Source organism: Pedobacter frigiditerrae (assembly GCF_032678705.1).
Lineage (GTDB): Bacteria > Bacteroidota > Bacteroidia > Sphingobacteriales > Sphingobacteriaceae > Pedobacter > Pedobacter frigiditerrae_A.
The window spans coordinates 519045-980417 of the sequence record NZ_JAVTSS010000001.1 but is presented as its reverse complement, the minus strand read 5'-3'; the positions used below and the strand labels follow the sequence as shown (position 1 = coordinate 980417).

The window sequence follows — 461373 nt, the reverse complement described above, 5'->3', positions numbered from 1 at the left end:
TGTGGCATAATTATTAATATTTGCCCCAACACCAACCCTTGGCTGTGTAGCCATTCCAGCAGTTTGGGGAGTCCAACGCCCTAAGTTTTGCTCCCAAGCCTGTCCAAAACCATTATTCTGAAATGCCCATTCGGTATTTCCACTTAAATAAACTGTACGATTCATAGCCCCTTGTATCAGTGCGCTAAAATCAAACCCTTTAAAGTTGAAGCCTAGGTTAAATCCATAATAAAGCAATGGCTTAGTATTCCCAATTACGGTTTGATCTAATTGATTAATAATTCCATCGCCATTTAAATCTTTATACTTTATATCCCCTGGTTGGGCAGTATAACCCTCTACTTTAGCACTTGCATTAATTTCTGCCTGACTTTGAAATAAACCTTGATCGATATAACCAAAACGCTGACCAACCGCTTGTCCAGTACTTTTCATCCAAGTATAAGGTTGTATAACCTCATCTTGATAAAGCACTTCAGATTTTTGCAAACCGCCAGTTGCTCCAATAAAGTAGCTAAATTTGTTGATGGTTTGTTGATAGTTTAATTTAAAATCCCATCCAGTATATCTGCTCTGCCCGATATTCTCTATTGGATAATTTTGACCAATTAATGCTGAATTTTTTCCTCTTCGCATTAACAAATCGTAATATTTATCGCTGTAACGTTCTACAGAGAAACCAATTTTATTATTGAAAAGTGTTCCTTGTAAACCAATATTTAATTTATTGGCTTTCTCCCAAGTGATGTTTGGATTTGCTAAAGGTTGTTCGAAAATACTGGTTTGTGCACCAGCAGTTGCTCCGAAATAAGCCGATGTTCCATCAAAATATCTTTGGATGTAAACAAAATAACCTGGGTTATCATTGCCTGTTTTGCCAAAAGTTCCAAATAGTTTTAAACCATTTAACCATTTTACATCTTTCAAGAAATTCTCTTTTTCCATGTTCCAGGCTAAGCCCATCGCTGGAAAAAATCCGTATTTAAAATCGCCGGCTGGCGGATAATAATTTGATCCATTATAACCAAAAGCCAAATCAACTACATATTTCTGATCGAAATTATAAGATGCCTTACCCGATATACCTCTTAAAGTATAAGGTAAATCAGAACCACTATAAGCATTGTCGTTGTTAGCTAATAATAATGCACTAACACCATGTTTACCAAAATTACGATCATAACCAAGTGCCAATTCTTCGTAGTCTGAACGACCTTGTTGTGTAACCGCTGTATTATTACTTTGTGTGCCATTAGTACCATATTGCGTATATGCACTTGTTGTTGGGTTAAAAGCAAAAGTTGCAAAACTCTTCGTTCTTATGGTATTTTCTGCTAACGTGGCATAAATTGAAGCTTTAACTCTTAACCATAAACCTTCTGTTATCTCATTAAAAGTACGTTTCAAAAACAAATCGGCTAATACATCACGTTTGTAAGTTCCAATGTATCCAGAACTTACTGCTTGTGCATAAATATTGTTCTGGTAATTTGACGTTGTGGCATAACTGCCATTAGGATTGTAAATTGGATAAGCATTAGCTGGAGTTGCATAAATTTGATTTAATATAGATCCCGAACCAAAACCTGGATCATTCATATTGATCAATCTACCCATCAAATTAATGCCTGCAGATAGTTTTTTGTTGATTTGTAAATCTACATTAGAACGAACCGTAAAGTTTTTGAAAGTATTATCTGTTTCATAAGTATTTGCATCTGAAGACCTAAAAAGGCCTGTTTGGTCAACATGTTCTACTGCGACAAAATATTTACCAAAATCATTACCACCAGAAACGTTTAAAGTATAATGATTAAAACGTGATTGAGGTTTAGTTACCACATCTTCCCAATTTACATCAGGATGCCCGATTGGGTCACTCCCTGTTTGATAAGCTTGCAAATCAGCATTGGTGTAAACTGGCGTTAAGCCATCGTTTACCCTAGCCTCATTGTATAACGATGCATATTGAAATGCATTTAATGCATTAGGTGTTTTTAAGGACTTTTGAAAAGCAGTTTGCGCAGTAAAAGAAATTGTCTGTTTACCTTTTGCTCCTCTTTTTGTGGTAATTAATATAACACCATTTGCACCTTTACCACCTAACATCGCAGTAGAAACTGCATCTTTTAGCACAGTGATGGATTCGATTTCTTCCAGATTGAAAATAGTCATTGGTCTAGGAACTCCATCAATAATAACCGTTGGTGATTGGCCTCTTAATGACAATTGAACGGCATCTGAACCTAAGCTACCTGAAGATAATAAGGCATATAGTCCATCCGTTCTTGATTCAGACCCTAATCTCCCTGAGTTCTGTTCTACATAAGCACCTGCCAATCGTCCGGTAATTGCAGACTTTACAGAAGTAACCGTTGCCTTTGTTAAATCTGCAGTATAAACGGCATCTGTTGAGGTGGTGGTTAATTTTGGATTTACAGTTTGATCATACAATAACCGAATAGGTTTAAGTGCTGCTATCGCAGGATTTTTACCACTTACTGTGATGGAGTTGTGCTTCCCTTTAGAAACTTCTGTAGTAAGCAACAATGTATTGCCTGCATAAACCTCAATCCTATCACTAGAAGTGAAATCAATTATGGCAACACCATTTTGATCTGTAATTGCTGTTGCTTTAGTTTTTAAGTTGATTAATTTTATCCCTACTAGGTAATGTTGATTTTCATCGACAACTAATATGGAAGATTTCGACCCCAGTGTATCGGTTTGCAATGCTAAGTTTAAATTGCCATAAGCTATTGTAGCCTGAGCAGCATTAAACTTTAAGAGCAGCAATAACACAACTGAAAGTATCAGTAGTACACGTTTTTGCATAGTTAATATTTGGTTAGTTTTAAATTCGATTTTTTGGTTAGATAGACAATTAAACATTATTTGCTAAATTCTCTTGTCATTTAATTTTCGGACTCTTGGATCTCCCCGATAATCACTTCTTTTTAAGTTGTTCATCATTTGATTTTAAATTTGGTTTAAACAAATAACCATTAAAATCAGCAAATTAGTGAGGGATAATACGGTATAAAATAGGGGTGAAATTGTTATTTTATTGCAAAAAACAGTCAATAAGCCAATTTTGAGAATTAATTGAGTATTTGTGGCTCATTTAATTTTTTATCGAAAAAGCCAACCATAAGGCAATTCATTATCAACTCATTAAAAATGATTTTGGCATAAGCTTAATAAGGGCAAACAGCATATTTAGCTCGAGCAATAATCACGAACCGGTGTACCATTATATCAAGAAAAGGATTAGCTTATTTACTTTGATTTAAAAACACTCAGGTCCCATTGGTCCATATAAGTTATTTTAAGTTTGTCGTTTTCAAACAAGATTGGCAGCCATAAATACCTACCGTCTATGGCATTTTTAGGTCTCCAAATATCAGCTATGAAAATGAACTCTCCTTTTTTGTTTGGTGCTGGCAAAACATAAGTGCTTTGTCCACCAAAAGTTGTTTCTGCCCCTGCGCCAATGCAAGGATTCCCCATGAATGTCCATGGACCCCATAAAGATTTCGCTGTAAACCAACGAGCAGGATTTGGTGCCCACCCAGTACAGCCAGAACCAATCATGTAATAAATACCATTTTTCTTAAATAAAGCTGGTGCTTCAGTTTGCTCGCCAATATAAATCCTTGTGAATTTGCCCGTATGTCCTAAATAATCGGAAGTCAACTCGGCCATGTGTAAGGTAAAATTCTCTTCAGAAGAAAAAATATGATAAGCTTTTCCATCGTCATCAACAAAAACAGTCATGTCACGAGCCATTTGACCACCAGGTAAATCGCGACAAAAGAAACCATCGCTTTTATTTGCAGGCGTTGCACAATTCAGCTTTTCACTTTCTGGGGTGTTTGGTAAATAAATGGGCATTTGACCAGCATTTGGCCTATAACTTTTTACAAAAACATAAGGACCAGTTACTTTATCAGCAATAGCTACACCAGCTCTTGCAGCTGCATAACCTTTGCCTTTAAGTTCCAGATGAAACCACATTACATATTTTTTTGTCTTTTTATTATAAACAACCTTAGGCCTTTCTATTACACTTCCCTTTACAATATCACTTTGTGGATCATCGCTAACAGCTAGAGAAATGCCCTCATCTTTCCAGTTGTATAAATCTTTTGATGAATAACAATGAACACCCACTTGAGCCGTATTGCCAATGCCGCCCGCTACTTTATGCTCTCCAAACCAATAATAAATGCCTTTATCTACCAGCATTCCTCCACCATGTGCATTAATATGAACACCTTTATCATCATTCCAGATTTTACCAGGTGTAAATGATGTTAGTTTAGTTTGCTGTGCAACACTGTTAACTGTATTGCCAAAAAGCAATGCAATCACCATCAAACAGAAAATTAAAGGCTTGTAAAATAGGTGTTTCATGAGCTAAGTTTATATTGGTCTTATTAAACGTTAAATTAACATTTATCAATTATAAAAATAGGAATAATGGATGGTGTTTTTTAGAATATTTTGCTAATTAGTTAGCGGATTTTAACAATATCCTATGCTAATTTTCACCAAAATAACATTTTAAAAGATTTGAAAAGAAAGTTCCTGCTACTATTATCGGTAGTCCTTCTTTCCGCTTCCTGCCTGCCGCAGGCAGGAATCTTTTATAAGCTGCGCAAATAAAAGGATATCGCTTCAATAAGGTTTAGAGAAATAAGGTTCTTGCAAATATTAACGATGTTGTAAAGGGCATAAAGAAGCAATGCTTGTTGACCTATCAAACATTTTAGACAATTGCGTTCTGTGTGCCACAGACCACGGGATGGAAGTCAGGAATGACAAACTAAGTGTGCTAGGAAAATCGCAACCCTTCAAAACCCCAAATCCCTTTCCGAAGTACGAAGACTGGCCTTATTCCGATAGCTATCGGAAGCAATAGAAAGGAGAAGTAGTTAATTGTTTAATGCAATGATTTCTCTCTAGCAGTAAATCAGCAAGGTGGAGAAGTGAGACTTTTTCAGTCGAACGACTCAGCTTGCGGCTCGGAAACAATTGACGTACTTATCCGACTAGGCATTTACAGCCTTGATTTTTTGTTTCTTTTGTATCAAGACAAAAGAAAGAGCCATTCGGTGGCTAACCGAGGCAAGCCCGAGCGTGGGAATAAAGGATATCGATTGATTAAAGATCGATTCTCGTAAAGACGAATTCTCTTTTCTATTCCGTCGTAGTCGTTGCCCCAAATGAAAATAAATGAAAGGGTCTTCGACTACGCTCAGACTGACAAAACTAATTAACAAAAAAACCTACCTCTTCCAAGTAAGCACTTGAACTTTAGTAGGTTTTGCATTTGCCTTTCCCTCTCCATCAACCTGTTCTACTTTTTGAACAAATAAATCTAATCTTTTTTTTGTGAGCCATAATTCTGTATCAAAAGTAGGTTCCCACTCACCTACACTCATCTCAGAAAGATCTTTACATTCCCAATCGCTTTTTGTAATGTCATTGCCAATGGCGATTGAAACCTTATTCCCTCTTTCAATGTCTCTAAAAATTAACGCACAAGAAATTGTATTTTTCTCCGACCAACTGATTAATTGCGGTCTTGATATCGGGATTTTTTTAGTGCCACCACCACTCAAGCTAAAAGGTGTTTTTCTAAAGTTTAACTTGTTTACTCCCCAATTCTTACCAGTTTTATAAACAATGTGATATTGTGGTACCGTTTCACCAGCATCTCTCCAATAAGTTGCAATAAATGGATTTCCATTTTCATCAGCAAACATAGAAGTCTGATTTATCAACTCGCTGTTTTGTGGAATTTTTAAAGCATATTCTGCATTTGTTGCATTAATGGGCAATTGATATTTTGTACCATCTGATTTTTCCCAAGTCAACCCACCATCGGTAGATTTTGCATAACATAAATCATGGTTACTGGCCACATCAGGGCTTTCCCGCCAAACCCATGATAAATGGATAGTTCCTTTAGCATCAATCGCGGTTTGTATGTAGGCATTTCTTTTACCCTGCCCATCAATTAAATTATCCTGAATTCTTGTCCAAGCCTTTGTTTTTAAATCATACTGATTGATCATCAAATTCCCATTTCCAGAACCACCATCTCTATAAAAGAAAAGTAAATTGCCATTAGCCAGCTTATAAAACTCCGGATAACTCACTTTATTTTCCTTTAAACCAAGCATAGCCAGTTTTTGACCTAATAAAAGGCTTTCTGGTTTTATAGATTTTGCATAGTTGAGGTTATTGTTGTGCTGCCCCCATCCAATGTGTAAATAACCGCTTCCATCAACCATGATACTAATAGATTTATGGGCATCAGTTGCATCACCTTTGTATTGCGTTTTAACAACTTCCCATGTTTGCGCATTGAGCTTCCGCTTTGCTAAAACCACAAACTGATCTACATCATAATAAGCGACATATTGGTTATTTTTAAAGGTTGTTAAGGCATTTTTCCTAAAAATAACCGTGTTAACGGAATTATTTGCCCAGCCATTTTCGGCAATGGTACTCAATGAAGTATTTTCTTGACTTTTAACAGAAAAGCTAAACCCAACAAACAACAAACAAATACAGAAAATTTTATACATCTATCTTAAATCTACACTGTGGTCATTTGGAAAATCTTCTCCGCTCCATATTTTTTGAGCACTCCACTTAACAGGTGGATTTGCCCAAAAAGCATCAGTTTCTGGCAAACCTAAGGGTAAAAAGATGCTGGTACAGAGATAAGGACTGCCTTGGTTATTGTAAGAATCGGCAATATTAGGCTGATCACCATATAAACCAATCGATAACCATCCATTTTTATAAGTTGTTGGGCTTTCTAATGTCTTTTTTATCACTGCAGTTAAGGCACAACGCACTTGCGCTGGAGCTAACTGTTTTGGTAATAATTTTTTAAAAGCCATGTCTGCTAAGTGATGAAATGCGCCGCCCTTATAAATAATTGACCTACCAGTAGCTGGATAAGTTCCATCTGAATTAATTAATCGTTCTTGGATAACGGCATAACGCTCATTACGTTTTTTAACCTTCTCGAACATTGCATTATAAGCATTTGTTTTTTTGCCAATAATATCCACCAATGTGCCTAAATATGGATGAATTACAAAACTGTTGTAATAATCGAAAGCATAAGTACTACCATCTTTATACATGCCATCGCCAACATACCATTGTTCCATTTGTTGTAAGGCGTAATCTACTCGCATCACATCCCACTCATAACCAAACTTTGCCATAAAAGCTTCGTTAACTGCAGAAAAAAGCAACCAATTTGAAAAGCCTGGTTTAAATTTCCTTGTAGTGGCAATGGATTTCATCATCAGGTTTTGGTTCTTTTTGTCTAAATTTTCCCAAAGCCAAGGTGCACGGATAAAAGCAAGTGCCACAAAAGAAGCATCAACTAATTGTTGCCCAGCAATATCATAGTTCATGAAATCTTTTGCATTAGAATCTAACGAGTTCTTAATGCCTTTAATTACCCATTCACGATATTGTTTGCGCAGGGCGATTTCAGCTTCCGAACCACCCTCTAATTGCAACCAAGGCGCTATTCCACTCAAAACCCTACCCAAAATTTCAACATATTGTACTTTAATCCTACTTTCTTTGTTATCTGAACGAATTGAAACCTCCTTTGGCATTACAATACGTAAACTGTCTTTTGCTAAACTGTAAATGACAGGCCTTACCATTTTATCCATTTCCTGTAACCAAACTTGTCTATCAGTTAATGGAACAGCTTTTACATTTTTACTCTTCTTTTGTGCAGCTACCTTTCCTACCCCTAAAAAAAGGATTAAAAAGACTATAACAATATTTTTTAATGATGATTCCATGTCTATTTTTTGTTCGTTAAAAACCTATACATTTCGCAATTGGCTAATAAAAATGCACCTACCCCAAAATTAGCAGTAGAATTAGCATCTACAACTTGTCCTGGAATTGCCTTTTCTCCAATTGGTTGTACATAACCCACTTTTCCGCTTTCCTGCAATGCAGTTTTAGTTAGGTAATTATATGCTTTTTTTGCTGCCGGAAGATACTTACTTTCTTTAAGCAAACCATTATTAATGCCCCATAACAAGCCGTAAGTAAAAAAAGCTGTGCCGCTAGTTTCAGGTCCTGGCGCATGTTGTGGATCTAATAAACTTCTTGTCCAATAACCCTCAGCCTGTTGACATTTCACAATTGCCTTCGCCATGTTTTTGTACTTGGTTAAATACTCATCACGGTGTGGATCATTTTTAGGCAAATCTTTTAAAACCTTTGCCAATCCTGCGAAAACCCATCCATCGCCCCTAGCCCAAAAATCTTTTTTGCCATTTGCACTTTTATGTTTTGGATAAACATACTTCGCATCTCGGTAATAAAGTTTCTCTTTTTTATCGTACATGATACTATTGGCATACATGAAATACTCGTAAAGTTTATCAGCATATTGCTGATTGCCCGTTAGCTTATACAATTTTGTCATTACAGGCATTACCATGTACAAACCATCTGCCCACCACCAATAATCGTTTGCTGTTGTAGACATCTCATACTCCATGACCTCTTTGGCACGAGCAATTTTGTGCGGTTCTGGGTTAAGGTTATACAGGTCTATATAAGTTTGAAAGCAGATTTGCCAATCTCCAAACAGTACAAATTCATCAGTTTCGCCATACTTATATTTCCACTTGCTTTTATCTGTGCTTTTTGCACCCATCCATTTGTTATGGTTGGCCCAAGTTTCTGAATAAGTTTTGTACGCTTCGTTTTTGGTAATTTCGTAAGCCTCCATGTTACCAGTATGATAAGCGGCATGATCCCAAAATGCCCTCACTTCGGGTTTGTTATTAGTTTGCCAATAAGTATTTGCTTTATTTATAGTGGCAATTACTTCTTGTGTAGAAGGAAGTGTTTGTGCGGCAGCAATTTTGCTGACCAGTAACAATGCGATAAGCCAATTGTATTTTTTCATTCTAGAACGAGTATTCGATTTATGATTTGGTAAATCTAAGTACATTAAATTTATTGTTTTTGTTGGGGGTGTTAATGATAATTTAAGGGGGATTATTTAACCTAAATGTTACTTATCAGCCAAATTAGTGTTAATGCTATACTGTTTATGGAAAATTTTACGGTGTTTTTTAATAAATGCCGAAGGGGTAAGCTTAAATTGATTTTGAAATTGAACCCTAAAATATTTGATATCATTAATCCCTACCCTAAAAGCTACCTCATTGATATTTAAACCGGTATTGATCAATAGCTCGGCCGCTTTACGCAACCTAATGAAACGCACAAAACTATTAATAGACAAGCCCGAGGTTGCCTTTATTCTTTTATAAAGGTTAGAATGACTCATGCTTAACTGAGATGCCAATATTTTGACGTTAAAGTTGGTCTCCATCAAGTTATCTTCTATAATGGTGATGGTTTTTTGAATAAAGCTTTTATCTTCTTGAGAGATTTTATTGCGCTCTGACTTTAAAGTTACCTCATTATAAAAGTACGACTGTAAGTTGCTTCTATTTTTGATGACCCCATTAATTTTTGCAGTAAATAATTCCTTGTCAAAAGGTTTACTGATAAAATCATAAGCGCCAACCTCTATGCCTTGCAACCGCAACTCTGGACTTGGGTCTGCAGTTAACAAAATCACAGGGATATGGCTCATTGTGGGGTCTGCTTTTATTTCCCTGCATAACTCAATCCCATCTAGGCCATCCATGTTCACATCAGAAATAATAATATCTGGCAAGTGTTCTCTAGCAGCTGCTAAACCCTCCAAACCGTTATTGGCTTTGTAAACTTTAAACTTCTGATGAAATATTTGATGGATATAATCTATAATTTGCTCATTATCATCTACCACCAAAATAGCATGCAAATCTGAAATGAGTAACTCAAGGTTAGGGATTTGTTCATCACCTAATTCATCTTCTTCTGTGATAAGTTCGTTAACGTAATTAAGCTCTTCCTTATCCTCTAAAATAATTAACTGTTCTTCAACGATATCACCTTTTGGTAAGGCAATAAAAAACGTTGTTCCTTCTCCAAGTGTAGAAGTGTAAGAGATTTTCCCTTGGTGTAGTTCTACAAAATTTTTAACCAGATAAAGCCCGATACCAAAACCAACCTTAATTGAACTGTTGTTGATGACCTTGTAAAATTTATCAAACAGCTTATCGCCAACTTCTATAGGTATACCAGGACCAGTGTCAGCTACCCTAATTTGTATCATTTCATTAACTAAAGCAATATTTAACACTACTTTACCACCTTTGGGCGTAAATTTTAAGGCATTAGAAAGCAAGTTAAAAAGGATGATTTCTAACTTATCGCGGTCTGCGTAAATGTAGATTTGCTCATCTTCACACTCAAATTTATAACTAATGTTATTGTTATTGGCCAAGTAATTGAAACATACAAATATCTCATGGGCAAACTTAAAAAGGTTGATTTTAACCAATTTTAAAGCCTCATTTTCGTTTTCTGTTTTCCTAAAAAGCAACAATTGATCAACCAAACTCAACAAGCGCCTCGAATTTCTATAAACCACATTTAAGTCGTTTTTCTCTTGACCGTTTTCCTTTGTGCTTAAAATATCCTTTATTGGGTTTACAATTAAAGTAAGGGGTGTTCTGAGTTCATGAGAGATATTGGTAAAAAAGTTCAATTTTTTCTCATTCAGTTCCTTCTCTCTTTCCCTGTTTAAGTTGGCTAGCTCAACCTCATGTTTTAAACGGTATTGCCTTCTTCTGTATTTAACAAATACGGCATATAATGAAATCATCAATGCTAAATACAATGAATAAGCCCACCATGTACGGTACCAAGGCGGCAAAACTTTAATGATGATGATTTTTTCATTTGCTGCCCAAGCACCTTCAGTATCCGTGCTTTTTAAGTGTAGCTTATAAGTACCCTCATTTAAACGAGAATAATAAGCAAAGTTTAGTTTATCAATATAATTCCAATCCCTATCCCATCCTTCTAGGTAATAGGCATACTTGATTTGATCTTGGAAAGAAAATTCGATGGCCGAAAAGTTAACTGATATAACCGCAGCATTAAAGGGCATGGAAATTTTATCTAGCCCTACCACAGAAATCTCGTCTTGGTATGCAGGATCTTCATCAATAGGAATATTGTTTACCCTAAAATCTGTAATTACAATTTTTGGTATTCGTTTATTGATTTTAATGCTATCTGGAAAAAACTTGTTAAACCCATTTATCCCACCAAATAACAATTCGCCATTGCTTAACCTTAAAGCGGCATTGTAATTAAACTGATTACTTTGTAAACCATCTGTAGCATAATAGTTTTTAAACTTGGCAGTTTTGATATTGAACCTAGAGAGTCCATTATAAGTACTACACCATAAATTTCCCTTGTTGTCTTCTAAAATATTAAGGACAGAATTACTCGGTAAGCCATCAGCCTGAATGTAACGTTTCAGCTTTTTGGTATTCCTATCCAACTTCAGCAGACCACCACCTTCAGTCCCAATCCACAATTGCTTGTAGCTATCTTCGTAAATGGCTCTTATGGCAATGCCCACAGGAATATATTGGTGTTTTTTACGAATAGGATCTATCTGTATAAGATGGGTATAGTTTCCTCCCCAAAGGATGCCTTGTGCGTCTTGATAAAGTGTATGGATGTCTTTCAGCCTTGCATCAAAAAGCTCGAACTTATCTAGGCTACTATTATACAGATATAATGCCCCACCCTTTGTTGTACCTGCCCAGAGCCTGTTACTTTTATCTTGAAATATCTTCCAAACATTAATTTCTTCTATTTTTTTTACCGTATTAAAACAGGTGTAATGTTTAAAGCTATTGGTCTGTTTATTAAAACGATCTATACCACCATTAAAGGTAGTTACCCAAATGTTTTGCTGCTTATCATTTAAAATACTGGTTATAAAATTACTAGATAAGGAAGTTGGATCATTTTGATGATGCACAAAGTTGGTATAACGGTTTGTGATAGGGTTCCATAAGCTTAATCCTCCGCCATCTGTACCAATCCAGATGTTTTTATTTTCATCTTCGCAAAACGACAATATAAAATTGTTTACTAAAGTATTTTCCCGAAAAGGGTCTTTTTTAATGGTTCTAAACTGCGCCTGTACATTGTCTATAATGTTAACACCGCCCCTTAAGGTGGCAATCCATTTTCTAGCCTCCCTATCTTCATAAACAGCGCCTATGGAATTGCTACTCAGCATCCCTTTTTCTTTGGAGGCATTCAAAAAGCTTGATTTTTTTGTGGCCAAATCAATAATGGTAATACCACCGCCATCTGTAGCAATCCATAATTTCTTTTGCAAATCAATGCTTAAGCTCATGATGTTATTATCGCTCAGTTGAGCGGGAATGCGTTCTAATTTTCCAGTAGCTTTATGGTAAGAAAACAGCCCCTTTTCTGTACCAATGAACAGCTCATCCTTAGTGTAGTTGATAATTGAAGTAACCGAATGGATAGGTGATTTGGTTAAGCCAATTTTACCTAAAGCTACATGGTAAGTGCATAATCCCACATCCTTTACAAACACCCAAAGGTTATTTTGTTCATCTATGGCCAGTCCTCGTGCTGTATAATTAACATGATTTGAAACAGGAATTCGCTGGGCGATGTTTGACCCTTTCTGAATAACAAACAAACCCTTTTCGTCTGTTGCAATATAGGTAGTACCATTTTTAGCAACAGCAATGGAAGTAATTGGCGCTGTAATTTTTACGTTTCGGCCTTTATCAATATAAAAAACCGGATGGATTTTAGAATTGGCATAATCAAAAAAAGAAACACCCTTTTGGGTGCCAATCCATATCCTATTTACATCATCACCGTTAAGTGCAGTAATGTGGTTATTGATTAAGGAATTTTCATCTCCCCATTTGTTCCTGAATATCTTAAAGCTGTAACCGTCATAACGATTTAATCCATCATAAGTACCCATCCACATGAAACCAAACCGATCTTGGTAAAGTGAATTTACAACGTTATTGGAAAGACCATCTTCAACACCCAAATGCTTAATAGACTTACCATTTAATTGCGCTGAACAGTTAATGAGCGTAAAAAAAAGATAAACAAACCCTATAATCGACTTAAGAGAGTAGATTTTTGCCATTGAATAAATTAGGTACTGCTATTTGGTTTCCCTAAAGATAGGCAATTAATAAACGTTACAAAGACATTTTTAAATTAAGGAAATAGACTATTGTTTATCAAGCAGTTAAAAGATATGATTTGAATATATTTTTCTAATTATCATTTGGCTATTTCACATCCAACTTCGGCCTGTTCCGATTTTATATCGGAGAGGAATCCATAAATCAAATCTTTTTCCGCCCAGCTCGTCATTCCGACTTCGGAGGAATTTATGAATCAAATCCATCTTAAATCACATAGTCATTGCCATTCTCTGGTTTCATAGCGCAGCCTCCTTTGCTAACCGTCATTTCGACAGAGCGCAGCGACGAGATATCTGTGCTTTATTAGTATTGGCATTACCCATATCTTAATCTTTCCACCTATAAAAACTCATAAACAACCTTATGCCCTTGGGAGCCACATATAGCTGACTTTTTAGCTACAGGCATAGTAATCCTGATTTGCAAATTCACAGCTATTATTTATCCTTATTAAAAAAGTTTTTAGGAAAAGCTAAACTGACATTTACACCAAAAACAAAGTTATTCTTCCATAGCTTAGTAACCTTGTTGTTCAGCTCCTTAAATCGAATTAGGGGTTCAATCATTAATTGGCTATCACTATCGGGATTAATTGGTATAAGCAGTCCCAATCTTACCGAAACCAAGTCATCATCAGGATCATCCCAACCCCCTTTAAAGCCTACCTCAAAACCCATGTGTTTTTTTACATTGTAATAAACAAAAGGAACATCAAAATAAATGGTGTTTAAATATGATGGAACTTTTTCGTAAAAAGTAACAGCCGTAATGTTTTGTACTGTTGTAGATCCAATAACTTTAGGAGCCTCTACTTGGGTAGTAATTTCATCGTCCTTAACAAAATCCTTAGGGTTACTATAATTTATGGTTGGCGAAAAATAAATTCTATTTCCATTCTTGGTAGTCCTCATTAGGGTTAGAGCAAAATTCGCTGATGGGTATCGTTCTAAATAGTCTCTGGTAAGCGTAGTTGATGTTGGGTCGAATATTTTTCGTTCTTCTTTATTATGTTTAATTCCTCCGCTTACGTACTTTATGGTACTGGAATTAAAAGGAGCATTCAATTGCAGTTTATCCATTTTATCTAAATGATTAGCAAGAACAATAGCATTTATACGATCCTCTATATTTAAGGTCTCTATCATACTAGCCTGGTCAGCAATCTTTAGGCTTAAAAAACTCTTTGGCAATAATCCTGCACCTATTAAAGTATCAGCAGCCTTTTTATAAACTGCAAGTGTTTCTGTCATTATCAGATTGTTACCAACAATCACATCTCCTGCATATTGATCTAACATCGGTCTGGTAAGCTTGCCATCATATAGTTTCTTCAATTCAGCAACTCTTGTTGATAGATAGAGTTTTTCTGCTGGCTCTTTAAACATATCAAATTTGCTATGTTTATCCCTAATGTCATTGTGTAACTTATATTTATCTATTTTCCAGTACTTAGAGCTATTTTTAGCGATTAATTGGGTGAAATTAAGTCCATAAGTTATGGTTTTATTCCGTTTCCCTTCAGAAAACAAATCTACCAACCCATTGTCTGATTTACCTGAAATGGTGGGCTGAATATAAAACTCCCTGTCTTTAGATGGTTTAATAGAGAAATTTAAGGTTACACTTTTTTCATCTACTGCTGCAGAAGAACCGACAAATTTTCCGTTCTTAATCTCTGTTCCACTTAAACCTCTAAACTTTGCAGAAATGAATTCATCATAATTTCTAGCGGTAATTATATTAGTAGTAATTTTTGTGTTTTTCAACAATAACTCTAATGAATCTCTTCTCTCTTGTAGTTCGTCATATTCTTCTAATCGCTTTACTTCCTCTCTCACATATTCCATATACCTAAAGCCCGCTGTGCTTAGGTTCTTTTTCATTGCAATTCCTCCTGCTTCTTGGGGAGTTGGAGGGGTAGAAGCTTTATTTAGTTCCTTTATTTTTTTGACAGTAATTTTTTGAGCTTGAACACTTGTTGCAAAACAAGAGCAGATAAGTAAACTTATCCAGAATTGGTTGAAATTCGATTTCATGGGATGGCTTTGAGATGGTTAAGGTATGGTGTAAAAATAATAGAATAACCAAACAGTACCTATACCTAATTTTAGGTAATTATAGCACCTAATGTAAAGATTATGAACATTTTAGCGCCTAAACTAAAGAAATAGTCAATAATTCATAAAACATATTTAATATACCACATTTTAGGTATTGCGAAAATTATATAAATGCAATAGTTTTAATTATGAAAATTAAATTAATCCTCCTTGCATCACTAACCATCTTTGTATCAACTGTTTTCGCACAAAAGTTAACAAGACAAGAAACCATAAATTACATTAATGAAAAATTGAATGAAGCAGAAGCTTTAAGATGGAAGAATGAAGGCGTTTACGGCAAAACAACTTTAACCACTAATGATTTCCAAACTGACTCGAACAGGTTAAACCATGTAGTTTATTTCAACAACATGATTATTCAGGACAGGGAATCGTATTCTTCTTTTAAGGTTCAAAGTTTTTTCAATCCCTCAAAAATTTCCAGAATTGTGATTGATTCAACCAAAACTACAACCGATGTGGGGTCCTTTTATATTTATTTTAACGATAAAAATCCACTCATTATTTCAAATAATAGCAGTACGAACAGCTCAAACAAGCAGCGAAGCGATTATATCACTGTTTATTATAAACAAAGTGATAAATTAATGTATGAAAGACTCAGCAAGGCATTTCTTTACCTAAAAGATTTGGCAAAAGCTGCTGAAAAACCAGACCCATTTGCCAATTAGACCATTTGAAAATCGTATTAGTGCTTAGGTTTGGTAAAAGAGGCGAATAAAACCTCTAACATACTTACAATGATTGCACCTAATAAATCTTCCATATATGCTTTGATGAACACTGGTTGGGAATGTTACGATTACAAGCTTTAAGCGCTATATAATCTTTCTTCAAAGGGAGATTTAGGCAATGAATAGTTAGCTAGACCATAAAAAATAGACATTGAACGAATACGACAAATCAATACTATTTTATGTTTTGCAACAGAGATTTAAAGTATTTCCTTCTATTAGCTCCAAAAAAAGTTTTGTAATCATCCTTACTACATGTATAACTTTTGTCATTGTTGCAATAGTAACAAGATAAAACACAATTATCTTTTACATAAGTGTCATCATTCTTATCTATTTCCAGAACTGGTCCCCGACGACCTTCACCTCTAACTGCCCTAGTTTTTTAAATATCTGTATCAATTAGCTTGTTGATTTCGAAAATTGATGTACCACAATAATAGCAACAAAAATTTTGTGCTATTAATTTATCTTCAAACCATTCCCATAAACCCTTATTTGAAAGAAAACTGATTTTATGTTTACTAGCTGAGTACAAACTAAGTACTCTAACTTTCTCCTTTTCTAAAAACTCTTTAATAATTAAGTCTTCCATTACCTCCCCACATTAACCATCCTCTTCATCGTGTCAAAAAATGCTTGATGAAAGGCATCATCTTTGGCATACAAACGATATAAGTCTAATTCGTTTTTTCGTTGTTGAGCCATCACATCATCTAAAATCTTTCTTAGTGCCAAATCTTGGTTTTGCGTATCCATATTATCTTTAACCTTCATTTCGAAGTCTGGGTGTGCCATGATATTCTTACTTAAATTTACGAACTTAATCCGCTGATCTTCTGGTGTTGCATCCCAACCTTGATACCATTTTTCATTGAAGCTTTGAATGATTAAATCTAGAGGATCGCTTTCTTCATCTTTTGTATGCGCACCACGAGGGTTAGGATTTTGCGGGTCTAACTCTGTTGTGCTTTCATCCAAGCCTATTGATTGATTCAACTTCACTCTTTCTAAACCATAAGTTGATAAATCGACAGAGTTTAGCAGCTCATCATATGCATCTCTGTCGGGATCAAGAATAATCAACTTTGGTATCAAGAATTTCAAAAACCAAAATAGCTTTTCCCATTTAATAACTTCATAAGGAAGGATAGCGGCCATTTGGCCATAAATTTTCACGAACTGTTTTGCTTTAATTTTGAAGTCAGCTTTTGCATCTTCTTCTAATTCCAACGCATTGTTGAAACGTTCTGCAGCAAAATCAATAATTGGACTTAGCAACTCAGCATTTACTCCTTTAAAATATTTCTCTACAAAATCCTCAACCTCAAGCCATTCATAAACACCAACTTCATCTAGATTGCCTTTTATTTCGTGTAAAACATTAATGTCCGTCGCTTTACTTAAAGTTGTAGCAGTATAAAATGGATCAAATGCGTCCTTAATTTCATCTACAGAATTAAAGAAATCCAGCACAAACAAATCTTCTGTTTTCTTTCCTAATTTATCCGCAGCTCTATTTAACCTGGATAATGCTTGAACAGCTAAAACACCCTGTAGCTTCTTATCAACATACATTGCTGTTAACTTAGGCTGATCAAAACCAGTTAAATATTTATTGGCTACAACCAATATTTTATATTCTTCCTCGTCAAATTTATCTCTAGTATCTTTTTCAGAGAAGCCATTTAGGCCATCTTCCGAATACTCTATGCCATCGACAGTTTTCTTACCTGAGAAAGCAATGGCTATCTTGAAAGGATTACCCTTTGTAGCTAACAATTTTTTCAATGCTTGGTAATAACGAATGGCAGATTCGATACTTTGAGTAACCACCATGGACTTAGCTTTACCTTTCAGCTTCTTTTTGTTCACTATATTGCTTACAAAGTGCTCTAGCATTATCTCTGCCTTTACCTCTACGGTTTGCTGATGTCGCTCTACATAAGCCTTTAATTTTTTTTGTGCTTTTGCGGTGTCAAATAAGGGGTTATCTTCTATTGATTTCTCAATTTCGTAATAGCTTTTGTAAGTGGTGTAATTAGCTAAAACATCTAAAATAAAACCTTCCTCTATAGCTTGTTTCATCGAATAAAGATGCAAAGGTTTAAAATTTCCATCTTCTTGTTTTACACCGAACTTTTCTAACGTATTATTTTTTGGTGTTGCCGTAAAAGCTAGGTATGAAGCATTGCCTCTCATTTTACGAGAACGCATTACTTCTTCTAAAATCTTATCTTGCACATCTTCATATTCTTCTTCTTTATTATTGCCCATCGCTTGGTTCATGTTATCTGCCGCCGAACCACTTTGACTGCTATGTGCTTCATCAATAATGACTGCAAAACGTTTATCGCTTAAATCTGCAATACCTTTTACAATAAAAGGAAATTTTTGAATGGTAGTAATAATGATCTTTTTACCTTGCTCCAAGCTTTCTTTCAATTCTTTTGATGAATAAGCAGGTGCAACTATGTTTTTAACTTCAGAAAATTCTTTAATGTTTTCCCTTAGTTGTTTATCTAACAATCGTCTATCAGTAACTACAATTACTGAATCAAATAGCGGATTAGAAATACCTTTACCACCAGGCAATCCTTCTATTTCTGGATAAGCTTCTATCAATTGGTATGCTACCCAAGTAATGGAATTGGATTTACCAGAACCTGCCGAATGCTGAATGAGATAAGTTTGCCCCACGCCTTTTTTACTAGCATCTGCCAAAATATCTCTTACCACTTTCATTTGGTGGTAACGAGGAAAGAACAAAGTTTTTTTATTTAATGGGTCGGTTTCTTTGCCATCAAAACGAACAAAGTGTTGTAAAATATTAGCCACACTTTGTCTCGTTAAAACCTCATCCCATAAATAAGATGTTTTATGTCCAAAGGGATTTGGCGGATTACCCTTGCCGAAGTTATTACCTAAATTAAATGGCAAAAAGAAGGTATTCGCTCCATCTAATTTCGTAGTCATGTAAACTTCATCTGTATCAACCACAAAATGCACCACACACCTACCGAAGTTTAACAATGGCTGTGTAATATCTCTTTTAAATTTATACTGATTTTGCCCATGTACTTTAGCATTTTGCCCTGTCCAATGGTTTTTTAATTCCATGGTAGAGAATGGGAGACCATTTACAAAAAGTACCATGTCAATCTCTTCTTTGGTGTTAGTTAGCGAATAACGGATTTGCCTTGTTACACTAAACTCGTTACTCTCGAAATTGTCTTTAATGATTTTGCTGCTACTTGCCAATGGCAATACATAAAACAGCGTAAAATGTGCATCATCTACTTCTAAACCTTTACGCAGCAAACGTAAAACACCATACTTTTTAATTAACCTATCTAAGCGTTCTAATATCTTGAGTTTCCAATCGCTTTGTTTTTGCAATTTGGCTAACTCTTCTTTTTGGGTAGTTTCTAAAAAATGCCAAAAACGATTTTCATCTATTGCAAACTTTGGGTTGAAATCTGAAGCCTGCCCAATGTAATAACCATTGCCAGTTCTGTACAATTCTTTAGGCTCACTCATTGTTTTGAGTTCTTCTAGATTTGTGCCAGCTAATCTTTTTTCGATGGATGCTTCTAGCGCTTGTTCGTTAGTTTGTGAGGGCATAAGTTAATATTTAATCAGTGGTTAAAGGCTCGGTTGCCCAAGCTAAAAGTTTTTTTACAGCTAATTTGTCTTTTAATGAATGTGTACCTAAAATTTTAAATTGATTTTCTCTAAAAGCAGAATCATAACCCTGATAGATAATCCCATTTTTAAAAATTGTATGAAAGCCTGAATATCCAGGCCATTTTCCAAAATTAAAATAATTGTAATTCCAACCTATTTTAACACTATAAATATCATTTGTGGCTAAGATATAATAGATAAATAATTGATTGCCGGCAGAATCTTCTTCAATAATTTCTTGTTCTGTTTCATAACCCGCAATAAAAATCTTCTGTTGCTGTACTAAAAAATCATTAAAATTTATCTGGTTGTTTTCTATCCTATTAACTAATAGGTTCATTAAAGCACTTTTTTTGTACCAATCTTTGTCGCAATATATTCTATCATATTGATCGTTATAAAAATCTGTATGCATTAAATTAAATGTTACAGCATCCTCGTTATCTAACAATTCTTGGTAACATAAAACAACCTTTTCAAAATATTCAATATTAAATACTCCTTTATGCTCAATTGTTAAAGTTATTAAGTGAAGTATCTCGGCCTCTAAGAGTTCTTCTGCATACCAAAATAAATCTTCTAGTCTTTCTCTTTCTGAGGAAGAATTTAACAGAGAAAGTTTCATATTCAACTCTTCGTTCAGAATCGTGGTTGAAATCTTTTGGTTATTGGCTAAATCAACCAAATCCATATTAAAAGCTAACTCATCAGTAAAAAACAATGCATTAGCAACTTGTTGCCTAACTGCTTTACCAATTGTTACATCTCTACTTAAGAACCTCAAACATCTTATTAATCGATAGAGTGTGATGTTTTTTATTTCCTTATCAGTTACAATATGTTTTTTGATATAAGCCAAAACAGGCAGCAATTGGAAGAGGTCAATTAATCCTAATACTCTTCCTTCATTAGCAATCCATTTTTTAGGAATTAAACCACCTATAAAGCTTTTAGGATATATATTTTTTAGATTTATATTATCACTTTCAAAAGTTCCATATAAATATTTTAAACTTTCGAAAGCTTGGTCTATATCTATTAAAGAAAAATATTCACTTTCGAGTTTTGTTTCTGTACCCCATTGTAAAGCTTTTTCAAATTTGTTTCTTAAATCATCAGTAATTGGGACTTGTTGATTATTGTTTTCATACATTTTAAGCAACTGTACCCACCTTAAGAATTCATTAAATCCATCATCAGCAGAGCTGTTCGGTCTCGTTTTATCTCTATTTTTCCAGAAAAAATCTTGCCATTGTTCCCATTTTTCGCTCCAGAACAAAGAGTTGTTTTTGATTAATTCATCATCAAATAATTTTGCTCTTATATTTTCATTATCAGCAAGTTGTTGCCCTCTAGAATTCATAGTGATGTATAATTCTTCTCCCTGAGTGGTTTCTTCAGCTTTAAAATGCCAAAACTTAATCCCAGTTTTCACAAAATCATAGTACTTTGAAATGTCGTTTTGAAAAAAATTATGAAGCAAATAAAAAACACCTGTATTTTCATTGATCCCAGCAATAGATTTTACAGTTGTATCATTAGCATAACTAGATAAAAACCAATTCTTATTTCTAATCTCTAATAAATCATTAATTGTAGTACATTTCTCTATCAATTCAATAAAAAATTGATGCGTAATTGATCTTACTCTATAATCAAATGCTATTTTTTCTTTGGCAGCATCAAACTTGAATAAAGAAATAAAGTCAGCCTTTTTATCTTCTTTAATTGCAAAATAAAATAATATTAAAACTAATGTGGTGAACCTTTGCTGGCCATCGATTAAATAAAGATCTTCTTCTCTATCATTTCCTATATAATATCCAGGCTTATATGAATAAAGAAAGCCGATATTCATTGCAGCAATAGGTTTAACTAATTTATCTAATATTTCTCTAAGTGCCTTTTTTGTTTGTTCATCGATTGCTGGATTTAAAATAGCATCTTTCAAAGTTCTTTCTTCGTCAGTTTCATCTGCTACATTAGTTAACCCTTCTTGAATATCATCTAAAAATGTATGAAACACGCCGTATTGATTTTGGCCCCAAACATATTCACGTTGTATCTCTGGTACTATTAAATTGTAAGTTTCAAGAATCTGTTTAACAGAAACTTCCTTTAAAAGTTTATTTTCGCTCATTTTGATTTGGGTGTAAAGAATTTATTAATTTCAGAATCTATATAAACACCATTTCTCAATATGTCGTCATTTACCCAATATTCGAAATCCCTATTTTTTTGATTTGGATCATTAAAATCTCTTGTGAAAACCTTAAATGTGTGAGGTTGTATAAAGTGACCTAAACTATAATATTCAATTATCCTGGATCTTTTTTCTGAATAAATTGAGTTACTTATACTTCTGTTTAAACTATTGTACAATAACACCAAATTTCCAATAGCATTTATTTTATATTCAGCAATGGTTCTATCTATATGATTTTCTAATTGTAATTGATACTTCTCACTTTGAATTAGCTTATCATAATTTTTTAGGTTAAAATGCTTTGTTTGATCCTTTTCAAACTTGTTTAGAAAGTCAATATATGCTTTTTTGTTTTTGAGCTCTTTTGGTTTTTTTGGAAAGATGTGTTCAATATCATTTTTGTCTTTGTGAAAGAAATTAAACGGCAGGTTTGGTTGATTTTCTTTTATACTCTGAATGACATCCATCAAAACCAAACTCATCACCAATTCATTTTCTTTATCCTCATACCAATTGGTATTATGGTCCTTAAAGTCAATTAATTCTTCGTCATTCCCCAAAAAGCATTTTTTCATACTACTTTTTAAGTATTCAATAAATTCATCTCTGCTTGCAACCGTTTGCCAATTAATCCATATCTCTCTAAAATTTGCTTTATTCTTCCCCCTAACATTGAAAAGAAAACCTAAATAATGATAGATCTCCTTGTTGCTATACCAATCTTGTAAAGTATAATGTAATTTTAAAATCTCTTTATATAATGCAATTGCACTGTTGGTATGTTGCTCAATAAGATCAAGCGTAAGTTTATTTTTACCTTTAGTCTCTGCATATAAGAGATACAAATAATTAATTGGATAATGTTCTTCATTAAAAAGTTTTTTATCTCCACCTATTAGTTCAGATTTTACGCTAACAAACTTTGAGAAATATCCCTTTATATTTTCAGAACCCCACCAATTGTTAATTTGGTCAAGTTCCCAACCAAGCTTAACTCTCCTTTCATTTACATAAATGATATTTTTTAAATCAGTTTCTTTTCTTGCTTCTTCTCTGGCTACCCTTGTAATTAAAATTGCCCTTATTAAATCAGAGCCATCAAGAGGAATCCGTTTGGAGTTTAAATTCCCAAAAACTTTTTCTTCACTTGTTTGACCATCTACTTCATTCACAATTATTTTTACATCATGTAAAAGTTTATTCAAGAATTTATCAATTGCAAATATTTGGTTTTCTTTATTTTTAGCTTCGAACCATCCTTCTATTGCACGATACACATTGAACATGTGTCCAATATCCTGTAAATCATATTCAGGAAATTTTTCAACATAATCTTCCCAAGTTACAGCTGGAAATTCTAGATCCTTTCTTGTTACTATCTCATTTAGAAATTGATTTGAATATTTTCTGATGGAATTTTGTGGAAACCTAACTTTTTTATTAACCAATAACTTTTCGCCCAAATAGGATAGTATTATTGTGAGCGTTGTTAAGCGTTGTTGCCCATCAATAACGTTAAACACATTATTATTAGCAACAATAGTTATGTTTTGCAAACAATAAAATTTACCATCTCCAGCAATAAAATTATCAATATCTGTTAATAATTTATTCACATTATTTGGTTCCCACTTATAACCTCTTTGGTAGTGGGGAATATTAAAATATTCTTTGTTTTTTTCTGATAAATAACCATTATCATTAAATATTTCGCTTATTGTGTATAATAGTTTTCCTGTTTTATCTTTCGTTTCCATAATCCTTAACTCACCCTCACCTTACCCGTTACCACACTATTTATTAAACTTGCCTTATATTCCTTTAACTTCTCAATTTCTTTCTCTTTTAAGGAAATGGCAGTTGCAATTTTATTCATTGCATTATCCACATATTCTGCAATTTTTTCCTGCTCTACCAATGGTGGTATTGGGATATAAATATTCCTTAATTTTGACCCATAAGTGTGCACAATAATTTCACCTTTGGAATATCTAGCTTTCTCATATTTTGCACCCTCAGTGTTTAACACATAACTTAAAAATAGATTGTTGTTTCCAAATTGCTCAAAAATGATAACATCACCACCTGCAACAGTTTTTTCATCACTAGAAAAAACCACACATTTACCGATATCCTCCATTGTTTCACCAGAACCCGTAAATAGAATATCTCCTTTTTTAATTGATATCGATTTTTTTGCAGTTTCATTTGAAATAAACCTTACTCCTTTGGTTATTTCAATATCGTACTTTGTATAAATATCTCCATATAAAATAGCAGAAACTCCATCTTCAGTTAAATCAGCTTTTGAAAAACCACCACCTTTCGAAAATTTACCAAATGACGCTAGTCTCTTAACCTCCCAATGTTCAGGTATTTCTCCAATCCATTCTACCCCGCTATCTTTTAATTTTACATTTGAGTTAATACCTTGCGTAACCGCTTTATGTATTAAAATTTGCCTGCGTTCTTTTAATAAATCAATTTGTTTTTGTTTAATAGAAATGGCATGGTCTATTTTGGCTGTTTTATCATCCAAAAATTTGGCAATTTCGGTTTGTTCTTCTAATGGAGGTATAAATGTTTTAAATGAAAAGAAATTTTCTTTAGAAATTGTATTCCTTAACCCAGTATAAAGTGGCTTCATCCGTTTTGTAGAATCCAAATTCAAATAGAAATAGTATAGAAAAATTCTGTCAAAATCATCCTGCGGTTGCATAATTGTATATGCTCCAGTTATCATCCCATCGAAACTCGAAAGCCCAACTGTCCTTGGAGTTTCTTCTACATCGAATAAGCAAAAAATAAAATCACCCTTTTTCACTTCCTGATAAGTATCAAATTCAGCTGGAAATTTACCTTGCGGGTTTTCCATATCTCTTTTTATAACACCATTTAAGGTTAAAGAGAGTAAATCATAGTCACTAGATTTTTTGCCAACTTGAATTTTCTTTAGTTTGAATATAAATTTATTAGAAAGTGCTTCCCAACTCTCAGGAATCTTTCCCAACCATTTCACACCAGAATCCTTATATACATTATATTTTGCTAGCTTAATTTCCATCATTCTTATTTTTAAGCTGTTTAGTGGTTTGTTCTAAATGTTGCACAAAGTCTTGTTCTACTTTAGAGAGTTCGTTTTTTAAGCTTTCCTTATAACTATTATAGTGTTGTTTAGCTTTAGACAAAGCTTGTTCGTGGCTAACAGTTCCGGAGTGTGTTAAAATATCATTACCCGTCATTTTCAAAAAGTCGTCAACACGTTGCAGCCAATCTTGCATGTGCATAGGTTTGCGGTTTAAGGCTTGTAATTCTGCTACCTCTAAATAAGCCGTTACCATGCGGTTAAGCACATTTAATTCTTGCTCGTTTAAATAATTTTTGGCTACAGCAATTTCTTGTTGAGTTGGTTGCAAACCTTTAAAATTGGTTAAGCCTAGAAAAGGTTTTGCGGCATCTATACGGCTATACACTACTTCTGCAGCGGTTTGTCCGTGTGCAGCCCAATGCATTTTGTTTTGTATGGTCTTAAAAAAGGTTTGCGAGGTTTCGGTATTTGGATCGTAATCTATGCTGGTTGCATAAACATCTAATACTTTGCGCCAAAATACTTTTTCAGACGAACGAATGTCTCTAATACGAGCTAATAACTCGTCAAAGTAATCGCCACCACCTGCTTGTTTCAGCAGTTCATCGTTCATAGTAAAACCCTTCACCAAATATTCCCGTAGCCTGGCTGTTGCCCATTGCCTAAACTTGGTTCCCTGCAAGCTTTTTACCCGATAGCCAACAGAGATAATCACATCGAGGTTATAATAAGTTGTTTCAACTTCTTGGGTTTTTTCTGCAATTGCACCATGTAGAGTGGTATGTCGGAATTTCCGACATACCACTTCTTTATCTAATTCCCCTTCTTTAAAAACATTATTAATGTGCTCAGTGATAGTAGTTCTACCCTTGCCAAACAATTCTGCCATTTGTGCTTGAGTAAGCCAAACGGTTTCATCCTCTAAACGGGTTTGTATTTTGGTTTGCCCATCATCAGATTGGTATAAAATTAATTCTGAATTCATACTAGGCTAGGTTTAAAATTTCACGAATTAAACCATCACTCTCATTTTCTAAAGCTAAAATATCAGCTGTTACTTCTTCAATACTGCGTAAAGGTTTATGGCGATAGAAATACTTGTTAAAGCTAATTTCGTAACCAATCTTAGTAGCATCAAGGTTAATCCACGCTTCGGCAACGTGAGGTTTAACTTCTCTTAAAAAGTAGCTATTGATGTTTTCTTTTAATGGTACGTTTTCTGTATCGCGTAAATCGCTTTCTGTTTCATAGGTTTGATACTCACCTTTATTATCGGTTAAGTAATAACCATAATCTCCCAATTGATCGGCTTTGCAACCTAAACGACTTAACAAATCACTCAATTTTTCTCCACTCAGTTTTACAATGCTTTTCTTTACTTTCTCTGCTTCTTCATCGTACCAGCTTACTGCATTTAAAATGGCATTTTTCTCACTTGCAGAAAGTTTAATTTTTTCGGCTTTTAAAACATCGTCAACTTCGTTTACAAATACATCAAAATCGCTGTAAGTTTTATCTCCGAAAGCTTTTAATAAAACTTCAGCTGTTTTTAAGATGGCTAATTGTTTTTGCCAAGTGGCTACATTAACCAATGTTTTTTCTTGTTTGGCATTTAAGTTTAATTCTTGCTTTTCTGCCCATTCCTTAATGTCCTTTTCGTGTTTACTCAAGTCTTGGTAAACTTCTTCGCCATAAGTTTCATATACATGAACCATCGCATCGTTCAAGTTTTTATCAAATCTTAAACTGGCAATCCGCTCTGCGGTAAATTGAGCATTTAAACGTTTTGGTCTTTCGATGGTTACTTTATGAAATCCGAAATCGCTATTATCAAAAACTTGAGCGGCAATTCCTTTGTCATCCGTTTTTTCAATGACTTGCATTTCGGTATAAATCTTTACAATTTCATTGATGTGTGCTGGTGCAAACTCACAGTTTTTTTGCCCAAGGTTTTTACGCAATTTTTGATAAAGCTGACCAGCATCAATGAGTTGAACCTTTCCTTTTCGATGAGCTGCTTTATTATTGCTTAAAATCCAGATGTAAGTGGTAATCCCTGTATTGTAGAATAAGTTATTTGGCATTTGCACAATGGCTTCTAACCAATCATTTTCAATAATATATCTCCTGATATTACTTTCTCCGCCACCTGCATCGCCTGTAAACAAACTACTTCCATTGTGTACAGATGCAATACGAGTTCCGAATTTACTGCTGGCTAAGGGTTTCATTTTGCTAACCATTTCCATCAAGAAAAGTAATTGACCATCAGATGAACGAGGAATAGCATCGGCATCTTCTTCTTCGCCCCAATAGTTTTTTAATTTGATCTGAAAACGTGAATCAATTACATCCTTTCCATCTTTTATATATTTCTGCTCACTTGCCCAGGATTTACCATAAGGTGGGTTAGAAAGCATAAAATCGAAAGTAGTACCCGCAAATTCATCAGTTGAAAGGGTCGAGCCTACTCGGATATTTTCAGGGTTGTTGCCCTTAATCATCATATCTGATTTGCAGATGGCATAAGTTTCATCGTTGATCTCTTTTCCGTACAAATAAACATCGCCTTTGGCTTTAATCTCTCCATCTTCATCTTTAATAAAGTTTTGAGATTCTGTCAACATCCCTCCAGAACCACAGGCCGGATCGTAAATGGTCATTACCGGTGGCAGGTTATTTTTTATGGGGTCGAAAATAATGTGCGTCATTAAATCAATTACTTCACGAGGGGTAAAGTGTTCCCCTGCTTCCTCATTGTTTTCTTCGTTGAATTTTCTAATTAATTCTTCGAAAACATAACCCATACCCAAGTTAGAAAGTGGTGGTAATTTTCTACCATCAGGATCTAATTTTTGAAATGGGGTTAGGTTAATGTATGATGAGGTAAATTTCTCTAAGACATCTAGCAATACATCTTTAGTTGCCATGTGGCGCACCTGACTTTTTAGCTTGAATTTTTCAATAATTTCTTTGACGTTATCGCTAAAGCCATTTAAATAATCTTCGAAATTTGCTTGTAATATCTGCTGACTATTGGTTGCTGTATCGTGCAAACGCTGTAAAGTCCACTCACTTGTATTGTAAAAAACATAACCTGATGCTTGTTTCAAACCACCCTCATCCCATTCAGTAAACTTAGCTTCGTCTCTTTGGAAGGTTAATTCTTCTAAAACTGCTTCTTTGGTTGGTTCTAGTAATGCATCTAATCTCCTTAGCACTACCATTGGCAAAATCACATCACGGTATTTACCACGAACGTAAACATCTCGTAAGCAGTCATCTGCAATAGACCAAATAAAGGAAACTAATTTATTGTGTACAGCTGTATTCATTTATAATTTTTGGAAGTTGTTTATTTCAAACTTATCGCCCTAAAATAGGAAATATTTACTGTACAAGGGTATTTGTAAAAATTATGAACATTTGAGTTAAAAGGTTGAGTTGTGGAGTTGATAAGAAGAACGTTTTCCTGGAGTTTGTTCGCCTTCTTTACTAGTTGTTTGTTTCTTGAACCTACTCCATTTTACATCTTACATTTTCCTTTTTCCATTTAAGCTGTCTTCTCCCACATTCCTCCCAGATTCCTTCGAGGAATCGGCCTTTAAAGCAACGTTTCTCGAACAAGTCTCGAACAAGTCTCGAACAAACCTACATTTAAATCGTTCAAAACAGGTCAAAACTGTTCAAATGCGGTCACGCCGTTTCCCAATGCTACAGGCTATGGATTTTCATTTTACATTCGTTTCAACGTTATTCGTTCTTTGATTTATTATATTGATTTCCCGATTATCGGGACCGTTTGCTTTAGCTGACGGAATGAGATGGTTTTCTATTCGTTAACATTAAAAGCCATTATTCATTTAAGCAATAGTTCGGAAAATCCGAACAGTTGCAAATTGATAGCGTCGACTGGGTTTGCTCAACATTGTATCATTGCCGTTTGCTTTAGCTGATTGAACTAGCTGAATTTCTATTCGTTAACATTAAGGGATTAAGGTAATTAAGTGCAGGAGGCCGAACTTTTCATTTTTCAAACTTGTTGTTAATCAATTTATTAAAAAACAAAAACCTCCCCTCCGATATAAAATCGGAGCAGGCACTTACCCTCTCCTTGAGGGGGATAACATTTTCCCTACCTTGCAATTGCAAGATCCTCTTTAAAGATTTTGTATTTAGCTCTTGATCTTTCGAACCTCTTCTATTTTCCCTCTTCCATTTTACATTTCACATCCACTTATCTTTCGGATTTCTTACAACTTCCCTCCATTTCCCATTCACTTTATCCCCCTCACTTTACTTCTTGTCCGTTTTTATCGATATAAAATTTCCTACCATTTACTTCTACCGCTGCTTTTCCCTTGAAAAACCCATTGGCCTTATCGTAGTTAAAGTTAAGCACTGTCTTTCCTGTCGTATCAATAAAGCCATATTTTCCACCTTGTGGTAAGCCAGAAAAAGCAGGACTTGCACCAATGTTTACCGCAGCAAGGCCTTTCCGAAAGCTATTGGCATAATCGTACTTCATCGGAATAACCAACTTCCCTTGAGTATTAATGAAGCCATATTTGTCGTTGTTCATCACTACAGCTAATCCCTGATAAAAATCTTGTGCTTTTTGGTAGGCTGTATAAGGAATAACCAGATTTCCAGTTTTATCAATATAGCCCCATTTAGAATCTCCATAAACACTTGCCAAGCCTTCACTAAATAACCCAACAAACTCAAACTTAGCTGGGATTACAAAACTTCCGGTTTTGTCAATAAAGCCATATCGTTTTACCGTACTATACCCTTGTGGTACCTCAACAGCTACACGTGCCAAACCTCCGTTAAAATTAGAAGCATCTACGAAATTCATTGGTATTACAATTTTACCAGTTTGATCTATAAATCCATCTTTATAGTTGGAAGTCCTTAATACCGCTAATCCTTCACTAAAATCTCCTATGAACTTATAATTAATTGCCAAAATTTCTTTACCTGTAGCATCTATTAAGCCAGATTTGTAGTTTAATTGAACCACGTACAGGTTCACATTTTCTTTCCAATTAATAGCATCGTATTTTGCTGGCACAACTACTTTGTTATCCTTGTCTTTTAATCCGTATTTAGACACGGTGTTATCCCAATATTATGTTAAACTTTGAGCATAGGTGGTTTCCCACGCTAAGGTGCATAGGAAAATGGCGAATAAAAACCTTTTCATTTTATTAAATTTTATTAAACTTTTTAGACCACAAATTTATATGAGCAGAACAAAATTGTCAATACTAATTTTTAGGTAGATAAATTTTTTCTCTCAGAATTTCCTGTTGTATACTTTTCTCAAAGGGATGCCAACAGCATAAACATTTTCCCTTTTCCATTTCACATCTTCCATCTTACCTCAATTAGAAATACCCACTTCTAGGTATTTTTTCATTCCTTATTTAAAAGTAATTTTAGCTATTCATTAACATTAGTGGATTTTAAAACTTCGATATGAAACTCAAATTAACGTTCAGTTTACTTATCCTTTTATTTGCTGTTGCAACAGTTAATGCTCAAAAAAAACATGCGCTAATTTTTGCCATAGGCGATTATCCTGAAGCAGGTGGTTGGAGCAAAATTTCTAGTGCTCAAGATGTGGGCTACATTAAAAACACTTTAGCCAAACAAGGTTTCCCTGCAAATAATGTTAAAGTAGTTGCAGATTCTGTAGCAACAAAAGAAGGCATTAAAGCTGCTTTTGAAAATTTGATCAGTAGCGTTGGCAAAAAAGATGTGGTTGTGATACATGTGTCTTCTCATGGGGAACAGGTTGCAGATGACAATGACGATGAAGCTGATGGTTATGATGAAACTATAGTTTCTTACAATGCTACCCTTGCTATGGGAGCCGATAAGACCGCTATTGCAAGAGGTACTTTAAGCAAAGCTGAATATGAAAAACTACAGGTCAATTATTTTAGAGATGATGAATTTGGCGCTTATATTCAGCGTCTAAGAGCCGCCTTAGGTAATGAAGGTGATGTAGTGGTATTCATGGACAACTGTCATTCTGGATCAGGAACTCGTGGTTCTGCGCAAACAAGAGGAGGAAAACCAGCACTGGTGTATAGTGGCTTTGATCGAAAATTTAGAAAAGAAGCTGGTGAAGAGGTTTTTAAGGAAAGTACGGCATCTCGTGGTAATGATAAAGATTTAGCAACTTATGTGGTTGTTTCTGCAGCCTTGGCATCTGAATTAAATTTTGAAACCACCGGTGATGATAATGTAGGTATGGGTTCATTAACTTATGCCATTAGCAAAGTATTCGAAAATCTAAAACCAGGTACAACCTACCGCACTTTGTTTGCTAACATACAAGCCATCATGAACGAGAAAGTACCAGGTCAGCATCCTGTACTGGAAGGTAATGGCCTAGATAGAACATTATTTGGTGGTGCTTTTGTAGATCAAAAACCTTTTATCGAGGTAGAAAAAATTAACAACCCATTAGAGATTTTAGTGAGGGCGGGATCATTTGCAGGTTTAAGCGTTGGAGCAAAGGTTAATATTTATCCATCAGGAACAATTGACCCAAGTAAATCAGTGGCTTTGGCAAAAGGGGTTGTAATTAAATCAACCAATTACAAGGCAACCATCAAGCTAGATAAAATTACAAAGCTTACACAGCCAAGTCAAATGTATGTGTTTATCTCAGAGCCATTGTTTACTACCAAGCCAATTGTAGTGGGTTTTTCTCCAAAATCTAGAGGCAGTCTTGCTTACACAGCAGAAGAAACAGCCAGAATAACTGCGGCGCTTAAAAAATTGCCCTTAGTAAGTCTGGTAGGTGAACCAGAGTTATTAATTGTAAAAGGACAAGGTAGCGACACCATCAGCATTGCTGCTAATGGTTATCGTTTCACTGATATCCCAACAGCAACAGATACTATTGCTTTAAAAGGAGCTATTAATAGATATGCTCAATATAAGCTATTAGAGAAATTGGTATTAAAAGACTCAACTATCATGGCTCAAGTAAAATTAATTCCAGTGGTAGATGGAAAACCAGATGAGGCTGCAATGAAAGCTAAATTTGATGATCGAACTTATAACTTCGTAGATGGGGACAAGGTGATGTTGTGGATAAAAAATACTGGTAAAAAAGCGGTATACGTGAATATCCTAGATTTACAACCCAATGGAATTATCAATACATTTTTACCTAATAAAGAGCAAGAGATTTATCCTGGAGATTTAAGAATAGAACCTGGGCAAACCAGAATTTTTGACAAGTATGAAATAGAACTAGGCGAACCTTTTGGCACCGAAGTTTTAAAGGTATTTGTAACCTCAAAAGAAATTAACCTTGAGGGATTAGCCACACCAAGAGCAGCTAGAGGTGATACCGGTAAAAAAGGAGTTTTAAGTATGTTGGAAGGATTGGTAGATCAATCGAGTACCTCAGCTACCAGAGGACCAAAAGTAGTTTCAGTTAAGGAAGCCGAAGGCAGTGTTTACAATATCATATACACACTAAAAGAAAAACAATAAACCAAACAATAAGAAAATTAGTTTTAGGGGAAGAAGGAAGGCTGCATCGAAAGGTGCGGTCTTTTTTATGCAAACACCTTACCTAAGTATTACCATAACTACAGATAAAAAATATTATTTTTGCGCTTTAATTTTGAGCTTTGGCCTTTGCGTTAGACTAACCCCAAACGCTAACCCCTAACCCCTAACCCCTAACCCATCAATGTACAATCAAGATACCATCATCGCTTTATCAACTCCACCAGGCAGCGGCGCCATTGGCGTAATCCGTTTATCTGGGCCAGATGCCATAAAACTAACCAATGAAGTTTTTGCCGGTAAGGACTTGACAAAGCAGGCATCGCACACTTTACATTTCGGATTGATTAAAGATCAAGAAATCATAGTTGATGAAGTAGTAGCAGGTTTGTATGTGGCACCCAGATCTTACACCAAGGAAAACGTGGTAGAAATCTCTTGTCACGGTTCTAACTATATCATTCAGCAAATTTTAAACCTGTTGATTAAAAAAGGTGCAAGAGCAGCCAAACCAGGCGAATTTACCTTAAGGGCTTTTTTAAATGGGGCGTTCGATTTAAGTCAGGCAGAAGCCGTAGCCGATTTAATTGCATCAGATAGCAAGGCATCCCACGATGTGGCCTTACAGCAAATGCGTGGAGGATTTTCTAGCGAACTAAAAGAGCTTCGTGAGCAATTGATTCACTTTGCCTCTATGATTGAATTGGAGTTAGACTTTGCAGAAGAAGATGTAGAGTTTGCCAATCGCGACCAGTTAAAAGCATTGATTTTACGTCTCATATCTCACATCTCAATACTTATATCTTCTTTTGAGCTAGGTAACGTACTTAAAAATGGTGTTCCCATTGTTATTGCTGGTAAGCCCAATGTAGGTAAATCAACTTTGTTAAATGCCCTATTAAATGAAGACAGAGCAATTGTTTCTGATATTGCAGGTACTACAAGAGATACCATTGAAGATGAATTGAACATCAATGGCATTATATTTAGGTTTATAGATACCGCAGGTATTCGCGATACCGCTGATATTATTGAAGCAAAGGGTGTAGAGCGTACGTTAGAGCGCATGAAACAAGCTAAACTGATACTTTACATGGCAGATGCTTTACAAACGCCCAATGAACTGGAAGAACAATTAACCGACTTAAAGAAAATAGATATCCCCTATTTAGCTATCGTTAACAAAGCTGATTTATTTACTGATCAACAAAAAGCTGCTTTTGAAAAACAACAAGTTTTATTCCTGTCGGCTAAAGAAGGCATTGGTGTAGAAGAATTAAAGACCAGTTTATTGGAAAAGGTAAACCTACACTCCATCAATACCAGCGAAACGTTAGTGACCAATATTCGCCACGTAGAAGCTTTAAAAAACACAGAAAAGGCATTGGCCAATGTGCTTAACAACATTGATAATCCAGTTACTTCAGATTTTTTAGCAATGGATATCAAACAAGCACTTCATTACTTGGGAGAGATTACGGGTATGGTAACTACCGATGATTTACTGGAGAATATCTTTAGTAAGTTCTGCATCGGGAAGTAAAGTCCGAAAGTTGATCGGCCGAAAGTCCGAAAGATAATGTACGTCGATCAATTAAAGGTTGATAAAAATTAATTTTTAAACCTTATTAAAAAAGAAAGTCCAGAAGTTTTAACTCCCAGACTTTCTCTTTCAGTCTATAGACCATGGACTATCGACGCTCTTAATAATTCCCAGTCACCCCTACTTCCAAACCTCTCAGTTCGGCTAAACCACGTAAGCGGCCTATGGCAGAATAACCTGGATTAGTTACTTTATTTAAATCATCTAACATTTGGTGACCATGATCTGGTCTAAATGGCATTGGCGTATCTCTTTTTGCATTTTCAGCAGTGATGGCCTTCATGACTTCATACATGTTCACATCGCCACCTAAGTGGTCTGCTTCATAGAAATTACCTTCTTCATCTTTGGCTACATTACGCAAGTGCAAGAAATACACACGTTCTTTAACCGCTTCGAAGATATCAACCAGATCATTATTCATACCAGCACCTAACGAACCAGTGCAATAACAAATGCCATTAAAAGGTTGATCAACGCGTTTTAAAATATCTAATAAATCTTCTTTGTTACTTGCAATACGAGGTAATCCTAAAATTGAATAAGGAGGATCATCTGGGTGGATGGTCATCTTGATTCCGTTTGAAGTACAGGTTTCAGCTATTTCTGATAGGAACCAAGCTAAATTCTCCCTCAAGCCATCCATACCAATGGTTTTATAGGTGCCAATGCTTTCACGTAACGCTTCCATTTCAATTTCCTTTTCATTCGGAATACCCATCAAAACGTTTATACGTAATTCATTAAGTTCTTCTTTGGTCATTGATTCGAACCTAGTTTTAGCTTTCTCCAAAATATTAGCTGGATAATCGTTTTCAGCTCCTTCTCTTTTGAAAAGATACAAATCAAAAACTGCTAAGTCTGTCCAATTGAAATATAATGCTTTAGAACCATCTGCCATGGTTAAGTCAAGCTGAGTTCTAGTCCAATCTAACACTGGCATAAAATTATAACACACGGTTTTAATGCCGCAAGCTGCCAAATTTTTCAAAGAGGTTTTATAATTCTCAATGTATTTTCCTGCATTAGCATTGCGTGTTTTAATCGCTTCATGCACAGGCACGCTTTCTACCACTGCCCATGTTAAACCTGCGGCTTCAATAATTGCTTTTCTCTCTTTAATGTCTTCTAAAGGCCAAATATCGCCATGCGGAACATGATGTAAAGCGGTTACAATGCCTGTTGCTCCTGCTTGTTTAACATCTTGTAATGAAACTGGATCTACCGGACCATACCAGCGCCAAGTTTGTTGTAGTTTATGATTAGCCATTTTCGTATTGAGATTTGCGTATTGCGTATTGCGTATGGAGATCAATTGCAAAACACATAACGATAGTTAACATTTAATTTGACGACCAATATAACTCAAAAATAAAATTAGTACCACCTTATCATTGATAAAAATTTACGGAAACGTTAGCGTAATATGAGATTGGGGTGGTGAGATTGGAGATTGGAAACCTTAATAGTTTGTGAGAGCCTTCTCACAATTGTTGAATTGTTGTATTGCTAAATTGTTTACCTAGCATCTCCAAAGTCTAAGCCCTAAACTCTAAACCCTAAACTCTAAACTCCCAACTCCAAACTCATTTCATTTCAAAACTCGACTCTAACTTAATCCCATCTGACGAACCGCCAACCATTACTTTAAAATCTCCTGCTTCTGTAACCCAACCTAATTTCTCCTTAAAGAATTTCAATTTATCTGGTGTTAAGGTAAAAGTGATTGTTTTGCTTTCTCCAGGATTTAATTTCACTTTGGCGAAATCTTTTAATTCTTTAACTGGTCTTACTAATGAGGCAAACCTATCTTGAATGTAGAGTTGTGCTACCTCTTCTCCAGCAACTTTACCACTGTTAGTTAAAGTGAAACTTACGTTAACTGTTTCATTTTTCAATGGAACTGCTTTGTCTAATTTTAAATTACTATAGGTGAAGTTGGTATAACTTAAGCCATAACCAAAAGCAAATTTAGGATCGTTAGGTGAATCGATATAAGCAGATTTATAAACAATATCTGTTGGTTTGGTAACTGGTCTTCCAGTATTATAATGATTATAGAAAATTGGGATTTGTCCTACACTTCTAGGAAAGCTCATTGGTAATTTACCAGATGGATTATAATCGCCACTCAATACATTCGCAATAGCATTACCACCTTGATCTCCTAAAAACCAAGCATAAACCACTGCATCGGCTTTATCAGCTATGCTATTGAATACCAATGGTCGCCCAGCCATGATGACCACAATTACTGGTTTACCTGTTGCTTTAATGGCATTAAATAGTTCTTCCTGTTTGCCAGGCAAGCTGATGTCTGCACGAGACTTAGCTTCTCCACTCATGTCCCAAGTCTCTCCTAAGACCATTACCACTGCATCAGCATTTTTTGCAGTCTCTACCGCAGCTGCAAAACCATCCATTTTGGCGCCTTGAACTGCTGTACCCTCAGCATAAGTAAATTTAGTGTTCGTAAATTTGGCTTTCATACCTTCATGCACACTTACAATGTTTGCCGTATCAGCATAAACTACCCAACTACCAGCTTGGTCTCTTTTGGCATTAACTAGCGGACCAATTAAGGCAATGTTCTTAATGCTTTTTTGCAAAGGAAGAACAGCATTATTGTTTTTCAACAACACGATAGATTTTTGAGCTGCAGCTAAAGCAATTTCTTTATGCTTAGGATCATTCATTACTTTCGCCTCACGTTTTTCATCAGAGAATTTGTAAGGATTATCAAATAAGCCTAATTCGAATTTTTTATAAAGTATACGTCTTACTGCATCATCAACAAACTTCACATCAACCTTGCCACTTGTTACTAACTTCTCTAACTCCTTTTTGTAGGCTTCGCTTTCCATGTCCATGTCACTACCAGCCACAATTGCCTTCTGAGCCGCCTCACTCATATTTTTAGCGAAACCCCAAGGAATCATTTCTTTAATTGAACCCCAATCGCTTACCACAAAACCCTTATATTTCCATTCGCCCTTTAAAATATCACGTTGCAAATAAGAATTTCCAGTAGCTGGAACACCGTTGATGGTATTAAATGAATTCATAAAAGTAGCCACCCCAGCATCGGCCGCGGCTTTAAATGGAGGTAAATAAATCTCATTTAATAATTGCTCACTCATGTCTACTGGGTTATAATCTCTTCCCGCGATTGCGGCACCATAGGCGGCAAAATGTTTAGCACAAGCCATAATCGCATCAACACCACCAAGTTTGCTTCCCTGAAAGCCTAAAACCCTTGCTCTAGCAATTGCTGAACCTAGGTAAGTATCTTCTCCTGCGCCTTCCATTACTCTGCCCCAACGTGGATCACGAGCAATATCTACCATAGGTGCAAATGTCCAATGGATACCTGATGAGGCTGCCTCTTCTGCTGCTACGTGAGCAGTTTCTCTAATTGCGGCCATATCCCATGATGCAGATTCTGCTAATGGAATTGGAAAAACAGTTTTATATCCATGAATAACATCCAAGCTAAACAACAAAGGAATTTTTAAGCGAGATTGTAAGGCAACAGCCTGAATTTCCTTTGTATCCTTAACACCTTTTACATTTAACATTGAACCTACCATTCCAGATTTAATGTCATTTAGTAGGTAACTCTTTCTATCACTAGTTGGTCCCGTAACCTCTTTACCAGAATATTGGTTTAATTGACCAACTTTTTCTTTTAAAGTCATCAATTTCATCAAAGAATCAACACGTTGATCTATCGATTTCTTTTGGGCATAAATTTTTGGGGTTAAACCGATAATGAGTAGTAGTAGGGTAAGGCGTGAAATTTTATTCATCTTCTATTTTAATTTGTTTTCTATTTTTTACTAAAGTAGCCGTATAGCTTTTGTTTATGGTTTTTATAACCCCATCAAAACCACAACAACTGTTAATTATTTTACGCCATCCAGTATTCCTTGATAGGCGGGTTTTCGTTTGTATTGGGCATCAAAAGGAAGGGGCCAATCTGGTCTATTGTATGTGCTCGGTATCCAACTATCACCATCAGTTACATTCCAAGTTGTAATTCCAAATTGTTGTGCTTTAGGAATTGCGTAATAGGTTTTAACGATGAATTTATACTTGGCTGCTTGCTGTTCTGCCAAAGTTGCAGTGTAGGTTAAATTTTTATCACTGTTAGGATTTACAGTCATATCTAACTCAGAAATATGTACCAGTAATCCAGTTGCAGCAGCTGAAGTAATTGCTGAAGTAATATCAGCATCAGGTTGATTATAACGTGTATGCATTTGTAAACCTATACCGTGAATAGGGATACCTCTTTGCTTAAGGTCATTCACCAAATTTAATATGGCAGTCCTTTTTACAGGGCTATAATCGTGTCCGTAATCGTTATAGAACAACAATAAGCTAGGGTCCGCCTCATGTGCATATTGAAATGCCTTTGCTATATACGCTGTGCCTAATTTCTGTAACCAAATGGTATTTCTATAACCACCATTTTCATCTATGGCTTCATTAACTACATCCCATGATGAAACCTTTCCTTTGAAATGAGTAACCACAGTTTGGATATGTGTTTTCAACAGATTCTCCCAAGCTTGGGTATCGCCAGAAAAATTAGTTACCCAACCTGGCACTTCCTGCCAAATTAAAGTATGGCCATGCATTCGTTTACCATTTGCTTGCGCTAAGGCAACTATTTCATCAGCATCTTTCCAATTGTAAGTATCTTCTAAAGGATGTAATGCCCAAAATTTCATTGCATTTTCTGCTGTTAAGCTACTATACTCTTTAATAACCAAGGCTTTGTAATTGGAATTTGACCTTAAAAGTTCGGCACTAACAGAAGCTCCAAACTTAAAAGGCATGTCTTTTAAAGTGCTTTTTGGTGATTGAAGGGGCAGATCCCTTAAAATGCCATTTACTGGGTTTAAAATTGGATCAAGCATTGCAGTCCTTTTAGAACAACTGAATAAAACAAAAGCGAGTAATGGAAAAATTGAAAAGTGCTTCATGATGTATAATTTTAAGGTGATTTCTTCTTTTGGTCAAAGAAATCAATTAATTGATACATTTGATAGTTCAATTCGTTCATTTTTTCCATTAAGGGTTTGTAGACTTGGTAATTATTATCAACAATGCCCTTATTCGCATTTGTATTCGATGGTTCTGCGCCTTTTTGCAATGGATCATTATCCATGTATTTGAACCAATGCCAGCCAACACAGTTTTTAGATTCAATTAAACCTAAAGTAAAGTTCTGATAGAATAAACCTCTATCATTTTGTGTTTTAACCACCCACCCAGCTCCTGCTGTATTGCCCAAAGCTGAGTCGTCTGCTTTTACATACCATTCAGTAATGATGAATGGTTTGCCTGACCAATTTGCCCAATTAGCCATTAAGACTTGATCAGGTGTCCAAGCATTGTAATAGTTCATGGATATGGCATCGATATATTTACCAGCAGCTTTCCACAACTCAGCAATGTTGCCCTGATTGCCATGAAACCTACAACCTAGGTACATGTGATTAGGATCGTATTTTTTAATGGCTTTTGATACGATAGAAAAGTATTTATCGGCAACAATAGATAAAAATTCACGACGATCTACATCCGTTATTTTATCTGCTGCAACTCCCCTATCATCAATAAACTTTTTAGCAACCAAATAACCTGGATCTTGTTGATCTTTAAGTGTAAGATAACCATCCAAGTTTTTGATCCCCAAAGGCATTTCGTTATCAGAGAAGTAACCGAATAAGTTTTCGTCAGTAGAATTGGCCACCAGTTTTTTAGCTGCTTGATCACAAAACGCCTCGAATGCCGCATCGAAAACGAAAATCACATTATTAGGATAACCTTTATGTCCTGGCACGATATAAGTACCACCTCTTTTATCGCCATAGGCACTCATGAAATCAAGGTTAATGGTATAGGCCAACGGCTTTGTTTGTTGCAATGGAGATTTTTGTATGGCTTTTGTATTAGACCAAGCGCCAGTCCCATTAAAACCATTATCGATCAAAAACTCTTGCGTTTTAACCATCCAATTATTTTCATCGCCATAAAGTTTACCAAAGGCTTCTTTATTTCTGTCTGATGTACCTATGCTTACTGCATTTAAAGCATTATGAATAAATAGATAACCTTGAGGATCAATTACCCACCAACGATTACCTATCTTTTTGGTGTAATAAAAGCCTGTAGCTTTCTCTTTCCTATCCATTCTACCACCATATTTATCAGTTCTTATCTTTTTAGATTTAAATTGAGATAAACTTGATAATGTTCTTGTTCTAAATTCTTTATAAGCAGTAAATGAAGCTTTTTCGCTCGAATTGTTCAATACCTTTCTAACCTCAACTTTTTGGTTAAAATCTAAACTATCTTGAGCCATTACTTCAAAAGCAATGACCACCAATCCTAATAAAACAGCTACAAATTTTCTCATAATGTTATTCCTTTGCTTCTTAACAAGGCTTCTAAGTAATAGTAATCTGCATAATTAATTGGCACATCAATTTCAGACTTTGCAGGACGGTGACCAGTGCTGTGTTCTAAAATAAAACCATAATTCGCCCCTGGCTTGCTTACGTATTTTGAGCTTAAAGAAGCTAATATCTTATCGGCAGCGGCTTTATATTTTTTACTTTCCTTGCTGTATTTTGCTAATTCATATAAGGCGGAAGCAGTAATGGCAGCAGCTGAAGCGTCTCTTGACACATTAGGAATTTGTGGATCATTGTAATCCCAATAAGGAATACCATCAGCCGGCGTAATTTTACTACTTAATATAAAGTTGGCAATATGATCTGCCTGCGCTAAATAAGCATTGTTTTTTGTATAACGATAGCACAAGGTATAACCATAAAGACCCCAAGCTTGTCCGCGAGCCCAAGCAGACTCGTTTGAATATCCCTGTGCGGTTAGTTTATTTCTCACGTTTCCAGAAACTGTATCGTAATCAATTACGTGCCAAGAGCTATAATCTGGTCTGTAATGGTTTTTCATGGTTACATCTGCATGAGAGACTGCAATCTTGTAAAACGATGAATCTCCAGTGAATTTAGTCGCTTCAAAAAGCAATTCTAAATTCATCATGTTATCAATAATAACAGGATATTTCCATTTATCGCCATTGTGGTCCCAAGATTTGATAACGCCAGCTTTGGCATTAAACCTAGTCGACAAAGACTTTGCGGCCTGGATAATTACCGATTTGTACTCAGGGTCCTTAGTTATCTTGTAACCATTGCCAAAAGGACAATAGATCATGAAACCTAAATCGTGTGTGCCTTTATTAAATTGTTCTTTTTTAATATCCTCAGTGTATTTTTTTGCTAAATCAAGCCATTTTTTATCTTTCGTAAAAGCATAGAAATACCAAAGTTCGGCAGGGAAAAATCCGCTGGTCCAATCTCTAGAAACTACCATTTTAAATTGGCCATTTTCTACTGTCCTGGGCGAAACCAGTGTTGGCTTTATCAATCTAGCCGAATCAACGTTTTTTACCAAAACATCAGTCTGCTTGGCAGCACTAGCAAATGCCTTTTTCACATCTACTTTTTGGGCTTTAACAGCGCCAAAACTTAAGGCTAACCCTACAATTAAATTAACTTTCAAATTCATACTTATCTGTTTTTATTTTCTTCTACTTGTTTTAAATACAATGATGAAGGATTTAAACCCGATTGATTTTGACCTTCCCAAACTCCATCTGGTCTGCCTTTTAACCTTCCTTCATATTTTTGAGCTTTTAAGCCAATAGCATAGTTTTTACCACTTACGTAAGGATTTTGAACAGCAGCTTTTGCGGCAGTACAATTCCATAATACTTGATTTACGCCAGCCCAACCATGTCCAGTTCCCCAATCTCCCCTATCTTGAATATTAATTTCTCCGTCGGTTACAATGTTATCATAAAGCGTTCCTGTTGCCCAACGGTGATGTGGACCTATATCTGCTTTTGCATTAACTGATGTACAATTGTAAAACACATTTGGTCCGCGAACCTTTGCACCAGTTACATAATCGTGCCTACCTTCTGAAGCGAAACAATTCATGAACAAGTTTAACTGCCCGTCATTATTGAAAGAATATCTTCTACCACCAATAATTTGAGATTTGGGAGCTAGCGACTTGCAGTCTTTAACAGTGATTTGTTTACTAGCGTTGCTAAGGTTTACGCAAGAATAACCGAAATAACGACTGGTAACCCCACTTATCCAGCTGTTTTCTACTTTGCCGAAAGAGATGGCATCCCACCCATGTTCTTCATCAATATCACTTTCAAACTCAGATTCGAGCAACATATTTTCAACGCCAACTTCAGCTATCCTGCCATCAAAATTGTATTTATAAACTTCACCACCTCCATATTGTTCTTCCATTGCCATCACAATTGGATTATCTAAAAAGATGGTATTGCCATTAATTGCTGTAATTACACGTTCAAAATCTAAATCATAACTCTCGGCTTTCCATTGCACCAAACCTTCCTTTTCTGCTATTTGGTCCATCTTTAAATCGTGAATCCACTTCGCATTTCCAGGCCTAAAAACAATGATTTTATCACCAACTTTAAAACCTGAAGCATTGGTTAATTGAAGACTTTTAGCGCCAACAGGTACATACTTAGCCGATATTTTAACTCTTGTATTTGGCATTTCTTTTAAGTTACCATTTCCACTAACCTTAATCGTTGTTCTTTTTCCTCTGCCAGTGGCGATTAGTTTTGTATCATCACCTTCACCACGTAAAACGATTCCGCTTGTTGAAATATTGATACTTCCAGGGATTTTGTATTCGCCTTTCTTTAACAGGATGGCACCACGAATTCCGTTTGCATCAGTAGGTTTTTTTGAAAGTTCATCAATTGCATTTTGTATTTTTTGTTGGTCATCAACCCCTGTTGCAGCTATAGTAACCACTACCTTAACGTTTGGAATTTGTTTAGCATTTTGATGATAACCCACTTTACTAAAGTCTGGAATCACATTTCCTTGCTCATCTGGAACATATTGTAGCCTTCCATCCTTTTTAAGTTTGATAAACTTTGATTCCCATTTTTGCTGGGCATAACCAGCATTGGCAAAAAACATTAATAAAAGCACAAAAAAGCGCTTACAACCAATATTAATTGCCTTTGCGATTTTGAAAAATTTATAGTTATTAATTTCTATTTCCATCTTACATTTTACATTTTACATCCATATTAAAGGATGTCTTATCGGCAAGTTCCTTATCACTTCTTCATTTATTGGTTTCAAATCCAGCTTCTTCCAAGTAGTATACCAATCGTAATTATTAAATTGACTAGCTCCAAAAATCAAGAATGGTTGTGCAACTGGCCAATTGTTCCAGAACATGACATCTGGCTTTAATGTCCATTTACTTTTATCGGCAACAAATGGGTACAAATAAGTAATCCCTTTTTGAATTGACTTGCCGTCAGCTGTTTCATACTTCCATAAATTGTCTTTTGGCGTAGATAATATCTGGCAAATCATTGTAAATGCATCCAAGTTAAAAATAGAGTAGCCATAAGGTTTGGTTCGTGCCAACTCTAAAGGAAAACTACCATCAGTTGCCATTTGATTGGGCAACTGTACATTTTTGTACATCCATCTTAATGAATCAAGCATTGCTTCATCCTTAACTAATTTAGCAAAAGAAGCTACTTGCATGACCCAGCAAGCGCTATGGTTATTTTTAGCAGCCTTTTCCGCTACGCCATTTTTACTCGTATTTAGCCATAATATATAGTCAGCAAACCATTTTTTGATTTTCGATAAATCATTTTTATTTAATGATTTAGCTTTCTCCATCACTACTATCCCTTGAGCTACTTCCATTAAATGAATGGTATCAATAATTCCCCAACTCCTACCCGTTGAAGAACCAATAACTGCTTGAGAAAAAGCCAAATTTGGATTCATCAAGGTTTCAGTATTAACAAACCAAGCCTTTAAATGTATCACCGCTTGTTTAACATACTTTTCATTACTTGTAAGCTGATAAGCTGATGCGAGAGCGCCAATTATCGTACTGAACCTAATCATCGCTTTACGGTGCGCTATAAAGTTTGCTGGATTGGTTTCTCCATCGCGATTAATATATGGTCCGCTAGGATTAGCTGGATTTGGCCAAAAGTAATCTGCCTGAGAAAAGAAATCATGTTTACCACCCGTACTTAAAGGCGAGCTTTCTGCAGTAACAGTTACTGGACTTTGTTTCATCGCCCATTCTGCTTCAGCTAACACTTGTTTTCTCAATACATTTTGAGCCTGCAGCTTAATGGTTACCTGTGCAAAACTGGTAATCGATAATAAGGTGAGTAAGTAAAAAAGACCTGATCTCTTCATCTTTCTATTGGTTTAAAAATATTGTTGGAATACCTTTCGATTGAACTGAAACAATGCTTTTGGCATTATTTGTTTTCATCCTTATAATTGCTCTACCATTATACAATTGAACTTTAGCCGAACCGGTTGATGTTCCTTGATCTCTGATTAATTCCCCATCTCCTATTAAGTTAAACGACACTAAGTTGATGGCATCTAAACATAAAACGCCTTTGTCATCAAACATTTTAACTTCTAATGTAGCAATACCATCTTTTTCCTCAATCTTATTTAAGGTCATTTTTGCAGGTTTAGCCCACTTATCAGTTTGGTATTCTTGTGTAATTTCATCGGTAACTGTTATTTTTCCTTTTTTGGCAACCACTTTAAAAGTGTATTTTCCCTTTTTCATCGGCACTTGCCAACGCAAACCTGCAGCAGGGAAATTCTGACTATCTCTTTTTCTTACCCCAAAGCTTTTACCATTTACAAATAGTTCGGCTTCCTCACAGTTAGAATAAACCTTTACCATCTTTTCCTCACCTTCTTCTCCCCAACGTACTGGCCACGAGTGACCATATAAGTGTACCATTGGTGTGTTTGTCCAATAAGATTGGAAAATATAAAACGCTTCTTTTTTAGTGAAATCTCTTTCTATAACCCCCTTCTGGTTAACGTAAGGAACAGGATTTTCTGGTCTAATCGGAGTAGAGAAATCCTTAAATGGCCAATAAGCTGTTCCGCTTAACCAAGGCATGGTTTCTTGTTCTTTTAAATGCCAGTCGATCAAGTTGGCGATGTAACTCTCACTCCAATCGCCATCTTTACTAACCCTTGCAGCACCACCATATAACGAAGCATCTCCTGCTCTTTCATCGGCACCGCCACCTTTTTTAATCTTGCTTAAGGCGTTATCAGGATTTTCTGAATGCCTGCGAGCGTGACTATCGCCACCCCATTCTACGTGTAAAAAGCGCTCAGACTTATTAAACTCTGCTAAGGAAACGTCTTTGTATTCGGTGTAGTCTCCACGATACCAACCAGCCCAAATTGAAGGTGAATAAACATCGACAATGTCTCTACAGAAATCGCATCTTCTTATGGCAGTGCTTCGCGAAGGATCTAATTTGTGAGATAAGTCATTCAGTTCTTTCATAAAAGTCCTGATTTTCTCTTGATCGAATGTGGTAAAATCTCCTGGCCAATCGTTTTCATTACCCAAACCCCATATAATGATGGATGGGTGATTGTAATGTTGCTCAATCATATTGGTTAACATTCTTTTGGCTTGTGCCTGATAAGTTGCACCACCTAAACCACCTCTGCACCAAGGAATTTCTTCCCAAACCAAAATACCTAGGCTATCACATAAATCGAGTACAATTCTTGATTGCTGATAATGACCTAAACGGATGAAATTAACGCCCATTTCTTTCATCATTTTCATTTCAGTGATAATCATTTCCTCTGTCATTGCAGCCCCTACACCTGCGTGGTCTTCATGACGATGCGTACCTCTAAGCAACAATGGCTTGACGTTAAGCTTAAATGGTCCCTTTTTAACAAACTCAAATTTTCTGAAGCCAACTTTCTGAGAAATGGTAGATTTTTGTCCGTCTGCAATAATATCCATCGTTACAGTATATTGTTGTGGCAAATCTGTAGACCATAATTTAGGTGCTCTTAAACTCCAATCCCAAAGCAATAAATCGCCTTTAAAAGTTTTGATGTCTTTTGTAAAATCTGCTATACTTAAGCCATTTGGATCTTTAATGTAAATTTTTACTTGAGCATTTTTTGTATCGGTTAAATGATTTAATCGAGCGCTTACAGTTAGTTTCCCATAACCACCAGCTTCTGCAATTGATGCTTTTGCAAATAATTTATCCACTGAAACCTGTGGATTATAAACCAGATTTAAGTAACGATAAATACCACCATAAACGTTAAAATCCGACAAACTTGAAGGAATCATTTCTAAATCCCTCGAATTATCACAACGAATAACTACAGGGATTTTGCCTTTAAACTGTGCTTGGTAAACTGGGTTTTTCTTAAACTCAGCAATTGCATCTGTAACGTCTGCAGTCCATTCATCATAGCCACCAACGTGTTCTGCTACTTTGATATTATAGATGTAAACAGCTGTTTTCTGCCCTGCTCCTTCAAAGTGTAAAAGTGTTCTGCCTTGTTTGTAAGGATTTTCTACTTCAATATTTGTTCTATACCATCCCGGACCTTGGTAATAATTTACATCAGGGTCTACTGCATCCGTTGCATTAAAACAATGCGGTAAACTTACTTTTTGCCAAAATGGAAGCTCCTCTGGGTTGCCTGCTTTAACAGGTCTAACGGCTTCCCAGGCACCTCCTAAATCTCCTTTAACAAACTCCCAATTATTAACTAAGCGCTTTGAAGTTTGTGCTTGCAAAGCCAAATTGCTAGTTAATAAACTGATTAATAAAATAAGTGTAATCTTCTTTAACATAATTAATTTAAATGTTTAATTAAAACTTTTAGTTATCTGATCTAACAAATAACCTTTTTTGTCTGAACTGTATTCCCAGAACATTACACCTCCTAATTTATTTTTGAGCACATACTCACATTTGTTAGCAACAGACCATTCGTCATCATAGGAGATGTATTGTTTGGTTTCTACATTAAACAAATATGGCGCTTTTGCATCCTCATCTTTATAAGCAATAAACCCTTTTTTATCAACTAAACTATCCTTTAAAAAGGTATAACCCTTGCCATAATTATTCGCAGCTGATAAAATGGCATCTCCCAAACCTTTGGTTGAGTTGGGGTTTAACTTTAAATTCCTACCATAAAAAGCAATACCCATCACAATTTTAGCAGCAGGAACACCCGCATTGAGGTAAGCCTGAATTGCTTTATCAGCAGAATTTTCTGATGGATAAGTTTTAGAATCATACAAATTAGTATGATGTCCTGCTCTTTTCCATGAGTAGTAATCATAGGTCATTAGGTTAATGTAATCTAAAAACTGAGCTGCTTTTCCCATCTCCGTTTTAGTTAAAAAGGAAGGAAATCCACCTGTTGCAGTCGTTAACAATTTCTTTTTACCTGTTTCTTTTTCTAATATGTTGAGTTCTTTTCTAATGCTTTCAAACATTAAAGTAAAGTTTTCCTTGTCCTCAGGGCGATAAACATTGCCTTCTTCTCCTTGCATTCCTGGGTATTCCCAATCTATATCAACTCCATCTAAATTGTTTTTACGGATGATATCCACTGCACTCTTAGCAAATCCTTTTCTCAGTGAATCGGTTAAAACTGCATTCGAGAAATTTTCGCTCCAAGACCAACCCCCTATTGAAATTAAGATTTGAAGGTTTGGATTTCTAGCTTTTAAGGTATTTAATCGCTTAAAATTTTCGACATCTCTTTTTTCATTGTCCAAATAGGCTTGGTTGTTTTTTACATTCACAAAGGCATAATTAATGTGTGTTAATTGTTCCACAGCAATTTGCTCCGTATTAATTAAACCACTATACCCAGTTACATAGCCAATAACCACAGGTTTTTTATCTGCAGTTTTCATGGCAGATAATACCGCAATGATGAGCAGTAATAGGAATATCCAGTTTATTCTATTATTTATAAATGCAATCATATTTTTTCTTTCTTTTGATGTCAGTCTGAGCGTAGTCGAAGACATTTCCCCAATTATTTAACTCAAAAAAGATTTACTTCACTTCGGCTCCGCTCAGAGCAAGCTCGCTTAGGATGACAATCTTTTTATTTAAACCTTTAAACGTAAACTCCTTTTCTCTAAAAACGCAACAATCCTTATCACCACAAATGCTATAAATAACGACCTAATTATCCCTCCAATCCCGTAATTGAAATAATTGGGGTAATTAAAATCTATTAAACTAAATAGCGAATACAATAAATAAGGAATTAAATAACAGGTTAATGTGCTCGTTCCAGCAGGGCTGATTATGCTAAACCAGTTCTTTTTACCCTTAAAATCTACAATGTAAATCAGTAATTCGAACACCAAAATGGTAATGCCCATGCAAATAAAAACCCAAGCTGGTGTAGAATATATTTTAGAAATCCCTCCTGCATAAGGACGAATGATAAACCCAAACAATATGGATGAAATACCAGCAATGGTTAACAATATCCAAAGATTTTGGTCTTTCCCCTTTCCTATAAACATGGTGTACAAAGTGGAGATTACCGCACCACCAAGCATTAAAGTAATCGAGGAAGCATCGCCAATCATCCATAAATCTACGTGTAGTAAATCCATGTGATTGATTATATTAATTAAAGCAAAAACGATAAAGGCTGGAAATAGAAAGGCAAATCGCCCTTTGGCTAGTAAGTATGTTATAGCTGCAAATAAATAAGCCCAACCAATAATCCCTAAAATACCCCACCATTGTGGCTCCAAACCTTTGGGATGTTCTGCATTGCCACCTTTAAATAAGTAAGCCATTGTAGCAACAGTGATTATTCCTAAAGTAATTAACGCATATCTTAAATACTTTGATAGCTTCTTCGGATAATCTAACCAAATTAGAAAAAATCCAATAGTCAGTATAATCATAAAAACAGGATAGCTTAAAACCGCTTGATCGTAATTATAGTTTTCCATATTTACGTGGAAAAAACCCATTACAATTAATGCCAATGCTCGTAAAACGATATAAAAAAAGATGGAGATAAATGAATCTCCTTTTTTAATTCTACCTTGAATGGCAAATGGTAACGACAAGCCAACAATAAAAAGGAAAGCAGGAAAAATTAGGTCTGAGAAACCCATACCATCGAAATTGGCTTCTGTATGTTCTAACCAAACAGGAATTTTATCGACGCCAGCAACGTCATTCACGAAAATCATCAAAAACATGGTGATTGCTCTCAAAACGTCTATAGATGAAATTCTCTTAGGCAGTTGTTTCATTTCAAGCTTTGTTTTTGATTACTAATGTTCACTTCCATCTTACCTCTTACATTTTCCATTATTTTCTAGTTGCCCAAAATATGGCGTTTTTAAATATCAGTTTGTAATCGGCATTCTCAAATAAATCTGCCCCGTGACCCATAAAAACGTATACGTTTTTGGCTTTCATTTTTGGGTTTGACCAGATTACTGGATGGTCGCCCATTTTAACTTTTGTATCTGGCTCATAACTCGATTCGTCTACACTTGCAATTACTTCTAAATTTGATCGAGGATTTTTATCGTAGGTATACCACTCTTCTTTCTGAATGATAAATGGATTTGTTACGCCTCTCATAATTGGATGTTTTGGCAATTCTATGTTCACTTTTCCCGAAGCAAAAGCAGGTATATAACTTTTAAAAGTAATACCACCCATAAAATCCGAAAACCAATTCCAAAGTTTGTAGCCATCAAAATCGCCCAATAAGGTAGCGTGATGAAACCCTATCCAGCTTGCTCCTTTTTTTTGCATCATGTATTTTTCAAAAGCAGCTTTAGCAACATCAGTCCACGCATAAGGCGGATAATCTAATTGGATAAAAAGCTGATATTGCTTTAAAAAATCTTCGTTTATTTTTTCTGTGTTTTTGATATAGTCTACAGTGAAATTGCTATCTAATGCCAGCTGATTTAACCATTCTACAGCTTTTGCTGAATATTTAGTATGATTGCCTCCATTTTCATATAATGCCACCACCTTAAACCTACTCTTCTTTTGAGCATGCGAAAGCATTGGGATTATACATAAAATGAAGATTAAAATACGATAGAATATTTTCATCAGCTTTGCGTATTAGTTAATTCGTTTTACTTGTAAAGCATTTAAAACAGGCTTGCCTTTTATGCCTTTAAGCATTAATCTAATTCCTTTATCATCTGCCACAATAAACTCAAACTTCTTTTGAACTGCATTTGCAGCACCATAATTAGCCGCCAAATTGATGTTCTTTATTATTTGTTTATCGTTTAAGTAAACATCAAAAATTCGTTGTTCTGGAATTTCTTTATTGCTGGCTATCAAACTATCTAAATTATAAGGAAGTGTTGATGCTCCTGTACCGGCTAACTCGGCAAAATGCAAAGTGATTTCGTATTTACCTCTTGGTACATCTAATTGATAACCTTCTAATCCGATTAGCTGCGTTTGGTAAATTGGATCGTTTAGTGTTCCTATGATGTTTTTATCGCTACCATAACTTTGTCTGCTGGTATTTTTGGGTTTAAATGCCTCACCACCAATGCTGCCCCAAGAACCTTCTTTGTAAACTTGATTAGGCAACCAAACTTCTTGATTTTGTTCATCAACAAATTGCCTTTGCGAACCTAAAAGCACATTCATTGACTTAAATGGAATGGTCAGGTTATTAAAAACTTCAGGTTTTAGATTGAAAGTAATGTTAGTTAAATCTTCAATTTTATTGCCCTTAACAAAGGAAACAGCTTTGATATCGTTCTTTCCATTTTTAAACGGTACATCCCAATTGGTTAATCTATCAACTACATTTTTTTTGCCTAAGTTTTTGCCATTCACAAAAAGCTCCACTGTATCGGTATTGCTAATTACCTGTAAATGCTGAGTGCTTATGTTCGATTCAGACACACCTCCCCTTAAATTCCAATTTCCGTTACCAATTTTGAGAAATGGTTTAGGATTTAAATAAGCTTTGTACAGATAAAAAGTATTTTTTGGTTTTCTATCCAAGGTCATTAAACCTTTATTGTTTACATGTGGCATTGTTTCTTCACGCGTTTCTGAACCGAAATCTGCTAAATTCCATACCGCAGCGCCAACCACAAAAGGTCTTTTTAAAATGTCTTTAATATAAATTTGATGGTACAACATTCCGTATTCTAAACTCTTATCGAACTTGATCGGTGTAAAAGCATGAATTCTTGGGTCTACATCTGCACCAAATTCTGTTACCAAAAGTGGCTTATCTGGAACTTGCTGATGAATTTTATCCAGATTTGGTCCAAAATCTTCTGACTTACCTCCATACCAACCTTGATATAAATTCCAGCCCACCAACATTGGTATTTTAACCAAGCCAGCTTTGATATAACCATTCACATCTCCATGATTACTCATCATCGTGTATCTGGTTGGGTCAGTTTTTCTGGTTAAGTCTTCTAGGCTTTGGGCTAATTTTTCTATGTTAGCAATATACTTTAGCTTTCTTTCTGGCTCGTTTCCGAATTTCATCCTTAACAAAACTTCGTTCATGTAAGCCCATATAATGATGCTTGGGTGATTGTAATTTTGCTTAATCATTTCCAACTGCATTGTTTTGCAATTGTTATAAAAGGCTTCAGTTTCTGTAATTTCATTTACGATTGGTATTTCTACTGAGGCTAAAATCCCCAAACTGTCGCAAGCATTTAAAACAGATTGGTCTTGAGGATAATGGGCTACACGCAAAAAATTGCCACCCATTTCTTTAAGCAGCTCAATATCTTTTATTTGCAGAGCTTTAGGAACAGCATTTCCCATTTTGGCAAAATCTTGATGCCGACTAGCTCCTATCAATTTATAAGGAGAACCGTTAAGGAAAAAGCCCTTCTCAACGTCAAAACTGAAAAATCTTAGTCCAACAGGTGTTGTAACCTCATCTAAAACCTTACCTTTTTTATCTAACAACTGCGTTGTAGCTTGGTATAAGTATGGCTTTTCTGGCGACCATAATTGAGGATTCGAAACCAGTATTTTTGGCAGTTGAAAACCAATAACCTTATTTGTACCAGCTGAAGTTGAGAACTTTACTTCGTTTATCTTTTTTCCTGCCGCATCGGTTAAAATGCTACGAATTGTTAAATCAGCATTGGCTGATGAATTGATTAAATTGCCGTTCACTATCACTTCTGCGTTTGCTTTGGTCACATTATTCGCGTGAACAAATACTCCTTTTGAAGCGTATTGATTATCCACAAAATGAATTGGCTCCTTAACTTCTAAGTAAACACTGCGATACATACCACCGAAAAAAGTAAAATCGGCTGTTAGTGGGGCGATATTTTCATTGTAACTATTATCAACTTTTACTGAAACCTCATCAGTTCCATTAAACTTTAAGTTTACTAAAGGAACTCGAAAAGCAGTATACCCACCGATGTGGCTACCTATTTTTTTACCATTTAAATAAACTTCGGTTTCTTGATTGGCACCTTCAAAGTATAAAAAGAGCTTTTTGGTTTTCCATTCGGGTTTTAAAATGAGTTTCTTCTTATAAGTCCCTATTCCCCTGTAATAACCAGGCACATCATCCATGGTATCAAAAGCGTTCCACGTATGTGGGATGTTAACCATCGAAGCAGAAGAAGTATTCCCTTTTTGAAAACTCCAGTTTGCGTTAAGGTTGATGACACTTTTGCCAGTTTTTTGCCCAAAACAGTTAACCGTTATTAAAACGATTAATACCAATAGAACAAGTTTTTGTTGATATGTTTTGATTTTTTTTAGGCGCAACATTACTTACAATAGCGTAGAACAGGTTAGATTATTTGGTTATTTATATTTGATTTGCATCTGGTTATAAAAGTCCTTCAGCACAAAAAATGCTTTTTTCTTTTTACCAGTTTCAGAAATTAGTCCTTTACGGTTCCAGAAATTTTGATAAACTGGATGTTGCCTTCTTGGCGATCTAAAATCTGTTAAAATCCAAGGTGTCATTCCTCTTAGCGCAGTAATTTGACTAAGCATTATAATTTGGTTTTTATACAATGCTTCTTGATATTCTTCACTCCATCTTGTGTTTTCATCTGCATGGAAACCACCCAATGCATCGCCACCAAACTCTGTAATTACAACAGGTTTATTGTATTTGATATCGAATTTGTAACTGGTAATTTCGCTTGGTGTTCCACCCCAATACCAACCAGCATATTCATTAAAACTTACTAAATCTATTTTTTCGCCTAAGGGATCATTTAAAATAACTGTTTTTCCATCTCTGTGTACTTCTAAAGCTGCAGCCACTAATCTTGTGTCATCAAGCGATCTTGCTGTTTCTGCTAAATTACCCATGAACTGATGACGAGGTTCGCTTAAAGGTGTTTCATTACCGATAGACCAAACAATTACACTTGCACGATTTTTATCTCGAACAATTAAATCTGTTAATTGCTGTTTTGCATTGGCATAAGTTGCTGGATTGGTCCAAGAGATAGTCCAATAAACTGGTACTTCTGCCCATACCAATAAGCCCATTTCATCTGCCAAACGCACCATTTCTTCGTTATGAGGATAATGAGCCAAACGTACATAGTTACAGTTCATGTCTTTTGCCCACTGCAACATCATTCTCATGTCACCTTCAGACCTTAACCTTCCAGCTACCAATGGGTTTTCATCGTGAATAGAAATCCCTCTTAAAAAAACAGATTTACCATTTAATAAAATATCTGTGCCTTGAACAGCAATGGTTCTAAAACCTATTTTATCTTGAATATTTTCGGTTGTAGATTTAATAGTTACTGCATATAATTTCGGATTTTCTGGAGACCACAAACTGATCTTGTTCCATATAAATTGCTGATTAATTGCTCCTTCGGCATCTGTGGTAAATGTTTTTTCGAGTTTTAATTCAGGAATAGAAACCGTTATGTTTTGTCCTGCTGTTGCATCTGCTAATTTTGCAGAGAAACTTAAGGTATTAGTGCTTCCTTTTATTAATTGAAGCTTATAGTCATTGATGTAATGTTGAGGCATTTCTGCTAAGAAAACATCACGAGTAATTCCTCCGTAGTTCCACCAATCTGTATTGATGGTTGGTATTTCATCAGGTTTCCTGGTGTTATCTGCTTTAACCACCAAGGTATTTTCGCCTGCTTTCAATTTTCCTGTAACTTCAAACTGAAATGGGGTAAATCCGCCTTTGTGAATACCTAGTTTTTTTCCATTTAAGTAAACGTGAGCTTCATAATTTACTGCACCAAAATAAACGAAATACCTTTTGTCTGTTGCTGGTTGCGCACTAAACTTACGTCTTAACCAAACTGTACCTTCATACAATTCTAGTTTTTCTGATTGAGAGTTCCAGTCGCCCGGAACATTCATTTGAGGAGAGAGATCGAAATTATATTCAATTAACTCTGTTTTATCTTTTTGAACTTTATCATCGTAAAAACCACCCGAACCAGATTTAGATTGGTCAAATGGTTCATGACGGTAATCATAAAATCCATTCTCATAAGGATCTACAATGTAGTTCCATTTGCCATTAAGGCTAAGGATTTTACGAGATTGGATATTTTGTATAGAACTAACCTGTGCGTAAGTGCTAACTGAAAATAAGGAGAGGCAAATTAATATTAGTCTATATTTTAACTTTAACATGGTTGAGGTTTTTGTGTGTGTTTTTAGGCTAAATGATTTAAAAACACAATAATAGTCGGCATTTATACCGACCATTATTGTGATAAGTTTTAGATTTAATACCCAGCGTTTTGACCAAGCTTAGTTGCTCTATTTAACTCGTTTTGAGAAATTGGATATAAATAGTTTCTAGCAACAAAAGACCTATTTTCTACAGTAAACCTGGTATAAGTAAACGTTGTTGCAGAAGTTGGAACAATTCTCATTCCACTTACTGGACCATTAAAAGTTGTTTCACCTTCTTTCCAACGGCGAACATCAAAGAAACGGTGTTCTTCAAATGCTAGCTCTACCCTACGCTCGTTGCGAATACGTTTACGAATTTCGACCTTGTCTAAAGGAACGTAACCATTGGCCGTTGGATTAGTAGTTTGCAAAGCTGGCATCGCTACCCCAGACCTAGCACGAACCCTGTTTACCTCTGCTAACACTAATGCACTTGCTGCAGTACCTTGCGCTTCATTTAATGCTTCTGCATAGTTTAACAATACTTCTGCATATCTAAAATAAATCCAAGGGCGACGAATAGTTGTTGTTGTACCAGCCCATGATGCACTTTCGCTTAAAAACTTACGCATATAATAGCCCGTTTTAGTAGCATTAACGTTTAAGCCTAAACCATCTCTACCACCTACAAAGGTTTCTACATCTCTACTTTTAAATCTGTTTGCAGCAACAACTGGTTGTACAGATGCTGTATTAAACAATACTGAAAATCCAAATCTAGGGTCTCTATTAGTATAAGGCGTATTTGCATTGTAACCAGAAGTTGCATCAGTAATTGGTTTACCGGTTGTTCTCATTTCGTAGGCATCAACCATTTCTTGCGTTGGGTTAGTACGCCCATTTGCCGCATCATAACTTACAGGTGCATTGTTTTGCTCAATCGCCACTGTAGCAGTAGCTGATGTTGCAAAAATAACCTCCGTGTTAAATGCACCAGCGGTGTTCCACAACCAAATGTTAGGGTAAGATGTATAAATAGCATGTTTGCCAGTATCCATTATTCTTTTAGCTGCATCAGCCGCTGCTTGCCATTTAGTTACATCACCAGTTGGGTTATATTGTGGACTAGCCGCATACAATAACATTCTTGCTTTTAATGCCATTGCTGCTGTACCAGTTGCTCTACCTCTATTGGTTGCATTCCACTCAGAAGGCGATAAAGGTAATCTCGATATTGCTTCTTCGCAGTCTTTAGAAATTTGAGCAACACATTCATCGAATGTATTACGAGGCACATCTAATTCATCATCAACGGTTAAAGTTTTATTTACAATTACAAAACTGCCATAACGTTTTAACAATTCGAATTCATAAAATGCCTTTAAAAAGTAAGCTTGACCAACTAAACGAGCCAATTGTAACTCGTAAGTTTGGTTTGCTGCAACGTTTGCAGGCAATAACTCATCTAAAACTATAAAAGGACTTGTTGGTGCTTTTTCGATAAATGTATTTGCTTTACGAATACCTGCATACATATTGGCGTACACATCGTCAAATGTTCTTACTGCAGCCCAAGTGCCGTTATTAAGCGTGTTTATACCTCCGTTTGCGTTTGAGTTTACTGCTTCATCAGAAGCAGATGCTAGTATGCCGCCATCGCCATCTAAATTGTATCTTTCTTGCAGTGTCGCGTAAACATTGTTTAAAAAGTTTCTAGCATAATCTGGGTTAGCCCAAAGTTGAGCTTCGGTAACATCATTACCACCGCTAAACGAGCCATCTTGAAGAAAGCTATCCTTTTCACATCCTTGAGCGATCAACATCACGGCAAGGAAGATATAGCATATATTTTTTTTCATCTTCATCATAATTAAAATTTCAAGTTAACACCGAATGAATAGATCTTCATATACGGATATGAGGAGTTAAAGCCAGATTCTGGCAACTCTGGATCAATATTTAAATCGTTTAATTTACTAAACGTTAATAGGTTTAAACCACTTACATAAAACCTCAATTGCGATAATTTCAGTCTTTTAACAAACCTATCGTTTAATGAATAACCCAACTCTAAGTTCTTTAATCTCACATAATCGCTAGAGCGAATCCAGAAATCAGAGTTTGCAGTATTGTTACCACGATCAGCAATTAATAATCTTGGATATGGTGCTGAGGTATTTTGTGGTGTCCATCTATCTACACTAAACTGATTTAAGAAACCATTATTTGTATTACCAGCGTTAACCAACTGGTTGATGATCACCGAGCTACCAACCGTTCCTTGAAACAAGAAGTTTAAATCGAAACCTTTAACAGCAACCGAAGCACCTAGCCCAAAAACGTGGTTAGGTACAAAGTTGTAATCGGTTTTTACAATATCTAAACCATTGATGATACCATCGCCGTTTTGATCTACATACCTAATGTCTCCAGGTTTTACATCTCTCGATAATAATTGTTTTGGAGCTGCATCTATTTCTGCTTGTGACTGGAAAAGCCCCATAGATTTGTACATGCTACTGATATAACCTGCGCCAGTATTTGCTGTGGCAGCAGGGCTGATTACACTTGTAATTGGATGACCAACTGATTTTTGGTAAGCTGGTAAGTTAGCAGCTTCGTTAATTTTTAAGATTTTACTCACCTGATAAGTGTAGTTACCGAAAACGTTTAAGTTAACTCCACCTATTATTTTATTGTAATTAATACCAGTTTCAAATCCTTTATAAGAAGCCTCACCCTCGTTTACATAGACCAAAGATTGACCTAATGTACTTGGCAATTGAGAACCAGTGGCTATATCTTTTCTAATTTCATAGAAATAATCAGCACTGATAGATAATGATTGTTTTAACATCTTAGCATCAAAACCAACACTTGTTTTATAAGCTTTTTCCCATGTTAAATAAGGATTACCTAAAGCCAATTGAGCTGTACCTGTTGTGCCCGTATAACCAGTTCCAAAAGTATAACCCGTTGTACTTCTTGAGAAGAAATCGTTAAATGCAAACCTTCTGGCACTGCCAATGGCATCATTACCAACTAGTCCATAAGAACCTCTCAATTTTAACAAATCAAGAAATGAGCTTGTACCTTTCATGAAGTTTTCATCAGAAATGATCCATCCGGCAGACATTGCAGGGAAAAACCCAAATCTTTGTCCAACCGCAAAGTTTTCTGAACCAGAATAACCAGCTGTTAAATCTATAAAGTATCTCTTTTTAAAGCCATAAGTTAAACGGTTTGAAATACCCTCACGTTTAGTATCAAGGTTACCAAAAACAGAATAAATTTGTCTAGAAACCCTTGAACTGAATTTAACATCATGATCCCCAAAAGTTCTATCATAATCTAAACCAGCCCAAAACTCACTTTTCTTAATGTTTCCTGAGAATGAATTCCCTAAATAATCTACTTTAGTTGCTGTGCCATAAGTTTGGTATAAACCTGTTGGCAGCAATTCTGATGTAGCATAAGTTTGCGTAAAACCAGAACGATATAAACCAGCAATATCATAAGCATAAAATACTTCAGCAGAGAGGCCTTTCAAAATGCCATCCATTTTTTGTTTTGCACTGATGGTTGCAATCATGTTACGTAATAAATCTGTACTCGCTCCCCTTGCCTCTAACATAGCAAGTGGGTTACTTGTAGGGAAAATTGATGTTCCGCCATAAGATCCATTTGGATTAAGTACTGGAAAAGCATTTGCAGGTGTAGAATAAACTGCGTTCAGAAATGCTGCTGTACCTTGGTTAGGGAAAGTTAAATTGGTTATCCTTCCGCCAATGTCTAAAGCCACATCTAAATTTTTATTAACATGTAAATCGATGTTTGTTCTTAAATTATACCTTGTAAAGTTTGTATTGGCATCATAAGTTTCGTTATGACCACCTTTATAAAAACCACCTTGTTGATAAGCACTTAACAAAGTATAAAACCTCAAATAAGCATTACCACCAGTTACTGTGGCTACATAACGTTGTGTTGGTGCTACACTTTTGGTAAAATCCTTAACAAAATTATTGTTTGGGTATTTAATCGGATCAGAACCATCCTGGTAAGCTTGTAATGCTGCTGGACCATAAATTGCTGCTCCTCCACTGTTTACTGAAGCTTCATTATATAAAGTGGCATAGGTATAAGAGTCTAATGGACGAGCGATTTGCAATGGTGCTTGTAAACCTGCCTGTGCATCAAACGTAACCTTGGTAGAAGTAGCACTTCCCCTTCTGGTTTTCACATAGATTACACCATTAGCTGCGTACATGCCATACCAAGCCAAAGTTGCTGCATCTTTTAATACACTTACGCTTTCAATCTCACTTAAATCCATTGATGCGAAATTTCGCTCAATTCCATCTACTAAAATTAAAGGCTCTTGGTTACTGTTATAAGATGAACGACCACGAACTAAAAAACTAGATGCATCATAACCTGGTTGCTGCGAACCACTTGGATAAATTGCTAATCCTGGTAATCTACCTGTAAACACATTAGTTAATGATGAAGAAGGTATTTGAGGCAAGTTAGTTGCAGAGATTGTGCTAATTGTGGCTGTTACTTCTCTTTTCTTTCTTACTCCAAAGGGGATGTACACCAAATCATCATCACCAGCATCTACTAGCGATTTGGTTAAGACAACATCATTACTATTTACTTCTCCTGCAGGTTTTAATATGGTACCAAAACCTACCATTTTAAAAACCAATACATCACTTGTGGTAGCTTCAATGGTAAAATTACCATTGCCATCAGTATTAAATGTTTTGTTCTTTTTATCTTCCTGTATGGAGATAGCAACTCCAGGCAAAGGTTTTTTGTCTTGATCTACAACCCTGCCTTTTACAGTTAACTGTTCATCAGGCTTTTGCCCATAAACGTTTAGTATTGTCGTCCATAAAAACAGCAGACAAACTATATATTTTGATTTTGATAATTTCATAATTGAATAAAATCTTAGCGTTATAAATTAAAGATTACTCCCAGCCTGGATTTTGGGTTAACACTCCTTTACTTTTGTAAATCTCTGTTCTAGGGATTGGGTAAAGGTTTTGTCTTTCATTCCACACTTTTTGGAAGCCAGATCCTAAAGTGATCACATTGTAAGTGAAAGTGCCATTTGCATTTCTAAATACATCTATACCTTTCATTGGCACACCAATAGTAGTTGCCCCAATTTTCCAGCGCATGATGTCATACCAGCGATGATCCTCAAAAGAAAGCTCGATGGCACGTTCATGTCTAATCACTTCACGCATTTCTGCAGTAGTCATGTTATCCTTTAAACCGTAACCGTAAACGCCTGCCCCTTTTGTAATCCCTGCTCTTGCACGAATAGCAACCAATGCATTATAAACACTAGCATCTGGTGTACCTAAAAATTCATTTTGCGCTTCTGCATAGTTTAATAATATTTCTGCATAGCGGAAATAGATATAATTAAGCAGAGTTGTACTACCACCTACAGTTCTATAAACCTCTGGCCAATACTTTTTGCAATAATAACGGGTTGCTGTATAAGTAATGTTACCTGGGTTCCAATCTAAACCATAAGTTGTTGTTGGCACTCCATTTACATTGGTGATGGTAGAATAAACTTGTATTCTTCTACCCTGCCAAGGTAAATCGTTATAAATAATATTGTTATAGAAACGAGGCTCTCTGCCTACGTAAGGTGTAGCTGGATTATAGCCAGAAGTTGGATCTGTAATCGCTTTTCCATTTGCCATTTCATACATATCAACATGGTTCTGAGTTGGGTTCATCTGACCTTGTGCACCACCAGAACCTGGAGACATAGAAAAATCTTGCATCATTTCTCCAGCTAAAGGTGTATTACCTTTAATACGGATCATGATATATTCTGGAGAGTTAGGTAGATTTAATACATCTGCATAACTTGCTTGCAAGGCATAAGTCTGACGAGCAAGACCAGCGTCACCTTTCATTACTTCAGCAGCTGCATCTGCTGCTAATTTCCATTTAGCTATATCATTTGTTGGATTATTTAATGGACTTGCTGCGTATAACAACACACGAGCCTTCAAAGCTAAAGCAGCTCCAATTGTAGGTCTGCCATAGTTAGAAGTACCATATTCTGTATCTGTACCTAATTTGGTAATGGCAATATCTAAATCATCTAAGATGTATTTGGTTACTTGAGCATAAGTACTGCGAGGCAAATTAAGTTCATCAAGTGGCCCATAAACTTTGTCGATGATTGGCACGCCACCAAATCTCTTTGTTAATTCAAAATAAGATAAGGCACGTAAAAATCTCATTTCACCTTCAACTCGTTTATGATCGAAAATTGGAACCGTAGCATTTGGAGATGGCGGTACTTCGGCAATTCTCGATAACATTTTAACGTGAATAGCAATTCCCCTGTACATTAATCTCCATACATCTCCAATCTCATTTAAAGATGCTTGGGTAGAATGTTCGTGATACAAACCACGATTTAAGGAAGTAACAGTTCCTTCAGAGTTTCCTGATACAGCCTCATCAGATGCCTGAGAAACAGTACCTCGGTGATCGTTTAAACGAACATATTTTGTAATTAAATAATTGTAGGCATTATCTGCAAATCGAGCTGCTTGCGCAGGATCTGCAAAAATTTCATCTTCAGTTAAAGCAACTCCAGGTGTTCTTTCCAAGAAATCTTTCTTGCAAGAAATAAAACAGAGCGTTAACAAGAAAACAACTGTATATTTTATATAATTTCTCATCATCTTAAAAATTAATGTTTAAACCAAAGTTGTAAATTTTGGATGTTGGGTAAAGCGCTTGCAATGGAAATGTCTGATTTACAACATTTAAGTTTTCTGGATCGACATACATTTTAAACTTAGTCCAAGTGTATAAGTTCTGTCCATTTAAGAATACCCTGATGTTGCTCAATTTTAAAGCGCTTGACCATGTTTTAGGCAAAGTGTAAGCTAATTCAACGTTTCTTATTTTTAAGTAAGCACCATTTTGTAAGGTAAAATCATTTAATGCATAATTTAATGATGCAGTTCCCCTAGAGTGCAAAGCTGGCCAAGTAGCTGTTGCTGCATTTGCAGGAGTCCACGCATCTAACATGAATGGATACATTTGTTGACCGTTATTTTGCTCACTTAAAATTACGTTAGAACTTACATTTGCAACTCCTTGGAACATTACAGAAAGTGTTATTCCGTTGTAAGAAATACGAGGAGTAAAACTGTAAACGTATTCAGGATTACTGGTGTAACCGATAGAAGTTTGATCAAGCGTCGTAATTAAACCATCACCATCTAAATCTTTAAACTTTAAATCTCCAGGAATTGGGCTAAACCCTTGTTGTTTTGGAGATGCGGCTATATCTGCTGCTGAAGTATAGAAACCATCGTTAACATAACCTATAAACTGACCCACACTTTTGCCTTTTCTAGCTTGGTAATCTGGGGTGCCATCTGGTTCATCATTTTCTACAATTCTGTTTTTGGCATAACCAACCTGAGCATTTAAACCGAATGATACTTTACCTATTTGGTTCTGATAATCTATCTCCACCTCATAGCCTTTGTTGTAAACTTCTCCTCTATTCAATTGAGGATAGTTACGACCAAAAAGTAATGAACCACTTAAAGATGATGTTAAAATGTCTTTACGAGTCTCATCAAAAACATCGATGTTTAATTTTAGCTTTTCTTTTAAAAACCTAGTTTCTAAGCCGATGTTTCTTTTGTAACCAGTTTCCCAAGTAACTTCTGGATTTCCCAAGGCATTATCACCAATAAATAAAGTTGGGAATGTTGTAATTGACAAAGGATTTCCGAATGGAACGCCAGTGTTTCCTGAAAAAGTAGTCAAGTATAAGAAACGGTTATCCGATACTCTATCGTTACCTACCAAACCATAACTACCTCTTAACTTTAAATAGGTTAAGACATTATTCTTTTTCCAGAAAGGTTCATTTGTCAATGTCCATCCCGCAGAAACTGATGGAAAGAAACCATATCTTAAACCAGGTGCAAAGTTTTCAGAACCATTATAAGTTCCATTAACCTCAACCGTATATCTTTCATCGTAGCTGTAAAACAAACGACCAGCTAAACCTTGCGCAGCCCTAGGCGGAGCAGTAAATGCCGTGGTACCTGTTGTACGAATCAATTGACGAGTTCCTAATAATGTACCTGTTACTCTGTTCTTACCAAACTCACGTTCGTAATAAAACCCCGTTTGTAAGTTCATATTTGTACTACCAGAAGTTACACCACCGTCCTGTACTGCGCCTAGTGGCTCATCACGGTTACGTGTATCTGTAGAAAGAGTAGCTTCTTTTGTTATAGGATTATATACATAGGCAGCCCAATTTGCATTTCTTCTCTCAACATTGTTATAATAAGAATCATAACCAAAATTTCCTTTAAACGTTAAGCCTTTAGTTATAAAATCTAGTTTATAATCTACATTAAACGTACTTTCAATAGTATTGATATCATCATTACGCGTTCCGTAACGGGTTAAAATTGCATAAGGGTTCCAAATATTGGTACCAACGTTAGGATTTGCAGTTATTCTTCCGTCAGGTAAGGTAACAGGATAAGCATAAGCAGGCACTTGTAAAATACGAGAAATCATCCCTTCAATGGTATCATAAGAGAAAGCAGAAGATGATAATAAACCCGATGGTTGGTAACGAGTTGCGAAACGACCGCCCAACTTAATGCCAACCGTTAAATCTTTATTTAAGGTTAAGTCTACGTTTGAACGGAAATTGTATCTATTATAATTGGGTACAGTGTTAATGCCATAAGGCGATGGGAATTTTTTGAAAATACCATCTTGGAACGAATAACCCGCTGATACAAAGTACTTGGCTATTTTAGTACCACCATTGATATTAATGTTATGTTGTGTTTGAGAATAAAACTTTTTGGTTAAATAATCAAACCACTGCACATCAGGATAACCAATTGGATCAGATTTATCTGCAAATTTTTGAATGGCATCATCAGAAAATGGTGCTGGCTTACTGTCATTTAAATAAGATTGATTTAAAAGCTGAGCGTTTTCTAATGCTGGCAAGCCAACGGCTAAACCAGTATAAGTTTGCGCAGCATAATTACCAGTATAGGTAACTTTAGGTTTACCAATCTTACCAACTTTAGTTGTAATTACAATTACACCATTTGCACCTTTTAAACCATAAATTGCAGTAGAAGCCGCATCTTTTAATATAGATACTGTTTCAATTTCATTTGGGTCTACATCGGCAAAACTTGGTCTTTCGATACCATCTACTACAACAATTGCAGAAGCACTTGCAGAGTTTAATGTAGCAATACCACGAATTCTTATGGTTGCTGCATCTGCACCAGGCTGACCGCTTGTTTGTACAGCAATTAAACCAGGTAACCTTCCAATTAAACTATTGGTTGGATTTGGCGTTGGCGATTTCATGATTTCCTCGGCACCAATCTGAGAAATTGCAGCAGTTACACTCGCCTTCTTTTGTGTACCGTAACCCACAACAATTACTTCATTAAGCCCTTGAGCGTCTTCTTCCATGGTGATGTTGAGTACTGTTTTACCATTTAAAGAAACTTCTTGATTTTTGTAGCCTATGCTAGAAAAAACAAGAACGGCATCACTCGGTACATTCTTTAGCGAAAATTTACCATCTCCATCTGTTGAAGAGGCATTATTTGTTCCTTTCACTTTTACGCCTACACCTGGAAGTGGTCCACTTGCATCTTTCACAATACCTGTCACATCAACCCAACGGCTTTTTGTATTTCCAGGACTTGTTTTTAATGAAGCACTTTTTAATGTAGTAAGATAATTTAGCTTGATACTGCGCTTTGCAGAATTAGCTGAAGCATTAATTTGCAGGAACAAACACCAGAGTAGTGTTATAGAAATGTTCCGCAAAATTCTTTTTAATAGAATTTTCCTCATACAGTTTAAATTGGTTTGTTTATTATCCAAAATATTTGGTGAGGTAAATATATGTGATTAGCCTTTACAATTGCAAATAAAAATATTTCATAAAACACTGATTTTTAGTAAGTTATATTGATTTTGATACGCTTTATGCGCATACACATAATTACTTAACAAACTGATAATTTGATATATACACAAAATGAAATTTAAAACGATTATACGCTTTAATCGCAATAAAAAAAACCTAAGAAAACTTAAAGAATTTATCAACATGAGAGTAAAAATACTGCGACACTTGCTTTAATGGCAATTTATTTATCGAGTACGAGTTTTCTCCAACCTGATTTCCCTACTCCCTTCAAGTCTTTCTTGCGCTCTTCCATTACCTTTTTTATTTTAGAAGCATATGTCCAGCAGGTGCTTTGTCTAATGCCTAATTTTTCAGATAATTTATGAGAAGAGATTGCGCCTTTGTGGTTATACATTAAATAAACAAGGTAGAAGGCTTTATTAATTGGTATTCTATTATTTTCGAAAATGGTTTGATGTAAAACCGATTCTTCATAAGCGCATTTTGTGCATCTTCTATTAAAAGGAACTTTACCATTACAATAAGAGGTATTACCACACTTGATGCAAGCATAGCCGTTTTCCCATTTTAATTCTGCCAAAAACTTATAACAGGTATCTCTATCAGGATATTTTAAACTAAACTCATCAAAATCTAACTCTGTTGCATTAACACGAGCATCAGTTACTTTTTCTATATTGGTTTTAAGGGTAATGTTGTCTTTTTCTAGTAGAATGTTCATTCTAGAAATCTCTTCGGCCTGTTGCTCTAGCAATGAATTAATAGCCAACAACTCCTCATTTTGGTCTTCAATAGTGATATTTTTCTGTTGTAACTCTTTAGATTTTTGTTGTACTTCTTTTGTACGCTCTTCTACCTTAATTTCTAGCTCCTTATTGATGCTATCCTTAAGGTCTGCATTAACCTGCATTTGTTTGATGATCTGTTTACGGGCATTTTCCTTCTTTCGTTTTAAAATCCTAACCTGATCACCAATGGCAAAAGATAAAAACACCATCTCCAGTAAAAAGCCAAAACTTAAGCTATAGTAACCTATCACATTGCCAATAAATAGTCTAGACCAACCTAGTATATGTACAATTTTTATGATAAAGCCCATAAACAGGAAAAAATAACCTAACACAAAAAAACGTGCAGGTCCGTATTGTTTTTTCCACCAGATATAAATACCTGTAAAGAAACATAGTGATAGTGGAATAGCTTCAATGAATTTGTATTTAAACAAATCATTATCATAAAACAAACAAACTAAAAAGAATAGAAAACGAATGCCTAACAATACGTTAATTGCCTTATTAAGTGTAGGTGCTTTTATTTTAACGTGTAATAGTTCTTTTGTAAAAATAAGTCCGAATGTGCTTAAAAAGAATAAGGCGACACCATAGGCATATTCATTCCAAACAGGGTGATTTGGCCACAAATATTGAAAAGCAATACCATCTGTAGACATTTCATACATACCCACACTTAATATGTATAAGATGTAGAAAAAGTATTGTCTTCTTTTCACAGCCAAAAACATCAATAAATTATGGAAGCTGAAAATTACGATCATCCCGTAAAAGAAACCGAACATGATATATTCAGAAAGCGCATAACCAATAAATCGTTCTACGGTTCTATAAACAATAATTACGTTAACCTGATCTTTAGATTTTACCCTGAAGTAATAATAATATTCTCCCTTTTTTGTGGTGTTAATTAGAAATTCGAAATTTTTATGGTGATAGGATCTTTCTGAAAAATTTAAATCCGCTCCTGCAACGCTCTTTATATATTTCCTATTAGTATCTGGTAGATACGACTCAATGTGGTCTGTTATTTGATCAAAAAATTCAATTATTGCATTTTGTTTTACATCTTCCTTAAATCTAACTTTTATTCGATACCAATAGGCTGATGATCGGTTATAGTTTTTTGGATAGAAGTTTACATTACGAATAAATTTATTTTGGTAAGTAGCACTGCTGATGGTTTCTATGGTTAGCTTGTTGCTTGTATCTTCTAAGCAAACAACTTCATCAGCCTTAAATATATATTCCTTCAATTTAGAATCTACATTAACTGCTCGTTGCGCATAAGACAGATTGAAACTTAAGGTGACGATTACAAAAGCGAGGGCTGATGCGATTTTCTTGAACATAAATTAACTAATTTGAAACATTATTAGTTTCCATATCATAATTTTATGATATTACTTTGTCTTAAGATTTGGATTGCTTGATATATTTGATGCTTTAAATATATTAACAATTAATTAATATTCCATGTCATAATTTTCTAGAAATCTAATGAAAAAAATTATTCTTTATTTGTTATTGCTTTGCGCCACTCCACAAGTAATTTTAGCTAAATCTTACCAAATCAAATCTGAAAAAGAGTTTAAGGATATCCTATCAAAATTAGTAGCTGGTGATGAAGTTATCATCGCCAATGGCAATTATACAAATTGGAACATAGAAATACCTAATAAAGGTACTTCAGCCAAACCAATATTTATAAAAGCACAAGAAATTAGCAAGGTTACTTTTTCTGGTGATATCAATCAAACCTTATTTAAACTGGCTGGCGATTATATTATTTTAAGTGGAATAACTTTTAAAAAATGTACACTATTAAAAGGTGGTGGTTTAATAGAACTTAAAAATTCGGTAAATTGTCAAATTACCAATTGCCTGTTTTTAGAAAACACAGTGAAGACACAATTTACACCATTAGTAATAGTTTCTGGAAACGGGAAAAACAATAAAATTGACAATTGCACCTTTACTGCTAATGTAGACAATCAAGATTTACAAGTTAAAATAACTAAGGAAAGTTGCCCGCAAAACACTTTAATTGAAAAAAATATTTTCACCAATAAACAAAAAGTAAGTTGGAAAAACGGCAATGGAGGCGAATGTGTTCAAATTGGTCAAGACCCAGTTTTATTAGGCTTACAAGAAGCAAAAACTATCGTCAGGGAAAACAAATTCATCAATTGCAACGGAGAAAGTGAAGTAATCAGCAACAAAAGTAGTGGCAACAGTTACCTAAAAAATTACTTCGAAAATAATGATGGAGAACTGGTGATGCGTGGTGGTCACGATTGCATTATTGATGGTAATACTTTTAAAGGTGGTACCGGCGGAATTAGAATAAATGGTTCAGGACATACCATTACGAACAATAAAATAACCAACATTAAAACTGCTATTAGACTGATGTATGGAATGGGAAAGGGTAAACAAGAAATTGGTTTTTATATTGTAGCGAGTAATTGTGTGATTAGCAATAATCAAATATCAAATGCCACAACCGGCATTTTAGTTGGCGACAGTAAGGAAGTAGATTGGACGGGCAAATTCGATACAGTAAGATATCCTTCACCTGTTATGCAAAGCATTGCCCCTTTTGATAATAAAATATCGGGCAATACTTTTTTAAATACAAAGACAGAACAGGTAAACCAATAATTAATTATTAGTTAAAGTGATATAAGAACATTACATCACCCGTATAAGCAGGTTTGGGTTGATCTTTAATGATTAATACAGCTTGAATTACAACCTTCGTAATACCTCTTAAATTAGTTATAGATTGAAGTTTTGCTTTTAATTGAACTTCGCTATTTACAACAACTGCTTGTCCGAATTTAAAGCTTTCTATACCATAGTTAATTTCCATTTTAATATTGCGAATATCTGCAATCTGTTTCCATAAATACGGGATTAACGACAAGGTTAAATAACCGTGAGCAATAGTAGCTTTAAATGGACCTTCATTTTTGGCTTTTTCCTCATCAGTGTGTATCCATTGATGATCAAGGGTTGCATCTGCAAATTTATTGATCTGATCTTGATCAATGGTATGCCATTGAGAAATACCAATTTCTTTACCTAAATGCGCTTCAAATTCTTCGTAACTATTTACTACTACCATATTTTTTTTCTTCTAATAATGCTAAAATTAACATTATTGTTTTAACAATCCCTTTAAATCTGCCGGAGAATAATTAATAGACTTTAAAGTCTTATGGTCTCCATCCCTGTAAACTAAAAACAAGCCATCTATTTCTTTGAAATAAGCATTGGTATTGCCATTGTTTTTATAGTGCGTAATGGTATCATTTGCTTCTTCTACAGTTTTACAGGCCTTGCTCATGTTAGACCTGTGCACTTCATCAAAAAGTGTTTTAAAGTTACTGGCTAAGCCGAATTCTAAAACCGCACCAGCTAAAACATATTGCAAATCGCATAATGCATCAGCTATTTCTACCATGTTATTATCATTAACCGCTTCTTGAAGTTCTTTTAATTCTTCAGCAATTAAATCAATCCTTAATTGGCTTCTTTCTCTTGTAGGAATGGTTGCCTTATCAACTATAGGATGTTTAAAGGTTTTGTGAAATTCTGCAACTTGGCTTAACGCTTTTAAATCTTCCATTTTATGTTTTACTTATTTGCACGAAGGTTATATTATTTATAATGAAGGGCAAATTTTCTTTTCAACAAATTATTGATGTTAACAAATAAGTACTGTTAAAAACTGGACCACCTTATTTTCAGGATTTTAATTCTCAATAAAATTTTAAAAGACTTATCTTGTATTAAATTAAGTCAAATAAAAATGAAAAAATACATAGCCACCTTAGCTCTTTTAACTAGCATTTATTTTGTTAAAGGTCAAGAAAATAGAGTTTCGCAATATATTTTACCAGATTTTGAAAGTGGCAGAATTAAGTTTAAAGTTGGATCAGATGTAGAGGCCAAACTAAACTACAACACTTTAAGAGAAGAAATGCTCTTTATGAAGGATGATACTGTACTTGTTATGGCAGAAGTAGATAAAATAGATGCCATTTATATTAAAGGGTTAAAATTTATCCCAAATGGAAATATGTTTTATGAGGAAATTCCTTTCAAAAACAATTCGCTTTATGTTAGGCACACAGCAACATTAATAGCACCAGCAGTTGATACAGGTTTAGGCAAAACTGAAAACTCGGCTCAAACAAGTATCTCAACAGTTAAATGGCAATTTGGCGTTTATAATTTTATACTGCCAGAATATAATATTAAAAGAAAAAACGAATTCTATTTAAAGAAAAACGACCAATACATTCACATTAAAGGTGTTAGTTCTTTAGCTCAGTTTTTCCCTGACCAATTTAAGGAAGTAAAAGATTACATCGCTACTCATAAAATTGATTTAAGAAATAGCGATGAATTTGGGCAAGTGTTAGCTAAATTTTCTAAATAGATTAACCGTTTAAAATATTTTCTATTCCATTTAATTCTTCTTTACTAAAACTGATGTTAGCTAAACATTCAATAGCATCTGTTACCTGAGCTGGTTTACTTGCACCAATTAACACAGAAGTCACTCTTTCATCTTTTAATAGCCAAGCCAGTGCCATGTGCACCAATTTCTGACCACGGTTTTGAGCAATCTCATTTAGCTTTTTCACTTTTTCTATTTTTTCTGGTGTAATGCTATTTTGATTAAGGAACACGCCGCTTGTTGCCACTCTTGAATCAGCTGGAATACCATCTAAATATTTATCGGTCAATAACCCTTGTGCCAAAGGCGAAAAAGGAATACAGCCTACCCCTTTATCTCCTAAAACGTCCATTAAGCCATCTTCTACCCAACGCTCAAACATAGAATATTTAGGTTGATGAATTAAACAAGGCGTACCTAGTTTTTGCAAAATATCAATTGCTTTTTCAGCCTCTTCTGCCTTATAATTAGAAATACCTACGTACAATGCCTTACCCTGACGAACAATTAAATCTAATGCTGCCATTGTTTCTTCCAATGGTGTTTCGGGATCTGGTCTGTGGTGATAAAATATATCTACATAATCCAGTTGCATACGTTTCAAACTTTGGTCGAGGCTAGAAACCAAATATTTCTTAGAGCCAAAATCGCCATAAGGGCCATCCCACATGGTATAACCTGCTTTTGTAGAAATAATCATTTCATCTCTGTAATTAGAAAAATCTGATTTGAGTATTTTACCAAAAACCTCTTCGGCAGAGCCAGGAGGTGGGCCATAATTATTAGCCAAATCGAAATGCGTAATGCCGTTGTCAAATGCAGTATGAAGAATATTCCTACTATTTTCAATTTGGTTGACAAAACCGAAATTATGCCATAAACCTAGGGAAAGGGCAGATAATTTTAATCCGCTATTACCGCAACGGCGATATTGCATAGCTTGATAACGATTTTTTTGAGGTTGATAAGGCATTTTGATTGTTTTTGGCTAATTCTAAATAATTGCCAATAATAAAATATTAATCTGAAAACACCATTTAAAATTTAGATTACCCTAAGATTTTACCTTTTTCGCTGATTGACGCTGATTTATTCCGCAGAAAAAGCGCTGACAAACTTTATATAACCATAATGCCATTAGTCTGCGCCTTATCTGCGGTTCTTTAAATCTGCGATTTTCTGCGATAAACCTATGAATTACGTGAAAACGTTTGCGTAAATAATTCGATATACAGAATAATAACAATGTAACCGAATATGTCATTTTTAATATAATGAGTTCACATTTTCTAATTTTACTCTTGTTTAATTCAGCACAGTGCAGGATGCATGAGCATAACAGTGCGAGTATCTTAGCATAAAACCAAATGATACCCGTATGAAACTCAGATTACAACTGCTATTTTGCCTTATCGTTATTGCAAGTCAAATCAGCTTTGCTCAAAACCAAAGAACTACTTACAATTTTAATCCAGGTTGGAAACTATATGTTGGCGATGTAAAAGACGCAGAGCAAACAACATTCGACGATAAAAGTTGGAAAACCATCACCCTACCCTACGCATGGAATGAAGATGAGGCTTTTAAAAAATCTATTGAAGATTTATCAACTGGAATTGCTTGGTACAGGAAACATTTTATTCTTCCAGCAGGTGCTGAAGCAAAAAAAATATTTTTAGAGTTTGAAGGCATTAGACAAGGTGGAGAATTTTATTTAAACGGCAAATTTATTGGCAGACACGAAAACGGCATCACATCTTTTGGTTTCGATATCAGTAGTTTAATAGAAAAAGATAAGGACAATGTGCTAGCTGTAAGGATTGACAACTCATGGACCTACAGAGAGAAAGAAAGAAACTCTACCTATCAATGGAACGATAAGAACTTCAATGCCAACTATGGTGGCATTTCTAAAAATGTTCGTTTGCATATTACAGGTAAACTTTATCAAACATTACCACTTAACTCTACCTTAAAAACTACAGGTAATTACATTTACGCCAAAGATTTTAATATCACAGGGAAAAATGCTGTAATTGTATCAGAATCTCAAGTTAAAAATGAAACTGCTGATGCTCAAAACGTTCAATATGAAGTAGAAATTAAAGATGCAGAAGGCAAAATTATTAAAACTTATAGTTCTTCTGCTCAAAACATCGCCCCTGGCAACACTGTAATATTAAAAGCCGAATCTCTAGTTAATGGATTAAACTTTTGGAGTTGGGGATACGGTTATTTATATACGGTAACTTCTCGTTTAAAGGTAAATGGTGCTACGGTTGATGAATTAAACACCAAAACAGGTTTCAGAAAGGCAGAATTTAAAAACGGAATGGTTTATTTAAACGACCGTGTTTTAATGATGAAAGGTTATGCCCAACGTACCAGTAACGAGTGGCCAGCAGTGGGTTTATCGGTACCAGCTTGGCTTAGCGATTATAGTAATCAATTAATGGTTGAAAGCAATGCCAATTTGGTTAGATGGATGCACATTACACCTTGGAAACAAGATATTGAATCTTGCGATAGAGTGGGTTTAATTCAGGCCATGCCAGCTGGCGATTCTGAAAAGGATGTAACGGGTACCAGATGGGACCAACGCAAGGAAGTAATGACAGATGCCATTATTTACAATAGAAACAATCCCAGTATCATATTCTACGAATGCGGTAACGAATCTATCAGTGCAGAACACATGGTAGAAATGAAGGCTATCAGAAATCAATACGACCCAAATGGCGGCAGAGCAATTGGTTCTAGGGAAATGCTTAACATTGATGAGGCCGAATATGGTGGTGAAATGTTATACATCAACAAAAGCGCAACTAAACCTGTTTGGTCTATGGAATATTCTAGAGATGAGGGTTTAAGGAAATATTGGGATGAGTTCTCTCCTCCATTCCACATTGATGGTGCTGGTCCGAAATATAAAGATGCCGATGCAAGCGATTATAACAGAAACCAAGATTCTCACGCCATTGAAAATGTAAAAAGATGGAATGAATATTATCAAGAAAGACCAGGTACCGGAACAAGAGTAAGTTCTGGTGGTGTAAATATCATTTTCTCTGATTCAAACACACACCACAGAGGTGAAGAAAATTACCGTAGAAGTGGTGAAGTTGATGCCATGCGTATTCCGAAAGATGGCTTTTATGCGCACAAAGTGATGTGGGACGGTTGGGTTGATGCAAAAAAAACAGGCATTCATTTAGTTGGACATTGGAATTATAAGGCAGGTACCAAAAAGAGTGTTTATGTAATTTCAGCAGGCGATAAAGCGGAACTCTTCTTAAACGGTAAATCACTAGGTTTCGGAGAAAAAAGCAATGGCTTCTTGTATACTTTCAAAAATGTAGCTTACCAAGCTGGAACCTTAAAAGCTATTTCTTACGACAATAAAGGCTTAAAATTATCTGAAACTCAATTGAAAACTGCTGGTGAGCCAGTAGCCATTAAATTAACTAAAATGCAAAACCCAACTGGCTTTAAAGCAGATGGTGCAGATTTAGCTTTGGTACAAGTTGAAGTAGTTGATGCCGTGGGTAATCGTTGCCCAATTGCTTTAAACATGATTAAATTCGATGTAACTGGTCCGGCAGAATGGCGTGGTGGTATTGCCCAAGGTCCAGACAATTATATTTTATCTAAACAATTACCGGTTGAAGGTGGTGTAAATAGAATTTTGGTTAGGTCTACTACTACTGCTGGCAAAATAAATATCACGGCAACTGCTGATGGTTTAAAATCAACTTCAATTGCATTAGAGACTTTGCCTGTAGTAGTTAAAAATGGTTTGTCAAGTCAATTTCCTGCTGATGGATTAAAATCTAACCTAAAAAGAGGTGCAACTCCTGTGGCACAAACTTATCAAGCAAGCAGAAAAGCCATTAAAATTGTTGGTGCAACTGCTGGTGCGAATAGCGATAAAGCTAAATTGAGTTACGATGATAACGAATTGAGTGATTGGGTTAACGATGGTACTTTAAATACAGCTTGGATAAAATATGATTTGGAAAAGGAAAGCACAATTAGTCAAGTTGAGTTAAAGGTAAACGGCTTTAGAACTAAAGCCTACCCTATTCGTATTTTGGTTGATGGGAAAGAAGTTTTTAAAGGAAATACAGTACCAAGCTTGGGTTATTTTACTGCAGTTTTTAAAGCAACCAAAGGTAAATCGGTTACCATACAATTAATGGGTTCTGGCAAGGAATCAGCTGATAATTCTAAAATTGGTGTAGAAGTAAATGGTAAAAAATTAGATGATGGAATTGATAGAGTTGAAACCAAATCTAAAGGTGGATTGAGTATTATTGAGACTGAAATTTACGAAGCTAAATAATCATAATTAAAACCAGATGAGATTATTAAACAAAACAAGCCTTATCATTTTATTGATTTTGGCATCAACTCAAATAAGCAATGCGCAAAACAAGGCTAATATTGAGGTTAACTTCGATAAAAAAATCGAAGAGATGAAACCCATCTGGGCGTGGTTTGGTTATGATGAGCCTAATTATACTTACATGAAAGATGGTCAGAAATTACTGACTGATATTTCAAAATTTAGTCCGGTTCCTGTTTATGTAAGAGCACATAATTTATTAACCACTGGAGATGGAACACCTGCTTTAAAATGGGGCTCGACCAATGCTTACACTGAAGATGCAAACGGCAATCCTGTTTATAATTGGAAAATAGTTGATCAAATATTCGATACTTATGTAAAAAGAGGGATGAAACCTTTGGCGCAAATTGGTTTTATGCCCGAAGCCTTGTCTATTAAACCAAATCCTTACCAACATAAATGGAAACCTGGTGTAAAATACGATGAGATTCTTACCGGTTGGGCTTATCCACCTAAGGATTATAAAAAATGGGGCAATTTAGTTTACGAATGGGTTAAACATTGTGTAGAAAGATATGGCCAAAAGGAAGTAGAGAGTTGGTATTGGGAAGTTTGGAATGAACCAGACGGTGCTTATTGGAAAAGTACACAAAAAGATTTCTTTAAACTATACGATTATGCCGCTGATGGACTAAAAAGAGCTTTACCGACTGCAAAAATTGGTGGAGCCAACGTAACTGGTGGCGGAAGTAAATATTTGGATGCCTTTATCAAACATTGTTTAAAAGACACGAACTATGTTACTGGTAAAATCGGTTCGCCGTTAGATGCAGTGTTATTTCACGCTAAAGGCTCACCAAGGGTAGTTAATGGCACAGTGGTGATGAATATTAGAACCGAGCTTAGAAATGTAAACGACAACTATAAAGTCATCAGTAAATATCCAGAGCTTAAGAACATTCCAGTAATTATTGGCGAGTTTGACCCAGAGGGATGTGCTGCTTGCGGGATGTCTACCAATCCAGAAAATGCTTACAGAAATGGAACGATGTATTCCAGTTACACCGCAGCATCTTTTGCAAGGTTATATGAATTAACCACGCAATATAAAATTAACCTTTTAGGTGCTGTAAGTTGGTCATTCGAGTTTGAAAATCAACCTTGGTTTGCTGGTTTTAGGGATTTAGCTACTAATGGTGTAAACAAACCTGTATTAAATGTTTTCAGAATGTTTGCCATGATGAAAGGCGATAGAGTTGATGTAAAAAGCGACCAAATGTATAATCTCAAACTTGTTTTAGATTCGAGTATTAGAAAGCCTGTACCAGACATTGGGGTTTTGGCAGCAAAGGCTGAAAATTCTGCAACGGTAATGATTTGGAATTACCACGACGAAGATAAAAAAGGAGCTAATGACATGGTCTCAGTTTCTTTAAATGGTTTAAACAAAAAAGTGGTTACCATTACTCAATATCGTATTGATGATCTAAATAGCAACTCTTACGAAGAATGGAAAAAGATGGGTTCTCCTCCAAGTCCAACTACAGCACAGATTGCAACATTAGAAAAGGCAAGTTTGTTAAAGACAATTGGCAAACCCATTAAATTCGATACTAAATCTGGTCCTTTTAAATTTGAATTAGGCAGACAAGGTATTTCCTTATTAAAGATAGATTGATGAAGATAGATTAGCACTTTGGAGAGGACGGTAAGCTTAGATTTTTTTTGCATAGGTCGCCAAAAGCCTTTATATGTTTAAAATTAACACACATGCATAGAGTTGATATAGAAAAAATGATAAGGTCAAAATCAAACGGAGCTTTCAATTTTCCCAAAGAGCCTGCCCCGAAATTTCGGGGGATAAAATATCTATAGGGAAATTACAAAGCATACATTCGACCCCAGCTGGGGTCGCACACTATCATTGCATAATAACTATAGATATAAGACCTCTCTGAGGTCTGAAAATAAGTTCTAATAATTTTTACTTCCTTAACAATGTTGGCGTCCCCTAGCGCATAAAATTTTGGGATCAGAATACTAAATCATATGAAAAGGTTAAAAAATTATTCAGTAATAGTTGCATTATTTTTATTGATTAGTGCAATTACTAAAGCCCAAACAAATAACATCAAAAACGATGTCTTTTGGAAAACCAAAGATGGCAAACCAATAAATAGTCAAGGTGGTGGGATATTTAAATTTGTCGACCCAAAAACAGGCATAAAAAAATATTACTGGTATGGCGTTAACTACGCAGAGGCGGATAAATATCGAATCGACCCTTCTATCACACAACCAAAAGCTACATTCGAATCTGTTACTTGTTATACTTCTACAGATTTAGTGAACTGGACTTTTGAAAATGATGTTTTAACAAAGGCCGAAACAAATAAGACCAGTAAAACTTGGGTTGGTCGTTTAGGTGTTGCCTATATTAAACAATTGAAAAAGTATGCCATGTTTGTTCAGCATGGCGGAAAAGTCTTGATAACAGTTTCTGATACACCAGCTGGCGAATTTACTTGGCATCAAGAAATTAGTATGCTGGAGATGATTGGAACCACCAATACGGGCGACCAAACCGTATTTACAGATGAAGATACTGGAAAATCTTACCTCGTTTATTCTTATGGCAGGGGCCGAAATAAAATCTATGTTTCTGAAATAGGTGTAAAAGATGGAAAAGTTAACTTGTTAGATTGCACACAAATATTCAAGGGCGAAAGTCGTGAGGGTAATTGTATGTTTAAATACAACGGCAAGTATTACATGTTTGCTTCAAATATCTACGGATGGGACGGTTCTCTTGCCTATTATCTGGTTTCTGATAACATTAGAGGGCCTTACACACCAACCAACAATATGTTAGTGATGAAAGGTAGTGAGGCAGATTACGCACATATAACACAAACCGGTTTTTTTGTAAATGTAAAAGGTAGCGAACAAGAAACTGTTATTTATTGTGGCGACCGTTGGGCAGATTTTGCAGGTAACGGTTTAGGTTATAATCAATGGTTTCCAATTTCATTTGATGGTAAAACACCCTATTTTAACTCACTTAATTCTTGGAATTTAGATGCTAAAACAGGCAAATGGAATGTGGCCAAAGATAATGATTACGTGAGAAACGGAAGTTTTGAAGCCGATAGAAAACGTATTCCGAGTGTTGTTAAACCTGTACAAACACAATTAACAGGATGGACAACACAAATTATTGAAGGCAATAAAATTAGTCTGGATAGCGCTAACTCGCCAGACTTAAATTATTTTAATACAGAAGCCGACAGGAAAGTGGTGATAGGCGAAAAAAGTCTATACATCAACGATAAAGTAAACTTTAAACGTAAGGTATTTCAAATTATAACTTCAACGCCTTATGTAAAATTACCAGATGGAACTTATACGTTAACTGCTAAAGTAAAAAACAACAATGGTTTTAATAAGCTTGAGGTATATGCTTTAAGCAATGGCAAAACCTTTAATTATCTTGTTAAGGAAGAAAATGCAAACTGGAAAACCATAACCATAAAAAACGTTGCCATAAAAGCTGGTAAAGTAGAAATTGGATTTTTAGCTGAAGGAAAAGCAAATGCTTTTTGTCGTGTTGATGATGTGTCGCTAATTAAAGTTCAGTAGGTTTTTACTACCAAGGCACGAAGAACACAAAGTATAAGAACAACTCTTTGTGCATTTGGAGTTCTTTGGGGCTTAATTATTTCAACATTAAGGAATTAAGAAAAATGAAGGTGGCAGTATGCAAATTTCGTGTTTTGCACTGCATTAAATTTTCTAAACCCGTCCCGATAGCTATCGGGAGCAGTGAAAATACTTTTTGTCATCCTGAGCGTAGTCGAAGGGCAAAAAGATTGAAACGTAAAGTGGGATTTACTCTCAAAAAAGCTACTGCCTTTGCTTTTTTAAAAACAAAGTTGATTTTTTTACCGCAAAGATGCAAAGTACGCAAAGCTTAATTCTTAGCGCTTTTCGTCTCTTTGCGGTTTATAAAACACCCTGTCCGCTATGCGTGCACCCCTATAAAAGAGGGGAATTGATTTACTTAATCTTAACTGACTTTACTTTTTCAAAAACATTAACAGGTAAAATATTCCCCTTATCGTCAAATCTCAAAGGTGAAATTGCGGTTTCACGGTTGTAACCATTACCACCTGGAATTTTAAAGCGATGGTAAGCAATATAAAATTCATCTTTGCCTGGAACCTGCATAATAGAATGGTGACCAGCGCCTTTTACAACACCTTTACCTTTTAAAATTGGGTTTTGTTCTGCTTTAACAAATGGTCCCATTGGCGAATCTGAAACGGCATAAGCTACAGAATATCTTGGGTCGCGGGTATCAAATTCAGACCAGCTTAAATAATATTTTCCGTTTCTTTTAAACACAAAAGAACCTTCGTTATATCCTTTTGGTTTAATTGATATGATTTTAGTTGCATCATAAGAAATCATGTCATCGTTCAATTTTACAATGTTACAGTTCCCTTGTCCGAAGTATAAATAAGCAGTGCCATCATCATCTACAAAAACCATTGGATCTATCATTTGGCCTTTTAAAGCTCCTTTTTTTACAAGAGGTTTTCCCAATGCGTCCTTAAACGGCCCAGTTGGTTTATCAGCCACTGCGACACCAATATTTACATCGGCAGAGAAGTAGTAATAGTATTTACCATTTTTATAAGCAATGGCAGGTGCCCAAGCTCGCTCTTTTGCCCAACTAATGTCTCTTGGTAAATCTAATATCACTTTTTCAGACTTCCATTTAACCAAATCTTTAGAAGACCAAGCTGTAAAACTTGTTGCCTTCCATCCTTCTGAACCATCGGTAGTTGGATAGATGTAAAACTTTTTACCAAAAGCAGCAATATGAGGATCTGCATACACACCAGGCAAAACTGTAGCAGGTGCATTTAAAGTATCTGTTTGCGCATCAGCTGTTGAGATAAACAGGAAAAGACTCAATGTTGCTAATAATGTATTTTTCATATGCTAGTTTTTCAATAATATTTCGGGAACCCCTCCCCACTTTTCATTCAATCGTTTTGCTTCTTCTTTGGTAATACCAATTATACTGCCATGGCGTGGAAAAAAGTTTTTGGTAAATGATTCAGGTGTTTGTGTAAACTGATATAAATCTTTGCTACGCTGAAATTCATAGCGTTTATTGGTGTACAAATCGTACATCAATATGTATGTATCTGAATTATTTAACTTGAATACACTTGAACCTTCTACCACAATTTTTTTGGCAGAATAGGCATCTAAATAATTAAAATCTTCTACCCAAGGCCCCTGTAAGCTTTTACCAATGGCTTGTCTAATTCCATTTTTATATTCCTTGCCATTTTCGTCTTTGGTGTTTCCCTTAATAAAAAAATGATATGTACCATCTTTGTAAATAATATCGCCATCTATAGCACCATATTTCGGACTAAACATCAGTTTCGGCTCATTTTCAAAAGCATTAAAATCTGCATTGGCATAAGCTGAATAAAAATCTAGCTTCAAATCATCCTTAAATTTAACTGTAAAATAAACTAAATATTTCCCTGCAGCTGGGTCGTAAATAGTTTGTGGTGCCCAAACCCATTGGATGTTTTTAAACTTGGTAGGATAGACTTTTTCTAAATCTATAAAACCGTGTTTCCAATCGATTAAGTTTCCAGATTTTAGCATTACAATCCCTGGATTATGTCCCCAACCATTTTTTGCAGTGCTCATATCGGTAGCTACCATATAAAAGCTTTTTTCATCCTCGCCTCTTAAAATATGTGGGTCTCTCACTCCCCCCGTTCCAGAGATAAGCTCCGAAGGAATAATCGGCTGATTTTTATTTAAGGCAGACCAGGTAACAGCATCGGCACTTACACCAAACCTAATTTGTTCATCTTTATCTCTTGGACCAGAACCTTCGAAATAGCTAAACAAATAACCTTGTAAAGGCATTTCTTGATAAGCTACAGTGACATCAAACGACTTTTTAACCTGTATATTCCCAGAAGTTATTAATGCTGTCATCTTCAACTTTTTCTTAATCGTATTTCTAGGCGAAAGGTTAAGCAGTTTTCCTTTGTCTGAAACATACGCTGGATTGCTCGATTTCCAAGTGATTATCGAGCCATTTTTACCTATAGAATCTAAGGGTAAATCCCAATGGAGATTGTTTGCATAGCCTGTTGGTATATTTAAAGCAGCAGCATCTATCTTAGCCTTGTTTTGAGCTTGTGAATTCTCGCCGATAGTAACCAACAAAACAACAGTTAACAAGTATTTTAAAATATATTTCTCCATTTTCATAAATTAAATTTGTCTCGTCATACTCAAAATATTAAGCATCATAGTGGCAGTTAAAAGCTTTGCAGGCGCATTACGATTCCCGCTTTTGCGGGAATGACGCAATACTTATATCATTATTTTGCTACGATTGTAAATTGTTCTTTGGAAACATAAAAATTGAAATCTTTAATTTTCCCTTTTGTTTTTTGTGTGCCTGCAAGGTATTTGAAACCAGAGATATTGGTTACTTTTCCTAAATCTATAACTACACGATGTGGATGAGCTACTTTTTTATAGCCCCATTGTGTTTGCCAAGAAGTTGTAGGCTGATTATCCATCATTAAGGTTGCCAAGCCATTTTCTCTTTCAAATTCTTCGCTATCGGCATAAACAATGGTGCATTCTTCTCTCGGTACTTCTTGTCCATTTGCGTCTAAAATTCTTAATTCTGCTATGGCGGCAACGGCCGAATTTTCATAACTAGAAGTACTTTCTAAACAGATATAACGTCCAGAAGCAGTTTTATCAAAAGAGATATTTTGCCAGCCATCCTTATCTTCTAGCACTCCGGTTTTTACCAACTGATTAGCATTTAAAGTTAATTTAGAACCAACTTTTGAATGCAATAATGTAGAATCCAATTGTGTAGACCAAATTTGCTCCTTAATGCCCTTTATTGATTTATCTTTAGGACTACCCAACTCTAGTACCGTAATCTGATTAACCCCTTTTTTAATCCAACAACCTGGAATATATAAGGTTTGTTGAGGCCCAATACCCCAATACCTACCAATTAATTTACCATTTAGCCAAAGCAAGCCATGGTCTAAATTACGGGTATCCAGATAAGTATCTCCTATTTCATTTACGGTAAAACTTCCTTTTAAAAACTCAGGATATCCACCTTTTGAAGAGGAGGTTTTAACACTTTCTATTTTATCCAATGGAAATTGATAATGTTGCCATCCTTTTAGGGCTTTTCCATTTAAATAAACACCTTCGGTAATGCCTTTGCGTTCGCTGTCTATCGCCGTACCAAAATTTACTCTTCCTAAAGGTTCTACCAATATTTCTAGCCTATGTTTTCCTGTCGGGAAGTTAACTTGTATCGCAGTCTGATTAAGCCTTCTATCCAATACACCAATTTTCTTGCCATCGAGATAAATCATTGCCCTATCCATTACACGAGTAATTTTCAATTCACCTTTTAACTCGCCAGTAAAATCGTGAGCATATAAAATCAAACCATAAGCCTGGTCTAATGCCTCTATATTTTGTGGTGTTTCAAAAACTTTCGGAGTTGGCAAATTATTAACCAAAGAGGCAAAATGCGTCAATTTAAACTCAGGGATAACAATCTTTTTAATTGGCGTAGGTAAAGCAGGTAATTTTAAATCTGGATATTTCTTTAAAATCACATCTCTAAAGGCATAGAACTTATCATTTGGTTCACCATCTTCATTTAAAGGCGCATCATAATCATAACTGGTGGTGTAAGGCGTATAATAAGTATTACTGCCATTTGCCCCAGGAAAAAAGCCATTAGTTGTACCTCCATGGAACATATATAGATTAACAGAAACACCATTATCTATCATCCATTTAAAATCTTCCAATTTCTCTTTTACTGAATGTACCTCATGCTTACCGCCCCAGTAATCGAACCAACCCGTCCAAAACTCAGAGTTAAACCTTGGTCCTTCTGGCACATATTGTGCAAAAGTCTCAAATCCTTTTTGTGCCTTACTACCAAAATTAATGGTTGGTATTACACCTTCAACATGTCCTTTATCGTAGTAATTTTTCCCTGGCCAATCGCAATGAAACAAGGGCACATCCACTCCTGCTTTTAACAAAGTATTTTTGATGGCTTCTAAATAAACCTTATCAGACTTATAAACACCATACTCATTCTCTACCTGCACCATTAACACATTGCCGCCTTTTGTAATTTGAGCATTTTTAAATGCTTGTACTGCCCTATTCAAAAATGTTAAGGTTTGAGGCATATAATCGCTATCCGAGGTACGTAAGACGATGTTTTTATTCTTCAATAAATAAGATGGCAGTCCGCCTAAATCCCATTCTGCACAAGTATAAGGTCCTGGACGAATAATTACCCACAATCCCTCTTCCGCTGCAATTTTGCAAAATTCAGCTATATCTAGGTTGTCTTTAAAATCATACGTTCCCTTTACAGGTTCATGGGCATTCCAAAACATATAGGTACAAATGGTATTTAAACCCATCGACCTTGCCTTTTTTAACCTATCTCTCCAATATGCCCTAGGTACTCGAGCATAGTGCATCTCGCCAGATATGATATGGAAAGGCTTGCCATCTAAAAAGAAATCGTTTTTATTGATAGCGAAAGTATGTTTCTGCTGTGCTGCTAATTGTGCTATGCTGAAAAATAGAAATACAACAAGTAGAAAATATTTCTTATTTAAGTTGAAGTTCATTGATGCCATTTAGTTTGATTAACCAAAAATAAAAGAATAAACGTCAAAAAAACGTTTATTTCATCAATCTTTTATTAATGTTATTTAAAAAACACCAAATCAATTACTTGTAAATGATTTAACATGATTGTGAATACTAACTTTATCTGTTACTATTGTTGCTTTCACATTCTTTAGTACAACATTTTCAATTGGCAATGACTGCTCTCCAAGTAAATGAGATACAAATTTCACATTACTTGCAGTGATATTTTCTAGGTAAATGTTTTTAATAGGTGTTAATTTTTTAATCACTGTAGGTACTAGTGTTTTCCATTGATACAGTACATTAGTTTCAATCCCTAAGATGCCTTGATTTATTTTACCAGCAGTTATATTTTTAGCGTAGATATTTTTAACATATCCGCCCATTCTTTCGTTTGTTTTGATAAAAATCAGGTGATCAAGCTTTGCCCCATCAATTACTTTGCAGTTTTCGATTAAAACATTTTCAATTCCACCAGAAAGTTCACTTCCTATTGCTACCAATTGATGTCCATTTTTAACTGTATTATTGCGGATAATAATATTTTTAGAAGGAGTTTTTAACCGCCATCCTTCTGGGTTACGACCAGACTTAATTGCAATCGCATCATCACCTTGATCAAAAGTGCAATTCTCAATTAATACATTCTGACTCATTTCAGGGTCAACTCCATCATTATTATGACCGTGAGCATAAACTTTCACATTTCTGATTACAACATTTTTTGATAGATAAGGATGAATTGTCCAAAATGGACTATTTGTAATTTTTATACCTTCAATAAGGACATTTTCACTACGGTTAAACTGTATAAATTGCGGTCTGAGGTGAGCAGTATCATTTACCATTTGTCGATCTGTTACCGGACTGTAAGCCATTGCTAAATTATAAAGCCGCTTAATACTTTCCATATGACCTTTTGGACGGGAGAACCACTTTTCCCATACATCCATTTGCGCTTTAATCTCTCCCTCGCCAGTAATTGCAACATTTTTACATTGATAAGCATAAATTAAAGGTGAATAATTGTAGCATTCCATACCCTCCCAACTGCTGTGTACAGTAGGCAAATAGTCGGCTGGATTTGCCGAAAAAAGCAATAAAGCACCCTTGCTTAAGTATAAATTAACATTACTTTTTAAATGAATTTTTCCAGTTAACCATTCTCCTTCAGGTATAACAACCACTCCACCGTTCTGCTTATTTGCTGCTGCTATTGCCAATGCAATGGCTTTTGTAGTTTTATCTTTATTACCCTTTTCTGCTCCAAAATCAGTGATTAAAAGTCTTTTGCAATTTGAAAAATCAGGAACTTTAATAGCGTTCATTTTAAACGGTGCAGTTATATTTATTTCTTTAATTATAACAGCAGAATCCTTTCTTGCGAAAGAAAGGCATATGATTGCACAGAAAAATAGGATTTGCGTTTTGATATTCATAATAAGGGAAATATTTGGCTGTTTAGACGTAAGGTAAAGGTGGATAAAGATATCATGATATGCAACCTGTTCCATCCTGTATAACAGCAATTTTTTTAGCATTATAGCAACAGTACAGGATGCCAAGAAAGTTATAATGATTTATATTTGGTCTAACCAAATTTTAAACATGTTCAGCCAAAATCCAATCAGGTTTATAAGCGCATTTTTATTTATCCTTAGCTCTATCCTTAATTTACCTTTATTTGCGCAACAAGCAGGTAAAACCGATGCTATTTATTCTGGATTGCCTTGGTACGACCAAAATGGGAAAATTGTAAGTGCACATGGAGCCAACATTATTAAAGACAAAGACAAATATTATCTCTTCGGCGAGGCACATAGTGATACCAGTAATGCTTTTGTCGGCTTCAACTGTTATTCTTCAAAAGACTTATACAACTGGAAATTCGAGAGTATTGCCTTACCTGTTCAAGCGGCTGGCAAATTAGGTCCAAATCGAGTTGGAGAGCGTGTTAAGGTAATGAAGAACCCAAAATCTGGTGAGTATTTCATATATATGCATGTTGATACTTTAGGTTATAAAGACCAGTTTGTGGGTTACGCTACTGCAAAAAACATCACTGGCCCTTATGTATTTAAAGGCCCAATATTATTCAATGGCAAACCCATCAAAAAATGGGACATGGGAACTTTTCAAGATAAAGACGGAACAGGATATATCCTCACCCATGGTGGTGTGATACACCAATTGGCAGCTGATTATAAATCTATAATTGCCGAAACCAACAAACAAATCTCTACCGGATTTGAATCTCCAACCCTATTTAGAAAAGGCAATACTTATTATTTCATTGGTTCGAACCTCACCAGTTGGGAAAAGAATGATAACTATTATTATACCTCAACCTCTTTAAGCGGACCTTGGACAGCTAAAGGTTTATTAGCACCAAAAGATAAACTCACTTGGAACTCCCAATCTACTTTTGTTTTAGCCATTGAAGGTTCAAAAGACACTACTTATATGTACATGGGTGATAGATGGTCGTTCCCTTTTCAACTTTCTGCCGCTACCTATGTTTGGCAACCCATTACGTTTTCAGCTGATGGCATTTCTATTCCTAACTATGTTCAATCTTGGACAGTTAACACGAGTACAGGAGTACATGCAATCAAAAAATCAGATTTCAATACTATAGAAAATACCAACAAACTGATTATTTATCAAGGTAATTGGAAACATCTATCAGATTCTATATCAGTAAGTAGGTCAGCTACCAAAGGCGATGCTTTTTCTTTTACTTTTAAAGGTACGCAGATAGGATTATACGCCATGTCGTCATCAGATAATGGTTATGCTTCAATTATTCTAACTAATAAAAAAGGAAAGGTATTGGTTAAAAACCTGGTAGATACTTATACCAAATCGCCAACAAGTACAATGGTTTTTCTATCGCCAATCTTACCAAAAGATGAATATACTTTAACTGTTACTGTATCGGGATTAAAACCAAATTGGTCTGATAAAAAGAAAACTAATTATGGCAGTACCGATTATAATATTTCATTGGATAAATTAATCATTAAGGAATAAATCATTATATGAAAACATACTTTTTCTGCTTCCTACTTTGTTTAACAAGCATTTTAAAAGTTAATGCTGCTAATCCAGGCTCTCCTACTAACCTTAGAACTTCTGATAAAATAAACACAATTGGAACCAACGACCATCCATTTTTTGGCTGGTATGTAAATGATATCGATGAAAATGAAATTCAATCTGCTTATCAGATTTTAGTAGCTTCTACCGCAGAAAAATTAGCCAAAGGCGATGCTGATATTTGGGATAGTGGCAAAACTAAATCGAGGTCGCAGAATTATATTGATTTCAATGGAAAAACCCTTAGCCCTGCCACTCGTTATTATTGGAAAGTACGCACTTGGGATAAAGATGGTAATGTAAGTCCGTATGCTGCATTTACCTATTTTGACACTGGTTTATTTAAAGCTGCTGACTGGAATGGCGCTTTTTGGATTAGACGTGAAAGCAAAGATGTGAACGACTATACTTATTTCAGAAAGGAAGTATCACTTGTTAATAAAACCGTTAAAAAAGCCATTGTTTATCTTTCTGCTTATCACAATTATGAGCTTTATATCAATGGAGATATCATTGGCAAAGGATTAGCGCATCATTATCCTCAATATGCTTATTACAATGCTTACGATGTAACTGGCAAGCTAAAAAGCATAAATACTCTTGCTGCAATGACGCATTGGTATGGTGGCGGACAAGGCAGGCCAAAAGGCGATAGCCGGTTTATATTGAAATTAATTGTTACTTATAATGATGGCACAAAAGCAGAATTTGGAACAGATAAAAGCTGGAAGCAAATTCCGGTTGCAGCATTTAATCCGGCCACTGCAAAAAGAGGTGGCGAAGGAATTGGTTTTGTTGATGTAATAGATAGTCGCAAGGCTTTAACCGATTGGAACAAACCTGGCTTTAATGATGCTGATTGGCAACAGAGCAAAGAAATAGGTGCCCATCCTTCTGCTCCTTTTACGGGCGAGCTGCAACCAGATTTAACGAGACGAATAGAAAAAACCATTAAACCTGTTGCTGTTAAAAACCTAGGCAATGGTCGTTATGTCATCGACCTAGGCAAAATCTATGCAGGTGTACCAGATATTAGCTTTGCTGGTGGAAAAGCAGGTGATACGGTAAAAATGTTAGGTGGTTTTGTGTTAAAGGAAGATGGTACAGTTTCTGAAAAAATAAATCAAAGCACAAACTTGGCTTATTCCTTTGTATTAAATGGCAATACAGCTCAATTTAAACCCATAGTTTATTTGGGTTATCAATATTTGCAGGTAAACAACTCGCCGATTGTACTTACAACAGAGAACGTAAATTTTATAGTAAGGTATTACGAACTAGAACCAGAACGTGCCAATTTCAATTCATCTAACCCGATGTTAGATAAGGTTTGGGAATTGATGACACATTCTGTAACACTAGGCGCACAGGAAGATTTTGTAGATACCCCTACACGGGAAAAAGGAGGCTTTTTATCTGATGGCTGGAGCCAAGCGGTAAGTGCAATGATTACCATGGGTGAAAGAGCGATGAATCATAGGGTACTACTTCAGTTTTTGGATTCCCAAGACCAATATTGGCCAGATGGGCGATTAAATGCAGTTTACCCCAATGCCGATGGAAAAAGAGACATTCCAGATTTTACCCAACAATACCTTTTATGGGTGTGGGATTATTATTTGCAGACGGGCAATACTGAATTTTTAAAAACAAACTATACCAGAATTAAAAAGGTAGCAGCATATGTAAGCGCTTATAGCAATCCAAAAACTGGATTGATAGAGAAACTTGCAGGCGGTAGTGGTCCTTATGCTTATGGAATTATTGACTGGCCAAATAACATGCGTTATGGTTACGACATGGAAAGCACAAGTAGAACGGTAATTAGTGCTTATGCTTATGCAGATTTTGATATCATTGCTAAAATTGCAACAATCATTGGGCAATCTGCTGATGCAGATTTATATCGTGCTAAAGCAGTTGCAATAAGTAAGGCAATTAACAAAGAATTGATTAATAAAGATGGTGTTTATATTGATGGATTACTTAGCGATGGAACTCAAAGTAAACACGTTTCCCAACACGCTAATATGTTTCCTTTAGCATTGGGCATAGTACCCGCCGCGAATAAAAAAGCGGTAATTAATGCGATAAAAGAACGAAACATGAGTGTTGGAATGGTAACCTTGCGTTTTTTACCACAAGCCTTAGGCCTTGCAGAAGAAGCCTCACAATTGCTAAAACTTTATACCAATACCCAATGGGATGGCTGGGCAAAAAACATCGCTCAAGGTGCTACTGCTACTTGGGAATCATGGAATGCGCTAGAAAGAAACGATAGCATGTGCCATCCATGGGGAACCAGCGGATTGGATGGCATGCAACAATATTTTTTAGGTGTAAGGTCTATTAAACCACAACATGAATTGGTAGAAATTAAACCACTCGATTTTAAAGGCGAATTGAAAAATGTAAGTGGAAGCGTTCCTACAGATAAAGGCGACATTAAAGTTGCTTGGGAAAGAGATTTGAAAACTTACCAATTAACCTTACAAAGTCCAGCAAATGTTATGGCTAATGTTTACATACCAAAAGGAACCAACTCATCACTAATAGTAAGTGTTAATGGGAAACCTGTTAATGGTAAAATCAGTGGCAATTACATTCTGCTTTCTGGTATTGGTTCTGGTAAACATACTTTTAAACGAAGTCTCTAGTCTTATTTAACCATAAAGAATCTAGTCGTCATTGCCAGCTCGATTGGCAATCTTAATGCGATGGAAGAATGAATAGATGTTTAACCCTTTAAGATTCCCGTCTGCACGGGAATGACGGTATGCTGCCCTATCGAAATGGTGTCTCACCTGCCGAAACTTTCTTTATTTCATTAACTCACAAAACAGTTTCCTCAATCGCGAAAAGCTCATTTCGAAATGACGGCAACACGATAAAAATAAAGTCTACAAAAATAGTAGTCTTTATATAAAATATTTATACTTTTGGAAAGTTTTGAATTTAAAGCCGTCAATAACCATCTAATACTAGTTGATGATGAAGCAATCAGAAGTACCAAATAGTTCCTTAGTTAATATCCTTAGCCAAAACAAAAAATGATTAACATTAATTATTTGGCATTTGCTATTCCAGCTTTTTTCATTTTTTTATACATGGAGTACGCTATTGCGGTACATTTAAAAAAAGCACACCTGTTTAAATATGAGAGCTCGGTTTCCAATGTAAGTATTGGTATTGCAGAGCGATTACTCAACTTATTTATTGCTGCTAGCTTTTACGATTTATTCTTTTTTGTCTATAAAAACTATGCAGTTTTCAATATCCCAAACGTATGGTGGGTTTGGGTCTTGCTTATTCTAGCTACAGATTTTGTTTGGTATTGGTATCATAGACTTGGGCATCAAATTAATTTCTTATGGGCAGCGCATATTGTACACCATCAAAGTGAGGAGTTTAATTTAAGCGTATCGGCCAGAATTACCACTTTTCAGGCCTTAATTAGAAATGTATTTTGGTGCGCCTTGCCTTTTATTGGCTTTCATCCAGCCATGGTCATTACCATATTGGCTGTACATGGTGGCTATTCTTTCTTTACACATACCCAGTTAATAGGCAAATTGGGATGGCTTGAAAACATATTAATCACTCCATCATTACATGGCATTCACCATGCTAGCGACGAGAAATACCTCGATAAAAATTACGGTGATGTATTTGTGTTTTGGGATAAGCTATTTGGCACCTTTCAAAAGGAAGAAGAAGCACCAAAATATGGTTTAACACATCCCATTAAAAGTTATAGTTTTTTATGGCAACACTTCCATTATTATTTTGAACTGGCAGAGGCTTGCAAAAGAGAAGTGGGAATTAAGAATAAACTAAAGATAGTTTTTGGTAATCCAGCTACCCTAGATCAAGACATTAGACCCATATTAGAAAAACGTTTTTTACAACACAAATCTCCAGAACGGTATCGATTTAAGTTCAAGAAATACCTTAATTTTCAATTGATAGTTTGCGTAACGCTATTGACATTTATCACAGCTTTTTTCAATACCTTACAACTACACGATAAGGTTTTTATTACATTATTTCTATTAATTACCTTAATTAATTGTGGGGCATTGTTAGAACAACGTAAGTGGATTTACTACTTAGAGTGTTTAAGGTTAATCTTGGTTTTTGCTTATGTCTTTTTTAAGTTCGACTTATTGGGTTTGATATTTTTACCAACTCTTTCCTTAATCATTCTAGAAAGGACATTTGCGTTGAGCCAAGTTTATAGAGTTTACGTGCTACAGTACGAGAAGATAGAAAATTAAGAAACTAACATCCACCTATGAAACAAAAAAAGAGCTATCCATCCAGAGCGCTCTTTTTATATATTACCAAATATAACTGTTTCTTATCCTATATGATTAGTACTAAAACAATAATCAAATTTAAATAGTTAAAATAACAAAAGTGTCCTGTACTATGCTGATTTTGAGCATAATTATTGAAAATAATATGAGATTTTTTGTATAAACCTTAAAAAAGACCAAATAATGTAGAATTATTTATTGGAAAACAATTGCTGGTACCTCTTGGTAACCGAAGCCCCCCATCGTTTTCTGCCTACTGCAGGCACAATGTCCTTAAGTTAATAATTTGAAGCGGTCGTCATTGCGAGGGAAGCGTAGCGACGAAGCAATCTTTCAGGAATGTTGGAGCCAAATGAAATCCTAAAAAGAGGAAAGATTGCTTCGCTTTGCAATGACGCTCAGGGTGTAGAACCAAACAAGCTGAACTTAATGACATTGACCTTAGGCAGGAAATCTTTTTATAATTTCGTCATTTCGACTACAAGGAGAAATCTGAAAGATAGCAGCATTATAGTAACAGCTATCTCAATCATTCCTCATTTCAACGGTAGGCAAAAATAAAAAGGATTTCCACTTAGTCAGGTTTAAAAACCATGGCTCATATTACCAAACAGCGCAAACAACTATATATCTAGCTAAAAAAAAAGTTGTTATATAAAAAACAGCTATCTTACACTATGAAAAAGAAACTAAGTATATCACATAAACTCAAATCAACTATCATCGTGATAGAAATTCTATATTTGGTAGTTATGTTTATAGCTATTTGTCTTTAAGCCATCAAACAAATTACTGAACGATGCGATAATTTATCTAAGCCTTCTTTTTAAGCCCTTTTTTCACAACTAAACTAACATTGTCTTTTTTAATAACACTAACATCCCTACACTGATCCTTATAATTATAGGCGGTCATTACACATAAAATAGCACTTACCAAACAAGTCACTATTCTTATTTTAAATTCGGTTTTGTTCATAACGTACAGTACTAAAGCCTATAGGGCTGGCTTGTTTGAAATTTATATTTGGTTACTTGGCTCAATTTAAAAAAAAAGCTTGATCAAATATAATAATGTGAAAATAAATATCATCCTGTGCTATCCTGCTCTAATTAATTATAAGTATTGGTTATTCAAAAATTGGATTACAATTATAATTTTATGGATAATTTGCAGGAGCTTTACTTTCACCAAGAACCACTGCCTTTGTTAAATAAACCTGTCCAGATAGCTATCGGGAGAAATGTATGCCGACCGATTTTTATCGGCTCGGCAGCAATGGAAAGCAGGGCTTCAACCGCCAAGAATTACTACCTTTCATTTCCCATTTCTAATTTTAATTTTTAGGCTAAAATCTAAGCTACAGGATAGAACAGGATGAAAATTTGCTTGTCATTATCGATATTAGTAATTACCAAATACATGAACGATAAAAAACCCTTCCTTATGAGCGACAATGCTCCAGTAAAAACAAAAAAAAACAGCCTAAGCAAATTCATACTTTTTGCAATTATTGGAACTATCTTACCTTTTTACGCATCTGCGGATTTTATTTTTCGTAGCAAGGCAAACTTAACTGTATCAATTAGTAGCAAAGAAGCTGAAGTGGTAAATACAGCTTTAGAAATGTTCGGCAAAGATTATAATGCTGTATTTAGTGGGCAAATTGTAAAAAGCGCCAATGCCCAAATTTACATTGGTACTTTGGGAAATGGTACCGAGGCCGAAAAGTTTATTGATAAAAAGTTTATTGATGATTTAAAAAACAACAAGGAAGCTTATGCGATCCAAGTTAAAAACGATAAAATATACATTTTAGGCAGCGATAAACGAGGAACAGCTTATGGCATTCTGGAAATTTCGAGACGTATTGGCGTATCTCCTTGGGAATGGTGGGCAGATTCGCACATCGCTAAAAAGAGCACAGTGATGCTAAAAAACGGATTTAGTTTGTTCGAACATCCATCAGTAGTGCACCGAGGCATTTTCTTAAATGATGAAGATTTTGGCATTAATCCTTGGAGTTATTTAACCTATGAACCTTCAAAAATAAAAGGGCAAATGGGCCCAAAAACTCACACCCGTATTTTCGAACTATTGCTTCGCCTACGTGCCAATACTTTTTGGCCTGCCATGCATGAGGTTACAGAAGCTTTTTATCAAACACCAGGCAATAAGGAAATAGCAGATAAGTACGGCATTGTAATGGGAACTTCACACTGTGAACCAATGATGCGCAATGCCAATACAGAATGGAAAATTGACGGAAAAGGAAATTACGATTATGTAAATAATAGGGCTAGCGTGTTAAAGTTTTGGGAAGACCGAGTAAAACAATTGAAGAATTCAGACAACATTTATACACTCGGGATACGTGGGGTACATGATGGCAAAATGCAGGGTGCAAATACCTTACAAGAGCAAAAAGATGCCATAACTGCGATATTTAAAGACCAGCGTGACATGATAAAAACCTTTTTGAACCCTGATGTTGAAAAAGTGCCACAGGTTTTTATCCCTTATAAAGAAGTTCTTGATGTGTATAACATGGGCTTAGAAGTACCTGATGACGTTACGTTAATGTGGACTGATGACAACTATGGCTACATCCGTCATTTCCCGAATGAAAAGGAACGTGCTCGCAAAGGTGGAAACGGAGTGTATTATCATATTTCTTACTGGGGTCGACCACACGATTACCTTTGGTTAAGTACTAATCACCCCGCACAGCTTTACACGCAAATGAAAATGGCCTATGACAAGGGCGCTAAAGACATTTGGATTTTAAACGTGGGTGACATTAAACCAGGAGAATATCTAACAGAACTTTTCTTAGACATGGCTTGGAACATCAATGCCATAGCGGATAGTAAAGCAGGCTTAGATAAACATTCACAAGCTTGGTTAGCTCGAGAATTTGGTCAGCAAAATTCTACAGCGCTGAGTGCCGTGATGAATGAGTACTATCGTTTGGCATACATCCGCAAGCCAGAATTCATGGGTAATACTCGAACGGAAGAAACTAATCCTAAGTATAAAGAGCTCGCCGATTTACCTTGGAGTGAGCAAGAGATTAAAAAACGCATTGCTCATTATGATAAAATAGCAAAAAAGGTAATTGAGCTTTCAAAAACAATAGCTCCAGAAAAGCAAGATGCTTGGTTCCAGTTGGTGGAATATCCTGTTCGTGGTGCTGCCGAAATGAACAAAAAACATCTCTATGGCCAATTAGCAAGACATAGCTTGGCACAATGGACACAGAGTGATGCCGCTTTTGATGCGATTCAAACACTTACCCAGCGTTATAATTCGTTAGCAGGAGGCAAATGGAAAAATATGATGAATGCTAGTCCTCGCAACCTTGCTGATTTTCTGAAAGTTCCACATGTAAAAGCTGAGAAACCATTAACCCAGCTCCGAAAACCGTTAGCAATGTTTAATGGAACTCAATATTCGAAATTCTCTGGGGCTAAACCCATTACATATGGATTAGGTTATGAACAAGGGGCGATAAGCTTGAAAAAGGGCGAAACAGTTGAGTATTTGTTTAATAATTTAACTACAGATTCTGTATCAATTGAAGTAAACTTAGCCCCTAATCATCCGGTAGAAGGAAAATTAATTCGTTATGAAATTTTTGTAGATGGGCAATCTTTAAAGGTTGTCGACTATCATACCTCCGACAGAAATGAAGAATGGAAAGTGAATGTATTAACCAATCAGGCTAAACGCATTACCAAAACCAAGTTAAAAAGTAAAGCTGGACAACATATTGTTGCTATTAAAGCGATAGATGAAGGTGTGGTTTTGGATCAGATTAAGGTTTGGTAAATTAATAGCGTCATCTCGACAGAGCATAGCGACGAGAGATCCATTAGTTGAAACAGATCTCTCCTATCGTCGAGAAGACGGCCACAACATATCGTCATCTCGAAAGAGCGTAGCGATGAGAGATCTAATAGTTGAAACAGATCTCTCCTATCGTCGAGATGACGTAACGTTTAAACCTTCACCATCCGAAATTCAATTTCCTTTTTAAAGCGTAATAACCAACTCCTTATCAAACTCCATCAACCTTAAATGACTTATCGCCCCAAAATGCATGGCATCTTCTGCTAAGATTTTATCAAATAAAGATATCGCTTCTTCTTTTTTACCCAAGCCCATCAATCCAAGCGCTGTCATGTAAAAACAGTGTAATTGATTGCGCAAATCCATATCATCATCAAACACCAATAAATTAGGTAGCGATACTGCAAAATAATCTAATACAACTTTATCATTCTGATGAGCTGTTCCATAAGCAATTAAATTATCGAAAATAGCTTTTGCTTTAACATGCTGGCCTAATTTAAGCCAAGCCAAACCTTGATAAAATATCTTATCTGGTTGCTGGTCGTTATAAAACATGGCAGCACCCAACTCAGCACTGCCAGCTGTAGCTTTTATAAAATAACGTTTAGCTTCATCATCATTACTTAAACCTTTATGAGCTACACCTAACCAATAAAAGATATCATTTTCTGCAGCACCATATAATTTCCCTTCTCCTAGGTTATGAGGATAAGTTTGTGCTTCAGTTAATAGTCCAATGGCCAGTTCAAAGTTGCCTGCTTCAATTTCCTGTTTAGCCCATTCTACCTGAGCAAACAAATACTGACCAGATACTTTTCCTTCGCCACCTTCCCAAGGATGAAATTGTCTTTCCATTAATAAATCATAAGCCAGCTTATGGTCGCCACCAAAATTATAAAGCGACAATCTTTCCAAATAAAGGTCATCACGTTGTACAACGGTTTTTAAATGAAGTTCCAAAAACTTCAATCTTTCTGCTACTGGTCTATTGATACGTTTGTAAAGCTGGTCTAATTCCATCAATACCCTTGCATCTTTTTTGTCTAACGAAAATGCTGTTTCAAATGCAGTAATTGCTCCATTTTTATCTAGCGACTTGTTAAAATAAGCAATTCCTAAGTTACGATGTGCGGTAGGGAAACTCTTTTTAACCGAAATAGATTGCTCCCAACAAGCGATTGCTTCGTTATATTGCCTTTTATCGTACCAAAGGTTGCCTAGGTAATAAGGTGCTTTCGAATCTGTCGGATTATTTGCAATGGCAAATTTCAATACTGAAATATCTGCTAAACGATTTGGAAAACAAAGATATGACGCTGCTTTTGATGCTTTAGTAAGCCATTTTTTAACCTGAACTGGCTCATTTAATTGAGCCGCAAAAAATGCTAGGTAATAGTAAACCATAGGCGATGTTTCTTCGCTAATCGCATGATTCAAAAGCGTACTTGCCTCCACATAAAGTCCAGCCGTTGCATAATCCAATGCGTATTCCATTATATTTTGCGCATTCCCATTATTCAGCACAAGCATTTCTTTCAAATATTTGTCTGCTTGCTCCTGCTGACCAATCGCTTCGTAAATCAGGATGCGTTCTTGCATTACACCTAGGTTAAATCGATCTCTTTCTAATGCCTTGCTACAAACATGCAATGCTTGTCCCCATTCCTTTGCAAAACGCAATAACGTAGCTTTTAAAACCCAAGCTTTGCTATTGCCCATGTTTCTATCCAAGGCTTGGTTAATATGCCCCAGTGCTTGTTCGTAATCGCCTCGCGAAATATCAATTTGTGCCACTGCAAAAAATGCAGCATCTTGCCAAGCCTTACTCCAAGTTGCTTTATAAAAAGCAGTATAAGCCTCATCCAACTCACCTTGATATTGCAGGCATAAACCTAAATTGTAATAAGGTTCGCTATCGTAAGGGTTTGGATTTCTACTAATAGTCCCCGCAACAGCTTTTCTAAAATAAGGTACTGCCAATTCAAACTGACCGCGTCTTAAATACCAAGCACCTAATGCATTGTTGCTACGAATATCTTTTTCGTCTCTTTTTAAAGCCTCTTCATAATAAGGTACCGGACTAAAAGTAGCATGGCGATACTGCTCCAAATGCTGGCCTATTAAAAAAAGCTGTTCGTTATTTTCAACCTCTTTTGGTGGCAAAGCTGGTTTAGCTGCATCTGGCATTTCATTCTGCTTGTTTTTTGAAGGCTGATATTTAATCAACTCTTTTCCTTTGGCATCAAACACTTCTAAAAGGAAAGCATTTTCATCAATCGATGAAGAAACTGGAATGGATTGCTCAAAAATCTCTTCGGGAAGCAACTCCCCTGCTACTTCAAATAATATTTCTTGGTCTATAGAAAACTTAACCTTACAATTAGGCTGAACAGAAGTAACCATGATTTTAACGATAGCTTCATCAGCTAAACGCTCAATAGTAATTAATACATCTTTTGTGGCGTTTTTAACCTGTCCTAATTCTCGATAAGGCAAAAAATACTGCGTAAAAGTCTTTTCTTCATAAGGCATTAACCAAGAGAAATCAGGCTGATTATCGGTAAACACACCTGTCATCAATTCAATATATGGCCCATCTTCATCAGTTAAGTTTCTATCCCATGCTTGCCCAAAATCACTATGCCCCCAAGTCCATTGTTTTTTACCTGGCGAAACATGGTGACTAGCCACATGTAATAATCCTCCTTTGCTATCGTGCTCATAACCACCCATAAAATCATATTCTGAATTGATGGCCATGTATGAAGTTGGCACTGGTATATTTTTATATCTTGAAATATCAGTTCCTGGCGAATAATCTACTTTATAATAAGTACCAGTGGCTATAGGAAATGAGGATACATCTCTTTTACCATGGTCAAATACAGCATTCACATCTGGTGGAAAAATTGATTGATAATGATCGTTAACCTTTACTGCCGGATTTGCCCACCATAAAAATGTTTGTGGCAACGAAGTTCTATTGTATAATTTTGCCTTAATCTCAATATAGGCCTTATCAGGATGTAAGGTAAAACCAACCATCCCTTTAGTCCCAAACATTCTTTCAATTTCATTAACCCAAACTGTTCTACTCCCATCACTGTTCTCGCTGACATCAAAATCTATAGGCTCAAAAGTGCTCGGTCTATGATGTTGTGGCCAGTTAAATTCTATTCCTCCAGATATCCACGGACCAGTTAAACCAACAAGGGCAGGTTTAATCACTTGGTTATAATACACAAAGTGACGGTCTTTTAATTTATCATAAGCCATTTGTATTCTGCCACCTAATTCAGGCAAAATCATCACTTTAAGATATTTGTTCTCTAAAAATAATGCCTGATAAGCCTTATCCTTTTTTTCGTCTTCAATCTTTTCGATAACTGCATTTGGATAAACCACCCCACTACTTCCTTGATAAACACGTTTCTCAAAAAACATAGGGTTTTTATCTGGTTTACCAATACCATAAGTTGGAATCATCACTTCTTCCTGCCAAACTTTCACCAATGAATCGCTCATTATTTACGCTTATTTTAATGTCCTACAAATGTATTTTCTAACTCTTCTAAGGTTTTGCCTTTGGTTTCCTTTACTTTTTTAAGGACGAATAAAAATCCTAAAAAGCAAATACCAGCATACAAATAGAATGGACCATAAGTACCTAATTTTTCTGCTAGAATGGGAAATGTAAATACCAATATAAAATAGGCTCCCCATAAAGAAACAATGGCTACAGATGAGGCTAAGCCTCTAATGTGGTTTGGAAATATCTCAGAAATCAACACCCAAGTTACTGGCGCTAATGAACTTGCGTACATGCTAATAGATAACAAAACGAATATGGAAACAATACCTGCCGCAGCCCCACTTTGCAAAAGATAAGCCAATATGATGTAGGTAACCGATAAACCAATTGAGCCAATTAGCATTAATGGCCTGCGACCCAATTTATCTACTTGCCACATGGCAAATATGGTAAAAATCAGATTTACTAGTCCGATAGCAACGGTTTCAAATAACTGTCTGTCTAAACTTGCCCCTACCGATTCGAAAATGGTTGAGGTATAATTAAATACCACATTAATACCACATAATTGCTGAAAAACTGCTAAAGTAATTCCCACTAAAACAGCAGGGCGAACACCTTTTGCAAATACAGCAGCATAGCTTTGTTTACCAGTATGATCGGCCATAGATTTTTCAATATCACCAACAGTGTTTTTTACAAATTCAGGAGAACCTATCTTGTTTAATATCTTTTTGGCTTGCTCATTTTTGCCCTTTTGCATTAACCACCTCGGACTTTCCGGCAACCAAATCACACCCACTAAAAACAGAATAGATGGAACTACACCTAAGCCAAACATCCATCGCCATGCATCTGGCCCAGAATCTGCCAATTTATAGTTGACTAGATTAGTTATTAAAATCCCAATTACAATGGTTAATTGATTAATGGCTACATTTCTACCACGCACTTTAGCCGGAGAAACTTCTGCAATGTACATAGGGCTTAGCATAGAAGCCATCCCAACGCCAATTCCTGCTGCGAAACGCATCGCCACAAAAATGCTCAGGTTACCAGAAAAAGCCATTCCTATTGAGGAAACAGCAAAAACAAAAGCTGCAATGGCTAAACCTGGTTTTCTGCCGTAACGATCGGCAATTTTACCAGCAGCCAAACAACCAACTATACAGCCCAAGGCTAAAGACCCTGTTAAAAAACCTTCCCACCAGGCATTCAACATGAACTCTGTTCTTAAAAACGGAAGTGCCCCAGATATTACTGCAAAGTCAAACCCAAAAAGGTAGCCTCCTAAGGCCGAAATAAATGATATTCCGATAATGTAACTGCTATTAAATTCAGTTTTGGTAGTTGCCATTTGTATATTATTTAAATTTTAGAGTATAGGTATATTCAGGTACTAAGCTCACACGTTTAATGTCCACTAGCTTTGCGTCTTTAGCGAAAGTTGGTTTGGCTGATGGTAATAAATCAACTAGATAAGTGGCGCTTTTGTAAATAGGCCTAAAGTAAAACTGTAATTCGTTTTGTTTTGAGTTTCCAATAAATTGTTTCAAGCCGATGTTCCAAGGTAAGCCTTTATAAAAATCATCAGCCACCAAATTATTATCCAAATAGGCTAAACCAACATCTCCTAAATAATCAATATTTAAAAACACATCATTTAACCCTTTATCTAATATTGGCAATTTTACCTGTACCTTATCTTCACCAGTTAAGTTGTGCACAAGCTCAGACTTAATTGATGGTAAGGTAATACGATAATTATCCAGTGGCGATGAATCTTTGATTTGCGTAAATCTCGAATCTGCTAGTGGTATAATCGTCGCCTTAGGATAAGTAGAAAAACCAAAATCAGATTTACCTAAAGAAAGAAATTTTAACTCCTCCTTATCTTGTAAGATTAAAGCATCAGAAAAAGCTATAGCTTCTTGTTTGTCTGTAGTAAGGAGATAAGATTTTAAGGCAGTTTCTTTGGTAATTACCAAAACCCTAGTCTTTTTGCCATTTTGTTCCAAACTAAATTCAGCACTAGCTTGAAAATTTGGTATAACTCGCCATTCATTTCCGCTTTGCGTAATGTTACAAGCAGAAAGGTTATTGATTTTTAAGTCAGCCGATTTAGAAAAAACAAAAACAGGCTTTTCTCCATCATTGCTAAAAAATACATATCGTTGGCTTTCTAATGTTCCCACTTTGGTTAACAATTGGGCAGTTGCATATTTTAAATTAATGCCGTTTAAATCTAAGTTAAAAGGATAAATAGCATTCTCTCCACTTTTAATAGCTATTGGAAATGAAATAATTTCAGTTGTAGTTTTCACGTTTATGGTTAAACCAACTTTATCAGTCAACTTCGCATCGTCCTGGAAATTATTGACAAACAAAAATCCACTTTTACCATTAGAGCGAACCGAATAACGTAAAGTCTCTAAATTTTCTGGTTTTATTTTTTCATTTCCTTGAGGCAAGGTAACTACCATTGGTGCTAATACATCACCAAAATCCTTTAAGAAAAAGTGTATCAGTTTTAAGCGATGAAAGGCTGGACGAACTTGTCCATACTCTCCTATTGGTGCCTGAAAATCATAAGATATTTTAGGATATCCATAAGCCTCATCGCTAAAAAAGAAATCGCCTTTGGGTGTAGAACCTCCATGATACATGTAATAGCCCAATCCATTTGCCGCACTGCCCAAACACCTATTAATTAAGGCATCCATACTTTCGGCAGGTACGGTAGGTCTTCTTACATAGGTACTCATGATACCAGAACCTAATTCTGCGGCAAATGCCGGATATTGTTGCGAATCATAACTAATAGGTGCATAATCCGGGTTTTTAGTCATATCCTTAAACTGGTAGAATGGCGAAATATCTGCTTTTTCTGTCCAAGTAGGGTAAGCGTAAGCTGCTGTAACAGGGATACTTTCTTTATCTACAATTGCAGCATTACCCCAACCTGTAGCGGTATATAAAGGTGTAATCATTCCATTTTTTGTGGCAAGGCTTTTTAAAACTTTCATGTGATCCCTACCCAATTCTGCATAAGGGTTTTTCACATCTGATACTGCAACACCTTCATGGGTAACAGCCTTATCTCTTGCTGAAGCCGTCCAATCATAGGGCGCACCAGGATAAGTCATCCCCCATGGCGAGGCAGAGTGTTGGTATTCGTTTTCTATTTGGGTAGCGATAACGGGTCCGCCATCCTTAAAAAACAAGCCTTTCATTTGTTTACCAATCTCTGCATAAAGTTTATCAACTGTTGCTAAATAGCCAGCGTCATTAGACCTTACAGAAAATGGTTTGCTCAATATCCAATCTGGCAATCCGCCATTCCTAATCTCTCCATGACAAAATGGACCTATGCGGATAATTACCTGCATTTCATTATCAGCACATAAAGTCAAAAACTTCCTTAAATTCCTATTGCCACTCCAATTAAATACTCCTTCCTTCTCTTCGTGGATATTCCAAAATACATAAGTAGCTACCATACTGATACCACCAGCTTTCATCTTTTTGATAGATTCGTCCCAATATTTTTCATCATACCTACTGAAATGAAATTCTCCCGTAACTGGTATAATGGCCTTATTGTTATAAGAAATGTAATAGTTATTTACAGCAATCTTGTTGCCTTTTGGGTCAGAGCCACCTAGTTGTAGTTGACCTTCCTTAATTTCCTTGGTAGATTTACTTACATCTATAGTATAGCTTTTTTGTTGGGCAAATGCCGATAACTGAACAACACCTAAAAATAAGAAAATGGAGGTGCGAAAGAAAACGCTAGTTTCTGGCCATGTTTTGAAATTCATACTTTGTATTTGGTAAATCAAAACTATAGTAAAATGACAGCTATACAAATGGACAAAAATTAATAAAATATGGACTTTTAGACTATTTAATTCTGCCAGCCATTTTATCTTCAAGTATTATTTCAACTACCTAATTAATATTTTAAGAACTATAAATTTAAATAACTGATGTTTTTATTTAAGTTTAGGTATAATTTATTTTTCAAATTACAATAATTACATAGACAATTGAACCTTTTTTAATGTATAACGAGGAAACCAAGAAAATAAAAGAAGGATTTGTTGGCCAACAAATGATTGTTCTTCCTCCGAACATTAAAAAATTAGTTGCAAAAAATAACCTAACCCGCCTATTTTATTTAACAGCAATAGGTTATTATCCAAATGCTAACTTCCATCATCGAACTCGTAAAACAGGTAGTGGACAGCACATCTTGCTATATTGCACCAGTGGTCGTGGTCACATTTACTTAAAAGACCAAGAAATTGAACTTACGCCTAATACTTTTTTCGTCATTCCAAAAAACACACCACATCATTATAAAAGTAGCATCATAGAGCCTTGGAGCATTTACTGGGTGCATTTTACTGGTCCTACTGCCGACATTATCTATGAAAGATATGCCGATGTTACTCCCTTATTGCGGCAAATACCTTATAGTGAAAAACGAATAGAAAATTTCGATGCCATATTTAACCTATTGGAAGAAAGTTTTGACGAGCAATCCTTAGAAATTGCCAATCTAAAATTGATGGATTTTGTGAGTTCAATGATTTATATCAAACAATTAAATCCTGCACAACACCAAATGGACCAGATGGATAAGTCTATCTTGTTTATGAAAAATAACATCAACGGCATTTTCACTGCCGAAACTTTTGCTAAACAACAACAACTATCTCTTTCCCATTACTCGAGGTTATTCAGAAGTAAAACAGGGAATTCACCTTTGCATTTTTTCAACCAGCTCAAGGTGCAAAAGGCCTGTCAGTACCTCTATTTTACCGACAGGAATATTAAAGAAATTTGTACTGAACTTGGCTTTGATGATCCTTTTTATTTTTCTAGGCTGTTTAAGAAGTATATGGGTATTTCGCCCAGCCAATACAAGAAAAATTATAGGTCGCAACGTTAAGATAATCAGTCCTTATTTCTCATTCCCTATTTCCAGTTTCCTATTTACTATTTACTATGCCATCTTCCGTTTCCCCTCTTACATCTTCCCTATTAACTTCTCTCAATAAATTAAATATCTTTGTTACAAGAGATGAAAACTAAGTTTGAAAATATTGTAGCCAGTTGTCAGATCCGCTTTAATCGTGGAGAGGCTAGCACATGGAAACACAGTGATTTTTTAGACCTTAGCCGTGAAATACTCAGAGACACTAAAGTATCCATTAGTGCAAATACGCTTAAAAGGATTTTCGGTAAAATTTCAGTTTATCAGTATTACATCCCACAACAAGCCACCATACAAGCCTTAGAGAAATACGGTCAAAATCTTCAGCCAGATATCATTAACGAGCCTAATGATGAGCCTATCACCTCCACAACTCAACAACTTAACAAGTCAACACAGAGCCGTCTCAACCGCTACAAAATTCCTATTACTATTCTTGTGTTTGCAACCCTTGTCATTTTAGCATTTACTTTTTTCTTAAAAGACGATACATTAAAATCCGAACTCAAATTTGTGGGCAAGGAAGGAAATTTACCAGCAACAGCCTTTTTCGAATACACAGTCCCTGAGAGTGAAGACAGCCTTTTTCTAAATTTTGGAGATAAAACAAAGTGGCAATATGTAACAGCCGGAAAAGCCCACAGTGCCCACGCATACCTTTATCCTGGTCTATTTACCATAAGCTTACAAAGCAGAAAAAATACTTTACAATCTACTCGGGTCTATATTCCATCTAACAAATGGATTGGACTTGGTTATAGACAGGGTGAAGAATTACCCAATAATTATTACGAGTTTCTAGCCCGCAAAACCGGAAAAGATAGCCTCTTTCACCTGTCAAATGTTCAATTAAAAACAAAGGGCATTGATACTTCTGGATTGGTGTATACTAGGCTTTGCAATTTTACACCCATAGACAAACAGGTAAAGAACTTTATTTTCGAAGCTAAATTTAAAAATGTGCTAGACGAAAATGGTCTTTACTGTAAAAGTGCTCAGTTTCAAATTACGGGTAACAATAAAAACATTCGTTTCAGAATCACTACTCCAGGTTGTAGCAATAGAATAACTAATTTGCTCAGTGAACAATCCTTTGTAGGCTCTAGGGTCAACTTATCTAAGTTTGCCATGGACCTCAGTAACTGGACAACTATAAAGATGATCAACCACAATAAGAAAGTATCTCTTTATGTGAACAACAAACTGTTATATTCTGGCAATTATCAAGAACCAATTGGCCCCATCAAAGGAATTTTCTTAGAGTTCGAGGGAACTGCATTCGTAAAATCTTGTTCGCTAAAAACGGAAGACGGTAAAATCCTCTATAATTTCTAACAAATATCCCACGGATAAAACAAAACAACAACCTACAAATCAACACCTTAACTTGTCCATATTATGGATAGACTTTGGTTATGCATTTTTATTAATTACTCCTTGATCATATGTAATTTAGCTTATAACCAATTATACTCTTTGTAAGCGATGAACCAACACAAAAGAAAATTAATTTATTTCTTGCCCACTAAGACATTTAATTTACTGATCAGCAAATGGTTTAACCCACTGCTGATGAGTTTCCTTTTAACTTTATTTAGTTCATCTGTTTTTGCTCAAACCAAAAGCCCCATACAAGCTATCAGGAATGAGTTTTCTAATCCCTCTGGCATCGCTCGCACCAAACTTTGGTGGTTTCATGGCGAAACAGAAACAACAAAAGAAGGAATTACTGCAGACCTAAAAGCTTTTAAACGAGAAGGCGTTGGGGGCGTGGTTTATTACGATCAACAGCATGGTAAGGGCGAAAATGCCTTACTTGCATTTTCAAATCAATGGTGGACCATGTTTCGCTTTGCCGCAGCTGAAGCAAAACGTTTAGGTTTAACTTTCGAAACTCACCTCTCTAATGGTTATGTATCAGGTGGCCCATGGATCACCGAAGATTTAAGTATGCAACGCATAGAGGCAACCGACACTTTGGTAAATGGTGGGCAGCAATTTAGTGCCAAATTACCTGTTCCTACTCGTAAGAGTAAGTCTGGTAAGGTAAATGAAATTGCTGTTTTGGCTTTTCCTGTTCCAGAAGGAGATTGGGAAACAAGCCTAACTAAGCAACCCAAAGTATCAAGTAACATCGCACAGTTAAATGCAAAAGCCCTATTTTTTCCAAAGGATAATAAATTGATCAATATTCCTGCACCTAAGCAAGGTGAATCAGTATACATCAACCTACAGTTTAATGATTCTTTTACGGCAAGGAGCATTACCTATAGCATGCGTGCAAAAGGCAAGTCTACAACGGGCATGATGAACATGCCCGGCCCTGTATCCGATAATTTTTATGGTTATGGTTATGTGAAACAACCAGACTTAGGGCAGTTAGAAGTTTCTGAAGATGGCCTTAACTATACCAAGGTTTGCGACCTGAAACACATGTACGAATCCCCGTCTTGGAACCAAAGGACAATTTCTTTTGCACCAGTAAAAGGTAAATATTATCGTTTAAACCTACACGATTGGAGTGGGGCAAAAGACGGACAAGAATTACCACTTAGAAATATCGTAATATCAGCTCAAGCCAAAACAGACCAATGGGAAGATAAAGCCGCTTTTAATTCTGAATTTATTGAGAAAGACCAAACCCCTGATTATGCTGCAAAAGCTGTCATTGATCCCAAAACAATTATCGACCTAACTAATAAGCTTACAAACGGTCAATTAAATTGGGAAGTACCAAAAGGCAAATGGGTAATCATGCGTTTTGTGCGTGTTTCTATTGGTGTAAATACAAAACATGGGCGCCCTAACTTAATCGGTTTAGAAAGCGACAAACTTTCGGCAAATGCCACTAAACTTCAGTACAATAGTTATTTTAAGGTCATGTACGACTCGCTTAAAAAAGTCGGCATTCCTTTAACTGGCTTGCACATGGATAGCCATGAAGCGGGTTCCCAAAATTGGACCATAGGATTTGAAAACAAGTTCAAACAATTACGTGGTTATAACATTCAACCTTATTTGCCAGCACTACTTGGTTATATAGTGGGCACAACAGAAAAAACAAGTGGTTTTTTACATGACATGAGGCTTACCATATCTGATTTGGTAACCAGCGAATATTTTAATGTTTTAGATAGCTTGTGCCGTAAAGATGGTGTAATGTTTACGGCTCAGGCGGTAGGAAATGGAATAACGATAGCGGCAGACAACTTTAAAGCTAAGGGCAAAGTACAAAAACCACAGGGTGAGTTTTGGGCATACCAAACCCATGGCAGTTATGATGTTAAGGAAGCTTCATCAGCTGCACATATTTACGGTAAGCCAATTGCCTCGGCAGAAGCTTTTACTGATTTAAAATTTAGTCAATCCTTAGCCGAGGCAAAAAATGTAGCCGATTACGCTTTTGCTTTTGGCGCTCAGGAATTTGTGGTTTGTGCATCAGCTTATCAGCCTTGGCTTGATAAAATTCCAGGCAGCACAGGTGGTGGCCGCCAATATGTACTTAACAGAAATAATACTTTTTGGAACTACAGTCGCCCATTTTGGGATTACCAAGCAAGGTGCGCTGCCTTAATGCGCAATGGAAAATCAGTAGCCGATATTTGTATTTTTCTAGGCGAAAATGCACCACTAAAATTATTATCAAATCGTTTACCCGAAATTCCTGAAGGTTATGATTTTGATGTAACTACAGAAGATGGCTTACTTAACCGTATGTCTGTAAAAGATGGTCAAATTATCCTACCAGATGGCGTTAAATACCAAATCTTTGTACTAGAAGCCAAAGCTGATATCTCTCTTGAAGCCTTACGTCAAATCGCAAAAATGGTTAATGCAGGTATTGCAGTATATGGTGCCAAACCATCAGGTTCTAAATCTTTAGCCGATGCCCCATCTTCTAAAGAATACCAAACTTTAGTTAATCAACTTTGGGGGCCAGAACAAAGTGGAAGCAAAACTGTAGGCAAAGGAAAGGTATATTGGGGAATAACATTGGCAGCAGCATTGACAAAACACAGAATTAATCCTGATGTAGCTTTCAAAAGCGGAAATATACCTACCGATAAATTATATTTTGCGCATCGCAAATTAGCAGATCAAGAGATATACTTTTTTAATAACCACAGTAAAAACGTTTATAATAGTAACATTCGTTTACGTAAAGCAGCTACTCAAGCAGAATACTGGGACCCAACCACCGGCAAACAATACCTTCTTCCAATTATAGAATCTGGAAAGGATGGATTATTGTTAAACCTGGTTTTGCAACCAAATGAATCTGGATTTATCGTAACTTCTACTCTTCCTGCTCCAACCCTACCTACAAAATTAAAAGGGACTGATGAAAAAATCACTACAATTAACGGAGATTGGAAAGTTACCTTTGATCCAAAATGGGGTGGCCCTGGCGAAGTTATTTTTAACAAGCTAACCGATTGGACTCAAAATGAAGATAAGAGAATTAAATTCTACTCAGGTACAGCAGTTTATCGCAAAACACTGCAATTAGACCAAACACTTCCAGGTGAGCAAATCTTACTTCGTTTTGCACAACTAGGTTCAATAGCTCGTGTATTAGTAAATGGGAAAGAAGTAGCAACCGTTTGGTGCAGTCCTTGGGAAGCAGATTTAACTCAATTTCTTAAAAAAGGCGAAAACACCTTAGAGATTTTTGTGGTTAACGCTTTAACCAATAGAATGATTGGCGATTCAGCTCTTCCTCAATCAGAACGAGTTACTTACGCCTATCCAGAAATAGCTACCCCAAAAGATCGCTTAGTTACCTCAGGAATAATCGATAAGGTTTTTTTAGTAAAACGCTCTAAATAATTGAATTATGAAAAAATACAAAAATACAATACAATGAAAATTATAAGAATTTTATTTCTAATTGTTACTACAGCTTTTTTTACTTCACCTCTTTTTGCTCAAAACAATACGGATCAAATAAGGATAAACCAACTTTTTAATTTCGATTGGAAATTTAAGGCAGGTGATATATCAAACGCTCAAAATATCAATTTCAGCGACAATGATTGGCGCAAACTAGATTTACCGCACGATTTTCAATTTGACCAACCTTGGGACAAAAATGCCAATAAAGGGCGTGGGTTTAAAACACTTGGTGTAGGATGGTACAGAAAAACATTCAAGGCAGATCCAAATTGGAAAGGAAAACAAATTGCTCTCGATTTTGAAGGCATAATGTTATCAGGCGAAGTATGGGTAAATGGAAAGAAAATTGGTGCTACGCCTTATGGCTATTTAGGTTTTGAAGCAGATATTGCTGATGTAATTAAATACGATGCCGATAATGTAGTGGCTGTTCGTTCTACTACCGAAGGTGGTTCCCGTTGGTATACAGGTGGCGGCCTTTTCCGTGATGTTCATTTAGTGGTAAAAGACAAAGTGGCTATCGCTCGCCACGGTATCTTTATCACCACCCCAAAAATCTCTGATCAAAATGCAGAAGTAAATGTACAAGTAGAAGTGGCAGGCATTAAAGGCAAGGAATATGAATTAGAAATCAATACCAAGCTTTTTGCTCCCGATGGAAAAATAGTTGCCGAAACTAAAACAATGGCGCCTAAGAAATCCAATTTAGTTGAAGTAGAAGTTCCTTTGCCAAAGCTGAACATCGCTAAACCACAACTTTGGTCTTGCGAAACGCCAAACCTTTATACCGCAGAAGTGGCCTTAATTTTAAATGGAAAAGTAGTCGATAAGCTGACAAAAAGGTTCGGCATTAGAACGATAGAGTTTTCAAAGGAATTTGGAATGAAGTTAAACGGCAAAAAGGTTTTTCTTAAAGGCATGGCTAATCATGACGACCTAGGTGCTGTAGGCGTAGCTGCTCACAAAACTGCCATTGCCAGAATGATGGATCAAATTAAAGCCTTTGGTTTTAACCACATCAGAACTTCACACAATCCTTACTCAGAGTCGTTTTTTGACCTTGCAGACGAAAAGGGAATTTTAGTGGTAGATGAATTGTACGACAAATGGGGAAGCACGGTTGCTTGGGCTGGAAGCGCCCCATTTAACGACATTTGGTACAGCAACATTAAAGAATGGATCAAACGAGACCGCAATCATCCTTCTGTTATCATGTGGAGCTTTGGTAATGAATTACAATTCCAAGAAGAAAGATGGAATTTCCCTACTAGCGATTGGGGCGTAACCACTTACCGTTTGATGGATGTAGTAGCCAAACGCTACGATCCAACTCGTAAAACTACTGTGGCCATGTACCCTGCCAGAGCTGGTGGAATCATCAGAGCTAACCCAGATTTCCGTATCAAGGAAAATATTCGTCCACCAGAATTATCAACGGTAACCGAAGTGGCGAGTTTCAATTATACTTGGGAAGATTACCAAGAATACCTCAAACATGCTCCAAATATGATTATTTATCAGAGTGAAGCGGTAACAAACGAATTAGCCGCACCATACTTCGGAATGGACAGGGATAAAATGGTGGGATTAGCTTACTGGGGGGGCATAGAATATTGGGGAGAATCTCAAGGGTGGCCTAGAAAAGGATGGAACTATTCTTTCTTTAATCACGCCATGGAGCCATTTCCACAGGCCTGGTTAACCAAGAGCATTTTTACAGATGAGCCTTTAGTACATATTGGAATAGTAGACAGTGAAGGTGAATCGAAAATGTGGAACGATCAAATCGTTGGTCAAAAAGTGATTTCTTCACACTGGAACCGTACAGAAGGGGAAAAATATAATCTTTATACGTATACCAATGCGGATGAGGTAGAATTGTTAATCAATGGAAAATCTATTGGTGTACAAAAGAACAGTTCAGATGTTAGAAAACGCAATACCATTTATTGGAAAGATGTTCCTTACACCACTGGTAAAATTACCGCCATTGCTCGTAATAATGGAAAAGAAGTAGCACGTCATGATTTAGAAACTACCGGAAAAGCTTTTGCTTTAATCATCGAGACTGAAAATACCAATTGGAAAGCCGACAGAATGGACCTTCAATATGTAAAAGTTTATGCGGTTGACAGTAAAGGACGTAAAGTACCAACAGCAACCGGCGATGTAACATTTGACATTAACGGAGTAGCCAGCATAATTGCGGTTGACAATGGAGATCATTTAAGTGATGATTTATTTACAGGCAATAAAAAATCATTATTTAAAGGTTTTGCAATGGCCATTTTACGTTCAACTACAACTGCTGGAACAGTTAAATTAAAAGTAACTGCTCCAGGCCTAAAGGGAGCAGAAAAAACATTCTTAACCAAATAATTTAAGAACATAACTAACATGTCTTTATATAAAATCGCTTTCCCATTTAAATTTCAGGCATTAGCGCTAGGGCTACTGGTGCTTTTATTCACAAGGTCGGTTATTGCACAGGAAACGCCAGTTAAAAATGATGACCAAACTATCGTGAATTCAGTGACTAATGGACTTTTAATTGTAAATGCGAAAGCTACTTATGGAAATTTAACATTGCCAACTAGCATAAATGGGGCAACTGTAAAATGGACTTCCAAAAACGACAAAATAGTAACCTCAACTGGAATTATAACTAGACCAAAAAAAGACACTAAAGTAATTCTCCACGCAACAATTACAAAAGGAACAGCAGTAGCTGATAAAGACATTTCAGTTCAAGTAATTAAGGCCTACAAAAAAGAAGCAAATAAAGCCTATCTTTTCGTTCACTTTACCTTTACAGATGAAAAGATTTATTTCAGTAGCTCTAAAGGTAATTCTGCTTTAGATTGGCGTGAATTAAATAATGGCAAACCAATTTTCAGTTCTACAAATGGAACAACAGGTTTAAGAGATCCCTACATTGTACGTTCACCCAATGGTGATACATTTTATTTAATGGCAACTGACTTAAAGTGGTTTAACGGAACAAAAGGCCCTGATCGTAAACGCTATATCCAAGTTTGGGAATCTCATGATCTAGTCAATTGGTCTGCACAGCGTGATGTGTTAGTGGCCCCACCTAATGTTCAAAATACTTATGCCCCCGAAGCATTTTGGGATAATTCCATAGGTGCTTATATTGTATTCTGGACTTCCAAGATTGGTACAAACAGTTATTATACACCAATGTATGCTACCACACGAGACTTTGTAACTTTTACTGAAGCCCAAATTTGGCAACCAAATGAGTGGAGAATAGATTCAACGGTCGACAAAGTGGGTGAATGGTATTATCGTTTCACTAAATCAATCAACAAAGCCCATAACAACAGCCATGACATTGTAATGGAACGTTCAAAAGACCTTCGTGCTCCTCGCGAACTATGGGAAACTATAGATTACAACATAGGTACAAAAGCAGGAATTAAAGAAACAGAAGCACCACTAACTTTTAAGTCTAATCCTGGCGATATCAATGGCGAATATCATTATTTATGGATTGAGCGATGGATACCTAACAAAACATACGTCGCCCTGCGAACAAAAAGTTTTGAAAATCCAAAATGGGAGGTTGTTCCAATAAATTTTCCAAACCCATTACCTAAACACGGCGTAATCTTACCAATATCAGCAAAAGAAGCGAAAAGATTAGGCAGTGCTTACCCTACTACAACAATCAATACCGGAACAACAACAACAACTAATTAGTAATTAAAACAAAAAGCCTTAGTTTTCACTAAGGCTTTTGTACTTTTCATCATTGTAATTACTAATGCAACTTCAGGCCTTCAATTTTTAGGGTATAGGCATAATCACCAATTTTTTCATCTGGAAAAGTCACTGTAAGTCCATCTGCATCTTGCGTATATTTCAACTCTTTAGCATAACCCAACAAAGAAACCTTGGTAACCTTTCCTTTGCTGAGCGGCAATGAGCGAACAAGTACAGGTGCAGTTGGCCATTTTAAGGAAACAACGAACAAATTATTTCCTTTTGTGGTAAATCTTAGAGATTCCTCGCCGTATTTATCCCATGCTCTGGTTCCATAAATCCCATCGCCATTAACTTTAAGCCATTTGCCAACACCTAATAATATATCTTTTTGCTCTTGTGGAATAGTGCCATCACTTTTAGGTGAAATATTAAGCATCAGGTTTCCATTTCTACTTACATTTTCAACTAATCTTCTTATCACTGTGGCAGCATTAGTCAGTTTCATTCCTTCTACGTAACCAAACTTATCTCCGATAGGGTCATCAACTTGCCATACAAAATCAGTTAACTCTTTTGGTGCTCTTCCCTGGCGTTCAAAATCTTTAATACTTCCTGCTAAATAGGCTTCACTTTTAGTGCTGATAGAAACTGCTTTACCCCATTTATTTGCACTATTGTAATAATAGGCAGCAAACCTCAATTTAACAGAATCTAAACTTCTGCTGTTTACACCATTGTCAAACCAAAACATATCTGGTTTATACTTGTCTACCAACTCTTGGCAGCGAGCTAACCATTCTTCTAAAAAAGCCTGACTTTGAGGTGCTTTATCTTGGTCTTCAATTACCTCTTCTCCATTTACAGCTGGTTTACGAACAGGCGGAAGTTGTGGCGGTCCATAAAAATCTGCATAGGCAGGATCAAACAAATCAGACTTTGTTTTCAGTTGGGGGTACATAAAATCCCAATGTTCCATTCTATGATTAGAAACCCCAAACTTTAATCCATCTTTACGAACCGCAGCAGATAATTCGCCAATAAAATCAATCTTAGGCCCCATATCTTTAGAGTCCCATTTGGTCAACTTACTATCGTACATGGCAAAACCATCATGATGTTCTGCGGTTGGCACTACATATTTAGCTCCCGCTTCTTTAAAAAGATCTGCCCATTCTTGCGCATTAAACTTCTCCATTTTAAATAACGGAATTAAGTCTTTATAACCAATCTTATCCACCGGACCACCGAAATGCTCAACGTGCCATTTTTGCACACCAGAATTAGAGTACATGTGACGTGGATACCATTCACTGGCATAAGCAGCTACCGTATAAACGCCATAGTGAATAAAAATTCCAAACTTTCCATCCAGAAACCATTCTGGGGTTTTATAATTCTCTTTTACCGACTCCCAAGTTGGTTTGTAAGGACCTTTGGGAATTGCCGCCGCTTTTCCATTGGGTAGCTTGATGGTAACTCGTGCCGCTGTAGGATTGTTTGGCTCTTGCGCATAGGTTTGTACACCTTGGGAGGATAATACAAAAGCAATGATTGTAAATACTAGTGTTCTTTTCATTTTGTGTGTTTTTATTTAATCAAATAGTTGAAATAATCTACATCCAAATAACCCGAATCAGACTCATTGTTGTAGGTATAAATACCAATTCTATCTCCACGATAAGCACCCCACATCAACTGATAAGGCTTTCCAAATGGAATGTATTTAACGCCATCAGTGCTGTAGTAAAATTGACTTAAACCGTCTAATCCCCAAGTAGATTTAAGCCACAATTGATTACTAGCAAGCGCATCTCCCAAAACAATACTGCCTTTAGCATTATATTCTATTCTTTTGGTAATGCCATCAGATATAATACCCAAACTTGCATAGTTTGGTGAACCAAAATGCGTTAAACCAGATTTTTGTCCTTTCGTCATTCCTGCTAAATTCACTTTAACAATGACTTCATTAGATGAGGACCTGAAAGAACGTTGTGTAATGGTATTGCCTGCCTTTAATAGGTTATTTGTTTCAATTGGTCTAAAAGCCTTTAACCTTAACCAGCCTTTCTTTTCTGTTAAACTCCATTTTTCTGTTCTAGGTTGGTAATTCCATTCCCATTGTTGTGTCAGTATTTTAGCATTAAAACCATCACTGGTTTGTGGAATGTTTTTCTTTTGGCCTTGAACAGGCTTTGGTCCATTCCAAACCATTGAACCTATTTTATCGGCATCAGGATTGCCCAAAATTGGCCAACCATCTATCCAATTTACAGGCAGCAAACTCATTACCCTACCAGACCAATCTCCAGAAGACCCGTGATGTGTTAAAAAATACCAATCGCCTTTTTGAGTTTGAACAATGCCACCTTGATTGGGTTCGTGATTTTCTTTCTGAGCATAACTTAACTGTTTTGGTCCCTCGTAAGGTCCGTATATATTTTTTGCCCGCTGCATCATAACCGCTCTACCACCCGCTTTCACTTCAGAAAAAAAATGGTAATAAGTATCCTTTACTTTAAAAAGCTTGTTGGCTTCACTTCCCTTAGATTGATAAATTACCTTATCTGATGTAGCAATTAAGGTTTTCCCATCAGCGGTCATTTTAAACAAATGAACTTTATACCCATCTGCGAAATTTGTTCCTACAAAATAACCTTGTCCATCATCATCCCAAAAAGGGCAGCCATCATCCCATCCTTTTGCAGCTAAAACTTGATGAACAGGCGCCCAAGGCCCTTCAATTTTTGTGGCAGTAGTCATAAAATAACCTTTATCAGGGTCGCCAAAGTAAATCCAAAATTTGTTGTTGTGGTATCTAATTGCACCCGCCCAAATTCCCCTGCCATAGGTATTCATTTTATCCCAATTCATTTCTGTCGAGATTTTTGAAATATCCTTAACAGCGTGACTAACGATTTTCCAGTTCACCAAATCCTTTGAATGTAAAATCACAAAGCCTGGAGAATATTGAAATGTAGACGAAACAGCATAATAATCACTGCCCACCCTAATGCAATCTAAATCACTGTAATCTGCTGGAAGTATTGGATTTTGGTAAGTCCCATTATTTTGATCTCCCCAAGTTTGCCAATCTCCCCATTTTACTTTCTGTTGTGAGAAGCAAGGTTCAAACATTAAAAGCAAAAAACACCATAAGAAAATATAGCTTAACCGACAAGTACCTAACATTATCCACATACTATCTTCGAGCAATCTCTTATATAGCAAACGGTATTTTTCTTTTTTAAAAATGGGAGATGGCATTAACTGCTCATTAGAATGATAGATACCCATTACACCTAAAATAGCATACGGGAAACAGGCGAAATAGGTCTTGTTCATCACATACATCATACATAAGCCATCAAGAAATAGGCTTAATGAAAGTAAATATTTGGTTTTTTGGCTTTAAATGGAGCCTATCCAAATATCAATAATGCATTTTTAAATGTCATCCTGTAGTATCCTGCTTTAAAGTTTTCATTATGTAACTATTTGAGTAACAAGTTAAATTACTTTATAAACTATATAACATTATTCACAATCAATCAGTTCAATTCTTATCGCATAATTCTAATTTATTAAGGAGATAGGAATTATCCTGAACCTACAATAATATATTTTTGAGTAGGATTTTTTTTGATTGGTGTCTCTCCAACCGATAGGCAAGGTTTGATAGCGCATTAAGATTTCCACCCATCTCCTATTTTAAATTTCTGGTAATTTTCTTATCTTAGCTTAACATTGCAATTCTAGCAATCCAGCTTTTTCAAAGCATTTCATTTCTCTTAATTTCAATCTATCAAGTCCAAGTCATATCCAACCTTCCGCTATTTCCTATTGCACCACTATCCTAGTCTTACCCTATGATACTTGCTCCCTACTCTATTCTTAGACACTAAAGTATCACTAAGAGATACAAGGATAGGTATGCAAGGGCTATGCAAGTATGGTGCAAGGAACAAGGAATGAGCAATACATAGCCTACGTTGTTAACAGGAGGATTAACGATCATTTACAATTTATCTTACACTCAATCCATCTAACCATATTTTCCTTATAGTTAAATCAATTTTAAACTCATTGTTAAAATATTTTCTTGTAATTATTGTAGTTTAAATCCCCAGATCTGTATAGGTTTTCTCCCACATTCCTCCCAGATTCGTTCGGAGAATCGCGGTTTAAAGCAAGGTTTCTCGAACAACACTGGGAGAAGTCTCGAACAAACGTCCTTGCAAACCGGTCAAATCCAGTCAAATCCAGTCAAATTCGGTCACGTCGTTTCCAAGAGCTCCAAGTTGTGCCTTTAAACGCTATTTTAGTTTAAATAGCTGGATAGCACATCGATAATCGATACAAAAAAAGCCATAAAGCAAAAAAACCAAAAAGTAGGGGTAACAAAACTCAGGGCAAGTTGATATAAACTCAAACAATAATTATTAACCTAAAGAAAAGTTTATTTTAATAACCAACCTTTTTTATCGTATTAAAGTAACTGCCATCAACCCAATAATTACATCATTACACAAGGTTGTTAATTTAAGTTTACGCAAAGTTTTATTGGGATCAAGCTTAAGACCAATTGCAGTAGCTGCACCACCATTAATAAATTTACCATTCCAATTGTTTGCTTCACGCTCAGTAATTATTTTTCCGGTTTTTAAATGAATTCTAATCGGTCGTTGTGCCCCAGTGGTAAAGGCGCCACCATCAATGTACATGTCTTGTTCTATAGGCCACCAGTTTTCTGGATTGCGTAATGCCAATTGCTCGCTGCTACCATCTGTATATTCAACTGTAACCATTCCATTGTCCATCCTGCTTTGCATCGGATTGGTAGATCCAGCCATCAGTAAAAAGGCGGTCTTTGCCTTCCCAGACAAGGGAATTTCAGCGGTTGCAGGGAAGTTATCCCAACGGGAAGTAAATAGAATATTTCTTTTAGCAGGATCACTCGGGGTTTTAAATGGAATACCAGAAGGAAGTGTAAACTGATTTTCATTACCCGCTAGACTTCTCAATCCTACATCATTAATTTCTGCATCTGCCTTTGGATGTGGCCAATCGCCAATACCTTGAACAGGAATTTGCAAAGTTGTTGTTTTTGGCCTTGGAGACAAATACTTATTCTTGAATAGCTGTGTTACTTTATCATTAAAGAGCGCAGAAATATCCTGTGTTTCAAACTTTTGAGTTTTCCATTCTACAGCATCCAGGTTAACCGGTTTTTGTGCAGGCACAATAGCACCCACCTCAAAGCACAAAGGAAACCAATAGCTGAACTTTCCATTTTTAAGCTGCACAAATGTGGTACGGTTTCCAGCCTGTCCTTTAACTAATGCAGTTAGCCTGTTACCAGTAAATTCGCTTTTATCTAAAATCTCTTGTGGGTCGAATATTTTTGTGATGACCGCATTTGGGAAACTAATGTTTAATTGATCACCAGGCTTATAAAATGGCTTAATTACAGGACTTGTCATCTTCTGTCCCGACCACACCATCGCTATCGTATAGTTTTTGGCAGCTGGACTTTCAAATTCAATTTCTGGACTTGATATGGCCGATGCCACATTGTTCCATTTTACTGGTTTACCATTTACGGTTATTGATAATAAATTATTACCTCGAGCCTTTACTCTCATTTTTAAATGGAGTGATTGTTCAAATCTCGAAACTAGCGTATAAACGTCCTTGTTTCCAGTTCTTTTAAAACCAAAGGAGAAATCAGGTATTTTAAGGGAAGCGTGGTCCCACTCAGCAGGTAAGCCCGGTCTAATTAGCAATGTTTTGTGCAGGGCATCTGGCACGAAGCCAAATAAACCTTCTACCAATGCCCTTGAACTCATACCTACAGGATCACCAAAATCCCGATAGGCTTCACGTCTAATGGCATCATAATGAGAAATTTGAACAAAGTTACCCGGACTGCCACCTAGGTACATACTGGCTAAGATTTCACTTTTCCATAGTTTAAAGGCTTCTTCTGTACGCCCAGCTTGCCAATTAGCTAATGCAGTATGCGTTGATTCGGCCAAGGCCACATTGTTTAACGACCATTCATAAGGCATCCAATTGGTAGTAGAAAGTGTATAATATCCTTTATCAGGTAATCCAGTTGCTCGAACTGGAATATGCGGAATTTCAGTATCTACATAACGTAAACTTTGATAGGCTTGAAAAGCATCTGGCACATCAGAATCTACGCTATGGTAAATTGTCCACAATGCCGCAGCTGGATGTAACTGTTTTAAGCCCATGGCATCTTTATATTCAGCATACCAACCTTTTTTAGGCATCCAAAGCTGCGCATTAATCGCCTTCAATATCCTATCTGCTTCAGTTTGATAGATTGATGGATCTTCTTTTAACAAGGTAGCAATTTTTGCAGCCATTGCATTGGCTCTATAGTTATAGGCAGAACTGTGAGTTACAGCTCCAGCATTGTAATACAGTGCATCACTAGCCCATATAACGGCGTAGGCATCGTAAAGTCCATCGCCATCAGGATCATATACTCGTTTTTCCCACTCCAAGTGCCTTTGTATAACTGGCCATATTTCTTTAGCATAAGCCAAATCGCCCGTCCAGTTCAAATGCCATAATAAGGCATCAATATAAACAAGGTTCATGTCATAATGATGCGCACGCAAGGTTTTACCCTCAGGTTCTCTAGAGATATAACCACGAGAGAACATCGCAGTTCCCAATTGCTCTTTTGACCTAGCCAAGTTTAATGCCGTATCTGCTACTACCGGACCATTAGCGGGTTCGAGCACCTGCGACTTAGCATAAGAACTGAAATGCTGACGTGCACGATCATGCCAACCTAAAGGGTCAGCTGTGTAGGGACCACGCCAGCCATTCAAACGCATGCGCCAACCTATGGCGCCATGTAAATAGGAAGGTGCTTCCCAGTTCGCATCTGATGCCACGCTAATGGTTCCTCCTAATGTATTAAAAAAGGGATCTGGCGTATCTACCTGAATTCTGTTGACTAATATTTTTCTGGTATTTTCTGCTTCTTGAAAAGCTACGGCAGCAGCCGTTTTGATGTCGGCACCCTTGGCATCGGGGTTTTGTATCAAGACATAAAAATCTTTTTTGTTTTCCACCTGCAAACGTCCGGTTAACACTGGAGATCTCTGTGCGTTAGAGGTATACATGATGGCAGGAGACTCCTGATTGGAAGCATCTGAAATTTTTAGGTCGCTCGAAGGAAATGAACCCAGCAAGGATTTGCCTTTCCCGTAGGTCAAAGAAAAATGATGGCTGTTAATTTTAAACACATTGTCTAAACAGCTTTCTGGCTTTAGGTAAAATGCAGATTCTGGGTCTGGCCCCATATCCCCTGACCTAGAGAAAGGATTTCCTCCCGCTCCACCAAAAGCCCAAAAAAGCTTAACATCTTGTACAACATTTTCAAATTGAACTTTAACCACCAAACCTTCGCCTTTACTCAATGCCAAGATGCTGAGGTGCATAGTCCCACTACCCAACATCGGATCTTTAATGTCATAAAGCATTGAACCGGGTCTGTACGTAGCTGTGATGCTTGCTGCTGCAGTAAGCCACTTGCTTTGTTTTCCAGAAAGTAAGCCTAATTTTAGATTACCTCCCATTCCTGGCATGAACAAGGCAAATTCAGGTAAATCACCAGCCTCTACCCTAAAAGCCGTATGGGTGCCATATAATGCTCTCGTGAAACGACGATTACCATTATGAATGACAAAATCTTTACCTTTTGGTTGATATCTAAGCGCTCTTTGCTCCTTGTGCCAATTTTCTTTTGACAAAAGTGGTGGGTAAAGTTCTTGTGCAAAGGATAAGTTTATATTTAGGAACAGAAAAAGAATAAGTACGATTAGGTTTTTCATTAGGTTTTTAAATTCAATTTATTTTTTACAAGGATCAGAAATTATTGAGAAATTATCCTAAACCCTCCTCTCTAACCTCTAAACTTCACTATAACTTGGAAGGCAACCTACTTCATGCCTATCGACTGGTATCCCAGGTCTCTAGAACGTCATAACGCAGCGCAGCGAGGAGATATCTGTCAATAAAATCATCTCGAAGATCTCTTACCGATAAATCGGGACAGGCTCTATCGTCGAGATGACGCGAAATAAATCCCCTATTGACTAGTATCCTTACCTACTGTATTTACTTTTTTAACCACCAATGGCGCTCCATTCACCATAACATTTTCAAATTTAACATCATCATATTTGTTCGGTAAAATCCCGTTTTTTGTGGTAACTGTAATATCCTTAAATAAAAAATTACTCACCTGATCTGGTAGATTACCGTTCATTTCACCAAACTTTACGCTTTCTACCTTGATGTTTTTCATCGTTACATTTTTGATGGTACCGAAAGGTTTTACTGTGCTACCTTTTAAATCAAAAAACTGTGTCCAAGGATTTAAATCGATGATAGCACCAGATTTCCCAGTAATGTTTTCGATGGTAATATTTTCAAAAAGCTGAAAAGTATCTCCCCTCATTTTGAACTTTAAGATGGGGCAAGTATTATCAACCACACAATTTCTCATGATGATGTTTTTAGCGTGAATGCTTTCACTACCAAATGTTAAAGTAGAATGAGAATTACCAATGGTACAGTTTTCTATCAGTACATCTTCTACCATTCCGTTTTCAGGTAATTGATGTGCTGTTGGTCCTTTGCCACCCTTAATGCAAATGGCATCATCATTTACAGAGATGTAACAGTTTCTTATGGTTACTTTTTTACAAACATCAATATCTATTCCATCTGTACTAGGTGCTTTTACAGGTTTAAAAGGCGAACGGATATCTGCATTTTCAATTAACACATTATTACATTGGTATAAATGGGTAGTCCAAAAGCCAGCATTACGGAACTTCACATTTTGGATTTTCACATTGTTACTTCCCCAAATGAAAACTAAACGGGGTCTACTTACCTCTAGATTGGTTAATGTCTTTTTTATTTTCGCTACAGAATCTCTGCCTGCCCAAAACTGCTTCCAAAACTTAAGTCCGTTGCCATTAATTTCACCTGGTCCACTGATGCTAAAACCATCTACTTGATAAGCATTAACTAGCGCCGCAAAGTATTTTAGACTTTGTCCTTCCATACGAGATGGAATAAATGGATAGTTCTTAATTTCATCAGAACCTTTTAAAACAGCGCCTTCTTGTAAACGCAATTTCGTCTTTTTCTTAAAAAAAAGTGCCCCACTTAAATAGGTTCCCTTAGGGATAACAATTGTTCCTCCACCCTTGGCAAAGGCTTTATCAATTACTTGCTGGATGGCTTTGGTTTGCAGTAGCGTGCTATCATTTTTAACACCGAATTTGGTGATGATGTATTCTTGGGCAGCTAATTGATTGGCTAGAAAGGCAAAAATTGCCGCGAAGATAATTTTTTTGATGTTCATAAGGATATTTGGTCTTTAATTTAACAAGCTAGCACATAAATGAGGCTAGAAAGAAATTACCGCTTAAATTATCACTTATATTACATTAAATCATCCTGTACCATGCTGTAATTACCAAAATATTTAAATACTCTTATGATTAAAATAAAAGCAAAAAAACCCACCTAAAAAATTTTCTTTTAGGCGGGTGGGGCGTTATTACTTGCTTACTTACGTAAAACTTATCTCGTAATTTGGGGATATAATAGAATATCTGACCATTCAATATAATCATCTTCATTCCAGAACATTACAGATGCGTGCATCCAATAGGCGGTCTCTTCTGTTCCGATTTCGCAAGACCCGCTATAAGAATATGTGGATCCAGTTGGGTATGGACAATAATAAGGGGATGTTGGATCATTCCAGGCTAAAAATTGCGTAGCATATATTGTACCAGGCCCAGTATCTTGTCCAATAGTAGACTGAAATTCGCCTTTCATACCTCCAGTATTTATAGATATATATTTAACCAATATGTCATAATGAATGGTATGTCCATTAGTATCTAAAGAAAATTTGGCATACAACAAATCACTATCATAGGTATAAGTGGTACTGTTAGAAGATACTGAATAAGTACCAGAACTTGGGCCGTAAATAACAGGGTTCCATATCACAGTTTGTGCAGTCCCTACAAATGAGATACAAGCAAGTAAAATCAAAAACAGTAAAGATTTTAAAGATGTTTTTTTCATAACAATAAAATTTTTAGCAAACGCCTACTCTTTGAAGGATTTTCGGCTTACTCCTATATCTTATTCATATTGTTGACGAATGTGATTTATTAAATTTCATTTAAAAAAAAAAGCGAGTTCAAATAAATGAACCCGCTTTGAGATGTTAATCTTATTTACTTCCAATCAAATGGCAAATACCAATTGGCTGGGTTCATTAATTTTGTTCTAGTGGCTGATGCATTCGGGTCTCCAGCCTTTAACAATTTCTGATAGACACGATCAGCTAAAAATGCTGGATTATTTTCCCTTGTTGCGATACGCACTAAATCTGGCCAACGGTTACCTTCAAAGGCGGTTTCTAAAGCAGCTTCGTCAATTAATTTACCTTCCAAACCTAGTAAATCTGTTTGATAGCTGATATCTATTGGAGTTACACCAACTCTACCTCTAACACCAACATTTCTATACCAAGGCCCTCTAAAATCTGTATTACTTGAAGCATCAATAAAATAAGGTGCAGCATAAGGTGATCTCATTGAAGCAATATCATCAAACGAAACTGGAGCCGGTGTACCTGCTGCGGTTCTTGTACCTGTATAGAAGGTATTGATAATTCCATTATTCATAAGTGCCCAACCTAACTTACCTTTACCATCACGATTAGCAGCTTCGGCGTAGCGAAGGTGAAGAAGGGTAGCACGATATAGTGTCCATTTACCTTCCTTATTAAACATAGAAGCTATGAGATTATTATCGGTTAATTTGGTAATCATAGGGCCGGCAGCACTTGTAGAATATGATAATCTACCTCTAGCATCGTACGGTATACCATTACCTTGACGCTGGGCATTCCAATTATCTATAGCAACTTGAGAAGGTTTAATTAGGTATTTACCATATTGTTGAGAACAAAGGTCAAACATCGGATTTCCAGGCTTAAAGCTTGAATTATATGGTATGCCCCATAAAAACTCGCCTAACCATGCTCTATTTGTTGTAGAAATAGAAAACATACTTTTCCAACCGACATCATAAAGCAAAGTATTTTCATCCTGAGATCTTCCATAACGAACTGTTGCATCTGCCCAAGGCCCTGTATCGTATGTTACCTTATACCAACTGAAAGATTTATTAAATTCTGGGTTGGTATTCTCTAAATCAAAAATCTTGATATAGTTTTCAGCTGCTTTGGTATAATTGTTTTTCCACAGGTATAAATCTGCTAGAAAAGCTGGTTTACTAATAAACATTCTTTCAGTCGTATTTCCGTCTACCGTAACTACTAAAGGATTACCAGTAGGATAAGAATAAACTTCTTGATAAGGCAATGCCTGAGTAAAAGCAAGTAATTTATCTAAAAGTTGATCAAAAGTGATACGAGGAAAGTTACTTAAATTTTTTAAATCATCTACATTTTCTACTGGATCGGTAATATAAGGAATACTACCATACTGTATCCCTAATTGCAGGTAAATATAACTACGCAATGCACCAATATCAGAGTAGTGTTTATTGTAATCATCTACACTCATTCTCTTGTCACGCACCATTATGGTAAAATTTTTCAGCGCATCATTACAGTTTAAAATTACTGAATAATATGGGCGTGGATCTATGTAAGGATTATCTTTAGTAGTGGTGTGATTTGATAATTGACGCAGATAAGGGTCGGCGTTAGCAGTTACATCCATTAAATCAGCTCGTAATTCATTTTGTAAAATAAATGATTTATGCAAGCCCAAAAACTGTCCATAGATACCAATCACAGCAGCATCAGCATCTGATGAGTTTCTATAAGCATTACTGATGTCTACCTTATCTTCTGGTGATTCATTATCCTTTTTGCAAGACCATGAACCTGTTGCAAGCAGGGTTACCACTACAATTGCAATAACTTTTCTATTAAAATTCATCATTATCTTTTTATATGTTTTCATTATAATCCAACTCTAACTCCCAACTGAAACGATCTAAATTGTGGTTCAAGCGTTGTATCTACACCTTGGTTAAAGATGCTAGAACCTGCACTAAACTCTGGGTCATAACCTAAATAATTGGTCAAGGTAAATACATTATTAGCCGTACCATATACTTTTACATATTTGATACCTTTTGTTTTCATAGGTATATTGTAGCTCAAGTTGACGGTGCGCAAACGTAAATAAGAACCATCCTCTATCCAACGATCAGAAAATCTTGCATTACCCATTGGGTCACCAAATGATGCTTTAGGAACATTAGTTACCTGACCATTTCCTCTCCATCTATTTCTTAAGGCATCAGTTTGGTTATAATAAGTACTACCAGATTCTAATTGAGCACGAGTATAATTATAAAGATCATTTCCTGTTACAAAAGAAAATAGAATAGACAAATCCCATCTTTTATAATTAAATGAATTATTTATACTACCATAAAGTGCTGGATTTGGATCACCAATAATAGTACGGTCCGCATCATCAACTATTTTATCACCATTGGTATCAACAAATCTCATATCACCTCCTTTAAATGGAACTTTTACACCACCAGCATTTATGATAGACAACCCTGCAGCACTAGCCTCTGCATCGCTCGCATACACACCATTAGTTCTATGTCCATAAAACATATTGGCAGTTTCACCTTTTCTAGTTAAGTAAGTACCGCCTGCATAAGTAGTGATGATATCTGCACTACCAGGAAGATTTCTAATTTCATTTTTATAAGTACCTAGGTTAACGCCAATATCCCATTTTAAGTTATTATTTAAAATCCTGCCATTTAAGCCTAATTCAAAACCTCTCATTCTAGAAGTACCTTGATTATCTATAAAAGTAGTAATACCGCCAACAGAATTAATCGGTACGTAGGTTAACATATTATAAGTAGTATTCTGGAAGTAATCAATGCTTAAACTTAAGCGCTCATTAAATACAGACATATCAGCACCAAAATTAAACTTCAGTATCTCTTCCCATTGGATATTTGGATTGGCAACATTTCCACGTACCAAGCCTTGTAAGCCTAATAAATTTTGCGACACATAATATTGTCTATTATTATAATTGCCAATATCATCATTACCAACATATCCTAAACTAGTTCTTAGTTTTAATAAATCGATGTATTTATAATCACGCATAAAATCTTCAGATGAGATTAACCATGCTGCACTTAGTGCAGGTAATATGGCAGTTTTACCACTTAGGAAACTTTTAGAGATATCTGCTCTACCAAAACGTGAAGACTGATCTACGGCTACTGCAGCACTTACATAATAGGTCTCTTTATAATTATAATCTGCAGTTAAATAGCTATTTAACGAACTCCACCTACCTAAATCCCCACCTAAATAACGTAAAGCAGCATTGGTGTTTCCAATACCAATTAATGCATCCGTTGCAGTATTATAACCAATGGCATTATCTTGTTCACTTTGGCTAGACATGAAACGTGTACCTGCAACTGCATGTATATTATGCGCCTGTCCTATTTTTTTATCGAAGGTTAACCTTAAATCATCAAATACACTAAAATACCTAATCACTTGTGTTCCTGATCTACTATCTCCAAAGGTTGTAGGTAATACATAATTGGCTACTCCTTTACGAGGTACAAAAGTTGTTTCTTGTGTTTTATCATAAGTTACCCCAGTTAAATTAGATATTTTAAAGGATTTGCTAAAAGTGTAGTCGAAATTGATGTTTCCAAAAAAGCGATAAGCTTTTTTCAGGTTCAATCCTTTTTCTATCAAAGCACGAGGATTACTTACCTGTAAAGTATCATAATCTGCCAAGTTAGGCGAAACTGCACCAGTTGAGCTAACTTCATTAACTGCCAAGAAAGGGGCTTTAACTAACGACAAAAATATCGGGTTAGTAATTGGTGCGATGCCTTGATCCTTTAATCTTTGTTCGGTATAGGTAAAGGAAAGATTAGTGTTTGCTTGCAACTTTTTAGTTAAGTTCAAATCACTATTAAAACGCATGTTATATCTATTATTACCAGTAGAATCAATTACTCCCTTATCAGATAAATAACCTACAGATAGCGCATATTTTGCAATATTATCACCACCTGATACTTTCACATAGTAATTTTGATCAAAAGAACTTTTTAATACTTCTTTTTGCCAATTGGTATTATTATGATACATATAATAAGTTGGATTGGCAACTGGATCAGTATTATCATTCATATAAGGTTTGGCAGCAATTTGTGCAGCCGTTAAGCCTTGACTTGACAATACATCGGTTAAATAGATACGGTAATCGGCCGCATCCATTACTGCTAAGTTTTTTGGTTTAAGGTTGATTCCTGCATAGGCCGAAAAATCAATTTGAGTAGCTAAATCTTTTGCACGATTTGTGGTGATAGATAATATACCATTTGCGGCTTTTGTACCATATACGGCTGTTGCAGCAGCATCTTTAATCAAGGTTACACTTTCTATGTCACGCAAATCTATACCTTGTAAAGGATTATTCCTATGACCTAATGTTAGTGAAGCGCCATAACTGTTCACATCATAAATCATTCCATCAACTACATACAAAGGTTGGTTTGTGGCATATAATGAGGAGAAGCCTCTTATAAAAACATCAGCTCCAATGCCTTGTGTTCCAGATTTTCTGATGGCGTTTAAACCAGTCAATTTACCTTGTACATCGCTCATTGGAGTTTCAGAGTTGTTATTCCAAGCCCCTTGAGGTTTAAAAACATCAACCGCTGCAGAGGTACGTGCCAAACTCTGTTTACCCATTGGTAAATCTACTTCTGTAAATACAGAGTTATAAGTATCTGGCCAAATGATAATTGTGGCCAATTTCCCTTTATGAACGGGTACTATTTTGGTATGGTAGCCTACAAAACTTACAGCAATGGTAGAGTTGTAATTGGGCACGGTAATCGCAAACTTTCCTTTATCATCTGTTAATGCTGCAGAAAAATTAGCCACGGTAAGCCTTACTCCTATTAATGGTTTTTTGGTGTTGCCATCTATAACCAATCCGCTTATTTTTTCACCTGTCAACTTAACGTTTTGGATTTTAACGGTAGTGGTATCTGTACTGTATTGGACCGTATCTGTTTGTGCAAAGCTAGACGCTACGCCCAATATGCTGAAAGACAGCAATAAAAGTCCCTTTTTTATAATGGTAAAATTATACATAGTCGTTTTTTTGAGTTGGTTAATTTGAGTTTATGGAAGGATTGGTTCAAATCTCAAATAATCCAAGATGAGCGTATTTACATTTACACTTGAACTTGCGGCCGATTGTAACCTCAATTGAAATAATCCTAATTGCTGGGGAGTATATTCTCCCAGCAATACTTCCCCATAATTTAATGGAGTTACTATTTGTGTGGCAAACAAATCATAAACTAAAGTTGTAGGATTATAGATAAAAAACCTTTGTGTAAAATTGGCCACTTGTGAATCTCCAGCTGCTCCTGAGATTGCCCTAGCATAAACCTTGTATTTAACCACAGGCATTTGAGCATATATATAGTTAATGTAATAATCTGATACACCATGGTTATAAACTTCAATATCATTATATTTTATGCCGTTGTTATCTAATTTCGTTCTATATAATGTATTTCCAGACCTATCTGATCTAAATGAAAAAGGTTTTTCTCCTTCAATTTTAAAAATAGGGACTTTATCCTTTAACCTAAATGGTAAAGCATTTACAACATATACTATACCATTACTGGCACGATATGATTTTTGAATAGTTGTCTTATTGATAGGAATTTTCACCCCTCTGGTGGAAATTAAAGTATCAGGCAATTTATCGATAGTATAAAGGCCCTTAACAGCAAGATCTTTAACCAATGCAGATTGCGTAAAATTTGGGTAATAAGTTGATAGCTTAGCTGCTTCTGCAGTGAAGCCAGCATCTTGTATCATAAAAAAAGTAAATTGCTGGTTTTCAGCACGTAAGTCAGCTGTCGAATTCCAGTAAGTATTTCTACTTACCATTGGAGGATTAGGCGCAAAAATAGGTGTGCCATTGGTATTGTAACCAATAATGGTTGCTTTTGCCGTATCGATTACTAAACCTGTTAGATTACTGATGTAATTGGTTTGCAAAGGAGCATCTCCACTCGTCAGTAAATAATCCCACACATTTAGTTTAGTAGGCACTGCCTTATCAATGATGTACAATGCTCCATTCTTAACAAATTGGCCAGCTCCAACTATAGCCGCTTCTTCAAAGCTGGGACCAACAACCGTTGCAAATTTGCCATTTTGTAAATTAACCTTTATGGTATCTGTTACACCTTTAGAAGCAGCAATAGTAGTTAAGGAAATATGGTTGGCCACAAAATCTTTCAATTTTGTTGGATCGTTAGTTATGGAAACATCTAAGCTAGCCAAAGCTGCATCCGTTGGTGCCCATACCGTGTAAGATTGAGAACCAGCTAAAACTTTATCGTAACCTGTACTTACAAGATAGCTATTGAACTTACTTATGCTAGCTTGTGCACCAATTTTTTCACTTAAGTTAACTGTATTATCTACATTGGTTACTTCCAAATGTTCATCCATCACATTTTTACAGCTTCCTAAAACGATCAGGGTAGCTAGCAATAGGAAAGAATTCAGTATATTTTTCTTCATTATGATATCTTTTATAAAAGTGGAGAATTTGCATACTCCACTTTTTATTAATTTTTAAGCCTTATGGTTTTTGAAATACAACACCTTGTGTAGAAAACCTAGGCCACCCTTGTTCTGCATCTACCGGTATAAAATGAATCATGTCTAACCAAGTTGTACTTGTATTTCCACCACCTGCAAGTAAAGTTAATCTTAGCCAATGCCTATCGGTAGTTTGTACATCAATAACCCCTGCTAAACGACCCACACTTAAATTCCACCCTGTGGTATTAATTTGATTTAGCCCTTTTAATGTCCCCTGTGTATCAGCTGTTGTAGCCATGTATCGTTTAAACCCATTTGTCAGCATTTTAGCATCTGCGTCAGTCGCTGCTGCTGTAGATGAAGTTACACCCGAAGAAGAAAGATCTTGCCTAAAATCCACGGTATTTAACAAGGTTTGTGGATTTTGTCTTCCTATATCAAAGCCTACTTGAAATGCTACAGATGCTGTATTCGCTGCGTAACAAATCCAAACTTTATACTTACCTTTCACCAACATCGGAGTTCTTAATTCAAACCATTGTAACCTAGCAGTGCTTGAACCTACAGACATATTTAGCATATCATTGGAATTGTATTTACGTGATGCATTTGGCACCGTTACGTAATCATAGTTACTCCCTTGGGTTACTTTTGCTAAATCATTATAGATAACACCACTTAATAAGGGTACGTTGTTAGGATATAAGCCAATTGTAGCGGCGGCTGCACCTCTCCATTTCGGATTCGCTCTTAGCTCAGGTTGGTCGGCAACATCCCAATAAACTGGGGCCTGTACACGAACCTTAATGGTAAATGGTTTTTTAACCTCGTGTTGCACTCCATTTGATGCTGTTACATCACTATAAGTTCTATTGATTTCTACACCTGGCTCGATAACACCCGCAAACTCGTCTTCATTTAACAACACGCTTTGTCCAGCAAATTTGGTGGTAATTACCTCTTTAGGTGCTAAGGTGTAAATAGCGGGTGTAGAAATGATATCTGGCACATAAGTAGGCCCAGTAGAAATGTGGTAAGCCATATATAACCATAAACTATCACTATGTAATTTTGGATTACCTGATTTAGAATACCTAGCCTTAAAACTGGCATAAGTGGCAAATCCAGCAGCTTTTAATGCAGAATCTGATTCTAGGATAACCGTTTGAAATCTTCTGGTTGTATCTATAACTGTTGCACCATCTACGTTTAAAGAATCATAAAATCCTGTTTCCTTAAATGCTTGCGTAAAATAGGTATAACGAGGATTAGCCTCTATGCTTTTTGCTAGACTTAAACTAGCTGGAATAAGCACGTGGTCCATAACGTGAACAATACCATTGCCCAAGCGAACATTAGATTGTGTAATTTTCGCTAGTTTATTAACAATATAACTACTCACTCCAGCCTCATTTTTAACACCTGTTTGCAGGTATTGACCATACAAAGTGATTTGAGCCAATTTACCATCAGAAAAGCGATTGGTTGCTACGGTATCAGGTAGCAAATGGTATTTAACCATATTTTTAGCCTCTTCAACAGTTAGTTGATCTACACCAGTTTTGTTATTACTTTTTAACCAAGCAGTGATGGCTTCATTTGTTGGAGTAAACAAGGTAAACTTACCATAAGCTCCTAAATACCCAGCAGTCCCTGATCGTTTAATGATTTGTGTCATTAACGAAAACTGATCTGGATACTTATCCAAATAACCAGTAATATTTACGTCATCCGTTGTACTTTGAGTATACTGCTCTTGTTTACAAGAATTGATAAATAATAGAGTTAAAGTGCAAATTACTGCCACTATGGCAAAATTGCGAACATTGAAATTATTTCTCATGATGATCATTTATTTCGTGTAAAATGGATTTTGAACCAATAATGGGTCTGCAAAAAGTTCTGCATCTGCAATTGGCATATAGTGACTGTTTACATCTCTAAATTTAGTGATGGCAGATTGTTGAATAAGTGGAGATACCGTTCTTGAAACCATATCGAGTAAAACACTTATTCTTCTGTAGTTTTCTCTTTTAGCAACTCGCAACAAATCAAACCAACGTTTACCTTCAAAGGCAAATTCACGAGAACGTTCTGCTAAAATGTAATCTATTATAGCATCTGCATCACCTGGATCTGGTGTTTGCGCGGAAGCTGTTACTGCATTTCTTTTTAATCTAATGTCATTAATAATAGTAATCGCCTCAGCCCCCCCACCTGTCATTGCCAAAGCTTCTGCCTTTAACAACATGATATCAGAAATTCTATAGGCTTGCCAATTTACATAGGATGGGTTTTCTGTACCCCATTTAACTACTGATAAATCGCCACTGTTAAAAAATTCCCCTGCTCTAATGTCAAAAAAACGATCTGGATCAACATCATCTGCAGGAAAAACATCTGTTAAAGTATAATTTGTTGTAGTGAAACGTCTTTTAGACTGAACCAATAGGTTATAAAAGATATTATTTACTGAATTCTTGTTACTTAATTCAAAGATGGTTTCTGTAGAACTACCATTATAAAATACGTTTGTATACCAAGATCCGTTTCCGTTTTGCAAGGCATAAAGTTGAGAATTGATGACTTTATTACAAGCAGCGATACAATCGGTATAATTGTCCATCCATAGGTAAACGTCTGCCAATAAGGCATTAACCGTGTATTTAGTTATCCTACCTTTATCAGACGCCGTATTACCATAAGTATTGACAGCACCAGCTTCTGCTTTTTTCAAATCTGAAACAATTTGTGCCAAAACTATAGCGGCTGTACTTTTTGGTAGGTTTTGTAAATCAGTATCTTTTGCTGTAGAAGTCAGTTTCAAAGGCACATCCCTAAATGTTCTAACCAAATAAAAATACATCATTGCCCTCATGGTTAAAGCCTCTGCAGTATAAGCATTCAATTGCACGTCTGTTAAGGTTGGGTCTGTTGTTTTTACTCCAGGGCCATAATCCAAAACCGTATTACAATAATTAATGGTACGATAAAAAGATGCCCAACTACTCAATGATGTACTGGATACAATATTAACTTCTGCTGCATTACGCTCGTCTTGTGCAGAATTTGTATTGGTTGCAAGCATATCGGCTCTAATCTCCCCATGTATAAACATCCACTCTGTAAGTGCTTTATCACCAACGCCTGGAGGAGGAGCCAATAAAGAAGTATAAATCCCTGCCACAGCAGCTTGAATATCTTCTTTTGTTTTCCAAAATTCTTGACGAGTAATCCCATCACGAGGCTGCAAATCGAGCCATTTATTACACGAAGTGCCTAATACCACTAGGGTAAATAAACTGATGCTATATATTAATTTTTTCATGTCTAATTAAAAATTTGCGGTTAAACCTAAAGTAACTGTTTTGATTGGAGGCGTAGTTGAGTTATCTACCACTGTATTTGAGCCATTCAATGCCACTTTAACCTCAGGATCTTGCCCTGTATACCTAGTAAAGGTGTAGATATTTTCCATCATCAAGTTCACGCTTAGGCTTTTCATCCCTAAACGTTTCATGAAATTTTTACTGAAATCATATTTAGCAGACACGCTCCTAAACCTTAGGTAAGAGCCATCTTCCACATAACGGTCTGAGCCTAAAAAGTTATAACCACCACCGTAAACGGCTCTTGGCATATCGGTTACATCTCCCTCGGCTTTCCATCTACGTAAAACTGCCGTACTTTGGTTCGCAAAACCATACATATTCGTTGTGGTAATTTTTGTTCCATTGATCAAGTCATTGCCTAATCGGTAACTAAAATTGGCACCTAAGGTAATGTTACCAAACAAGGTAAACTTACTACCAAAACCACCGGTATATTTTGGGTTTGAATTACCTATGTATACAATATCCTTATAATCGATGTTACCATCATGGTTAATGTCTTCATATATGGCATCTCCTGGTTGGAAGGTGTAATCAATTGATGGATATGCAAAACGCATGTAAACTTTTTGTCCATTTGGACCAATGATTTGATTACCATTTTCATCTAAAGCGATGGTAGAATTGAGGTCTTTGTAAATTCCTTTGAACTTAAATCCATAGAATGATCCAAAAGGATTATTTTCTTGTACAAATACTTTAAAAACATTATTATCTGTTACTTTACCTTTATTTTCTCGTGGAGCATAAGGTGATAATTCACGAATGATGTTTTCGTTCTGTGAGATATTGAAAAAGGTTTCTACCCTAAAATTCTTCTTTCTAACTGGAATATAACTAGCACTAAACTCCCAACCTTGGTTGTCTAATTTACCAATGTTAAGGTCTACTGCACCATAACCATTATAAGTAGGTATTTGTGTACCGTTAGAGAATAAATCATCAGTTGTTTTTTTATAAATATCAAAATCTAGGTTTAAATTTCCTTTAAGAAAAGAAGCGGTCACGCCCACGTTTCTTTGGGTTACTTTTTCCCATCTTAATTCAGATAATTCTAGATTGTTAGAATACACCCCAGCATTACCTAAATAACTGAAACCGTAATTTTGGTAGGTATTTAAGAAGGTATAATCACGTGTAGGTGGATTACCACTAAATCCATAACTTGCCCTTATACTTAAATCCTCAATAAATTTATTCAGTTTTTTCATAAAAGGTTCGCCAGAAACCCTCCATCGTCCACCTAGAGTTGGAAATACACCATATTTATGGTTGGTCCCAAATCGAGAACTTCCATCTCCACGAACACTGGCATTTATGATATAACGATCTAGCAGTTTATATTGAGCAGAAAAAGATAAACCAACTGATCTAGTTTGTGAATAGCTAGAACCTGCAGAACCCGTACTGTTAGTACGCCCATCAATTGAAGGATCTGAAAGGAATGATGATGCAGTATTAGAAACAAACATATTTTGTCCAGTCCTTCTTGTATCATAACTATCAAAACGGGCAAATAGATTTAAATCATGTTTGTCGCTTTTCAATTTTGGAATCCAGCTCAAGGTCATATTAGATTGCATGGTAAAAGTATCTCCATCACCATCATAAGCCTGGTTTACATAAGTATCTGTAAATGGTTTACCTGTTGCAATTTGCGGTAAAAATGTTTTGGTTTTGCTATTGTCAATTGTAACTTGGAAACTACCTCTAAAAGTAACATTTGGTAAAATCATATATCTTAGTGAGAATGTCGGTATTACTTTTTCTCCCAATTGATGATTTTCGGCAGCGCTTGCCATAGCCAATGGATTATAAGTACCTGGATAAGTTCCTTGAGCAGTTGCTGCTGGACTAAAAAAGTTAGATGTAATATTACCGTATTCATCATATTCAAAAACAGCCTGATTTGGCATTTTCTGGTAGGCAATATTTCTAATTGAACCAGAATATAAATTTTGATTATCAATATGAGTATACACCAAATCGGCACTAAAGGTAATCTTACTAGATACTTGATAATCTAAATTCACCCTTGTACTTAAACGGCCAAGGCTTTGGCCTATAGTAGTACCTGAATTGTTAAAAAAGTTTAATGAGGCACGATATCTTGCTTTTTCTCCACCACCAGAAATAGAAAGGTTATGGTCTTGTAAAAATCCTTTACGAGTTAGGGCATCTAACCAGTTAACGTTATTACTGAAATTATAATAGTTATAAGGATCGTTACGATCATATTGAAATTGCTTAGCAAACTCTGAAGTTGAGAATTGGCGACCAGCATTATAATATTCTTCTAAAATTAAAGTAGAATATTGATTTCCATTTAACATTGGGATTGGTCCAGGTTGATCTGAATAAGATCCCTTAAAATTATAGGTAATTACCGGAGGACCAATTGCCCCCCTTTTTGTGTTAATTACTAAAACTCCATTAGAAGCTCTTGCACCCCACAATGCAGTTGCAGCCGCATCTTTTAATACGCTAATATCTAAAATATCTGATGGTGCAATATTTAATAGCTGTCCATAGTTACTTACGTCTGAAGTGGCAAAGTTAAAGTCTGAGGGTACAGAAATATCATATGGCATTCCATCCACTACAATCAAAGGATCAACTGCTCCATTTATAGAAGAGGTACCACGAATACGGATCTGCATCGGCGCAGCTGGGTCACCACTACCCGTAATGTCAATACCAGATAAACGACCTTGTAAGGCTTGATCAATCGATCCAGCTTGCATATCTTCTAATTCCTTGGCATTAATGGTCGATATAGCTGAAGTTTGATCTCGTTTGTCAATTTGCATTCCACTTCCATTGTTAGATTTAGCACGAGATGTAATTTTTACTTCATCCATCTGTGTGTCATCAGGCTCTAATTGAAAGTTGATGACTGCCTTATCAATAATGATGGGTTTGGTAGATTTATACCCAATAAAGGAAACCCTAATTTTATAAGTTGGATTGGCAACTGGAATCGAATAATTACCATCAATATCCGTAGAAACCCCTCTTACGATACGGTCGTCTTTATCAAGGATTACTACAGAAGCCCCCATTACAGGTTCCTTGTCTTTTTTATCAATAATCTTACCCTTTACGTTAGTAACTTGCGCCTTAGCGATAATAGAGGCTAGCACACAGCAAAGAATTAAACAAAAACTGTATATATATTTTTTAGTCATCGTTGCGTTTAGTTTAGAATTGATATTTTAAATAATTGTTGATCTGATGAATTACCGCTCGATTAGAAAGCACATTACTTCGATCTGATGGGCCCAACAATGCATTTGCTGTTCTATTGGTAACATCGGTAAATATTAATGAACTAGTTGTATTAGTTGTTACCCTTACAAGTGAAGTATTTCCATTATCATCTTTATATAATGTTTCATACGATCCAGTTTTTTGACCATCACTTGCAATAGCTGTTTTATTGATAATATGATATTGAATAAATCTAGAAACCTGGTTAATGCCTATAAAATCAGTTGGATTATATGTTGGAACCCCTGTAGTTGAATTACCAGGAAGTAAACCGTCTTTTACGGCTTGTACAATAGCGGCTTTAGTAGGAATTAAAACCGTATAAAAAACACCATCCGAAACACCGTTAATTGCTCCAGAAGTGGCATTATAAATTTGACTTGTTTTTAAATATTGATAAAAATCATAATAAGGATCCGTAACTAAGGTACCATAACGTTCAATATGCCTAGCAATTTGCAAAGGTGTAGGTGTTAATGCCTCTTTCCCGTAAACAGCTACACCATTAACAGCAGTATTTACAGAATCTACTGGAATAGTTTGTTTAGCCACCAATGTACTATCAGAAGTACCTGATGAACTTAATTTACCATTAGCATATTTAATATATTCTCCATTTGATGTCTCTAAAATCCCTGAGCCAGTAGCAAAATTTGGATTACGATCTCCCAATGGGATAATGTGTGCTTGTAAGATACGTTTAAGCGCTGCATTGTCTCCTCTAATAGGTGCTGATGGAAAGAATGCATCATAATAAAAACCCATTTTCTTTAAGGTGGCATCAGGTATCATAACCACTGCATAATTCAGTGAGGCTGTTTTTATTGGAAAAGTTAATCCGAAAAAATTCAACGCTTGTTTCATGATAAAATAATCAGGATCCAAGTTTACATTACCATAAACGGTAGAGAAAACACTCGCATCTTGTGCCTTATTCACACCATATAAAAATCCATTACTTAAAGCTTGTTTGTCAACTACATTAGTAGGGCTTAACTTGCTTGCATCATTTAAAGCATTCAAAGTTGTATTAAACTTACTTGGCCATACCGTAGTGGTAAATAAATGTGAGTTCACAAAATCCCTAATCAAATCAGGTGCTACCACATATAATTCATTTAAGGTTTTAACCCCTCTTTTTCCCCAGTATTTTAACAGGGTACTTTTTGCATAAGCATTTACAGCCTCATTGGTTGGTGCGAAAATACTATAAGAACCATTTTGTGCATCGTTTGCATCTACACGTAAATAATTTTCATTATTAGGAGAAAATGATAACAAGGTTGCGTAATTTTTAACATATACATTTCCTGGCTTACCAGACAACACTTCATAACGATGAGAAACATCAGTGTTAAGACTATATGTTACAAATCTATCTAATAAACTTTTGAATACGCTGTATTCGCTTTTTGAACCCACATATTGATCAATACTTAAAGGTGGAGTTAACACCCTATCAATTACATGGATTACACCGTTTTCTGCAGAAATATTGTATTGCCCATCAATAATACTTGCAGGGCCAACATTTCTACCAGTATAGGTTGAGCCTGGATAGAAATAATTATAATCTGCAGCAGTTAAACTTGCAAAGGTCATAAATGGTGTTAAATAATAAGGTACATTTTTATTATTAAAGTCTGTATTGATGAAACTTCCATTACGATTTGAAGCAATAGCTTTTATAGGATTCCCATTCGCATCAACTGCATCATAAACAAAATCATAATATACCGTGCGGCGTCTAAAGGCTGTGTTTTTGATGAAACCTTTATTAGAGAAAAAATCACTTAATCTTTCTACTTTCTCACCATCATAAGTCATCGAGTATCTTACAATTGAGGCAGCTAATTCTGGCGTAATTGTAGTAATATTATTATCAGTCATGAATTTTGCAAACGCAGCATCAGTGGGTGCAAAAACTGTCCATGAACCAGATGCACTTAAGGTTTCCTTGTAACCCGATTTATCGATGGCATCTAGAAATTTGGTGAAGTTTCCTTTTTGTTGCAGTTGCTGATAAATTGGATCGCCCAGATTCTCTGGCCTTCCATAAAATTCATCAAATTCTTTCTTCCTGCAACCAGTCAGTAAAAAGATAAATGTCAGAGAGACAATTAGATAATTTAGTACACTTTTACTCATAGCTATTTTATTAAATAAAACGGCTATTACCTAAAGACAAAGAAAAATACAGTCACTCCAATCAATTAGATATGAAAATTACAGATGAATGAAGATGATGAGTAGAATTTATGCCATACTTTAGTAATAACGACGTTAGTTTATATGTTGGTTAATGTGTTTCTTTTTTAGTCTTACTTATTTTCCTTTCAATAAGCGTCGAACTGACGATTAAAAAAAATGAGAAAATTAATCAAAGCAAATCTTTACACCTGAATTGATTTAAATGAAATAAAAACTGAATTTCTTAATCGGCAGATTGTTCATAATTTGATTAAGAATATAGAGTAGGGTTATTTCATACAGTGCGTTAACTTTTGCTAACTATTTATAATTTGGTTAATGGTTATTTGGTTAATATTTTAACTCTCTAAATTTAAAATTTAATAAACAAAATTCTGTCCTGTACTATCCTGTCAATTTATTATAAAATATTATCACAAAAAATAGCATAGCCACTAACGGTGGTATAAATCGATTTAGTTAGCTATTTAACCTTAAAATTTTAGCCCTTTTTATTAAAAAAAATAAAAAATAATTCAAACTTCTATTAGTTGTAGGGTGTTATAACTACCGGTCCTAACAATCCTGAAGGCATTATATCCCATTTAGCAGCATCAAAATCTTTGTAGTTAATGTCTACAAAATTGATTTCATGGTAATTTCTCCATTTGATTTTTTGAATATCCATATCGCGAATGCGGTTTGCCATTAGGTTAACCACCTCTATTTTAATGATATTATTGCCAACTTTTAGATACTTCCCTATCCTTGTTTCGAAAGGAATACTCCATAGGATGCCAACTTCTTGACCATTAATAAATACTCTTGCACTTTCATCAACTTGGTTTAAGCTTAATATATATTCCTTTGCATTTTTTACAGGTAGTTTAAAGGTTGTAGTATATACTCCAGTTCCTGAAAATGATTTTAATCTTTCATCAAGTAGTTCTGTCCAGGAGATTAAATTTTCAAGTTTCTGATCTGCTGGTAAAGCTGGTCCGCCTTGTGAAAAGTGCAAGTTCCATGGTTTGGTGAAAGTAATTGCTGTACCTGGTATTTTTAAGTAACCCCACAAATTTATAGAAGCAGGTTTTGCTTTTGTAATTTTTAAGATGATGCTTTCTCCAGATTTGAGCTGAAACCTCGTTTTAAACTGCCCATCTTCTACCTTAGTGCTAGCTAAACCATAAGCGCCATTTAGAGGATCCATAAATAAGACATGGCCAGCTTCGTTAACTGGCAAATATGCATCAATGGCTTTGGCAGTATGATTTACGATATAATAATATTTTCCACCACTAATATCCCTACGGATAAATTGCAAACCTGAATCTGTTAACTCTTCCCTGTTGATAGCTTTATATTGTAATGCTTTTTCAACATCATTAGCTAAAAGGATTTGACCCTTGCCAGTTTTAAATTCTTTAACTCCGTTTGGTAGGTTAACAAATGCTAATTTTGCCAAAGCAGTTTTTAATTGAATTTGTCTTACGCTTAAATCATTTAACCCCGGAACATCTTTTGGTAATTCTTGAAATATAACTGTAGCGCCTGCATTAGCTAGCGTTATGATTTTATTCAAGGTTTTTAAATCCATCATTTCACATTGTGGAACAATTAATACTTTATAAGGAGATGCGTTTGTCGCTGTTTTAACCAAACCATTTTCTACCGAAGACTGTGACAATAAATTATCTGATGCAAAATCAAAAGAATAACCAGTTTTTGATAGGTTAACAGCTAATTTATAGAATGGAGTTGGGTGCAACCAATCATCAACATCGTGTACTTTTAGGGCGATGTCTAACCCTTTTGCTTGATTCCAAACATCATATACTGGCCAATAAATTAACAATTCGTTATCGGCCTTGCCTGCTTGTAACACAGATTGACAACGAGCGATATAATTATTTAAGCCGTCTATTTGTGGCCACAAACTATTAGTTGGGTTCATTTGAACCGATGCATAAAACAACCAACCTGGCCAAACCGCATCTGAAGGAGAGTTGGTTGTACCGTGATAAAAAATATGGTTCACACCAGAAAGAAACAATTGTTCCGCCTCTGGTTTACACTGAGAAAATGAGGTTTTAAAATGTTCTGTTAACCAAGTGAAGGTTTCTGACGATACGAGTTTTTTACCCGTGGTATGTGCTGCTGATGAAGCAAATTTACTCATCATTGGGTCTGGATTTACATTACGAATGTCCTCTTTATTTCTTCGTAATCCTGGTATAGGAAAATAGCTTGAGCCAAAAGTTTCTGTTTCGGGAATATCTACTGCACTATATAAGTCTAATAAGTTACCTGGTGAGCCATGTGATTGGTTTTTAGTTAAGGATTTATACTGATGTGCCCAATTGGTCCAAGGTTTGGTGAAATTGTTTAGCAATAGGTCGTTCATTGTTTCCCTGTAATCAGATTTTACCCTAGCAATGATTTCTTTATTTCCATTATCACCCACCAATTCCCTCAGATAATTTCTTAAATCGTAGCCCCTATTCTTTTTAAATTCATCAAAAAAAGTTGGTGTCCAATTGGCCCCATAAACTTCATAACTATCATTAAAAAACGACCTAATACCTTGTGATTTATTTCCAAAGGCAGTATTAAATCTATTCAAGTAAACCGCTACTGAAGCTTTATCTAAGTGGTCTAAAGTAAAGCCTTCGCCACCTGGAGCAGCACGTTTAACCATTTGACGTGTTTTACCTGCAAATAAGGCATATAATTCCCAGTCACCTTTTATAGGCGACCAGTTTAAATTACCATTCGGTTCTACTTGGTTTATCAGATTTAAAATTTCACCGTTAGGACCATAAGCAGTTAAAGCTTGCAACTTGGCACTTTCTTGTTTAGTTTCTTTAACTTTTAAAGGCTCATTTAATTTCTCGCCTTCTTTAACTATATATTTTTGAGTGATGAGTTTGGTAGCTGCATTTTCAGGCTTAACTTGTGGTCCACCAAATGGCCAACCCGTACCAGTATTCATATCCACTCCTAAACCCAAACTATTAGATTTATTGACGGTGAACTTCAACATGTCCATCCATTTGGGTGATAGGAAATCTATGTACCGAGCTTCATAACCGACAGCACCATAAATTGGCGTAATTTCTACACCGCCAATTCCTGCTTTTTGGTAGGTCATTAAATTCTGACTCAAGTTTTTTTCATCAACAGCACTGCCCATCCACCACCAGCGTACCCAAGGTTTCATTTGTTTTTCCATCACTGGCCAAACGGTTTTGGTTATTTGTGCAAATGAATAGTTAACAATGGATAAGGTAATAACGAGTATAGAAAAAAATCTTTTCATGGGGTAATATTTATTGTTTGTAGGCATTAAAAAACTTAAAACAAGTTGCCGGCATTAAATTACAGTCTAACCACCCCGCCTTTCAGGCATCCCTCCAAAGGAGGGGAATTGCGATTTACATTCCCCTCTTTTAGAGGGGTGGTCGAATACCGGGGTGTTTCCTTTTAAAAAAGTCTATAGCATAGGATTACCCTCTGCTAGTTAATTCGCCTATCGGCTGGTGTCTCCACCTGCCGAAATTATTGCTTGTTTCGGTCGGTGAGACACCGACCGATAAGATAAGGTGTGTCAGTCCGAGCGTAGTCGAAGACCCATTATAATCAAAAAAGATTCCTTCGACTACGCTCAGGTTGACATCTTTTTTGATTTTATTTGGCTTCTAATCTAAATGAAAAACTTCTAGCAACGGTTTACTTACTGGAGAATTATCTGGGTTGGTATCCATGATATCTGCCATGAATGCCCACCATTTTTGTACTATGGCTGTACTTCCTAAATCTTGTGATGAGGAACCGTTTTGTTGTTGTACAGCGAATAGAATATTAGTTTCTTCATCTAAAAATATGGTATAATCACTTACGCCATTTTCTTTTAGCAAAGCCGATAGTTCTGGCCAAATCTCGTCATGGCGTTTTTTATATTCAGCCGTAAAACCTGGCTTAAGCTTCATTTTAAATGCTGTTTTCATATTAATTATTCTATTTCTTCAACTTATACACTTCAGTTCCAGCTAATAAAAAGCAACCTAAACCATAATCTTCAAAATCTGGCATACTGGTATAACTAACCGGCTGACCATCTTTTGGTTCTTTACCTGTTCCTTGCATGTAACCAATAAAGCCTGTTTTTTGAACCGCTTTTTTAGTCATACCGTTCCAAGCTTTGGCAATAATTGGTTTGTAAACCGCTTTATCTAAAATGCCTTTATTTACACCCCAAGCCATTCCGTACACGAACAATGCAGTGCCAGAAGTTTCTTTACCACCAAAATGAGTTGGATCTACTAAACTTACATTCCAGAAACCATCTTCACGTTGTAAAGGCACTAAAGCCTTGATCATTTCGTGGTAGGTTTTTAAATATTCATCTCTATGAGGCGCATTGGCTGGCATAATTTCTAATACCTTAACTAAAGCTGCCACTACCCAACCATTTCCTCTGCTCCAATAACAATCTTTACCATTGGGTTCTTTGTAAGGTGGCACAAAATCTTTATCTCTCCACCACAAACCATCTTTTGCATTGTATAAACCACCACCTTCTACATTTTTGGTGTGCATGTACATTTTATACATATACTCATAATACGTATCGTCTTTTGTTAAAACACCCAATTTAGCGAACACAGGCATCGCCATTTGTAAGGCATCAATCCAAGTCCAATCGTTAACCTTTCCAGATTTAATCATTAAATCCATAGAAGCTTTAATGTCTTTTATCCTTTCTGGTTTTGGGTCGATGTTATATAAATCAATAAATGTTTGTCCGCAAGCCTGATCATCTCCATTTCTGGTTTGGATGCCATTTCTTAATCCCCATTTATGTTTTTCACCCCATTGAACAGCGTAATCATAATATTCCTTATCAGGATTTATTTGATGTAAAGCCATTAATCCTTCGTAATAAACTGCCCTTGTCCAAATGTTACTTGGCCTTTCTTTATTGGTAAAAATAGATTTCCCAGCATCTGGCCACTTATTCATGAAATAAGCATTGGTTTGTTTTAAAACCTTTAAAACCTTCGACTGAGATGGGATTTTTTGAGCAAAACTTTGTAATGTTAGTGCGAATACTATAAATGAAGTTAGAATTGTTCTTTTCATTAGGATGGATTTATTGAATATCAAATTAATTAGAATTTGGTTTAGGTTTAAGCTCATCAGGACTATCCTTAGTAAAGGTGTCAAATTTTTGCTTAGATGGCGTTTCAAAAATATCTTTTACAACATTGAAATCAACGTTAAATTTCGGATTAAATTGGTCTGAAACCATGTATTTCTGCAAGCTATAATACAATTGTTGGGCGCTTGGCATTCCTTTTAAATCTGATGATAAGTTAGCACTAGAAACGATCAACTTGCCATTACCAACTTTTGCTTCAAAAATCATAGCCAAACGGCGATTTAAAAACCAAGTATCGATAGGCTGAACAATAGGTTTAAATCCTTTCGGGAAATCTTCTAAATTCATGACTTGGGTTCTATTTACAATTTCCCACCATTGCATATCGCTATGATAAGAAGTTGGAAATTCAGCAAATGCTGGATTTTTTGGATCGACTACAAAACCTAAAGTATGTGGAGGACGCATTTTAAACCAAGAGGTATTCCAAAATACCGGTAAAAATGTTTGCACCACTTCTTTTCCTTTAATTACTTTTCCTGCAGCATTTAAAAATACTTTTCCTCCGCTGTTTAATATGGCTCTTGCTTTATCATCTAAATCAGTTGTGTAATAAACGTCGGTTTTAACTTCTGGAAGTGAAGTTGGGTAAAACCAGAAATCCCAATCGTTTGCAAATTCAGTTCCATCGATCGCCACTTCTAATTTTAGTTTTATTGCCTTGGTAATAGGATTTGATGAATATTTAAAAGAGCCAATCTGATTAATTTCACCAACATTCAAAGTTTTTGGTCCGAATTTATAAGCAAAAACTACTTTACCGTTTTCATCGATTAATCTAGCTGTAATTTTTGCATCTATTGGCGCTTTTCCCCAATGAGCAATCTCGATTTTAGGCTCGAAGTTTTCATCGCTCGTATAAACAAATTTAGACACCTCGATTAGCGGAACGGTACTGTTAGAAAATCTTTTAAATTCCTTAGCAGTGATGTATCCTTTTTCGTCCCAAAAGGCATCCAACACACCAATTAAAGCAGTGCCTTGACCAGGATAATCATTTAACGACAATAACTGATAACCACTATAATTGGGTGTTCTTAATGCTTTTTCTATTTCATTTTTATAACACAGCGCTTGTAACTTACCTGAAGCCATTAAAAATGATTCAGCTTGGTCGCCCATGTCATGGTCTTTCAAATCTTCTTGAAACAACTCGAAGTTTTTAGCTTTATAAGCTCCTGTATATTTTTTAATCTCCTTAAAATTAGGGAACACGCAATATTGCCCCATTTCATGAGCAACAAAAGGTACAGTGAATTGTGAAATCTGTTTTGCATAAGTAGAAATGCTTTCAGGTTTCCTGTTCCAATCTAAACCCCTTGCTCCTGCCCTTACCATAAATTCATTATTAGGAATTACTGGCCAACTACCTCCTACCGATGCACCCGTATATAATCTTCTGCTATCTTTTGCTTTCCAATAGTCGTTAAACTTAGTAAGATATTCTACTTGTTTCCCAGCAGGTTCATTGCCATAAGCCATCATACAAAAAGATGCATAATTGCCATAGTTTTTAGTCATTCGATTGGTTTCATCATAAATGAATTGGTCAATTGGACGTCCATTACCAATAGACGTACCATGATTGGCCCAACTAGGACCTTCGGGCTGAATGTAAAAACCAATTAAATCGGCAGCAATAAATGCTGCTTCTGGTGGACACCATGAATGGAAACGCATGTGATTTAATCCGTGTGCTTTTGATATTTTAAAAATCCGAACCCATGATTCTACATCCATTGATGGGTATCCTGTTAGGGGAAACTCGCAGTTATTAGCGGTTCCACGTAAAAAAACTGGTCTACCGTTAATTTCAAAATGTCTTTCTACGGCTTTAAATTCACGCATCCCAAACTGGATTTGTTTTTCGTCTTTTTTACCATCTTTGCTAACTAGTGATGCTTTTAAACGATAAAGCGCTGGGTCAAATTCATCCCACGTTACAATTTTATCGCCCATCGGCAACTCAATTTCTAATGAACCATTTCCGTTTGTGATGGAATACGCTTTAGTTAAGGGCTTAACATTTAAAATTTGTTTGGTGTTAAAACTGGTAGCTGATAAGGTTATATTTCCTGTTGAAGAAACATTTGCATTAGCCTTTAGCTGGATTTTGACTTTGGCAACTTTGTGTTTTAAGTCAGGATAAACCTGCACATCTTCAAAATAGATTGGAGAACCTGCTTGGATAAACATTTTACCTACAACTCCATTCCAGTTTCCTTGGGTATGGTCGGTTAAACTATGCGAATCTTGACCAACATTGATGGCTTTTATTCTGTTATCAATTTGTAAGGTAATGGTATGTTTACCAGTTTTTAAGTTAGCTGGCAATTCGAAGTTTTGTGCTACAACAAAAGTATATTGACTACCGATTTCTACATCATCAATCCACACCCTGGTTTCCGAATGAGGATATTCTAAAGATAAAACCATTCTTTTCCCATTCCAGTCGGCTGGGATTTGAATATCTTTTTGATACCACGCTGCACCAACGTAATGTTTGTTAGGCGTTAACCAAAACGGGATTTTAATATTGTTGGCTTGACGATATTTGGCCAAACTAGGATTATAGAAATACGAACTATCATAAATACTTCCAGTCCACTTTGTTTTAAGGGTGATGTCATCTCCCTTGAAATTTTCATTCATTGAACCAGGGAGATTAATGGTTTCTGGAAGAACAGTTGAAAACCATTTTGCCTTTAAACCTTCATCATTGGCATCAATTTTAAATCGCCATTTACCTTGTATAGAAATTGTTTGGGCTTGTATAGCACTAGAAAGTAAGAATAGAAATAAGGCAGCAAGTAAATGCCATTTTTTTAACTTAAATAGATTTATCAGCATATCAATGTTAAAGTGAATGCTTTTAACATACACTATATTTGGTTAGGAGCTACTATATTAAGCTTTAATAGAGATATGGGCAACCTGTAGTGTCCTGTAATAATAACAAAAAACCCTATTAAAGGCTAATTTAAGCGTTTAACAGGGTTTTTAAAGCGTAACATATTTGTTGAAGTGATAATAGAATGAGTTGTGAGGACACCTGCTGATAGGCAAATGTAGGGGCAGGGTTTACCTCTGCCCTCCATTGTATTTCTTGGGCAACCGCGAGGGTTGCCCCTACATACCCCAACGTCTTACTTCAAATATTTATTTAACTTAGAATTTTTCAATGTTTTTAGACCTGCAACCACTAACGATGCGTTTAGTTTTGCACCTGCTTCATTGGTATGTGTATGGTCTTTTTCGGTGAAGTAAGTTTTAACTAAATCTGCGCTAGCAGCACCATAATTATCTTTTATCAACTGATTTAAAGGAATAAAATCTACATTTTCTGCTTTAGCTACTTCTTCTGCCCACTTTGCATAACTATCATTTGCTAAAACAATTTTTCCATCTTTTACCGGATTACGAGGAATTGGAGAACAAACAATTGGCGTTGCTCCTTTTGCTTTAATATCATTGATAAACTTGCGCAAATACCATCCGTAAGTGAAAACCACTTCTTGTTTTTTCTTGATTGGATTATAGATTTCCTTACTTTCAGTACCAATTCCTTTTATGGTTCCACGAGCACGAGCTGTATCATCTAGCGGACTGCTATCATTATGTCCAAATTGCATCATCACATAATCTCCTTTTTTGATTTTAGCTAAAACTGGTTCCCATAAACCATTGGTTTGGAAAGTACGGCTGCTTGTGCCACCTAATGCATTGTTTTCTACATTAATTTTATTGGTATCAAAAAGCTCTCCGATAAAACTGCCCCAACCCCATAAAGAGCCATCGCCTTTTCCTTTTCCGTTTTTAACCGTAGAATCTCCAATTAAAAATAAGGTAGGTTTTTCATTTTGTTTTAAAACGATGCATGAAGAAAGCACTACAAAGGCGGTGATTAATCCGAGACTTAAATATTTTGTTTTCATTTTATGTGTTTATTTTTTGGTTATTCTTATTGCGACTTGTCATCCTGAGCTTGTCGAAGGATTTAGGAATAGTTAGTCTTCGACAAGCTCAGACTGACATCTATTTTTTTATATACTCTTTCAGTTTACAATCCTTCAATGCTTCAATGCCTTCTATAACAGATTGAGCATTTAATTTAGCTCCCTCTAAGTTGGTATGGGTATGGTCGCCTGGGAAAAAGGCTTTTACTTTTTCTGGTCCCATTGCATCATATTTATCGCCTGTAATTTTATTCAAATCAACAAAAAAGGCATTTTCTTCTTTAGCCACATCCGCAGCCCATTTGCCAAAATTTTGATCAGCTCGTAAAACCTTACCATCTTTAAATTGATTTCTTGGTATCATCGAAACAACAATCGGCACTGCACCTTTTGCCTTAGTCTCACGAACAAATTTTCTGATATACCAACCATAAGTGTGTACAGTTTCTACTTTGCCATCTGGCCAGGTTAATACTTTTGTTTCTTCTCCAGTTCCTCTTAAAACTCCCCTGCGACCAGCTTTTGTAGTATCAGGTGCACTTCCATCGTTATGACCAAACTGCATGGTTACAAAATCTCCTGGTTTTAAGGTTTCTAAAACTTTATCCCATCTACCTTCAGACAAAAAAGTTCGTGTACTTCTACCTGCCATGGCATTATTTTCTACGTGTAATCTAGTAGTATCAAATAGTGCTGCGATTGGTGTTCCCCATCCCCAAGTTTCCTTATTCGAGTTGCGAACCGTAGAATCGCCTATGGTGTGTAGAGCAGGTTTACGTTGAACGATAAATGCTAATGAGGACATCATCATAACGATTCCTGCGATTATAAATAGTTTATTCTTTTTCATTTTTTTTTAAATTTATTACTACGATTTAGCCTTTTTGGTTTTGCGATTAGTGCGTCATTGCGAGGCACGAAGCAATCTTAAAGCGTTTTCATCATTAATTAATCGAAGGAGATTGCTTCGGGCGATGAAAAATCGACCCTCGCAATGACGTATTTTTTTTTAATTAATAGTCTAAATTCGTTTCTCCACGAACCATTTTTTTTATTTTACTTCAATATTTATTGAGCCACTTTCTAAACCTTCTGCTGTTGCTTTGACTGTAATTTTTCCATTTGGTTCATTTGCCTTAACAAAAGCAATGCAAGAACCTCTGTAAGCGTGTCTTTCTTTAGCTTTATACAATTCGTGACTTGCTACGTTTCCATTATCTACTGCGGTTATGTAACCAGCTCCTGAAATTTCAAACTTAACTAATTCATCAGCATTTGGACAAAGATTACCATCTGCATCATAAATTTTTGCAGTTACAAAAGATAAATCATCCCAATTGTTTTTGATTTGAGTTTTATCTATACTTAATACAATTTTAGCAGGTTTTCCAGCGGTTTTCAATTCTTCAGTCACTACAACTTTACCTTTGTTTTTACCAACAGCTTTCAGCGTTCCTTTTTCAAAAGTAACATCCCACAAACGTGGAGAATCATCTGCAGGTTTTGTTTTAGAACCTAAAGATTTATCATTTAAAAATAGTTCTACTTCATCGCAATTGCTATAAACAGCAACTTTAGCATCATCATAAGTATCAAAATCCGTTGGTGTCCAATTGTTTATCCAAGCACCTGCACCAGCATTATCTTCTCTCCTCACGATGTGAACTATTGGTTTCTCTGCCCACCAACTTTGTCTTTGTAAACTTTGGTTTTTCCAGTTGCCAGCCCTATCAAACAAACCTTGGTTATTGGTTACTTCTGGCCAATCCGCCTCTCCCAAATAATCATAGCCAGTCCATAAAAATTGACCTGCCATAAAAGGATTATCTCTTAAAGCCAAGTACTGAATTAAAACGTGCGTGTTTTCTGTGCCAATTACCTTTAAATTTGGTTTTTGTTTATGCAGGGCGACTAATTCATTTTCCCGATAGTTTTGCCCTACAACATCCATTATTTCTGCAAAACCGTTTGTATAAACCTTAGAATTCGCAGGGCGAAATAAAGCCATGGTAACAGGTCGACTTGGGTCTAATTGATGGATTAAATCTTGCTGGTCTGTATATTTTTTAAATCCTGCAGGACTATTTAAATCATCATGTATTTCGTTACCCACACTATAAATTACTATTGATGGGTGATTGCGATCTCTCATCACCATGTCACGAGTATCACGTTCCCACCATTCGGTAAAGAAACGATTGTAACCTTTTTCACCATTATTTTTAGCTGAATTCCAAGTATCAAAAGTTTCATCCATTACCACAAAACCCATTTGATCGCATAAATCTAAAAACTCTGGCGCTACAGGATTATGAGCTGTTCGAATAGCATTTACACCAACTTCTTTCAGTTGTTTTAATCTACTCTCCCAAATTGCCAATGGAACCGCAGCACCAACAGCACCTCCATCATGGTGTAAACAAACACCTTTTAGTTTGAAGTTTTTGCCATTTAACCAGAAACCCGTTGCAGCTTCAAATTTGAAAGCCCTAATGCCGAAAGTATTTATTTGATCGTCAATCACTTTTCCACCAACAATTACTTTGGTTAAGGATTTATAAAGCGATGGACTTTCTAAATTCCACAGTTTTGGATTAGCAACAATGATATCTTGTTTAATTTGAAAAGATTTACCTGCGGCTACACTTTGTTTAGCTTGAGCAGTTTTAACTACTTTTCCATCGGGATCTAAAACTGTAGTCTCTACACTAATTTGGGTAGCTTTCGCAGTTTCATTAATTACGCTAGTTTGCACCTTAACAGTTGCTTTTACAGCAGTTGCATCATCTGTAGTAATATAAACTCCCCAATTTTCGATGTGAATTGGGTCTGTTGCCACTAAACGAACGTGCCTGTAAATACCAGCACCCGTATAATAACGAGATGCAGGCTGGACGGTGTTATCAGCCTTAACTGCAATTACATTTGTTTTTCCCTTCCCAAAGTTGAGATGTTTGCTCAAATCATAAGTAAAACTGATGTAGCCATACGGACGTTTACCCAAATAAAAACCATTGATGTACACATCGCTATTGGCCATTACACCATCAAATTCTATCGTAATTTTCTTTTTGGCCATAGCTTCATCTAATGAAAAACTCTTGCGATACCAACCAATTCCTGAAGGCAAATAACCTCCACCTCTGCCAGTCAAATTTGCTTTATCATAAGCACCTTCGATGCTCCAATCGTGTGGCACATCAAGTTTACGCCATTTCGAATCGTTAAATTCTGGTTTGCTGGCATCACTTACATCTTGTTGAATGAAAGTCCAATTTTTATCAAAATTGTTGATGACCCTAACTTGAGCATTTTGCGCAAATGAAAAGGCACTCAACAAAACAAAACCTACAATCAGGTTAAATATTTTGGATGTATTTTTAATGTTTGTCATTTTATTTTATGTACTTAATTATTCTTAGGTTCAACTAAAACAATGTTAGGCTTTGGTGCTTTTTTCATCCCATAACCAAAATAAAAGCCAGTATGAGGCGGTTGGTTATAGCCGATGTTTTGCCAAGCAATGCTTAAGCGATATTGCGGATCATGCATTAAAGTGTAGTTGCGATGTGTTGTGGGAATTGTTGTGGTAAAAATTCTTAAGCTTTTATTATCGTAAGCACGAAGAATCAGTTCCTCTCTCCAATCGCCAAATAAATCTGCACTTAGAGCAGGAGTAGATTTAGTTCCGTTGTTAGAAACGTATCCATTTGCCGTAAACAATCTTCCTCCATTATACTTATCTATGTGATTTCCATCCAATAATTCACGAGACAAATCACCATCCCAATAAATTAAAAAGTTTGTAGAACGAGGTTGAGCGCCAATGATGTTTCCTTTAATGTCATGTAATCCGTTAGAACCCGACCACCACATTTGTGCACCAACCTTGGTATTGTCTATATTATCTGCAACTCCTCTACCAACATCTTCATCGTCAGAACCACCCCAAAGAATCTCCCCAGTTTTGGCATCATAAACTGCAGCTCCGTAACCTTTTGTGCCCTCCTCAATTTCATGCACACCAAATACTTCTAAACCTGGTCGTTCAGGGTCAAGGTCTGACACATGTAAAGCATCGCCATGTCTTAAGCCAGTGGTAAATAAGCCTTTTCCATTATCATCCACTACCATTGAACCATAAACAATTTCATCTTTGCCATCTCCATCTACATCAGCTACGCTTAAACCGTGATTGCCCATACCAGAATAAGGGTTTTTACCGTCTTTACTATCAAATACCCAACGGGATGTTAACTTTCCGTTTCTCCAATCCCAAGCGGCTAAAACAGTTCTGCCATAATAACCACGGCACATGACCACGCTTGGATGAATGCCATCTAGATAAGCAATACAAGCATTAAAACGGTCAACTCTATTTCCAGTATTGTCGTTTTTACCATTACCACCAACGCCTCCCCATCCACCAAGATCGCCTCTAGCCGGAATGTAATCAGTTGTGGCTAATGCCTCACCAGTTTTACCACTAAAAATGGTAAAGTATTCTGGACCTTCTAAAATTTTACCTAATCGGTTTACCCAATTTTTAGTAGAATCGCCAACTATTTTACCTTTTCCGTCTCTAGTTCCGTCAGCGGTTTTACAAGCAAATTCAGCAATGCCATCGCCATCTAAATCATACACCATAAATTGGGTATAGTGCGCACCTTCTCGGATGTTTTTACCAAGATTTATCTCCCATAAAAATGTGCCATCTAATTTGTATGCTTGGAATATTGGTGGGTCTGTAAATCCATTGGAGGGTGTATCTCTACCACGACCAGTTTGATGCACAATTAATTCGTATTCCCCATCGCCATCTAGATCGCCAACCGTCAAGTCATTTGGAGAATAACCAAGAGGTGTTCTTAAAGGGATATCTAAATATTGCTTTGATGGGGCATTAGCTGACAACAAATAGGCTTTACTTGCTGTTTGTTCAACTCCATGCAGCACCGCTTTAACAAAATAACTATTAGTATTACTGAAATCAACCTTTGTATCCACGTAGTTTGTACTTTGGGTGATAGGCTGTTTATTCAATTTAATAGCTGTTTTTTCTCCCATTTTACGGTAAAGATTAAATGCTATTTCATCAGGCTCTGTACCTAATAAACGCCAGCCAATGTAAACAGAGTCTGTCCCTTGTCTCATGGCGATAAGACCTCTATCTAATTTTTCCATTTGTCGCTGTGCAAGCAAATTGGAGCTACTCATTGCCAAAAAGGCAAATAGCAATAATGATTTTGTTAGCGTTAATTTCGATTTCAATTTGGTTAGTATTTGTGAGTGTTGTAAAATGCAAATAAATTAATGTTTGTCTTTCCTGTACAGTCCTGTATGATTAACTGTCAGTCTGAGCGTAGTCGAAGACCCTAAATTTATCCTTCGACTACGCTCAGGATGACAATTCTCAAAATCCTATTTATTCCCTCAATATCCTTCTCCTTTTTTAGTAGCTAGTTTTTCAAATGAAATTACATCAGATTTTTCTGCCCAATTATTATAAAGCGTAATTAATTCTTGTACTTTTTTAGGTTGAGATTTACTTAAATCGTTCAACTCTGTTCTATCATTTACCATATTAAATAAATGCCATTCGTTATCAGGATAGTTCGAAACCAATTTCCAATCGCCTTGCCTAACTGCACGATTACCTTCATGTTCGAAAAATAACGCATCATGACCAACCCATTTTTGTCCCTTAAATAATGGCACAAGATTTACTCCTGCGGTTTGTTTAATTTGCTGGTCTTTATAAATGGACGGATATTTTGCACCCGCAAGATTTAAACAAGTGGTCATGACATCTATAATGTGCCCAGGTTGATGAGAAGTAATGCCAGGTTTTACAAGGTTTGGTCCATAGGCGATAAATGGAGTTGCCGTACCACCTTCATATTCCCAATGTTTAAACAACCTAAATGGGGTATTGCTCACATTTGCACCTTCAAAACCATAAGCTGTAAAGGAAGTTGGATCACTTGCTAACTTTTTGCTACTTTGAAAAATATCAGGTAAAAAACCATTCGGATTAATGGTTTCGTTACTTGCACCATTGTCAGAAAGGAACATAAACACTGTATTTTTATCCTCTCCAAGGTCTTTTAGTTTTTTTCTAATCCTACCAATATTTTGATCCATACAATCTAGCATTGCTGCATAAACTGCCATCTTATCATCCCAATTGATCTTTTCTTCTTGTGATAGCGAGTTCCATTCTGGCAAATTGCTGTCTCTTGGAGATAATTTGATGTTTTTAGGAATGATGCCCATTTCTTGCATCTTTTTAAAACGAGTTTCACGCAGTTTATCCCAACCCTGCATGTATTTGCCTTTGTATTTGGCAATGTCTTTTGGCAAAGCCTGCAACGGCCAATGTGGCGCTTGGTACGCTAGATATAAAAAGAAAGGTTTTTTAGTTTTACTATTATCATCAATAAATTTCAGTGCATAATCTGTGTAGGCATTAGTAGAGTAATAGTCTTTACCAGGCACATACTCCTTATCATCCAAAGCAATGGTTAATTTTTGTTTTGGGCGATAAGGATAAGGACCGAAATAACTACCTGCGCCATCAATTAAACCAAAATAATGGTCGAAACCTCTTTTAACTGGCCAATTTTCTGGCGCCTGACCAACGTGCCATTTGCCTGCCATTAAAGTAGTATAGCCATAAGGTTTTAATGCTTCGGCTATGGTTACACAATTTTTGTTCAAGTAACCTTGATATGCTGGTTCTTTCCTTGTATTCATCATATCCCCAACTCCAGCTTGATGCTGATAAAGCCCTGTGAGCAAAGATGCCCGTGTGGGGCAACACCTTGAAGCATTGTAAAATTGTGTCATTTTTAATCCCTTGGCGGCCATCTCATCAAGGTTTGGGGTTTTAGTTTCTGAGCCAAAACAGCCAATATCAGCATAACCCATATCATCGGCCAGAATAACAATGATGTTAGGTTTCTTTTTTACTTGTGCATTTAATTGAATTGAAGCAATAAAAAAGGAACTCAAAAATAAGAATGAAAGTATTTTAATATTCATAATTATTGAACCTTATAAGATGATTTACTAGTTATAGCCTCACCCTTTTCCGTAATTCCATCTACCTTAATAACCAAACTGCTTTTATTATCAGAATTATGAAACGACACCGTTGCTTCGCCCTTTTCGTTTGTTTTGAGCAAGGGTGCCCAAAAAACTGTTGTTCTCAAGTCTCTAAAAGTAGACGAATTATTGGAGGTATAATTGGGGGAATAAAATGTTTTAGCTGTGTAATAGCCATTTAGATTAATATTTAAAATATCAAGATTTGGCCCTAATAATGCCTCTGGTTTTAAGTCAAGATACATCACGTAAACATCATCCCCATTATTATTAATTAGTCGCTTAATTACTATTTTAGTAATTTGGTTCATGGTTAGTTCATAATAATCTAACCTATCTTGTATATCTTGTCTATTATTTACAATAATTCTTGGCCTACCTGACCTTGGAAATATCACTCCTGAATTAGCTACACTATCATCTAATGGCGCAGGTCTTGCACCATTTACATTAGTTAATAAATAATGTTCTAAGCTTTTAAAATCATAATCTGCTGCAGTAATATTAAAAACTTGGTCTGGGTAACCAAATGTAGATAGCGTTTCATCGAACAAATAAACTCTTTCCTTCTTTTTCTGAACAATTTTCACCTCATCCAACATAATCGAGTCACCTAATTTGTACTTACGATTGTAGGTTGACCTTTTTACAATTTCATCACTTATAGTAGCTGAAACTGCAAATGGGCTAAAATTTTTGATATTGATAGGAATTGGCTTAAACAGTGAATCAATTTGTAACCATCCTTTTTTTTCATTTTTATTATTCCTCGACGAAAGTTTTATAGCTTTATTTCCATACCAATTTAAACCATCTAAATAATAACGTCCGGCTGCATCTGTTTTTGTGAAGTAGACTTTATCACCCTTAAATTCAGGCGCAAATAGGGTAATGTTCATTTCAGGTAATGGTTTATTACCTAATTTCTCCCTAACGGAACCGTGAATTGTTATACCTGGTTCTGGCATATAACTTATTTTAATACTTGTGTCTGCAAGTTTACGCCATAAATATTCTCTCCAGCCTTGTGTTAATAGCAATAAATCTAACTGTTTAAATCTTGCTGGATTTTGGGTATCGAAGTATTGGGCCGCATTTTTTATATCACCTTTAATTTCAGACTGCAACATTAAATAACTTATAATATTACTTTCATCACTCGGTACAATCCCGTCAACAACTGCAAGTGATAAATTTGCTTTAACAGGCTGACCAATTTGGTTTGTTGCATTTATTTTAAGAGAAACTTTTTCCTTCGGTTTATAAATTGTTTTATCAGGATGAATAGTAAAATTTACCCTATTGGCAGACTGTATGTAAACTAAACGCTCACACTGAGGTCTGCCTAATTGATCAAGTAAAGTTAAAGAAGCAAGTCCTGCTGGTAATTCTTTCGTTGGAATAGTTACTGATACCGTTGGTTTTGTTAAATCAACACTTCCTGTATAAACATTATCTCCAGCATGCTTAATGATTATGGTAATTTGCTTGTTTAACAACTCATTAAATGTTATTTCATTTGTACTAATTGAAGCTTTTAATGCTGCAGAATCTGTTGTTAAGTGGATAGTAAAACCTTTTTTGAGTATCGAAGGTAAAGCTGTAACCAGTTTTTCAGAATTATAAGACCATTCAACTTTATAATTTTCATTAGCCACTGGTGCAAATGCAAAAATTCCCATTCCAGTTTCTGTACTTTGGAAAGTGGTTATTGTATCTCCTTTAGATGATATGATACTTCCTTTCGCTTTTAAGCCCTCTCCAAATTCGTCGTTTGTTTTAAATGCTACTATTGAATTTACACCTTCTACTAAAGAACCTCCTTCGGGGAAAAATGTAATCGTTTTTTTGGGAGAGGTTATATTAACATTTTCTGCTTTCTTAGTAGGTTTTTTGGTGACTTTGACATCCTTATCATTAATAGTATTAGTTATAAATATCTTTTTTTGAAAAACAAAATCGTTACCGAAGTTGTGCATCCAATTAGTATAAGCCCTAATATTGTACCAACCAGATTGAAGTGTATCTTTAAGTTTAAAATCTCCATTACCTAATCCGGCATCCATTCTAATTAATTTTCGCTCTATTAGTTCAGCATTTGGATCAATCAGTTCTACATATAAATTATTACTTGTATTGGTTAAGCTTGTACTTTTTCCATTTACTAAATATGCGCTAAACCAAATATCCTCTCCACTACTGTAATAATTTCTATCTGTATGTAAATAGGTTTTCTCGAAAAACAATTTCATTGTCTTCACATCTGTATTAGCAGGTTCTTTTTTTTGCTGAGCTGAAATCCGCCCAACAAAGAGAGAAAACACAATCAATAGCAATATGTATGGGGTGCATCTATTTTTCATATTATTGAACTTTATAACTTGTTTTATTGGTTATTGGCGATCCTTGTTCGGTTATTCCATTGGTTGTTATATTCATATATCCTTTATTATCTGAATTAAAGAATGATACACTCACTTCACCGTTTGCATTAGTTTTTAGCAATGGCGCCCAAAACACAGTTGTTCTTAAATCTTTTACAGGTGGTGCTTTTGAAACATAATTTGGCGAATAAAATGCTCTGTCATTATAATAACCATTTAAGTTAACATTTAAAAGATCCAAATTAGGCCCACGAAAGGCACTTTCTTTTAAGGTTAAATAAATAAGATACCTATCAGGAAATTTACCTCCTGATGCCTGGCCCAATAGATGTTTAACAACAATTTTATCAATCTGATCCATTGTTAAACTGTAATAGTCCGTGCGATTTTGAAGATCTTCTCTTTGATTAATTATAATACTAGGACTTACTTTTTTTCCAGCAGATAAAAATGCTATACCCTCATTACCTAATGAATCTGTGGCATCAACAGCATAACTACCTTTTGCATAGGTCAATAAATAATGTTCCAAACTTTTATAACTATAATCTGCTGCTGTAATATTAAAAACCTGATCAGGATATCCAAATGTGCTTAGGGTTTCATCGAATAATTGTACGGTTTGCTTTCTACCCGCTACAATTTTCACCTCATCTAACATGATTGAGTCGCCTATTTTAAACTTACGATTGTATGCCATTCTTGTACTAACCTCAGCGTTTAAGTTGGTTGGTATTTCGAATGGATTTAACTTTTTTAGGTTTAAAGGAAATGGTTTAGATACAGAATCTATTTGTAGCCAACCTCCCTTTTTTCCCTTATTATCTTGAGAGGAAAGTTTTATAGCTTGATTTCCCGACCAATTTAAGCCATCGAGAAAATAGCGCCCGTTAGCATCTGTTTTAGTAGTATAAATTTTATTGCCTACAAAACCCGAACCGAACAGCGTAATGTTCATATTAGGCATTGGTTTATTAGCTATTTTTTCTCTAACCGAGCCTCTGATGGTGATACCAGGTTCTGGCATCTCACTTATTTTAATGCTCGAATCTGCTAGTTTACGCCACAAATATTCCCTCCAACCTTGTGTTAACAGTAATAAATCCAATTGCTTAAATCTTCCAGCATTTTGAGGATCAAAATATTGGTCGGCATTTTTAATCTCTCCCTTTAATTCAGATTGAAGTGTTAAATAACTAACAATGTTGTTGGCATCAGGTGGAATGATACCATCCACAACCGCGAGTGAAAGATTTGTTTTTATAGGAGCACCAAGACTATTTGTTGCCTTAACATTCAACGTTACTTTTTCCCTTGCTGCATAATTTGGCTTATCAGGATTAATGGTTAAATTTATTTTATTAGCCGACTGGATATAAACCAAACGTTCACATTGTGGTCTCCCCAAATGGTCTAGCAAAGTTAAAACGGCAATTCCAGTAGGTAAATCCTTGGTTGGAATAGTTACCGACGCACTAGTTTTTGTTAAGGTGATTGAACCAGTATAGATATTATCTCCAGCATGTTTAATTACAATCGAAATAGGTTTACCCTGAAGTTCACTGAAAGATGCTTCATTTGTACTGATTGAAGCCTTTATACTGGCTGAATCTGTAGTTAAATGAATTGAAAATCCTTTCTTAATTGCAACAGGCAAAGCCGATGTGAATTTCTCTGTACCATAGAATCCTTCAACTTTGTATTTTTCATCTGCCATTGGGGTAAAGGCAAAAATCCCCATTCCAGCTTCTGTACTTTGGAAAGTGGTTATTGTATCTCCTTTTGATGAAATTACACTTCCCTTGGCTTTTAAAGCATTACCAATTTCATCATTGGTTTTAAAAGCAACAATCGAGGTTAAGCCTTCCACTAACGAACCTCCTTCTGGAAAAAATGTAATTGTCTTTTTTGAAGTAACTGAAACCAAATTATCTGCTTTTCCAGTTGCTGTTCCTGATGCATTATTTAATTTTACAATCGTTGTATTGTTTACATATATCTTCTTCTGAAACACAAAATCATTCCCAAAGTTGCGCATCCAATTGGTATAGGATCTAATAGTATACCATCCAGTTTGAAGTGTATCTTTTAGTTTAAAATCTCCATTCCCCAAACCTCCATTCATTCTTATCAACTTACTATCAATTAGTTGAGCTTTTGAGTTAATCAATTCAACATACAAATTATTACTGGTACTCGTTAAACTGGTGCTTTTTCCATTTACCAAATAAGCACTAAACCAAACATCTTCTCCACTACTATAATATGCTCTGTCTGTTTGCACATAGGCTTTTTCAAAAAATAGCTTAAAAGAACCCTTATCATCTGCGGCAGCGGTAGTTTTCTGTTGACCTAATATTTGACCCGAAATGAGAGATAGAAAAATGAAAGTAACAGCTCTTAACGTTTTCATAGGGAATGATTTATAGTTTTATGGGTTTAAGCAACTACTTTTTTGGTTGGCTATTTTGACAGGTACGTTTACCAAAAGGTTTAATGCGTCTGTCTTTTGGGCAAAAGCTTTTAGACTGAAACCAGTCAGTATTACACACAACAAAAAGTTACGGGTACGCATAAGGGATAAATTTGGTTAGATATTTCCACTAAGCGGATAAGAGGCACTTAATGACATTGCCAATTTAAATAGTTCGACACTCAATCGCATCCTGTTCCATCCTGTGTTATAATACAATGCATAAGCTGATGGATATTTAGCAGTATCAATTTTGTAATAAGGTTATTACTTTTATTTTAAGGGTACAATTAACACGTTGGCTTTTGTTGGTTTACGCATTCCTTCACCCAAATAGAAACCAGGATGTGGGGGTTGATTATACCCTACGTTTTCTCCAGCAATCGCTGCTCTATACTGTGGGTCTTGCATTAAAGTTGTAAAACGATAATTAGTAGGGATAGTTGTAGAATAAATCCGCAATTCTTTATTATCTGGAGTTCGCCAAATCACTTCTTCACGCCAATCTCCAAACAAATCTGCACTGAGCGCAGGCGTAGCTTTTGTACCATTATTTGAGGTAGCACCTATGGCTGTAAATAGGTTAACAGTTTTTTTATTCTTCCAATCCCACTTATCAATTCTGTTTTTGTCTAAAAGCTCTCTTGTTAAATCTCCATCCCACCAAACTACAAAGTTGGCAGAGTTAGGCGTTTCCTCACTTATGGTTTTTCCATTCAAATCTCTTAACCCACCTGGACCACCCCAATTCTCGAAACCTAAATGTGTAGGGTCAATATCAGCAGCCACACCTCTACCAACATCAATGTTTCGAGCTAAGGTAAAATAAGGTTTGCCTGTTTTGGCACTATACAAAGCTACACCCGGACGAACTGGTGTTTTAAGCGAATCTTCTATTTCATGTACACCAAAAACATAAACATCTTCATGCTCAGGATTCATTTTTGCAACGTGTAAAGCATCACCATGCCCAAAACCTGTAGTAAATAATCCTTTTCCGTCATCATCAACAATCATTGCACCAACGCAGATTTCATCTTTACCATCATTATCTACATCAGCTATGCTGACACTGTGATTTGCCATTCCAGAATATGGGTTTTTTCTATCCTTCGAATCGAAAACCCATTTACTACTTAGCTTCCCATTTTTCCAATCCCAAGCTGCAATTACTGTTCTGCCATACCAGCCACGAACAAAAAATGCACTTGGAGTTTTGCCATCTAAATAAGCTACACCTGCTGTAAATCTATCTGGTCTACCACCCGTATTATCATTACCACCATTACCTCCTGTTCCTCCCCAACCATCTAATGGGTAACGATTTGGAATAAAATCTACCGTGCTTAAAGCAGCACCGCTTTTACCATCAAACACCGTTAAATACTCTGGACCTTCAACAATTTTGCCATAAGTGCCAGATTTCTTATCGTAAGATCTCAAATCTTTGTTTGCATCTCCAATTACCTTACCATCGCCGTCAATTGTACCATCAGCTGTTTTAGTAATCATTTCGGCTTTGCCATCTCCATTAAAATCGTAAACCAAAAATTGGGTATAAGCGGCTCCTGAACGTATGTTTTTACCTAAATCTATTCGCCACAATAACTTACCTGCCAAAGTATAAGCATCTATAATTTGATTGCCTGTAAAACCTGTTTGAGGAGGATTTTTAGCATTTGAAGGTTCCCATTTTAAGATGATTTCATAACTGCCATCACCATCTAAATCTGCAACACTTGCATCGTTGGCACTATAAGTAAATTTAGAACCTTCAATTTCTCCATCAGCGGGAGCTTCAATCGGAATAGAAAAGTAAGGTTTTACATCAGCATTGGCAGCTGTTTTAAAAGTTGCACCTGATTCGTCCGTTTGTTTGGCACTCACTTTAACCATCCAACTATTCGTTAAAGAAAAATTAACAGTGCTATCAATAAAAAATGTGGTTTTAGAAATTGGTTTTTTGTTCAGTTTAATCAAACTCTTACCTAAGCTTTGTCTGTAAATATCAAATGAAACATCCACATTATCATTCACCAATAATCTCCAGCTTAAAAATAAATGGTTTGAATTGTTCTTTATTCCTATTAATCCCCTATCTAAATGCTCAATTTGTTTTTGGGCAAACGAATTGAATATAGAAGTAATAAATAAGGCGGTGAACAAAACAAAATATTTACAATTTATGGCTAAGGAACTAGCTCTTAAAAATCTCATGGCATTTATATTTGGTTGGTAATTTAAATTAACGAACTTAATTACTAATCAAGTTTTTATCGTCCTGCTTCATCCTGTTCTATCATAAAAGTTACAGATTGTATTTTTCGTAAAACCTAGTAATTATGTCCTTAACATCTTTTTCAGCCGCATATTTCCATCAAAAAAATTATTCGAAAATAATAATCGTACAAATGACGTTTATTATCTGAAATATTTTACTTTTACAATTTAGAACCATCCAAATATTAAACTTTATGAAATTAAATCTGCTTAACAAGCGAGTATTATGCTTAATGCTGGCTTATTCCACAATCGGATTAGGGTTTTCCAATCAATCTTTTGCGCAAGTAGCAAAAACCTTTATTGTTAAAACAGATAAATCAATAGCCAAAGTAGAATCTAACATGTGGGGTGTCTTTTTTGAGGACATTAATTTTGGTGCAGACGGAGGAATTTACGCGGAGTTAATTAAAAATAGGTCGTTCGAATTTATTAAACCTTTAATGGGTTGGTCAATTCATAGGAACAGGCAAAAAGAAGGAGAAGTTTTGGTTGTTAATCGCAAGGAAGTAAATGAAGCCAACCCAAGGTATTTACAAGTTCAAAGACAGACAGACGATTTCGAATTAATTAACGAAGGTTTTAAAGGAATTGGTGTAAAAAAAGGCCTGCGTTATGATTTCTCGATGATGTATCGCCAACCAATTCCTGGCGTAAAAATGGTTCTATTGTTAAAAGCCGCAAACAATAAAGTAATAGCACAAACTACCTTAACACCTTTGCAAACAGGCAACAATTGGCAAAAACAATCGGCCAGTATTACAGCAACCGAAACAGACCCAAAAGCGAAGTTCTCTATCATTTTTCAAGGCAAGGGCAATATAGATTTAGATATGATTTCTTTATTTCCTGAAGATACCTGGAAAAATAGGCCACAAGGTTTAAGAGCAGACATGGTTCAAATGTTAGCAGACATGAAACCAGGGTTTATTCGTTTCCCAGGGGGATGTATTGTTGAAGGAACCGACCTAGCCAATAGGTATCAATGGAAAAACACCATCGGTCCTATCGAAAGCCGTAAAATGTTAATGAATAGATGGAATGTAGAGTTTGCTCATCGCCCTGCGCCAGATTACTACCAAAGTTTTGGATTAGGCTTTTTTGAATATTTCCAGTTAGCCGAAGATATTGGCTCGGATGCCTTGCCAATTTTAAACTGCGGAATGGCTTGCCAATTTAACACTGGCGAAGTTGCCGCTTTAGATGAATTAGACCCTTATGTACAAGATGCATTAGATTTAATTGAGTTTGCCAATGGCGATATCAACACCAAATGGGGTAAAAAAAGAGCCGAATTAGGGCATCCTAAACCATTTAATTTAAAAATGTTGGGCATTGGAAATGAAAACTGGGGACCACAATACTTAGAGCGTTTAGCAATTTTCACTAAAGCAATTAAGGCAAAATATCCAGAAATTAAGTTAATCAACAGTTCTGGTACTGGTCCAGAGGGCGATAGATTTGAATTGCTAAACACTGCATTGAGAACTGCAAACGCAGATTTTATTGACGAACATTATTACAAACCTGCAGATTGGTTTTTAAAAAATGCTGGTCGTTATGATAGTTATCCAAGAAATGAATCGAAGGTTTTTGTAGGAGAATACGCGGTACACGCAGATTCAAAAATCATTGGAAGCAATAGAAATAATTGGGAAAGCGCATTGGCGGCAGCAGCTTTAATGACTGGCTTAGAACGCAATGCAGATATAGTTCAAATGGCATCCTATGCCCCTCTTTTTGCTCATGTAGATGCTTGGCAGTGGGCACCTGACATGATTTGGGTTGATAATTTAAAAGTTTACGGCACACCAGATTATTACGTTCAAAAATTATTTTCTACCAATAAAGGAACAGATGTGGTTTCTATTACAAATGATGCAAAAAACATCATCGGACAAGATGGTTTATACGCTTCTGCAGTTACAGATAAAACCACAAATGAGTTGATCATTAAAATTGCAAATACAGCCAATCAAACGCAAACCATTGATTTGGCACTTGATGGCAAGAAGAAAATAAAATCAAAAGGATTTATTGATGAACTGGAAAACAGCAACTTAAACCAATTGAACTCATTTGATGCTCCTCAAGCAGTTGGTCCAAAAAGAATAGATATTTCCTTAAAAGGAAAAAAATTAAACTTGGTTTTAAAGCCATATTCATTTAACGTTATCAGAATACCTTTCAACTCTTAAAAATGAAGAAAACACTTTTCTCTCTTGCAATAATTTGCTGCTCTTTTGTCTTAAAAGCTCAAACAGAAACAATTTTAACCATTAAACCTGCTACTGAACAAGTTATAAGTAAACACATTTACGGTCATTTTTCTGAGCATTTGGGTCGTTGTATTTATGATGGTTTTTGGGTTGATGAAAATTCGACCATCCCAAACAAAGGAAGAATTAGGTTAGACATTGTTGATGCCTTAAAGAAAATCAAAATTCCAAATTTGCGTTGGCCAGGTGGATGTTTTGCAGACGAATACCATTGGCGAGATGGAATTGGGCCAAGAAACTTACGCCCAAAAATGGTTAATACCAATTGGGGTGGCGTTGTAGAAGACAATAGCTTTGGTACACATGAGTTTTTAGAGCTTTGCGAAATGCTCCAAACTGAACCTTACATTGCTGGTAATGTGGGCAGTGGAACAGTAGAGGAAATGGCAAAATGGGTGGAGTATTTGAACTTTGATGGCGTGAGTCCGATGACTGCCATTCGTAAGGAAAATGGTAGAGAAAAACCTTGGAAAGTGGCTTTTTGGGGTGTTGGAAATGAAAGCTGGGGTTGCGGGGGTAACATGACGCCACAATATTATTCAGATTTATACAGAAGATACGCTACCTATGCTCGTGATTACGCTGGTGCACCTTTGAAGAAAATCGCCGCTGGTGCTAATTCTGACGATTACAACTGGACAGAAACCTGTATGAAAAACATAGGTGCCAGAATGTGGGGATTAACACTACATCATTATACATTACCAACAGGAAAATGGAATGCTAAAGGTTCTGCAACTGCGTTTGATGAAAGTCAATATTTTAGCACCATGCAAAACTGCCTAAAAATGGAAGAGCTGGTTACTAAACACTCAGCTGTTATGGATAAATATGACCCGAAGAAAAGGGTAGCATTGGTTGTTGATGAATGGGGAATATGGACAGACGTTGAGCCTGGCACAAACCCTGGTTTTTTATACCAACAGAATAGCTTACGCGATGCCTTAATTGCTGGCACAACGTTGAATATTTTCAATAACCACTCTGATAGGGTTAGAATGGCAAACTTGGCACAAACGGTAAATGTTTTACAAGCTTTGGTTTTAACCGAAAAAAATAAGATGATTTTAACCCCTACTTATCACATTTTCGATTTATATAAAGTTCATCAGGATGCTAAGTATTTACCGATAGATTTTGTAAGTCCTGATTACTTAATGGGTGATAAAAAAATTCCAGCGTTAAATATTTCTGCATCACAGGATGCAACAGGTGCAATTCACATTTCATTGGTTAACCTAAATCCACATCAAAAAATCACTTTAAACACAGCATTAGATGGTTTAAACTGGAAAACCGTAACTGGACAAATATTAACCTCTGCAAAAATTACAGATATCAATACTTTCAATGAGCCTAATAAAATCCACATTGTGAAATTTAATGGTGCAAAGAAAAATGGCAATAAACTTTCTGTAGAATTACCAGCCCAATCTGTTGTTGTTTTAGAGTTAAAAAATTAAATAAATTGTTGGTGGGGACGCCAACAAAGGGAATTTAAACGTTAGCGTCCTCGCCAACGGATTTTAGAATATCATAAAAACATAATGAAAAAACTCACATTTCTAATTCTATTCACACTCTTCATTTCATTCAATGTAAATGCGCAAAAAAATTATCTTTTTGCTTATTTCAATAATAACGGGCAAGACGGATTGCATTTAGCCTACAGCAATGATGGCTTTAAATGGACTGCCTTAAAAAATGATAAATCGTTTTTAACGCCAACGGTTAGTAAGGATAAATTAATGCGTGATCCTTGCATTATTAAAGGTCGTGATGGATTATTTCATATGGTATGGACAGTTAGCTGGAAAGATAAAGGGATAGGTTACGCGAGCTCTAAAGATTTAATCAATTGGAGCGAACAACAATTTATTCCAGTAATGGCTAAAGAAGAAGGTGCCAGAAATACTTGGGCACCAGAAATTACTTATGACAATAAAACAAAAACCTATTTAATTTATTGGGCAACTACAATTATCGGCAAATTTCCAGAAACAGCTTCAAAAGCTGATGATGGCTACAATCACAGGATTTATTACGTAACTACTAAAGATTTCAAGACGTTTTCTGAAACCAAACTTTTATACGACCCAGGTTTTAATGTGATTGATGCCACAATTGTAAAAGACAAAAGGAGATTCATCATGTTTTTAAAAGATGAAACCAGAGAACCTGACCAGAAAAACTTAAAGATTGCCTATAGCGATAATTTAATTGGTCCTTACACTAAGGCAAGCGAAAAAATCACTGGAAATTATTGGGCAGAAGGTCCTACTGTTTTAAAGATTAAAAAAGACTGGCTGGTTTATTTCGATAAGTACAGAGAGCATAAATATGGAGCCATACAATCTTCAGATTTGTTAAACTGGACTGATGTATCTGATCAAATTTCCGTTCCAAAAGGAATAAGACATGGTACTATTTTGCCAATCAAAAAAAGAGAATTAAAAAAACTATTAAAGGTTAATTAAGATGAATTATCACATTAAACTTGTTGGCTTAATTGCCATTGCCCTTAGCACATCGATAGCCAAATCTCAAGAGAAAATAATCGTTTCCACAGGTAATCCAATTATTACCGATAAATATACGGCAGACCCTGCTGCTTATGTCTACAAAGATTCTGTTTATTTATATACTGGCCATGATGTACCAAAAGCACCAAAAAACAGCTATGAAATGCACGAATGGCTAGTTTATTCATCGGCAGATATGGTAACTTGGAAAGAACATAAATCTCCATTAGATACCAAAGCTTTCGCTTGGGCTAAAGACGATGCCTGGGCCAGCCAAGTGATAGAACGCGATGGTAAATTCTATTGGTATGTGGCCATAACTCACGGCACCATACACGGAAAATCTATTGGCATTGCAGTTTCAGATAGTCCGACTGGACCGTTTAAAGATGCATTGGGCAAGGCTTTAATTACTAATGACATGACAACTGATGTAAAAATCAGTTGGGATGACATTGACCCATCCGTAATCATAGATGATGATGGTCAGGCATATTTATTTTGGGGAAATCAGAAATGCCGTTATGTAAAGCTAAAAAAGAACATGATAGAAATGGATGGCCCAATTGTAACCTTAGATTTAAAAGAGTTTACCGAAGCACCGTGGATTCACAAAAGAAAAGACTGGTATTATCTTTCGTATGCTTCTCAATTTCCCGAAAAAATTGTTTATGCCATGAGTAAAAAAGTGACTGGTCCGTGGGAGTATAAAGGCATTTTAAATGAGATTGCTGGCAACTCAAACACCAACCATCAAGCCATCATCAATTTTAAAGGCAAAGATTATTTCGTTTATCACAATGGTGCTATCAACAACGATGGTGGTAGTTACAGAAGGTCTGTTTGTATAGATTATCTCTACTATAACAAAGATGGAACCATGAAACGTGTGGTGATGACAACAGAAGGGATTAAAAAGGCTAATTAGAATTAGTGAGTGGTGGAGTTGGTGAGATGTGAAGCTGTTAAAGATTAGATTTATTTGAAAAGCAAAAACAGTTTTTCATTTCAAAGCTAGTCCCGCTTTCACTTCAAGTCCTCTCCCGAAGAAAAATCGGGATGCGGGCTTTTCGTTCAATCAGGTTTATTTTATGCAGGTTCTAGGAACTATGTACGGTTTCCTTGCTCCAAGGGAGTTCCCATGGAACACTAGCTTAAGTTAAATAGCCCAAATTGAAGCGACATCCTTTTTGGCTGTCATCCTGAGCGTAGTCGAAGGATAGCCAAAAAGATATAGCGGAAAGTTGGACAAACTTTAATCGTTTCACTTCTATTGGGCTTCAAATAAATAATTTTATAATATGACAAAGAAACTTATCATTTGTGCCTTATTATCATTTACTGTAAATTTTGCTTTCGGGCAAGATAAACTGCAAGCCTTTAGCTTAAATGAAGTTCGTTTACTCGACGGACCTTTTAAAGCGGCACAACAAACGGATTTAGCCTATATGTTATCGCTAAACCCAGATCGTTTGTTAGCACCCTATTTAAAAGATGCAGGTTTACCTACAAAAGCAGAACAATATGGCAACTGGGAAAACACAGGTTTAGATGGACACATGGCTGGTCACTATTTATCTGCTTTGTCGTTAATGTATGGTTCTACAGCTGATGTTAAAGTGAAAGAAAAGATAGATTATGTAATCAGTGAACTTGAAAAATGTCAAGTTAAAAATGGCAATGGCTATGTTGGTGGCGTACCGGGTGGTAAAGCAATTTGGGAAGAGATTAAACATGGAAAAATTAGAGCCAACAGCTTTTCGCTGAATGGCAAATGGGTGCCATTGTACAACATTCATAAAATCTATAACGGCTTATATGATGCTTATGCCGTTACAGGCAATTTAAAAGCTAAAAACATCCTCATTAAATTAACAGATTGGTGCATTGACTTGGTGGAAAATTTATCTGATGCTCAAGTTCAGGAAATGCTAAAAAGTGAACACGGCGGTTTAAATGAAATTTTCGCGAATGTTGCAGCCATTACTGGCGATAAAAAGTATTTAGCGCTAGCTAAAAAGTTTTCCGATTTATCAATTCTTAATCCCTTACTCAATCAAAAAGATGCCTTAAACGGGCTACATGCAAATACGCAGATACCAAAAGTAATTGGTTTTGAACAAGTTGCTAAAGTAGCTAACGATGCAACTTGGGCAAATGCAGCATATTTTTTCTGGCAAACTGTGGTAAAAAACAGAACAATTTCCATTGGCGGAAACAGTGTAAGAGAGCACTTTAATCCTATTAATAATTTTTCATCGATGATAGATTCGAGAGAAGGTCCAGAGACTTGTAACTCTTATAACATGCTAAGATTAACCAAGCAGTTATTTTTGGCTAATCCAAGCGCTAATTATGTAGATTATTATGAAAGAACTTTATATAATCACATTTTAAGTTCTCAAAGTAAAACTGGTGGTTTTGTCTATTTTACACCGATTAGACCAGGGCATTATAGGGTTTATTCTAACGCTCAAGAAGGTTTTTGGTGTTGTGTAGGCTCTGGATTAGAAAACCATGCTAAATATGGCGAGCTGATTTATGCCCACAGTAAAACTGATTTATTTGTGAATCTTTATATCCCATCAACCTTAAACTGGAAAGAAAAAGGGTTGAGTATTACACAACAAACTACTTTCCCAAATTCAGAAACTTCAAAGCTTAGTGTAAAGATTAATAAACCAAGTTCGTTTGCCATTAATTTCCGTTACCCTGCTTGGGTTACCAATAACACTTTAACCATCTTTATAAATGGGAAAAAGCAGGTCGTAACAAAAAATGCTGCTGGTTATGCTAGCATTTATCGTTTATGGAAAACTGGAGATGTGGTAAACATCACTTTACCAATGCACACGTCCACTGAATTTTTACCCGACCAATCTAACTGGGTTTCTTTTTTACACGGACCAATTGTACTTGCCTCGGAAATAGATACCTTAAAACCTAAAAAATTAATAGCGGATGGAAGCAGGATGGGACACATAGCTTCAGAAACATTATTTCCAATAGATAAGGCTCCATTAATTGTTGGCTCGAAGGATAATTTGGCTACAAAAATTAAATCTGGCGCTACCAATATGCAGTTTAATGCTAGTAATTTAATCTATCAAGCTCAATATAAAAACCTAAAGCTTGTTCCATTTTATGAGATACAAGGTAGTAGGTATATGCTATATTGGCCATATACAAATGAGGCAGGTTTGCAGGAAAAAGTAGCTTATATCAATAAAATTGAAAAGACAAAAAATGAACTCGATGCACAAACGGTAGATGTGATTAACACAGGCGAGCAGCAACCAGAATCTGATCATAATTTTAAAGGCGAACAAACAGAAAATGGAACTTTCTTGGAAAGGCATTTTAGAAATAGCAAAGATTGGTTTAGCTATGAATTAAATAACCCCAAATTAAATGCAAGCAAGCTTCGCCTAACCTTATATGGCAAAGATAAAAACAAGAACTTTGAGGTTTATATCAACAAAATTATAATGACCACCGTAAACTTAGATGGTAGTAAAGGTGATGGTTTTTACGAAGTTGAATATGAAATCCCTGCCTTTTTAAGGAAGGAAAAAATGGAAGTGAAATTTGTTGCGCAAAATAAATCGCAGGTTGCTAATATTTATGAAGTAAGGTTGATGAAGTAATGGATTGTTAAATTGTAGGATAGCTGAATTGCTATTATTAAAAAAGATTCGTCATTGCGAGGATCGATTTTTCATCGTCCGAAGCAATCTCCTTTCAGATTTTACGCCATTGCAAAGGGGGAGATTGCTTTCCCGAGAAGTCCTATCGTGTGGATACATCTTTTTTGCTCATTGCTTTTTGGACTATGCAAGGTTCCGTTCATAATATTGGTGTCTCTAGCCAAGCACGACCGTCAATCCCCAGTGCCAGCCCAATCAAAAAAACAGTAGCACAATAGAAAAACCAGCACTAACAAACCTCAAACGCAGTGGTTTTGTGCTCATTCTTGTACTGACTTTCATTTATCAGTTACGAACAAAACAAAGTGCCGCTGTTTTTTTGATGAGCAAGGGCCCGTGAAAAGGCACCTAGCGGGATTGACAAGCATTTTTGCATACTTTTGATGCTTCAAAAGTTTGATGCCTGCCGGCATAGAGGCAAAAAAGAAACCAATATTTGTGTCCACACGATAGGAGAAGTCGGGACAGGCAGTGCCTTGCAATGACGCAAACGGTCTAGAGCCGATTGAGCATAACTTTATTGATATTATCAGAGGATTTGTTAGAGTGTTGAACTGGAATTGCCAACTGAAAACTGGAACCAAATCATTTTTGTCATTCAGAACTTGTACCGATTTTACATCGGTAGCGCAGCAGCTTGTCCCGACTTTTCGGGAAAGAATCTATCTAATTCAACTCCTTAAATAGATTCCTCGTTCCTCGGAATGACAAACTATTTAGTTCCCATCAGGTTTAACAATACTACTCTTAGGACTTTCTGGCCATTTCCATTTGTTTACATCATCAGGTTTTGATGGATTAAACGCCGGCAAATCATCTACTAAAAATTTAGCTATACCTAAGTTTTGCTGTTTGATACCCAAAATAATGCATTGCGCAATTTCATAAGCACCATAAGGATTAAAGTGCGTATTATCTGCCAATGCTTTGGTTTGTCCAGGATAACTATTTGCTGGATAATGCACAAAAGCCTTTTTAGAATTTTCCTCACCTAATGCGTTAAAAAGCTCAGTTGTCATCGCATTTAAATCTATCAGCGCTACTTTTTCATCTTCAGCAACCTTACGAGCCGCAGCAGGAAAATCACCAAGAGAGTTAGTTATTTTTCCATCAGCACCGAAAGACCTACGACTTGTTGAAGTAACAATTACAGGAATACCACCTTTCTTTTTTGTTTCACTTACAAAGGTTTTTAAACGTTCTGTATAAGATTTAAAAGCGCCATCGTTAGGTCCTTTATCTTTTTGGTCGTTATGACCGAACTCTATAAAAAGATAATCGCCTGGTTTCATTATGCTTAAAACTTTTGCTAACCTCCTACTACCTAAAAAAGAGCCTAAGGTTAAGCCAGATTCAGCGTGATTGGCGATGGCAACTCCAGGTTTAAAGAAACGCGTCACCATTTGTCCCCAAGATGCCCAAGGTTCATCATCCTGATTAACAACAGTCGAATTTCCTGCCAAGAAAACAGTGATTTGGTCTTCAACTTTTGTAATTTCTAATGAATTCAAATGGGTATTTAAATCAAATTCTAAGGTCAATTTATCATCCCAATCCAACTTGGTTAATTCCCTTGGCTTTAAGCCAACTACTTGTCCACCGGTTATATTTTTATTTTTAACGTTTACAATAAAAGTTTTAGTGGTGTATTGTACTGCAGAAGTCTTCACATTTTCCAACATCAATCTTCTAGATTCTGCTTTAACTGTACTTTCAGATGCTACTTTTAAATCCCCAAAGGTAACCGTGATTTTGTAATTTCCTTCTGGTACTGCCACCGAGAAATAAAATGGCTTATCGCTTTTTATTAAATCTCCTTTTTGGTAAGACTTACCACCCCTATCACCTTCAACTACTTTCGAATCAAAATCAAACCCATAACCTTTCTCTTTGCTGTAGGCATCGCTTGGTAGCACTTTAATGTAACCTTTAGCTTTCTTTCCAGAACCGAAAGCAAATTTGTAATCCGTTTTTGTCTGCGCAAATAAATTATTTGACAGTAGCAGTAAGGCAAAAGTTATTTTATAAATAGTGTTCATAAATGTTTTATATTATATATCAAAATATAGGAACTATTTTAAGTTTAAAATACCACCCGCCTTTCAGGCACCCCTCCAAAGGAGGGGAATGAAGGTTGCAATTCCCCTCTTTTAGAGGGGTGGTCGAAGACCGGGGTGTTTCTTAACTATGATTTTATTTTACTAATAAAATATTTGATTTGACTACAATTTTAATTATTTAGAGTTTAGTGTAATAACAGCGCTTGGCAAACCTTTAGCGCTAACTTGTAAATTGATACTTCCTTTTATTTTTGAGCTTTCTACAATCGCAACTGCCATTCCGCTAAAAGCTTTCATTTCTGGTTGATGAAATAATTGTAAAGAAGTAGCATCGCCATTGCAAGCCGCACGATATTTTCCTACTCCAGTCACTTTAAACATTAAATTATCCGTTGCAGTCGGACAAAGATTCCCATCCTTATCTACCACGCTAATCGTTACAAAAGATAAATCTTTACCATTTGCGCTTAACTGTTTTCGGTCTGCCATTAATTTTAAGTGATGTGGTGCGCCTGCAGTTTTAACTTCTTCAGTAGCCACAGCTTTTCCATTTTCATCATAAGCTACAACTTTTAAACTTCCCTTTTGGTAAACCACATCATTCCACATTAAACGGTAACGAGTTTGGTTATTCAAATTGCTTTTTTTCTGCACACCCATACTTTTTCCATTTACAAATAACTCTGCCGAAGGATAATTAGTATAACAGAAAACTGGAACATTCTGACCTTCTTTACCTTCCCAGTTCCAATGTGGTAATAAATGCAATGTTTTTTCTTCTGGTTTCCATCGGCTTCTATATAAATAAAACCTATCCTTAGGTAAGCCAGCTAAATCGTAAATACCAAAATAAGAACTTCTCGATGGCCAATAATCATCATAGGGCGTAGGTTCTCCTAAATAATCAAAACCTGTCCAAACAAATTCACCAGCAGAATAAGCCGTTGTATCTTGAACCGCCCACTCATCATCTGGAACTTGAGACCAATTACAAAACTCTAAATCGTAAGATGAACTTTGATTATCTGGATGATGAATATCCTTGCCCATCTTTACTGGAAAATGGTAAACGCCTCTTGAACTAACCGTTGATGCAGTTTCTGAGCCATAAAGAAATCCTTGTGGTAATTTTTTATACGCTTCGAAATATTGTTTCGGTTTGTAATTAAATCCAGGAACATCTAAAGTAGCCGCAAAATTGTTTTTTAATGCAGAATTAATACGGTCCATTCCAGCTGTTACCAATCTGGTTGGGTCTGCTTTGTGGCAAATATCTTGAAGATAGGTAATGATTTTATAACCTTCTTTATTGTCTTGGTCAGGCACTTCATTGCCGATACTCCACATGATAATACTTGGATGATTTCGGTCTCTTTCAATCATATTGGTTACGTCCTTCTCCGCCCACTTATCGAAAAAGTTATGATAACCATTTTTCATTTTCCCTCTTTTCCACTCATCAAATGTCTCTTCGATTACTAGAAATCCCATTTCATCGCATAAATCTAAAAACTCAGGTGCTACCGGATTGTGTGAGGTGCGAATCGAATTACAGCCTAAATCTTTTAATAAAATTAATTGTCGGCGCATGGCGGAAACATTTACCGCTGTACCCAGTGGGCCTAAATCATGATGTAAACAAACGCCTTTGAACTTTACATTTTTATCATTTAACCAAAAGCCAGTTTCACGCTTAAACTCAGCTTTTCTAACACCGAACTTGGTTTGTTGTTGATCGGTTAATACATTGTTTAAATATAATTTAGTAACCAAGGTGTAAAGCGTTGGGCTTTCTGGCGACCATAATTTCGGGTTTTTAAGATTTAAATCTATTTCATTTTTATCTACAGCAGAACCACTAATTAACAATGCTCCTTTTGAGCCAAGTACATTATAAACCAATTTAAAACCTTTAACCAAACTATCAGATAACTTCGTTTTCACATATACTTTTGCAGCATTGGCTGATATTTCTGGTGTTGTGACAAATGTACCCCAGGTTTTAAGATTGGTCTTATTTTTAACAATCAAATGTACATTTCTATAAATTCCTGCTCCAGGATACCATCTAGATGACAATGGTTTATTATCAACCCTAACACTTAAAGTATTTGGCTTTCCCTTAATGATGTAAGACGAGATATTAAATTGAAAAGAGCTATATCCATAAGGCCAATTGCCAACTTCCTTACCGTTAACATAGATGGAGGAATTGCTCATTACCCCATCAAACATTAGCGTTACTTCATCATTACTAGATACTGTAGGAACTGTAAATGTGGTACGATACCAGCCAATGCCCATATAAGGTAAAGCACCTGTCCTACCGGTTTTTCTGGTTTCCTTGGTTTCGTTATTTTGAGTAATCTTAGTGATTTGCAAGTCGTTATTTTCATCAAACGGCCCATAAATTGCCCAATCGTGTGGCACAGTTACAGTTTGCCAAGCTTTATCATTAAAATTAATTTGAGCAGCACTAGGAAAATCTCCTTTTGAAAACTTCCATCCATTTTCCAATAAAATAGATTTAGTTAATTGTGCCGAGGATAGTAGAGGAAAAAAGCTTACCGAAATAAATATTACAGCGCTGAAAATTGACTTTTTTAAAGTAATCATTGTAGTCCTTAGGTTATTTGGTTTTGAGCTTAAATCTGACCATTTTATCTAAAAAAACTGTACTGTACTGTTATGAGGAAAATACGTCTAATTTACCATCTAAGAACATCTTAGCAGTTGAAATTTTATTAATTAAGGTGATGATGGCTTGTTTTACATGATAGTTATTTTTCCATTTTCCGTATTAGATTTCCCATCTTACATTCTTTTCTACCACCTTAGAACACAAAGAGCTCCTTAGAATTAACCTTAAAGTAGTTTTTTCATCCTAACCCTGTCGAAGGATTTCTTAATTCAAACAAGAATCGTCATATAACGCAGCCAGCGAGAGCCTGTCCTGATAATAATTGGGCAGATATCATTTAAGATTTAACTATATTTATTCCCAAAGCATTTAAAATCTCATATGAAATCAAGCCACTTCCTTATTGCCATTACCTGCTGTCTTAGCTTTCCCTTTACTTCTTTTGCTCAAGACAATGCCCAAGCAAAACCTGCAAGCTTAAACCATATTGCTTTTTATGTGGCCGACCTCAAAATAGCCTCAACCTTCTATCGTGATTTTTTTGACCTAAAAGAAATACCTAATCCCTTTAACGACCAAAAACATACTTGGTTTAGCCTAGGCCTAAATTCAGCTCTCCACATTATATCAGGCGCCAAAACCAAGGGCAATTATTTCATTGAAGAACATTTATGTTTTAGCACCCCATCCATTGAGATCTTTATCAAAAAGCTGAAAGCGCAAAAGATAACCTATATGAGCTTCAACAAGGTAATTAGTGAAGTTACCCTTCGCCCAGATGGTGTTCACCAACTCTACTTACAAGACCCCGATGGGCATTGGATTGAAGTGAATGATGCGAAGCTGTAGAATATGATAAGCCAATCTAATTTTTCTATTCGCAAAGAGAAATAAATAAAATAGAATTTTTTATTGCATGCTCTCTATGAAACAATCATATGGTGTCGATGACTTTTTATTCCAAATGCCCACCGCTTTACATAATCTTTGAAAATTATAATAATATCTGAATAGGTTACTTCGTCAATTAATATGACAGGTATAGTACTTCTTCTACATAATTCCATAATAAGCCCATATATAGTCCATACTAAGTCCATATATTACAAGTAAAACGTGGACTTTGTACAGATTTTATATATTTCTATAATGAAGGTTAATCGAAGGAGTATTACGAAGAGGTTATATCCTTTTTAGGTTACAATGATTATGACCAGTATTAACAACTTTTGTAACTGAGTAGTTTGGCGTTTTTCGTTTTTTAATTGTTCGTTCGGGATTCAGAGAAACCTCCGCGATGCTCCGGTTTTCCTGCTGGGGGCGGATTTAAACTCAAAGCCTTCGTTTCTCCGTTGTCGAAGCTTGCTTTTTTTTACAGCCTCGCCTTCAAGCAAGCTTGGACTTTGTGTAAATTAAAAAAGCCTTTCTTGCTATGCAAGAAAGGCTTTCATTTGTCGGGATGGCAGGATTCGAACCTACGACCTCCTGCTCCCAAAGCAGGCGCGATACCGGGCTACGCTACATCCCGAACTTGGTATCACCTTTTTGACCCTTTTGTGAAAGTGGAATCTTACTTTTTGTCGGGATGGCAGGATTCGAACCTACGACCTCCTGCTCCCAAAGCAGGCGCGATACCGGGCTACGCTACATCCCGAACTTGGTATCACTTTTTTTAGACCCTTTTGCGAAGGGATTGCAAAGAAACGATTTTTAAATTACAAAAACCACTAATTTGACGTTTAAATTTATGCGGAGGAAGAGGGATTCGAACCCTCGGTACCGTTGCCAGTACGACAGTTTAGCAAACTGTTCCTTTCGGCCACTCAGGCATCCCTCCGATTTTCAAAATATCCGTTTTGAGGTTGCAAATATAGCAATTCATTCATGTTTACAAAAAAAAATTACGTAGTTTGTAAATAATCTATTCGTACATGATAGATGCTCATCAGCATTGTCTTGAATATCAGCTTTATAGTTTCTAAATCTTTTAACGTTAAATCGCAATTATCTAACTGGTCTTGTTCCAATTTGTAGTTAATTATCCTTTCAACCAAGTCATTTATACTTTGAGCGTCTGGATTTTTGAGACTTCTTGATGCTGCTTCAACAGAATCTGCCAACATTAAAACACCAGTTTCCTTAGAAAAAGGAATTGGTCCAGGATAACGGAAAATATTTTCGTCGACGAACTTTTCTGGAGAATTTTTCAAAAATGATTGATAAAAATAATCCACCCTTGTGTTACCATGGTGCGTTCTAATAAAATCAATTACATTTTCTGGCAATTTATGCTTTCTAGTAATTTCTATGCCTTTATGAACGTGTTTAATAATTATCTGTGCACTTTGCTCATACGGCAACTTATCATGTGGACTAACAGCTGTATTTTGATTTTCGATAAAATATTGAGGATTTTCCATTTTACCAATATCATGGTAAAGTGCTCCTGCCCTAACTAGCAAAGAATTTCCTCCTATTTTAAAAATAGCAGCTTCGGCAAGGTTTGCAACTTGCAATGAATGTTGAAACGTTCCAGGAGCTTTAAATGCCAGTTCTCGAAGCAATTTATTATTTGTGTTTGTCAACTCTATTAAAGCTACATCAGAGGTAATTCCAAATACCCTTTCAAAAGCATAAATTAAGGGATATGCCAACAACGAAAGCAATACACTAAAAACAAAAGGTAAAAAATGAATCCATTCTATCTGCTCAAACGAGCCATTTCTTAGCAAAGAAATACCAACAAATGAAACAAAGTATGATGCCAAAATAAATGAAGCAGATATCAGCAGTTGCTCTCTTTTAATTAGATTTTTGATGCTGTAAATTGCCACCATACCAGCAGTAGTTTGATAAAAAACAAACTCAAAACTACTTGGCACAAAAAATCCAGCTATTAAAATAACCAACAGGTGAAGGTTTAAAGCAAGACGAGTATCAAATAATATCCTGATGATGATTGGCACTATACAGAATGGGATGTAATACAAGCTATTTAAATCCAATTTAATGGCCCATGTTAGTGCCAATAACATAGAAGTTATTACCAATAAAAGCAATAAAAGCTGTCTGTTATCTGCAAAAATATCTTTCCTGAAAAGAAAAAGGAAAACCATCAAAAGTGTAATGATAAAACCAACTAAAAAGACTTGCCCAAGGTAAACGAGCTTATTGTCACCTATGGTTTTTGTTTGAGCTTCATAAGCCTCTTTAAATGATAATAGCTTTTGAAATACCTCATCATCTACTGTACTCCCTTTGGCAACAATTAGTTCTCCTTTTTGGACCATCCCTTTGGTGGTAGACAAACTATTTATTGTATTATCCTGAACAACCAAGGTCAAACCTTCATCAAAAATAATATTTGGCTTTAAATGACTTTCAACTAGGTCAATAACAACATCATTAACTCTATCATTAATAGACTTAAAGTTAGATTTGAAAAAATTTAGCGCACTTTCTGTTGTAAAAACATCTTGAGAGTTCGATTTTGTAGAAATATTATTGTCTAACAATGAAAAATCGTAATGTTTCCCATCATTTTGATGTTTTACAGTTAATTCGATAATGCCTCTTTTGTATACTGATTGAAGCATTTTGTATGCATTTTGCTTATTTACTTCTTTTTCGTTTTCTGCAAAAGCATTAGACTTCCACTTTACATCAAACTCATTCAAAAATGCTTCGCCTTGTGCCTTAAACACTTCAACATCATACTTATAAATTGGCAAAACATTATTTAATGCCTCTTTTTTATCTGTAGCTACTTGACTGGTGGTTTTTAAAATTGCAAAACTAAATGGAGATATTAAATCCTTGTTATCCCAAACTTTTCCTTTTTCAAATTCATATCTAAATCGAGGTTGTTTAGGTAAATAAAGCGTGATTACAAAAACACAAACTACCATCATTACATATTTAATGTTTGACGAATATTTGCGGTAAAGAACCTTAGGATTGTTTCTGATTTTAGCCAAAATAGTTCGAATTGATTAACCCAAAATTAAGATTAATTTCTTAATAGCCCATAACATAAATATTTACAACGTTTTATTTGCAAATATGAAATTTTATGTTTCCATTTGTGATATCAAATTAATATCATTATGTATACAGAAAAAATCATCAAACCACCTTCAGGTTATTTAACCTTGGCTTTGTTTTTAGTATTATTGATTGGTGGCATCGTAGCCCTCTCAAACGAGTATTTTTTTACTGGCGCAGCAATCCTGACAGTAAATTTCATTTTGGTGTTACCAGGATTAATTATTGTGAACCCAAATGAATCTAAAGTGCTAACTCTTTTTGGAAAATACATTGGAACCGTTAAATCTGATGGGTTTTTCTGGGTAAATCCATTAACTAGCAAAAAGAAATTATCATTAAGAGCCCGCAACTTAAACGGACAGCAATTAAAGGTAAACGACAAAATGGGTAATCCGATTGAGATTGCTGCTGTAATTGTTTGGCAAGTTAATGAAACCGCTAAAGCAACTTTTGCGGTAGAAAATTATTTACAATACGTTAATATACAGAGTGAAGCAGCAGTTAGGCATTTAGCGAATAGTTTCGCTTATGATAATATGGAAGATGAAAGTGCTGAAATCACCTTGAAAGATGGCGCAGAAAAGGTAAGCATTTTATTAGAGCAAGAATTGAATGAACGCTTATCTAGAGCTGGAATTGATGTAATTGAAGCTCGTATTTCTCACTTGGCTTATGCACAAGAAATTGCTAGCGCCATGTTGCAACGTCAGCAAGCTACTGCGGTTATTGCCGCTAGAAGGTTAATTGTTGAAGGTGCTGTTGGTATGGTAGAAATGGCTTTAGAAAAACTTTCACAAAAAGGAATTGTAGAGCTTGATGAAGAACGCAAAGCTGCAATGGTTAGCAATCTTTTGGTGGTTTTATGTGGAGATAGACACGTTCAACCTGTTGTAAATACTGGCACATTATACAACTAATGGAATTTTTAGAAATACAGAAATTAAAATTATGGTGGCTTTACATCCTTTTGGGTGTAGAAGCCACTATAATTACTGTTATTACTATTTACGACAAAGGCGGTATGAGTTGGCAAGATTTGAAAAATATTTATTTCCTGCCATTTTTTGCAGTATTGATACCTTTTTTCGTTATCTACCTAGTTACCAAAAACAAACTCACGATTAAAATAGACCAGTGTGGAATTAACTATCATTATTGGCCCTTTGCTAATGAAAAATCAATCTCATGGACAAAAATTGATAAAATATACATTAGAAAATATAGTGCGCTTGGAGAATATGGTGGCTGGGGATGGAGAACTAAACTGTGGTTTAAATTTTATGATAAAGCCTATATTTTTAATGACAATAGTATAGGCTTACAACTTGAATTAGGCAATCGCAAAAGATTACTTTTCAGCACAGCCAAAGCTGAAGAACTAGGGCTTTTTTTAATCAACCTAAAAACAAAATACAACATAGGAGCTATAGAAACCGATGTCAGAGAAAGATAAAAAAGCCTTTGTGTTGAGAATAAACCCAGCTTTACTTAAAGAAATAGAGCAATGGGCCGCTAATGAATTCCGTAGTACAAACGGACAGATTGAATATTTATTAAGTGAGGCTATTAAGGCGAAGAAAAAATCAAAATCCAAAAAATCAGATACTGAAGATTAAACATCAGAAAAACAGTGTCAGTATTTCATAGCAATTGAAGCCCTGCCCTTTGCTAATCCCAATGAAAAATTGGGAACCGCTGACGGTCAGGTTTATATAACAATGTCACAGCCATAAGTCAAAATCGAACATTTGTGCAAGAATCTCTCTGCGATTGACTAAATTGCGCCACCAAATATTTTAAAAATATCATATGAGAGAAGTAGTAATTGTTGCTGCCGTAAGAACGCCTGTTGGTAGTTTCGGTGGTTCATTAGCTGGATTTTCGGCTACTCAATTAGGTGGCTTTGCCATCAAAGCAGCTGTAGAAAAAGCAGGTTTAAAACCCGCAGACATACAAGAAGTTTACATGGGCAATGTGCTTTCTGCAAACCTTGGTCAAGCACCAGCAACACAAGCCGCTAAATTTGCAGGCCTACCAGATTTACCAGCAACAACCATCAATAAAGTTTGTGCCTCAGGAACTAAAGCTATCATGTTAGCTGCACAAAGCATCGCCCTTGGCAACAATGAAATAGTAATTGCAGGTGGAATGGAAAGTATGAGCAATGTTCCTTATTATTTAGATAAGGCTAGAAACGGTTATCGTTTAGGTCACGGTCAAATTACTGATGGCTTGGTAAAAGATGGCTTATGGGATGTTTACAACGATTATCACATGGGTTCTGCAGCAGAATTATGTGCTGAAACTTGCAACATTACTCGTGAAGACCAAGATAACTTCGCCATTGAATCTTACAAAAGAGCGCAAGCAGCACAAGCTGGAGGCAAATTTGCGGAAGAAATAGCTCCTATAGAAATAAAAGACAGAAAAGGAGAAATCACTTTATTTAGTAATGATGAAGAACCTGCTGCTGTAAAATTTGATAAAATACCAGGACTTAAACCAGTTTTTAAAAAGGAAGGCACTGTTACAGCCGCCAATGCATCAACCTTAAATGATGGAGCCGCAGCTTTAGTGTTAATGAGTGCAGAAAAAGCAAAAGAAATGGGCATTAAACCACTAGCTAAAATTTTAGCGTATGCCGATGCACAACAAGCTCCAGAATGGTTTACCACAGCTCCATCAAAGGCAATTCCATTAGCTTTAAGTAAAGCGAATTTAAAAACTACAGATGTAGATTTCTTTGAAATAAACGAAGCATTTTCTGTTGTTTCATTGGCAAACAACAAAGAATTAGACTTAAACCCAGCCAAAGTGAATGTAAATGGAGGCGCAGTTGCCATTGGTCATCCACTAGGTGCATCTGGAGCGAGAATTGTTGTCACCTTACTTTCTGTTTTAGCACAAAACAACGGCAAAATTGGTGTTGCCGGAATTTGTAACGGTGGTGGTGGTGCAAGTGCAATAGTTATAGAAAATCTACGTTAATCAACTATGTTTAAACCGTTTAAGTTTTACTTATTCCTTTTCGTTTTATGCTGTTCCCTTACTCAATTAAGTGCGCAGCATACTTTTAATTTAAGCAATACTCCAAAATTAAATAAGATACAAGATTCCCTTGTAATTTTAAGTGAAGAGACTTTTGCGGCCAAAACCAATTTAGAACGTGTTGAGAAAAACTCTCAATTTGTAAAGAAGTTTATTAGCGCTTTGAAAGTAAACGGCTCTTTTAACTTTGCTTTCGACTCTTTAAAACGCATTTCTATTTTAAAATCACCAGACAATTCATTTCGCATCATCACTTGGTTTGTGCCAACAGAAGAAGGTACTTATCGTTATTATGGAACGATACAAATGGGAACATCAGACGGGAGCTTAAAACTTTTTCCATTAACCGACGGTTCAGATAAGCTTACTGATGCTTATTCCTTAACTTCTAATAAAAATTGGTTTGGAGCTAGATATTACGAGATGATACCTGTAATGGTAAATGGAAAACAACCTTATTGGATTTTTTTGGGATGGAAAGGAAACAATGCCACAACCAATAAAAAAGTAATTGAAGTATTATCTTTTGAGAAGGGTGAGCCTGTTTTTGGTAAAAATATTTTCGAAACGGCAAAAAATCAACCTTTAAAAAACAGGGTAATATTCGAATACAATAAGGCAAACACCATGACTTTAACTGTTGAAAGTAAGGTGAATATGATTGTGTTTGATCACTTAGCGCCATACGACCCAAAAATGGCTGGCAAATTTGAATTTTACGTTGGAGACGGTAGCTTTGATGGCTATAAATTAAATTGGGGTAAATTATTATTATCAGAAAACCTAGAACTGAAAAACGATCCTTCGCCTAATGACGATTTTTATGGCAAGCCTGTAAAAGCATCCACTATCATTACTAAAACAAATTAATAAGCATAATTACGTTACATTTTAAAATTTGCTACTGTGCATACATGTGCCTATATTGCATTTTAAAATGACAATATTACACACATATAAAACTGAAATATTAAACTTAACTAACGAATATGGCATCTGAAACTATTAGCCTAAGCCAAGACGAGGCACTCGATTTACACCTAGAGAAAAGTGGCGTAGAAAAACAAAAACTACTCAATCATCCAGTTGGATTATTCGTTCTTTTCCTAACCGAAATGTGGGAAAGATTTAGCTACTATGGAATGAGAGCCCTACTAACACTATTTTTAGTAAGTGAAATTAGTAAAGGCGGATGGCATTGGACAGATGCTGAAGCTTTGAGGCTTTATGGATGGTACACAGGTCTAGTATATTTCACACCAATCATTGGTGGTTTAATTGCTGACCGTTTAACGGGTTATCGCAAAGCTGTAATCATCGGCGGATTAATTATGACATTAGGCCATGCATCTATGGCAATGGAAGGTTTATCTAATATTTTCTTCTACCTCGGACTATTACTTATGATTACTGGAAACGGAATGTTCAAGCCTAATATTTCTTCAATTGTCGGGCAATTATACCCTCCAATTAGCGACAAGAAAGACTCTGCATATGCCATTTTTTATATGGGCATAAATTCTGGTGCTTTCCTTGGAATATTAATGTGTGGATATGTAGGTGAAACACAAGGCTGGCATTGGGGATTTGGTTTAGCTGGAATTTTTATGCTTTTTGGAACCATTCAATTCTATTTTGCTCAAAAAATATTTGGAATACTAGGTCAAAAGATTGATAAAGCTGAAATTGTTGTACCTAAAACTGAAGATCTCCCAAAAGAAGAAGCAGCTGGTATTATTACCAAACAAAGACTTTGGGTAATAGGTGTATTTTCATTGTTCACTATTTTCTTTTGGATGGTTTTCGAACAAGCTGGGGGTTCAATGACCTTATTCGCAAAAAATTATACGCTAAGAGATTTAACAGGATCCGCGGGGACAGCTTTTAGATGGGTCGACTCAATCTTGACAATTTTTCCATTAATTGCGGTGACTGTTGTTCTAGTTGCGCTCGGAAAACGAATATTTAAGAAATATCCAGCGACAATAATTTTCACAGCACTAAGTTTCATAATCATTTGGTGTTTAGGAATTTGGAAAGTACAAAATGTGTTTTCGGCCGAAAAGACGGAAGTACCAGCATCATGGTTCGGAATACTAAACTCTTTCTTTATTGTTTTATTAGCACCATTTTTTTCCAAAATATGGGAAAGTAAATTTAATCCTAGCGGACCTGTAAAGTTTGCAATTGGATTAATCTTCTTGGGAGTTGGTTTTGCAGGACTTGCTTATGGAGGAATGGATATTGCTTCAGGTGCTAAAGTTGCTCAAGTTAGTATGTTTTGGTTAGTCTTCGCTTATTTCTTTCACACTGTTGGCGAATTGTGCGTTTCACCAGTTGGGCTATCTTACGTAAGTAAATTAGCTCCTGCAAAATTGGTTGGTTTAATGTTTGGTGTTTGGTTTGTTTGCACCTTTATCGGGAATTTATTAGCAGGTTTATCAGGTAGTTTAATTACTTCAATTAGCAATACCTATTCTATATCTACTTTCTTTTTAATTTTTACGGCAATTCCTGTTGTAGCAGGTTTAGGTATGCTTGCTCTATCACCAAAATTGCGTAAATGGATGCATGGCGTTCATTAAGCTATTTTTAACATCATTTAACCAAAAGCCCGCAAAGAAATTTCGGGCTTTTGGTTTTTAATAGCTATTTTCGTCTTTCGTTTTGCGTCGATCGTTATTCGCTATGCAAAAACGAAAAACCAATAACGAAAAACGATTAAAAAGTGTCTGATAGCCTAGTCATTATTCCAACTTATAACGAAAAAGAAAACATAGAGAAAATCATTCGAAAAGTGTTTTCGTTAGACTATGCATTTGAGGTTTTAATTATTGATGATGGTTCTCCTGATGGTACAGCAAGTATTGTCAAGAATTTACAATTAGAATTCCCGAAACAATTACATATAGAAGAACGCAAAGGAAAACTTGGTTTAGGCACGGCTTATATACACGGTTTTAAATGGGCATTAGCAAGAAATTACGAATATATTTTCGAAATGGATGCTGACTTTTCACACAACCCAAAAGACTTAATTAAGTTGAGAGATGCATGTGTTAATGGCGCTGATGTTTCAATAGGCTCTAGGTATGTGAAAGGTGTAAATGTAGTAAACTGGCCAATGGGCAGGGTTTTAATGTCTTATTTTGCATCTATGTATGTTCGTATCATCACTAGAATCAATATTCAAGACGCAACTGCAGGATTTAAATGTTATAGAAGAATAGTACTGGAAACCATCCCAATGCATAAAATCAAATTTGTAGGTTATGCCTTTCAAATTGAAATGAAATTTACCGCTATTAAATATGGTTTTAACGTAGTTGAAGTTCCCATCATTTTTACAGATAGAACAGAAGGAACATCTAAAATGAGTACCAGAATATTTAGGGAAGCTTTTTTAGGCGTAATACAGATGAAGGTTAATAGTTGGTTTCGTAACTACAATCGATAATTTAGTTTGGAGTTGGAAGTTTGGAGTAATGTCAACTCCCAACTTATGACTCACAACTCAAGACTTATTAGCCCTTATCATTGCTCCAAAATCTTGTTTATGGTACATTGCATTAACAATCATAACCAATCTTTTTGTGCGAGTAGGTTCAGTTTTAGCTGTATTTAACCAATTGATGAAATAATTTTGATGTGATTTAGGCATTGATAGAAATTGTTCAAGCAATGATTCTTCATCAGCCAAGCAAATCTCTAAATCATCAGGCATTTCAATTTTAAAATCTACATCAAATTCCAGATTCAAGTTAATTACCGCACCTTCTTCTTTTCTTAATGCCTTCCTTAATGGTTTATTTAATGGCAAAATAAAACCTTCATCTTTAACTGGCATTACACTCATCCCTTTCACAGCTACTTGATCTATCAAACCTCTTACCCTAAAACCAATACGTGAATTAGGTTTAATTTGGTCTGCTATATCTTGAGGAATAAAAACATAACTCCAACCCGTTTTTTCACCATTGGTTGAGAACCGTTCTATTTCTGCTTTTAGGTTAACCATTTTCTAAAGATAAAGGAACAAGGATTAAAGAAGAACTATAATGAATTTTAAATTAAAACTTCTCCTCCACTCCTAAGCCAAACAGCGCAAAATCATATTTAACAGGGTCTTTGGGATCAAACTCTTTTAATTTATTGGTTAGCTCAACTGCAGTTAGCCAATCTGTTTGTTTACGATTGATTAACCCTAGTCTCCTACCCACCCTATCCACGTGTACATCACAAGGACAAACTAGTGCTGAAACAGGAATTGTATTCCAAAGTCCAAAATCTACACCACAATCATCCTTCCGAACCATCCACCTCAAAAACATATTTAAACGTTTACATGTAGATTTTTGCAAAGGCGATGAAATGTGTTTAAAAGTTCTTCTGGGAAAATCTGGTAAGCTAAAAAAATAACTCCTAAAATGATTTAATGCTTTCTCGGCCGTAAAATCATCTGCTACAAAGTCATTTAATGAGCAGGGCGAAGAAGCAAGCTCAATATAATTTTCATCATTATATTTTTCAGGTAAATAATCAGGATTAAAAATTTGTTTATGAGGTAAAAAAGCTGTTTCTAGTGTATCAGATTGCAAGTAATGATGTTTGAAAAATGATACAAAATAAAGTAAATCGGTATCATTAAAAGTACGGTGTTTAAAACCTAACAGCCTTTTTAAATCATCATCGCTATGATTGAGCATAAATTCATAAGGCTGGTTATCCATCCTCAAAAAAAGCTCGTTACACTTATTGATAATCGTTTTACGCTGGCCCCAAGCTAAAATTGCCGCAAAAAATGCAGCAATTTCAATGTCTTGTTTTTTAGTGTATTGATGAGGAATACAAATTGGATCATTAGCAATAAAGTTAGGCTGATTATACTGCCTTACTTTAAAATCTAAAAAATCCTTAAGTTCATTAAATTCCATGTTGTTTTTAAATCCCGTCTCAATTCTCACTTCTCAATACTCAATATTCAATACTAAGAAAGAGCTTGCTCCAAATCTGCCAATAAATCATCAATATCTTCTACTCCAACACTTAAACGCAATAGGTTATCAGTTACGCCAACTTTTTCACGTTCTTCTTTTGGAATAGAGCCATGCGTCATCGTTGTTGGGTGATTAATTAAGGACTCTACACCCCCTAAAGATTCTGCCAAGGAGAAAACCTTAAATCTTGATGCAATCCTAAATGTTTCTTGCAAATCAGCGTCTTTCAAAGTAATTGAAACCATTCCACCGAAACCACGCATTTGTTTTTTAGCAATACCATGATTAGGATGGTCTTCAAAACCTGGCCAATAAATTTTATCGATTTTTGGATGTTTTTTTAAATAATGAGCAACTTTCTCTCCGTTTTCGCAATGCGCTTTCATACGCAAATGCAAAGTCTTAATACCTCTTAAAACTAAGAAAGAATCTTGTGGACCAGGTGTTGCCCCACAAGCATTATAAATAAAGAACAAATCTTTATACAATTGCTCATCGTTAACTAAAAGTGCACCCATCACCACATCAGAGTGACCGCCAATATATTTTGTAACCGAATGCATGACAATATCAGCGCCCAAATCTGCTGGGTTTTGTAAATATGGCGATGCGAAAGTATTATCAACCGCTAACAGCAAATTATTTTCTTTTGTTATTTTTGCAACCCCTTCAATATCAATAATTCGCATTGTTGGATTAGTTGGTGTTTCTATCCAAACTAATTTTGTATTTTCATTTACATAGGGAATGATATTTTCAGGTTTAGATAAATCCAAAAAATGAAACTTAATTCCATATTTCTGATAAACTTTAGTGAAAATACGATAAGAACCACCGTATAAATCGTTTCCAGTAATCACTTCATCGCCAGGCTTTAACAACCTCAACACACAATCAGTAGCACCCATTCCACTACTAAAAGCTAAACCAAATTTACAATTCTCCAAGGCTGCCAAACAATCTTCCAAAGCCTTACGAGTTGGATTTGTACCCCTTGAATATTCATACCCCTTGTGTTCTCCAGGTGATTTTTGCCAATAGGTTGAGGTTTGATAAATTGGTGTCATAACAGCACCCGTTGTTGGATCTGGTTCCTGACCAGCGTGTATAGCTTTTGTTGCAAACTTCATATTATGGATTATTTTGCTGTATTTCTGAACTGAATAAATAACCTAAACGTTTACCTGTAGGATAACCGCTAGCAGCTATTAATGATTGTTTTTGATGTAAGGTTACATCTTTTATCTTTGCAAATGGAGAAAGCAATAAGTCTGTGTTTAAGCACAAAAGTATCGACCTTTCTAAAATATCCGTTAAGTTTTCCTCGGTGATCACATTGGCTTCAAAGTCTTCGTATAAAAATCCTAATGAACCATCGCCCTCTACTAGAAAATGTTTTTCCTTGTTAATCAGTATTCTGGCGATTAGTGAACCTTCATCTGCTAACCTATTGTATTTAATGGAATCTGCTAAAAAATTATGAACATAGATTACACCACAATAACTTAGGCTCTGATCTGCTTTCACATAACTAGTCTGAAAAATTGAATGTCCTTCCTCAAAATTAAAAACGTTGCTATGCATTGAAATCATCAGCATATCACCAGAAAATTTCAGTTGTGCCTCGAATAGATTATTTTCCTTATAATTTACCTCAACAGATGGGTCCTTAGTTGTATAGTCGCTATGTAACTTCGCTGCAATTTTAGAAAGAATCGTTTTAGTTAAGCCAAATACTTCAGCCGTGCTGCGATAAATAGCTTGTTTTAAGGAAGCCGTGCTTTCTAATTTACTGAGTATTTCTTTATAGTTATCTTCCATAGTGAGATATGAGATATGAGATGTGAGATGTGAGATATTTTTAGCCTACATTCAGTCTCAAATCTCACATCTCACTACTCAAATCTAATTTAATAAGCCCTTGCAAACAACACTCTTTGCGTAGATGGTTTACCCGTAACAATACAAACACCATCTTCTTGTTTATTGTTTAAAGGAATACATCTAATTGTTGCTTTTGTTTCTTCTTTAATTTGTTTTTCAGTTTCTGCTGTACCATCCCAATGTGCAGAGATAAAGCCAGTTTTGCCGTCTAACAATTCTTTAAATTCATCATAAGAGTTAGCTTCAGTAATGTGCTCTTCCCTAAACTCATGTGCCCTGTTGTAAATATTTTCTTGAATTTCGTTTAATAAGTTAGCAATGTAAATATCTAATGCCTCTTGTGGAACTGTAGCTTTCTCTCTTGTATCTCTACGTGCTAATTCTACTGTACCATTCTCCATGTCTCTACCACCAATAGCTAAACGAACAGGAACTCCTTTTAGCTCATATTCTGCAAATTTAAATCCTGGACGTTGACTATCCCTACTGTCGTATTTCACTGAGATTCCCATTCCTTTTAATTTCAGCATTAATTCATCAACAAAGGTTGAAATTTTAGCTAAATCTTCTTCTCCTCTATAAATTGGAACAATTACAACTTGGATTGGTGCTAATTTTGGAGGCAATACTAAACCTGCATCATCACTATGTGCCATAATTAAAGCCCCCATTAAACGAGTTGAAACTCCCCATGAAGTAGCCCAAACGTGCTCCTGTTTACCTTCTTTACTTGTAAACTTTACATCAAAAGCTTTGGCAAAATTCTGACCTAAAAAGTGTGATGTTCCAGCTTGTAAGGCTTTTCCATCTTGCATTAATGCTTCGATACAATAAGTTTCTAAAGCTCCTGCAAAACGCTCAGTTGGTGTCTTTTTACCTTTTACAACAGGAACCGCCATCCAGTTTTCTGCAAAATCTGCATAAACATCTAACATTCTTTCTGTTTCTTCAACAGCTTCTTGTGAAGTGGCATGAGCAGTATGTCCTTCTTGCCATAAAAACTCAGTTGTACGTAAAAACAAACGAGTTCTCATTTCCCAACGCACTACATTTGCCCATTGGTTAATCAATAAAGGTAGATCGCGATAAGATTCAATCCAACCTCTGTAGGTGTTCCAAATAATAGTTTCTGAAGTTGGACGAACTATTAGTTCTTCTTCTAATTTTGCAGTTTCATCTACTACTATGTTCCCATTTCCATCATTTTTAAGACGGTAATGTGTCACAACAGCACACTCTGTCGCAAAACCTTCTACGTGTGCTGCTTCCTTAGAAAAATATGACTTAGGGATGAACAAAGGAAAATATGCGTTACTGTGACCTGTGTCTTTAAATTTTTGGTCTAAAACAGCCTGAATTTTCTCCCAAATTGAATAACCGTATGGCTTAATTACCATACAACCCTTAACCGATGAATGCTCGGCAAGGTCGGCTTTTATAACAATATCGTTATACCATTGAGAATAATCATCATTTTTACTCGTAATACCTTTGCTCATAACTAATTGGAACGTTTTTTGTGTTAAATTTCTTGTAAAGTAGTTTACAAATCTATAAATTTATAGCTACAATTTTTGTTGAGCACACAAACAAAACACATACAACATGAAACCTAACCATTTATTCACCAGTTTGCTCGCGGTAACTGCCTTGTTGGTTGCCTCTTGCTCTACTCCAAAAATGGCACAAAATGCTGCCATACAGGACGACGTGTACAACACAACTGCACAAGCTAAGGAGTACAAACCTTCGGAGCCAGTTCAAGCTACACAAACAGAAACACAATCTAATGCTGATTATTACGGAAGAACTAATCCGAACTATGATATGGATTATTATTCTCGTATTGATAGATTTTACTATGGAAACCAATATAGAGGTTATTATGATCCATACTATAACTATTACGGTTACAACTCTTACTATAATCCTTATGCTTTTGGTTATGGATTAGGTTATGGCGGATTAGGACTATATTATGGCAGCTATTTTAACAATCCTTTTAATAACTGGGGATTTTATGGTGGATATAACTACAATCCTTATTGGGGAATATATTCGAACTATAATTATTATGGAACTGGATATTATGGCGGCTTTGGTGGCGGGTATTACGGTGGTGGATATTATGCTGGAAGAAATACCTATAATCCTAATTATGGAGCAAGACCAAATAGAGGTGGTGAGAATGGCGTAGGTAGAGGCAACGGCACTACTTATGGTGGTGCAGCGAATGGCATACCTACTAGATCAAACACTGGAGCTGGCTCTGGAAATACAGTTACAAGAAGCAGGGCAGAAATGTATAATCCTGCAGGCCCAAGTGGAACAGCAACTAGACCTAGTTCAACAAGCAATACTTCAGGCTCTTACGACAGACCGAGTAGAACAACTACAACATCAGACTCTAGACCAACTAGGACTAGCGAAGCTCCGTCAAGACCAGCACCAACTTATAGTCCTCCACCAACTCAATCTAGCTCTCCTCCTTCAAGAGCCGAAAGTTCAGGAAGCAGTAGCTCTTCTGGAAGCAGCAGTAGTGGCGGTGGCGGTGGTGGCAGACCAGGCAGAGGTGGTAGATAATCTAAATTAACATTCAACACAGATGAAAAAAATGATATTAATGTTTGTGGTAGCTATAGTAGCTATCACAAGCAATACTTACGCTCAATATTCGAGCGACGCTCTTCGCTTTTCTCAAACAAATTATGGTAGTACCGCTCGTTTTAAAGCAATGGGTAATGCTCAAATTGGAGTTGGGGGGGATATGAGTTCTTTAGGTGGAAACCCTGCTGGACTGGGCTTGTTTACTAAATCAGAGTTCAGTTTAACACCTGAATTTAATAGTAGTGGAGTTAATGCAAACTATCTTAATCAAAATACCAATACAACAAAAGGTCAATTGAATATTAACCAAATTGGTGGCGTATTCTATGTTCCAGTTTATAAACAAAAAGGCCAAGACACTAAAAAAGGATTGATTAGTGGTGTTTTTGGTTTAGGTTATACCAGAAACAATGATTACAGCACTGAGATTAATTATGGAGGATCTAATAATAAAAACTCTATTGCAGACTATTTTGCAGAACTTGCTGGATCAGGTGTTCCTAATAATTTAGCTGAAGGAAGTTTGGAGCGAATGGCTTATGACAATTACTTAATCAGTTATGACAATGTTGCTAATAATTATTTTCCAGAAACTTTTGCAGAAACTGCTAATCCAAACCTACAGCGCAAAAATGAAATAAGATCAGGTTCAGTATCTGAATTTAATTTTTCAGGAGCCGCTAACATCGGCAACAAGGTATATATTGGAGCTAGTATTGGATTAGTTGACCTTAAATACAACACCGACGCACAATATGAAGAAAGTGGAAAAGCTAGAGAATACAACTCAGCTGGAGTTTTAACAGGTGCTAACACACCTTACAAATTACTTTTCAACCAAAACCAGGTAACTAAAGGTTCTGGTGTAAATGGACGTATTGGTATCATTGTTAGACCAGTTGACAACCTAAGATTAGGAGCAACTGTTCAAACCCCTACTTGGTTTGTTATTGACGATAGCTATACTGAAGGTTTAGATAACAGGGGAACGCTAAGAGGCACAACCGACGAGCAAACTTATGATTACACTTATAACTTAAGAACACCATTAAAGGGGTCTTTCGGAGCTAGTTATATCATTGCTGGTCAAGCCATCATCTCTGCTGACATTGATTATATTGATTATGCAAGTATTAAATTTTCAAGTAACAACGGAAGTGGTGCAAGCTCTACAATTACAACCAACAATAAAGCTGTAAGAGATAATTACCAGAGCGCAGTAAACTACAGGGTTGGTGCCGAATATAAAATTAATAACATTAGCTTAAGAGCTGGCTACGGTCTAAACGGAAGCCCATACAAAAGTGATGAAGACAAATTCTTTGACACCAAAATGTATAGTGGAGGCTTAGGCTATAGAGTAAACAACTACTATATAGATTTAGCTTACCAAAGAGTTGAGGCTAACAATACATATAGCCCATATACTTTAAGTAATTTCTCTGAGCCAACAGCTATAGCTAAAAGTACTAAAAACAATGTTTTCTTAACATTAGGATTAAGGTTTTAAGAAAACATAAGTTAAAACAAAAAAGACTTCCCTATTTACGGGGAAGTCTTTTTTGTTTTATCACTCTAGACATTCCTATTAAGGGATTTGCTTAATCAACCAACTTGCAATATCATTGGCCGCTTTATCATTATCATACTTAACAGGCAACCTTCCATTTACATACTCATTGTACAACCATGGGTCTCCTACTGCAAGTACCGTACCTTTACCATACTTTACACTTACCATCACATTTTTCCCGTCAGTTGTTTTTAATACAGGTTTTGCTGAATGATTAATTTTTATGGAAGATGCGTCTTTAATAAAAACGTGCTTTGCTGTTTTAAATATTGGGTTGTTTTCAATACTGATTTCACCATCTGCAAAATGCTGGTCGTCGGTTACATGTAAAATTAAATCTTTATTGAAGGTAAAGCCAAATTTAGAGGTAAGTATATTCAAATGTTCAAGATCTGCATTTACCTCATCGTTGGCCATCAACAACAAAACACCACCTGCTTTTACCCATTTGGCAATTGCTGATGCTTCCGCTTCGTTAACATAGTTGGGCTTTGCATTGTCTTTTAAATTATCTGGATCTACAATGATAAAAATATCGGTACCTTTTAATTTAGCCTCATCTGGAGCGGCACTTAAAGTTTTCAATTCCTTTGCACCATTCTTTTTAAAAGCCTCACCAAAAATTGAAAAGCCAGACATTTCAGTTTCATTCCATTGGTAATGAAAGGTAACCATATTACCCGACTTGTCTTTTTTAGTTTCTTGATTATAATAATTATCTATGATAACAGTTTGCGCATTTATCCTAAACCCAACAAAAGTTATCAGGCAAATCATCAATATGCTTTTAGAAAATTTATTCATTGTATTGTTATTTGAGATTATAAACATAAAGGTAAGTGATTAAAGGCATTACATGCCAGCAAGAGCACAAGAAATCTACCAAATATACTAGCCACCCTGCTGACAATGCTTTACCCTTAAAATTTTAACCTGCTCATTGTAATTTGTTGCTCTTTCAGTTCTATAAAAATTTTAGAAATTAGAAATATAACACATGACCAAATACAAATAGCTAAATCTTTTGCTCTAAACTATGAATACTTGAATAAATGGAAGAGTTTAAGACTGCACAAACGTTTGTTCTTTATTCATTTGATAATAGACATTAACGTATAGTTAATTTATTATTCAATCCCAGTAAATTGCTCCTGCTATTTTTGTTTTAGCTTCACAAGGTGTTTAAAGGGTGATAACACGGTGCAAACAGGGTCATAATAAGGTTATTAACCTAGTTAACTCCTAATTAAACACTTGTGAATTTCGCTTAACTTACAATTAAAGCTATTACAGGATAAAATGAACACTAAACGATAAAGTATCATTTAGATAATAGCGGTATTTAGCCAAAAGGTTGTTATAAAAATATTTCAGGCGAGACATACCTTTTTATCTGGACATTTTTAAACGCAGGTTTGCAAAGAATTTTCCCTATAAAAACCTTGTTAAATTTTACCATTTTGGTAATAATAGGAATTTGCAAAAAATCTAGAAATAGGAAGGAGTAAACGAGTTGACACTTAACAATGATCTAAGCATCGAAGAGATACATTAAAAAAATATCGTCCTTTGTTATATAACCCCACACAAACTACCACCCTTTTCACCCATCCTATCTATCTTCTTTTCAACTGTTGGGTCTTTGATCAGTTCTGGAGCATGATGTGGTTTCTTTCTGGCATCAATAATTAATGGTCCATTGCAACCCCAATGCTTGTTTGTAGTAAAGTCATTAGCACCATCTATATCAGTAGCGGGATTGCTTCTTGTAAAAGTCACCCAAACTAAATTATTAATATTTGCAGCTGTAAACTCCGCATCATCACATACAACAATTAAAGGTAGTGAAGATAAATCTTCGCTTTTTAAATGAGATTTTAAGGATTCTATTTGTGTTTTAGCACTGTCATATTGATAATCATTTCCCTTAATAACTAGCACCCCTGGTATAGCCATTTTTGGCGTATTAAATCCTTCTGGCAAGCTAAAGTTAGCAGGCAATGATGTTATTAAATCTCTTTTCTTTTCTCCTGCTGCTGCAAAAACAACTTTAGAACCAGCATTTAATCCCTCGCCAGAATAATCTAAGGTATCAATTGTAGTATTGGTATGGAAATGCAAATCCTTTTTTAAGTCAATTCTTTCCAGCATGTGATGAAGAAAATGCTCTATGTGATTGGTACTTAAATTTTCATCATCCTCTCTTGCTGCTATAAAAAGATATTTTGCCAAGCTCAATTGATTTTTACCTAAAATATGATTGGCAATGGTTAAAATTTCTTGAGGTTTCCTATCCTTTAAATAAGGTGTATATCTCTCACTACCGATAGCAAACAAAAGTGGATGAACGCCCGCAGCATCAACTGCGTTTACTTCTTTTAAACCCGAGATTTCTTTCGGAATCGCAGAGCCAGTAATTTCGTGAATAAGCGCACCAAAACTCGTGTCTTCCTGTGGTGGTCTACCCACAACCGTGAAAGACCAAACAGCATTTTTTTTATGATAAACGTTATGAACCTTCATCAATGGAAAAGGATGTGTTAAACTATAATAGCCTAGATGATCACCAAATGGCCCTTCAGGTTTATTTTCTTTTGGATAAACCGTTCCCGTAATTACAAAATCAGCATCTGCAGAAATACAGAAACCTTCCTCGTCATAAAAATACCTAAAACGCCTATTGCCCATAGCTCCTGCAAACGTTAATTCTGATAATCCCTCTGGCAATGGCATTACCGCAGCTAGAGGATGTGATGGTGGGCCGCCGACAAAAATACTCACTTTTAAAGGTTGGCCTTTTGCATTTGCCTTCGTTTGGTGCACCCCTATCCCTCTATGAATTTGATAGTGTAACCCTATTTCCTTGTCAGTAATATAATCGTTTCCTGCTAGTTGAATTCTGTACATCCCCAAATTCCCATTCATCACCCCTGGTTTATCTATATCTTCTGTAAAAACTTGGGGCATGGTAATAAATGGTCCACCATCCATTGGCCAATTTACAATTTGTGGTAATGCACTAATGGTGGTTTTTTGGAAAGTACTTTTAAAAAGCGATTGTTTTAAGGGTAATGCCGATAGAGCAGTTAATGCAGAACCTGCATATTTCAAAGGATTTTTTAATGCTTTTATGGGATCTGAACGTAAACCTACCAATTGTTCTACCTTTGGCAAGCTATCGCGAAACATAAATTTCGAACGTTCTAGGGTTCCAAAAAGATTAGAAACAGCGGGGAATTTACTTCCTTTTACGTTTTCAAACAATAAGGCCGGACCTTGTTTTTCATACACCCTTAAATGAATGGCGGCCATTTCTAAATAAGGATCAACCTCTTCTTTTATACGAATTAAATGACCGTTTTTTTCTAGGTCTGCAATGCAGTCGGCTAAATTTTTGTATCCCATCAATGCAAAAATAAGGTTTGATATTGAGAAAACTGAAAATTATAATTCCCTATTTCCGGTTATGGATATTCAGAAAAAAATTGAAAATCAACGTCAGTAATCCTTTTGTTATTTCAGCCCCGCCCTCGCTTCTGCCGAAAAAACGGCATCTCGCTAAGTCGGGTTTATTTAACAGAAAACAGTGGTTCTTTTTAAAGTTTGACCCTTCAATAACTCTATTTCAAAATCTCAAAAACTTAAAAACAACTTCTATTAATGGAAAATATCTTACACAAAAAAGCCGCAGTTAACAGAAAAATCTGCGAATCTACGGCTTAAAAACTAAGTTAGTTTATTTCTTTCCAGCGAAAGAGCGTAACATCCAAGTTGTTTTTTCTTTAAACTGCATAAAACGGTTAACCATATCATTGGTTCCGTCATCACCAGCTATGTCAGATGCTTCTAATAATTCACGTTCTAGTTCAATTAATTTGGCCATATCTTCTAAAACTGCATCAACCATATCTAAATCTTTCATACCAATGGTATCAATTTCTTTAATGGTTGCTTCCTTAATGTAATCTGCAAAACGACTATGAGGTGGTTTTCCCAATGTTAAAACACGCTCAGCAATTTCATCAATTGTTAATTGAGCGTTGGTATATAATTCTTCAAACTTGATGTGTAAGGTGAAAAAATTCTGACCTTTGATGTTCCAATGGCAACCTCTTAGCTTTTGATAATGAATATGGTAATTGGCTAAGTAGTCATTTAACATATCTACTACTGGTTTAACTTTTTTCTCGCTTAAACTAATTTCTTTTGCGTCCATGATAATTTAGATGATTTTAATTTCAATTATAAAACAATCAATATTGAGATTGGTTTGGCTAAAATTAGGAAAAAAGCACAATAGATATGTCATAATAACGTTTTAGCTACATCATTTACCCTAAAAATTATTTTCGTATAATTGTCAACCAAATACTTTCAAGAAAATTAATGCAGAAACTATATATACTCCTCACCTTCCTTACGCTCAGCTCTTCCATTACTTTTGCCAACTATAAGGTTGATTCTATTGGCGTTGAGAATAACAAAGGCAAAAAACTGATTCTTCATAGAGTTGAAGCCAAGGAAACTTATTATTCACTTGCTAAAAAATACAATGTCAATTTTAAAGACATCATGACTTTTAACGACAGCAAGTTTTTACAAATTGGTGTAATTATTAAAGTACCTACAACAATAGATTTTGCACCAGTTAATGTTGCTGCTGCAGCAAAAGATAACAATGCCAATACTGTTGAATATACCATTAAAGCGAAGGATAATTTAAATATGCTTGCTGAAAAGTATGGGACAACCGTTGATGAAATTAAAAGGGTTAATGGATTAAAATCAATCAATTTACAAATTGGCCAAGTTTTAAAAATTCCTAATGCTACCAATGTAAGTGAAACGGTCACACAGCCAGAACCGAAAACTGTTGTTACACCACCTGCCTCAAAAACAGTAGTTGATAATAAAGTTGTAACCAATGAAAACCCCGCAGCAGTTGTAGAACATAGCATAAAAGCAAAAGAAAACCTAAATATGCTTGCTGAAAAGTATGGCACCACAGTTGATGAGATAAAGCGATTGAACGGTCTTTCTTCAAATAATTTGAGGATTGGTCAGATTTTAAAAATTCCTTCGGTGAATGGCACACAAGCTCCAGTAGTTGAAACCGTCACACAAGCCGAGCCAAAAAGCAATGCAAAAAAAGAAGTTGTTACAGCTAAAACCACTTCAGATGCAAGTTTTGAGCATACAGTTGTAGCTGGTGAAACCATTTATTCTATCGCACAAAAATACAGCTTAACCACTTATCAATTAAAGACTTTCAATAATCTTACTTCAACAGATGTTACTGTAGGGCAGAAATTAATTATAAAAGGTGCTAAACCTGCTGCAACAACTGGTGATGATGATGAAGAAAGTACTGGAAGTCCAAATACGATTAAAGACCCAACCTTAAAGTATGCGCCAAGCAAATATGGGTTAACTCAATTTGAAGAAAAAGGAACTGCAGTTTGGATTGCCGACCAAGACTTAGATGCTTCTAAAATGTTGGTTTTACATCGCACTGCGCCAGTAGGAACCGTTATAAAAATTACAAACCCAATGAGCAACCGAACCACCTATGCAAAGGTTGTTGGTAAATTTACAGAGAACGAATCAACAAAAGATGTTATAATTGTAATGACAAAAGCAGTAGCAGATGCTGTTGGTGCTTTAGATAAACGCTTTTTTTGTAATATAACCTACGGCGCTCAAGAGAATGAACAACAAAAATAAACCTTTAATAATTGGTATTGCAGGTGGAAGTGGTTCTGGTAAGACCTTCTTTTTAAATAGTTTTTTACATCATTTTAAAAATGATGAAGTCACATTGCTTTCACAGGATGATTATTACATTCCTGCCGGAGAAATGACCCAAGAGGAAAACAAACTCTATAATTTTGATTTACCATCTACTATTGATGATGAACAATTTTTAATCGACATCAAAAAATTAATTAAAGGAGATGTTGTTTACAAAAAGGAATATAATTTCAACAATCCGCTAGCGGTTGTTAAAATTTTAGAAATAAACCCTGCACCCATTTTAATAGTAGAAGGGTTATTCATTCTTCATTTTACAGAAATTTCTGACTTATTAGACTTACGCATATTTATCGAAGCGGATGAAGATGTAGCTTTACAACGTCGCATTAAACGCGATGGAATGGAAAGAGGCTATCCTGAAGATGATGTGCTTTATAAATGGGATAACCATGTTGTACCAGCGTATAAAGAGTTTTTACTTCCTTACCGTGATGCCTGCAATAAAATTGTAATCAACAATAACGATACCCCAGATGATATCATCAGAATTACTGAAGAGATATCTGATGAGTTGAAGACTAAGTATTGTAAGTAATTTAGTTGATGGTCAATGGTTCATAGTTGATGGTGCAAATAGCCATTAACCCATAGCCATTGACCATAAGCTTAATCCAAAACCATTTCAGGCACATTGTCATCCGCGTAAAGTTTACCTAAGGTAGATTGCTTAATAAAATCAACACTAACACCAGGTGCTCTTTCTAACAATCTAAAGCCTCCTTCTGGTAAAATATCCAATACCGCTAACTCTGTGACCACCTTTTTGATGCACTTAACACCAGTTAAAGGCAAAGTGCAATTAGGTAATAACTTACTTTCTCCTGCCTTGTTAATATGCTGCATGGCAACGATTATATTTTTGGCCGAAGCTACCAAATCCATTGCTCCTCCCATTCCTTTAACCATTTTACCTGGAATTTTCCAGTTGGCAATATCCCCATTTTCGGAGACTTCCATTGCCCCTAAAATGGTTAAATCTATTTTCTGAGCCCTTATCATTCCGAAACTCATTGCCGAATCAAATATAGATGAACCGGCTAAAGTGGTGATGGTTTGTTTACCAGCGTTTATCAAATCAGGGTCTTCCTCTCCCTCAAAAGGAAATGGTCCCATACCCAACAAGCCATTTTCAGATTGTAGTACAACATTAATTCCCTCTGGGATATAATTTGCTACTAACGTTGGGATACCTATCCCCAAATTAACGTAGTAACCATCTTTTATTTCTTTTGCTATACGTTTAGCAATTCCGTTTTTATCAAGCATATTCTATTTTTTGACCACAAAGGCACTAAGTAAATTTGAGATAATGTTTATCCGTTTTTCGTTGGTCGTTTTTCGTTAACCGAAGGACGATAGACTATGAACGAAAGACGTTACTGCTCTTTAATCCTTCTTCCTTACCGTTCTTTGTTCAATTCTTTTTTCGTAATCTTTTCCTTGGAATATGCGATGAACATATACGCCAGGCGTATGAATATGGTCGGGGTCTAATTCTCCAGCCTCTACTAAATGTTCTACTTCGGCAATTGTAATTTTTCCAGCCATGGCCATTACAGGATTAAAGTTTCTACTGGTAGAACGGAAGATTAGATTACCAGCAGTATCACCTTTCCAAGCTTTAACCAAGGCAAAATCTGCATCAAAGGCATATTCCATCAAGTAATCCTTGCCATTAAAATTTCTGATTTCTTTACCTTCTGCTACCTCTGTACCTACACCTGCAGGCGTAAAAATTGCTGGCATTCCGTAACCTGCAGCCATACAACGAGTGGCCAATGTACCTTGCGGAATTAGTTCCACCTCCAGTTCGCCACTTAACAATTGCCTTTCAAACTCGGCATTTTCGCCAACATAAGAGGATATCATTTTTTTAACCTGTCTGGTTTGTAGCATTAGACCAATTCCAAAATCGTCTACACCTGCATTGTTTGCAATACAGGTTAGGTTTTTAACACCTTTTTTAACGAGTGCAGTAATGCAATTTTCAGGAATACCACATAAGCCAAATCCGCCTAACATTAAGGTATCTCCATCTTTTATATCCTTGATAGCATCATCTGCTCCAGATACAACTTTGTTAATCATATATTACGTTTTGTGGCTAAATTAGAATTAATATAGCGCTTTTTAAAATGGGAGTAGATGTAAATTTTACACTAAGCAAAGCTGATAAACCTTGCTAATAGACAAAATAAAGATGTTTTTAATGTGATTAAAAAAATTAGAAAATATTTTAGAAATTTTCTTGTTTATAAGCTAGGCCATTGTTGATAATGACCTTCACATTAAATTTGCCAAAGAGATAATACACCTCTAACAAATGGCATCTCAAAATATCCCAGAGAGCCTGCCCCGAAATTTCGGGGGATAAAACATTTATACTGGTTACATAGAGAAATATTTGACCCCATCTGGGGTCGTACATCATAATACCAATATCTATAAATATATGACCTCTCTGAGGTCTGAATATTGCTAAGAGTAGTAATCAGTTTTAATGAATGCTAAATTGTTTGCGTTAAAATATTATTTCAAGTTAACATAAGTAATCCCATCTCCACCTCTATCAGCGTGTTCATCTTCTAAACTTTTCACTTCTTTATATTTCTTTAAGTGTTCTCTCACTAACTTCCTTAAAATCCCATCACCTTTACCATGAATTAGTTTAATTGATGGAAAGCCAAGCATAATTGCTTTATCCATGTAATTTTCTACCTCCTGAATGGCATTTTCACCACGCATCCCTCGTAAATCTAATTCCGGTCTAAAGTTCATAACAGCTTCAGACATTCTGCCTGAATATGAATTACTTTGAACTACTTTTTTAGCTTGGCGATTGCTAATCTTTTGAACCCTATTGCGTTTAACAACAGAACGTAAATCACCTAATGCCAACACAAAGTTGTCTCTATTAATTTCTAATACTTGCCCACTGGTTTCTGAATTTACCAACTGAACCCAATCCCCTACTTCAATTGCAGAATTATCAATTTTAACAACAGGTTTTTTCTCTTCCTTTACTTCGTTCTTAACTAAACTCTTCTGCAGGTTCTGTCTTAATTCTTTCGTTACAACTTTATCGGCTTGTTTTTCTTTAATTTCTGCAATGGTATTCTCTACCAGTTTGTTGGCATCTCTTATAATATTTTGAGCTTCTAATTTGGCCTCTTTAATTAAAACCTTTTTGTTCTCCTCTAAAAAGAGTTTAAGCTTTTCATTTTCTGCAACTAGGTTTTTAACCTTATTCTGCTGATTGGCGAGGGTGATTTTAGTTTCGTGAATTTGTCGTTTTTCTTTTTCTAAATCGACCAATAAGCTATCTATGCTATTTTGGTTGGTTCCTATTTTTTGTCTTGCTAATTCTAAAACTTCTCTTTGTAAGCCGATATTCTGGGCAATTTCAAAAGCATAAGAACTTCCAGGTTTACCTAGATCTAAAATATATAAAGGCTTCATTTTACTATTATCAAATAACATTGATGCGTTTTCTAAACCATCTGTATTACCTGCAAATAGCTTTAAGTTCGAATAATGAGTTGTAATTACGCCTCTAACTTTTTTCTTGTTTAAAACTTCTAGAACAGCTTCTGCCATTGGCCCACCAAATTGTGGGTCTGTTCCTGTGCCAAACTCATCAATTAAAACCAAGGTTTTTGGAGAAGCATGTTCTACAAAATACCTCATTTTGGTTAAATGCGCACTGTAAGTACTTAAGTCTGATTCAATAGACTGGTCATCGCCAATATCTGCAAAAATCTGGTCGAAGATTCCCATTTCACTACTTTCATCAACAGGAACCAATAAGCCAGTTTGCAACATCATTTGCAACAAACCAACAGTTTTCATACAAACCGATTTTCCTCCAGCATTTGGTCCAGACACTAAAACAATCCTTAAATTCTCATTGATATGAATATTTAAAGGCACAACTGTTTTTTTCTCTGTGGCAAAAGAAAGTAATAATAAAGGGTGACGAGCATTTATCAACTTCGTTTTTGCCTCTTTTAGTAAAACAGGCATATTAGCTTGAATATCTATTGCAAACAACGCCTTAGCTCTAACAAAATCTAGTTTGGTTAAAAACCCGTGATAAGAAAGAAGTAATGGCGTAAACGGTCGTAATTCTGTGGTAATGGCAATTAAAATTTTGATAATCTCTCTTCGTTTATCAAATTCTAAATCCCTTAGTTTGTTGTTTAACGTAAAAACTTCTTCGGGCTCTAAATAAACCGTTTGTCCACTTGCAGACTCATCGTGAATAAAACCCTTCAGTTTTCTTTTATTCTCAGCCAAAATGGGAATACAAATTCTTCCGTCTCTAACGGTTAAACTTCCATCAGCAACCCAGTTTTTGCCAACAGCCATTTTATAGATAGAATCCATTCGTTTACGAACTTCTTGTTCGCCTTTGGCAATGGCCGATGTAATTTCTTGTAGCTCAGCAGAAGCATTTGGTTTTAATTTTCCCTTCGGGTCTAAAACCGTTTCTATCTTTTTAAGGATATTTTTTTCAATGGGTAAATGCTCAAACAGCGCTTCTAAATTTGGATAAATTTCTTTCCTTTCGTCGAAAAATCGAATTACAGAAAAAACCGTTTGTAAGGAAGAATAGATTTGAAATAATTCATCCTCTATTAAATAAGTGCTTTCTACTCTTATTTTATCCGCCAGTATTTTAATGTCAAAAAATGAACTGATTTGTAGCGGCTCTTGATTTTCTAATATATTTTTGAACTCACTCGTTTGACGAAGAAACTTATTAATCTGGTCAAATTTGGTCATCACTTGCATTTTAGCAACTAATGCCTGCCCCATTGTACTTAAACAATGTTGATGAACCATTTGTCGCACCTCATTAAAGCCTAAACGCTCCTGGCAATTTTCGGGATATAACATATTACTGAACGGGGAATTTTGTTTTTTTTGCTGACAAAGTATCTAAAGCAGGTTTTACTTCTGTGGGTACAGGTGTTGGCATTGCAATAGGTGGGGGCATAGATACAGATAGTACATTGCCAAAATTACCATAGCGTTGTTTAATTAAATACCTGTAATTGTATCTTCTATCTAAAGTTGGGTCATATTGAGTGCTGTCTTTTGCACTTGCATCAAAAATACCTTTAAACGAATACTCTAGCGCCAATAAGTCTTCTTTTGTAACCTGTTCTTTTAAAATCGTAAGTTTAACACTAATGCTATCATACATCTTTTTCATAACGTCTGGATGATTGTAATAGTAATCCAAACTTCTATTATACAAGGCAGAATCTATTTCAAACTTCTTGTAAACACCATTATATAAAGGAGCTGCCACTTTCTTAGAAGTATCTTGACTAGGCAAGTTTAAAGTAGATAGATAACCATCAACAATATGAATATCAATTAATACTTTCTCCATTTTATCTGGCTGAATTATATCCTTTGGAACACCTGGTTTACAAGCGTAAATGAATAAACAAAGTATGATAAGGGTAAAAAATCGTTTCATTATTTGTAAAACCTTCTTATTTCTTAGTCAAATTGGACTAAGGATGTTAATTTTACCAAAAATACTGATAAATGAGCATTGCAGATAACTTATTGAAATATAAAAATGAATTAGACTCGGTTGGAGTTAAATTAGTAGCTGTTTCTAAAAACCATCCGGCAGATGCCGCATTAGAAGCTTACAATGCCGGACAAAGAGTTTTTGGGGAGAATTTGGTGCAAGAAATGGTTGAGAAACAAGCTCAACTACCACAAAATATAGAATGGCATTTAATTGGCCATTTACAAACCAACAAGGTAAAATACATTGCACCTTTTGTGAAACTGATAGAATCTGTAGATAGCCTTAAACTATTGAAAGAAATAGATAAACAAGCCGCAAAAAACAACCGCATTATTGATTGCCTTTTACAGATTTACATCGCCGATGAAGACACAAAATTTGGTTTGGGATTTGATGAAGCCATTGAATTATTAAGGTCTGAGGAATTTCAAACCTTTAAAAACGTAAGGATTGTCGGCTTAATGGGAATTGCGACAAACACAGCATTAGAAGGACAGACTAAAGCTGAGTTTCAAGAATTAAAAGTGCTTTTTGACGGCATCAAAGTTAGCTTTTTTAGAAAAGAAGATAGCTTTAAAGAAATTTCTATGGGAATGTCTTCAGACTATAAACTGGCTATTGAACAAGGAAGTACAATGGTTAGAATTGGGAGCAACATTTTTGGCAAAAGAGTAATTAAACATTGGAAAGCTGAGAAAGAATAAAGACTAAAGCTTAAAGACTAAAGAGTAAAAACTAAAATCGGTAAAATCACTTCAATCAGTGTAATCAACCGAAGGAAAAGACAAAAAATGATTATAAACATAAGAGTTGCAGTAAAGGAAGACTGCACAAGGTTATTAGAATTAATTAATGAATTGGCTGTTTACGAAAAGGCACCTGAAGAAGTTACGGTAACTATTGAGGAATTTATTGATGCAGGTTTTGGAGAAAAACCAGTTTGGAAAGCTTATGTAGCAGAAGAGGAGAATGTAATTTTGGGCTTCGCTTTATTTTACACCAGATACTCAACTTGGAAAGGTTGCCGTTTATATTTAGAAGACTTTTTAGTTACTGAAGAAGCACGAGGAAAAGGCATAGGAAAACTGTTATTTGAAACTGTTATTACAGAAGCAAAAAATGGTAATTATAACGGAATGACTTGGCAAGTTTTAGATTGGAATGAACCTGCTATCAACTTTTACAATAAATATAAAGCTCAAATAGAAACTGGCTGGCTAAATGCATCTTTCTCTAAAGCGCAAACTCACAATTCATAATGAAAAAATTAGCATTATTTTTTGTTTTTATTTGCATTCTAGCGGCTTGTCGCAATGATAAAAGTAAAACTGAAACTAGCGAAACAAGAGTAGATTCTCTGACCTACGACTATGATTCTGTAAAGGTTTACAGTAAAAACATCGTTAAGATAGACTCTGTTACTGACACTGCAAAAGCATTGATTCAATATCCGATTTTTAAAAACGAGGAACTGAATAAATATATCCAAAGACAAATACTTAATTATTTCTCAGAAGAAGACAAAGCTGTGATTGCTTATCAGGATATTGCAAAAAGTTTTATTACTGGTTATGATAGCTTTTACAATAAAAATAAAGACACACAACAGGCTTGGTTTTTAAATATAGATGTTCACGTAATTCACCAGACTGCAAATTATATTGCGTTGGAGTATATCCATTCTGATTATTCTGGTGGTGCTCATCCAAACACCAATTTCTCATTTATCAATTACAATCCGAAAACAAATCAGCCTTTAACTTTAGATTCTTTAATAGACAAGGGCAATAAAGCTAAGTTAACCAGCGTAGCTGAAGGTATTTTTAGGAAGGATGAAAAATTATCATCAACTGAACCATTAGCAGGAAAATACTTTTTTAGTGATGGGAAATTCACATTGCCCGATAATTTTTATGTGAGCAATAAAGGATTAGTATTTTTCTATAATCCTTATGAAATTAAAGCCTACGCATTTGGAACAACTGAAATAACCATTCCATTTGCTGCTTTAAAACAAATAGCTAAACCAAATACCATTTTAACCACAACAAATTAATGCAAGTATTTAAATTCGGAGGAGCTTCTGTAAAAGACGCAGAGGGTGTTAAAAATCTGGCTAAAATAGTACAAAGATACCCATCTACTCAATTATTAATCGTTATCTCGGCAATGGGAAAAATGACCAATAAATTGGAAGAATTGACTTGGGCTTATGTTAAGGGAGATGAAAAAGCGCATCAACTATTTGATGAGATTAAAGCTTTCCATTTCGATATGATATCAACTTTGTTTGAAGACACCAAAAACCCTGTTTATGATGATGTAGCAAATACTTTTGTAGAAATTGAATGGCTTTTAGAAGAAGAGGCAAGCGATAGTGCAGATTATTTATATGACCAAATTGTTTCTATTGGCGAAGTGGTTTCTACCAAAATTGTGGCGGCTTATTTAAATTTGGCTGGTACTTTTACCATTTGGACAGATGCGAGAAATTACATCAAAACAGACAATAATTACCGTGAAGCCACTGTAATTTGGGATAAAACCGAGCAAGAAATTCAAAAACATTTACCTACTTTTTTAGATAAAGGAGTTGTAGTTACCCAAGGCTTTATTGGTGCCACTAGTGAAAATTTCACGAGTACTTTGGGCAGAGAAGGTTCTGATTATTCTGCCGCTATATTTTGCGCTTGCTTAAATGCAGAATCGATGACGATTTGGAAGGATGTACCAGGAGTTTTAAACGCCGACCCAAAATGGTTCGATGAAACTGAGAAAATTCCTCAACTCTCCTACCATGATGCAATAGAGCTAACTTATTATGGCGCTACAGTTATTCACCCGAAAACGATAAAACCTATTCAGAATAAAGGAATTCCATTATATGTTCGTTCATTTATTGAACCCGAAGCTGTAGGAACAGCAATTACAGGTTTGGCTTCTCCCCTGCCAGTTGCATCTTTTATATTTAAAGTAAATCAAGTTTTAATCTCTATTTTCCCTAAAGATTTCTCCTTTATTATTGAAGAGAATTTAAGTCAGATTTTTAACATTCTACACAAAAACAAAGTAAAGGTTAACACGATGTTGAACTCTGCTATTAGTTTTTCTGTAAGTGTAGATAATGATGATGTGAAAATCGAGCAATTGATTAAAGACTTATCTGAAACCTTTAAAGTGAAATACAATAAAGGTTTAGAGTTAGTTACCATCCGTTATTACAACCAGCAAACCATTGATAGGGTTATTGTTAACAAAGATGTTTTGCTAGAAGTGAAAAGCAGACATACTTGCCAGATAGTGATGAAAGATAAAGTCACCCCAAACCCCTAAAGGGGCTTCATAATGAACAAGCACATTTTAGATAAGGAAATACAGCAGTTTATTAACTCAAACTTGCTAACAGATGTAAATAAAATTGCATTAGCTAAACCTATGTTTAAAAATGTAAGTTCGGCAGAACTAGCTGGACAAATTGCAGCAAAAAAGAAAGCTAAAAACAAACTTCCTACTTGGTTTAGCACTGCTGATATTTATTACCCTGCTCTATTATCAATTGAACAAACTTCCTCAGAAACTACAGCAGCATATAAAGCTAATTTGGCTATTGGTAAAACGTTATTAGATTTAACGTCTGGTTTCGGCATTGATAGTTATTTTTTCTCGAAGCAACTTGATGAAGTTTTTAGTTGTGAAATCAATCCTGAATTAGCAGAAATTACAGCACATAATGCAAAAATACTTGGCGCAAATAACCTTTCAGTTATCAGTGGTGATGGAGTAGAATTTCTAAAAAAAACTGATAAAGATTTCGACACCATTTATATCGACCCTGCTAGAAGGAGCAATAGTAATAAGGTTTTCAAATTAAAAGATTGCACGCCAGACGTAACTGAAAACTTAGATTTTTTACTTAGTAAATCACAGCGCATCATTATAAAAACTGCGCCTTTATTAGATATTTCGGCTGGTTTAAGTGAATTGAAAAATGTAAGTGAAATTCATATCATTAGCGTAAAAAATGAATGCAAGGAGTTGCTTTGGATAATTGACAGAAACTTTACAAGAGAAACAAAAGTTCTTTGTGTTACCTTAAATGAAAAAGACAAGGTTTTTCAATTTCCAATTAGCGATTTGCAAGTAAAGACAGAAATGGCACAAAGTGAACCAGCAGGCTATTTATACGAACCAGATGTTGCGCTTTTAAAAGGTGGTGCCTTTAACTTAATTGCAGAAAGGTTTGGGTTGAAAAAACTTCATCAGCAAAGTCAATTATATTTTAGTGATGAAATTAAAACAGATTTTCTGGGAAGAATTTTCGAGATTAATTCGTTATTAAGTTTAAATGAATTAAAAAAGGAAAAAGAATTGAAAGGAAATGTTATTGTGAGGAATTTTCCTGAAAAAGCAGAAAACTTAGTTAAAAAGTATAAGATAGAATCAACCCACGATGACTTCCTTATATTTACTCAAAGTAACAAAGGTTATTTAGTCATTAAAGCTAAAATTATTCAGCATTATTAAAAAGACTTCGGTCGGTGAGACACCGACCGATAGACTAAATATAATATAAGTTTAAACCTTTTTAACGCTAACGGCTTGTAAGCCCTTTTTACCTTCAGTAATTTCAAATTCTACTTCATCATTCTCTTTAATGCTATCTATTCCTCCAACAACATCTTTAAAGTGAACAAAAATTTCTTTATTGCCATCATAAACGATAAATCCATAGCCTTTTTGGGTATTAAACCACTTTACTTTTCCAGTATTCATAAAAATTAGATTGTATTGATAAGTTATTTAAGTATTTAAACCTAATTTAGTTACAAAAGTTTCAAAAAGAAATAAATATTGTAAAATTATTTGTTGGGTTGAGGGGTAGTTCTCAAATAAGGCTTAATAACTTGATGTCCTTTAGGGAATTTTGAAGGAATATCCTCAGTTTTAATGCTATTCATTACAATAACATCTTCACCATCTTTCCAATCTGCTGGCGTAGCCACACTATATTGAGCAGTTAGTTGTAAAGAATCGATAACCCTTAAAACTTCTGTGAAATTTCTTCCTGTAGAAGCTGGGTAAGTTATCATCAATTTTACTTTTTTATCAGGAGAAATCACAAATAAAGAACGAACTGTCATTGTCTCAGATGCATTTGGATGAATCATATCATAAGCATCAGCTATTTTTTTGTCTTGGTCTGCAATAATTGGAAACTCCACATTAGTATTTTGAGTTTCGTTAATATCACTTATCCAGCCTTTATGAGATTCTGCCGAATCAACACTTAAAGCCAAAACCTTAACATTTCTTTTCTCGAACTCTGGTTTTAAAGAAGCTGTTCTGCCAAGCTCTGTAGTACAAACAGGTGTGTAATCTGCTGGGTGAGAAAATAAAACTCCCCAACTATCGCCTAAATATTCGTAAAAATCAATTTCACCGATAGATGTTGTTGCTTTAAAATTTGGTGCTGCATCTCCTAGTCTTAAACTCATTGTATTTAATTTAAATTAATAAAATCTTTAATGAGTTGAAGTTACAAAAAGTCTATTAAAGTAGTAGATTACTTTTTGGAATAAAATTTATCCGTGACAAATCGCTACCTAAATGTTTGTTGAACTGCTCAATTGTATAATCTGCAATTAATGGTGTATCGGCTTCATCATGCTGGTGCAAAAAGAAATAAACTTTCTCTAAACCATTATCCAACCAATGTTTAATCCTCACTACCCATTCATCAACCCTAGCCTCATCAGATTTAATAAACTCTCCACCATTACCAACAAATCTTATAAAAGCTTCAGGAGTGGGCAATTCCATGTGTAAACAATCTCTTCGCCCACTAGCATCAGTAATTGCAGCACCTTTTTGCTGTCTAGCCAACATAGCAAACAATTGATTTTTAGCATCCCCAACAAACCAATCTTTATGCCTTACCTCTACAAATACCTTTAAGTCTTTTGGTAATTTTTGTAGGTAATCTTCAAGCACACCAATATTATTTGGACCAAAATTATCACTTACCTGCAAAAAGCAAGGTCCTAAGTATTTGCCAAAGGCAGATATTGCTTTTATATATTCATCTGTTAAAAAATCAGTGTCTTTTAACCTTTTAATATGGGTTATGCTTCTAGAAAATTTCGGACAAAAAATAAAATCTTCATTCGTATTTGCCTTCACCATTTCTGCCCACTTTACAATTTGTTCTTCCTTAGGGATGCTATAGAAAACAGCATTTAATTCAATAGAGTTAAAATGCTTAACATATTCCCCTAAAAAATCCGCTTCTTTGGTTTTCTTTGTATAGATTAAATCTTTCCATTCCTTTCTTCCCCATTTAGCGCAACCCACAAAAAACGCAGGATTAGCGAGTGGCTTATTATCTTTTAAAGTAAGGATGGTTTGTTCTCCGTCTACTGGCAAAGTAAAATCAACATTTAACACTTCTTCTTCTGCAACTCTTCCAAATTCCATAACAAATCATTTATAAAACAAAAACCGTCACGATAAATAATCGTGACGGTTCTCAAAGTTAATATTTTGGGAAATATTAATACACTTTAATCATAAAAACATAATCTTGTATTTTTTGCACTTGCTGATTACGCTTTAAGCCTTGTAATGAACTTCTTTTGCCATAAGCCACTCTTCTACTTAAAGAATCTTGTGGAATTGCATTTAAAGCTTCCATTATATATTTAGATTTTACAGCAAATGCTGCTCCATCAGTCTTTGTTTCTTTTCCATTAATTACGCCTACAACGTTTCCGCTATTATCTAGTAATGGACCACCACTATTACCTGGATTAACAGGAATTGCAACTTGATAAGCAACAGTATCGCCATTTAAACCAGTTCTAGAACTCACATAACCATCACCTAAAACCACATCATCTTTCGGATATCCTAAGGTATAAACAGCATCACCAATACCAGCCGAACCTCTTTTGATACTATAAGGCATAGCTCCTAAGTTTTTAAATGCATCATCTCTAATTTTTAAAATGGCAATATCATTAACCATATCAGTATAAACACGTTCAACTTTAAAAGTTTCACCTTTATTATTTTGAACATATATAGACCCTTTGCCATTTATAACATGGAAACTAGTTAAAATATAACCATTACTTGAAATGGCGAAACCAGTACCACCGAATTTAGCTGGTTGAGTATTAGTTGTTGTTGGCTTGGTTTTATTAATATTTCTAATTAAAATATCTTGAGCGTTTTTAATATCATTAACATCTCTTTTCACCTGTTGCAAACCAACATCTTTTTGGCTTTGTATAGAATACAACATAATCATCGCCAATATTAAAAATGAAGCGGCAACTGCAATTGCAGATTTGTTGTTTCTAAATATTCTTACAATTTTAGATGGATGTGGCGCCACTTTAGCACTAATAGCAGCAACATCAATTTTATCATGGGCAGCATCTAATTGCTGTTTCAATAATAAAACATCAGCATACTGTTTCATCGATTCTAAAAAAACCTTGTGTGCAACAACTTTATGGTCAACAATTGGGTCATTATTTCTCAATTGCTCAAAAGCTTTATGCTCATCAGCTGTTAGCTTACCATTTAAGTAATCTTCAATAATCGCTTCTAATTCTATCTCGTTCCTCATTTTATGATTGAAAAAATAACTTTTTTAACCTTTGTAAACATTTATACTTCTGTGTTTTGGCGTTATCTGTATTGGTATAACCAAACTTCTCACAAATATCCTGCATCGATAAACTATTGATATAAAAATCCTGAATAATCGTTTTGCAAGGTTCGCCTAAACTTTCCAAGGCAACTTTCATCTTATCAAACTGCATGTCTTTTTGTTCATGCTGTTCTACATCTTCATCAACTACTAAAACATCTTCAAAATCGGCTATGTTATTTGTCTTTTTGCTATGCTGTGCTAGTTTCTTTAACCATATTCGGCGACTAACCGAATATATGTACGTCTTTAGCTTACTACTTAGCTCAAAGTTGCCAGTTTTGATTTTGTTATATAAAACAATAATTGCTTCCTGATACACATCTTTCGCATCATCTTCATCGCCATTATTGTTTAAAATAAATTGTAAGACCATCGGATAATACCCTGCATACAACTTATTTAGCGCTTCTTCCGAGTTGTTAAGTATACCTAATACTACCTCTCTATCTGTTGGAACTGAACTATTTAACTTAAAACTCACCAATTAATACATTTAAACGTGAATGGTAACCCAATGATAGACAAAAAAAAATTTTTAATTATAAAATGACAATCCTTAAGCTATTTTTTTGATTAGAAAAGCAAGGACAGTGAATCTTATTAAGGTTAGTCCTGCTGTTCGTTAAATCTCGCTTCGCTTTCAGCTTTGCTCAATATCACTTCCATCAGGTTTATAAAACAATCTTCTGTGCAAAATATCACACGTTAATACCCAAAAATAAACAATGGTAACCCCAAAAAAATAAAAATATATTTCACGTTTTTGCAGGTCACCTTTTAAAAATATTTGCATTAAGGTAAAAACCCAAAAATTTTAACCTTTAAACAAAATTAACAATGAAAAATCTATTCAAATTTGGCTTTTTAGCCTTCGCATTGTCCTTATCCTTAACATCTTGCAGTTGGTTTACAAATTCTTCTGATTCTGCGCCAAAAGATCCAAACAAAACTGACTCTCCTACCGTAGATTCACCAAAAATTGATTCTCCAGCCATAGATTCACCAAAAACAAACCCCGATTCGGAGAAGATTAAGCATTAAATAAAAATAATTTCATTTTTTTTCAGAATTGCGGGTTACCTTTTTAACTTTGCAGTATTAACATGTAAATTAATTAATTATTTAAACAGAATTAAAATGAAAAACTTATTCAAATTTGGCTTTTTAGCTTTAGCATTATCTTTAGGTGTTGCTGCTTGTAACTCTGAGAAAAAAGCAGATGCTACTGATTCACCAGCAGTTGATTCTCCAGTTGTTGATTCACCAGTTGTTGATTCACCAGTTGTTGATTCACCAAAAGTTGATTCTCCAGCTGTAGCTCACTAGTCAATAGTAAAGCTTATAAAAAGGTCTTAACAAAATTTGTTAAGACCTTTTTTGATTCTAGCCCATTTTATCTGTTTGATAAACACCATAAATAAAGATAAATGTTAACTTTGCGGAATTATCAAAATTCTGACGCATAATGACTTTATCTTCGCTTCAAGCTATATCTCCAGTAGATGGCCGTTATAGAAAAACCACCGCAAAACTTGCCGACTATTTTTCTGAATCTGCTTTAATCAAATATCGTGTTTTTGTAGAGATAGAATATTTTATCGCATTAGTTGAAGCTAAAATTCCTGGCCTAGAAAATTTTGACACCTCGCTTTATCCAAAACTAAAAGCTATACATCAAAACTTTAATGATGTAGATGCTCAACAAGTAAAAGATACCGAAAGTATTACCAACCATGATGTAAAAGCTGTTGAGTATTTCATTAAAACTAAGTTTGATGAGCTTAACTTACAACCGTATAAAGAGTTTATCCATTTTGGCTTAACTTCTCAAGACATTAATAATACTGCTATTCCATATACTTTTAAATTAGCATTAGAAGAGTCTTATTATCCAGCTATTGCTGAATTAATTGAGAAAATAATTGCTTTAGCTAAGGAATGGGAAAATGTTCCTTTATTAGCTCATACTCACGGACAACCTGCCTCTCCTACCAAATTAGGTAAAGAGTTTATGGTTTTTGCAGAAAGATTAAACATCCAATTGCAAAACTTAAAGGTAATTCCAAATAGCGCAAAGTTCGGTGGCGCAACAGGAAACTTTAATGCTCATCATATTGCTTATCCAAAAACAAATTGGGTAGACTTTTCTAATAACTTCGTGAATAAAATATTGGGATTAAACAGAGCTCAATACACCACTCAAATAGAACATTACGACCAATTTGCTGCACAATGTGATGCTTTGAAACGCATTAACAATATCATTATCGATTTAGACAGGGACATTTGGGCCTACATTTCTAAAAATTATTTTAAGCAAAAAATTAAGGAGGGAGAAGTTGGTTCATCGGCCATGCCACATAAAGTAAACCCAATCGATTTTGAAAATGCAGAAGGTAACGCTGGTTTAGCTAATGCTTTATTCGAATTTTTTGCAGCAAAACTACCTATCTCTCGTTTACAAAGAGATTTAACCGATTCTACTGTTTTGAGAAACATTGGCGTTCCAATGGCTCACACAATTATTGCCATTAGTTCTACTTTAAAAGGATTGAACAAAATCATCCTTAATAATGATGCAATTGAAGCTGATTTAGAAAATAACTGGGCAGTTGTTGCCGAGGCTATACAAACAGTTTTAAGACGCGAAGCTTATCCAAATCCTTATGAAGCATTAAAGGCTTTAACACGCACTAACCAAAAGATTACCGCTCAAACAATGGCAGTATTTATTGATGAGTTAGATGTAAATGATGTTATCAAAGCTGAATTGAAGTTAATTACGCCATTTAATTATACAGGGATATTCTAGTTGGGAGTTTTGAGTTGAGAGTGAAGAGTTCGGTTATTTCGCTTTAGTCTTTAAGCTTTAGACTTTAAGCTCTCTTAACAAATGACCTAAAATAGACATCAACATCAACTATTTAGAATTAGAATTAATTATTTTTGTAGCATAATATTTAAAGACATGACTATTAACGTATATACAGAGCAAACCCCAAATCCAGCTACAATGAAGTTTATGGTTAATAAACTTTTAATTAACGGTAGCGAAGATTTTGCAACAAAAGAAAGTGCTGAGCATTCTCCTTTTGCTAAAGAATTGTTCAAGTTTAACTTTGTGAGTGGTGTATTTTTTGCAAGTAACTTTGTAACTATCACTAAAACCGAAGACGCTGAATGGGCTGATATCGAAGCTATCTTAAAAGAATTTGTTAAAGGCGCAGTAGAATCAGAACTTAAGATAAAAGAAAACACCGCCGAAGAAGCACCAGCTTTTGAAGGAAGTGAACTAGAAATTAAAATTCAACAAATATTACATGATTACGTTCGTCCGGCTGTAGAGCAAGATGGTGGCGCAATTAGTTATAAATCATTTGATGAAGGCGTTGTTACTGTAGAATTGAGAGGTTCTTGCAGTGGTTGTCCATCATCTACAATTACTTTAAAATCTGGAATCCAGAACTTATTACAGAGAATGGTTCCTGAGGTTAAGGAAGTTGTTTCGATGGCATTATAGGGAATTGGTTCATTAATTCAATGGTTCATTTGATTAAGAGCATATAAAAAGAGTCCAAACTTGAAGTTTGGACTCTTTTTATGATTAAACTGTAGGGGCAACCCTTGCGGTTGCCCATTAGCTAATTAATTTTGTATTGGAGGTTTATTTTTTAAAATGGGCAGGGGCAAGCCCAGCCCCTACAGATTACGCTTAAAAATATTTCTTAATCGTAGCTAAAATCTCTTCCGTTAACAAACCATTAGTAGCTAAAACTTCTCTAGTTTGTAAAAACTCATCTCCACCAGTAAAGTTCATGATTTGACCGCCGGCTTGCTGAACCAGGTAAGCTCCTGCAGCAACATCATAAGAGTTAAGATTATATTCAAAATAAGCATCAAATCTTCCACAGGCAACGTAAGCTAAATCTACAGCTGCAGAACCTATTCTTCTTAAGCCATGGCATTTCTGCATCATATCTGTAAAAAGTTGAATGTATTGTGGTTGCTTGTCAAACTGATAATATGGAAATCCAGTTGCCAATAAACTTTGTGTAAGGTTTTCAGCTTTGGATACTCTTATTTCTTTATTGTTTAATAGGGCTGGTCCGCCTTTATAAGTAGCAAACATTTCACCCCTATTAATTTCATAAACTACACCAATAATAGGTTTATCTTCTTCATAAAGCGCAACACTAACCGAATAAGTAGGAATGCCATGGATGAAGTTAGTTGTTCCATCTAAAGGGTCAATTATCCAAGTAAAAGTTCTGTCGGTTATATTCTCTGTATCTTCTTCAGTTATAAAACCAGAACCTGGCAATATTTTAGATAAATTTTTAACCAGCTGTTTCTCTGCATTTTTATCCACATAAGAAACCATATCGTTTAAGCCTTTATATTCAATCGAATTTGAATCAAAAGCCATAGACTCTTTACGGATAAAATTACCTGTTAATCGCGTTGCAGCGACAACCTTTGAGCATAATAATTCGTAATTCATCATTAATAATTTGCGTTTTTCTCTTTGTTTTTAATGGAATAGATAACTAACAACCAGCCACCGATAAATAGTAAAGCCGCAATTAATTCTGCTTGTGTAAATGAAAATCCAGCAATCGTTCCTAATTTTTTATTTACCCTGATGAGTTCAATGCTAAAGCGCTCGATGCCATTTAAAATCAAATAAATTCCAAACATCATTCCAGGTAATTTAATGCGTTCACGAATTTTCCATAAAATGATGAATAAAATAAAAGCTAAAACAACTTCATAAATTGGAGTTGGATAAACAGGCTGAGCTAATTCATTACAATAATTACCAATACAGCCAGCAATATGATTGCCTTCTCTAGCTACGTTATTTGGGTAAGTGTATGCCCATGCCCAATCAGGCAACCAAGTAAATGGCTTAGGATTTAAGTTTGGAATTCCCCAATCCCCATCTCCTGATAAATGACAGCCAATACGACCAACGCTATAAGCCAACATCATTCCTGGTCCGCCAACATCTAACATGTGTAATGGTTTGATACCATTTTTACGAGCAATGTACAATACTGCGGCACCACCACAAATTAAGCCACCGTAGAAGGTTAAACCTGTAAAAGAGAATAATCCGCCAATTGGGTCTTTAATAAAAGTATCCCAATGTTCTAAATTATCGAAAATCTTTGCGCCTAAAAAACCCCAAACTGCTGCCCAAACTACCATACTGCTCATCACTTCGTGAGGATGCACGGTCACTTCAACTTTTTTTGGTTTAGGCAATTTTGTTTTTTGTTTCTCGCTATAATCCCAGTAGGCAAATACGATGGCTAAAATTATACCCCCAATTATATTTCCTTTGGCTGAAAGTAAAACTCCTTGCTGGTCGTTTACAAATAGTTTATAATTAATGATGGCATAAACAATTTTATAACCAATTAGAAAGCCAAAAAATGCATTCAATAAGATATCTGAGATACTTGCTGGTTCTCCGACAGTAATTATCCTTTTGGTTGGATGAATTAAGCCTAAAGCTTCTTTTCGCTTCAATTCTTTTGTAAATGCCCAATAGCCAGCAACAAATGCCAATGCTACAAAAACGCCGAAAGTGTTAAATGGAAGAGGAATATCCACACCAAAAAGGTAAGATATGAAATGCGAAACGGTTGGAAACATACAAAAATTAGTTTAAGCGAAGATAGCAAAGAAAGCTGAAAGACTAAAGAAAGTCTTGAGTCATTAGTCTAAAGTCTTGAGTAATTTTATTGCTCAATTAAACTCTAGACTAAAGACTTAGGACTCCTTACTCTTTTAACGCCACTCTCCGTACAAAATAAATGCTCCCCAATAAAATGGATGTGCAAATTTTGGATTGTGACTTAAGGTTTCCTGAGCTTTCCTCAATGCTTGCGCTTTTGGCATAGATTTGCCCATGTTTTCGTAAAATGCACTCATTAGCAAACTTGTTGCTTCATCATCTACAGACCAAAGCGATGCTACTACAGATTTTACCCCACTTACTAAAAGTGAATTTGCAGGAGAAACATACCATCCTTTATTCACTGTTTGTGTTACTGCCGTTTCACAAGCTGATAAGGTAACTAAATCACAATCTGAAATTTCGAGCCCTTTAATTTCTTGTATAGTTAATTTACCATCATTATTAGTTGATTTTGCGAACTTTAAAAAGGTTTTAGAAAAATCACTGTAATCTAAAATACCATGGGTAGCAAAATGGATGATTTTTTTTGAGCCAAGGCTTTCTTGAGCCATATCTTCTGTGGCAGAATCGCCAATGTAAACCTTAGCAGTTGTTATGATTTTATTGATTTCCTTAACCTCGTTTTCTGCATTTGGCAAGCTATGGTCAGGATTGCCGTAAGCAACAAAACTCATCCCTTTAATTGAATCAGGTTTTTTCTTTGTAAAGATTGATAAACTGTTAGTGTAAAAAATCGTATAGTCTTCTACCAAATATCTGAAAGTTCCCTTGTCATTTTTCTTACCAATAGCTTGAAATGGAATACTGCTCAATTCGCCATTATTAATAATACAAAGCTGAGTTTTATTAGCAATATCTGCTGTTATTGGGTCGATAAGCGCTTCGTATAAACTAGTTCCAGTTTCTGCAATAGAACGAGATGATTGTGCTGAATTGGTGACTTTAACTCCTCTTAAGTTTAATGGAGCCGCATTTTTATCTTTAAATGGCTGTTTTAAGGCTACGCTAAAATCTTTAACCTGAGCAGAAAAATCTGTTCCATTAATACTCACCACCTTGGCTTTAGTACTTTCGTTTGTTAAGGTAAAAATAATAAGCTGGTCGCCTTGAACTACGTATAGCAATACCGCCATTTCCGGTGGAATAGAAGACTTAAATTCTTTAAGCTGCTCTGGATTAACGCTTTTAGTAAAATTATCATTAAAATCTTTATGCACCTTAACCATACTATCTAAAAAGTTAAGTAATTGCTTCTGGGCAAATTGTTGAACTTTTTGTAGCGAAACGATTTTTTCTTTATTCTGTTCTGCTGCTGGTTTTGCCTTTTCTTTGGCTATGTTTTCTTCTACTGATGCAACAGTATTAGTTAATTGAGTTTGTTGTTTTATGGCAGCAGATTTCTCTGTATTATTACTCATGGCAACAACTCCATTCATCTTCTCTTTAATGGCTTGAATGTTACTTCTACTTGTATACTCCAATGCCTCATCGGTTTTACCAACTTTTATGAGTGTAGAAATTAAATTATTATAAAGACTTACTTTTTTCTCATCAGCAGCAAAGATTTTTTTGGCAGCAGCACCACCAAATATATTTTTGCCAGTACCTTCTACACTAGTTACTGCTCTTTTAAAATATACCGTGGCAGAATCGAGTTTATTCTCATTATAAAACATTAATCCTCGACTGTAAAGTGCTTCCCATAAATTTTTGCTTTCTCCTACCCTAACCGAATTTACAATTGCTTCATCAAAATATTTAGCAGCTTCTGCATCTTTCTTTTGAGCCATTGCAACTTTACCTAAGTATAAAGATGATTCTATCAATTGGCTATTTTCTTTTGTTGATTTTGAGTATTGATAAGTATTCTGCAGATTAATAATAGCGTTAGCATAATCTTTTTTATCATAATACAACTTACCTAAAACCATTGTAGCACTAGATTTTGAACGTACTGCATTCTTCTCGTTGCAAAGCTTTAAAGACAATAACAAAATCTTTTCTGCCTCTATGTAGTTCTTCTGATGATAATAAACCTCGCCCAAATTAGTAGTAACCAACAATGTGTTTTCTGTTACCACAGGTTGAGCTTTTATAATTGCATTTGCTTGATTAAAATAATTTAAGGCTTGTGGATAATCTGCTTGATAAAAATAAATCGTTCCAATATTGTTTAAAGTTGTAAAGCGACTATCTGGCGATTTCTCTACTTTAAAAAGACTATCTGCTGCTGTATAGCTTTTAATGGCATTGATATTATCTGAAATTCTATTGTAATAATTACCAGCAAGAATATGTGTATTAGCAATTTGATAAGCGTTATTCAACTGTTTGTAAATTTTAAAACAACTATCAATCAACACTTTAGATTCTGTGAATTCTCCTTTTAACTGATGTAAATCTGATAATGCTGCGAAGGCATCGGCCTTGCCGGCATAATTATTTGTTGATTTAGATATGTCCAACGCTTGTTGCATTACAGTTTCAGCATTGTTAAACTTACCTAAAGAAACATTAGCGTAACCAATTGATAATAAAACACTAGACTGCTCTGATTTCTCGTCAATCTCTTTAAAAATAGCTAGTGACTGTTCATATTTAGAAATTGCATCCACTAAATTAAGTCTTGTATTTGCGGCATCAGCTAACTTTCTGTATGTTATAGCTTGTTCTCTTTTACCATTAATCTCTTTTGAGATGGCTAATGCCTGAATAAAATACTTTTCTGCACTATCATATTTCTTTTCTCTAGTATCTAAATTCCCAAGATTCAACAAGCAGTATAACATTTGGTCTTTTATACCAATCGCCTTGTACAAATCATAAGATAAGGTATAATATTTACGAGATTGCACCATATCATCCCAATAAGCTGCATCTGCTATATTATACAATTGCTTTGCCATTTCTTGTTTTAGCCCAAGTGCTTTTAAGCTTTCATAAGCTGCTAAATAATGTACAATTGCTTTTGGAATATTTTTATCTTTTATATAGATATCTCCAATAGAGCCATCTATTTCTGCCAATTTATCTTTTAATCCAGCTTTTGTATAGGATATTTTAGCACTATCTAAAGCGGCAATGGCTTTTACTTTATCGCCAATTTCAATATACAGACTACCTAATTTAGAATAGGAATAACCCATCCCTTCAAAATTATTCCCTTTTTTTCTGTATAAAATTGATTGTTTATGTGCTGCAACAGCTTCATTAAATTTACCTAAGCTCCATTGAGATTGACCTATTTGCGAGTAACTATAACCTGCTTTATTCCAATCTTCAGTTTTTAATTGAATCGCTAAAGCTTCATTTGCAAACTCGATGTTTTTATCATATTTGCCCATTTTACTATAAGCATAAGCTTTACTATTTATGGCATACGAGCGTTTATCAGATTGATTTAAAGTCTTGTAAACCACTATTAATGAGTCGTAAACAGAAACAGCTTCTTCGTAATTATTTTGATTCGTTAAAATATCGGCAACATTTTCTCTCGCCAAGGCATTTGCTACTTTACTGGAAAAGTCTTCGAGTTTTTGATATTCATCTGCAGATTTTCCATAATAGATTTTAGCTTCATTTAAATCTCCTTTTCTTTTTAGAGAATAACCATAATAACCATAATGTTGTGCCAATAAACTCGTAAATAGAGTTGGTTCAAGTTGTGTTTTGTAATCTTTAAAATCATTTTCGAGCTCATTGTAAGTTTTTGTTGCAGCTACAAAATCACTAAGCATAACTTCAATGTAAATTCTTTTAAGTTTTAGTTTGATATAATATTCCCAATATTTTGATTGCCTAAAAAACTCAATAGCCTTGTTGGTATGTACAATAGCCTGTAAATATTGTTGCTTATCTTGATAAATTTGAGCCTGTATATAATGATAAAACCCTAACCCTGAAGTATCTTTTAGAAACGTTCCTGCTTTAAGGGTTTCTTTTAATAAGTTATCTGCTTCTAAATTCTTGCCATCATTTGTTTTATCCAATGCTATTACTACCCAAGATTTTAAATATTCGTCTTTAACAATTATACTTCTGTTTGCTACAAGGAACTTTTCATACCTTATTTTATCTGTTGCATAGTGTTTTACAGAATCTAGCACTTCTTGATTATTTAATGGCGCATTATTGATAACCCAAGTGGCAAAAACTTCACCCATTTTCCAGCTAGTTCCAATGTATTTACCAGGATAAGATTTAACAAATTTCAAGAATCCAATGATATCCGTTTTGTTTGTTTTAGCCATAACATCCAAAACTGTTCTCCCTTTATACCTCCCATCTGTCATTTTCACCTTAAGACTCTTATACTTGTCATCATCCTTAACCATATCATAAATTGATTTAATATCAACTATGCTTCTGGTAATGATAGAATCTTCAAGAGGCTTTGAATCTTTTGTAAGGATTTGCTTTAATGAATATAATTTGTCCCTAGAGTTATCTAGAAACGTGATTTGCATTAATGCTAAGTCATAAAATAGACTATTATAATTGTTTTGAGGCAGATTAATATCTAAACTCAAATAATCATTTGCCATTGCTCTTTCATCGGCAATATTGGGCTTATACAGTGTTGTTTTAGCAATTATAGTATCGCCCATTACTTTAACAATTGTACTAAAACCTAGCTCTTTTTGTGAGCGATTTGGTTTAGCAGAAGAATAAGTTCCGAACACTTTACCTTGCTGACCAACCTTTACACCTAATTTACCTCCCTCATAAATAAAAAGGTAAACACTATCGGCCTTGCCGTAATAAACGTAATCTACCTTAAAGTTAAAATTTCTAACAACAGTTTTAGCAACCTGAGCCTTTGTAGAAATAGAAAGAATTATAAGCGTTAAAACTAGAAATCCTTTTATAGCAGAAAACGATAAATTTTTCATAAGGCAATTTTGTGAGCATTACACACACAATATTACAATATAAAAACTAGTGCTATATACCCACAACTGGGTATTTTAAAGAGAAAATTTTAGGGATTTAATGAGCTAAGACTTCCTCTGCTTCAGCTACTTCTACTTCGCCATCTGCTAAAAGCTCTATTAATTTAACGTTTTTAATCTCGTTAACCATTACAGGGTCGTATTTAGCTTTAACCTTTACATAATTTTTAGTAAACCCATGCATAAAACCGTTTTTCTGGTCGTCTTCAAAAAGCACTTGAGCCGTAGAACCGATTTGAGATTGATAGAAAGCTCTTCTTTTTTTATCTGAAAGAATGTGCAACATTTTATTTCTATCAAAACGAGTGCTGCCAGTAACTTTACCTTTCATGGTAGCAGCTTCAGTTTGCTCACGTTCAGAGTAGGTAAATACGTGTAAATATGAAATATCCAATTCATTTAAGAATTGATAAGTGTCTAAAAAATCATAGTGAGTTTCTCCAGGAAAACCAACAATTACATCAACACCAATACAGCAATTTGGCATTACTGCCTTAATTTTCGCTACGCGTTCCGTATATAACTCACGTTGATAACGTCTTTTCATCAAACCTAAAATCTTATTAGAGCCAGATTGTAATGGAATGTGAAAATGAGGAACAAAACGTTTTGAGGTAGCAACAAATTCTATAATCTCATTGCTTAACAAGTTAGGCTCGATTGAAGAAATACGAATACGTTCAATTCCATCAACTTCATCTAATGCTTTAACAAGGTCGAAGAATTTATCTTGTCTTTGTCCATCACGAATACCAAAATCGCCTAAATTTACACCTGTAAGCACGATTTCTTTAACGCCACCGGCCGCAATTTGAGTAGCACGATTAACTACATTTTCAATGGTGTCACTCCTACTTCCACCGCGTGCCAAAGGAATTGTGCAATAAGTACAAGGATAATCGCAACCATCTTGAACTTTTAAAAAAGTACGAGTTCTATCCCCAATTGAATAAGCTGCAATAAAATTATGGTTTACTTTTTCGATGTTTTGCTGATGAACAACTGCCTTAGGATTTTTTGTTAAGTCTGAAATAAATTCTACTATCCTAAATTTTTCAGCAGCTCCTAAAACCATATCAACACCCTCAATTTCGGCAATTTCTGTAGGTTTTAATTGTGCATAACAACCAACAATAGTTACATAAGCATTTGGAGAATACTTTAAAGCTTCCTTTACTACTTTACGACATTTTTTATCGGCGTGTTCAGTAACTGAGCAAGTATTGATTACATATACATCAGCTGCATCAGTAAATTCAACCACAGCATAACCCGCATCAGTAAATAAACGACCAATGGTTGAGGTTTCTGAGAAGTTTAGCTTACAGCCAAGAGTATAAAATGCAACTTTTTTCATTGAGGTTGCAAAGATAATTATTAGTATTGAGATTTGCGTATTGCGTATTGCGACTAGTTGGAAACCTTACAACTACCTAACAATAGGACTACTTTTTTAATAAGTATTTATGATAATAGTTATATTTCTTAATATAAGATTCAATCATTTCATAACTGAAATTCTTTTCAGCAATAAAATCATCCCAAAGTTCTTTGTAATCTCCAATTAGATTGAAAAAATTATTTTTCCTATCCTCCCTAGTCCCTAAAACGTTATTGGTTTTAATTTCCAAGAGTTCTCCGTCATCCTTGCTCGCATACCAAATAGTTTGGCTTGGGGAGCCCCCACCCATATAACCATAGGTTCCAGCTATAAAACGCTCATAAAGTTTTATCTTGCCGTTTTGCAAACGCTCTAAAAATATTGGTTTTTTACCTGTAGGAATAACTTTTAAGACATACGAAGAACTGTCCTTACTTTTGTAATAGGCGGACAAATCGTCGTAATTCAAATCTTCGTATTGCGAATTCCCATCAGGTTTAAATTTAAGACCAGATATTAATTGCTTTTTAAATTGTCCTTTTGTGGTATCACCAGCATTATTTACGATGTAATCTTTCTGAGCAAATGAAAGGGAACTAAAGAAAATTAAACTAAAGAATAAAAAGTATAAAATGAGACGTTGCATCTTGATTAAATTTCCTAAAAATAAAATTAAAATTTCGGCTTTTCTAATCTAGTTATGCATTAATTATCAATGAAATTTAATCCTCATTCCATCTATAACTTTCAGATTCTAACCCAGCTAAATCGATTACGCGGTTAACTACTGTTTGCGCTACATCCTCTATTGTTTTTGGTAAGCTATAAAATGATGGATTAGCAGGGCAAATAATCCCTCCAGCTTCTGTTACGGCTTTTAAATTATTGATGTGGATTAAACTAAACGGAGTATCGCGAACAACTGCAATTAATTTTCTACGTTCTTTTAAAATTACATCAGCGGCACGAGAAATTAAATCGTTAGATATGCCGTGGGCGATACGGCCTAATGTTCCCATTGAGCAAGGAATGATAATCATTGTATCATATTTTGCAGAGCCGGAGGCAAATGGCGCATTAAAATCCATTTTATGATAAAAAGTAAATGGATAATTGTCATAATCTTCATTTCCCAATTCAAAGCGCCACACTTCCTTTGCGTTATCAGACATTACAACGCCTACTTTATCGATTTGAGATGAAAGTTTCATCAAATTATCTAATAATAGCTTTGCATACACAGAACCGCTAGCACCTGTAATGGCAACAATTATTTTTTTCTTTTTGACCATAATCTAAGCAAATATACGATTGTTATAGTTTTTTGGATGGTGAAGAAATAGAGTCAAAAGCTATTATAAACAATAAACCACCCCACCCTTTGGGCACCCCTCCAGTGGAGGGGAATAAAAAAGGGCCTGAAACAAGTTTCAGACCCTACATCTACCTATGAAAAACATACCCCCGAAAGGGTAAGCTCAAATGTAACTAATTTTATAAATAAAAGAAAGTTTAAACACTCTTTTTTTTATTATAGTGTAAATGTGACACAAAATCTCTTTTTTGAAAGCTCTAAAAAAGGTCTCATCGCTTTTAAAACAAGTATTTGGTACTTAAAAAGTTTGAACTATTGCTATCAATAATTTCATTTAATAAGTGTTTATTGTTTTCGTTTAGTTTCGTTGCCACAAGCGACCTAATAGAAAACGAACGCAAAGCATCAACAACCGAAAGTGTACCTTCAGCACTATCTTTTCTACCTGTAAAAGGGAAAACATCTGGTCCACGTTGGCATTGGCAGTTAATATTTACTCTACTAACCTGATTAACCAAAGGATCAATCAAAGCAGCTACTTCTTGCTCATCGTTACTGAAAATACTTACTTGCTGACCGTGGGTAGAATCGATTAGGTATTGAATCGTTTCCTCTAAATCATCAAAAGGCACAACTGGTACAACTGGACCAAATTGTTCTTCTGTATATAATTTCATTTGTGCATTAACTGGATAAACAACAGCTGGAAAAACAAACGACTCATTTGTTGCTCCACCATTTTCATTCATCACTTTTGCTCCTTTTGAAATTGCATCATCTATAACTTCTTTCAAATAAGCGGGTTTATGAGGCTCTGGCAATGGTGTTAAAGAAACGCCATCAACCCAAGGCATACCAAACTTTAATTTATTAACTGACTCTGAAAGTTGTTTCAAAAACTCATCAGCTAAGCTACGGTGAACAAAAATAATCTTCAAGGCAGTACACCTTTGTCCGTTAAATGAAAGCGAACCAAGTACAGTTTCTTGAACAGCAAGTTTTAAATCTGCCTTTGCTGTAATAATAGCTGCATTTTTTGCATCTAAACCCAAAATAGCACGTAAACGATTTACTTTTGGGTGCATCTTTTTCAATTCGTTAGCTACCTTACTAGAGCCAATCAAAGTTAAAACATTGATTTTACCCGACTCCATTAAACCTGGAATGATTTTATTTCCACGACCATAAATCGTGTTAACCACACCTTTAGGAAAACAGTTTTTAAATGCTTCTAATAATGGATAAAATAATAATGTTCCGTGTTTAGGTGGTTTAAATAAAATAGTGTTACCCATTATCAACGCAGGAATTAATGTTGTAAAAGTTTCATTTAATGGATAGTTAAACGGACCCATACATAAAACCACACCCAATGGAGAGCGACGAATTTGAGCTACAATTCCTTGCTCCATTGTGAAGCCAGATGATTGACGGTCTAAATCTTTTAATGCATCAATTGTAGCTTGAATATATTCAATTGTACGGTCAAATTCTTTAGTAGAATCAGCAAATGTTTTACCTATCTCCCACATGATTAACTTTACAACTTCTTGTTTTTTTTCAATAATGGCATGGGTAAATCGCTCTACACATTCTATTCTTTGCGCAACGCCCATTGTTGGCCATTCACCCCTACCATTGTTATAGGCTGCTACTGCTGCATCAAGAGAAGCTGTAGCTTCTGCAGCATCACAAAGTGGATAAGTTCCAATAACCTTTCGCTCTAAACCTTTTTCAGTTTTGATACAAATTGGCGATAACACAGTGTGAACATCACCACTCCAAGGCAACATTTCTCCATTGGATAAATATTCGCGTTGGTTAACTTCTGCTGCCAATTTAAAGGCAGTAGGAATCTGCTCTTCTGTTAAAAAGAGTGAATCCAATTCTTCTTGAAAGTTCATAATTTATAGCGTAATCTTTTTATATTTTGGAACTAATAACTTCATGACAGACCAAGCAATTAAATAAGCGACTGCACAAAAGGCGAACATAATGGTGTAAGCAACAGTCATATTTGATTGAACTAATGGCTTTTGAATTTCTAGCAATTGGGTAAATAGATTTGCATCAACAGCTTTTAATTTATCAGCTACTTCAACTGGTAACTTATTCAATGACATGATATTCAAGTTTACTTTGTCGCCATATTTGCTAGCCAAATCCATAGAAGTAATTTGATTTACGAACGAACTGTTACCCATTTCGTTGAATTTTGCAAATGATTCTGAGATACCTTTATTGGCATAGCTATCGAAAATCCAACCGCCAATTTTAGTTACCAACACACCGCCCATACCACCAGCAAAACCACCAATTCCAACTACCGAACCAATTGCTCTTTTAGGAAACATATCTGAAACCGTTGTGAAAATATTTGCCGACCAAGCTTGGTGAGCAGACGCTCCTACTCCAATTAATATAACTGGAATCCAGAAAGAATAATGACCAAAAGGTTGCGCAAACAAAACAATTAATGGGAAAAGTGCAATAACAAACATTGCTCTCATTCTTCCATCATAAACAGCATAACCTTTATCTGCAAAGTATTTTGGCAACCAACCACCACCAATACTTCCTATCATGGTCATGCTATATAAAACAGCTAATGGCCAACGAATGTCATCACTAGTCATTGCATATTGGTCCTTTAAAAAACCTGGTAACCAAAACAAAAAGAACCACCAAACACCATCAGTCATGAACTTACCAAAAGTGAATGCCCAAGTTTGTCTAAACCCTAACAATTTAAACCACTTAACTTTTTCAACATTTGCTTTATCGGCAACCTCATCTTCATCACTATTGATGTAAGCTAATTCTGCAGCTTTTAAACGTTTTTGCTTTTCTGGAGATTCATAGAAAATTAACCAAAAGAATAACCATAAAAATCCAACGGCACCAACTAACTCAAAAGCTCTTTCCCAACCCCAATGTTTTGCAATCCATGGAACGGTAATTGGTGCTAAAATTGCTCCTACGTTTGCACCAGAATTAAAGATACCTGTTGCAAATGAGCGTTCCTTTTTTGGATGATATTCTGCCGTAGCTTTAATTGCAGCAGGAAAATTCCCTGATTCACCAATTGCCAAGACGGCTCGAGAAAACATAAAACCGAGAATAGACACTGGTAATGCAGCAATACCAAAAGTTGTTAAAATAGATGCAACTCCTGTACCGATTGAAATTGAATAAGCGTGGATGATTGCTCCGATAGACCAAACAATAATAGCGATTCCATATCCCCATTTTGTACCTAATTTATCTACAAAACGACCTGCAAAAAGCATTGCAATTGCATATGTAAATTGGAATACTGCAGCAATATCTGCATAGTCACTGTTAGACCAACCGAATTGTTCTTCCAATGTTGGCTTCAGTAAACTCAGTACCTGTCTATCCAGGTAGTTTACTGTGGTTGCAAAAAACAAAAGGGCGCAAATGGTCCATCTGTAATTGCCGATTTTAGTTTGGTTCATAATTTTTAGTTTAACCCCTACATTCTTTCTCAGAACATTGGAGGATTTAATATTTGGTTAAATTTGTGTTTAAGGTTTTACTTTATTGATGATTTCAAATGCTTTCGTGGTTAAAGTCTGTAATTCATCATAAGCTTTATTTTCTAATATTTTTTTACTTACTAGTTTACTGCCCATTCCAACTGCACAAACGCCGGCTTTAAACCAGTTGTCAATATTGGTTTCATCGATTTCTACTCCGCCAGTTGGCACAAATAATTGACCTTGGAAAAGCTCTTTAATTGATGATAGATATTCTGGCCCTAAAATATTAGCTGGAAACAATTTAATAATTCCTGCTCCAAACTGATGAGCTATATTAATCTCTGTAGGTGTCATACATCCAGGAATCCATAATAAACCAGCATCATGAGTTAATTTACCTACTTCTAAATCTACTACCGGACAAACAATAAAATCTGCTCCAGCTGCTAAAAACTCCTTAACCTCTGTTGTATTTTTAATTGTTCCAATTCCTAAAAATAAATCTTGCATTTCAGTTTTTAAGGCTTCTTTTAAAAACTGAAAATTTTCTAATGCAGCTTTGCCCCTATTTGTATATTCGAAAACACGAACACCGCCTTTATATAAAGCACGAACAATCTCTAAACTTACCTGTGCATCTTCATAATAAAAAAGAGGCAACATTCCCTGAGTTTTAATTGCTGCAATTGTAGTTTCTTTATTCTTAGTCATTTTCTGCTAATGTTTTTTTAACGTCTGCAACTGTTGCTGTTGTTGCATCGCTTGGTATATATAATTTATTATAAGCTGCTGCTGTGGCGAAGTCTAGTGTATCTAAAGGATTATTACCTTGATAAAAACCATAAATTAAACCTGCCATGAAACAGTCGCCACTACCCACTTTATCTAAAATTTTCTCAGAAAGATATTCTTTTGAGACTAATAGTTCGTTAGCTGTATAAAGTGCTGTATAATATCTAATTCCTTGGTTGTAATCGAAGCGGAAAGTATTTGCCACCCACTTACATTTAGGATATTGTTTTATAATTTCTTCCGAAGTCTTTTTTGCTTGCTCAATATAAGTATTTTTATCATCAGCTTCTACAATACCTTCTGGCACAGGGATGTTCAACATCTTTTCAGCTGCCCAAATATTACCCATGATTAAATCGCAATACTGAGCTAATTGAGGCACAATTTCTGAAGGTTGTTTTCCATATTGCCACAATTTAGCACGGAAATTTAAGTCGATAGAAATGGTAATTCCCTTTTCACTTGCTGCTTTTACAGCTTCCAAACAAACATCGGCAGCTGCCTGATTTAAAGCTGGACAAATGGCACTGAAATGAAACCAAGTTACACCATCTAATACTTTATCCCAGTCGATAGCTCCAGTTTGCAACGTTGCAAAAGCAGAATTTGCCCTATCGTAAATTACACCTGCATTTTTTAAGTCTTTTCCTTTTGGCAAATAATATAAACCTATTCTATCGCCTCCGTGATGAATTTTAGAAGTGTCAATATCTCGAGCATCCATATAACTGATGATTTGCTCAGACATAAAATTCTCAGGTAAAGCGGTAAAATATGCTGAAGGGATATCCCACAAAGCCAATGCTGTTGCAACATTTAATTCTGCTCCACCAACATAAAAAGGCAATTTATTTTCCGCTAGCCATTCTCCATCTCCATCTGGACAAATACGCAATAAAAGCTCACCAAAACTTAAAACTTTACCCATAATTAGAAATTGAAATAGGTTTTAGCATTATTAAAACAGATATTCTGGATTACTTTTCCTAACCATTCTTTATCGTAAGGCAATTCTCCGTTTTCTACATCAGTACCGAATAAATCACATAAAATACGTCTAAAATATTCGTGACGAGGGTAAGAAAGGAAACTTCTAGAGTCAGTTAACATCCCCACAAACTGGCTCAATAAACCTAAATTAGATAAGGCATTAATTTGGTTAATCATCCCTTGCTTTTGGTCTAAAAACCACCATCCAGAACCCCATTGTACTTTACCAGCAACGGTACCATCTTGGTAATTACCAATCATTGTTGCAAATAATTCATTATCTGCCGGATTTAAGTTATATAAAATGGTTTTTGCCAATTTATTATCCAAATCCAATTTGTTTAAAAATTTAGATAATGCTTTTCCTTGTGGGAAATCTCCTATAGAATCAAATCCTGTATCTGGGCCTAGAGAAGTTAATAAACGATCGTTATTATTACGAATTGCACCTAAATGAAATTGTTGAACCCATCCTTTTTCGTGGTCCCAAAGTGCAAATTGAAAAAGCATAGCCGATTTGAATTTCAAATTCTCTTCTAAACTTATCGCTTCCTTATTTCTAATCTTTAAGAAAATAGATTTGATTTCTTCATCCGTAAAATCTTCAGCATAAATTTGCTCTAGGCCATGGTCAGAAACTGATGCGCCATTTTCGGCAAAGTAATCGTGACGAGATTTTAACGCTGACAAATAAGTATCATAATCAGCAATTGCTGTTCCCGTTAAGGCAGCCAATTTATCTATGTAAGTATTTAAACCTGCAACATCATCAGCGTTCATTGCTTTGTCTGGCCTAAAGGCTGGCAAAACAACTACATCAGCATTGCTATTTTTTATTTGTTGATGATATTCCAAATTATCCAAAGGGTCATCAGTTGTACATAAAGTTTTCACGTTCATTTTGCGCAATAAACCTTGTACGCTATACTCTTTGGTTTGTAATTTGGCATTACACTCATCGTATATTTTTTTCGCATTGGCGGAAGATAATACTTCGTGAATGCCGAAATAACGTTGCAACTCTAAATGTGTCCAGTGATAAAGTGGATTTCTTAATGTATACGGAACGGTTTCTGCCCATTTTTCAAATTTCTCCCAATCAGAAGCAGCACCAGTGATGTAATATTCATCAACACCGTTAGATCGCATTGCTCTCCATTTGTAATGGTCGCCGTAAAGCCAAACTTGAGTAATGTTCTCAAAGTTTTTGTCTTGCGCAATTTGGTCTGGCATTAAGTGATTATGGTAATCAATAATCGGCATATCCTTTGCAAACTCGTGGTACAACGTTTGTGCTGTTTCTGTTTGCAATAAAAAGTTCTCGTCTAAAAAGTTTTTCACTGGGTGATTATATTTTTTAATTTATGTTCTTTGTTTTTCGAGTTAATAGTTGATGGTTAATAGACATAGCTATTAACCATTGACCATTAGCTTTTTATACCCCACTAAAAATAGAGAAGCCACCATCTACGCAAATCATTGCGCCAGTAACAAACTGAGATGCATCGCTCAATAGCCAAACTAAAGCACCTTTTAATTCATCTGGGTCGCCGAAACGTTTGAAAGGAGTTTGTTTAATTACCGACTGGCCGCGAGGTGTAAAACCACCATCTGGTGTAGTTAATAGATTTCTATTTTGTTCAGTTAAGAAAAAGCCTGGAGCTAAAGCATTCATTCTAATTTTATCGCCATAACGATTTGCCAATTCTACAGCAAACCATTGTGTGTAACAATCAACAGCAGCTTTACCCATGTTATAACCTAATACCTTGGTTACTGCTTTTTTAGAATTCATTGAAGAAATATTTACAATACTTCCTCTTCCAGTTTCTGCAATTGCTTCTCCAAAAATTTGAGTTGGGATAAGTGTTCCCCATAAATTTAGGTCTAACACTTTTTTCATTCCATCCATTTTCATTTTGAAAACGCTTTCTTCTGGTTGTAAAACACCATCTGGCATATTACCACCAGCCGCATTTACTAAACCATCAATTTTACCAAAAGCAGCAATAATTTTTTCTCTGGCAGCAATTAACTGCTCTTCATCCATAGCATCAGCAATTAAAGCGATTGCTTTTCCACCATTTTTGTTAATTGCATCAGCTCTTTCGTTTGCGATATCAGCATTTCTACCTAAAATACCAACTGCACCACCAGCTTCAACAATTGCGTTAACGAAAGAATTACCTAAAATTCCTGTTCCGCCTGTTACTACGATTACTTTTCCTTCTAAAGAAAATGATTGTTCCATTTTTGTTTATTTTTTGGTTCGTGAAGACACAAACCAATGCATCTATTCTATTCTACGCCTTGGTTCGTGTTTCCACGAAACATTATTACTAAATTATCAATTGCCCACCCCTCTAAGCAGATTGCTTCGTCGTGCCTCCTCGCAATGACGCACGTGTTCTATTTAAGTTCTTTTACTCCAAATGTATCCATATCGGCATAGTCAAGGTTTTCTCCTGCCATACCCCAAATAAAGCTGTAATTTTTAGTTCCACTACCTGCGTGAATGCTCCAAGTTGGAGATAAAACCGCTTCGTGATTAGCTACAATGATGTGACGAGTTTCTTGTGGCTCGCCCATGTAATGGAAAACTCTGTGTTCTTCATCAACATCAAAATAGAAATAAACTTCCATTCTACGATCATGAGTATGAGGTGGAATAGTATTCCAAACACTTCCAGTAGAAAGAATGGTTAATCCCATTACTAGTTGGCAACTCTGAATTCCATCTTTGTGAATGTAACGAATAATTCTACGTTCGTTAGCAGTTTCTACACTTCCTAATTGTGCAGAAAAAGCATCAGCATTTTTTAAGAAAGTTGTTGGATAAGTAGCGTGAGCTGGCGCAGATAAAATGTAAAACACAGCAGGTTCATCAGCATTTTTGCTACTGAACTTTACATCTTTTACACCTTTACCCATATATAAACAATCTAGTTTAGCTAAATTGTATGTTGTACCATCTGCTTCAATTGTTCCAGGACCGCCCACATTAATTACGCCCATTTCTCTTCTTTCTAAAAAGAAATCTGCACGTAAAATATCATATGTACCTAAAGGCACTATTTCGGTTGTTGGCGTAATTAAACCAGTAACCATTCTATCGTAATGAGCATAAACAAAATTGGTTTTGTTTTTCTCTTTCAATCCATCTAATAAAAATCTTTCTCTGATTTTATCAGTTCCGTAGGTTTTAAAATCTTCTGAGTGTACGTGTTGTATAATTTTCATTTTGTTTGTATTGCTTTTAGCGGTTATGAAGCTTGCTTCGCAGGTTTCATTCTGTTTTTTATTCGTCATTTCGAACCGATAATTCATCGAGAGAAATCTCTTTTGTTCTGTGCATTGTCAGACCAGATATCTCCTCGCTTCGCTGCGTTCGATATGACGGTTTATGTACTATAAAGAAACCCCTCTTTTCCAAGGAATAAAATCATCTTGATTTAGTAAAACTGATTTAGGGATTACTTCGCCACTGGCAGCTTTAATACAATATTCTAAAATATCTTCGCCCATTTCTTCAATGGTTTTTTCGCCTTCAATTACTGGCCCTGTATTAATATCGATAATATCGCCCATTCTTTTGGTTAAAGCATTATTGGTAGAAACTTTAATTACCGGACAAACTGGGTTTCCTGTTGGCGTTCCCAATCCTGTAGTAAACAAAATTAAAGTTGCACCACTTGCAGCTTTACCCGTAGTAGCTTCTACATCATTACCTGGCGTACAAACTAAATTTAAACCGTGTTTTGTACTTGGTTCAGTATAGTCTAAAACATCTTCTACCGGAGATGTTCCACCTTTTTTTGCTGCACCATTACTTTTTATCGCATCAGTAATTAAACCGTCTTTGATGTTTCCTGGAGATGGGTTCATGTGAAAACCAGAACCAGCATTTTCTGCTGCTTGACTATACGCACCCATCAAACTAATGAATTTCTTCGCAGCAGCTTCATCTTTAGTTCTATCAATTAAGTCTTGCTCTGCACCGCATAATTCTGGAAACTCAGCCAACAAAACTGTTGCACCTAAGCCTACCAATAAATCTGAGCAATAGCCAACTGCTGGATTTGCAGAAATACCACTAAATCCATCGCTACCACCACATTTAACACCAACATTCATTTTGCTCAAAGGAGCAGGTTGACGTTCAATTTTATTAGCTTCTACTAAACCTTCAAAAGTTTTTTTGATGGCCAACGCAATCATATTCTCTTCGCTTTGCGATTGTTGTTGCTCAAATATGAAAAGAGGTTTATCGAAATTTGGATTGCGCTCTTTTAAATCTTTGGTAAAATCTTGAACTTGTAAATTTTGGCAGCCTAAACTTAAAACAGTAACTCCAGCCACATTAGGATGGTCTGCATAAGCTGCTAACAACTTACTTAAAACAGCAGCATCTTGTCTAATGCCGCCACATCCACCTTGATGGTTTAAAAATTTAATCCCATCGATATTTTTAAATGGCCTATTATGTCTTACACCCTCAAAAGATAGTGGAGCATCTAAAGTCGAAATATCAACTCCATTTTGAAAAGCTTCAACTAATTGGTGTGTATAAGATTTGTATTTTTCGGTTACTGCATAACCAAGTTCATTATGTAAAGCTTCACGAATTACATCTAAGTTGCGATTTTCGCAGAATACGGTTGGAATAAATAACCAGTAATTAGCCGTTCCAACTTTGCCATCTGAGCGATGGTAACCATTAAAAGTTCTTCCTTCAAATTTCGAAACATCTGGAGCTTGCCAACTGTAATGATAAGGTCGAAACTCATAAGGAGCAGCGGCGTGTTTTAAATTATCAGTATTCATTACAGAACCAGCTCTTACCGTAAATTGTACTTTACCAACTAAAGTTCCGTACATACTTACTTCATCGCCCGCATTCATATCGGTCATGTAAAACTTATGTTTAGCGTCGATATCATCTACTAAAACATAATCGACTCCTTGGTAGTTTACTGTTTGACCAGCTTTTAAATCGGTTAAAGCGACAAGCACATTATCTTGTGGATGGACTTTTAGAACCTGTTGTTTCATATCTATTCTACTTTCTTTTTTTGAAAGGTTTAAGTTAGTTAAATTAATTAGAAGAGTTTAATTTCACTAGAGCATCTGCAATGCCGATTTTGGCAATTGCTTCGTATTTTTCGCTTACAGCTTGGGTAAAACAAGGCAATGAATTTAAATCTGTTTTCCAGAAATCTACATCGCTTAGCACAGCCGATGGATAATCTGAACTATCTGATGATAAGATATTGTTTAAATAACTTGCACTATCATCAGTAATTAAATAATCGATACCATTATAAGAACCATAATATTTACCATCTTTTTCGTTAGCTACTTTCATAAAAGTTAAGTAGGCTGCAAAGCCAAAGGCGATATTTTCTGGAACATTGTTGAACAATTTATAATGATTAAGCAACAATGGCAAAATGCGGATTTTCATTTTCATTGTATACTGAAAAGTGATATTAATCCACAAATGTTCGATTGAAGGATTGGCGAAACGGTCTTTAACAGTACCTGCAAATGCTGTAGTTTGCTCTTCTGTAACTTGGTAAGGAATAGCCGGACCAATTTCGTTTCTCATTAAAACCTCTATGTAAGTTTTAATTTGCTCATTTGTCATTGCTTTTTTAACAGTATCTATACCTGATAGAAATGCAATTCCTGAACTTAAAGTATGTGTTCCGTTTAATAAGCGAACTTTTAATTCTCTATAAATTTCTATGTCTTCAGCAATAACAACACCACTATCTACTTTAGCAAAAGATAATGCTTCTGCTACTTTAGCACCACCTTCGATTGCCCATAAACTATAAGGCTCGCTCATAGATAATAAATTATCTGTATAGCCCAGTTCATCTTGTAAGTTAGCTAAGGTTGCAGCATCAGGTTTACCCGGTACAATTCTATCAACCAATGAATTACAGAACTTATTTTCATTTTGTAACCATAAAATGAAATCATCCCCTAGATTATTAAATTTAGCTAACTCTAGTACTATTGAACCCAATTTTTTACCGTTATCTGGTATCAACTCTGTTGCAACGATAACTAAGCCACTATTTATCGCACCTAAAGCTTTAAATCTCTCGTGTAAAACAGCCAATACTTTAGCAGGAAAAGAAACAGGCGGATTCTGGTCAATACTTTCGTTTACTAACTGGATACCAACTTCGGTAGTATTTGAAACAATAATCGATAAGTCTTTTGATTTTGCAATTTCAAGAATGGCATTCCAGTCATCGTTAGCAGAAATTACCCTACTTATTGCTGATGAAATGATATTTTGAGAAACTGGTTGACCATTTTCTATACCTCTAACGCAAAGCGTATATAATGAATCTTGTTCATCAAATTCGGTTGTAGCGCCACTTGTTGATTTTACAACAGCAACTCTCCCGTTAAAAACACCTTGTTTATTTGCTTTATCTATAAAATAATCGGGTAAGCCACGTAGTAAAACTCCAGTTCCGAATTGCAATACTTTTTCTGGAAGTTCGAAAATATTTGCAGATGGCACAATCACATCTTCCTTAGTGATAAGGTTAAGATTTGCTTTAGATAGAATCATTATTGTATATCAAATTTCAAATTAAAATTTGCCGACGATAGAAATCAAAGCACATTGTCAGCTTTTGGTTATAGCAATTTTACGTATTTTTAGCTATTAAAAACCCTATTTGAAAGCAAATATTTGCGCAATCGTTCCCGAATTCAGTTCTCAATTTCCAGTTTACAATTGGCAGTTGCCGGACTTGAAAACTGAGAACTGTAAACTGTTTATTGATTATTTTTCTGCCATTTTGGATAATCTTTAAGAATTAGATTATTTGCCCATGTTCCGTACCATCCATATCCGTTTCTACGCTCGAAACTAATATCTGCTACGTTTGATTTAATTGAATTGTCTCTATCTCCAAAAATTGGCTTATTGGTTTGAAAATCATAAAATCTAGCCCAAATTGTAGACGTAGCATCTGGAATTAGCCCTGTATCTTTTCCATCAGGAAATTTAGCAAATTTAAAACCTACAATTTTTGAGGAATCGAACCAAGCCACTGCATTTGAAATGGCATTTTTTGTAGCTGGTGATGGATTTTTTAAGCGCATTAAAAACCTAACTATCCCTACAGATTCTGAAGTACTTAAAGAAGCAGGTTCAAAATTTCTAGCCTTAGCTGGTTTTAAAGTGTTTTGGTCGTATTGTGCTGCCCAAATAGTTAATTTCCCATTTTGGGTAATTTGAGTTTTTAAGATACAATCTAAACCTCTTTTTACAGCATCTTCAGCTTTAGCGATGTACGCTTTATTTACTACTTCAAAATCGTTTGTTTGGGCTGCAATGTTTAACATGATATTTAACACGTTAATCATCGCATCATCATTATAAGTAATTTCTGCTCTGTAGCTACTTTTATCAGGATAATATTGTGGCCAACCTCCATTTGCATATTGCGCTTTAAACAGATAATCTATACCTTTTTCTGCTGCGACTAAATAAGCTTTATTTTGAGTGGTTTTGTAAGCCTTAACTAATGCATTGATTTCTCTACTGGTTGCTTTATTATCAATAGTAGCATGCATATAGTCTGTAGCTTTAATTTTAGCTAATAATGCATCAGTTAATGGCAATTCATATTTAACTACAATACCTCCAACTAATTGCTTTGGCCAAGCTCCATTGCTCAATTGATAAACCAGCATCTTTTCTGCTAATTCGTCGGTTTTTTGAGCCGTTTGTGTGGCTTGTTGAGCAGATGCGCAAGAGTATAAGCTCAAGCAGATAAGCGTGTAAAATATCGTTTTAATTTTTTTCATCTTTTTGTTTATCGCTTTAAGATTGCTTCGTGCCTCGCAATGACGGTTATTTCTTAACTATTTAACCTGCTTTGTTAGCCAATTCACTAAATCATTAGCAGCTTTGAAATTGTCATAAGTAGCTGGTAATTTTCTTGCATCTACATATTCATTGTATAACCAAGGGTCGCCAATTACAAATACTGTTCCTTTTCCATATTTACTTACCGCAATTACATTGTCGCCGTCTATATCTTTTAAGATTGGTCTTGCATTACCAGAAAGCTTTAAACTACTGTATTCTTTAATGAAAAGGTCTTTAACATTTTTGAATATTTCGTTTCCTGCCGGAACAACGACTTTAGCTGTCTCAAAAACACCAGCAACTGGAACTTTACCTTTTGTTTCGCCATTAAAATGGAAGCCAAATTTATTAGCTAGCTTGTTAAAATGCTCTAATTCTACGTTTGGTCCATCGTTACCAAATAATACTAAAACACCACCTGCATTTACCCAATTGGCAATATTGGTAATGTCTTTTTCTTGAATATAGTTCGGTTTTGCAGCTTCTTTTTCACTATCAGGATCTACAATTATATAAATTGAAGTACCTTTTAGATTTTCTACAGTTGGTGCTTGATATAAAGTTTTGTTTTTAAATCCAGATCTTTCAAATATTTCTCCCAACAAAGAGAACCCATTATTATCACGAGCATCCCATTTGTAGTGCCAAATTTGATCGTTGCCACTTTGATCCTTTCTAACCTCGTTGTTAAAATACGAGTCGAGCATTACAGTTTTTCCTAAAGCAGGTTTTGGCAATGCAGCAATTTCCATTTCGTTAGCTGCACATAAAAATGCACCAACACCTTTTGCATCGTTAGTAATTACTTTTTCGCTCATGTAATAAGCATAACTTCCATCACGATATGGTTTTCCACCTAAGCCAGAAACAGCTACGGTTCCTTTAAGATTAACTTTATCAGTGCCTACTTTTTCTATAAATTCTTTTTGAATGCCTTTATAACCCTTATCCGCCACTGCGAAATAAGATTTTGGCAACCAACCCATTCTAACTGCTTTTGCATAGGTATAAACAAACATACTCGAAGCAGATGATTCGAAGTAATTACCCTTGCCTTGTGGTTTATCTAAAATATCGTACCATAAGCCAGATTTAGCATCCTGAACTTTTTGAGTTGCTACCGCAAAGCGATTTAAAATAGCTAACAATGCTGCACGTTTTGGGTGGTTTTGAGGGAAATTGTCTAATACATCAACCAACGCCATTCCGTACCATCCCATTGCTCTTGCCCAAAAATTAGGAGATTTACCAGTGGTTTTATCTGCCCATTTCTCGGTTTTGGACTCATCCCAACCATGGTACAATAAACCAGTTTTTGCATCTCTTGAGTTTTTCTCCATCCAAATAAATTGATTGGCGATATCATCAAAAGCTTTTTCATCTTTAATTAGCGCTGCATATTCAGCATAAAATGGCTCTCCCATATACAATCCATCTAACCACATTTGATTTGGATAGATTTTTTTATGCCAAAAACCGCCTTCTTTAGTTCTAGGTTGCTCTTTTAACTGATTCCATAATATGGTTGCCGCTTTAAAATATTTTGCCTGACCAGTTACTTTGTATAACGTTAATAAAGTACGTCCGTTTTTTACATTGTCTATATTATGGTCTTCTATTTTGTACATCTTAATGTCGCCATCTTTGGTAACATAGGCATCCATACAAGCTTGCATGTATTTAAAATATTCATTGTTAGCCGTTCTTTTCCAAACGCCATCAATGCCTTCTAAAATTACACCTTGATCATAAGACCATTTTACTGGTCTAAAATTATTAGAACTTGCATTAGCAGAATCTTTTGACAAAGCCAATACCTGATCGGCCATTTGTTGAGATAATGGTTTTACTTGGGCACCTACTTTAAAAGTTAAGCTTGTTAAGGCTACAAGTGCAAAATACTTTAGGGATCTGTTCATACTATTTATTAATCTGCAATGTTTTTTCATCAGCTCCAGCTAAAAATTCGGTTTTAGATTTTGCTTTTGTAGCATCTAAGCCAGAAGTTTTAATGGCACTATTTCTATCTCCTGTTATGCGGAAAAGCAATTGAGCTGCATTATAATTTATGTTTTTAAAGTTGATTGTATTTCCGTTTTGTATGTTAATTAATGGATTAGAATTGGCAACAATCAAATTCACATTATTTAAACTTACATTTTTTGCTTCTTGAATATCAACACCTTCATCTGCTTTTATGTTAAGATTATCTAGTGTGATGTTACTGATACTTAATTCCGGTAAACCTCTAATAAATACTGCTTTTGAAGCTCCATCACAAACTACATCCGTAATATGGAAATCTCTAAAAATAGGCGTTTCTTCGGTTACAGGCAATAACTCTACTTTTGGTGCATCTCTTTTTTCGCCTTTTAGGGGAACAGGATCTACCGCAGCATAATACATATCAAATAAGATAGCTTCGCCAACAATATCTTTCATATTGATGTTTTTAACAAAGATTTTCTCTACCACACCACCTCTACCTCGAGTTGTTTTAAAACGAAGACCAATATCCGTTCCAATGAATGAACAATCTGAAACGAAGATATTTTTTGCACCACCAGACATTTCACTGCCAATCACAAATCCACCATGTGCATGATAAACTGTGCTATTGCGAATAATTACATTTTCTGTTGGCATTCCACGTTTTCTACCTGCAGCATCACGACCAGATTTAATACAAATTCCATCATCACCTACATCAAAAGTGCTGCCTTCAATTAATACGTTTTTACAAGATTCTAAATCTATACCATCTCCATTTTGTGCGTACCACGGATTTTTAACGTACACATTTCTTACCGTTAAATCTTCACACATTAGTGGATGTAAATTCCATGCTGGCGAATTTTGAAAAGTAACCCCTTCTAACAAAATCTTCTTACATGAGGTAAAAACCAATAAGTTTGGTCTTAAAAAAGTTTTAATGCTATTATAAAACTCTGGCGTTTTATCTGGAGTAATTTCTCCAGGGTTTTTCATTTTTGAAGCTTTGAAAAATGCCTCAGAAGGATACCAGCTTTTTTTATCATCACTTAACACACCACCAGAAGCCACTAATTTAGACCATTGGCTTTCTGTGAGTTTATCTTTTTTTACCATTCGCCAAACCTCGCCTGCTCCATCTATAATCCCAAAACCTGTTATTGCAATATTGGTTTGGTTTGTAGACCATAAAGGTGATTGATTACGCATTTGAGGTAAGCCTTCCCAATTGCTAGCTACTAATGGGTATTGATTAAAATCTTTAGTGAACTGAATAATTGCATTTTTTTGCAAATGTAAATTCACGTTGCTTTTTAACTCGATTGGTCCAGTTAACCACATTCCTTTTGGAACAAGTACTACGCCCCCACCTTTTTTATTACAAGCTACAATTGCATCATTTATCGCCTTGCTATTTAAAGTAACACCATCGTTTTTAGCACCATACTTAATGATATTGAAAGTATCGGCCTTAAATGAAGTTTTTGCAATTACCGGAAGATTACTAAAAGAATATGGCGCTTTTTGCTTATTTGATTGCGCAAAAGCTGTTAATGAACTAATAAAGAGTGTTGCAGTGAATATAGTTGATACTATTTTTCTCATTCGGGTGTACAGTTTATATTGGTAATAAATTTAGTTATGAGTTTTCGGTTGCGACTTCGAATTACATCTCTACACTTCTCTAAAAACACATATCTAACGACAAGTCTACATAGTTTATCGCATTAATGGAACAAAAAACTATGCAATCGTTATCAGTTAGCAAATTTCAGCATTAAGTATTGTAAGCCTAAGCCCACAACGGTTGATATTATTTCTCTATTCTAAAAAAATCAAAATCTGCATAACCCGCGTCATTTGTTTGTTGTTCTCTAACGCAAAAAAGTCCTACTTTAGCGCCTATCCATTTTCCTGGCTCAGCCTGAAATACATCATTTACATTGGTATATTTATCTCCAGTTAAACTATAACTGAATTGGCATTTAGCACCATCACTTACAGTTACAGCTAGATAAATTGTTGAGGTAGTTAATTTAACAATCACTTCTTCCTTCTCTGCCTTCCCTTTATCTGCCGTTTTACAAGTTGTATAAACTAAGTAATTACCATCTTTTTTGCTCTTAACGGCGATGTTGGCATAACTTAAACCAGCTACAATTAAACCAGCTTTTTCATTTTCTAATTTTGTATTTGGTGTAAAAGTTAGTTTGGTAACCGTTGTAAATTTCTCTGTCGGAAATTTCTGCAACAAGATATTTGGCACATCCCAATAGTTTTTAGCGCTATCTGGCATTTTTGCAGAATACAACCTTAACATTCCTTTGGTTGGATTTAAAAATGACCAAGTAGCTGATGGATTTGCTTGCCATTGCCATTGTAAACCTAAATTCGTTCCATTAAACTCATCGCTTTCTGCAGGGGTTGCAATAGCTACTGGTTTTGCAATTGCAGGTTTTTTATAAACCAAAACTGGCTCACCAATTCCATCACCATCTGAATCTGTTCCAATTACTGGCCAATTATTAACCCATTTCATTGGTTGCAAATGAACTACTCTACCGTAAGCATTCTTATCTTGAAAGTGCAAGAACCAATCTTCGCCCGATGGCGTATTAACCCAAGCACCTTGATGTGGGCCATTTATTGGAGATTTACCCTGATCCATTGCAACTTTACGCTCATAAGGACCATACACATTTTTCGATCTTAAAATAGTTTGCCATCCTGTTGAAACACCGCCACCAGGAGCAAAAATATAATAGTACCCGTTTCTTTTATAGAATTTTGGCCCTTCTATTGTTGGGTCTAACTCGTGACCATCATAAACTAATTTACCTTCATCTAGCACTTTATCACCTGCTGCATTCATTTTTTTAACAACGATGATACTTTTAATTCCAGCTCGGCTACCTGCATAAGCGTGAGCCAAATAAACTTTACCATCTTCATCCCAAAGTGGACAAGGATCAATTAAACCTTTTCCTCCTTCTACTAAAATTGGCTCAGACCAAGGACCAGCAGGATTTTTTGCTTTTGTTAAATAGATACCAAAATCTGGGTCTGGATAATAAATATAAAATTCGCCGTTATGAAAACGAATGGCTGGTGCCCAAACTCCGTTTCCGTGTTGTGTTTTAGAGAAATGGTCAAAAGGTGGTTGTCTTTTTAAGGCATGGCCGATGATTGTCCAATTTACCAAATCTTTTGAATGAAGGATTGGTAAACCAGGAATGGCATCAAAACTAGAAGCTGTTAAATAAAAATCATCTCCAACCCTAACTACATCTGGATCTGAATAATCAGCATCAATAACTGGATTTTTATATTTTCCATTACCTAAATCTGATACCCAAACTTTAGAAATATCTTTTTGGGCAAAGGCTGAAACGGAAAGGAGCGTGAACAATGTAAGAATTGATAATTTCATAATATGAATTTGTGTTTACTCGTTTAGCATTGTCCCAAACCAACAACGGTAAACGCAAGACGATTGATTACTCTTTAGGGTTCCAACCATTTAGAATCATATCTAATGTGTATTCTTTTACAGTTGTTTCATCTAATTGATGCGACCAAGGCACACGAGATTTCGGATTTGCACCGGACCCAGTACTTTTATACTCTGCATAAAATGCTGTTTTTTCGTTGCTTTCTTTGCCCCAGTTATTCCAGCCTTCAGCTTTAATCATTTTGCCTAAATTACAATTGATAAAAACGGCTTTTGCAAAAGGCCGCCAAGGTCTACCTAAGAAAAAAGAGTTATCTGACGCATCACCAGTAACTTTGCTATTGATAAAAACATAGCCGTATTTTGATGTATCTGGAGAGGAAGATGCGGTTACATAGCCTCCTTTTTTGCAGAAAATTTCACATTCTTCGAACACAGCGGTGGATGAACCAAAAATAAAGTCGACAGTTCCTTCTATATAACATTTGTAATAATATTGTCGACTGCCATGACCATACGTATATAAGGTATCTTGAAAACCCAACATTCTGCAATTTGTAAATTTGGCTTTATCGCCAGCTACAAATAAAGCAACCGCCTGGCCAACTGGCCCTGCTGTATTTTGGAATGTAATATTCTCGGCAGAAAATCCATCGCCATAAACATAAAAGCTAGCTGAGCCAGATGTTCCCTTTTCTTCTCCAAAAGAATTTTTTCGTTGAGCCCAATCATCATAGGTCAGAATCGTTTTCTCAACACTTTCCCCAATCATTTTAACCAATTTCTTTGAAGCCGAAAGATTTAATTTTTCCTTATAGGTACCATTTTTAATGAAAATTGTTGTTGGCGTTTTTCTAAAATCTGGAACAGCATTAATTGCTTCTTGAACAGTTTTAAAATTCCCAGTTCCATCGGCAGCTACTGTAAAATCGTATGGAGATTTAAGATGTGAGATGTTAGAGGGGAGACTCGATGCATTGACATCAATGCCATTCAACAATAAAACAATTGAACAATAAAACAATAACTTTTTCATCTTATTTTTTCAAATATTTAGCCAATTTGGTTTTTGTTTCCTTAACTCCCTCAGCCACTAAATCAGCAAAAGCCTTTGCACCTTCCACATTTAAATGAGTATTATCTTTCACTCCCTTTGGATAATTAACATGACCAGAATCTAAGTGAAGGAATAATTTTTTAGATGGCTCATCACCTAAAGCCTTAACCAATTTTTCTGTTTTGCTTTGCATATCAATTAGTGGAATGTGTAATGAATCTGCTAATTCCCTAACCACTTCAGGGTAACCTTTATGCGTATCGGTTAAAACACCATTTATAAAATTTCGACGAACAATTGGTGTCAATAAAATTGGATTTGCTTTTTTAGCTTGGGTTTCTTGAATATATTTTATCAGATTAACTTTAAATTCTTCTAAAGAAGTTCCAACTTTTGGATTTTCAATCTTCTCATCATTATGACCGAACTCAATCATCACAAAATCGCCTTCTTTTAATGTGGTTAATATATTTTCCCACCTTTTTTCATTGATGAAAGATTTAGTGCTTCTTCCATTTAAGGCTCTATTATCAACCTTAACTTCTGTATTAAAGAATGGTTGTAATTCCATTCCCCATCCAGTTTCTGGAAATTTATTCGCTGCTTTATTGGCGGCTGTAGAATCGCCGATAATATAAAGTGTAATGGGATCTCTTTTTATGAAGGTAAATGACATCAGGATAATTCCTAGTCCGATCAAAAGGTTTTTATACATGCTATAATTGGTTTTTTTTAAAAAGTCAAATTAGTTTTTGAGTTTTAGAAAAGCAAATTACTCAACTTTCAGACCATTTATGATAATTAATTGTGCAAACGTTGCCGACCGATACCACAAAAAAAGGGAACAGAATTCTCTGCCCCCTTTATAGTAAACCAAATTTAAATTTTTATCTCCATCGTGGATCGCCTACTCCATTTGTTTTAAGCGTATTCTCACTAATGGTAAAATTACCTGTAGCAACCGATGTAAAACCAGGATTTAAAGAAGTTGAAGTTCCTGTATCATATTTAGCATTAGCTGTAGCACTGCCAGCTAAATACGTTGGTGCATTAAAATAGTTATTGCCTGTAAAATTAGCTGCTACAATAATGGTTGATGCTTGATTTGTTAAGATACCACCAGAATTTGCTACTATATTTTTAGAAAAGAAAATTTGATGATTTGCTAAACGAACGTACAATAATCTATTTGCTGCACCATTACACATTCCGTTTAAAGTATTTGTAGAGATGGTAATAACTGATGTTATGGTAGGGAAGTTAGTTGAACCAGCAGGATCCATTCTAAAAAAATCTCTTGCTAAAGCTGAGTTATAAACTGTATTGTTGGTAAAACTAACAGTTTTAGCTATACCAGCTCTAAAATCAATAAAGTCTCCTCCATTACATTCAATATTGCTAATGATATTACCTTTATATGTAACCGATTCTATAAGAGCCGCAACATTCACATACATTAAACCTTTTACATAATTTTTAATTACACAATTCTCAACGTTTAGGTTGCCATAAGCAGTAGTTAAAGCTTCATCATAAATAATTGCCTGATTACCATTTAAAGCTCCAGTACCATCAATATCTAAATCTTTTAAAGACAAACCAGCATTAGCTTTTAACCTAATGATCATACCTTTAATAATTGGCTTATCAGTTGGCTTAGCTCCTTTTATTGATATTGATTTAGTTGCAGTTATGTCTGCGTTGATATTGTATGTACCAGGGAACAATGCAAATACATCACCTGCATTTGCATTAGCAATTAGAGTGGCCAAGTTATCTGTTGGATAAACCGCAATTGCACCGCCTAAATCAAGCAAAGTTGTGAAGGTAATTGTGCCTCTAACCTTAGTTCCATTAAGTAGTTTTGCTGTATATAGCGTTTCTCCTGTTAAACCTGTCACTATTGCCTCACCTGCTGCTATTTCTGCTGCAGTAACCGTACGTGTAATATTACCAGGTGATAAAGTAATTGTAGTGGCTGTTTGACCAGCAGGCCAGTTTAAAGCCACTGAATTTGCTGTTAACTTAGCTGCATTTATTGCTGAGAAAATCTGTTCAGGATCAGTCTTAGCAGAAGCAGTTACCCATTTAGAATCATCTGTTCCTTCGCCTACACCTTTAACTCTTATCGAATATTGTGTATCACCTGATAGGCCAGTAACTGTATATGGCACTTGTGTAAATGTGATATTTGGTATTGTTTTAACAGCTGTTCCTGAAAAATCTGCATTTTCAAACACTTCAACTGTATAAGTTTTGGCGTTATTTACAGCTTTCCAAGTTAATAGGACATTTGTTTTATTAACTACACTAGCAGTTAAACCAGTTGGTGAAAATGTTCTATCAACATTTAATGTAGTAATTTCTTCCATCATATCATCTTTACAACCTGAAAAACCTATTAAAGTCATCAGGAAAAAAATGCTGATATATATATTATTCTTTTTCATACCCTTGAGTTTATAAGTTTAAAGGTTTATTATTTAGCATTCCATTAGAAGCGTCTAAGAAAACTTGCCAAATAGGCCAATATTGTTGCAAATTTGGTTGTTTTACAAACAAAGCATCCCAATATTTAATTGGGTCTGTAGTTGGTCCAAGAGTCCAAGCTTTATTAGCCGTATAACCACCAGCAGCGCCAATAGCATCTGTATCGCCAAAGTTTAAACCATAAATTTCAACAGTTTCTCCATTTGCTAGGGTTTTATAATAAATCTTAGCAGGAAGATTAGCATATTTTCCTGTTCTGGCTTCTAACTGTTGTAATTTCAATTTAGCATCAGCTAATTTAGAATCTAACAAGTTCCAACGTATTAAATCTGCTTTTCTTAGCATTTCTCCAGTAAACTCTAACGCTCTTTCATTTACAACAGCATCAAAAAATGCTGCTTTAGAAGCTGTTGCCGTACTCATAAACGAAGTGACCTTTGCAGGTGCGGTTGGGTAGGCCCTATCGCGAATCATTTTTAAATATGGAGCTGCTGCAGCTGGACCGTCGATATCATTAACCGCTTCAGCAGCCATTAAAACTACATCAGCATAACGCATGTACATCCAGTTTAAACCATCATCATTTGTAGATGTTACTCTGCGTTTCATCCACTCATAACGATATTTACCAAAATATAAAGCACTTAATGAAGATGGAACTTGAGCTGCACCTTTAGTACCATCACCACCATCCCATCCGTAAGGAACAATGCTCACATCTCTACGTACATCCTCTTTTTCATACTCATATAACATGATTGGATTAGGACCATTTGTACCGCCTTTGTTTTGTCCAGTATATTGATCTGTTTTTGCGTGTCTAACACCTAAATCAAAAATAACCCTACCTCTACCTTCACTAAACGGAATTTCCCACATCGATTCTAATCCAGCAGCACCTGTTTCTTCATTTAACTTTCTGAAGATTTCCTCATAACCAAGCAATCTTAATTTACCACTAGCGATAATTTCTAAGCACTCTTTTTTAGCAATGGCATACATTTTATCACGAGATAATTCTGGATCGGCACTTAGTTTCACAGTTCCATCTAAACGTTGCGCATAACCACCAGCTGCTAAAGCTAAGCGGGCTCTCAATCCTTTTGCAAATGCTTTATTTACTTTTTCAACACTGTTAGTGCTTGCATTTTCATTTGGCCAAGGCAAATAACCTGCAGCTTCATTTAAATCGGCCAATAATTGTTTGTAAATAACATCTCTATCGCTTCTAGGCAAATAACTAGTTTCTGTTGTTACTGGCTCAAACCTAGCTGGAACATCGCCCCAACCTTTAATTAAATCGTTATAAACAACAGCTCTTAAAGTTAATATTTGCCCTAAGATTTGTGCCATTTGTGGGTTACTTTCTATTTTTCCGTAAGTCCTAATTCCTCTTATGGCTAAGTTCGCTCTCTCAATACCCTCGTAAAATTTAGCGTAAGCATTATCCAAAGTATTCATTTGGCTATTATTTACATTGGTATTATTGTTACTTAATCTTGCTTTATCATCACCTGTTGCCTTTAATGAATTATATACTTCAGTGTCATTATTAACTCCATAATAAACCAAAAAGCGACCGCGATATGAGTTGGTTTCTCCAAACGATTGTAAAACCCCTGCAATTGCCCCTTCAGCTAAACCTGGTGTTGAAAAAATAACCGATTCGTCCAATGTAGATTTTGCTGGTGCATCCAAAGCATTTTTACAACTACTTATCGCTGCAAATCCTGCAAAAACAAATAGTATATATATTATCTTTTTCATATTCTTTTATTTAAATATTTTCCTAAAAATTAACGTTTAATCCAAAAATGAATGATTTACTTCTTGGGTAAGCAGAATAATCTACACCTGGTGTTAAGGTATCTTTTCTTCTCGTAGAAACTTCCGGATCAAAACCAGTGTAATTAGTCCACAACCACAGATTATAACCAGAAGCATAAACCCTTAATTTTTTCATTTTTAATTTCTGCGAAATATTTGCAGGTAATGTATAACCTACAGTAACGGTAGACAATCTCAAGAATGAAGCATCTTCTACAGCCCAATCACTTAACACAAAAGCTTTAGAAAATGGAGACCAAAGCGTGGTGTTAGCATTCATTGCTGCTAATTCTGCAGGGTCATTGCTTAGTGTTCCATCAGCACGAAGATTTGTCCAACGTTTACCAGTTGCCATGATATCAATCATATTTCTAGAGCTATATTTACTGCTAGAAGTATATTCTATTTTATTGGCATTGTAAACGTCATTTCCGTAGCTCCAATTAAAATAAGCACCAATATCAAAATTATAAATTCTAGAGTTTAATGAGAAACCACCAGTATTTAACGGATTTGCATTACCAATAATTGACCTATCTGATAAATCGATTTTTCCATCACCAGATATATCTTGTATTTTCATTGTACCAGGGCGAATTGTACCTAGAAAGGCTGAACCATCAACTACACCAGGTTTCAATGTCCAAGTATCTGTAGCCGAATTATATCCTGAAAAATCTGAAACTTCATATCTGCCCGCATTTTTATAACCATAAATACGACCTATAGAAGCACCAGTTTCTACTAAATAATCTGCACCAATCTCTGTTGATGCCCAGCCAGAAGTACCTAGGATATTTTTAAGAGGCCCTAATGATACTACCTTATTTCTGTTGAAACTAATATTAGCATTTACTGAGAAATCGAAATTTGTTTTTTTCACTGCACTCCAGTTTACAGAAAACTCTAAACCCTTATTCTCTGTTTGGCCTACATTACGAAATTGTATATCATAACCTGTACCTGGAGTTTGAACGGCAAGTAAAAGGTTTTTAGTTTTATTTAAATAAGCATCTATTGTTCCAGTAACCCTAGAATCAAGGATTGCAAAATCTAAACCTATATTTCTTGTCACATTTGTCTCCCACTTCAAATCTGGGTTAGCCATGGTTTTAGAAGCTGCCCAATAATTATTAGCTCCATTTACCCAAACTGTATTAGAATTTAAAAAAGATTGAGTCATTTGACCAGTAGGAATATTATTATTACCGGCTGCACCATAACTTGCTCTTAATTTTAAATCTGTTAACCAAGATTTAGTATCATTCATGAAATCTTCTTGAGAAACTCTCCATGCTCCAGAAACTGAAGGAAAATATCCCCATTGATTTCCTTTAGCAAATTTAGAAGAGCCATCTATCCTTAAAGCTGCACTTAATAAATATTTACCTTTATAATCATAATTTGCTCTACCAAAAAAAGAAAGCAATTTATTATCAGGCGCATAATTATTATCGATTAGGGATGCCTTTCCTTGGGTAGTAAGTAACCTAGTTTGTTCAAATGCAAATGTTTTAGGAAAACCACGAACTTCGGTTTGTAAAGCGTTTTGCTCTTCCTTAAGATATTCATGTCCTACTAAAACATTAAGATTATGGTCTTTATTCAGAATTTTACTGAAAGTGTAATTTAATGTATTGGTATTTCTTATTGCATTTCTATTTGTGTTATTAGAATTTAAAACCGGAAAATTAGGATAATCTGAAAGATTTTTCACATAATAAGTTGTTAATCCGTAAAAACGATCTAAATCATTTCTAATCCCATCATAACCAACTTCAGAACGCAATTTCAAATTATCAATAATCTCATAAGTTACAGCCCCATTAATATTATAGGTTTTTCTATGGATAGATTGATTATTATCAGTAATTGAAGTTAACGGACTATATAAGTTAAATTCGTCGTTGGTTTCTGTTGATGATGTTAAACCAGGCACTGTAAATGGAGGATATAACATTGCATTTTTTAAACGTGAATCTGCAGAAGATTTTTCATTCTGCTCATTTGCACCACCACCATTTGTTTTCGTATCAGCATAACGAACTCCAAAATCTAATGTCAAATTATCATACAATTTATGATTTAGCTTAAAATTAACATTTTGTCTTTGAAAATCAGACAATTGCATAATTGCCTTATCTTTTACAAAACTATAGCTCAATGTATATTTTGTTTTATCACTACCACCACTAATACTTAAATTATTGTTAATGGTTGTTCCAGTACGACCGAATATAATGTCTTGCCAATCATTTGGTTGTACGTTCGCATACAAATCTATATCCTGGTAGTTCCCAAAATATTGTGCATAATCATTTGGCGTTTTCTCTAATAATGCTCTTTCATATTGCCATGTTACATAATCTAAAGGCGTAAGTACAGTTAACTTATTTGCCATTTGCCTTGTACCTCCAAAAACATTATAGCTTATATTTGTTTTACCCGCTTTACCACTTTTTGTAGTTACTAAAACAACACCATTTGCACCTCTAGAACCATAAATTGCGGCAGAAGAAGCATCCTTTAAAATATCTATGCTTTCTATATCTTGTGGAGCAATATCTGCAATTGAGCCAACAGGAAAACCATCAACAATATAAAGTGGTGTATTATCACTCGTGATAGATGCACCACCCCTTACCCTAACACTCATTTGAGCATCTGGGGAACCTTCTGTTGAAGCAATGCTAATACCAGCTAAGCGTCCTTGTATAGCCTCCAAAGCTGAAGAGACTGGAGCAGCTGCAATTACCTCAGCGCTAATCGATGATACCGAACCGGTTAAATCTTTTTTGCGAACCGTACCATAACCCACATTAATCATCACTTCGTTTAAAGTGGATACATCTTCATCAAGCGCAAAATTTACCTTTGTTTCTTTACCAACAGTTATTTCCTGAAGTTGAAAACCCAAGTATTTGGCTTGCAAGACTACAGTTCCTGAATTTGGAATGTTAATTACAAATTGGCCGTTTGCGTCGGTACTTGTACTGGTTGTTGTACCTTTAATGGAAACAGAGGCTCCTGGGATGGCTTGCTTACTAGCCTTTTCTGTTACTTTTCCCGAGATTTGCCTTGTTTGTTGTGCCTTGGCCATAGTCATACCTATAGCCAGCATCCAAAGAAGCAGTAGAATTTTTTTCATACATTAAAATTATATTTGGTTATTAGACCTTTTAACAGCCTTTACTTAAACAAGTCTACATTGTTTTTTTTATAAACCATAACAGTACAGGACACTAAATCTGTGCAATCGTTCCCGACAACGTTACCAAAAAGTGTTATCTAAATTTTATCTTTAAGCCTCAGAAAAAAATCGTAATATTATACTTTGATTTTTACCGTTAAAATATTTGCAGAATATTGCTTCAACTATGTTTGAGCCCGTAACCATAAAAGATATTGCAAAAGCTTTAGGCCTCTCCACCTCAACGGTTTCTAGAGCGTTAAGAGATACCCATGAAATAAGCGCTGCCACCAAGAAAATAGTACTCGCTTATGCAAAGGAAATCAACTATCAACCAAATCCTATTGCATTAAGCTTAAAGGAACGTCGCAGCAAATCTATAGGTGTAGTGGTTAGCGAGGTGGCTAATAGTTATTTTTCTCAAGCAATTAATGGAATTGAATCTATCGCTTATGATAGAGGTTACCATGTTATCCTCACTCAAACACATGAATCTTTTGACCGTGAGGTAATTAATGTTCAGCATTTGGCTTCTAGATCTGTCGATGGCTTATTAGTATCATTATCTTCTCAAACGCAAGACATATCACATCTTACTTCATTACATGAAAGAGGTTTGCCAATTGTATTTTTTGATCGCGTTGCTGATGAAATTGAAACCCATAAAGTAATTGCTAATAACGAAAAAGGGGCTTTTGAAGCTACAAATCATCTCATAAAATCTGGATATAAACGTATTGCCCACTTAACAAGTTCTACACAACTATCCATAAGCATTGAGCGCTTAAAAGGATATGAAAATGCCCTCAAAGCAAATAACATTGAGCTTAATCCTGCCTATATTAAACATTGTCCGCATGGCGGAATGATTTATGAAGAAATGGAAAATGCAATTAAAGAATTAATGGCCTTACCTGAAAAACCAGATGCGATATTTGTAGCTGGCGATCGTTTAAGTACAGGTTGTTTAAGCGTATTTAAAAATTTAAGAATTGCTGTACCGGAAGACATGGCTATTGCAGGTTTTAGTAACTCAGATGTGCTCGACTTGTTTAATCCATCCCTTACTTCTGTTCGCCAGCCAGCATTTGAAATAGGGAAATTGGCTACTCAGATGTTATTACAACTTATCGAAGCCAAATATCCCGTAGAAGAATTCGAGAAGAAAGTATTAGAAACAGATTTGTTTGTAAGAAACAGCTAATACCATTTCATTTTTCGTTTAAATTTCTTTTTTTACAACCACTATACTGGGAGCCTTACTTTATCTTATCGTTTACTCAACTATAGATAGAATTAAAAACTTCATTACCTAAGACTGAGGCAACTATTTCTTCATTATTTAAAATAAGTCTAAATAAATTTTGCTTTTATTAGCTTGGATTATATCTTTGCCGCTGTTTAGAATTAATCCAAATAAAAAGATGAATAAATTATTTACTCAGATCCTTAGTGTCATCACTATTTCCATATTCCTGTTTGGGAATGTGCAGGCCCAAACAAAAAACGGCATCATATCAGGTGTTGTTAAAACCAGCGATGGCAAACCGGCTCCATACGTAAACGTAGGTTTATTGAACACAAATAAAGCAAGCCAAACAGACGAAAATGGAAATTTCATTATCAAAAATGTTAGTGCAGGCAACTACACCTTAAAAATTTCTGCAATTGGAACAATTGCACAAGAGAAACAAGTTTCGGTGACAAGTGGTCAAACTACAACTGTAGATTTTGCCATTGCAGAATCATCTTCAAAACTTAAAGAAGTTGCGGTAAATGGTTATAGAACACCAAATTCAAAACCTGTTAACTTAGGTAAAACCAATATACCAACTAAAGACTTACCTCAATCTGCGCAAATCATCACAAGTCAAGTTATTGCAGATCAACAAGCTGATCGCTTGGGAGATGTAATGAAAAATGTTAATGGTGTAGCATTAGGTGCAAATCGTGGTAGTGTGGGAGAGAATTTTTATGCTCGTGGTTACAGCTTAGGAAGCAATAACACTTTTAAAAATGGAAGTCGTACTTCTATTGGAGGAAGTCCAGAAGCTAGTACTTTAGAATCTGTAGAAGTTTTAAAAGGTAGTGCTGCCTTATTATATGGTGGTGTTACTGGTGGAGCCGTTATAAACATGGTTACCAAAAAACCACAATTTGAGTATGGAGGTCAGGTATCTATGCGTACAGGAAGTTATGATCAATATAAACCAATGGTAGATGTTTATGGTCCTATCTCTCAAAAACTAGCTTTTAGAGCGATTAGCACCTACGAAAAAGCAGGAAGTTTTAGAGATAATGTAAAGTCTAATCGTGTTTATGTAAATCCTTCCTTACTTTATAAAATAAGTGATAAAACAGATGTTTTGTTACAAGGTGATTATTTAAAAAGTGATTACACACCAGATTTCGGTGTAGGGTCTTTTGGTAGCAAAATTATAGATTTTGGCAGGAACAAATTTCTTAATACACCTTGGGCCTACAATAACACAAATACTATAACCAGCCAATTAAACGTAAACCATAAATTCAATGACGATTGGAAAATGAACGTTATAAGTTCATTTCAATCTTATGGCAGGGATTATTTTGGAGCAGAACGTCCTGCGGCAAATGCAGCAGGTGTTGTAGCTCGTAATTTAACAAGAGCTAAAACACAAGAATACACTTATAATCAACAAATAAATTTAACTGGTATATTTAATACTGGAAAAATTAAGCATACCGTATTAATTGGTTTGGATGCAGATCAATCAAGAGTTACAAGTAACGGTTTTAATTATGGTAAAAATGCAAATGGTACCGCAATTACCACATATAATTATGGTAACGTAAACCTACTTGATCCAAATACTTACTATGGCTCAGGTTTAATGCCAACTACTTTTAATATTAGCGAAACACTTACACCAGTTTATCGTTACGGGGCTTTTGTACAAGATTTAATCGAAATTACAAACAAATTTAAAGTATTAGCTGGCATTCGTTATACCGATCAAAAAAATGCTCCTACTAGAACTACTGTTTTCGAAACAGGGGCAGTAACACGTGCTGCAACTAAAATTGAAGATGCATTTTCTCCAAAATTTGCATTAATTTATCAGCCTCTACAATCTACATCATTATATGTGAGCTACGCCAATAATTTTATAGCTAATTCTGGAACTGATATTTTCCTTGCAGCTCTTCCCCCATCAATAGTTGATGATTATGAGTTTGGTATTAAAAACGACCTTTTTGGAGGTAGATTAACAGCTAATTTAGCAGTATATAGAAAAGTTAACAGCAACATCGCACAAACTGCAGAGTTTGATGCTCAAGGAAATATCAACTCAAACAGCAACATTAAACAATTAAATGGAACTACTAAAAGTGACGGGCTTGAGGCAGATTTAACAGGAACTATTTTACCTGGATTAAATTTTATTGCGGGATATAGCTATAACTTTATGCGCTACACCAACACTGCTCTAATTACAACAAACATAGTTCCTGCTCCAACACCTGCTAATCCAAATGCTACTACTACGGTTGTTTTATCAGGTATGTTAGAAGATGTACGCTTGGTAGGCACAACCAAACATACTGGTAACGCAACGCTATTTTACACTGTACAAGAAGGAAAAGCTAAGGGCTTAAAATTAGGAACTTCAGTTTTTTATACAGGAAAACGCAATGGCGGTTGGAATGATAATAAAGCTGCTACAACTTTACGTTTAATACCTTTAGATGCATTTACAACAGTTGATTTTTCTGCTGGGTATTCTTGGAGGAGCCTTTCATTATTGGCAAAAGTTTCAAACATTACAAATGCACTAAACTATTATGTGCACGAAAACTATAGCGTTAACCCTATTGCTCCTCGCCAATTCGTAACTACTCTTGCTTACAAGTTTAAGTAAAACGAATAAGTAAGAAGAAGCCCCAAAACTAATTAGTTTTGGGGCTTTCTTATATCTTTTAATTCAATATTAACTAACCTATTTCAAATCCTGTTGCTAATTGTTGCAACTCTTCCTTAGAAATAGACCTTGGGTTATTATATTGTTTCTCTAACATGGTTAAGGCCACTTTAATATGACCTGTTGTTGTATTGATCAAGCATTCTCCATTCTCAATGGTGCTTGATATGTACTTACCAATTCCCCGATTGATGTCCGAAAAACGAAGTACTAATTCATGGAATATAAACACTGGATAATTCATACATTAAAAGTATCCCCTCAGTGTTAAGTCAATATTAATTTAATGTTATTTTTTGTTAACATTGAGTTAACATTCGAAATGTATTAGACTCAATTTTATTTAACCTCTATCAATTTGTATGCTTGCCTACCTAACAGCTTCCATTCTCTTCCTTGTTTTTGCCAAACCAGCAAAATTCCTAAATGTACTTCTCCTGGCTTACCCCCATCATTTGTTTTCGCATGAAGCTCATGACGAACCAAAGCAGTTTTCCCAGTAACTTTAACAGTTTGGTTTTTATATTCAACACTTACAAAATCCGATGAACCATTAGCGATGGCCTCTACAAACTCGGTTTTATTTTGCAATTTACCACTAGAGTGTCCGTAACTTAAATCTTCTGCTGCAACGTTTTGCAAAGCAGCTCTCTCGCCACTAATTAACGCTAAACGCATATTTTCTACAGCAGTTAAAACATTGGTTTCATCTTTAGTTTGAGCTTGAGCCATAAAACAGGTAGTAATTAATAATAATAGGATGCTTATTTTTTTCATTTAGTTTAAATATAAATTAAGCCAATATACAGTTTTTAGCTATCTGGAAGAAATCTTAAAAATGTGAATGAATCATCAAACCTAAAACCAAAAGTTGTATTGTTCAAGTTTGTCAAACATTTTTAAATAAGCCTTGTTAAGCATCAAAACAAAAAATATCTAACTATGAAACCATCATAATCTTTGAGACTAAAACTTAAGCATTAAGATTATGATAGTTCACAACTAAAACAAAAACAATAAAAAGATGAAAAAATTAGGATTTTTAAGTATGATCGTTATCGCTGCATTTGCTTTTCAAGGCTGTGGCAGTGATACAAAGGATTCAAAAGAAACTGCAGACAGTTTAAATGAAACCAAAGATACCACTACAAATGCAAATGCAACGGGCGGCATAGCTGTTGACGAAAATGACGCTCAATTTACTACCGATGCTGCTGCTAACGGAATGGCAGAAGTTGAATTCAGCAAGTTGGCATTAACAAAAACAGCAAATGCTGAAATTAAAGCATTCGCTGACATGATGGTAACTGACCATGGTAAAGCAAATGCTGATTTGATGACAATCGCATCTGCTAAAAACATTACCCTACCCACTGCGTTAGATGAGAAGCATCAGAAAAAATATGATGACCTTGCTAAGTTGAGCGGGAAAGATTTCGATAAGGAATATGTAAACGCAATGGTAGATGGTCATGAGAAAACTTGGGATTTATTAGATAAAGAGTCAAAAGATGGTAAGGATGCGGATTTAAAAGCTTTTGCCACTAAAACAGCACCTATCGTTAAAGGGCACCTAGACCTGATTAAAAAAATAAAAGACGGCTTAAAATAAGCTAAACGTTTTAATAACAACCAAAGGGTTCTGGCACAAATTTGCTAGAACCTTTTTTATTTAACAAAGTTACATTTTGGTGTAAACAATAATACTTTAGGTAAATATTTGTATGTTTGAACAGATAAGATTCCTCAATACGCTACTCATTATTTTGAGTAATTGTATTGATGAATTCAAATAACCAAGTATTGATTTAACCTAGCTAAAAATCTAAATTTGTTAAGAGATTATGAGTGGAATAACTGGATTTATAGACCATAATCACAAAATAAACGAAATAGATTTAGCACAATCATCTGCCACCCTCCTTCATCGTGGTGGTAATGGAAATGGGCTAATTTTCGACCAAAAGGATCATTATACTTTAGGTATTGCCCACCAACGTTTAGCAACCGTAGATTTAAGTAAAAAAGCTTCGCAACCATTTACCTCAAATTGCGGTAAATATAGTATTACATTAGATGGTACTATTTTTAATTATTTAGAGCTCAGAGAGGCCCTGATTAAATATGGTGTTATATTTTCTACGCTATCAGATACAGAGGTTATCTTAGAGGGATATAAAAAATGGGGTTACAGCTGTTTTGAAATGTTAGACGGCTCTTTTGCCTTTGCCATAATAGACAGAAAGTTAAACCAGTTGTTAATTGCTAAAGATGAAATTGGAGGCAAACCTATATACTATTATAAAGAAAAGGGATTTTATGCCTTTGCTTCAGAAATTAGAGCGCTAATTTCCTATCCATCAATAAAAAAGGAAATTAATAAAAATGCTATACCCACTTTTTTCAGGTATGGCTATTTTATTGGAGAAGAGACCATTTATAACAATATATATAAGCTTAAAAAAGGTACTTTAACCACAATTGACATTCATAGTGGCAATGGTTACGATACCCCTTTAACTAGAAAACAGCTTATTCCCTCAATTTCCGAAAGCAACCATACCGAAGAACAGATCCTAGATCATGTTGAAGATCTGTTAACAGAATCGATCTTAAAGAGAAATGTTGCTGATGTTTCTATTGGTGTTCTATTAAGTGGTGGTTTTGATAGCGCAATTGTAGCTGCTATTTTGCAAAAAAACCAGACAAAAAGAATAAAAACTTATACCGTAAGTTATAAAAATGAAAAGTTAGACGAAGCACTACAAGCAAGGAAAGTTGCCGAACATCTCAAAACAAATCATAAGGAGTTTTATCTAGACAAGGTTGATGCCATTAACATGGCCAACAACCTACCCGAAGTATTTGATGAACCAATAGGCGATAGTAGTGCTATACTCTTATTATTTATCGCCAATAAAGTTAAAGATGAGGTTAAAGTTTTATTAGGTTCTGAAGGTGGTGATGAATTATTTGGCGGCTACAGGACTTATGCAAAGGCAATTAAAATTAATTCCTTATTAAGTGGTAATCTTCCCAAATTACTTAAAGATGCTTTGATTAAATTCCTGATGAAAACTCAGCCTAAATTGAAAGAGGTTTTAGAAGGAGAAGGGCTATTAAATAAATATCTAGCTATTAATGCCTGTTATAGTTTAAATCAAATTGGAAAATTATTAAACGTAGATGCAGATATTCCAAATAAAGCTAAGGGCAATGCTCAAAACATTAAAGACTTACTCATTCATGATTTACACAATTATCTACCTAACAATATCTTTTTAAAAAACGATAAGTGTTTTTCTCATTATGGTGTAGATAATAGAGATGCCCTATTAAAAAATGAATTGATCGTTTATTTAGCATCATTAGATTCTAAATGGTTCATTAAAGAGGGGGAACAAAAATATTTACTTAAAAAAATCACTGCTAAATACATCCCTTCAAGCTTTATAGCTAACCCAAAAAAAGGTTTTGTAATTCCTTTGGCGAAGTGGCTAAAAACAATACTTAAACCATTAGTAGAAGAATACTTATCAGAAGAGAAATTGAAACAACATCAGTTATTCAATGTAAAAGAAGCATTAAAAATAAAGTCATCATTTTATGCCAATTGCACTAACTATAATGCACAAAGGGTTTGGTTATTATTACAATTTCAAATGTGGTATTATAAATGGATGGTATAAAAAAAGCGATGAGTAACAATAACCCATCGCTTGTCTAAAAATCAAGGAGTATTAATTAGAAATAGTATAATTAATTGGCATATTATAGCGAACCCTTACATTGTTATTGTTCTGTTTGCCAGGTTCCCATTTTGGAGATTTTTTGATAACCCTCATGGCTTCATCATCACAACCATAACCAATACCACGTACTAATTTCACATCAGATAAAGTCCCATCTTTTTCAATTACAAAGCTGATATAAACTTTACCTTGCACTTCATTTTCTTGAGCAGCATAAGGATATCTTAAATTTTTCTGAATAAATTTTGCCCAGGCAGCCATTCCTCCTGGAAATTCAGGAAATTTCTCAACCCCTGAAGTCTCATATACTTTAGTGTCACTTTCTCCATTTGTTGCCGTACCACCTCCGCCACCACTACTGGGTGCTGGATTAGCATTACCAGCCCCATCCTTTCCTTCTGAGCTAGTGCTGCCAATAACTGCTGTTTGCAATTCAACACTTGTTGGTGGGGGCGTATCATCAATTGGTTCAGCTACAACAACAGGAGCTAAAAAAGCTTTTGTTTTTACTGGTTCTTGTGGCGCAGGTTCTTCTTGTTTAGGCTCCTCTTTTTTAGGCTCTTCCTTTTTCATATCATGAATTGGTTCAACATCTTGCACTTCCACAGTTCGATGAGTAATTATTGGCACTTCTGGTTGCATTTGCGCATAAATCAATGGTCCAACAAAAAGCAAAACGAATACAGGTACTACAATCAATAGCGCCTTTACCATAATGTTAGAAGACTCTGTTCTTAATGCGTAAGCACCATAATTTTTGTTTCTGTTTTGGAATACGAGAGCAAGCCACTCACTGCCGTATAAATTTGATGAATTGTTAAACATAGCTTTTAGGTTTTTTTAACTATGATGTTAGTTATTGAACAATTCCATAAAGAATCTCAAAAATATTTTGAAAAGGCAAATATTGATTTTTTACACATTTTTATTTTTTTAAACATTTTTGCCATTTTTATGTCCGTTTTAAGAAAAAACATTAAAATTTTACTAAAACTTTGAAATTTCATTGAAAAAATTGATAAAAAATTCTATTTTTGGATAAAATTTAAACAAATCAATGAAACCATCATAAGTTTACGTTTAAAACAAACAATAAAAAACTTATGATAGCTTCATTACAAATAAAAAAATAACAAACTAATGAAAAGTCTAAGAACAATTGCTCTAAAAGAGGCGCAAAATAGAATTTCACCAGAAGTTCAAGCACCCTCATCAAAAATTTCTGATTTTTACGGTTCGAATGTTTTTGATAAGAAAAAGATGAGAGACTTCTTGTCTAAAGAAGTTTATGAAAAGCTAATCTCTACTATTGGTCAAGGTGAATTAATTAATGCTGACGATGCTAACCAAATCGCATCAGCTATGAAAACTTGGGCAATGGCTAAAGGTGCTACTCACTATACGCACTGGTTTCAACCATTAACCGGTTCTACAGCAGAGAAACATGATTCATTTTTTGAGCCTAGTGGCGATGGAGCAATTGAAAAATTTGCTGGAAGTGCATTAGTTCAACAAGAACCAGATGCTTCTAGTTTCCCTAACGGAGGTATTCGTAATACTTTCGAAGCTCGTGGTTACACTGCTTGGGATCCTTCTTCTCCAGCATTTATCATGGAAAGCAAAGCTGGTAAAACACTTTGTATTCCAACTGTATTTATTTCATATACAGGAGAATCTTTAGATTATAAAGCACCTTTATTAAAAGCATTAGCGGCAATGGACAAAGCTGCTGTTGATGTTTGTCAATATTTCGATAAAAGCATCACTAAAGTAAATGCTTCTTTAGGTATTGAACAAGAATATTTCTTAGTAGACCTTGCTTTGTTTAATGCTCGTCCAGATTTAGTAATGACTGGCCGTACTTTATTCGGACACATGTCTGCTAAAGGACAACAATTAGAAGACCACTATTTCGGTTCTATCCCTGAGCGTGTATTTGCTTATATGGTAGATTTCGAAAACGAAGCTTTAAAATTAGGTATTCCTTTAAAAACTCGTCACAACGAGGTTGCTCCTTCTCAATTTGAATGTGCTCCTATTTACGAAGAAATCAACTTAGCTATTGACCACAATCAATTATTGATGGATTTAATGGAAAAAGTTGCTCGTCGTCATAACTTCAAAGTATTATTACATGAGAAACCATACGCAGGTATTAATGGTTCTGGTAAGCACAACAACTGGTCTCTAATCACTGATACTGGTAAAAACCTATTAGCACCAGGCAAAACGCCTAAAAACAACTTAATGTTCTTAACATTCTTCGTAAATACAGTTAAAGCTGTTTATGAGCATGCGGATTTATTAAGAGCAAGTATTACTTCAGTAAGCAACGATCACCGTTTAGGTGCTAACGAAGCCCCACCAGCAATCATCTCTATCTTCTTAGGTCAGCAATTAGATGAGATTTTAGATGAAATCGAGCACTCTCGTATCAGCAAAAAAACTAAAGAAGATAATGGTTTATGGTTAGGTATTCCTAAAATCCCTCAAATTACTTTAGATAATACAGATCGTAACCGTACTTCTCCATTCGCATTTACAGGTAACAAATTCGAATTAAGAGCAGTAGGTTCATCAGCTAACTCTTCTGCACCAATGACTGTTTTAAATGCAATCGTTGCAGACCAGTTAACTAAATTTAAAGTAGACGTAGATAAATTGATTAAAAAAGGCGATAAAAAAGACGTTGCCTTATTAACAGTTATCAAAAGATACATTAAAGAATCTAAAGATATTCGTTTCGAAGGAAATGGTTATAGCCAAGAGTGGGCTGATGAAGCTGCTAAACGTGGTTTATCAAACATCAAAACTACTCCAAAAGCTCTAGATGCTTACGTAAGCGATAAATCTACTGAGTTGTTTACTAAAACTAACATCTTCAGCAAACGTGAATTACACGCTCGTCATGAGATTTTATTAGAAAGTTTCTTCAGAAAATTACAAATCGAGGCTCGTGTAATGGGCGAAGTGACCAATAGTCAAATTTTACCAGCTGCAATTGCTTATCAAAACATTTTGATTGAGAATGCAAAAGGATTAAAAGACCTTGGTTTAAGCAAAGAAGCTATTGCTACTCCACTTGCAATCATCAACACGCTTTCTGAGCATATTGGCATTGTTAAAACTAATATCGATGCGATGTTAGAAGAACGCAAAAAAACCAATGCAATTGAAGACAGCCGTGATAAAGCAATTGGTTACGATGAAAAAGTTAAAGTTTACTTTGACACCATCCGTTACCACGTTGATAAATTAGAGCAAATTGTTGACGATAGCGTTTGGCCATTGCCTAAATTCAGAGAGTTATTATTCTTAAAATAAGATTCTTTCTTTATAACATTTAAGGCGTTTCGATTTAATCGGGACGCCTTTTTTAATTCCCCTCTTTTAGAGGGGTGGCTGCCTTTGGCAGACGGGGTGTTTACAGTGTGCATCCAGACTTGCGCCGATTTCACATCGGTAGCGCAGCGACGAGAAATCTTTTCTTAAAATTGCATTTGAAAAGCAAACCTCTACAACTATTAATGTCATTCCTTCTTTCCGCTACATCTTTTATAAGCTTCGCAAATAAAAGTATACCGCTGCAATAAGGTTTAGAAACAAAAGCAGGTGCTACTATTTAGGGCTGCAAAAGCACAAACCTGCATTATTTAAACGGGTACCGATAGCTATCGGTAGGAGCGAAAATCCTTTTTGTCATGCTGAGCGTACTTGTCCCGACTTCTTCGGGAGTCGAAGCACAAAAAGATTGTAGCAAAAAGCCCGACTAACTTCAAGAAATGCTACTGTCCCTGCTTTTCAAAACAAGATTGCAAAATCATTAATACACCTCTAATCTTTACCCTTTCAGCTTTAGTCTTTCAGCTTAAAAACTTATCTTTGCAACAATGAGCGATAATAGGTATAACCAACGTGGCGTTTCTGCATCGAAAGAAGATGTACATGCGGCTATTAAGAATATTGACAAGGGTATTTTCCCTCAAGCATTTTGCAAAATCATTCCTGATATTTTAGGTGGCGACGAAGAATATTGCAATATCATGCATGCCGATGGCGCCGGAACAAAATCATCGTTAGCTTATACCTATTGGAAAGAAACTGGTGATATTTCTGTTTGGAAAGGAATTGCACAGGACGCAATTATCATGAACCTAGATGATTTAATTTGTGTTGGCGCTACTGATAACATCTTATTATCCTCAACAATTGGCAGAAATAAAAACCTAATTACAGGAGAAGTTATTGCCGCAATTATTAACGGAACTGAAGAAATTTTAGCTGAGTTAAGAGCACTTGGTATCTCTATCTATTCTACCGGAGGCGAAACTGCTGATGTTGGCGATTTAGTAAGAACAATTATTGTCGATTCTACGGTTACATGCCGTATGAAACGCGATGAAGTTATCAGTAACCATACTATTCAAGATGGAGACGTGATTGTTGGCCTGGCTTCCTACGGACAAGCAACTTATGAAACTGAATACAATGGCGGAATGGGCTCAAATGGATTAACTTCAGCTCGCCATGATGTCTTTGAGAAATCTGTAGCAAATAACTATCCAGAAAGTTTTGACCCGTCAGTTCCATTCGATTTAGTTTTCTCGGGAGGCAAAAAATTAACTGACCAAGTTCGAATCGACGAGCAAAATAGCATTACTGCTGGCAAACTAGTTCTTTCACCTACTAGGACTTATGCCCCAGTACTTAAGAAAATATTAGATTCTTACAGAAAAGACATTCACGGCTTAGTTCATTGCAGTGGTGGCGCACAAACAAAGGTGCTTCACTTTATTAATGACGATGTTCATGTGATTAAGGATAACTTATTTCCTATTCCACCCCTATTTAAATTGATACAAGAACAGTCTGGCACAGATTGGAAAGAAATGTATAAAGTATTTAACATGGGGCATAGAATGGAAGTTTATGTACCGCAAGCAATAGCTGATGACATTATTGCCATTTCTAAAAGCTTTAAAATAGATGCTCAAATTATTGGGCGAGTAGAAAAAGGAAATCAAAAACAAGTTACGCTAACTAGCGAATTTGGCACTTTTGTCTATAATTAAACCTAGTTCCTGCGTCATTGCGAGAGTCAATTTTTCATTGCTCGAAGCAATCTGCTTAGTGGGTTGGACATTTAGATTTCGTAATTCAGTTGCATCCATCTACCCAAAAAACATCGTTATTGACTTGGTAGAGTGAGATTGCTAGAAAGAAGTCTTTAGATATGATTTAAGGACATATATAAATTCTTACTAAACCATTATTTATTTTGCCTGTTTATAATGTAAATTGTGCAATATGAAAATACTGGTTTATACAACGCTTAATGCAGAACAAAAAAATCAATTAAAAGCTGGTATTACTGGTAATGCTGAATTGTTTTTCAAAAACGATTTGACTGAGGAAAATTTATTTTTAAAGTTAGCTGAGGCTGAGATTGTACTTGGAAACATAAATGTCTCCCATTTATCTAAACCTCACTCAAATTTAAAATTCTGGCAATTAGACTCTGCTGGTTTTGACCAATATCAAAATATTAGTTTAAATATTCCGGTTGCCAATATGGGAACTTTTTATGCGCAAAGATGCGCTGAAAGTATAGTTGCAGGTGTAGTTGGCTTTTACAGAGGCCTACATAGTTTAGTGAGACTTCAATCCGAAAAGAAGTGGGTGGGCAGCAAGATAAGACCTTTCTTAAAAGGTTTGACTGACAAGAACGTGGTTATTTTAGGAGCTGGCGCCATCGCTTTAGCAGCAAAAAAAATGCTAACTGGTTTTGGCTGTAATATTACTTTAACGGCTAGAAAAAATCCAAACGCAACCTTACATAGTTTGGAAGAACTATTTTCTATTTTGCCAGAAACAGATGTAGTGATTAACACGCTACCTGGTTCAGCAGAAAATTATGTGAACGAAGAATTTATTAATGTAATGAAACAAGGTAGTATTTATGCCAACGTAGGCAGAGGAAATACAACTGATGAAAATGCTTTAATAAATGCTTTGGAAAAAGGAAAAATTGCAGGTGCCATATTAGATGTTACAGCAATAGAACCATTGCCTATTGAAAGCAAATTGTGGGATATGGAGCAAGTGATATTAACCCAACACTCTGCTGGCGGCGATAAAGATGAAACTTCAGGAAAAGTGAAACACTTTATTAAAAATGTAAACAAATTTCTAAATGGCGAACAGCCTGAAGATTTAGTGGATTTGAAAAGGGGATATTAGATTGGCTTAATTTTCAGATAATATTAAAATTCTGTCATTCTCATATAACAGTTGAGTTTCGGAGATAACCTTAACTTTAATAGAGCCATTGTCTCCTGTTAAGAGAATTGTTTTACCTTTTATAGTGTAATTATATCTCATCATCATATCTCCACCAAATAAAACATCTGCTTTACCATCTGGCATAAGAGTTAGCATAACACCACTAAAACCAAGGGTTGTTGCCATTGCACCTTTTTCGACATAAGTTTTTTTCACATTAATTTCTAACTCTTTTTTACAAGAAGAAACAGTCAAGATTAGAAGTGAGCATATAATTGCTATAAATTTTTTCATATTATAAATTCTTAATTATCCAATCTTCTCTTTAAACAAATCCATTGTTCTTTTCCAAGCTAATTTAGCTGCAGCCTCATTATATCTTGTTGGGTTCGAATCATTATTAAAAGCATGGTTAACACCATCATAAACATAAACCTTATAATCAATGTTGTTTTGCTTTAAAGCTGCTTCATAAGCGGGTATTCCTGCATTAATTCTTTCATCCAGTCCACCATAGTGTAGCATCACACTGGCTTTAATTTTTGATACATCTTCTGCCTTTGGCTGAGACCCATAATAAGCCACAGCTGCCAAAAGTTTAGGATCTGCAACAGCTAGTTTATTAGACATTGCACCGCCCCAACAAAAACCAATACAACCTGTTTTACCATTAGCATCTTTATGGTTTCTTAAATAAGCCAATCCCTTTAAATAATTTTGAAGATTTTTCTCTGCATCTAACTTGCCTATCAATTCTCTACCCTTATTTTCATCTGTAGGCGTGCCACCTAGTGGAGATAAAGCATCAATACCAAGTGCTAAATATCCTTCTGCTGCCACCCTTTTGGTTACTTCAATTATATGCGGATTTAACCCCCTATTCTCGTGGATAACCACTACCGCCCCAAGCTTTTTTTTGCCTTTAGGTTTTACTAAAACGCCTTTCATCTCGCCTTCTACTCCAGCATAAGTTATATTTTCGACAATCAGATTTTCATCATCTATGGTTGCTGCTGCTGCATAATTATTTTCTAATAAGGGCAAAACCGTTAATGCCAAAGCAGTACTACCAGTTATAATGGCCAGCTTTTTCATAAAGTCTTTTCTGCTAATCTGACTATGAGTATAAGAGTCGTATAGGGTGATTATCTTTTGATCCATAATTATGACTTGAAAACTAACTTATCCAAGATAACAATAAAAATTTGTGTTAAAAAATTCAGGCAAAAAAATCCCGCTAACCAATTAAGGTTAGCGGGATTCAATTATTCTACTTTAGGTATTAGTTAAAGTTGTAACGTAATCCAAATTGCATGTAGAATGTAGAAGAAATAGTTTGAGAAGTACCAAACGTTTCTTTAACCAAATCACCACCAGCACTTGCCATTAGGAAAGTAGGTTTAGTTGTTGAAGAAATCGCAGTTACGTTTTGAGGAACTAATATATTTGCATTGTTTACAAAGTTCAAGTTGCCCCAGTTTTTATTTAACATGTTACCAACATTAAATATATCAACTGAAAACTGAATAGAGTTTTTAGCAGCACCTACGTTTTTGAAGATTTCTTGAGTCAATCTAAAATCAACTTGATTTCTCCATGGTGATGTTCCGCCATTACGTTTTGCATATTGTCCTTTATGTTCTCTCAAATAATCATCTTGCTCGATATACGCAAAAAACGCATCACTTTGTTCCTGAGCAGTATATGCTTTAGGATATTGTCTTAATGTTGTGATTTGTCCTGCTGTATTATAAGAGTGGACTAAATTTGTTGGCACAGTTACAAATGTAATCTCAGAAGCATCCTTAGGGATATAAATCAAATCATTTGTTTGTCCATCACGGTTAAAATCTGCTGAGTAACCATAAGAGAATCTTCCTTGTTGAGAACCTTCATAAAATAGAGAAACTGAGGTTGACAAGTTTTTGAAGTATTCTTTTTTATAAGAAACTGAAGCAATTACACGATCAGGATTTAAGTTAGATGAATAACTTAAAGTTGGTGTATTTGGATTTGATGAAGTTTGTGGAATAGACCATAAGTTTAATAACTGATCACCACTACCATCACCAAAGTTACGTTGATCAGTTCTAGTGTAAGCAACCATTAATCCTAAACCACTTGTGAAGTTTTTAGTTAACTGTGCAGTTGCAGCCCAGTTGTAACCACCTTTAGCATTCTTCATTTTAATTGCATTGAACAATGTACTTGATGTAGTTGCAGAAGTAGCTGCTACTAAACCACCTGAAGTAAGCGGAACTGCTTGTTTATCAAATGCTGTAGCAGCAAAGAATGGCCTATTATCTGGGTAACCAGCAATATTTAATTGAGTTGGGTTCTTTAAGTTGACGTTAACCGCAACTGCTGAGTAAAGATCTTTACCATAGATTCCTTCTAAGGTACCAATTATACCCCATGGTAATTTAGCATCAACTGCTAAACTAGATTTCCAAGTAGAAGGAAATCTTAAGTCTTTAGACATTGCACTAATTGTACTTGGTATGGTAGTACCTACAACACCTTTAGGCCCAACAATATTAGGAGCAATACTTGGGTTAAAGAATGGTGTATTAGTACCTGAATAAGTTTGTGTATATTGAATTAAACCAGCATCACCTGATTGAGATACAATCCACACAAACGGAACCCTACCGGTGAATATACCAGTACCACCTCTAACTTGTAAAGAACGATCTCCATTTACATCCCAGTTGAAACCGAAACGAGGAGAATAAGTCATCTTATTTTCTGGAAGTTCTCCTGTGTTTATTTTTTCACCATTAGCAAATGTTTGTGCTGCAACTAATGGGTGTGTTTTAATTTCGTCTACACCTGGATAAGTTGCTTGCTCAAATCTAATACCTGCTGTTAATTTTAAACGGTCAGAAACTGTAAATTCATCTTGTAAATAAGCTGAGTATTGAGCAAACTTAAATGAAGGAAATGCTTGAGAACCATCTGCAGTTAAAGGATAAGTAACTGAATATTGTAATGGTCTTGCATTATTAACAAAATCATCCCAAGATCTGAAAGTATAAAATCCTGTCCCAAAACGCTGGAAACCATTTTTTGTAGTACTAAATTCAGCTTGTAAACCTAATGTTAAGTTGTGTTTTCCTAGAGCTAAACCTAAATCATCACTATAAGTATAAGAAGTAACATCTCTTAAGTTACCATAAGTAAATGCTTCGTAACCAAATGTGGTTAGTACGTTCCCTGCGCTTGTGCCAGATTGAGTACCGTCTAAGATATCAACCAATGGGAAAGGACTACTATCAGAGTTTCTTGGATCATTTTGATGAGAATATGAAGCACGCAAGGTGTTAGTTATTTTACTTCCAAAAGATGAATTTAACTCAGCTGTTGCAGAATATAAGTTTGCTGCTTGGTAATAGTTAGAATTAAAGAATGGCAAACCTGCAGTTTGTGCAGTACCAGACCTAACGTTACCATAACCTAAGGAACCAGTAACTGCAGAACCTGTTACAGAAGTACTAGCAGCGCTAGGGCTTTGGCTTTCTACTTGGTTGTAACGGATACTGAAACGATGACTTTTAGAAATATTCCAATCTAAGCGAGCAAACATTTTTTCATTATCACTTACATTCTCATAGTTTTGATAAGGCCCTGTTTCATAACCATATTTAGCGTCTAGATAAGCGCTTACGGTATTCATAAAGTCAGCTGTTGTTCTTGTAACAGTTGTTATTGAATTATAAGGCAAAGCTGGCGTTGCTGCAATCCTAGTTGTACCAGGCGCCTTAGTTAGCTTCTTTTCATAGTTTACAAAAAAGAATAATTTATCTTTAATGATTGGACCACCAAAACTAGCGCCATAATTTTTCTCATCTAATTTTTGCAAGTTCCTTATGGTATAATCACCAATATTACGGCCTTGTTGATCATCACCACGCATGGTATAGAATAGATTCCCGAAAAATTTATTAGTACCTGAACGCGTTACTGCATTAACAGCACCACCAGTAAAACCAGATTGACGAACATCATAAGGAGTTACATTGATAGAGATTTGCTCTAACGCATCAATAGAAATTGGAGAACCACCTGCAGGTATATTTTGTCCAATACCAAATTGGTTATTGTAGTTAGCACCATCTACAGAGAAGTTGTTAGAACGGTAGTTACCACCACCAATACTAGTACCATTTGCTTGAGGAGTTAAACGAGTAATATCGTTAACACTACGAGAAATTGTAGGCAAAGCTTGTATTTGCGCTCTACCAACTACAGTATTTGCACCACTTTTGTTTGAGTTCATGATTGGATTAGAACCCTGACCTACAATGTTAACAGTTGCTAAAGTAGAACTGTTGTCTGTTAGTGTAACATTTAAAACGAAAGGCTCACCTAGTTTCAAGGTTACATCATCGAATTTCTCAGGCTTGTAGCCTACAAAACTCACTTCAATGGTATAAGGACCACCAACACGCATGTTTCCAATTGTGTAACGGCCATCGCCATTTGTAATTACGCTATAAACCGTTCCGGTTGGCGTGTGTGTAGCTTTTATGCTGGCACCTGGCATCGTCTCTTTCGAGTCTTTAACAGTACCTGTTAATGACGATGTAGTTATCTGAGCATTCGCTACAGAGATAAAACCAACAAAGGCAAGAACAATTACTACAAATTTTAATAGTAAAGATTTCTTCATACTCTTTTAATTATTTTTTTGTTTTGTTAAGAAATGTTAAAATAACGCCTCAAAGGTAAATATTTATTTTATTCTGCTGTTCATTTCTAATGTTAAATAATTATTAATTATCCCCAAAACTTATTAACACTTAACATATTGGTTAAATTATGTAACTAACAGTTTATCAATAGCTTTATATTTTAAGTGTTTTTAGGAATTACAGACAAAAATATGACGCAAAAAACCTTTATTTTGTCAAAAGCACACTATGTGTAATCATAAACATATTTTAACCAACATTTTTTTTAATTTTGACACATTATTTATTTAGATTCCTTTAAAAAAGATATGAACCCGACATGGTTAAAATAATTATTAAGCTAACAGCTCCTAATTATTTTAACTATCAAAGGCTCCATCTGACAACTTAAAAAACAAAAAATTAACAGATGAACTACGATTTAATTGTTATCGGCAGCGGTCCAGGTGGATATGTAACTGCAATAAGAGCTTCACAATTGGGTTTAAAAACCGCAATTGTTGAGCGTGAATCTTTAGGCGGAATTTGCCTTAACTGGGGATGTATACCAACCAAAGCTTTATTGAAGAGTGCACAAGTATTCGAATACATTAACCATGCTGCTGATTATGGTATTAATGCACCTGAAGCAACGGCAGATTTTGCAGCCGTAATTAAACGTAGTCGTGGTGTTGCTGACGGCATGAGCAAAGGTGTTCAATTCTTGATGAAGAAAAACAAGATTGACGTTATAATGGGAACTGGTAAAGTTAAACCAGGCAACAAAGTTGAAATTAAAGCTGCTGACGGAACTCAAAAAGAGTTAACAGCAAAAAATATAGTTATCGCTACAGGTGCTCGTTCTAGAGAGTTGCCTAACCTAAAACAAGACGGCAAAAAAATCATCGGCTATCGCCAAGCAATGGTATTACCTGAGCAACCTAAATCTATGGTTGTAGTTGGTTCTGGAGCTATTGGTGTTGAGTTTGCCTATTTCTATGCAACAATGGGTACTAAAGTAACTATTGTTGAGTTTATGGAAAACGTTGTTCCTGTTGAAGATGAAGATGTTTCTAAGCAATTATTACGTAGCTTAAAGAAAACCGGCATCGAAATCATGACTTCTTCTAGCGTAGAATCTGTTGATACTAGCGGTGCTGGATGCAAAGTTCAGGTTAAAACGGCTTCGGGTATGCAAACTATAGAATGTGATATCGTTCTTTCTGCCGCAGGCGTAGTTGCCAACATAGAGAATATCGGCTTAGAAGAAACAGGCATTAAAACAGAAAAAGGCAAAATCGTTACTGACGAGTTTTATAATACTTCGGTAAAAGGATATTATGCAATTGGCGATGTTGTAGGTGGTCAATCTTTAGCTCACGTAGCATCTGCAGAAGGTATTATTTGCGTTGAAAAAATTGCTGGTCAACACGTTGAGCCTTTAGATTACAACAATATTCCTGGCTGTACGTATTGCACACCAGAAATTGCTTCTGTTGGTTACACTGAAAAAGCAGCTAAAGCAGCTGGCTATGAATTAAAAATCGGAAAATTCCCATTCTCAGCTTCAGGTAAAGCAAGTGCTGCAGGTGCAAAAGATGGTTTTGTAAAACTAATTTTTGATGCTAAATATGGAGAATTATTAGGCGCACACATGATTGGCGCTAATGTTACAGAAATGATTGCTGAAATTGTTGTTGCTCGTAAATTAGAAACAACTGGTCACGAAATGATTAAATCTGTTCACCCTCACCCTACCATGAGTGAAGCCATCATGGAGGCAGCAGCTGATGCTTACGGAGAAGTGATACACTTGTAAAAAATGGAAAAGGTAAGATGGAAAATGGATTCATAACCTTACCATTTAATTAATATTAAAAACCTGTTAGCTCAACTAACAGGTTTTTTATTTGTTACCTATTCACAAACATTTTATTTTTACAGAAATACATCTTCCATTTCACATCTTACCTCTTAAATATTATGAAACTCTACACCATAAACACCGGTTTTTTTAAATTAGATGGAGGTGCCATGTTTGGCGTTGTCCCAAAGTCTATTTGGCAAAAAAGCAATCCAGCAGATGCAAATAATTTATGTTCATGGGCCATGCGTTGTTTATTGATTGAAGATGGAAGTAGGTTAATAATTGTGGACAATGGCTTAGGAAACAAACAAGATGAAAAATTTTTCAGTCATTATTATTTGCATGGCGATGATACTTTGGATAAATCTTTAGCTTCACACGGTTTTCATAGAGACCAGATAACAGATGTTTTCTTAACACATTTACATTTCGATCACTGTGGCGGTTCAATTGAAAGGTATGGCGACCAACTTCGCCCTGCGTTTAAAAATGCTATTTATTGGACCAACCAACAGCATTGGGATTGGGCAGTAAACCCAAATGCAAGGGAGAAAGCTTCATTTTTAAAAGAGAACATTCTTCCAATTCAAGAAAGTGGCCAATTAAGATTTATCCCTTCGCAAAACGGTGTTGTTTTTCACGAGGACATTAAAATCCGCTTTGCGTATGGGCATACCGATGCAATGATGTTACCTCAACTTAACTATAAGGATAAAACCATACTTTATATGGCCGACCTACTTCCTTCTGTTGGTCATATTCCTTTGCCTTATGTAATGGCTTATGATATGTTCCCATTGCAAACTTTAAAAGAGAAGAAGGATATTTTAGAAGAGGCAGCTGCAAATGAGTACATTTTGTATCTAGAGCACGATCCAATAAACGAATGTTGCACTGTACAACAAACTGAAAAGGGAATTAAATTAAAGGATACTTTTTCTCTTTCGAATATTTAATAAATATATAACGATTTATAGATCAATATTTTATAAGTATAAATATTACGATTTGACCGTCGCATCACCGTCAGTCCTATGTCGATTGACCGTCGAAAAGCCTGTTTCGACGGGGAACCGACGGTATACCTAGCCTATACCGACGGCGAAAGAGTCTTTAAACCTTGTTATCCATCAGCGAATCTTATATTATCTGACATTTAAAAAACATTGTAAGCTAAACTTTTTTTCAAGAAAAGCGTTTAATAAATAATGGCTAAAATTTTACTCTTTCTTCTTATTGGATGTTTTTTGTTCAGTTGCAATTCCGACGAATATAGTCCAAACCAAGTTTTTAACAGAAGTACAGCTACTGCTGTAAATTCAAAAGAAATCGCCTTGTTGCCGCAAAAACCTGCAGGGTCTATAATTAGGATCGCCGTATCTGGAGACACACAAAGGAGCTATCAGGAATCTCAATTATTTGTTGATCAAATTAATGCCAGAAATGACATCGACTTTGTTATTTTAAATGGTGATATCTCTGACTTTGGATTGTTATTAGAGTTTGATGGCATTTTTAAAATTTATGATGGTTTAAAAGTTCCATTTATAAGTGTTATCGGCAACCATGATTTAGTGGCCAATGGCAGAGCAGTTTACGAAAGAATGTTTGGCCCATTAAATTTTACTTTCAATTATGCTGGCATTAAATTTATTTGCCACGATACAAATGGAAGAGAGTACAACTTTAATGGCTCGACGCCAAATATGACTTGGCTAAATGCTAACTTAAAGTTGGATGCAGGCATTACAAATCTTGTTGCATTTTCTCACGTCCCTCCCACAGATGGAGATTTTGACCCAAAATTGGTTAACCCTTATCAAGATCTATTTAACCAAACCCCAGGATTAATTGCTTCTATTCATTCTCATAGACATGGCAAACTAGAAACTTATTATAAAAATGGGACTGGCATACCATTTATCATTACAAATGCCATTGTTAAAAGAGCTTACACAATTGTAGAAATAAAAAATGGTCAAATTAATGCTCAAGAAATCAATTTTTAGCTTTCTTATCTTATTACTTACTTCTACTCAATTACTTGCCCAAAAGTCCTTTTTAGAGCGATTAAAACCTGATGAGACCAATTTTCAATACGCTGGAAGTATTGGTTTTTTAAGCGCAGGTGCCGGATATCATTTTTTTAAGGAAAAAACAGCCTTAAGTTTTCATATTGGCTATGTGCCCGAAAGCTTGGGAGGAGAACTAACAATTTTCGCTGTGAAATTTCAATATAAGCCGTTCACCATTAAGTTAAATGATAAATTTATCATTCATCCTTTCAATCCGGTTATATTTCCCTCATATACATTAGGGCAAAACTTCGATTTTAAATTTGAGAAACCCAAATATCGAGAAGGGTATTATTTTTGGTCATCAGCTTTACGTTTACATCTAGGTGCTGGCTCTGAACTTAAAATGTTTACCAACCCAACATCAAAAATTAAAGCTATAAGTCTTTATGCTGAAGCCAATACAAATGATTTATACGCCATAAGTTGGTTCCAAAACAGAACAAGCACTCCATTCTATGAGATATTTAAATTAGGCTATGGTGTAAAGATGTATTTTTAGATATGTTGATGGACTATGGACGTTAATAGTCCATGGTCTATGAGCCATCGACCATAAGCCTCTTCGCTAAATAGCCAACACCCTAAATTCTAAGATATCACCAGGCTGACAATCTAAAGCTCTACAAATAGCTTCTAATGTCTCTAACCTTACTGCTTTTGCTTTTCCTGTTTTAAGGATGGATAAATTTGACATTGTAATTCCTACCCTGTCACTCAATTCAGTAAGTGACATTTTCCGCTTGGCGAGCATTACATCAAGATTTACGATGATGGGCATTGAGATGTGAATATTGAGATGTGAGACAAAGTTTAAACTTAAATTGTTAAAGCCTGTTCTTGTTTTAATAAAATTGCCTGTTTTAAAACTTGAGCAAGTAAAATTACAATTATTCCAACACCTATGTTCCCATAATCTACCTCAACAGAAAAATTTAAATTCAAACCAATATAATTATACGTCTTTTCACTAATAGTTGATGTGGTACTTAAACTTGCAGCAGATATAATTTCCGAATTAATGAAGCTTATCATAAAAGCAATTACCTCACGTATAATAAGTAAAAAACCCAAAAAAGAAACCAGTTTAAAACTTCGAGCTTCAAAAATATCCTTATCCATATATCTATTAGTTAATTTTATGAATAATAGGCAAAACAAAGCTGTAAAAATCAAATCCATTTGGGATGAAATTAACCAAAAGAAATTATGAAAATTATGATTTGATCTAACTCTAACAAGAACATTATTAGCAATAATTCTATTCTCTACTTTAATGTCAGGACTACTCCCAAATGTTATGAATTTATTTGCTGTTTGTTCATTTAATGAATCTTTACTAAAATCTTTATCATAAACATATCTATTATATTTATAAGTGTTCACTGTTCCATTTTTATAATTAGAAATAGTATCAGGAATACTTAAGTCTAAGGCTGCCTTTAAAGAATATCCAGGTATTTCATCCCCAAACTTAAATGCACCTATTTTATAAGAAGGCTTGTCGTTAATTATAAAAATTAGGATGTTAATTGATATCCCGATTAAAGAACCTAAAAACCCAAACTGTAGAAAGAGTTTTATCATTCTTGCTAAGAAAAAGTACTTTACTTGTTTCATATAATTATATCGTTAATTCATTTTCTTGTTGTAAGCTTTGGCCCTTTTTTATAAACAGAGGAATTAATTGTACTAGGAATATACTTAACAACACGTTCGCATAGCTGAAGTACTTTATTGGTAAAGTCAATTTATTATCTGTAATTTGTTCGAGAATCCATCGGGATATTGATAAATTTACTACGGTCATTATAGCAGGATATAAAACGAGTAAAAAAATCATTTGTTTAACACCATTAATGGTTTCATTGGAGTAAATGGTGTCTTCCTTCATTTTCTTAATGGTAAAAAATAATATGGTGTTTATTATCAACATAAAGAACAAATCATAAAAACTAATAATTGCTTTATCATTGCATAAGTTAATCAATAACGCTTCGCTGAGATTATTTATCTTCCATCTAACCTCACCATCATATCCAGTTACAAAATCATTCCCATTAATATTTACTTTAGAATACGTTTTTCCTACACCATACTTAAGTCTTGCATTAATTAACACATGCTTGTCAACTGTCCTATAGCATAAAAGGAGGTTTATAAAAAAATATGCAATTATGAGCGCAAAAATCAATAATGGAATACGTTTAATTTGTTTAAGTGATGGTCCTTTTCTCATATTTAACTGATTTATATTATCTCAAATAAACTTGTAAATTTTGAACGATATTCAATCTATTAAGCCAATTCAAATTGTCAGCTAAACCTATAATATTTACAAGTAAATAATTAATTTACATCACAAACATAAAACAAATAATATTAATAATCAAAATATAATTATTGAATTACAATAAATAAACTACTTAAATCAATAAAATCTGACAACTTATCGCAAATTGAGTTTGGAATGGTTTTTGCTGTTAAGTATTTGTTAAAAAATGTGACATAAAGCACAAGATTTACAGCATTTTATCTGTCAGTTTTGTTAAGAAATACATATTTTTGCAAACCGAATTATTTGGAGTACTAAAACACATAAATGAGACAACTCAAAATTACCCAATCCATCACCAATCGCGAAAGTCAATCATTAGACAAATACTTACACGAGATTGGAAAAGTAGATTTAATTACCGCAGAAGAAGAAGTAATATTAGCCCGCAAAATACGTGAAGGCGACCAAGCAGCTTTAGAACGCTTAACTAAAACCAACTTACGTTTCGTTGTATCTGTTGCTAAACAGTACCAAAATCAAGGTCTAACATTAGGCGATTTAATTAATGAAGGTAACCTAGGCTTAATCAAGGCTGCTAAACGTTTTGATGAAACTAAAGGTTTTAAATTCATTTCTTATGCAGTTTGGTGGATTCGTCAGTCAATTTTGCAAGCAATTGCAGAGCAAAGCCGTATTGTACGTTTACCATTAAATCAAGTTGGTTCATTAAGTAAAATCAGTAAAGCTTTCTCAAAATTAGAGCAAGAATACGAGCGTGAACCATCTCCAGAAGAATTGGCAGATATTTTAGAAACAACTGTTGATAAAATTTCTGACACTTTAAGCAACTCTGGTCGTCACGTATCTATGGATGCTCCATTTGTACAGGGTGAAGAAAATACTTTGTTAGATGTACTTGAAAACCACGAGCCAAACACAGATAGTAACTTAATTAACGAATCTCTTTCTGAAGAGATTAAACGTTCATTATCTACTTTAACGGAACGTGAAAGAGAAATCATCGTTTTGTTCTTTGGCTTAAGTACTAATCACCCATTATCTCTTGAAGAAATCGGTGAGAAATTTAACTTAACTCGTGAACGTGTTCGTCAAATTAAAGACAAAGCATTACAACGTTTACGTCATACCTCACGTAGTAAAATCCTGAAATCTTATCTAGGATAATCATTAAATAACAAGTTACTTAGTGTGCATTTAACACACGTTACGGCACATTTTTATATCGAAATAAAGTAAAAAAGATTGGGTACTCACCCGATCTTTTTTACTTTTGTGCCAATTCTAACCAAATTAATTTTCTTGTATGTTAAACAATTATCAATCAGAGTTTCAAAACTGGATTGAAAAAGAAAAAAAAGCGCTTGAGCTCATCAGCGTAGTCGGACAATTATGGTTCGATCGTTCTATCGAACTTGTTCTTTTTCGTAAACCCTTATTCGATGTAGGTAGTAGTGAAATATTAGCACATCACCAATATGCTAAAGAAGTAAGCGGAAAAGACATTTCCATTTACGAAACGCTAGAACTCGCTGCTACCATTGCAAAATGTAGCCTTGCACCTTCTCGCATAGATGTGGGCAGATTGGCAGCCGAATGGCTTGATGAAAGTAATACACATTCTTCAATGCACAATTTCATTATCAGCAAATTGGGCAAACACATCGGTAAGGACAAAATTAGTCTTAAGCCCAAAGATGTAGTTTTATATGGCTTTGGCCGTATAGGGAGAATTGCAGCTCGCGAACTGATTGTACAAGCAGGCAAAGGCGAACAACTTCGTTTAAGAGCAATTGTGACCAGAACCTATAGCGATGAGGAACTGATAAAAAGAGCCGAGCTTTTAAGAACAGACTCTATACACGGGCCTTTTAATGGCACAATTGTAGAAGATTTTGAGAACAAAGCATTGATTATTAATGGACAAACCATTTACATCATTGTGGCTAAAAATCCAGAGGATGCAGATTATAGTGCATACGGAATTGAAGATGCTTTGTTAATAGATAATACTGGTGTTTTTAGAGATAGAGAAGGTTTAAGTAGGCATTTAAGCGCAAGCGGGATTAGTAAGGTTTTATTAACTGCTCCAGCTAAGGGTGATATCCCGAATATAGTTACGGGCATTAACGATGCGGATTTTGATTATAATACAGAAACTATTTTCTCTAACGCTTCTTGTACAACCAATGCAATCATACCAGTTTTAAAGGTGATAGATTCTACTTTTGGCATAGAAAAAGGACATATAGAAACCGTTCACTCTTATACCAACGACCAAAACTTATTAGATAACTACCATAAAAAATACAGGAGAGGTCGCTCGGCAGCACTAAACTTAGTAATTACCGAAACTGGTGCAGATAAAGCGGTAGCAAAGGTAATTCCTCATTTGGCAGGTAAATTAACTGGTAATGCCGTTCGCGTACCTACACCAAATGTTTCATTAGCTATTTTAAATTTATCATTAGATAAAGTGACTTCAAAAGAAGAAGTTGCAGCAGTTTTAAAAGAAGCATCCTTATTTGGCGATTTATCTGAGCAATTAGAATATTCAATCTCAAATGAATTGGTAAGCAGCGATTTAATTGGCAATAGTCACGCTTCAATAATTGATGGACCAGCAACAATCATTGCTCAAGACAATAAATCAGTAATTTTATATGCTTGGTATGACAATGAATATGGTTATACCAGACAAGTAATTCGCTTGGCTAAAAAATTAGCTGGTGTGGTAAGGTTAACTTATTATTAATTAGGTGGGGAAATAGGGAAAAGGGAATGGGAATAAGTAAGTCACTTTGGTTTTACTCCATCTACTTCCTCTTTTCTAACTTTTCAAATTCCCTATTTTCTATTCCCTATTTTCAATTCCCCATTCCCTATTTTCTATTTTCTATTTCCTAATCTCCCTAACAAGGTATACTTTTACTAGATAAATAAGCCTTATGAAACTTCCTATTTATCAAGCCGATGCCTTTACCGACCAACTTTTTGGAGGTAATCCTGCAGCAATCGTCCCATTAAAAGAGTGGTTATCTGCTCCAGAAATGCAAAAAATAGCATCAGAAAACAATTTAGCGGAAACTGCCTTTTTCATTCCTCAAGGAGAAAACTTCGAATTACGCTGGTTTACACCAGAACTAGAGATTGATTTATGTGGTCACGCAACCTTAGCAACAGCCCATATTCTTTTTACCGAACTAGGCTATTCAAAGGATACAATTCATTTCCACACCTTAAAAGCTGGCACCTTAACCGTTACAAAAAAAGAAGATATATACACTTTAAATTTCCCTTCAAGAGTACCTCATATTTGTGAAATGCCCAATGGTTTATTAGAAGCAATTGGAGGAAAACCACCTATTGAAGTTTTAAATTCTAGAGATTATATGTTGGTTTATGAAACCGAAGCCGATGTTTTAGCGTTAAAGCCAGATTTTACAGCTTTGGCAAAAATAAGTCAGATGGGTGTAATTGCAACGGCAAAAGGCAACAATAGCGATTTTGTATCAAGATTTTTTATTCCTGCTGCAGGGATTAACGAAGACCCAGTTACAGGTTCTGCACATTGCAACCTCATCCCTTACTGGGCACAAAAACTAGGAAAAAACGAATTACACGCTTATCAGGTTTCGGCAAGAAGAGGCGAATTGTGGTGCGAACTTAAAGGAGATAGAGTTCTAATGACTGGCAAAGCGGTAACCTATCTAAAAGGAGAAATTTATATTTAACTAAGTTATTGTCATTCTGAGGAATGAAGAATCTCATTTATTAAATCAGAAGCAATTAACCAAGTTATAAGTCTTTATATTAAAAATAACATTTAGAAAAACAGTGTCAGCGCATTTAGCTTCTGTAGTCCTGCCATACGTTTCAATCCTTTTTACACTTCGACTACGCTCAGGGTGACAAAGGATTTTCACTTCTGTCAGGTTTAATTAACTCAGTTTTGTTTTTCATAGCAAGGTTGCTGGGAGCAAAACCTACATAGTTGCACAAGCCTTGCTTCCTAAACTGGATTGAAGCGAAAATCCTTTTGCCAACGTTGACTTGTACCGATTTTATATCGGTAGCGTAGTCGAAACGCAAAAGATTGTAACAAAAAGCCAGACAAACATTAATTTATAACAGAAATTTGCTTTTCAAAAAAAGCCATTAAGTTTTTACATTGGTTAATTGCCGAATATCTAACAATATATCTACCTTTATTTCAGAAACAAAATCCTATCAAATGAATAAATTATTTCTGATTCCATTAGCGTTATTAATGAGCTGTGGCACAGTAAAAACTACTCCAGATACCACAAAAACTAGCGAGCAATTATTAAAAGATGTAGAAACACTCTCTTCAGATGCTTACGAAGGTCGTAAAACAGGCACAAAAGGTGCTGAATTAGCTAGAACCTACTTGACAGGCAGATTAGTTGAGATTGGATTAAAACCATACCCTGGTCAAGCAAGCTATGAACAGGCTTTTGAAATTAAAGGAAGAAATGGGGCAGCAGCCATACAAGGCAAAAATCTTATAGCATACATACCAGGCAAAACTGATAATATAATTGTTATTTCTGCCCATTACGACCACGTTGGTGTTAAAAATAACGAGGTTTTTAATGGCGCTGATGATAATGCTTCGGGCGTTGCGGGCTTATTACAGTTTGCTAAATACTTCTCGAAGAATAAACCAAATAACACCTTAATTTTCGCCATTTTTGATGGAGAAGAGATGGGTTTACAAGGTGCAAAAGCATTTGTTGCAAATCCTCCGGTAGCTTTAGAAAAAATTATGCTTAACATTAATATGGATATGATAAGCCATAATGACAAGCAAGAATTATATGCAGCGGGAACTTTTAAATACCCTCAATTAAAAAAGTATTTGGTTACTACAAATCCAAATTTAAAAATGTTATTAGGGCATGACGACCCGAAATTAGGAAGTGATGATTGGACAAACCAGAGTGATCAAGGTGCTTTTAATGCCAAGAATATTCCTTTCATTTATTTCGGCGTTGAAGACCATAAGGATTACCACAAAGCAACAGATGAATTTAAAAACATTAACAAAACATTTTTTATAGATGCAGCCAATGCAATACAAGAAGTGATTGTAAGTATTGATAAACAAAGAGATATTCAAGCCATCTTTAAGGAAAACTTGCAGATGAAGAAACAGTAAAAAGAAAAGCCTCAATTGAGGCTTTTCTTTTTTTATTAGTATTCTATATCAATAACACATTTTATAGGAATGTGAATATTGTTTTTTAACTGTATATATTTTTCTGTAACTGCCCAAACTGTTGTGTAAACTTTCTTTGCGCCTTCTTTTGTATTAAAGGTAATTGTTGCTTTCGCTTTAAATTCATTACCCAGTCTTTGGGCAGAGGCTAACCTTGTAATTGCTTCTTCTGAAAGGTTTGTTTCGGCAGGTATTATTTGAGTAACATCTATGGTTTCTTTTTCTATTAATTCGGCGTTCATGATCATTCTTATTTTGTTTAAACAAGTTAATTGTTTTCTGTTAATACAACAAAAATGCCAATACTTGTTTTCTCAAAAATTTGTAAAATAAATGTTAATTATAAATAAGAAGGCCGCTAATTGCGGCCTTTAGATTATTGTTTAATTTTATGTTTGGTATCTATCATACCTTTAAACTCATGATCGCTAAGATCTGTATTAATTACAGCAGATGAAGGACTGGCCAACTCTTTTTGCTTAGCAGTCATAGTTCTAGCTTGGCTAGTAACAGTTACTCCTGGTGCAATTAAGCCCAAAGCTATTTTCAAATAATTATCATTAGGGTTTCCAAAATCGTACATTATTGTACCTGAAGGAACTTCTGGAGCTCTATTTGCAAGATCAGGAACAAGACCATCATAATAACCTCCTTGTCCTAATGAATTTTTTGTTTCAAATAACGAATAATAAACATCGTACTTATTTTCTATGGTTATAGGAAAGAAACCTACTGGCTTACCGTAGGTTGTTAAGCCCACTAATTGAACAGTCATATGAGGTTTTAAGCTATTAATAACCAGCTCGCTTGCTGAAGCCGTGCTGCCTGAAACTATGAATATCACATTTTTAACATTTGTTAATGAACCTTTTTTAGCAAAAATTTCTGTATTTCCAGCAATAGAATAATCTACATCCGCATAAGTTATTATCTTACCATTTCTATACTGAAGTTTATCATTTTCGTCTAATAAGGGCTGATTAGCTAAAATTGTCGCACTTCCACCTTGCATTGTTGCATTGTAATATTCGGTAAACATTGTTCCAGTTGCGGTAGATGGTGCTATTAAATTGATCAAATGTTGTGCAGTACTCACATAACCACCGCCGTTGTACCTTAAATCTATAATTAAGTCTGTAACTCCACCAGCAACAAAAGAAGTAAATGCAGCCTCTAACTCTGCAATAGAGTTTTCGGCATTAGAAAACCTAGCATAAGCTAAATAACCCACTTTTTTTGAACCAGCAGTTAAAATTTTGGTTTTATAAATTGGACTGCTTTTAAACAAACTTTTTAATAACGTTACAGAGAAACTTGTACCATCATTTTTTAAGCCTTCAAGGGAAATGGTTGTTCCGGCTAATGCGGTATTTAAAAAATTTAGGTTGGTAGAAAAATTAGACCCAACTGTTACGCCATTAATTTTTGTAATTAGATTACCTCGAACCAATCCCGCTTTTTCAGCTGGAGAATTCTGATAAACAGCGGTTACATAAGTCGTAAAACTTGCATCGGTTCCATAAAAGCCAAACCTAATCCCTAAATCATTTCCATTCCCTTCCAAATCTACCGATGCAGTTGTTTTTAAACTTGCAGTGGCATTTTTATTTGCTTTATCAAAAATGTAAGAATATTTAGAAGAAGTGCCTCCTGTTTTATATTCATATGGATTAGAATACTTTGTGATCTCAAATAATTCTTGCTCGTAGTTACTTAGCTCAGTTGAATTTGAGGTGTATTTCCTTGGATTAAAAACCTCATAAGTAGGCAATTTATCGTTCCATAAATAAATCTGCTTCGCATATAAAAAGATAGAATCTTTAGATAACTCGGCTCTAGTTGCCGTAACTACTGGGGGAACAACAACAGGTGGTGTTGGAGTAGGCGACACTTTTGTCTTTTTACAAGCAGCAAGTGTAAATATTACAATCGCCAATAAGGCAAATATTTTGTTTATTTTCATTGGTATGTTTTATAGAATACTAATTAACGGAAAAAAAATCACAATAGTTTTGCAACTGATAGAAATTCCACGCCAATTTTAGCTGCGAAAACCCTATCTAACTCTGATACGCCTAGAATTAAAATGTCATTTAACTCAACTTTATTCTCTTTCAAGATAAAATCGATACTTTTTGAAGATGGTTTAGGTGCAAACTCTTCTGTAAAATATACTTTTAAATATTTTTCTAAACCGTGCCATTCTGTTTGTTTTATCTTATTGATTTGTTGTAATGGGTCTCCATCAACCAACAAAAAAATAGCCTTTCTTTCCACCACAATTTCTTGTAAAAAAGAAAGCATCTGCTGAAACAATAACAACTTTAATGGTAGCCTTGCATTTTGATGCAATAAATCAAAATTAGCCTTATACTTAGCAGGAATATTGAACTTTGTAGCTGTTTTTTCAAAGATCCCTTCACTCCCATTAGCTGCAAACTCCGCCTGCATAAATTCAATTATTTTGGTAGCATCAAGTTGTTCTGAGTAAGCCATAAATTCAGAAAACAGATAATACACTTGTAATAAGTAATCTTTTTCTGGATAGAGCACATTATCTAAACCTAAAACAATTGCTTTTTTGTTTTTAATATATTCTTCAAAGGCCATTAAACAGTAATTAAATTACAAACTAGATTTTCATCTTCGTGATTAAAATAGAATACGCCATTTAGCTGTTCGGCGTTGCCATTAGCGATAATTGATTCATCAGCATTAGTTATAAAAACAACCTCACCATTTTTAAAAACAGCCCAATCATTTGCTTTATGGCCATTTAAATACCGACCCAAATCATCTGCCTTTGGCAACAATACTTCAATGTTAAACTCATTAAATAAAATCTCAGCTTTTGCTACTGCTTCAATTTCAAAATTATGGAGAGGTAGAATAACATCTATACCTTCATCCAAGCAGTTATTTAACAATGTATGAGCTATGGTATCTTCATTTTTTACACCGAGTGTTTTGAAATGATAATTTGTTGATGAGAAAGAAGGCACATCGCCATAGTCTGCTAGGATAACGTTATAGGCTTTAAAAGCTTTTAGCAGCTTTAACGCGGTTGATGAATTTCCGCCAGTAATTAATATTTTCAAATTTAAATAATTGTTGGAATGAACTAATGACACCAATGAACTAGTGATACCAATGAACTAATGAAACAAATGAACTAATGAACATTTAAACAACCAAACCATCTTTCATTGTTACTACCCTATCGCTTATTGTAGCTAAATCTTCATTATGGGTTACTATAACAAATGTTTGTTTAAAATTATCCCGTAGGTTAACAAATAATTGATGTAATGCCTTGGCGTTAGCCGAATCAAGGTTACCAGAAGGTTCATCGGCCAAAATAATTGCAGGATTGTTAATTAATGCCCTTGCAACAGCAATCCTTTGCTGCTCGCCACCAGAAAGTTGATTGGGTTTATGGTCTGCCCTTTCTCTTAAGCCTAATAAATCTAACAATTCAAAGGCTCTTATCTCAGCTTCCTTTTTACTCTTTTTCGCAATAAATGCCGGAATGCAAATATTTTCAAGGGCTGTAAACTCTGGCAATAAATGATGGAATTGAAAGATAAACCCAATATTTTGATTCCTGAACACACTCAATAAGTCTCCAGAAAGTTTATTTACTTTTGTTCCTTTTAACTCTACTACGCCGTCATCTGGTTTATCTAAACTACCTAATATATGCAGCAAAGTACTTTTACCAGCTCCAGATGCACCCACAATACTTACTATTTCTCCTTTGGCAACTTCTATATCTACCCCTTTTAAAATAGGTAAACTCCCGTAAGCTTTTTTAATTCCCGTGGCTTTTAGCATTTGGTAAAGTTAAGAAAAATTGGTTAATGGCTAATAGTCCATAGTCAATGAACCATCAACTATTGACTTAATATTTCTAAAAACATTTGGATATATTAATTTCTTCCATAACTTTGAAGCACAAAGTGCTTTAATATGAATAATCAAGAAGAACAATTGAATGCATTGAGCGACATTAGAAAAATGATGGACCGCTCTTCTAGATTTATTTCTTTAAGTGGGTTATCTGGTGTTTTTGCTGGAATAACTGGCTTAGTTGGCGCTTATTTTGCACATTTAGAATTAAAAAAATATGCTGATGGCACTTATGGTTTTGGTGCAGATGGAGAAGCTGACATTGAAGCTAATCTGATAAAAATTGCCATCGGTGTTTTATTTGTTGCTTTAGCAGGTGGCTTTCTGTTTACCCTTCGCCAGACCAAGAAAAACAATCTTCCATTTTGGGACAAAACTTCAAGAGCTCTATTAGTTAATTTAGCAATTCCTCTAATTGCAGGTGCATTTTTCATACTTGCCTTATTATTTAACACTACTGGAGGTGCTGCATTAGTGGCGCCCACTTGTTTAGTTTTTTATGGCTTAGCTTTAATCAACGCAAGTAAATATACCTATACTGATATTCGTTTTTTAGGTATTTGCGAGGTTATGCTGGGCATAATTGCTTTGTTTAACATTGGTTACGGACTTTACTTTTGGGCTTTTGGATTTGGTATTTTGCATATTATCTATGGCTTTATCATGTATTTTAAATACGAAAGGAAAAAGTAATGGTAAATCCAATCGGTGCACTTAATAAAATATTTGATAGCAGAATAAGGCTTGGCGTGATGTCAATCTTAGTTGTGAACGATGCTGTAAGTTTTAACGAATTAAAACAAATGTTAGAACTAACTGATGGCAACCTTGCCTCCCATTTAAATACTTTAGAACAAGCAGAATATATTAAAGTTCAAAAGGCTTTTATTGGTCGCAAAACTAACACTACTTATTTAATTACAGAACTTGGCAAACAAGCTTTTAAAGCACATCTAGATGCTTTAGAAAAAATGATAAAAGGAATTTAATTTTTTTTTAATCTTATACTTTGAATTTCAAAGTGCTTTTTAAAATATATAAATGGAAAATCAAGAAAACAATTCAATTATTAAATTAGCAATATTTTGCTTTAAATATTCGCTCATTATCGGCACAATATTTTTCTTGTCTTTTTGCATCACAAGATATGGAATGATTGCATTTTATGGCCTCATATATACCTGCGCAGCAACCGTTATAAATCTAATAGTATTGTTGATACTACTCTTCACACTCAATTCCAATTCAGAAAATCGATTACAAGCATTTAAATCTATTGGGTTATTACTAGTAAATATCCCTATTGCTTTCCTCTATTTCTGGATCATTCTTTCCCTTAATTTTTAATCAATCAACTTAAAAAATGAAAAAACAATTCGACTTACAACTCATTGCCGTATTTGGCGGTGGTTTACTTTTCAACTTCCTATTTTGGATGGAGCGTTTAGCTTTGAACCTCCTACTCTACTCCTTATTTATCTTTATTGTTTTATTTGTCGACAAAGCAACACCAAAAAGCAAGATAATGTTTTTTGCTGCTGGCTCACATCTATTGGCAGCATTGCTAGTGGTTTATAATCAATCAGACTTAACCATAATTTCTTATTATTTCAGCTTATGCATATTTATTGGCTTTGTACACATGCAGCAGTTGAGAAGTATTTTCACCGCTTTGCTTGCTGCATTCTTACAGTTATTTACTGGTCCAATTAATTTGGTTAAAAAATTAATAAGTGTAAAAGTTGGCAGCTTTTCCTTGAAACCAATTTTAAGACCCATCAAGTACATCATCATTCCAATTATTGTACTTATATTCTTTAGCATATTATATAGTATTGCAAATCCTGTTTTTGCTAAATATCTAGAGCTCATTTCTACTAACATTGGCAATTTTATAAGCAGCATCTTTACTTTCATTTTCGGCGACTTAAGTGTATTAAGATTCATGCATATCGTTCTAGGCATTTTGTTCACTGCAGGAATCATCATCAAGTTTAAAGATGATGGCTTAGAAAAAGCTGAATTAACCTTAGAAGAGAAAATGATTCGCAAGAAGAGAAACGCTAAAAAATTCTCTTTCGGCTATGAGTTAACGGCAATATTTGCTGGCAAATTGATGAAGAAAAACATGGCGCTTAAAACCGAAAACATCATAGGGATTATTTCTTTTGCAGCCTTAAATCTTTTAATCTTATCTCTAAATATTATTGATGTTTCTACACTCTGGCTAGGCAATGCCTCAAGTATACAAACAGTGAATTACTCTGCAGAGTTACACGAAGGAACCAATGCTTTAATCATGAGCATAGTATTGGCAATGCTTGTTATTATCTATTTTTTCAGCGGAAACCTTAACTTTTTTAGCAGAAATAAAACCATAAGGATATTAGCTTATGTCTGGATTTTTCAAAATGCATTTTTAGTCTCATCTGTATTATTAAGAGATTACAACTATGTAGCTATGCATGGTTTAACTTATAAAAGGATTGGTGTTTTAGTTTTCCTAATTCTTTGCACCATTGGCTTAATCACAGTTTATATTAAAGTTGCTCAGCAAAAAACATTGTTTTTTCTTTTTAAAACAAATGGTTTTGTTTGGTATTGTTTATTGTTGGTTGCAGGTTTTGTAAACTGGGATGTTTTTATAGTTAATTACAATATCAACAATCGGAATAACATCGCCTTAGATTTAGACCATTTGTTGGATATGTCTGATAAAACTTTGCCATTATTAGATAAAAACAGAGAATTGCTAAAAAAATATGTCTCAAAATCTAGCTATGCAAATAGATACGTTTACACAGAAGTAGATACAGATACAACTGCGATAGCTCAAGTAAAAACGCCTATAGATACCGCAAAGCTAAATTTGGAAAACAAAATAAGGCAAATGAAGGCTTTTGATGATGACCTCGACGAAAGAATTGAACAATTCAATAAACAATACCTAAAAACTTCTTGGCTCTCTTGGAATTACAGGGATTGGCAAACAAGGGAATACTGTACAAAAAGTTCACAAGTAAGCTACAACAACCCTAATTAACCTTCATTATGCACAGTTCGATATACTGGGTAAATTATTTTGCCCTAAATCTCAAAAACAAAAGAATTGATTGGAGCATCAAACCGACTTTAACATCAACAGAAAGACATTCAATTCTGCAATCTTTGCAAGCGTGGCAATTGGGTGAAACTTCTGAAGGAGTCAATTTAGTAAACGCTGCTAACAAACATGCAAAAAAACTTAACGACCCAGATTACACCGCCGCGATTAAGTTATTCATAAAGGAAGAGCAAAAACACGGAAATAACCTAGGAAGATATATTGATTTAATTGGCGAAAAACGGATAAAAAAAGACTGGGGAGATAGCTTATTTAGAAGAGCTAGAGGTCTAAACACCCACATGGAGTTCTGGACTATTGCTGTGATAACAGTAGAAAGTGCTGCTCAACTATTTTATCAATGTCTAAAAGATGCTACAGGTTGTAAATTATTGAAGCAAATTTGCAAGGACATCCTTATAGATGAAGCAGCGCATATTACTTTTCAAACAGAAAGGTTAAGCTTGCTTTATAACGATAAAAGCGCACTGATGAGGTTCTTCACTTATCATTTTTATACTGCTTTTTACTATTCGACCATTTTGGTTGTTTGGTTTGCTCACAGAAGACTGTTTAAAGCTGGACATCTTGACTTCAATAATTATTGGAGAAAGATGAAGTTAAAGTTTCAAAAAACAATTAAAAAGTTGAAACCTGACAAATCACATTCTAAACACTATCAAATTACCGCTGATAAAAAGGCGTTAATTAATCATTAGAAAAGCAAAGACAATGAAACGATTAGCTTCAGTCGGGCTCTTCGTTTCAATCTTTTTGTCCTTCGACTACGCTCAGGATGACAAAAAGTATTTCCACTACTATCCCGTTTATTTAACCAAAGCTTTTGCTACTATTTAGGGTTGCAGGGCAGTAAACCTGCATTACTTACACAGAATCTGCTTTCTAAACCCGGTTGTAGCGGACAAGAAGCTGAGGAACGAGGCAAGTAAAGCGAAAGACGGGGCTGTCTTTAAAAAGAATGCTGTCCCTGCTTTTCTAATAAATGGAAGCATATTTTATCAAGAAATTTTGTGTGTTTAACTAATATGCTAAATACTTTCATTTTTAATGAATTTAGGCTTTGTATAAAGGTTTTGAAATTGTAGATTTGAGCAAATTTTTGAGCAAATGAACCCGCTGCCAATAAAATATCTATTTTAATGGCTTAGGCTCCATCTGACAGATAAAAACATAACTACAAACAGATGAATATCCACGAATACCAAGGTAAACAAATTTTAAAGAGTTTTGGCGTTGCTGTACAAGAAGGTATAGTTGCTGATACTGTTGAGCAAGCTGTAGAAGCGGCTAAAAAAATGAAAACTGACTATAACTCTGACTGGGTTGTGATTAAAGCACAAATTCATGCAGGTGGTAGAGGAAAAGGCGGAGGCGTTAAGCTAGCTAAAAACTTGGATGAGGTTAAACAAAGAGCTACTGATATTTTAGGTATGCAATTGGTTACGCCACAAACTGGTCCTGAAGGTAAAAAAGTTAACAAAATTTTAGTTGCTCAGGATGTTTATTATCCAGGTGCTTCTGAAACTAAGGAATTTTACGTTTCTGTTTTATTGAACCGTGCTAACGGAACAAATATTATTATGTACAGTACTGAAGGTGGTATGGACATTGAAGAAGTTGCAGAACATACTCCTCACTTGATTTTCAAAGAAGAAATTGACCCTAAAGTTGGTTTACAAGGTTTCCAAGCTCGTAAAATTGCTTTTAACTTAGGTTTAACTGGAGCCGCTCATAAAGAAATGGTAAAATTTGTTGCTGCGCTTTATAAAGCTTATGACGCTACAGATTCAGCTATGTTTGAGATCAATCCGGTTTTAAAAACAAGCGATGATAAAATTATAGCTGTTGATGCTAAGGTTGATTTAGATGAGAACGCTTTATTCCGTCACCCAGATTATGCAGCAATGCGTGATAAATTGGAAGAAGACCCAACTGATGTAGAAGCTAGCGAAAGCAACTTGAACTATGTTAAATTAGATGGTAACGTTGGCTGTATGGTTAATGGAGCTGGTTTAGCAATGGCTACAATGGATATTATTAAAATTGCTGGTGGTGAGCCTGCTAACTTCTTAGACGTTGGTGGAACTGCAAATGCAACTACAGTTAAAGCTGGTTTTAACATCATCTTAAAAGACCCTAACGTAAAAGCAATCTTCATTAATATTTTTGGTGGTATTGTTCGTTGTGATAGAGTTGCGCAAGGTGTTATTGATGCTTATAAAGAAATTGGAAATGTTCCAGTTCCTATTATTTGTCGTTTGCAAGGAACTAACGCTGCAGAAGCTAAAAAACTAATTGACGATTCTGGCTTGAAAGTTTTCTCTGCAATTCAATTAAAAGAAGCTGCTGACTTAGTTACTCAAGTATTAGCTAGTTAGAAAGCTTACTTCCGCAAGTCGGAAAGATATAATTTAAAAGACCAGCCGTAAAACGAGCTGGTTTTTTTTTGGTTTAAAAATTACGATTAAGAAATTAAGTTAAATAAAGAACGCCGCCTCTCTTAACTTCTTAATGTTTCAAAAAATAAAAATGTAGTAAATAACAAAGACCAGTCGTGTTAACGAGCTGGTCTTCTATAGTTTGGTTGGTTGTTTAGTTCTATCTATAATTCTGTTCACTCCTATTTAGAGAGTTTTTAACTTGGTTTAGCTTAAATGAAAAAGCTCTGGCCATCCAACCAGAGCTTTAATCAAACCAAATATAAATGTACTTTTTTGTATGAACACAACAAATATAGAGATTTTTTTCACAAAAAACCGATTAAAAAGAAAAATATTTTAATTTTTTTGATAAAAAATAAAATAATTAGTCTAAAATTCTATAAATCAATCATTTTTACGTTAAAAATGACTTAAAAAAATATACAAAATAGATATAAACTTAAATATCTATTAATTTTAAATGGTTATTTTAACATTTTATGATTTTAAAAAGTAATTTTTACGATTTTTTATATAAAAAATTTGAAAAACACCTAAATATTTTATTAAAACAGAAAATATCACAAAATTTAACTTCAACCAAAAGTTCATTCTATTAAGTTATATTTGATACCTCAAACAAATTCTATTGATGAACAATTCTCAGATTCCTAATTCATTAATTCCAGACAATGATGCACAGCGAATTAATAAGCTACACTCCTACGATATATTAGATACCCCTGAAGAAGATACATTTGATAAGATAGCCATACTAGCTGCCCAAATTTTTAACACACCCATCGCACAAGTAACTTTCGTAGACGAAGAACGAGTATTCTTTAAAACCAATATAAGCCCATTACAGGCAACACAAATAAACAGGAAAGACAGTTTTTGCTCTATTGCTATACTGAATAGCGATGTAACTTTGTTTGAGAATATGCTTGATGTACCTGAACTGGCAGACAATCCTTTTGTGCTAATGGAAAATGGCGTTAGGTTTTATGCTGGCGCACCTTTAAAAACCCCAGAAGGGCTTCATTTAGGCACTGTGTGCGTACTAGACGTAGAACCTAAGGAAGTAACAGCACAACAACTAGAGATGTTAGAAACACTATCTTCTATAGCAATGGACGAGCTTGAGCTAAGGCTTGCCACAAGAAAGGCAATAAGAACTCAAACAGATATGATGAACAGAATTGTTCATGATCTTAAAAATCCAAACACCACCATATCACTTTCCGCTGAGTTAATTAAGAAAAAGGCAGATGACCCGAAAATTGTTGCTGATTTTGCAGACAGGATTAAAAGGGCAGCAACTAGTGTTTTAAGTAGTTTAAATAACTTATTAGATTTATCACAAAGTGAAAATGCAAGTTTCAGGTTAAATTCTCAAGAAATAGATGTTTCCCAAATATTAGAAACAGTTAAAAAGAATTTTGAATTAATCGCTTCTCAAAAAGAACAAAATATAGAAATATCTTGTAATTGCTCTACTGTAATTTTAGCAGACGAAATAAGACTACAAGAAGCTTTCGAAAATTTATTAAGCAACGCCTTAAAATATGCTTATCCAAATACTACCATTTTTATTAATGTAAGCACAATAGACAATCAAATCATTGTTGAATTTAAAGACCAAGGGCAAGGATTATTAGAAGAAGATAAGAATAAACTATTTACAAAATTTGCCAGGTTAAGCGCCATACCAACAGGAAAAGAACATTCTAATGGCCTAGGCTTATCAATTGTTAAAATGCTAGTGGAGCTACACCATGGAAAAGTTTGGGCAGAAAGCGATGGAAAAGATAAAGGTGCTTCTTTTTTTATTGCACTGCCGGTACACTAACTAGCTCAAAAGACAAGAAGAAAGCAGAGCCCTTCTGTGCCGTACTCTCGAACCATATTTCTCCATTCTGCAAATCCGTAAACTCTTTGCAAAGTAACAAGCCTAATCCAATGCCTCTTTCGTTATTGGTTCCGAAGGTAGAAGAAGCTTTTAACTTGAATAAGTTAGTTTGCTGAGCCTCATCTATACCTAAACCATTGTCTTGAATGGTAATTAAACAATTACCAATTCTTTTAACAACCGAAATTTTAACTTCTCCGCCTTTTGGAGTAAACTTAATTGCATTGTTAACTAAATTTCTAACAACCAACTGAAACATATTGTGGTCTGCAGTGATTATTATATCTTCATCAGAATTGATGGAAAGTGCAACTCCTTTTTTTTCTGCAATAGTTTTTTCAACGTTTAGCCCATTAATTAATGAATCTAAAACATTTAAGGGCTTTAAATCAGTATTTGTGCCTTCCATTTGGGTCTTAGACCAAGAAAGCACATTTGTTAACATATCCGATGTATCTTTTGTAATTTGAAGCAATTTCTTTTTGAGCATCTGTCGCTCATCTGCCTCCAAGTCTACTTCTGTGAGCAATTCTAAATAACTCTGAATAGAATTAAGCGGCATCCTTATATCATGGGTAACAATAGAAAAGAGCTTATCCTTTTGAGAATTGAGTAATTCTAATTCTTGTTTTTGTGCTAAAATCCTTAAACTTTGTTCTGCAATGGCTTCACTTTTATCTAGAACAGATGAGCGCTCATAGTTGTAATTTTTTCTGATATAACTAATTGAAAAATAAGTTATAATAACAACTACTAAATAAGTAATGGCAAAATCTATAACCTTACTTAATCCATCATTATAAGTATATTCTATTAAACTAGGATTAAAATATTCTACTATTAAAATAGATAAGACTAAAATAATATTAATTGGCACCCATATCTTAAACTCCTTTTTTGGAATGATAGCAATAACCAATAAAAAAGCTAAAGAAAACAGCAGTAGGTTTGGACCAAAAATACCAGAATTAAAAAAATAATTTATAGTGAATGTTAGATTACAAATAATGGCAAACGCCTTAATACATAGACTTGACTTTCTCCTAAAACGAGAAAAATAAAACATTGTCGCCGATGCAAATACTCCGAAAAGACAAAGTGCAGCGGGAACCATTAACCCAATATAGAAGTTAAATGGCACCTCGAAACACATCGTTACAAATGCAATGATGCAAAAAGTATTAAATATCCGTTCTTCTAAAGAAAATGATTTGGGATGACCTATAAGGTTTTTACTTTTTAAGAAATTTTGGAGCGATAACACGATTAAAAATAAGGATTTGGGATAAACAAACTTAACGATATTAAACTATAAAGAAAATAGCAACTTTAGAAAACTTAGCTTAAACAAATAAGGAATTTTAGGTTTAAATCCTTATTTTTGACGCCCTTATAGAGCATAGCGTAATGATAAAGAGAGAAAAAATTAAAGACTTGCTGAATTCTACAGCATTTGATACAGAAGTTAAAGTAATGGGTTGGGTTAGAACTTTCCGCAACAACCAATTTATAGCATTGAATGATGGTTCATGCATGGGTAATATTCAAATAGTTGTTGATTTTACCAATACACCTGAGGAATTATTAAAAAGAATTACAACTGGTGCTGCCATTTCTGTTGAAGGAACTTTAGTTGAATCTTTAGGTAAAGGTCAAAAAGTTGATGTTAAAGCAAAATCTATCGAAATTTTGGGCGATAGCAATGCTGATGAATATCCTTTACAACCTAAAAAGCACAGCCTAGAATTTTTAAGAGAGAAAGCGCATTTGCGTTTCCGCACCAATACTTTTAATGCTGTTTTCAAGGTTCGTCACGCTCTGGCATTTGCCATACACCAGTTTTACAACGAACGTGGTTTTGTATATATGCACACGCCTGTGATTACCGCTAGTGATGCAGAAGGCGCAGGAGAAATGTTTAAGGTAACTACTTTAGACTTCGACAAAACTCCTCGTACTGATGATGGAAAAGTAGACTTCTCTGAAGACTTTTTCGGAAAAGCAACCAATTTAACTGTTTCTGGTCAGTTAGAAGGCGAATTAGCCGCTATGGCTTTTGGACAGATTTACACTTTCGGACCAACTTTTAGGGCTGAGAATTCTAATACAACTCGCCACTTGGCTGAGTTTTGGATGATTGAGCCTGAAGTTGCATTTGCAGATTTAGAAAACAATATGCAATTGGCGGAAGATATGATGAAATATGTAATCGGTTATGCTTTAGAAAACTGCAAAGACGAAATTGCTTTTTTAAATGACCGTTTATTAGAAGAAGAAAAAACCAAACCGCAGCAAGAAAGAAGTGAGCTGTCATTGATTGAAAAACTTGATTTTTGTTTAGCAAATGAATTTGAGCGTTTAACTTATACTGAAGCCATTCAGATTTTAAAACACTCTAAACCTAATCAGAAAAAGCAGTTTAAATACTTAATTGATGAGTGGGGAGCTGATTTACAATCTGAACACGAACGTTATTTAGTAGAGAAACACTTCAAAAAACCAGTTATTTTAACTGACTACCCTAAAGACATCAAATCGTTTTACATGAGAATGAATGATGATGGAAAGACGGTTGCCGCAATGGATATCCTATTCCCAGGTATTGGCGAAATGATTGGTGGTTCGCAACGTGAAGAACGCATGGATATGTTGACTAAACGAATGGAAGAAATGCACATTCCGCAAGAAGAACTTTGGTGGTATTTAGATACACGCAGATTTGGCTCTGCCCCTCATGCTGGATTTGGTTTAGGTTTTGAACGTTTAGTTCTCTTCGTAACCGGAATGACTAACATTAGAGACGTAATTGCTTTCCCAAGATTTCCAAAAAGCGCTGAGTTTTAGGAGAGTGGGAAAGACTGAAAGTCCGAAAGTCGGGAAGATATAGTTATATAAAAAAGTCGCTTAGCAGAAATGTTAAGCGACTTTTTTTTAAATAAGGTGTGTCAATGCGAGCCTCTGTTTTTCACAGGGCGAAGCCTGCCTACCTCAGGCAGAAAATCTGCTAGTGTGATGGGATTTTTGTCAAGGCTTTTGAAACGAAAGTCAGCATTCTATCGCAAATGTAGCCCTGCTTTCCACTTTACTTCGGGTAACCGCAAGGGTTACCCCTACGTGTTCGTTCCAATCAGGTTTAATTAACAAAGTTAGTAGTTCTTGGCATCTGCTAGGAGCAAACCTAAATAGTAGCACAGTCCTTGCATTTTAAACCCGATAGCAGTGAACATATTTTTTAATTGTCATCCTGAGCTTGTCGAAGGACAATTAAAAAGATTGTAACGGATAGCGGGACTAACTTTAATAATTGTAGTTATTGGCTTTTCTAAAAATGTTGCTATGTCCTTCGATACTTCGACAAGCTCAGTACAGGCTGTAGCGCTCGAGGATGACATATAATAAGCTTTGACAAAGTAATTACAACACGTCTAGAACTTTGTCAAAGCTGCTAATTATTAGAACTTGCTGTTTGATAATCGATTGCTGAAACTTTGTAATCTGTTGGGGCAAAACTAGCCGAAGTACTTAGCGCCATTCCCAATTCGTGCTGCGAAGGATAAGGCGTTTGAACCAAACTACCCTCTGGAATATAAGGGAAGGTTTCCATATAAGATTGCATTACATTTTGTCCGATCCTACGATTAATATAAGCCCTAGTTAATTGATAAGGGTGACGCAAACCCGCAGCACCTAATAATTCTACTGCACTTTGTACCGTTAATCTATGGAAATTAAATACACGAACAGTTTTATCTTCCACTACTAAACCTTTCATTAAGCTTTCATCTTGTGTTGCCACACCAGTTGGGCAAGTATTGCTATTACATTCTAAAGCTTGGATGCAACCTAAGGCAAACATCATTCCGCGGGCAGAATTACACAAATCGGCACCAAGAGCAATGTTTTTAACTAAATCGAATCCTGATGAAATTTTACCTGAAGCGATAATTTTAATGTGCTTTTTTAAGTCGAAACCACTTAAAATATCATAAACAAAAGCAACACCTTCTCTCAATGGCATACCTACAGCATTAGAAAATTCTTGTGGCGCAGCACCAGTACCACCTTCTCCCCCATCAACAGTGATAAAATCAACGTAAATTCCAGTTTCTACCATAGCTTTGCAGATGGCAAAAAACTCAGTTCTTCTGCCAATACAAAGTTTAAATCCAACAGGTTTGCCGCCAGACAATTCTCTAAGTTGTTTTACAAAAGCCATCATTTCTAATGGCGTAGAAAAAGCTGAATGTGCAGGAGGTGAATTCACATCGAATCCTTCTTTTACTAGACGTATCCTTGCAACTTCTGGTGTTACTTTTTTAGCTGGCAACATACCACCGTGACCAGGTTTTGCACCTTGAGATAATTTAATCTCAATCATTTTTACATTCTCTACCTTGGACCTTTCTGCAAAGGCATCAGGATTAAATGTGCCATCTTGATTTCTGCAACCAAAATATCCAGTACCTATTTGCCAAATTAGATCGCCCCCAGGTCCTGCGTGATAATCGCTTATACCGCCTTCGCCTGTATTATGTGCAAAACCACCCATTTTTGCACCACCATTTAAAGCTAGGATGGCATTCTTGCTCAATGAACCAAAACTCATTGCCGAAATGTTATAAATACTGGCAGAATAAGGTTGCTTGCAATCTGGACCACCAACCATTACCCTTGGGTTAACATCTAATTCGTGGTGACTAATTGCTGCAATGCTATGGCTTAACCATTCGTAACCATTTTCATAAACATCTAGCTGCGTACCAAACGGAATGGTATCGTTATCTTTTTTAGCACGCTGATATATTAACGACCTGTTTAATCTACTAAATGGCTTCCCATTGGTATCGCTCTCTACAAAGTACTGATAAACCTTTGGCCTCAACTCTTCCATAAAATAACGAAGTCGGCCAAAAACTGGGTAATTTCTTACAATGCTATGTTTAGGCTGATATAAATCATACAGACCAAGTAAAACGAAAGGTCCCGTAAAAATAAACGACCACCATAAAAAGGGATGATATAAACCTAACATAATTGTTAAGGCAACTAAAAACGCGGCAATGGCAACAAATGCTTTTCTCATAAATTTAAACTTATGTGTGATACCTACATTGAAGTATTATAATTGATGAATTTTCGATTTTATAAATCAAACGATGTTCTAAATTGATCCTTCTAGACCACCATCCGGAATACTGATGTTTTAAGGGTTCAGGCTTACCAGTTCCTTCAAAAGGAGTGCGTTCGATTTCTTTTAACAAAGCATTTATTTTCTTATGGATAATTTTATCTGTATTAAGAAAATATAAATAATCTTCCCACGCTACCTCAAGAAACAATTTATCCATTATCTATCAAGTCTCTTTTTTTAGCTAAACCTTTATTGTAATCTTCTAAGCCTTCCTCTAATCTAAGGGCATTTTTAGGACTCTTAAGCAAATAGAAAGTTTCTTGCATACTGTCATAATCGGCTTTAGACATCACAACAACATCTTCACCATTTGCCCTTGTTACAAAAAGCGGGCTGTGGTTAGCAAACACCTTATCCAAATAAGATTTAAGACTTTGTCTAAATGAACTATAATTTGTGATTTCCATTGCTTTAAAATTAACAATCAAATTTAAACAAACGCATTCATTTGTACAACAATTTGTACAAATGACTTAAATCTCCTTTCATATTAAACAAAGGCAATTTAATATTGTTATTTTTGGGTATGTTAATTAAGATATATCCCGAGAATCCGAATGAAAAAGCCATTGAGCAAGTAGTTGAAGTCTTAAAAAAAGGAGGCTTAATTATTTACCCAACAGATACCGTTTACGGATTAGGTTGTGATATCACCAATCAGAAAGCGATTGAAAAAATCTGCCGTATTCGTGGAATAAAACCCGAGAAAGCAAATTTTTCATTCATTTGCTCTGATTTAAGGCATATTTCAGATTTCATTAAACCGATAGACACTACTGTTTTTAGGGTATTAAAAAAGGCGCTACCAGGACCATTCACTTTCATTTTTAATGCGAATAATAATGTACCTAAATTATTAAGTTCTAACAAAAAAACGGTTGGTATACGTGTACCGGATAACGACATTGCGAGGGCAATAGTTGAAGCTTTGGGTAACCCTATTTTATCTACTTCTATTAAAGATGATGATGAATTGATTGAATATTCTACAGATCCAGAATTAATTGAAGAGAAATATCAAGAATTAGTGGACATAGTTATTGATGGAGGATATGGCGATAATGAACCATCAACAGTTGTGGATTGTACTTCTGGAGATTTTGAAGTAATAAGAGAAGGCAAGGGAAATATTGAAGATTATTTATAAAAAGACTTTAATAAAATCAATTATTACTAACATTAAGTCGTAAAATCTTCACAATTTGTTTCGAAAACTAGGTTTAAGCCTAAAAACACTAAGAGTTAATTTTATTTTTCCACAAAGACAATAATTAACAACAAGTTAATATTTAAAACAGCCATTATCATATACATTTGTGCATAAACAAATTTATATGAGAAAACTTCTACTCTTTACCTCATTCTTACTTTTTTCTATTCAACTATTTGCTCAAGTAACGTTAACCACTTCACCTTATAAGGAAGAATTTAGTGGATTAGGCACAGCATTACCAAATGGTTTTACAGTAAGAACTGGAGCAAGTTCGAGCAACTTAGGTACAGCAGCAATTTTAACAACGGCTGCAACTGCTTGGAACAACACTACAGGTGCATTTAAGAATTTTGCGTCTGCAACAGCAGGTTCTGCAGCTACAACAGCAACCCAAGCTGCAGCAACAGATAGAGCTTTAGGCTTAAGACAAACTGGTTCAATTGGCGACCCAAACGGAGCTTTTGTATTCCAGCTAGCTAATACAACTCTAAAATCAGCATTGAAACTTAGCTTCGACCTACAATCATTAGATGTGAGCTCGCCACGAGTAGTAACTTGGTCGGTTGATTACGGATTTGGTGCTACACCAACAACATTTACAACTGCAACAGCAACTGGAACCTTAACAACAGGCGGTTCGTTATTTACTAATAACACCATAAACGTAGATTTTGGAACAGCATTAGACAATAACGCAGGACCAGTATGGATTAGAATTGTAGCATTATCAACATCAACTGGTTCTGGAAACAGACCAACAACAGGTATTGATAATTTTAACCTAACCTTTACCTCTGGGGCAACGGTAGTGCCAACTTTATCAACAACTCCTACCTCTTTAGATTTTAACACACAACAAGTAAATACATCATCAGCAGAAAACAGCTTTGTTTTAAATTCTGCTAATCTTAATGGAACAGCCGTAAACCTAACTACAACTGCACCTTTTAGTATTTCTAAAACTTCTGGTGGTACTTTTAGCACCTCTTTAAACTACAGCAATGCAGAACTAACAGGAAGTAATACTGTTTATGCTAAATTTACACCTACGGCAACGGGAACATTTAATGAAGTTATAAATATATCTGGTGGCGGTGCTGCCGTTTCCCCAACAGTTTCTCTCTTAGGCGTTGGCCAAACTGGGGTTATTACTGTAGATCAAGGAACATTAAATTTTGGAAATCAAGCTACAGGTACAACTTCTACTGTACAAACCTATAACTTATCTGCTTCCAATTTAACAAATAACGTAACTGTAAGCACAAGTGCTCCATTTGCAATTTCTAAAGATAATATTACATTTAGTACTTCTATTAATTATACTATCGCCGAGTTGGCAACTAGTAAAACTGTGTATGTTCGTTTTAGCCCAACTGCAATTGGAACTTTTACCGAAAATGCTTTTAATGCAAGTTCGGGTTCAAGTACAAAGATTGTAATACTAACAGGTGTGGGCACAACACCACCAGCTGCACCAGTGCATGTTGTAATAAGTGAGGTTTATGGTGGCGGTGGTAACGCTGGAGCAACTTACAAAAACGATTTCATCGAATTGTATAACCCAGATAATGTTGCCGTAAATTTAACAGGTTGGTCTGTTCAATATACTAGTGCCACAGGAACTGGAACTTGGGCTAAAACAGACTTAACAGGAAGTATTCCTGCTAAAAGTTTCTATTTAATACAGTCTGCCGCAGGAACAGGAGGCACAGTTAACTTGCCAACACCAGATGTAATTGGAACTTTGGCTTTATCTGGCACAACCGGAAAAGTAATTTTAAGCAATGCTAATGTGGCTTTAACAGGAGCTAATCCAGCTAGTGCCGCAGTGGTAGATAAAGTTGGTTTCGGTCCAACAGCTACAGGTTTTGAAGGAACGCCAACTGCTGTAATCTCTAACACTACATCCGTAGAACGTAAAGCAAGTGCAACATCTACAGCTGCAAGTTTAGCTGTTGGCGGTGCCGAAGAATTTGACGGAAATGGAAGAGATACAGATGTAAACAGCGCAGATTTTGTAGTAACTGCTCCAAATCCTCAAAACTCATTAGTTAAAGAACCAACTGGAGCAAATCATGTTGTAATTAGTGAAGTTTATGGCGGTGGTGGCAATAGCGGTTCGGTTTACAAAAACGATTTCATAGAACTATATAACCCAACACTAAGTGCTGTAGATTTAACAGGTTGGTCGGTACAGTATGCAAGTGCTACTGGTACTTCTTGGCAAGTAACTACCCTAACAGGCACTATTGCCCCTAAAAGTTTCTATTTGGTACAACAAGCCGCTGGTACTGCTGGGACAACTAATTTACCAACAGCTGATAGAACTGGAACAATTGCAATGGCAGCTGGTGCCGGTAAAGTTCTATTGGCAAATGTGGCTACTGCACAAACAGGAAGCTTACCTACTGGAACACAGATTATAGATTTTGTAGGTTATGGTGCAACTGCAAATAGTTTTGAAGGAACTGGTCCTGCCCCTGTTCCATCTGCAACATTTTCTGTTGAGCGTAAAGCAAGTGCAACATCAGACGCAATTAGTTTAGGTGTTGGCGGCAGTGAAGAATTTAGTGGAAATGGATATGATACCGATGACAATTCATTAAACTTTGTAAGTAAAGTAGCAATGCCCCAAAACGCTACAAGTACAGAGCCTGCATCACTATCCGGACCATATTTAAGTACTACACCAAAAACATTAGCTTTTAGTAATCAAGCTATAAACACTGTTTCTGCTGCTAAAACTTATGTATTATCTGCTGGCAACTTAACAAATGCGACAACAGTAACGGTTAGTGCACCTTTTTCTATCTCTAAAGACAATAGCACATTTTCTACTTCTTTAAGCTATACGGTAGTTGATTTAGCAACCAACCAAACGGTTTATGTAAAGTTTAATCCAACAAGTGCTGGTAATGCAACTGGTACAATTTTACACGCCAGTGCAGGTGCAACTTCACAAAATGTAACTTTAACAGGCCCAGGCATAGACCCAAATCAAACTGCATTTAGTTTTGAGAATTGCACAACTGTTGGAAGCTCTGCCTTATCTGATGGTTTTTATCAATATAGTGTAACAGGTGCTCAAACGTGGGGATGTACAACTACTTTTGGTCACGATTCAACTGACCCAGCTGGCTTAGCAAGTGTTGGAAATGCCTTACAAATTAATGGTTTTTCAAGCGGAAATATTTTAAATCAAGATTGGTTAATTTCTCCAGCATTAAATTTATCTAATATGACTTATGCAGTACTTTCTTTTTGGACACGCTCTGCATTTTCTGGAGACAAATTACAATTAAAAGTTAGTACAAACTATACAGGCACTGGCGACCCAAGCTTAGCTACTTGGACAAACATAGATGGTAAATTCCCAGAAAGTGGGTCGGATGTTTGGACAAAATCTGGCAACATAGATTTATCAACATACAAGGCTTTACCCGTTTATGTAGCCTTTGTATATAACTCTAGCACTTCTTCGGCAAGCCGTTGGACAGTTGATGATTTTGCGGTAACCAACTCCCTAACCCCGCCTCCTGTTGATATCACTATATCTAATACGAGCTTAAATTTCGGTTTTCAAGCATCAGGAACAACCTCAGCAGAAAAAACATTCGGTTTCTCGGCTGGTAATTTAACTGGCGATGTAACGTTAACAGCTCCTACTAATTTTACCATTGCCAGCACAAGCGGAGGCACTTTTGGCCCGAGTGTAACTTATACCAAAGCAGCAATTAACAATACATCGCCTACGGTTTATGCGAAATTTTCTCCAACAGCAGTAAATACAAGTTATTCTGGAAATGTAACTATCGCTACTGCGGGTTCTGCAAATAAAACAGTAACCTTATCTGGTAATACTTTCGATGTAGCCAATACTTTGGAAGTTGTAAACTGGAACATTGAGTGGTTTGGCAGTCCTGCTCAAGACCCAGCAAATGATACCCAGCAAGCTGCCAATGTAAAAACAATTGTAAATAACATAAATGCAGATGTTTATGGCCTTGCCGAAGTTGTAGATACCGCCTTATTTAGAGCAACCGTTTTACCTGCCGGATATAATGTAATTTTTAGCTCATTTGGTTCTTATGCCGATAATAAATTAGATGTTGACTATCCGTCAGCGCAGAAGTTGGCTTTTATGTATCGCACAGATATTATTAAGCCAGTTAGAACTTTTGGCGTACTGGAAGACACTTATAATCCAGCAGTAGCTTCTACTAGCGCAGATGGAACACCCTATAAAAACTGGTCATCTGGTCGTTTCCCTTTTGCCATGGAAGCCAATATAACCATTAACGGCAAGACCGAAAATGTTTACTTTATGGAGATTCACGCTAAGGCAAACACGGGTACACCTGCTGAGCAAGTTGATTCTTACAATAGAAGAAAAGGCGGAAACTTACAATTAAAGAATTGGATAGACGCCAATCTTCAAGGAAAGAAAGTAATCATTTTAGGCGATTTTAATGATGTTTTAAATCCTGATAAGACCATTGCTCCAATGCCTACTGGTACTGGAACATCTTATTCAGATTTTACAAATGATGCAGCAAACTATTTCCCCATTACTTTGCCACTTGCATTAGCAGGAAAACAATCTACAGCTGGCTTCAATACAGTAATTGATAATGTTATTGTTAACAAAGCCTTAAACGCAAACTATATACAAGGCACAGCCGAAGTTTTGGATGGAGTTACTAGTTTGGTTACCAATTACAGTTCTACCACAACAGACCATTATCCTATAAAAACGAGGTATTTGTTTGGCAACGGCGAGCCTACTTTAGCAACTATTGCTAATGCTACGGTTTGTTATTCTCCAACAAATCAAACCATTGCCTTAACAGGAATTACGGCTGGTGCAGAAACTACACAAACTACAACTTTATCTGTTACATCAGACAATGCAAATTTATTTGATGTACTTACCGTTGCAAGTACAGGAACTACAACTGGGGCGATAACTTATCGTTTAAAAAACAATGTTGCAGGTGTTGCAAATATTACTGTAACCGTAACTGATAATGGCGGAACTGATTTTGGAGGAGTTAACAATACTAGCAAAACATTCAAATTAACGGTAAATGGTTTAGCAACTGCAACAATTGCTGGCACAACTGCTGTACCTCAAAATGCCACTGCCCCTACAATTACTTTTACAGGGGCAAATGGTGTTGCACCTTACACTTTTATCTACAATATTAATGGAGCAACAAACAGAACTGTAAGTACCACCACTGGAAATAGTGTAACTGTTACTGCTCCAACAAACGTGGTAGGTAGCTTTGCTTATAACTTAGTTAGCGTAGCAGATGCAAATTGCAGTCAGACACAAACAGGAACAGCAACTGTTTTAATTAGACCATTACCCGTAGCAACAATTGCAGGCACAACAGTTGTTTGTATCAATAGTTTATCTCCAACAATTACCTTTACTGGTTCAGTGGGTACAGCGCCATACACCTTTACTTATTCAATTAATGGTGGATCTGCCAGAACTGTTACTACAAGTTCAACAACGGCAACCGTAACTGCACCTAGTAATGTTGCTGGTACTTTTACTTATACCCTGGTTAGCGTAGCTGATGCTTATGCAACACAGGCACAAACAGGAAGTGCAGTTGTAAATATAAATACATTACCAGTGATTAACATTTCAGGCAATACCTCTACTCCTATTTCTAAAGGAACTCCTGTGATGCTTTCTGCAACTGGTGGTGTTAGTTATAGTTGGTCGCCAAGTACAGATATAGTTACTGGACAAGGAACTGCCAATTTAACGGTTAGACCGAAACAAACTACAACGTATGCAGTTACAGTAACTAATGCATCAGGTTGTACAAGCAATCAATCAATTACAATAGCGGTAGAAGAAGATTATAAAATTAAACCATTAAACATTTTAACCCCTAACGGTGATGGCAAGAATGATAAGTTCACGATAGAGAACATCGATTATTATCCAAACAATACCTTAAAGATTTTTGACAGATCTGGTAGAATTGTGTATACCAAAAAAGGTTACGCCAACGAATGGGATGGAACTTATAATGGTACTGCATTAGCCTCCGACACCTACTACTACATCTTAGATTTTGGCACAAACATTAGTCAGTTTAAGGGCTACATCACAATTATTAGAAACTAAATTGTATTAAACAGATGAAGATTTTCAATAAAACATATCAAATGCTACGCCATACAGTTTGGTCACTTTTGCTTATCACAATAGTTTTATCCTTAACAGGAAATGAAACAAAAGCTCAGCTTAATCCTTTAAGTTCGATGTATTTCTTAAACCAATATCAAGCAAATCCAGCGTATGCTGGACTGAATGATGGTTTAAACGTAAATGTTAACTACCGTAAACAATGGAGCAATATTCCTGGTGCACCAAGTACACAAGGTATTACAGCAGATTATAAATTGAACAAAGTTGGCTTAGGCGTTAACTTTTATAACGAAAAAGCTGGTTCTTTACAACGCACAAAAGCTGTAGCTACTTATGCTTATCACTTGCCATTAAATGGAGATAACCAAAAACTAAATTTCGGCGCATCTATTGGCATAATGAATGAGCAAGTGGATTATAGTAGTGTAAATGGAGATGTTACAGACCCCAGCATTACGCAATTTAATAATAAAGGTTCTTTATTTGATGGAGATTTTGGAATAGCTTACACCAGCGATAAGTTAAATATTGAAGCTGCCATTCCTAATATTAGAAGCTTTATTAAACAGGAAGATGATAATGTAGTAGACCGTTCTCGTTTTTATGCTGCAGCTAGTTATAAAATCAGTACAGGAAGTGGAGCCAATGCATTAGAGATTGAACCTAAAATTGCTTTCAGGGAAATTGAAGGCTATGATAGCATTTTTGATGCTGGTGCAAACTTTAACTTTACCAATAAGCTTTTCATTATGGGAATGTATCATAGTTCGAAAAGTGCATCATTTGGTGCAGGCATTAACTATCGGTCATCCTTAGCTATAATGGGTTATTATACCACTGAAACATCTGCGTTGCAAGGTTCGGCTAATGGTACATTTGAAATTAGCTTAAAAGCAACATTGTTTGGGAAATAACCTTCGAGGTTGACAAAATTCAAAGCCGCTTCCATAAATGGAGCGGTTTTTTTGAATCTAACCACAAAGGCACTAAGAACACAAAGCTAGATGATTTGCCTTTTTGTTCTTCGTGTCTTAGTGGTTGAATTTTTTCACCTTCAAACACAAAGGCAATAAGTATGCTAAGCTATATTAAGTTTTCTTAATATTATCAGTGTCTTCGTGGTTAAATTGCTCGCAGTTATAAGCCAAAATGGTTACTTTTAGCTATGCTAAAAAAAATCAACCTTACAGTTTTTGCAAAGTTTTTCCAATCTGGTAAAGTAGGTGGAATTCTCCTCCTGATCTGTGTACTCATTTCCTTATCGATTGCAAATTTTGGGGATGCGGAATATTTCAACAACTTTTTAGCTAGAATATTAGGCTTTAACTTAGGTATAGTTGAAATAAAATATAGTATCTCTGCTTGGGTTAATGATGGTTTAATGGCCATATTTTTCTTATTGGTCGGCTTAGAGATCAAACGAGAATTAATAGAAGGAGAACTATCTACCTTAAAAAAAGCATCTTTACCTGTTTTAGCCGCACTAGGCGGAATGATTGTTCCTTCTCTGATATTTTTCTTCTTTAACAAAGGTGAAGAAACGGCCTCAGGCTGGGGCATTCCGATGGCAACAGATATTGCTTTCGCACTAGCCATCATCGCCATGTTAGGCAAAAATGTTCCCCCATCTTTAAAAATATTTCTAGCAGCTTTGGCAATTGCCGATGATTTGGGAGCAATTTTAGTAATTGCCATATTTTACACCGCACAAATTCATTGGAGCTATCTATTAATGGCAGGAGGTGTTTTCGCTTTGCTACTTGCATTTAATTATTTTAAAATCAAATCACTTTGGCTTTATTTAATTCCAGGAGTTTTTTTATGGTACTTTGTTCATCATTCTGGCATACATGCAACCATTGCTGGTGTGTTATTGGCGTTTACCATCCCAACTAATCACACTGCAGAGCTATCGCCCCTAGAAAAATTAGAACACTTTTTAACTATTCCTGTTAACTTTTTAATTATGCCGATTTTTGCATTAGCTAACACCAACATTACTTTCCAAAAAGAAATGATTGATGGATTAATATCGCCACTTGGACTTGGGATTATATTCGGATTATTCTTTGGCAAAACCATCGGCGTAACCTTATTATCTTGGTTTGCAGTTAAAATAAAGTTGGCAAAACTACCTTCCGGCGCCAATTGGAAACATATTATAGGCGTTGGTATGTTGGCGGGCATCGGTTTTACCATGTCTATATTTATTTCCTTGCTTTCTTTTAGCAATCCAGAATATGTGGTTGAAGCTAAGTTTGCCATACTCTGCGCTTCAATTATTGCTGGTACTTTCGGCTTTATTTATTTAAAAAGTATCAAACAAAAAATTAACTTTAAAGAAACCAAATCATAAAACAATGAACAAGAAAGCGTTAATCATCCTTTTACTTTCCTTAGTAGTTAACGAATTATATGCTCAAAATGAATGGGCATTTAAAAAAGATAAAATTTATACATCTTGGGCAAATGATTTAAATCCTAATGCTCCTTTGCCAGAATACCCGCGACCACAATTGGTTAGGGATAATAATTGGAAGAACTTAAATGGGCTTTGGGATTATGCCATTACGCAAAAAGCAGAAGTTAATCCAACCCAATTTGAGGGCAAAATATTAGTGCCTTTTGCTGTAGAATCTGCTTTATCTGGTGTAAAAAGAACCGTTGGTAAAGACAGTACTTTATGGTATAGAAACAATATTACCATTCCCACAACAATGAAAGGAAAACAAATTTTATTGCATTTTGGTGCAGTAGATTGGCAAACTGAAGTTTTTGTAAATGGTAAAAGTGTGGGTACACACGAGGGTGGTTTTGACCCATTTAATTTTGACATCACTTCATTTTTAAACAAAGCAAAAACACAAGAAATTAAAATACGGGTTTGGGACCCAACTGAGGATGGGCCACAACCTAGAGGAAAACAAGTTAAAAGACCTCGTGGAATTTGGTATACGCCAGTTACTGGTATTTGGCAAACGGTTTGGTTAGAAGCTTTGCCTGGAACTTACATTATTAACACTAAACAAACACCAGATATTGATGCGCATACTATTAAAGTAGCTGTCGCTTTAAATAAAACTACCGAAACCGACAAAGTTAAAGTAGAAGTGCTTGAAGGCACAAACGTAATTACCTCTGGGTTTTTAGGAACTGATGGTTCGGCAACATTAAAATTAACCAACGAGAAATTATGGTCGCCAAGTAGCCCTTTTTTATATGATTTAAGGATTAGCTTGATAAGGAACAATAAAACGATTGATCAAGTTATGAGTTATTTCGCCATGCGAAAAATCTCTATGGGCAAAGATGAAAATGGCATTCAACGAATGTTATTAAACAATAAATTTTTATTCCAATACGGACCATTAGACCAAGGTTGGTGGCCAGATGGTTTATATACCCATGCAACAGAAGCGGCAATGAAATTTGATGTTGACCAATTAAAGGCAATGGGCTTTAATATGATTAGGAAACACATCAAGGTTGAATCTGCTCGTTATTACAACTATTGCGATAAAATGGGAATGTTGATTTGGCAAGATATGCCAAGCGGCGATTTAGGCAATAGCTGGAATCCTAATCCTGGAACAGTGAATAACGAAACGGAGAAAAATCGCAGTGCGGATTCTGAGGCTAACTACCGCAAAGAATGGACAGCGATTATGGATGAGCTTCATAATTTTCCGAGTATTGTTGTTTGGACACCATTTAATGAAGCTTGGGGTCAGTTTAAAACTGTTGAGATTACAGAGTGGACAATGAAAAAAGACCCATCAAGATTGGTAAATAGTGCCAGTGGTGGTAATTTCTTTAATACTGGTCATTTTGTAGACTTGCACAATTACCCACAGCCCGCAATGCCCAGACCAGATTTATTTGGAAAAGACAGGATATTGGTGTTAGGAGAATTTGGTGGTTTGGGTTTACCTATCGATGGACATACTTGGCAACAAAAAGACAATTGGGGTTATCAGAGTTTTAAAACTAAAGAAGAGTTATTTGCAAAATATGCTTCATTCATTAAGCGTTTAGAAGAATTAATTCCATTGGGTTTATCTGCTGCTGTTTACACGCAAACAACTGATGTAGAAATAGAAACAAATGGAATTATGACTTATGATAGGGCAATTATAAAAATGCCTGTGACTGAACTTCATAAAATACACGCCAAACTTTACAAGTAACCTTACCGTATGACACCTCATAATAAAGAAGAAATCATAAAAAGCTACATTACTGCTTATAACAATTTTGATCTTGAAGGAATGTGCTCACAATTACATCCTGACATAGAGTTTATTTACATTGATAAAGGAGAACCTAATTTAACTTTGAATGGCATCGAAGCTTTTAAAGCTCAAGCTGAACAGGCCGCTGCAATGTTTTTTGCTAGGAAACAAGAGATTAAAGCTATCGTTTATGGCGATAACCATGTAGAGGTTGATATTAATTACACTGGTACTTTGGCTGTTGAGTTTCCCAATGGTTCAAAACCTGGTGATAAAATTGAACTGAAAGGAAAATCTGTTTTTCAGTTTCATGATGGGATGATTTTGAAGCTGGTTGATATGAGTTAATTATTGTTATAAAGGCCAGTTCATCACTGGTATTTGCTTTTTAACAAACTACGTCATTGCGAGCCCCTGTTTTTCACAGGGCAAAGCAATCTCCTTTTGGCAGGTAAAGAAAAATAGTTTATTCCACCGCTCAGGCTTGCCTCGGCTCTTGACAGCCGATGGGTCAAGCCACTTTTTCCTTGATGAAAAAGTTGCCAAAAAATCAAGGCTGTGAATGCCATGTCGGAATAATACGTCAATTGTTTTTGAGTCGCAAGCTGAGCCGTTCGGCTGAAAAAGCCTCACTTCTCCACCTTGCTGATTTATCTCTAGAGAGAAATCATCGCTTTAAACAATTAACTATTCTTCCTTCCCTTGCATTCAAGGCCGTATGCGTTCTTGGGTTTAGGTTGTGAGATTTTGAGGGGTTGCAAAGTTTCATAACATATTAAGTGTGCTTTTAAATAAATTCTACATCTCTTCATTCAAATTTTTATCTTCGATTAATCGGAAAATTAACAAGCTCAAAAAATGTCATCCATTATCCCTAAACCTGTAATTTATTTAACCCTTGGTTGTATTGTCTTATTCTCTATTGCGATAGGTGTTTTTGTGTATGCAGTAAAAGCAAAAAGAGCAGTGCCAGGTTCGTTTAATTCTACTTTATATGGCAAATCTGATGAAGTCGAGCCTTTTAACAAGGATACCGACAAAAAAGAATACGAAAGGGTAATGACTGAATACCTTTCGTTAACTACTATGGCAAATGGCATATACCCTGTTGATACAACTTTAGTTGGTAGAGAAAAGGCAATGTCTAATGTTAAAGACATTGGCATTTATTACTGGACAAGGAATTTGGAAATTCTAGATGACTTAAAACAAATAGATTTACCTAAACAATTGGTTGCTCGTGTGCAATTATTTAAGGAGTACTGCCAGTTAAATAAAGAATGTTGTGAGCTGATTTATAAAGCTGTTGATGAACATTCTACTGCTTATGATGAGAAGATTGAAGCTTACTTTACACGGATTGACGCGAAAGTAAAGGTGATAAATGGGGGTTAGAGAGTTCCTTGCAAAGTTTTTAATTTTCTAAACCAGATTGCAGTGGAAATACTTTTTTTAAACCTATAAGGTTTCCAAAACCTTATAGGTTTGATTGAAAAAAGATTGGAACGAAAAGCGGGGCTATCGCAACCGACGCCCCACCGCAATTGCTTTGCTAATCTTTTTAATTCTAAAAACCGTCAGCTGAAGCAAACGGCAATGAAAGCTAAAGCAGACGGCAATGTTGAGCATCACGAAATCCCATCCCGATAGCTATCGGGATCTCGGGAAACTAATGAACAATTGAACCAATGAACTAAATAACACTTCGACTACTCTCAGTGTGACACTTATCTAAACTGCTTCATAAAGGTTTTCACGCTTTCTTCTACGTCATTTTCATTTAGACTTTTTACAAACGCGCTACCGATGATGGCTCCACTTGCGTATTCATTAGCAGAATCGAATGTTTTCTTGTCGGAAATACCAAAACCAATCATCAATGGATTGTTTAAATTCATGGCTTGAATACGAGCGAAATAATCTCTTGCTGAAGTAGAAACATCTAAGTTTTTTCCAGTAGTTGCTGCAGAAGATAGTAAGTAAATAAAGGCATTGCTCAAGCCATCAATTTTACGAATACGTTCTTCGGATGTTTGTGGTGTAACCAAGAAAATATTGCTTATGCCGTGTTCTTCGAAACAGGTGTGATACATTTCTTCGTACTCGTACATTGGCAAATCTGGAATGATACAGCCATCTACTCCTACTTCTTGGCATTTTTTGCAAAAATTTGCTACTCCATATTGCAGAACCACATTTACATAACCCATTAATAAAATAGGAATACTTACGGTTTTGCGTAAGTCTTTCAATTGGTCAAATAAAATTTCTAATGTCATTCCGTTATCCAATGCTTGTTTGCTACTTCGTTGAATAACTTCGCCATCGGCTACAGGGTCTGAATACGGAAACCCGATTTCCATAAAATCTGCACCAGAAGCTTCCAATGCCTCAGCAATTTTTAAGGTATCATTTAAGTTCGGATAGCCCGCTGTATAATAGATGGAAAGGATGTCTTTCTTTTTATTTTTGAAAAGTTGTTGTAATCGGTTCATATCTTGAGATGTGAGATATGAGATGTGAGATATGAGATGCTTGAACTATAAAAATTCTCAAATCTCATATCTAATTTCTCAAATCTATAAATTAAAATGTTTCATATAAGTTTCCATGTCTTTGTCGCCCCTACCGGATAAACAAACGACCACGTTTTCGCCTTCTTTAAATTCCATATATTCTAAGTAAGCTAAGGCGTGTGCGCTTTCAATTGCAGGAATAATTCCTTCTAGTTGCGTTAATAACAAGCCTGCATCTAAAGATTCATCATCTGTGATAGACACATATTTACCGCGACCAGTTTTAAACAAATGTGCATGTTGCGGACCAATACCAGGATAATCCAGCCCTGCTGAAACTGAATGTGGTTCTACCACTTGCCCGTCTGAGGTTTGCATTAAAATACTTCTACTGCCATGTAAAACACCTTCTTTACCTAAATAGGTTGTGGCCGCAGAGAGACCAGAAGCTACGCCTTTACCAGCGGCTTCAACGGCAATCAGTTTTACGTTTTGGTCATCAATAAAATGATAGAACATACCAGCGGCATTACTTCCGCCCCCTACGCAAGCCATTACATAATCTGGTTGATCTTTGCCAGTTTGTTCTATTAATTGCTTCTTAGTTTCTTCAGAAATTACAGATTGAAAAATAGAAACCATATCTGGATATGGATGTGGCCCAACCACAGAACCAATGATGTAATGTGTATCAACAGGATTATTGATCCAATCTCTCATCGCTTCATTAGTTGCATCTTTAAGCGTTTTGCTACCTGACGTTGCAGGAACAACTTTAGCTCCTAACATTTTCATACGAGCCACATTTGGTGCTTGACGTTTAATATCAATCTCGCCCATATAAACTACGCATTCTAATCCGCGTAAGGCACAAACTGTTGCTGTTGCCACACCATGTTGACCAGCACCTGTTTCGGCGATGATGCGCTTTTTACCCAAACGTTCTGCCAATAGAATCTGTCCGATGGTATTGTTGATTTTGTGTGCACCAGTATGGTTTAAATCTTCACGTTTAAGGAAGATATTTGCTCCATATTTTTCAGATAATCGTTTAGCCAAATATAGCGGAGAAGGGCGACCAACATAATCTTTCAATAGCGCTTTAAACTCTTCTTGAAAGCTTGGCTCGTTAATGATGCCCAAGTATTGTTGCCTTAACTCTTCTACATTTGGATATAACATTTCTGGGATGTAAGCTCCTCCAAAATCTCCGTAATAACCTCTTTCGTTTACAAAATAGCTCATAATTTTATAGTTATAACCGTCATTTCGACGATAGGAGAAATCTTTTAGTTTAGTCTGTTACAGATCAGATATCTCCTCTTGCCTCGTTCGATATGACGATTTATTTTATTTATTTTTTTCCTCCCCCAACCCGCTCCAAAGGGGGACAGCATAGTTCAAGAATTCATCTCTTTAAAAAACTCTCTTAACTTTTTTACATCCTTTAATCCTGGTTCTAGCTCAAACTTGCTATTTACATCTACGGCGTAAAGTCTTGGGTCGTTTATATTTTTTATGGTTGTTGTATGTGTTAAATCAATTCCCCCACTTAAAAAGTATGGCTTATTTAAAGTATAGTTCGTTAACAATGTCCAATCAAACATCTTTCCTGAACCTCCATGTGCAGGTGTTTGGGTATCGAACAAGAAATAATCAACTGTATTTAAATAAGTTTCTAATTTAGAAAAATCAAAGTTTTCATCTATGCCAAAGGCTTTTATTACTTCCACACCTGTGGATTTTAATTCAGCACAATAAGCCACATCTTCTTGTCCGTGTAATTGCACCGCTTTTAAATTGTATTTAAAAATGTATGCTTTAACTGTCTCTAAATCTTCATTAACAAATACGCCTGTAGTTTTAATAGTTGATGGAACATATTTGATCAGTTCTGCGGAAACCTCACTAATAAAACGTGGCGATTTTGGGTAGAATATAAAACCTAAATAGTCAGGTTGTAATTCTGCTACCGCAGCGATGTTACTCGCTTGCTTCATTCCACATATTTTTAGTTTCAACTTCATCTTTTATGTTCGAACCATATAAGAAATATAAGTTCATTTAAGTTAGACGCAAAAGCTTATATTATCTTAAATGCCTTATATAGTTACTTTATTAAACAGTTATCAATTTTTTAAAACTCTCTAAAGCTTTTTTATTCATTAAAGATTCTTCGGCTTCGTAATAACAATCGGCAAAAGCAACATCTTGTTTAATGGTTTGGATGGCTAAAGCGGCATTACTTAATACTACATTCATTTGGGCATCAGTTCCTTTTCCGTTTAAAATATTGGTAAAAATTTCTGCCGATGATTCTACTGTATCACCACCTTGAATGTCCTTTTCGCTAATTTCTTCAAAACCTAAATCTGAAACCTTGTTTAAAGCTTCTCCTTTTTTACTGAAAGTTTTAAAATCGCAGGTTAAGGAAACTTCATCAAATCCATCCACTGCGTGAATAATGGTATAATTTTTATCGGTTTGCTGATATAAATAGGCATATATTCGAGCTAACTCTAAGCTAAATACGCCAACGATTTGGTTTTTCGGTTGTGCCGGATTTACCATTGGTCCGAGCATGTTAAAGAATGTTTTAACACCCAATTCTTTACGTATTGGAGCTACGGTTTTCATTGCCGGATTAAACAATGGTGCATGTAAAAAACAAATACCTGCTTGGTCTAAGCTACGTTTTAATTGGTCTTCATCGTTGGTAAAAGTATAACCTAAATATTCCATCACATTGGATGAGCCGCAGCCAGAAGACACACCATAGTTACCATGTTTGGCCACTTTATGACCAGCACCAGCAACTACAAACGAAGCCAATGTTGATATATTAAAAGTGTCTTTTCCATCACCACCAGTACCACAAAGGTCTACCAATTCGAATTCTGAAAGGTTAATTTTTAAGCATAAATCTAACATCGCATCACGGAAACCTTGCAATTCATCAACAGTAATGTTTCTCATCCCGTAAGCAGTAATAAAAGCTGCAATTTGTGAGGTATTAAATTCACCTAAAGCGATTGAGGTTAGAATTCTTTGCGCTTCTTCTTTGCTAAAGGTTTTATTTTCGAAAAGATGGTTTAATATTTTTTTCATCAATTAACTTATTGTTGTTAATGGTTCATGAGAACTCTCCCAATAAATTGGGATCGGTTCATGGTTTTAAAACAAAAAAGGTTGCCTTTTTACAAGCAACCCTTCAAAATATTTTTATAAAAAAATAAACGTATAAATAGGATTACATCACGCTGTTGCGTTATGCCACCACCAATTTTTATTTGCGTTTATCTGTATCATTCTGTTGGCAAATATGTAATAGTTTTTGTTTAAATGCAAAAAGTTTTTGAATTATTTAGGTTTTACCTCTGTTAACAACTCTTTGATAGCTGTCAATAACTGCTCATCCTTGCCCTGATCAATCATTCCAGGAATATTTTTAACTTGTATGTCTGGTTTGGTTTCATTGTTCTCTAACCATTCTCCTGCCTTATTTTTAGCACTAACAGGAATAGAACCCCATCTTGTACCATCAATTAATGTTTCCCAACCTGCAAAACTACAAGTACCAGGAACAGGCATACCAACTGTTTTCCCGATTTTTAAATCTTTATAACCGCAAGAGAAACAATGTCCGTCGCTATAGTTTGCCTCGTTAAACATCGCCAGGGTTGGTTTAGTCCACCTAAATGTTGGCTCCCCACCTACCGAACGTTTATCTGTTGCATAATCTAAAAACTTCTGACCAGTAAAGAACATCGCTAAATCCGACACCAAATCGCCACCACCATTAAATCGAGTATCTACAATAACCGCTTTTCTGTCCGCATATTTACCCATCATCTCTTCATATACATTTCTATAAGGACCATCGCTCATTCCTGGAATATGCACATAACCTAACAGCCCTTTACTTAAACTATCTACCTCGGCCTGATTAGTTTTAACCCATCTTCTATAAAGCAATTGATTTTCTGCACCTATAGTAATTGGCTTCATTGTTAATTGCTGTCTTTCTCCGTTTTTAGGATTTAATATCTCTAATAAAGTAAGCTGACCAGCTTTTCTGTTTAAATACTTAGCAATATCTTGATTAGCTTCAATTAATTGACCATCTATTTTTTCGATGATCATTCCTTTTTTAGCAACTGTATTTGCTGCTCTATCTAATGGCCCACCAGCTAAAATCTCATCAATCAATATTCCATCACCTTTGTGAGAATAGTTTAATAAAACTCCAAGAGAAGCTGTAGCATCATCGCCTGGTGCACTACTACCACCGTACCTTGCACCAGAGTGAGATACGTTAAGTTCTCCCAATAGCTCAGATAACATTTCTGCAAATTCGTAGCTATTACCAATAGAAGGAAGATATTTTTTATAAGCTGGTCTTAAAGCTTCCCAATCTGCGCCATGCATGTTAGCTGTATAAAACATCCCTTTGTTTCTTAGCCAAACGTGTTCAAACATATACTCACGTTCTGCTTCTGCATTAACTTGCACTTCTCCCTCAATGGTAATTGGCTCTCTCTTATTATTTTCGGTATTGATTTTAGAAACTCTTCCTCCGCTTAACAGGTACAAATTCTTTTGCGCTTTATCCCACATTAAACTTCCTCCCATCCCATCTAAAGCAATTTCCATTTTAGTTTCCTTAGTACGAAGGTTAGTGCTCCAAAGATTAGTGCCTTTTTCGAAACTTGCTAAATAGAAAAGCTTTTCGCCATCTTTTGTAATTACCGCATCACTTAGTGAAGAAGAATGAATGGTTAACCTAGCCTTTCTCATTTCAATTCCATCCCAATCAAACTTAATGGTAGAATCTGGTTTAACAGGTTTAGTTCCCTTTTCCTTTTCGGCTTTTTTATCAGCTTCGTCCTTAGCTTTCTTTTGTGTTGCTTCCATTTCTTTTAGCAATGCAAAGTCTTCTTTATCTAGATTAAAACGATCCCAAGCATCTTTTGTGAAAAACATTCCATAAACATCACGTTGTGAAGAACCAGAATTTGCTTGAGATTTCATTCCATCTCTATTGCTAAACCACAACATTTGTTTGCCTCCATTTACCCATTTTGCATTGCCATCTCCAAAACCACTTTTGGTTAAATTTCTCATTGGCAATTTGCCTTTTGCGTCTAATAATACCACTTCGCCATTTGACATGGTTGGACGATAAGTTGCCAAAAGCCATTGACTATCTGGGCTCCAGGTGAAATACTGGTCGCCATCTTGCATATAAAATAACTCGTCTGGAGACAATAAAGTAACTGCTTGTTTGGTGCCCATTTCCATCACCCTTAAAGCTCTTCTATCTTCTATGTAAGCTATTCTTTTGCCATCGGGCGATATGCTTGGCATGTAATTATCCTTATCGTTGCTTACTAAAGGTTTTTCTTCCAACACCGTTGATGCAAAAAAATAAGGTTCTTCTTTACGAGCTTTTTTTACTTCATAAATGCGCCATTTGCCATTTCTCTCGCTAGAATAAATAATTGATTTACCATCTGGAGCAAAATCAACAAACCGCTCTTGCTCTGAAGTATTAGTTACTCTTTTTGTCATCTTGCCATCGGCTGATGTTACAAAAACTTCGCCTCTGGCTATAAAGGCAACTTCTTTTCCATCTGGAGAAACCGCCATCTCTCTAACTCCCCCATTTATGGCAATAAAGCTTTCATTGTTATTTTTGTCTTGAGTGGTTATTGCTACTTCTACTTTTTTAGGCTGTTGCCCTGGCCTTAATGTGTAAATCTCACCATCATAACCGAAACTTAACAAGCCATCGATAGAAGAACTTAAAAACCTAACAGGAAAAGTTTTAAAATTGGTTATTTGCTCATTTTTAGCATTAGCTGACAAAGGCATTTTATGGATATTAAAGTTTCCACTTTGTTCACTTAAATAATAAATGCTTTTTTCTTGGTCAGCAAATACTGGATTACGATTCTCTCCATAAAAACTACTAATTTGTTGATGTTTATTTGTCTTTTTATCATACAGCCAAACTGCTCTGGCTACAGAAGATTTATGGTGTTTACGCCATTCATTTTCACCACCCTTTTTATCATGATAAATCATTTTTGAGCCATCTTTTGAGGATTGAACATATTCTGCAGGAATAGTGAATATTTGATTTATCCTACTTCCCTCGGTTGCCACGCTATAAAGTTCAGGTTGAGAACCAGTGGGAAATTGACGATGGATTACTTCATCTTGTCTAACACCACCGAAAACTACAGCTTTATTGTCGTATGTAAAACTATAAGGGAATTCGTCAGCAGAGTGATAGGTTAATCTTTTTGCTGTACCTCCATTTGAGCTCATGATAAAAATATCAAAATTGCCATAGCGATTTGAAGCAAACGCAATTTGTTTACCATCCTTGCTCCATACTGGCATAAAATCATGGGCATCATGAAATGTGATTTGCTGAGCTGTTCCTCCAGCACTAGAAATTTTATATAAATCGCCTTTAAAAGTAAATACAATAGTACTTCCATCGGGCGAAATTGATGGATAACGCATCCATTGCGGTTTGGTTTCTGCATTTGCAGTAATTGCAAATAGGGAGCATAAAAGTAGCGTAAAAATTTTCTTCATTATATCGAATTTAGGTTAGCTAAAATACTTTCAAAATCTTTATTATTGACTATTATTGGGTAACATTTAGGTGAGCCTAATAATAAGTTAATTTGCAAAATCTTTCTCAAAATAATTTAGAAATATGGCATTTATTAAAAGGAAACAACACGTTGAAGACGATTTAGGCTTTGGCAAAAGACCAATGGGTAAAGACCAAAGGATGATGAATGCCGATGGAACTTCGAATGTTAAAAGAGTTGGACTTCCCATATTTAGTTCTAACGACACTTACAATTGGCTAATTTCTATGTCATGGCGAAAATTTATGTTTATTATTTTGACAGCATATTTAGCCATAAATATTTTATTCGCTTCGATTTATGTCTTAATTGGAATTGAGAATTTAAACGGAGCGCCTGGAACTACCACTCGTGACCATTTTTTTGATGCATTTTTTTTCTCAGCACAAACTATTTCTACTGTTGGCTATGGACACATTAGTCCGGTTGGATTTTTAACAAGTTGTATTGCCGCCTTTGAGTCTATGTTAGGTTTGCTAGCTTTTGCGTTAGCAACTGGATTATTATATGGCCGTTTCTCTAGACCAAATGCAAAAATTCTATATAGTAAAAATATGGTGGTAGCGCCATATAAGGATATAACAGGTTTAATGTTTAGGTTGGCCAATGGGCGAAACAATCAATTAATAGAGATAGAAGTACAAATGGTTTTTACGATAAACCAAGTGGTTGATGGTAAAAAAACAAGGCGATTTTTTCCTTTGGAGCTAGAAAGAAATAAAATTGGATTGCTATCATTAAGTTGGACGGTTGTTCATCCAATAGATGAGAAAAGCCCTTTATTTGGAATGACAAAAGAAGAAATGATTGAAGGAGAAACAGAAGTTTTAGTTCTTTTGAAAGCTTTTGATGATACTTTTTCGCAAACTGTTCATAGTAGGGCGTCTTATTTAGATGACCATATTTTATTCCATAATCGCTTTTCTCCAGTTCTGTCTCAAGATGAGGAAGGTGTAACAATATTAGATTTATCGAAACTTAGTAATACGGTTTTGGCTTAACCTCATGATCCAAGTTCTTTTAGGAATACTCCAAACAAAGACTTTATTTCTATGTTCTTTGCTTGAATTATTCACGTAATTCAATAGGATGAAGTATTATTTATCGGATGATAGTAAGAACTTTATATAAACATCTACCAATGTTTAGCACAACCCTTGCCATTGATTTGGCGAGGGTTTATGCTTATGTATATTTTCCAACTTCGTATACTTTCTTAAAATTAGTTAGCAAACATAAAAATTACTAAACACTTAGTTGTAACTAATAGTTTAATTTTTATATTTGAACTTAACAAAGCTCGATCCTATTTTTTATGAAAAAAACCATCTCTAACGCTAGAAACTTAATTTTACTCTCACTCATAACCCTTTCGTCTTTTTTTCTTTCTTGTGAAAAAACAGAAAATCAGATTAAAATTAGAATAAACCAATTTAAGCAAACTGCAGTTGCTCCTTATGGCCCAGTTATTACCTTATCAGCTCAACAAGGGAATGAGATTGGAAGTGCCAACTGGTCTGCATTTTACGATCAAATAGTTGGTTTTGATTATGAGGCAGGTTATGTTTATGATATATTGGTGGTAGAAACGGAAATCCTTAATCCTCCTGCTGACGGTAATTCTAAAGCCTATCAACTGAAACAAATACTTTCTAAAACAAAGGTTGATGAAAGCGTAACATTCAATTTAACATTAAAAAACGACTTGATTAATTATGTAAAAGGAGATGCAGTTTCAGGCTATACATTATTAGATGAGGCTGATATTGATTGTGGCACTTTATGTACTGAATTTGCAAATGCATTACAGTCAAACTCAAAATTAATTAACGGAAAGTTCTGTTTAAACTCAAATGGATCAATAAAACTGGTTGAAATTTTATAAGGGATTACTTCGTTTCCTTCAAAAAGTCAAAAATGGTTTTGTACAAGCGATTGCTTCCCCAAATCATCTGACTAATCATAGGAACATGTTTTTTATCTTCTATTTTTTCTAGCTTAACATGAACTTGTTGCTCTAGCAGTGTTTTATAAATTCGCTCCGATTGGATTTGTATGGCTTCATAAGTTTTTGTTCCATAAAAAATAAGGTGCGGATTTTTAATGTTTTTAACATAAAACAAAGGTGAACCTGCTTGCCACGTTTTCGATTCGTTGCTAAATGTTCTTAAAAAGTCTGTGTAATAATGATCTTTTTGTGCCTTAGTTAAATACTCTTCCATATCTAAACCAAAGGGATCATTTAAGATTACTCCCTTTATTGGATTTATTATCCCAGCGGTTTTAAAAAATTGAGGATCTGAGTTAATTAACTCGGCTAAATGTGCACCAGCCGAATGGCCCATTATAAAAATACGATTAGGATTACCTCCATAAGTTGAAACGCTATCTTTTACCCATTTAACAGCCTGTGCTGTAGCTGCAGCCATTTCTTTATAGGTAGCACTTGGGGCTAATGGATAATTGATGATTACACTAACCACATTGTTTTTAGCCAAATTTCTACCTAACCACCAATATGTTTCTTTTTTACCACTACTCCACGAGCCTCCATGTACAAAAATAATAACATCTCTATTTTGAACACTATCCTTTTTATGGTAAATATTTAGTTTATTCGCCTGGTAAGTATTACCCGCATAATTGATATTTTTAGCTACACGAATTTGAGCCGAGCCCGTAAAAATTTGGCCAAGGAAAGCGAAGAGCATAAAGAGGTTTTTGAGATGTGAGATAGGAGATAGGAGATAGGAGAACCATGCCCCATCTTCCCTCTTACCTGCCTGTCCGGCAGGCAGGCATTTTACTTCTTCCATTATCTAATCAACGGATTTTTCTCTTTCGCAAACAAGTCGAATACTTTTTTATCAGCGAATGCTGGAAACAATTTATTAACCCAAACAGCTAATTTCCCTTGTCCTGTCATTATTAAAGTTCTTTTTCTCTCTGCAATTCCATCACTAATAATAGCAGCAACAGCTTCAGATGTCATCATCTTACCTTCTTCCATACTTGTTTCTCCGTGAGCCGAGCCATCTTTTGCCAGTGCAGCCACGCGGATGTTGGAAGTTGTAAATCCAGGGCAAGCTACCATCACATGAACTCCAGTTTTTAGATTTTCTGTTCTGAGTGATTCCATAAAACCATTCATCGCAAATTTTGAAGCTGAATAACCAGTTCTACCTGGCAAGCCTCTATAACCTGCAATTGAAGATACAGCAACTATACTACCTTTGGTTTTTAAGATTTCTGGCAAAGCATATTTAGTACAATAAACTGTTCCCCAAAAATTAACGTCCATCAAGTTTTTTAAAACTGATAAATCAACATCGTTGAATAAAGCACGCATAGAAAGCCCAGCGTTGTTTATCAATACATCAATTTTACCAAAGGTGATTAAGGTTTGTTTAACCAGCATTTCGCAATCGCTTTCTTTGCTTACATCACACTGTACCGCTAAAGCCTTTACTTGGTATTTTGCCTCCAGCTCTGCTGTAATTTCACAAAGTGTAACGTACTGACGAGCACCTAAAACAACATTAGCACCACGTTTTGCTAATTCCTCGGCCAATGCCTTACCAATACCAGATGATGCACCGGTAATTACGACAACTTTATTCTTAAAATCCATTATTTATGCTCGAAGTAAGTTTTACACTCTACTATTTTATCTGTATTAATAATATCTGCTCCTAAATCAATGAGCTGTCTCCAACAATCTTGTGTATCTGGCGCACCCCAAAAACGCATTGCTTTGTTCAATTTATGCGCTTGTTCTATTATCTTTTTTAGTTTTGCTTTATCTTCTGCAGGAATTTCACCAATTCCTTTCCATTTAGAATAAGAAGCAAAATTATCGCTAATCATGGTCACTCTTTTTAAATCTGCTTTAGCATAGCTGATGTTTGGTAAACCATCAAAATAAACCCAACTTGGAAAAGTATGATACATTGAATCTGCAGGTCTGTTACCACTAATTACAATTTGAACTGCTTTTTTGTTCTTGCTCCTGTTGAATATTTCGCCATACTTTTCTATATGTTTTTGAAAAGCTGGAAAAGTTGCATCCCAACTTGTTTTAAAATCTATCATCAAGGTAAAAGTGTAATTTTTATCATTACTTACTTTCCCTTTATTTAGCTTGAACAGTGAATCTATCTTATTAAGATATAGCTTATTTAGCGTCTGTTTGATGTCAATTTCTTTTTTGCTATGCGCAACAATTGCTTCACCATTAACCTCAAAAATATCCGCTTCTATTTGATAGACTTTATTCTGGAAAGCTAAACTGAATTGTTGTTTTTGCACATAATCATTATGCGAATGAATTTTAACTTGTGCAAAACCAGCTGTTGCAAGTAGAACAAAAAGGATCAAAACAATTAATTTTCTCATTGTTAATTATTTAAGGAAAGAACCTTCATAAGGAACTCTAGTAATAATTGAGCGGCCAAGTGTGATTTCATCAGCGTATTCTAGTTCTCCGCCAAAGGCGATACCCCTAGCAATAGTTGTAATTGGTATTTGAAAATCTTTGAGCCTTTTATGAAGATAAAATAATGTCGTGTCCCCTTCCATATTTGCACTTAATGCCAAGATAATTTCCTTTACCGGTGTTGTTGCTACTCTTTGCACCAAGCTATCAATATACAAATCAGATGGTCCTACACCGTCCATAGGGGAAATTAATCCACCTAAAACATGGTAAACGCCAAAAAACTGATTGGTATTTTCAATGGCCATTACATCACGAGTATCTTCAACCACACAAATAACCTCTTTTTCTCTTTTGGCAGCTGTACAAATACTGCATGTGTGATGATCGGAAATGTTATGACAAATATTACAATGTTTAATTTCAGCTTTAAGCCTAATTAAAGTATTGCCAAAGTGGGAAACTTCCTCTTCCTCCTTATTTAATAAATGTAACACCAAACGTAAGGCCGTTTTTTGCCCAACGCCAGGTAGTTTTGAAAATTCATTGACTGCATCTTCGAGCAGTTGAGAAGAAAAGTTCATTCTACAAATTTAATAAAAAAGGTTGGTTATTTTGCTATTTGGTCAGTGGATGATAGTTGATAGTTGATAGCCAAAATACATAAAATGAAGATTGCCGTTTTCAATTTTAGCTATTGACCATAGTCCATCAACCAATAACTCCTTCTATTTATTTTTTCACTATCAATTGATTTAAAATTGTAAATTCTTACATTTAAAAACTAAATATTAAATATGAGTCCAACTGTACTATTGTGTTTCTTAATTGGGTATTTTACTCTTTTAATTATCATCGCTTTCGCTACATCGAAAAAATCATCAGATAATTCTACTTTTTTCTTGGCAAACAAAAATTCTAAGTGGTATTTAGTTGCTTTTGGGATGATTGGAACGGCACTTTCTGGGGTAACTTTTATTTCAGTACCAGGAGAAGTTGGTGCTCCAGCAGGTAATCAGTTTCAGTATTTCCAGTTTGTTTTAGGTAATGCTGTTGGCTTTATCATTATAGCTACAGTGCTTTTACCGTTGTATTATCGGATGAACTTAACTTCCATTTATAGCTATATTGAACAAAGACTAGGACATTACAGTTATAAAACAGCAGCATCAATATTTTTATTGAGCCGTACTTTGGGCTCGGCAGCAAGACTATACCTTGTCGTTTTGGTACTTCAACGTTTTATATTTGATAGTTATGGCGTCCCTTTTTGGGCAACTGTTTTAATATCATTAGGACTTATATGGTCTTACACTTTTAAGGGGGGTTTAAAGACCATTATCATTACTGACACCCTGCAAACCTTCTTTTTGGTATTATCTGTATTCTTAACTATATATTTTGTTTGCAGTAGTTTAGATTTAAACATACCACAGGCTTTTGAAACTATAAAAAGTAGCAGCTACTCTAAAATTTTCTTTTTAGATGACTTTGTATCAAGTAAGTTTCATCTCAGCAAACAGTTTATTGGAGGTATTTTTGTAACGATTGCCATGACTGGTCTGGATCAAGATTTAATGCAAAAAAATCTAAGTATGAAGACCATCGCTGAAGCAAAAAAAAATATGTTCACGTTTACAGGAATATTTGTGATTCTAAATATATTTTTTTTAAGTGTTGGAGCCCTTCTTTATATTTTTGCTTCTAAAAATGGGATAGAAATTCCCTTAGATCAAGTTACCGGTAAGCCGAGAACAGATATCCTTTTTCCATTAATAGCTTTAAATCATTTGACAACTGTACCTGCAATTGTATTTATGTTAGGTTTAACAGCTGCTACATTTGCAACTACAGATAGTGCCTTAACAGCTTTAACAACATCTTTTTGCGTAGATTTTTTAGGAATGAACAAAAAGGAAAACTTAGAGAAGAAAGATGCAGTTAAGAAAAGACACATGGTACATATAGGTTTTTCTCTATTGATGTTTTTAGTAATTTTAATTATCAATGCATTCAATAGTTCCTCGGTTGTTAGTTTAATTTTCACAATAGCATCTTATACTTACGGACCGCTTTTAGGTCTTTATTCATTTGGTTTATTTGTGAAAAACAGAGGTTTGCACGATAAATTAGTTCCTATTGTCTGTATTGTTGCTCCAATTCTATGCTATCTATTTGCAACAAATTCGAAAGATTTACTCGGAGGATATGTTTTTAGTGTAGAACTGATATTGGTAAATGGATTGATTACCTTTATAGGCTTATTACTGATCAGCAAGAAAACAGATCAACAAACTAAATTTTAAATTGGTTCAATTGTTCACTAGTTCATTTGTTGTATACAGCCTAATGAACCAATGACACCAATGAACAACAAATAATATACTAAGAATGACAAGTGAAGAAAAGATAAGAAGTGCATTTGCCAATAAAGATTGGCAAGAAATAAAAGTAACAGATAGCTGGCAGATTTTTAAAATCATGGCAGAGTTTGTAGATGGATTTGAGAAGTTGGCTAAAATTGGTCCTTGCGTAAGTATTTTTGGTTCTGCTCGTACTGCAGAAACTAATCCATATTATGAGATTGCAGTAGAATGCGGTCGTTTATTAACAGATAGAGGGTATGGTGTAATTACTGGTGGTGGCCCGGGTATCATGGAAGCTGGCAATAAAGGTGCTCACATGAATGGTGGTAAATCTGTAGGTTTAAATATTGATTTACCGTTTGAACAATTCCACAATAAATACATCGATCACAATAAATTGTTAGAGTTCGATTACTTTTTTATTAGAAAAGTAATGTTCATGAAATACTCACAAGGTTTTGTGGTATTACCTGGCGGGATGGGAACAATGGATGAATTATTTGAAGCAATAACTTTAATTCAGACTGGTAAGATTGCCCGTTTCCCAATTGTTTTAGTCGGTAAAGCTTACTGGGGTGGATTGGTTGAGTGGATTAAATCAACCATGTTAGAAAAAGAGCACAACATTCATGCAGAAGATTTGAATTTATTTAGATTGGTTGATACAGCCGAAGAAGCTGCAGAGCATATCTTTAGATTCTATGATAAATATGTATTGAAACCGAATTTCTAAACGTTTCGAGGAAAGAAGAAATCTGTTTAGTCATTAATAGCCAACTTTTTAGTTGGCTATTTTTTTGTCCCAGTTGTAACGAAATTAGAAGAATGTAGTCTATATTATATAAAATAAAAGGCGAGTATGGAAAGCTATTTAACCTGGAACAAAGGAATATTCGAAAGTAATTATCAGATTTTTGAACGTGGGAAGATCAGCTGTACTATGTTTTTTGATACTTGGAGAAGTGAAGCAAAAGCTATAAGTCAAAGCAAGAATTATAGGTTTAAAGATGATGGCCTTTATGGTACAACGACGCAGATATTTGATGGAAATAATGAGTTAATTGGGTTTATCAATTACGATGATTGGAAAACAAAAGCTAATATTACGTTAAATTCTGGAGAAAAATATGCTTTAGATTTTACTAATACTTGGCATTCTCAATGGATTATAACCAATTTTAACGACAAGCAAATCAAATACGATTCTTCAACATCTTCGGGAACAGTAGTTTCAAACACTGATGATGAATTGATGCTTTTGATAGGGTTTTATGCAAGAGAGCACTTCACTAAGATGTTTATGCTTTTAATATTTATTGTGATTTTTATTCCGATAATCTATAGGGGTATTCTTTAGAAATGACTAACGCCACCACTAACCACTAATTTCATTGCATCAGCAGCACTAATGTTTAATGGCTTGATTTTTTCTTTACTTACCACATAAACTTGTCCGGCAAAAGAATATGAAAATGGGAAATAAACAATGGCATCACCAGGCAAATCGAGCTTTGTTAAATCGTTTTGCGTTAAAAACCCAATTCTTTTCATTCCTCCTTCTACATTAACTAACACAGGGTGATTAAATTTCTTTTCATCGCCAACAAAAGCTTCTGTTAAATCTTTAATAGAAGAAAAAATAAAATTTAGAAGCGGTAACTTATTCATTGTACGTTGAAACCAATTGTACATTGGCTCCGTTACAAAATTGGTTACAAAAATCCCTGCGATTAGTATGATGAAAATCACCAATCCTAATCCTAAACCAGGAATATTTCTATTGGTACCGGTTAATGGGTTTACGCCTAAAATATTATTAATGTTTAACCAACTATCAACAGTTGTTACCGCCCACACCACTATAAAAATGCTTAGGGCAATTGGCACAACAATCAATAATCCTTTAATCAGGTAATTTAAAAGCGCTCTTCCTATCCTATTCATATTGCAAAAATAGGGAAAATATCATGGAGTTGTTAGATTTGGTTTAATCTACCAAGATGGTTTGAATTGATCTTGCTTTTATTGTCGTCGTTTCAGAAGGTTTTTTCTTGACTTGCAATTTCATATCCATCCCTTCTTCTGTATTAGTTACATAAGTTGTTGCAGTAGTATAATTTCGCTTTGCATTTTTAATTTCCAGCTCAATATCAATATCAACTTTACCATAATTAACTAAAACTAACACCAACTTATTGTCTTTATTCTTGAAAGCAGAAACAAGCAATTCCTTTTGCAATTCATTTTCTTTATCGGGAATTGTTTCTGTTAAAATCCTTGTCATTCCTGGTCTAACAAACCTACTATAATGACCCAAAGCCCATAAATTTTTAGTTACCATAAATTCGCCATCTTTAAAATCAGGTTTTGGCTGTAGTGCAATTAGGTAATATCTTGTATTTCGCTTTGCGTTTCCTGGTTCATAGGCATTCCAAAATTGCCAAGCAGTAGCATTGCCTACTGTTAAATCTGCGTGGATTACCTTTGCTAAAAAAAGTGCACAATCCATTGGGCTTCTGTCTCCTTGTTGGCCTTCCCTAAAACCATCAGCTAACATCGAATACTCAGATTGCCAAAAATTTAATTGATATTTCTTTATGGTATCAGCAAGATGCTTTCTTGTTTCCAAAAGCACCTTATTATTTGATTCTGTAAAATAGCTATGACCAGCAATAGTTTTTGGAACACGAGATAAATTTCCGACGTATAAAGCATTTTTTTCATCAAAAAAACTTTGAATTTGATGTGTTGCCTTCCCTGTTCCCGCATATAAGTAGTTAAGCATTCCAGCTTCTGATATTAAGATTTTGCTAGTTAATTTCTCTTTTTCGAGCACAGTATTTAATTCTTTGGTGACTTTAAAAATCTCAGCATTTGTCCAAGGCGTACCCTCTTGGTCTGCTTCTCCAGGTTTTCTAGACCAATCCCATTGCGGTTCATTTACGGGAGATATGTAACTAAAATGAATTTTTTGTTGGTCAAAATGCTTTATCACATTTGTTAAAAATTGAGCATAATTTTCATAACGGTCATCACGAAGGTTTGTTGTAAAATCTTTTTCAGTTTTAAAGCCTAAACCATTTTTAGTAAATTGTACAGGTGGCGAATTTGAAAATGCGATTAACGTTTCTACGCTATAATCTTTTGCCTTTTGAAGAAAAAACCGCTGACCAACTTGTTTGTTCCAGTCATAAGTTCCATCTGGATTTAAAAACGAATCAGTTCGCCTATTAAAATCCTTTATACCGCTATTGCTACCTTGTTCTAGTGTACCTGCCCCAATATTAAAACGCCAAGCAGACAAGCCAATGCCAGCTAAACTTCCATCATCATTAATCTTTCGACTAAATAGTAACTCTGCAATTTTCTCCTTTTTCTCGCTTGGCCAAAAATTACCAACACTTTCAGAATACCAACAACCAGATGATCCAAAATTTTCAATTACTTGGGCAGTTTTACTTAAATCGATTTTAAGTTTTATTAGTCGATTTTGTTGTGCTTTTAAACTTATGCTAAATAAGCTGAGTACAAACAAACAAATGATTCTAAACATTGAGATTAACTTTATTCGTAAAAATAAACTCTTTTCACCCTCTGGGAAACATTTGTTAAAATTTCATAAGGAATGGTCTCAATCTGTGTTGCTAAATCACTAATGGTATGTTCCTCATTAAAGACGATAACTTCATCGCCTGTTTTTACATTTAAACCAGTAACATCTAACATACACATATCCATACAAATAGAACCAATCGTAGGAACCAACTTACCCTTGATTAGCATCTTACCTACGCCATTTCCAAATTTACGGCTATAGCCATCTGCATAACCAATTTTAACTGTTGCAATTCTTCCGCCTTTGGGCATGCTGCCTTTTCTACTGTAGCCAACAGTTTCACCAGCATTTAAATTTTTAACCTGTGTAACTGTGGTTTTAAGAATAGCGACTGTTTGTAAACCCTTATTGTTATTTAACGCCCCATCAAAGCCGTACAACCCAATCCCAATCCGCACCATATCTAATTGCGCTTGTGGCCAACGTGTAATCCCAGAAGTATTTAAAACATGCTTTATAGGCTCATAACCAATTAAGCTAGCTACTATAGTGTATAATTTATCAAATTCATGCAACTGGTGTTGAGTAAAACCATCATGTTCAGCTTCGGCACTTGCCACTAAATGAGAAAATATAGAAACGACTTTTAATTGTTCATTATCTTTCAAGATATCTAGTAAGTCTGGTAAATCAACAGCCTCAAAACCCAAACGGTGCATGCCTGTATCTAACTTTAAGTGAATTGGAAAATCCTTTTCGTAAGCAGGTAAAAAATTGAGGAAACTCCTTAGAATATTTGCATTATATATTTCAGGCTCCAGATGATTTTTAACCATTGCCTCAAAAGCAGAAGGCTCAGGACTCATGACCATAATTGGCAAGGTTATTCCAGCTTTACGCAGGGCGATGCCTTCATCCGCATAGGCAACCGCCAAATAATCTACCTTGTGATATTGCAACAAATTGGCAATTTCAAAACTTCCACTTCCATAAGAAAAAGCCTTAACCATTGCCATTACTTTTACACCTTTATTTAATTTAGAGCGATAAAATTGCAAGTTACTAGCTAATGCATTTAGGTTGATTTCTAGAACTGTATCGTGTATTTTTTGTGTAAGTAGTTTACTAATTCTTCCAAATTCAAATCGCCTTGCACCTTTTACCAAAATGGTTTCATTTGCAAAATGAATGGCAGGTAACTGTTCAATAAAATCTTGTGTGCTTTCGTAAAACGATGATTCAATTGCAAATAAATTAGCAAAAGCAGAAATATGAGGACCAATACCAATTAGTCGATTTAAATTTTTCTGTATAAGCAAAGCTGATATTTCTGCATAAAGCACTTCATTGGTTTTACCTGTTTCGTAAATGTCTGATAGAATTAATGTCTTTTTAGGATGTTGGTTTTGTAGGTTTAAAAAATCCAACGCGATAGCCAATGAAGAAATATCTGCACTGTAAGAATCATCAATTACAGAGCAATTTTCTATGCCATTGATTAACTCCAAACGCATACTCACTTGCGTTAATTTCTCTAAACGTAAATCTGCCTCTTCTGGCGAATAGCCCATTGCCAACAGTGTAGCCCAGCAAATTATGCCATTTTCTACCGATGCTTTATCGCTAAACGGAATTAAACATTCTATTTCCTTTTCTTTATAAGTAGCTCGGATGTAGTTTTTACCTTCAATCGGCTCAATAAAAGAGATATGTAAATCTGCAGGCAGGTTTAAACTCCAAGTAAACTTTTGTTTTCCTGGCAAATCTGCATTAGCTACATCAATTAAATATTCGGGAGCATAAATAAAGAGTTCAACATCCTTAAAAAGCTTTAATTTCTCTGTTAATTTTTCAGCTTTGCTTTCGAAGCCTTCAGCGTGTGCCTCTCCAATATTAGTTAATATTCCAATTGTTGGACAGATGATATCTGCCAAAACTTCCATTTCATTCTTAGTTGAGATACCAGCTTCAAAGATTGCTAAATTATGTTCTGCATTAACTTGCCATACAGATAAAGGCACACCGATTTGAGAATTGAAGCTTTTAGGGCTACGAATAATATTAAAATCTGATGCTAGTAATTGATATAACCATTCCTTAACAATGGTTTTTCCATTACTACCAGTTACACCAATTACTTTTAAATCGTTTGCTTTTCTATTGTAAGTTGCTAAGGATTGTAAGGCCAGTAAAACGTCAGTGACCAACAAAAAATTGGCGTCTTTCAATTTTTCCGCATAGGCGGAATTAGAGATTACAAAATTGCGAACCCCGTTTTCATATGCATCTTTAATAAACTGATGACCATCTCTCTGTGCATTCACCGCAAAAAACAAAGAACCTTCTGGGTCTATTACAGTTCTACTATCCGTTAACAGCTTTCTAATAACTGTTTCTGGCTTCGATAAAACAGCCTTAGCTTTTAAGATTTCGGAAATATGTGAAATGGAATATTGGTCTGCGATCATTATGAAACGAATTTATGAAAATAGCGGACATAAAAAAAGTCCCGATTTTCATCGGGACTTTCAATTCGATTTGTTTGTACGCCCAACGTTACAAATATCCAAACATTTTTTTGAAGATTTACAAGTGTTATTGCAGATAGTTGCTTTAAAGATGCGCTATTTGCAATAAGGCAATGGGAAGAATATCCAAACGTTTTTAATATATAGAAAATGGAATTCCTGATTTGTAAACATACCAATAATTGGTATATTTGTTTATAACGTTGAATAACTATGGCAAAAAATACATCTATATTATTAGGAGACTATTTTGATAGTTTTATAAATAAGCAGCTAGAAACCGGAAAATTCTCATCTGCAAGTGAAGTAGTACGGGCCGCCTTAAGAATGTTGGAATATTCAGAAACTAAAAAAGCTGAACTTGTCAAAGAATTGAAGAAAGGTGAAAAATCGGGCTTCGTGAAAAATTTTAATAAAAAAGACTTTTTGGAGTCTTTGCATCAAAAACATTCATAAAGGAATGGAATATAAAATTAGTAACGAAGCACTTAAAGACCTCGAAAACATATGGATTTATACTTTTGAGAATTGGTCTATTGAACAGGCGGATAGGTATTTCGGCTTGCTAATGGACGAAATCGAGTATGTCTCAGACAACCCACGATCAGGTAAAGATTATAATCATATACGAGAAGGATATTTTCGGACTCGTGTAAAATCTCATTTTATATTCTACAAGGTGAACTTAAAAACGAATTTTGTCGAAGTTATTAGGATTTTACACCAACAAATGGATATTGACGAGAGGCTCAATGATTAAGAAGCATGTAGAGCGATTACAGATTGGGCTTGGTTCTTTTGCTAGTTATAAAAGCGTAAACTGATGATTCTTAAAGTACACTTTATAGCATCCAAACGTATCAGTTCATTTGCAACGGATTAATATTTTAAAATATTGGTATTTAGGTTGCAACAACCTATAATTAAATACTTTCACGACTATTTTGTTTCCTGTATCTTCTTATCCCATAAAAGCAATAAAGCCAAACTGCTAACGATATTATAAAAACCGGCACTAAATATTTTATCGGGTAAAGAGGTTTAGTAATAAAATTGGTGAAATAGGAAATTATACAAAAAAGAGAGAACGGAGCAACAAAGCCGGTTAAACCCATTAGCCCACCATATAGCATCACTTTAGGCTTTAAAAATTCCATAACTGTTTATACTGGTTACTAAAGATAGCAAATATTTAATACCAACTGTCACAACCATTGGAGTGATAGGTTACTATATTTAATTAGGGATACATTTCAAAGGAGTAATATCATAGCTCCTCTTTACTCACTAAATATTTTTTCAGTAATTGCTGCAATGCATGCTTGATATAAGAAAAAAACACGCAAGGCATTCGCACCTTGCGTGTTTTGTACTCCCAACGTTACAAATATCCAAACATTTTCATGAAGATTTAGAGTCATTATTGCTCTTGATTGCATAGAAACGAGGTTTTGGTAATATGGCAACGGGAAGAATATCCAAACGTAATTTGTTCTACTACGTTTAGGATATTAATGATAAGGATGAATGGTGAAGGGTCTGCGCAAAATTAATAAGGGGATTTATTTTTTCATGCTGAAACGATAAGTTGAAATTCTTTAGTAGACAATGATTCTATTTTACACTCAAATAAACTTTTCTTTTAAATGAATTGGGTAATTCTCCAAGTCTCTAGTAATATCACCGTCTTTAAAAATATCAAAACAATTGTAGTCTCCAACAATTTCAACGCCACAGAAACGATAATTGCTGGTAATCTGGATTAAAACATCCGCTGTACTTCTGCCTTCAAAAAGCAACTGTTGTGGATCATCGAAGCTTGCTTTTGGAGCATTCCAAGTACTGCATACCATAAATTGCTTGCCCTGCATTTTACCGCCAGTTCCGTATTGTCTAGTAAGATCTTCTCTTGTTCTACCATCGCCAGAAAGAAATTTTGCACTATGGAGCCCACTGTTAAACACTTCGTCCACATATTTTTTGTAAATCCATGGTGCGCCAAACCAATTGATGGGCGTTTGAAGGATGATGATATCGGCCTGCATGTGTTTTTCCACTTCTTCATCTGGATTGTAGCCATCCTCCACTTTGGTCTCTAATACCTCAAAATTATTGGCGATAAAAAATTCTTTTGCCGTGCCTTGAAATGCATCGTTCAATAACCCTTCCGACCAGTTAGGATAGGTAAGATGCGTATTTATTAATAGTACTTTTTTCATTTTATAGATTCCCCTTTAATATTTTTCAGTAGACATGTAGATCTTAAAACCTACAATATCTATCTTATGTTTTCCGTTGTTAGAACGTATAATCTATCGAGCTCATGTGTGCCTCGCCCATACGTTCACCGTAAATTGGGAACTTCGACAACATCGTATCAATAGCCTGAATATCTGCCTGCGTCAGGTTAAGATTTTGCGCTCCTAAATTTTCTAACAAGTGGTTTTCATAACGGGTGCCAGGGATTGGTACAATGTTAGGACTTTTCGCAAGTAACCATGCAAGTGCTACCTGAGATGGTGTAGCATTCTTTGTTGCAGCATATTGTTTAAGCCATTCAATAAGCGGCATATTTAATGGCAAGAACTTTTTTGAAAAGCGTGGAAAGCCCGCACGAAAGTCTGTCTTTTCATCAAACTTTGTAGATGTATCATACTTTCCTGTCAAAAACCCCGAACCTACCGGCGACCATGGCACGAAGCCAATGCCTAGTTCTTCACAAGTTTTTAGTACACCGTTTAACTCAACATTACGCGTCCACATAGAATACTCTGACTGCACAGCACTAACTGGCAGAACAGCGTGAGCCCGACGAATAGTTTTAGGGCTCGCTTCCGATAGGCCAAAGTGCAACACTTTCCCTTGTTGAATAAGGTCTTTTATGGTGCCTGCCACCTCTTCAATTGGTACATTAGGATCAACACGATGCTGATAATATAGATCAATATGGTCTGTCTGTAATCGTTTTAGAGATTCTTCAACAACTCTTTTGATCCTCTCCGGTCGGCTATCCAGTGCTACAGTACCATCGATGGCGAAGCCAAATTTTGTGGCAATCTTTACCTGATTACGGAAGGGTTTTAAAGCTTCTCCAACAAGTTTTTCATCTGTATACGGGCCGTAGACCTCGGCAGTATCAAAGAAGGTTACGCCATTTTCAACTGCTCTACGAATAGTTTTGATAGACTGTTGGTGATCAGCTGGAGGATTGTAATTGCCCGCCATGTTCATGCACCCAAGCCCAATCTCGGAAACTTCCAGAGTGCCCAGCTTTCTTGTTTTCATTCTCTTTTCTCCTTTATTCAGTGTTTGAGATGGAATAACCTCGCCATAAGACAATATTGGAGCAGCTATCAGACTAGCACCAGCCAAAGATGCTAGTGAGATGAACTCTCGACGGTTAAATCCTTTTGTGTCCTTTTCCATTGCACAAAGTTCATCATAACCTTGTTAGCGAAATAAAGAAAAACAAAGGAAAAAGTATAAAAATCAAATATTGGAAGCCCGTACCGATTTTGGAACCATACCCGTCTTCTTTTTGAAGAAATTATTAAAGTAAGTTGAATATTCAAACCCGAGCGCATAGGCGATCTCGGAAATGTTCCAATCCGTATGCAATAGTAGTGCCTTTGCTTCGCTAATAACCCTATCTGCAATATGGCTCGTGGTTGGCTTTCCAGTCACTTCTTTTACTGAGCTATTAAGATAGTTGACATGCACATTCAAATACCTTGCATAGTCCTGTGCTGTTTTCAACTGGAGGTGCTGTTGTGTGCTTTCGATCGGAAACTGCCTTTCTAGGAGTTCAAAAAAAACCGAAGTAATCCTTTCTGTTGCATTGGTGTGCTTACTACTGCTTTCTGTAGGCTGCATCTTTAGTGCTTCATGTATGATGAGTCCAATATAATTTCTTATAACCTCATCCTTAAACACATACGACGACTCTTGCTCAGCTAGCATTTTTTCAAAAAGACCGCTAATTGTTTCTTTCTGTTGCCTGTTAAGATTAAAAATTGGAGTACCGCCCAATTTAAAAAGAGGTGACTGTTGAAGGCTTTCCGACCTGTCTATCTGCTTTAAAAAATTATCTGTGAACAGACAGGTATAACCGAGGAACGATTCCGAAATAGGTTCGCAGGAGTACGGCACATGTGGATTGCCGAAAAAAAGGTAAGTCTCTTCGGTCTCAATAGTGCGGTCAGAATAGTGGAACAAAAATTTGCCGTTGGTAATATTGATCTTATAAAAATCCTTACGGCTATAGCTGTGCCCACCCAAGTTGCTGTCGGTTTTGTATACCTTAAATCCTTGAAGTTTCAATTCGGAATTAAATTCAGAGTTTTCTGTTACACGGTTTTTAGTCATTTATCAAAATTAATATAATCAAAGGTAAATACTTAATTAATAAAATCAGTTGGATTACGGATTAGCAATTAAGAGTTTGATTTTAATTGACATATTTTTAACATAAAGGACAACGAGAATCGAACCCCAAATAGCCATCTAATGTTCATTAAATGAAGATTTATAAAACCGTTAAAACTAAAAAACCCTCTTTACTCATCGTAAAAAGGGTTTGTACTCGGAGCGGGAATCGAACCCGCACGCCTGTTGAGGGCACAGGATTTTAAGTCCTGCGTGTCTACCAGTTCCACCATCCGAGCTTAAAAGCTAAAAAGCTTTTAAAATAAATGCCTCCTGGTAGGAAGGCATTTAGAGCGAAAGACGAGATTCGAACTCGCGACCCCGACCTTGGCAAGGTCGTGCTCTACCAACTGAGCTACTTTCGCATTTGCAACATCATCCGATGTTATCCCTTTTGATTGTGACTTTCTAATGTGTCTCTCTCCGTTTGGGAATGCAAATATAAGCAGATTTATATTTCTGTCAAGGAAAATTTAATAATAAATTTCACTATTCTGTTAAGTTATTGGCTTTCAGTACATCAAAAATTAAATCTTTTTCAAAACCCTTGCTTTGAAGGTATGTAATGAGCTTATATTTTCTTTTTAATGGATCTTTTTCATTTATAATTCTCTGCTTTTTCTCGGCAGTTGCCAATAAATTCCCTAAATATTTATCTCCATCAATACTATTTAGAGCTTTTTGAATCAACTTATCTGGAACTTTTTTGAGTTTTAGTCCTTGTTTAATTTTTATTTTGCCCCATTTTTTGATATTTACCTTTCCCGAAACATAAGCCATTGCGAACCTTTCTTCGTTTAAAAAGTTAGTGGTAATCAATTCTGATATTAAATCTTCAACCTCATTTTGATGCAAACCATATTCATAAAGTTTGTTGCGAACCTCTTGTTGCGAACGTTCTTGATAAGCACACCAACTCTCTGCTTTTAGCAAAGCTGTTTTTTTATCCAGAATTTGTGGCTGTTTTTTTGGAGCTTCCATAATAATAGTTGAAAGTCGTAAAAATTTATGATTTCATAATTTTAATTTTAATGAACTTAAAAAAAACCATTTAAATCTTTAAGCGTTAATTAATTATCTCGATTAATTCCTCAGCGTTTTTTACCTAGCTAATTAATCCTTGTTATGAAAGCACTTCATCATCTTTTACTTTGGCCTATCCTATTTGTTGGCATGCATGCAAATTCTCAGACAGATACTATTAGAGACTTCAAAAACCAAAAATCTATTCAGCTTAACTTAGGCACCCAAGGTATTGGCGTAGAATTTCTTTATGGAATATTACCCAAATTAGCCCTCAGAGGAGGCGTTAATGCAATCCCATTAAAGGCGAATGATATTTTTAAGATTGAAGACTTTAATTCTACCACCCATGCTTCTGCAGATTTTTACAACGTCCATGTACTGGCAGATTATACTCCTTTTCAAAAAGCAAGCTGGTTACGTTTAGTTGGTGGTTTTGCTTATTTTTTTAAAGCCGATGGAAAGGTTAGAATTACTCCATCTGATAATTATACTTATGGAGACTTAGTGCTCAGTGAGGAACAGGTTGGCTATGTAGACTTAAATGTAGATTGGAAAGGAGTAGCGCCGTACTTAGGACTAGCCTTTGCCAATACATTCCCTCGAAAAAAGTTTAATGTCAGTTTCGATTTAGGCACTTATTATTTGAGCAAACCAAAAGCAGATATTATTGGGACTGGCTTATTAGAAGGAAACTCCTCACAAACAGCACAATTTCAATCCAATATTAAAAATTACAGATGGTTACCAATAGTACAAGTAAATTTCAATTATAAATTTTAAAATCTAATGCCATGTCTACAGCAAAAATGATAGGTTTTACTTTAGTGATACTCATATTATCAGCTTGTAAAAAACCTACTGAAAACATCAAAATAATTTTAGACACCGATGTGATTAAAAACACTGCTATGATTAATGTAACTGATGCGCAAACTGGTAATTCAGCCCCGAGTAATGCTACCATAACTATTACTGGAGACCAGGCTGATGATATTTATGAATTATCGGGCGAGAAGGACATCAAATTAAATAACGGAATGGTAACCATTGGCTTACGTCCTGGTGTTGCACCTACAATCGACAAACCAATTAGTATCACAGTAAAGATTAATGCATCAGGCTACAACGAACAAACCAAACAGATTACCTTTACCACAGCTCAAAAGCAACAAGTTGTTAATATTGCCATTACTAAAACCGGAACTACAGCCCCTCCTATTGTTATCCCTCCGCCGCCCGTTTACAATAACACAACCCTAACATTTGTAGGCAAATGCCCGAACAGAACAGATTTAGAAATAAGACCAAGTGTATATGTTTATTTCAAAAAGACAGGCGCTGCTGGTGCTTTTCAATATTTGGGTTATATGGAAAAGGGAAAGATAACTACCAATTTATTAGCCTTAAATGAAACCTATGATTTTCAGATTGTTTACGGCGGAGCGACTTATAAAACAAGTCAGAAAATTGAGCAAACCAGTTACAATTTAACCATTGACATGCCAGAAGCTTGCAAATTTTGATATGATAATGAATTAATTTATAAATCAAACCAAATAACTTTTTAATGATTTGACATAAATTTCTAACTTTATCAAAAATTAAATTATATGGGACCTCAATCACCAGAAGGCTTACAAACCTTACTTATTCTAGCTTCAGTTTGCGTTATCATTTTAATCACAGCATTTTCTTTAACTTTTTTTAGAAAAGCAGATACTAGCGACAAAAAGCATTAGTTTATAAAGAAATAAAAAAGGTTGGCTTTAACACCAACCTTTTTAAGAGACATTATTTTAGGTAGTATTTAAAATATCGCAAGTAATCTCAAATTTTCGGTCTTCCTTCTGCCCAACTCACGTTTTACTTCTTCATCATTCATTTTTAAAGCCCAAGCAGGTACAATTTCAAATTTTGGAAAACTGTTAAACACCCTACTTTCGTTGTCGTAAGTGAGTCCAATAAACTCGCCTAATTTGGCAACCTTAGCATAATTAGGAGATTTATCTACATAAGCAAATTCTCCTTTTTTGTTTTTCTCAAAAATTCCAACATAAAACGATAATCCGAAGTTAGATTCAATTGACTTGTCTATAATACGAATGTGAATACCTTTTCGAGCCGCTAAATAGATTAATTCTTTTGCAAAAGGCATCACTTCTGGTGTCATCTTTGAAAGCATTTTCTCATTTTCAGGGTCACTCAAAACATTAATTTCTTCAGCCTCATCTATCAGTAAACTATACAAGGCATCCCAAGTTTTAGCCCAGGGATAGCCATCTGCTCTTACATTAACTTTCTGTTGGATGGCTTTAATGATAGATTCAACATTAATATCATAAGGAATTGAAGAAAATAGAAGATAATAAATGTGTAACCAAGTTTTGGATGAGGCAACTCCATCTATTTCAATACCTGCTTTTTTTTGTAGCGCTTTAATTTTATCTGAACAGTCCATCATAAATTTTAATAAACGGGGATTATTAAATACTATCGAATAAACTTTAATAGCTTATTTGTTTAGCATTAGCTAAATGACAGTTTTTTACGATGAATTTTGAGCGTAGTTTTGCTTGAAGTAGCTATTGAGTGTTTTAACTTGGTTAACTAGGTAAAAATACCTAGTCTTTATTTAGAGAGTGTATCTAAATCGAATATCTTATGTTTAAGCGCATATAAAACTAGGCCTGCAGTATTTCTGCTACCAGTTTTAAGCAATAAATTATTACGATGCCCTTCCACTGTCCTATTACTTAAAAAGAGTTTTTCGGCAATTTCATTACTATTTAACTGTTTACAAATTAGCTGAAGAACCTCTTTTTCTCTAGGAGTAAGGTTATCTTCTTCTTCTAATTTAATTTGATTTGTTTTTTTCACCAAGCCTTTTCGCATAATTTCGAGCATTGGTAAAGTAAAATAAAAATCGTTTTTAAAAACTTCTCTAATCGTTAATTCTACTTCCTCTGGTTCAGCATTTTTTGCTAAATAACCATTTGCTCCAGCCTGAATAGTAGCTAAAATAAAGCTTTCCACCTCGTGGCTTGACAGTATAACCACTCTAATTGACGGATGCTTCTCCTTTAATATCTTAAGCGCATCTAAGCCATTCATTTCTGGCATGGAAAGGTCAAGCAATACAATGTCTGGTTTTTCCTCACAACTATCACAAAGTTCTAATAGCTCCAATCCGTTTCCAGCTTCAAAAACTAGAGACATATTTTCAAAAGAACCAATAAGTGCAGCCATACCTTTCCTAAAAAGTTTTTGGTCGTCAGCTATGGCGATATTAATATTCATAGGGATGTTTTGAGTAGTGAAATTATAAAAAATGCAGGTTAAATGTTGATTTTTTTTTAGATTAGTCGAAATAATCCCTAAATAACCCCCAATGAAAACTTTACTTAATATACCTACAGTTTCAATTCCAGATGCAAAAGCTAGAGTTGAAAGATTTAGAAGACAGCTAAGTGGTTCAATGCCAGAAAGCAACATCCCAAGAGCTGTATTAATTCCAATAGCTGATATTTTACAAATTATTGATAAGTACCAATATGTGGATGAAGATGGAGTTACAAGAAATGAATTACGAGGTGTTCGTGCATATTTTGCTGTTAAGCAAGGCGACCAAGACTTACCTGATGATGTTACTGCCTTAATAGTTCCTGTAGACTTAAAAGGAAATGATATTGTAAAAGATCCTGAACTCGGTGAAGGAGAAGATGACAAAACCGAAATATACGATTTCACTAAACCTTGCCCTGATCAGTGTGATCCTGAAAGCCCATTATTTGTAGTCTAATGCGTTTAAAATACTTATTCCATGGCGTACTTGTACCATTAAGTATCCTCATACCTATTGTAGTATTTATACTTAATTACAAAGGACATAAGTTAGCCCATAAATTTATTTTTTATTACCTAGTTATATCTGGTTTAATAAACCTAACTGCCATTATATTAAGTAATTACAGTATACCAAACCTGCCCTTATTACATTTATATACTGCAGTTGAAGCCATATTATTGTTTAGTTATTTCAGATCTATTTTTAAACAACAAACAATTAAGAAGGCACTTACCTTCTTAATTGTTTTATTCCCATCGTTTTGTGCCTTAAATTTTATCTTTTTGCAAAGGCATGGTTATAATACCTACACAAGACCATTGGAATCAATATTGATTACGTTTTTTTGTTTGATGTATATCTATAAAAATGGATTTGCCGAGAAATGGTTACAAAGCTCTATTAATTGGCTGAACATTGGTATTTTAGCTTACTTTCCAGCATCGCTGATGATATTCATTTCTTCTAATTATTTAATAGATAAAGGCGACAAAACAATGAACAACATTGTTTGGGAACTTCATGCTGTATTGGTGTTAATCATGTACCTTGTCTGGGCGAAAGGTTTCAAACTAATGGGCAATGGGCGATAACATCTATGTGCTAATTTTTTACAGCGTATTTGGTGTCTTTTTACTGGTTACCTTTTTCTTGGTGCTCTATATCAGAAACCAAAATATGCTATGGCAGCAAAAGAAACTATTTCAAGAAACTGAAATTCAGCAGCAAAAAGAATTATTAAGTGCAGTAATAGAATCTCAAGAAATTGAGCGCAAGCGTATTGGACAAGACCTACATGATGAAATAGGTGGTACTTTATCTGCCATAAAATTGATGTTAAATGCTGCTAAAAATCAAGGTTCAGGTAGTGAAGAAACCATCAATCAAGCCAAACAGCTTATAGATAAAATGATGATTGATGTGCGTAATTTATCGCATGATTTATCACCTCCTAGCTTGGCCATGTTTGGCCTTTATACAACTATTGATGCCTTTGTTGATTTAATTAATAATACTGAAGAGATAGAAATTATTATTACCCACGACCCTTTAATTGAAGAACGCTTATTGGATGAAAAATCTGAGTTAGCTTTGTTTAGGGTGATTACTCAATTAATTGCCAACACATTGAAACATGCTAATGCCACAAAAATCAACATCAGTTTTAAACCAGATGAACAGAATCTCCATATAGATTATGTGGATAATGGAAAAGGTGCTGACTTTTCAACGTTGAATGCAAAAAAAGGCATTGGGATGCAAAACATCCAAAGTAGGTTACAAATGGTTAATGCCACTTATGTTATAAATACTAAACCGAATGAAGGTTTTAAAATAAACATCAGCTGCCCTATTCAAAAGCTAACTGAATCTTAATCTTTTTGAACTGCCAACAATAAATCTCCAAATTTCGCAACATTCTCAGCTATCACATCTGCTTTCACATCAGAAGCAGCCACATCATTCATTGTGGCTTCTCCAGAAAGAACTAAGACGCCTACAGCATTTGCATTTAGCGCCATTTTAACATCGGTATACAACCTATCGCCAACCATAGCGATTTCTTCAGGTTGCAAACCTTGACGATGTAAAATTCCATCTAGCATTCTGGGATCTGGCTTTCCTAGAACAATATCTGGTAATCTTTTGGTTGCACCTTCTATACAGGCACAAATTGCACCACAGTCTACCAATATTACATGCTGGTCTGTTGGGCAAACCCAATCTGGATTGGTGGCTACGTAAGGCAATTGCTGACTAACCCACCAAGCGGCTCTACACAAACGCGAATAAACTAAAGTACTGTCAAAACCTACCACAACTGCATCTGGTTTATCATTTGCATCATCAGCAGCGGAGATAAATCCATTAGCTTCAAACTCCCCTATCATGCTTGGTGTACCTAAAATAAATAGACGTTTAACCAAAGGATGATGACTTTTCAGATAATCTATAGTGGCTAATGCAGAAGTATACATTTCTTCAGCAACTGCTGGAATACCCATTTTTTCTAAATGTTTAAGGTAATCTCCAATGCCTTTTGAAGGGTTGTTAGTTAAAAATGAATAACTAATTCCTGCACTTTTTAAGCTTTGTAAAAAACCTGGTGTGTAGGAAAAAAGCGTACTTCCATTATAAATTGTTCCATCCATATCAAGCGCTACGTGTTTAATTTTTTTTAAACGCTCTATTAATTCTGGTGAAACATTATTGATAATTCCTTCGTATGATTTATTTTCTGACTGCATTTAAAATTAGTTTTCTAGTTCATCATATCCATGGGCTTTTGCTTTCCACATCAAAGCGAAAACAAATACGCCAATTAAAGCCATTCCTATCATCATCATGAATACATAATCCCAAGCTTTGCCTGGATTAACTTTGCTAATGGAATCTACCATAAAACCTACGCCAACACCAGAAACCAAGCCACTGGCATAACCAAACATTCCTGTTAAGCCATTTGCTGTTGCTGCAGCTCTATTGGTTGCTTGGTTTGCTGCTGCAATTCCGATAAGTGCCTGTGGACCGTAAATGAAAAACCCAGACATTGCCAAAACAAATATCATTACCCATTGCGGACTATTACTAGGCATGTATAAAAAAATCGTCATGAATACAGCTACACCAATCATACAGTACAAAGAAGTACGATGTGCTTTTCCAGCCAGATATTTATCTGTAACCCATCCTGCTACTAACATACCGATAATACCAAAAATTTCAAAAACAGCAACCGTCCAACCAGCATTAGAAAGTGTCATTCCACGTGCTTCTTTTAAAAATGTAGGTCCCCAGTCTAAAACCGCAAAACGAACCACATAAACAAAGAAATTTGCTATTCCTAAAATCCAAATGTATCTATTACGGTAAACAGATTTACGCACAAAAGCTTTAAATTCGGCAGAAGACTCTTTTCCCTTTTTATAGGTTTTATGTAATTCAGGCAATCCAACTGATGAAGGTGTATCTCTTAAACTTATGAATAATCCAATTGAACCAATTAATGCAATTGCAGCTGGTATCCAAAAGCACCATTTCCAAGCACCATAGTGAGAAGCAGATTCTATGACACTTTTCATTTTAACTGCATCGTTCACATCAACTTTCAAATTAGCAGCAATTGAAGCTATTACTTCAGGATTAGCACTCAGATTAGTACCTAAAGAACTCATGATATAACCAGAAAGAATTGCTATTAATGCCGCACCAATAGAATGAGAAGTATTCCAGATTGACATTTTTGTAGCAAGCTCATGTTGAGGTATCCAATGAGTTAATAATCTTGCCACTGGGGGAAAACCACTTCCTTGAACCAGATTATTTAAAATTAGAAATGCCCCAAAAATAAAAACCATGGTATTGGTAAACATTGGCCCATCAGTTTGACCAGTAAATAAGGTACTCAAATCAGCTCCCCAACCAAATGCAAAATTTGCCAAGGCACATAAAAACAAGCCAATAGACATTTGATAACGAGCATTTACCCTATCAGCAAGTATCCCATTCAAAAATCTTGATACACCATAGATAATGGTTATCAAAGTCATTATTATGCCGAAACTTGTTTTAGTGATACCATATTCGGCAGTTAAACCAGGAATGGCAAATGAGAAGTTTTTACGAACGAAATAAAACACGGCATAACCAATCATGGTAATGATGATGGTTTTTATCTGCCAGTATTTAAACTTCTTTTTCGCCGTTGCGTCCATAGACGCATATTCTTGGTTAGCGTTATTATCCATTTGTTTATTTTTGGTTAGGTCTTTTGAATTAAAAATGGTGAAGCTTAAATTTCCCAAATTCCGTCTTTTCCAAATAAATTATCCAGCCATTGATTTAAGTAACCAGTACGCAGAGCAACATCTAAAATGGTAAATCTTCTACGAATAAATTGAGCCCTTATAAATGTTTCTCTTAAACGTTCTCTGGTAATTGATATTTGCTCTGGTTCAGTTGGTGCGCCAACTAATTTTAATCGTCGTATGGCTTCCTGATAAGGTACTATTTGTTTCTCTAACTTAGCTTTTATGGCGGGCCAGTTTTCTTTAAGTGATTGTAATTGTGTCCCTAATTCTTCAGCATTGCTATATTTTGCTTTAGTTTCTTGCAAACCGATTTCTGGGAAATCTGTGCCCACAAAAATAGCCAAGGCTTCTTTGTCAGATTTTTCGGGAGATGGCCAAGCTGCCAAAGCGTTTTTCACATCCAAATTACTTACATCAGTTTTTAAGAATTCTTCATAAAACGCTGTAATAGCTAGGGTTCCAATACTTACTTGAAATCCGTGCGAAATATGTTCTCCATGATGCAAATGATTTTCCATGTTCCACAAATGGCTAAATTGATGTTCTGCACCAGAAGCTGGGCGACTTGATTTAGACCACTGCATGGCGAAACCACCTAACATTAATCCTTCTACCAACTTTGTAATGGCAACTGGGTCGCCATTATGTACACCTTCTGGATCTGAAAGTGCATCATGTAAACCATCTTGAACAATGGACCATGCTTTTTCGTCAATTGGTTCTATATTCAAGCTATCTGCCAAAATCCAATCGGCACCTGCGGTAATTTTAGCAAATAAATCAGCATAGCCCGAAGCTGTCATTTCTCTTGGTGCATTGCAAATGATATCAATATCTGCTAAACAAGCTTGTGGTGCAGGGCAATTGAAAGTTTGTTTAGCACCATTTGCAGTAATAGAAGCGCCAAAAGCGGTATAACCATCCATAGAAGCAGCAGTTGCTACGCACATGTATTGGCGACCAGTTAAATGTGAAGCCAACTTGGTCAAATCGTTAATTGTTCCAGAACCTACAGCAATTGGAATAGCATTATTCGTTTTTAGGAAATTAGCCAATTCATCAACAAAAGTATATTCTGCATATAAATCTGGGTGATTGTAAATGTATGGGCTCAGTTGAGGAATTTTAGCTTTTTGAAGTTCCTTATAAACTGTTTCGCCAGCAATCTTATAAGTCGTTGTATCAGCGATGATCACAGCTGTTTGATTAGGAAATTGTTCTAAAAACAAATCAGCTACTTCTTTTAAAAGTCCTTTTCCAATTCTTAACGCTTTTGTTTCGCTTGCGGCTGCTAATGCATCTTCTACTTTCGACATATAATATTCTTAATTGACTAGCTGTTTCGTTTTGTATCGTTATGAATTTGATTTACTTTCAAATAAATAAAATTAAAGCAAATAAAACAAATCGAAAGTTCATTAAATATCAACAAAGTGCAATTCAGTTTAGCCAATATCTATTTTATCACAGTTATCAATCAATTTACTTTGTCTAATCTGAATTAATGAAGTATAATTGTTACCGAATTTAAAGGCCAGCTAATAGTTGAGGTCTAAAAATAATTCGATTCTTACCAATATATCTACTATGAAAAAGCTATTTCTAATCGCATTAATATCGATTTTATCTTTAAATCTTGTTAATGCTCAACAACTTAAATCGCCCAATGGCGAAACAATTTTATCCTTTTTGCTAACCAGCGATGGCATACCAACCTATCAACTCAGTTATAAAAGCAAAGATGTTATAAAAACCAGTAAACTTGGTTTAGAGCTTAAAAATGATAAAAAATCGCTGTTAAACGATTTTGTAATCACAGATACAAAAAACTCTTCGTTTGACGAAAACTGGACACCAGTTTGGGGTGAAGTGAAAACCATTCGTAACCATTACAATGAGATGGCGGTTACTTTAAACCAAAAAGAAACCAACCGCCAAATGATTATTCGTTTCCGTTTATATAATGAAGGTTTAGGTTTCAGGTATGAATTTCCAACTCAAAAAAACTTAACCTATTTTGTTGTTAAAGAAGAAAAAACGCAGTTTGCAATGGCTGGCGACCATACTGCATATTGGATTGCGGGAGATTATGACACGCAAGAATACGATTATACAACTTCTAAACTGTCTGAGATTAGGGCTTTAAATGCAAAAGCAATTACTGCAAACTTATCTCAAAAATCATTTTCGCCAACTGGAGTCCAAACTTCATTAATGATGAAAACTGCCAATGGTTTATATATCAATTTACATGAAGCAGCGCTGATTAACTATCCATGTATGCATTTGAATTTGGATGATAAAAATATGATTTTCGAATCATGGTTAACGCCAGATGTAAATGGAGATAAGGGTTACATTCAAGCTCCTTTTACCACGCCATGGCGCACAGTTATGGTAAGTGATGATGCGAGGGAAATTCTAGCATCAAAAATGATTTATAACCTAAATGAGCCAAATAAAATCAAAGATACTTCGTGGATTAAACCAGTTAAATACGTTGGTGTTTGGTGGGAAATGATTACTGGAAAAAGTTCTTGGGCCTATACCGATGATTATCCTTCTGTACAGTTAGGGATTACAGATTATAGCAAGGCAAAACCAAATGGCAAACACGGCGCAAATACCGAAAATGTAAAAAAATACATCGATTTTGCAGCAGCTAATGGATTTGGTGGCGTTTTAGTAGAAGGCTGGAATGTTGGTTGGGAGGATTGGTATGGCAATTCAAAAGATTACGTCTTCGATTTCGTAACGCCATATCCAGATTTTAAACTACAAGAAATTAGAGATTATGCCAAATCAAAAGGTGTTAAAATGATCATGCACCATGAAACATCTTCATCAGTTCGCAACTACGAACGCCATATTGATACGGCATATAAATTTATGAAAGCCAATGGTTACGATGCCGTTAAAAGCGGTTATGTAGGCAATATTTTACCAAGGGGCGAGAATCATTACAGTCAGTGGATCATTAACCATTACCAATACGCCGTTGAGAAAGCTGCTGAGTATAAAATTATGGTTAACGCACATGAAGCGATTAGGCCTACAGGAATTGCTCGTACCTATCCAAATTTGATTGGTAATGAATCTGCAAGAGGAACAGAATACCAAGCTTTTGGTGGCTCGAAACCTAATCACGTTACCATTTTACCTTTCACTCGTTTACAAGGTGGCCCGATGGATTATACACCAGGTATTTTTGAAATGGATATTAGTAAATTAAATCCTTCAAACACTTCCCATGTAAACGCAACAATTGCTAATCAGTTGGCCTTGTATTTAACAATGTATAGTCCTTTGCAAATGGCGGCAGATTTACCAGAAAACTATAACCGATTTGCCGATGCATTTCAATTCATTAAAGATGTGGCTGTTGACTGGGATGACAGTAAATACATTGAAGCTGAGCCAGGTGAATATGTTACAGTTGCACGTAAAGGGAAAGGTACTGGCAAATGGTTTTTAGGAAGTGTGAATGGCGATAATTCACGTACTTCAAACATTTCCCTAGATTTTTTAGAATCGGGCAAAAAATATACGGCTACTATTTATGCAGATGCAAAAGATGCGCATTACAAAACTAACCCACAAGCTTATACCATTCGCAAAGTTGCGGTAACCAGTAAATCTAAGTTAGCTCAGTTTTGCGCACCCGGCGGAGGTTATGCCATTAGTTTTTTAGAGAATAAATAATTTTTGTAGTTGAAAATCAGAGTTCAGAGTCATTGGCGAGCGATAGTCCTGCTATCGCCTATAGTTCTTTTCGCCTTTGGCTCAAAGAAGCTATTTGGCTCTATCAGGTTTATCATTTGGGGCCTGTGCTATAAAATCCCCTCAAAAGAGCTACCGACATTGCTTTATAGCCCCGACATAAGCGAAAATACCTCGATTCTTCATCGAGGATTGTAGCATTGGCGGGACGAAATTTAAATATTAGCACTAATTTGCGCTTCAAATTCTTATGCTTATCAACTTTTTCTTCAACTTCTGATAGCACCATATAAATTGTCGCATTTGACCATCCTTTTTCAGAATTAGTTGGACTATCTTTATATTATAATCAAATATTTAAAAAATGGCTACCGAAAAACTATCACCAATTACAGTAGAAACAACCGTAAATAAACCTGTTGCACAAGTTTGGGAATTCTGGACAAATCCAGAAGAAATTGTACAATGGTGTTTTGCATCTCCAGACTGGCATTGTCCGTATGCAGAAAATGATATACAAACTGGAGGTAAATTTAAATCTACAATGGCCGCAAAAGATGGCAGTTTCAGTTTCGACTTTGAGGGCGTTTACTCAAATGTAGAGGCCGAAAAACTAATTGAATACAGTATGGCTGATGGAAGACGGGTAAAAATCACCTTCGAATCTTTAGGGGCTCAAACTAAAGTTGTAGAGACTTTTGACCCAGAAACTCAAAACCCTACTGAGATGCAAAGAGGTGGCTGGCAGGCAATTTTGAATAACTTTAAAGCTCAGGCGGAGAGTTAGGTTATAAAACATTAATAAGCGTCATTTCGAAACGGAACGTAGTGGAGTGAGAAATCTCATCTAGAAGAAATCTTAAGAGATTTCTCCTCGTTCCTAGTTCGAAATGACGGTAAACTTAATTTATTTCCTGCAAATTATCTTTCTGATTCGCATCCAATAAATAGCCATAAGGATCAACTGCTACAACTTTTGGTTTTTCATTTACAATCAAAGTCAACCTTGTTACTAATTCATTAATATGATATTTCCTTAAGAAAACGGGTTTGGTATTTCTATCCCAATTACCTTCCAATTGATTAAAAATAGCAACATCAACATCCATATTTGGAGCCAACGTTTTATTAATGCCTTGTTTATTTCTTATAGCATTAATTTTAACTTCCAAAGCGAACTGACCATTAGAAATAGGCTTACAAGATAAAACGGCTACACTCAAATTATAATCTACAACGTCATTAAAACTCTCATTGATAAAAGGTTGCTTAGATGGTTGAGCTTTCCTATATAATGCCTTAACAAAATCACTTGCTTTTGCTTTTAGGTTAGGATAACGGTGTTTGGCTATCAATTCGCTTAATACGCCATTTACCTCGTTTTCTCCTAAAGCTTCTTTAGCTGCATACATTATCAATCCCCCTTTTTGATAATGAACGTGATTTTGCTCGTATGTTTTTACCAAAGGAATTTCTTTATTGTCATTCTCTTTTAAAACAAAATAAAGCTGATTATCATCCTTTAAATAGTTGCCTAAATACATTTTTCCATAAGTTTTTTCTAAAACAATGTTTTCTGTGTATTTCGCTAATGTTTCTGTAAGCATTGCATCACCTTGCCCATAAGCTGGTGTTAATAAATTTGCCCACCATTGGTGTGCTACTTCATGAACAGTGATGGCAAAAGATTGGTCAACCTTATTTAAATCGCTGTAATCTGATAAATAATTAATTCTCTCTGCATTAAAGACCACACCAGGATAAGCAGTTGCAGCACCTTTATACTGCGGAATTTCTGCCAATGTAAAATGTTTCAATGGATATGACGCAAAATGCTGATTCCCGTAATCCATCGTTGCTTTTACAGCTTTAAGCATTGATTTTACATTATAATCCTGACCTTTTAAATAAAAGAGATTTATGGTTAGACCTTTGTATGTTTCCTTTAAATGCTCATATTTTGCCGAGCTTAAAGCAAACATAAAATTAATGGGTGCTTCAGTTTTATAGTTGAAGTAACTTCTGTTATTTGATTTCCATGTTTTTTGCAATTCTCCAACAGTAACTACTTTTTGGTCTATTGAAGTAGAAATTGTGCTTTCAAAATCAATCAGATTATAATTAAGCTCTTGATAATTTGTATCAATTTTTAGAGGCGCTAAACCTGCTTGTTTTCTGCTTCTTTCATCACTAATTTCTAATCCATCATTGTAACCAAAATGAGGAACAAACTTTTCTAATTCGATATAACTTCCATTTTTTACAACTGAATTTTCACTATCAAAATCAACAAATCCATTTCTAAAAACTTCAAAAGAAAAGTTCATCATCAGCTCTGCTCCAACTGGCAAAGGCTTTTCTAAATTGATAAATTGTTGGTTAAAATCTTCATCCTTCACTTGTTTTTTAGAATTAGGAATAGAAATTTCAAAGTGATTGACGGCATTATTAAAGCTAATCCACAATTTAGTAATAGGCTCTTTGCTTTGATTTCTTAGTCTATAACTGCCTTTTACAATGTATTTATTTTCGCTTGGATATAAATCTACTTGAGTTTTAACCGCTTTAATAATTGGCTGTGGCAAATTGGCTAACTTTTTATATTTCTTCTCGTAACTGATACGCCATTCTAACCTGGCATTTTTGTTTTTGTATTTGCCAATAACATTTGTTTGCTGATAAATAAAGGCCCCGCATCCAATCCATATAATGATGGAGATGACTAATATGAATTTTGATTTTTTTAACGTTCTTGGAATTGATTTTAAACGTTCAAAAAAAGTTTGCTGATGGCGACTTTGCCACATTGCAATGGTTAAGATTGCTAATAATAACGACAAACCAGACCAGTATAAAATGTACCAGTTAAAAGCTAAAGCGTAATGCCCAAATCCATTAAAGTAATAAAATTGAAGGTCGGGCATTGCAGCAAAACGTAAAAGGTAATGCTCAAATCCGAGTTGAGATGAAAACATAAAAATGAATGTGACTATCATACTCAACAGCATCCCTACATATTTATTGGCAGTTAGATTCTGAATAAAAACAATTAAAACAACAAATAAGAAAAGTGGAAAAGCACTATAATAATACAATTGAAGATAGGTTCTTATTTCTAAATTGGTATAACCATTAGCAAGTTGTAAACCGATACCAATGCCAATATTTGCAGTAACCAAAACAAGTATCAACACAAATAAGGTTAAACATTTTGCTAAATACAAAACATTATATTTAATTGGCGTACTGTAAACCAAACCTTGAATATTTGCTGTTTTTTCTCTTCCAATTAATTCGGCAGCATAAAATAAAACCAATATTAGGGCAAATTTAATAGAGCGTAATTCTTCTACAATTGCTCCAGTTGTTGGATAAGTTTTAATGCGATATGGCCCATTTAGGAATGTATCCTTCAATTCTACCGAGAAAAGAAATATCCACAATAAAAGCAATACCATAAAAGGGATATGCTTAAACAAGGAAATCAATTCTATTTTAAACTGAGATTTAAAACTTAACCAATTATAATTAAAACCAGCAGGTGCATTTTGATAGTGTTTAAATGGAACAGCTTTAATTGCTTTAGATACCTTTTGTTTTGTCTTTCCAGAGGTTTGATTTTGAAGTCTAAAATTGAAGAACTTATAACTCACTAGAATAATCAAACTGCTAAATCCCAACCAAAGTAAACGATTAGCTAAAAACAACCCCTTAACAGGAAACAACAACTGGTTTCTTTGTACATCTGTCCAAGGTTTAGTTTCACTAAAAAAAGACGATAAGCCAAAAGGGTCAATTAAAAAAGGTAAAATTCCTGGGTCGTTTACTTTCAAGGCAGAAGTAGCTAGCAATGGCGAATTACCAAGAATAGAGGCCACCATATATAAAATGTAAAGCAAAACTCCAGTTGCATATATTGCCCTTACATTTTTGGTTAACAATGCTGTACAAAGTATCAAGCTGGTGCAAAATAGCACATTTGGTAATCCAAAAACCAAAAGCGGATGTACAAAATAAACAAGATTAAAAGGGCCTAATTGGTCAGCATCTACAAAGAAACTCCCAATAAATAAACCTAAAAGCAACAACATCAGCAGCGAAAACACAGCTGTGGTTAAACCAAAAAAACGGACGAAGAAATAAGGAAACTTACTGATTGAAGTAGTAAATATTACTGAATCCATTTTATAAATGTTATCTCTTAAAACAACATTTGCTGTAAATAATGTGGCAGAAAAGATAGAGAACAAAGAAAGTAACGCAACAATGTTTGCAATAACATAAGGTCCATTTCTATGAACTTCTGGACCACCAAAACCTCCTTTTGAAGCTAAAATAAAACCAAAACAAAGAAATATAAAAGCAGCTATTTTATAAGAAACCTGACTAATATGATAGCGAAGCTCAAACCTAATCATTGAGCCAATCATAAAATTACCTCCTTAGCTTTTTGAACACCAAATAGTGCAGAAAAATAGACCTCTTCTAAACCTGGATAAAATGGCACGAAACCTTCTGCCGGTTGCTCGTTTCTTAAAACATACACATGAATTTTACCAGCAACAATTCGGGTAGAAATAACAGCAAAATTTGTCAAATGATGTTGCAAATCAGTTTTATCAATTACCTTAAGCCAAACTTGTCCGTTTAGTTTTGCAGTTAAGTCTGCCGGTTTACCTTTTAATATCAAATTTCCATTTGCTAAGACAGCCATTTCTGGACAAAGGTCATACACATCTTCCACAATGTGGGTAGATAACATCACCCCTCTTTCTTCGCCAATTTCAATTAGTAAATTATGGAAACGGTTACGTTCTAAAGGGTCTAAACCAGCTGTGGGTTCATCAACAATTATTAATTGAGGATTACCCAACAAAGCTTGTGCAATACCAAAACGTTGACGCATACCGCCAGAGAAAGAACTCACTGCCCTATTTTTAACATCATAGAGATTAGTTTGTTGCAGTAATGCACTTACTTGTTCTTTACGTTCATTTTTATTTTGCAAACCTTTTAAAACAGCAATGTGATTTAATAAATCAGCAGCAGAGATTTTAGGATAAACACCAAAATCTTGTGGCAAATAGCCAAGTTTGGTTCGCATTTCTTGAGGATTTTTAAGTACATCACTCCCATCAAAAAATACCTCACCACTATCTGGCAATTGTAAAGTAGCTAACGTCCTCATCAACGATGATTTTCCTGCCCCATTAGGCCCAAGCAGTCCAAACATCCCATTTGATATCGATAAGGAAACATTATCTAATGCTTTTACACCATTGCCATAAACTTTATTAAGGTTTTGTATTTTAAGTCTTTCCATAAAAATTCAATAATATGGCCGCAAATTAGAAAGGCGCTTGAAACTGAATAAACTTATGTGACGAAAGGAAGGAAAATAGTGACGAAAGTATAAAACTGGATGATTTTGAAGATTTTCTTCCTTCATCATTAAAAAATAGCCTTTTGTCATTTAGATTTGAGCAGCTCGACTATTTAGCGTTTTTTTATATTTAATTATGATAAAGGTTTCTAGCAAATACAATATCCTATTTAAGTATCAAGATTTTTTAATTTTTATTGGCTTGTTACTTTGGGTTTCTATCTTAAATGTGGCGGGAATAAAGGCTGATATTTGGTCAAGCTTTTTCTCTTCAGTTTTGTACTTTGGCATTTGCCTATTACCTGTTCTTATTTTTAGCTTTTATAAGGACCAGTTCAAAACATCCTTAACTCTAAAACAGTATTGGTTTTATTGGACAAGTTGTTTCGTTATATTATTGCCACTATTTACCATTGGTGCCATTTACTCAGCATTAGGGAATTTAGAAACCACAGATTACATTACAATCTCAACTGCTGCTTTTGCATTAGAGTTATTGTTAAACCTTAACAGTTATTACCATAAAAAAATACAACACATCAAGTGGATAAAAAAAATTGGACTAGAGAATGCCGTTTTTATCACCATTGTTTTGATTGCTGTCACCATATCTGCGATGGCCACTTCTAGTTTAAACAACCCTATATATCATACAAAAGAGCGTTTGTTGGTTGGTTTTGAATTTGATTTCATTAAAATTCTACAAAACTTCGGAAGCTTTTTAAGCTTTTTTATTCAGTTTTTATTGATGTATTTATGTGGTTATTTACTATTCATCATTAACAGTAGAGTTTTAGTTTCTAAAGTTTTAAAACATAAGGGATTAATTATTTATGTTTTAAGTTTATTAACTACCATTGCAATTCTCTATCCAATCTTAGCTCAAATACTTATCTCCCTACCATTAAATACTATTTTCGGTAGAGACATTTTTCTTACTAATCCATTCGATTTAGAAAATGCTTTTGGTGCCATCGGTATTATGGTTATTAGTTTACCTTTCGTGTTAGCTTTACAATGGGGTAAGCAAAATCATCAGATTTTATCATTAGAAAAGGAGAAATCAGAAACTGAATTGAATTTATTGCGGCAGCAACTTAACCCTCATTTCTTTTTTAACACCTTGAATAATCTTTATGCTTTGAGTCTGCAAAAATCAGATAAAACTTCTGAAAGCATTTTGCAATTAGCAGAGCTGATGCGCTATACCATTTACAAGGGGCAAGAGCAAAGCGTAACTATCGCACAAGAATTAAAGTACATTGAAGATTATATTGATTTACAACAGATTAGGTTAAAAAAGGAATTAGACTTTAATTTCAAAAAAGAAATAGCTAATGAAAGCTTAAACATTGCTCCTCTGTTGTTAATTGTTTTAATAGAAAACGCCTTTAAACATGGCATAGAACCTGCCGAAAATGCTGCTTTTTTAAACTTATCCATTAAGTCTGATGATAAAGAACTTACTTTTATTTGCGAGAATTCTTTTGAATTGGAGAATATCATTAACAAGCGTGGCATTGGACTAGAGAATTTGAAAAAAAGATTGGCTTTGTTATATCCAAATCAGTATAAACTGGAAATTAGCGATGAAAACTCTATTTTTAAAGTAAGGCTTAATTTAAAATTGAAATGAGTTTACGTTGCTTAATCATAGATGATGAACCTTTAGCCCATGATATCATTTTATCATACATTAAGGATATTCCTTTTCTAGAAACCAAAGGACAGTGTTACAGAGCAACGGATGCGCTAGAGTTTTTAAACAAGAATGAAATCGACCTTATTTTTTTGGACATTAGAATGCCAAAATTAAGTGGCTTAGATTTTATTAGAACCTTAAAACACAAACCAATCATCATTATCACTTCGGCTTATGAAGAGTATGCCTTAGAAAGCTTCGACTTAGATGTTTGCGATTATTTACAGAAACCATTTCGCTTCGACCGTATCTTAAAAGCTGCAAATAGGGCATTAGAGATTTATAATTTAAAAGCAACTGCTGGAAGGAGTATCGAAAGTAAAAACTCTAGCTCAAGTCAGCAGATTTCTATAAAAAGCGATAAAAAGAGCATTTTAATTGATGTGGATAATATCCAATATTTAGAAAGTTTGGGCAATTACGTAAAAGTTTATCAAGATTTAAAGTTCCTTCTTACAGCAAGAACTTTAAGCAGTTTTGAAGAACAATTACCAGCTGAAAATTTTATCCGTATCCATAAATCTTACTTGCTCAATAAAAAGTTTGTGCATTACGCAGAAGGCAATTGTATCTATTTAAAAAATGGCAGTGAATTACCAATTGGCAAAAACTTTAGACAAATAGTTAAAGATTGGATTGGAAATATTGATTAATAAGTCGCCATTGGGAGCTGAAGCATAGGGCTTAAGCGTTGGGGCAAAGCAATCTGCCTGTGTGCTGGGATAATTTATAAGCCTACCCACTAGCAGATTGCTTCGGGCGATGAAAAATCGACCCTCGCAATGACGCTGCTAAACCTTCAACCAACCAGTAATACTCATTCTCAGCTCGTTAGTTACCAAAACTTCGTGAGCCAGTTCACTACTTTTAAAAAAAACAGATTTACCATTTAATGGCGATATATTTTGTTCGCTATCTTGATGATGAATTCGCAATTCGCCACCATCGTTCTGTTTCCATTCTGCATTTAAATACATCACCATAGAATAAGCTCTACTCCCATTTTGTTGAAACTGGTCGAAATGTTTTTTATAGAAACTCCCTTTTTCGTAAAGTGTGTAGTGAAACTCATAACCAGTAATTCCGGTATAACAGGTAGAATTAAGATGCAAAACAAAGGCATCCATTAAATCAAAAAAATCATTTTCATATTGATTGTTGTGGCTCCTATCCAACCAATAAATTACATCGCTTCTTACCAATTTATCGTGATTGATAATTTTCTCATTTCCTGTTCCAGCAGAAAGCATTAGTTTATCAGCGTATAGCTTTGCTAAATTCTCTTTTAAATGTTGGGCTAAACTTGTGCTTAAAAAACCATCGGCTATGCCTACTTTATCTGCTATAAAACTATCGATTAGGGTATTAAAGATTTTTTCCAATAAAATGGATTTATTCGGCAAATCGCCGATGGACAAGGTAGTCTTTAATAATGAATAAAAACGACGAACAAAAAAGGCTCGTATTGCTACGAACCTCTCTCAGAAAAATTAATCAAAAATAAAACAATCTTTATGCTTTTAAACCTTCATTCGCATTACGATTGCCAGTCAAGCTGGCAATGACGGAAAGTCGAAGACCTATCTCCAACCACCACCTAAAGCACGGTATAAATTAACCACTGCCTGTAGTTTTTGTAATTTATCATTAACACCATTTAATTGAGCAGTTAATAAACTCTGCTCAGACGTTAACACATCGGTATAGTTAGTTGTCGAAGTATATCTTAATAATTCTTGGGTAAAGTCTACCGCTTTTGTTAATGAAGCAATTTGTTTAGCCCTAGTTTCTTCTTTTTGAGCTGCTGTTTGGTAAGCAAACAAAGCATTAGAAACTTCCTGTCCACTGGTTAAAAGTGTTTGTTGAAAGGCATAAAATGCAATTTGCTGTTGCGCTTTTGCAGTTGTTAATCTAGCTTTATTTTGTCCTTTTGCAAAGATGGGTTGCGTTAATCCACCAACTAAATTATAAAATACTGCATTGCTGAAAAAATCCTTTAATTGCAAAGTAGATAATCCGCCAGATGCGGTTAAAGTTAAAGCAGGATAAAAATATGTCTTAGCTACGTTTGTGTTTTCAAAAGCTGCCCTAAATGCAAATTCTGCTGCCTGTACATCTGGCCTATTTTGTAAGAGTTGTACAGAAACACCAGTTTTTAAATCATTATATGGTGTTTGCGTATCTAAAGAAGTACGTGTAATACTTCCTGGAGAACCAGCAATTAAAATGCTTAAAGCATTTTCTGTTTCTCTAATGCTTCTTTTTAAATCTGGCAATGTAACTTCTGCTGCATATAAATTAGCTTCACTTTGTACAACCGCAGCACCATTTACAACAGCGCCTTCTTTTAAAGCCTTAATGGTTTCTACGCCTTTTGTTCTGCTTTTTATGGTTTGCTCGGTGATAGCTAATTGTTTATCCAAAGCCAATAAATTATAATAAGCATTGGCAATATTAGCTATCAACTGGGTTTGAACAGCTCTTTTAGCAGCATCAGTTTGTAATAAGCTTGCATAAGCAGAACGTTTAGTACTGCTTAATTTACCCCAAATATCAGCTTCCCAACTTGTACTTAATTGGGCTCTGTAGGTTTGAGTTTCTAGATTGATGTTTACACCAGCTGGAAAGTTTAAAGCAGCTTTAGATTGTTTGGCATCGGTTACCGAAACATCGCCCTGCAAACTTGGCAACATCGCCATGCGATTTTGATACAAGGTTGCCTCAGCTATTTTGATGCGTTCTATGGCTTGTTTTAAATCTAAGTTTTCTTTAATGCCTTGTTCAATTAAAGTTTGTAAAGCGGCATCGCCGAAAATATCTCGCCAAGGTAAGGTTGCAATTGTTGCACTATCTGTTGTCTTACTGTCTCGGTATAAATTCCCACTTCTTACCTCTGGGCGATTGTATTTTGTAGTAACACAAGCACTTAAAGTAAGTATAGCAAAGCCGATGAAGAATATGGAATATCTATTATTTTTCATGTTTAAAATTTTAATGTTCACGACCTTCTACTGCCGGAAATTCTAGTTCTGATTGTTCGTTATGCACATCTTCATCAAATGGAGATTTACTGCTCACCTTTTCTTGTAGCGTTTGGAAAATGATAAACAAAGCCGGAATTACAAATATCCCGAAAATGGTTCCGATTAACATTCCACCAACAGCGCCTGTACCAATAGAAGTATTACCAGCTGCACCAACTCCAGAAGAAAGCATCAAAGGCAAAAGACCTAAGATAAATGCAAATGAGGTCATTAAAATTGGACGTAAACGAGCGGTTGCGCCTTCAATTGCTGCATTAACAATGCTCATTCCCTTTCTTCTTCTATCTACTGCGTACTCAACAATTAGGATGGCATTTTTAGCTAGCAAACCAACTAGCATGATCAAGGTAATCTGTGTATAGATGTTATTATCAACACTAAAAATCTTATCGAAAATAAATACACCAGCTAATCCGATAGGTAGAGAAATTAAAACTGCTAAAGGCAAAATATAACTTTCATATTGTGCAGCTAAAAGGAAGTACACAAATACAACGCACAACAAGAAGATAAAAATGGTCTGATTACCACCTGCCATTTCCTCACGGGATAAACCCGAAAACTCGTAACCATAACCTGCAGGCAAGTGGATAGCCGCTTCTTCTTGCACAGCTTTAAGTGCATCACCAGAACTAAAACCAGCTTTTGGCGCACCAGTTACTGCGATCGAGGTGTAAAGATTAAAACGAGAAATCGCTTGCGGTCCGTAAACTTTAGTAAGTGTAATAAATTCTGTTATTGGAGCCATGGCACCAGTAGAATTTCTCACATAAATACTGTTTAAAGTTTGTTGGTTAGCACGGTAAGCGGCATCTGCTTGATACATTACCCTATACTGTTTACCAAATTTATTAAAGTTTGAAGCATAAACTCCGCCATAATAGCCTTGTAAAACACCTAAAACATCTGTTACTGCTAAACCAGCTTGCTTAATTTTGGCCACATTCACATCAACTTGATATTGAGGGAAATTTGGATTAAATGAAGTGTAAGCATTCAATATTTCAGGCCTTTTACTTAATGCCGCTAAAAATGCATTACCAATTTCATTAAATTTCCTGATATCGCCACCTGTTTTATCTTGTAACTGAAATTCGAAACCACCACTTGTACCAAAACCTTGAATGGTTGGTGGAGCAAAGAAAATAATTTTAGCGCCTTTAATTTTTGCTGTTTTAGCAAATAATTCGCCGATGATCGCTTTCACATCACGCTTTCTTTCATCCCAAGGTACCAAACGAGAAATTACCATTCCATAAGAACTTCCAGTACCACTTATCATACTTCTACCAACAATCCTAAGTGAATTTTTAATCTCTGGGATGGTATGCACAATATCATCAATTTGCTTAATTACAACTTCTGTTTGTTCGTTTGAAGTTCCTGCTGGCAATGAAATATCAGACATGATTGTTCCCAAATCTTCATTTGGTACAAAACCTTTTGGCGTGGTATTCATTGTCCATATTAAAACCACCACAAAGCCTAAAATACCTGCAATTGCTACCCATTTTTTGCGAGACAGGAAGCTGACAGATTTTTTATAACGATTGGTCATCAAATCGAATGATGTATTAAAACCTACATAAAAACGCTGCAAAAAGTTTTTTGGTTTTTCGTGATCATCTGCGTGTGGTTTTAGGAAAATGGCACACAAAGCCGGACTTAATGTTAATGCGTTAACAGCTGATAAAATAATCGCGATAGCTAATGTTAAACCAAACTGTTTATAAAATACACCTGATGAACCTTGAATAAAACTTACTGGAATAAACACCGCCGCCATTACCAAAGTAATAGAGATAATAGCACCACTAATGTCGTCCATTGCATCTACCGTTGCTTTTTTAGCAGATTTATAACCGCTATCTAATTTAGCATGTACGGCTTCTACAACTACAATCGCATCATCCACCACAATACCGATTGCTAGTACCAATGCAAACAGTGTTAATAGGTTAATGGTAAAGCCAAATAAACTTAAGAAGAAGAACGTACCAATAATCGCCACTGGTACCGAAATAGCAGGAATCAACGTAGAACGGAAATCTTGCAGGAAGATAAATACCACTAAAAACACTAATATAAAGGCTTCAATTAAAGTATGAATTACCTTTTCAATAGAGGCATCCAAGAAATCGTTAACGTTAATCAAAGTGGTATAGTGAACACCTTTTGGAAATATTTTCTGGGCTTCTTCTAAAGCTTTTAGAGAGTTTTCGATTACCTCTTTTGCATTTGATCCTGCAGTTTGATTTATGGCAATACCTAATGCAGGTTTACCGTTAAACCTCACCGAACTGGTATAACTTTGTGCCCCAAGTTCTATCCTGGCAATGTCTTTTAACCTTAATACTTGACCGTTAGCACCCGTTCTAATAATGATGTTGCTAAATTGTGTTTCATCTTTTAAGCGGCCAGAATATTTTAAAGTGTATTGAAAAGATTGATCACCTTGCTCTCCAAATTGACCTGGAGCAGCTTCAATATTCTGTTCTGCCAAGGCTACACTAATATCATTTGGCACTAAACCATAAGTTGCCATTACATCTGGCTTTAGCCAAATACGCATGGTATAGTCCATTAAACCAAAAGCACTTGCATCACCTACCCCATTAATACGTTTAATTTGAGGGATGATATTGATGTTGGCATAGTTCTGCAAAAACTTCTGATCATAAGACGGATCATCACTATAAATAGCAAAAATAAGTACGTTACTGGCTTGCCTTTTAGCGGTAACTACGCCAGAACGTGTAACCTCTGCTGGTAATAAACTGCTTGCTCTAGCCACACGATTTTGTACGTTTACCGCTGCTAAATCTGGGTTTGTACCCAATTTAAAGTTTACTGTAATGGTTGCTGTACCATCATTACTGGCAGAAGAGGTCATGTAGGTCATGTTCTCTACCCCATTTATTTGCTCTTCTAGCGGAATAACCACACTGCTCATAACCACATCGGCATTTGCACCTTGATAAGAAGCTGAAACCTGAACTGTTGGTGGTGCAATTTCTGGATATTGTGAAACTGGTAAGGTAACTAAACCTAATATGCCTAATATTACAATGATAATGGAGATTACCGTTGATAATACTGGTCTTTCTATAAATTTCTTAAACATACAATTGATTTACGATTTACGAATTTTGATTTACGAATTATATGTTCTTATTTTTTGATTTCAGCAAAAACCGAATCCCTGTTTAAGGTTACAGGCTTAATTTTTGTTCCTTCTTTTAAAGATTGGAAACCTTCAAAAACAATTTTATCGCCAGTTTTTAAACCGCTAGTAACTACATAAAAATTACCTTTTGTTATTTCCTTAATCTGAATTTCGGTATTTACAACTTTGGCAGAATCGCCTAAAACGTAAACAAATTTCTTTCCTTGTAAGTCTACTGTAGATTTTTGAGGGATGAGAATAACGTTATCGAAATGTTGAGGGATACGAACCGAAGCACTTGAACCACTTTTTAGCAATGATGTTGGATTAGGGAAGGTTGCTCTTAAACTAGCTGAACCTGTAGCCGTATTAATTTGACCGTTTATCGATTCTATTTTACCGTTTTGCGCATAAATAGTTCCATCTGCAAGCACTAAACTTACAGCAGGAATGTTCTTCATCTGCTCTGCCAAGGTTTTTCCTTTATAAGTGCTAGAGAAATCTAACAGTTGTTTTTCATTTAAAGAAAAGTAAGCATACACTTTAGCAATATTTGATACCGTTGTTAAAGGTTGAGCACTACTACCACTCACCAAACTTCCGGTTTTAAAAGGGATGCTACCTACTATACCATCAACAGGACTTGTAATAGATGTATAACCTAGGTTTACACGAGCGTTAGAAAGTTCTGCTTTTGCTTGTGCTAAAGCTGCTCTTCTACTTTGTAAAGTCAATAAAGCTGCGTCTAATTCGTATTTGCTAATGATATCTTTTTCTACCAAAGGTCTGGTTTTATTTACCTGTAATTGAGCTGCACTCACATTAGCTTCTGCGCTACTAATCGCGGCTGCCGCAGTTCTAACTTGCTGCTCGTATTGTGGCGCATTTATCTTAAAAAGTAACTGCCCTTTTTTCACAACCGCACCTTCATCAACATAAATTCGCTCTATAAAACCATCAACTTTTGGTCTAATATCTACATCCTGAATTCCTTCAATTGTAGCTGGGTAATCTGAATTTAAAGTGGTTGATTGTGTGCTGATATCAAAAACAGGATAAGGTTGTGGCATGGCTGCAGCAGCAGCCGCTTGTTTTGCCTTTTCTTCTTTGTCGCCATTACAAGAAGCCAAAACAGCACCTAATAATAAAATAACGGATAGTCGAAGGATTGCTTTCATATGTATTTTAGGGGTTAATTTGTGTTTCATTTTTATTTATTGATATATCATTTCGAATATTAACTTTTTTCTGTCTTTCATTAATTTTGAATATTCTGCATCGTTAACATTATATAATGATTTATTAAGGCAAGTCGTAATTAATGGGTATGCCATCAAGGCGAATAAATTGATGCAGAATTGCCTAGGATCCATCTTTCTAATCTTACCCTTTTCCATTTCTGCACTAATCTCTCTTAAGAATCCTTTTACGATGGTCTTTTTCTCTTCCGGGATAACCCTTGATGTTCTATTTAGTTCAGTTACTACATACATTTCCCGAAAAGGAAACTTTATGGCTTGATCCATAAAAACTGTGATTAGCTTTTCTAATTTATCTTTAAACTCTAGTTCTGCCTGAAAAACTGGGTCTAAAACTGCCGACATTTCTTGTCGAGCTTCTGTAGCCACTTGCTCAAAAAGTATGTCTCTAGACCTGAAATAATAATTTAATAATGTTCTGTTTACACCTGCCGCATCGGCTATGTCTTGTGTGGTAGCGTGTAATTTACCCTCCGAAAAAAAGATACGTTTTGCGGTATCTTTTATCAGCTGCTCCGTGCCCTTATCTTTTACTGCCATTTACAATTATGTTTAACATTTTTGTCAAACAACAAAACTAATTATATGTTTGACCATATAAAGTTTCTATCAAAAATGTAGCTGATTTATGACAAAGGATTGATAAAATGAATAAGGTTTGCCCCGCAGATCCTAGGGATTACGCAGATTTCTTTCTTGGTAACCAAGACCTTGTGTTTAGCCAGATGGAGGTACAAACCAATATGTTTAAGCACAGACATCAGCATATCTGTGTGCATCCTTTTTATCCCTGCCTGCGGCAGGCAGGTGTGGTTAAGAAACCTACCAAATCAATTGATAAATATTTCCCTTATTTCCAGTAAGCAACACCAAATTTCCTTTTTTGGCTTTTTGCAGCGCATTAAAGTTTTGGGTAGAGATGTTTGTCCAAGTATTGCCGCCATCTAAAGAATAATCTGTACCAGATGAACCTGTTGCAAAGCAAATTTTGCTATTAAAATATTCTACAGCAGAACGATAACCAAGAACAGGACGTAAAGGTTTTTCCCAAGTTTTACCACCGTTTTTTGTGACTAAAACATTATTAGTACTTTCTTTATCCTTTAAATAATTTCCGCCAACTGTGATGCCATTTCTAGCATCGTAAAAAGCAATTGAAAATGGACCAGTACTACTTTCACCTTGTATAATTGGGCAATCGTACACTTTCCATTTGTAGCCATAATTGCTAGAGAAATAAATTTTCGATTTAGAACCTCCACTTGCTATCCATACTCTTCCTCCTTGTCCCGTTCTAATTGTTGTTCCGCTTGCTGCAAAACCAGCTTCGCCAACGCTTAATTCTTGTTTAAGGTTAGCCGATATATCTTGCCAAGTTAAACCACCATCTGTAGTTTTTAATAGCTGCATTTTATTCTTTATTGGGTCGCCAAAGATGATACCTTGTTGTGCATCCCAAAAATCCATACCATCTAAAAATATGGCCGAATCTGTGTTTTTATAAGCTTCTCGCCAAGTCTTCCCACCATCAACGGTAGATAAAATATAAGCTGGCGAGCCTGCGTTTACAACGATAGCCTTAAGGTTATCAAAGGCCTGAATATCCCTAAAATCTAATTTTTCATAGCCTTTAGGCTGCATCCATTCCCAAGTTTTACCACCATTTAATGTTTTACCTACATACCCACCACTACCACTTACCCAAGCAACAGAATCAGATAAAACTGATAAACCTCGCATACTGGTATTTGTACCTGCTGCAAGCTTTTTCAAACTATAATTTTGGGCAAAGACAATGCTTGGAAGTAATAATAATAAATAAATAATTTTTTTCATAGTTGAGATAGTTATTTCAATTGGTAATTAAAATTGTCATAGAAAGCGTTTCGATGTGTTGGGCATTTATGCAAAAGTCTTCGACAAAAGCTACCATCGACGTTATTTGTTACTACATTGTAATTCAAATAATTAATAAATAAGTTTTGTCATTCCGAGGAACAGCCTGTCCCGAATTTTCGGGAAGGAATCTCATTTTGAGAGATCCTTCACTGCGTTCTGGATGACAAAGCGAGCTAAAAATAAACGTCATTTATATTGATTTTTATAAAATAAATTACCCACTCAGACTGACAAAACTAGGTTATTTAACTTTTTTCCAAACTTCAGTTCTTCCAATTAGCGATATACCGATGTATCCTCTCATTTTCAATTTGCTAGAACCTTCCAAACTCATATTACCACTATAAGATTTTCCAGTTTTAGGATCATATACTTTTCCATCTGTCCATTCACCATCTTCATAAACAAAGTCTTTTACAATTTCTAAACCTAAAATAGGCTTTGTTCGTAGGTTCGTATTTGGATTTTTTACATCTAACTTAGGTTTGCCTTTCTCATCATTTGGGTCTTTTATCCAAACTAATTTGCCAAAGTATTTATCACCTCTTTTAATAATTTCAATTTGTCCTTCGCCAGATGAGTTAAGCCATTTGCCTAAAATATCATCCTTTTTTTGAGCAAAAACAGATAATGTAGAGGCGAACAATAGAAATAAGACTGCTAATTTTTTAAACATCACCATGGGATTAATCTGTTTATAAAGTTAGCGAATAGGAATTGAAAATAAAATTTAGCTTGCTAAGCTTGTTTTATAACCTTGATAAAACTCCAGCATCAGGCTGAAAATCATCTTCCAAAATTTCAGCATAGAATCCATTATGCCTTAAAATTGAAATGATAGGTTGGGGGATTATTGATTCGTTAAAAGACTGAACACGAAGAATTAAATCACAATCTTCTAAATCAAAATTCACTTTATAGTTGGGAAAATTAAGAAGTATTTGAGCAATTAGCCTTTCAGCATCATCACAGTTTGATACATCTGTTTTAAAAACTTCAACCATGCTGCTTATTGTTTAAATAATTTATCAACTGCCTAAATAAACTGCATTGTTTAGACAGTTGATAGAGTTAATCGTTACAGATTTCTAAACTGATATTTTATGCTTTATTATTTTTACCGTCATTTGCAGGGTTAAAACTTATCATCCATTGCACTTCATATTTATCGGTTAACATACCGTAATAATCGCCCCAAAACATATCTTGCAATGGCATTTGAATATGCCCACCTTCAGCTAATCCTGCAAAAATCCTGTCTGCATCTGCCCTGCTATCAACACTTATGCAAAGCGATAAATTTGTACCAGACTTAACTTGCTCCATATTAGAAGGCACGTCGGTTCCCATTAACATAGTTGAGCCAATGTTTAGGGACATGTGCATAATTTTGTTGCCTTCGGCGTCCGGCACTTCGTCAACACATCCTTCAGTATTATCCTCTTTTGGAATGTCTTTATAGCGTTGCAAAAAGGCAAACTCGCCACCAAAAACTGATTTATAAAAGTTAAAAACTTCTTCGGTATTACCATTAAAGTTTAGATACGGATTTACTACCATGATTTTAATTTTATTGATTTTTGTTTTATTAATTACGTTCTAAAATTTGTTTAACGTTATTTAAACTTTTATCTAAATCTTTACCCAATAACCCATCTATAATTATATTCATCAAATTCATTGGAAACTTGTTTTTACCAACCATTTGCCATTTCAAATTGGTCTGATTTTCGCCAACCGTTTTTGTATACAGATATGTTTGGGCGATATTTTTAAATGGCCTTTCAAACCTTAGTTCGATGTTTAAGCTAGTTCCATCCTCAATTTTCTTAAATTCTTGTTCACCTTTTCCTGCTTGTTTGTTGCCTTCCCAAGCGCAAGTAAAACCTTCTGTTCCATCAATTCCTGTATAAACTAATTTCACATTGGGGTCTTTCATCACCCATACATTATACTTTTCTTGGTTTCTCATTATCTTGATATAATCGAAGACTTCCTCTTTAGATTTATTGATGGTAATATCTCTTTCAATTGAATATTCTTTTTTAATAATCAATGCTAGGAATAATAAGAAGCCAACTAATACGGCTAAGAACAAGAGAATGGAAAATAAGATGGTCATAGGTTTTAATGGGTTAAAATTGGTTTATGGTATTTCACTAGAATTTCGTTCCTAAATTATTTGAGTATATGGCTTTGCAGGAAAGACCCTGAAATAAATTCAGGGTGACGAGCCCCTTTTTAAGCCGATTTTTGAAAACGATGGATTTCCTTTAATTGGTGCACATGTCTTTCTGTGTGATAGGTTACAAAATAAATGGCTTCTAATCTTGTTAAATGCCCCATACCCGGCAATTCAAATGACAGACAAGTTTTACTTAAATCTAAATCATTGATCGCCTTTGTAATTCCTTCTTGGATAATCGCAATTTTTGCAAGATGGCTATCCTTATCATATTCCTTTAGCTCAGGTAAAATAAAATCTGGCGACTTCATTTTGGTTCCATAATCTAAAAAGATAGCTTTGATTTGGGATTTTTTCTCGTCGATTACCCTTTCTGTATCTTTTACTTCAGCATTTAAAACCTTAACAAATCCTTCGCTCGCTAAAATAACATGTTGTGTTACTTGTGCAGGTGTCCAACTTTCATCAAAAGGAACTTCATTATAACTCTTGTAATCGAAACCCTCAACCGTTGTTGCCAAATCAGAAAAAACCTTGTTAAAATCTGATATGATGATGTCTTTTTCCATCTCTTAAATTACATGTAATTAATACCTGGGTAATTTAATAACCTACGCCATAGGGCGATTTGACCTATACAATTAGCTTCACGATAAGCATCAAATGAAACCATTTCGTAAACAGAGAAACTCATACCTGGATATTCTAAAATCTTATCCAGCTTTTCATCTGTTGCTTTAATTAATTCCGCCCTTAAAATCGGGCTTATTTTATCCCAATCTTTTTTATAAGCATCTAATGTTGGGTAAATAGCATCATCCTGAATACCTTTATGGTCTTTAAAAAGTTCATCGGCATCCGATTTTAAATCCTGTCCAAAAATCTTTGCCAACTCATACCTTTCTTGAATTAAGCTACCTGTCAACCATTTGATATGATTTGCTTTTGTATCTAATCTTTCAGTTGCATCTTCATCAGAAATTCCTTCTAATGCTTGATGAAAGTATTTGGTATGCATATCAAACAAAGTGATAATTGCATACATTCTGTTACTTGCTGTTTTTGTTTCCATCGCTTTATTTTTTGGTTACACTAAGTTAAAACATATTAAAGCATAAAATGATTGCCGTAAAAGTCAACATTAGGGGGCATTTAAGACAAAATTCATATCTTAGTATTTCAATCATTGATTTTATGAAGCAAATAGGAGTTTTATTAAGCAAGAACTATAAACTATTGAGCGTTGCGGCCATCTTAGAAGTTTTTGAAACCGTTAATAAGTTTTACGCAACTGCTGGAGATGATTTACCCTTTGAATTGAGCTTATTAGCAGCTGATGAAAACATCATAAACCAGAAAGAATCTTTTGGTTATCAGTTACAAGCTATAAAAGATGTAAAGCAGTTAGATTTAATATTAATTCCGGCTTTTACATCAGATAATATGCACGAAACCTTGCAAGCTAACAAACGTTGTGTACCACATCTCATTAACCAATACAACAATGGCGCTTGCATTGGTACGTTTTGCACAGGTGCATTTTTATTAGGTGCAAGTGGTTTATTAAATGGAAAAATAGCAACCACCCATGTTGATGCGAGCGACGGATTTGCAAACGCTTTTCCGGAGGTAAATTTAAAAGCCGATAGAACGGTTACACAAGATGGTAGACTATATACTAGTGGCGGTGCAACTTCATCATTTCACTTATTATTACATTTAGTACAAGAGTTTTGTGGAAATGAAATGGCCATCAAAATAGCTAAGGTTTTTGCCATTGATATGGATAGGGATAAACAATCTTATTTCAGTACGTTCCAACCCTCACGCAACCATAATGATGAGTTAGTAGCTTCTGCCCAGCAAAAAATTGAAAGCAATTACCATGATGTTGCCACTATTGAAGAGTTAATAAAAGATATTCCCTCTAGCAGAAGAAACATTGTGAGGAGATTTAAGCAGGTAACTGGAATTACCCCAATAGAATACCTACAACAAACTAGAATTGCCGCAGCTAAAAAACTATTGGAAAGAACGGGTCAGCAAATGACCGAAATTATTTTTAACTCGGGTTATAGCGACCCAAAGGCTTTTAGGAAAGTATTTAAAAAAAGTGTGGGAATGACGCCATCACAATACAGAGAAAAATTTCAGGTGAGGTAACAAAAAAGCCACTTCAATGAGCGGCTTTAATTGTTGTATCAAATTGTGTGTAAATTATTTTGGAAAACTTTCTCAAAAATAGGGTCAAGTGACAAATATGATTTGAGCAACTGAAGTTGATTTTTTGCCCTCACTAAATTATGTGATGGATAAGTTGTATGGTAATAAACATCATTATTTAAGAAATCTGTTAGAAACCTTAGGGCCTGCATGTAAATCATAAACTTTCCACTAAAAACAAATGCTTCTTTTTCTGATGTAGATAATACATCACCCATTTCTTCCATGTAACCACGATAAATTGCAAAAAACATCTCTTCTCTTACCACAACTTTAGATAGGTCTTTTTCCTCTTCATTTGCTTCAGACAAGTATGTTCTCATCATATCGCCGATATCACTAATATAATAGCCTGGCATTACAGTATCTAAGTCTATTACGCAAAGTCCCTCTCCTGTTTGCTGATGAAGCAAAACGTTACTAATTTTAGTATCATGATGAACAACACGCTTTTTTAAGCTACCATTATCGATAAGCTCTTGGTATTTCTCAGCTATGTATTCGAGCTTAATCAATTCATTGATTTCGGTTGCCGCTTCAAGTAAGCGTTCTACACTAGCCCCTTGAATAGCCAATTTAAACTGTGCAACCCTAAGAGGAAGATTATGAAAATCTACAAGTGTATACTTTAATTTTTTAGTATTAAATCCATCAAGCTCTTTTGCAAACTCGCCAAATTGTTTTGCGGCTTGATATGCTTCTTCAGGAGTTTTTACAAAATCTAAAGAGGTAGAATTTTGGATGAAAGGAAACACCCTATAATAGTCTCCATTGAAAACAACGAGTGTTTCATTTTGAAGGTTAGGTAATGGCGATACAAATAAATAATCTGGGGCGTATTTATCTAAAAACTTCCTTAACTCAAGCAGATTCTCATCTATGCGTATCGGCTCCTTAAAAACATTGGCATTTATTTTTTGTAGTAGGTAGTTTTTATCAACACCCGAAACTTTCCAAGTGTAGTTTATAAGTCCAGAACCGTAAGGTTCTATCTTAAAATTATCATAATGCAAACCATAGCTAGCTAGGATTTCCTGAAACATATATAGTGTATTAAGTGTGCGACTGCCAAAACAGTCATTAATTGTGTGTGTTTAATTTAATTGAGAGTGTAGAAAGCAACCCCTCGCCACCATTGATGGCGAAGGGAATAAGCAATCAATCAAACTATATTTTTATAAGTCGCCTTAAATATTTTAAGCTACCTATTTTTAATACTATCTAGATTTAAAATTAATAATTAAATCAACATACTATTAAGGTCATTGCAAGTTATACAATAAACGAACTTTAGTTTTAATAATCTTAACGCAACCGTTTGATTAAAAAAGTTAACATTTCGTTTTTCTGATGCGTCAAATAAACAAATGAGCATCGAAAAAACTTTATTTACCTTACCATAACTTTTTCATAAACCAACCTAAGCGCAAACGCTTGTTTAATGCCAACATCTAGTTGGTATTATTTACTATAGCCCAGCTTTATTTTAAAAACTCTATTTCAAATTGGTTTAAGAATGGGTTACCATCCATACCAAATTCTGGTAAAATTTTGATGTTAAGCCAATATAACATACTAGCAGATACAGAAGCAGAGGTTAATAAAATGGATTTTCCACCTGCATTTGGATCTGGATTAACGGAGGTTGGAACATCCTTACCCATTGCTACCCAAGTATAAGCACCACTAAGTTCCATGTTATACCCTCCAGGTGCTTTATTGTTTAAAATTCCTTCTGCACCTTCATCAATTGGCCAATAACCTGTTAAGTTTGCATATTTTGGATGCTGTGTAATATCTTTTAAACCCTTATTAGCCAAAATGGTTGCAGCATCAAGAGCTGTATTAAAATAACATAAATCTGCCGCTTGGAAGGATAGACTTGTGCCACCGTTATCCACATTTTTATATCCAATGGTTAGTTTTTCTGAAGAACTTAAACTTTTTCTTGAAAGAATGTTAGCAGTGGTTACTTGCACGCCATCAAGATAGGTTGTTAGCGTTCTAGTAGTTGCATTATCCATCTTTACAGTCATTGTAATAGTATGCCACGATAAATCTGCTGCATTTCCAGTATTGTATTCTACTTTTCCTGTTCCTCCATTTAAAGTACCTCCAACGGCAGCAGATACACCTGCGCCACCTTGTCTAAACATCCAACCTGTAATGGCGGAACCTAACATGGGTGTCCCTTTTGAAAGAAATCCAGGATAAGAAGTTTGTACATTAAATTTTACTTGCATTTGAACCGTAAAATCTTTGGTTTCTCCAGGATCATACAATCCGTTATCATTCATAACTTGGGCAATAACACTCGACCCTTTAAATAATATGGTATTAAATCCACTTTTCTTAAGCTCTTCTTCCTTTAAGCTTTTATTTGAAGCAATTAAAAAGCCAGCTTTAGGGTCGTTGCTACTACCTCCATGATTTGTAGTTAAAATAATTAACCAATCTTCATTAGCATAAGTTTTTCTAGCTTTTATAGCGGTTACAATGTTGCCAACATACTCATCTGCCTTTAATACTGCATTTTTATAATTTGCATTTGTAGCAACATAGCCTCCATTACCTCCAGCTGCTTGTACATCTCTAAAATTAGCCACCAACGCACCTATTTGCGATTGTGTATTTAATATGTTTATTACAGAATCTTTTACGGCAACATCAGTACTAACAACGGGTGCAAAATCTGCAATGCGTAAATAATTACGAAGATTAGGCCAAGGTGTTACAATTGCAGTTTTTAATGATTTATACTGTAATATGTAATCGAAGGTATTACGAAAAACAGCTGGTGTTTCATGTGAATTAGGTTTTGGGGTAGGCAAAAAGTCATCACTTTGAATTAAGTGCTTAGCATAACTAACCCCATTAAGCATAGAAGCCCAAGAAGCAACGTCGTTTGCTACTGCACCGCGTAATACATCATAAGTATATTTAGAAGTTTTTCTTAATCCATCTATAGTTGGAGGGGCAATTGTTTTTAGCTCAGAACCTGTTAAACCATCAATGCTAATTACAATAACTTTTCGCTGCACTACGCTCCTAGTTATCGGATCTTCGAAAAATGGTGGTGGATTATCATATTTTTTACAGCCACTGTAAATGATTGCCACAAATGCTACCAGTGGCAATATTTGTTTAATATTAAGGTGTAATTTCATGTTCTTTTAATTAAGGCTTAATTAAATTCAATTCTGCAAATACTACATAAGGGTTTGTGGTATGTCCATTAGTTACCACCACTTTAAAGAATTTTGCTGTTACATTTCCACTTGGGAATATGTATTCGGTTCTATTTGCAGTACTAGGTAAAGTAGTTGTACCAATACTTGTATAAGTTATATTGTCTCTGCTGCTAAATATTTCAATAGTTTTAGCATCGCCAGCTCTGTTACCAGCTCTACCGTTAAAGTACATACCTTTAATTGGAATATTTGCACCTGCATTTAAGATAAATGTAAATGGATAACTTTGTGCAGGCGTTGGGCTTGAGTATTGCGAGTGGTAAAAAGTTGTTAGGTTTCCATCTACCATATTCGCAAGAGAGCCTTCTTGTGCAGGAGAACTAGCAGAAACCACAGATGTTGTATAAACTATATTTCCTGTCCCTCCTGTTTTTGTTAACGGATTATAAGTCCAGATTTGTTTAGTTAACAAAGGAAACCTTGTGCCAATTTTTGCTTGAGAAAGTGGACTCACAGCAATACCCCATGCATCAAAAAATGGAATTAAGTCAATTTGACAATACTCAGAAAGCTTCTCATAAGTAAAGTCATGTTTATCAATATCGTTTAAAGAAAAACGTTGAGCACGACGAGCTTCTGTATATAATTTAGTCATTGCACCATAACCATACAATTCAAAAATTTGCACAAAAGGAGTCATTCTAGCAAATGGATCATTGATAACTGCATCAGAAGTACTATCGAAATTTCTTGTTCCTATAGCAGACGATGCCCAAGCAATAGCTGTAGGGAAATTACTTGTAACTGCTGGATGAAGAATTTTATAATCTGCATTGATCCTGTTAGCTACTTTGAAGTTAAATAGGTTATTGGTCGTTTCGCCCAAGGTACTCCAGCTCCATACATTTGATTGTTGGCAATTATGACCAAATTCATGGTAAGTACCCCACATACCAGCACTTGAAAATAAGTCAGGTAAACTTGTAAAACTATTAAACCAATACGAATCGTTTAAACCTACAAATGGAATACCTGAGTGACCATAACCTAGCGTTAATTGTACATCCAATACCCCTCTCCATGGTCCTTGTGGGCTTTGGTCTTTTATATCAGCTGCATTGTCTGATAAGCCCATCCAAGCATTAAAGTCTAACTCAAATTTATTGTTCCACTCTGTCATTAATGCAGTTGCATTACTTAATTGACCGGCATTTATTTTCGTTAATACCCTATCCGTTGGCACTAAGAATACAACTCTTTTAGTTCTTAATTCTAACCAAGGTGTTTTAGAAGCCTTAACTTTTGCAATCCATCCAGCATCAGTATCAACTCCTAATACAAAATCTGGAGAAGCTACTGCTCCAGAAATGATAAATTTTACTGGCTCCGTAATGGCAAAACTAGCATTAATGTAGATTGTGCCACCGTAAATATTACGCATGTAATTAACACCTGGGTACAATGCTTTAACTGCATAAATAATAGGGTCACGCAACAATGGCACTTTACCTGATAAGTTATCTGTATGTCCACCGATTTGCATATTTAATCCGTTTACACCAGCTGGTACAATGATTTTTATCAATTCACCAGGAGCTGCATAAAAACCTGTGCTAAATTGAGGTCTAGGTGCTGCAGCAATACGCAAGTTATTGGCTGTTTGATTAACAAAGTTGAGGTCTAAAGTAAATTCTCTATTCTGAATTCTAGGTTCACTTTGATCAACCAAGCCAGGAAACAAACGGGCTTTATCGTAACCAGAACGATCAATGTTTTTCATATTTGTATCAATGGAAACATTAGCTTGGTTTTTTGAAGCATCATCATATCCATCGGGTACTTCAATCCCGTATTTTTTACAGGCGGTTAACCCTAAAACGATTGCTACAATCGCTGTAAAATTTATAAATCTTGTTGATTTCATAGCTTATTTAGTTATTGCGTACGTCAGTATATAATAATTTCCAAATTTTTCCGTCTAAATTCCAGCTTGTTAATGGTGCAATGCCCATCCAGTTATAAATTTGAGACGGAATATCTACGTTATTGATAACTACTCTATAGCTAGCAGTAGTAATTAAAGGGCTAACATTTGGAGACAGCTCTTCAAATGACGCTCTGTTTACCGATGCATTTGCGGTAAAATTGTTGCCCTTTCCAGAAAAATCGCCAATTGTTGTGCCTGATGCCTCATTTCCTGGCCACCAGCCTAGTAAATTTGCAAAATAAGGACTCGTCGCACTAATTTGTCTTCTCATGTTCACAGCAAGTTCTGCATCAGACATTGCAATATTATATAATGCAACATCCTTAACCACAAAATTTGTAAGTTCATTACCATTAAGCGCAAGATCAGAGCCTATTCGTAGTCCTGTTGTGTTGTCTATGTTTCTTCCATCAATACTGTTTGTCGACATTTTCTTACCATCAGTAAATAATGATAAAGTTCTAACGCCCCCAACCAAGTAAATCTTAAATGCTATAGTGTGCCAAATACCATCACGTATATCTCCACCTCCTGGGCGAGGCGTTCCACCCCAATCCAGTTGAAAACCATTTGCGCCAAATAGAAAACCCCAACCTGTAGAAGAAACACTATTAAATGCATTCCTTTTTCCTAAAAACATTGGATAATAATTAGCAGAGCTTGCATCATTTTTCATTTTAAACATAAAGGTAAATTCACCCGTAGTTCCAAAATTTCCAACGGTAGTATTGCTCAATGTTGCAATACCGTTTGAGGTTGTAGTTGCCACGAACCTTGGTCCAAACCCTACATAAGGGAAAGAGTTAGCATCTGGCCTAGCTAAAGGTTGAGAAGAAAATTTAGGGTTGTAATAAATGATGAAGTTATTTCTTGTTGGATCTCCATAAGCACCTACATCTGCACTACCTGGAAATGGCAACGCATTACCACCTTTATTAGACGCTATAACTACAAGCCAATTTTCTTTAATAAAAGTTGGCCTAGCTTTAAGCTCGTTCATGATGCTTCCAATGTAGCTATCCAATGTAGTAATGGATGCCGTATAAGCAGCATTAGTTGTTTCATAGCCATTAGCAGCACCTTCCGTTTCTGCACTGTGAAACTGGGCTACAATCAAATCTGCCTCTTTAGTCTTCAACTCATTAATTAAGGCATCCTTAACGGCTAAATCAGTGGTTAAAGATTGTTTTTCAGTAGCATCAACCGCTAAATTTGTATTAAAAGAAGCGCTTGAGGCAATAGAAACTGTTCTATATTTGGCATTTGCAGCTTTTAACCTAGTGAATATGGTAGGGTAATTAGCCAACTCATTTCCGGCGAAATTCTCTGTAGTAATTTTGTGTTTAGTATCAATTACTCCAGTTGTCATATTTGCCCAAGCTGTAGCATTTGTAGTTACACCTGTTTGATAGTCGGTTAACCCATCATAGGTATAAATTGAATTTCTTAAAAGTAAATTGATGTTTGTAGGTGCCAATGTACTTACCGCGTTACCCCTTACTCCATCTAAAATGATATAAAGCACTTTACGCTTACCTTCTTTAATGTTAGTGGTATCACTTGGGTATTCGCTCCTTAAAGTATTAGGAAAATCTTTGTTGCAAGAGGTAAGAAATAGTACTAGTATTAGACAGATAATGGCCAATCCATTTACTAATATCAATTCTTGCTTTCTATTTAGCTGTTTCATATTAAATGTTTTTAAGCGTTAATTTTTTAATGTAATGCGAAGAATACTTTTGAAGCTTCGATTATCAAACCTTGATATGTAACCTATTAAAGTTACCTTGGTATTTGCACCAGATGCACTTTCTACTATTTTATTAATAGTACCAACAAATTGTCCGGTATTATTATACCCTGGCGCTAGAGAGCCATCAGGGTTTAATATCATAAAGCCTTGACGTATTACATCGTTATACGTTTTGAAACCACCAGCAACGATAATTTTTCCATTATTTAGTTGTCCGGCATAAGTTGGTATACCTTGTGTAATTGTGCCAAAATTAAATGTAGAAGTTAAACTTCCATCTAAATCTAGCATAGCCACACCCTGTTTAGGCGTATTTTTAAAATTTTTAAATAAACCAGTAATTAAAATCTTATTAGTAGTTGCATTATAAGTAATGCCATAAATATCAGCATCTGCACCACTTCCAACATTAAAGCTTGGGTCTACCGAACCATCTAAATTTATACGAACAATACGATTGGCTGGAACACCGTTAAAAGTTGTAAAAGAACCCACCAATATTAATTTGCCATCTGGTTGTTGTATGGCATTGGTTATATCGCCATTACCACCTGCAGGACTTTGTTTTGTTACAGGATTATAATGGAAGGTTAAATCTAAATCTCCTTCATTTACAGGATTGGTTTCGTTAATTTTCAAACAAGCCATTTGATTCATTTTAATGATATCTAATACTTTAGTATCATAAGTTGATCTTTCGTAAAAGCGCCTAACATAATATTGAAAATCTCCAATTACATAAACTCGATTACCAAAAACAAACGATTTCCTTATAGAACCTAAAACACCACCATTAAAAGTAGGTACGGTATCTCTATTTTTTGTTAAATCATTTGGTGTTGGATTAATTACATCTATAATTGTACTATCTAGTGTACCATTACTATTTAACCTGGTAATACTATTGATGTTAGAACGATTTGATCGTGTAGAATTGAAACTGCTAAAAATTCCAGAAACAATATATTTCCCACTATGTGTGCCTGATGATAATCGAGTTATGCTACTTAAGCCCCCATTTGCACCTTTGCCAAAGGTAATAGAAGAAGGATCATTAGCAATTGGCCCCACATAAGCACCATTCGCATCAATTTGTGCAATTCCACCGTTTGGAACCTTTTCAGTCCATTTGTTGTCAAAATTGTTAAAGCCGCCAACTAAAAATAAGTTTCCATTTGGCAAGGCCGATAAGTCTGCTATACTGGCTAGACTTATATTTCCGTTATTTTCACGATAGGTTGCACCATTGATTTGTTGAAAAGAATCATCAATACTTACCTTCCCTTCTATAGTTAATACTGGACCAAAAAAGGTTTGCTCATTTGTTGTAACAGATAAACCACCGGTACTAGCATTATTGGGCACTTTTATGCGGGCAGTACTATCAGTTAAGTTTAATACGGTTGCCTCAATCTCATTCACATAAAATTTATAGTTGTTTTCGTATTTTTTTAATCCCCTTATAAAAACTGTTACTTCAGAACCTTGGGTAGCTAAAGCTGGGTCAGGTAATGTATTATCAAACTTAACACCTAGTGGTTGTTTGCCTCCCGCATAAGGATCTTCACCTATTACATCTGTTTTTTTACATGAATAGATGAAACCAACCATTACCAGCATTAAAAGAAACTGGCTTAAACGGGTTATATTTTTGTAATTATTAAACATAGCTTGCATATAATTTATCTATTAATAATTAAGGAGTTACTGGTAAAATACCATAAGATTGAACGGTATTGATAAACAAATTGGTGCTGAAACCAAAATTATGCTTGCTCTTCCAGACACTTGTTGTTCCGGGTATAACAAGAAAACCTTCCTGGGCCAACACATGAACCACACCATTAGTTGGTGCAATATCAGAACTAGCTACAGGAGCATTTAACAACCCAACTTTTGGATTTGCATAATTTGGAATATAAGAAATATAAAGCTGGCGATATCCTGCATACTTAACTGATCCTGCATCATTAAAAAGCACTCCTATGTTCATTGTTCTTCCGCTTAAAGTGGTATAACCTTGACCGGGAAATGCAGCCATATTTAAGGTATCTATTTGAGGATAATCCTTTAATTTATTTGTTCCCTTAAACACATATAATGATAAGAGTTCTCTCCAAGCTTCTGGTTTAATTTGCTCTAATTTTGATACCGTATCCTTACCATTCTGTCTTAATTCGGCATTTAAGCCTTTTACCGATTTGTATATGGCTGAACTGGTTGGTGCAAAAAAAGTAATGTTGTCTTTATCAAAAACATCATTCATTCCTGCAATTTGAATCACCCTAGTTAAAGTATCAAAATAAACAGGCTTTGATTTTAGGAAGGCTAAAATGCTACCATTGTAAGTACCTTTTTGGGTACCACTATCAAAAAAATACTTGTCTTTTTGGCAAGCAGTAAACAACACTGTGCTTACCGCAATTAAAATGATTGCCTTTAATGTTAATTTATTCATCATTTCTATCTCCAATAATTATTTAAAGTCATACCCGGATTTTCTATTAATGCAGATTGATCAATTGGCCAAGTCCAAGCGCCACTATTAAAATTCGACACTGCAACTGGACTTATACAATATTCTGGGTCGCATATCTTTTTAGTTCTTACTAAATCATAATAAAAATGACCTTCACCCATTAATTCCCTAACTCGTTCTAAATAGATATCTTTTTTTAGAATTTCACCTGTACTGTTAATTGAAGTTGCATTGGCACGTTGTCTTACTTTATTTAAATAAGTTTTGGCTTCTATATCTTCCCCAAGCTCAGCTAAGGCTTCTGCAGTAAGTAAATAAGCATCTGATAAGCGGAAGATAATCAAGTCATCATCGTTTTGAACCGAAATACCGCTTACATAAACATTGGCAAACTTTTTAAATTGAAAAGTAGTATTATTCGCAGTTCTGTTTTCAAACCAAAGATCTTTTCTTACGTCTGGTGCACCATCCGAATAAATTTTATCCATCCAAGTTTTTAAATAAAAGCCTCTACTTGTTGTAAAACTTTGTGGCCCCAAATAAGGATAATGACTTAATACATAGCCAAGATTGGCATATCCTGAAAATTTCTCTCCATTATTGAAGCTTTGGAAAATTTCGAACAAGCTTTCTTTTGTTCTGCCTTTAAATATTCTTTTATTATCTTCTTGGGTATAGGTAAGCAAGCCATAATCAGATGTACTACTGATTTCTATACCTAATTGCTTAACATTAGTATAATATTTCGGTTTATTTGTTTCGGCATCAAAACCAGCAGCCCACATATTTAAGTGCATTAACAATGCAATTGCTCCACCCCTCATGGCTCTAACACCAACTAAAGATGGGTTTGTATATGTCCAAGGCAAATCTGCTTTTACCGCATCCATGTCAGTAATACAGCTATTTAATACTTGTAGCATTGGTGTTCTTGGCAATGCTGTAGTATTTAAAGAAGAAGTATAATAAGGTACATCTCCATATAAACGAACCAAAAACAAGTAACATAAATTGCGCACAAATACTGCTTCTGCCTTATATCTTTTAATTTCTGCATCGCTTAAAACGCCAGCCGGAACTTCATCCATTTTTTCGTAGAGTAAATTGGCTGATGCAATAATGTCGTAAAATGGCTTCCACTGAGTGATGTTCCTAAATGTCCATCCAATTGTCCATTGAGTTTGAGCAGGATTTCCTGAAGTTGGTGATGAGGACGATTGTAATCCTCTTAAATCATTATTAGAAAGGAATGTACCATAACTACCATCTGTGGTATTAATAGGTGCAGACCTTAAGTCGCCAACTGTTACAAAACCAGCGTTAACTTTATTTTTAAGTTTAGCATACAAACCATTAGTAAAGGTTTCCACATCTTTTTGTGTTTGCCAAAAATTGTTACCCGACAGGGCATCCGTTGGCGTAAGGTTCAAGAACTTTTTACAACCTAAGCTCGTAAAAGTTAAAGCCATTAAAAGTATAATTGTATATTTTTTCATTATCTATAATTGAAAAATTAAAACTCGATATTTAAGTTAACCACAAAGGTTCTAGGTAAAGGATAGCCTCCTGAATAATCCCTTCCTAATGCACTTACATTTTCAGGATTTGGTCCAGAATAATTAGACAACATAAACACGTTATTTACTGTACCACCTAATACAACCCTATTCATACCAAAGCGATTGGTAAACTGCTGATTTAGAGTGTAACCAACAGAAATGTAGTTAAGCTTAAAGTATGATCCATCTTCTTGAAACAAAGTTTGAGCAAATCGATATGGATTAACTATACCGCTTCTCAAATAATCGTAAGGATTTGGATAAACGGCAGTTTGACCAGCATTTTTCCAAATATCATACTCACTAATTGGCACTAAACCACTTAATGACAACGGGTTATTAAAGGCTTGAAATTGTGCAGCTAAAGCGTTATTTAAGATATCTCTACCTAACACACCAGTACCTTGCACTTGCATATTAAAGTTTTTGTACCTAAAATCTAAAGTTACACCTCCACTAAAACGAATTTGAGAATTACCTGCATTAACTAAATCATAGTTATCTAAAATATAATCTCCATTTAGATCTGTATATCTTGGATCACCAGCTCTAAAATAATTTAAAATTCCCCCTAAAGATCCATCAGCATTACGAGCTCTGTATCTCAACCCTGTTAAAGGATCTACGGGAACATCGCTATTATTACCATAAACGCCTTTGGTATTGTAAATAAAGTTTGCTAGTGCATTTGTTCCCACTCTTTTAAGAATAGATTGCCCAGTTGTAGGATCCACATAGATAAATTGACGAACGCCATTAGGTAAAGCGGTTAAGTAATCATGGTTAATGGCACCATTTACACTAACCGTGAACCTGGCCTTGCTTGAATTTGGCAATAAACTTCCAGTTAGGGTAGCTTCATAACCAATATTTACCAATGCCTCTTCGTTTGTAGTAACTTCGCCAAAGCCATTGATGTTAGCTAATGGCTTGGTGCCAAACAGATTATCAGATTGTTTGTAATAAGCCTCAAAAGTACCTGTCAACCTATTTTTTAACACACCGAAATCAAACCCAAAGTTTAAGGTTGTATTTTTTTGAGGTTGCAAGTTGGTATTTGGCGATCTGCCGTTACTAATACCTACCGACTGTGAACCATTGTAATTTCCTAGTGATTGATATTCGCCATAAACATCATAAACAGAACCGCTTGGTTGTAGTACTGTACCATAAGATAGACGAAGCGAAGCATAACTTAACCAAGTATTAACCTGTTTTTCTAAGAAAGGCTCATTGTTAATATTCCATCTGATACCGATTGATGGACTCTTTGTGTAGCCTGCATCTGGACCGTTAGACGAGTTACCATCAAAACGGTAAGTAGCATCAATTACATATCTACGTTTATAATTGTACTGAAAACTTCCTGCAAATGCTACAGAACGGGTTTGGTAGAAATTATCAAGCGTGCCTCCCAAAGAAGTTAAATAATTATCAACCCCAACTATAGGCCCTCTTAAATAGTCATTTACTACCTTATTGTTCAGAATTACATCTGCCTTAAAGTTTGAAGAATTTACTTCAGTAAAAGCATAGGTTATAAAGTTATGCGCATCTTCTCCTTTGCTGTCTTTAATAGAGTAAATATATTGTAATAGATTTCTATTGTAAATAACATTCTTAACGCTGTTATAAGCAAATAACTGTGATCTATCTCCATTAATAGATGCGGGTAAGAAATTATCCTCTGTACCTGTATTAAATGTATAATTAAAATTAGATGTTAAACTAAAATTCTTAACAAACTCATATTTCAATTCTATCGTACTATTTAAATCAACGCTTTTATTATCATTATCTGTAACTACTGCCCCCAAAACTGAATTTACTGCCGAATACTGGGAGGGCGATGGTAATAATGATGATGAAGCTCCACCAGTGGCCACACCAGTATTTAGTAATCCGTTACCACTACCCTTTTGTTGTTTTCCTAATGCTCCATTTATGGTAGCATAAAGTTTAAACTTCTGGTTTGGCATATATTGCATGTTCATCCTCAAATTGGATCTATTAAAACCTGTGTTTTCTTGAATTCCTTTTTGACCGAAGTAACCAAAATTCACTTTATAATTAAAAGCTTGATCGCCTCCAGAGATATTTAAATTATGAGTTTGATTATAAGTTGTTCTATAAAAATAAGATTGCCAATCTGTAGAGTTATTGTAATACGCATTTAAACTATCAGCAATAAATGCCGTTCCGTTTATTAAACCCAAGGCATGGTAATAACTGGTATCACTTTGCATAATTTGAGCAATACGCAAATTACGCTCATCAACACCACCAATTACCGAACGTAATTTTGGCACAGCACTCACAAAAAATTGTCCGTTATAAGTGATAATTGGTATTTTAGAATTACCTCTTTTAGTTGTAATTAAGATTACACCATAAGCACCACGAGAACCATACAAGGCTGTTGCGGCCGCATCTTTTAAAACCTCGACATCTGCTATGTCTTGTTGTGGGATCATGGCAATTGGGCTTACACCTGGACCTGCCGATTGAAAACCATAAGTAAAGTTTTGGTTATCATCGATAGGAACCCCATCAACCACAAACAATGGTGAGGTAGGTTGCAAAAATGCTTGGTTACCCGTACCTGTAATGCTAGTACTAGATAAGCCACGAATGGCCATAGAACCCCTCATACCAGGCGAACCTGTATTTTGCTGAATGTTTAATCCTGCAACTTTACCCTGCAACATGTCTGTAATATTGGCTACAGGTACTGCTTGTAAATCTTTACCAGAAATTTTAACACTTGAACCTACAGAAGTCTCTTTACTTTTTGAAACGTAACCAGAAACAGTTACTTCTTTTAGGTTGTTGTTATCATTTTCTAGCTTAATATCGAGCTTTGTTTTGCCTTGAACACTTACCTTAACAGTTTTATATCCAATAAATGAAAACTCTAAAATTGCGTTTTCTGGAACAGAAACAGAAAAGGCTCCGTCTGAGTTTGTTACTCCAATGGCCTTTCTATCTAAAAAGATGTTAACGCTAGGCACAGTTCCTTGATTATCGGAAACTGTACCTGTAACAGTCTTTTTAGTTTGTGCTTTAACCTCTTGATTGATACCTAAAAACAGGAACAATAAAGCGAATATGTAAATATATCTCATCTTTGATAAATTAAATTTTAGGTTCATCTTGTTATTCATTAGTGAATTTTGGACGTTCAGTTCTGAACCAGAATATGATTGTCCAATTACCCTGTTCGAAAATGTTAAAGTTCATCCCTAATAACCCAGTTTCCATGACATTGCCGAAACCTTGACGATTGTATCTAAAAACTGCCCTCGCCTGCTGACCAGTAGCGGTTGTGTATTTTGTTGGATAGGCCGCTAACGGAATTGGATAAGCCACCTCATATTTCACAGAATCACTATTTTTAACCATGTTAAAACCATGCACTAAATTTGCCCAATCTGTTGCAGCAAATTTATTCGGATCAATAACTTGCTGTAATGAATCTATAAACTTGAAAGACAATGAATTACCTGGAGCGTTATTCTTTTTAAATTGTACTTCTACATCAAATAAAAACCGCCCCGTTTTCTCGCCTCTAATGTTACTTATTAAGGATGGAAATACTCCAGTACTAATAGCTTGGCCAGTGGTTGGGTTTAAGTTTGATGGTTCAAAAGGGCGTTCTTTAAATGGCCTCAATTTCATATCCTTAAAATAACGACGACCGCCAGAGTTAGAAACCTCAACATCAAACACATAACCAGAATCTGGCTGCGCTCTCACAAAATTCGAATTAGCTCTATTCCACATTAAAAACTGGCCAGAATGTTGGCGGATTTCAAATAATTGGTGGTTTTCTGTTTTACGTTTGGCTTCAATTTCTGCTATAGATTTTTCAGTTCCATCATACGCTGATTTCCAAACTTGCACAGGAAAATATTCTGTTAATTCTGGAGCTGGCTCTCCAGTAAACCTGCGCATATTCACGATTTTAAAATCTAGTGGAACAGACGAACTTCCAACAAAGAAATTATCAGAGAATAGCGTATTACGTCCTAATACTGGTTGGTAAGTTGATATTGTAAATTGAGAATCTTTTCCTAATGACAATCTTTCATCTGGAATGTTCTTTTTACAAGCTGTGATTAATGCGATACTTAAAAGCATTAAGCCCATTAATGATAAATATTTTCTATTGTTCATTACCTTAAATCTTATTTATTAACCCTACTTACAAATTCGTTAAAACCATAGTCATGCAATGGTGCTAAAACATTAATTACTCCATTTTTAGCCTTAATATTTACAGCATTTGTATTTGACCTTTCCCAATATTTTTCGAAAATATTATTCTTTGGATCGCTATAAATAATTGATTGAGGGCCACCTTGTACAAAACCTGATGCATTCAATTTATCGTACTGAATATGCATTTGATAGCCATAATTAACACTAGCGTACAGTACGCCATCTGCAAATGGAGCGTAAGCTTCGGTAGTTCTACTTCCTCTTATGATATATCTAGAGGTAAGAATATCTAGCGAGCTTAAATCACAATCCTTTAAATACAATGGTGTTTTGCCTTGAGACTTGCGTAAAATATTTAAATTCTTAATTGCTGCTTGAAAACTAGCATTTGTTGGTGCAAAAAAGGTTACATTGTTATTAGTTAATGTATCTTTTAATGCTGGTAGTCGGTTTAAAACTAGCAACACCGAATCGAATGTATTAACCGGTTGAGCTTCTAAATACTGTAACACAGTACCATTAAACTCCTTTACGTTATTTTCATAATCGTAATATTCCGAATCTTTTTTACATGCAGTAAAAGCCATGGCTATTAGAACCAATAACATGATTGGCCACTGCAATATTTTTCTATTTCTATTCATCATCTTATTTTAAATGATTTATATCACTAATTCCAATATGGATTTTGTTTGATTTGAGGATTGGCATTTAATATATCTTTTGATACTGGCCAATAAATTCCATCGTTAGCTAACAATGCGTTAAATGCTGGGTTGTTTTTTTTAATTCTATTATAGCGAACTAAATCATACCAACGCCATCCTTCTCCCATTAACTCTCTTCTTCTTTCGGCAAAAATGGCATTTATTAAATCTGCTGATGAACTAGACAAATATGGAGCGGTACCTCTTAAAGAAGCAGCTTGGTTTAAAGCATTTATCGCATCATTGCGTAAACCTAAAACCGCCAAAGCCTCTGCCCTTAATAAGGTTATTTCTTCAATTCGTGTAAACAAAACCGCTGAAGTAAAGAAGGCGAAATTGCCACCAGTTTGAGCAGCTCCAATTACTTTAATTTTACTGAACAAAGGACGCTCACTATTGTAATTTGTAAAATAATTTGTACGATAAAGGTTTGTTAATGGATCTAGACTGAAACGCAAGTCGTTGTTATCTGTAAATACTTTTCTTATGGTATCTTTCGGAACAAAAATTTCAGGGTACTCTTTTAAAATTATTGGTTTAGCTAATGTTAATTGCTCTATATGACCATTAGCGGTAGCTTCTCCGTTACCATACTCAAAACCAAAACCCACAATTTGTACAGCACGTTTAAATGCAAAAGGGCTATAACCATTAACATTTTCAGTTAATTCTTCGGTAGTGATGTACTTAACCCCAAAACTTCCATCCCCGTTTAATTGAGATATATTATCAATAAAAAATTTGGTATATACCTCGCAATCTAAATAATTGCCTTGCCATGCCGCAATATGCGCTAATATAGCATAGGCTGATAATTTAGTTAACAATACCCCATTCCAAGTTGGCCAATTGTTCCCATAATATAAACCTGGAAGATTTACATCTGTGCCACCATATCTATAAGGTAAAACCTTAGCCGCCAATAATAATTCTGACGTTGCAAATGCTAAAACTTTATCTTTAGAGGTACGTGGGTGTTTAGTGAAATCGCCATCATGAGATGTAATCAACAAAGGCACATCACCCCAAATACGCACCATATAGAAATAAGCAAAAGCTCTCATGGCCCTAGCTTGAGCCACGTCTGCCTGATTATTTATTGGCGTATAACGAGGGTCATTTGCCACAATTTCACGAGATCGTTCTATAAATAAACTTGCTGCATTTATAACTGAATAAAATCTTCTCCAGTTGGTAATGCTGTTCATTACTGGGTATGATGCATTTAATTGTCCATCAATAATTGCTTTTAAATCAGAACGATTAGTTGATACAAAATCTCCTTGTCTTAAATCGCCCAATAACCAATGTGTATTATCAGCCACCATAGCTGTACGCATTAAGGTATACATCCCAATTAATGCTCCTTTGGCATCCTCTTGGTTTTTCCATAAATTTTCTTCGGCTGCCAATCGGGTAGATTGCACATCGAGTATTTTTTTACAAGAAAAATTGGATGTTACAAGCGTGGTTAATAATAGCGCAATTAAAATCTTATTTAATTTAACGCCTTTATATTTTAATGATATCATAATAATTTGCGCTCCTATAAATCTAATTTTAAACCTAATGTGAAAGTCCTGGCAATAGGTAAACTTGTACCATCATAATTGCCATTGTAGTTGATCAACTCAGGATCTTTACCTGAGAAGTTTGTAATGGTTAGCAAATTACTTCCTGTTAGGTATAAATAAGCTCTTCTGAATCCTAATTTCGCATTGGTTATAAACTTTGTTTTTGTTAAATCATAACCTAATGTTACCGAGCGAAGCTTAACGTAAGAGGCATTTTCCAAGAATAAATCTTGATCTGTGCGATAAGGAATTACATTACTCCATACATTATAGATAGGATAACTTTTCACTTTATCTGTTGTTTGCCAGCTTGTAATTTCTTTTACAGAATTGATGTCGCTCGCAGATTCTCTATTAGCAAAATCATATCTAGCAGCATCAAACTGGTTAATTGCTTTTTGACCAAGCGCAAAGAAAAAATGGAAGTTCAATTCGAAATTTTTATAACTGAAATCATTTACCCAACCGCCAACTATTTTCGGCATTCTATTTCCTGTAAATTGCTTATCAGCATCTGTAATGTTGTAGTCGCCATTGTAATCAACCCATTTTGGATCGCCAGCTTTTAAGGCTAAACCATTAAAGGTTAACTTCTGTCCGGTTGCTGAGTTTGTTGGAACTTCGGCATCGCTATTGTAAATTCCATTGTTAGTATACAACCAATAGGCACCAACCGATTGACCAACCTTTAGTTTATTATTACCTATTACTAATTCACTTAAACCATCTGGCAAGGCCGTTAACTCATTCCTGTTATAGTTTAGGTTTAATGCGGTGGTCCAGCGTAATGATTTTTCAGATTGTAGAACATTGCCTGTAAAGGTTAAATCAATTCCTTTATTATTGATAGCCATTCCATTTTTATAAATACTTGCATAACCGCTTTCTGCAGATAATGGAATATTTAAAAGTTGATTTTTGTCATCGCGATTATAAAGCACCAAACTAGCACTTAATCTATTGTTTAAAACAGCTGCAGACGCAGAGATATTTAAGCGATCTACATAAGGTAATGTTACACCGTAGCCTACCCAGCCTGTGTTATATGGACGAGAAATACCTTGAAAACCACCAAAAGTTGGTATAGTTGGCTCTTCATTCCAGCCATATTCAGTTCTATACTGAGGACCAGCACCAAAACGGTCGTCTAAAAATATCTTGGCAGATCTAGCCCAAGAAGCACCTAGAGTTAAATCGTCAAAAAACTTATTGTCACGTAATAATTGATTCTTCAAATTCCAGTCTATACTAAAAGCTGGAGTATTGATCCATCGGCTATCTGGTTGTCCGTTAGAAGAACCATCTCTTCTAATAATAGCACCAATGCTTAACAAGTCTTTGTATTTATATTTAACGTTCCCAAAAAATGAAATCAAACCATTCTTCATTTTATCAGCATACCTAAATATGTAGAAATTGCCTATGGCATTTAGGTAGTCAGAATTATTTGCATCACCATCAACCACGTTGATTTTTATAAAATCGCTATTTCCATTATAACCTCTAGCGTAATTGTATTTATATGCATCAGCTTGCAAAGATTGCCCTAGCTCAAATTCAAAAGAATGATCCTTGTTAAGCTCATAATTATAGCTTAGCAAATTATTTAAACCAAATCGTTGGTTATAGCCAAAAAATCCAGATACATAATTAACATTGTCCATTAATGTAGTTGGATAAAAAGCATCTCTTAAACCTTCATTATAGTCAAATACAACTGCTGTGCTGAAATTCATTTTTGGCATCAATTGAAGGTTTAATGCCAACGACCCATTTAATAAGTTGTTTCTATTGTCATCTACAACTTTCGAATATTCGTTTAAGAACAAATTATAATTATCCTTATTAGGTGATAATGGGTTAGAGAAATCTGGTAAATATCTTACTTCTGCGAAGCGATCGCGTAAACTTCTATTTCTATTTCTATCCATTCTTGCTGCATTTAAGAAACTAGAAACAGTCATCCATTTAAAAGGCATCATGTTGATGTTAAAAAATGCATTGTATTTACTCAAGGAAGTTTCATCAGCGTTACTAGCACTTTTTGATCCTGTGCCATAAAACCTAAAGTTTGCACGCTCATTACCTCCAGTAATACCCAAATTGGCACCGTAAATTTCTGTATTTTTGTAATACAGGTCATTCCAGTTCGATTTTCCAAAATAATCTAGGTTAGTAGAATCTCTTAAGAAACTAGCATAATTATCATAATTAGCTTTGCTTGCATATTTTTTGTAAAACGGCGTACGAAAATTATTTTCGAATACACCATTTACAGTTTGAACATTTCCAGCTGGTACAAATCCTACGTATGTATTTAAACTGATTTCCCTCAAACCGCTTTTTGCAGATTTGGTTGTAATCCAGATTGCCCCATTGGCCGCATTCGGACCAAGTTTAGCCAATGAAATAGGATCTTTGATAACCACAATAGATTGAATATTATCTACATCTATATTGGCTAATAAATTTGTAGCTGGACCAATTCTATTGTAATCATACTTTTGCACATCGTATGCAAATGGATTATCCTGCACTAAATAAACACCATTTAAATAAACAGCAGGTTGTACATTGTAAATATCCTTTTTTGTAAATATTGGAGCTGATGTTCCTTGTATAATCATACTTTGCTCAGTACCAGGCTCCCCATTGGTTTCCTGTACATATAAACCAGTTATGTTACCCTTTAACATCTGTTGTAATGAAAGATTCGGAATAGCTCTTGAAGATCCTATTCTTAATGAATCTACATTATTTTGAAATTGATAATTGAATTTCTTACCTAGTTCACTATTTTTTGAGGTATCCGAAACTTTAGAATCTTTGGCTAGCTTTTTCTTATTAGTATCAATAACAATAGCTAGTTTATTTTCTAATTCAGGGTTAATTAAAAAGATACTCTTTGAAGAGTTTGTCTTTAGATTAGCCTTAGCATTTGGAAAACCAAAAAAAGATAACATCAAGGTGCAGAAAATGCTTGTAATGATTTTAACCATTTGATTAGTTTATTAAGTTTTTATTTGATATTAAATGATGTTGCTTATATTATGGCAACAGTTGCATCTACACGAGACTCGGTAGAATAATAATTTCGATAGACAGAGAGTAAAGTTTTACGCATTCGGTTTTGGTTTATTTTGGTTAACATTAATTCTTAATGCAATTTTTAAACTGCATAAGAACGGTTAGTTTGTTTTGTTCATCAAATACCCTGGTTAGAGGCATTCTTTCTTTTAACTAATAAGAGAATTCATTTAAGCTATAAGGCAATAAAAAAATTCCTAGTTCGTTTATTTTTGTTAATGCAAGGTATAGGTTAAGAAAGCAGTTTTTATTTTTTTTCACAGCGCAAACGTTTGTTTAAATCATCTATTATTCTAAAAAAACACGTGTTTAAACACACTTAAAGCAGTGATAACTAGGCTATTTTGTAAATTTTAAGCACATCGCGGCAACGAGGCAATTGAAACTGAAAGTTGATTAAAAGCATAAATTTTTAAATCGATTACAAAAGATCTTTATAGAGATCTAAAAATCACATACACCTTTAATTATCAGTTAATTAGATTAAAAAACAAAGCAAAACAAACTGTGTGCAAACGTTTGTATTTTAATAGTTTAAAGAGATTTATTAAACTTTAGCGAATGTTTAAGCTGATTATTAATTAAATAATAATTCCTGTTGCCTTTACAAGAAATTATTACATACAAAAACCCTTAATACAAACTCGTTTAGTTGTATTAAGGGTTCTAATGTACTTATCCTTTTTACAGGCTTATCCTTTATTTACAAAAACCAGTCTTTCTCCTTTTTGTGTAAGCACCCTAGCCCTTTCTCTTATAGTAAGATTTGGTCTAGAAAGCAAGGCAAAGTTGCCTTCAGGAAGTTTGATATTTAATACACCTCCATTTTCTGATAAAATTTCCATCCTGATAATCATTCCATCTTTATAGTTTGCACTAATTAAAAATGCACCTTCTGCACGCAAGTCTTTAAAAGAACATTCATTCCAAGTGCTTGGTACAGCCGGGAAAACTTCTATATATCCATCTCTACTTTGCAACAGCAATTCATGTACACCTTGCGCAAAGGCAAAATTTCCTTCCAAAGTAAAAGGGCGGTAAGTAAAGCCAGAATATTGACCGCCTTTTTGATCTCCATTTAAATGAAAACTATTTGGCGAACAGAAATTTGAAGCAAATATTTGTAATTGTTTAATCGCCTTATCTGCTTGGTAAGCTCTTGCATATAATGATGCCATCCAACTAAAAGAATAACCTACCCAAGCTCTTGTTCCCTTTGCCTCTATTTGTTTAAATGAATTATCAATACGGACTTTATCTTCAGTTTTATTATAATCTAATAATGCCAATGGATAAATACCCATATACTGAGACATGTGACGATGGGAAGAGACTAAGTTCTGTCCTGGTGCAATGGTAAAGCCCGTTTCATTCACTTCGTAATCTGGCAATTGACTAGCAATAACTGCCCAATGTTTTGCACCTTTTTCATCGCCCTTGGCAATTGAAACTTCTTTTGCCGCTTTAAATAAAAATTTAGCTAGGCTTAAATCAAAATTACTCCATTTTTTAAACCAGGCAGAAATATCGTTATCATTATATTCTGGACTAGAGCTTAAAGGCAACATCCTAACTCCATCTTTTAAGAAAGTAATGTTTTCTAAAAAAGTAGCCGACTGTGTAATGTATGGATAGGCTTGTTCTTTTAGAAATTTCTCATCCATACTGTATTTCCATTGCCAATAAAAATGTTGTGAACACCAAGCACTTACAGTTGGACTCATTGAATACTGTACCCATCCACCCATCGGCTTACCACTTAATGCTACTACACCAGGGATATTTAGCCCAGGTACACCAAAATAGTTTTTGGTATATATTTCACTTTCTTCTTTAACCTTCCAAAGCCAATCTGTAAAAGTTTTTCCCTCTGCTAAATGGTTTGATGTATAAGTTGGCCAATAACTCAATTGCGTATTTAAATCATTATGAAAATCGCCTTTCCATGGTGGCAAACTTCCATTATCTGCTGTCCATACCGCTTGTAATGTAATGGCTGGTGCACCTTTTCTTGCAGCAGAGCCTAATTTATACATTTCAAGGTAGTATTGTTTTTGCACCAAATCATCTGGAATAGATATAGAAGACTTACTCCAATAATTTGTCCACCATTTGATATGTGTATCCCAACCAGTTGGCTCTTTTGCAGTTGTAGATATAGGCGCAATAACGGCTTCGGTATCCTTAGTAACCGTCCAGGAACCTATAATTTTATTCTTTATTTTTTGCCATGTGATTAACACTTCATAAAAATGTCCATCAGTCATTGGTTGTTTATAACGGATGCTATTTTGAGTCTTAATCACATCGCCTTTGGCATAGCCTAATTTTTGCAAACCTTGACCGGCGTGGCTATTATCTCCTGCAATTTTCTCATTACCTGCATAATTATGCACAATTAAATTAGGTAATACATCAACATTTACTAGATTCTCGAAACCGAAAAAACCTTGATTTTTTGTAGCATGAATATAACAATTAAACACTATCCCATTTTGAAATTTCACGGTGTTTAAGGCTGTGTTTATATCCAAAACGTTTGATAACACTTTACCGAAGCTACTTACATCAAACTCAATGGCAGCTGCCGGAATTTTAGTAGGTGTTGTTTCATGATAAGGTTCATCCAATGTTTTTTGAACAATACGATATTCTTTTTTTTCGACCTGTTGTTGTACCCATTTAAAACTATAAGTAGTTAAATCTGGCAAGGCTTTTCTTTCATCCCATAAATCAGCTCGATCTAAAGAAAGCCTTAGCTTATCACCCTTTCCCCAAATTAAAGCCCCTAACATTCCATTGCCTAAAGGCATTCCTTCATCCCACCTATTGGCTAGCTTGTCAAAACTGAGGTTATAATTTGATAAGGTTTGAGCTAAGCTAATTTGATAAGCAAAGCTGATGATTACTACGAATGATATTTTTTTCATCATAAAGCAAGCTACTAATTCTGAGGAGGAAAATTAAATGGTTTCCATTGCGGATATTTCTCCAACTCTTTTTCTACATCATCACTAATTGGAATTCCCCATATTTCCCAAAAAGGCGCCAAATTTCTTTTTACAACATTCGAGTAGGTTTTAACCCATAAATCACGCTTTTTCTGATCGTTCATCCTACCTATACTCGGCCCTATTTTTTGATATTCCTTAAAGAAAGACTTAAAGCTTTCCCATCCAAATCCTTCTTGCATCTGACGAAACATGATTAATCCAAGGAAAGGATCATTTTTCCATTTTTCATAACCAGGACCTTCCTTAAAATACTTTTTCATCATTTTCTGGGTATTTTCGCTTGATACACCACTATGAGAATCATCTCTTCCCCCCATCAATCTATCAAACATATAAATAGAAAAGAAGTTATTACTTACCTCTGTTGTACCTCCAAAAACCCAGTTTAGGTTTTGCATGTTATGCCCAATTTCGTGAAAGAATCCCCAATTTGCTCCACCTTTACTCGGTTTCATTAACAATTCTGGATTAGCCATGATTTCATTAGACAGCATTTTTCTGGTGGGTGAATGATGTATCATGATTGGATAACCACTGTGCATATACCCACCCCCAATATGTTCATCAGGCACCATGCGTTGTGGCCTGTAAAATGGCGCTGGCATATTTGCTAAATCTAATTCGCCAAGCACTACTAAATCCCATAATTTTAAAACTTCTTCAGGATTTTTAATAGTTTGCAAAACGCTATCTGGCAAGGTTAAAATTACATTTTCAGTTGCCATTTCACCCCAAGGGGCTTTATTGTTTTTCAATTGATTTTCCCAATCAGTTTTTGATGATTTACCCAACACAAAAAGTGGTGCAGCAATTGCATGGCTGATATTAAAATCAACCGTTCTGCTATCGCCTTTTGGCTTAATATTGATATAAATTAAGCCACCAAATGGAGAGGCCAGTTTATTCTTACCAATCACTAATTTTTGTTTTTTAGTGATGATGGGCATTCTACGCCAGTCTTCTTTACCTGCAACCCAAGTGTTTAAACGATCACTATGTGCACCTATTTGAACTTCTAAATCTTGTACATTCGTGTTTTTTGGCACATCAATTTCTATGTACTCTCCAGCCATGGCATATAGGCCAGTACTGTACATAGTTGCATTATCATGTCCAGAGTAACCCAATGTAGAAACTATTGAAACCAAACTATCAGCCATTTTTTTGTGATCGATGGTTACTTTTTTATTTACAAATTGATACCCAGCTTTTACAGCACCAGGAAAAACATTTGCTGATCGCTGGGCTTTGATATTTTTGTAATCTGTACTTTTTAAGGTCTCATCACTCCATTTTGAAATTGCCGTTCTAAAAACTGTATCATTTTTAGACAAAGTTTTCTGTGGAGAAATTAAAACTGTTGCAGGATCTTTTGTTGCATCTTGCGCAAAGGTGGTTAGCCCTGCTGCTAAAAATGCAATGGTTAATAATTGTTTCATTTGTGTGTGTTTAGTGTATTTGTGATTAATTGTTTTTATAATCCTTTAAATAAGGTTGTAGACAGGTAAATCTTGTAATCTTTAATTCTGCCATTTGCATTATCTTGCCTTGGTAATACTTTTACGCTTCCTAACTCGTAATTCTTACCTAAATCTATTACAATTTGATGTGGAGGTTTTGGCGACCTGTTTTCCCATTCGGTATGCCAAACACTCGTAAACTGTAAATCGAAAACATTTACTGCGCTTCCATCGTCTCCACCTATTTCTTCACTATCAGCAAACACAACCTTCCAATTGGTACGTGGTATTTCATTACCCTTGGCATCATATAAATTAATTTCGGCAATGGTGGTAAATGGCTGTCCTCTTTGCTCAGACAAGGCCTCTAGCGCAAAATATCTACCAGAACTTGGTTTAAATGTTATTGTTTGCCATTTATTGGTATTTTCAAAGCTGCCTTCTGCAGTTGGCGTTAAAGTAGTAGCATCCCATTTTTGATTTGCAGATTTATGTTTTTGTGGTCTTATTTCATTTACTTGATCTAATATCGGATGATCTAAGAATGTTAATTCTGGTTTTGCTGAGCCATATAAATCGAACACAACAACTTCATTTAATCCTTTCTTTAACCAACTTTTTGGAACAAGCATAGTTTGTGTTGGCCCAATGCTCCAGTAACGGCTTAAACAATGTCCGTTAACCCAAACCAAACCTTTATTCCATTTACTTACATTTAGATAAGTATTTTCAATAGTGTTTACAGTAAAAGTACCTTTGTAAAAACCTGCTTCTGGCTTTTGTTTAGCAAACGCCTGGTATTTAACAGGAATAGTTACATCGCCTAATCGAATTGGATAGTTCTTCCAATTTTTTATTTCTGTTTTTTTATTTTCATCAATTAAGAAAACACGACCATGGATACCTTTTCTATCATGCATGTGCCCACCATAGTTTACACGACCTGTTGCTTCAACCAAAACAGAAAGTTGTGTGGCTTTAATTCTTGCAGGTAATTCTATGCTGAATTTGCTTTTTCTTCTGTCTAAACTTCCAATTAACTTGTTATCTAGGTAAACCAAAGCATAATCATGTAGCTCATCAAAAGTTAACATTGTTTTAGCACCTGCTGAGATGTTAGCTTTATACATCACACAACCAAAATCTTGATTTAAATCTTCCATCAACATTGGGGTTTCACTTAAGGTAGCTTTGGGTAAATTCTGATTTAATGCAGAAAAGGAATTAAACTTTACAGAGGCTAATGTTTGGGATTTATGTTTCGCAGGAATTGGGGTAAGCTGTTCCCCTTCTTGTAAGTATTTTCCAAAAAGTTCTCTTAAAGCATAAAATTTTTCTGTTGGATTACCAGCCTCGTCTATAGGTGCATCATAATCATAACTGCTCGTTTGAGGTAAATATGGCGGCGAATTTGCACCTGCATAAGTACCAAATGTCGTACCACCATGCACCATATAAATACTAAATGAAGCTTTTTGGTCGAGCATATACTTTAATTCATTTACAATTCTTTTGGTATCGCCTTTATGGTGCGGCCTGCCCCAGCTATCAAACCAACCTGGATAATATTCACCACACATTAATGGCCCTGTAGGTTGCAAATCTCTAAGTGCTTTAAAATTCGCTTCTGGATTACTCCCAAAATTTACAACTGCAAACAAACCATCAGGGTGATCAGCTTTTAATTGAGAGGGCCCATCGCAATGGAATAATGGAACCGTAAAGCCAGCCTCTTGTAAATTAGATTTAATGATGTTCATGTAAGCTTTGTCGCTTCCATAACTTCCATACTCATTCTCTACCTGCACCATTAAAATATTACCTCCCTTATTAATTTGAAGTGGAGCTAATTCTTTACCAACCGCCATTAAATATTTTTTACTTCGTTCTAAAAAGTAAGGGTGTTGAGTACGTAATTTGATCGTTTTATCCTTTAATAACCACCAAGGAAAACCACCAAACTCCCATTCGGCGCAAGAGTAAGGACCAGGTCTTAAAATAACGTACAGACCTTCTTCTTGTGCTATTTTGCAAAATGTTTTGGCATCTGCCTGACCAGACCAAGTAAATTGATCTTTTTGATTTTCATGCACATTCCAAAACAGATAGGCACAAACCGTATTTAAGCCCATTGCCTTGGCCATTTTCAATCGGCTACGCCATTCTGCTTTCGGGATACGAGCAAAATGCATTTCGCCACAACGAATTACGTAAGGTTTTCCATTTAATTCGAAATTTTCTGTACCAATGGCAAAACTTTGTGTTTGTTGAGCTTTTAAAGAGTTTACAAAAAATAGCGTAAAAGCAATGAGTAACGTTCTAAGATTCATTCTGATTCAATTTGGAGTAATTTTATTTAACTTAACAATAAATGTATAAGCCAAATTAATTAAAGCCAAAATAGACATGTATATTCTTTTATGCATGGTTATTCACAACACAAACGTTTGATTTTTATTTTATTAAAGGATTTTTTTTACTTCTCACCCTAACTTTATAGGTTAAAACACAATAAATCAAACGTTTGTGTTGACATAGAAGCACATTAAAACATTAGCATCCATAAACTTATTCCAAACATTTGGGTGATTTAGATTTTCAACTATCTTTGGTATAGCGCAAATTTTATAAAGTAGATTATATGAACACTTCCGACATACACAATCAGCGAATGGCAAATATGACCTTTTCATCTGTCTATCCAATGTACATTGCAAAAGTAGAACGGAAAGGCAGAACGATTAAAGAATTGCATCAGGTAATAACATGGCTAACGGGCTTTGATGATGAGAAACTACAAGAACTCATTGACAAAAAAGTAACTTTTGAAACCTTCTTTCAAAAGGCAAAGCTTAATGTAAATGCTCCTCTCATAACTGGTTTAATCTGTGGCTATCGCATAGAAGATATCGAAAATCCTTTAACACAACAGGTACGCTATCTAGACAAATTGGTAGATGAGCTGGCAAAAGGCAGAAAAATGGAAAAGATATTGAGGGGTTCTTAAGATTTAGAGAAGCTTAAAATATCAATAAAAAAAGTCCTAATGATTTAATTATTAGGACTCTTATATTTTGTACCCAAGAGGAGATTCGAACTCCCACACCCATACAGGCGCCAGCCCCTCAAGCTGGTGCGTCTACCAATTCCGCCACCTAGGTATATAATTGCAAATATAATAGAATGATTGATTTTAAGAGATTGTTTTATTGTTGAATTGTGCTATTGCTTCACAACAATTTAACAATTAAGCAATTTAGCAATCAAAACTCAACCCATCAAACGCCAATTTAATATGCGATGGCAATTCTTTTTCAATATCTGCGTGTAAACCTAAATTATGGCTCATGTGCGTAAAATAAGTTGCTGCTGCACCTGCTTTATTCGCAAAGGCAATTGCTTCATCCAACGTAAAATGAGAAATATGGCTCTCCTTCTGCAAGGCATTGATGACTAAGATTTTACTTCCTTTTATTTTTTCTAATGATTCGTCAGAGATTGTTTTGGCATCAGTGATATAAGTAAAATCACCAAATCTGTAACCTAAAACTGGTAGTTTATGGTGCATCACTTCGAAAGGAACAATTGTAGTTTTTCCTATCAAAAATGGCTGCGCATCCACTGTGTGTAATTGAATTTGTGGCAAACCAAAATATTTAGTGTCTTCGAAAATGTAAGAAAACTCTCTTCTTAAGGCATCCTGTACCCTTACAGTTGCATAAATATCTATTACTTTTTTAAGCAAATAATTATAGGGTCTAATGTCATCTAAGCCTGCAACATGGTCTTTATGCTCGTGAGTGTAAATAATCGCATCCAAGTCATTAACCTTTGCCCTAAGCATCTGATACCTGAAATCTGGACCACTATCTATAACTATTGTTTTATCATCGGTTTCTATCAATACAGAAACCCTTAACCTATTATTTCTTGTATCGGTAGATTGGCAAACGGCACAGCCACATCCAATTACTGGAATGCCCTGCGAAGTACCTGTACCTAAAAAAGTGATTTTCAATATGTTTTATTATAGAGATGCTTTGCTTCGACTTGCTCAGCACAAGCTAGCTCAGCATGACAATTCAACTAAGGCAATAATACTTAAAAAACACCTAAAACAAAAAAGGTTTGAACAATTGTCCAAACCTTTTTAACATGTATTAGAATTAAAATTATCTTAAATCCACCACTTCTACGCCTGGGTATTTCTTAGCATCGAAAGCGAAAGTTGTTTCTGGAACTTTTGCGTTTGGTGTAAATGTTTTAACGTTATAAGTATAAGTATTTCCGTTTTTCTCGAAGATAACCACATTAGCAATCTGCTTAGTAGCTTTATCAATACTTAAGCGTACTTTGAATATAGTCTTTTTGGCATCAGTTGGCGATAAATCTATCATTTGATAAGTTTTTGCACCTACTTTACTTTCTCCAGTAAACAAATACTTAAATCCTTTTTCATAAATAGTAAAAATCTTGGCTGGGTTAATTGCATCACTGCTATTATCAACATTAGAAATTTGAACTTCTTTATCGTTTTTTAAATAAGTCCACTGTACTTTACCATCACTAATCAAATCTTGGTTAGTCATAGCCACTTTATACTTATTTGCATTTGCTTTAACATATAAAGTTCCTTGTTGTGTTTCTTTTACTTTAGCTTGAGCGTTGTTCAATGTAAATGTAAAATCAGTTTTTACAACATCATAAGTACGATATTTTTTACTTACCTCGGCTAAAATCGCTTTTGCTTTCGCATCTGTTTGTGCATTTGCAGTAAAACCTAATGAGCTAACTACGATTAATGCTAATATTATTTTTTTCATGTGTTTTAAATTATCTCTGCTAACAACTCTCTGTACTGGTTAGCAAAACGTTAAATCTATTGTTTGTTATTTAAGTTATTCAAGAACTGTTCCAAAGCATATTGGTCTGGCAATAAAACTTCTCTTGCCTTACTTCCTTCAAACGGACCAACCACACCTGCTGCTTCTAATTGATCTATAATTCTACCGGCCCTATTGTAACCTAATTTCATTTTACGTTGAATTAAGGATGTAGAACCTTGTTGATGTGTAACTATCAGCTGTGCAGCCTCTTCAAATAATGGATCCCTATCATCTGGGTCGAAATCTGCTTTGTTTTGTTCTGCCGTTTCGTCAATATATTCTGGCAATTGATAGGCATCAGGATATCCTCTTTGGTTACCAATAAATTCAGAGATACGGTCTACTTCTGGTGTATCAACGAAAGCACACTGTAGCCTTATTAAGTCGCTTCCAGTAGATAATAGCATATCTCCCCTACCAATTAACTGGTCTGCACCACCACTATCTAAAATTGTACGTGAATCGATCTTTGATAAAACCCTAAATGCCAACCTTGCAGGGAAATTCGCTTTAATTGTTCCTGTAATGATATTTACCGAAGGTCTTTGTGTTGCTAATACCAAGTGAATACCAATGGCACGAGCTAGTTGCGCTAAACGAGCAATCGGTGCTTCTACTTCTTTACCAGCCGTCATCATTAAGTCGGCAAACTCATCCACAACTAAAACAATGAAAGGTAAAAAACGGTGTCCATTATTCGGACTTAACTTACGCTTGATGAATTTATCATTGTACTCCTTTAAATTTCTTACTTGTGCATCTTTCAATAAATCATAACGTTGATCCATTTCAATACACAATGAATTCAAAGTATTTACTACTTTTTTAGTATCCGTAATAATTGCATCAGCTTCACCTGGGAGTTTTGCTAAAAAGTGGCGTTCAATTCTATTAAATAAAGTTAACTCTACTTTTTTCGGGTCAACCAAAACAAATTTCAGCTGCGCTGGATGTTTTTTAAATAACAAGGAAACCAAAATAGCATTAATACCAACCGACTTACCTTGTCCAGTTGCTCCCGCTACCAATAAGTGAGGCATTTTAGCTAAATCCGCAATAAATACTTCGTTACTGATGGTTTTACCCAAAGCAATTGGCAAATCCATCGTATTTGTTGCCCATTTTTCAGTATTTAAAATGCTACGCATCGATACCATTTCTGGATGCTGATTTGGAACCTCGATACCAATGGTTCCCTTACCAGGCATTGGCGCAATGATACGAATACCCAAAGCCGCTAAGCTTAACGCAATATCATCTTCTAAGTTTTTGATTTTAGAGATACGAACACCAGGAGCTGGAATAATCTCATACAAAGTTACCGTAGGGCCGATTGTCGCTTTAATCTTATCAATCTCAATATTGTAATGATTTAAAGTTTCTACAATCTTATTTTTGTTTGCCTCTAACTCCTCTGCATTTACAGAGATTTTGTTAGAACCATAATTCTCTAATAAATCTAAATTAGGATATTGATAGCCAGATAAATCCAACTTCTCATCATAATTTCCAAACTGCTCAACTAATCCTTCAGCCTTTGCTTCATCTTCACTTTTCTGTACCGTAAAAGCTGGTTCTGGTGCAACTTCTAATGGCATAGCGGCAGCAGCTGCACTAACCGTTGGGGTTAACATTACGTTTGTAGCTAAAGGAGCAGCAATAATATCATCTACTGTTTCTTCTTTATTTTCAAAACGACTTGGTGTTAACACAATGTTTTGTTCTTTTTTAGGCTCGTTCTTAAATCTATCGTTTATACTAAATTCAACTGGACCTGAAGGTTCTTCAACCTCTCTATTTCTAGCCTCAGCGTCTCTAATGTCATTTACATAATCATCAACTTCGTTATCTAAATACACCTCCTTTTTTCTTTCAGGAATTTTGAAATCGATATTATAAGCGATAATTAAAATGGTTAAACCTAAAAACACAATTAAGCCGCCAACCCCAGCTTGTCCAATTTGCGCAACTAATAATTTGTTACTCCAAAACCCAATCTCTCCCTCTAAAAAATGTGGTGTTTCAGCAAAAAACGAGTGCCCGAAACCAAACGTTAACGATAAAAATAACAAGAAGAAAAAGCTATATCCCAAAACCTTTTCTACTGCGAAAATTTTCACTTTGAAAAGCAAGCGATAACCAATTACAAAAAACACAAAAATGAAAATGAATGAGGCAACCCCAAACCATTCATAAATAAATTGATGCGATAACAGTGCACCAATTTTACCTAACCAGTTCTGTATTCCTGGTCCATCTGCAACATTTCTTAGCTCATCCCCAGTCTTAAAAAGATTGCTCCAACCTCCATTTGAGTCGATTACATAGCTCTGGTCTTCTTGCCAAGTAAACAAATAAGAAGTAAATGCAACTAAAAAATAGATGGATATAATGATAAAAAATAGTCCGATAATTTTAACAAGCCTGCCATTTTGCAAATCGAAAGACGGCATGATATCTACCTTGGCTCGGGGTGCTTTTGTGGCTGTCTGCCTCTGACCAGCTTTTGCAGGTTCAGTATCTTGCTTAAATGAATTTGACTTGAATGAATTCCCCTTTACAGACATCTTTCCTTAAAATATTATTAATCAACAAATATAAAATATATAGTTGTTTGTACTATACAAATCAATTACGATTTAAAGAAATAATTTCGATTTGCCAAAGCCTCTTAAAAAAATTATCTCTTGGCTATTAAACTTTCTTTAAAAACAATAGTCTTACCTTAAACTGAATAAATTCCGTTTAGATAGTTTTGTTTTAGGTTAATCCTGCTTGATGATATTGAGCAGGATTTTTTTTGTTTTAAAGCGGTTAGAAAAGCAGTTACAGTATTTCATTTGAGCGTTACTCCTGCTTTCGCCTATAGCCCTAATAAAGAAATTAGGGGCTGCCGGCTCAATCAGGTTTAGTTTACTCAGGTTCGAATAAGAAATTAAGGTTGCAAAACGCCTTACACCAAACATTAAGAAATTAACTACCATTAAGACTTCATCTTCTTAATTCCTTAATGTTTAAATTCTCTACGCTAGAAATTATGTTTTGCGACTTTTCTGTGTTCATTTTTAATCAGCGTACATCTGCGAGAAAACAATTATTTTAAATTTCATCATCCTCAATAAACCACTAAATCTGCTATTAACATTTAACATTCTCAATTTATTTTTGTTAATTTAACGTGTTAGTATTAATTAAATTTTAAAATGGATATTGCGCATCTCGAATCACTTATAGAAAATGACCAGTTAGATGAAATTATTGCGTTACTTTCAGAAAAACCTCAATTAGCTAATCAAACTACTTCGCACCATATTTCTCCAGTATTATTGGCTTGTTACTACAAAAAACAAGAAATAGCTAAAACTATTGCAGAATTTGTTCCGGAGTTAAGTTTATTTGATGCTTGTGCAGTAGGTAAATTTGATGATGTAACGCTTTTAATATTTAAGGACCCTTCTAAAATCAATTCATTCTCCATAGATGGATTTACGCCACTTGGTTTAGCTTGTTATTTTGCCCACGAAGATATTGCTCGTTTTTTAGTTCTAAAAGGTGCTGAAGTAAATGTGGCAAGTAAAAATGGATACAATGTTTTCCCAATCCATTCTGCCGTTGCATCTAACAATTTTAACATTACCAAAATGTTGTTAGATGCTGGCGCATACCCTAATGTTTGTCAGAAATCTGGAGTTGCACCTTTACATTCTGCTGCTCAATTAGGTAATATTGAATTGATTATTTTATTGTTGGAACACGGTGCTGAGGTAACGTTGAGAATGGAAGGCGGGAAATTACCAGCTGATTTAGCCGCAGAAAAAGGTTTTATCGAAATTGCAGAGATTTTAATGCCTGAAGATTAGAGGAGTATCAAGTCCTGAGTATCAAGTATCAAGACTTTGCAAGCGCTTTAGTCTTTGGTCTTTCTGCTTTAGTCTACTAAATGTCCCAAACCCTTAACCTTACTTTTTTCATGTAAGTTCTAATATCTAATACCACAGCGGCCAAAAGATAAAATAGAATTGGAAAACCAACAGCCAAAAAAGAAGAGTAGATAAAGAACAAACGTACTTTACTTATACTCATGTTAAACTTGTTAGCTAAATAGGTAGAAACCCCAAAGCTCTGTTGTTCGAAAAAGGTAACAATACGTTGAAACATTTTTTATTGTTTTAATATCTTTATTCCGATACCACAAGTTAAGCATTTTTTTTCATTGCAATACTTCTTTTTTAATTGCAAAAATGCCTGTGAGTTAAAGGCATTTTTAACCAAAACGCCTGCAGCCTCATATTGTTTTATAATTGCGTTGTTTTCACTTTGGATATTCTCTAATAAATAAAAACTTCGAGTTACATAATTATGCTGGTCTAATGCTTTGCCATAGGCGAATAAAAATAAGCTTAATGTATTTATCAGTATATTTTGAATAGAAGATTTGCCTATTTGTAAACCTACATTTTCAGCTTCTTTATTAAAATGATAATGAGTTTCCCAAAATGGGCTGACAGGTAAATTTTCGAATAAAATTTGAGAATTTCGATAATCTCTCATCACTAAAATTTTAGAGAATAAATGATTAGAATTTACAATTAAGGCTGCAAACTGAGCTAGTCTTAACGTTGGGAAATTCTGAGGCCGCATTCGCATAAACTTCCAAAGGGAAATATCTATTGGTTTTAAGCTGTATTTCTTTTGAAGAAACAAATATTCTCTCTTCAGCTGATTTGGATAGTCATCTTCAAAACTTTGGTTCAAAAAACCTGCCTGACCGAATATCAACGCCTCTATTTGCAAAGGGCTGTCTTTATGCTTGGCAAACAATTGTTGAGGTAAAGATTGAGCCAACATTTCCATCGGGATGGCATTTACCTTAAAGCCAAAGTTCCTCGCCATAAAATGATAAAATGTTTCGTCCCAATCCCCTTTTAGTTCTCTTAATTTATCATACACTTCAGTAGATTTTTGCTCTAATCGTTCTACTAAAACCCTAGACAAAAATCCATTGATTAAAAATTCATCCACTGTGTGGATTTGCTTTTCACAAGGGAAACTATTTGTTGAGGTAATTAATTGCTCATAGTTATCTAATAAATGTAAAGGGAAAAGTCCTTTTAAAATAAGCACTGGAAGTATTGTTCCGTCTTTCCTGTAAATTGGTGCATCATCTTCGTAAACAACATGAAGGATTACATTTTCATAAGCACTATCTACCTGATGGTTGTGTAAAAGCCAATCTGATGATTTGATGTGAATTTCGACATTGCCAACCCAAGTGGTATCGCCAATAATTAATTTTGCTTTGCTGAAATCTGGACCAGCATCTTTATTTAGTGTTCCTTGTTGTAAAACCTCTATAGTTTCTCCCGAAGTAGTTCGCAAGGTTTGAGCGCCATACAACCTAAATTGCCAAATGAAATGGAGAAATTCTTCAGGAAAATTCATAGCTGAAATTATACAATAAAACAGAAGAATTTAAGGATTGCAGAAAATTTAACCTGTGGTTAAAGGATTAAATTGTAAGGAAATATTACAAATTGTTATTACAAAATAACAATTTCCATATATTTTGTTATCAAAGTATAACAATTTTAATGACTATATTTTGCTTCACTATAGAGCCAAATTAAAAGCTCATTCTATTTTGAGAAACCACCCCGCCTTTCAGGCACCCCTCCAAAGGAGTGGAATTGTGTCCTCACTCCCAAGAACTACTTCCTTTAAATCATAAGCCCGATTGAAGCGGAAAAACAAATGCTTCTTCGATGAAAGTTGGGATTAGAAGCATTTTTTTGAAGAGAAAAGCGGGGCTGAAGACAGCCAAAAACCACTGACAATCACTTTCAAATGCTAAACAATCTCTTTCTGTCTTCCCTTGTAGTTTGTTATAAAAACACCCAAAATAATTAAGGCTGTAGCGATTAATAATTCATAGGTGATAACTTCATCTAAAATTAACCAACCTAAAAATATAGCGATAACGGTGTTAAAATAGGAAAGGATAGAAACCTTTGTTGCTGAAACCTTTTTAAGTGAATAATTATAGCAGAAATACCCAATTACAGAGCCAAAGACACCTAAATAAACTACAGCTAATAAACTTTCTAAACTCCATGTACTTGGCTCAATTTTATCTGAAAATGTAAATGCAAAAACCAGTTGCACTACTGCAGAAAACACAAACTGGTAAAATAAATCGAGGAAAATATTTGAAGTTTGTTGCGTATATTTTTTAGTATAAATTGTTCCGATAGCCCAACCCAAAATAGCAATTGCCAAAAACATAATACCAGTTTTATAATTTGGGTCTAGCAAATCACTTAAACCATCTCTAAAAATAAAAGCTACGCCTAAAAAGCCAATCACTACACCTACAACGCCTTTTATGGTTAATTTTTGCAAACCAATAATTACACAACCAATAAAAACCACAATCGGATTTAAAGCATTTAATAAGGAAGTTAGTCCGCTAGGAATACTTTGCTCAGCAACGGTTGTTAATCCATTTGCAATAACAATCATTAAAGACGACAGTAAAATTTGCCTTCTTAAAGCTGGCCAACCAATCCATTTTAACTGGTTTTTCTTTAGTAAAAAGACTAATAAAATTAAGGAAGCAATGGTTTGGCGCATTGCCGTTACAAACCAAGGCGGAATGGTGTGAACAGCAACTCGGATACCCAAGTAAGTTGTTCCCCAAACAATGGCAACGGCAAGTAAGGCTCCTATTAATTTAAAGTCTGTTTTGGTGTTCATTTATATTTATTTTAACCACTAAGACACACAAAGTGCACAAAGAAGTTTTAAAAGATTTGGAGCTAAATGGGATTGACTATAGTTGTTTACCTATATCAAGTCTGCAGCTTTCAAAATCTGCTCCATTTCTTGTTGTAACAACAAGGCTTCTTCCCTTGCTTTTTCGGCAAAATCTAAACCATTACTAGCGTAAATGATGCTTCTTGCGGCATTAACCAGTAATCCGCATTGCGAATTTAAGCCATATTGACAAACAGCACTTAAACTTCCACCTTGCGCACCAACACCTGGCACAAGTAAAAAATGATCTGGTGCCAATTGGCGGATATTTTGAAATTCTTCGGCTTTTGTAGCGCCAACAACATACATTAATTGATCACTGGTTGCCCAATGTTGTGAAGTAGTGATTACTTGTTCGTATAGTTTTTGATTATCACTTTGCTTAGCCTGAAAATCTTGACTACCAGCGTTTGAGGTTAAAGCCAAAAGAATTACCCATTTATTTGGATGATTTAAAAAAGGCGAAACCGAATCTTTACCCATGTACGGTGCAACGGTAACAGAATCGAAGCTCATTGCAGAACTTTCTTCATTAAAAAAAGCTTCGGCATACATAGCAGATGTATTTCCAATATCTCCACGTTTAGCATCTGCGATAGTAAAAACATCTTTTGGAAAATGCGTCCAAGTATTTACCAAGGTTTCCCAACCTTTAACTCCCCTACTTTCGTAAAATGCTGTATTTGGCTTATAGGCAACACAAAGGTCGTGAGTTGCATCTATCAACTGTTTGTTAAACTCTAAAATCGGGTCGTTATATTTTAACAGGTGTTTTGGAAGTTTACCTAACACTGGGTCTAGACCGATGCACAAAAAAGATTTTTTTTGTTGTATTTGCTCAAAAAGTTGTTCCTTGTTCATTTTAATAGGAGAATGGTCCGCAAAGATGTCAAATTTTGATGGTTTTTTGCCTGCCTAAGTTTAAACAAAATGAACTTTTTTTAAACAATTTTCGATTTTAGTTGCTTATTAATTTTCAAATACATACAATTGTGCCATAATTCCCGAATGTTTATCTGAATATCCCAGAAAAATCTCAACCTAAATTATTTTATTGAATGTTTTTAAAAGCATTTTTCTGTTATATTTTTTGATAAACCCAATTTAAAATTTCTCGACAAACACATATAAATGTTTAATAAAACAGAATTAACTGAAAAGCTTACTGCAGAATTACGTGAGTTAGCAAAAAATGAAGGTGTTACCAACGCAGACGATTTGCGTAAAACTGACCTGATTGAACAAATACTAATACAGCAAACCAACAAAAGCACCACTACTGAAGTTATAGCAGAAACTGCAGCTCCAGTTAAGGAAGCAAGACCAAAGTTGGTTAAAGAAAGTAGCGATAAACCTCTTGCAAAAAAGAGAGCTCGTATTTCTAAAGACGACAAACCACAACAACCAGAAAGAGATAGAGTTACTTTGTTTGATGAACCTCAAACTCGCAGACAAGAACCAGAAACCGAACCTATAGCAGAAGTTGAAGAGATTGAGCCACCAGTTGTAACTTTACCACCAGATTTTGTGAGCGACCCACAGCGCATGGAAACTATTGCTGAGAAGTTGCAAAATCAAGCAAATAAACCTGCTGCTCCAATTAACCCAAATCAGCTAAATAAAAAAGACAGGTTGCCAAGAGAAGCAAGACCTGTTAAAGAAGCTAAAGAAGTTGCAACAGGTGATGAAAAACCTGCTGGTGAAGAAAGAGCACCAAGAGAAAATAATAATCGCCCTCAAAAAGGACAAAATAACCCCAACCAAAATAATCCAAACCAAAACGGTGGAAATCATAAAAGTAACGAAACCAGTTACTCTAACTTAGATTTCGACAATACCATTACTAATGAAGGTGTTTTAGAGATTATGCCTGATGGATATGGTTTTTTACGTTCTGCAGATTACAACTATCTTTCATCACCAGATGATATTTATGTATCTCAATCGCAGATTAAATTATTTGGCTTAAAAACTGGAGATACCGTTAATGGAAGTATCCGTCCGCCAAAAGAAGGCGAAAAATATTTCCCATTAGTAAAAGTAGTGAGCATTAATGGTCGTATCCCTGCAGATGTGCGTGATAGAGTTCCATTTGATTACCTAACTCCGCTTTTCCCAACAGAAAAATTAAATTTATTTACAGATAGCAGCAATTACTCAACCCGTATCATGGACTTATTTACCCCAATTGGTAAAGGTCAGCGTGGTTTAATTGTTGCACAACCAAAAACTGGTAAAACCAATTTATTAAAAGAGGTTGCTAACGCGATTGCTAAAAACCACCCAGAAGTTTATTTGATTATTCTATTAATTGATGAGCGTCCGGAAGAGGTTACTGATATGGCTCGTAGTGTAAGAGCAGAAGTTATTGCTTCTACATTTGATGAACCAGCAGAGCGCCACGTAAAAATTGCCAACATTGTTTTAGAGAAATCTAAGCGTTTGGTAGAATGTGGTCATGATGTGGTTATCCTTTTAGATTCGATTACTCGTTTAGCAAGAGCTTACAATACAACAGCCCCAGCTTCTGGTAAAATTTTATCTGGTGGTGTTGATGCAAATGCATTACATAAACCAAAACGTTTCTTTGGAGCTGCCCGTAACATTGAAAAAGGTGGTTCATTAACAATTTTAGCTACTGCATTAACCGATACAGGTTCTAAAATGGATGAGGTGATCTTCGAAGAATTTAAAGGTACTGGTAACATGGAGCTTCAGTTAGATCGTAAATTATCTAACAAACGTATCTTCCCTGCTATTGATATTACAGCTTCAAGCACACGTAGAGACGATTTATTATTAGATAGAGAAAATCTACAACGCATTTGGGTATTACGTAACCACTTGGCAGACATGAACTCTCAAGAAGCAATGGAATTGGTACAAGCGCAAATTAAAGGCACCAAAACCAATGAAGAGTTTTTATTGGGAATGAACGGCTAAAAAGACTAAAGACCAAAGTTAGAAAGACTAAAGCGATGGCGATAATGCTTTAGACTTTAGTCTTTCAGCTTTTACCTTTATTAACATGAAAAAACACATTCCAAATGCCATAACCTGCGCAAATTTATTCTCTGGTTGCATAGGTGTAGTCTTTGCATTTAAAGGAGACTTAGAAGTCTCGGCCTATTTTGTTTTATTATCAGGAATTTTCGACTTTTTTGATGGAATGGTTGCTCGATTGTTAAATGTAAAATCGGCGATTGGAAAAGAACTTGATTCTTTAGCAGATATGGTAAGCTTTGGTTTTTTACCTGGAGTAGTAATGTTTCAGCTATTAAAACTGAGCGATTACAGTTCTGAATATTTGCCTTATTTAGGTTTTGTAATTACAGTTTTTTCTGCTTTGCGCTTAGCTAAATTTAATATAGATGAAAGGCAAACACAAGATTTTATTGGCTTAAATACACCAATGAATACACTATTCATTGTTTCATTGCCATTTATTGCTAAAGATTATCCTGAAATAATTGGTTCATCAATCACGTTAATCGCAATTATTGCAATTACAAGCTATCTGTTAGTTAGTGAAATTAAAATTTTCTCTTTCAAGCTAGGCGATACAAGCTGGGCAAAAAACAAATTCAAGTTTGTTTTTCTAATCGCATCTTTAATACTGATTGGCTTCTTAAAGTTTGTTGCAATTCCCTTCATACTAGTATTGTACATCAGTCTTTCAATACTACACTTTAGAAGCGAACCAAAATCAACTAGCTAAAGTCGCTTTTTAAGCTCGTCTCTAGCATCATCTAATTGTTTGTAAAGAATTTCTACAAAGTCTTTAGCTTCAGCAAAAGCGGTTGGGATGTTTTCTATATCTTTTAATTCACGAGCATTACGTTCAATTTCTTGCATGTGATCGCGAGCATCTTCCCTACCCACATAATAAAAAGTAGGTTTCATTTTATGGGCACACTCAGATGTAGCTTTCCAGTTTTCGGCTTCTATGGCTTTCTCTAAATCTGCCATATAAATAGGTGTTTGTTTTTGAAATGCATCTAACATTTCAATCATAAACTCTGCGCTATCACCAGACATGTCTCTTAAGTACGATAAATCAAGAGGTTGTTCGTTTTTCTTTTGGTTGATCATTACAGTAAAAATAAGAAATTATATTTTTGAAACCGATAAAGTATCTTTTAAACTTGTTAATATTTCTGATACACTTTTATGCAGTAAGGGATGAATTAAATCCGGTGCTATTTCTGCTAGTGGCTCCATCACAAATTTTCGGTTCTCCATTTCTGGATGAGGAATTTGAAGTTCATCAGTTATGCTAATGATTTCACTCCCATAAAGAATAATATCAATGTCTATTAATCTAGCGCCCCATCTTTCTTCCCTAACTCTACCTAAAGATTCTTCTATTTTCAGCACAGTTTTCAATAACGCTAATGGTGTTAAACTAGTTTCTATCTCAACTGCTAAATTCAAAAACCCAGGTTGGTCCGTTTTGCCCCATGCAGCTGTTTCATAAATAGAAGACTTTGATTTAATCTCTCCAACCTCTTCTGCAATTAGCTTTAATGCGTTATTTAGGTACGATTCTCTATCCCCTAAATTACTTCCTAGTAACAAATACGTTTTTTGTTTCTCTAATTGCATATTTGATGGCTACTGCACAGCTTTTAAATTAATGAATTGGCTTCGATTTTATTACAAAACACGTTGTAAATAAGTATAAGATGCCCTTTCAGTTTTATATCTTTACAAATTAAATACTTACCAAGCACATGAAAGAATTTTTTAAATATGTTTTTGCTACTGTTGTCGGAATTGTAATTTCAACCTTTGTTTTAGCATTTATTTTCGTTTTACTTATTGTTGGTTTTGTAGCCTCAGTAGGAGACAAAGAACTTGTTGAGGTTAAAAACAATTCGGTTTTATTTTTAAATCTAGACCAAGCAATTACAGAACGTACACCAGATAATTCTTTTGCTGGAATTCCTATTATTGGTGGCGGCGAGGAAAAAAGCATTGGCTTTTATGATGTGATTAAAGCACTAAAAGCCGCAAAAGATGATGATAAAATTGAATGTGTTTACATCAATGTAAGTTCTCCGAATGCCGGCATGGCAACCATGTTAGAAGTTAGAAATGCCATCATCGATTTTAAAAAATCTAAAAAACCTGTTATCGCTTATAGTGAAATTTATACACAGGGGGCATATTTTTTAGCTTCGGCAGCAGATAAAGTTTATTTAAATCCACAAGGCGCATTAGAGTTTAAAGGATTTAGTTCAGAATTAATGTTCTTTAAAGGCGCCTTAGATAAATTAGGCATTGAAGCTCAAATTATCAGAGTTGGAAATTATAAGAGTGCGGTTGAACCATTCATCAACACAAAAATGAGCGATTATAACCGCAAACAGGTTTCTGCTTATGTTGGTGGCTTATATGATACTTTTTTAACCAATATTTCTAAATCGAGAAACATCAGCAAGGATAGTTTATTTGTTATAGCCAATGATTATAAAATTCAGTTCCCTAAAGATGCATTGGCCTATAAAATGGTTGATGCCTTAAAATACAAGGACGAAGTACTGGATGAATTAAGAAACATTACTGGCAAGGACAAAAAAAGCACAGTTAATACAGTTAGCATAAACGATTACATCGACAATTTAACAGACGAAAATGCTGTCGAAAAAGATAAGGTAGCCGTAATTTATGCCAATGGCGATATTGTTGGAGGCGAAGGTTCTGATGAGCAAATTGGTTCTGAGCGCATATCAAGAGCAATTAGAAAAGCAAGATTAGATGATAATGTTAAAGCCATTGTTTTACGTGTTAATTCTGGTGGTGGTAGTGCTTTGGCATCTGATGTAATTTGGAGAGAAATAATTTTAAGCAAAAAGGTTAAGCCCGTAATTGCTTCTTTTGGAGATGTGGCCGCATCTGGCGGCTACTATATTGGCTGTGCCGCAGATAGTATTTTCGTTCAACCTAATACAATTACTGGCTCAATTGGTGTATTTGGTATCATTCCTAATTTCCAGAACTTGTTAAATAATAAGTTGGGTATTACCTTCGATGGTGTTAAGACTGGTCAATATGCTGATATCATGAGCGTAACCCGTCCACTAACTGCAGGCGAACGTTTCATTGTTCAAAACGGCGTAAATCAAGTGTACGATAGCTTCATTACCCGTGTTGCTGATGGTCGTAAAAAAACCAAGGCGCAAGTAGACAGCATTGGAGGTGGTCATGTTTGGATTGGTACTGACGCCGTAAAAATTGGATTGGCAGACCGTTTAGGAAGTTTTACTGATGCCATAAAATCTGCTGCTAAAAAAGCTAAAATTAAAGAATATAGAATCGTTGAATATCCAGAGAAAATAGATCCTTTAAAAGATTTTCTATCAAATGCGAAGGAGAATATCAGTATTTATTACACCAAAAAAGAACTTGGCGAAAATTACCTGATTTACAAACAAATGCAAAAAGCAATTACCAATTCTGGCATTCAAGCTAGAATGGATTATGAGATTAAAATAAAATAATTACTTCAGAATTTTCCATTCTGGATGAAGGGTGAGATAGGTTTCATTAACCATCTCACCTTTTTTGTGAATAATAATTGCCCTACTGATATCTCTAATAAACTCTGCCGCAATACCATTTGATTTTGAATCGTAAAGTAAAATTGTATCTCCTAAATTATCGTTCACAAAGGTAGCTACTTTTTTAAAATCACTATATTTTGCAGTAAAACTGGAAAGCAAATTACCATTATTTAAACCCGTAACTGTAGTAACCTTATTTGAGTTAACTCTAATTTGTTTCACATCTTTCCATTTCATCGTACTATCAGCATAAGATGAAAAAACAGCAATTTCTTGCTTCCTAAACTTAGATGTATCTCCACGATACCAAATACTCCAAGCTTTTCCCATAGCTGCATCACTAAAATCGGGCTTACCTAAAATAGAATCTAATTCAACAACATTTTGGCCTAGGTGAAATTTGCCAATCGACTTGCCAGGCACAATTAAAAATTTCGCTTCAACATTTTCAATTTTAAGACTATCAGCATTTAGCTTTATTTTATTAGAATCTGAATTACAAGAGAAAAATAAGGCAAGACAAGAAATGAAGAGATATTTAAGTTTCATAAGCTAAAAACAACAATAACTGTTTATTGTGTTCATTAATTCAATTTTTAGGTTTTAGTTTGTAATTTTACAGCAATGGAAAACAAACCCATATCACGTACATTACGACTTTTATCTCAACTAATGGAATTGCATGAAGTAAATCCATTTAAGATAAAATCTGTCGCTAATGCCGCTTTTAAGATAGATAAATTGCCTTTCGCTATAGCTTCTAAACCATTATCAGATATTGAAAAAATAGATGGGATTGGAAAAAGTATTGCTTCGAAAGTAATTGAGCTGTTAGAAACTGGAACGATTAAAGAACTTGAAGAAATTTTGCTGCAAACACCGCCAGGCATTGTAGAAATGTTAGGCATTAAGGGTATTGGTCCAAAAAAAATCAGTGTCATTTGGCACGATTTACAAATAGAAAACGTTGGCGAACTTTATTACGCTTGTAATGAAAATCGCTTGATTGAAGCCAAAGGTTTCGGACTTAAAACTCAAGAAGAAATTAAAAAAGTCATCGAATTTAAAATGGCTGCTAATGGGAAGTTTCTATATGCTCATATCGAACCAACTGTTAATCAAATTTTAACAAATTTATCTTTGTGGCTAAACAAAGTTGATGATACGGCTTTGTTAGAGATAACAGGTGGATATAGAAGAGCTGTTGAAATTATTGAGGAAGCTTTATTTGTAATTGGCACAGCCGATGTAGAAAATTTAGCTGCTCAAATTCCAGCATTTGCTGATTTAGACCTTAAAGACATTGGGGATAATAACTTTGCGGCACATACAGAAAGTGGTTTACACATCAGATTAGTTATAGTTCCTAAAGCCGATTTTTATCTTAACCTTTTTAAGTTAACTGGGAACGAACAACACGTTGCTGAAGTTTTAAAACTAGCAGGTGATGGTCCTTTCGTAGATGAATATGATGTTTACACAAAAGCTGGTTTAGATTTTATTGCACCTGAATTACGTGAGGGATTAAATGAAATTGGATTGGCGATTAAACATCAGTTGCCTATTCTAATCACTGATAACGATTTGAGGGGAACTTTACATAACCACTCTGATTGGAGCGATGGTGTACACACCTTAGAAGAAATGGCGGTGTATTGCAAAGAAACCTTGAACCTTGAGTATTTAGGTATTTGCGACCACTCTAAATCTGCCTTTTATGCAAAAGGATTAAATGAGCAGCGAGTTTATGCTCAGCATTTACAAATCGATGAGTTAAACGCCAAGCTTGCTCCTTTTAAAATCTTTAAAGGAATAGAAAGTGACATTTTAAATGATGGATCTTTAGATTATGGTGATGATATTTTAAAAACTTTTGATTTTGTTGTTGCATCTGTTCATAGTAACTTAAGAATGGACCAAGATAAAGCAACCGCAAGGTTAATTAAAGCTATAGAAAATCCCTATACCACAATTTTAGGTCATCCAACGGGGCGATTATTGCTGAGCAGAAAAGGCTACGAAATTGATTATAAAAAAGTAATCGATGCCTGTGCAGCAAATAAAGTTGTTATTGAAATTAATGCCAATCCTTTGCGCTTAGATTTAGATTGGCGTTGGCATCGATATGCATTAGAAAAAGGAGTTCTATTGTCTATTAATCCAGATGCACACAGAAAAGAAGGCTTCCATGATACGCAATATGGAGTTAAGGTTGCAAGAAAGGGAGGTTTAACAGCTGCTAAATGCCTAAACGCCTTTACATTGAATGAAATATCAAGCTACTTTGAGCAAAAAAGTAATGCTAAGCTTATTTAATTTTTTAACTACTTCATTATCCACAAGGTAAATAATGGCAGACAAGTATATTTTTTGCATGAAATGGGGCAAACTTTATGGCCCTGAATATGTTAACAGGCTGTACGCCATGGTTAAAAGAAATTTGAGCTATGAGTTTAAAATGGTTTGCTTTACGGATGATGAAATAGGAATTTCGCCTGAAGTTCAATGTTTTGCAATTCCAAGTATGGAGATTCCTGGTGGATTGCCAGAACGGATGTGGAAAAAGCTTTCTACCTTAAAAGAAGACCTATTCGGCTTAAAAGGAACTGCTCTATTTTTAGATTTAGATATTGTAATTGTTGACTCGATTGACCCGTTTTTTGACTACCCTGGAGAATTTTTAATTATAAAAGACTATAAAAAACAATGGAGAATTACAGGAAATTCTTCAGTTTATAGATTTGAAATAGGAAAACACGGTTATGTATTTGATGATTTCTTGAACACATTTGACGAAATTAGGAAGAGACACCGAAATGAACAAGAGTACCTAACCCAAGCAATTTTTGATAAAGGAAAACTGAATTATTGGCCAAAGGAATGGTGTCCAAGTTATAAATATGATTGTGTTTCTAAAATCCCGTTTGCATTTTGGGCAACGCCACGAATTCCAGATGGAGCTAAGATTATCATCTTTCACGGAGAAATTAACCCGCACAAAGCAATAGAAGGTGGAAGAGGAAAATGGTATAGGTATGTAAAACCTGCACCTTGGGTAGCTGAGTTTTGGAAATAAAACATTTGGGATATGTATAAGCTTAGCAACCATAACGTGTAACATAAAACATATAAAAATATGGTAAAGCAACTATTAGTAATTAGACACGCTAAATCGGATTGGGGTAATTCAAGTTTAAGCGATTTTGATAGACCGCTGAACAAAAGAGGAAAATCTAATGCACCAGAAATGGCAGAGCGATTGGTTAAGCAAAAAATTGTCCCTCAATTAGTTGTTAGCAGTCCTGCTTTGCGTGCTCTAACCACTGCAAAATTCTTTGCTGAGGCTTGGCAAATTCCAAAAAAAAATATACAATTAGAATCTAGCATATACGAAGCTAGTGTAAAAACACTTTTATCGGTTATTAATAATTTAGATAATCAATTTGACAGGATTGCTCTATTCGGTCATAATCCTGGCCTAACAGATTTAGTAAATTACTTTGACGGTCATATAGATAACATGCCCACCTGCAGTGTGGTTTACTTAGAATTCCCTTTCGATGATTGGAAAATGGTTAGTGCAGATACTGGAAAAGTTTTATTGTTTGATTACCCTAAAAGTGGTGAGGATTGAGTGATTTAACTGACAATGAAAATTTTTCGATAATTAAAAATTTTTACAACAAATGTGGGTTTGATTTTTCTAACCTAAAAGCTGAAAAAGAAAGCAGTGAATATGACGCGTGTACTTTCCAATTAAATGGCAAAACAATTATTCATAGAACAGCTAAAATAACACCAACCAAAATTGGTCAGTTTGTTACCATTTGGAAAAGAAATGAAAACGGCCAAACAGAACCTTTTCATGTTAATGATGATTTTGATTTGATGATCATTAGTACTAGAAAAGGAGATTTATTTGGTCAATTTATTTTCCCTAAATCAATTTTATTAGAGAAAGGTATAATCTCTAGTAACAAAGCACAAGGTAAAAGAGGAATTAGGGTTTATCCTCCTTGGGATGTGACTCTAAATAAACAAGCCCAGAAAACCCAACAATGGCAAACTGAATATTTTGTTGACGATACTAATGAGTCTACAGATAAGGCAAACCATTTAATCAAAGCGATTTAGGAGGGAAAAGAATGTTAGTGCCTATGGCTTATTCAGCCCTTCTTTTCGGCAATGTGAAAAACATTTGCCTTCAATAAGCCTGCCTGCGGTAGGCAGGGTTTATATTACAAAGCAAGTGGCTCTTTTGTGAATTTTCCCCGCAACATATAAAACCTAGATAGCTGCACAAGCTTAAGTTCAATAAACCTTATTGGAGCGAGCACGAAGACTGAGGAACGAAGGCGAAGTAAAGCGCCTGCCTGCCGGCAGGCAGGGAAAGAAGGACAGAACCTTTCCTAATGCCTTTTGCAATTGTTTTTCAAATAAAAAAGAGAAACTTATTGCTAAATTTCTCTCAGATATCTCCTCGCTTCGCTGCGTTCGATATGACGATTTTTTATTAAAACCTCAAGTGTTTTACAGTTGCACCACCATTAATTAACTGTTTCAAAGAATCAATTCCTATTTGAAGATGGCTATCTACATAATTTGTGGTTACAGAGCTATCACTTTCTGCTGTTTTAACACCTTCTGGAATCATTGGCTGGTCTGAAACCAATAACAATGCACCAGTAGGAATTTTATTAGCGAAACCAGTTGTAAAGATTGTTGCGGTCTCCATATCAACTGCCATTGCTCTTAAAGTTTTTAAATACTTCTTAAACTCCTTGTCGTGCTCCCAAACCCTACGGTTGGTGGTATAACATGTTCCAGTCCAATAATCTCTTGAGTGGTCTCTAATAGTTGTTGATATCGCCTTTTGTAAAGCAAAGGCTGGTAATGCCGGAACTTCTGCTGGTAAATAATCATTAGATGTTCCTTCTCCCCTAATCGCCGCGATTGGCAAAATTAAATCGCCCAATTGATTTTTCTTTTTAAGGCCTCCACATTTGCCTAAAAACAATACGGCTTTTGGCATAATTGCAGTTAATAAATCCATCATTGTAGCTGCCATTGCACTTCCCATACCAAAGTTGATAATGGTGATGCCATTGGCAGTAACACTTTGCATTGGCTTATCTAAACCCATAATTGGAGCATTATCATTCCACTCCGAAAACATGGTTAAGTATTTACTGAAATTGGTTAATAGAATATATTTACCAAATTCTTCTAATGGTCTGCCAGTATATCGGGGTAACCAGTTTTTTACTATTTCTTCTTTAGACTTTAATCCTGACTTTACCGGAGTTTCTACTTCTTTTACTTTTTTAGCTTTCGCTACAATTTTGGCGTCCTGTTTTACTTCTTTTTCTTCGTTCATATATTTTACTCCTTTTTATAAATGTATTAATTTTAGTTGATAGTCTATAGTCCATGGACCATCGACCATTAACCAAAAGGTTAAAAAAAATCCTCCCGAAATTTCGGGAGGATTTTTAATCTTATGCTGCTTTCAGTTTCTTAAAGTCTGCCTTTTCAAATTTCTCGATGGCATATTCTAAGGTGATATGCAATTCTTTTACCGTATCGTCTGATGGTGTGTCATACATCGCATCGAGCATGATTGCTTCACAAATGGAACGTAATCCCCTTGCTCCTAATTTATACTCCATTGCTTTGTTAACGATGAAATCTAAAACTTCATCTTCGAATATCAAATTCACATCTTCATATTCAAAAAGCTTAGTGTATTGTCTCATTAAAGAGTTTTTAGGCTCAGTTAAGATATTACGCAAAGCTTGGATATCTAACGGATTTAAGTGGGTTAAAACTGGCACACGACCAATTAACTCAGGAATTAATCCGAATGCTTTTAAATCTTGTGGTGTAATGTATTTATAAAGGTTTTTCAGGTCTAAATCTACTTCATCCTTTTTAACCTTATAACCCACAGCCTGCGTACGTAAACGATTAGCAATTTTACGTTCAATACCATCAAATGCACCACCACAGATAAATAAAATATTATTGGTGTTTACTGGTATCATTTTCTGGTCTGGATGTTTTCTTCCGCCCTGCGGTGGAACATTTACAACTGTACCTTCTAATATTTTAAGTAACGCTTGTTGTACACCTTCTCCAGAAACATCTCTTGTAATTGATGGGTTGTCGCTTTTACGAGCAACTTTATCAACCTCATCAATATAAACGATACCACGTTCTGCCGATGCTACATCATAATCTGCAGCTTGCAATAAACGAGTTAAAATACTTTCTACATCTTCTCCAACATATCCAGCTTCTGTTAAAACAGTTGCATCTACAATACAAAATGGCACATGTAAGATTTTAGCAATCGTTTTTGCCAATAAGGTTTTTCCTGTTCCAGTTTCGCCAACTAACATGATGTTAGATTTTTCAATCTCAACTTCATCCTTGTCAATTTTCTGACTTAAGCGTTTATAGTGATTGTAAACTGCTACAGAAAGTACTTTTTTTGCATCATCTTGCCCAATTACGTATTGGTCCATATGCGCTTTTATTTCAGCAGGCTTTAACAACCTAAACGATTCGTCGAACGCTTTACTTTTTTTATTGCCTAACTCCTGTGCAAGTAAAACATTGGCCTGCGTTACGCATTTGTCGCAAATATATGCGTCCATACCCTCAATAAGCATTAAAGTTTCTTGCTTTGGAGAGTTACAGAATGAGCAACGTGAGTCTTTATTTTGTTTAGCCATTTTTCTTAGTTATGAGTTATAAGTTGTGAGTTATGAGTTTATTAGCCTAGGCCTTCAACCCGTAACTCGCAACTCAAAACTGATTTATTTTTTAGTTGAACCTAACACCTCATCAATCATACCAAAACTTTTAGCTTCATCAGCTTTCATCCAGTAATCACGATCCGATGCTTTTTCTACCCATTCGTAGCTTTGACCAGAATGTTGAGAAATGATATCGTACAATTCTTTTTTCAATTTTAACATCTCTCTCAAGTTAATTTCCATATCTGAAGCAACACCTTGAGCGCCTCCAGATGGTTGGTGAATCATTACTCGTGAGTGAGTTAAGGCAGCACGTTTACCAGCAGCACCAGCTACTAATAAAACTGCACCCATAGAAGCTGCCATACCAGTACAAATTGTTGCCACATCTGGTGAGATGTATTGCATGGTATCATAAATACCTAAACCTGCATAAACTGAACCACCTGGAGAGTTGATGTAAATTTGAATATCTCTGTTTGCATCAGTTGATTGTAAGAACAACAATTGAGCTTGAATGATATTTGCATTGCCATCATAAATTGCGTCACCTAAAAAGATGATACGGTCCATCATTAAACGAGAGAAAACATCCATTTGAGCTACATTTAACTGGCGCTCCTCAATGATGTATGGTGTCATTGATTTTGGAGAATTATTAGTTGCACCAATGTAACGGTCAACGTTTAATCCATTAATTCTATGATGTTTAACTGCGTATTTTCTAAATTCTTCTTTATCTATTTTCATTGCGTTTGGGGTTAAGCGTTTGGGGATAGGCGTACAAATACCCTCAGCCCCTCATCAGTTATTTACTTTAATAAATATTTCCTAAGATTAGTTAATTTCCGTGCCAATTTATCTAATTCTTCGAGATATTGGATTAACTCAATGTCAGAAATTAATTTTCTTCTCTCCAATACTACTAAAATATTTGCATTCTCAAAGGTAGAACGGTGTGCAATATTCAGATAATGAGCAAATTCCTTATTAGAAACTGAACCTGAACCTTCAGCAATATTATTAGATATGCTAAGAGCAGCCCCATTGAGCTGCTCTGCAAATCTGTATTTTTTTATATCTGACAAACGGTCAGCTATATCTAGTAACTTGTCTGTTAAAGCTATGGAAATCTGCCATACCTCTAATGTTTGAAATTTAAATTGAGCCATTTTCAAGTATTAAGTTGAAAACAAATAGGGACTCTTTATCTATTTCTCCAAAACGCCCAACTCTTATCGCCCGACGCTTATCGTTTTACTTCAACGCTATAAACTTGTTATAGTCGATGTCTTTTTTGTCTAAAGTCGCTACCGATTGAATGTGTTCGAATACTTTTAAAGCCTTCACCTCATCGAAAATACGATTAGCATTTTCTTTTTCTTGCAAGAAGGTAGCTGTGTATTGTGCTAACTGGTCTTCTGGCATTGGTTGCGGACTGTACATTCTAAACTGTGCATCTAAACGTTGTTTAGCAGTTTCGAAAACATCTTTATACTCAATTTTAATTTCGTTTTCAGTGATGATTTTGTTTTCAATCAAAGTCCATTTAAGGTTCTTTGCGAAATCAGCAAAACCTTGCTCCAACTCTTCGTCAGTTAATTTTTCGTTAGTAGCTTTTAACCACTTGCGCAAAAATTCTTCAGGTAATTGCATTTTAGTTTGCTCAGTTAACTGGGTATAAATATCATTTTGCAATTTGCGATCTGCATCTTGCTTAAACATACTTTCAATCTCCTCAGTAATTTTAGCTCTAAAACCAGCCTCGTCAGTTACTAAACCTGCACCAAATATTTTATCAAAGAACTCTTGATTTAAATCTGACTCCTCTAAACGATTTACATTTTTAACCGTTACCTGAAATTTAGACTTCAAATCTTTTGCATCCTCTTCGCCAATGTTTAACAATTTCGCAATTACAGTTTCATTGTTATCAAAAGCTTTTTGAATGTCTAGCTCAACTACATCGTCTTTCTTTAAACCTACTAAAGATTTTAAAATCTTTTTATCAGTTACTAAATCTAAACGGATAGAACCTGTGCTTGCAATACCACCTTCAAAAATTGCTCCATCTGGAGAAAGTTGTGCCAAATCAGCATAAAGCACATCACCTTCTGCCGAAACTTCAGGGTTTGTCATTTTGCCATAGCTTTTGCGGATGTTTTTGATACGAGATTCTAAAGTTTCGTTATCAGCTTTAACATTATATGCTGTGAATTTATCTTTCGAAGTAATTTCAACATCCACCTTTGGTGCTAAACCTAATTCATATTTAAATTCAAATTCGTCTGTGTTATCCCATTTAAATTCTTTTGTATCATCCATTACTGGTAACGGCTGACCAAGAACTTCAACTTTATTATCTGTTAAGTGTTTAGAAAGGTTTTCACTTAACATGTTATTAATTTCTTCTACCAAAATGCTTTTGCCATACATTCTTTTCATATGGGCAACTGGCACCATTCCTTTACGGAAACCTGGAAGATTTGCTTTTTTAGCTTGCTCTTTAAGGGCTTTTTCTACTCTTGGTGTGTAATCAGAAGGAGCGATAGTAATTTTAACTATTGCATTTAAATCGTCAATTTTTTCTTGTGTAATATTCATTTTAGATATGAGTATTGAGATATGAGATTTGAGACAAATTGCCGAACTCAAATAACACATCGATTTATATTTAATTTTTTATCAATGTCTTTATAAAATTGAAGCCGTCTCGATTTAACGAAACGGCTTCAGGTATTGTGCGGATGAAGGGACTCGAACCCCCACGCCGTGAAGCGCCAGATCCTAAGTCTGGTGCGGCTACCAATTACGCCACATCCGCAGTTAGGATTTATTTTGGATTGCAAAGATAGCGTTTTGCATCAATAAACAAAATTATGATGATTTATTTTTAGTAATTATTGTAAGGTTGGAATGTTGAAAAGTTGGAATGTTTTGAAGTAACCGAACATCAAATTTCTATCTTATTAATATTGAGGGATTAAGGAATTAGAAAAGCAGTTGCGGTAATTTTATTTGAGGCAGTCGGGCTTTTTGCTACAATCTTTTAAACCTCATAGGTTTTAGAAACCTATGAGGTTTTTTAAAAAGGATTTCCGCTCCAATCCCGTTTAGTTAACATTGGCTTGTGCAACTATGTAGGGCTGCAAACTGCCAAGAACCATAAACAATACCATTGTCCGCGTTTGCAACGCGGACACTTGAATAGAGCATTTTTAATGCTCACACAATATTAAGCGATAAAATCCCTCACCTCAAACATCCTCGTTACAAACGAGGACGATTTCACGGCTTATGCAACTATGTAGGACTGCCAACTGCCAAGAACCACCAATTTTGTAAAATAAACCTTATTGAAATGGAAAGCTCCCGATTTTTCTCGGGACTTGGAATGAAAAGAAGGACTGAAGCTACTGAAGAACTACTGACATTCTTTTTCTAATGTATGAAAATTATCTCCGTCAGCTAAAGCAGACGGCAATGATTAATGAGCTATTTCCTAGCTAATGCGCATGGGAATGTTAAGCGAAGCGAAATCCCGACTCTTCGGGAAACTAATGAACCTTCAACTCTTCCTGCAAATGAAAAAGATAGTTTACAGCTTTAACCAACCTACTTCCATACCAAGAAAACATCTCGCCATCTACCAGCATTACTTTTGCATTAGACAAGACTGATTGAATTTCATCAATGTGTTTTTGCTTAAAAGGATAAGGTTCTGAAGAAAGGAAAATGAGTTGGGGGTTGAGAGTTTGGAGTTGGGAAAGATTTAGCTCAGGATATCGATTCTTTTGAATAACATTTTGTAAACCGATTTTTCTTAAAATATCGTCTATAAAAGTATTTCGCCCAGCAGACATATACGGGTCTTTCCAAATTAGATAAGCTACAGATTTGTTAATGTTTTTCTCGACTGCTAAAGTCTGTAAATCTGTAAAACCTGCATTGATTAAATGATTTAAATAAGCTGCTTCGGGCTCACGATTTACTATCTCTCCTATTTGTGAAATAGTTTTTGTTGCATCTTCCAAATTATAGATATCGCTCATCCAAACTGGAAATTCTTGCATTAATAACTCGACTTCTTCTTTCGTATTCTCTTCTTTATTACCAATAATTAAATCGGGTTTTAAATCTCTAATTTTTTCGATTAAAAGCTTTTTCGTTCCGCCTACTTTGGTTTTAGCCGCAAACTTTTCTATTGGATGAATGCAAAATTTAGTTACGCCAACAACCTCTTCATCCAAACCTAAATCGAAAAGCAACTCGGTTTGAGAAGGCACAATAGAAACAATCCTTTTAGGTGGATAATTAAACATGACCTCATTGCCAAGCTGATCTTTGACGGTTTTTTGCATAGTCCAAAGATAAGGTTTAAGGTTGAGGGTTTAATCTCTTCTACCTTCAGCCTTTTACCTTTACTCGTATTTTAATGCATCTACCGGATTATTAACCGCAGCTTTTCTCGCCTGTAAACTAACCGTAAATACAGCAATAATTACAGAAGTTAAGGTTGCAATGGCAAATGGCCAAAAAGGCATATCAATTCTGTATGCAAATCCTTCCAACCATTTTTTAGTTAATATAAAGGCGATTGGCCAACTAATTAAGTTTGCACTAATCACCAAAATCATAAATGATCTATTTAGCATATTAATGATTTGGAAATCTGACGCCCCCAATATTTTACGGATTGCAATTTCTTTTGTTCTGCGTTTCGCCATAAAGGTAGATAGCGCAAACAAGCCTAGCAATGAAAGTACAACTGAAATGATGCTAAAAAGCACAACAATCTGCATTAATCTAATTGAGGGTTTTAGTTCTTTTTGAAAAGCATCTTCCACAGAAGTGTAAATCATTGGAAAATCGGGATATACCTTTTTCCACTCTGCCTCTATTGTTTTAATTGCTGTTTGATAATGATTATTATCAAAACGAACTAACAAGTTATTGGTATTTGATGAACCTCCTAAATGAGTTACTTTATAGATGGTAGGTAAAACTGCCTTTTCAAAGCTTTCGTTGTTATAATCTTTAATAACCCCAACAACTTGAAAAACATCGTTTTTTGGACCGCTCGTAAATGTTTTGCCTACCAAATTTTTACCCAATAAATTTGCTGCTGTTTGATTCAACACAACTGAGTTAATGGTGTCTTGTGCATATTCTTTTCCAAAAATTCTTCCACTTATCACTTTTACACCCAATGCTGGCAATGCGTCCATGGTAACTGTTACTGCATTAACTTCAAATTTCTGATTGTTAAAGGTGAGTTCTCTTGAGGTATTGAAAGTATTTCCCATAACTTGGGTTGTTGTTGCCACATATTTTACTGATGGCATCCGTTTGATACTCTCTACAAACGCATCTCCTTCATCATAATTAGTAGAAATGTTTATCAATTTATCTCGATCAAAACCCAAATCTTTACTAGCCATGTAATCATTCTGTTTATACATGACACCAATGCCAATGATAAAGGTTACTGCTATGATAAATTGCAAAACCACTAAACCATTTCTTAGTGCAATGCCGCTAAAACCACTTTCGTAATTTCCTTTTAATACCTTAACAGGATTATATTTTGCTAAAACCATAGCTGGGTAAAAACCTGCCAGTAAAGTTATAAGTACAAATAAGCCTAGCAATTGAGCAATAATCGAAAACAGTTGATTGCTATGCCAAAAGCTAAGCTGCACATCAAAATGATTGCTAAAAGCCGGTAAAAATAATTCGACCAGTATTATTGTGATAAAAAGAGATGTAAGCGTTTGGATAGCCGACTCAATTAAAAATTGCAGCAACAATTGTTTTTTATATGCGCCTAATACCTTTTTTACCCCTACTTCTTTTGCCCGTTGAACAGATTGAGCTGTAGCTAAATTTACAAAGTTGATAACTGAAATAATTAGCAAGAAAATAGATAATGCAATAATTGGCTTAATTTTATCTAACCAGTTTTCTGAAAATGAAGGCGTTGAATATACTTCACTAATTGGTAATACTTTCAGCCCTGCTTTTCTGTTTTTTTCTTTATAAAACTCTTCATAAGTTGTTCCTCTAGCTTTCAGCAGTGCCTTTTTATAATCCACATAAACGTTTAGAAGGCTTTTGTTTAGGACATTTGTATCTAGAGATTTCTCAGCCCGAACATAAATTCCCGTATAATTTGAATTGCTAATTTGGTCTGGGTCTGCATCTCTGTCTCCTGTATGGGTAACGGCATTAAACGCTAGGCTTTCAGAAGTTGAGGGGTCTTTAACCACACCTGTTACAGTCATTAAATTGCCCTCATCGCTTCTCCATCTTACTAACTTCAGCTGCCTACCTATTACTTTATCGGTTCCAAATAATCGAAAAGCTACACTCTGTTTTAAAACGATAGTATTTGGTGCATTAATAGCAGTTAATTCATTGCCCCCAATAAACTCATACGGAAACACTTTAAAGAAAAGTGAATCAGCATCAACTATATCTTTAACAATTACGGGACTATTTTTATCAATTTTTACAGAATAACCATCTCCCCAACCCTCGCTAGCCTTAGTTACATATTTAAACTGTGGTATCTTTTCCTTTAGAACCGTTGCAATTCTTGATTCACTTCGTTGTTGCCAATAAGGCTTGTTATCTGGCGTGAAAAAATCGTGAAATTCTCTAACTTGATAAACGTTTTTCAGTTCAGGGCTCCATTTATCGTAACTTGATTGGTGATTTACAAATAACAATAAAAGCACAAAAGCCGTAAGACCGATTGCTAATCCGCCAATATTAATGGCAGCATAAACTTTGTTCTTAAATAAATTTCGAAGGGCGATTTTTAGGTTGAGTTTGAACATCCGTTTAGATTTTAGAGGTGAGATATGAGATGTGAGCTTTAGTTTATATGGCTATTCGTATTTAAGTGCATCAACTGGTGATTTTTTCAAGGTCTTAATTGCCTGTATCGAAACTGTTAAAATGGTAAGGGTTAAGCAAATTAATAGGCCTACTAAAAAAGGTTGATAACTCAACTCAATTCGGTAATAAAACCCATTTAACCATTCTTTAATTAGATAATATGCAAAAGGCCAAACAATGATGTTGGCGATAATAATCATTTTAACGAAACCGCTATTTAACAAAGCCAGTAAATCCTTAGCAGAAGCACCTAATATTTTACGAACAGCTATTTCCTTTGTTCGTTGCTCTAAATCAAAATAAACCATTCCAAACAAACCAATACAGCATAATATAATTGCAATACCGGCAAAGGATATAAACACACTGCCTAAACGCATCTCTTCTAGATAGAGCTTTTCTAAATGGTCATCCAAAAATGAGAATTCGGGAGCTGGTATTGTAAAATACTTTCTCCATACAGTTTCAATTGCTCTTTTTACACTTTTTATTTCCAGTGGGTCAATTTTAATATAAGTATGCCCAGCATTACTATTAGGTTCTACATACAATGCCATTGGCGTAACTTTCGAATGTAGCGACATGCCATTAAAATCTTTTACCACCCCAATTATAGTTCCTTTTAAACCTGGCAGATTTAAAGTTTTATTAAGCTGGCCAGCAAGCTTAAGTTCCGTTTCTGCGGTTTGGTTCAGTATGATTGGCCGAGACAATTGACTTTTTTCAAGCGCTTCTTTCGACTGCCCTTTTTCTGGCGAAGATGAATATTTAGCTCTATCTACGCCATATTGATTGGAAAATATTCTTCCCTTTACCAGTTCAAGATTTAGTGTTTTGATGAAGTCAAAATCGCTGAAAATCATAGCAGTTTGAACGGTCTTTGTAGAGTCCTTTTTATCTGTCCACTCAGATACTTCACGATAGCTTTCGCCCAGATTAAAAGTAGAAAGTGATATAGATTCAATACCTTTATACCTTAACAAATCATTCTTAAAGCTTTCGTATTTATCATCATAGCCTTGCCAAAAACCTTTTTTCGATTCGGCCATCAAGACATGATCCTTATCGAAGCCCAATTTTTTATTGCTAATAAAATTAAGTTGACTATAAATAACCAGCGTGCATACAATTAAAAATGCAGATACTGCAAACTGAATCACAATGAGCGATTTTTTTAAACTAAAAGAACTAGTTGATGTGTTAACATTTCCCTTTAAGGTTTTAACAGGCATTAATCGAGACAGAATAATTGCTGGATAAAATCCTGCTAAAAAACCTGACAAGATAATTAGGGCAGATACAGCAAGCATTGATTTGATATTAAAAACAGTCTTTAAATCAATAGCTATCCCCAACTTATCACTAAACATAGGCACTAAATCGTAGCTAATAACCATGGCAAGAAAAGTAGCAACAACAAAATAGATGTAACTTTCGCTCAAGAATTGAACACGAAGTTGTTTTACCGATGCTCCCATCACTTTCTTAATGCCAATTTCCTTTCCTCTCTTTAAAGATGCTGATACAGTTAGGTTGATGAAATTAATGAGTGCTATAAAAAGAATAAAAAACGCCATTGTGCAAAAAATATAGATATATTTTACATCACTGTTTGTCTCTATCTCAGTATCAGTATGCGAATAAAGGTGAATTTTAGTTACTGGCATAAATTTAACACGATAGTGTTCAGGAACCTGGTATTGCTTGCTAAGTGACCTTAATTTTTGTTCGACTGTTTCAATTGAAGCACCTTTTTTTAACAGAATATATTCTGATGACAACCTATATCCATACCATTTAAAGGGTTCTTCTTCTTTGATATTCGCAAATACATTACCCTTAAAATGTGAAGCTTCTGGTAAATCTTGCATTACAGCCACAATTTGCTGTGGAACAGGGTGTTTGACAGTTACGAACTGGCCAATTGCACTTTTATTTGGAAAAAATATTTTAGCCAATTTTTCAGATATCGCTATTGTATTCGGTAGCGACAATGCACTTTTATTTCCTTGCACTATTTTTATTCCGAATATGTCAAAATAAGATAGATTGGCCATATTAAGTTCAACAGGAAATTCATTTCTTCCCACGTTAATCTCTAATGGATTTGCCTGTAATCTTGAGGCATGCTCAATTTCGGGAATATTTTCCATCAACACTTGCGCAAAACCTAGCGGACTGCTTGACCGTTCTGTATTTTCAGCTTTATCTATCAAGTGGATTCTATACACACGGTCGGCATTCGGATTTTCTCTATCGTAGGAAAGCTCATACATCACATAAGAAATCAAAACAATTACAGTGCTTAATCCAACAACAAGACCAAACAATTTAATGGTATTTGTTGCCTTATATTTCCAGATATTTCTGAATGCAATTTTAAGGTTGAGTTTTAACATCCGTTTAGATTTGAGTCCCGATAGCTATCGGGATGAGATATGAGATATGAGACAAAGTTTGAGAACTGAAAACTGTTAACCGTTAACTGAAACGTCTTCCTTTATCACCCCATCTTCTATAGTTAAAATTCTGTTTCCATATTGCGCATTTTTCTCCGAGTGTGTAACCTGAAGAATAGTGATTCCTTCCTCCTGATTTAACTTTTTAAACAAATCCATTATCTGCTCTGCTTGTGCAGATTGTAAGTTTCCAGTCGGTTCATCAGCCAAAATAATTGATGGTTGTGCAACCAGAGCTCTAGCAATACCAACTAGTTGCTGTTGACCACCCGATAATTGATTTGGAAATAAATCTTTTTTAGCAACCATATTAAATCGATCCAAAATATCCGCAATGCGACTTTTACGTTCTGATGAAGGGATTTTTTTGTACAGTAACGGAGCTTCAATATTTTCGGCAACTGTCATCTCATCAATTAAATGGTATGCTTGAAAAACAAAACCAATGTGGTTACGATACAATTCGATTCTTTGGCGCTCTTTCATTGCAGTTACATCTTCGCCCATAAAATGATATTCGCCATAAGTGGGTTCCTCTAGCATTCCTAAAATATTTAACAAAGTTGATTTTCCGGCACCAGAAGGCCCCATAATGGAAACAAATTCTCCTTGTTTAATACTTGTTGTTACGTGACGAAGGATGTAGCTCTTTACTCCTTTGTTAGCGTAGTATTTTTCTATGTTTTTAAGTTCAATCATTTTGTAGTATCAAGTAATTAGTATCAAGTATCAAGACATTGCAAACGCTTTAGTCTTTGGTCTTTAAGCTTTCAGCTTAATTATTCGTATTTCAACGCATCAATTGTATTGGCTTTTGCCGCTCTATAACTTCTTAATGTAACTGTTATAATTGTTATCGACATTGAGATTAGCATTGCAAAAACAAAAGGCCAAATGCTTAAATCAATTCGATATTCGAATCCTGCCAACCAGTTTTTAACGAAAATATAAGCTACAGGCCAAGCCACCATGTTTGCTATTAAAACCATCCATAAAAACGAACTGTTTAGCATTTTGATTAATTCTATGTTTGATGCACCTAAAACCTTGCGAATAGCAATTTCTTTGGTACGTTGGGTTGCTACAAAGGAAATCAACCCAAATAGGCCAATAAACGAGATAAAAATTACCACAGTGGCAAAAACCTTGAAAAGCGTTCCCGTAATTTGCTCAGTTTCATAAAAGCCTTTTAAGTTTTCATCGAAGAAATTATTTTCGTAAACATAGTCTGGAAAAACGGTGTTGAAAGTGCTTTCAACTTGTTTCATTGTATTACCCATATCTGTTGCTTCTAATTTTATAGCCACACTTGAATATCTAGTTTTTCTAGAGAATATGGCAATAGGCGCTATTTTTTCGTGAAGGGAATAATTGTTAAAGTCTTTAACCACCCCTACGATGGGGCCAGTACCGCCCCAAAGTTTCATGATCTTACCAATAACTTCCTGAGGGTTTTTGATATTTAATTTCTTTACAAGTGTTTCGTTCACCACAAACTCCTTAATGGTATCACTTTTTGATATTGGTCTCCCAGCTATGAATTGCAACCCAAAAGTTTTAAAATAAGACTCATCTGCAGTTTTAACATTAGCTTGAAAATCTGCACTTTTAGAACTATTATAGGTAAAACTAGTTTCGTTATTATTATCAGAAGATGGAGCTGCGGAGCAAAAACTAATACTTTTTACGCCTTTAATACTGGCTAATCTTTCTTTAAATCCATCAAACTTTTGTTGACTTAAGCTATCTTGAGGTAAGCTTAGCAATGATATGGCCTGTGTATCAAAGCCAAGTGATTTATTGCGAATGAAACTCATTTGCTTAATCACTACTAAAGTTCCAATAATTAAGATTGCTGTAATTGCAAATTGCACAACCACTAAAGTTTTACGCAAACCGACTCCTCCAGCGTTTGCTGCAACCTTATTTTTTATGGCTAAGGCTGGGCTAAAACCCGACATGATTAAGGCTGGATATAATCCTGCCAAAAAACTGACCACTACCAATAAGCCTAATAAAAACACAAAAATAATCGGGTGACCAAAAAGACTAAAAGTAACATCACCACCAAACAGGTTTTCCATTTTTGGCAAAGTTAATTCTGATATAACACATGCTAACAACAAAGCTATAAGTGTTATCAATGCTGTTTCACTTAAAAATTGCGTAATCAATTGTTTGCGTCTGCTTCCCATTACTTTACGGACACCAACTTCTTTGCTTCTGCTAATGGCTTGTGCAGTTGCCAAATTAATAAAATTGATGCAAGCCGTTAAAAGCAAGAACAAACCAATAATTAACAAACCAATAAGTTGTTTGTAAGGCATATACTTATTGGCAAAATTCCCATAATCATCATTATGATGTACAGCTTTTAATGGCTGAAAAATGTGACTAATTTTACCTGGAGCATCTTTATCATTCTCGTATTTATTTAAAAATTGTTGTAATGGTTTATCTAAATCGCTAAGCAAAACACCCTTTTTTAATAAAACATAGCACTCCCAACTGCTAGAAACAGAGCCCCATTCTTTACTATTCTTTGTACTAAAGCTGGCGTGACTAAAAACAATTTCTAATGGGAAACTGCTATTTTGAGGATTGTCTTTTATTATACCGGTTACCTTAAAATCTTTTTTATTATCGAAATTTAAAGTATTGCCCATTGCCTTGCGCCAATCGCCGAAATAAGTATTTGCTGCTTTTTCTGATAGCACTACAGTATTTGGCGCTGCTAAAGATTGGTTTGGATTACCCGCTAACCAATTATAATCGAATATTTCGAAAAATGATGGCTCTGCATAAAATACTTGTTCTGATTTTTTTACTTCGGCTTTGCCTGCCAATGGTTTTACTTTAATAATACCACCACTTTGCACAATGGCTGCAACTTTTTCAAATTGCGAAAAATCACTCCTAACCGCGGCTGGTAAAGGTAGAGGCACGCCTTGAGAGAAAAACTCGTTTCCATCTTGATATTTCCATGAAGAAACTATGCGATAAATTCTATCGCCATCGTTATAGCCTTTATCAAAGCTTGTTTCGTATCTCACAAAAATGAAGATGAGAATGCAGCTGGCCAAGCCTATGGATAGACCGAAAACATTTATGGCAGTATATCCTTTGTATTTCCAAAGGTTACGCAATGCGATTTTTAGATTTAGTTTAAACATGTTAGATATGAATATTGTAATATTAGATTTTGAGACATAATTTAAAAATTATTCAATGAGAGTTATGCCAATTTTATACCAAGGAATTAAAACTAAACAAACAACTATCAATCAAGTATTTAATAATTTTATCCTATAAAAAATGTTCATTTTCGAACAATAGCTGTACGCTTGTGAACGGTGTTTAAGGTTGAGGGTTTTGAGGTAGAAGACGGAAGGTTCTTGGCGCTTTAACCCTAACCCTTTTTACCTTATACCTTTTACCTTATACCTTTTACCTTTATTCGTATTTCAATGCATCTACTGGATTTGCTTTTACAGCATTTCTAGCTTGTATACTTACTGTTATAATGGTTAATGATATGGTGATGATTGCGCTAAACACAAAAGGTAAAACAGGCATTTCGATTCTATAGGCAAAAGTTTCTAGCCATTTTTGGGTTAAAATGTAAGCTAGTGGCCAACTGATTAGATTGGCAATCATCACCATTACAAAAAATGAAATGTTAATTAACTTAAAGATTTGTAAATCGTTTGCGCCCAAAATTTTTCGCACTGCGATTTCTTTTATTCTAATAGACGTGATGTATTTTGCAAAGGCAAATAGGCCCAACATTGCGATTAAAATGGTAAGTATCGCTGCTGCAAAAAATACCGATTGTAATTGCTCTTGTTTTTTGAAAAGTTTGCCATAAAGTTCATCTAAAAACTCATATCTAAAATCTTCTCCGTCTTGAGGATTAATTTTTGGCCATTGAGATTTTAATGCAGCCAGAGCCTCTGCCATCCGGTTTTGCTCAATTTTAACCATAATTTGTGTTTTATAATCTCCATGAGGATCATTGATGGTGTAAATGGTGGGTTGAACTTCATTTTCAAAACCTTGCGATTTAAAATCCTTAATTACACCAACTATTTTATATGGAACGCCACTGCCTGTAATGGTTTGCCCAATAGGATTTTTCAGTCCATATTTTGCTGCTGCAGTTTCATTAATTACAGCAGAATTTACCGTATCGGCTTTAAATTTATTAGAAAAGAAGCGACCTTCCTTTAATTTGACATTAAGAGTCTCGAAGTAATCAAATTCGACATTTACAAAATCAATATTGGTCTTTATGCCATTTGCCGAATAACTATTTATCCCATTTGTGCCCCCTGGTATATAGGTTGCCACGGTTGCTAATTGAATACCTGGAATTTTCAACATTTTCTCTCTAAGTGGTTCAAAATTTACTGATCCCATTTTCGCAGGGATATTGAAAAGTGTTAGATTTTTAATATAAACTACTTGACTTGCCTTAAAACCTAGATCTTGGCTTTGCATATACTTTAATTGCGAATTTATAGTAACTAAGCTAATGATAAAGACTACAGCCATACTAAATTGAAAAACTAGTAATCCATTACGCAGCCAATAACTCTGTTTACTTGTAGAAAAATTTCCTTTTAAAACCAATGCCGGTTTAAAGCCTGATAAAACAACCGCAGGATAAATGCCAGCAATCAGTGTAATTATGCATAAAATAAGTGGCAACTGCCAGAACAATTTGTTTTCCAAATCCCAAATAGCCAATTGGACTTGAAATAGGTTATTGAAACTCGGCAAGACTAATTCTGCTAAAATTAAAGCCAAAATAATAGCTGCAAAACTTTGTATAAAAATCTCTACCAGAAACTGTGTGGTTAATTGCAAACGGAAAGCGCCCATTACCTTTTTAACACCTACTTCTTTAGCACGTTTAGTAGCTTGTGCAATACTTAGATTAGTAAAATTAATACAGGCTATTACCAAGATTAACACCCCTAATACTGAAAGTGCAATTAGTATTTTATAGGGCGTATCGTTACCTGCTTTTGGTCTTAAATGCAAATTAGATAATGGATCTAAAAATGCCGAAATGCCTTTAACCTCATCAATTTTTTTACTTTTTAGTAATTCAGCTTTGTATAGGTTAGCAATACTTTGCTCCAAACTCACTACATCAGTTCTAGGTTTCAGCTGTAAACAAATGGTATAATCGTTCATGTCATAATTATCTCCATTACCTAGTTCATTGGCTATGGAAACACCATCGAAAACAAAGTTAGAGTGCAAATTGGATTTTATCGAACCAGCTATTGTTCCAGTTATTCCCGAATTACTAGCTCCAAACCCAACCATTTCAGGTTTATCATCTTTTTTACTTGGAAAAAGTGTTTTTATGCTTTCATTACTTAAATAAGTAAGTCGCTCTACATCGCCATTCGGTTTTACTAAACCACCGTTTGGTTGTATGTTGAGTATTTTTGCAGCACTATAATCAACAGCTAGAATTTTTCTAGTGAAAAGAGTATTTTTTCCATTTTTAATTGTCAACTCAAAAGAACTTTCTTTTATAAGACCAACAGCCTCAACTTCAGGAAAATTTTGTTTGATAACTTTTGCAAGTGGAGCAGCTACGTAATTGGTTTTAAATTCTGGATAACTTATTCCAACTAAATAAATCTGATCATAATTCGGATTTTTCTTATCAAAACTTGTTTCGTAATTGGCATATAGCGTAACTAATATAAATGCTGCCAATGCAACAGCCAACCCACCGACATTAATAGCAGTTATCCCTTTGTTTTTCCAAAGATTTCGCAATGCGATTTTTAAGTTGAGTTTAAACATTTTATTAAGGGTTGAAGGTTATGAGGTGCAAGGTGGAAGGTCATTGGCGCTTTAACCTTGCGCCTTTTTACCCTCTACCTTCAAACTCTATTCGTATTTCAAGGCATCTATAGGGTTTGCCTTTGCAACTTTTATTGATTGTATGCTTACGGTTAGCACAGCTATTAAAACTGAGATAACGATAGCCAATGCAAAAGGTAGAAATGAAATGGACACACGATAATCAAAAGTAGAAAGCCATTTATTAATGACAACATAAGCCAATGGAAAAGCAATTACATTTGCTATAGCGACCAATTTTATAAAATCTTTATTTAGCAACGTAAGTATGTTTCCAGTACTGGCTCCCAAAACTTTACGAATACTGATTTCCTTTTTACGTTGCTCTGCCATAAATAAGGCTAAGCCTAATAAACCTAGGCAAGAAATAAAGATGGCAAAACCACCGAACCAATTAGAAAGTGTCCCTAATAACTTTTCATCCTGAAACTTCACTTCAAAAGATTCGTTTACAAATTTTCTATTGACAGGGTAATTAGATTCTATTTCCTTAACCAATTCGTCTATTTTCTCTAATGATGAACTGATATTTTGATTAGGATTTAAACGTGCTAGGATAACTGTAGCATTATTATCGGTATCTAAATAAAAAATCATTGGCGCTACTTTTTGATAGGCATTTTCTACCACAAAATCTTTTACTACCCCAATATTGGTAAGCTTAGTACCCCAGAAGGTAATCACAGCGCCCAACGGTTTTTTTAATCCCATCATTTTCACGGCTGCCTCATTAAGCATCACGTTGTTTGTATCATTTTTAAATTTTGGAGAAAATTCCCTACCGCTGATTAGCTTAGTACCAATGGTTTCTATAAAATCATAATTTATTGCTCTATGGTTAAATGAGATAACTTCATTTGGATTTTTTCCTTCCCACTCAATATTAGTTGTATTATTTCCACCTTCGGTAACATCTGAACTAAAGGAAGAAACATTGGTTACAGCGCCAGATTTTAAAAGTTGTTCTTTAAGCAAATCACGTTTACTACCTTCATGTAGTTTACCTTCTACTGATATTTGAACCAGGTTTGATTGATCATAGCCAATTGGCTTATTTTTAACGTAATTAAGTTGTTGATAAATTACTGCCGTACAAACAATTAAACACGCAGCGAAAACAAATTGACCTACTACTAATACTTTCCTTACCGAAACGGATGAATCTGTTTTAATTTTAAAACCTTTTAACACTTTAATCGGCTCAAAAGAAGACAAATATAATGCTGGATAACTTCCTGCAATAAAACCAGTAAAAGTCATCAAAGATAAAAGTGCCACCCAAAAACCAATATTTTTGTAATCAATTATCAACTTAATACTTAATAAATTGTTAAAATATGGCAGGCTAACTTCGACTAGAATAAATGCTAAAGCCGTAGAAATAAAAGTTAAAAGAACAGATTCTAGCAAAAATTGACTGATTAATGATTTACGACTAGAACCGATAGCCTTGCGTACACCAACTTCTTTTGCTCTGCCATCAGAACGTGCGGTTGATAGATTCATAAAGTTTACGCAAGCGATTAACAATATACAAAAAGCTAGCAGTAGGAATATTTTAAGCTGGTCAATCTTTCCCCCTATAGATTTACCATTTTCAAAATCAGCGTATAAATGCCATTTGGTTAGCGGGTGTAATAAAGCAACTGCTAGATTATCCTTTTGATTGCGTTTGTAAATCCCATTCATTGAAGAATTTGCAGCTTCAAAGAACTTATTATCCTTTAACTGAACAAGAGTTAAACACATATTATTACCCCAATTACTCTCTTTAACCCAATATTCTCGTTTTACAAACAATGCCCAAGGCATGATACATTCAAAATTTATGCTGCTATTAGCTGGAGCATCCTCAATAACTGCTTCAACTTTTAAAACATCTTGATTTTCAAGTTTTACTGTTTTATTAATAGGGTCTTCGTTACCAAATAATTTTTGTGCAAAAGATTTGGTAAGGATAATTGTATTTACGTCTTTTAAAACTTGAGCTGGATTACCTTTAATAAATTTATAATCTAGTATTTTGAGAAAGTTTGGATCTGTAAAGACAACTTTACTGCTTATTCTTTTATCACCAACAGTAATTAGATTTGGCCTCGGATAAGTAGAATGTGATGCATATTTTACACCAGGAATTTTTTCTTGTACTTCGGCAGCCATTACATTAGGTGTCCAAGCCCAGCTAAAAGTTTTTCCATTTGCAACAACATTTTGGTAAACCACATAGGTTTTATCACTATTAGCAAATTGTTTATCATAGCCCCACTCGTAAGCAACATAGATAAGCAATACCATACAACTAGCTAATCCAATAGCTAAGCCACCAATATTTATAAGCGAGAAGCCTTTGTTTTTCCAAAGGTTTCGCAATGCGATTTTTAAGTTTAATTTAAACATTTGTTAGTATTGAGTAGTGAGTATCAAGTATGAAGACATTGCACAAAGCTTTAGTCTTTGGTCTTTAAGCTTTCAGCTTGAATTATTCGTATTTCAATGCATCCACAGGATTAGCCTTTGCCGATTTATAGGCTTGAAAACTGACCGTTATCAAAGCCATCATTAAAGTTCCTAATCCTGCAATTGGTATAATCCACCATGTTATTTCGGTATGGAATTCAAATTTTGTTAGCCATTTATCCATCAAATAATAACTTAATGGAACAGCGATGATGATAGAAACTATAATCATTTTCACAAAAGAAAGCGACAACAACTGCATAAGGTTAAATAATGAAGCTCCTAACACTTTTCGTACGCCAAATTCTTTAGTTCTTTGCTCTGCACTGTAAGCAACCAAACCATATAAGCCAAGGCAAGACACAAAAATTGCCAGTCCACCGAAAAGATTCGATAAAATACCTAGCGTTTTTTCTGAATTATATTTCTCTAAATAAATTGAGTTTAAGAACTTAATATCGGTTGGATATGCAGGATTTACTTGTTTTGTGATTTCGGTAATTGTAGCAATGTTTTGCGCTATTGAGTTTGCCTCATTTAAGCGCATGGTAATTGTTCCCGTTCTATTTGGGTCAAAAAATACAATCACAGGGTTATTTGATTGATAAGGCGAATCCCATACATAATCGTCAAAAACACCAACAATAGTATATTTATCATCAAATATGGTAACAGTTTTACCAATGGGATTTGCATAACCGAATACTTTTAGCGCTGCAACACTAATTAATACGCCAGCAGAATCTGAAGCAAAATTCTTAGAAAAATCTCTTCCTTCTTTTAATTTAATTCCGTTTGTTTTAATGAAATCGTAAGTAGTTGCTACTTGATTAAACAGTTGTGTATTTACAGGCTTGGTCATTCCCTCCCACTTCACATCCATAAAATTTTGTCCGCGATGAGATAAACCTACGGAAGATTGAGAAACAGCCGTTACAGCTCCAGATTTAAGCAGTTGAGATTTAACAACTTCGAACTTTGTTTTTAACTCGCCATCTTGCGGAACTTCTACAAGTGCATTAACGTCAACTCCCATTGGCCTATTTTTTATAAATTGTATTTGACGGTAAATCACCATCGTCGAAATAATCAATACAATTGCAAAACAAAACTGCCCCACAACAAGCACTTGTCTTAAGTTGATGGCTAAAATTCCACCAGATTTCATCCTCTTTTTTAAAGTTTGGATAGGATTAAATGCCGACAGGTAAAAAGCAGGGTAACTTCCAGCAATTAAACCAGTTAAGAATACTATTCCTAAAATCCACATCCAGCTTGATGCGCTAAAATATCCTATGCTTAATTTAATGTTTAAGAGATTATTAAAGGTTGGCAAGAAAATCTCTAGCAGAGCAATTGCAACAATTACAGCAATAAAAGTTAACACCATTGATTCAGTTAAAAACTGCATAATCAATGACCCCCTATTGGCACCAATTGTCTTTTTTATCCCTACTTCTTTTGCCCTTTTCTCTGATTTTGCAGTAGCCATATTCATAAAATTGATACATGCAATCATCAAAATACCAAATGCCAATGCTACAAATAGATAGATTTGCTCAATATCACCGCCAATATTTACACCATTTTGAAACTTCCCATATAAATGAAGCTTGCTGAGTGGGTAAAGGATATAAGGCTGATTTGCTTGCTCTAAATGTGCTTTTACTACTTTATCTATTTTTTGATTGACCTTAGTTATATCTGCATTTGGGTCTAATAACACTATAGTAACAAAACTAAAATTTCCCCAATTCAAATCCTTTGCACTACCATCAACCATTTCATAAAAAGCCCAGGGCATTAGATAATCAAATTTTAGGGTCGCAGAAGTGTTATCAGGCAAGTCTTTAATTACTGCAGAAACAGTCAAATCTTCTGTATCTTGATATTTAACAACCCTATTTAACACTTGTGTAGAGCCAAATAATACCTTGGCAGTGCTTTCTGTAAGAATTATCGACTTAGGATTTTGCATTGCAGTTGCTGCATTACCAACTATATATTGGTAATCAAACAATTTCAGTATTTCTGGTTCAGCAAATTTTCCGAGTTTTTTAAAGCTATTCTCCCCAACTGCAATCAATGCCTTTTTGAGGTAGTTCATTCTTGCTAAATGTTTAATTTCTGGAATTTCTTCCTTTAACAATGGCCCAAGCGCCGTTGTAGAGCCTTCAAAAGTGTTTGAAATTTTGCCGTTATCGCCAGGTATATTGGTCATTACCGTATATAAATTCTCGGCATTTTTACCTTGCTTATCAAAATTCCACTCGTAGGTAACATATAACAGCAACATTAAGCAAGCAGCAAGACCAATAGCCAAACCAATTACATTAATGAAAGAAGAAGTTTTATTCTTCCACAAGTTGCGCAAAGCGATTTTTAAGTTGAGTTTAAACATTTGTGAGTATCAAAATAGGTTAATGGTCAATAGTTCATGGTCAATAGCTATGGACTATTAACCATTAGCTATCAACTAGATTAGTTCTTCCGTTCTACCTTTATTAATCTTTTCAGAGATAACATGACCATCTTTAAGGTTAATGATTCTGTTACTGAAACTTGCATCATGGCTTGAGTGAGTTACCATTACGATAGTAGTTCCCGTTTCATTTAGCTCACAAAGCAATTCCATTACTTCATTACCGTGTGTACTATCTAAATTTCCAGTAGGCTCATCGGCTAAAACCAATTTTGGTTTGGTAACCAAAGCTCTTGCAACGGCAACACGTTGCTGCTGACCTCCAGAAAGTTGTTGAGGAAAGTGACCTGAACGATTGACAATATTCATTCTACCGATAATTTCATTCACCAGTTTTTTACGCTCGCCAGCAGGAACTTTATTGTAAATTAATGGCAATTCAATGTTTTCAAAAACTGTTAATTCATCAATTAAATTGAAATTTTGAAACACAAAACCCATATTTCTTTTCCTGAAATTTGAACGTTCTCTATCGTTCAAGGTTAATAGTTCTGTTTCAATGAATTTATAACTACCACTTTCAGGTTTGTCTAAAAGTCCCATTACGTTTAACAAAGTTGATTTTCCGCAACCAGAAGGCCCCATAATGGAAACAAACTCTCCTTCTTTTACATGAAGATTAATTCCGTTTAAGGCAGTCGTTTCAATTTCTTCAGTTTTGTAAACTTTTTCCAGATTTTCAATTTTAATCATAATAATTGTTGTAAGGTTTTAATGTTGTAAAGTTGAAATGTTCTTTGATTCTCAAATCTCACATCTCAATACTCATATCTTAAAGGTTGGTGCTCCAGTCAACGCACCTGACTAGGAGCTTAACCAACCTAAATTTTCTTATTTATTTATCTCTATTATATCATACTGGTTAAACTGGTCGTAAGACGATGTAATAACTTCTTCGTCTTTCTGCAAACCTTCCAATACTTCATAGTACAAGTAGTTTTTGCGACCAATTTTTACGCTTCTTTTAGTTGCTTTCCCATTATTCACAACAAAAACCCAACTTCCACCTGTGCTTTGGAAAAACTGTCCTTGTGCCAATAAAAGCGATTTGCTATTATCAGACAATGTCAATTTCACTTGTAAAGACAAGCCTCTTCTCAACTCGTCAGGAGATTTTCCTTCAAAAACCATTTCTACTTGAAATTGCCCAGCTGTAACTTCTGGAATAACTTTGCTTACTCTTAATGAATAAGTTTTTCCATTAAATTCACATTGCGCAGTTTGCCCTTCTTTAACACGGTTGATATAGTATTCATCAACTCCTGCTTGCAATTTGTAACCTTGCATCACATCAATTTTACCCAACATTTCATTAGCACTGTAAGATTTTCCAATCACTGGGTCATAAGATGATAAACGACCAGAAACAGGTGCTTTAATCGTCATGTTCTCAATGTTCTGTCTAATGGTTTGCAAACTTTCGTTCATTCTAGAAATAGAAAGCTCAATCTGTTGTAATTGCATTACACGGCTTTGGTTTTCTTGACGAACTGCTTGTTTCAGTAATGCTTTTCTACCTTGGTAATATTCATAATCCTGACTAGAAACATTAAATTCTTGTTGTGTAATTACCTTTTTAGAAAACAAAGTGCTATCAATTTTATATTTGCGGGTAGCAGTCCTTAAACTGTTTTCAATATCCATCATATCTTGGCTCATTACCCTTTGATTTTGTTCCAAGTCTAATCTCAATTTCCTTAATTGGTTAATTTGTTCTGTTATACTTGTTTCGCTTGCTGTATAGCTCGATAACGCATTCGGATTAGCAATTCTTAAAAGTGGAGTTCCAGCAACAACCGATGCTCCATTTTCTGTAAAAATTTGTGCAACGGTACCACCTTCAGACGAACTTACAATTACAGATGTTAGTGGCACTACACTTGCATTTAGTAAAACTACATCTTCAAAATCACCATATTGAACTTTACTAACTGTAATTTTATCAGCCTCTGCTTTATAAGTTTTATTTAATGATAAACTGTAACCATAAGCAACTAATGCGATAAAAATTGCAGCACCGACAATAATTAATATCGTTTTTTTATTAAATCTCTTTTTCTGTATTACTTTGTCCATTTGGGTTTATTCTGTTAATGCTATGCCATTTGCCAAGTTTATGCCAATAGAAAATAAAATTTTAAACTACTGTAAATCAATTGATTAAATTTTATATTCAAAAATATATGTTCGATATCGAACACTAGCTGTACATCATCGAACAGTCCTAGTACTTTTGTCATTCCGAGGCACGAGGAATCTCATTGCAAATCTACATCAAGAGATTCTTCGCGATGCTCTGAATGACAAACACAAAAGAAAATGATAGACGCAAACATTCTTGTAATTGATGACGATGACGATATTCTATTAAGCGCTCGTCTTTTCTTAAAACAACATTTTAATCAAGTGTTGACTTGTAAATCTCCAAGGGAGATTAATGTGCTATTAAGTAAAAATGAAGTTGATATCATTTTACTGGACATGAATTATCAAAAAGGTGCAAGTGATGGTCGCGAGGGATTATATTGGTTAGAGCATATCCTTTCTATAGATAAAGACTATGTAGTGATTTTAATGACTGCCTTTGGAAACGTAGAATTAGCCGTTCAGGCCATAAAAAAAGGAGCTACAGATTTCATTCTTAAACCTTGGGAAAATGAAAAGTTATTTGCTACACTTTCCGCAGGTGCAAAACTCCGACAATCGAATAAAAAGGTAAAAAAATTAGAGAAAATAAACACCTCAATACAAGGTGATATGGCTCGTAAACTAGAGCATATTGTTGGTGATGATGATAGTGTACAACATCTTCAAAAAACATTAATAAAAGTTGCCCCTACTGATGCCAATGTTTTAATTTTAGGTGAAAACGGAACAGGAAAACAGGTTTTTGCTTACGAATTACATAAAAATTCCTTAAGAAGGAAACAAATTTTTATGCATGTAGATTTGGGCTCTCTAAACGAAAATCTATTTGAAAGTGAGCTTTTTGGTTATGCAAAAGGTGCGTTTACTGATGCTAGAGAAGACAAACCTGGTCGGTTTGAAATGGCTGATGGCGGCACTATATTCCTTGATGAAATTGGGAATCTTTCCCTTCCACTACAAGCAAAATTATTGAGCGTTTTGCAGAACAGAACCGTTACTCGCTTAGGGGAAAGTAAGGAAAGAAAAATTGATGTTCGTTTAATTAGCGCTACCAATATGCCATTAAATGAAATGGTAGCTAAAGGAACTTTTAGACAAGATTTACTTTTCAGAATTAATACAGTTGAATTAATCCTTCCACCACTCCGACAAAGAGGAAATGACATTATACTTTTAGCTTATCACTTTTTGCAAAGTTTTAGCAACAAGTACCATAAAAACATAAAAAACATCAATACAAAGGCAGAGCAAACACTCTTAAATTACAGTTGGCCTGGAAATATCAGAGAATTACAGCACGTTTTAGAAAGAGCTGTAATTATGACAGATGGTTTAGAAATCAGCGAAAATGATTTACAGTTGTCACCACAAAAATTTGGCAACCAAGCAGTTTTACAAACCGATATGCCTTTAGATGAAATGGAAAAAATGATGGTTAATAAAGCCATAGAGAAACACAAGGGAAATATTTCTAGAGCCGCAGCCGAATTAGGCTTAACAAGAGCAGCACTTTATAGAAGAATTGAGAAGTTTGGTCTTTAAAAGCCCCACCCCAGCCCTCCCCAAAGGAGAGGGAGCAACAAAGCGCTTTAAAACAAAATTGGCTTTGGACTTTCAGCTATAGTCTTTCAGCTTAATCTTTTACCTTTAGTATTTTAGCTTACAAAAATGTTTCACCAAAGATTTACTTTCCGCTTAATCGTTCGCCTGTTGTTCATCAACATCATGGCGCTGCTGCTGTTTTATTTGGTTAGGAACACACAATTATGGTTTACAATCACTGGGGTTAGTTTGATATTATTGGGTAGTATAATTTCCCTTTATTACTACATCAATGAAATCAGAGAAGACATTAAACGTTTCATTTTAGCGGTTAAAACCAGAGACCACACTTTAAATTTTAAGAACAAAGCTACCAGAGGGAGTTTCCCAGAATTGTATGAATCGTTTAATGAAATCATACAGATTCACAAGGACATACAACTAGAACAAGACTCTATTTTCCAATTAATAAAAACCATTTTAGAGCAAGTTCCAGTTGGCGTAATTGTAGTTAAGAAGCAAAAATCAACCCAAGAAAAATCGGAAATTTCTTTCTTTAATCAGGCAGCAAGCAATTTATTAAATGTTCCAGCGTATAGCTATTGGCATAGATTTGAGCAGCATTTACCTATTTTCACTAAAGAAATTGAACAGATAGATGCTGGCGGAAAACGTTTCATCGAGCTTAAAATTCAAGATAAATTTATCCAACTTTCTATCGAAGTTATTCCGCTGAATCTCTATGGTGCAGATTATAACATCATCTCTTTTCAAAACATTAAAGATGAAATTGAGCAAAAGGAAACCGAAGCTTGGAACCGTTTAATAGGTGTTATTTCTCACGAGATTTTAAATTCTATCACGCCAATCAGTTCTTTATCTGATACGGTAAACCAAATGATTACCAATAAAGAAAGTTTAAATGCCGAAGACCTTGAAGATTTAAAACCTGCTTTACAAACCATAAAACGAAGGTCGGAAGGCTTGCTAGACTTCGTAAAAGATTACCGCTTAATTGCCGAATTACCTACCCCAAATGCAGAACAACATAGCATTGGTGAAGTTTTACAACACGTAAAAGTGTTAATGCAGCCAATGGTTAGTGCCAAACACATTAAGTTGCAAGTTTTGCAAACGGCTTCAAAAATCTCGCTTCAAATAGATTTAAAGCTTATCGAACAGGCACTAATTAACCTCATTACCAACAGTTTGTATGCTTTAGAAGATACGGAACAGCCCGTAATTGAAGTTACCTACCGACTAGCGCATAACAAAGTTTATATCGAAGTAAGCGATAACGGAAAAGGTATAGAGGCGGCAAATATTGAGAAGATTTTTGTGCCATTTTATACCACTCGTAAAAATGGTTCGGGCATTGGCCTAACCATTACACGCAACATCATGAAAATGCACCGAGGTAGTTTAGAAGTTGATTCTGTGCCCAACCAACGAACAACTTTTTCATTGGTATTTAACTACGCTTAATCTACATTTTGTCATTCAGAGCGCAGCGAAGAATCTATTTTGAAAGTGAATGTTCAGTAATTCTTGGCAACATCAGCCCTGCTCTTCGTTACAACCAATTGAAAAAATTGGTTTTCACTACTATCAGGCTTATTTAACGAAGTTTGTGCAAAAACTGCAATCGCTTTACCTTCATTTCTCAAAAAATCCTTCATTTAATAGGTAATTTGAAGGTTTAAAATTATTTCAAAATAAATACGACTAAATTAGTAGTCTTTATTTTATTTTTCTATATTTGTCTTGTTCATACACATTTATATTTGGTTTGCGAAAAGCGGCTACCTGGATGGGTAGCCCTTTTCATTTAAAATTAACTCTGTTTTAAGAAAATCTCATAAAAAGCAAAAGCCATCTAAAAAGATGGCTTATAGCTGTCAACAAAACAAAAAAGTACATACCCAAAACGATATATGCACCTGTGGCTAGGTAATGGATTCGAACCATTATAAAAGGTTTATGAAACCCCTACCTTCCTTTAGGTTAACCTGCCATATACTTCAAACTAATCTCAGAAATAAATAATTTTGCAATAAACTCATCTCTTCCTTTATTTCGTTTAGCTCTTTTTCTTCAACCAAAGTTTCTTGCACCTTATCTATAGGGTTAGTATAAAAAGGGTATTCATCAATACTTGGAAATTCTAAATAAATTGACATAAAATAAAATTAGAGTTGTCATTAATTGATGCTCAAATATAGCATAAAAATAAAAGACTACAAAATTAGTAGTCTTTTATTTTTATTATTTTTTATCTAGAAGAAACTAGGTAAAGCAAGAGCACTTAAAGTTTAGTATTTGAAAGTTGACGGTCAGTAATAGATTGCATCATTAGCCCTGCTTTACGTTACAACCAATAGAAAAAATTGGTTTTCACTGCAATCAGGCTTAATTAACAAAGCTGGTACAACAATTAATTCCCAGAGCCAAAATATCCCTTACTGAAAGATTTAACAAATTCATCTAATAAAAAATTATAAAGTAAGTAAACAACTACTATTAATAAAATTCCAATCAATAAAAACCTATATTTTCTTTTCATTTATTCTTAAAATCCATTTACCATTTTACCTCTTACATTTTACATCTAAGCTAGCTATTCAAATACTTACTCTTTTTAAACTCAATTCCTTTTCGAATTAAAATTGCATGGTAAAAGCTGGGAATATCATGTGTCCATTTAGGCAAGAATAAGATGATAAGAATTACATCCAATTGAGAAATCAACCCTAAGACAATACAAGTTTTCATCATCCATCCGCCATAGGCGAAACCTAATAAACAGGTAAATGTTGCGAGTAAAGTAAGTCCCCACATTTTTGAAACAAAAGCGTGGGTGCAAGTTTCCTTACCAAATTTGATTAAGCTAACCATGTAACACATTGCTTCCATTGTCACAACTGCAATTACCCCAATCCAATTTTCTTTAATCAATGCTGGATAAATCAAATAACAGCTAAATGCAATGCTTAACCAGAATATTAAATCCGTTTGACTATCCAATCGCCTCATTTTCTCTGTATCAATTTTCATTTTTCTGGCAATAATGCCATCTAAAATATCAGAAAACAAACCCAAAAACATTAGGGTAAGTACAATGTAAGCTGCATCTTCCCTCATTAAAAAAGAAAGAATAATAATAGTTGGTGCTAGTAAAAACCGGAATAGAATTAACAAATAGGGAATGCTCATAACGATGGGATTATTGAATGATTTTCAAGATAACGAAAAAGCCTTTACTTTTCAGTAAAGGCTTTTCAATTTTGTAAGACTACTTCTTCCCTCTTACATTTTACATTTATATCACGGTTCCATTTGGTATGGTAACCCCTTTTTTAACCACTACAATTCCATCTTTAACTACATATAATCCATAATCTCCTTCCGCCAGATGCGAACCACCATTAATGCGGACATCGTTACCAATTCTGCAGTTTTTATCTACAATTGCATTGTTAATGTAACATCTATCGCCTATACCCAACAATGGGTGACCAGCTTGAGTTTCTTCTTGAATGTCTTTTAAAGTTTGGTAATGGTCGCTTCCCATAATATAAGAGTTGGCGATTGTAGTGCCTCTTCCAATTCTTGAACGAATACCCAAAACAGCTCTTTCTACCCTACTTGCTTGAATAATACAACCTTCGGCAATGATAGTTCTTTCTAAGGTTGTACCAGATATTTTAGATGGAGGTAACATCCTTGCCCTAGTGAAAATAGTATGGGCACTATCAAACATGTTAAACAAAGGCAGCTCATCCGTTAAGCCTAAATTAGCTTCAAAGAATGATGAAATATTACCAATATCTGTCCAGTAACCTTCATATTGATAGCTTAAAACATGGTTATTTAATAAAGCTCTTGGAATAATTTCCTTTCCGAAATCTTTTTCATCAGGGTTTTCATTTAACATTTTAATCAGCAAATCCCTATTAAAAATATAAATACCCATAGAAGCTAGGTAATTTCTACCAGCACCTTTCATCTCATCACTCGTTTCAGAAGTCCAATCTGGCAATAAATCTGACTTCGGTTTTTCTATAAATGAAGTAATGAAACTTTCCTCATCGGTTTTCAAAATACCAAAATCAGTTGCATCTTTTGCGTTTACAGGAATAGTAGCAATAGAAATTTCTGCTCCTTTATCTACGTGAGCTTTCAGCATTGCTTTAAAATCCATTTGGTACAATTGGTCTCCAGAAAGAATCAAAATGTAATCAAACTCGTGATTGGTAATGTGATGCATACATTGCCTAACCGCATCTGCAGTTCCTTGAAACCAAGTTGGGTTATCTGGCGTTTGCTCTGCCGCTAAAATATCAACAAATGCTTTAGAAAAGTGACTAAAGTGATAAGTGTTTTTAATATGCTTATTTAGCGAAGCCGAATTAAATTGTGTTAAAACGAACATACGGTGGATGCCGGAGTTCATACAATTTGAGATAGGAATATCAACCAGACGGTATTTACCACCTATTGGTACTGCGGGTTTAGAGCGGGTTTGAGTTAGCGGAGATAATCTAGATCCTTGGCCGCCGCCAAGAATTACACCCAATACGTTTTCGGTCATATATATTTAGTTTTACATTTGGTATAAATCAATGTACTGTTGTGCCGCTCTATCCCAAGAGTGATCCAAAGTCATTATAAACTTACGAATTTCTTTCACCTTTTTTTGGTCTAGGTACAAGTCATAAGCTCTGCCTATGGCGTGTCCAACATCCCAGATACTAGTTTGGTCATGGCAAATTCCAAAACCTCCTTCACCTATATCAGTCACCGTATCTTTCAATCCGCCAATGCGCCTTACAATTGGAATTGTTCCATAACGTAAAGCGTACATTTGGTTTAAGCCACAAGGTTCTACCCTTGATGGCATTAACAGAAAATCTGCTCCTGCATAAATTTGATGTGACAATGCCTCATTATAACCAATATAAGCATTGTACTTACCAGGATGATAATGAGTTATTTCATTTAATCTATCTTCAACAGCTGGATCTCCAGAACCTAATACTAAAATATTAATTTCTCCATCACTTTGTTGTAATGCATTCCAAAAAATATCAGGTAATAAGTCAGCGCCTTTTTCTCCTACCAGTCTGCCAATAAATGTATATAAAGGTTTAGTTTTATCTAGGTTGAAAACATCACAAAGAGCGTCTTTGTTTGCTTTTTTTCCACTTTCTACAGTTCTATTTGCAAAAGCTTTAGTAAGCATTGGATCTTTCTGCGGGTTCCAAACTTCATTATCAATCCCGTTCAAAATCCCGAATGATTTTCCTCGCTCTTGAGCTAGCAAACTTTCTAGGCCATTTGCTTTGTAACTGATTTCATCTAAGTAACTTGGTGAAACTGTTGTTACTCTCCAAGCACATTTAATGGCAGATGCTAATGGATTAATTGAATTACCCCAATCTAATTTACTCGAATTACGTAAATCATAAGCTGGTAGATAATGTAATTTATCCCAACCAAACTGACCTTGATATTGTGCGTTATGAATGGTTAAAACAGTCGGAATGTAACTTAAATGGCGATAATCATTACAATTACCAATCATAAAAGGAATTAACCCAGTATGATGGTCATGGCAATGAATTACATTTGGTTTGTGTTCCCATTGAGCAATCCAATCTAAACTGGCAATTTGAAAAGCTATGAAACGCTCTACATCATCATCATAACCATAGACTTTTTCACGGTCTAATAAACCTGCAATGTGAACCAAGAATAAGTCAAAGCCTAATTTATTTGTTCTTTCTCTAAATATCCTAACTGGATGATTATTATAACCTAATCTTACCCAGCCATCATACACTACCTCAAACTCGTTTTGATGCAAAAACTTTGTATCATAAGCTGGCATAACCACTTTTGCAACGTGACCTAATTTATTTTGATACTTGGGCAGCGCACCTACTACATCGCCCAAGCCGCCAACTTTTGCAACTGGATAACATTCTGCACTGAAGTGTATTATTTCCATATGATACCTTTGAAAAACTTACTTAAATTAGGCATTAGATTGACTAATGCAAACATTTAATAAAAAAATAATTTCAATGGTTTAGTTGTCACTGGAAATTTATTGTTTTTAGAAAAATTATTTCCATAAAAGAAAAGGTTGAATATTGCTACCCAACCTTTTGCTCCAAAACAAAAAAATAAAATATGGTACTAATATTCTTCTTGCGCCATAATTGAATAGAACTCTTTTATCGCATTAAATTGAGGATGCAACGATACAACATTTCCAAATACTAGCAATGCTGGTGAGCTTAATTTCTTTTCTTCTATTAATTCTTCAATGGTATCAACAATACCAACTACTACGTTTTCTTCTTTAGATGAGCCATTCTCGATTACTGCAACTGGTAAATTAGCCTTACCCTCGGTTTTAAATATGTTTGCAATTTCCTTGATTTTTTCGATACCCATTAATACCACAATGGTAGCATTAGATTTAGCTGCCACATATAAATCTGGCGAAATTTCTCCTTGTGAGTTTGTACCAGTAACTACCCAAAAGCTTTCACTTAAGTTACCATAAACCATAGGGATTTTCTGTAAACCTGGTACGCCTAAAGCGCTAGATACACCAGGAACAATTTCTGTTGGAATGCTATAAGATTCTGCCACATCAATTTCTTCGAAACCACGAGCAAACACAAATGGGTCGCCGCTTTTTAGACGAACAACATGACCATAGTTTAAAGCGTAGTCAATCATTAATTTATTAACTAAATCTTGAGAGAATGATTCATCACCTGAACGTTTACCTACATAAACCTTAATTGCATTTTCTGGTGCGTGATTTAATAAAGCCTCATTTACCAAAGCATCATAAAGTACCACATCTGCTGTTTGCAAAGCTTTAACGCCTTTTAAAGTTAACAAATCTGGATCGCCAGGACCTGCACCTACTAATGTAATTTTTGGTTCTACTTGAGTTTTTTCTATCTTATTTAAAATCATCGCTCAGGGTATTAAGTATATCAACAAAACAAATTTATATAAAATCTATAGAAATAGTAGAATTTATTTTAAAATAAATTAAAAAGGCTGTCTTGAGTAGGATTGAGGGGGATTTAATGATGATAGGATTACAACGATCTTATCAAATTGCGTCATACCCACTCGTTCCGATAGCTATCGGAAGGGTATCGTAATGCGAAAGGAAGGCTAGCTAAATAATGAAATGCATTAGAATGCCTGTTTTCATAAGAGTGATGGAAGCTACTGATGTTTCTTGCACAGTTTTAGGTTTTCTAAACCCGATTGCAGTGAGCACGAAGCCGAGGAACGAGAGCGTAGTAAAACGAAAAGCGGGACTACCGTAACCGATGCCCCGCTGAAATTGCTTTTCTAACCCCTAAATCCCCTAAAGGGGACTTTGATTTTATGCTATTCTACCGAAGCCCTAAACATCAATGCCCCAACTGTTAAGTTGGTACGACTATCAATTAAAATGGCTGAACCGTTTGCCCTGTTATCTCCATATAAATCGAAAGCCAAAGCATCTGCTGTTTTAACGATTACACGACCAATATCGTTTAATTTAAACTCTTCAGCAGCGTGTCTTTCTAATGTATTGATATCTACTTTGTACAAAATCTCATTGATTTTACATTTAGTAGTTTTGCTGTTATGCTGAATTAAATACATGATTGATGGGTCTAACGCTCTTCCGTCCATCCAACATAAATCCGCTTCTATAAGTTTAGATTCTATTGGCAAGGCCGAAGAATTAACCAAAGTATCGCCACGACTGATATCGATGTTATCTTTTAAATGTATGGTAACTGATTGACCAGCCAAAGCTTGCTCTAATTCATTTTCGAAGAATTCGATTTTACTAATGGTAGAACTTGTTCCGGCAGGCAAAACAGTAACCATATCATTTACTTTAAAAGTACCACTCAACACCCTTCCTGCATAACCTCTGTAATCGTGAAGCTCATCTGTTTGAGGTCTGATTACCCATTGCACAGGCATACGAGCTTGCGTGGTTTTGTCTTGCAAATCTGTATCAACTTTCTCTAAGAAGTGCAACAAGCTTTCGCCTTCGTACCAATCCATGTGTGCTGATGGTTGTACGATGTTATCGCCTTTCAGTGCGCTAACAGGAATATAAGTTACGTCTTTTAAACCTAGGTTTTGTGCTAGCGTTTTATACTTTTCTTTAATGGCAGTAAAAACAGTTTCGCTATAATCCATCATGTCCATTTTGTTAACGGCAACCACAATGTGTTTGATGCCCAACAAGGAAACCAAGTAAGAATGGCGAATGGTTTGCTCCACCACACCATTCCTAGCATCAATTAAAATGATGGCTAAATTTGCTGTAGAGGCACCTGTAACCATGTTTCGGGTATATTGAATGTGGCCTGGAGTATCGGCTATAATAAATTTTCTCTTCTCGGTTTGAAAGTATTTATAGGCCACATCAATAGTAATTCCTTGTTCGCGTTCGGCTCTTAAACCATCTGTTAAAATGGCTAAGTCTATTGTTCCATCGTCGTTTTTTCTGTTAGAGCTTTGCAAAGCTTCTAACTGGTCTGCTAAAATAGAATCGGTATCATATAACAAGCGACCAATGAGGGTACTTTTACCATCATCTACACTACCCGCTGTGAAAAATTTTAATATGTTCATTTTGTTTTAGTATTGCGATATGAGTATTGCGTATTGAGACTTGTTCATCAACTCATATCTAATTAAAAAGCTTTGCCATATTGTCGCTATACGCAATACGCTTTACTCAATTCTATTAAAAGTATCCCCCTTTTTTTCTGTCTTCCATTGCTGCTTCAGAAACCTTATCGTCCATACGAGCGCCACGTTCTGAGATTTTCGAATCGCTTATTTCTTGAATAATGTCATCAATTAAATCAGCATCAGATTCTACAGCAGCTGTACAAGACATATCTCCTACCGTACGGAAACGAACTTTTTTGCTTTCTACAACATCTTCACTATCCATATTTAAAAATGGAGAGGCTGCCATTAATTGTCCGTTTCTGGTAATACAATCACGTTGATGCGCAAAATAAATACTTGGCAAAGCGATATTTTCCCTACGAATGTAATTCCAAACATCAAGCTCGGTCCAGTTACTTATTGGAAACACCCTTACGTTTTCGCCTTTATGGATTTTACCATTGTAAATATTCCATAATTCTGGGCGTTGGCGTTTTGGGTCCCACTGACCAAACTCATCTCTAACTGAGAAAATACGCTCTTTAGCCCGAGCTTTTTCTTCATCTCTTCTGGCACCGCCGATACAAGCATCAAACTTATGTTCTAAAATGGTATCTAAAAGTGTAACCGTTTGCAAGGCATTACGGCTTGCATTTTTACCTGTTTGTTCAATTACCTTACCTTCGTCAATAGATTTTTGAACCGAACCAATAATTAGTTTTTCGCCAATTCTCGCCACCATTTCATCACGGTATTGGATGGTTTCTTCAAAATTATGTCCAGTATCTATGTGCACCAAGGGGAAGGGAAATTTGCCTGGTCTAAATGCTTTCTCAGCTAACCGCACCAATGTTATCGAATCCTTTCCTCCAGAAAACAGCAAAGCTGGTTTCTCAAATTGCCCTGCCACTTCACGTAAAATGTGAATAGCCTCGGCCTCTAATTCGTCTAAATAATCAAAATTGTATTCGCTCATTATTTCTAGTATTGAGATGTGCGTATTGAGTATTGAGATAGGTTTCATTACCAAGCACTCTCGTAATTAATTCTAATTTATATTACAATGGAGATATTAATTAGGTATTCGCTGTAAGTATTATTCTTTCAACTTTCTGCCCATCTTCCATTTTACCTCTTCCATTTTCCATCTGTCTATTCTTTGCTCGCCACAATCTCCTCAGCGGTATTGTGTAAGCCGCACTCTTTTTTGCTTTGGTCTTCCCACCACCATCTTCCTGCTCTAAAATCTTCGCCAGGTTGTACCGCTCTTGTACATGGGGCACAGCCGATGCTTGGGAAACCTTTATCGTGCAAAGTGTTGTAAACAATATTATTGTCCTTGATATATTGTTTCACCTCCTCTAGTGTCCATTCGAAAATGGGATGGAACTTGATCAACTGATTTGAGGCATCGTATTCTAAGTCGTGCATATCTTCCCTATTCGGACTTTGCTCTGCCCTAATTCCAGTTACCCAAATTTCGTTACCATACAAGGCTCTTTTTAAAGGCTCTATTTTACGAATATGACAACACTCTTTTCTATTTTCTACAGATTCATAAAAGCTATTTGGTCCTTTCGCATTAACCATTGCCTGCAATAAATCTGCTTGTGGATAATAAGCGTGAATTGTTTGTTGGTAAACCTCTAGCGTTCTATTCCACACGTAATAAGTTTCTGGAAACAACCTTCCTGTTTCTAATGTAAAAACCTTAATGGGAATTTTATTAGCGAATATAATATCGGTAACTACTTGGTCTTCCCATCCAAAACTTGTACTAAATACAATTCTGCCTTCGTACTTTTTAGTTAAAAACCAAAGTTTATCTACGATGCTTAGACCAGCTAATTCTTGCTTTAAATTTTCTAATTCCTCCATCGCCTATATCAATTTTAAAATAAACATAATTACGCTGCGTAAACTCACCACCATAACAATTATACCTACTGCAACCATGATTGTTTTTGCAGATATTTTATTTGAGACTCTTGCTGCAATTGGCGATGCTAAAGCGCTTCCAATAATTAAACCTAAAACTGCTTCCCAGTATCTACCGCCTAACATGGTAAAAAACGTAAGTGAACTTAAAGTAGCAATAAAAAACCTCGAAATTTTAACCGTTCCTAATGAAAACAACGGATGTCTGCCACCTGCAATTAAACTCGACAATACAATCGAGCCCCACCCACCACCAAATGCGGCATCTATAAAACCACCAACAAAACCCAAAGGACCAATCTTTTTAATTTTATCTCCAGCTACTTTTTTCTTTTTAATACTAAAGGCTTTCTTTAATATAATCCCGCCCAAAAACAGTGTATAAATACCTACAACAGGTTTTACGTAAGCACTATAATGTTCTAGCGATGATAAAATGTAAGCACCTAAAACTGCTCCAATAATGGCTGGTATAATTAATAATTTAAAAAGTTTCCAGTTTACATTACCCATTTTGTAGTGCATCCATCCAGCAATACCATTACTTAAAACTTCAGAAATATGTATCGCCATACTGGCTGATGCTGGTGGCAATCCCATAGCTAAAGAAAAAGATGCAGTTGTTACACCGTAAGACATTCCAATTGCTCCATCAACCATAGCAAATACAAATCCAGCGCCTAAAAACCAATAAAATAATGGGTCAATATCTATTAAAAAAGTTTTAAATTCTGGCTCAGTATTCCAAAGCGTTAAACCAGCGGTATAAATAAATAAGATAATGGAAAGCCAGATTAACCATTTAATATTTCGCTCTGCAAAACTCTTTTTATTGTTAATTAAATTCTCTGTAACCTTATTTAACGTTTTAACTTTTGAAGCAAAATCTCCTTTTAAAGTTTGACGCAAAGCGCTCATATTTTGCAAAGTTTCATCCAACTCTGCCGGAATACCCTCATTTAAAATCTCTTTTAAACGTTTTGCAATAGTAGGCGATTTTCCATTAGTAGAAATCGCAATCTTTAAATCGCCTTTTTGTACAATAGAACCTAAATAGAAATCACACAGTTCTGGTTTATCAGCCACATTGATCAACAGACCTTTCTCGTGTGCTTCTTTTCTTATTTGTTCATTTAAAACATTATCGCCTGTGGCAACAAAAACAATATCAACATCATTTAAATCTGTTGCATCATAACGTTTTTGTTTAATCTTAACAGCAGGATGAGCTTCAATTAAACTTGTTATTGCCGGATTGATATGTTCGGCGACTATTGTAATATCAGCTTGAAAGCTATTGTTAACTATTGCCGTTAATTTCTCTAAACCAATATTTCCTCCACCAATTAATAAAGTACGCAACTGATTCAGTTTTACAAAAACTGGAAACAGCTGATTTCCTTTCTCTTCTTGAGAAAAAGGCACATTATTATTGGTTTTAGGAGATGGAAGCATATGGTGCAATCAAAGTTTTAAACGATGGATGTAATGATACAACTTCCCCAAAAATAAGCAAAGCTGGTGCTTCTATTTTTTCTTTTTTTGTAATTTCTAAAATCGATTCTACTTTACCAACCACCAATTTTTCGTTGTCTGATGAACCATTTTGAACTACCGCAGCTGGCAATTGCTGTTTTCCTTCGGCCTTAAATATCTCAACAATTTCTGCTAATTTTTTTAAGCCCATTAAAATGATAACAGTTGCATTAGATTTTGCAGCTTGATAAATATCATCCGACACTTGTCCGTTTGAAATTGTACCAGTAATTACCCAAAAACTTTCGCTCAATCCACGATGTGTAACTGGAATTTGTTGCAAACCAGGTACGCCAATTGAACTAGAAATACCTGGAATTACGCTTACTGGAATGTTATAAGAATCTGCATAATCCAACTCTTCATATCCTCTACCAAAAACAAATGGGTCGCCGCCTTTTAGGCGAACTACGTGACCATAATTAAGTGCATAATCAACCATCAATTTGTTAATTGCATCTTGTGCGTAAGAATGCTCTCCAGAACGTTTACCAACATAAACTTTAATAGCTTCGGCAGGTGCGTGAGTTAATAAAGCTTCGTTGGTTAAGGCGTCATAAAGTACCACATCTGCAGCTTGCAAAGCTTTTACGCCTTTCAACGTTAACAAATCTGGGTCGCCAGGACCAGCACCTAATAAGGTTATTTTTGGCTCTATGTTTAAATTTCTCTCTCCCATTACACTGTCGCCCTTAGGACTTTTATTTCGTTTAAAAATTCAGTTGCTGCTGCGAAATATTGTTTAGCAAAAGCTGCTGATGGTTCGTTTTTATTAATTTGAAGCACTAAATCAGCAAAACTTGTATTGAATGTAAATTCACCACTTTCTACAAAATGATTATCAAATTCTCTAATTACACCTGCTTGTGTGCTGCTGCTAACGCCTTTATCTAACAATAAAGATTTAGCTGCATTTACCATTGTGCTATAACTGTGGTAAATAGAATCTGCATAAGCCTCATTTTCTAATGCCTGATTTGCCCAACCTAATTTCTCCTCAGCTTCTAATAATAAAGTAGCTACCAAATCAATTACCACACCCGCACATTCTCCAACACCAATTGCAGTTACAAAGGTTTCTTCGTGACCCCAGTCTACAAACTCTTCAGCTTTAAGATTGGTTAAATCGCCAAGTGGTTTTAATAATTGATAGAAATAATCTTTCCCTTGTCTATCATAATATTGATGGAAGTTTTCATTCTCTTGATTATTCGCTTTAAAATCGTTTAACAATAAATGTAAAACTTGCGTAGCTCTTTTAGAAGGCACTTTAATTACTCTTTCTGCTACTCTTCCTACACCGTTTCCAACCGTTCCGCCACCTAACATTACTTGTACAGCTGGCACCACTTTTCCTTCTGCTTTTACAGAACTGCCGTGAAAACCAATTTCTGCTAAACCGTGCTGACCGCAAGAGTTCATACAACCACTGATCTTTATTTTGATGTTTTTCTCGTAAATAAACTCAGGGAAATCTTCGTAAATAACTTCTTCTAAAACCTCAGCTAAAGTCATGCTGTTAGAAATACCCAAGTTACAAGTGTCTGTACCTGGACAAGTGGTAATATCTGCTAAACTATCAAACCCTGCATTGGCAAGGCCGATGTCAGATAAAGCTTTATATAATGAAGGCAAAGCATTTTCTTGAACAAACTTTAACAGCAACCCTTGATTTTGAGTTACACGAATTTCGTCTGCGACATAAGGTCTAATGGCATTAATAAAAGCTCTTGCCTGATCAGTTTTAATATCACCAATTAATACTTTAACATACACGCCAAAAAATCCGCTTTGTTTTTGCTCAAAAACATTTGTAGCTAACCAATGCTCGTAGTGCTTTTCATTTTCTATTACAACTTCCGGATAATCTTGCGTAAACGGATAACTTGGCAACGGAACAGTATTTAAATCAATTTTAAAAGTTTTCACTTTATTGGCTGTTCTTTCTTCCTCAACCAATCTTAATACTTCCTCCAAGCCTAATTTCTGAACCAAATATTTTAAGCGAGCTTTATTTCTATTGTTACGTTCTCCATAACGGTCAAACACCCTAAGTACTGATTCAGAGAAAGGAATTAACTGATCTTCTGGTAAAAAATCATTAATTGCACTTGCTAAAAACGGTTGTGCTCCTAATCCGCCTGCAAATAAAACTTTAAAACCACGCTCTCCTTTTTCATTTATTTTAGGAATAAAACCTAAATCGTGGATATAACTATATGCTGTGTCTTTATCGCTTGAGGAGAAAGAAATTTTAATCTTTCTTCCCATTTCCTGGCAAATTGGATTACGCAAAAAGTAAGCGAAAACTGCTTGTGCATAAGGCGATACATCAAAAGGCTCATCTGGGTCAATACCTGATGTTGGCGATGAGGTTACATTACGAACTGTATTTCCGCAAGCTTCTCTTAAAGTAATATCGTCTTGTTCAAGTTTAGACCAAAGCTCTGGTGTTCTGTCTAAACTTACATAGTGAAGCTGAATATCTTGACGAGTGGTTAAGTGTAAATTTCCACTTCCATATTCGTCAGCGATATCCGCAATACGTAATAATTGTTTGAAACTAACTTTACCAAAAGGCAATTTAATGCGGATCATTTGCACACCAGGTTGGCGCTGACCGTAAATACCTCTAGCTAAACGCAAACTTCTAAAACGTTCGTCATGAATTTTTCCGGAACGAAAATCATTAATCTTTTTCTCAAGATCAATAATATCTCTTTCAACAACAGGATTTTCTAGTTCTGTTCTAAAACTTTGCATATAATAATTTTGGTTTACGTTCTATTTTAAGAGTTACTTTACAGCTTCTCTTGCCATATTTTATTTGCTTTGGTTGTTCAAATTTCCTATTAAGCAAAACAATATAATGCAAATATACAAAGTATATAGACTTAGTAGTCTTATTTTCTTTATTTTTTTTAAATAATACTTTAAAGCGACTAAATGAATAGGTTTATAATAGTTGAAAATGAATGGAAGGAGGTTGTGGCGGCCGGTAGTCCTGCTATCGCTACAATCTTTTTTGTTTGCCCTTCGACTACGCTACCGATGTAAAATCGGCACAAGTCAAGGATGACAAACAAAAAAGGATTTTCGCTCCTATCAGGTTTATCTAACAAAATGTTGTGCTGCTATTGAAAGTTGCAGTTTGACTTAAACCACCCCGTCAGAGGAGCTGCCACCCCTCCAAAGGAGGGGAATTGCGACATTCCATTCCCCTCCTTTGGAGGGGTGCCTGAAAGGCGGGGTGGTTATCAAAACTGTACAATAGCCAATAATAGAAGCAATGATTTTGCATTTTAGCCCCGACATACGCGAAAATCCTTTTTGCTAATTTCCTCTTCGGAAATTTAAAGCAAAAAGATTGTAGCATTGGCGGGACTAGCCCAAAATATTAACCACAGGCTTTGCGCTACTAATCCTTCGTCAACCTGCTTGAAGATAATGTCATTATTCAAGCTTGTTTGGTCCTGCCTCCTGAGCGTCATTGCGAGCAAAGCGAAGCAATCTCCCCATTGCAATGGCGACATAATAAGAAATGAGATTGCTTCGGACGATGAAAAATCGATCCTCGCAATGACGAATCTTCTTAACTTAATGACATCGTTCGTCCGGAAGACAGGCTATTAGGAAAACAAGAAAAATTCTAAAGAATAGGTAAATTTAACGCTGTTTGTTCGCGTTCGATGATATTAGCAATGCTGGTTTCGCTTAAAACCTTAAGCGAAGCGTCTCTAACATCGATAAATGCTTTACGAATACCACAAGTTACTTCGTCATGACACTCTTCACATTTGTGATAAAATTTTAAACTTGCACAAGGAACCATTGCAATAGGCCCATCCGTTATACGCAAAATATCGACTAAATAAATATCTGCCGGATTTTTATTAAGGCTATAACCTCCTCCAGCTCCTTTTTTGCTGTATAAATATCCCGCATTGCGGAGGTCTAATAGAATTTGCTCTAAGAATTTTTTTGGAATATGCTCTTCTTCGGCTATACGAGCGATTTGCATAGGCGGCTGGGTCATATTTTTACCCAAAATTACCAATGCTTTTATAGCATACTTTGTTTTCTTTGATAGCATATAGTAACAAAGCTAATAAAAAGTTAGGAGTTTAAAAATGTGCAACAATAATTTTAAATGAGCGGACTGGAATTCACGTCATTCCCACACGGTGGGAACCACGAAGTGCTCAGCGAAGCTAATCCTAATGCGAAATAAAGGCATAGGTAAGCGCATTAGGATGCCCAGTCAAGCTGAGCATGACGAGGTTCCGAAATATTACTCTACCATTGCCTTTAAAACCAAAAAGAAGTTTTTAAACAGTTCTCTATAAAAATCATTTTTCCTCAATTTTACCTAAAAAAAGAGCCTTCAAATTTTCATCTGAAGGCTCACCTTTTTACTTGATTGGTTTTATCCAATAACTGTATTGTTGATTTTTATAGGGGATTTGATATTCACTTAACGGCATTGAACCCCAACTATCTATCCCTTGAACACCAAGTTGCTGTAAGTCCATGTGCACATAAATTTTATCTCTCTGCACTAATTCGCCAGAGTGGTATTGTTTCTTTTCTGCTTCTGGGTCTAAATCTTCAATAGTGTAAGGCAACGCCGAAAAGCTTAAGAAGTTTTCTGCATACTCAAACTTCAAACCTTTTCCTTTTGCATTGGTAAAAGATACCCAACGTACATCAGTTTTATTTCCACTTTCTTGCGGACGAGCATAAGGAAAATATTGGTCGTTAACTTTGCTCTTGTACAAGCCAATTAATGAAGCCGTTTTACGGTCCCAATAATTTTCTCCTGGTCCGCGGCCGTAGAAATTAATGGCGTTATATTGTTTGTTCAATTGCAAATCATTACCTACTCTCATAAGTGCTCTGTATTTTCCTTTTACCGCAATTAATTTGTTATCAACTTTTATAGTTCCATCTGCCTGTATGGTGAATAATTGCTCCGTTTCAGCATCACCATTTAATAATGACGAGCGGAAGAATATAGTTAAGTATTTAGGGGTTGATTTCTCTACTTTCTGAGACAACAATGCGCTTTTCTCATCATAAACATTTCTCCACATGCGCAACGATTTATTTAATCCAGCACCAATATCATTATCAGTTGGAGCTCTGTAAAATGCAGGCTTTGGACCTTGAGCCATTAACTCTTCTCCTTTTAAAACATAACTCGTTAACAAGCCTTTTTTCAAATCGAAACTCGCTGTAAAATCTTTTCCTTTAACTACAACTTTATCAGCAGTTTCCTCAACCTTTAAATCTCCATTTTGTATTTGAGCTTGATATGTAGCAGCGCCACCACCATAAACAAATTGGTCGGTTGCCAATTCATAACCTTTTTCTAAAAATGGCTCATCTGTTTTAAGCAAATACCTTAACGTCAAGAAATATTCTTTTCCAGCTTTTACGGTAGT

The 461373-nt window shown here is 35.2% G+C and carries 319 protein-coding genes and 8 tRNA genes (2 of these 327 running past the window's edge); 100 read left to right on the top strand and 227 right to left on the bottom strand.

What is annotated here, in order from left to right:
* The 7 genes from R2Q59_RS03910 to R2Q59_RS03880 all read right to left on the bottom strand — a co-directional run.
* Positions 1–2835, bottom strand: the 5' portion of a protein-coding gene (locus R2Q59_RS03910; protein WP_316783831.1) for a SusC/RagA family TonB-linked outer membrane protein. Its footprint begins 231 nt before the window's first position; 2835 of the gene's 3066 nt are visible here — the first part of the coding sequence; its start codon is at positions 2833–2835; its stop codon lies off the left edge, out of view.
* A gap of 444 nt (positions 2836–3279) precedes the next feature.
* Entirely contained in the window at positions 3280–4416 is a 1137-nt protein-coding gene (locus R2Q59_RS03905) for a glycoside hydrolase family 43 protein (protein ID WP_316783829.1), read from the bottom strand.
* 875 nt (positions 4417–5291) lie between these two features.
* A complete protein-coding gene (locus tag R2Q59_RS03900; RefSeq protein ID WP_316783828.1) occupies positions 5292–6599 on the bottom strand; it encodes a BNR repeat-containing protein in 1308 nt (435 codons plus the stop codon).
* On the bottom strand, positions 6600–7853 hold the full coding sequence (locus R2Q59_RS03895; protein WP_316783827.1) for a DUF2264 domain-containing protein: 1254 nt from the start codon (positions 7851–7853) through the stop codon (positions 6600–6602).
* A 2-nt stretch (positions 7854–7855) separates the two neighbouring features.
* Positions 7856–9025: a glycoside hydrolase family 88 protein gene (locus tag R2Q59_RS03890; protein ID WP_316783825.1), complete on the bottom strand. Its 1170-nt coding sequence runs from the start codon at positions 9023–9025 to the stop codon at positions 7856–7858.
* A gap of 63 nt (positions 9026–9088) precedes the next feature.
* Positions 9089–13147, bottom strand: a complete 4059-nt coding sequence (locus R2Q59_RS03885) for a two-component regulator propeller domain-containing protein (RefSeq protein WP_316783824.1) — start codon at positions 13145–13147, stop codon at positions 9089–9091.
* 501 nt (positions 13148–13648) lie between these two features.
* The gene (locus R2Q59_RS03880) at positions 13649–15247 is read right to left on the bottom strand and encodes a hypothetical protein (protein ID WP_316783822.1); all 1599 of its coding nucleotides are present in this window, start codon (positions 15245–15247) and stop codon (positions 13649–13651) included.
* Positions 15248–15459: 212 nt separating this feature from the next.
* Between R2Q59_RS03880 and R2Q59_RS03875 the strand changes: the two genes are divergently transcribed.
* Positions 15460–16005, top strand: coding sequence for a hypothetical protein (locus tag R2Q59_RS03875; protein ID WP_316783819.1), 546 nt, complete (start codon positions 15460–15462; stop codon positions 16003–16005).
* A 657-nt stretch (positions 16006–16662) separates the two neighbouring features.
* Here the strand turns inward: R2Q59_RS03875 and R2Q59_RS03870 are convergent.
* The 7 genes from R2Q59_RS03870 to R2Q59_RS03840 all read right to left on the bottom strand — a co-directional run bounded on the left by R2Q59_RS03870 (position 16663) and on the right by R2Q59_RS03840 (position 30168).
* A complete protein-coding gene (locus R2Q59_RS03870) occupies positions 16663–19692 on the bottom strand; it encodes a type I restriction endonuclease subunit R (RefSeq protein ID WP_316783818.1) in 3030 nt (1009 codons plus the stop codon).
* Between the two features lie 10 nt (positions 19693–19702).
* Entirely contained in the window at positions 19703–21895 is a 2193-nt protein-coding gene (locus R2Q59_RS03865; protein ID WP_316783816.1) for a DUF262 domain-containing protein, read from the bottom strand.
* Positions 21892–23718, bottom strand: coding sequence for a DUF262 domain-containing protein (locus R2Q59_RS03860; protein WP_316783814.1), 1827 nt, complete (start codon positions 23716–23718; stop codon positions 21892–21894). Before R2Q59_RS03860 ends, R2Q59_RS03865 begins: the two co-directional genes overlap by 4 nt.
* Positions 23719–23723: 5 nt before the next feature.
* Positions 23724–25028, bottom strand: a complete 1305-nt coding sequence (locus R2Q59_RS03855) for a restriction endonuclease subunit S (RefSeq protein WP_316783810.1) — start codon at positions 25026–25028, stop codon at positions 23724–23726.
* The gene (locus R2Q59_RS03850) at positions 25015–26034 is read right to left on the bottom strand and encodes a virulence RhuM family protein (RefSeq protein WP_316783809.1); all 1020 of its coding nucleotides are present in this window, start codon (positions 26032–26034) and stop codon (positions 25015–25017) included. The genes R2Q59_RS03855 and R2Q59_RS03850 overlap by 14 nt, the downstream gene beginning before the upstream one ends.
* A 1-nt stretch (position 26035) precedes the next feature.
* Entirely contained in the window at positions 26036–28384 is a 2349-nt protein-coding gene (locus R2Q59_RS03845) for a class I SAM-dependent DNA methyltransferase (RefSeq protein ID WP_316783808.1), read from the bottom strand.
* A gap of 956 nt (positions 28385–29340) precedes the next feature.
* On the bottom strand, positions 29341–30168 hold the full coding sequence (locus tag R2Q59_RS03840; protein ID WP_316783807.1) for a WG repeat-containing protein: 828 nt from the start codon (positions 30166–30168) through the stop codon (positions 29341–29343).
* A 365-nt stretch (positions 30169–30533) separates the two neighbouring features.
* Between R2Q59_RS03840 and R2Q59_RS03835 the strand changes: the two genes are divergently transcribed.
* Both R2Q59_RS03835 and mnmE read left to right on the top strand, forming a co-directional pair.
* On the top strand, positions 30534–32573 hold the full coding sequence (locus tag R2Q59_RS03835; protein ID WP_316783806.1) for a caspase family protein: 2040 nt from the start codon (positions 30534–30536) through the stop codon (positions 32571–32573).
* 202 nt (positions 32574–32775) lie between these two features.
* A complete protein-coding gene (gene mnmE / locus R2Q59_RS03830) occupies positions 32776–34134 on the top strand; it encodes a tRNA uridine-5-carboxymethylaminomethyl(34) synthesis GTPase MnmE (protein ID WP_316765850.1) in 1359 nt (452 codons plus the stop codon).
* Positions 34135–34294: 160 nt separating this feature from the next.
* Here mnmE and uxuA read toward each other — a convergent pair whose 3' ends face one another.
* The 18 genes from uxuA to R2Q59_RS03740 form a co-directional block, all read right to left on the bottom strand.
* Entirely contained in the window at positions 34295–35464 is a 1170-nt protein-coding gene (uxuA, locus tag R2Q59_RS03825; protein WP_316783805.1) for a mannonate dehydratase, read from the bottom strand.
* A gap of 316 nt (positions 35465–35780) precedes the next feature.
* Complete coding sequence (gene bglX, locus R2Q59_RS03820; RefSeq protein WP_316783803.1) at positions 35781–38003, bottom strand: beta-glucosidase BglX; 2223 nt, start codon at positions 38001–38003, stop codon at positions 35781–35783.
* Between the two features lie 96 nt (positions 38004–38099).
* A complete protein-coding gene (locus R2Q59_RS03815; protein WP_316783801.1) occupies positions 38100–39119 on the bottom strand; it encodes an endo-1,4-beta-xylanase in 1020 nt (339 codons plus the stop codon).
* A gap of 77 nt (positions 39120–39196) precedes the next feature.
* Entirely contained in the window at positions 39197–40624 is a 1428-nt protein-coding gene (locus R2Q59_RS03810; RefSeq protein ID WP_316783800.1) for a hypothetical protein, read from the bottom strand.
* A complete protein-coding gene (locus tag R2Q59_RS03805; protein ID WP_316783799.1) occupies positions 40621–41802 on the bottom strand; it encodes a glycoside hydrolase family 88 protein in 1182 nt (393 codons plus the stop codon). Before R2Q59_RS03805 ends, R2Q59_RS03810 begins: the two co-directional genes overlap by 4 nt.
* 2 nt (positions 41803–41804) lie before the next feature.
* Entirely contained in the window at positions 41805–43361 is a 1557-nt protein-coding gene (locus tag R2Q59_RS03800) for a hypothetical protein (RefSeq protein WP_316783798.1), read from the bottom strand.
* A 15-nt stretch (positions 43362–43376) separates the two neighbouring features.
* The gene (locus R2Q59_RS03795; protein ID WP_316783796.1) at positions 43377–44537 is read right to left on the bottom strand and encodes an alginate lyase family protein; all 1161 of its coding nucleotides are present in this window, start codon (positions 44535–44537) and stop codon (positions 43377–43379) included.
* A 4-nt stretch (positions 44538–44541) separates the two neighbouring features.
* On the bottom strand, positions 44542–47004 hold the full coding sequence (locus tag R2Q59_RS03790; RefSeq protein WP_316783794.1) for a glycoside hydrolase family 2 protein: 2463 nt from the start codon (positions 47002–47004) through the stop codon (positions 44542–44544).
* 15 nt (positions 47005–47019) lie between these two features.
* On the bottom strand, positions 47020–48156 hold the full coding sequence (locus R2Q59_RS03785) for a glycoside hydrolase family 18 protein (RefSeq protein ID WP_316783792.1): 1137 nt from the start codon (positions 48154–48156) through the stop codon (positions 47020–47022).
* A 129-nt stretch (positions 48157–48285) separates the two neighbouring features.
* A complete protein-coding gene (locus R2Q59_RS03780) occupies positions 48286–49461 on the bottom strand; it encodes a DUF5009 domain-containing protein (protein ID WP_316783790.1) in 1176 nt (391 codons plus the stop codon).
* A 58-nt stretch (positions 49462–49519) separates the two neighbouring features.
* Positions 49520–50284 carry a ThuA domain-containing protein gene (locus R2Q59_RS03775; protein WP_316783788.1) on the bottom strand — a complete coding sequence of 255 codons (765 nt, stop codon included), beginning with the start codon at positions 50282–50284 and terminating at the stop codon, positions 49520–49522.
* 12 nt (positions 50285–50296) lie between these two features.
* Complete coding sequence (locus R2Q59_RS03770; RefSeq protein WP_316783786.1) at positions 50297–52921, bottom strand: glycoside hydrolase family 2 TIM barrel-domain containing protein; 2625 nt, start codon at positions 52919–52921, stop codon at positions 50297–50299.
* 84 nt (positions 52922–53005) lie between these two features.
* Positions 53006–54835 (bottom strand): glycoside hydrolase family 2 protein, encoded by a 1830-nt coding sequence (locus R2Q59_RS03765; protein ID WP_316783783.1) that lies wholly within the window; start codon positions 54833–54835, stop codon positions 53006–53008.
* 95 nt (positions 54836–54930) lie between these two features.
* Entirely contained in the window at positions 54931–56679 is a 1749-nt protein-coding gene (locus R2Q59_RS03760; protein ID WP_316783781.1) for a RagB/SusD family nutrient uptake outer membrane protein, read from the bottom strand.
* A gap of 11 nt (positions 56680–56690) precedes the next feature.
* A complete protein-coding gene (locus R2Q59_RS03755) occupies positions 56691–59765 on the bottom strand; it encodes a TonB-dependent receptor (protein ID WP_316783779.1) in 3075 nt (1024 codons plus the stop codon).
* A gap of 34 nt (positions 59766–59799) precedes the next feature.
* Positions 59800–61554 (bottom strand): RagB/SusD family nutrient uptake outer membrane protein, encoded by a 1755-nt coding sequence (locus tag R2Q59_RS03750; RefSeq protein WP_316783777.1) that lies wholly within the window; start codon positions 61552–61554, stop codon positions 59800–59802.
* Between the two features lies 1 nt (position 61555).
* Entirely contained in the window at positions 61556–64750 is a 3195-nt protein-coding gene (locus R2Q59_RS03745; protein WP_316783775.1) for a TonB-dependent receptor, read from the bottom strand.
* 299 nt (positions 64751–65049) lie between these two features.
* On the bottom strand, positions 65050–66972 hold the full coding sequence (locus tag R2Q59_RS03740) for a 7TM diverse intracellular signaling domain-containing protein (protein WP_316765819.1): 1923 nt from the start codon (positions 66970–66972) through the stop codon (positions 65050–65052).
* A gap of 148 nt (positions 66973–67120) precedes the next feature.
* Here R2Q59_RS03740 and R2Q59_RS03735 point away from each other — a divergent pair, with 148 nt between their 5' ends.
* Entirely contained in the window at positions 67121–68284 is a 1164-nt protein-coding gene (locus tag R2Q59_RS03735) for a chondroitinase-B domain-containing protein (protein WP_316783773.1), read from the top strand.
* A gap of 7 nt (positions 68285–68291) precedes the next feature.
* Here the strand turns inward: R2Q59_RS03735 and R2Q59_RS03730 are convergent, their stop codons facing one another.
* Positions 68292–68750, bottom strand: coding sequence for a MaoC family dehydratase (locus tag R2Q59_RS03730; RefSeq protein WP_316765816.1), 459 nt, complete (start codon positions 68748–68750; stop codon positions 68292–68294).
* Between the two features lie 33 nt (positions 68751–68783).
* Complete coding sequence (locus tag R2Q59_RS03725) at positions 68784–69254, bottom strand: nucleoside triphosphate pyrophosphohydrolase family protein (RefSeq protein ID WP_316783772.1); 471 nt, start codon at positions 69252–69254, stop codon at positions 68784–68786.
* A gap of 183 nt (positions 69255–69437) precedes the next feature.
* Here R2Q59_RS03725 and R2Q59_RS03720 point away from each other — a divergent pair, with 183 nt between their 5' ends.
* On the top strand, positions 69438–70070 hold the full coding sequence (locus tag R2Q59_RS03720; protein WP_316783770.1) for a hypothetical protein: 633 nt from the start codon (positions 69438–69440) through the stop codon (positions 70068–70070).
* A 1-nt stretch (position 70071) separates the two neighbouring features.
* Here R2Q59_RS03720 and mgrA read toward each other — a convergent pair whose 3' ends face one another.
* Positions 70072–71064, bottom strand: coding sequence for an L-glyceraldehyde 3-phosphate reductase (gene mgrA, locus R2Q59_RS03715; RefSeq protein ID WP_316783768.1), 993 nt, complete (start codon positions 71062–71064; stop codon positions 70072–70074).
* A 405-nt stretch (positions 71065–71469) separates the two neighbouring features.
* Here mgrA and R2Q59_RS03710 point away from each other — a divergent pair, with 405 nt between their 5' ends.
* From R2Q59_RS03710 to R2Q59_RS03700, 3 genes are all read left to right on the top strand, one after another.
* Entirely contained in the window at positions 71470–74433 is a 2964-nt protein-coding gene (locus tag R2Q59_RS03710) for a glycoside hydrolase family 2 protein (protein ID WP_316783766.1), read from the top strand.
* A 16-nt stretch (positions 74434–74449) separates the two neighbouring features.
* Positions 74450–76117, top strand: coding sequence for a GH39 family glycosyl hydrolase (locus tag R2Q59_RS03705; RefSeq protein ID WP_316783764.1), 1668 nt, complete (start codon positions 74450–74452; stop codon positions 76115–76117).
* 371 nt (positions 76118–76488) lie between these two features.
* A complete protein-coding gene (locus R2Q59_RS03700; RefSeq protein WP_316783762.1) occupies positions 76489–78078 on the top strand; it encodes a family 43 glycosylhydrolase in 1590 nt (529 codons plus the stop codon).
* 417 nt (positions 78079–78495) lie between these two features.
* On the opposite strand, the gene R2Q59_RS03695 is transcribed toward R2Q59_RS03700, so the two are convergent.
* The 4 genes from R2Q59_RS03695 to R2Q59_RS03680 all read right to left on the bottom strand — a co-directional run bounded on the left by R2Q59_RS03695 (position 78496) and on the right by R2Q59_RS03680 (position 84548).
* On the bottom strand, positions 78496–79443 hold the full coding sequence (locus R2Q59_RS03695; protein WP_316783760.1) for a family 43 glycosylhydrolase: 948 nt from the start codon (positions 79441–79443) through the stop codon (positions 78496–78498).
* A 3-nt stretch (positions 79444–79446) separates the two neighbouring features.
* Positions 79447–80748 (bottom strand): glycoside hydrolase family 43 protein, encoded by a 1302-nt coding sequence (locus tag R2Q59_RS03690; protein ID WP_316783758.1) that lies wholly within the window; start codon positions 80746–80748, stop codon positions 79447–79449.
* Positions 80749–80867: 119 nt separating this feature from the next.
* Complete coding sequence (locus tag R2Q59_RS03685; RefSeq protein ID WP_316783756.1) at positions 80868–83195, bottom strand: beta-galactosidase; 2328 nt, start codon at positions 83193–83195, stop codon at positions 80868–80870.
* Between the two features lie 99 nt (positions 83196–83294).
* Positions 83295–84548 (bottom strand): glycoside hydrolase family 28 protein, encoded by a 1254-nt coding sequence (locus R2Q59_RS03680; RefSeq protein ID WP_316783754.1) that lies wholly within the window; start codon positions 84546–84548, stop codon positions 83295–83297.
* Positions 84549–84828: 280 nt separating this feature from the next.
* Here R2Q59_RS03680 and R2Q59_RS03675 point away from each other — a divergent pair, with 280 nt between their 5' ends.
* The 3 genes from R2Q59_RS03675 to R2Q59_RS03665 all read left to right on the top strand — a co-directional run bounded on the left by R2Q59_RS03675 (position 84829) and on the right by R2Q59_RS03665 (position 90596).
* A complete protein-coding gene (locus R2Q59_RS03675) occupies positions 84829–86253 on the top strand; it encodes a family 43 glycosylhydrolase (RefSeq protein WP_316783752.1) in 1425 nt (474 codons plus the stop codon).
* An 8-nt stretch (positions 86254–86261) separates the two neighbouring features.
* Positions 86262–88976, top strand: coding sequence for a family 78 glycoside hydrolase catalytic domain (locus R2Q59_RS03670; protein ID WP_316783750.1), 2715 nt, complete (start codon positions 86262–86264; stop codon positions 88974–88976).
* A gap of 393 nt (positions 88977–89369) precedes the next feature.
* A complete protein-coding gene (locus tag R2Q59_RS03665) occupies positions 89370–90596 on the top strand; it encodes a sterol desaturase family protein (protein ID WP_316783748.1) in 1227 nt (408 codons plus the stop codon).
* An 855-nt stretch (positions 90597–91451) separates the two neighbouring features.
* On the opposite strand, the gene R2Q59_RS03660 is transcribed toward R2Q59_RS03665, so the two are convergent.
* A complete protein-coding gene (locus R2Q59_RS03660) occupies positions 91452–91616 on the bottom strand; it encodes a hypothetical protein (RefSeq protein WP_316783746.1) in 165 nt (54 codons plus the stop codon).
* A 468-nt stretch (positions 91617–92084) separates the two neighbouring features.
* Between R2Q59_RS03660 and R2Q59_RS03655 the strand changes: the two genes are divergently transcribed.
* Positions 92085–94469 (top strand): glycosyl hydrolase 115 family protein, encoded by a 2385-nt coding sequence (locus R2Q59_RS03655; protein WP_316783745.1) that lies wholly within the window; start codon positions 92085–92087, stop codon positions 94467–94469.
* A gap of 204 nt (positions 94470–94673) precedes the next feature.
* Here R2Q59_RS03655 and R2Q59_RS03650 read toward each other — a convergent pair whose 3' ends face one another.
* From R2Q59_RS03650 to R2Q59_RS03640, 3 genes are read right to left on the bottom strand one after another with little or no spacing between them, the layout of a single operon-like run.
* The gene (locus R2Q59_RS03650; RefSeq protein WP_316783743.1) at positions 94674–98018 is read right to left on the bottom strand and encodes a DUF5107 domain-containing protein; all 3345 of its coding nucleotides are present in this window, start codon (positions 98016–98018) and stop codon (positions 94674–94676) included.
* A gap of 14 nt (positions 98019–98032) precedes the next feature.
* The gene (locus R2Q59_RS03645) at positions 98033–99382 is read right to left on the bottom strand and encodes a sugar porter family MFS transporter (RefSeq protein WP_316783741.1); all 1350 of its coding nucleotides are present in this window, start codon (positions 99380–99382) and stop codon (positions 98033–98035) included.
* Positions 99383–99389: 7 nt separating this feature from the next.
* Complete coding sequence (locus R2Q59_RS03640) at positions 99390–101846, bottom strand: beta-galactosidase (RefSeq protein ID WP_316783739.1); 2457 nt, start codon at positions 101844–101846, stop codon at positions 99390–99392.
* A gap of 242 nt (positions 101847–102088) precedes the next feature.
* Between R2Q59_RS03640 and R2Q59_RS03635 the strand changes: the two genes are divergently transcribed.
* The 5 genes from R2Q59_RS03635 (at position 102089) to R2Q59_RS03615 (ending at position 111646) form a co-directional block, all read left to right on the top strand.
* Complete coding sequence (locus R2Q59_RS03635; RefSeq protein ID WP_316783738.1) at positions 102089–102982, top strand: AraC family transcriptional regulator; 894 nt, start codon at positions 102089–102091, stop codon at positions 102980–102982.
* Between the two features lie 132 nt (positions 102983–103114).
* Entirely contained in the window at positions 103115–104362 is a 1248-nt protein-coding gene (locus R2Q59_RS03630) for a hypothetical protein (RefSeq protein WP_316783735.1), read from the top strand.
* 237 nt (positions 104363–104599) lie between these two features.
* On the top strand, positions 104600–107857 hold the full coding sequence (locus R2Q59_RS03625; protein WP_316783733.1) for a glycosyl hydrolase: 3258 nt from the start codon (positions 104600–104602) through the stop codon (positions 107855–107857).
* Between the two features lie 33 nt (positions 107858–107890).
* Positions 107891–110302 carry a glycoside hydrolase family 2 TIM barrel-domain containing protein gene (locus tag R2Q59_RS03620; RefSeq protein WP_316783731.1) on the top strand — a complete coding sequence of 804 codons (2412 nt, stop codon included), beginning with the start codon at positions 107891–107893 and terminating at the stop codon, positions 110300–110302.
* An 18-nt stretch (positions 110303–110320) separates the two neighbouring features.
* The gene (locus R2Q59_RS03615; protein ID WP_316783729.1) at positions 110321–111646 is read left to right on the top strand and encodes a glycoside hydrolase family 43 protein; all 1326 of its coding nucleotides are present in this window, start codon (positions 110321–110323) and stop codon (positions 111644–111646) included.
* A gap of 61 nt (positions 111647–111707) precedes the next feature.
* Here R2Q59_RS03615 and R2Q59_RS03610 read toward each other — a convergent pair whose 3' ends face one another.
* The 24 genes from R2Q59_RS03610 to R2Q59_RS03495 form a co-directional block, all read right to left on the bottom strand.
* Positions 111708–113228 (bottom strand): alpha-L-fucosidase, encoded by a 1521-nt coding sequence (locus R2Q59_RS03610; protein ID WP_316783727.1) that lies wholly within the window; start codon positions 113226–113228, stop codon positions 111708–111710.
* Positions 113229–113239: 11 nt separating this feature from the next.
* Complete coding sequence (locus tag R2Q59_RS03605; protein WP_316783725.1) at positions 113240–114997, bottom strand: glycoside hydrolase 43 family protein; 1758 nt, start codon at positions 114995–114997, stop codon at positions 113240–113242.
* 1136 nt (positions 114998–116133) lie between these two features.
* Positions 116134–119529, bottom strand: coding sequence for a DUF4450 domain-containing protein (locus tag R2Q59_RS03600; RefSeq protein ID WP_316783723.1), 3396 nt, complete (start codon positions 119527–119529; stop codon positions 116134–116136).
* A 257-nt stretch (positions 119530–119786) separates the two neighbouring features.
* Positions 119787–121076: a glycoside hydrolase family 28 protein gene (locus R2Q59_RS03595; RefSeq protein WP_316783722.1), complete on the bottom strand. Its 1290-nt coding sequence runs from the start codon at positions 121074–121076 to the stop codon at positions 119787–119789.
* A gap of 221 nt (positions 121077–121297) precedes the next feature.
* The gene (locus tag R2Q59_RS03590; RefSeq protein ID WP_316783720.1) at positions 121298–121813 is read right to left on the bottom strand and encodes a hypothetical protein; all 516 of its coding nucleotides are present in this window, start codon (positions 121811–121813) and stop codon (positions 121298–121300) included.
* A gap of 155 nt (positions 121814–121968) precedes the next feature.
* Entirely contained in the window at positions 121969–123732 is a 1764-nt protein-coding gene (locus R2Q59_RS03585) for a RagB/SusD family nutrient uptake outer membrane protein (RefSeq protein WP_316783719.1), read from the bottom strand.
* Positions 123732–126947, bottom strand: a complete 3216-nt coding sequence (locus R2Q59_RS03580) for a SusC/RagA family TonB-linked outer membrane protein (RefSeq protein ID WP_316783717.1) — start codon at positions 126945–126947, stop codon at positions 123732–123734. Before R2Q59_RS03580 ends, R2Q59_RS03585 begins: the two co-directional genes overlap by 1 nt.
* 30 nt (positions 126948–126977) lie before the next feature.
* Complete coding sequence (locus R2Q59_RS03575; protein WP_316783714.1) at positions 126978–128405, bottom strand: fasciclin domain-containing protein; 1428 nt, start codon at positions 128403–128405, stop codon at positions 126978–126980.
* Between the two features lie 61 nt (positions 128406–128466).
* Positions 128467–130272 (bottom strand): fasciclin domain-containing protein, encoded by a 1806-nt coding sequence (locus tag R2Q59_RS03570; RefSeq protein ID WP_316783712.1) that lies wholly within the window; start codon positions 130270–130272, stop codon positions 128467–128469.
* Positions 130273–130281: 9 nt separating this feature from the next.
* Positions 130282–131757, bottom strand: coding sequence for a RagB/SusD family nutrient uptake outer membrane protein (locus tag R2Q59_RS03565; protein WP_316783710.1), 1476 nt, complete (start codon positions 131755–131757; stop codon positions 130282–130284).
* Between the two features lie 6 nt (positions 131758–131763).
* Positions 131764–135009, bottom strand: a complete 3246-nt coding sequence (locus tag R2Q59_RS03560) for a SusC/RagA family TonB-linked outer membrane protein (RefSeq protein WP_316783708.1) — start codon at positions 135007–135009, stop codon at positions 131764–131766.
* 13 nt (positions 135010–135022) lie between these two features.
* Positions 135023–137239 (bottom strand): fasciclin domain-containing protein, encoded by a 2217-nt coding sequence (locus tag R2Q59_RS03555; protein ID WP_316783706.1) that lies wholly within the window; start codon positions 137237–137239, stop codon positions 135023–135025.
* A gap of 589 nt (positions 137240–137828) precedes the next feature.
* Positions 137829–140600 (bottom strand): glycosyl hydrolase, encoded by a 2772-nt coding sequence (locus R2Q59_RS03550; protein WP_316783704.1) that lies wholly within the window; start codon positions 140598–140600, stop codon positions 137829–137831.
* 379 nt (positions 140601–140979) lie between these two features.
* Positions 140980–141288: an L-rhamnose mutarotase gene (gene rhaM / locus R2Q59_RS03545; protein ID WP_316783702.1), complete on the bottom strand. Its 309-nt coding sequence runs from the start codon at positions 141286–141288 to the stop codon at positions 140980–140982.
* 10 nt (positions 141289–141298) lie between these two features.
* Positions 141299–142423, bottom strand: coding sequence for a glycoside hydrolase family 88 protein (locus tag R2Q59_RS03540; protein WP_316783700.1), 1125 nt, complete (start codon positions 142421–142423; stop codon positions 141299–141301).
* Positions 142424–142448: 25 nt separating this feature from the next.
* A complete protein-coding gene (locus R2Q59_RS03535; protein ID WP_316783698.1) occupies positions 142449–145352 on the bottom strand; it encodes a sugar-binding domain-containing protein in 2904 nt (967 codons plus the stop codon).
* 296 nt (positions 145353–145648) lie between these two features.
* Positions 145649–146437: a rhamnogalacturonan acetylesterase gene (locus tag R2Q59_RS03530; RefSeq protein WP_316783696.1), complete on the bottom strand. Its 789-nt coding sequence runs from the start codon at positions 146435–146437 to the stop codon at positions 145649–145651.
* A 100-nt stretch (positions 146438–146537) separates the two neighbouring features.
* Positions 146538–147308: a rhamnogalacturonan acetylesterase gene (locus R2Q59_RS03525; RefSeq protein ID WP_316765723.1), complete on the bottom strand. Its 771-nt coding sequence runs from the start codon at positions 147306–147308 to the stop codon at positions 146538–146540.
* A 201-nt stretch (positions 147309–147509) separates the two neighbouring features.
* The gene (locus R2Q59_RS03520; RefSeq protein WP_316783694.1) at positions 147510–149852 is read right to left on the bottom strand and encodes a glycoside hydrolase family 2 TIM barrel-domain containing protein; all 2343 of its coding nucleotides are present in this window, start codon (positions 149850–149852) and stop codon (positions 147510–147512) included.
* A 14-nt stretch (positions 149853–149866) separates the two neighbouring features.
* Positions 149867–151642, bottom strand: coding sequence for a rhamnogalacturonan lyase (locus R2Q59_RS03515; protein WP_316783692.1), 1776 nt, complete (start codon positions 151640–151642; stop codon positions 149867–149869).
* A gap of 249 nt (positions 151643–151891) precedes the next feature.
* Positions 151892–153502 (bottom strand): arylsulfatase, encoded by a 1611-nt coding sequence (locus R2Q59_RS03510; RefSeq protein ID WP_316783690.1) that lies wholly within the window; start codon positions 153500–153502, stop codon positions 151892–151894.
* Positions 153503–153504: 2 nt separating this feature from the next.
* A complete protein-coding gene (locus R2Q59_RS03505; RefSeq protein WP_316783688.1) occupies positions 153505–155928 on the bottom strand; it encodes a hypothetical protein in 2424 nt (807 codons plus the stop codon).
* Position 155929: 1 nt separating this feature from the next.
* A complete protein-coding gene (locus R2Q59_RS03500; RefSeq protein ID WP_316783686.1) occupies positions 155930–158362 on the bottom strand; it encodes a hypothetical protein in 2433 nt (810 codons plus the stop codon).
* Between the two features lie 333 nt (positions 158363–158695).
* Positions 158696–160639 (bottom strand): rhamnogalacturonan lyase, encoded by a 1944-nt coding sequence (locus R2Q59_RS03495; RefSeq protein WP_316783684.1) that lies wholly within the window; start codon positions 160637–160639, stop codon positions 158696–158698.
* Positions 160640–160896: 257 nt separating this feature from the next.
* Between R2Q59_RS03495 and R2Q59_RS03490 the strand changes: the two genes are divergently transcribed.
* The 5 genes from R2Q59_RS03490 (at position 160897) to R2Q59_RS03470 (ending at position 169150) form a co-directional block, all read left to right on the top strand.
* Positions 160897–162900: an alpha-L-arabinofuranosidase C-terminal domain-containing protein gene (locus tag R2Q59_RS03490; RefSeq protein ID WP_316783682.1), complete on the top strand. Its 2004-nt coding sequence runs from the start codon at positions 160897–160899 to the stop codon at positions 162898–162900.
* A 2-nt stretch (positions 162901–162902) separates the two neighbouring features.
* The gene (locus R2Q59_RS03485) at positions 162903–164444 is read left to right on the top strand and encodes an alpha-N-arabinofuranosidase (protein WP_316783680.1); all 1542 of its coding nucleotides are present in this window, start codon (positions 162903–162905) and stop codon (positions 164442–164444) included.
* Between the two features lie 84 nt (positions 164445–164528).
* Positions 164529–165458 (top strand): glycoside hydrolase family 43 protein, encoded by a 930-nt coding sequence (locus R2Q59_RS03480; protein WP_316765708.1) that lies wholly within the window; start codon positions 164529–164531, stop codon positions 165456–165458.
* A gap of 1 nt (position 165459) precedes the next feature.
* The gene (locus tag R2Q59_RS03475) at positions 165460–166431 is read left to right on the top strand and encodes a glycoside hydrolase family 43 protein (protein ID WP_316783678.1); all 972 of its coding nucleotides are present in this window, start codon (positions 165460–165462) and stop codon (positions 166429–166431) included.
* Positions 166432–166804: 373 nt separating this feature from the next.
* Positions 166805–169150, top strand: coding sequence for a glycoside hydrolase family 127 protein (locus R2Q59_RS03470; RefSeq protein WP_316783676.1), 2346 nt, complete (start codon positions 166805–166807; stop codon positions 169148–169150).
* 776 nt (positions 169151–169926) lie between these two features.
* Here the strand turns inward: R2Q59_RS03470 and R2Q59_RS03465 are convergent.
* Both R2Q59_RS03465 and galB read right to left on the bottom strand, forming a co-directional pair.
* Positions 169927–171249, bottom strand: coding sequence for a rhamnogalacturonan acetylesterase (locus R2Q59_RS03465; protein WP_316783675.1), 1323 nt, complete (start codon positions 171247–171249; stop codon positions 169927–169929).
* 195 nt (positions 171250–171444) lie between these two features.
* A complete protein-coding gene (gene galB / locus R2Q59_RS03460; protein ID WP_316783673.1) occupies positions 171445–173886 on the bottom strand; it encodes a beta-galactosidase GalB in 2442 nt (813 codons plus the stop codon).
* Positions 173887–174292: 406 nt separating this feature from the next.
* Between galB and R2Q59_RS03455 the strand changes: the two genes are divergently transcribed.
* Positions 174293–174760, top strand: coding sequence for a VOC family protein (locus tag R2Q59_RS03455; RefSeq protein ID WP_316765697.1), 468 nt, complete (start codon positions 174293–174295; stop codon positions 174758–174760).
* 605 nt (positions 174761–175365) lie between these two features.
* On the opposite strand, the gene R2Q59_RS03450 is transcribed toward R2Q59_RS03455, so the two are convergent.
* The 4 genes from R2Q59_RS03450 to R2Q59_RS03435 all read right to left on the bottom strand — a co-directional run bounded on the left by R2Q59_RS03450 (position 175366) and on the right by R2Q59_RS03435 (position 177819).
* Positions 175366–175439 (bottom strand) — tRNA-Pro (locus R2Q59_RS03450).
* 52 nt (positions 175440–175491) lie between these two features.
* A tRNA-Pro gene (locus R2Q59_RS03445) sits at positions 175492–175565 on the bottom strand.
* Between the two features lie 96 nt (positions 175566–175661).
* A tRNA-Ser gene (locus R2Q59_RS03440) sits at positions 175662–175748 on the bottom strand.
* A gap of 64 nt (positions 175749–175812) precedes the next feature.
* Positions 175813–177819 (bottom strand): HDIG domain-containing metalloprotein, encoded by a 2007-nt coding sequence (locus R2Q59_RS03435; RefSeq protein WP_316785466.1) that lies wholly within the window; start codon positions 177817–177819, stop codon positions 175813–175815.
* A gap of 198 nt (positions 177820–178017) precedes the next feature.
* On the opposite strand from R2Q59_RS03435, the gene R2Q59_RS03430 reads away from it, so the two are divergent.
* From R2Q59_RS03430 to R2Q59_RS03400, 7 genes are all read left to right on the top strand, one after another.
* Entirely contained in the window at positions 178018–178875 is an 858-nt protein-coding gene (locus R2Q59_RS03430) for an SPFH domain-containing protein (protein ID WP_316765696.1), read from the top strand.
* On the top strand, positions 178875–179411 hold the full coding sequence (locus R2Q59_RS03425; RefSeq protein WP_316765694.1) for a hypothetical protein: 537 nt from the start codon (positions 178875–178877) through the stop codon (positions 179409–179411). The genes R2Q59_RS03430 and R2Q59_RS03425 overlap by 1 nt, the downstream gene beginning before the upstream one ends.
* Positions 179395–179574 (top strand): Arc family DNA binding domain-containing protein, encoded by a 180-nt coding sequence (locus R2Q59_RS03420; protein WP_316765692.1) that lies wholly within the window; start codon positions 179395–179397, stop codon positions 179572–179574. Before R2Q59_RS03425 ends, R2Q59_RS03420 begins: the two co-directional genes overlap by 17 nt.
* A 193-nt stretch (positions 179575–179767) precedes the next feature.
* Positions 179768–180946 (top strand): acetyl-CoA C-acyltransferase, encoded by a 1179-nt coding sequence (locus R2Q59_RS03415; protein ID WP_316783671.1) that lies wholly within the window; start codon positions 179768–179770, stop codon positions 180944–180946.
* A gap of 6 nt (positions 180947–180952) precedes the next feature.
* Positions 180953–181876, top strand: coding sequence for a hypothetical protein (locus R2Q59_RS03410; RefSeq protein ID WP_316783669.1), 924 nt, complete (start codon positions 180953–180955; stop codon positions 181874–181876).
* Between the two features lie 119 nt (positions 181877–181995).
* Positions 181996–183591: a peptide MFS transporter gene (locus R2Q59_RS03405; protein ID WP_316765687.1), complete on the top strand. Its 1596-nt coding sequence runs from the start codon at positions 181996–181998 to the stop codon at positions 183589–183591.
* Positions 183592–183734: 143 nt separating this feature from the next.
* Positions 183735–184463, top strand: coding sequence for a polyprenol monophosphomannose synthase (locus tag R2Q59_RS03400; protein WP_316783667.1), 729 nt, complete (start codon positions 183735–183737; stop codon positions 184461–184463).
* Positions 184464–184520: 57 nt separating this feature from the next.
* Here R2Q59_RS03400 and R2Q59_RS03395 read toward each other — a convergent pair whose 3' ends face one another.
* The 5 genes from R2Q59_RS03395 to proS all read right to left on the bottom strand — a co-directional run bounded on the left by R2Q59_RS03395 (position 184521) and on the right by proS (position 189386).
* Positions 184521–185024 (bottom strand): YdeI/OmpD-associated family protein, encoded by a 504-nt coding sequence (locus tag R2Q59_RS03395; protein ID WP_316765684.1) that lies wholly within the window; start codon positions 185022–185024, stop codon positions 184521–184523.
* A gap of 52 nt (positions 185025–185076) precedes the next feature.
* Entirely contained in the window at positions 185077–185940 is an 864-nt protein-coding gene (locus R2Q59_RS03390) for a TIGR02757 family protein (RefSeq protein WP_316765683.1), read from the bottom strand.
* A gap of 53 nt (positions 185941–185993) precedes the next feature.
* Positions 185994–187133, bottom strand: a complete 1140-nt coding sequence (locus R2Q59_RS03385) for a cystathionine gamma-synthase (RefSeq protein ID WP_316783665.1) — start codon at positions 187131–187133, stop codon at positions 185994–185996.
* Between the two features lies 1 nt (position 187134).
* Positions 187135–187824 carry a hypothetical protein gene (locus R2Q59_RS03380; protein ID WP_316765680.1) on the bottom strand — a complete coding sequence of 230 codons (690 nt, stop codon included), beginning with the start codon at positions 187822–187824 and terminating at the stop codon, positions 187135–187137.
* Between the two features lie 89 nt (positions 187825–187913).
* On the bottom strand, positions 187914–189386 hold the full coding sequence (gene proS, locus R2Q59_RS03375) for a proline--tRNA ligase (RefSeq protein ID WP_316783663.1): 1473 nt from the start codon (positions 189384–189386) through the stop codon (positions 187914–187916).
* Between the two features lie 106 nt (positions 189387–189492).
* On the opposite strand from proS, the gene R2Q59_RS03370 reads away from it, so the two are divergent.
* Positions 189493–190470 (top strand): hypothetical protein, encoded by a 978-nt coding sequence (locus R2Q59_RS03370; RefSeq protein ID WP_316783661.1) that lies wholly within the window; start codon positions 189493–189495, stop codon positions 190468–190470.
* Between the two features lie 22 nt (positions 190471–190492).
* On the top strand, positions 190493–192004 hold the full coding sequence (locus tag R2Q59_RS03365; protein ID WP_316783660.1) for a hypothetical protein: 1512 nt from the start codon (positions 190493–190495) through the stop codon (positions 192002–192004).
* Between the two features lie 78 nt (positions 192005–192082).
* Here R2Q59_RS03365 and R2Q59_RS03360 read toward each other — a convergent pair whose 3' ends face one another.
* From R2Q59_RS03360 to R2Q59_RS03350, 3 genes are all read right to left on the bottom strand, one after another.
* Positions 192083–192871 carry a hypothetical protein gene (locus R2Q59_RS03360; protein ID WP_316783658.1) on the bottom strand — a complete coding sequence of 263 codons (789 nt, stop codon included), beginning with the start codon at positions 192869–192871 and terminating at the stop codon, positions 192083–192085.
* A 768-nt stretch (positions 192872–193639) separates the two neighbouring features.
* Positions 193640–195472, bottom strand: coding sequence for a UbiD family decarboxylase (locus R2Q59_RS03355; protein WP_316783656.1), 1833 nt, complete (start codon positions 195470–195472; stop codon positions 193640–193642).
* Positions 195473–195803: 331 nt separating this feature from the next.
* Positions 195804–196283, bottom strand: coding sequence for a DNA starvation/stationary phase protection protein (locus R2Q59_RS03350; RefSeq protein WP_316765671.1), 480 nt, complete (start codon positions 196281–196283; stop codon positions 195804–195806).
* A gap of 170 nt (positions 196284–196453) precedes the next feature.
* Here R2Q59_RS03350 and R2Q59_RS03345 point away from each other — a divergent pair, with 170 nt between their 5' ends.
* The gene (locus R2Q59_RS03345) at positions 196454–197791 is read left to right on the top strand and encodes a LysM peptidoglycan-binding domain-containing protein (protein ID WP_316783654.1); all 1338 of its coding nucleotides are present in this window, start codon (positions 196454–196456) and stop codon (positions 197789–197791) included.
* Positions 197775–198416 (top strand): uridine kinase, encoded by a 642-nt coding sequence (locus tag R2Q59_RS03340; protein WP_316765667.1) that lies wholly within the window; start codon positions 197775–197777, stop codon positions 198414–198416. The genes R2Q59_RS03345 and R2Q59_RS03340 overlap by 17 nt, the downstream gene beginning before the upstream one ends.
* Before the next feature lie 71 nt (positions 198417–198487).
* On the opposite strand, the gene R2Q59_RS03335 is transcribed toward R2Q59_RS03340, so the two are convergent.
* From R2Q59_RS03335 to R2Q59_RS03320, 4 genes are all read right to left on the bottom strand, one after another.
* On the bottom strand, positions 198488–199147 hold the full coding sequence (locus R2Q59_RS03335) for a 3-oxoacid CoA-transferase subunit B (RefSeq protein WP_316783652.1): 660 nt from the start codon (positions 199145–199147) through the stop codon (positions 198488–198490).
* Positions 199148–199267: 120 nt separating this feature from the next.
* The gene (locus R2Q59_RS03330; protein ID WP_316783650.1) at positions 199268–199969 is read right to left on the bottom strand and encodes a CoA transferase subunit A; all 702 of its coding nucleotides are present in this window, start codon (positions 199967–199969) and stop codon (positions 199268–199270) included.
* A 441-nt stretch (positions 199970–200410) separates the two neighbouring features.
* Positions 200411–202780 (bottom strand): endonuclease MutS2, encoded by a 2370-nt coding sequence (locus R2Q59_RS03325; protein WP_316783648.1) that lies wholly within the window; start codon positions 202778–202780, stop codon positions 200411–200413.
* 1 nt (position 202781) lies between these two features.
* Positions 202782–203372 (bottom strand): DUF4296 domain-containing protein, encoded by a 591-nt coding sequence (locus R2Q59_RS03320; RefSeq protein ID WP_316765661.1) that lies wholly within the window; start codon positions 203370–203372, stop codon positions 202782–202784.
* Between the two features lie 71 nt (positions 203373–203443).
* Here R2Q59_RS03320 and R2Q59_RS03315 point away from each other — a divergent pair, with 71 nt between their 5' ends.
* The 5 genes from R2Q59_RS03315 (at position 203444) to R2Q59_RS03295 (ending at position 207959) form a co-directional block, all read left to right on the top strand.
* Complete coding sequence (locus tag R2Q59_RS03315; RefSeq protein WP_316783646.1) at positions 203444–204139, top strand: YggS family pyridoxal phosphate-dependent enzyme; 696 nt, start codon at positions 203444–203446, stop codon at positions 204137–204139.
* An 87-nt stretch (positions 204140–204226) separates the two neighbouring features.
* Positions 204227–204694, top strand: coding sequence for a GNAT family N-acetyltransferase (locus R2Q59_RS03310; RefSeq protein ID WP_316783644.1), 468 nt, complete (start codon positions 204227–204229; stop codon positions 204692–204694).
* Entirely contained in the window at positions 204694–205491 is a 798-nt protein-coding gene (locus R2Q59_RS03305; protein ID WP_316783642.1) for a DUF3298 and DUF4163 domain-containing protein, read from the top strand. The genes R2Q59_RS03310 and R2Q59_RS03305 overlap by 1 nt, the downstream gene beginning before the upstream one ends.
* Positions 205491–206768: an aspartate kinase gene (locus R2Q59_RS03300; RefSeq protein WP_316783640.1), complete on the top strand. Its 1278-nt coding sequence runs from the start codon at positions 205491–205493 to the stop codon at positions 206766–206768. The genes R2Q59_RS03305 and R2Q59_RS03300 overlap by 1 nt, the downstream gene beginning before the upstream one ends.
* Positions 206769–206780: 12 nt before the next feature.
* Complete coding sequence (locus R2Q59_RS03295) at positions 206781–207959, top strand: THUMP-like domain-containing protein (RefSeq protein ID WP_316765655.1); 1179 nt, start codon at positions 206781–206783, stop codon at positions 207957–207959.
* 51 nt (positions 207960–208010) lie between these two features.
* Here R2Q59_RS03295 and R2Q59_RS03290 read toward each other — a convergent pair whose 3' ends face one another.
* The 5 genes from R2Q59_RS03290 to R2Q59_RS03270 form a co-directional block, all read right to left on the bottom strand.
* Positions 208011–208208, bottom strand: a complete 198-nt coding sequence (locus R2Q59_RS03290) for a cold shock domain-containing protein (protein WP_316765653.1) — start codon at positions 208206–208208, stop codon at positions 208011–208013.
* An 86-nt stretch (positions 208209–208294) separates the two neighbouring features.
* Positions 208295–208930 (bottom strand): peroxiredoxin, encoded by a 636-nt coding sequence (locus R2Q59_RS03285; protein ID WP_316783638.1) that lies wholly within the window; start codon positions 208928–208930, stop codon positions 208295–208297.
* A 55-nt stretch (positions 208931–208985) separates the two neighbouring features.
* Positions 208986–209909, bottom strand: a complete 924-nt coding sequence (locus tag R2Q59_RS03280) for a DUF72 domain-containing protein (RefSeq protein WP_316783636.1) — start codon at positions 209907–209909, stop codon at positions 208986–208988.
* A gap of 76 nt (positions 209910–209985) precedes the next feature.
* A complete protein-coding gene (locus R2Q59_RS03275; protein WP_316783634.1) occupies positions 209986–211068 on the bottom strand; it encodes a serine protease in 1083 nt (360 codons plus the stop codon).
* Position 211069: 1 nt separating this feature from the next.
* Positions 211070–211636: a sigma-70 family RNA polymerase sigma factor gene (locus tag R2Q59_RS03270; protein WP_316765648.1), complete on the bottom strand. Its 567-nt coding sequence runs from the start codon at positions 211634–211636 to the stop codon at positions 211070–211072.
* A gap of 356 nt (positions 211637–211992) precedes the next feature.
* Between R2Q59_RS03270 and R2Q59_RS03265 the strand changes: the two genes are divergently transcribed.
* From R2Q59_RS03265 to R2Q59_RS03250, 4 genes are all read left to right on the top strand, one after another.
* Complete coding sequence (locus tag R2Q59_RS03265) at positions 211993–212196, top strand: hypothetical protein (RefSeq protein ID WP_316783632.1); 204 nt, start codon at positions 211993–211995, stop codon at positions 212194–212196.
* A 96-nt stretch (positions 212197–212292) separates the two neighbouring features.
* Positions 212293–212481 carry a hypothetical protein gene (locus tag R2Q59_RS03260; protein WP_316765646.1) on the top strand — a complete coding sequence of 63 codons (189 nt, stop codon included), beginning with the start codon at positions 212293–212295 and terminating at the stop codon, positions 212479–212481.
* 139 nt (positions 212482–212620) lie between these two features.
* Entirely contained in the window at positions 212621–213967 is a 1347-nt protein-coding gene (gene purB / locus R2Q59_RS03255; protein WP_316783630.1) for an adenylosuccinate lyase, read from the top strand.
* Between the two features lie 156 nt (positions 213968–214123).
* Positions 214124–214675, top strand: a complete 552-nt coding sequence (locus R2Q59_RS03250; protein WP_316765642.1) for a NifU family protein — start codon at positions 214124–214126, stop codon at positions 214673–214675.
* 192 nt (positions 214676–214867) lie between these two features.
* Here the strand turns inward: R2Q59_RS03250 and R2Q59_RS03245 are convergent, their stop codons facing one another.
* The 24 genes from R2Q59_RS03245 to R2Q59_RS03130 form a co-directional block, all read right to left on the bottom strand.
* Positions 214868–215656: an inositol monophosphatase family protein gene (locus R2Q59_RS03245; RefSeq protein ID WP_316785465.1), complete on the bottom strand. Its 789-nt coding sequence runs from the start codon at positions 215654–215656 to the stop codon at positions 214868–214870.
* Positions 215657–215658: 2 nt separating this feature from the next.
* Positions 215659–216816: a prolipoprotein diacylglyceryl transferase gene (locus R2Q59_RS03240; RefSeq protein ID WP_316783628.1), complete on the bottom strand. Its 1158-nt coding sequence runs from the start codon at positions 216814–216816 to the stop codon at positions 215659–215661.
* 135 nt (positions 216817–216951) lie between these two features.
* Positions 216952–221754: a CHAT domain-containing protein gene (locus tag R2Q59_RS03235; RefSeq protein ID WP_316783626.1), complete on the bottom strand. Its 4803-nt coding sequence runs from the start codon at positions 221752–221754 to the stop codon at positions 216952–216954.
* A 97-nt stretch (positions 221755–221851) separates the two neighbouring features.
* Positions 221852–223171, bottom strand: coding sequence for a tRNA (N(6)-L-threonylcarbamoyladenosine(37)-C(2))-methylthiotransferase MtaB (mtaB, locus tag R2Q59_RS03230; RefSeq protein WP_316783624.1), 1320 nt, complete (start codon positions 223169–223171; stop codon positions 221852–221854).
* Positions 223172–223259: 88 nt separating this feature from the next.
* A complete protein-coding gene (locus tag R2Q59_RS03225; RefSeq protein WP_316783622.1) occupies positions 223260–223841 on the bottom strand; it encodes a hypothetical protein in 582 nt (193 codons plus the stop codon).
* Between the two features lie 76 nt (positions 223842–223917).
* Entirely contained in the window at positions 223918–224487 is a 570-nt protein-coding gene (locus tag R2Q59_RS03220) for a UbiX family flavin prenyltransferase (RefSeq protein ID WP_316783620.1), read from the bottom strand.
* 301 nt (positions 224488–224788) lie between these two features.
* The gene (locus tag R2Q59_RS03215; RefSeq protein ID WP_316783618.1) at positions 224789–226414 is read right to left on the bottom strand and encodes an NADP-dependent glyceraldehyde-3-phosphate dehydrogenase; all 1626 of its coding nucleotides are present in this window, start codon (positions 226412–226414) and stop codon (positions 224789–224791) included.
* 3 nt (positions 226415–226417) lie between these two features.
* Positions 226418–227989 (bottom strand): MFS transporter, encoded by a 1572-nt coding sequence (locus tag R2Q59_RS03210; protein WP_316765632.1) that lies wholly within the window; start codon positions 227987–227989, stop codon positions 226418–226420.
* 69 nt (positions 227990–228058) lie between these two features.
* On the bottom strand, positions 228059–228724 hold the full coding sequence (locus R2Q59_RS03205; protein ID WP_316783616.1) for a bifunctional 4-hydroxy-2-oxoglutarate aldolase/2-dehydro-3-deoxy-phosphogluconate aldolase: 666 nt from the start codon (positions 228722–228724) through the stop codon (positions 228059–228061).
* The gene (locus R2Q59_RS03200; RefSeq protein WP_316783614.1) at positions 228717–229733 is read right to left on the bottom strand and encodes a sugar kinase; all 1017 of its coding nucleotides are present in this window, start codon (positions 229731–229733) and stop codon (positions 228717–228719) included. The genes R2Q59_RS03205 and R2Q59_RS03200 overlap by 8 nt, the downstream gene beginning before the upstream one ends.
* A 2-nt stretch (positions 229734–229735) precedes the next feature.
* The gene (gene uxaC, locus R2Q59_RS03195) at positions 229736–231136 is read right to left on the bottom strand and encodes a glucuronate isomerase (protein WP_316783613.1); all 1401 of its coding nucleotides are present in this window, start codon (positions 231134–231136) and stop codon (positions 229736–229738) included.
* 94 nt (positions 231137–231230) lie between these two features.
* Positions 231231–232046, bottom strand: a complete 816-nt coding sequence (locus R2Q59_RS03190; protein WP_316765625.1) for an SDR family oxidoreductase — start codon at positions 232044–232046, stop codon at positions 231231–231233.
* Positions 232047–232204: 158 nt separating this feature from the next.
* Positions 232205–233035: a 5-dehydro-4-deoxy-D-glucuronate isomerase gene (gene kduI / locus R2Q59_RS03185; protein ID WP_316783611.1), complete on the bottom strand. Its 831-nt coding sequence runs from the start codon at positions 233033–233035 to the stop codon at positions 232205–232207.
* A gap of 168 nt (positions 233036–233203) precedes the next feature.
* Positions 233204–234847 (bottom strand): altronate dehydratase family protein, encoded by a 1644-nt coding sequence (locus R2Q59_RS03180; RefSeq protein ID WP_316783609.1) that lies wholly within the window; start codon positions 234845–234847, stop codon positions 233204–233206.
* A 43-nt stretch (positions 234848–234890) separates the two neighbouring features.
* On the bottom strand, positions 234891–236390 hold the full coding sequence (locus R2Q59_RS03175) for a tagaturonate reductase (RefSeq protein ID WP_316783607.1): 1500 nt from the start codon (positions 236388–236390) through the stop codon (positions 234891–234893).
* Positions 236391–236599: 209 nt separating this feature from the next.
* Positions 236600–237637 carry a pectate lyase gene (pelA, locus tag R2Q59_RS03170; RefSeq protein ID WP_316783605.1) on the bottom strand — a complete coding sequence of 346 codons (1038 nt, stop codon included), beginning with the start codon at positions 237635–237637 and terminating at the stop codon, positions 236600–236602.
* 57 nt (positions 237638–237694) lie between these two features.
* Positions 237695–239620 carry a glycoside hydrolase family 88 protein gene (locus R2Q59_RS03165; RefSeq protein ID WP_316783603.1) on the bottom strand — a complete coding sequence of 642 codons (1926 nt, stop codon included), beginning with the start codon at positions 239618–239620 and terminating at the stop codon, positions 237695–237697.
* A 1-nt stretch (position 239621) separates the two neighbouring features.
* Positions 239622–241298, bottom strand: coding sequence for a glycoside hydrolase family 28 protein (locus tag R2Q59_RS03160; RefSeq protein ID WP_316783601.1), 1677 nt, complete (start codon positions 241296–241298; stop codon positions 239622–239624).
* Between the two features lie 208 nt (positions 241299–241506).
* The gene (locus tag R2Q59_RS03155; protein WP_316783599.1) at positions 241507–243123 is read right to left on the bottom strand and encodes a glycoside hydrolase 43 family protein; all 1617 of its coding nucleotides are present in this window, start codon (positions 243121–243123) and stop codon (positions 241507–241509) included.
* 67 nt (positions 243124–243190) lie between these two features.
* Positions 243191–244180 (bottom strand): pectinesterase family protein, encoded by a 990-nt coding sequence (locus R2Q59_RS03150; RefSeq protein ID WP_316783597.1) that lies wholly within the window; start codon positions 244178–244180, stop codon positions 243191–243193.
* 1 nt (position 244181) lies between these two features.
* A complete protein-coding gene (locus R2Q59_RS03145) occupies positions 244182–244916 on the bottom strand; it encodes a rhamnogalacturonan acetylesterase (protein ID WP_316783595.1) in 735 nt (244 codons plus the stop codon).
* Positions 244917–245088: 172 nt separating this feature from the next.
* Complete coding sequence (locus R2Q59_RS03140) at positions 245089–246651, bottom strand: DUF4957 domain-containing protein (protein WP_316783593.1); 1563 nt, start codon at positions 246649–246651, stop codon at positions 245089–245091.
* Between the two features lie 10 nt (positions 246652–246661).
* Positions 246662–248458 (bottom strand): RagB/SusD family nutrient uptake outer membrane protein, encoded by a 1797-nt coding sequence (locus tag R2Q59_RS03135; protein ID WP_316765608.1) that lies wholly within the window; start codon positions 248456–248458, stop codon positions 246662–246664.
* Positions 248459–248480: 22 nt separating this feature from the next.
* Positions 248481–251666 carry a TonB-dependent receptor gene (locus R2Q59_RS03130; RefSeq protein WP_316765607.1) on the bottom strand — a complete coding sequence of 1062 codons (3186 nt, stop codon included), beginning with the start codon at positions 251664–251666 and terminating at the stop codon, positions 248481–248483.
* 229 nt (positions 251667–251895) lie between these two features.
* Here R2Q59_RS03130 and R2Q59_RS03125 point away from each other — a divergent pair, with 229 nt between their 5' ends.
* Together R2Q59_RS03125 and R2Q59_RS03120 are read left to right on the top strand one after the other, a co-directional pair.
* Positions 251896–252912, top strand: a complete 1017-nt coding sequence (locus tag R2Q59_RS03125; RefSeq protein ID WP_316765606.1) for a LacI family DNA-binding transcriptional regulator — start codon at positions 251896–251898, stop codon at positions 252910–252912.
* 220 nt (positions 252913–253132) lie between these two features.
* Positions 253133–255610: a TonB-dependent receptor gene (locus R2Q59_RS03120; protein ID WP_316783591.1), complete on the top strand. Its 2478-nt coding sequence runs from the start codon at positions 253133–253135 to the stop codon at positions 255608–255610.
* Between the two features lie 73 nt (positions 255611–255683).
* Here R2Q59_RS03120 and R2Q59_RS03115 read toward each other — a convergent pair whose 3' ends face one another.
* Positions 255684–255914, bottom strand: a complete 231-nt coding sequence (locus R2Q59_RS03115) for a hypothetical protein (RefSeq protein ID WP_316783589.1) — start codon at positions 255912–255914, stop codon at positions 255684–255686.
* A 95-nt stretch (positions 255915–256009) separates the two neighbouring features.
* Positions 256010–256447: a nuclear transport factor 2 family protein gene (locus R2Q59_RS03110; protein ID WP_316783587.1), complete on the bottom strand. Its 438-nt coding sequence runs from the start codon at positions 256445–256447 to the stop codon at positions 256010–256012.
* A 247-nt stretch (positions 256448–256694) separates the two neighbouring features.
* On the opposite strand from R2Q59_RS03110, the gene R2Q59_RS03105 reads away from it, so the two are divergent.
* Together R2Q59_RS03105 and asnB are read left to right on the top strand one after the other, a co-directional pair.
* Positions 256695–257282 (top strand): DUF4142 domain-containing protein, encoded by a 588-nt coding sequence (locus R2Q59_RS03105; protein WP_316783585.1) that lies wholly within the window; start codon positions 256695–256697, stop codon positions 257280–257282.
* Between the two features lie 232 nt (positions 257283–257514).
* The gene (gene asnB, locus R2Q59_RS03100) at positions 257515–259359 is read left to right on the top strand and encodes an asparagine synthase (glutamine-hydrolyzing) (RefSeq protein WP_316783583.1); all 1845 of its coding nucleotides are present in this window, start codon (positions 257515–257517) and stop codon (positions 259357–259359) included.
* A gap of 51 nt (positions 259360–259410) precedes the next feature.
* Here asnB and R2Q59_RS03095 read toward each other — a convergent pair whose 3' ends face one another.
* The gene (locus tag R2Q59_RS03095) at positions 259411–260247 is read right to left on the bottom strand and encodes an energy transducer TonB (RefSeq protein ID WP_316783581.1); all 837 of its coding nucleotides are present in this window, start codon (positions 260245–260247) and stop codon (positions 259411–259413) included.
* A gap of 315 nt (positions 260248–260562) precedes the next feature.
* Here R2Q59_RS03095 and R2Q59_RS03090 point away from each other — a divergent pair, with 315 nt between their 5' ends.
* The 3 genes from R2Q59_RS03090 to R2Q59_RS03080 all read left to right on the top strand — a co-directional run bounded on the left by R2Q59_RS03090 (position 260563) and on the right by R2Q59_RS03080 (position 265662).
* Complete coding sequence (locus tag R2Q59_RS03090; RefSeq protein WP_316783579.1) at positions 260563–262746, top strand: glutamine synthetase III; 2184 nt, start codon at positions 260563–260565, stop codon at positions 262744–262746.
* 566 nt (positions 262747–263312) lie between these two features.
* On the top strand, positions 263313–264494 hold the full coding sequence (locus R2Q59_RS03085; RefSeq protein WP_316783577.1) for an AIR synthase related protein: 1182 nt from the start codon (positions 263313–263315) through the stop codon (positions 264492–264494).
* Positions 264495–264729: 235 nt separating this feature from the next.
* On the top strand, positions 264730–265662 hold the full coding sequence (locus tag R2Q59_RS03080; protein ID WP_316783574.1) for an NAD(P)-dependent oxidoreductase: 933 nt from the start codon (positions 264730–264732) through the stop codon (positions 265660–265662).
* Between the two features lie 6 nt (positions 265663–265668).
* Here the strand turns inward: R2Q59_RS03080 and R2Q59_RS03075 are convergent, their stop codons facing one another.
* The 3 genes from R2Q59_RS03075 to R2Q59_RS03065 all read right to left on the bottom strand — a co-directional run bounded on the left by R2Q59_RS03075 (position 265669) and on the right by R2Q59_RS03065 (position 270376).
* Positions 265669–265998, bottom strand: coding sequence for a hypothetical protein (locus R2Q59_RS03075; RefSeq protein WP_316783572.1), 330 nt, complete (start codon positions 265996–265998; stop codon positions 265669–265671).
* 15 nt (positions 265999–266013) lie between these two features.
* Entirely contained in the window at positions 266014–266865 is an 852-nt protein-coding gene (locus R2Q59_RS03070; RefSeq protein ID WP_316783569.1) for a dienelactone hydrolase family protein, read from the bottom strand.
* A 121-nt stretch (positions 266866–266986) separates the two neighbouring features.
* Positions 266987–270376: a TonB-dependent receptor domain-containing protein gene (locus R2Q59_RS03065; protein ID WP_316783567.1), complete on the bottom strand. Its 3390-nt coding sequence runs from the start codon at positions 270374–270376 to the stop codon at positions 266987–266989.
* Between the two features lie 431 nt (positions 270377–270807).
* Here R2Q59_RS03065 and lpdA point away from each other — a divergent pair, with 431 nt between their 5' ends.
* The 4 genes from lpdA (at position 270808) to R2Q59_RS03045 (ending at position 274821) form a co-directional block, all read left to right on the top strand.
* Positions 270808–272196: a dihydrolipoyl dehydrogenase gene (lpdA, locus tag R2Q59_RS03060; RefSeq protein WP_316783565.1), complete on the top strand. Its 1389-nt coding sequence runs from the start codon at positions 270808–270810 to the stop codon at positions 272194–272196.
* A 164-nt stretch (positions 272197–272360) separates the two neighbouring features.
* Complete coding sequence (locus R2Q59_RS03055; protein WP_316783563.1) at positions 272361–273200, top strand: MBL fold metallo-hydrolase; 840 nt, start codon at positions 272361–272363, stop codon at positions 273198–273200.
* 252 nt (positions 273201–273452) lie between these two features.
* Positions 273453–274253: a metallophosphoesterase family protein gene (locus R2Q59_RS03050; protein ID WP_316765586.1), complete on the top strand. Its 801-nt coding sequence runs from the start codon at positions 273453–273455 to the stop codon at positions 274251–274253.
* Entirely contained in the window at positions 274231–274821 is a 591-nt protein-coding gene (locus R2Q59_RS03045; protein WP_316783561.1) for a hypothetical protein, read from the top strand. The genes R2Q59_RS03050 and R2Q59_RS03045 overlap by 23 nt, the downstream gene beginning before the upstream one ends.
* Before the next feature lie 66 nt (positions 274822–274887).
* On the opposite strand, the gene R2Q59_RS03040 is transcribed toward R2Q59_RS03045, so the two are convergent.
* Genes R2Q59_RS03040 through R2Q59_RS03030 form a run of 3 tightly spaced genes read right to left on the bottom strand, consistent with a single transcriptional unit; the run spans position 274888 to position 276558 of the window.
* Complete coding sequence (locus R2Q59_RS03040) at positions 274888–275100, bottom strand: helix-turn-helix domain-containing protein (RefSeq protein ID WP_131552808.1); 213 nt, start codon at positions 275098–275100, stop codon at positions 274888–274890.
* A 38-nt stretch (positions 275101–275138) separates the two neighbouring features.
* Positions 275139–275939: a DUF2975 domain-containing protein gene (locus tag R2Q59_RS03035; RefSeq protein ID WP_316783558.1), complete on the bottom strand. Its 801-nt coding sequence runs from the start codon at positions 275937–275939 to the stop codon at positions 275139–275141.
* 4 nt (positions 275940–275943) lie between these two features.
* Complete coding sequence (locus R2Q59_RS03030) at positions 275944–276558, bottom strand: hypothetical protein (protein ID WP_316783556.1); 615 nt, start codon at positions 276556–276558, stop codon at positions 275944–275946.
* 363 nt (positions 276559–276921) lie between these two features.
* Between R2Q59_RS03030 and R2Q59_RS03025 the strand changes: the two genes are divergently transcribed.
* From R2Q59_RS03025 to R2Q59_RS03010, 4 genes are all read left to right on the top strand, one after another.
* Positions 276922–277782, top strand: a complete 861-nt coding sequence (locus R2Q59_RS03025) for an RNA polymerase sigma factor RpoD/SigA (RefSeq protein ID WP_055130013.1) — start codon at positions 276922–276924, stop codon at positions 277780–277782.
* A gap of 139 nt (positions 277783–277921) precedes the next feature.
* Positions 277922–279370 carry a glyceraldehyde-3-phosphate dehydrogenase gene (locus R2Q59_RS03020; RefSeq protein ID WP_316765578.1) on the top strand — a complete coding sequence of 483 codons (1449 nt, stop codon included), beginning with the start codon at positions 277922–277924 and terminating at the stop codon, positions 279368–279370.
* Positions 279371–279563: 193 nt separating this feature from the next.
* Entirely contained in the window at positions 279564–280349 is a 786-nt protein-coding gene (locus tag R2Q59_RS03015; RefSeq protein ID WP_316783551.1) for a PhzF family phenazine biosynthesis protein, read from the top strand.
* A gap of 500 nt (positions 280350–280849) precedes the next feature.
* Complete coding sequence (locus R2Q59_RS03010) at positions 280850–281797, top strand: M28 family peptidase (protein WP_316783549.1); 948 nt, start codon at positions 280850–280852, stop codon at positions 281795–281797.
* Between the two features lie 35 nt (positions 281798–281832).
* On the opposite strand, the gene R2Q59_RS03005 is transcribed toward R2Q59_RS03010, so the two are convergent.
* From R2Q59_RS03005 to R2Q59_RS02985, 5 genes are all read right to left on the bottom strand, one after another.
* Complete coding sequence (locus R2Q59_RS03005; RefSeq protein ID WP_316765573.1) at positions 281833–282099, bottom strand: hypothetical protein; 267 nt, start codon at positions 282097–282099, stop codon at positions 281833–281835.
* A 134-nt stretch (positions 282100–282233) separates the two neighbouring features.
* Positions 282234–283820 carry a S41 family peptidase gene (locus tag R2Q59_RS03000; protein WP_316783547.1) on the bottom strand — a complete coding sequence of 529 codons (1587 nt, stop codon included), beginning with the start codon at positions 283818–283820 and terminating at the stop codon, positions 282234–282236.
* A gap of 38 nt (positions 283821–283858) precedes the next feature.
* Positions 283859–284467 carry an HAD hydrolase-like protein gene (locus R2Q59_RS02995; protein WP_316765569.1) on the bottom strand — a complete coding sequence of 203 codons (609 nt, stop codon included), beginning with the start codon at positions 284465–284467 and terminating at the stop codon, positions 283859–283861.
* A complete protein-coding gene (locus R2Q59_RS02990) occupies positions 284467–284955 on the bottom strand; it encodes a hypothetical protein (RefSeq protein WP_316783545.1) in 489 nt (162 codons plus the stop codon). Before R2Q59_RS02990 ends, R2Q59_RS02995 begins: the two co-directional genes overlap by 1 nt.
* An 85-nt stretch (positions 284956–285040) precedes the next feature.
* Positions 285041–285691, bottom strand: coding sequence for an ABC transporter ATP-binding protein (locus R2Q59_RS02985; RefSeq protein WP_316765567.1), 651 nt, complete (start codon positions 285689–285691; stop codon positions 285041–285043).
* Between the two features lie 135 nt (positions 285692–285826).
* Here R2Q59_RS02985 and R2Q59_RS02980 point away from each other — a divergent pair, with 135 nt between their 5' ends.
* The 6 genes from R2Q59_RS02980 (at position 285827) to R2Q59_RS02955 (ending at position 293162) form a co-directional block, all read left to right on the top strand.
* A complete protein-coding gene (locus tag R2Q59_RS02980) occupies positions 285827–286459 on the top strand; it encodes a hypothetical protein (protein WP_316783544.1) in 633 nt (210 codons plus the stop codon).
* Positions 286459–286755 (top strand): winged helix-turn-helix domain-containing protein, encoded by a 297-nt coding sequence (locus R2Q59_RS02975; protein WP_316783543.1) that lies wholly within the window; start codon positions 286459–286461, stop codon positions 286753–286755. Before R2Q59_RS02980 ends, R2Q59_RS02975 begins: the two co-directional genes overlap by 1 nt.
* 374 nt (positions 286756–287129) lie before the next feature.
* A complete protein-coding gene (locus tag R2Q59_RS02970; protein WP_316783541.1) occupies positions 287130–288809 on the top strand; it encodes a DUF4173 domain-containing protein in 1680 nt (559 codons plus the stop codon).
* Positions 288810–288817: 8 nt separating this feature from the next.
* Entirely contained in the window at positions 288818–289588 is a 771-nt protein-coding gene (locus R2Q59_RS02965; RefSeq protein WP_316783539.1) for a ferritin-like domain-containing protein, read from the top strand.
* A 486-nt stretch (positions 289589–290074) separates the two neighbouring features.
* Positions 290075–291268: an ADP-forming succinate--CoA ligase subunit beta gene (sucC, locus tag R2Q59_RS02960; RefSeq protein WP_316765562.1), complete on the top strand. Its 1194-nt coding sequence runs from the start codon at positions 290075–290077 to the stop codon at positions 291266–291268.
* 694 nt (positions 291269–291962) lie between these two features.
* On the top strand, positions 291963–293162 hold the full coding sequence (locus R2Q59_RS02955; RefSeq protein ID WP_316765561.1) for a GAF domain-containing sensor histidine kinase: 1200 nt from the start codon (positions 291963–291965) through the stop codon (positions 293160–293162).
* Here R2Q59_RS02955 and R2Q59_RS02950 read toward each other — a convergent pair.
* Positions 293140–294486 carry an ATP-binding protein gene (locus tag R2Q59_RS02950; protein WP_316783538.1) on the bottom strand — a complete coding sequence of 449 codons (1347 nt, stop codon included), beginning with the start codon at positions 294484–294486 and terminating at the stop codon, positions 293140–293142. The two genes, R2Q59_RS02955 and R2Q59_RS02950, sit on opposite strands and share 23 nt — an antisense overlap.
* Before the next feature lie 143 nt (positions 294487–294629).
* On the opposite strand from R2Q59_RS02950, the gene asnS reads away from it, so the two are divergent.
* Complete coding sequence (asnS, locus tag R2Q59_RS02945; RefSeq protein WP_316783536.1) at positions 294630–296066, top strand: asparagine--tRNA ligase; 1437 nt, start codon at positions 294630–294632, stop codon at positions 296064–296066.
* 601 nt (positions 296067–296667) lie between these two features.
* Here the strand turns inward: asnS and R2Q59_RS02940 are convergent.
* From R2Q59_RS02940 to R2Q59_RS02930, 3 genes are read right to left on the bottom strand one after another with little or no spacing between them, the layout of a single operon-like run.
* A complete protein-coding gene (locus tag R2Q59_RS02940; RefSeq protein WP_316783534.1) occupies positions 296668–298305 on the bottom strand; it encodes an FMN-binding glutamate synthase family protein in 1638 nt (545 codons plus the stop codon).
* Between the two features lie 10 nt (positions 298306–298315).
* A complete protein-coding gene (locus R2Q59_RS02935) occupies positions 298316–298570 on the bottom strand; it encodes a Txe/YoeB family addiction module toxin (protein ID WP_316765555.1) in 255 nt (84 codons plus the stop codon).
* Positions 298563–298820, bottom strand: coding sequence for a type II toxin-antitoxin system prevent-host-death family antitoxin (locus R2Q59_RS02930; protein WP_316765554.1), 258 nt, complete (start codon positions 298818–298820; stop codon positions 298563–298565). Before R2Q59_RS02930 ends, R2Q59_RS02935 begins: the two co-directional genes overlap by 8 nt.
* Before the next feature lie 119 nt (positions 298821–298939).
* Between R2Q59_RS02930 and R2Q59_RS02925 the strand changes: the two genes are divergently transcribed.
* The 7 genes from R2Q59_RS02925 (at position 298940) to R2Q59_RS02895 (ending at position 311428) form a co-directional block, all read left to right on the top strand.
* On the top strand, positions 298940–299560 hold the full coding sequence (locus tag R2Q59_RS02925; protein WP_316783531.1) for an L-threonylcarbamoyladenylate synthase: 621 nt from the start codon (positions 298940–298942) through the stop codon (positions 299558–299560).
* A gap of 187 nt (positions 299561–299747) precedes the next feature.
* The gene (locus R2Q59_RS02920; RefSeq protein WP_316783529.1) at positions 299748–305777 is read left to right on the top strand and encodes a lamin tail domain-containing protein; all 6030 of its coding nucleotides are present in this window, start codon (positions 299748–299750) and stop codon (positions 305775–305777) included.
* A 14-nt stretch (positions 305778–305791) separates the two neighbouring features.
* A complete protein-coding gene (locus tag R2Q59_RS02915) occupies positions 305792–306715 on the top strand; it encodes a PorP/SprF family type IX secretion system membrane protein (RefSeq protein ID WP_316783527.1) in 924 nt (307 codons plus the stop codon).
* A 251-nt stretch (positions 306716–306966) separates the two neighbouring features.
* On the top strand, positions 306967–308157 hold the full coding sequence (nhaA, locus tag R2Q59_RS02910) for a Na+/H+ antiporter NhaA (protein WP_316783525.1): 1191 nt from the start codon (positions 306967–306969) through the stop codon (positions 308155–308157).
* Positions 308158–308161: 4 nt separating this feature from the next.
* Entirely contained in the window at positions 308162–309988 is a 1827-nt protein-coding gene (locus R2Q59_RS02905; protein ID WP_316783523.1) for a glycoside hydrolase family 2 protein, read from the top strand.
* A gap of 9 nt (positions 309989–309997) precedes the next feature.
* Positions 309998–310381: a nuclear transport factor 2 family protein gene (locus R2Q59_RS02900; RefSeq protein ID WP_316783521.1), complete on the top strand. Its 384-nt coding sequence runs from the start codon at positions 309998–310000 to the stop codon at positions 310379–310381.
* Positions 310382–310891: 510 nt separating this feature from the next.
* A complete protein-coding gene (locus tag R2Q59_RS02895) occupies positions 310892–311428 on the top strand; it encodes a hypothetical protein (RefSeq protein ID WP_316783519.1) in 537 nt (178 codons plus the stop codon).
* A 332-nt stretch (positions 311429–311760) separates the two neighbouring features.
* Here the strand turns inward: R2Q59_RS02895 and trpA are convergent, their stop codons facing one another.
* The 5 genes from trpA to R2Q59_RS02870 form a co-directional block, all read right to left on the bottom strand.
* Positions 311761–312528 carry a tryptophan synthase subunit alpha gene (gene trpA, locus R2Q59_RS02890; RefSeq protein ID WP_316783517.1) on the bottom strand — a complete coding sequence of 256 codons (768 nt, stop codon included), beginning with the start codon at positions 312526–312528 and terminating at the stop codon, positions 311761–311763.
* An 84-nt stretch (positions 312529–312612) separates the two neighbouring features.
* Positions 312613–313794 carry a tryptophan synthase subunit beta gene (gene trpB, locus R2Q59_RS02885; RefSeq protein WP_316783515.1) on the bottom strand — a complete coding sequence of 394 codons (1182 nt, stop codon included), beginning with the start codon at positions 313792–313794 and terminating at the stop codon, positions 312613–312615.
* A gap of 155 nt (positions 313795–313949) precedes the next feature.
* The gene (locus R2Q59_RS02880; protein ID WP_316783513.1) at positions 313950–314549 is read right to left on the bottom strand and encodes a phosphoribosylanthranilate isomerase; all 600 of its coding nucleotides are present in this window, start codon (positions 314547–314549) and stop codon (positions 313950–313952) included.
* A gap of 118 nt (positions 314550–314667) precedes the next feature.
* The gene (gene trpD, locus R2Q59_RS02875) at positions 314668–315657 is read right to left on the bottom strand and encodes an anthranilate phosphoribosyltransferase (protein WP_316765540.1); all 990 of its coding nucleotides are present in this window, start codon (positions 315655–315657) and stop codon (positions 314668–314670) included.
* Positions 315658–315909: 252 nt separating this feature from the next.
* Positions 315910–319158, bottom strand: coding sequence for a S41 family peptidase (locus tag R2Q59_RS02870; protein ID WP_316783511.1), 3249 nt, complete (start codon positions 319156–319158; stop codon positions 315910–315912).
* Positions 319159–319282: 124 nt separating this feature from the next.
* Here R2Q59_RS02870 and R2Q59_RS02865 point away from each other — a divergent pair, with 124 nt between their 5' ends.
* Both R2Q59_RS02865 and R2Q59_RS02860 read left to right on the top strand, forming a co-directional pair.
* Positions 319283–320221, top strand: a complete 939-nt coding sequence (locus R2Q59_RS02865; RefSeq protein WP_316765537.1) for an ion channel — start codon at positions 319283–319285, stop codon at positions 320219–320221.
* Between the two features lie 314 nt (positions 320222–320535).
* Positions 320536–321105 (top strand): DUF4377 domain-containing protein, encoded by a 570-nt coding sequence (locus tag R2Q59_RS02860; RefSeq protein WP_316765535.1) that lies wholly within the window; start codon positions 320536–320538, stop codon positions 321103–321105.
* Between the two features lie 4 nt (positions 321106–321109).
* On the opposite strand, the gene R2Q59_RS02855 is transcribed toward R2Q59_RS02860, so the two are convergent.
* Genes R2Q59_RS02855 through recR form a run of 4 tightly spaced genes read right to left on the bottom strand, consistent with a single transcriptional unit; the run spans position 321110 to position 324239 of the window.
* Positions 321110–322036, bottom strand: coding sequence for an alpha/beta hydrolase (locus R2Q59_RS02855; RefSeq protein ID WP_316783508.1), 927 nt, complete (start codon positions 322034–322036; stop codon positions 321110–321112).
* Complete coding sequence (locus tag R2Q59_RS02850) at positions 322036–322851, bottom strand: SDR family oxidoreductase (protein WP_316765531.1); 816 nt, start codon at positions 322849–322851, stop codon at positions 322036–322038. Before R2Q59_RS02850 ends, R2Q59_RS02855 begins: the two co-directional genes overlap by 1 nt.
* Positions 322851–323615 carry a phosphatidylinositol-specific phospholipase C/glycerophosphodiester phosphodiesterase family protein gene (locus tag R2Q59_RS02845; RefSeq protein ID WP_316765529.1) on the bottom strand — a complete coding sequence of 255 codons (765 nt, stop codon included), beginning with the start codon at positions 323613–323615 and terminating at the stop codon, positions 322851–322853. Before R2Q59_RS02845 ends, R2Q59_RS02850 begins: the two co-directional genes overlap by 1 nt.
* A gap of 6 nt (positions 323616–323621) precedes the next feature.
* Positions 323622–324239 (bottom strand): recombination mediator RecR, encoded by a 618-nt coding sequence (recR, locus tag R2Q59_RS02840; RefSeq protein ID WP_316765528.1) that lies wholly within the window; start codon positions 324237–324239, stop codon positions 323622–323624.
* A 213-nt stretch (positions 324240–324452) separates the two neighbouring features.
* Here recR and R2Q59_RS02835 point away from each other — a divergent pair, with 213 nt between their 5' ends.
* From R2Q59_RS02835 to R2Q59_RS02825, 3 genes are all read left to right on the top strand, one after another.
* Positions 324453–325961 carry a sodium:solute symporter gene (locus R2Q59_RS02835; protein ID WP_316783506.1) on the top strand — a complete coding sequence of 503 codons (1509 nt, stop codon included), beginning with the start codon at positions 324453–324455 and terminating at the stop codon, positions 325959–325961.
* Between the two features lie 85 nt (positions 325962–326046).
* A complete protein-coding gene (locus R2Q59_RS02830; protein WP_316765526.1) occupies positions 326047–326754 on the top strand; it encodes a TIGR00730 family Rossman fold protein in 708 nt (235 codons plus the stop codon).
* A 126-nt stretch (positions 326755–326880) separates the two neighbouring features.
* Positions 326881–327378 (top strand): hypothetical protein, encoded by a 498-nt coding sequence (locus R2Q59_RS02825; protein WP_316783504.1) that lies wholly within the window; start codon positions 326881–326883, stop codon positions 327376–327378.
* Here R2Q59_RS02825 and R2Q59_RS02820 read toward each other — a convergent pair.
* From R2Q59_RS02820 to R2Q59_RS02810, 3 genes are read right to left on the bottom strand one after another with little or no spacing between them, the layout of a single operon-like run.
* Complete coding sequence (locus tag R2Q59_RS02820) at positions 327375–327965, bottom strand: DUF502 domain-containing protein (RefSeq protein ID WP_316765522.1); 591 nt, start codon at positions 327963–327965, stop codon at positions 327375–327377. The genes R2Q59_RS02825 and R2Q59_RS02820 overlap by 4 nt on opposite strands.
* A gap of 43 nt (positions 327966–328008) precedes the next feature.
* Entirely contained in the window at positions 328009–329574 is a 1566-nt protein-coding gene (locus R2Q59_RS02815; protein ID WP_316783502.1) for a glycoside hydrolase, read from the bottom strand.
* An 11-nt stretch (positions 329575–329585) separates the two neighbouring features.
* On the bottom strand, positions 329586–332045 hold the full coding sequence (locus R2Q59_RS02810; RefSeq protein ID WP_316783500.1) for a bifunctional UDP-N-acetylmuramoyl-tripeptide:D-alanyl-D-alanine ligase/alanine racemase: 2460 nt from the start codon (positions 332043–332045) through the stop codon (positions 329586–329588).
* Positions 332046–332318: 273 nt separating this feature from the next.
* Here R2Q59_RS02810 and R2Q59_RS02805 point away from each other — a divergent pair, with 273 nt between their 5' ends.
* Positions 332319–332561: a type II toxin-antitoxin system ParD family antitoxin gene (locus R2Q59_RS02805; protein WP_316783498.1), complete on the top strand. Its 243-nt coding sequence runs from the start codon at positions 332319–332321 to the stop codon at positions 332559–332561.
* Positions 332562–332565: 4 nt separating this feature from the next.
* Entirely contained in the window at positions 332566–332865 is a 300-nt protein-coding gene (locus R2Q59_RS20580; RefSeq protein WP_410478913.1) for a type II toxin-antitoxin system RelE/ParE family toxin, read from the top strand.
* Between the two features lie 520 nt (positions 332866–333385).
* Here R2Q59_RS20580 and R2Q59_RS02800 read toward each other — a convergent pair.
* From R2Q59_RS02800 to R2Q59_RS02770, 7 genes are all read right to left on the bottom strand, one after another.
* Positions 333386–333544, bottom strand: coding sequence for a hypothetical protein (locus R2Q59_RS02800; protein ID WP_316783496.1), 159 nt, complete (start codon positions 333542–333544; stop codon positions 333386–333388).
* Between the two features lie 186 nt (positions 333545–333730).
* A complete protein-coding gene (locus R2Q59_RS02795; RefSeq protein ID WP_316783494.1) occupies positions 333731–334324 on the bottom strand; it encodes an NAD(P)H-dependent oxidoreductase in 594 nt (197 codons plus the stop codon).
* A gap of 79 nt (positions 334325–334403) precedes the next feature.
* The gene (locus R2Q59_RS02790; protein ID WP_316783492.1) at positions 334404–335531 is read right to left on the bottom strand and encodes an aldo/keto reductase; all 1128 of its coding nucleotides are present in this window, start codon (positions 335529–335531) and stop codon (positions 334404–334406) included.
* A gap of 63 nt (positions 335532–335594) precedes the next feature.
* Positions 335595–336470: a helix-turn-helix domain-containing protein gene (locus R2Q59_RS02785; RefSeq protein ID WP_316783490.1), complete on the bottom strand. Its 876-nt coding sequence runs from the start codon at positions 336468–336470 to the stop codon at positions 335595–335597.
* A gap of 214 nt (positions 336471–336684) precedes the next feature.
* Positions 336685–336769, bottom strand: a tRNA-Leu gene (locus R2Q59_RS02780).
* Positions 336770–336822: 53 nt separating this feature from the next.
* Positions 336823–336895, bottom strand: a tRNA-Gly gene (locus R2Q59_RS02775).
* A gap of 124 nt (positions 336896–337019) precedes the next feature.
* Entirely contained in the window at positions 337020–337511 is a 492-nt protein-coding gene (locus tag R2Q59_RS02770) for a regulatory protein RecX (RefSeq protein ID WP_316765517.1), read from the bottom strand.
* Between the two features lie 144 nt (positions 337512–337655).
* On the opposite strand from R2Q59_RS02770, the gene R2Q59_RS02765 reads away from it, so the two are divergent.
* Together R2Q59_RS02765 and R2Q59_RS02760 are read left to right on the top strand one after the other, a co-directional pair.
* Complete coding sequence (locus R2Q59_RS02765) at positions 337656–338336, top strand: hypothetical protein (RefSeq protein WP_316783488.1); 681 nt, start codon at positions 337656–337658, stop codon at positions 338334–338336.
* An 11-nt stretch (positions 338337–338347) separates the two neighbouring features.
* Positions 338348–339079, top strand: a complete 732-nt coding sequence (locus R2Q59_RS02760; RefSeq protein ID WP_316783486.1) for a hypothetical protein — start codon at positions 338348–338350, stop codon at positions 339077–339079.
* Positions 339080–339363: 284 nt separating this feature from the next.
* Here R2Q59_RS02760 and R2Q59_RS02755 read toward each other — a convergent pair whose 3' ends face one another.
* Both R2Q59_RS02755 and R2Q59_RS02750 read right to left on the bottom strand, forming a co-directional pair.
* Positions 339364–340017, bottom strand: a complete 654-nt coding sequence (locus tag R2Q59_RS02755) for a hypothetical protein (RefSeq protein ID WP_316783484.1) — start codon at positions 340015–340017, stop codon at positions 339364–339366.
* Between the two features lie 167 nt (positions 340018–340184).
* On the bottom strand, positions 340185–340853 hold the full coding sequence (locus tag R2Q59_RS02750) for a response regulator transcription factor (RefSeq protein WP_316783482.1): 669 nt from the start codon (positions 340851–340853) through the stop codon (positions 340185–340187).
* Positions 340854–340944: 91 nt separating this feature from the next.
* Here R2Q59_RS02750 and R2Q59_RS02745 point away from each other — a divergent pair, with 91 nt between their 5' ends.
* Genes R2Q59_RS02745 through R2Q59_RS02735 form a run of 3 tightly spaced genes read left to right on the top strand, consistent with a single transcriptional unit; the run spans position 340945 to position 342777 of the window.
* Positions 340945–341355: a hypothetical protein gene (locus tag R2Q59_RS02745; protein ID WP_316765510.1), complete on the top strand. Its 411-nt coding sequence runs from the start codon at positions 340945–340947 to the stop codon at positions 341353–341355.
* Entirely contained in the window at positions 341355–341993 is a 639-nt protein-coding gene (locus R2Q59_RS02740) for a hypothetical protein (protein WP_316783480.1), read from the top strand. The genes R2Q59_RS02745 and R2Q59_RS02740 overlap by 1 nt, the downstream gene beginning before the upstream one ends.
* Entirely contained in the window at positions 341983–342777 is a 795-nt protein-coding gene (locus R2Q59_RS02735) for a sensor histidine kinase (RefSeq protein WP_316765508.1), read from the top strand. Before R2Q59_RS02740 ends, R2Q59_RS02735 begins: the two co-directional genes overlap by 11 nt.
* Here R2Q59_RS02735 and R2Q59_RS02730 read toward each other — a convergent pair.
* From R2Q59_RS02730 to R2Q59_RS02720, 3 genes are read right to left on the bottom strand one after another with little or no spacing between them, the layout of a single operon-like run.
* Positions 342774–343649, bottom strand: coding sequence for an HAD-IIA family hydrolase (locus R2Q59_RS02730; RefSeq protein WP_316783478.1), 876 nt, complete (start codon positions 343647–343649; stop codon positions 342774–342776). The genes R2Q59_RS02735 and R2Q59_RS02730 overlap by 4 nt on opposite strands.
* A gap of 6 nt (positions 343650–343655) precedes the next feature.
* Positions 343656–345149 (bottom strand): MFS transporter, encoded by a 1494-nt coding sequence (locus R2Q59_RS02725; protein ID WP_316783476.1) that lies wholly within the window; start codon positions 345147–345149, stop codon positions 343656–343658.
* Positions 345150–345193: 44 nt separating this feature from the next.
* Complete coding sequence (locus R2Q59_RS02720) at positions 345194–346528, bottom strand: sn-glycerol-1-phosphate dehydrogenase (protein ID WP_316783474.1); 1335 nt, start codon at positions 346526–346528, stop codon at positions 345194–345196.
* A 271-nt stretch (positions 346529–346799) separates the two neighbouring features.
* Between R2Q59_RS02720 and R2Q59_RS02715 the strand changes: the two genes are divergently transcribed.
* Both R2Q59_RS02715 and R2Q59_RS02710 read left to right on the top strand, forming a co-directional pair.
* Entirely contained in the window at positions 346800–348914 is a 2115-nt protein-coding gene (locus tag R2Q59_RS02715) for a glycoside hydrolase family 97 protein (RefSeq protein ID WP_316783472.1), read from the top strand.
* Between the two features lie 382 nt (positions 348915–349296).
* The gene (locus R2Q59_RS02710) at positions 349297–349719 is read left to right on the top strand and encodes an SRPBCC family protein (RefSeq protein WP_316783470.1); all 423 of its coding nucleotides are present in this window, start codon (positions 349297–349299) and stop codon (positions 349717–349719) included.
* 115 nt (positions 349720–349834) lie between these two features.
* Here the strand turns inward: R2Q59_RS02710 and R2Q59_RS02705 are convergent, their stop codons facing one another.
* Both R2Q59_RS02705 and R2Q59_RS02700 read right to left on the bottom strand, forming a co-directional pair.
* Positions 349835–353350, bottom strand: a complete 3516-nt coding sequence (locus R2Q59_RS02705) for an ABC transporter permease/M1 family aminopeptidase (protein WP_316783468.1) — start codon at positions 353348–353350, stop codon at positions 349835–349837.
* Between the two features lie 8 nt (positions 353351–353358).
* Positions 353359–354255, bottom strand: a complete 897-nt coding sequence (locus R2Q59_RS02700; protein ID WP_316783466.1) for an ABC transporter ATP-binding protein — start codon at positions 354253–354255, stop codon at positions 353359–353361.
* 196 nt (positions 354256–354451) lie between these two features.
* Here R2Q59_RS02700 and R2Q59_RS02695 point away from each other — a divergent pair, with 196 nt between their 5' ends.
* Complete coding sequence (locus R2Q59_RS02695; RefSeq protein ID WP_316783464.1) at positions 354452–355951, top strand: sensor histidine kinase; 1500 nt, start codon at positions 354452–354454, stop codon at positions 355949–355951.
* Positions 355948–356670, top strand: a complete 723-nt coding sequence (locus R2Q59_RS02690; RefSeq protein ID WP_316783462.1) for a LytTR family DNA-binding domain-containing protein — start codon at positions 355948–355950, stop codon at positions 356668–356670. The genes R2Q59_RS02695 and R2Q59_RS02690 overlap by 4 nt, the downstream gene beginning before the upstream one ends.
* Positions 356671–356808: 138 nt before the next feature.
* Here R2Q59_RS02690 and R2Q59_RS02685 read toward each other — a convergent pair whose 3' ends face one another.
* From R2Q59_RS02685 to R2Q59_RS02630, 12 genes are all read right to left on the bottom strand, one after another.
* Positions 356809–357399: a 2OG-Fe(II) oxygenase gene (locus tag R2Q59_RS02685; protein WP_316783460.1), complete on the bottom strand. Its 591-nt coding sequence runs from the start codon at positions 357397–357399 to the stop codon at positions 356809–356811.
* A 198-nt stretch (positions 357400–357597) separates the two neighbouring features.
* Positions 357598–358998 carry an efflux transporter outer membrane subunit gene (locus R2Q59_RS02680; RefSeq protein ID WP_316783458.1) on the bottom strand — a complete coding sequence of 467 codons (1401 nt, stop codon included), beginning with the start codon at positions 358996–358998 and terminating at the stop codon, positions 357598–357600.
* 10 nt (positions 358999–359008) lie between these two features.
* Positions 359009–362185: an efflux RND transporter permease subunit gene (locus R2Q59_RS02675; RefSeq protein ID WP_316783457.1), complete on the bottom strand. Its 3177-nt coding sequence runs from the start codon at positions 362183–362185 to the stop codon at positions 359009–359011.
* A gap of 47 nt (positions 362186–362232) precedes the next feature.
* Positions 362233–363435, bottom strand: coding sequence for an efflux RND transporter periplasmic adaptor subunit (locus tag R2Q59_RS02670; protein WP_316783456.1), 1203 nt, complete (start codon positions 363433–363435; stop codon positions 362233–362235).
* A gap of 6 nt (positions 363436–363441) precedes the next feature.
* Positions 363442–364026, bottom strand: a complete 585-nt coding sequence (locus tag R2Q59_RS02665; protein WP_316783454.1) for a TetR/AcrR family transcriptional regulator — start codon at positions 364024–364026, stop codon at positions 363442–363444.
* Between the two features lie 282 nt (positions 364027–364308).
* Complete coding sequence (locus tag R2Q59_RS02660; RefSeq protein ID WP_316765491.1) at positions 364309–365322, bottom strand: oxidoreductase; 1014 nt, start codon at positions 365320–365322, stop codon at positions 364309–364311.
* A 304-nt stretch (positions 365323–365626) separates the two neighbouring features.
* Positions 365627–366061 carry a DUF2147 domain-containing protein gene (locus tag R2Q59_RS02655; RefSeq protein ID WP_316783452.1) on the bottom strand — a complete coding sequence of 145 codons (435 nt, stop codon included), beginning with the start codon at positions 366059–366061 and terminating at the stop codon, positions 365627–365629.
* A gap of 73 nt (positions 366062–366134) precedes the next feature.
* Entirely contained in the window at positions 366135–366389 is a 255-nt protein-coding gene (locus R2Q59_RS02650) for a hypothetical protein (protein WP_316765489.1), read from the bottom strand.
* A 97-nt stretch (positions 366390–366486) separates the two neighbouring features.
* A complete protein-coding gene (locus R2Q59_RS02645) occupies positions 366487–366945 on the bottom strand; it encodes a VOC family protein (protein ID WP_316783450.1) in 459 nt (152 codons plus the stop codon).
* A gap of 28 nt (positions 366946–366973) precedes the next feature.
* Positions 366974–367507 carry an SRPBCC family protein gene (locus R2Q59_RS02640; protein ID WP_316765487.1) on the bottom strand — a complete coding sequence of 178 codons (534 nt, stop codon included), beginning with the start codon at positions 367505–367507 and terminating at the stop codon, positions 366974–366976.
* Positions 367508–367626: 119 nt separating this feature from the next.
* A complete protein-coding gene (locus R2Q59_RS02635; RefSeq protein WP_316765486.1) occupies positions 367627–368139 on the bottom strand; it encodes a DinB family protein in 513 nt (170 codons plus the stop codon).
* 8 nt (positions 368140–368147) lie between these two features.
* A complete protein-coding gene (locus R2Q59_RS02630; RefSeq protein WP_316765485.1) occupies positions 368148–368642 on the bottom strand; it encodes a DinB family protein in 495 nt (164 codons plus the stop codon).
* Between the two features lie 122 nt (positions 368643–368764).
* Between R2Q59_RS02630 and R2Q59_RS02625 the strand changes: the two genes are divergently transcribed.
* Positions 368765–369733: a GlxA family transcriptional regulator gene (locus tag R2Q59_RS02625; protein WP_316783447.1), complete on the top strand. Its 969-nt coding sequence runs from the start codon at positions 368765–368767 to the stop codon at positions 369731–369733.
* Between the two features lie 38 nt (positions 369734–369771).
* On the opposite strand, the gene R2Q59_RS02620 is transcribed toward R2Q59_RS02625, so the two are convergent.
* The 15 genes from R2Q59_RS02620 to R2Q59_RS02550 form a co-directional block, all read right to left on the bottom strand.
* A complete protein-coding gene (locus R2Q59_RS02620; protein ID WP_316765482.1) occupies positions 369772–370836 on the bottom strand; it encodes an aminoglycoside phosphotransferase family protein in 1065 nt (354 codons plus the stop codon).
* 438 nt (positions 370837–371274) lie between these two features.
* Positions 371275–372960 carry a LamG-like jellyroll fold domain-containing protein gene (locus R2Q59_RS02615; protein WP_316783445.1) on the bottom strand — a complete coding sequence of 562 codons (1686 nt, stop codon included), beginning with the start codon at positions 372958–372960 and terminating at the stop codon, positions 371275–371277.
* Positions 372961–372970: 10 nt separating this feature from the next.
* A complete protein-coding gene (locus tag R2Q59_RS02610) occupies positions 372971–374908 on the bottom strand; it encodes a M60 family metallopeptidase (protein ID WP_316783443.1) in 1938 nt (645 codons plus the stop codon).
* A 7-nt stretch (positions 374909–374915) separates the two neighbouring features.
* Entirely contained in the window at positions 374916–376661 is a 1746-nt protein-coding gene (locus R2Q59_RS02605) for a DUF4983 domain-containing protein (protein WP_316783441.1), read from the bottom strand.
* Between the two features lie 18 nt (positions 376662–376679).
* Positions 376680–378392: a DUF5008 domain-containing protein gene (locus R2Q59_RS02600; protein ID WP_316783439.1), complete on the bottom strand. Its 1713-nt coding sequence runs from the start codon at positions 378390–378392 to the stop codon at positions 376680–376682.
* A gap of 28 nt (positions 378393–378420) precedes the next feature.
* Entirely contained in the window at positions 378421–379185 is a 765-nt protein-coding gene (locus R2Q59_RS02595; RefSeq protein WP_316783437.1) for a fasciclin domain-containing protein, read from the bottom strand.
* A gap of 2 nt (positions 379186–379187) precedes the next feature.
* Positions 379188–380699 (bottom strand): RagB/SusD family nutrient uptake outer membrane protein, encoded by a 1512-nt coding sequence (locus tag R2Q59_RS02590; RefSeq protein WP_316783435.1) that lies wholly within the window; start codon positions 380697–380699, stop codon positions 379188–379190.
* A gap of 17 nt (positions 380700–380716) precedes the next feature.
* Positions 380717–383887 carry a SusC/RagA family TonB-linked outer membrane protein gene (locus R2Q59_RS02585; RefSeq protein WP_316783433.1) on the bottom strand — a complete coding sequence of 1057 codons (3171 nt, stop codon included), beginning with the start codon at positions 383885–383887 and terminating at the stop codon, positions 380717–380719.
* Between the two features lie 31 nt (positions 383888–383918).
* On the bottom strand, positions 383919–384938 hold the full coding sequence (locus tag R2Q59_RS02580) for a DUF5007 domain-containing protein (protein ID WP_316783431.1): 1020 nt from the start codon (positions 384936–384938) through the stop codon (positions 383919–383921).
* Positions 384939–384949: 11 nt separating this feature from the next.
* Complete coding sequence (locus R2Q59_RS02575) at positions 384950–385630, bottom strand: hypothetical protein (RefSeq protein ID WP_316783429.1); 681 nt, start codon at positions 385628–385630, stop codon at positions 384950–384952.
* Positions 385631–385653: 23 nt separating this feature from the next.
* Positions 385654–387222: a RagB/SusD family nutrient uptake outer membrane protein gene (locus R2Q59_RS02570; protein ID WP_316783427.1), complete on the bottom strand. Its 1569-nt coding sequence runs from the start codon at positions 387220–387222 to the stop codon at positions 385654–385656.
* A 14-nt stretch (positions 387223–387236) separates the two neighbouring features.
* Positions 387237–390263 carry a SusC/RagA family TonB-linked outer membrane protein gene (locus tag R2Q59_RS02565; RefSeq protein WP_316783424.1) on the bottom strand — a complete coding sequence of 1009 codons (3027 nt, stop codon included), beginning with the start codon at positions 390261–390263 and terminating at the stop codon, positions 387237–387239.
* A 780-nt stretch (positions 390264–391043) separates the two neighbouring features.
* A complete protein-coding gene (locus tag R2Q59_RS02560; protein WP_316783422.1) occupies positions 391044–393284 on the bottom strand; it encodes a glycosyl hydrolase family 95 catalytic domain-containing protein in 2241 nt (746 codons plus the stop codon).
* 11 nt (positions 393285–393295) lie between these two features.
* Positions 393296–394804, bottom strand: a complete 1509-nt coding sequence (locus R2Q59_RS02555) for a M60 family metallopeptidase (protein WP_316765462.1) — start codon at positions 394802–394804, stop codon at positions 393296–393298.
* 35 nt (positions 394805–394839) lie between these two features.
* Complete coding sequence (locus R2Q59_RS02550; protein WP_316783420.1) at positions 394840–397155, bottom strand: beta-galactosidase; 2316 nt, start codon at positions 397153–397155, stop codon at positions 394840–394842.
* Positions 397156–397466: 311 nt separating this feature from the next.
* Between R2Q59_RS02550 and R2Q59_RS02545 the strand changes: the two genes are divergently transcribed.
* Positions 397467–397832: a DUF2200 domain-containing protein gene (locus tag R2Q59_RS02545; protein WP_316783418.1), complete on the top strand. Its 366-nt coding sequence runs from the start codon at positions 397467–397469 to the stop codon at positions 397830–397832.
* Between the two features lie 70 nt (positions 397833–397902).
* Here R2Q59_RS02545 and R2Q59_RS02540 read toward each other — a convergent pair.
* The 4 genes from R2Q59_RS02540 to R2Q59_RS02525 form a co-directional block, all read right to left on the bottom strand.
* Positions 397903–397986, bottom strand: a tRNA-Leu gene (locus R2Q59_RS02540).
* A 95-nt stretch (positions 397987–398081) separates the two neighbouring features.
* Positions 398082–398843, bottom strand: coding sequence for an MBL fold metallo-hydrolase (locus tag R2Q59_RS02535; protein ID WP_316783416.1), 762 nt, complete (start codon positions 398841–398843; stop codon positions 398082–398084).
* Between the two features lie 154 nt (positions 398844–398997).
* Positions 398998–399648, bottom strand: coding sequence for a LolA family protein (locus R2Q59_RS02530; RefSeq protein ID WP_131552923.1), 651 nt, complete (start codon positions 399646–399648; stop codon positions 398998–399000).
* Between the two features lie 56 nt (positions 399649–399704).
* Positions 399705–402278, bottom strand: a complete 2574-nt coding sequence (locus tag R2Q59_RS02525; RefSeq protein ID WP_316783414.1) for a DNA translocase FtsK — start codon at positions 402276–402278, stop codon at positions 399705–399707.
* A 636-nt stretch (positions 402279–402914) separates the two neighbouring features.
* Here R2Q59_RS02525 and R2Q59_RS02520 point away from each other — a divergent pair.
* Entirely contained in the window at positions 402915–403571 is a 657-nt protein-coding gene (locus R2Q59_RS02520) for an ankyrin repeat domain-containing protein (RefSeq protein ID WP_316783412.1), read from the top strand.
* Positions 403572–403647: 76 nt separating this feature from the next.
* Here the strand turns inward: R2Q59_RS02520 and R2Q59_RS02515 are convergent, their stop codons facing one another.
* The 4 genes from R2Q59_RS02515 to pyrF form a co-directional block, all read right to left on the bottom strand.
* Positions 403648–403869, bottom strand: coding sequence for a PspC domain-containing protein (locus R2Q59_RS02515; RefSeq protein WP_316765450.1), 222 nt, complete (start codon positions 403867–403869; stop codon positions 403648–403650).
* Between the two features lie 3 nt (positions 403870–403872).
* Positions 403873–405153, bottom strand: a complete 1281-nt coding sequence (locus R2Q59_RS02510) for a DUF2851 family protein (RefSeq protein WP_316783410.1) — start codon at positions 405151–405153, stop codon at positions 403873–403875.
* 405 nt (positions 405154–405558) lie between these two features.
* A complete protein-coding gene (locus R2Q59_RS02505) occupies positions 405559–406464 on the bottom strand; it encodes a DMT family transporter (RefSeq protein WP_316783408.1) in 906 nt (301 codons plus the stop codon).
* 90 nt (positions 406465–406554) lie between these two features.
* Positions 406555–407385 (bottom strand): orotidine-5'-phosphate decarboxylase, encoded by an 831-nt coding sequence (gene pyrF / locus R2Q59_RS02500; protein WP_316783406.1) that lies wholly within the window; start codon positions 407383–407385, stop codon positions 406555–406557.
* A 270-nt stretch (positions 407386–407655) separates the two neighbouring features.
* On the opposite strand from pyrF, the gene rho reads away from it, so the two are divergent.
* Complete coding sequence (gene rho, locus R2Q59_RS02495) at positions 407656–409467, top strand: transcription termination factor Rho (RefSeq protein ID WP_316783404.1); 1812 nt, start codon at positions 407656–407658, stop codon at positions 409465–409467.
* A gap of 85 nt (positions 409468–409552) precedes the next feature.
* Entirely contained in the window at positions 409553–410242 is a 690-nt protein-coding gene (gene pssA, locus R2Q59_RS02490) for a CDP-diacylglycerol--serine O-phosphatidyltransferase (protein WP_316783402.1), read from the top strand.
* Here pssA and R2Q59_RS02485 read toward each other — a convergent pair.
* Positions 410239–410616, bottom strand: coding sequence for an Hpt domain-containing protein (locus R2Q59_RS02485; protein WP_316783400.1), 378 nt, complete (start codon positions 410614–410616; stop codon positions 410239–410241). The genes pssA and R2Q59_RS02485 overlap by 4 nt on opposite strands.
* An 18-nt stretch (positions 410617–410634) precedes the next feature.
* Positions 410635–411129 carry a 2-amino-4-hydroxy-6-hydroxymethyldihydropteridine diphosphokinase gene (gene folK, locus R2Q59_RS02480; protein ID WP_316765439.1) on the bottom strand — a complete coding sequence of 165 codons (495 nt, stop codon included), beginning with the start codon at positions 411127–411129 and terminating at the stop codon, positions 410635–410637.
* Between the two features lie 128 nt (positions 411130–411257).
* Here folK and sppA point away from each other — a divergent pair, with 128 nt between their 5' ends.
* Positions 411258–413027: a signal peptide peptidase SppA gene (sppA, locus tag R2Q59_RS02475; protein ID WP_316783397.1), complete on the top strand. Its 1770-nt coding sequence runs from the start codon at positions 411258–411260 to the stop codon at positions 413025–413027.
* On the opposite strand, the gene R2Q59_RS02470 is transcribed toward sppA, so the two are convergent.
* A complete protein-coding gene (locus R2Q59_RS02470; RefSeq protein ID WP_316765435.1) occupies positions 413028–413639 on the bottom strand; it encodes a hypothetical protein in 612 nt (203 codons plus the stop codon).
* A gap of 75 nt (positions 413640–413714) precedes the next feature.
* Between R2Q59_RS02470 and R2Q59_RS02465 the strand changes: the two genes are divergently transcribed.
* The 4 genes from R2Q59_RS02465 to R2Q59_RS02450 are packed head-to-tail and all read left to right on the top strand — an operon-like array spanning position 413715 to position 417224.
* On the top strand, positions 413715–415406 hold the full coding sequence (locus R2Q59_RS02465) for a helix-hairpin-helix domain-containing protein (protein WP_316783395.1): 1692 nt from the start codon (positions 413715–413717) through the stop codon (positions 415404–415406).
* A gap of 34 nt (positions 415407–415440) precedes the next feature.
* Positions 415441–416166 carry a hypothetical protein gene (locus tag R2Q59_RS02460; protein ID WP_316783393.1) on the top strand — a complete coding sequence of 242 codons (726 nt, stop codon included), beginning with the start codon at positions 415441–415443 and terminating at the stop codon, positions 416164–416166.
* A 60-nt stretch (positions 416167–416226) separates the two neighbouring features.
* On the top strand, positions 416227–416724 hold the full coding sequence (locus R2Q59_RS02455) for a SixA phosphatase family protein (RefSeq protein WP_316783392.1): 498 nt from the start codon (positions 416227–416229) through the stop codon (positions 416722–416724).
* Positions 416721–417224: a MepB family protein gene (locus R2Q59_RS02450; RefSeq protein WP_316765428.1), complete on the top strand. Its 504-nt coding sequence runs from the start codon at positions 416721–416723 to the stop codon at positions 417222–417224. The genes R2Q59_RS02455 and R2Q59_RS02450 overlap by 4 nt, the downstream gene beginning before the upstream one ends.
* Before the next feature lie 379 nt (positions 417225–417603).
* Here R2Q59_RS02450 and R2Q59_RS02445 read toward each other — a convergent pair whose 3' ends face one another.
* From R2Q59_RS02445 to R2Q59_RS02370, 16 genes are all read right to left on the bottom strand, one after another.
* On the bottom strand, positions 417604–418467 hold the full coding sequence (locus tag R2Q59_RS02445; RefSeq protein WP_316783390.1) for an AMP nucleosidase: 864 nt from the start codon (positions 418465–418467) through the stop codon (positions 417604–417606).
* Between the two features lie 121 nt (positions 418468–418588).
* Entirely contained in the window at positions 418589–419827 is a 1239-nt protein-coding gene (clpX, locus tag R2Q59_RS02440) for an ATP-dependent Clp protease ATP-binding subunit ClpX (protein ID WP_316783388.1), read from the bottom strand.
* A gap of 84 nt (positions 419828–419911) precedes the next feature.
* Positions 419912–420601: an ATP-dependent Clp endopeptidase proteolytic subunit ClpP gene (gene clpP / locus R2Q59_RS02435; protein ID WP_316783386.1), complete on the bottom strand. Its 690-nt coding sequence runs from the start codon at positions 420599–420601 to the stop codon at positions 419912–419914.
* 62 nt (positions 420602–420663) lie between these two features.
* Positions 420664–421023 (bottom strand): four helix bundle protein, encoded by a 360-nt coding sequence (locus R2Q59_RS02430; RefSeq protein ID WP_316765423.1) that lies wholly within the window; start codon positions 421021–421023, stop codon positions 420664–420666.
* An 85-nt stretch (positions 421024–421108) separates the two neighbouring features.
* Positions 421109–422455 (bottom strand): trigger factor, encoded by a 1347-nt coding sequence (gene tig / locus R2Q59_RS02425; RefSeq protein ID WP_316783384.1) that lies wholly within the window; start codon positions 422453–422455, stop codon positions 421109–421111.
* A gap of 138 nt (positions 422456–422593) precedes the next feature.
* Positions 422594–422675: transfer RNA gene (locus R2Q59_RS02420), tRNA-Leu, on the bottom strand.
* Between the two features lie 733 nt (positions 422676–423408).
* Complete coding sequence (locus R2Q59_RS02415; RefSeq protein ID WP_316765420.1) at positions 423409–424212, bottom strand: helical backbone metal receptor; 804 nt, start codon at positions 424210–424212, stop codon at positions 423409–423411.
* 60 nt (positions 424213–424272) lie between these two features.
* Positions 424273–426693, bottom strand: coding sequence for an ABC transporter permease (locus tag R2Q59_RS02410; RefSeq protein WP_316783382.1), 2421 nt, complete (start codon positions 426691–426693; stop codon positions 424273–424275).
* A 51-nt stretch (positions 426694–426744) separates the two neighbouring features.
* Positions 426745–429153 carry an ABC transporter permease gene (locus R2Q59_RS02405; RefSeq protein WP_316783380.1) on the bottom strand — a complete coding sequence of 803 codons (2409 nt, stop codon included), beginning with the start codon at positions 429151–429153 and terminating at the stop codon, positions 426745–426747.
* Positions 429154–429228: 75 nt separating this feature from the next.
* On the bottom strand, positions 429229–429912 hold the full coding sequence (locus R2Q59_RS02400) for an ABC transporter ATP-binding protein (RefSeq protein ID WP_316765415.1): 684 nt from the start codon (positions 429910–429912) through the stop codon (positions 429229–429231).
* Between the two features lie 80 nt (positions 429913–429992).
* On the bottom strand, positions 429993–432386 hold the full coding sequence (locus R2Q59_RS02395; protein ID WP_316783378.1) for an ABC transporter permease: 2394 nt from the start codon (positions 432384–432386) through the stop codon (positions 429993–429995).
* 280 nt (positions 432387–432666) lie between these two features.
* Positions 432667–435042 carry an ABC transporter permease gene (locus tag R2Q59_RS02390; protein WP_316783376.1) on the bottom strand — a complete coding sequence of 792 codons (2376 nt, stop codon included), beginning with the start codon at positions 435040–435042 and terminating at the stop codon, positions 432667–432669.
* Between the two features lie 87 nt (positions 435043–435129).
* Positions 435130–437499 carry an ABC transporter permease gene (locus tag R2Q59_RS02385; protein WP_316783375.1) on the bottom strand — a complete coding sequence of 790 codons (2370 nt, stop codon included), beginning with the start codon at positions 437497–437499 and terminating at the stop codon, positions 435130–435132.
* An 82-nt stretch (positions 437500–437581) separates the two neighbouring features.
* The gene (locus tag R2Q59_RS02380) at positions 437582–439960 is read right to left on the bottom strand and encodes an ABC transporter permease (protein WP_316783373.1); all 2379 of its coding nucleotides are present in this window, start codon (positions 439958–439960) and stop codon (positions 437582–437584) included.
* Positions 439961–440035: 75 nt separating this feature from the next.
* Positions 440036–440734, bottom strand: a complete 699-nt coding sequence (locus R2Q59_RS02375; protein ID WP_131552954.1) for an ABC transporter ATP-binding protein — start codon at positions 440732–440734, stop codon at positions 440036–440038.
* Positions 440735–440872: 138 nt separating this feature from the next.
* Positions 440873–442117 carry an efflux RND transporter periplasmic adaptor subunit gene (locus tag R2Q59_RS02370; protein ID WP_316765409.1) on the bottom strand — a complete coding sequence of 415 codons (1245 nt, stop codon included), beginning with the start codon at positions 442115–442117 and terminating at the stop codon, positions 440873–440875.
* A 243-nt stretch (positions 442118–442360) separates the two neighbouring features.
* On the opposite strand from R2Q59_RS02370, the gene R2Q59_RS02365 reads away from it, so the two are divergent.
* Entirely contained in the window at positions 442361–443731 is a 1371-nt protein-coding gene (locus tag R2Q59_RS02365) for a sigma-54 dependent transcriptional regulator (protein ID WP_316765408.1), read from the top strand.
* Positions 443732–443857: 126 nt separating this feature from the next.
* A complete protein-coding gene (locus R2Q59_RS02360; protein ID WP_316783372.1) occupies positions 443858–445216 on the top strand; it encodes a HAMP domain-containing sensor histidine kinase in 1359 nt (452 codons plus the stop codon).
* 53 nt (positions 445217–445269) lie between these two features.
* Here the strand turns inward: R2Q59_RS02360 and R2Q59_RS02355 are convergent, their stop codons facing one another.
* The 15 genes from R2Q59_RS02355 to R2Q59_RS02285 form a co-directional block, all read right to left on the bottom strand.
* The gene (locus R2Q59_RS02355) at positions 445270–445410 is read right to left on the bottom strand and encodes a hypothetical protein (protein WP_316783370.1); all 141 of its coding nucleotides are present in this window, start codon (positions 445408–445410) and stop codon (positions 445270–445272) included.
* A gap of 264 nt (positions 445411–445674) precedes the next feature.
* Positions 445675–445745, bottom strand: a tRNA-Met gene (locus R2Q59_RS02350).
* A 7-nt stretch (positions 445746–445752) separates the two neighbouring features.
* Positions 445753–445911 (bottom strand): hypothetical protein, encoded by a 159-nt coding sequence (locus R2Q59_RS02345; RefSeq protein WP_316765405.1) that lies wholly within the window; start codon positions 445909–445911, stop codon positions 445753–445755.
* A gap of 433 nt (positions 445912–446344) precedes the next feature.
* The gene (locus R2Q59_RS02340; protein WP_316783368.1) at positions 446345–446944 is read right to left on the bottom strand and encodes a CDP-alcohol phosphatidyltransferase family protein; all 600 of its coding nucleotides are present in this window, start codon (positions 446942–446944) and stop codon (positions 446345–446347) included.
* A 106-nt stretch (positions 446945–447050) separates the two neighbouring features.
* Positions 447051–448322, bottom strand: coding sequence for a glucose-1-phosphate adenylyltransferase (locus R2Q59_RS02335; RefSeq protein ID WP_316783366.1), 1272 nt, complete (start codon positions 448320–448322; stop codon positions 447051–447053).
* A gap of 12 nt (positions 448323–448334) precedes the next feature.
* Positions 448335–449741: a glycogen synthase gene (locus tag R2Q59_RS02330; RefSeq protein WP_316783364.1), complete on the bottom strand. Its 1407-nt coding sequence runs from the start codon at positions 449739–449741 to the stop codon at positions 448335–448337.
* Between the two features lie 191 nt (positions 449742–449932).
* Positions 449933–450730 (bottom strand): uroporphyrinogen-III C-methyltransferase, encoded by a 798-nt coding sequence (gene cobA, locus R2Q59_RS02325; protein ID WP_316765401.1) that lies wholly within the window; start codon positions 450728–450730, stop codon positions 449933–449935.
* Between the two features lie 429 nt (positions 450731–451159).
* Positions 451160–452410 carry a sulfate adenylyltransferase subunit 1 gene (locus R2Q59_RS02320; RefSeq protein ID WP_316783362.1) on the bottom strand — a complete coding sequence of 417 codons (1251 nt, stop codon included), beginning with the start codon at positions 452408–452410 and terminating at the stop codon, positions 451160–451162.
* Positions 452411–452525: 115 nt separating this feature from the next.
* Complete coding sequence (gene cysD / locus R2Q59_RS02315; RefSeq protein ID WP_316783360.1) at positions 452526–453431, bottom strand: sulfate adenylyltransferase subunit CysD; 906 nt, start codon at positions 453429–453431, stop codon at positions 452526–452528.
* Between the two features lie 176 nt (positions 453432–453607).
* Positions 453608–454333 (bottom strand): phosphoadenylyl-sulfate reductase, encoded by a 726-nt coding sequence (locus R2Q59_RS02310; RefSeq protein WP_316783358.1) that lies wholly within the window; start codon positions 454331–454333, stop codon positions 453608–453610.
* Between the two features lie 3 nt (positions 454334–454336).
* A complete protein-coding gene (locus R2Q59_RS02305; RefSeq protein WP_316783356.1) occupies positions 454337–455848 on the bottom strand; it encodes a TSUP family transporter in 1512 nt (503 codons plus the stop codon).
* Entirely contained in the window at positions 455832–456608 is a 777-nt protein-coding gene (cobA, locus tag R2Q59_RS02300) for a uroporphyrinogen-III C-methyltransferase (protein ID WP_316765396.1), read from the bottom strand. Before cobA (R2Q59_RS02300) ends, R2Q59_RS02305 begins: the two co-directional genes overlap by 17 nt.
* On the bottom strand, positions 456608–458692 hold the full coding sequence (locus tag R2Q59_RS02295) for a HEPN domain-containing protein (protein ID WP_316783354.1): 2085 nt from the start codon (positions 458690–458692) through the stop codon (positions 456608–456610). Before R2Q59_RS02295 ends, cobA (R2Q59_RS02300) begins: the two co-directional genes overlap by 1 nt.
* Before the next feature lie 886 nt (positions 458693–459578).
* The gene (locus R2Q59_RS02290; protein WP_316765394.1) at positions 459579–460022 is read right to left on the bottom strand and encodes an Rrf2 family transcriptional regulator; all 444 of its coding nucleotides are present in this window, start codon (positions 460020–460022) and stop codon (positions 459579–459581) included.
* 319 nt (positions 460023–460341) lie between these two features.
* Positions 460342–461373, bottom strand: partial view of a glycoside hydrolase family 2 TIM barrel-domain containing protein gene (locus R2Q59_RS02285; RefSeq protein ID WP_316783352.1) — the end only. Its footprint extends 2130 nt past the window's final position; the window shows 1032 of its 3162 coding nt (coding positions 2131–3162); its start codon lies beyond the right edge, outside the window; the stop codon is at positions 460342–460344.

What these genes read in the sequence shown, in the direction of transcription:
- R2Q59_RS03905 (WP_316783829.1), bottom strand. Translation starts at nt 4,416, where the DNA reads ATGAAACACCTATTTTACAAGCCTTTAATTTTCTGTTTGATGGTGATT.
- R2Q59_RS03900 (WP_316783828.1), bottom strand. Translation starts at nt 6,599, where the DNA reads ATGTATAAAATTTTCTGTATTTGTTTGTTGTTTGTTGGGTTTAGCTTT.
- R2Q59_RS03895 (WP_316783827.1), bottom strand. Translation starts at nt 7,853, where the DNA reads ATGGAATCATCATTAAAAAATATTGTTATAGTCTTTTTAATCCTTTTT.
- R2Q59_RS03890 (WP_316783825.1), bottom strand. Translation starts at nt 9,025, where the DNA reads ATGTACTTAGATTTACCAAATCATAAATCGAATACTCGTTCTAGAATG.
- R2Q59_RS03885 (WP_316783824.1), bottom strand. Translation starts at nt 13,147, where the DNA reads ATGGCAAAAATCTACTCTCTTAAGTCGATTATAGGGTTTGTTTATCTT.
- R2Q59_RS03880 (WP_316783822.1), bottom strand. Translation starts at nt 15,247, where the DNA reads ATGAAATCGAATTTCAACCAATTCTGGATAAGTTTACTTATCTGCTCT.
- R2Q59_RS03875 (WP_316783819.1), top strand. Translation starts at nt 15,460, where the DNA reads ATGAAAATTAAATTAATCCTCCTTGCATCACTAACCATCTTTGTATCA.
- R2Q59_RS03870 (WP_316783818.1), bottom strand. Translation starts at nt 19,692, where the DNA reads ATGCCCTCACAAACTAACGAACAAGCGCTAGAAGCATCCATCGAAAAA.
- R2Q59_RS03865 (WP_316783816.1), bottom strand. Translation starts at nt 21,895, where the DNA reads ATGAGCGAAAATAAACTTTTAAAGGAAGTTTCTGTTAAACAGATTCTT.
- R2Q59_RS03860 (WP_316783814.1), bottom strand. Translation starts at nt 23,718, where the DNA reads ATGGAAACGAAAGATAAAACAGGAAAACTATTATACACAATAAGCGAA.
- R2Q59_RS03855 (WP_316783810.1), bottom strand. Translation starts at nt 25,028, where the DNA reads ATGATGGAAATTAAGCTAGCAAAATATAATGTATATAAGGATTCTGGT.
- R2Q59_RS03850 (WP_316783809.1), bottom strand. Translation starts at nt 26,034, where the DNA reads ATGAATTCAGAATTAATTTTATACCAATCTGATGATGGGCAAACCAAA.
- R2Q59_RS03845 (WP_316783808.1), bottom strand. Translation starts at nt 28,384, where the DNA reads ATGAATACAGCTGTACACAATAAATTAGTTTCCTTTATTTGGTCTATT.
- R2Q59_RS03835 (WP_316783806.1), top strand. Translation starts at nt 30,534, where the DNA reads ATGAAACTCAAATTAACGTTCAGTTTACTTATCCTTTTATTTGCTGTT.
- mnmE (WP_316765850.1), top strand. Translation starts at nt 32,776, where the DNA reads ATGTACAATCAAGATACCATCATCGCTTTATCAACTCCACCAGGCAGC.
- uxuA (WP_316783805.1), bottom strand. Translation starts at nt 35,464, where the DNA reads ATGGCTAATCATAAACTACAACAAACTTGGCGCTGGTATGGTCCGGTA.
- bglX (WP_316783803.1), bottom strand. Translation starts at nt 38,003, where the DNA reads ATGAATAAAATTTCACGCCTTACCCTACTACTACTCATTATCGGTTTA.
- R2Q59_RS03815 (WP_316783801.1), bottom strand. Translation starts at nt 39,119, where the DNA reads ATGCTTGATCCAATTTTAAACCCAGTAAATGGCATTTTAAGGGATCTG.
- R2Q59_RS03810 (WP_316783800.1), bottom strand. Translation starts at nt 40,624, where the DNA reads ATGAGAAAATTTGTAGCTGTTTTATTAGGATTGGTGGTCATTGCTTTT.
- R2Q59_RS03805 (WP_316783799.1), bottom strand. Translation starts at nt 41,802, where the DNA reads ATGAATTTGAAAGTTAATTTAATTGTAGGGTTAGCCTTAAGTTTTGGC.
- R2Q59_RS03800 (WP_316783798.1), bottom strand. Translation starts at nt 43,361, where the DNA reads ATGGAAATAGAAATTAATAACTATAAATTTTTCAAAATCGCAAAGGCA.
- R2Q59_RS03795 (WP_316783796.1), bottom strand. Translation starts at nt 44,537, where the DNA reads ATGAAGAGATCAGGTCTTTTTTACTTACTCACCTTATTATCGATTACC.
- R2Q59_RS03790 (WP_316783794.1), bottom strand. Translation starts at nt 47,004, where the DNA reads ATGTTAAAGAAGATTACACTTATTTTATTAATCAGTTTATTAACTAGC.
- R2Q59_RS03785 (WP_316783792.1), bottom strand. Translation starts at nt 48,156, where the DNA reads ATGATTGCATTTATAAATAATAGAATAAACTGGATATTCCTATTACTG.
- R2Q59_RS03780 (WP_316783790.1), bottom strand. Translation starts at nt 49,461, where the DNA reads ATGAAACAACTGCCTAAGAGAATTTCATCTATAGACGTTTTGAGAGCA.
- R2Q59_RS03775 (WP_316783788.1), bottom strand. Translation starts at nt 50,284, where the DNA reads ATGAAAATATTCTATCGTATTTTAATCTTCATTTTATGTATAATCCCA.
- R2Q59_RS03765 (WP_316783783.1), bottom strand. Translation starts at nt 54,835, where the DNA reads ATGTTAAAGTTAAAATATAGACTAATATTAATTTGCCTCTCCTTATTT.
- R2Q59_RS03760 (WP_316783781.1), bottom strand. Translation starts at nt 56,679, where the DNA reads ATGAAAAAAAATATATGCTATATCTTCCTTGCCGTGATGTTGATCGCT.
- R2Q59_RS03755 (WP_316783779.1), bottom strand. Translation starts at nt 59,765, where the DNA reads ATGAAATTATCAAAATCAAAATATATAGTTTGTCTGCTGTTTTTATGG.
- R2Q59_RS03750 (WP_316783777.1), bottom strand. Translation starts at nt 61,554, where the DNA reads ATGATGAGAAATTATATAAAATATACAGTTGTTTTCTTGTTAACGCTC.
- R2Q59_RS03745 (WP_316783775.1), bottom strand. Translation starts at nt 64,750, where the DNA reads ATGAGGAAAATTCTATTAAAAAGAATTTTGCGGAACATTTCTATAACA.
- R2Q59_RS03740 (WP_316765819.1), bottom strand. Translation starts at nt 66,972, where the DNA reads ATGTTCAAGAAAATCGCATCAGCCCTCGCTTTTGTAATCGTCACCTTA.
- R2Q59_RS03735 (WP_316783773.1), top strand. Translation starts at nt 67,121, where the DNA reads ATGAAAAAAATTATTCTTTATTTGTTATTGCTTTGCGCCACTCCACAA.
- R2Q59_RS03730 (WP_316765816.1), bottom strand. Translation starts at nt 68,750, where the DNA reads ATGGTAGTAGTAAATAGTTACGAAGAATTTGAAGCGCATTTAGGTAAA.
- R2Q59_RS03725 (WP_316783772.1), bottom strand. Translation starts at nt 69,254, where the DNA reads ATGGAAGATTTAAAAGCGTTAAGCCAAGTTGCAGAATTTCACAAAACC.
- R2Q59_RS03720 (WP_316783770.1), top strand. Translation starts at nt 69,438, where the DNA reads ATGAAAAAATACATAGCCACCTTAGCTCTTTTAACTAGCATTTATTTT.
- mgrA (WP_316783768.1), bottom strand. Translation starts at nt 71,064, where the DNA reads ATGCCTTATCAACCTCAAAAAAATCGTTATCAAGCTATGCAATATCGC.
- R2Q59_RS03710 (WP_316783766.1), top strand. Translation starts at nt 71,470, where the DNA reads ATGAAACTCAGATTACAACTGCTATTTTGCCTTATCGTTATTGCAAGT.
- R2Q59_RS03705 (WP_316783764.1), top strand. Translation starts at nt 74,450, where the DNA reads ATGAGATTATTAAACAAAACAAGCCTTATCATTTTATTGATTTTGGCA.
- R2Q59_RS03700 (WP_316783762.1), top strand. Translation starts at nt 76,489, where the DNA reads ATGAAAAGGTTAAAAAATTATTCAGTAATAGTTGCATTATTTTTATTG.
- R2Q59_RS03695 (WP_316783760.1), bottom strand. Translation starts at nt 79,443, where the DNA reads ATGAAAAATACATTATTAGCAACATTGAGTCTTTTCCTGTTTATCTCA.
- R2Q59_RS03690 (WP_316783758.1), bottom strand. Translation starts at nt 80,748, where the DNA reads ATGGAGAAATATATTTTAAAATACTTGTTAACTGTTGTTTTGTTGGTT.
- R2Q59_RS03685 (WP_316783756.1), bottom strand. Translation starts at nt 83,195, where the DNA reads ATGAACTTCAACTTAAATAAGAAATATTTTCTACTTGTTGTATTTCTA.
- R2Q59_RS03680 (WP_316783754.1), bottom strand. Translation starts at nt 84,548, where the DNA reads ATGAACGCTATTAAAGTTCCTGATTTTTCAAATTGCAAAAGACTTTTA.
- R2Q59_RS03675 (WP_316783752.1), top strand. Translation starts at nt 84,829, where the DNA reads ATGTTCAGCCAAAATCCAATCAGGTTTATAAGCGCATTTTTATTTATC.
- R2Q59_RS03670 (WP_316783750.1), top strand. Translation starts at nt 86,262, where the DNA reads ATGAAAACATACTTTTTCTGCTTCCTACTTTGTTTAACAAGCATTTTA.
- R2Q59_RS03665 (WP_316783748.1), top strand. Translation starts at nt 89,370, where the DNA reads ATGATTAACATTAATTATTTGGCATTTGCTATTCCAGCTTTTTTCATT.
- R2Q59_RS03660 (WP_316783746.1), bottom strand. Translation starts at nt 91,616, where the DNA reads ATGAACAAAACCGAATTTAAAATAAGAATAGTGACTTGTTTGGTAAGT.
- R2Q59_RS03655 (WP_316783745.1), top strand. Translation starts at nt 92,085, where the DNA reads ATGAGCGACAATGCTCCAGTAAAAACAAAAAAAAACAGCCTAAGCAAA.
- R2Q59_RS03650 (WP_316783743.1), bottom strand. Translation starts at nt 98,018, where the DNA reads ATGAGCGATTCATTGGTGAAAGTTTGGCAGGAAGAAGTGATGATTCCA.
- R2Q59_RS03645 (WP_316783741.1), bottom strand. Translation starts at nt 99,382, where the DNA reads ATGGCAACTACCAAAACTGAATTTAATAGCAGTTACATTATCGGAATA.
- R2Q59_RS03640 (WP_316783739.1), bottom strand. Translation starts at nt 101,846, where the DNA reads ATGAATTTCAAAACATGGCCAGAAACTAGCGTTTTCTTTCGCACCTCC.
- R2Q59_RS03635 (WP_316783738.1), top strand. Translation starts at nt 102,089, where the DNA reads ATGTATAACGAGGAAACCAAGAAAATAAAAGAAGGATTTGTTGGCCAA.
- R2Q59_RS03630 (WP_316783735.1), top strand. Translation starts at nt 103,115, where the DNA reads ATGAAAACTAAGTTTGAAAATATTGTAGCCAGTTGTCAGATCCGCTTT.
- R2Q59_RS03625 (WP_316783733.1), top strand. Translation starts at nt 104,600, where the DNA reads ATGAGTTTCCTTTTAACTTTATTTAGTTCATCTGTTTTTGCTCAAACC.
- R2Q59_RS03620 (WP_316783731.1), top strand. Translation starts at nt 107,891, where the DNA reads ATGAAAATTATAAGAATTTTATTTCTAATTGTTACTACAGCTTTTTTT.
- R2Q59_RS03615 (WP_316783729.1), top strand. Translation starts at nt 110,321, where the DNA reads ATGTCTTTATATAAAATCGCTTTCCCATTTAAATTTCAGGCATTAGCG.
- R2Q59_RS03610 (WP_316783727.1), bottom strand. Translation starts at nt 113,228, where the DNA reads ATGAAAAGAACACTAGTATTTACAATCATTGCTTTTGTATTATCCTCC.
- R2Q59_RS03605 (WP_316783725.1), bottom strand. Translation starts at nt 114,997, where the DNA reads ATGAACAAGACCTATTTCGCCTGTTTCCCGTATGCTATTTTAGGTGTA.
- R2Q59_RS03600 (WP_316783723.1), bottom strand. Translation starts at nt 119,529, where the DNA reads ATGAAAAACCTAATCGTACTTATTCTTTTTCTGTTCCTAAATATAAAC.
- R2Q59_RS03595 (WP_316783722.1), bottom strand. Translation starts at nt 121,076, where the DNA reads ATGAACATCAAAAAAATTATCTTCGCGGCAATTTTTGCCTTTCTAGCC.
- R2Q59_RS03590 (WP_316783720.1), bottom strand. Translation starts at nt 121,813, where the DNA reads ATGAAAAAAACATCTTTAAAATCTTTACTGTTTTTGATTTTACTTGCT.
- R2Q59_RS03585 (WP_316783719.1), bottom strand. Translation starts at nt 123,732, where the DNA reads ATGAAAACATATAAAAAGATAATGATGAATTTTAATAGAAAAGTTATT.
- R2Q59_RS03580 (WP_316783717.1), bottom strand. Translation starts at nt 126,947, where the DNA reads ATGTATAATTTTACCATTATAAAAAAGGGACTTTTATTGCTGTCTTTC.
- R2Q59_RS03575 (WP_316783714.1), bottom strand. Translation starts at nt 128,405, where the DNA reads ATGAAGAAAAATATACTGAATTCTTTCCTATTGCTAGCTACCCTGATC.
- R2Q59_RS03570 (WP_316783712.1), bottom strand. Translation starts at nt 130,272, where the DNA reads ATGAGAAATAATTTCAATGTTCGCAATTTTGCCATAGTGGCAGTAATT.
- R2Q59_RS03565 (WP_316783710.1), bottom strand. Translation starts at nt 131,757, where the DNA reads ATGAAAAAATTAATATATAGCATCAGTTTATTTACCCTAGTGGTATTA.
- R2Q59_RS03560 (WP_316783708.1), bottom strand. Translation starts at nt 135,009, where the DNA reads ATGACTAAAAAATATATATACAGTTTTTGTTTAATTCTTTGCTGTGTG.
- R2Q59_RS03555 (WP_316783706.1), bottom strand. Translation starts at nt 137,239, where the DNA reads ATGAGTAAAAGTGTACTAAATTATCTAATTGTCTCTCTGACATTTATC.
- R2Q59_RS03550 (WP_316783704.1), bottom strand. Translation starts at nt 140,600, where the DNA reads ATGAAAAGATTTTTTTCTATACTCGTTATTACCTTATCCATTGTTAAC.
- rhaM (WP_316783702.1), bottom strand. Translation starts at nt 141,288, where the DNA reads ATGAAAACAGCATTTAAAATGAAGCTTAAGCCAGGTTTTACGGCTGAA.
- R2Q59_RS03540 (WP_316783700.1), bottom strand. Translation starts at nt 142,423, where the DNA reads ATGAAAAGAACAATTCTAACTTCATTTATAGTATTCGCACTAACATTA.
- R2Q59_RS03535 (WP_316783698.1), bottom strand. Translation starts at nt 145,352, where the DNA reads ATGCTGATAAATCTATTTAAGTTAAAAAAATGGCATTTACTTGCTGCC.
- R2Q59_RS03530 (WP_316783696.1), bottom strand. Translation starts at nt 146,437, where the DNA reads ATGAAAACAAAATATTTAAGTCTCGGATTAATCACCGCCTTTGTAGTG.
- R2Q59_RS03525 (WP_316765723.1), bottom strand. Translation starts at nt 147,308, where the DNA reads ATGAAAAAGAATAAACTATTTATAATCGCAGGAATCGTTATGATGATG.
- R2Q59_RS03520 (WP_316783694.1), bottom strand. Translation starts at nt 149,852, where the DNA reads ATGACAAACATTAAAAATACATCCAAAATATTTAACCTGATTGTAGGT.
- R2Q59_RS03515 (WP_316783692.1), bottom strand. Translation starts at nt 151,642, where the DNA reads ATGGAAAAATTAGATAGAGGTCTTATCGCCATGAGACAAGGGACAGAC.
- R2Q59_RS03510 (WP_316783690.1), bottom strand. Translation starts at nt 153,502, where the DNA reads ATGAATATTAAAATACTTTCATTCTTATTTTTGAGTTCCTTTTTTATT.
- R2Q59_RS03505 (WP_316783688.1), bottom strand. Translation starts at nt 155,928, where the DNA reads ATGAAAAATAGATGCACCCCATACATATTGCTATTGATTGTGTTTTCT.
- R2Q59_RS03500 (WP_316783686.1), bottom strand. Translation starts at nt 158,362, where the DNA reads ATGAAAACGTTAAGAGCTGTTACTTTCATTTTTCTATCTCTCATTTCG.
- R2Q59_RS03495 (WP_316783684.1), bottom strand. Translation starts at nt 160,639, where the DNA reads ATGAGATTTTTAAGAGCTAGTTCCTTAGCCATAAATTGTAAATATTTT.
- R2Q59_RS03490 (WP_316783682.1), top strand. Translation starts at nt 160,897, where the DNA reads ATGAAATTAAATCTGCTTAACAAGCGAGTATTATGCTTAATGCTGGCT.
- R2Q59_RS03485 (WP_316783680.1), top strand. Translation starts at nt 162,903, where the DNA reads ATGAAGAAAACACTTTTCTCTCTTGCAATAATTTGCTGCTCTTTTGTC.
- R2Q59_RS03480 (WP_316765708.1), top strand. Translation starts at nt 164,529, where the DNA reads ATGAAAAAACTCACATTTCTAATTCTATTCACACTCTTCATTTCATTC.
- R2Q59_RS03475 (WP_316783678.1), top strand. Translation starts at nt 165,460, where the DNA reads ATGAATTATCACATTAAACTTGTTGGCTTAATTGCCATTGCCCTTAGC.
- R2Q59_RS03470 (WP_316783676.1), top strand. Translation starts at nt 166,805, where the DNA reads ATGACAAAGAAACTTATCATTTGTGCCTTATTATCATTTACTGTAAAT.
- R2Q59_RS03465 (WP_316783675.1), bottom strand. Translation starts at nt 171,249, where the DNA reads ATGAACACTATTTATAAAATAACTTTTGCCTTACTGCTACTGTCAAAT.
- galB (WP_316783673.1), bottom strand. Translation starts at nt 173,886, where the DNA reads ATGATTACTTTAAAAAAGTCAATTTTCAGCGCTGTAATATTTATTTCG.
- R2Q59_RS03455 (WP_316765697.1), top strand. Translation starts at nt 174,293, where the DNA reads ATGAAATCAAGCCACTTCCTTATTGCCATTACCTGCTGTCTTAGCTTT.
- R2Q59_RS03435 (WP_316785466.1), bottom strand. Translation starts at nt 177,819, where the DNA reads ATGGTAGTTTGTGTTTTTGTAATCACGCTTTATTTACCTAAACAACCT.
- R2Q59_RS03430 (WP_316765696.1), top strand. Translation starts at nt 178,018, where the DNA reads ATGTATACAGAAAAAATCATCAAACCACCTTCAGGTTATTTAACCTTG.
- R2Q59_RS03425 (WP_316765694.1), top strand. Translation starts at nt 178,875, where the DNA reads ATGGAATTTTTAGAAATACAGAAATTAAAATTATGGTGGCTTTACATC.
- R2Q59_RS03420 (WP_316765692.1), top strand. Translation starts at nt 179,395, where the DNA reads ATGTCAGAGAAAGATAAAAAAGCCTTTGTGTTGAGAATAAACCCAGCT.
- R2Q59_RS03415 (WP_316783671.1), top strand. Translation starts at nt 179,768, where the DNA reads ATGAGAGAAGTAGTAATTGTTGCTGCCGTAAGAACGCCTGTTGGTAGT.
- R2Q59_RS03410 (WP_316783669.1), top strand. Translation starts at nt 180,953, where the DNA reads ATGTTTAAACCGTTTAAGTTTTACTTATTCCTTTTCGTTTTATGCTGT.
- R2Q59_RS03405 (WP_316765687.1), top strand. Translation starts at nt 181,996, where the DNA reads ATGGCATCTGAAACTATTAGCCTAAGCCAAGACGAGGCACTCGATTTA.
- R2Q59_RS03395 (WP_316765684.1), bottom strand. Translation starts at nt 185,024, where the DNA reads ATGGTTAACCTAAAAGCAGAAATAGAACGGTTCTCAACCAATGGTGAA.
- R2Q59_RS03390 (WP_316765683.1), bottom strand. Translation starts at nt 185,940, where the DNA reads ATGGAATTTAATGAACTTAAGGATTTTTTAGATTTTAAAGTAAGGCAG.
- R2Q59_RS03385 (WP_316783665.1), bottom strand. Translation starts at nt 187,133, where the DNA reads ATGAAGTTTGCAACAAAAGCTATACACGCTGGTCAGGAACCAGATCCA.
- R2Q59_RS03380 (WP_316765680.1), bottom strand. Translation starts at nt 187,824, where the DNA reads ATGGAAGATAACTATAAAGAAATACTCAGTAAATTAGAAAGCACGGCT.
- proS (WP_316783663.1), bottom strand. Translation starts at nt 189,386, where the DNA reads ATGAGCAAAGGTATTACGAGTAAAAATGATGATTATTCTCAATGGTAT.
- R2Q59_RS03370 (WP_316783661.1), top strand. Translation starts at nt 189,493, where the DNA reads ATGAAACCTAACCATTTATTCACCAGTTTGCTCGCGGTAACTGCCTTG.
- R2Q59_RS03365 (WP_316783660.1), top strand. Translation starts at nt 190,493, where the DNA reads ATGAAAAAAATGATATTAATGTTTGTGGTAGCTATAGTAGCTATCACA.
- R2Q59_RS03360 (WP_316783658.1), bottom strand. Translation starts at nt 192,871, where the DNA reads ATGAATAAATTTTCTAAAAGCATATTGATGATTTGCCTGATAACTTTT.
- R2Q59_RS03355 (WP_316783656.1), bottom strand. Translation starts at nt 195,472, where the DNA reads ATGGGATACAAAAATTTAGCCGACTGCATTGCAGACCTAGAAAAAAAC.
- R2Q59_RS03350 (WP_316765671.1), bottom strand. Translation starts at nt 196,283, where the DNA reads ATGGACGCAAAAGAAATTAGTTTAAGCGAGAAAAAAGTTAAACCAGTA.
- R2Q59_RS03345 (WP_316783654.1), top strand. Translation starts at nt 196,454, where the DNA reads ATGCAGAAACTATATATACTCCTCACCTTCCTTACGCTCAGCTCTTCC.
- R2Q59_RS03340 (WP_316765667.1), top strand. Translation starts at nt 197,775, where the DNA reads ATGAACAACAAAAATAAACCTTTAATAATTGGTATTGCAGGTGGAAGT.
- R2Q59_RS03335 (WP_316783652.1), bottom strand. Translation starts at nt 199,147, where the DNA reads ATGCTTGATAAAAACGGAATTGCTAAACGTATAGCAAAAGAAATAAAA.
- R2Q59_RS03330 (WP_316783650.1), bottom strand. Translation starts at nt 199,969, where the DNA reads ATGATTAACAAAGTTGTATCTGGAGCAGATGATGCTATCAAGGATATA.
- R2Q59_RS03325 (WP_316783648.1), bottom strand. Translation starts at nt 202,780, where the DNA reads ATGTTATATCCCGAAAATTGCCAGGAGCGTTTAGGCTTTAATGAGGTG.
- R2Q59_RS03320 (WP_316765661.1), bottom strand. Translation starts at nt 203,372, where the DNA reads ATGAAACGATTTTTTACCCTTATCATACTTTGTTTATTCATTTACGCT.
- R2Q59_RS03315 (WP_316783646.1), top strand. Translation starts at nt 203,444, where the DNA reads ATGAGCATTGCAGATAACTTATTGAAATATAAAAATGAATTAGACTCG.
- R2Q59_RS03310 (WP_316783644.1), top strand. Translation starts at nt 204,227, where the DNA reads ATGATTATAAACATAAGAGTTGCAGTAAAGGAAGACTGCACAAGGTTA.
- R2Q59_RS03305 (WP_316783642.1), top strand. Translation starts at nt 204,694, where the DNA reads ATGAAAAAATTAGCATTATTTTTTGTTTTTATTTGCATTCTAGCGGCT.
- R2Q59_RS03300 (WP_316783640.1), top strand. Translation starts at nt 205,491, where the DNA reads ATGCAAGTATTTAAATTCGGAGGAGCTTCTGTAAAAGACGCAGAGGGT.
- R2Q59_RS03295 (WP_316765655.1), top strand. Translation starts at nt 206,781, where the DNA reads ATGAACAAGCACATTTTAGATAAGGAAATACAGCAGTTTATTAACTCA.
- R2Q59_RS03290 (WP_316765653.1), bottom strand. Translation starts at nt 208,208, where the DNA reads ATGAATACTGGAAAAGTAAAGTGGTTTAATACCCAAAAAGGCTATGGA.
- R2Q59_RS03285 (WP_316783638.1), bottom strand. Translation starts at nt 208,930, where the DNA reads ATGAGTTTAAGACTAGGAGATGCAGCACCAAATTTTAAAGCAACAACA.
- R2Q59_RS03280 (WP_316783636.1), bottom strand. Translation starts at nt 209,909, where the DNA reads ATGGAATTTGGAAGAGTTGCAGAAGAAGAAGTGTTAAATGTTGATTTT.
- R2Q59_RS03275 (WP_316783634.1), bottom strand. Translation starts at nt 211,068, where the DNA reads ATGAGGAACGAGATAGAATTAGAAGCGATTATTGAAGATTACTTAAAT.
- R2Q59_RS03265 (WP_316783632.1), top strand. Translation starts at nt 211,993, where the DNA reads ATGAAAAATCTATTCAAATTTGGCTTTTTAGCCTTCGCATTGTCCTTA.
- R2Q59_RS03260 (WP_316765646.1), top strand. Translation starts at nt 212,293, where the DNA reads ATGAAAAACTTATTCAAATTTGGCTTTTTAGCTTTAGCATTATCTTTA.
- purB (WP_316783630.1), top strand. Translation starts at nt 212,621, where the DNA reads ATGACTTTATCTTCGCTTCAAGCTATATCTCCAGTAGATGGCCGTTAT.
- R2Q59_RS03250 (WP_316765642.1), top strand. Translation starts at nt 214,124, where the DNA reads ATGACTATTAACGTATATACAGAGCAAACCCCAAATCCAGCTACAATG.
- R2Q59_RS03245 (WP_316785465.1), bottom strand. Translation starts at nt 215,656, where the DNA reads ATGAATTACGAATTATTATGCTCAAAGGTTGTCGCTGCAACGCGATTA.
- R2Q59_RS03240 (WP_316783628.1), bottom strand. Translation starts at nt 216,816, where the DNA reads ATGTTTCCAACCGTTTCGCATTTCATATCTTACCTTTTTGGTGTGGAT.
- R2Q59_RS03235 (WP_316783626.1), bottom strand. Translation starts at nt 221,754, where the DNA reads ATGAAAAATTTATCGTTTTCTGCTATAAAAGGATTTCTAGTTTTAACG.
- mtaB (WP_316783624.1), bottom strand. Translation starts at nt 223,171, where the DNA reads ATGAAAAAAGTTGCATTTTATACTCTTGGCTGTAAGCTAAACTTCTCA.
- R2Q59_RS03225 (WP_316783622.1), bottom strand. Translation starts at nt 223,841, where the DNA reads ATGCAACGTCTCATTTTATACTTTTTATTCTTTAGTTTAATTTTCTTT.
- R2Q59_RS03220 (WP_316783620.1), bottom strand. Translation starts at nt 224,487, where the DNA reads ATGGTCAAAAAGAAAAAAATAATTGTTGCCATTACAGGTGCTAGCGGT.
- R2Q59_RS03215 (WP_316783618.1), bottom strand. Translation starts at nt 226,414, where the DNA reads ATGAACTTTCAAGAAGAATTGGATTCACTCTTTTTAACAGAAGAGCAG.
- R2Q59_RS03210 (WP_316765632.1), bottom strand. Translation starts at nt 227,989, where the DNA reads ATGAACCAAACTAAAATCGGCAATTACAGATGGACCATTTGCGCCCTT.
- R2Q59_RS03205 (WP_316783616.1), bottom strand. Translation starts at nt 228,724, where the DNA reads ATGACTAAGAATAAAGAAACTACAATTGCAGCAATTAAAACTCAGGGA.
- R2Q59_RS03200 (WP_316783614.1), bottom strand. Translation starts at nt 229,733, where the DNA reads ATGGGTAAAGTTTTAAGTTTTGGTGAGCTTTTATTGCGTATTTGTCCA.
- R2Q59_RS03190 (WP_316765625.1), bottom strand. Translation starts at nt 232,046, where the DNA reads ATGGAACAATCATTTTCTTTAGAAGGAAAAGTAATCGTAGTAACAGGC.
- kduI (WP_316783611.1), bottom strand. Translation starts at nt 233,035, where the DNA reads ATGAAAATTATACAACACGTACACTCAGAAGATTTTAAAACCTACGGA.
- R2Q59_RS03180 (WP_316783609.1), bottom strand. Translation starts at nt 234,847, where the DNA reads ATGAAACAACAGGTTCTAAAAGTCCATCCACAAGATAATGTGCTTGTC.
- R2Q59_RS03175 (WP_316783607.1), bottom strand. Translation starts at nt 236,390, where the DNA reads ATGATTCTATCTAAAGCAAATCTTAACCTTATCACTAAGGAAGATGTG.
- pelA (WP_316783605.1), bottom strand. Translation starts at nt 237,637, where the DNA reads ATGAAAAAAATTAAAACGATATTTTACACGCTTATCTGCTTGAGCTTA.
- R2Q59_RS03165 (WP_316783603.1), bottom strand. Translation starts at nt 239,620, where the DNA reads ATGAACAGATCCCTAAAGTATTTTGCACTTGTAGCCTTAACAAGCTTA.
- R2Q59_RS03160 (WP_316783601.1), bottom strand. Translation starts at nt 241,298, where the DNA reads ATGAGAAAAATAGTATCAACTATATTCACTGCAACACTCTTTATTAGT.
- R2Q59_RS03155 (WP_316783599.1), bottom strand. Translation starts at nt 243,123, where the DNA reads ATGAAATTATCAATTCTTACATTGTTCACGCTCCTTTCCGTTTCAGCC.
- R2Q59_RS03150 (WP_316783597.1), bottom strand. Translation starts at nt 244,180, where the DNA reads ATGAAAAAGTTATTGTTTTATTGTTCAATTGTTTTATTGTTGAATGGC.
- R2Q59_RS03145 (WP_316783595.1), bottom strand. Translation starts at nt 244,916, where the DNA reads ATGTATAAAAACCTTTTGATCGGACTAGGAATTATCCTGATGTCATTT.
- R2Q59_RS03140 (WP_316783593.1), bottom strand. Translation starts at nt 246,651, where the DNA reads ATGAAAAAGAATAATATATATATCAGCATTTTTTTCCTGATGACTTTA.
- R2Q59_RS03135 (WP_316765608.1), bottom strand. Translation starts at nt 248,458, where the DNA reads ATGAAAAAGATAATATATATACTATTTGTTTTTGCAGGATTTGCAGCG.
- R2Q59_RS03130 (WP_316765607.1), bottom strand. Translation starts at nt 251,666, where the DNA reads ATGAAAAAAATTCTACTGCTTCTTTGGATGCTGGCTATAGGTATGACT.
- R2Q59_RS03125 (WP_316765606.1), top strand. Translation starts at nt 251,896, where the DNA reads ATGTTTGAGCCCGTAACCATAAAAGATATTGCAAAAGCTTTAGGCCTC.
- R2Q59_RS03120 (WP_316783591.1), top strand. Translation starts at nt 253,133, where the DNA reads ATGAATAAATTATTTACTCAGATCCTTAGTGTCATCACTATTTCCATA.
- R2Q59_RS03115 (WP_316783589.1), bottom strand. Translation starts at nt 255,914, where the DNA reads ATGAATTATCCAGTGTTTATATTCCATGAATTAGTACTTCGTTTTTCG.
- R2Q59_RS03110 (WP_316783587.1), bottom strand. Translation starts at nt 256,447, where the DNA reads ATGAAAAAAATAAGCATCCTATTATTATTAATTACTACCTGTTTTATG.
- R2Q59_RS03105 (WP_316783585.1), top strand. Translation starts at nt 256,695, where the DNA reads ATGAAAAAATTAGGATTTTTAAGTATGATCGTTATCGCTGCATTTGCT.
- asnB (WP_316783583.1), top strand. Translation starts at nt 257,515, where the DNA reads ATGAGTGGAATAACTGGATTTATAGACCATAATCACAAAATAAACGAA.
- R2Q59_RS03095 (WP_316783581.1), bottom strand. Translation starts at nt 260,247, where the DNA reads ATGTTTAACAATTCATCAAATTTATACGGCAGTGAGTGGCTTGCTCTC.
- R2Q59_RS03090 (WP_316783579.1), top strand. Translation starts at nt 260,563, where the DNA reads ATGAAAAGTCTAAGAACAATTGCTCTAAAAGAGGCGCAAAATAGAATT.
- R2Q59_RS03085 (WP_316783577.1), top strand. Translation starts at nt 263,313, where the DNA reads ATGAGCGATAATAGGTATAACCAACGTGGCGTTTCTGCATCGAAAGAA.
- R2Q59_RS03080 (WP_316783574.1), top strand. Translation starts at nt 264,730, where the DNA reads ATGAAAATACTGGTTTATACAACGCTTAATGCAGAACAAAAAAATCAA.
- R2Q59_RS03075 (WP_316783572.1), bottom strand. Translation starts at nt 265,998, where the DNA reads ATGAAAAAATTTATAGCAATTATATGCTCACTTCTAATCTTGACTGTT.
- R2Q59_RS03070 (WP_316783569.1), bottom strand. Translation starts at nt 266,865, where the DNA reads ATGGATCAAAAGATAATCACCCTATACGACTCTTATACTCATAGTCAG.
- R2Q59_RS03065 (WP_316783567.1), bottom strand. Translation starts at nt 270,376, where the DNA reads ATGAAGAAATCTTTACTATTAAAATTTGTAGTAATTGTTCTTGCCTTT.
- lpdA (WP_316783565.1), top strand. Translation starts at nt 270,808, where the DNA reads ATGAACTACGATTTAATTGTTATCGGCAGCGGTCCAGGTGGATATGTA.
- R2Q59_RS03055 (WP_316783563.1), top strand. Translation starts at nt 272,361, where the DNA reads ATGAAACTCTACACCATAAACACCGGTTTTTTTAAATTAGATGGAGGT.
- R2Q59_RS03050 (WP_316765586.1), top strand. Translation starts at nt 273,453, where the DNA reads ATGGCTAAAATTTTACTCTTTCTTCTTATTGGATGTTTTTTGTTCAGT.
- R2Q59_RS03045 (WP_316783561.1), top strand. Translation starts at nt 274,231, where the DNA reads ATGCTCAAGAAATCAATTTTTAGCTTTCTTATCTTATTACTTACTTCT.
- R2Q59_RS03040 (WP_131552808.1), bottom strand. Translation starts at nt 275,100, where the DNA reads ATGCCCATCATCGTAAATCTTGATGTAATGCTCGCCAAGCGGAAAATG.
- R2Q59_RS03035 (WP_316783558.1), bottom strand. Translation starts at nt 275,939, where the DNA reads ATGAAACAAGTAAAGTACTTTTTCTTAGCAAGAATGATAAAACTCTTT.
- R2Q59_RS03030 (WP_316783556.1), bottom strand. Translation starts at nt 276,558, where the DNA reads ATGAGAAAAGGACCATCACTTAAACAAATTAAACGTATTCCATTATTG.
- R2Q59_RS03025 (WP_055130013.1), top strand. Translation starts at nt 276,922, where the DNA reads ATGAGACAACTCAAAATTACCCAATCCATCACCAATCGCGAAAGTCAA.
- R2Q59_RS03020 (WP_316765578.1), top strand. Translation starts at nt 277,922, where the DNA reads ATGTTAAACAATTATCAATCAGAGTTTCAAAACTGGATTGAAAAAGAA.
- R2Q59_RS03015 (WP_316783551.1), top strand. Translation starts at nt 279,564, where the DNA reads ATGAAACTTCCTATTTATCAAGCCGATGCCTTTACCGACCAACTTTTT.
- R2Q59_RS03010 (WP_316783549.1), top strand. Translation starts at nt 280,850, where the DNA reads ATGAATAAATTATTTCTGATTCCATTAGCGTTATTAATGAGCTGTGGC.
- R2Q59_RS03005 (WP_316765573.1), bottom strand. Translation starts at nt 282,099, where the DNA reads ATGAACGCCGAATTAATAGAAAAAGAAACCATAGATGTTACTCAAATA.
- R2Q59_RS03000 (WP_316783547.1), bottom strand. Translation starts at nt 283,820, where the DNA reads ATGAAAATAAACAAAATATTTGCCTTATTGGCGATTGTAATATTTACA.
- R2Q59_RS02995 (WP_316765569.1), bottom strand. Translation starts at nt 284,467, where the DNA reads ATGGCCTTTGAAGAATATATTAAAAACAAAAAAGCAATTGTTTTAGGT.
- R2Q59_RS02985 (WP_316765567.1), bottom strand. Translation starts at nt 285,691, where the DNA reads ATGCTAAAAGCCACGGGAATTAAAAAAGCTTACGGGAGTTTACCTATT.
- R2Q59_RS02980 (WP_316783544.1), top strand. Translation starts at nt 285,827, where the DNA reads ATGAATAATCAAGAAGAACAATTGAATGCATTGAGCGACATTAGAAAA.
- R2Q59_RS02975 (WP_316783543.1), top strand. Translation starts at nt 286,459, where the DNA reads ATGGTAAATCCAATCGGTGCACTTAATAAAATATTTGATAGCAGAATA.
- R2Q59_RS02970 (WP_316783541.1), top strand. Translation starts at nt 287,130, where the DNA reads ATGAAAAAACAATTCGACTTACAACTCATTGCCGTATTTGGCGGTGGT.
- R2Q59_RS02965 (WP_316783539.1), top strand. Translation starts at nt 288,818, where the DNA reads ATGCACAGTTCGATATACTGGGTAAATTATTTTGCCCTAAATCTCAAA.
- sucC (WP_316765562.1), top strand. Translation starts at nt 290,075, where the DNA reads ATGAATATCCACGAATACCAAGGTAAACAAATTTTAAAGAGTTTTGGC.
- R2Q59_RS02955 (WP_316765561.1), top strand. Translation starts at nt 291,963, where the DNA reads ATGAACAATTCTCAGATTCCTAATTCATTAATTCCAGACAATGATGCA.
- asnS (WP_316783536.1), top strand. Translation starts at nt 294,630, where the DNA reads ATGATAAAGAGAGAAAAAATTAAAGACTTGCTGAATTCTACAGCATTT.
- R2Q59_RS02940 (WP_316783534.1), bottom strand. Translation starts at nt 298,305, where the DNA reads ATGAGAAAAGCATTTGTTGCCATTGCCGCGTTTTTAGTTGCCTTAACA.
- R2Q59_RS02935 (WP_316765555.1), bottom strand. Translation starts at nt 298,570, where the DNA reads ATGGATAAATTGTTTCTTGAGGTAGCGTGGGAAGATTATTTATATTTT.
- R2Q59_RS02930 (WP_316765554.1), bottom strand. Translation starts at nt 298,820, where the DNA reads ATGGAAATCACAAATTATAGTTCATTTAGACAAAGTCTTAAATCTTAT.
- R2Q59_RS02925 (WP_316783531.1), top strand. Translation starts at nt 298,940, where the DNA reads ATGTTAATTAAGATATATCCCGAGAATCCGAATGAAAAAGCCATTGAG.
- R2Q59_RS02920 (WP_316783529.1), top strand. Translation starts at nt 299,748, where the DNA reads ATGAGAAAACTTCTACTCTTTACCTCATTCTTACTTTTTTCTATTCAA.
- R2Q59_RS02915 (WP_316783527.1), top strand. Translation starts at nt 305,792, where the DNA reads ATGAAGATTTTCAATAAAACATATCAAATGCTACGCCATACAGTTTGG.
- nhaA (WP_316783525.1), top strand. Translation starts at nt 306,967, where the DNA reads ATGCTAAAAAAAATCAACCTTACAGTTTTTGCAAAGTTTTTCCAATCT.
- R2Q59_RS02905 (WP_316783523.1), top strand. Translation starts at nt 308,162, where the DNA reads ATGAACAAGAAAGCGTTAATCATCCTTTTACTTTCCTTAGTAGTTAAC.
- R2Q59_RS02900 (WP_316783521.1), top strand. Translation starts at nt 309,998, where the DNA reads ATGACACCTCATAATAAAGAAGAAATCATAAAAAGCTACATTACTGCT.
- R2Q59_RS02895 (WP_316783519.1), top strand. Translation starts at nt 310,892, where the DNA reads ATGTCATCCATTATCCCTAAACCTGTAATTTATTTAACCCTTGGTTGT.
- trpA (WP_316783517.1), bottom strand. Translation starts at nt 312,528, where the DNA reads ATGAACCGATTACAACAACTTTTCAAAAATAAAAAGAAAGACATCCTT.
- trpB (WP_316783515.1), bottom strand. Translation starts at nt 313,794, where the DNA reads ATGAGCTATTTTGTAAACGAAAGAGGTTATTACGGAGATTTTGGAGGA.
- R2Q59_RS02880 (WP_316783513.1), bottom strand. Translation starts at nt 314,549, where the DNA reads ATGAAGCAAGCGAGTAACATCGCTGCGGTAGCAGAATTACAACCTGAC.
- trpD (WP_316765540.1), bottom strand. Translation starts at nt 315,657, where the DNA reads ATGAAAAAAATATTAAACCATCTTTTCGAAAATAAAACCTTTAGCAAA.
- R2Q59_RS02870 (WP_316783511.1), bottom strand. Translation starts at nt 319,158, where the DNA reads ATGAAGAAAATTTTTACGCTACTTTTATGCTCCCTATTTGCAATTACT.
- R2Q59_RS02865 (WP_316765537.1), top strand. Translation starts at nt 319,283, where the DNA reads ATGGCATTTATTAAAAGGAAACAACACGTTGAAGACGATTTAGGCTTT.
- R2Q59_RS02860 (WP_316765535.1), top strand. Translation starts at nt 320,536, where the DNA reads ATGAAAAAAACCATCTCTAACGCTAGAAACTTAATTTTACTCTCACTC.
- R2Q59_RS02855 (WP_316783508.1), bottom strand. Translation starts at nt 322,036, where the DNA reads ATGGAAGAAGTAAAATGCCTGCCTGCCGGACAGGCAGGTAAGAGGGAA.
- R2Q59_RS02850 (WP_316765531.1), bottom strand. Translation starts at nt 322,851, where the DNA reads ATGGATTTTAAGAATAAAGTTGTCGTAATTACCGGTGCATCATCTGGT.
- R2Q59_RS02845 (WP_316765529.1), bottom strand. Translation starts at nt 323,615, where the DNA reads ATGAGAAAATTAATTGTTTTGATCCTTTTTGTTCTACTTGCAACAGCT.
- recR (WP_316765528.1), bottom strand. Translation starts at nt 324,239, where the DNA reads ATGAACTTTTCTTCTCAACTGCTCGAAGATGCAGTCAATGAATTTTCA.
- R2Q59_RS02835 (WP_316783506.1), top strand. Translation starts at nt 324,453, where the DNA reads ATGAGTCCAACTGTACTATTGTGTTTCTTAATTGGGTATTTTACTCTT.
- R2Q59_RS02830 (WP_316765526.1), top strand. Translation starts at nt 326,047, where the DNA reads ATGACAAGTGAAGAAAAGATAAGAAGTGCATTTGCCAATAAAGATTGG.
- R2Q59_RS02825 (WP_316783504.1), top strand. Translation starts at nt 326,881, where the DNA reads ATGGAAAGCTATTTAACCTGGAACAAAGGAATATTCGAAAGTAATTAT.
- R2Q59_RS02820 (WP_316765522.1), bottom strand. Translation starts at nt 327,965, where the DNA reads ATGAATAGGATAGGAAGAGCGCTTTTAAATTACCTGATTAAAGGATTA.
- R2Q59_RS02815 (WP_316783502.1), bottom strand. Translation starts at nt 329,574, where the DNA reads ATGTTTAGAATCATTTGTTTGTTTGTACTCAGCTTATTTAGCATAAGT.
- R2Q59_RS02810 (WP_316783500.1), bottom strand. Translation starts at nt 332,045, where the DNA reads ATGATCGCAGACCAATATTCCATTTCACATATTTCCGAAATCTTAAAA.
- R2Q59_RS02805 (WP_316783498.1), top strand. Translation starts at nt 332,319, where the DNA reads ATGGCAAAAAATACATCTATATTATTAGGAGACTATTTTGATAGTTTT.
- R2Q59_RS20580 (WP_410478913.1), top strand. Translation starts at nt 332,566, where the DNA reads ATGGAATATAAAATTAGTAACGAAGCACTTAAAGACCTCGAAAACATA.
- R2Q59_RS02800 (WP_316783496.1), bottom strand. Translation starts at nt 333,544, where the DNA reads ATGCAATCAAGAGCAATAATGACTCTAAATCTTCATGAAAATGTTTGG.
- R2Q59_RS02795 (WP_316783494.1), bottom strand. Translation starts at nt 334,324, where the DNA reads ATGAAAAAAGTACTATTAATAAATACGCATCTTACCTATCCTAACTGG.
- R2Q59_RS02790 (WP_316783492.1), bottom strand. Translation starts at nt 335,531, where the DNA reads ATGGAAAAGGACACAAAAGGATTTAACCGTCGAGAGTTCATCTCACTA.
- R2Q59_RS02785 (WP_316783490.1), bottom strand. Translation starts at nt 336,470, where the DNA reads ATGACTAAAAACCGTGTAACAGAAAACTCTGAATTTAATTCCGAATTG.
- R2Q59_RS02770 (WP_316765517.1), bottom strand. Translation starts at nt 337,511, where the DNA reads ATGGAAGCTCCAAAAAAACAGCCACAAATTCTGGATAAAAAAACAGCT.
- R2Q59_RS02765 (WP_316783488.1), top strand. Translation starts at nt 337,656, where the DNA reads ATGAAAGCACTTCATCATCTTTTACTTTGGCCTATCCTATTTGTTGGC.
- R2Q59_RS02760 (WP_316783486.1), top strand. Translation starts at nt 338,348, where the DNA reads ATGTCTACAGCAAAAATGATAGGTTTTACTTTAGTGATACTCATATTA.
- R2Q59_RS02755 (WP_316783484.1), bottom strand. Translation starts at nt 340,017, where the DNA reads ATGATGGACTGTTCAGATAAAATTAAAGCGCTACAAAAAAAAGCAGGT.
- R2Q59_RS02750 (WP_316783482.1), bottom strand. Translation starts at nt 340,853, where the DNA reads ATGAATATTAATATCGCCATAGCTGACGACCAAAAACTTTTTAGGAAA.
- R2Q59_RS02745 (WP_316765510.1), top strand. Translation starts at nt 340,945, where the DNA reads ATGAAAACTTTACTTAATATACCTACAGTTTCAATTCCAGATGCAAAA.
- R2Q59_RS02740 (WP_316783480.1), top strand. Translation starts at nt 341,355, where the DNA reads ATGCGTTTAAAATACTTATTCCATGGCGTACTTGTACCATTAAGTATC.
- R2Q59_RS02735 (WP_316765508.1), top strand. Translation starts at nt 341,983, where the DNA reads ATGGGCGATAACATCTATGTGCTAATTTTTTACAGCGTATTTGGTGTC.
- R2Q59_RS02730 (WP_316783478.1), bottom strand. Translation starts at nt 343,649, where the DNA reads ATGCAGTCAGAAAATAAATCATACGAAGGAATTATCAATAATGTTTCA.
- R2Q59_RS02725 (WP_316783476.1), bottom strand. Translation starts at nt 345,149, where the DNA reads ATGGATAATAACGCTAACCAAGAATATGCGTCTATGGACGCAACGGCG.
- R2Q59_RS02720 (WP_316783474.1), bottom strand. Translation starts at nt 346,528, where the DNA reads ATGTCGAAAGTAGAAGATGCATTAGCAGCCGCAAGCGAAACAAAAGCG.
- R2Q59_RS02715 (WP_316783472.1), top strand. Translation starts at nt 346,800, where the DNA reads ATGAAAAAGCTATTTCTAATCGCATTAATATCGATTTTATCTTTAAAT.
- R2Q59_RS02710 (WP_316783470.1), top strand. Translation starts at nt 349,297, where the DNA reads ATGGCTACCGAAAAACTATCACCAATTACAGTAGAAACAACCGTAAAT.
- R2Q59_RS02705 (WP_316783468.1), bottom strand. Translation starts at nt 353,350, where the DNA reads ATGATTAGGTTTGAGCTTCGCTATCATATTAGTCAGGTTTCTTATAAA.
- R2Q59_RS02700 (WP_316783466.1), bottom strand. Translation starts at nt 354,255, where the DNA reads ATGGAAAGACTTAAAATACAAAACCTTAATAAAGTTTATGGCAATGGT.
- R2Q59_RS02695 (WP_316783464.1), top strand. Translation starts at nt 354,452, where the DNA reads ATGATAAAGGTTTCTAGCAAATACAATATCCTATTTAAGTATCAAGAT.
- R2Q59_RS02690 (WP_316783462.1), top strand. Translation starts at nt 355,948, where the DNA reads ATGAGTTTACGTTGCTTAATCATAGATGATGAACCTTTAGCCCATGAT.
- R2Q59_RS02680 (WP_316783458.1), bottom strand. Translation starts at nt 358,998, where the DNA reads ATGAAAAATAATAGATATTCCATATTCTTCATCGGCTTTGCTATACTT.
- R2Q59_RS02675 (WP_316783457.1), bottom strand. Translation starts at nt 362,185, where the DNA reads ATGTTTAAGAAATTTATAGAAAGACCAGTATTATCAACGGTAATCTCC.
- R2Q59_RS02670 (WP_316783456.1), bottom strand. Translation starts at nt 363,435, where the DNA reads ATGAAACACAAATTAACCCCTAAAATACATATGAAAGCAATCCTTCGA.
- R2Q59_RS02665 (WP_316783454.1), bottom strand. Translation starts at nt 364,026, where the DNA reads ATGGCAGTAAAAGATAAGGGCACGGAGCAGCTGATAAAAGATACCGCA.
- R2Q59_RS02660 (WP_316765491.1), bottom strand. Translation starts at nt 365,322, where the DNA reads ATGAAAAAAATTATTTATTTATTATTATTACTTCCAAGCATTGTCTTT.
- R2Q59_RS02655 (WP_316783452.1), bottom strand. Translation starts at nt 366,061, where the DNA reads ATGTTTAAAAAATTAGCAGTCTTATTTCTATTGTTCGCCTCTACATTA.
- R2Q59_RS02650 (WP_316765489.1), bottom strand. Translation starts at nt 366,389, where the DNA reads ATGGTTGAAGTTTTTAAAACAGATGTATCAAACTGTGATGATGCTGAA.
- R2Q59_RS02645 (WP_316783450.1), bottom strand. Translation starts at nt 366,945, where the DNA reads ATGGTAGTAAATCCGTATCTAAACTTTAATGGTAATACCGAAGAAGTT.
- R2Q59_RS02640 (WP_316765487.1), bottom strand. Translation starts at nt 367,507, where the DNA reads ATGACCATCTTATTTTCCATTCTCTTGTTCTTAGCCGTATTAGTTGGC.
- R2Q59_RS02635 (WP_316765486.1), bottom strand. Translation starts at nt 368,139, where the DNA reads ATGGAAAAAGACATCATCATATCAGATTTTAACAAGGTTTTTTCTGAT.
- R2Q59_RS02630 (WP_316765485.1), bottom strand. Translation starts at nt 368,642, where the DNA reads ATGGAAACAAAAACAGCAAGTAACAGAATGTATGCAATTATCACTTTG.
- R2Q59_RS02625 (WP_316783447.1), top strand. Translation starts at nt 368,765, where the DNA reads ATGAAGCAAATAGGAGTTTTATTAAGCAAGAACTATAAACTATTGAGC.
- R2Q59_RS02620 (WP_316765482.1), bottom strand. Translation starts at nt 370,836, where the DNA reads ATGTTTCAGGAAATCCTAGCTAGCTATGGTTTGCATTATGATAATTTT.
- R2Q59_RS02615 (WP_316783445.1), bottom strand. Translation starts at nt 372,960, where the DNA reads ATGAAATTACACCTTAATATTAAACAAATATTGCCACTGGTAGCATTT.
- R2Q59_RS02610 (WP_316783443.1), bottom strand. Translation starts at nt 374,908, where the DNA reads ATGAAATCAACAAGATTTATAAATTTTACAGCGATTGTAGCAATCGTT.
- R2Q59_RS02605 (WP_316783441.1), bottom strand. Translation starts at nt 376,661, where the DNA reads ATGAAACAGCTAAATAGAAAGCAAGAATTGATATTAGTAAATGGATTG.
- R2Q59_RS02600 (WP_316783439.1), bottom strand. Translation starts at nt 378,392, where the DNA reads ATGTTTAATAATTACAAAAATATAACCCGTTTAAGCCAGTTTCTTTTA.
- R2Q59_RS02595 (WP_316783437.1), bottom strand. Translation starts at nt 379,185, where the DNA reads ATGATGAATAAATTAACATTAAAGGCAATCATTTTAATTGCGGTAAGC.
- R2Q59_RS02590 (WP_316783435.1), bottom strand. Translation starts at nt 380,699, where the DNA reads ATGAAAAAATATACAATTATACTTTTAATGGCTTTAACTTTTACGAGC.
- R2Q59_RS02585 (WP_316783433.1), bottom strand. Translation starts at nt 383,887, where the DNA reads ATGAGATATATTTACATATTCGCTTTATTGTTCCTGTTTTTAGGTATC.
- R2Q59_RS02580 (WP_316783431.1), bottom strand. Translation starts at nt 384,938, where the DNA reads ATGAACAATAGAAAATATTTATCATTAATGGGCTTAATGCTTTTAAGT.
- R2Q59_RS02575 (WP_316783429.1), bottom strand. Translation starts at nt 385,630, where the DNA reads ATGATGAATAGAAATAGAAAAATATTGCAGTGGCCAATCATGTTATTG.
- R2Q59_RS02570 (WP_316783427.1), bottom strand. Translation starts at nt 387,222, where the DNA reads ATGATATCATTAAAATATAAAGGCGTTAAATTAAATAAGATTTTAATT.
- R2Q59_RS02565 (WP_316783424.1), bottom strand. Translation starts at nt 390,263, where the DNA reads ATGGTTAAAATCATTACAAGCATTTTCTGCACCTTGATGTTATCTTTT.
- R2Q59_RS02560 (WP_316783422.1), bottom strand. Translation starts at nt 393,284, where the DNA reads ATGATGAAAAAAATATCATTCGTAGTAATCATCAGCTTTGCTTATCAA.
- R2Q59_RS02555 (WP_316765462.1), bottom strand. Translation starts at nt 394,804, where the DNA reads ATGAAACAATTATTAACCATTGCATTTTTAGCAGCAGGGCTAACCACC.
- R2Q59_RS02550 (WP_316783420.1), bottom strand. Translation starts at nt 397,155, where the DNA reads ATGAATCTTAGAACGTTACTCATTGCTTTTACGCTATTTTTTGTAAAC.
- R2Q59_RS02545 (WP_316783418.1), top strand. Translation starts at nt 397,467, where the DNA reads ATGAACACTTCCGACATACACAATCAGCGAATGGCAAATATGACCTTT.
- R2Q59_RS02530 (WP_131552923.1), bottom strand. Translation starts at nt 399,648, where the DNA reads ATGAAAAAAATAATATTAGCATTAATCGTAGTTAGCTCATTAGGTTTT.
- R2Q59_RS02525 (WP_316783414.1), bottom strand. Translation starts at nt 402,278, where the DNA reads ATGTCTGTAAAGGGGAATTCATTCAAGTCAAATTCATTTAAGCAAGAT.
- R2Q59_RS02520 (WP_316783412.1), top strand. Translation starts at nt 402,915, where the DNA reads ATGGATATTGCGCATCTCGAATCACTTATAGAAAATGACCAGTTAGAT.
- R2Q59_RS02515 (WP_316765450.1), bottom strand. Translation starts at nt 403,869, where the DNA reads ATGTTTCAACGTATTGTTACCTTTTTCGAACAACAGAGCTTTGGGGTT.
- R2Q59_RS02510 (WP_316783410.1), bottom strand. Translation starts at nt 405,153, where the DNA reads ATGAATTTTCCTGAAGAATTTCTCCATTTCATTTGGCAATTTAGGTTG.
- R2Q59_RS02505 (WP_316783408.1), bottom strand. Translation starts at nt 406,464, where the DNA reads ATGAACACCAAAACAGACTTTAAATTAATAGGAGCCTTACTTGCCGTT.
- pyrF (WP_316783406.1), bottom strand. Translation starts at nt 407,385, where the DNA reads ATGAACAAGGAACAACTTTTTGAGCAAATACAACAAAAAAAATCTTTT.
- rho (WP_316783404.1), top strand. Translation starts at nt 407,656, where the DNA reads ATGTTTAATAAAACAGAATTAACTGAAAAGCTTACTGCAGAATTACGT.
- pssA (WP_316783402.1), top strand. Translation starts at nt 409,553, where the DNA reads ATGAAAAAACACATTCCAAATGCCATAACCTGCGCAAATTTATTCTCT.
- R2Q59_RS02485 (WP_316783400.1), bottom strand. Translation starts at nt 410,616, where the DNA reads ATGATCAACCAAAAGAAAAACGAACAACCTCTTGATTTATCGTACTTA.
- folK (WP_316765439.1), bottom strand. Translation starts at nt 411,129, where the DNA reads ATGCAATTAGAGAAACAAAAAACGTATTTGTTACTAGGAAGTAATTTA.
- sppA (WP_316783397.1), top strand. Translation starts at nt 411,258, where the DNA reads ATGAAAGAATTTTTTAAATATGTTTTTGCTACTGTTGTCGGAATTGTA.
- R2Q59_RS02470 (WP_316765435.1), bottom strand. Translation starts at nt 413,639, where the DNA reads ATGAAACTTAAATATCTCTTCATTTCTTGTCTTGCCTTATTTTTCTCT.
- R2Q59_RS02465 (WP_316783395.1), top strand. Translation starts at nt 413,715, where the DNA reads ATGGAAAACAAACCCATATCACGTACATTACGACTTTTATCTCAACTA.
- R2Q59_RS02460 (WP_316783393.1), top strand. Translation starts at nt 415,441, where the DNA reads ATGGCAGACAAGTATATTTTTTGCATGAAATGGGGCAAACTTTATGGC.
- R2Q59_RS02455 (WP_316783392.1), top strand. Translation starts at nt 416,227, where the DNA reads ATGGTAAAGCAACTATTAGTAATTAGACACGCTAAATCGGATTGGGGT.
- R2Q59_RS02445 (WP_316783390.1), bottom strand. Translation starts at nt 418,467, where the DNA reads ATGAACGAAGAAAAAGAAGTAAAACAGGACGCCAAAATTGTAGCGAAA.
- clpX (WP_316783388.1), bottom strand. Translation starts at nt 419,827, where the DNA reads ATGGCTAAACAAAATAAAGACTCACGTTGCTCATTCTGTAACTCTCCA.
- clpP (WP_316783386.1), bottom strand. Translation starts at nt 420,601, where the DNA reads ATGAAAATAGATAAAGAAGAATTTAGAAAATACGCAGTTAAACATCAT.
- R2Q59_RS02430 (WP_316765423.1), bottom strand. Translation starts at nt 421,023, where the DNA reads ATGGCTCAATTTAAATTTCAAACATTAGAGGTATGGCAGATTTCCATA.
- tig (WP_316783384.1), bottom strand. Translation starts at nt 422,455, where the DNA reads ATGAATATTACACAAGAAAAAATTGACGATTTAAATGCAATAGTTAAA.
- R2Q59_RS02415 (WP_316765420.1), bottom strand. Translation starts at nt 424,212, where the DNA reads ATGCAAAAAACCGTCAAAGATCAGCTTGGCAATGAGGTCATGTTTAAT.
- R2Q59_RS02410 (WP_316783382.1), bottom strand. Translation starts at nt 426,693, where the DNA reads ATGTTCAAACTCAACCTAAAAATCGCCCTTCGAAATTTATTTAAGAAC.
- R2Q59_RS02405 (WP_316783380.1), bottom strand. Translation starts at nt 429,153, where the DNA reads ATGTTAAAACTCAACCTTAAAATTGCATTCAGAAATATCTGGAAATAT.
- R2Q59_RS02400 (WP_316765415.1), bottom strand. Translation starts at nt 429,912, where the DNA reads ATGATTGAACTTAAAAACATAGAAAAATACTACGCTAACAAAGGAGTA.
- R2Q59_RS02395 (WP_316783378.1), bottom strand. Translation starts at nt 432,386, where the DNA reads ATGTTTAAACTAAATCTAAAAATCGCATTGCGTAACCTTTGGAAATAC.
- R2Q59_RS02390 (WP_316783376.1), bottom strand. Translation starts at nt 435,042, where the DNA reads ATGTTTAAACTCAACTTAAAAATCGCATTGCGAAATCTTTGGAAAAAC.
- R2Q59_RS02385 (WP_316783375.1), bottom strand. Translation starts at nt 437,499, where the DNA reads ATGTTTAAATTAAACTTAAAAATCGCATTGCGAAACCTTTGGAAAAAC.
- R2Q59_RS02380 (WP_316783373.1), bottom strand. Translation starts at nt 439,960, where the DNA reads ATGTTTAAACTCAACTTAAAAATCGCTTTGCGCAACTTGTGGAAGAAT.
- R2Q59_RS02375 (WP_131552954.1), bottom strand. Translation starts at nt 440,734, where the DNA reads ATGATTAAAATTGAAAATCTGGAAAAAGTTTACAAAACTGAAGAAATT.
- R2Q59_RS02370 (WP_316765409.1), bottom strand. Translation starts at nt 442,117, where the DNA reads ATGGACAAAGTAATACAGAAAAAGAGATTTAATAAAAAAACGATATTA.
- R2Q59_RS02365 (WP_316765408.1), top strand. Translation starts at nt 442,361, where the DNA reads ATGATAGACGCAAACATTCTTGTAATTGATGACGATGACGATATTCTA.
- R2Q59_RS02360 (WP_316783372.1), top strand. Translation starts at nt 443,858, where the DNA reads ATGTTTCACCAAAGATTTACTTTCCGCTTAATCGTTCGCCTGTTGTTC.
- R2Q59_RS02355 (WP_316783370.1), bottom strand. Translation starts at nt 445,410, where the DNA reads ATGAAGGATTTTTTGAGAAATGAAGGTAAAGCGATTGCAGTTTTTGCA.
- R2Q59_RS02345 (WP_316765405.1), bottom strand. Translation starts at nt 445,911, where the DNA reads ATGTCAATTTATTTAGAATTTCCAAGTATTGATGAATACCCTTTTTAT.
- R2Q59_RS02340 (WP_316783368.1), bottom strand. Translation starts at nt 446,944, where the DNA reads ATGAGCATTCCCTATTTGTTAATTCTATTCCGGTTTTTACTAGCACCA.
- R2Q59_RS02335 (WP_316783366.1), bottom strand. Translation starts at nt 448,322, where the DNA reads ATGACCGAAAACGTATTGGGTGTAATTCTTGGCGGCGGCCAAGGATCT.
- R2Q59_RS02330 (WP_316783364.1), bottom strand. Translation starts at nt 449,741, where the DNA reads ATGGAAATAATACACTTCAGTGCAGAATGTTATCCAGTTGCAAAAGTT.
- cobA (WP_316765401.1), bottom strand. Translation starts at nt 450,730, where the DNA reads ATGATTTTAAATAAGATAGAAAAAACTCAAGTAGAACCAAAAATTACA.
- R2Q59_RS02320 (WP_316783362.1), bottom strand. Translation starts at nt 452,410, where the DNA reads ATGAACATATTAAAATTTTTCACAGCGGGTAGTGTAGATGATGGTAAA.
- cysD (WP_316783360.1), bottom strand. Translation starts at nt 453,431, where the DNA reads ATGAGCGAATACAATTTTGATTATTTAGACGAATTAGAGGCCGAGGCT.
- R2Q59_RS02310 (WP_316783358.1), bottom strand. Translation starts at nt 454,333, where the DNA reads ATGGAGGAATTAGAAAATTTAAAGCAAGAATTAGCTGGTCTAAGCATC.
- R2Q59_RS02305 (WP_316783356.1), bottom strand. Translation starts at nt 455,848, where the DNA reads ATGCTTCCATCTCCTAAAACCAATAATAATGTGCCTTTTTCTCAAGAA.
- cobA (WP_316765396.1), bottom strand. Translation starts at nt 456,608, where the DNA reads ATGGGAGAGAGAAATTTAAACATAGAGCCAAAAATAACCTTATTAGGT.
- R2Q59_RS02295 (WP_316783354.1), bottom strand. Translation starts at nt 458,692, where the DNA reads ATGCAAAGTTTTAGAACAGAACTAGAAAATCCTGTTGTTGAAAGAGAT.
- R2Q59_RS02290 (WP_316765394.1), bottom strand. Translation starts at nt 460,022, where the DNA reads ATGCTATCAAAGAAAACAAAGTATGCTATAAAAGCATTGGTAATTTTG.